The sequence below is a fragment of the Derxia lacustris genome (genome assembly GCF_002105195.1).
Classification (GTDB): domain Bacteria; phylum Pseudomonadota; class Gammaproteobacteria; order Burkholderiales; family Burkholderiaceae_E; genus Derxia; species Derxia lacustris.
Genome location: NZ_MUHU01000011.1, coordinates 1 through 333,029 on the forward strand (window position 1 = coordinate 1; position 333,029 = coordinate 333,029).

General features: G+C 69.5%; 293 protein-coding genes and 2 tRNA genes. 101 read left to right on the forward strand and 194 right to left on the reverse strand.

What is annotated here, in order from left to right; genetic code table 11:
• The 3 genes from B9P64_RS25690 to B9P64_RS11435 form a co-directional block, all read left to right on the forward strand.
• On the forward strand, positions 1-478 hold a 478-nt coding region (locus B9P64_RS25690; RefSeq protein ID WP_085316376.1), incomplete at its 5' end, for a hypothetical protein.
• Positions 479-505: 27 nt separating this feature from the next.
• On the forward strand, positions 506-4,927 hold the full coding sequence (locus B9P64_RS11430; protein WP_085316377.1) for a hypothetical protein: 4,422 nt from the start codon (positions 506-508) through the stop codon (positions 4,925-4,927).
• 46 nt (positions 4,928-4,973) lie between these two features.
• Positions 4,974-6,779 carry a hypothetical protein gene (locus B9P64_RS11435; RefSeq protein WP_085316378.1) on the forward strand — a complete coding sequence of 602 codons (1,806 nt, stop codon included), beginning with the start codon at positions 4,974-4,976 and terminating at the stop codon, positions 6,777-6,779.
• A 494-nt stretch (positions 6,780-7,273) separates the two neighbouring features.
• Here the strand turns inward: B9P64_RS11435 and B9P64_RS29085 are convergent, their stop codons facing one another.
• The 17 genes from B9P64_RS29085 to B9P64_RS11520 all read right to left on the reverse strand — a co-directional run bounded on the left by B9P64_RS29085 (position 7,274) and on the right by B9P64_RS11520 (position 28,448).
• Positions 7,274-7,813, reverse strand: a complete 540-nt coding sequence (locus tag B9P64_RS29085) for a transposase (protein ID WP_139826279.1) — start codon at positions 7,811-7,813, stop codon at positions 7,274-7,276.
• Positions 7,814-7,826: 13 nt separating this feature from the next.
• Positions 7,827-7,905 (reverse strand) — tRNA-Ile (locus B9P64_RS11445).
• A 64-nt stretch (positions 7,906-7,969) separates the two neighbouring features.
• Entirely contained in the window at positions 7,970-10,375 is a 2,406-nt protein-coding gene (gene rpoD / locus B9P64_RS11450; protein WP_085316380.1) for an RNA polymerase sigma factor RpoD, read from the reverse strand.
• A 153-nt stretch (positions 10,376-10,528) separates the two neighbouring features.
• Positions 10,529-12,355: a DNA primase gene (gene dnaG / locus B9P64_RS11455; RefSeq protein WP_085316381.1), complete on the reverse strand. Its 1,827-nt coding sequence runs from the start codon at positions 12,353-12,355 to the stop codon at positions 10,529-10,531.
• Positions 12,356-12,422: 67 nt separating this feature from the next.
• On the reverse strand, positions 12,423-12,872 hold the full coding sequence (locus B9P64_RS11460) for a GatB/YqeY domain-containing protein (protein WP_085316382.1): 450 nt from the start codon (positions 12,870-12,872) through the stop codon (positions 12,423-12,425).
• Between the two features lie 96 nt (positions 12,873-12,968).
• Positions 12,969-13,181 (reverse strand): 30S ribosomal protein S21, encoded by a 213-nt coding sequence (gene rpsU / locus B9P64_RS11465; protein WP_028312593.1) that lies wholly within the window; start codon positions 13,179-13,181, stop codon positions 12,969-12,971.
• 146 nt (positions 13,182-13,327) lie between these two features.
• Entirely contained in the window at positions 13,328-14,572 is a 1,245-nt protein-coding gene (locus B9P64_RS11470) for a BaiN/RdsA family NAD(P)/FAD-dependent oxidoreductase (RefSeq protein WP_085316383.1), read from the reverse strand.
• A complete protein-coding gene (locus B9P64_RS11475; RefSeq protein ID WP_085316384.1) occupies positions 14,569-16,743 on the reverse strand; it encodes an FUSC family protein in 2,175 nt (724 codons plus the stop codon). Before B9P64_RS11475 ends, B9P64_RS11470 begins: the two co-directional genes overlap by 4 nt.
• A 13-nt stretch (positions 16,744-16,756) precedes the next feature.
• Entirely contained in the window at positions 16,757-17,548 is a 792-nt protein-coding gene (gene cobA / locus B9P64_RS11480) for a uroporphyrinogen-III C-methyltransferase (protein WP_085316385.1), read from the reverse strand.
• Positions 17,545-18,543, reverse strand: a complete 999-nt coding sequence (gene ybiB / locus B9P64_RS11485; protein ID WP_235839978.1) for a DNA-binding protein YbiB — start codon at positions 18,541-18,543, stop codon at positions 17,545-17,547. The genes cobA and ybiB overlap by 4 nt, the downstream gene beginning before the upstream one ends.
• A gap of 35 nt (positions 18,544-18,578) precedes the next feature.
• Positions 18,579-21,404, reverse strand: coding sequence for a nitrate reductase (locus tag B9P64_RS11490; RefSeq protein WP_085316387.1), 2,826 nt, complete (start codon positions 21,402-21,404; stop codon positions 18,579-18,581).
• A gap of 102 nt (positions 21,405-21,506) precedes the next feature.
• Entirely contained in the window at positions 21,507-21,914 is a 408-nt protein-coding gene (gene nirD / locus B9P64_RS11495; protein WP_235839979.1) for a nitrite reductase small subunit NirD, read from the reverse strand.
• Positions 21,907-24,354 carry a nitrite reductase large subunit NirB gene (gene nirB, locus B9P64_RS11500; RefSeq protein ID WP_085316389.1) on the reverse strand — a complete coding sequence of 816 codons (2,448 nt, stop codon included), beginning with the start codon at positions 24,352-24,354 and terminating at the stop codon, positions 21,907-21,909. The genes nirD and nirB overlap by 8 nt, the downstream gene beginning before the upstream one ends.
• Positions 24,355-24,475: 121 nt before the next feature.
• On the reverse strand, positions 24,476-25,276 hold the full coding sequence (locus B9P64_RS11505; protein WP_085316390.1) for an ABC transporter ATP-binding protein: 801 nt from the start codon (positions 25,274-25,276) through the stop codon (positions 24,476-24,478).
• A gap of 26 nt (positions 25,277-25,302) precedes the next feature.
• Positions 25,303-26,163, reverse strand: a complete 861-nt coding sequence (gene ntrB / locus B9P64_RS11510) for a nitrate ABC transporter permease (protein ID WP_235839980.1) — start codon at positions 26,161-26,163, stop codon at positions 25,303-25,305.
• 53 nt (positions 26,164-26,216) lie between these two features.
• Entirely contained in the window at positions 26,217-27,494 is a 1,278-nt protein-coding gene (locus B9P64_RS11515; RefSeq protein ID WP_085316392.1) for a CmpA/NrtA family ABC transporter substrate-binding protein, read from the reverse strand.
• A gap of 360 nt (positions 27,495-27,854) precedes the next feature.
• Positions 27,855-28,448, reverse strand: a complete 594-nt coding sequence (locus tag B9P64_RS11520; protein WP_085316393.1) for an ANTAR domain-containing response regulator — start codon at positions 28,446-28,448, stop codon at positions 27,855-27,857.
• Between the two features lie 149 nt (positions 28,449-28,597).
• Between B9P64_RS11520 and tsaD the strand changes: the two genes are divergently transcribed.
• Complete coding sequence (gene tsaD / locus B9P64_RS11525; protein WP_085316394.1) at positions 28,598-29,608, forward strand: tRNA (adenosine(37)-N6)-threonylcarbamoyltransferase complex transferase subunit TsaD; 1,011 nt, start codon at positions 28,598-28,600, stop codon at positions 29,606-29,608.
• Positions 29,609-29,670: 62 nt separating this feature from the next.
• Here the strand turns inward: tsaD and plsY are convergent, their stop codons facing one another.
• Positions 29,671-30,273 (reverse strand): glycerol-3-phosphate 1-O-acyltransferase PlsY, encoded by a 603-nt coding sequence (gene plsY / locus B9P64_RS11530; protein WP_085316395.1) that lies wholly within the window; start codon positions 30,271-30,273, stop codon positions 29,671-29,673.
• Positions 30,274-30,326: 53 nt separating this feature from the next.
• A complete protein-coding gene (locus B9P64_RS11535) occupies positions 30,327-32,204 on the reverse strand; it encodes a glucokinase (protein WP_407919688.1) in 1,878 nt (625 codons plus the stop codon).
• Positions 32,205-32,367: 163 nt separating this feature from the next.
• Here B9P64_RS11535 and B9P64_RS11540 point away from each other — a divergent pair, with 163 nt between their 5' ends.
• Positions 32,368-33,468, forward strand: coding sequence for an oxidoreductase (locus B9P64_RS11540; protein ID WP_176256809.1), 1,101 nt, complete (start codon positions 32,368-32,370; stop codon positions 33,466-33,468).
• Positions 33,469-33,483: 15 nt separating this feature from the next.
• Here B9P64_RS11540 and B9P64_RS11545 read toward each other — a convergent pair whose 3' ends face one another.
• The 6 genes from B9P64_RS11545 to B9P64_RS11570 all read right to left on the reverse strand — a co-directional run bounded on the left by B9P64_RS11545 (position 33,484) and on the right by B9P64_RS11570 (position 40,593).
• Complete coding sequence (locus B9P64_RS11545; RefSeq protein ID WP_085316397.1) at positions 33,484-34,596, reverse strand: ABC transporter ATP-binding protein; 1,113 nt, start codon at positions 34,594-34,596, stop codon at positions 33,484-33,486.
• 35 nt (positions 34,597-34,631) lie between these two features.
• The gene (locus B9P64_RS11550) at positions 34,632-35,513 is read right to left on the reverse strand and encodes a carbohydrate ABC transporter permease (protein ID WP_085316398.1); all 882 of its coding nucleotides are present in this window, start codon (positions 35,511-35,513) and stop codon (positions 34,632-34,634) included.
• Positions 35,506-36,429 carry a carbohydrate ABC transporter permease gene (locus B9P64_RS11555; protein ID WP_085316632.1) on the reverse strand — a complete coding sequence of 308 codons (924 nt, stop codon included), beginning with the start codon at positions 36,427-36,429 and terminating at the stop codon, positions 35,506-35,508. The genes B9P64_RS11550 and B9P64_RS11555 overlap by 8 nt, the downstream gene beginning before the upstream one ends.
• Before the next feature lie 333 nt (positions 36,430-36,762).
• Positions 36,763-37,704: an SHOCT domain-containing protein gene (locus B9P64_RS25705; RefSeq protein WP_085316399.1), complete on the reverse strand. Its 942-nt coding sequence runs from the start codon at positions 37,702-37,704 to the stop codon at positions 36,763-36,765.
• 160 nt (positions 37,705-37,864) lie between these two features.
• The gene (locus B9P64_RS11565) at positions 37,865-39,199 is read right to left on the reverse strand and encodes a maltoporin (RefSeq protein ID WP_085316400.1); all 1,335 of its coding nucleotides are present in this window, start codon (positions 39,197-39,199) and stop codon (positions 37,865-37,867) included.
• 137 nt (positions 39,200-39,336) lie between these two features.
• Positions 39,337-40,593, reverse strand: a complete 1,257-nt coding sequence (locus tag B9P64_RS11570) for an ABC transporter substrate-binding protein (protein WP_085316401.1) — start codon at positions 40,591-40,593, stop codon at positions 39,337-39,339.
• Positions 40,594-40,763: 170 nt separating this feature from the next.
• Between B9P64_RS11570 and B9P64_RS25710 the strand changes: the two genes are divergently transcribed.
• The 6 genes from B9P64_RS25710 (at position 40,764) to B9P64_RS11595 (ending at position 44,369) form a co-directional block, all read left to right on the forward strand.
• Positions 40,764-40,925, forward strand: a complete 162-nt coding sequence (locus B9P64_RS25710) for a hypothetical protein (protein WP_176256810.1) — start codon at positions 40,764-40,766, stop codon at positions 40,923-40,925.
• Positions 40,926-40,968: 43 nt separating this feature from the next.
• The gene (gene pgl / locus B9P64_RS11575) at positions 40,969-41,664 is read left to right on the forward strand and encodes a 6-phosphogluconolactonase (RefSeq protein WP_085316402.1); all 696 of its coding nucleotides are present in this window, start codon (positions 40,969-40,971) and stop codon (positions 41,662-41,664) included.
• On the forward strand, positions 41,648-42,613 hold the full coding sequence (locus B9P64_RS11580) for a glucokinase (RefSeq protein WP_085316403.1): 966 nt from the start codon (positions 41,648-41,650) through the stop codon (positions 42,611-42,613). The genes pgl and B9P64_RS11580 overlap by 17 nt, the downstream gene beginning before the upstream one ends.
• A gap of 70 nt (positions 42,614-42,683) precedes the next feature.
• Positions 42,684-43,325, forward strand: coding sequence for a GNAT family N-acetyltransferase (locus B9P64_RS11585; protein WP_085316404.1), 642 nt, complete (start codon positions 42,684-42,686; stop codon positions 43,323-43,325).
• 113 nt (positions 43,326-43,438) lie between these two features.
• Entirely contained in the window at positions 43,439-44,017 is a 579-nt protein-coding gene (locus B9P64_RS11590; RefSeq protein ID WP_085316405.1) for a hypothetical protein, read from the forward strand.
• A gap of 13 nt (positions 44,018-44,030) precedes the next feature.
• Complete coding sequence (locus tag B9P64_RS11595; RefSeq protein ID WP_176256811.1) at positions 44,031-44,369, forward strand: DUF2845 domain-containing protein; 339 nt, start codon at positions 44,031-44,033, stop codon at positions 44,367-44,369.
• A gap of 7 nt (positions 44,370-44,376) precedes the next feature.
• Here the strand turns inward: B9P64_RS11595 and ybaK are convergent, their stop codons facing one another.
• The 5 genes from ybaK to grpE form a co-directional block, all read right to left on the reverse strand.
• Complete coding sequence (gene ybaK, locus B9P64_RS11600; protein ID WP_085316407.1) at positions 44,377-44,871, reverse strand: Cys-tRNA(Pro) deacylase; 495 nt, start codon at positions 44,869-44,871, stop codon at positions 44,377-44,379.
• A gap of 16 nt (positions 44,872-44,887) precedes the next feature.
• Positions 44,888-45,778, reverse strand: coding sequence for a site-specific tyrosine recombinase XerD (gene xerD, locus B9P64_RS11605; protein ID WP_085316408.1), 891 nt, complete (start codon positions 45,776-45,778; stop codon positions 44,888-44,890).
• Positions 45,779-45,788: 10 nt separating this feature from the next.
• A complete protein-coding gene (gene dnaJ / locus B9P64_RS11610) occupies positions 45,789-46,931 on the reverse strand; it encodes a molecular chaperone DnaJ (protein WP_085316409.1) in 1,143 nt (380 codons plus the stop codon).
• Positions 46,932-47,109: 178 nt separating this feature from the next.
• Complete coding sequence (gene dnaK, locus B9P64_RS11615) at positions 47,110-49,056, reverse strand: molecular chaperone DnaK (protein ID WP_085316410.1); 1,947 nt, start codon at positions 49,054-49,056, stop codon at positions 47,110-47,112.
• Between the two features lie 150 nt (positions 49,057-49,206).
• Complete coding sequence (grpE, locus tag B9P64_RS11620) at positions 49,207-49,761, reverse strand: nucleotide exchange factor GrpE (RefSeq protein ID WP_085316411.1); 555 nt, start codon at positions 49,759-49,761, stop codon at positions 49,207-49,209.
• Positions 49,762-49,951: 190 nt separating this feature from the next.
• On the opposite strand from grpE, the gene B9P64_RS11625 reads away from it, so the two are divergent.
• Positions 49,952-50,953, forward strand: a complete 1,002-nt coding sequence (locus B9P64_RS11625) for an alpha/beta hydrolase family protein (RefSeq protein ID WP_139826281.1) — start codon at positions 49,952-49,954, stop codon at positions 50,951-50,953.
• Here the strand turns inward: B9P64_RS11625 and hemH are convergent.
• The 3 genes from hemH to hrcA form a co-directional block, all read right to left on the reverse strand.
• Positions 50,950-52,059, reverse strand: a complete 1,110-nt coding sequence (gene hemH, locus B9P64_RS11630; protein ID WP_085316413.1) for a ferrochelatase — start codon at positions 52,057-52,059, stop codon at positions 50,950-50,952. The two genes, B9P64_RS11625 and hemH, sit on opposite strands and share 4 nt — an antisense overlap.
• Before the next feature lie 66 nt (positions 52,060-52,125).
• Positions 52,126-52,680: a nuclear transport factor 2 family protein gene (locus B9P64_RS11635; protein WP_085316414.1), complete on the reverse strand. Its 555-nt coding sequence runs from the start codon at positions 52,678-52,680 to the stop codon at positions 52,126-52,128.
• A 16-nt stretch (positions 52,681-52,696) separates the two neighbouring features.
• Entirely contained in the window at positions 52,697-53,752 is a 1,056-nt protein-coding gene (hrcA, locus tag B9P64_RS11640) for a heat-inducible transcriptional repressor HrcA (protein WP_085316415.1), read from the reverse strand.
• 139 nt (positions 53,753-53,891) lie between these two features.
• Between hrcA and B9P64_RS11645 the strand changes: the two genes are divergently transcribed.
• The 3 genes from B9P64_RS11645 to B9P64_RS11655 are packed head-to-tail and all read left to right on the forward strand — an operon-like array spanning position 53,892 to position 57,107.
• On the forward strand, positions 53,892-54,935 hold the full coding sequence (locus B9P64_RS11645) for an NAD kinase (RefSeq protein ID WP_085316416.1): 1,044 nt from the start codon (positions 53,892-53,894) through the stop codon (positions 54,933-54,935).
• Between the two features lie 19 nt (positions 54,936-54,954).
• On the forward strand, positions 54,955-56,610 hold the full coding sequence (gene recN / locus B9P64_RS11650) for a DNA repair protein RecN (RefSeq protein ID WP_085316417.1): 1,656 nt from the start codon (positions 54,955-54,957) through the stop codon (positions 56,608-56,610).
• Between the two features lie 35 nt (positions 56,611-56,645).
• Positions 56,646-57,107, forward strand: a complete 462-nt coding sequence (locus B9P64_RS11655; RefSeq protein ID WP_085316418.1) for a hypothetical protein — start codon at positions 56,646-56,648, stop codon at positions 57,105-57,107.
• Positions 57,108-57,113: 6 nt separating this feature from the next.
• Here B9P64_RS11655 and B9P64_RS11660 read toward each other — a convergent pair whose 3' ends face one another.
• The 14 genes from B9P64_RS11660 to uraH all read right to left on the reverse strand — a co-directional run bounded on the left by B9P64_RS11660 (position 57,114) and on the right by uraH (position 71,169).
• On the reverse strand, positions 57,114-57,605 hold the full coding sequence (locus B9P64_RS11660) for an arsenate reductase ArsC (protein ID WP_085316419.1): 492 nt from the start codon (positions 57,603-57,605) through the stop codon (positions 57,114-57,116).
• A 4-nt stretch (positions 57,606-57,609) separates the two neighbouring features.
• Complete coding sequence (gene gtfA / locus B9P64_RS11665; RefSeq protein ID WP_085316420.1) at positions 57,610-59,088, reverse strand: sucrose phosphorylase; 1,479 nt, start codon at positions 59,086-59,088, stop codon at positions 57,610-57,612.
• Between the two features lie 32 nt (positions 59,089-59,120).
• On the reverse strand, positions 59,121-60,209 hold the full coding sequence (locus B9P64_RS11670) for an ABC transporter ATP-binding protein (protein WP_085316421.1): 1,089 nt from the start codon (positions 60,207-60,209) through the stop codon (positions 59,121-59,123).
• A 32-nt stretch (positions 60,210-60,241) separates the two neighbouring features.
• Entirely contained in the window at positions 60,242-61,132 is an 891-nt protein-coding gene (locus tag B9P64_RS11675) for a carbohydrate ABC transporter permease (RefSeq protein ID WP_085316422.1), read from the reverse strand.
• Entirely contained in the window at positions 61,129-62,109 is a 981-nt protein-coding gene (locus B9P64_RS11680) for a carbohydrate ABC transporter permease (RefSeq protein ID WP_139826282.1), read from the reverse strand. The genes B9P64_RS11675 and B9P64_RS11680 overlap by 4 nt, the downstream gene beginning before the upstream one ends.
• Before the next feature lie 27 nt (positions 62,110-62,136).
• Positions 62,137-63,408 carry an extracellular solute-binding protein gene (locus B9P64_RS11685; protein WP_085316424.1) on the reverse strand — a complete coding sequence of 424 codons (1,272 nt, stop codon included), beginning with the start codon at positions 63,406-63,408 and terminating at the stop codon, positions 62,137-62,139.
• A gap of 11 nt (positions 63,409-63,419) precedes the next feature.
• Positions 63,420-64,073, reverse strand: a complete 654-nt coding sequence (locus B9P64_RS11690; protein WP_085316425.1) for an energy transducer TonB — start codon at positions 64,071-64,073, stop codon at positions 63,420-63,422.
• A 14-nt stretch (positions 64,074-64,087) separates the two neighbouring features.
• A complete protein-coding gene (locus tag B9P64_RS11695; protein WP_085316426.1) occupies positions 64,088-64,516 on the reverse strand; it encodes an ExbD/TolR family protein in 429 nt (142 codons plus the stop codon).
• Between the two features lie 28 nt (positions 64,517-64,544).
• The gene (locus tag B9P64_RS11700) at positions 64,545-64,970 is read right to left on the reverse strand and encodes an ExbD/TolR family protein (RefSeq protein WP_085316427.1); all 426 of its coding nucleotides are present in this window, start codon (positions 64,968-64,970) and stop codon (positions 64,545-64,547) included.
• A gap of 2 nt (positions 64,971-64,972) precedes the next feature.
• On the reverse strand, positions 64,973-65,821 hold the full coding sequence (locus tag B9P64_RS11705) for a MotA/TolQ/ExbB proton channel family protein (RefSeq protein WP_085316428.1): 849 nt from the start codon (positions 65,819-65,821) through the stop codon (positions 64,973-64,975).
• 30 nt (positions 65,822-65,851) lie between these two features.
• Complete coding sequence (locus B9P64_RS11710; RefSeq protein ID WP_085316429.1) at positions 65,852-68,125, reverse strand: TonB-dependent receptor domain-containing protein; 2,274 nt, start codon at positions 68,123-68,125, stop codon at positions 65,852-65,854.
• 339 nt (positions 68,126-68,464) lie between these two features.
• Complete coding sequence (locus B9P64_RS11715; protein WP_235839981.1) at positions 68,465-69,523, reverse strand: LacI family DNA-binding transcriptional regulator; 1,059 nt, start codon at positions 69,521-69,523, stop codon at positions 68,465-68,467.
• 56 nt (positions 69,524-69,579) lie between these two features.
• A complete protein-coding gene (locus B9P64_RS11720; RefSeq protein WP_085316430.1) occupies positions 69,580-70,767 on the reverse strand; it encodes a urate hydroxylase PuuD in 1,188 nt (395 codons plus the stop codon).
• Positions 70,768-70,776: 9 nt separating this feature from the next.
• Positions 70,777-71,169, reverse strand: coding sequence for a hydroxyisourate hydrolase (uraH, locus tag B9P64_RS11725; RefSeq protein ID WP_085316431.1), 393 nt, complete (start codon positions 71,167-71,169; stop codon positions 70,777-70,779).
• Positions 71,170-71,359: 190 nt separating this feature from the next.
• On the opposite strand from uraH, the gene puuE reads away from it, so the two are divergent.
• The 6 genes from puuE to B9P64_RS11755 all read left to right on the forward strand — a co-directional run bounded on the left by puuE (position 71,360) and on the right by B9P64_RS11755 (position 78,107).
• The gene (gene puuE, locus B9P64_RS11730; RefSeq protein WP_085316634.1) at positions 71,360-72,301 is read left to right on the forward strand and encodes an allantoinase PuuE; all 942 of its coding nucleotides are present in this window, start codon (positions 71,360-71,362) and stop codon (positions 72,299-72,301) included.
• Positions 72,302-72,327: 26 nt separating this feature from the next.
• Positions 72,328-74,091, forward strand: a complete 1,764-nt coding sequence (gene uraD, locus B9P64_RS11735; protein ID WP_085316432.1) for a 2-oxo-4-hydroxy-4-carboxy-5-ureidoimidazoline decarboxylase — start codon at positions 72,328-72,330, stop codon at positions 74,089-74,091.
• A 10-nt stretch (positions 74,092-74,101) separates the two neighbouring features.
• Entirely contained in the window at positions 74,102-75,352 is a 1,251-nt protein-coding gene (locus tag B9P64_RS11740) for a M20/M25/M40 family metallo-hydrolase (protein WP_085316433.1), read from the forward strand.
• Between the two features lie 79 nt (positions 75,353-75,431).
• Complete coding sequence (locus B9P64_RS11745) at positions 75,432-76,478, forward strand: ABC transporter substrate-binding protein (RefSeq protein ID WP_085316434.1); 1,047 nt, start codon at positions 75,432-75,434, stop codon at positions 76,476-76,478.
• A gap of 7 nt (positions 76,479-76,485) precedes the next feature.
• Entirely contained in the window at positions 76,486-77,328 is an 843-nt protein-coding gene (locus B9P64_RS11750) for an ABC transporter ATP-binding protein (protein ID WP_085316435.1), read from the forward strand.
• A 17-nt stretch (positions 77,329-77,345) separates the two neighbouring features.
• Positions 77,346-78,107 (forward strand): ABC transporter permease, encoded by a 762-nt coding sequence (locus tag B9P64_RS11755; RefSeq protein ID WP_085316436.1) that lies wholly within the window; start codon positions 77,346-77,348, stop codon positions 78,105-78,107.
• Between the two features lie 99 nt (positions 78,108-78,206).
• Here B9P64_RS11755 and B9P64_RS11760 read toward each other — a convergent pair whose 3' ends face one another.
• The 5 genes from B9P64_RS11760 to B9P64_RS11780 all read right to left on the reverse strand — a co-directional run bounded on the left by B9P64_RS11760 (position 78,207) and on the right by B9P64_RS11780 (position 84,063).
• Positions 78,207-79,889, reverse strand: a complete 1,683-nt coding sequence (locus tag B9P64_RS11760; protein WP_085316635.1) for a 2-isopropylmalate synthase — start codon at positions 79,887-79,889, stop codon at positions 78,207-78,209.
• Between the two features lie 330 nt (positions 79,890-80,219).
• Positions 80,220-80,429, reverse strand: coding sequence for a hypothetical protein (locus B9P64_RS11765; RefSeq protein ID WP_085316437.1), 210 nt, complete (start codon positions 80,427-80,429; stop codon positions 80,220-80,222).
• A gap of 130 nt (positions 80,430-80,559) precedes the next feature.
• Positions 80,560-81,429, reverse strand: a complete 870-nt coding sequence (locus B9P64_RS11770) for a 2OG-Fe(II) oxygenase (RefSeq protein WP_085316438.1) — start codon at positions 81,427-81,429, stop codon at positions 80,560-80,562.
• A 36-nt stretch (positions 81,430-81,465) separates the two neighbouring features.
• Positions 81,466-82,677, reverse strand: a complete 1,212-nt coding sequence (locus B9P64_RS11775) for an O-succinylhomoserine sulfhydrylase (RefSeq protein WP_085316439.1) — start codon at positions 82,675-82,677, stop codon at positions 81,466-81,468.
• A 183-nt stretch (positions 82,678-82,860) separates the two neighbouring features.
• Positions 82,861-84,063, reverse strand: coding sequence for a multidrug effflux MFS transporter (locus B9P64_RS11780; protein WP_176256812.1), 1,203 nt, complete (start codon positions 84,061-84,063; stop codon positions 82,861-82,863).
• Positions 84,064-84,194: 131 nt separating this feature from the next.
• Between B9P64_RS11780 and B9P64_RS11785 the strand changes: the two genes are divergently transcribed.
• Positions 84,195-84,710, forward strand: coding sequence for a flavin reductase family protein (locus tag B9P64_RS11785; RefSeq protein WP_085316441.1), 516 nt, complete (start codon positions 84,195-84,197; stop codon positions 84,708-84,710).
• A gap of 47 nt (positions 84,711-84,757) precedes the next feature.
• Here the strand turns inward: B9P64_RS11785 and purF are convergent, their stop codons facing one another.
• The 21 genes from purF to B9P64_RS11890 form a co-directional block, all read right to left on the reverse strand.
• Complete coding sequence (gene purF / locus B9P64_RS11790) at positions 84,758-86,281, reverse strand: amidophosphoribosyltransferase (RefSeq protein WP_085316442.1); 1,524 nt, start codon at positions 86,279-86,281, stop codon at positions 84,758-84,760.
• An 18-nt stretch (positions 86,282-86,299) separates the two neighbouring features.
• Positions 86,300-86,785, reverse strand: coding sequence for a CvpA family protein (locus B9P64_RS11795; RefSeq protein ID WP_176256813.1), 486 nt, complete (start codon positions 86,783-86,785; stop codon positions 86,300-86,302).
• 52 nt (positions 86,786-86,837) lie between these two features.
• Positions 86,838-87,797: an SPOR domain-containing protein gene (locus tag B9P64_RS11800; RefSeq protein ID WP_085316444.1), complete on the reverse strand. Its 960-nt coding sequence runs from the start codon at positions 87,795-87,797 to the stop codon at positions 86,838-86,840.
• A 116-nt stretch (positions 87,798-87,913) separates the two neighbouring features.
• Positions 87,914-89,251 carry a bifunctional tetrahydrofolate synthase/dihydrofolate synthase gene (gene folC, locus B9P64_RS11805; RefSeq protein ID WP_085316445.1) on the reverse strand — a complete coding sequence of 446 codons (1,338 nt, stop codon included), beginning with the start codon at positions 89,249-89,251 and terminating at the stop codon, positions 87,914-87,916.
• Between the two features lie 6 nt (positions 89,252-89,257).
• Positions 89,258-90,133: an acetyl-CoA carboxylase, carboxyltransferase subunit beta gene (gene accD, locus B9P64_RS11810; RefSeq protein ID WP_085316446.1), complete on the reverse strand. Its 876-nt coding sequence runs from the start codon at positions 90,131-90,133 to the stop codon at positions 89,258-89,260.
• The gene (gene trpA / locus B9P64_RS11815; RefSeq protein ID WP_085316447.1) at positions 90,130-90,948 is read right to left on the reverse strand and encodes a tryptophan synthase subunit alpha; all 819 of its coding nucleotides are present in this window, start codon (positions 90,946-90,948) and stop codon (positions 90,130-90,132) included. Before trpA ends, accD begins: the two co-directional genes overlap by 4 nt.
• Positions 90,948-92,195, reverse strand: coding sequence for a tryptophan synthase subunit beta (trpB, locus tag B9P64_RS11820; RefSeq protein ID WP_085316448.1), 1,248 nt, complete (start codon positions 92,193-92,195; stop codon positions 90,948-90,950). Before trpB ends, trpA begins: the two co-directional genes overlap by 1 nt.
• Positions 92,196-92,330: 135 nt before the next feature.
• Complete coding sequence (locus B9P64_RS11825; RefSeq protein ID WP_085316449.1) at positions 92,331-92,990, reverse strand: phosphoribosylanthranilate isomerase; 660 nt, start codon at positions 92,988-92,990, stop codon at positions 92,331-92,333.
• The gene (truA, locus tag B9P64_RS11830; protein ID WP_085316450.1) at positions 92,987-93,853 is read right to left on the reverse strand and encodes a tRNA pseudouridine(38-40) synthase TruA; all 867 of its coding nucleotides are present in this window, start codon (positions 93,851-93,853) and stop codon (positions 92,987-92,989) included. Before truA ends, B9P64_RS11825 begins: the two co-directional genes overlap by 4 nt.
• Positions 93,854-93,899: 46 nt before the next feature.
• Positions 93,900-96,941 carry a FimV/HubP family polar landmark protein gene (locus B9P64_RS11835; protein WP_139826285.1) on the reverse strand — a complete coding sequence of 1,014 codons (3,042 nt, stop codon included), beginning with the start codon at positions 96,939-96,941 and terminating at the stop codon, positions 93,900-93,902.
• Between the two features lie 221 nt (positions 96,942-97,162).
• Positions 97,163-98,290, reverse strand: coding sequence for an aspartate-semialdehyde dehydrogenase (asd, locus tag B9P64_RS11840; protein WP_085316452.1), 1,128 nt, complete (start codon positions 98,288-98,290; stop codon positions 97,163-97,165).
• A 43-nt stretch (positions 98,291-98,333) separates the two neighbouring features.
• Positions 98,334-99,407 (reverse strand): 3-isopropylmalate dehydrogenase, encoded by a 1,074-nt coding sequence (gene leuB / locus B9P64_RS11845; protein WP_085316453.1) that lies wholly within the window; start codon positions 99,405-99,407, stop codon positions 98,334-98,336.
• 79 nt (positions 99,408-99,486) lie between these two features.
• Complete coding sequence (leuD, locus tag B9P64_RS11850; RefSeq protein WP_085316454.1) at positions 99,487-100,152, reverse strand: 3-isopropylmalate dehydratase small subunit; 666 nt, start codon at positions 100,150-100,152, stop codon at positions 99,487-99,489.
• Positions 100,153-100,157: 5 nt separating this feature from the next.
• Positions 100,158-100,313: an entericidin A/B family lipoprotein gene (locus B9P64_RS11855; RefSeq protein ID WP_085316455.1), complete on the reverse strand. Its 156-nt coding sequence runs from the start codon at positions 100,311-100,313 to the stop codon at positions 100,158-100,160.
• Between the two features lie 3 nt (positions 100,314-100,316).
• The gene (leuC, locus tag B9P64_RS11860) at positions 100,317-101,738 is read right to left on the reverse strand and encodes a 3-isopropylmalate dehydratase large subunit (protein ID WP_085316456.1); all 1,422 of its coding nucleotides are present in this window, start codon (positions 101,736-101,738) and stop codon (positions 100,317-100,319) included.
• 84 nt (positions 101,739-101,822) lie between these two features.
• Positions 101,823-102,626 (reverse strand): M48 family metallopeptidase, encoded by an 804-nt coding sequence (locus B9P64_RS11865; protein ID WP_235839982.1) that lies wholly within the window; start codon positions 102,624-102,626, stop codon positions 101,823-101,825.
• The gene (gene aroC / locus B9P64_RS11870) at positions 102,626-103,702 is read right to left on the reverse strand and encodes a chorismate synthase (RefSeq protein WP_085316458.1); all 1,077 of its coding nucleotides are present in this window, start codon (positions 103,700-103,702) and stop codon (positions 102,626-102,628) included. Before aroC ends, B9P64_RS11865 begins: the two co-directional genes overlap by 1 nt.
• A gap of 168 nt (positions 103,703-103,870) precedes the next feature.
• Positions 103,871-104,335 carry a CBS domain-containing protein gene (locus tag B9P64_RS11875; protein WP_085316459.1) on the reverse strand — a complete coding sequence of 155 codons (465 nt, stop codon included), beginning with the start codon at positions 104,333-104,335 and terminating at the stop codon, positions 103,871-103,873.
• A gap of 127 nt (positions 104,336-104,462) precedes the next feature.
• Positions 104,463-105,248 carry a hydroxypyruvate isomerase family protein gene (locus tag B9P64_RS11880; RefSeq protein WP_085316460.1) on the reverse strand — a complete coding sequence of 262 codons (786 nt, stop codon included), beginning with the start codon at positions 105,246-105,248 and terminating at the stop codon, positions 104,463-104,465.
• A gap of 212 nt (positions 105,249-105,460) precedes the next feature.
• The gene (pip, locus tag B9P64_RS11885) at positions 105,461-106,429 is read right to left on the reverse strand and encodes a prolyl aminopeptidase (RefSeq protein WP_139826286.1); all 969 of its coding nucleotides are present in this window, start codon (positions 106,427-106,429) and stop codon (positions 105,461-105,463) included.
• Positions 106,430-106,431: 2 nt separating this feature from the next.
• The gene (locus B9P64_RS11890; protein WP_085316462.1) at positions 106,432-107,811 is read right to left on the reverse strand and encodes a YihY family inner membrane protein; all 1,380 of its coding nucleotides are present in this window, start codon (positions 107,809-107,811) and stop codon (positions 106,432-106,434) included.
• Positions 107,812-107,859: 48 nt separating this feature from the next.
• On the opposite strand from B9P64_RS11890, the gene B9P64_RS11895 reads away from it, so the two are divergent.
• Genes B9P64_RS11895 through B9P64_RS11905 form a run of 3 tightly spaced genes read left to right on the forward strand, consistent with a single transcriptional unit; the run spans position 107,860 to position 110,248 of the window.
• The gene (locus B9P64_RS11895; protein WP_085316463.1) at positions 107,860-108,312 is read left to right on the forward strand and encodes a DUF2069 domain-containing protein; all 453 of its coding nucleotides are present in this window, start codon (positions 107,860-107,862) and stop codon (positions 108,310-108,312) included.
• The gene (locus tag B9P64_RS11900) at positions 108,309-109,733 is read left to right on the forward strand and encodes an FAD-binding oxidoreductase (RefSeq protein WP_085316464.1); all 1,425 of its coding nucleotides are present in this window, start codon (positions 108,309-108,311) and stop codon (positions 109,731-109,733) included. The genes B9P64_RS11895 and B9P64_RS11900 overlap by 4 nt, the downstream gene beginning before the upstream one ends.
• Positions 109,734-109,744: 11 nt before the next feature.
• Complete coding sequence (locus tag B9P64_RS11905; protein WP_085316465.1) at positions 109,745-110,248, forward strand: DUF4124 domain-containing protein; 504 nt, start codon at positions 109,745-109,747, stop codon at positions 110,246-110,248.
• A 5-nt stretch (positions 110,249-110,253) separates the two neighbouring features.
• Here the strand turns inward: B9P64_RS11905 and dusA are convergent, their stop codons facing one another.
• Positions 110,254-111,303, reverse strand: coding sequence for a tRNA dihydrouridine(20/20a) synthase DusA (dusA, locus tag B9P64_RS11910; protein WP_235839983.1), 1,050 nt, complete (start codon positions 111,301-111,303; stop codon positions 110,254-110,256).
• Between the two features lie 91 nt (positions 111,304-111,394).
• On the opposite strand from dusA, the gene B9P64_RS24410 reads away from it, so the two are divergent.
• A complete protein-coding gene (locus B9P64_RS24410) occupies positions 111,395-111,748 on the forward strand; it encodes a hypothetical protein (protein ID WP_139826287.1) in 354 nt (117 codons plus the stop codon).
• Positions 111,749-111,758: 10 nt separating this feature from the next.
• A complete protein-coding gene (locus tag B9P64_RS11915; protein ID WP_139826288.1) occupies positions 111,759-112,961 on the forward strand; it encodes an alpha/beta hydrolase fold domain-containing protein in 1,203 nt (400 codons plus the stop codon).
• A 7-nt stretch (positions 112,962-112,968) separates the two neighbouring features.
• Here the strand turns inward: B9P64_RS11915 and ureG are convergent, their stop codons facing one another.
• Positions 112,969-113,610 (reverse strand): urease accessory protein UreG, encoded by a 642-nt coding sequence (gene ureG / locus B9P64_RS11920; RefSeq protein WP_085316636.1) that lies wholly within the window; start codon positions 113,608-113,610, stop codon positions 112,969-112,971.
• A gap of 203 nt (positions 113,611-113,813) precedes the next feature.
• Between ureG and B9P64_RS11925 the strand changes: the two genes are divergently transcribed.
• The gene (locus B9P64_RS11925; protein WP_176256815.1) at positions 113,814-116,498 is read left to right on the forward strand and encodes a PAS domain-containing sensor histidine kinase; all 2,685 of its coding nucleotides are present in this window, start codon (positions 113,814-113,816) and stop codon (positions 116,496-116,498) included.
• A gap of 21 nt (positions 116,499-116,519) precedes the next feature.
• On the opposite strand, the gene B9P64_RS11930 is transcribed toward B9P64_RS11925, so the two are convergent.
• The gene (locus B9P64_RS11930; protein ID WP_085316637.1) at positions 116,520-117,242 is read right to left on the reverse strand and encodes an urease accessory protein UreF; all 723 of its coding nucleotides are present in this window, start codon (positions 117,240-117,242) and stop codon (positions 116,520-116,522) included.
• Positions 117,243-117,268: 26 nt separating this feature from the next.
• A complete protein-coding gene (ureE, locus tag B9P64_RS11935; protein WP_085316469.1) occupies positions 117,269-117,817 on the reverse strand; it encodes an urease accessory protein UreE in 549 nt (182 codons plus the stop codon).
• Between the two features lie 154 nt (positions 117,818-117,971).
• On the opposite strand from ureE, the gene B9P64_RS11940 reads away from it, so the two are divergent.
• Entirely contained in the window at positions 117,972-119,501 is a 1,530-nt protein-coding gene (locus B9P64_RS11940; RefSeq protein WP_235839985.1) for a methyl-accepting chemotaxis protein, read from the forward strand.
• Between the two features lie 7 nt (positions 119,502-119,508).
• On the opposite strand, the gene phnE is transcribed toward B9P64_RS11940, so the two are convergent.
• The 4 genes from phnE to B9P64_RS11960 form a co-directional block, all read right to left on the reverse strand.
• Positions 119,509-120,306 (reverse strand): phosphonate ABC transporter, permease protein PhnE, encoded by a 798-nt coding sequence (gene phnE, locus B9P64_RS11945; RefSeq protein WP_235839986.1) that lies wholly within the window; start codon positions 120,304-120,306, stop codon positions 119,509-119,511.
• Complete coding sequence (locus B9P64_RS11950) at positions 120,303-121,064, reverse strand: PhnE/PtxC family ABC transporter permease (RefSeq protein ID WP_085316638.1); 762 nt, start codon at positions 121,062-121,064, stop codon at positions 120,303-120,305. The genes phnE and B9P64_RS11950 overlap by 4 nt, the downstream gene beginning before the upstream one ends.
• A gap of 101 nt (positions 121,065-121,165) precedes the next feature.
• On the reverse strand, positions 121,166-121,945 hold the full coding sequence (locus tag B9P64_RS11955; protein ID WP_085316471.1) for a phosphonate ABC transporter ATP-binding protein: 780 nt from the start codon (positions 121,943-121,945) through the stop codon (positions 121,166-121,168).
• A gap of 5 nt (positions 121,946-121,950) precedes the next feature.
• Positions 121,951-122,844: a putative selenate ABC transporter substrate-binding protein gene (locus B9P64_RS11960; RefSeq protein ID WP_085316640.1), complete on the reverse strand. Its 894-nt coding sequence runs from the start codon at positions 122,842-122,844 to the stop codon at positions 121,951-121,953.
• A gap of 161 nt (positions 122,845-123,005) precedes the next feature.
• Here B9P64_RS11960 and selD point away from each other — a divergent pair, with 161 nt between their 5' ends.
• The 4 genes from selD to B9P64_RS24425 all read left to right on the forward strand — a co-directional run bounded on the left by selD (position 123,006) and on the right by B9P64_RS24425 (position 126,995).
• Positions 123,006-124,067: a selenide, water dikinase SelD gene (gene selD, locus B9P64_RS11965; RefSeq protein ID WP_085316472.1), complete on the forward strand. Its 1,062-nt coding sequence runs from the start codon at positions 123,006-123,008 to the stop codon at positions 124,065-124,067.
• Between the two features lie 509 nt (positions 124,068-124,576).
• Positions 124,577-125,377, forward strand: a complete 801-nt coding sequence (locus tag B9P64_RS24415) for a hypothetical protein (protein WP_139826289.1) — start codon at positions 124,577-124,579, stop codon at positions 125,375-125,377.
• 223 nt (positions 125,378-125,600) lie between these two features.
• Positions 125,601-126,557, forward strand: a complete 957-nt coding sequence (locus B9P64_RS24420) for a hypothetical protein (protein WP_139826290.1) — start codon at positions 125,601-125,603, stop codon at positions 126,555-126,557.
• Positions 126,558-126,680: 123 nt separating this feature from the next.
• Positions 126,681-126,995, forward strand: a complete 315-nt coding sequence (locus tag B9P64_RS24425) for a hypothetical protein (protein WP_139826291.1) — start codon at positions 126,681-126,683, stop codon at positions 126,993-126,995.
• 172 nt (positions 126,996-127,167) lie between these two features.
• Here the strand turns inward: B9P64_RS24425 and B9P64_RS24430 are convergent, their stop codons facing one another.
• The 3 genes from B9P64_RS24430 to B9P64_RS11975 all read right to left on the reverse strand — a co-directional run bounded on the left by B9P64_RS24430 (position 127,168) and on the right by B9P64_RS11975 (position 129,853).
• Positions 127,168-127,683: a hypothetical protein gene (locus B9P64_RS24430; protein WP_139826292.1), complete on the reverse strand. Its 516-nt coding sequence runs from the start codon at positions 127,681-127,683 to the stop codon at positions 127,168-127,170.
• Positions 127,684-128,053: 370 nt separating this feature from the next.
• Entirely contained in the window at positions 128,054-129,124 is a 1,071-nt protein-coding gene (gene mnmH / locus B9P64_RS11970; RefSeq protein WP_085316473.1) for a tRNA 2-selenouridine(34) synthase MnmH, read from the reverse strand.
• 135 nt (positions 129,125-129,259) lie between these two features.
• Entirely contained in the window at positions 129,260-129,853 is a 594-nt protein-coding gene (locus B9P64_RS11975; protein ID WP_085316474.1) for a hypothetical protein, read from the reverse strand.
• Between the two features lie 288 nt (positions 129,854-130,141).
• Here B9P64_RS11975 and B9P64_RS11980 point away from each other — a divergent pair, with 288 nt between their 5' ends.
• The gene (locus B9P64_RS11980) at positions 130,142-131,923 is read left to right on the forward strand and encodes an alkaline phosphatase D family protein (protein WP_085316475.1); all 1,782 of its coding nucleotides are present in this window, start codon (positions 130,142-130,144) and stop codon (positions 131,921-131,923) included.
• Between the two features lie 10 nt (positions 131,924-131,933).
• Here B9P64_RS11980 and B9P64_RS11985 read toward each other — a convergent pair whose 3' ends face one another.
• A complete protein-coding gene (locus tag B9P64_RS11985; RefSeq protein WP_085316476.1) occupies positions 131,934-132,422 on the reverse strand; it encodes a nuclear transport factor 2 family protein in 489 nt (162 codons plus the stop codon).
• Between the two features lie 94 nt (positions 132,423-132,516).
• The gene (locus B9P64_RS11990; RefSeq protein ID WP_085316477.1) at positions 132,517-133,077 is read right to left on the reverse strand and encodes an NADPH-dependent FMN reductase; all 561 of its coding nucleotides are present in this window, start codon (positions 133,075-133,077) and stop codon (positions 132,517-132,519) included.
• Positions 133,078-133,272: 195 nt separating this feature from the next.
• On the opposite strand from B9P64_RS11990, the gene B9P64_RS24435 reads away from it, so the two are divergent.
• Positions 133,273-134,046 carry a hypothetical protein gene (locus B9P64_RS24435; RefSeq protein ID WP_176256816.1) on the forward strand — a complete coding sequence of 258 codons (774 nt, stop codon included), beginning with the start codon at positions 133,273-133,275 and terminating at the stop codon, positions 134,044-134,046.
• A 172-nt stretch (positions 134,047-134,218) separates the two neighbouring features.
• Here the strand turns inward: B9P64_RS24435 and B9P64_RS11995 are convergent, their stop codons facing one another.
• Together B9P64_RS11995 and B9P64_RS12000 are read right to left on the reverse strand one after the other, a co-directional pair.
• Complete coding sequence (locus B9P64_RS11995) at positions 134,219-134,425, reverse strand: SlyX family protein (RefSeq protein WP_085316478.1); 207 nt, start codon at positions 134,423-134,425, stop codon at positions 134,219-134,221.
• The gene (locus B9P64_RS12000) at positions 134,422-134,646 is read right to left on the reverse strand and encodes an RNA-binding S4 domain-containing protein (protein ID WP_176256817.1); all 225 of its coding nucleotides are present in this window, start codon (positions 134,644-134,646) and stop codon (positions 134,422-134,424) included. Before B9P64_RS12000 ends, B9P64_RS11995 begins: the two co-directional genes overlap by 4 nt.
• 139 nt (positions 134,647-134,785) lie before the next feature.
• Between B9P64_RS12000 and edd the strand changes: the two genes are divergently transcribed.
• The 3 genes from edd to eda are packed head-to-tail and all read left to right on the forward strand — an operon-like array spanning position 134,786 to position 137,428.
• Positions 134,786-136,597: a phosphogluconate dehydratase gene (gene edd / locus B9P64_RS12005; protein WP_085316479.1), complete on the forward strand. Its 1,812-nt coding sequence runs from the start codon at positions 134,786-134,788 to the stop codon at positions 136,595-136,597.
• A gap of 31 nt (positions 136,598-136,628) precedes the next feature.
• Positions 136,629-136,811, forward strand: coding sequence for a hypothetical protein (locus tag B9P64_RS12010; RefSeq protein ID WP_085316480.1), 183 nt, complete (start codon positions 136,629-136,631; stop codon positions 136,809-136,811).
• Positions 136,808-137,428: a bifunctional 4-hydroxy-2-oxoglutarate aldolase/2-dehydro-3-deoxy-phosphogluconate aldolase gene (eda, locus tag B9P64_RS12015; RefSeq protein ID WP_085316481.1), complete on the forward strand. Its 621-nt coding sequence runs from the start codon at positions 136,808-136,810 to the stop codon at positions 137,426-137,428. Before B9P64_RS12010 ends, eda begins: the two co-directional genes overlap by 4 nt.
• A 15-nt stretch (positions 137,429-137,443) precedes the next feature.
• On the opposite strand, the gene B9P64_RS12020 is transcribed toward eda, so the two are convergent.
• Entirely contained in the window at positions 137,444-138,271 is an 828-nt protein-coding gene (locus tag B9P64_RS12020) for an NYN domain-containing protein (RefSeq protein ID WP_085316482.1), read from the reverse strand.
• A gap of 184 nt (positions 138,272-138,455) precedes the next feature.
• On the opposite strand from B9P64_RS12020, the gene B9P64_RS12025 reads away from it, so the two are divergent.
• Complete coding sequence (locus B9P64_RS12025; RefSeq protein WP_085316483.1) at positions 138,456-138,719, forward strand: hypothetical protein; 264 nt, start codon at positions 138,456-138,458, stop codon at positions 138,717-138,719.
• A 17-nt stretch (positions 138,720-138,736) separates the two neighbouring features.
• Here B9P64_RS12025 and B9P64_RS12030 read toward each other — a convergent pair whose 3' ends face one another.
• From B9P64_RS12030 to B9P64_RS12055, 6 genes are all read right to left on the reverse strand, one after another.
• Positions 138,737-140,071, reverse strand: coding sequence for a maltoporin (locus B9P64_RS12030; protein WP_085316484.1), 1,335 nt, complete (start codon positions 140,069-140,071; stop codon positions 138,737-138,739).
• A gap of 224 nt (positions 140,072-140,295) precedes the next feature.
• Positions 140,296-141,225: a carbohydrate kinase family protein gene (locus B9P64_RS12035; protein ID WP_085316485.1), complete on the reverse strand. Its 930-nt coding sequence runs from the start codon at positions 141,223-141,225 to the stop codon at positions 140,296-140,298.
• 42 nt (positions 141,226-141,267) lie between these two features.
• Positions 141,268-142,200 (reverse strand): ABC transporter substrate-binding protein, encoded by a 933-nt coding sequence (locus tag B9P64_RS12040; protein WP_085316486.1) that lies wholly within the window; start codon positions 142,198-142,200, stop codon positions 141,268-141,270.
• 184 nt (positions 142,201-142,384) lie between these two features.
• Positions 142,385-143,386: an ABC transporter permease subunit gene (locus B9P64_RS12045; RefSeq protein WP_176256818.1), complete on the reverse strand. Its 1,002-nt coding sequence runs from the start codon at positions 143,384-143,386 to the stop codon at positions 142,385-142,387.
• Positions 143,387-143,417: 31 nt separating this feature from the next.
• Positions 143,418-144,959 carry a sugar ABC transporter ATP-binding protein gene (locus tag B9P64_RS12050; protein ID WP_085316488.1) on the reverse strand — a complete coding sequence of 514 codons (1,542 nt, stop codon included), beginning with the start codon at positions 144,957-144,959 and terminating at the stop codon, positions 143,418-143,420.
• A complete protein-coding gene (locus B9P64_RS12055) occupies positions 144,956-146,185 on the reverse strand; it encodes an ROK family protein (RefSeq protein WP_085316489.1) in 1,230 nt (409 codons plus the stop codon). Before B9P64_RS12055 ends, B9P64_RS12050 begins: the two co-directional genes overlap by 4 nt.
• A 228-nt stretch (positions 146,186-146,413) precedes the next feature.
• Between B9P64_RS12055 and B9P64_RS12060 the strand changes: the two genes are divergently transcribed.
• Entirely contained in the window at positions 146,414-147,376 is a 963-nt protein-coding gene (locus tag B9P64_RS12060; protein ID WP_176256819.1) for an aldose 1-epimerase, read from the forward strand.
• Between the two features lie 108 nt (positions 147,377-147,484).
• Entirely contained in the window at positions 147,485-148,366 is an 882-nt protein-coding gene (locus B9P64_RS12065) for a MurR/RpiR family transcriptional regulator (RefSeq protein ID WP_235839987.1), read from the forward strand.
• A 54-nt stretch (positions 148,367-148,420) separates the two neighbouring features.
• Here B9P64_RS12065 and zwf read toward each other — a convergent pair whose 3' ends face one another.
• A complete protein-coding gene (gene zwf / locus B9P64_RS12070) occupies positions 148,421-149,878 on the reverse strand; it encodes a glucose-6-phosphate dehydrogenase (RefSeq protein ID WP_085316491.1) in 1,458 nt (485 codons plus the stop codon).
• Between the two features lie 165 nt (positions 149,879-150,043).
• Complete coding sequence (locus tag B9P64_RS12075) at positions 150,044-151,525, reverse strand: tetratricopeptide repeat protein (RefSeq protein ID WP_176256820.1); 1,482 nt, start codon at positions 151,523-151,525, stop codon at positions 150,044-150,046.
• Between the two features lie 185 nt (positions 151,526-151,710).
• On the opposite strand from B9P64_RS12075, the gene B9P64_RS12080 reads away from it, so the two are divergent.
• Positions 151,711-152,220 (forward strand): DUF3016 domain-containing protein, encoded by a 510-nt coding sequence (locus B9P64_RS12080; RefSeq protein ID WP_085316493.1) that lies wholly within the window; start codon positions 151,711-151,713, stop codon positions 152,218-152,220.
• Between the two features lie 10 nt (positions 152,221-152,230).
• Here B9P64_RS12080 and B9P64_RS12085 read toward each other — a convergent pair whose 3' ends face one another.
• A complete protein-coding gene (locus B9P64_RS12085; protein WP_085316494.1) occupies positions 152,231-153,193 on the reverse strand; it encodes a diguanylate cyclase domain-containing protein in 963 nt (320 codons plus the stop codon).
• A 420-nt stretch (positions 153,194-153,613) separates the two neighbouring features.
• Here B9P64_RS12085 and B9P64_RS12090 point away from each other — a divergent pair, with 420 nt between their 5' ends.
• Positions 153,614-154,153, forward strand: a complete 540-nt coding sequence (locus B9P64_RS12090) for a PEP-CTERM sorting domain-containing protein (protein WP_085316495.1) — start codon at positions 153,614-153,616, stop codon at positions 154,151-154,153.
• Positions 154,154-154,519: 366 nt separating this feature from the next.
• Here B9P64_RS12090 and htpG read toward each other — a convergent pair whose 3' ends face one another.
• From htpG to B9P64_RS12120, 6 genes are all read right to left on the reverse strand, one after another.
• Positions 154,520-156,418 carry a molecular chaperone HtpG gene (gene htpG, locus B9P64_RS12095; protein ID WP_085316496.1) on the reverse strand — a complete coding sequence of 633 codons (1,899 nt, stop codon included), beginning with the start codon at positions 156,416-156,418 and terminating at the stop codon, positions 154,520-154,522.
• Positions 156,419-156,530: 112 nt separating this feature from the next.
• The gene (locus B9P64_RS12100; RefSeq protein WP_085316497.1) at positions 156,531-157,058 is read right to left on the reverse strand and encodes a cytochrome b/b6 domain-containing protein; all 528 of its coding nucleotides are present in this window, start codon (positions 157,056-157,058) and stop codon (positions 156,531-156,533) included.
• A complete protein-coding gene (locus B9P64_RS12105) occupies positions 157,055-157,327 on the reverse strand; it encodes a PepSY domain-containing protein (protein ID WP_085316498.1) in 273 nt (90 codons plus the stop codon). Before B9P64_RS12105 ends, B9P64_RS12100 begins: the two co-directional genes overlap by 4 nt.
• A gap of 29 nt (positions 157,328-157,356) precedes the next feature.
• Positions 157,357-158,040, reverse strand: a complete 684-nt coding sequence (locus B9P64_RS12110) for a Fe2+-dependent dioxygenase (RefSeq protein ID WP_085316499.1) — start codon at positions 158,038-158,040, stop codon at positions 157,357-157,359.
• Positions 158,041-158,061: 21 nt separating this feature from the next.
• The gene (locus tag B9P64_RS12115; protein ID WP_085316500.1) at positions 158,062-159,162 is read right to left on the reverse strand and encodes an alpha-hydroxy acid oxidase; all 1,101 of its coding nucleotides are present in this window, start codon (positions 159,160-159,162) and stop codon (positions 158,062-158,064) included.
• A 6-nt stretch (positions 159,163-159,168) separates the two neighbouring features.
• Positions 159,169-161,517, reverse strand: a complete 2,349-nt coding sequence (locus B9P64_RS12120) for a TonB-dependent receptor (RefSeq protein ID WP_235839988.1) — start codon at positions 161,515-161,517, stop codon at positions 159,169-159,171.
• Positions 161,518-161,789: 272 nt separating this feature from the next.
• Here B9P64_RS12120 and B9P64_RS12125 point away from each other — a divergent pair, with 272 nt between their 5' ends.
• The gene (locus B9P64_RS12125; RefSeq protein ID WP_139826295.1) at positions 161,790-162,545 is read left to right on the forward strand and encodes a BON domain-containing protein; all 756 of its coding nucleotides are present in this window, start codon (positions 161,790-161,792) and stop codon (positions 162,543-162,545) included.
• A 19-nt stretch (positions 162,546-162,564) separates the two neighbouring features.
• Here B9P64_RS12125 and B9P64_RS12130 read toward each other — a convergent pair whose 3' ends face one another.
• The 4 genes from B9P64_RS12130 to B9P64_RS12145 form a co-directional block, all read right to left on the reverse strand.
• The gene (locus tag B9P64_RS12130) at positions 162,565-162,966 is read right to left on the reverse strand and encodes a group III truncated hemoglobin (protein WP_085316502.1); all 402 of its coding nucleotides are present in this window, start codon (positions 162,964-162,966) and stop codon (positions 162,565-162,567) included.
• A gap of 19 nt (positions 162,967-162,985) precedes the next feature.
• A complete protein-coding gene (locus B9P64_RS12135; RefSeq protein ID WP_085316503.1) occupies positions 162,986-163,369 on the reverse strand; it encodes a NifB/NifX family molybdenum-iron cluster-binding protein in 384 nt (127 codons plus the stop codon).
• A 6-nt stretch (positions 163,370-163,375) separates the two neighbouring features.
• Positions 163,376-163,756 (reverse strand): globin family protein, encoded by a 381-nt coding sequence (locus B9P64_RS12140; RefSeq protein WP_085316504.1) that lies wholly within the window; start codon positions 163,754-163,756, stop codon positions 163,376-163,378.
• Positions 163,757-163,894: 138 nt separating this feature from the next.
• Positions 163,895-164,290 carry a group III truncated hemoglobin gene (locus B9P64_RS12145; RefSeq protein WP_085316505.1) on the reverse strand — a complete coding sequence of 132 codons (396 nt, stop codon included), beginning with the start codon at positions 164,288-164,290 and terminating at the stop codon, positions 163,895-163,897.
• 284 nt (positions 164,291-164,574) lie between these two features.
• Between B9P64_RS12145 and B9P64_RS12150 the strand changes: the two genes are divergently transcribed.
• From B9P64_RS12150 to B9P64_RS12170, 5 genes are all read left to right on the forward strand, one after another.
• Positions 164,575-167,565 (forward strand): TonB-dependent receptor, encoded by a 2,991-nt coding sequence (locus B9P64_RS12150; RefSeq protein ID WP_235839989.1) that lies wholly within the window; start codon positions 164,575-164,577, stop codon positions 167,563-167,565.
• A gap of 116 nt (positions 167,566-167,681) precedes the next feature.
• Positions 167,682-168,380 carry a hypothetical protein gene (locus B9P64_RS12155; protein WP_085316507.1) on the forward strand — a complete coding sequence of 233 codons (699 nt, stop codon included), beginning with the start codon at positions 167,682-167,684 and terminating at the stop codon, positions 168,378-168,380.
• 28 nt (positions 168,381-168,408) lie between these two features.
• Positions 168,409-169,209, forward strand: a complete 801-nt coding sequence (locus B9P64_RS12160; protein WP_085316508.1) for a hypothetical protein — start codon at positions 168,409-168,411, stop codon at positions 169,207-169,209.
• A 12-nt stretch (positions 169,210-169,221) separates the two neighbouring features.
• A complete protein-coding gene (locus B9P64_RS12165) occupies positions 169,222-170,172 on the forward strand; it encodes a hypothetical protein (protein WP_085316509.1) in 951 nt (316 codons plus the stop codon).
• Positions 170,173-170,243: 71 nt separating this feature from the next.
• A complete protein-coding gene (locus B9P64_RS12170; protein WP_085316510.1) occupies positions 170,244-172,202 on the forward strand; it encodes a hypothetical protein in 1,959 nt (652 codons plus the stop codon).
• Here B9P64_RS12170 and B9P64_RS12175 read toward each other — a convergent pair.
• Complete coding sequence (locus B9P64_RS12175) at positions 172,174-174,459, reverse strand: TonB-dependent receptor (protein WP_176256821.1); 2,286 nt, start codon at positions 174,457-174,459, stop codon at positions 172,174-172,176. The two genes, B9P64_RS12170 and B9P64_RS12175, sit on opposite strands and share 29 nt — an antisense overlap.
• Before the next feature lie 94 nt (positions 174,460-174,553).
• On the opposite strand from B9P64_RS12175, the gene B9P64_RS12180 reads away from it, so the two are divergent.
• Together B9P64_RS12180 and B9P64_RS12185 are read left to right on the forward strand one after the other, a co-directional pair.
• Positions 174,554-175,414 carry a hypothetical protein gene (locus B9P64_RS12180; RefSeq protein WP_085316512.1) on the forward strand — a complete coding sequence of 287 codons (861 nt, stop codon included), beginning with the start codon at positions 174,554-174,556 and terminating at the stop codon, positions 175,412-175,414.
• Between the two features lie 617 nt (positions 175,415-176,031).
• Entirely contained in the window at positions 176,032-176,859 is an 828-nt protein-coding gene (locus B9P64_RS12185; protein WP_085316513.1) for a TOBE domain-containing protein, read from the forward strand.
• A 10-nt stretch (positions 176,860-176,869) separates the two neighbouring features.
• Here B9P64_RS12185 and B9P64_RS12190 read toward each other — a convergent pair whose 3' ends face one another.
• A complete protein-coding gene (locus B9P64_RS12190; RefSeq protein ID WP_235839990.1) occupies positions 176,870-178,234 on the reverse strand; it encodes a di-heme oxidoreductase family protein in 1,365 nt (454 codons plus the stop codon).
• A gap of 22 nt (positions 178,235-178,256) precedes the next feature.
• Positions 178,257-179,615 carry an ABC transporter substrate-binding protein gene (locus tag B9P64_RS12195; RefSeq protein WP_085316515.1) on the reverse strand — a complete coding sequence of 453 codons (1,359 nt, stop codon included), beginning with the start codon at positions 179,613-179,615 and terminating at the stop codon, positions 178,257-178,259.
• 387 nt (positions 179,616-180,002) lie between these two features.
• Between B9P64_RS12195 and B9P64_RS12200 the strand changes: the two genes are divergently transcribed.
• Both B9P64_RS12200 and B9P64_RS12205 read left to right on the forward strand, forming a co-directional pair.
• Positions 180,003-180,428, forward strand: coding sequence for a TOBE domain-containing protein (locus B9P64_RS12200; RefSeq protein ID WP_085316516.1), 426 nt, complete (start codon positions 180,003-180,005; stop codon positions 180,426-180,428).
• A gap of 63 nt (positions 180,429-180,491) precedes the next feature.
• Positions 180,492-180,911: a TOBE domain-containing protein gene (locus B9P64_RS12205; protein ID WP_085316517.1), complete on the forward strand. Its 420-nt coding sequence runs from the start codon at positions 180,492-180,494 to the stop codon at positions 180,909-180,911.
• A 9-nt stretch (positions 180,912-180,920) separates the two neighbouring features.
• Here B9P64_RS12205 and B9P64_RS12210 read toward each other — a convergent pair whose 3' ends face one another.
• Both B9P64_RS12210 and B9P64_RS12215 read right to left on the reverse strand, forming a co-directional pair.
• A complete protein-coding gene (locus B9P64_RS12210) occupies positions 180,921-181,721 on the reverse strand; it encodes an ABC transporter ATP-binding protein (protein ID WP_085316518.1) in 801 nt (266 codons plus the stop codon).
• Positions 181,718-182,800 (reverse strand): FecCD family ABC transporter permease, encoded by a 1,083-nt coding sequence (locus tag B9P64_RS12215; RefSeq protein WP_085316519.1) that lies wholly within the window; start codon positions 182,798-182,800, stop codon positions 181,718-181,720. The genes B9P64_RS12210 and B9P64_RS12215 overlap by 4 nt, the downstream gene beginning before the upstream one ends.
• A 270-nt stretch (positions 182,801-183,070) precedes the next feature.
• Here B9P64_RS12215 and B9P64_RS12220 point away from each other — a divergent pair, with 270 nt between their 5' ends.
• The 4 genes from B9P64_RS12220 (at position 183,071) to B9P64_RS12235 (ending at position 188,870) form a co-directional block, all read left to right on the forward strand.
• Positions 183,071-185,203, forward strand: a complete 2,133-nt coding sequence (locus tag B9P64_RS12220; protein ID WP_085316520.1) for a TonB-dependent siderophore receptor — start codon at positions 183,071-183,073, stop codon at positions 185,201-185,203.
• Positions 185,200-186,360, forward strand: coding sequence for an ABC transporter substrate-binding protein (locus B9P64_RS12225; RefSeq protein WP_139826299.1), 1,161 nt, complete (start codon positions 185,200-185,202; stop codon positions 186,358-186,360). Before B9P64_RS12220 ends, B9P64_RS12225 begins: the two co-directional genes overlap by 4 nt.
• Positions 186,357-187,433, forward strand: a complete 1,077-nt coding sequence (locus B9P64_RS12230; protein ID WP_085316521.1) for an ABC transporter substrate-binding protein — start codon at positions 186,357-186,359, stop codon at positions 187,431-187,433. Before B9P64_RS12225 ends, B9P64_RS12230 begins: the two co-directional genes overlap by 4 nt.
• Before the next feature lie 81 nt (positions 187,434-187,514).
• Positions 187,515-188,870 (forward strand): MgtC/SapB family protein, encoded by a 1,356-nt coding sequence (locus B9P64_RS12235; RefSeq protein ID WP_085316522.1) that lies wholly within the window; start codon positions 187,515-187,517, stop codon positions 188,868-188,870.
• Here B9P64_RS12235 and nifK read toward each other — a convergent pair.
• A complete protein-coding gene (gene nifK, locus B9P64_RS12240; protein WP_085316523.1) occupies positions 188,860-190,416 on the reverse strand; it encodes a nitrogenase molybdenum-iron protein subunit beta in 1,557 nt (518 codons plus the stop codon). The two genes, B9P64_RS12235 and nifK, sit on opposite strands and share 11 nt — an antisense overlap.
• A gap of 287 nt (positions 190,417-190,703) precedes the next feature.
• Between nifK and B9P64_RS12245 the strand changes: the two genes are divergently transcribed.
• Positions 190,704-192,113, forward strand: a complete 1,410-nt coding sequence (locus B9P64_RS12245) for a cytochrome-c peroxidase (RefSeq protein WP_051379013.1) — start codon at positions 190,704-190,706, stop codon at positions 192,111-192,113.
• A 25-nt stretch (positions 192,114-192,138) separates the two neighbouring features.
• On the forward strand, positions 192,139-193,563 hold the full coding sequence (locus tag B9P64_RS12250; protein ID WP_051379014.1) for a hypothetical protein: 1,425 nt from the start codon (positions 192,139-192,141) through the stop codon (positions 193,561-193,563).
• 123 nt (positions 193,564-193,686) lie between these two features.
• Here the strand turns inward: B9P64_RS12250 and B9P64_RS12255 are convergent, their stop codons facing one another.
• The 8 genes from B9P64_RS12255 to B9P64_RS12290 all read right to left on the reverse strand — a co-directional run bounded on the left by B9P64_RS12255 (position 193,687) and on the right by B9P64_RS12290 (position 202,427).
• A complete protein-coding gene (locus B9P64_RS12255) occupies positions 193,687-195,714 on the reverse strand; it encodes a TonB-dependent receptor plug domain-containing protein (protein WP_085316524.1) in 2,028 nt (675 codons plus the stop codon).
• Positions 195,715-195,912: 198 nt separating this feature from the next.
• A complete protein-coding gene (gene modD / locus B9P64_RS12260) occupies positions 195,913-196,770 on the reverse strand; it encodes a ModD protein (protein ID WP_085316525.1) in 858 nt (285 codons plus the stop codon).
• Positions 196,771-196,798: 28 nt separating this feature from the next.
• On the reverse strand, positions 196,799-197,926 hold the full coding sequence (gene modC / locus B9P64_RS12265; protein WP_085316526.1) for a molybdenum ABC transporter ATP-binding protein: 1,128 nt from the start codon (positions 197,924-197,926) through the stop codon (positions 196,799-196,801).
• Positions 197,927-197,943: 17 nt separating this feature from the next.
• The gene (gene modB / locus B9P64_RS12270; protein ID WP_085316527.1) at positions 197,944-198,663 is read right to left on the reverse strand and encodes a molybdate ABC transporter permease subunit; all 720 of its coding nucleotides are present in this window, start codon (positions 198,661-198,663) and stop codon (positions 197,944-197,946) included.
• 6 nt (positions 198,664-198,669) lie between these two features.
• Positions 198,670-199,434, reverse strand: a complete 765-nt coding sequence (gene modA / locus B9P64_RS12275; protein WP_085316528.1) for a molybdate ABC transporter substrate-binding protein — start codon at positions 199,432-199,434, stop codon at positions 198,670-198,672.
• Between the two features lie 28 nt (positions 199,435-199,462).
• Positions 199,463-199,945 carry a molybdopterin-dependent oxidoreductase gene (locus tag B9P64_RS12280; protein ID WP_085316529.1) on the reverse strand — a complete coding sequence of 161 codons (483 nt, stop codon included), beginning with the start codon at positions 199,943-199,945 and terminating at the stop codon, positions 199,463-199,465.
• 109 nt (positions 199,946-200,054) lie between these two features.
• Positions 200,055-200,870 carry a TOBE domain-containing protein gene (locus B9P64_RS12285; protein WP_085316530.1) on the reverse strand — a complete coding sequence of 272 codons (816 nt, stop codon included), beginning with the start codon at positions 200,868-200,870 and terminating at the stop codon, positions 200,055-200,057.
• Between the two features lie 126 nt (positions 200,871-200,996).
• Positions 200,997-202,427 (reverse strand): aminotransferase-like domain-containing protein, encoded by a 1,431-nt coding sequence (locus B9P64_RS12290; protein WP_085316531.1) that lies wholly within the window; start codon positions 202,425-202,427, stop codon positions 200,997-200,999.
• 75 nt (positions 202,428-202,502) lie between these two features.
• Here B9P64_RS12290 and B9P64_RS12295 point away from each other — a divergent pair, with 75 nt between their 5' ends.
• From B9P64_RS12295 to B9P64_RS12320, 6 genes are all read left to right on the forward strand, one after another.
• On the forward strand, positions 202,503-202,919 hold the full coding sequence (locus B9P64_RS12295; protein ID WP_085316532.1) for a hypothetical protein: 417 nt from the start codon (positions 202,503-202,505) through the stop codon (positions 202,917-202,919).
• A 147-nt stretch (positions 202,920-203,066) separates the two neighbouring features.
• Entirely contained in the window at positions 203,067-206,351 is a 3,285-nt protein-coding gene (locus tag B9P64_RS12300) for a response regulator (protein ID WP_085316533.1), read from the forward strand.
• Positions 206,348-207,457, forward strand: a complete 1,110-nt coding sequence (locus B9P64_RS12305) for an HD domain-containing phosphohydrolase (protein WP_085316534.1) — start codon at positions 206,348-206,350, stop codon at positions 207,455-207,457. The genes B9P64_RS12300 and B9P64_RS12305 overlap by 4 nt, the downstream gene beginning before the upstream one ends.
• A 5-nt stretch (positions 207,458-207,462) precedes the next feature.
• Positions 207,463-208,758: a hypothetical protein gene (locus tag B9P64_RS12310; protein ID WP_085316535.1), complete on the forward strand. Its 1,296-nt coding sequence runs from the start codon at positions 207,463-207,465 to the stop codon at positions 208,756-208,758.
• A 10-nt stretch (positions 208,759-208,768) separates the two neighbouring features.
• Positions 208,769-209,191 (forward strand): hypothetical protein, encoded by a 423-nt coding sequence (locus tag B9P64_RS12315; RefSeq protein WP_085316536.1) that lies wholly within the window; start codon positions 208,769-208,771, stop codon positions 209,189-209,191.
• 145 nt (positions 209,192-209,336) lie between these two features.
• The gene (locus tag B9P64_RS12320) at positions 209,337-209,792 is read left to right on the forward strand and encodes a RidA family protein (RefSeq protein ID WP_085316537.1); all 456 of its coding nucleotides are present in this window, start codon (positions 209,337-209,339) and stop codon (positions 209,790-209,792) included.
• A 41-nt stretch (positions 209,793-209,833) separates the two neighbouring features.
• On the opposite strand, the gene B9P64_RS12325 is transcribed toward B9P64_RS12320, so the two are convergent.
• Positions 209,834-210,997: an MBL fold metallo-hydrolase gene (locus B9P64_RS12325; RefSeq protein WP_085316538.1), complete on the reverse strand. Its 1,164-nt coding sequence runs from the start codon at positions 210,995-210,997 to the stop codon at positions 209,834-209,836.
• 120 nt (positions 210,998-211,117) lie between these two features.
• On the opposite strand from B9P64_RS12325, the gene B9P64_RS12330 reads away from it, so the two are divergent.
• A complete protein-coding gene (locus B9P64_RS12330) occupies positions 211,118-211,921 on the forward strand; it encodes a DUF2189 domain-containing protein (protein ID WP_085316539.1) in 804 nt (267 codons plus the stop codon).
• Positions 211,922-212,005: 84 nt separating this feature from the next.
• On the opposite strand, the gene B9P64_RS12335 is transcribed toward B9P64_RS12330, so the two are convergent.
• The 10 genes from B9P64_RS12335 to B9P64_RS12380 all read right to left on the reverse strand — a co-directional run bounded on the left by B9P64_RS12335 (position 212,006) and on the right by B9P64_RS12380 (position 228,162).
• Positions 212,006-214,501 (reverse strand): DNA topoisomerase IV subunit A, encoded by a 2,496-nt coding sequence (locus B9P64_RS12335; protein ID WP_235839991.1) that lies wholly within the window; start codon positions 214,499-214,501, stop codon positions 212,006-212,008.
• A 63-nt stretch (positions 214,502-214,564) separates the two neighbouring features.
• Positions 214,565-215,551 (reverse strand): tRNA dihydrouridine synthase, encoded by a 987-nt coding sequence (locus B9P64_RS12340; RefSeq protein ID WP_085316540.1) that lies wholly within the window; start codon positions 215,549-215,551, stop codon positions 214,565-214,567.
• A 629-nt stretch (positions 215,552-216,180) separates the two neighbouring features.
• Positions 216,181-216,723 carry a lipocalin family protein gene (locus tag B9P64_RS12345; RefSeq protein WP_085316646.1) on the reverse strand — a complete coding sequence of 181 codons (543 nt, stop codon included), beginning with the start codon at positions 216,721-216,723 and terminating at the stop codon, positions 216,181-216,183.
• Positions 216,724-216,746: 23 nt separating this feature from the next.
• Positions 216,747-217,517, reverse strand: a complete 771-nt coding sequence (locus B9P64_RS12350; protein WP_085316541.1) for a DUF1295 domain-containing protein — start codon at positions 217,515-217,517, stop codon at positions 216,747-216,749.
• Positions 217,517-218,563, reverse strand: a complete 1,047-nt coding sequence (locus tag B9P64_RS12355) for an SAM-dependent methyltransferase (protein WP_085316542.1) — start codon at positions 218,561-218,563, stop codon at positions 217,517-217,519. The genes B9P64_RS12350 and B9P64_RS12355 overlap by 1 nt, the downstream gene beginning before the upstream one ends.
• Positions 218,564-218,710: 147 nt before the next feature.
• Positions 218,711-220,276 carry a methyl-accepting chemotaxis protein gene (locus B9P64_RS12360; protein ID WP_085316543.1) on the reverse strand — a complete coding sequence of 522 codons (1,566 nt, stop codon included), beginning with the start codon at positions 220,274-220,276 and terminating at the stop codon, positions 218,711-218,713.
• 142 nt (positions 220,277-220,418) lie between these two features.
• The gene (locus tag B9P64_RS12365; RefSeq protein WP_176256822.1) at positions 220,419-221,984 is read right to left on the reverse strand and encodes a methyl-accepting chemotaxis protein; all 1,566 of its coding nucleotides are present in this window, start codon (positions 221,982-221,984) and stop codon (positions 220,419-220,421) included.
• 182 nt (positions 221,985-222,166) lie between these two features.
• Entirely contained in the window at positions 222,167-223,729 is a 1,563-nt protein-coding gene (locus B9P64_RS12370) for a methyl-accepting chemotaxis protein (protein WP_085316545.1), read from the reverse strand.
• A gap of 169 nt (positions 223,730-223,898) precedes the next feature.
• Positions 223,899-225,893 carry a DNA topoisomerase IV subunit B gene (locus B9P64_RS12375; protein WP_085316546.1) on the reverse strand — a complete coding sequence of 665 codons (1,995 nt, stop codon included), beginning with the start codon at positions 225,891-225,893 and terminating at the stop codon, positions 223,899-223,901.
• Between the two features lie 280 nt (positions 225,894-226,173).
• Positions 226,174-228,162, reverse strand: coding sequence for an ATP-binding cassette domain-containing protein (locus B9P64_RS12380; protein WP_085316547.1), 1,989 nt, complete (start codon positions 228,160-228,162; stop codon positions 226,174-226,176).
• 47 nt (positions 228,163-228,209) lie between these two features.
• On the opposite strand from B9P64_RS12380, the gene B9P64_RS12385 reads away from it, so the two are divergent.
• A tRNA-Arg gene (locus B9P64_RS12385) sits at positions 228,210-228,284 on the forward strand.
• Between the two features lie 204 nt (positions 228,285-228,488).
• On the opposite strand, the gene B9P64_RS12390 is transcribed toward B9P64_RS12385, so the two are convergent.
• From B9P64_RS12390 to xdhA, 8 genes are all read right to left on the reverse strand, one after another.
• On the reverse strand, positions 228,489-228,800 hold the full coding sequence (locus B9P64_RS12390; protein WP_085316548.1) for an H-NS histone family protein: 312 nt from the start codon (positions 228,798-228,800) through the stop codon (positions 228,489-228,491).
• Between the two features lie 173 nt (positions 228,801-228,973).
• On the reverse strand, positions 228,974-230,314 hold the full coding sequence (gene guaD, locus B9P64_RS12395; protein WP_085316549.1) for a guanine deaminase: 1,341 nt from the start codon (positions 230,312-230,314) through the stop codon (positions 228,974-228,976).
• A 13-nt stretch (positions 230,315-230,327) separates the two neighbouring features.
• Entirely contained in the window at positions 230,328-231,254 is a 927-nt protein-coding gene (locus B9P64_RS12400) for an ABC transporter permease (protein ID WP_085316550.1), read from the reverse strand.
• Complete coding sequence (locus tag B9P64_RS12405; RefSeq protein ID WP_085316551.1) at positions 231,251-232,324, reverse strand: ABC transporter permease; 1,074 nt, start codon at positions 232,322-232,324, stop codon at positions 231,251-231,253. Before B9P64_RS12405 ends, B9P64_RS12400 begins: the two co-directional genes overlap by 4 nt.
• 25 nt (positions 232,325-232,349) lie before the next feature.
• Complete coding sequence (locus tag B9P64_RS12410; RefSeq protein WP_085316552.1) at positions 232,350-233,903, reverse strand: ABC transporter ATP-binding protein; 1,554 nt, start codon at positions 233,901-233,903, stop codon at positions 232,350-232,352.
• Positions 233,900-234,943: a xanthine dehydrogenase accessory protein XdhC gene (gene xdhC / locus B9P64_RS12415; RefSeq protein WP_085316553.1), complete on the reverse strand. Its 1,044-nt coding sequence runs from the start codon at positions 234,941-234,943 to the stop codon at positions 233,900-233,902. The genes B9P64_RS12410 and xdhC overlap by 4 nt, the downstream gene beginning before the upstream one ends.
• Positions 234,940-237,255 (reverse strand): xanthine dehydrogenase molybdopterin binding subunit, encoded by a 2,316-nt coding sequence (xdhB, locus tag B9P64_RS12420; protein WP_085316554.1) that lies wholly within the window; start codon positions 237,253-237,255, stop codon positions 234,940-234,942. Before xdhB ends, xdhC begins: the two co-directional genes overlap by 4 nt.
• 67 nt (positions 237,256-237,322) lie before the next feature.
• The gene (gene xdhA / locus B9P64_RS12425; protein ID WP_217808682.1) at positions 237,323-238,801 is read right to left on the reverse strand and encodes a xanthine dehydrogenase small subunit; all 1,479 of its coding nucleotides are present in this window, start codon (positions 238,799-238,801) and stop codon (positions 237,323-237,325) included.
• A gap of 232 nt (positions 238,802-239,033) precedes the next feature.
• Here xdhA and B9P64_RS12430 point away from each other — a divergent pair, with 232 nt between their 5' ends.
• The 4 genes from B9P64_RS12430 to B9P64_RS12445 all read left to right on the forward strand — a co-directional run bounded on the left by B9P64_RS12430 (position 239,034) and on the right by B9P64_RS12445 (position 243,289).
• The gene (locus tag B9P64_RS12430; protein WP_139826301.1) at positions 239,034-239,933 is read left to right on the forward strand and encodes a GntR family transcriptional regulator; all 900 of its coding nucleotides are present in this window, start codon (positions 239,034-239,036) and stop codon (positions 239,931-239,933) included.
• A 330-nt stretch (positions 239,934-240,263) separates the two neighbouring features.
• Positions 240,264-241,160, forward strand: coding sequence for a hypothetical protein (locus tag B9P64_RS12435; RefSeq protein ID WP_085316556.1), 897 nt, complete (start codon positions 240,264-240,266; stop codon positions 241,158-241,160).
• 28 nt (positions 241,161-241,188) lie between these two features.
• Entirely contained in the window at positions 241,189-242,277 is a 1,089-nt protein-coding gene (locus B9P64_RS12440; RefSeq protein ID WP_085316557.1) for a BMP family ABC transporter substrate-binding protein, read from the forward strand.
• Between the two features lie 7 nt (positions 242,278-242,284).
• A complete protein-coding gene (locus B9P64_RS12445) occupies positions 242,285-243,289 on the forward strand; it encodes an aromatic ring-hydroxylating oxygenase subunit alpha (protein ID WP_085316558.1) in 1,005 nt (334 codons plus the stop codon).
• A gap of 13 nt (positions 243,290-243,302) precedes the next feature.
• Here B9P64_RS12445 and B9P64_RS12450 read toward each other — a convergent pair whose 3' ends face one another.
• Complete coding sequence (locus B9P64_RS12450; protein WP_085316559.1) at positions 243,303-244,370, reverse strand: cation diffusion facilitator family transporter; 1,068 nt, start codon at positions 244,368-244,370, stop codon at positions 243,303-243,305.
• 50 nt (positions 244,371-244,420) lie between these two features.
• Positions 244,421-245,356 (reverse strand): SDR family NAD(P)-dependent oxidoreductase, encoded by a 936-nt coding sequence (locus B9P64_RS12455; protein WP_085316560.1) that lies wholly within the window; start codon positions 245,354-245,356, stop codon positions 244,421-244,423.
• A 317-nt stretch (positions 245,357-245,673) separates the two neighbouring features.
• Between B9P64_RS12455 and B9P64_RS12460 the strand changes: the two genes are divergently transcribed.
• A complete protein-coding gene (locus tag B9P64_RS12460) occupies positions 245,674-246,447 on the forward strand; it encodes a ferredoxin--NADP reductase (RefSeq protein WP_085316561.1) in 774 nt (257 codons plus the stop codon).
• A gap of 112 nt (positions 246,448-246,559) precedes the next feature.
• On the opposite strand, the gene B9P64_RS12465 is transcribed toward B9P64_RS12460, so the two are convergent.
• Entirely contained in the window at positions 246,560-247,867 is a 1,308-nt protein-coding gene (locus B9P64_RS12465) for an MATE family efflux transporter (protein WP_085316562.1), read from the reverse strand.
• A 30-nt stretch (positions 247,868-247,897) separates the two neighbouring features.
• Positions 247,898-250,498, reverse strand: a complete 2,601-nt coding sequence (locus B9P64_RS12470) for a glycoside hydrolase family 9 protein (protein WP_085316563.1) — start codon at positions 250,496-250,498, stop codon at positions 247,898-247,900.
• Positions 250,499-250,741: 243 nt separating this feature from the next.
• On the opposite strand from B9P64_RS12470, the gene B9P64_RS12475 reads away from it, so the two are divergent.
• Together B9P64_RS12475 and ypfH are read left to right on the forward strand one after the other, a co-directional pair.
• Positions 250,742-251,161 carry a carboxymuconolactone decarboxylase family protein gene (locus B9P64_RS12475; RefSeq protein WP_085316564.1) on the forward strand — a complete coding sequence of 140 codons (420 nt, stop codon included), beginning with the start codon at positions 250,742-250,744 and terminating at the stop codon, positions 251,159-251,161.
• A 44-nt stretch (positions 251,162-251,205) separates the two neighbouring features.
• Positions 251,206-251,829, forward strand: coding sequence for an esterase (ypfH, locus tag B9P64_RS12480; protein WP_085316565.1), 624 nt, complete (start codon positions 251,206-251,208; stop codon positions 251,827-251,829).
• A 69-nt stretch (positions 251,830-251,898) separates the two neighbouring features.
• Here the strand turns inward: ypfH and B9P64_RS12485 are convergent, their stop codons facing one another.
• The 12 genes from B9P64_RS12485 to kdgD all read right to left on the reverse strand — a co-directional run bounded on the left by B9P64_RS12485 (position 251,899) and on the right by kdgD (position 265,577).
• Positions 251,899-252,873: a DedA family protein/thiosulfate sulfurtransferase GlpE gene (locus tag B9P64_RS12485; protein WP_085316566.1), complete on the reverse strand. Its 975-nt coding sequence runs from the start codon at positions 252,871-252,873 to the stop codon at positions 251,899-251,901.
• 154 nt (positions 252,874-253,027) lie between these two features.
• A complete protein-coding gene (locus tag B9P64_RS12490; RefSeq protein ID WP_085316567.1) occupies positions 253,028-253,615 on the reverse strand; it encodes a PEP-CTERM sorting domain-containing protein in 588 nt (195 codons plus the stop codon).
• Between the two features lie 82 nt (positions 253,616-253,697).
• Positions 253,698-254,306 (reverse strand): nucleotidyltransferase family protein, encoded by a 609-nt coding sequence (locus B9P64_RS12495; RefSeq protein WP_085316568.1) that lies wholly within the window; start codon positions 254,304-254,306, stop codon positions 253,698-253,700.
• Between the two features lie 108 nt (positions 254,307-254,414).
• The gene (locus tag B9P64_RS12500; RefSeq protein WP_235839992.1) at positions 254,415-255,227 is read right to left on the reverse strand and encodes a DUF3050 domain-containing protein; all 813 of its coding nucleotides are present in this window, start codon (positions 255,225-255,227) and stop codon (positions 254,415-254,417) included.
• A gap of 316 nt (positions 255,228-255,543) precedes the next feature.
• Complete coding sequence (locus B9P64_RS12505) at positions 255,544-256,824, reverse strand: glycerate kinase type-2 family protein (RefSeq protein WP_085316569.1); 1,281 nt, start codon at positions 256,822-256,824, stop codon at positions 255,544-255,546.
• A 4-nt stretch (positions 256,825-256,828) separates the two neighbouring features.
• Entirely contained in the window at positions 256,829-257,725 is an 897-nt protein-coding gene (glxR, locus tag B9P64_RS12510) for a 2-hydroxy-3-oxopropionate reductase (protein ID WP_085316570.1), read from the reverse strand.
• 66 nt (positions 257,726-257,791) lie between these two features.
• On the reverse strand, positions 257,792-258,580 hold the full coding sequence (locus B9P64_RS12515) for an HpcH/HpaI aldolase family protein (protein WP_085316571.1): 789 nt from the start codon (positions 258,578-258,580) through the stop codon (positions 257,792-257,794).
• Positions 258,581-258,621: 41 nt separating this feature from the next.
• Complete coding sequence (garD, locus tag B9P64_RS12520; RefSeq protein ID WP_235839993.1) at positions 258,622-260,187, reverse strand: galactarate dehydratase; 1,566 nt, start codon at positions 260,185-260,187, stop codon at positions 258,622-258,624.
• Positions 260,188-260,202: 15 nt separating this feature from the next.
• On the reverse strand, positions 260,203-261,555 hold the full coding sequence (gene gudD, locus B9P64_RS12525; protein WP_085316573.1) for a glucarate dehydratase: 1,353 nt from the start codon (positions 261,553-261,555) through the stop codon (positions 260,203-260,205).
• Positions 261,556-261,572: 17 nt separating this feature from the next.
• The gene (locus tag B9P64_RS12530; protein WP_085316574.1) at positions 261,573-262,940 is read right to left on the reverse strand and encodes an MFS transporter; all 1,368 of its coding nucleotides are present in this window, start codon (positions 262,938-262,940) and stop codon (positions 261,573-261,575) included.
• A gap of 121 nt (positions 262,941-263,061) precedes the next feature.
• Positions 263,062-264,651, reverse strand: coding sequence for an aldehyde dehydrogenase (NADP(+)) (locus B9P64_RS12535; protein WP_085316575.1), 1,590 nt, complete (start codon positions 264,649-264,651; stop codon positions 263,062-263,064).
• Positions 264,652-264,659: 8 nt separating this feature from the next.
• Entirely contained in the window at positions 264,660-265,577 is a 918-nt protein-coding gene (gene kdgD, locus B9P64_RS12540; RefSeq protein WP_085316576.1) for a 5-dehydro-4-deoxyglucarate dehydratase, read from the reverse strand.
• Between the two features lie 95 nt (positions 265,578-265,672).
• Here kdgD and B9P64_RS12545 point away from each other — a divergent pair, with 95 nt between their 5' ends.
• Entirely contained in the window at positions 265,673-266,575 is a 903-nt protein-coding gene (locus tag B9P64_RS12545; RefSeq protein ID WP_085316577.1) for a LysR family transcriptional regulator, read from the forward strand.
• 295 nt (positions 266,576-266,870) lie between these two features.
• Positions 266,871-267,488, forward strand: a complete 618-nt coding sequence (locus B9P64_RS12550) for a PEP-CTERM sorting domain-containing protein (RefSeq protein ID WP_085316578.1) — start codon at positions 266,871-266,873, stop codon at positions 267,486-267,488.
• Between the two features lie 100 nt (positions 267,489-267,588).
• On the opposite strand, the gene B9P64_RS12555 is transcribed toward B9P64_RS12550, so the two are convergent.
• The 5 genes from B9P64_RS12555 to B9P64_RS12575 all read right to left on the reverse strand — a co-directional run bounded on the left by B9P64_RS12555 (position 267,589) and on the right by B9P64_RS12575 (position 272,386).
• Positions 267,589-269,592, reverse strand: coding sequence for a family 2A encapsulin nanocompartment cargo protein cysteine desulfurase (locus tag B9P64_RS12555; protein ID WP_085316649.1), 2,004 nt, complete (start codon positions 269,590-269,592; stop codon positions 267,589-267,591).
• Between the two features lie 8 nt (positions 269,593-269,600).
• A complete protein-coding gene (locus tag B9P64_RS12560) occupies positions 269,601-270,530 on the reverse strand; it encodes a family 2A encapsulin nanocompartment shell protein (RefSeq protein WP_085316579.1) in 930 nt (309 codons plus the stop codon).
• 89 nt (positions 270,531-270,619) lie between these two features.
• A complete protein-coding gene (locus B9P64_RS12565) occupies positions 270,620-270,949 on the reverse strand; it encodes a helix-turn-helix domain-containing protein (protein WP_085316580.1) in 330 nt (109 codons plus the stop codon).
• Entirely contained in the window at positions 270,918-271,913 is a 996-nt protein-coding gene (gene epsC, locus B9P64_RS12570) for a serine O-acetyltransferase EpsC (protein ID WP_085316581.1), read from the reverse strand. Before epsC ends, B9P64_RS12565 begins: the two co-directional genes overlap by 32 nt.
• Before the next feature lie 2 nt (positions 271,914-271,915).
• The gene (locus B9P64_RS12575; protein WP_085316582.1) at positions 271,916-272,386 is read right to left on the reverse strand and encodes a rhodanese-like domain-containing protein; all 471 of its coding nucleotides are present in this window, start codon (positions 272,384-272,386) and stop codon (positions 271,916-271,918) included.
• A 248-nt stretch (positions 272,387-272,634) separates the two neighbouring features.
• Here B9P64_RS12575 and B9P64_RS12580 point away from each other — a divergent pair, with 248 nt between their 5' ends.
• From B9P64_RS12580 to B9P64_RS12655, 16 genes are all read left to right on the forward strand, one after another.
• Positions 272,635-273,831 (forward strand): sigma-54 interaction domain-containing protein, encoded by a 1,197-nt coding sequence (locus B9P64_RS12580; RefSeq protein ID WP_085316583.1) that lies wholly within the window; start codon positions 272,635-272,637, stop codon positions 273,829-273,831.
• A 615-nt stretch (positions 273,832-274,446) separates the two neighbouring features.
• On the forward strand, positions 274,447-276,762 hold the full coding sequence (locus tag B9P64_RS12585) for a DUF1549 and DUF1553 domain-containing protein (RefSeq protein WP_085316650.1): 2,316 nt from the start codon (positions 274,447-274,449) through the stop codon (positions 276,760-276,762).
• 32 nt (positions 276,763-276,794) lie between these two features.
• On the forward strand, positions 276,795-278,246 hold the full coding sequence (locus B9P64_RS12590) for a DUF1501 domain-containing protein (protein ID WP_085316584.1): 1,452 nt from the start codon (positions 276,795-276,797) through the stop codon (positions 278,244-278,246).
• Between the two features lie 28 nt (positions 278,247-278,274).
• Positions 278,275-278,658 (forward strand): hypothetical protein, encoded by a 384-nt coding sequence (locus tag B9P64_RS12595; protein WP_085316585.1) that lies wholly within the window; start codon positions 278,275-278,277, stop codon positions 278,656-278,658.
• A 10-nt stretch (positions 278,659-278,668) separates the two neighbouring features.
• Positions 278,669-279,250 (forward strand): peroxiredoxin, encoded by a 582-nt coding sequence (locus B9P64_RS12600; RefSeq protein WP_085316586.1) that lies wholly within the window; start codon positions 278,669-278,671, stop codon positions 279,248-279,250.
• A complete protein-coding gene (locus tag B9P64_RS12605) occupies positions 279,247-280,065 on the forward strand; it encodes a c-type cytochrome (RefSeq protein ID WP_235839994.1) in 819 nt (272 codons plus the stop codon). The genes B9P64_RS12600 and B9P64_RS12605 overlap by 4 nt, the downstream gene beginning before the upstream one ends.
• Positions 280,062-281,036 carry an SMP-30/gluconolactonase/LRE family protein gene (locus B9P64_RS12610; protein ID WP_085316587.1) on the forward strand — a complete coding sequence of 325 codons (975 nt, stop codon included), beginning with the start codon at positions 280,062-280,064 and terminating at the stop codon, positions 281,034-281,036. Before B9P64_RS12605 ends, B9P64_RS12610 begins: the two co-directional genes overlap by 4 nt.
• 38 nt (positions 281,037-281,074) lie before the next feature.
• Positions 281,075-281,965, forward strand: coding sequence for a dienelactone hydrolase family protein (locus B9P64_RS12615; protein WP_085316588.1), 891 nt, complete (start codon positions 281,075-281,077; stop codon positions 281,963-281,965).
• Positions 281,966-282,024: 59 nt separating this feature from the next.
• Positions 282,025-282,501, forward strand: coding sequence for a c-type cytochrome (locus B9P64_RS12620; protein ID WP_085316589.1), 477 nt, complete (start codon positions 282,025-282,027; stop codon positions 282,499-282,501).
• Between the two features lie 24 nt (positions 282,502-282,525).
• The gene (locus B9P64_RS12625) at positions 282,526-283,230 is read left to right on the forward strand and encodes a lectin (RefSeq protein WP_085316590.1); all 705 of its coding nucleotides are present in this window, start codon (positions 282,526-282,528) and stop codon (positions 283,228-283,230) included.
• Positions 283,231-283,249: 19 nt separating this feature from the next.
• A complete protein-coding gene (locus B9P64_RS12630) occupies positions 283,250-283,981 on the forward strand; it encodes a CPBP family intramembrane glutamic endopeptidase (protein ID WP_085316591.1) in 732 nt (243 codons plus the stop codon).
• A gap of 105 nt (positions 283,982-284,086) precedes the next feature.
• On the forward strand, positions 284,087-285,343 hold the full coding sequence (locus B9P64_RS12635; protein WP_085316652.1) for an OmpP1/FadL family transporter: 1,257 nt from the start codon (positions 284,087-284,089) through the stop codon (positions 285,341-285,343).
• 42 nt (positions 285,344-285,385) lie between these two features.
• On the forward strand, positions 285,386-285,817 hold the full coding sequence (locus B9P64_RS12640; RefSeq protein WP_085316592.1) for a YeeE/YedE family protein: 432 nt from the start codon (positions 285,386-285,388) through the stop codon (positions 285,815-285,817).
• Complete coding sequence (locus B9P64_RS12645) at positions 285,814-286,227, forward strand: DUF6691 family protein (RefSeq protein WP_085316653.1); 414 nt, start codon at positions 285,814-285,816, stop codon at positions 286,225-286,227. Before B9P64_RS12640 ends, B9P64_RS12645 begins: the two co-directional genes overlap by 4 nt.
• A 10-nt stretch (positions 286,228-286,237) precedes the next feature.
• Complete coding sequence (locus B9P64_RS12650) at positions 286,238-286,786, forward strand: hypothetical protein (protein WP_085316593.1); 549 nt, start codon at positions 286,238-286,240, stop codon at positions 286,784-286,786.
• Between the two features lie 47 nt (positions 286,787-286,833).
• On the forward strand, positions 286,834-287,163 hold the full coding sequence (locus B9P64_RS12655) for a YnfA family protein (protein WP_085316594.1): 330 nt from the start codon (positions 286,834-286,836) through the stop codon (positions 287,161-287,163).
• Positions 287,164-287,175: 12 nt separating this feature from the next.
• On the opposite strand, the gene B9P64_RS12660 is transcribed toward B9P64_RS12655, so the two are convergent.
• Genes B9P64_RS12660 through B9P64_RS12710 form a run of 11 tightly spaced genes read right to left on the reverse strand, consistent with a single transcriptional unit; the run spans position 287,176 to position 295,079 of the window.
• A complete protein-coding gene (locus B9P64_RS12660; RefSeq protein ID WP_085316595.1) occupies positions 287,176-287,859 on the reverse strand; it encodes a tetratricopeptide repeat protein in 684 nt (227 codons plus the stop codon).
• Positions 287,856-288,299 (reverse strand): cytochrome c-type biogenesis protein, encoded by a 444-nt coding sequence (locus B9P64_RS12665; protein ID WP_085316596.1) that lies wholly within the window; start codon positions 288,297-288,299, stop codon positions 287,856-287,858. Before B9P64_RS12665 ends, B9P64_RS12660 begins: the two co-directional genes overlap by 4 nt.
• Positions 288,292-288,819 (reverse strand): DsbE family thiol:disulfide interchange protein, encoded by a 528-nt coding sequence (locus B9P64_RS12670; protein ID WP_085316597.1) that lies wholly within the window; start codon positions 288,817-288,819, stop codon positions 288,292-288,294. The genes B9P64_RS12665 and B9P64_RS12670 overlap by 8 nt, the downstream gene beginning before the upstream one ends.
• Positions 288,820-288,827: 8 nt before the next feature.
• A complete protein-coding gene (locus B9P64_RS12675) occupies positions 288,828-290,855 on the reverse strand; it encodes a heme lyase CcmF/NrfE family subunit (RefSeq protein WP_085316598.1) in 2,028 nt (675 codons plus the stop codon).
• Complete coding sequence (gene ccmE / locus B9P64_RS12680; protein ID WP_085316599.1) at positions 290,852-291,301, reverse strand: cytochrome c maturation protein CcmE; 450 nt, start codon at positions 291,299-291,301, stop codon at positions 290,852-290,854. The genes B9P64_RS12675 and ccmE overlap by 4 nt, the downstream gene beginning before the upstream one ends.
• Entirely contained in the window at positions 291,298-291,540 is a 243-nt protein-coding gene (gene ccmD, locus B9P64_RS24440; RefSeq protein WP_328589865.1) for a heme exporter protein CcmD, read from the reverse strand. The genes ccmE and ccmD overlap by 4 nt, the downstream gene beginning before the upstream one ends.
• Positions 291,537-292,322: a heme ABC transporter permease CcmC gene (gene ccmC / locus B9P64_RS12690; RefSeq protein WP_085316600.1), complete on the reverse strand. Its 786-nt coding sequence runs from the start codon at positions 292,320-292,322 to the stop codon at positions 291,537-291,539. Before ccmC ends, ccmD begins: the two co-directional genes overlap by 4 nt.
• Positions 292,323-292,363: 41 nt before the next feature.
• Entirely contained in the window at positions 292,364-293,029 is a 666-nt protein-coding gene (ccmB, locus tag B9P64_RS12695; RefSeq protein ID WP_085316654.1) for a heme exporter protein CcmB, read from the reverse strand.
• Positions 293,026-293,673 (reverse strand): cytochrome c biogenesis heme-transporting ATPase CcmA, encoded by a 648-nt coding sequence (gene ccmA / locus B9P64_RS12700; RefSeq protein ID WP_085316601.1) that lies wholly within the window; start codon positions 293,671-293,673, stop codon positions 293,026-293,028. The genes ccmB and ccmA overlap by 4 nt, the downstream gene beginning before the upstream one ends.
• 13 nt (positions 293,674-293,686) lie before the next feature.
• On the reverse strand, positions 293,687-294,532 hold the full coding sequence (locus tag B9P64_RS12705; protein ID WP_085316602.1) for a cytochrome b/b6 domain-containing protein: 846 nt from the start codon (positions 294,530-294,532) through the stop codon (positions 293,687-293,689).
• 28 nt (positions 294,533-294,560) lie between these two features.
• The gene (locus tag B9P64_RS12710) at positions 294,561-295,079 is read right to left on the reverse strand and encodes a rhodanese-like domain-containing protein (protein WP_085316603.1); all 519 of its coding nucleotides are present in this window, start codon (positions 295,077-295,079) and stop codon (positions 294,561-294,563) included.
• Positions 295,080-295,317: 238 nt separating this feature from the next.
• Between B9P64_RS12710 and B9P64_RS12715 the strand changes: the two genes are divergently transcribed.
• From B9P64_RS12715 to B9P64_RS12730, 4 genes are all read left to right on the forward strand, one after another.
• Entirely contained in the window at positions 295,318-298,599 is a 3,282-nt protein-coding gene (locus B9P64_RS12715) for an efflux RND transporter permease subunit (protein ID WP_085316604.1), read from the forward strand.
• Positions 298,596-299,906, forward strand: a complete 1,311-nt coding sequence (locus tag B9P64_RS12720) for an efflux RND transporter periplasmic adaptor subunit (protein ID WP_085316605.1) — start codon at positions 298,596-298,598, stop codon at positions 299,904-299,906. Before B9P64_RS12715 ends, B9P64_RS12720 begins: the two co-directional genes overlap by 4 nt.
• A complete protein-coding gene (locus tag B9P64_RS12725; RefSeq protein ID WP_235839995.1) occupies positions 299,903-301,354 on the forward strand; it encodes an efflux transporter outer membrane subunit in 1,452 nt (483 codons plus the stop codon). The genes B9P64_RS12720 and B9P64_RS12725 overlap by 4 nt, the downstream gene beginning before the upstream one ends.
• Before the next feature lie 218 nt (positions 301,355-301,572).
• Positions 301,573-302,589 carry a sulfate ABC transporter substrate-binding protein gene (locus B9P64_RS12730; RefSeq protein WP_085316607.1) on the forward strand — a complete coding sequence of 339 codons (1,017 nt, stop codon included), beginning with the start codon at positions 301,573-301,575 and terminating at the stop codon, positions 302,587-302,589.
• 72 nt (positions 302,590-302,661) lie between these two features.
• On the opposite strand, the gene map is transcribed toward B9P64_RS12730, so the two are convergent.
• The 8 genes from map to B9P64_RS12770 form a co-directional block, all read right to left on the reverse strand.
• Positions 302,662-303,459 (reverse strand): type I methionyl aminopeptidase, encoded by a 798-nt coding sequence (map, locus tag B9P64_RS12735; RefSeq protein WP_085316608.1) that lies wholly within the window; start codon positions 303,457-303,459, stop codon positions 302,662-302,664.
• A complete protein-coding gene (locus B9P64_RS12740; RefSeq protein WP_085316609.1) occupies positions 303,456-303,686 on the reverse strand; it encodes a ParD-like family protein in 231 nt (76 codons plus the stop codon). Before B9P64_RS12740 ends, map begins: the two co-directional genes overlap by 4 nt.
• Before the next feature lie 55 nt (positions 303,687-303,741).
• Positions 303,742-304,302, reverse strand: coding sequence for a MarR family winged helix-turn-helix transcriptional regulator (locus B9P64_RS12745; protein ID WP_217808683.1), 561 nt, complete (start codon positions 304,300-304,302; stop codon positions 303,742-303,744).
• A gap of 181 nt (positions 304,303-304,483) precedes the next feature.
• The gene (locus B9P64_RS12750; protein WP_085316611.1) at positions 304,484-305,617 is read right to left on the reverse strand and encodes a porin; all 1,134 of its coding nucleotides are present in this window, start codon (positions 305,615-305,617) and stop codon (positions 304,484-304,486) included.
• 180 nt (positions 305,618-305,797) lie between these two features.
• Positions 305,798-306,616: an ABC transporter ATP-binding protein gene (locus B9P64_RS12755; RefSeq protein WP_085316612.1), complete on the reverse strand. Its 819-nt coding sequence runs from the start codon at positions 306,614-306,616 to the stop codon at positions 305,798-305,800.
• A gap of 10 nt (positions 306,617-306,626) precedes the next feature.
• Positions 306,627-308,462: a branched-chain amino acid ABC transporter ATP-binding protein/permease gene (locus B9P64_RS12760; RefSeq protein WP_085316613.1), complete on the reverse strand. Its 1,836-nt coding sequence runs from the start codon at positions 308,460-308,462 to the stop codon at positions 306,627-306,629.
• Position 308,463: 1 nt separating this feature from the next.
• Entirely contained in the window at positions 308,464-309,501 is a 1,038-nt protein-coding gene (locus B9P64_RS12765) for a branched-chain amino acid ABC transporter permease (RefSeq protein WP_085316614.1), read from the reverse strand.
• Between the two features lie 4 nt (positions 309,502-309,505).
• Positions 309,506-310,648 carry an ABC transporter substrate-binding protein gene (locus tag B9P64_RS12770; RefSeq protein WP_085316655.1) on the reverse strand — a complete coding sequence of 381 codons (1,143 nt, stop codon included), beginning with the start codon at positions 310,646-310,648 and terminating at the stop codon, positions 309,506-309,508.
• 345 nt (positions 310,649-310,993) lie between these two features.
• Between B9P64_RS12770 and B9P64_RS12775 the strand changes: the two genes are divergently transcribed.
• Positions 310,994-312,709 carry a tannase/feruloyl esterase family alpha/beta hydrolase gene (locus tag B9P64_RS12775; RefSeq protein WP_235839996.1) on the forward strand — a complete coding sequence of 572 codons (1,716 nt, stop codon included), beginning with the start codon at positions 310,994-310,996 and terminating at the stop codon, positions 312,707-312,709.
• 90 nt (positions 312,710-312,799) lie between these two features.
• Here B9P64_RS12775 and B9P64_RS12780 read toward each other — a convergent pair whose 3' ends face one another.
• The 9 genes from B9P64_RS12780 to B9P64_RS12820 form a co-directional block, all read right to left on the reverse strand.
• Entirely contained in the window at positions 312,800-313,294 is a 495-nt protein-coding gene (locus B9P64_RS12780) for a DUF2127 domain-containing protein (RefSeq protein ID WP_085316616.1), read from the reverse strand.
• Positions 313,295-313,346: 52 nt separating this feature from the next.
• Positions 313,347-314,171, reverse strand: coding sequence for a CheR family methyltransferase (locus B9P64_RS12785; protein WP_085316617.1), 825 nt, complete (start codon positions 314,169-314,171; stop codon positions 313,347-313,349).
• Between the two features lies 1 nt (position 314,172).
• Positions 314,173-314,712: a chemotaxis protein CheW gene (locus B9P64_RS12790; RefSeq protein WP_085316656.1), complete on the reverse strand. Its 540-nt coding sequence runs from the start codon at positions 314,710-314,712 to the stop codon at positions 314,173-314,175.
• Between the two features lie 5 nt (positions 314,713-314,717).
• Positions 314,718-316,385, reverse strand: coding sequence for a methyl-accepting chemotaxis protein (locus tag B9P64_RS12795; RefSeq protein WP_085316618.1), 1,668 nt, complete (start codon positions 316,383-316,385; stop codon positions 314,718-314,720).
• A 59-nt stretch (positions 316,386-316,444) separates the two neighbouring features.
• Complete coding sequence (locus B9P64_RS12800) at positions 316,445-318,586, reverse strand: chemotaxis protein CheA (protein WP_085316619.1); 2,142 nt, start codon at positions 318,584-318,586, stop codon at positions 316,445-316,447.
• The gene (locus tag B9P64_RS12805; RefSeq protein ID WP_085316620.1) at positions 318,583-318,933 is read right to left on the reverse strand and encodes an STAS domain-containing protein; all 351 of its coding nucleotides are present in this window, start codon (positions 318,931-318,933) and stop codon (positions 318,583-318,585) included. Before B9P64_RS12805 ends, B9P64_RS12800 begins: the two co-directional genes overlap by 4 nt.
• Positions 318,930-319,283: a response regulator gene (locus B9P64_RS12810; RefSeq protein WP_085316621.1), complete on the reverse strand. Its 354-nt coding sequence runs from the start codon at positions 319,281-319,283 to the stop codon at positions 318,930-318,932. Before B9P64_RS12810 ends, B9P64_RS12805 begins: the two co-directional genes overlap by 4 nt.
• Before the next feature lie 33 nt (positions 319,284-319,316).
• The gene (locus B9P64_RS28040; protein WP_328589866.1) at positions 319,317-320,417 is read right to left on the reverse strand and encodes a methyl-accepting chemotaxis protein; all 1,101 of its coding nucleotides are present in this window, start codon (positions 320,415-320,417) and stop codon (positions 319,317-319,319) included.
• Positions 320,418-320,683: 266 nt separating this feature from the next.
• Positions 320,684-322,087: an AraC family transcriptional regulator gene (locus tag B9P64_RS12820; protein ID WP_085316623.1), complete on the reverse strand. Its 1,404-nt coding sequence runs from the start codon at positions 322,085-322,087 to the stop codon at positions 320,684-320,686.
• Positions 322,088-322,421: 334 nt separating this feature from the next.
• Here B9P64_RS12820 and B9P64_RS12825 point away from each other — a divergent pair, with 334 nt between their 5' ends.
• On the forward strand, positions 322,422-322,802 hold the full coding sequence (locus tag B9P64_RS12825; RefSeq protein ID WP_085316624.1) for a hypothetical protein: 381 nt from the start codon (positions 322,422-322,424) through the stop codon (positions 322,800-322,802).
• A 49-nt stretch (positions 322,803-322,851) separates the two neighbouring features.
• Here B9P64_RS12825 and B9P64_RS12830 read toward each other — a convergent pair whose 3' ends face one another.
• The 4 genes from B9P64_RS12830 to B9P64_RS12845 all read right to left on the reverse strand — a co-directional run bounded on the left by B9P64_RS12830 (position 322,852) and on the right by B9P64_RS12845 (position 328,197).
• Positions 322,852-324,678, reverse strand: a complete 1,827-nt coding sequence (locus B9P64_RS12830) for an acyl-CoA dehydrogenase family protein (RefSeq protein ID WP_085316625.1) — start codon at positions 324,676-324,678, stop codon at positions 322,852-322,854.
• A 63-nt stretch (positions 324,679-324,741) separates the two neighbouring features.
• Positions 324,742-325,506, reverse strand: coding sequence for an SDR family NAD(P)-dependent oxidoreductase (locus B9P64_RS12835; protein WP_085316626.1), 765 nt, complete (start codon positions 325,504-325,506; stop codon positions 324,742-324,744).
• A gap of 13 nt (positions 325,507-325,519) precedes the next feature.
• On the reverse strand, positions 325,520-327,391 hold the full coding sequence (locus B9P64_RS12840) for a feruloyl-CoA synthase (RefSeq protein WP_085316627.1): 1,872 nt from the start codon (positions 327,389-327,391) through the stop codon (positions 325,520-325,522).
• A complete protein-coding gene (locus B9P64_RS12845) occupies positions 327,388-328,197 on the reverse strand; it encodes a crotonase/enoyl-CoA hydratase family protein (RefSeq protein WP_085316628.1) in 810 nt (269 codons plus the stop codon). The genes B9P64_RS12840 and B9P64_RS12845 overlap by 4 nt, the downstream gene beginning before the upstream one ends.
• A 185-nt stretch (positions 328,198-328,382) precedes the next feature.
• Here B9P64_RS12845 and B9P64_RS12850 point away from each other — a divergent pair, with 185 nt between their 5' ends.
• From B9P64_RS12850 to B9P64_RS12860, 3 genes are all read left to right on the forward strand, one after another.
• Complete coding sequence (locus tag B9P64_RS12850; protein ID WP_085316629.1) at positions 328,383-329,249, forward strand: amidohydrolase family protein; 867 nt, start codon at positions 328,383-328,385, stop codon at positions 329,247-329,249.
• A 40-nt stretch (positions 329,250-329,289) separates the two neighbouring features.
• Positions 329,290-330,153 (forward strand): class I SAM-dependent methyltransferase, encoded by an 864-nt coding sequence (locus B9P64_RS12855; protein ID WP_085316630.1) that lies wholly within the window; start codon positions 329,290-329,292, stop codon positions 330,151-330,153.
• Positions 330,154-330,298: 145 nt separating this feature from the next.
• Positions 330,299-333,029, forward strand: a 2,731-nt coding sequence (locus B9P64_RS12860; protein ID WP_139826302.1) for an ATP-binding protein, incomplete at its 3' end; no start/stop codon positions are given.

Consider the following 333,029-nt stretch of genomic DNA (forward strand, 5'->3'; position numbering starts at 1 on the left):
GATGCGCGCGCATCACCGCGATGCCCAGGACCGGCCGCAGTTCTCCGATCCGGCGGCCGATCCCTCGTCGCATGCGCGCATCGTGTTCCAGCTGCCGCTGGTGCCCGACATCACGCTGGTCGGCTTCAACCTGACCAAGCAGCAGGTGCAGGCCGAGGACTGGTGGTTCCTGCTCGCCGAGCATCCGACCGCGCCGCGCTTCGGCCTCGACCTGTTCGATGCCGGCAATCCGCGCACCGGCGAGTTCGGCGTGCAGCGCAAGAACCTCGACTGGAACGACCTCACCGACGCCGCCGGCCGGCTGATGCTCGACCGCTTCCTGTCGCCGCGTTCGCGCGCGCTGTCCATCACCGACGACCGTTCCACGCCCGCCACCTTCGCGTGGCAGACCAGCGCCGCCAACGTCGCGCGCGCCCTGCTCCAGAACCCGGTTCGCGCGGCCTTCGACGCCCGCAAGCTGATCGACAAGATGGCCTGAGCCGCCCGGCTCCCGAGGAGACCCGCCATGCCCGATCTCGACCTGGCCGCCGCGCGCGGCCGTCCGCTGGCCGCGCCCGACGCCAACGACGCGCCCGGCGAGCTGCCCTTGCTGCTGCTGCCGGTGCGCATCGAGACCCGCTACAGCGACGACCGCAAGGCGCTGCGGGTGCGGCTGTTTCCGGACGACATCCACATCGACACGCTGGAGCGCGGCCTGACCGATGCCGAAGCCGGCGCCGGCCGCGACTGGTGGACCGCCGTCTGGCGCGCCGACGCCACCGGCACCGACGCGGCCTGGCGCGTGCTGGTCGATGCGGTCGGCAAGCGCCGCGCGCGCTGGGTTGCGGTGGCGCTCACGCCGGCCAATCTGGCGGCGCGCGCCACCGAGGCCGCGCCGGTGTTTCCGGCCACCGCCGCCCAGCTCGGCGCGCCGGCAATGGCGCGGCTGCTGCCCGACCGCTTCACCGTCACCGTGATCCAGGGCGGCCAGCGCATCAGCCAGACCGGCGCGCCGCTGCCGGCCGAACTGCCGGTCGGCATGTTCGCCAAGGACGGCCGGCCGATGAAGAAGGTGAACGGCGTGACCCTGGTGGAAGGCGCCGAATGGATCGCCGACTACGCCGTGGCCGAACAGCTCGGGCTGGCGCTGACGATTGCGCTGCCGGCGCCGGGCCAGCCGGTGGATCGGCTGCTGGCCGTGGGCGTGCGCGGCGCCGTCGCGCCCGGGCAGTCGCGCGCCGATCTGGCCGATCTGCTGCAAGCGCATGCCTGCTCGGACGGCCTGGCCTTTGTCGCGCCCGGCACGCCGACCAACAACACCAGCGAGGAGCGCGCCGGCTGGCAGCGCCGGCTCGATCCGCAGCCGCCGGCGCGCGATGGCTTCACGCCGGCGGCCGGCAGCAATGCCGCCACGCTCGCGGCGGCACTCGGCCTGCCGGCGGAGCTGTTCGCCAATCTCGATCTGGCCGAGGCGACCGAGCCGGCGCTCGCCGGTCAGGCCGCAACCGCGCTCTGGCCGGCCACCTGGGCCACCTTCCTCGACCGCATCACCACGGTGCAGAACGGCCGCGCCACGCTCACCGCCGGCGACCGCGAGAACGCGCGCCGCTTTGCGCGCGACAACCTGCGCGGCCGCGGCCCGCTGCCCACGCTGCGCATCGGCCGCCAGCCCTACGGCCTGCTGCCGGTGTCCACGCTCAAGGCCGGCTTTGCGGCCAGCAATCCCTTCGAGACGCGGCTGCTCGCGCTGCTGACCAAGCTGCGCGGCAAGTGGCTGGCGGCGGCGGCCGATCTGCCGCATCTGGGCCAGGGCGAGACCGATACCGTGCTGCCCGAGCTGCTCGGCATGGCGCCGGCCTCGGTCGCGCTGCGGGTGCGCAGCGTGCTGTCGTCGCCGTTCGCCCAGCTCGCCAGCAAGGTCACGGGCGGTTCGGCCAACGAGCTGGCGGTCGAGAACCTGATCGACGAGCTGATCTGGGAAGACCTGATCGCCAATGCCAGCCTGGTGCATCCGACCGGCTCGCTGTCGGCCAGCCGGCCGCTGTGGCTGGCGCTGGCCGATGCCGGGCGCGATGCCGCCGCGCTGCGCGCCATCGTCGCCGGCCAGACGCCGGAGATCACCAGCGTGTTGCAGGCGCTGGTCGCGCTCGGCTGGCAGCGCGCCTCGGCCGAAGTGGCGCGCGCGAGCGGCGGCGGCCGGCTGATCGATGCCATCGGCGTGGCCACGCTGGTCGACGGCGCGGCGCGCGAGCGCGTGGCCGGGCTGGCGGCGCGCGCGCAACGCGCCGAGCGCATCGATGCGCAGGTGTTCTTCGGCGAGGCCGCCAGCATTGCCGCCACCGCGCCCGAGCTGCATGCGGTATCGCTGGAGGAAGTGCAGCCGGTCGCGGCGCTGCGCAGCGGCTTTGCCGACCTCGCGTTCAAGAGCAGCAATGCCGCCGCGCGCGCCGAATTCGGCAGCCGCGCCCTCACCGACTGGCTCGGCGCGAACGGCCGGCTGGCCGAGCTGCGCACCGCCATCGAAGCCTGGGCCGCGCAACTCGAAGCCGATGCCGCCAAGCCTGCTGACGCTTACCGCTACGACCACCGGCTGCTGGTCGCCGAGACGCTCGATTGCGCCTCGCACCGACTCGACGCCTGGCTGACGGCGCTGGTCGAATCGCGCCGGCGCAATCTCAAGCCGGTCGCCGAGACCGGCCTCGTCGTCGGCGCCTTCGGCTGGGTCGAGAACATCGTGCCGGCCCGGGCCAGCGCGCCCGACGGCGGCTATGTGCATGCGCCCAGCCCCGCCCATGCCGCCACCGCCGGCATCCTGCGCAGCGCCTATCTCACGCACAACAGCTCCAGGGCCGACACCGGCGCCTTCTCCATCGACCTGAGCAGCCAGCGCGTGCGGCGCGCCAGCTATCTGCTGGATGGCGTGCGCGGCGGCCAGACGCTGTCGGGCCTGCTCGGCTATGCGATCGAGCGGCGCATCCACGAGGCGGCGCTCGACCGCATCGTGCTGTCGCTGCGCACCATCGCGCCGCTGCAACAGGGCCGGCTGACCGACCGGGGCCAGACCGTGCCGCGCGGCGACATCGAGGTGCTGGCGGCCAACAACGTGGTCGACGGCATCGACCTGATCGAGAAATACCAGGGCAAGGTCGCCGGCTGGAACGCCGCCAAGGTGCTGCAGAAGATCAACCAGCGCCCGACCGAGAATCCCTATCTCGACGCCGCCTACCCGTGGCCGGCACTGAGCGCCGCCGAATGGGGCGCGGTGAAGAAGGCCATCGAGACCGCCGCCGCCGATCTGGATGCGGTCGCCGATCTGCTCATGGCCGAGTCGGTGCATCAGCTGGCGCAGGGCAATGCGGCGCGCGCCGGCGCCGCGCTCGATGCGGCCAGCGGCGGCGACACCGCCGCGCCGCTGCCCGACGTGGCCGCCTCGCGCATCGAGGGCGCGCCCATCACCCACCGGCTGCTCACGCTGCTGCCAGCCGCCGGCCCGAGCTGGAATGCGGCCCGCCCGCGCGCCAGGGCCGCGCCCGAGCTGGAGGCCTGGGCCGTCGCGCGCCTCGGCGATGCCGCCAGCGTGGCGGTCGCGCGGCGCGCCGACGCCAGCGTCATCACGCTCGCCGACAGCGGCTTCTGCGCCCTCGATCTGGTGCTCGAAGCCGGCAGCGTGCGGCTGCTGGAACAGCGCCTGCGCGCCGCCCTGGCCGGCGCCGGCTGGGATGCGGACACGCCCTGGCTCGACCTGCCCGACGCCGATCTGCCGGCCGGCCAGCGCGCGATCGGCGATGTGGCCGAACTCGCCGCCACGCTGCGCTCGGTGCTGGCCAGCGCCCGGCCGCTCGCCGCCGACGATCTGGCCGCACCCGGCATGCCCGACAGCCGGCCGACCGACGCCACCGCGCTCGACGCTGCCTTCCAGCGCCTGAACAGCGCCATCGATGCGCTCGACCTGCGCGCCCAGTCGGTCGCTGCGCTGCTCGCCAATGCGCCGGTCGAGGCCGGGCCGCTGCGCGCCGCGCTCGAAGCGCTGGCCGCCTTCGGCATCTCGCTGCCCGACACGGCCGACGCCGGTCTGCCCAACGCGGCCCAGCTCGCGCTCACCGAGGCGGCGCGCCGCATCCAGCGCGGCGAGGCGGCGCTCACGCCCGGCCGGCCGCTGCGCGCCGACGACATCGAACGCGCGGCCGAGGCGGTGTTCGGCGATGGCTTCCGGCTGCCGGTCGCGCTCGCCGCGCCGGCCGCGCCCGACGGCTGGCAGGCGGCCTTCGCGCCCGGCGCCGTCACGGCCGGCGATGCCGCGCTGCGGCGCTATCTGGCCGACGCCGCCTCGGTGCGCGACGGCGCCCGGCGCCAGCTCGAAGCGCTGATGCTCGGCGACACGCTCGGCCTGCCGGCCAGCCTCGCGCTGGCGCAACTGGCCGCGCCCGGCCGCATCACGGCCGACTGGTGGGTCGGCGACCGCATGCCGCCCACCGCCGAGACGCCCGACGCCGCAACCGTCAGCATCGTGGCCGAGCTACCGGCCGGCTACGACCCGGCCGCGAGCGCCGCCGGGCTGCTCCTCGATCACTGGGTCGATCAGCTGCCGGTGCGCGGCAAGACCGGCGCCGACGCCGACGCCGCCGTCGCCACCCGCGTGACCACCGGCATCGCCTTCGAAGGCCAGGCCGCCAGCGCGCGCGCGCCGCAAAGCCTGCTGCTCGGCATCTCGCCCGACGGCGGCCGCTGGACCACCGCGCGCCTCAACGCGCTGCTGGAGGAGACGCTGGAGCTGGCGCGCATCCGCCTCGTCACGCTGGAGCGCACCAACGGCGCGGCGCGGGTGCTGCCGGCGCTCTACGCATCGAGCTGGTCGCTGCAAGGCGAAAGCGCCTTCGACCTGCGCTACGTGGCCGAAAAGATCGCCGACCTCGGCGCCATCGCCCAGTTCGTCAAGGAAGCGCCATGAGCCGCGCCGTCCGCGTCCCGACCCAATCCGCACCGGAGCTGCCGTCATGAGCGACACCGTCAATGTCATCGCCAACCGGCCGATCCTGGCCGAGCTGAGGTTTGCGCTGCTCGAACCGCCGGCCTGGACCCGGCTCGAGCCGGTCTCGGTCACCGGCGATCCGGCGCCCGGGCTGGCCATGAGCACGCTGGATCCGCTCTGGGCGCTGGGCCGGCAATGGCAGTTCGGCGAGTTCGCCGGCGAGGACGCCGGCACGCCGCTCGGCGTGAACGTGCTGGCCACCGCCCAGCTGCTCAGCGGCTGGCGCCCGGGCGACCTCGGCGCCAACCCGGTGCTCGACGGCGCGCTGCCGCTCGGCAACAACCAGCCGCTGGAGCCGGCGGTCGAAGCCGAACCGCCGGCGCCACAAGGCCCGGGCTGGCGGCTGCTGGCCGAGGCCGGCCATGTGCTGCTGCGCGCGCTGGCCGAAGCCGATTTCGACGCCAGCGCGCTCGCCGCGAGCTTTCCGCTGCCGGTCGATGCGCCCGCGCCGGCCGGCGTGCGCGAGACCGAATGGCCGCGTCCGCGCCTGTGGCGCACGCTCGCGCGCGGTGTGCCCGATGCCGAAGCCGTGGCCGCGTCGCTGGAAGCGGCGGGCTATGGCACCGCCGGTCCGGCGCCCGATCCGGCCGATGCGGCGGCGGTCGCGGCCGCAGCAGCCGCCCTGCCCGCGCCGCCCGACTGGCTCGCCGCCGCACCCGACGCGGCCAAGCTCGCCGCCGCCGATTGGCTCGCCTGGTATCGCGCCCAGGTCGCGCCGCGCCCGGCCGGCGCCACGCCCAGCTGGATCGACGAGCGGCTCGAATACCGCTTTGCCGTGCGCGCCGGCGGCGAGGCCAGGCATCAGGTGCTGGTCGCGCCGCTGCATGACGGCGGCCTGGTCGACTGGTCGAGCTTCGACCTGGCGCGCGGCCTGCGCATGCCGCTCGGCGACGCCGCCCCGCCCGACAGCACGCAGGCGGTCGAAGTCGATGTGCTCGCCTCGCCGCTGCGCTTTGGCGGCATGCCGTCCGACCGGCTCTGGCAGTTCGAGGACGGCAGCGTCAACCTCGGCCAGCTCGAAACCCAGCGCCACGACCTCGCGCGGCTGTGCTTCACCGAGTTCGCGATGGTCTACAGCAGCGACTGGTTCGCCGTGCCGGTCGACGTGCCGGCCGGCAGCTTCACCACCGTGCGCAAGCTCAGCTACACCACCACCTTCGGCGAAACCATCGTCGTGCCGCCCGCCGACGACCGCACGCGCGGCGGCCGCTTCCGGCTGTTCGAACTCAGCATCGCCGGCACCGATGCCACCGTCGACGGCCTGCTCGTGCCTCCGACCGCGCGCGGCACCCTCGAAGGCCGCCCGCTCGAAGACGTGCTCATCCTGCGCGACGAAGCCGCCAACATGGCCTGGGCCGTCGAGCGCAGCGTGCAAGGCCCGAGCGGCGATCCGCGCAACCGCGCCGACGAAGTGCCCGACGCGCCGCCCGTGCCCGAGCGCCTCGCCGGCACCGATCTGCAATACCTGTTCGCCAGCAGCGTGCCGCACCACTGGATTCCGCTGGTGCCGGTGGCGGGCGGCGCCGCCGGCGGCTTTGCGCTGCGCAAGGGCACGACCGGCGACAGCGACGACAGCCGCGGCGCCCTGCTCGCCGCCACGCCCTTCGACCTCAAGGACGAGGAAGTCGTGCGCGAAGGCGTGCGGGTGCGGCGCGTGCCGGCACTCGCGCGCGGCCCGCTCGGCGAGCGGCTGCGCTGGATTGCGCGGCGGGTGAGCGTGGGGCGTGGCGAGGGCAACAGCGGGTTGCGGTTTGATGAGGCGGAGGGGTGAAACCCGGGTCTGATCGCAATTGCTGCAATTGCAATTACGATTCCCGCGCCACAAAGAGCAAAAAGGGCGATTCGATTTGCGTCGAATCGCCCTTCTGCATTCTGGTGGGTACCTTGGGAAGCACCACACCAATCCAGGTTCCGAAGGGAGGTCACCTAGCCGCCCTTATGAAAACAGTCTCCCAGAGCTTCAATACCCTTCGTTTTAATTGCCAAGATCATGGTGTATCGGCTCCCGTAGTTGTACCTACCCTTGTGAACAATTACGTCAACCTCGCCAGTTCTTTTCGTTGGAAGTACAAGGTAGTCAGCCAATCTGATCGCCGCATCAATTTCTTCGTTCAATGTGAGCTTCAAAGCCCCCGAGCTTTCACCAAGACGAACAGCGAATTGGTACAAGTACTTCATATCGTCGGCGTGCATGTGTTCCTTTCATGGATGCATCCGAGATGGATGCATGCACAGAACCATATCCCGGCCGCACTAAAAACCTGCTTAGGCGAGATTTCGCACTTCGCGTACCCAGGACAGCGATCTCACGCCGTGCAGTGGATCATCGGAACGGCATTTGTCGTCGACGCTGGCGGCACTGGCAGTAACGCCATGCACCATGGCCGATTCGGTATCGATGCCGATATGGGCCTTCATGCAGAAGTACCACTGCAGGCCTTTCTCAGCCCGCAGAATCGCAGGGTTGCGGCATCGAAAGATTGCGTCGTCGATCAGGCTCAGTTCCACAAAGCGGCGCATAGGCTCGCTTTCGCGCAACTCGTCTTGCATTGCCAGATCGGACAGCGCGAACCATTGCCGCATGAAATAGATGGGCAGCATCATTCGAGCATCCGTCGCGCGGATTGATCTTCGGATCGCAGGGCTTACCGGTCGGGGAGATCGGCAGGCGCTACAAGACACAAGGCAAGCGGGCCATGCCGCCAGCGCAAGTAATGGATTTTGTGGGAAATATGGGATGACGATTTGGGACACCAGTCCCAAACCGCGAACCCTAGACGCGCAAATGCCTGACGAATCAGGCATTTGGCTTACTGAATGGTGGGCCCCCTGGGAGTCGAACCCAGTACCAACGGATTATGAGTCCGCTGCTCTAACCAGGCGTGAGCTAGAGGCCCGGCTATTTCAATTCTGCCGCAGGAAACCGCTCATGCCATTTGCAGCAATCGCGGTTTCCGTCGATCAATTGCCTTCGAGGAAAGACTTCAGCTTGTCGCTGCGGCTCGGGTGACGCAGCTTGCGCAGCGCCTTGGCCTCGATCTGGCGAATCCGCTCGCGCGTCACGTCGAATTGCTTGCCGACTTCTTCGAGCGTGTGGTCGGTGCTCATTTCGATGCCGAAACGCATGCGCAGCACCTTGGCTTCACGCGGGGTCAACGAATCGAGCACTTCCTTCGCGACGAATCGCAGGCTCGAATACTGGGCCGCATCGGCCGGCGCCAGCGTGACCGTGTCCTCGATGAAATCGCCCAGATGGGAATCGTCGTCGTCACCGATCGGCGTTTCCATCGAGATCGGCTCCTTCGAGATCTTCATGATCTTGCGGATCTTGTCTTCCGGCATTTCCATCTTTTCCGCCAGCGTCGCCGGATCGGGTTCGGAACCCGTTTCCTGCAGGATCTGACGGCTGATCCGGTTCATCTTGTTGATCGTTTCGATCATGTGAACCGGAATCCGGATGGTGCGCGCCTGGTCGGCGATCGACCGCGTGATGGCCTGACGAATCCACCAGGTTGCGTACGTCGAGAACTTGTAGCCGCGACGGTATTCGAACTTGTCCACCGCCTTCATCAGGCCGATGTTGCCTTCCTGGATCAGATCCAGGAATTGCAGGCCGCGATTGGTGTACTTCTTGGCAATCGAGATCACCAGTCGCAGATTGGCTTCGGTCATTTCGCGCTTGGCCTTGCGGGCCTTGGCTTCGCCGGTCGCCATCTGCTTGTTCACATCGCGCAGATCCTTGAGCGGCAGCACCACGCGCTTTTGCAGATCGATCAGCTTCTGTTGCAGCTCGTTGATCGCCGGCAGATAACGCGCCATCACTTCCGAATAGGCATGGCCGCCATTCACTTCCTTGGCCGCCCATTCCAGATTGGTTTCATTGCCCGGAAAGACCTTGATGAAATGCTGGCGCGGCATGTTGCACTTGTTGACGCAGATTTCGAGAATCTGGCGTTCCAGCGAGCGCACTTCATCGACCTGACCGCGTAGCGAATCGCACAGCTGCTCGACGATCTTGGCCGTGAAGCGAATGCCCATCAATTCGGTGAGGATGGCCTCGCGCGCCTCGACATAGCCCTTGCTCATATAGCCGGACTTTTCGAGCGCGTGCTTCATCTTGTCGAATTGCTGCACCGTGCGCTCAAACTTCTCGAGCGAAACGATCTTCAATTCCTCGATCTGCTTGGCGGTCATGCCGCCGCCCGGACCGGTTTCCTCTTCTTCTTCCTCGACGTCTTCTTCCTCGTCGTCGTCGGAAGCGGCCGCCGCAGAAACGGCCGCCGGGGAAATGTCCTCGGCATTCGGATCGATCAGGCCGTCGACCAGATCGTCGACCGCCATGTCGCCGGCACGCACCTTGGCCGCGAGTTCGAGGATCTGGTTGATCGTCGTCGGGCAGGACGAGATGGCCTGCACCATGTGACGCAGGCCGTCCTCGATGCGCTTGGCGATCTCGATTTCGCCTTCGCGCGTCAGCAGCTCGACCGTGCCCATTTCGCGCATGTACATGCGCACCGGGTCGGTCGTGCGGCCGAATTCGGAATCGACCGTCGACAGCGCCGCTTCGGCTTCTTCCTCGGCGTCCTCGTCCGAAGCCACCGCCGGAACGTTCTCGTTCATCAGCAGGGTTTCGGCATCGGGCGCCTGGTCGTAGACCGAGATGCCCATGTCGTTGAACGTGCCGACGATCTGCTCGATCGCCTCGGCGTCGACCACGTCGTTGGGCAGGTGGTCGTTGATTTCGGCATAGGTGAGGAAGCCACGTTCCTTGCCCAGCTTGATGAGCGCCTTCAGGCGCGCACGCCGCACCTCGATGTCCTGGTCGCTCTCGGCGCCGGCACCGATGTTCTGGATCAGCTTGCGCTCGGCCTTGCTGCCGCCCTTGCCGCGAATGCGCGGCGCGGCTTCGGCCGCCTCGGCCACGGCCACATCGGGATCGTCGAGCGCGTCGGGGTTGCGCGTGGGCTTGCGGCCGGGCTTGCCCTTGGGCACGTCGCTCGCAGCCTTGGGTTCGGGCTTGATGTCGAGATCGAGATCGTCGTCATCGTCGGGCTTGGCCTTGGCCGCCGGCGCGGGGGTCGCGGCCTTGGCCTTGGCCACGCGCGGCGCCTTCGCTTCCGCCTTGGCTTCCTTGGCCTCGGCCGCCGGCTTCACTTCCTTGGCCTTGACTTCCTTGGCCTTGGTTTCCTTCGGCTCGGCTGCCACCTTGGGCGCGCGCGTGCGGGGAGCGGGCTTGGCCGCCTTGTCTTCAGGGTCTTGTGTGCTCAATTTCACCTTGCTTGCGGTGGAAACCGCCGTCTTTGCGGGCTGAGCCGCGGCTTTCCTGCTTGCTGCTGTTGCCGGAGTTGTCGCTTTGGTAGTCGCCATGGATCGCTGAGTTATCCAGAGCACGACGCGGGTGGCGCCGTGGCAAAGCCCGTGCAAACCAACTTGCCGCCGGTGTCTTCGGGCTCGACAGACGCGAGCGGCGGGCGCAAGTCCTTGAATGGAAAACCAATTATTGTAGCAAACGCGCCACTTTCAAGCCCCGGATATTTCATTACCAGACGTTCGGAGTTTGATGCGCTCCGCTTGCAGCTCACGAAACTGGGTCATGTCCATGCCCGCTCCTTGCGCAATGAGCTGCTGGATTTCCGCCTCGACCCGGTTCAGCCTCAGGCGCGCGAGGCCTTGCGCAAGTTCCGTGCGCGCCGGCGCGAGTTCGGCATCGTCCTCGGGTGAATCCTGACTCGGCTCAATCCCGGCGGCGGGCGCGGCCGGCAATTCGGCATCGACCGCTGCGCGCAACTCGGCCGGCGGGTCGAACTGCTGAAGCTGCGCATGCAGCATCGCCGTCGTCACCGCGCCCTCGCCGGCACGCGCCAGCTGGATGAGCAGCCGCAGCGATTCCTCGAGCGGACTGCCCGCCAGCAGCACCGCTTCGTCGTCCGGCGCGAGTTCGCGCGCCAGCACCGGATGGCGCGCGAGCCGGCGCAGCAAGTTCTGTTCGAGCGAGGCGACGGCTGCGCGCGCGGCCTTGGGCGGCGCCGGCCGCTGCGACCAGCGCGACACGCCCAGCGCCTTCATCGCCGCGCCGGTGTCGATCTGCGCCAGCCGCGCCAGCTCGTTGCCCAGCTGCGTGCGCAGCGCCGCGCCCGCCACCTGGCCGATGAGCGGCTTGGCGCTCGACATCAGCCGCGACCGCCCTTCGGCGGTGCGCAGATCGCAATCGGCGGCCAGCTCGTGCAGCAGGAAGGCCGACAGCGGCATCGCGCTCGCCACCTCAGCCTCGAAGGCGGCGGCGCCGCGCTCGCGCACGAAGCTGTCCGGATCGTGCTCGGGCGGCAGGAACAGGAAGGACAGCAACTTGTCGTCGCCGGCATGCGGCAGGCTCGCCTCCAGCGCGCGCCAGGCCGCCTTGCGACCGGCCTTGTCGCCGTCGAAGCTGAACACCACGCGGTCGATCTGACGCAGCAGCTTCTGCACATGCACCGGCGTGCAGGCGGTGCCGAGCGTGGCCACCGCATTGCCGAAGCCGCTTTGCGCCAGCGCCACCACGTCCATGTAACCCTCGACCACCAGCGCATAACCGCGCTCGCGGATCGCCTCGCGCGCCTCGAACAGCCCGTACAGCTCATTGCCCTTCTGGAACACCGGCGTCTCGGGCGAGTTGAGGTACTTGGGCTCGCCCTTGCCGATCACGCGTCCGCCAAAGCCGATGACCGCGCCGCGCGGATTGCGGATCGGGAACATCACGCGGTCGCGGAAACGGTCGTAATGCTTCGCCTTGGCGCCGTCCTCGGCCTCCTTGTCGATCACGAGGCCGGCGGTGATGAGCTCGGGCGCGTCGTAATTGTCGAAGGCGGCGCGCAGGCCATCCCAGGCGTCGGGCGCATAACCCAGGCCGAATCGTTTCGCGATTTCGCCGGTGAGTCCGCGTTGGCGCAGGTAATCGATGGCTTTCGGGCTGGCGCGCAATTGCTTCTTGTAAAAGTCGGCCGCGCGGCCGAGAAAGTCGGTGAGCGAAACCGATTCGGACTTTCGGCGCGCAATTTCGGCCGGCGGCAATCCGCCGTCCTCGCGCACCACCTGCATGCCCACGCGGCCGGCCAGATCCTCGACCGCTTCAGGAAAGGTGAGCCCGCTGTATTCCATGACGAAGCCAAGCGCGCTGCCGTGCGCCCCGCAGCCGAAGCAGTGATAGAACTGCTTGGTCGGGCTCACGGTGAAGCTCGGGCTCTTCTCGGCATGGAAGGGGCACAGGCCGGAGAAATTGGCGCCGCCCTTGCGCAGCTTCACGTAGCCGCCGATCACGTCGACGATATCGACGCGGTCGAGCAGATCGGCGATGAAGCTTTGCGAAATCATCGGCGGACGTGAGAAGGCGGTTGGACGGGCACCGGCAGCCGCAGCGCGCGGATGCCGGCGGTGGCGATCAGCGTGGCGCCAGCGCCTGCTTGACCTTGGTCGACACGAGCGTCATGTCGGCCTTGCCGGCGAGCTCAGCCTTGAGCAGGCCCATGACCTTGCCCATGTCCTGCGGGCCGGCGGCGCCCGCCTGCGCGATGGCCGCCGCGACGCGCGTCTCGATCTCCTCGGCCGACAGCTGCGCCGGCTGATAGGCCGACAGCACGCCCAGCTCGAAGCGCTCCTTGTCGGCGAGGTCGACCCGACCGCCCGCCTCGAACTGCGTGATCGAGTCCTTGCGCTGCTTGATCATCTTTTCGACGATCGCCAGCACGACGGCGTCGGTGATTTCCACGCGCTCGTCGACTTCCTTCTGCTTCATCGCGGCCGTGAGCAGGCGGATGGCCGACAGCTTTTCGCTGTCCTTGGCCCGCATCGCCGCCTTCATGTCCTCGGTGATCTGTTCCTTGAGACCCATTGCAAGACTCCAAATGCGAAAGCCCGCGGTGGCGATGCCAGCGCGGGCTCAGACCGGGTTGCCGCAAGCGCCGCAACCGTCAAACGAACCGCTCGATCAGTAGAGCTTCTTCGGCAGCATCTGGCTGCGCAGGCGCTTGTAGTGGCGCTTGACCGCAGCTGCCAGCTTGCGCTTGCGCTCGGCCGTCGGCTTTTCGTAGAACTCGCGGGCGCGCAGTTCGGTCAGCAGGCCGGTCTTTTCGATGGTGCGCTTGAAACGGCGAAGAGCAACTTCAAACGGCTCGTTTTCCTTGACTTTAACGGTAGGCATGTGTCGTGGCTTTGTTCCGGATAATGCCGCGAGTGGTGCCCAGCGGCCATGAGTAAGCCCGCGAGTGTATTGCGTTTCCGAATCGATGGTCAAGAAATCGTCCCTTGACGCAGTTGCGGCCGATAAATAGGCCGGCAATTCGGCATTCATGCCGAAATGGCCATTCCGGCGGCGACGCCACTGGCCCAGGCCCACTGGAAGTTGTAACCGCCGAGCCAGCCGGTCACATCGACGACTTCGCCAACGAAATGCAGGCCGGGAATGCGGCGCGATTCCATGCTGGCCTGCGACAGCTCGCGCGTATCGACGCCGCCGAGCGCGACTTCGGCCTTGCGCCAGCCTTCGCTGCCGTCGGGCGTGAGGGTCCAGGACGAGAGCCGCGCCGCGACATCGCGCAGCAGGCTGTCGGCGCATTCGGCGAGGCGGCGGTCGCCGGCGATGGCGGCGCGGTCGAGCCAGGTGTCGGTGAGGCGGCGCGGCAGCCATTCGGCGAGCGCGGGGCCGAGGCGCCGGGCCGATTCGCGCTTGAGGGCGAGCAGCTCGGTCGCGGCGTCGCGCGTCGGGACGAGGTCGATGGCGAGCGCGTCGCCGTGGCGCCAGTAGCTCGAAATCTGGAGCACGGCCGGCCCGGACAGGCCGCGATGCGTGAACAGCAGGTCTTCGGTGAAATGCCCGTCGCCGCAGGCAATGCCGACTTCGCAGGCGATGCCGGCGAGCCCGGCAAACGGCCGCCATTCCTCGGCGCTGAAGGTGAGCGGGACCAGCGCCGGACGCGGATCGACGACCTTGAGGCCGAAGCCGCGCGCGATGCGGTAGCCGAAGTCGGTGGCGCCGATCTTGGGAATCGACGGCCCGCCGGTGGCGACGACGACGCGCGGCGCGCGGAACTCGCCGGCATCGGTGGCGACGATGAAGCGCGCGCCGGCGGCGGGCGCGTGCGTGTTGCCGGATGCGGCGCCCGCCGCTTCGGCGCCGGCGGCCTCGCGCCGCACCTCGGCCACGCGCACGCCCATGCGCCGATCCACGCCGCCGGCCGCGCATTCGGCGTCGAGCATGGCGATGATTTCCTCGCTGCTGCCGTCGCAGAACAGCTGGCCGCGATGCTTTTCATGGAAGCCGATGCGGTGCCGCTTCATCAGCGCGATGAAATCGGCCGGCGTGTAGCGCGCCAGCGCCGAGCGCGCGAAGTGCGGGTTTTGCGACAGGTAGTTGCCCGGCCCGGCGCCCAGGTTGGTGAAATTGCAGCGTCCGCCGCCCGAGATGCGGATCTTCTCGGCGAGCTTGCCGGCGTGGTCGAGCAGCAGCACGCGCGCGCCGCGCTGGCCGGCGACGGCGGCGCACATGAGGCCGGCCGCGCCGGCGCCGATGACGATGGCGTCGAAGTCGTTCATGCGGCCACCGTGGCGGTCGAGGGCGCGTCGCAGCGATGCGCGGCCAGCTCGCCGGCGCGGACGGTGACGCGGCGCGCGAAATCGAGCACCGCGTCGAGGCGCTCGACGAGCGCGGCCTGCTCGGGCGTGAGCGCGGCAGACGGCGCGACGGCGGGCGGCGCTGGCGGCAGCGCAGCAGCCGCAGACGACGCTCCCGCATCGATCACCCGCTCTGCCTCGCCGAGCAGCGCCGCGACCGACTGGCGCGCCGCCTCCAGCGCGCGCCCGGCAAACACCGGATCGACCGCCGCGCCCTGCTCGCGCAGCAGCACCCGCGTCGCCGCCAGTTGCGACGCCAGCGCGTAGTGCGCCGCGAGCAGATTGTTGAGCGGCAGCACCGGCCGCTTGCGCGCATCCGGCTCCACGAGCATGCCGCGCAGCGCGGTCGCAAACGCCGCGATCGCCTCCTGCATGCGCCGCCGCGCCAGACCGTAGCCGCCCGACGTCGGTGCCAGCGCCAGCGCCTGCTCGGCATAGCCCTGCATCGCGCGCACCAGCGCCCTGGCCTGGCCCGGCATGCTTTCCGAGGTCCAGCTCGGCAGCATGAAGCTGAAGACATGCGCCAGCGCCGCGCCGATCAGCGTGTCGACAATCCGCTCGCCGACCAGCGACGGCTGGCCCGGATCGAGCAGATGCAGTTGCAGCAGCCCGACCACGCAGGCCGCCACCGAGGTGAAGCGGTAGTTGACGGTCGCAAACGCATGCGCCACCGCCAGCGCCAGAAACAGCACCGCGATGATCGGCTCGGGCTCATGCACGTACTTGAGCAGCAGCCCGGCCAGCGCACAGCCGATGAGATTGCCCACCACCCGGTCGTTGCGCCGCTTGAGCGTGACCGAATAGTTGGCCCGCATGATTACGGCGATGGTCAGCAGAATCCATTGGCCGTGCGACGCGTAATGCAGGTTCTGCGCGATCACATAACCGGCGCCCATCGCGAAGGTGGTGCGGATCGCATGGCGCAGCACCGGCGATTCGAGCCGGAACTGCGCCGTCAGCACGCGCAGCCCCCAGCCCGAGCGCGACAGAAAGGGCCGCAGATTGAGCGTCGGCGACAGGTCGGCCAGCGAGCCCGGCCGCTCGACCAGCCCGCGCAGCGCCTCGGTCTGGTCGACCACGCTCAGCACGCGCCGATAGCTGCCGCGCGCGATCTCCAGCTCCTCGCTGCCTTCGAGCGCGTCGTCCTCGGCCAGCCGGCGCAGCTCGTGCGCAATGGCAAAGCGCTCGGCGCGGTAGTTGACGGCGCGGCGCGGCGCGATGTCGTTGAGCAGCGACCAGGCCAACTCGTCGATGTCGGCGGCGGACTTGCGCACCAGATCGCGCAGAAACATCAGCAGATCCGAGCCGGCGTAATTGCGCCGCAGCCGGTCGTAATCGGTCTGGCTGGCGATGGCGTATTCCGACAGCTCGACCGCCGCCAGCAGCACCGACGCGAGCCGCGCGCCGCGGTCGTCGCGGATGTCGCGGAAGACGAAATCGCGCGCCATCTGGAGCTGGTCGGTCAGCCGCGCCTGCTGGGCGATGAGCGCGTCGTAGACCGCGTCGAGCGCGAGCTCGCTGTCGAACAGATCGGCCTTGCAGCGCAGATAGCTGGCGAATTCATTCAGGCATTCGGCCAGCGCCTGCTGCTTGGTGCGCAGCGCCAGCAGCCGCGCCACGCCGAGCGCATAGCCCGAATAGACCACGCCGCCGGCCATCATCAGCAAGGTGTGGCGCAGTACCTCGGCCGGCGTTTCGGTGCCGATGCCGATGGTCAGCACGATCATGAAGAAGCCGGCAAAGCTCACCGGCAGAGCCTTGCGGCCGTAGGCGGTCAGCATCGAGATGAAGAAGCTGAGCGCGAGCAGCGCCGGCCCGAGCGTGGCCGGATTGGCCATGCCGAAGCCGGCGAACAGCGCCGCCAGCGTCATCACGCCGAGCGCGGCGCCCAGCTCATTGAGCTTGTTGCGCACCGGGCTCGGCGTGTCGGCAAAGCTCAGGCAGATGGCGCCGCTGCCGAGCGAGACGGCGGTGGCGTAGTCGAAGGCCCACCACGCAAGCAGGCCGAGCGCAACGACGCCGAAGGCGGCGCCGAGCCCGTTGAAGGCGTAGTGGCTGAGAACGTAGCGGGCGAGTGCGGGGCGGACTTCCATCCGCCCGATTGTCTCAGCCCTCGCAGCGGGCGCGTGTGTCGCCGACCAGCGCGTCGAGGGCGTCGGCGGCGGCCAGCGCCACGACCTCGCCTATCACGATGACCGACGGGCTCGCCATGCCGTGCGCGGCGATGTCGTCGGCGAGCCGATCCAGCTGCGTGACCAGCCGGCGCTGATCGGCGCGGGTGCCGTTCTGCACCACGGCCACCGGCATGTCGGCACGCATGCCGCCGTCGATCAGCGCCGCCGCGATGTGACGCGCGCGCGCCATGCCCATGTAGACCACGAGCGTGAGCCGCGAGCGCGCGAGCGCCGCCCAGTCCGGCCCCTCGCCGTCCTTCTTGCTGTGGCCGGTGACGAAGGCCACGCCCTGCGCATGGTCGCGGTGCGTGACCGGAATGCCGGCCGCACTCGCCGCGCCGACGCCGCTGGTGATGCCCGGAATCACTTCCACCGCGATGCCCATCGCGCGCAGGTGGGCGCATTCCTCGCCACCACGGCCGAACACGAAGGGGTCGCCGCCCTTCACGCGCACCACGGTGCGGCCGGCGCGCGCCTCGGCGAACATCAGCCGCTCGATGAATTCCTGCGGCGTCGATTCGCAGCCGCCGCGCTTGCCCACGCCCACCATGCGTGCGTCGGGCCGGGCGTGAATCAGGATGTCGGGATGGACCAGATCGTCGATGAGCAGCACGTCGGCCTCGCCGATGGCGCGCGCGGCCTTGAGCGTGAGCAGCTCGGGATCGCCAGGGCCGGCGCCGACGAGGATGACGCGACCGACGGTGCGAGTGGTGGGAAGCTTCATGCGGCGGATTCCTGGGAAACGGTTGGCGCGAGCGCGGCCAGCGCGGTGAAGATGGCGTCGATCTGGGCCGCGATGGCCTCGGGTACGGGCGACTCGCCGGCCAGCACCGATTGCGTCCATTGCGCGGTGAGTGCGGCGTCGCGGTTCTCGGGCAGCTCGGTGCCGATGGCGGCCACGGCTTCGGGCTCGACCACGGTGCGGCAGACGCCGGCATGGAACCAGTCCATGCGCTGGGCGCGGCGCGCGTTGGCGACCGGCTCGCCTTCGGTCGCGCGCATCAGCAGCACATCCTCGCCGCTGCGCTCGAAGCAGGTGCTCAGCAGCACCTGGTATTCGGGATGGGTATAGCTGGCCAGCCGCAGCGCCGGCACCGCGAAGGGCTGCAAAAGCTTGCACAGCGAATGGCTGGAGTTGCGCACGCCGAGCACCGGCCGCAGATCGAGGATGCCGGCAAGCTGCGGCGCGAGCACGCCGACCGGCACGAACAGCGGCTGGCGCGCGGCAACCGCTGCGGCCAGCGCGGCATCGAGCGCGGCGCGCTCGGTGGCGACCGGCAGCGCCATCGCATCGAAGATTTCGGCCGTGGTCACGCGGGCGCCGTGGGCCCGCGCGCCGGCCATCGGGTCGCGTGCCACGCCGTGCACCAGCACCGGCACGCCGCGCGCGGCGAGCAGGCCGGCCAGCAGCGGCACCAGATTGGCCATGTGGCGCGCGCCGTTGTAGCTGGGGATGACCACCGGCGCGGTCGCGCCCCTGGGGTCGGCGAGCAGGTCGAGGCTGGCGTGCGTGGCATCGAGGAAGCCGAGCAGCTCGTCGACCGATTCGCCCTTGATGCGCATGGCGAGCAGCACCGCGCCGAGTTCGAGATCGCCGATGTCGCGCGCCAGCACGGCGCGCCAGAGCGCTTGCGCCTGGGCCCGGTCGAGGCTGCGGGCGCCGTCCTTGCCGCGGCCGATTTCCTTGATGAGCGGGGCGCAGTTGAGTCGGTCGGTCATGGCGTGTTCTTGCGGATTCGGTGAATGGGGTCGGCTCAGGCGGCCTGACGGGCGGGCCGGCGCGCGTCGACGAGACGGCGCAGCTCGGGCACGCAGGAGCCGCATTGTGTACCGCAGCGCAGGCCCTCCTTCAGCGCGTGCAACACCGCGTCGGCGGGCGCATCGCCGTGGTCGGCGATGAAATCCTCGATGCGGCGCTGGGTCACGTTGATGCAGTTGCAGATGGTGCGACCGGCCGGTACCACGCCGGCCGGCGCCTGCGGCGTGGCCATGAGCAGCAGCCGGCCGAAGGCGCGCGCATCGACGCCGGCTTCCAGGCTGTCGCGCAGCCAGCCTTCGGCGACGAAGTCGGTGGCCGCGTCGCCGGCAAGCAGCACCGCGTCGAGCCGGCCGTCGGCCAGCCGCATGCGGCGGCGCGCGTTGCGCCGGGCGTCGTCATAGCGCAGCACCGGCTCGGCGGCGAGGCCGAAGCGCAGCTCGATGCGGTCGACGAGGCCGTCGGGCAGCCGCGCCGCCGCGCCACGGAACAGCAGCCCGACGCGCACCGGGCCGCCGTCGGGCGCCGGCTCGTCGCGGCCGAAGGGCGTGCAGCTCGCGTAGTCGAGCACGGCGAATTCGGCTTGCAGCGCCTCACGAACCGCGCGGGCTTCGTCCTCGGCAAACCAGCCGAAGGCGAGCACGCGCGCCGGCAGCGCGACCTTCTCGACCCGCACGGCGGCGTGCTTGAGTTCGGGCTGATGGCTGAGCGGATCGGTCGCGCCGGTGGTGAGCGCATTGACGCCAGCCAGCACGCGGCCGTCGGCATCGCGGCCGCCGACATAGGCCGAGCCCCAGTGCATCGGGATAAAGGCATCGCCCGAACGCACGGTGACGCTGGCGCGCGCCGGCAGCAGCATCGCGCCACGCCGCGAGGCCACGCGCACCAGCTCGCCGCTCTCGATGCCGCGCCGCGCCATGTCGCCCGGGTAGAGCTCGATGACCGGCTCGGGCGCATGGCCGAACAGCCGGCCGAGCGTGCCGGTGCGGGTCATGCCGTGCCACTGGTCGCGCAGGCGGCCGGTGGTCAGGCGGAAGGGATGGCGCGCGTCGATGGCGTCGGCGACCGGCACATAAGGCAGCGCAGCGAATTTCGCGCGGCCGGATTCGGTCGGGAACACGCCGTCGGCGTACAGGCGCGCGACCGGCGCCTCGCCTTCGCGGCAGGGCCATTGCTGCGGGCCCTGGGCGTCGAGCATGGCGTAGCCGAGGCCGGTGATGTCGAGGTCGCGGCCGCGCGTGGTTTCGCGGTGCTCGTTCCAGATGGCTTCGGCGTCGTCGTAGCCAAACAGCGTCGGCTGGCCGGGGCGCAGCACGGCTTCGAGCCGGCGCGCCACGTCGACCGCAATGCGCCAGTCGGCGCGCGCCGCGCCCGGCGCGGCAATCGCGGCGCGCACGCGGCTGATGCGGCGTTCGGAATTGGTGACGCTGCCATCCTTCTCGGCCCAGCTTGTTGCAGGCAGCAGGATGTCGGCGTACTCGGCGGTTTCGGTGCCGGCAAAGGCGTCCTGCACGATCACGCATTCGGCGGCGGCCAGCGCCTCGCGCACCCGGTTCTGGTCCGGCATCGACTGGGCGGGATTGGTGCAGACGATCCACAGCAGCTTGATCTGCCCGGCGCGCACCGCCTCGAACATGTCGACCGCCGTCTTGCCCGGCGCGGCCGGCACGGCGTCCACGCCCCACAGCCGCGCCACCTCGGCGCGATGCTCGGCGTTGGCCAGGTCGCGGTGGCCGCTCAGCAGATTGGCCATGCCGCCCACCTCGCGCCCGCCCATCGCATTGGGCTGGCCGGTGAGCGAGAACGGCCCGGCGCCCGGCCGGCCGATCTGCGCCGTGGCCAGATGCAGATTGATGAGCGCCGCATTCTTGGCCGTGCCGCTGGCCGACTGGTTGAGGCCCTGGCAGTACAGCGACAGCACGGCCTTGGCGCGGCCGAACAGCAGCGCCGCGTCCATCACCAGCTCGGCGCTGATGCCGCAGGTCTGCGCGACGAAGCCCGGCGTGTAGTCGCGCACCAGCCGCTTCAGCTCCGCGAAGCCCTCGGTATGCGCGGCGATATAGCTCTCGTCGATGAGCCCTTCCCACAGCAGCACATGCAGCATGCCGTGGAACAGCGCCACGTCGGTACCGGGCAGGATTTGCAGGAACAGGTCGGCGCTCTCGGCCGTGTCGGTGCGGCGCGGATCGATGACGATGGTCTTCAGCGCCGGATTGCGCGCCTTCGCATCCTCGATGCGGCGGAACAGGATCGGATGCGCATAGGCCGGATTGGCGCCGACGATGAACAGCAGGTCGGTGTGGTCGATGTCCTCGTAGCAGGCCGGCGGCGCGTCGGCGCCGAGCGTGAGCTTGTAGCCCGCCACCGCGCTCGACATGCACAGCCGCGAGTTGGTGTCGATGTTGTTGCTGCCGAGCAGGCCCTTGGCCAGCTTGTTGAAGACGTAGTAGTCCTCGGTGAGCAGCTGGCCGCTCAGGTAGAGGCCCACGCTGTCGGGGCCGTGGCGCGCGACGGTGTCGGCGATGCGGCCGGCCACCGTGTCGAGCGCTTCGTCCCAGCCGGCGGCGCGGCGCGGCTGGCCGCGCGTGTCGCGGATTTCCGGCGCCAGCAGCCGCGCCGTGCGTTGCAGGCCGGGCCGCGCCGTCAGGTGCAGCGTCGAGCCCTTGGTGCAGAGCCGGCCGAAGTTGGCCGGATGGTTTTCATCGCCGCGCACGCCGGTCACCTCGCCCGCGCGCGTCTCGATGACCACGCCGCAGCCGACCCCGCAGTAGGGGCAGGTGCTGCGTGTTTCCTGCGGGGCGACAGCAATCGGGATCGGGTTCATGGCGAGTTTCGCGAGCTTGAGGCCGCAAGGCCCGGGTTCAAAGATGCATCGGCAATATCGGAAACGGCAGCCAGCATGAAGCCCGGCCGCCCTGCCCGGCTATCAGCCGCAGCGGCGCACCGGACAGGCCGGCACCGCCGGCTCGGCACCGGCCTCGGCGAGCGCCTCGGCGGCCAGCAGCACGCGGCCGTTCTCGATCCGCAGCGGCCAGGTCTTCACCTGGCCCACATCGGGCGCCACCACCGCGCCGGTCGCCAGTTCGATGTTCCAGTTGTGCAGCGGACAGGCCACGCGCCCGCCGAACACGATGCCCTGCGACAGCGGCCCGCCCTTGTGCGGACAGCGGTCCTCCAGCGCAAACACGGCGCCCGCGCTGCGGAAGATCGCCACATCGGCGAGACCGGCTTGGGCGCGCTTCACCACGCGCGCGCCGAGTTCGGGCAGGTCGTCCAGCGCGCCCACATCGAGCCATTCCATTGCCTTCTCCTGTTCGATCGTCGGGTTACGCATGGCTCTTGGCCTCGGCGGTCAGCGGCACGAACTGGCGCAGATCGACCTGCGCCCGCTCGGGCTCGTGCCAGGGATCGGGCAGCCCGTCGAGCGAGAACAGCAGCCGCTCATACAGCGCCTTGCGGCCCTCGGCGTCGTCGAGCACACGCGCCTTCACGTAATCCATGCCGACGCGGCTCAGGTAATGAACCGTGCGTTCCAGATACCAACCCTCCTCGCGGTAGAGCTGGAGGAAGGCGCCGGAAATCTCCATCACCTCCTCGGCCGTGCCCACCTTGCAGAAGAATTGCGCGACCTCGGTCTTGATGCCGCCGTTGCCGCCGATGTGGATTTCCCAGCCCGAGTCGACGCCGATCACGCCCACATCCTTGATGCCCGATTCGGCGCAATTGCGCGGGCAGCCCGACACCGCCAGCTTGACCTTGTGCGGTGCCGCCATGCGCCAGAGCATCTTCTCCAGATCGATGCCGAGGCCCGTGCTGTCCTGGGTGCCGAAGCGGCACCACTCGCTGCCGACGCAGGTCTTCACCGTGCGCAGCGTCTTGCCGTAGGCGTGGCCCGACGGCATGCCGATCTCGGTCCACACGGCTTGCAGGTCTTCCTTCTTCACGCCGAGCAGATCGATGCGCTGGCCGCCCGTGACCTTGACCGCCGGGATCTTGAACTTGTCCACGGCGTCGGCGATGCGGCGCAGTTCGTCGGCGCTGGTCACGCCGCCCCACATGCGCGGCACGACCGAATAGGTGCCGTCCTTCTGGATGTTGGCGTGCGCGCGTTCGTTGATGAAGCGCGATTGCGGATCGTCCACCGCTTCCTTGGGCCAGGTGCTGATGAGGTAGTAGTTCATCGCCGGGCGGCAGCTCGGGCAGCCGTCGGGCGTGCGCCAGCCGAGCGCCGCGCGCGTCTGCGTCATCGAGGTGAGGTGCTGGTTGCGGATCGCGTCGCGCACCGCCTGATGCGAATGGTCGGTGCAGCCGCACATGGCCTTGACGGCGGGCGCGGCGGTGTAGTCGGCGCCGGCCGTGGCCATGAGGATTTGCTCGACCAGCCCGGTGCACGAGCCGCAGGACGCGCTCGCCTTGGTGCACTTGCGCACCTCGTCGAGCGTGAACAGGCCCTGCTCGCGGATGGCCTTGACGATGCTTCCCTTCTTCACGCCGTTGCAGCCGCAGACCTCGGCCTCGTCGGGCAGCGCCATCGCGCGGTTGCCGCCGCCGTGGCCGCTGTCGCCGAGATGGTTCTCGCCGAACATCAGGTGCTCGCGAATCTCGTTCACATGCCGGCCTTCGCGCAGCAGCGTGAAGTACCAGGAGCCGTCTGCGGTGTCGCCGTACAGGCAGGCGCCGACCAGCTTGTCGTCCTTCAGCACCAGCTTCTTGTAGACGCCGCCGTAGGGATCGCTCAGCACGATTTCCTCGCAGCCTTCGCCACCGATGAAATCGCCGGCCGAGAACAGGTCGATGCCGGTGACCTTGAGCTTGGTGCTGGTCACGGTGCCGGCATAGGCCGCGTCGCTGGGCCCGGCCAGATGCTGGGCACAGACCTTGGCCTGCTCGAACAGCGGCGCCACCAGACCGTAGGCAATGCCGCGATGCGCCGCGCATTCGCCGACCGACCACACGCTCGGGTCGCTGGTTTGCAACGCGTCGTTGACGACGATGCCGCGATTGCAGTCGAGCCCGGCGCTCTCGGCCAGCGCGTAGTTGGGGCGGATGCCGACCGCCATCACCACCAGATCGGCCGGTAGCTGGGTGCCGTCCTTGAACCTGATCGCGGCGACGCGGCCCGATTCGCCGCGCACCAGTTCGCTGGTCTGCGCGCCCATCGCGAAGTGGATGCCGCGCGCTTCGAGCGCGGTCTGCAACAGCTTGCCGGCGGTCTTGTCGAGCTGGCGTTCCATCAGCCAGTCGCCGACGTGGACCACGGTCACGTCCATGCCGCGGATCTTCAGGCCGTTGGCGGCTTCGAGTCCGAGCAGGCCGCCGCCGATGACGACGGCATGCGTGTGCACCTTGGCGGCGGCGATCATCGCGTCGGTATCGGCGATGTCGCGGTAGGCGATCACGCCTTCCAGGTCGGCGCCCGGAATTGGCAGGATGAAGGGATTTGAGCCGGTCGCGATCAGCAGCTGGTCGTAGTCGGCGCGCTGGCCGTCGGCGGTCTCAACAAACTTGGCCGCGCGGTCGATCTTCACGATCCTCTTGCCGGTGTGCAGCGCGATGCCGTTCTCGGCGTACCAGGGCAGCGGGTTGAGGATGATCTCGTCGATCGTCTGCTCGCCGGCCAGCACCGGCGACAGCAGGATGCGGTTGTAGTTGGGATGCGGCTCGGCGCCGAAGACGGTGATGTCGTACTTGCCCGGCGCGAGCTTGAGCAGCTCCTCCAGGGTGCGGATGCCGGCCATGCCGTTTCCGATGCAGACGAGCTTGGGCTTGTTCATGCGTGCCTCGCTGCGCGTTTCTTGCGCGTGAGAAGGGCCTGCCGATGCGCTCGGGCGCATCGGAACGAAGGTGGTCTGGGTCTTGGATTGCCCGCGCTCAGGCGGGCCGGATGCGTGCCGCCTACGCGGTCTCGACCTCGGGCTTGGCGTGCCGGTGGTAGAGGAATTCGAGCACCGCGGTGCGGTAGTCCATGTACTGGCTGTCGTGGGCCAGCGCCACGCGGTCGCGCGGTCGCGCCAGCTTCACGCTGAGGATTTCGCCGATGGTCGCGGCCGGGCCGTTGGTCATCATCACGATGCGGTCGCTGAGCAGAACCGCCTCGTCCACGTCGTGCGTGACCATCACGACCGTGCTGCCGGTCTTGGCGATGATCTTGAGCAGCTCGTCCTGCAGGTGGGCGCGGGTCAGCGCGTCGAGCGCGCCGAAGGGCTCGTCCATGAGCAGTACCTTGGGTTCCATCGCCAGCGCCCGGGCGATGCCGATGCGCTGCTTCATGCCGCCCGAGATTTCGCCGGGGCGCTTCTCGGCCGCGTGGCTCATCTTCACCAGGTCGAGCGCGGCCAGCGTGCGTTCCTTGAGCTGGGCCTTGGTCTCGCGCGCGCCGAACACGCGCTCGACCGCCAGATGCACATTGTCGAAACAGGTGAGCCAGGGCAGCAGCGAATGGTTCTGGAACACCATCGCGCGGTCGGGGCCGGGGCCCTTGATCTCGCGGCCCGCCGCGATCGCCACGCCGGCGCTCGGCGTGTTGAGCCCGCTGACGATGTTGAGCAGCGTGCTCTTGCCGCAACCGGAGTGACCGATCAGCGCGATGAACTCGCCCTTGGTCACGTTCAGGTTGATGTCGCGCAGCGCGACGAAGGCGCCCTTCTTGGTGTTGAACGTGACGCCGACGTTCTCGATCTGGATGAACTTTTCCATGGCGATGCTCCGGTGCTTTGCGGGGTTCAGGACTTGACGTCTTCGTAGGTGAAGGCTTGCGCCACCCGCACCAATGCCATCTCGAGGATCAGGCCCACGATGCCGATCACGAAGATCGCCACGATGATGTTGGCCACGTTGAGGTTGTTCCACTCGTCCCAGACCCAGAAGCCCACGCCCACGCCGCCGGTCAGCATCTCGGCCGCCACGATCACCAGCCACGCGGTGCCGACGGCCAGCCGCACGCCGGTCAGGATGTAGGGCAGCACCGAGGGCAGCAGGATCTTGGTGATGACCTTCCACTCGCTCAGGTTCAGCACCTTGGCCACGTTCAGATAGTCCTGCGGCACGCGCTGCACGCCCACGGCGGTGTTGATGATCATCGGCCAGATCGAGCAGATGAAGATGGTCCAGATCGCCGCCGGATTGGCGCCCTTGAACACCAGCAGGCCGATCGGCAGCCAGGCCAGCGGCGACACCGGCCGCAGCAGCGTGATGACCGGATTGAACATGCGGCCGCAGAACTCGGACCGGCCGATGAGGAAGCCGAACGGAATGCCGACCGCCGCCGCGAGGCCGAAGCCCATCGCCACGCGCAGCAGCGAATTGCCGATCTTGAAACCGATGCCCACGTCGTTCGGGCCGGCCTTGTAGAACGGATCGGCAAACACCTTGAGCGCCGCATCGAACACCACCGCTGGCGACGGAATGTCGGCGGTGAACTTGTGCACCGCGATCCACACCGCCAGCAGCGCACCGAAGCCGAGCAGCGGCGCAAGGATGCGCAGCGCAATCGCGCGGGTCGCTTCCAGGGTGCGCCCCGGTGCGGGCTGCGGCGTGGGACCGGACGTGCCGGGCGCGGGAACTTGCTTGAGGACAGCGGCCATGGCGGGCTCCTGTTGCATCGTCGTGGTGAAAGTGAAAGCAGGCGTGGCGGGCTTCAGGCCGCCTTCACCTTGAAGCTGTCGGCGTACTTCGCCGGATCCTTGCCGTCCCAGACCGCACCGTCGATCATCTTCACGCTGCGCATCGCGTCCTTCGGCACGGCGATGTTCATGGCCGAGGCCACCTGCTTGTAAAGATCGATCTGGTTTACCGCTTTGGCCACGGCCAGATAGTCGGGATGCGCCTTGAGCAGGCCCCAGCGCTTGTGCTGCGTGAGGAACCACATGCCATCCGACAGGAACGGGAAGTTCACGTAGCCGTCGTTGAAGAACTTCATGTAGTTGGGGTCGTCCCAGCTCTTGCCCAGGCCGTTCACATAGCGGCCCAGGATGCGCTGGTTGATCGCATCGACCGAGGTGTTCACATAGCCCGGCGCGGCGATGGCTTCGGCCATCTTGAGGCGGTTGTTCAGCGAGGCGTCGATCCAGCGGCTGGCTTCGAGCACGGCCATCATCACGGCGCGCGTGGTGTTGGGGTTCTGCTTCACGAACTCGGCGGTGCATCCGAGCACCTTCTCGGGATGGTCCTTCCAGATGTCCTGGGTGGTGTTGGCCGTGATGCCGATGTTGTCCATGATGGCGCGCTGGTTCCAGGGCTCGCCAACGCAGAAGCCATCCATGTTGCCGATGCGCATGTTGGCCACCATCTGCGGCGGCGGCACGGTGATGGTCTTGGCGTCGGTCAGCGGATTGATGCCGTAGGTGCCGAGCCAGTAGTACAGCCACATCGCGTGGGTGCCGGTCGGAAAGGTCTGGGCGAAGGTGTATTCGCGCTTGTCGCTGTCCATCAGCTTCTTGAGGCTGGCGCCGTCCACGGCGCCCTTGTCGGACAGCTTCCTGGAGAGCGTGATCGCCTGGCCGTTGTGGTTGAGGCCCATGAGCACGGCCATGTCCTTCTTGGGGCCGGACACGCCGAGTTGCACGCCGTAGATCAGGCCGTAGAGCACATGGGCGAAGTCGATGTCGCCGTTGACCAGCTTGTCGCGCACCGAGGCCCAGGACGCTTCCTTGCTCGGCACGATGGTCACGCCGTACTTCTTGTCGAAGCCGAGCACCGAGGCCATCACGATGGAAGCGCAGTCGGTCAGCGGGATGAAGCCGATCTTGACTTCCTTCTTCTCGGGCGCGTCCGAGCCGGCGGCCCAGGCGCCGGCCTTCACGCGCGGATCGATCATGGCCATGAGACCGGCACCGCTGCCGGCTGCGATGAGCGTGCGGCGGCGGCTGTCGATCTTCTCGGTGGTGTCCGTCGTGGCGGGCGTCTGGGGCGACATCGAGTTCTCCGTGTGGCTGGCGAGTGCGGGCCAGCGTTCTGAAAAGACAAAAAAATAAGGGCGTCCTGCCGGCCCGAACCTGAGTTCGAACCGACGGGACGCCCTTATCCCGAAGAGCAGGCACCGTCCTTGGTACCTGCCATTCCTAAATCTGAATTTGCTGCTTGCTGCTGCGCCGCCATTGGCGCGAGCCAACGACTAAGCAATCGGCAGGCCAGAACAAGGAGATATTCTCAATCCCTTGTTTTTAAAAGAATTGTCTCGTGATGAAATGCATTTTGACGCTCAGCCTGCCGAACCGTCAGGCACTGCGAATGTGCGTTGCACCACGTTCGCGCTTCATCGCTGTGCAGCGCAGCGTCAGACCAGCAGGTCGGCCATCTCGACCACGCGGCGCGCCACTTCGCCGAGCTTGAGGTTCTTTTCCATCGCCATGCGGCGCAGGCGCCGATGCGCCTCGTCCTCGCTGAGGCCGCGCTTGATGAGCAGCGCCTTGGCCTTGTCGATGTGCTTGCGGTCGTCGAGCTGGGATCGGGTGTCGGCCAGCTCGGCGAGCAGCTGCTGGTCGAGCCGGAAGCGCGCCACCGCCACCTCCAGCACCGGCTTGAGCTTGGCCGGATTCATGCCCTCGGCCACATAGGCCGACACGCCCTGGCGCAGCAGCGCCGCCACATGCTGGGTCGATTCGCTGGCGCTGAACATGGCGATCGGGCGCGGCCGGTCGCGCGTGGCCACCACCACATGTTCGAGCACGTCGCGCGCATCGGAATCGCTGCGGATGATGACCACCTCGGGCGCGAAGGCCTCGATGATCTCGGGCAGCTTGATGTCGTAGCCCGATACCGCGCGCACCTCGAAGCCGAGCGCCTGGAGCTGCTCGAACAGCTGCGGATCGGCGCCGTCATAGGCGTCGCCCGAATCGTTGATGACGATGATGCGCTGGCGATCGGTCATGGAATGGGGAGGAAGACGACGGTTGATGAGCGATTGACCTGAGCGCTGCCATGGTCAAGCTCCGATCTGCTTCTAGGAGAAAAGCACAAACAGCGCCAAAGCTATCATTGGCCCGCATCTTTCGAACCGCTTTTGAAACGGAACCAACGTTGTTAGTGCTCGGCTTCGAATCTTCCTGCGACGAGACCGGCGTGGCGCTGTATGACGACGCGCGCGGCCTGCTCGCCCACGGTCTGCACAGCCAGATCGCCATGCACCGCGAGTACGGCGGCGTGGTACCCGAGCTGGCCTCGCGCGACCATGTGCGCCGGCTGGTGCCGCTGCTGCGCGGCGTGCTCGCCGACGCCGGCGTGGCGCTGCCCGAGGTCGACGCGGTCGCGGTCACCGCCGGGCCGGGGCTGGCCGGCGCGCTGCTGGTCGGCGCGAGCTTCGGGCATGCGGTGGCGGTCGCGCTGGGCAAGCCGGTGATCGAGGTGCATCACCTCGAAGGCCATCTGCTGTCGCCGCTGCTCGAAGCCGATGCGCCCGGCTTTCCCTTCGTGGCGCTGCTGGTGTCGGGCGGCCACACCCAGCTGATGCAGGTGGACGGCGTGGGGCGCTACACCCTGCTCGGCGAGACGGTGGACGACGCGGCCGGCGAAGCCTTCGACAAGACCGCCAAGCTGCTCGGCCTGCCCTATCCGGGCGGCCCCGAGATTTCGCGGCTGGCCGAACAGGGCGACGCCAGCGCCTTCACCTTTCCGCGTCCGCTCAAGCATTCGGGCGATTTCAATTTCAGCTTTGCCGGCCTCAAGACCAGCGTGCTGACGGCGGTGCGCAAGATCGGCACGCCGACCGAGACCCAGCGCGCCCACATCGCGGCGGCGGTGGTCGATGCGATCACCGATGTGCTCACCGCCAAGGCGGTCGCGGCGCTGAAGAGCACCGGCATGAAGACGCTGGTGGTGTCGGGCGGCGTGGGCGCCAATCGCCAGCTGCGCGCCCGGCTCGACGATGCGGCGCGGCGCCATCGCTTTCGCGTGCATTACCCGCGGCTGGATCTGTGCACCGACAACGGCGCGATGATCGCCTTCGCGGCGGCGAAGCGCTGGGCGGTCGATCCGGCGCTGGCCAGGCCGGCCGGCGTCATCGAGGTACGGCCGCGCTGGCCACTGGCCTGAAGCCCGAAAGCAGTCTCGCTGGCCGCTGACCTGAGCCAGCGCTGGTCCGAACCGTCAGCGCCTCAGGCCGCCTTGCTCGCGCCCAGCTTGCTTTCGGTGCCGGCGCGCAGCCGCGCCACGTTGGCGCGATGGCGCCAGACCAGTAGCAGCGCCATCGCCAGCACCGCCAGCGTGACCGCATCGATGCCGCGCAGCAGCGCGCTGGCCAGCGTGGCGACAAAGGCCGCGCTGATCGATGCCAGCGACACATAGCGCGACAGCTTCACCACCACGCCGAAGGTCAGCAGCGCCGCCAGCGCCAGCTGCCAGCTCAGCCCCACGAGTACGCCGAGCGCCGTCGCCACGCCCTTGCCGCCCTGGAAGCGGTGCCAGACCGGATACAGATGGCCGAGGAAGGCGGCGAGCGCGACCGCGCCGAGCACATCGCTGCCAAAGCCGAGCTGGGCGGCAAGCCACACCGGCACCCCGCCCTTGAGCGCATCGAACAGCAGCGTCAGCAGCGCCGCCGCCTTGTTGCCCGAGCGCAGCACATTGGTGGCGCCCGGATTGCCCGAGCCGTAGCTGCGCGGATCGGCCAGCTGGAACAGCTTCGAGAACACGATGGCGAACGAGATCGATCCGATCAGGTAGGCGGCGATGACGGCGAGCGCGGCGTTCAGGCTCATGGACTTCCCTTGAATGAAACCGCGCGCATGTTAGCCGCAGGCCATGGCGCGCCTCAGCCGGCCGCGTGCGAAATGATCGAGGCGAACGGTCCGGTACCGGCGGTGGCATTGCCGATCAGGTCGCGCAGTTCGGGCGACTGCTCCATGCGCCGCACCGCGAGGCCGACCGCCAGCACATCGATGGCGAGCAGATGCAGGATGCGCGACACCATCGCGATGTAGTGCTGGCCGTCCTCGGCATGGTCGACCGCGATGGTGGCGGTGGCGCGGCGCGCGAGCGGCGAATGGCTCGCCGCGATGGCGATCACGCTGGCACCGGCGGCCAGCGCCAGATCGACCGAATGCAGGATGTCGGCATGCTTGCCCGAGCTGGACACCGCCACCACCACATCGCCGGGCCCGAGCAGGCTGGCTGCCATCTCCTGCAGGCGCGCATCCGAATAGGCCACGGTGGGAATGCGGAACCGGAAGAACTTGTGCTGGCCGTCGAGCGCGACCACGCCCGAGTTGCCCATGCCGTAGAACTCGATGCGGCGCGCGTTCTGCAGCAGGCCGATGGCGCGCTCGACCGCCTGGGTGTCGAGCAGGTCGCGGAAGCGGACGATGGCCGAGATGGTGTTGTCGAGCACCTTGGCGCTCAGGTCGGGCGCGGCGTCGCCGAGCTTGACCGAGCTGTGCCGCACCGGAATCGTCCCGGTCAGGCCCGACGCGAGCTTGAGCTTGAAATCGGCCAGCCCCTGGAAGCCGAGCGAGCGGCAGAAGCGGATGACGGTCGGCTGGCTCACGTCGGCATGGCGCGCGATCTCGGCGATCGGCTCGCCGATGAACACGCGCGGATGCTCGAGCAGCCAGTCGGCCACGCGCTGCTCGGCCGGGCTCAGGCGGGCGCGCGCGGAGCGCAGGTTGTCGAGTACCGGCGTGTCGTCGCTGCGCTGGTCGAGATGGGCGACGAGGATGGCGCCGACACCCAGAAACGCCGGATGCGGCGCGGTGATGACGTAGGTGGGAATGTCGGCAAGGTAGCCGGCGAAGCGCCCCTTGCTCTCGAAGCGCGCGCGAAAGCCCGAGCGGTCGAACAGCTCGCCGAGGCGCGGCACGATGCCGGCACCGATGTAGATGCCGCCGACCGCGCCGAGCGTCACCGCCACGTCCGACGCGACCGTGCCGAGCATGGCGCAGAAGCATTCGACGGTTTCGAGGCAGAGCGGATCGGCCGGCGCAGCCAGTGCGCGCTCGACGATCTCAGGCGCCTTCAGCGGCGCCACATCGGCGCCGGCCTGCGCCGCCAGCGCGCGGAAGATCAGCTCCAGCCCCGGCCCCGACACCAGCCGCTCGAAGGACACATGCTCAAGCTCGGTCCAGGCGTATTGCAGGATCGCCAGCTCGCGCGCATCGGCCGGGGCAAAGCTCACATGGCCGCCCTCGCTGCCGAGCGTGATCCAGCGGTCGTCGGCCGGGATCAGGCCCGACACGCCCAGGCCGGTGCCGGGCCCGATCAGCCCGATCACGCTGTTCTCGCGCGGCTGGCCGCCGCCCAGCTGGCGCAGGTCGCCGGGCGCCAGATGCGGCAGCGCCATCGCCAGCGCGGTGAAGTCGTTGACGACCAGCAGCGTGGTCAGACCCAGCTCACGGCGCGTCTCCTCGATGGAGAACTGCCAGTCGCGGTTGGTCATCTTCACGAAATCGCCGTCGATGGGATTGGCGATGGCGATGGCCGCATGACGCGGCCTGGCGCCAGTCAGCGGCGCGAGATAGGCACGCACCGTGGCGACCAGGCTCGGGTGATCGTCGCAGGCCAGCACCGCCACCGACGCGATGCGGCCGTCGGGCCATTGCAGCGCAAAGCGCGCGTTGGTCGCGCCGATGTCGGCCAGCAGGCGCGGCGGCTCGACCGGCGTCGGCCGTGCGGCGCGGCCGGCGCCGGCGGCCAGCTCGATGTCCTTCTCGTTGGCGGTCAGGGCGCGGTCGGCGCTGCGGCGTGGCGTGGCATCGGGCGGGGTCATCGTTGTGCTTGGGCGGGTGCGGGACGCGCGTGCGGGCGGGGTGGCGATGCTAACTTGGCCGCCCGTCGTGTCCTTCTTCCTGCGCCCGCCCATGTCCGCACTCCCTGTTCATTGCGCCCTGCTCGGCTATGGCTTTGCCGGCAAGACCTTTCATGCGCCGCTGCTGCTGGCCGAACCCGGCCTGCATCTCGCCAGCGTGCTGTCGAGCGACGCGGCCAAGGTGCATGCCGATCTGCCCGAGGCGCGCGTCGAATCCGATCTGGCGGCGCTGCTCGCCGACCCGGCGCTGCGGCTGGTCGTCATCGCCACGCCCAACGATCTGCATGCGCCGCTCGCGCGCGCCGCGCTGCTGGCCGGCAAGCATGTGGTCGTCGACAAGCCCTTCACCGTCACCCTCGCCGAGGCGCGCGAACTCGCGGCGCTCGCCGCCGAGCGCGGCCGCGTACTCGCGGTGTTCCACAACCGCCGCCACGACGGCGACTTTCTCGCGCTGCGCGCGCTGCTCGCGGCCGGCACGCTCGGCGAGCTGGTGCAGCTCGATTCGCGCTTCGACCGCTTCCGCCCCGAGCTGCGCGACCGCTGGCGCGAGCGCGCCACGCCGGGCGGCGGGCTCTGGTACGACCTCGCGCCGCATCTCGTCGATCAGGCGCTGCAACTCTTCGGCCTGCCCGAGGCGGTCAGCGCGCGCATCGCCACGCTGCGCCCCGGCGGCCAGGCCTGCGACTGGTGGCAGGCGCGGCTCGATTACGGTCGGCTCCAGGTCTGCCTGCAAGCGTCGATGATCGCGGCCGGCCCGATGCAGCGCCTTGCCGCCTACGGCACGCGCGGCGCGTGGATCAAGCACGGCCTCGACATGCAGGAAGACCGGCTGCGCGCCGGCGGCGGCCCGCGCGATCCGGGCTTCGGGCTCGACACCAACGCGCCCACGCTCTACCTCGGCGACGACGCGGTCAGCGTGGCGCAGCCGATGCCGGTCGGCGACTACGCCGCCTTCTACGCGGCGGTGGCGCGCGCCGTCGCTGCCAGCGATGCGGGCGATGCCACCACCGCCGCCGCGCTCAACCCCGTGCCGCCGGCCGAGGCAGTCGCGGCGATGGCGGTGATCGAGGCCGGCCTGCGCTCGCAAGCCGAAGGCCGCGCGGTCGGACTCGACCTCAGCACCGCCGAGCGCGCCGCGTTCGAGCACGGTTGACTGGCCCGGCGCACCTCAGGCGATGCGCCGCTCGGTCGCCGGATCGAAGAACACCGCCTTCGACAGATCGAAGTTCAGCGCCATCGTCTCGCCGGGCTGGCGCGCATGCGCCGGATGCACCCGGCAGGTGACGCCCTTGCCATTGATCGGCACCAGCACCAGCGTGTCGGGGCCGGTCGGCTCGATCAGGCTTACCGGCAGCTCGGCGGTGCGCACGAAATCGGGCACGGCCACGCCTTCCTGCCGGTGCGTGATCTGCTCGGGCCGGATGCCGAACACGATCTCGCGGCCCTCCCAGGCCCTGAGCTGGGCGTCGGCCGACACCGCCGGAAACACATAGCTGTTGGCGCCGCCGTCGAGCCGCACGCCATAGCCGCCGCCGATGGCCTCGACCCTGGCCGGGATGAAGTTCATCGACGGCGAGCCCATGAAGCTGGCCACGAACAGATTGGCCGGGTTGTCGTAGATCTGCTGCGGCGTGCCGAACTGCTGCACCTCGCCGGCCTTCATCACCGCGATCTTGTCGCCGAGCGTCATCGCCTCGATCTGGTCGTGCGTCACGTAGACGATGGTCGTGCCCATGCGCTGATGCAGCAGCTTGATCTCGGTGCGCATCTCCACGCGCAGCTTGGCGTCGAGGTTGGACAGCGGCTCGTCGAACAAGAACAGCGCCGGATCGCGCGCGATCGCCCGGCCCATCGCCACCCGCTGGCGCTGGCCGCCCGACAGCTGCGACGGCTTGCGGTCGAGCAGATGCTCCATCTGGAGCGTCTTGGCGACGCGGCCGACGATCTCGTCCTGCTTCGCCTTCGGCACCTTGCGAATCTCCAGGCCGAAGGAAATGTTCTCGCGCACGCTCATGTTGGGATAGAGCGCATAGCTCTGGAACACCATCGCGATGTCGCGGTCCTTCGGGCTCAGGTCATTCACCACGCGGTCGGCGATGCGGATCTCGCCCGAGGTGATGTTGTCGAGGCCGGCGATCATCGACAGCAGCGTCGACTTGCCGCAGCCCGACGGCCCGACCAGGATCAGGAACTCGCCCTGCTCCACCTCGATGTCGATGCCCTTGAGGATCTCGACGTTGTGATAACTCTTGCGAACGTTGCGGATCGAAAGCGCGCCCATGAAGCTGTCTCCGTGATGAATCTTTTGAACGGGCCTCAGCCCTTGACCGCGCCGGCCGTCAGCCCGCGCACGAAGTACTTGCCGGCCACCACGTAGACGAACAGCGTCGGCAGCGCGGCGATGATCGCGGCGGCCATGTCCACGTTGTATTCCTTGACGCCGGTGCTGGTGTTGACGAGGTTGTTCAGCGCCACCGTGATCGGCTGACGCTCGCCCGACGAGAACACCACGCCAAACAGAAAGTCGTTCCACACCTGGGTGAACTGCCAGATCACGCTCACCACGAAGATGGGCACCGACAGCGGCAGGATGATGCGGCGGAAGATCAGGAAGAAGCCCGCGCCGTCGATCTTGGCCGCCTTCACCAGCTCGTCGGGCAGGGTCACGTAGTAGTTGCGGAAGAACAGCGTCGTGAACGCCAGGCCGTAGACGACGTGCACGAAGATCAGCCCGGTCGTGGTGTTGGCCAGCCCCAGCAGCCCGAGCGTGCGGGCCATCGGCAGCAGCACCACCTGAAACGGAATGAAGCAGCCGATCATCAGCAGGCCGAACAGCGTGTCGCTGCCGCGAAAGCGCCACATCGTCAGCACGTAGCCGTTGAATGCGCCGAGCAGTGTGGAGATGAGCACCGACGGCACGACGAAGCTCATCGAGTTCCAGAAGTAGCCGCGCATGCCGTCGCAGGTGCTGCCGGTGCAGGCGCCCGACCAAGCCTTTTCCCAGGCGTAGAAGCTGAGCTGCTGCGGCAGCGACAGCAGATTGCCGGCGCGGATTTCCTCGCTCGTCTTGAACGAGGTGGTCAGCATCACGAACAGCGGCGCGAGGTAGTAGCAGCACACCGCCGCGAGCGCGGCGTACACGACGAACCGGCCCCAGCCGGGAGCGCCCGGCGGGCGCGATGCGGAAAGTTCAGCCACGGCGCGCGCTCCTGAGTTCGGAAACCATGAAGGGCACGATCACCGCCACCACGATCATGAGCATGACCATCGCGCTCGATGCGCCAAGGCCGATCTGGTTGCGCGTGAACGCATAGGTGTACATGAAGGTGGCCGGCAGATCGCTGCTGTAGCCGGGGCCGCCGTTGGTGAGCGCCATCACCAGGTCGAAGCTCTTGATCGCGATGTGCGCCAGGATCATGAAGCTAGAGAAGAACACCGGCCGCAGGCTCGGGATGACGATGCGGCGGTAGATGGTCGGTAGCGAGGCGCCGTCGACCTGGGCCGCCTTGATGATCGAATCGTCGATGCCGCGCAGGCCCGCAAGAAACAGCGCCATCACGAAGCCCGACGACTGCCAGACGCCGGCGATCACCACCGTGTAGATCGAGAAGTCGGGATCGATGATCCAGTCGAACTTGACGCCGTGAAAGCCCCAGTCGGTCAGCACCTTCTCCACGCCGAACTCGGGATTGAGAATCCACTTCCACGCCGTGCCGGTGACGATGAAGGACAGCGCCATCGGGTAGAGGTAGACCGAGCGGATGAAGCCTTCGGCGCGCACCTTCTGGTCGAGCAGCACCGCCAGCAGCAGCCCCACCGCCATGCAGATGACGATGAACAGCCCGCCGAAGATGGCGAGGTTCTTGAGCGCCAGCCACCAGCGCTCGTTGGCGAACAGCGCCTCGTACTGGCTCAGGCCGGCCCATTCGTAGCGCGGCATCAGCCGCGACGGCGTGAACGACAGCACCGCCGTCCAGGCGATGTAGCCGTAGATGAACAGCAGCGTGCACACGAAGGTGGGCGCAAGCACGATCTTGGGAAGCCAGCCGGCCAGCGTGTCGCAGAAGCGGCAGCGCGGCGGAGCCGGCGTTCGGGCAGTGACGACAGGCGTCATGGTGAGGTCCATGCGGCGCACTCCACGGAGAACCGCGCGGAGCGCGCGGGGTTGACGGAAACCGCCGCGCCGGCCGCGACAACGGCGGCCAGGATTGCAACTTGCGGGCGGTAGCGAATGACCGTTATTGTAGTTTGACTACTTTCTTCGAGCCAGACGCCAAGCCGCGAAAACCGGGGATTTCATCCCGGGGAAAACCCTTGCAAGCGCTCCTTTCTCCTGAGAAAAGTGGAAAAACCCGGCAGGCGCGGCGCTTGTCGCTGCAAGCGCTGTCGATGATCCGATCGAATCTTCAAGCACCGGCCGCGTATTTATGTTGTTTGACTACATGCATCACAGCCCGTCGAGGATGGCGCGGCGCTTGTCGCGATATTCCTCGTCGCTGATGAGCTTGCGTTCGCGCAGCCGGTCGAGCGTGCGCAGGCGCTGCTCGATGCGGTCGGCGTCGGTGGCGGCCGGCGCAGCGGGTGCTGCTGCGGGCTGCGCCGGAACGGGCCGCGGCGCGGCGCTGGCATCGACGGCGCGCGGCGCGACAGCTGGCGGCGCAGGTGGCGTCGGGGCGGGCGCCGCAGCGGCTGGCGCGACCGCCGCCGGCTGCGCCACCGCGCATCCCGGCAGCGCAAAGCTCAGCCAGTCCTTGCGCGCGGCGTCCGGCCGCGCGAGCCCGGCGCCATCGAGCTCGGTGAACTTGTCGAGCGGCGCCTGCCGCGCGCCGGGCGTGAACGGCCGCAGATAGCCCGACACCCTCACCTCCTGCTCGAAGCCGTACTGCACCAGCCCGGCGATGTAGTTGAACTGCCCGCCGCGCACGAACACCCGCGCGCTGTTGGTCGACAGCCCGAGATAGCGCCCGAGCTGCCCGCGCCGCGCACTGCTGGCGATGGCGATGTCCTCGTCGGGCCGGGCACGACCGAGCGCCTCGATCAGCGGCGGCAGCAGCGCATCGAGCTCGGCGCCGGTGTAGAGCGGCCGGTCGCCGAACAGCGCGCCGCGCGCCACGATGGCGCCGAGCTTTTCCTTGAGCGCGGTCGCATCCGGCTTGCACGCGGGCGGCGCGTCGTTGGGCGCCGCGCCCGGTTCCAGCCGCTCCACGCGCACGAAGGAATAGGCGGTGCGCTGCACGTAGTAGCGCACGTCGGGATTGCTGCCCTCGCCGCCCGCGACCGTCTGGTTCGGGAAGGCGGCGGTGATGTCGGGTTCGGGCGCGGCGGTGCGCTGGCTGGCGCAGCCGGCGAGCGCCAGGGCCACGGCAAGCGCGGGGATTCGCATCTGCATCGTCTATCTCCTGTGCGAAGGCGTCATCGTCGCGGCGCCGGCCTCGGGCCGACACGCGGACTTGCCCCCGAAAACAAAAAAGGGAGCCCGCACTGGGCTCCCGAAGATCAAGACCGTCTAGAGAGGCAAGTCTTGAGGCAAAGCCGATGACGGCCGGCGGTCAGAACCAGGTCTCGAACTGCGCGCCGACCGTGGTGCCGCTGGTCGACGTGGCATAGGCGCTGGTACCGGTGAGGCCCTTGGCGCCGCCGAGCGTGTTGGCCGCGTCGTTCCACTTGGCGAAGGTGGCAAACAGCCGCAGCTCGGGCCGCTTGAAGAAGCCCGGGCCCGGACGCAGCACGATCGGCGCGACCGTCAGCTTGGTGAGGTTGGCGCTCTTGCCGTCGGCGGCGCTGCCGGTGCCGTCGATCTTCACGCGGTCGAAGCCCAGCTCGATGGCCGACGCGGCGTACTGCGACCACTGGTAGATCGGCCGCACGCCGAACGACATCCAGCTGCGCGTGGCGTTCTCGATGCCCTGGAAGTTGCTGTCCTTCTGATAGAGCGCGAGACCGTTGAGCGCGATTTCCGTCACCGGCTGCACGACGATGTTGTCGAGCACGCGCCAGGCCTTGGGGCTGGCGGCGGTGGTCGGCACAAAGCCATAGGCACCGGGGTCGCCGGTGTTGAGATTGGCGCCGGCATCCTTGCCGTACTGCACGACAAACTTGTTGGCGCCGCCGGCCACCTTGGTCTGGGTGTGCTCCAGCGTCATCGACCAGCCGCTCTTGATGCGCGCGGCCTCGGGCGTGGTGTCGGCCTTGTCCTGACTGCGGATGTCGAAGGCGGCTTCGAGCAGGCCGTCCGGGTTCACCGGAATCTTGCTCCAGCGCACGTCGAAGGTGGTGCCGGTCGGGCTGGTGGTCGGGTCGAAGCTGCTGGCGCTGGTCTGGCTGCGCAGCAGGGCCACGCTCAGCTTGCCGGTGCCGATGTCGAGGTTCTCCATGCCGGCGCCCTGGCCGCGCGAGCCGATGTAGAAGAAGTCGTTGATGTGCACGTCATGGCGCTGGTAGTAGCGCCGGCCGACCCAGAAGGTGGCGGTCTTGATAGCACCGTCGCCCACGCCGGTCACGCCGACCCAGTTCTGGCGCAGGTCCCAGCCGATCGGCTGGGCGCCGCTCACGCTGCCGTTGTTCTGCGAGCCGTCGTTGTAGTAGCCGAACATCACGTCGTAGACGAACTTGGGGCCGTCGGCCACTTCGTAGACGTTGGCCAGCATCTCGAATTCGCCATAGGTGCCGCACTCGTTGCCGAAGCGGTACTTGCTCACGCCGGCCAGGCCGAAGCACACCTGATCGCCGCCCTTGTTGGCGGTGGCAAAACCCGAGCGCGCATAGCCCTTGAACTGGAACGGCGCCGGCGCGTCGTCGGCCACGGCGGGCGCGACCGCGCCCAGGGCGCCAAGACCGACGATGGCCGCGACCAGCGGCAGCTTGCGGATGCGGGAAAGATTCATTTGAAGCTCCTGATTGGCGCGGCGACGGCGCAAGCGCGCCCCTCGACCGCGCTGTCGGTCGATTTCTGCTGGGAATGGGCAAGGCTCTGCCGCCCGGCGAGCCCGTGGGCCCGGCCGGCACGGCGGGAGAGCGGGGCTTACTTGGTCTTGGCGGCGGCGGCGAGCTTGGTGGCAGCTTCGGCCGGCGTCATCGACGTGCTGTGGAAGAACTGCGTCACCACGTCCTGCATCGCGCCTTGCGTGGACTCGGGCACGGCCATCTTGTGGGCGATGGTCGGCACCAGCGTGCCGGCCTTGGCATCGGCGGCAAAGTCGGCGGCCGACTTCTTGGCGCAATCGTCGAACTTGCTCAGATCGACGCCCGAGCGCACCGGGATCGAGCCCTTGTTCAGGTTGAACACGGTCTGGAATTCGGGGCTCATGACGGCGCTTGCAAAGTCGGCGGCAGCCTTCTTCGCGTCGGCGCCCGGCTTGTTGAAGATGACGAAGCTGTCGATGTTGAAGGTGAAGGCGTTGGCCGTGCCCGGTGCGGCCACGCACACATAGTCCTTGCCCGGAACCTTGCCGGCGGCGGTGAACTCGCCCTTGGCCCAGTCGCCCATGAACTGCATCGCCGCCTTGCCGCTGATGACCATGCCGGTCGCCAGATTCCAGTCGCGCGTGGCCGAATCCTTGTCGATGTACTTGCGCACCACCGCCAACGTCTCGAAGGCCTTGACCGTGGTCGGCCCCTTGAGCGTCGCGTCGTCGAGCTGGACGAAGGCCTTCTTGTAGTACTCGGCGCCACCCAGGCCGAGGGCGATGCTCTCGAAGGTGGTGAAGTCCTGCCAGGGCTGGCCGCCGTGGGCCACGGGGATGAAGCCGGCCTTCTGGATCTTCTCGGCCGCGACGGCGAATTCATCCCAGTTGGTCGGGATGGTGGCGCCGGCCTTCTTGAACACCTCCGGGTTGGCCCACATCCAGTTCACGCGGTGCACATTGACCGGCGCGGCGACGTAGTGGCCCTTGTATTTCATGATGTTGGCGACCACCGGCGGCAGCAGGCTGTCCCAGCCACCGGCCTTGGCGGTGTCGTCGATGTTGGCCAGCACGCCCTCGGCGCCCCATTCCTGGATGCTCGGCCCCTTGATCTGCGCGGCAGTCGGCGGATTGCCCGACACGATGCGCGACTTGATCACCGTGGCCGCGTTGTCGCCGCCACCGCCAGCCACGGCCACGTCCTTCCACTTGTTGCCCTTGGCCTCGACCATCTTCTTGAGTTCGGCGGCCGACTTGGCCTCGCCGCCGGAAGTCCACCAGTGCAGCACTTCGACATCGGCGGCCTGGGCCTTGGCGGCCAGCAGCGCGAACGCGACGAACGCGGCAGTGCCCGCCGTCCTGAGCTTGAAATCCATGTCTTCTCCTCGTTGGTAGACGGGCGACTGCTGCCGCCTCGATGCCGAACCAGTCGGCGGCGCTGAGTGTAGTTCGCCTACATTTGCGCCGACAACAGCGGCGTCGCGCAAAACTGCCCGATCCCAGCTCCGCCCTGGGAAGAGATGCATCACACCCAGGGAAAGTCCTGATGAGCAAGCTGCAACGCAAGACTCGTTCGATGCATTTCGGCATCGAAGCAGGACCGACCGCCGAATTTCCCGGCTTACATGACTCGTTGTTTTACTACATACTCGTCAGCAATCGATTCCGTCGGCAACGTCCTCCGGGCACCCGGCGGTTCGCGGCATGATTGGCTGTCCCTTCACCGTCCATCGGCCTTCCAGCGAATTCCCATGAGCATCGACTTCCACGACTTCACCGATACCGCCAGCCTCGACGCCGCGCTGGCCGACTTCATCACCGACCGCCTGACCGCCGGCCTCGGCGCCCGTGGCCGCGCCAGCCTCGTGGTCTCGGGCGGCCGCACGCCGCGCGGCCTGTTCACCCGGCTGTCGCAGGCCGATCTCGACTGGTCGAAGATCGACATCACCCTGGCCGACGAGCGCTGGGTGCCGCCCGACCATGCCGACAGCAACGAGCGCAGCGTGCGCGAGGCGCTGCTGATCGGCCGCGCCGCCGCAGCGCGCTTCCTGTCGCCCTATGACGGTTCGGTCACGGCCGAGGAAGGCTGCGCCGCCTGGCGCGCCGGGCTGGCCAGCTTCGCGCGGCCGTTCGACGTGCTGATCCTCGGCATGGGCAACGACGGCCACACCGCCTCGCTGTTCCCCGATGCGGCCGAACTCGGCGCCGGCCTCGATCCGGCCAACGATGCCGACTGCCTCGCCGTCCATCCCACGCTGGCGCCGCATGCGCGCATCTCGCTGACCCGGCGCCGCCTGCTCGACAGCCGCACGCTGGTGCTGCATGTCACCGGCGCCGACAAGCGCGAGCTGCTCGACCGCGTGCTGGCCGCCGGTCCGGTCGCCGAATTCCCGATCCGCCTCGCCCTTCATCAAGACGACGTTCCACTCCATGTCTTCCGCACCTGACAGCTGGCCGCGCCTCGTCGGCGACATCGGCGGCACCAACGCCCGCTTTGCGCTCATCGAAGCGCCGGGCGCGCCGATCGCCGCCGCGCGCACCCTGGCCTGCGCCGATCACGCCGATCCGCGCGCCGCCATCGAGCGCTATCTGGCCGAGGGCGGGCTGCCGCGCCCGCGCGTCGCCGCCATCGGCATCGCCAATCCGATCACCGGCGATCGGGTGCAGATGACCAATCATCACTGGCGCTTTTCCATCGCCGACTTGCAGCGCGACCTGGGGCTGGCGCGGCTGCGCTTCCTCAACGACTTCACCGCGCTGGCGCTGGCCCTGCCCACGCTCGAAGCGCAGGAGCTGGTGCAGGTCGGCGGCGGCACGGCGGCGCCAAGCGCGGCGCTCGGCCTGCTCGGTGCCGGCACCGGGCTCGGCATCTCGGGCCTGGTGCCGCATGGCGAACGCTGGGTGCCGCTCGAAGGCGAAGGCGGGCATGTGACGCTCGCCGCCTTCGATGCGCGCGAAGCCGCCGTCATCGATGCGCTGGCGCGCCGCTACGGCCATGTGTCGGCCGAGCGCGTGCTGTCGGGCCCCGGCATCGCCGCGCTGCATGCCGCGCTCGCCGAGGTGGACGGCCGCGCGCCCGACGGCCTGAACGCCGCCGAGATCACCGGCCGCGCGCTCGACGCGAGCTGCAGGTTCTGCGCCCAAACCGTCGATGTGTTCTGCGCCATGCTCGGCACGGTGGCGGCCGACCTCGCGCTCACGCTTGGCGCGCGCGGCGGCATCTACATCGGCGGCGGCATCGTGCCGCGGCTCGGCGCGCGCTTCGCGGCCTCGCCGTTTCGTGCCCGCTTCGAGGACAAGGGCCGCTTCGGCGACTACCTGGCGCGGATTCCGGTCTGGGTCATCCATGCCGACTATCCGGCGCTGCGCGGCGCGGCGCGCGCGCTCGACGACTGAGGCGGCCGAGCGTCGCGCCCGTCCCAGCCCGGCGCGCACGCTGGCCGCACGGGCCGGCTAGCATCGCCGCATGACGCCCGACCGCCCGCCCCGCCCCGCCGACTTCCCGCTCGTGACCGCACGCCTGCTGCTGGTCGCGCCCGACCCGCTCGATGCGCCGGCCCATGCCGACTACCACCGGCGCAACCGCGCGCATCACGCCGCCACCAGCCCGCTGCGGCCCGAGGCCTGGACCACCGAGCTGCACTGGCGCGTCACCCTCGGCCGCCAGCGCGACGAACTGCGCGCCGGCAGCGACATCGCGCTCGCGCTGCGCCTGCGCGCCGATCCCGACGGCCCCATCGTCGGCCAGTGCACCTTCAGCAATCTGGTGCGCGGCGTGTTCCAGGCCTGCCATCTCGGCTACTCGCTCGACCATGCCCACACCGGCCAGGGCTACATGACCGAGGCGCTCGACGCCGCCATCGGCTACTGCTTCGACCGCCTGGGCCTGCACCGCGTGATGGCCAACCATCTGCCCGAAAACGAGGCTAGCGCCCGCGTGCTGGCGCGGCTCGGCTTCGAGCGCGAAGGCTATGCGCGCGACTACCTCCAGATCGCCGGCCGCTGGCGCGACCATGTGCTGACGGCGCGCATCAACCGCGCCGGCGACGGCAACCCAGCAGCGGATGCCGACGCGCGCAAGCCCGGAGCCTTTGGTCCCGATTCCTGAAGCGCGGCTCGGACCGCCGGCGGCGCGGGCACAATCCAGGAAATTTCGTGACAAACATCACGAAAATCGCGTCACAGAACGCTCCCCATCACTGCCAGGAAAGTCCGTCCGCCATGCAAACCGTCCGCCGCTTCAGTCCGCTCCCGCTCATCCTCGCCGCCAGCCTCGGGCTCGGCGGCGGCCTTGTCGGCTGCGACAAGGTCAAGGAAAAGGCCAGCGAGAAACTGACCGAAAAGATGATCGAATCGGCGATCGAGAAGGACGGCGGCAAGGCCAAGGTCGATCTGTCGAACGGCACGGTGCGCACCACCTTCACCGACGAGAAGGGCCAGCAGTCCACCTATGAAATGGGCGGCGCCAAGATCAGCGAACAGGACTTCGGCCTGGCCTTCTATCCCGGTGCCGAGCCCGGCAAGGACGGCAGCACCCGCATGGCCAGCGCCGAAGGCGAGATGCTGATGGTCACGCTCAAGACCGCCGACACGCCGGCCAAGGTCGCCGCCTTCTACCGCGACAAGCTGCGCGCCGCGGCCAAGGGCCGGCAGTTCGTCGACATGGTTGAAGGCAACGGCGACGCGCTGCTGATGATTGCCGACGACAAGGACGGCATGCAGGTCTCGGTCAAGGCGCTCGAAGAAGGCGGCAGCGAGATCACGATGAGCACCCAGCATCGCAAGCCCGGCGCGAGCTGAGACGCGAGCCGCCGTGTGCCGCGTAGTCCGCCATTTGCTTGCCGCGCTGGCACTGCTTGGCGCCGGCGCGGCGCAGGCCAATCAGGTCGGCGCCTTCCAGTGCGACGGCGGCCTGGTCGACATCGGCGATTCGGTGCTGACGGTGCAGCGCAAGTGCGGCGCGCCGGCCTATGCCCAGCGCCGCGATGTCGGCATCGAGGCCGTCGACCGCTTCGGCTGGGTGCGCATCATCGGCAGCGTCACGGTCGACGACTGGCTCTACAACCTCGGCCCCACGCGCTTTCAGGTGCGCGTGCTGCTGCGCGACGGCAGGGTCTGGCGCATCGAAAGCCTGGACGAGCGCGGCTTCTGACGCGGCGCTACTTGGGCTGCCCGACCGTCACCGGCTTGGCGCCGAGCGTGCGCACCAGCTCGGCCGGGTCGATGCTCACGAGAAAGCCGCGCCGCCCGCCGTTGATGTAGATGCGCGGCAGCCCGAGGATGGTTTCCTCGACGAACACCGGCATCGTCTTCTTCGTGCCGAACGGCGAGGTGCCGCCGACCAGATAGCCGCTGTGCCGGTTGGCGGTCTCGGGCGTGCAGGGCTCGATGGACTTGACGCCCGCCGCGCGCGCCAGCGCCTTGGTCGAGACCGTGTGCGTGCCATGCATCAGCACGATCAGCGGCTGCTTCTTCTCGTCCTGCATCACCAGCGTCTTGATGACGCTGTACTCGTCCGCGCCCAGTTCGCGCGCCGACACGCTGGTGCCGCCGTGCTCTTCGTAGGCATACGGGTGCGGCTCGAAGGCGACGCCGTGCTTCTTGAGGAAGAGCGTCGCCTGGGTTTCGGCGCTGCCGGTCTTGTCCTTGGCCATGTCGTGTCTCGTCGCGTCAGCCGCGCGGATGGTGGCGCGCATGCAGCTCGCGCAGCCGCTCGCGCGCAACGTGCGTGTAAATCTGCGTGGTGCCGATGTCGGCATGGCCGAGCAGCAGCTGCACCACGCGCAGGTCGGCACCGTGATTGAGCAGATGGGTTGCAAACGCATGCCGCAGCGTGTGCGGCGACAGCGGCACCGTGATACCCGCCGTGACCGCATGCCGCTTGGTCAGCACCCAGAACATCTGGCGCGTCATCGCCTCGCCGCGCCCGGTGATGAACAGGTCGTCGCTCTGGCGCGCGCCGAGCAGCAGCGGCCGCGCTCCGGCCAGATAGCGCTCCAGCCAGTCCACCGCCAGCTCGCCGAGCGGCACCAGCCGTTCGCGCGCGCCCTTGCCCACCACGCGCAGCACGCCTTCGGCCAGGCCGATCTCGAACAGCCGCAGGCCGACCAGTTCGCTCACGCGCAGGCCGGTCGCGTACATCACTTCGAGCATCGCGCGGTCGCGCAGGCCGAGCGGGGTGTCGACGTCGGGCGCATTCAGCAGCGCCTCGACCTGGGCTTCGCTCAGCGTGTTGGGAAAGCGCTGCGGCTGCTTGGCCGAGTCGATGTTGAGCGTGGGGTCGACCGGCATGTGGCGCTCGCGCACCGCCCAGCGGAAGAAGCTGCGCAGGCTGCTCAACCGCCGGTTGGCCGAGCTGGCCTTGCTGCCGGCAAAGCGCTCGACCAGCCAGGCCGACAGATCGGCCTCGGTCACGGCAGCGAGCGCGGTATCGCGGTCGGCAAGCCAGTCGACCAGCTGGCCCACATCGCTGCGATAGAACTTGAGCGTGCTGCGCGCCAGCCCCTGTTCGAGCCAGCACGCATCCATCCACGCATCGATGAGCGCAACCGCGTCGCTCATCGACCGCCCGTCACTTGAAGAACTCGCTGACGCGGTCCATCCAGCTCTTGGACTGCGGCGAATGCTTGGAGCCGCCAGCCGTCAGCGTCGCCTCGAAGTCGCGCAGGATCTGCTTCTGCTTGTCGGTGAGCTTGACCGGCGTCTCGATCGACACATGCACATACAGGTCGCCCGGATAGCCCGAGCGCACGCCCTTCACGCCCTTGCTGCGCAGCCGGAAGGTCTTGCCGCTCTGCGTGCCCTCGGGAATGGTGATCTCGGCCTTGCCGCCGAGCGTCGGCACCACCACGTCGCCACCGAGCGCCGCCGTGCTGAAGCTGATCGGAATCTGGCAATGCAGATCGTCGCCGTCGCGCTCGAACACGTTGTGCGGCTTGACGTGGATTTCCACGTACAGGTCGCCGGGCGGGCCGCCGTTCGGGCCCGGCTCGCCATTGCCGCTGGAGCGGATGCGCATGCCGTCGTCGATGCCGGCCGGCACCTTCACTTCGAGCGTCTTGGTCTTGCGGATGCGGCCGGCGCCGTCGCAGGTGACGCAGGGATCGGGCACCACCTTGCCGCTGCCGTGGCAGCGCGGGCAGGTCTGCTGGATGCTGAAGAAGCCCTGCTGCACCCGCACATTGCCCTGGCCCGAACAGGTCGGGCAGGTCTGCGGCTTGGTGCCCGGCTTGGCGCCGCTGCCCTTGCAGGTCTCGCACTCGACCCAGCTCGGCACCTTGATCGTGGTGTCGAAGCCGTTGGCCGCCTGCTCCAGCGTGATTTCCATCTGGTAGCGCAGGTCGGCGCCGCGAAACGAGCGCGCGCCCTGACCGCGCTGCCCCTGCGCACCGAAGATGTCGCCGAAGATGCCGCCGAACAGGTCGTCCAGACCCGCGCCGCCGGCACCGCCGCCAAAGCCGCCCTGGAAGCCGGCGCCGCCCGCATTCGGATCGACGCCCGCATGACCGTAGCGGTCGTAGGCGGCGCGCTTGTTCGCGTCGGACAGCATCTCGTAGGCCTCCTTGGCCTCCTTGAATTTGTCTTCCGCGCCCTTGTCGTCCGGATTGCGGTCGGGGTGGTACTTCATCGCGAGCTTGCGATAGGACTTCTTGATGTCCTCCTCGGAGGCGTTCTTCGCCACGCCGAGGATTTCGTAATAGTCGCGTTTGGCCATGATGTGAGAGCAGTTCGGGAACGGTTGTCGGCGATTCGGGTCGCGCCCGCGCGCAACCGGTCCTCAACACCAAAACGCCGCGTGAGGCGCGTGGGCAGGCTTGCCGGCCGGCCCGCGTCCGCACGCGGCACTCTGAAACGATGCGGCCGGCAAGGCTTCACCGGCCGCGCGCGGCGCGTCAGTCGCGCTTCACTTCCTTGAACTCGGCATCGACGATGTCGTCTTCCTTCGCGCCGGCGGCCTGGGCATCGGCAGTGCCGGCACCCGCGGCCGCCGCACCCGGCGTCGCCTGGGCGGCCTGGGCATCGGCATACATCTTCTCGCCCAGCTTCTGCGACGCCGCCACCAGCGCCTCGGTCTTGGCATCGATCTCGGCCTTGTCGTCCGACTTGAGCACGCCTTCCACATCCTTGATCGCGGCTTCGATCTTTTCCTTCTCGGCGGCGTCCAGCTTGTCGCCGTATTCGGTCAGCGACTTGCGCACGCTGTGCACCAGACCGTCGGCCTGATTGCGGGCCGTGGCCAGCTCGACGCGGCGATGGTCTTCTTCCTTGTTCGCCTCGGCGTCCTTGACCATTCGCTGGATCTCGTCCTCGTTGAGGCCCGAGTTCGCCTTGATGGTGATCTTGTTTTCCTTGCCCGTGCCCTTGTCCTTGGCGCTGACATGCAGGATGCCGTTGGCGTCGATGTCGAAGGTGACCTCGATCTGCGGCACGCCGCGCGGCGCCGGCGGGATGCCTTCGAGGTTGAACTCGCCCAGCGCCTTGTTGCCGCTGGCCAGCTCGCGCTCGCCCTGGTAGCACTTGATCGTCACCGCCGGCTGGTTGTCGTCGGCGGTGCTGAAGGTCTGGCTGAACTTGGTCGGGATGGTCGTGTTCTTCTGGATCATCTTGGTCATGACGCCACCCAGCGTCTCGATGCCCAGCGACAGCGGCGTCACGTCGAGCAGCAGCACGTCCTTGCGGTCGCCAGCCAGCACCGAACCCTGGATCGCGGCACCCACGGCCACGGCTTCGTCAGGGTTCACGTCGCGGCGCGGGTCCTGGCCGAAGAACTCCTTCACCTTTTCCTGCACCTTGGGCATGCGGGTCATGCCGCCGACCAGGATCACGTCATGGATGTCGCCGATCTTCACGCCGGCATCCTTGATCGCGATGCGGCAGGGCTCGATCGTGCGTTCGATCAGATCCTCGACCAGCGCTTCGAGCTTGGCGCGCGTGAGCTTGAGGTTCAGGTGCTTCGGGCCGGTGGCATCGGCCGTGATGTAGGGCAGGTTCAGCTCGGTCTGGCTCGACGACGACAGCTCGATCTTGGCCTTCTCGGCGGCTTCCTTCAGGCGCTGCAGCGCGAGCACGTCCTTGCTCAGGTCGACGCCCTGCTCCTTCTTGAACTCGGCGATGATGAAATCGATGATCCGCTGGTCGAAGTCTTCGCCGCCGAGGAAGGTGTCGCCGTTGGTCGACAGCACCTCGAACTGCTTCTCGCCGTCGACATCCGCGATCTCGATGATCGACACGTCGAAGGTGCCGCCACCCAGGTCATAGACGGCGATCTTGCGGTCGCCCTTCTCGTCCTTCTTGTCGAGGCCGAAGGCAAGCGCCGCGGCGGTCGGCTCGTTGATGATCCGCTTGACGTCCAGGCCGGCGATGCGGCCGGCGTCCTTGGTGGCCTGACGCTGGCTGTCGTTGAAATAGGCCGGCACCGTGATGACGGCTTCGGTCACTTCCTCGCCCAGGTAGTCCTCGGCGGTCTTCTTCATCTTGCGCAGCACTTCGGCGCTGATCTGCGGCGGCGCCAGCTTGTCGTTGCGCACGCCGACCCAGGCGTCGCCGTTGTCGGCCTTGACGATGGCATAGGGCATCAGGTTGATGTCCTTCTGCACTTCCTTTTCCTCGAAGCGGCGGCCGATCAGGCGCTTGACCGCGTAGAGGGTGTTCTTGGGATTGGTGACGGCCTGCCGCTTGGCCGAGGCGCCGACGAGGATTTCGCCGTCTTCCTGGTAGGCGATGATCGACGGCGTGGTGCGCGCGCCTTCCGAGTTCTCGATGACCTTGGGCTGGCCGCCTTCCATGATGGCGACGCACGAATTGGTCGTGCCCAGGTCGATACCGATGATCTTGCCCATGAACTTTCCTTTCTGGCGCCCGCCGCGTCTTGTGCGCCGGCCGGCGATGAATTGATCTGGAAGTGAGTTGGTTACGTTTTGCGCGGATTCAAGAGGCGGCGCTCAAGCGGCGCGGCGGTCGCCGTCGATCGGCGCCCGGCCAAGCCGGAATCACTTGGGTGCGGTCACCGACACCAGCGCCGGCCGCAGCACGCGGTCGGCAATCGAGTAACCCTTCTGCATCACCGACACCACGGTGTTCGGCTCCTGCTCGGCCGGCACCACGGCAATGGCCTGATGCTTGTGCGGATCGAACTTCTCGCCGACCGGGTTGATCGCGAACAGCTTGTTCTTCTCGAACGCCTGGGTCAGCTGGCGCAGCGTGATGTTCACGCCCTCGCGGTAGCTGTCGACGGTGGCGTTCTGCACCGCGAGCGCGGCTTCGAGCGAATCGGCCACGGCCAGCAGCGATTCGGCAAAGCTCTCGATGCCGAACTTGTGCGCCTTGGCAACGTCGTCCTGGGCCCGGCGGCGGATGTTCTCGGCATCGGCGCGGGCGCGCAGGAACAGCTCGGTCTGCTCGGCGGCCTTGGCCTGCGCGGCTTCGAGATCGCGCCGCAACTGGTCGATTTCGCTGTCGAGCGCGGTGCTGGCGGGTGTATCGGATTCGGTACGGTTGGGCGCCTCGGCAGACGGCGCGGCAGAGGTGGGGTCGAGTTCGGGCATCCCTGGGTCCAGTGAATTCGGTCGGTCCAAAAGTCTTGCAAATCAAGGCACTGCGCTGCAAAGCGCGAGCTTCGGCACGGCACATGCGGCCGGCCGGCGCAATTTCAAGACGGCCCGGGAGCGTTTTGCTTACAAAGCCGGAGGCGCCCGCGACCGGACCGGCCGCCATCGGCCGCTAGCATTCCGGCCCATGACCCAGCCCCCCCACCCATCGCGATCGATCTGCCTGTTGCTGCTCTGGCTCGGTCTCATGGGCATGCTGGCGGCAGCCCAGGCGCAAGCGCCGGCGGCCTATCAGGTGCAGGTCGTGGACCAGATCTGGCGCGACGAAAGCCGCAATCGCGACATCCCGGTTCGGCTGCGGCTGCCGCAATCGCGCAACCCGGCCGAGCGCTTTCCGCTCATCGTCTATTCGCACGGCTTTGGCGGCGACCGCGAGAGCGGCCAGATCTGGGCCGAGTACTGGGCCAGCTACGGCTATGCGGTGGTGCAGATCCAGCATCCGGGCAGCGATTCGACCTTCGTCGACGCGCTCATCGGCGACACGGCGGTGATGAAGGCGCTGCGCTCGTCGAGCGCCGGCAATCTGGTCACGCCGCGCGCCTTCGACATCCGCTTCGTGCTCGACGAATTGCGGATTCGTCCTGAAGGCCGGCTCATCGACCAGGGCCGCATCGGCCTGGCCGGCCATTCGCTCGGCGCCTACACGGTGCAGGTGCTGGCCGGCCAGCGCGCCAGCATGCGACTGCCGGTGCTGGCCGATCCGCGCATCCGCGCCGCCATCGCGCTCAGCCCGACGGTGCGCAACCGGGTCGATGCCGAGTCGCAGTTCAGCGACGTGAAGCTGCCGTTCATGCTCATCACCGGCAGCAAGGATGTGGACCGCTTCGGCCTCGCCGACGCGCCCGAGGAACGCACCCGGCCGTTCTACGCCATGCCGCCCGGCGGCAAGTACCTGCTCTGGCTGCACAACGCCGATCATGCGGTGCTGTCGGGCAATGCCGGCTACGCCGCCATGCCGCGCGAGCCCGGCGCCGCCAGCGCCGATGCGCATGACGTGCATGCGGTGCAGCTGTTCAGCCTGGCGTTCTGGGATGCGCATCTGCGCGGCATGACCCAGGCCGAGCAATGGCTCAAGACGCGGCAGAACCGCCGCGATCTGGCTGACGACGACCGCTTCGAGCGGCGCTAGTCGGCCAGCCGCTCGGCGCCGGCGGCGCGCGCCAGTTCGCGCGTGAGGCCGGCGGCGCGTTCGCGCTGCGGCCGGTCGGTCAGCCGGGGCAGCCAGCCGGCGCCGTGGTCCTCGACGATGGCGGCGAGCGCATCGATCCATTCCGGCCGGTCGTTCAGGCAGTCGATGTAGTTGAACTCGCGCCCGCCCGCGCCCAGAAAGGTCTGGCGCCCTTCGAGCGCGATCTCTTCCAGTGTTTCGAGGCAGTCGGACGTGAAGCCGGGGCAGAACAGATCGACCCGCTGCACGCCCTCGCGCGCCAGCTTTTCGAGCGTGGGCGCGGTGTAGGGCTGAAGCCATTCGGCCTTGCCGAAGCGCGACTGGAAGGTGACCAGCCAGCGCTCCTTGGCCAGCCCGAGCCGCTCGGCCACGAGGCGCGCCGTCTTCAGGCATTCGCAGTGATAGGGATCGCCCTTGAGCAGGGTGCGCTTGGGCACGCCGTGAAAGCTCATGACCAGCTTGTCGGGCATGCCGCTTTGCTCGAAGTGGGTGCGCAGCCGCGCCGCCAGCGCCTCGATGTAGGCCGGATGGTCGTGGTAGTGCTTGATGAAGCGCAGCTCGAACTGGTTGCGCAGCCGCTGCTGCAAGCGGCACACCTCGTCGACCGCCGTGGCCGTGGTCGACGCCGAGTACTGCGGATAGAGCGGCAGCACCAGCAGCCGCTCCACGCCGCGCGCACGCAGATCGAGCAGCGTCTTCTCGATGCTCGGTTCGCCGTAGCGCATGGCCCAGGCCACTTCCACATCCAGGCCGCGTTCGCCGAGCCAGCCGCGCAACAGCGTGGCCTGGCGCTCGGTATGGATGCGCAGCGGCGAGCCGTCGGGCGTCCAGATGCTGGCGTACTTGGCGGCCGACTTCCTGGCGCGCACCGGCAGGATCACGCCGTAGAGGATGAGGTTCCAGATCGCCTTCGGAATCTCGACCACGCGCGGGTCGCCGAGGAATTGCGCCAGATAGGGCCGCACGGCGGCGGCGGTGGGCGCGGCCGGCGTGCCCAGATTGACGAGCAGCACGGCGCTGCGCGCGGGCTGGCCGTGTCGGGTGGTGGTGTCGTCGAGAAAGCGCATGGGCGGGGGTTGGGATTGGTTTTGGTGAGCGCCTGTGACCGCGCCGGCGCGGGCCGGTTCGGCGGCTCAGCCGCGCCGGGTCAGGCGCTGACTGAGCAGCAGGCAGATGCGGATGCGCAGCAAGGGGCTCCAGCCGCCGAGCGCGCCGCGCCAGCCGAGCGCCATGCGGGCGCAGGCCCAGAGCGAAAACTGCTCGGTCTCGGCGGTAATGCGGCCGGCGCGGATCTGAAAGCGCCCGTGCAGGCGCTGGGTCACGATGCGGCCGGTCGGGCGCCAGGTGTAGCGCGCAATCCAGACCACCTCGCCGCCGTGCTCGTCGGCATGCACCACGGCGTACTGCACATGCAGATCGCTGGCGTCTTCGAGCAGCAGCCGCCAGAGCCGGCGCGCTGCATCGGCGCCGAGATCGCGCAGCTCGAGCGCCGGCACGCTGATGCGCGCGTCGGCGGCGTAGAACATGCCGGCCGCCGCCGCCTCGCCGAGCGCCAGCGCGCCGAAGAACTGGTCGAGCAGCCGGGCATTGGGATGCGGTTCGATCTCGCTGTGCAGGATCGAGCGCCGGTACAGGCGCGCGCCCGGCTCCTGCCAGGCGCGACCTGGATCGCTCGCATTGGGCGCCATCGGGTCGGCCCCGCTTTCAGTGTGATGAGGACAGCGCGTTGGTCAGCAGCTTGGCGGTGATGTCGACGATCGGCACGACACGGTCATAAGCCATGCGCGTCGGGCCGATGACGCCGACCGTGCCGACGATCTTGCCGTCGACTTCATACGGCGCGGTGACGATGCTCATCGAATCGACCGGCACCAGCGCCGAATCGCCGCCGATGAAGATCTGCACGCCCTCGGCGCGCGCCGAGGTGTCGAGCAGCCGCAGCAGCGAGGTCTTCTGCTCGAACACCGCAAACAGCCGCTTGAGCGCATCCATGTCGTCGGTCAGGTCCTGCACGCCGAGCAGGTTGCGCTCGCCCGAGATGACCACGTCGTCGCTGTCGTCGGTCATCGCGTCCTCGCCGGCATCGACCGCGCGCGTCATGAGCTGGTTCATGTCGTCGCGGATCTGGCGCAGGTCGGTGGAAAGCCGCACGCGGATCTCGTCGAAGCTGTGGCCGGCGAAATGCACATTGAGGAATTGCGCCGCCTCGGCCAGCTCGGCCGGCACGTAATCGCGCTCGGTGAACAGGATGCGGTTCTGCACCCCGCCGTCGGGCGTGACGATGATGAGCAGCACGCGCTTCTCGCCCAGCCGCAGGAACTCGATCTGCTGGAACACCGCGCTGCGCCGTGGCGCCACCACCACGCCGGCAAACTGGCTCAGATGGCCGAGCACCTGGGCGGCGGTGGAAATCACGCGCTGCGGATCGCCGCGTTGCAGCTGGCTCTGCAACTGGATGTCGATGCTGCGGGTCGGGATCTGGTCCAGCGGCTGCACCGTGAGCATCGAATCGACGAACAGCCGGTAGCCGCGCGCCGTCGGCACCCGCCCGGCCGAGGTGTGCGGGCTGGCGACGAAGCCCATCTCCTCCAGGTCGGCCATCACATTGCGGATGGTCGCCGGCGACAGGTCCATGCCGGCCATGCGCGACAGCGCGCGCGAGCCGACCGGCTGCCCGTCGGCGATATAGCGTTCGATGAGCGCCTTGAGCAGCGCCTGCGCCCGCTTGTCCAGCCCCGATTCCGATCCGTTCGATTTCATGGGTCAAATTCTAAGCAACAGCCGCGCCGGCCGGGCCGCCGACGGCCGCGCGCATTCCCGGACAGGGTCGCAATCCGGGCCCCGCCCCTGCCTGCGCAGCGTCACGGAGGCCGAGAAACCCTGTGGTTTAATCGCCGCCATGCCGAAAAAGCCCGCCCCAAAGACCGCTCCGGCCGCCGATTCGGCCCCGTCCGCAACGCGTCCGCCGGCTGGCGCCAGCAGCGGTTTCCGGACCGCCGCGCTCATCGGCAAATACGGCGGCGCCTGCATCGCCGAGCCCATCGTGGCACTGGCCGCCTTTCTGCGGCGTCGCGGCCTCAATGTGCTGTTCGACCCCGACACCGGCGCAACCCTCAAGGCGCCCGCGCACGAGATCGCCGACATCGCCCAGCTGGCGCGCCAGATCGATCTGGCCATCGTCATCGGCGGCGACGGCACCATGCTCGGCATTGCGCGGCAGGTGGCGCGCGAGGGCGTGCCGGTGGTGGGCGTCAACCACGGCCGGCTCGGCTTCATGACCGACATTCCGCTCGCCACCACCTTCGACGCCATCGGCGCCATCCTCGACGGCAATTTCAAGAGCGAGAACCGCCTCATGCTCGAAGCCCGGGTGCAGCGCCGCAGCAGCGCGCGCGCCAAGCCGCAGGTGCTGTTCGAGGCGGTGGCGCTCAACGATGTGGTGATCGCGCGCGGCGCCATCTCGGGCATGGTCGAGGTGAGCGTGAGCGTCGACGGCGTGCATGCCTACACCCAGCGCGCCGACGGCCTGATCGTGGCCACGCCGACCGGCTCGACCGCCTACTCGCTGTCGGCCCACGGGCCGATCCTGCATCCCGAGCTGGCCGGGCTGGTGCTGGTGCCGATCGCGCCGCAGGCGCTGTCCAACCGCCCGATCGTGCTGCCCGAGCATGTGGAAATCGCCGTCACGCTAGATCGCGCAACGCCCCTTGCGCACGACACGCTGCTGGTCAATCCGGCGTCGGCGAGCTTCGACATGCAGACCTTCACGGAGCTGCGCGAGGGTGACGAGATCGTCATCCGCCGCAGTCCGCACCGTGTCACCTTCCTGCATCCGCCCGGCTACAACTACTTCGGCGTCCTGCGCGAAAAGCTCCACTGGACCCGCATGCCCACCGGCGGCGCGGCCCGCAAGAGCCCGCGCCGCAAGGCCGTCACGACCTGATCCGCCCTCCTCCCCACCGATGCTCGTTCAACTCCACATCCGGGATTTCGTCATCGTCCGCGAATGCCGCATCGACTTCGGTGCCGGCTTCACCGTGTTCTCGGGCGAGACCGGCGCCGGCAAGTCCATCCTGATCGATGCGCTGGCGCTCGCGCTCGGCGCCAAGACCGACGCCGGCGTGGTGCGCGAAGGCGCGAGCCGTACCGACATTTCCGCCACTTTCGACACGCCGGCCGACCTCGACGACTGGCTCGCCGAACACGAGCTGGCCGCCGACCCGGGCAGCGTGCTGCTGCGCCGCACTGTCGACAGCCAGGGCCGCAGCAAGGCCTGGATCAACGGCATCGCCGCCACGCAAGCCCAGCTGCGCGACTGCGGCAACTTCCTCGTCGACATCCACGGCCAGCATGCGCACCAGTTGCTGCTCAAGCCGTCGGCGCAGCGGGTGCTGCTCGATGCGCATGCCGGGCTTGAGCCGCAGGCGCGCGCGGTCGCCGAGGCCTTTCGCGCCTGGCAGGCGGTGCGGCGCCAGCGCGAGGATTTCGAGCGCGACGCGACCCGGGTGGAAATCGAGCGCGAGCGGCTGCAATGGCAGTTCGACGAGCTGAGCCGGCTCGCGCCGCGCAGCGGCGAATGGGACGAGGTCTCGGCCGAGCACCGCCGGCTGTCGCATGCCGCCAGCCTCATCGAGGGCGCGCAGGGCGCGAGCGCCGTGCTGGCCGATGAAGAAGGCGCGGCGCGCGACCTGATCGGCCAGGCGCTGTCGCGGCTGCAACCGCTGGCCGCCATCGACCCGACGCTCGCCAATGCGGTGCAGGCGCTGACCGATGCCGATTCGGCCATCGGCGATGCGGTGTCGACTCTGCACGCCTATCTCGCGCGCATCGACATCGACCCCGCGCGGCTGGCCGAACTCGATGCGCGCATGGACGCGCTGCACACCACCGCGCGCAAATACCGCGTCACGCCCGAAACGCTGCCGGCCGAATTCGACCGCGTGGCCAAGGCGCTGAAGGACCTCGGCGAATCGGCCGACGCCGACGCCCTCGCCCGCCGCGAAGCCGAGGCGCGCGCCGCCTACGTGGCGCCGGCGCAGGCGCTTGGCGCGGCGCGGCGCAAGGCCGGCGCCCTGCTGTCGCGCGAAGTGACCGACGCGATGCAGACGCTGGCGATGGCCGGCGGCAGCTTCGACGTGCGCTTTGCCGAGCGCGCCGAGGACGACGGCAGCGCCCACGGCCTCGAAGACCTCGAATTCCTCGTCAGCGGGCATGCGGGCGTCGCGCTGCGGCCGCTCGCCAAGGTGGCGTCGGGCGGCGAGCTGGCGCGCATCAGCCTCGCGATCGCGGCCATCGCCACCGGCGCCACCGCGCCGCCCACGCTGATCTTCGACGAGGTCGATACCGGCATCGGCGGCGCCGTGGCCGAGGTGGTCGGCAGCCTGCTGCGCGGGCTGGGCACGCAGCGTCAAGTGCTGTGCGTGACCCATCTGCCGCAGGTGGCGGCCAAGGGCGATACGCACTTCGCGGTGGCCAAGGCCACGCACGACGGCCAGACCGTCTCGCAGGTCACGCCGCTCGACGGCCCGGCGCGGGTGGAAGAGATTGCGCGGATGCTGGGCGGGGTAGAAATCACGCCCGCCACGCGCCGGGCCGCGCGCGAGCTGATCGCGCGCTGAGCGCGCCTCCAACGATTCCAACGATTCCCAGCCTCATGAAAAAAGTCCTGCTCGTCCTCGTCGTGTTGCTGATGCTGGTTGCCGGCTGGTTCTGGATTGCGCTGCACTGGAGCTATTCGAACGGCGAGCGCGCCGGCTGGGTGCAGAAGTTTTCGCACAAGGGCTGGCTCTGCAAGACCTGGGAAGGCGAGCTGTCGATGGTGGCCATGCCCGGCACCGTGCCCGAGAAGTTCGAGTTCACGGTGCTCAGCGACGATGTCGCGCGCCAGATCAACGCCGCCATGGGCCGCCGCGTGTCGCTGCATTACGAGCAGCGCGTGGGTCTGCCGGGCAGCTGCTTCGGCGACACGCGCTACTACGTCGACCAGATCCAGGTGTTCGACGAGCTGCCGATCGGGCAAGGCGGGTATGTGGTGCCGGGGAGCGTCAGCGGCCAGCCGACGCCGGCCAAGCCTGCCGTTCCGGCGCAGCCGGCCGAGCCTCGGCCGGCGCAGTAAGCCGGCTCAGCTGCGCCCGATGGCGAGCAAGGCGGCGCGCAAGGCTTCGGTGCTCATGTCGGCCAGCGGCAGGCCCAGCAGCTGCTGCAAGCGGTAGCCAAGCGCCTGGCGCGTCAAGTCGAAGGCGGCGCGCCGGTCGGCGTCGCCGATGACCCGCGACGGATCGGGATAGCCCCAGTGCAGCTGCACCGGCGCGCCGGGCCAGACCGGGCAGGTCTCGCCGGCGGCGTTGGCGCAGACCGTGATGACGATCTGCATCGCCGGCGCCTGCGGCCCGGTGAAGCTGTCCCAGCTCTTGCTGCTCAGCCCGTCGATGGCGACGCCGGCCGCCGCCAGCACGGTGAGCGCGGCCGGGTTGACCTGACCGCTTGGCGCGCTGCCGGCGCTGTAGGCCCGCACATCGTGGCCGCCGAGCCGGGCCAGATGGTTGAGCATGGCCTCGGCCAGGATGCTGCGCGCCGAGTTGTGGGTGCAGAGGATCAGAACATTGGTCGTCATGGCATCAGTACCCGCTGAATTCCCAGGGCCGCAGCACGCCGTGCTCGGTGAACTCCAGCCGGTAGTTGAGGCTGCGGAAATCCACCTCCAGCCGCGCCGCCTCGCTGCCGTCGGTCCACAGCAGCGCCAGCTGCTCGTCGGGCGAGGCGAGCAGCTGGAACTGGCCGCCGAAGGCCGGATGGCGGTTGCGGATGCGGATCAGCTCGACCAGATCGCGCACCACCGGCTGGGCCAGCGCGCGCTCGATCTCGTCGGGGCTGTAGCGGTGCCGGTTGATATCGCGGCCGACGCGGGTCTGCGCCAGCAGCTCCATGTCGTTGGCGCCGGCCAGCAGCCCCACGTAATAGACCTGGGGCACGCCGGGCAGAAAGAACTGGATCGCGCGCGCCAGCAGGTACTGGCGGTCGCTGCGGCCGAGCGCGTCGTAGAAGGTGGAGTTGATCTGGTAGAGGTCGAGATTGGACGCGGCGGCGCCGGTGGCCTGGCGGCTGCTGCCGCCGGTGCGCTCATGGATCATGTCGACCAGCCGGTCGAGCTCGCCGGGCGGCACCAGGCCGGGGCTGCCCTCGCGGTCGGCGGCGTCGGCGCCGATGTCGATCACGCCGATGCCGTCATGGGTGTCGAGCACGGTGAGCGCATTGGTCGGCCGCACCGCGATCCAGCCCTTGAGCGCGCGCGCGGTGCGGAAGTTGAACGCATGCAGCACCAGCGGCGGCAGCGCGAAGTCGTAGACCCAGTCGACATGCGCCGCGATCTCGATCTGGCGCCGGTAGTAGGAATGGATCTCGACCAGCACCTCGATGCCCAGCTCGCGCGCCTGGGCCGCGAACTCGCCGATGAAGTCGAAGGTGGCCTCGGTCATGAAGCAGTTGCTGCCGGCCGACTTGATCGCATAGCCGACCGCATCGAGCCGGACCATGCGGATGCCGTTCTCGCTGAAGGTCTTGAGGATCGACGCGAGATAGGCGCTGCCCTGGGGATGGCGCACATTGATGTCGATCTGCTGCGGCGTGAAGGTGGTCCACAGAATGCGGCGCTCGCCGTTGGCCAGCGTGGTGAAGGTGAACGGCAGGCCCGGACGCGGCCGGTAGATGCCGAGCAGATCCTGCTCGGTCGCGCCGTCGGTGAACACCTGGCCGAAGGTGAGGAACAGGCCGTCGTAGTCCGACGCCGAGCCGCGCGCATGAAAGTCGCGGAACTGCGGCGAGTCGGCCGAGATGTGGTTGACGATCACGTCGGCCATCAGGTCGATGTCCTGTGCCAGCGCCTTCACGTCCTGCCAGTCGCCGAGGCGCGGATCGACCTGGGTGTGGTCGATCGGATCGAAGCCGGCATCGGCACCGTCGATGGGATGAAAGAACGGCAGCAGATGGGCGGCGCCGAACACGTCGCGCAGCCGGCCGGTGAGCAGCCGGTGCAGCTCGCGCATGCCGCCACCGCCGAGCCGGTCGACATAGGTAATCAGTTGGACCTGGTTTTTCATGGGCAGTTGAGGAAAGCCTGCGGTTGACGGATTCAGAAGCAGCCGAGACGCCGGCCGTCGCTGTCGAACACATGACAGGCGCCGGGCTTGGGCCGCAGGTGGAGCGGGCTGCCGATGTCGGCCGCGACCGCGCCGTCGGGCTGCTTGATGCACAGCGGCTGGGCCACGCCGGGCATGCGGCAATAGAGCAGTTCGGTATCGCCGAGGTGCTCGACGAATTCGGTGGTCACGCGCCAGCCTTGGCCGGGCTCGACGAAGTCGAAGCCCTCGGGCCGGATGCCGAGCTGGCGGCCCTGCCCCAGCGCCGTATCGGCCGGCGCCGGCGTGCCGAAGCCGCCGGCCTCGCCCAGCTCGACCCACCAGCGGTCGGTGCCGGGCACCAGCCAGGCCGGGATGAAGTTCATGCGCGGCGAACCGAGGAAGCCGGCCACGAACACATTGGCCGGATCGCGGTACAGGTCCATCGGCGCGCCGACCTGCTCCACATGACCGCCGTTGAACACCGCGATGCGGTCGCCCATGGTCATGGCCTCGGTCTGGTCGTGGGTCACGTAGATCATGGTGCTGCCCAGCTCGCGGTGCAGCCGGGTCAGCTCGATGCGCATCTGCACCCGCAGCGTGGCGTCGAGATTGGACAGCGGCTCGTCGAGCAGGAAGACCTCGGGCGAACGCAGGATCGCGCGGCCGATGGCGACGCGCTGGCGCTGGCCGCCCGACAGCGCCTTGGGATAGCGGTCGAGCACCTTGTCGAGTTGCAGCACCCGGGCCACCTCGGCGACCCGCTCGGCGATGTGGGCGCGCGGCTGCCTGGCCAGCTTGAGCCCGAAGCCCATGTTCTCGGCCACCGTCATGTGCGGATAGAGCGCATAGCTCTGGAACACCATCGCCACCTTGCGGTCGACCGGCGGCAGGTCGTTGGCGAGCCGGTCGCCGATGCGCAGCTCGCCGGCGCTGATGTCTTCGAGGCCGGCGATCATGCGCAGCAAGGTCGACTTGCCGCAGCCCGACGGGCCGACGAAGACCATGAACTCGCCATCCTTCACATCGAGGTCGATGCCGCGAATCACCTCGTGTTCGCTGTCGTAGCGCTTGCGTATTTCACGCAGGGTCACGCTGGCCATGAGCCATCTCTCCTGTTGTTGTTGGCGCGGGCTCAGCCCTTGATTGCGCTGGAAACCACGCTGCGGACAAACCAGCGCTGGAACACCACGAACAGCGCCAGCGTGGGCAGCGTGGCCATCGTGGCGAAGGCCATCACATCGCCCCACTGGCGCGGGAACTGGCCGAAGAAGGTCTGCATCGCGAGCGGCAGCGTGGCGAACTCGTCGCTGCGCACCGTCATCACCGGCCACAGCAGATCGCCCCAGCGCGCCAGGAACTGGAGCACCGCCACCGTGGCGATGACCGGCTTGGACAGCGGCATGACGATGCGCCAGTAGATCTGCCAGCGCGTCGCGCCATCCATGACGGCGGCCTCTTCCAGGTCGCGCGGCAGCTCGATGAAGAACTGGTAGAACAGGTAGACCGAGAACGCATGGCCGATGAAGGGCACGATCTGGACGTGATAGCTGTCGAGCCAGCCGGCGGCCCAGCCCTCGGCGCCGAACCACGGCAGCTCGTTGACCAGCAGCAGCAGCGGCACCGCGATGGCCTCGAACGGAATCACGATCAGCGCCACCACCAGCGTCAGCAGCAGGCGCCGGCCCCGGAACGCGAAGCGCGCCAGCGCATAGGCAAACATGCTGTTGACCACGATGCCGAGCAGCACCGTGATGCCCACCGTGAACAGCGAACTGAACATCGCGCGGGCAAAGTTGGTGCGCGTGAACACGTCGGCAAAGTTCTGCAGCGAGATCTCGCCGCGCGGCAGGAAGGCGCCGAGCCCGCCCATGTCGCGCAGCAGCTGGGCCTCGTCGGACTTGAGCGCCGACACGAACATGAACACCAGCGGGAACAGGAAGAAGCCGGTCATCAGCGCATGCAGCGCATAGGCGCCGGCCTTCTCGCGCAGCCGGGCCGCGCGTTGCGAACGGTGGTCGCTCATCGGCCCGCTCCCTGTTCGCGCAGCACCAGCCGCTGGAGCGCCGAGATGCCGACCACGATGGCGAAGAACACCACCGAGATCGCCGACGCATAGCCGATCTTGCCGTCGCGAAAGCCCTCGTGCACCAGCAGCATCACCACGGTGCGAAAGCTGTCGATCGGCGCCGACGCGCCGCTGCTGGCCACGATCTGCATCTGCGTGAACAGCTGGAAGGCGTAGATCGTGGTGGTGATGAAGACGAAGATCGTGGTGTTGCGCAGCATCGGCACGGTGATGTGGCGGAACTGCTGCCAGCGGGTCGCGCCGTCGAGGCTGGCGGCCTCGTACAGGTCGAGCGGAATGGCTTGCAGGCCGGCCAGGAACACCAGCATCTGGAAGCCCACGCCCTGCCAGACCGACAGCAGCATCACCGCCGGCAGCACCAGCGCCGGATCGCGCAGCCAGTCGTGCGGCGCCACCAGGCCGAAGCTCAGCACGCCGACCAGCCGGTTGATGACGCCCTGATCCGGGCTGTACATCAGCGACCAGATCACCGCCACCACCGCCATCGTCGTGACGACCGGCATGAAGTAGATGGTGCGGAACACCCGGCTGCCGGCCAGCTTCTGGTTGACCAGCACCGCCAGCCCCAGCGCCAGCGCCGATTGCAGCGGCACCACCACCAGCGCGAACACGAAGTTGTTGCGCAGCGCGGCCCAGAAGCTGTCGTCGGCAAACAGCCGCAGATAGTTGCGCAGGCCGACGAAATCGGTGCCCAGCTCGTCGTTGGCCACCAGCCGCTGATCGGTGAACGACAGCCCGAACGCGAGGCAGAACGGCAGCACCAAAAACAGCCCGAGCAGCAGCAGGCCGGGCGCGGCAAACAGCCAGGGCGTGGCCGGATGGCAGCCCAGGCTGGCGCGGCGCCGCGACCTGAGCGGCCGCTCGGGCAGCGCGGGCTCGGCCGCGCCGGAGGCGATGACAGGGGTCATGGACATGGCTTCCTCGAACAGGGCGGCGCCGCCTCAGCGGACGACATAGCCCTTGTTGTCCTCGATGTTCTCGTCGATCTTTTTCGCCGCCCGATCCAGCTCGTGCTTCACGTCGGCGCCGGCGGCGATGTTGTTGAGCGCCTCGGCAAATGCGCCGCTGATGGCCGGATAGGCCGGCGTCTTGGGCCGCACCACGGCAATCCGGCGCAGCTGCTCCACATAGAGCCGCAGCGGGCCGCCATCGCGGTAATCGCGGCTTGCGGCCAGCGCCTCGGTGGTGGCCGGGATGGCGCCGTTGGCATCGGTGATGCGGTTGATCTCGGCCGGCGTCATGAGAAAGGCCAGCACCTTCGCCGCCGCCTCGGGCGACTTGCAATCGCTGGAGATGCCCAGGTTCCACGAGCCGGCGGCCGTGACCGCACGCGCGCCGAAGCGCGGCATCGGGATCAGCACCAGATCGCTGCCGAGCGCCTTGCGGTAGTCGCGGTAGACCCAGTGCCCCACATAGGACAGCGCGGCGCGACCCTTGACGAAGTCGCTGTCGTCCTTGGTCGCGGCATTCACATAGCCGGCCTTGATCCAGCCTTGCAGCGCGGTCAGCGCCTTCACCGAGGCCTCGCCGTTGAGCAGGCCGGTCGCGCGGCGCAGCTGCACCCGCTCGATCAGGTCGCCGCCAAAGCTCTGCACGATGGGCGCGAAGCCATAGCTCGACCATTCGCCGACGCCGTAGTTGAACTTCATGTCGAGCGGATAGGGCACGCCGGCCTGCTTGAGCCGGACCAGCGCGGTCTCGAACTCGTCGAGCTTCCAGGCGTCGTCGAGGCCGGCGGGAATGCGCACGCCGGCCTGGGTCAGCAGCTTGCGGTTGCCCCAGATCGCCAGCCCGGAATCGAACTGCGCCAGCGTGTAGAGCCGGCCGGCATACGTGCCCTGCTGTTGCAGCGAGGGCAGCAGGCTGTCCTTGAGGCGCGCCAGTTCGGGATAGCCGTCGAGCGGCACGATCTTCTTCGACCAGGCGTAGTTGTAGACATTGGGCCCGTCGAACTCCAGCACGCAGGGCAGCTTGCGCGCCAGCGCGGCGGCGCTGATCTGGTTGCCGTAGCTGCCCTCGGGCAGCCGCACCAGATCGATCTTGATGTCGGCGCTGCCGGCATTGAAGGCGTCGGCCGAGGCGGCATAGGCATCGGCCTCCGGGCCGGCGCCCGAATGCACCCACATGGCGATGCGTGTCTCCGCGAGCGCCGGCGATTGCGCCAGCAAGCCCGCCAGCCCGACGGCGAGCGCCGCGATCTTGTTGTTGTTCATGAACCCGTCTCTCACTCGACCTTGAACTCGAATTCCTGCACCGCGACGATTTCCTCGTCGCCCTGGGTTGCGCACTTGTATTGCCGCATCGCCGCGCGCACGGCGGCGTAGTACACGCGCGGCCCGGACAGCAGCTTCACGTCGACCACCGCGCCGTTGCGGATGCGCGCCTCGGCCTTGACCACGCCGCCGATGCCTTCGTCGATGGCGGCGGCCGGGATTTCGGGCCGCACCTGCTTCGGGCAGGCCAGCGCGATGTCGCGCACGGCGGGCTGGGCCGGTGCCGGCGGCGGCGCCGGCGGAGCGGGCGGTGCCGGTGGCGCGGGCGGCGCATGCGCCGGTTCGGGCGTAGGTGCGCTCGATACCGCGGCGATCACCGGCGCGGCCGTGCTGGCCGGTGGCGCCACGTCGGGCGGCGGCACAAAGGGCGGCGGCGGCGCGCTCGGCTTGGGCGGCTCGACCGCCTTGGGCGGCGGCGGTGGCGGAGGTGGCGGCAGCTTCACTTCCTCGACGATCTTGGCGTCGAGCGGCTTCTTGACGATCTCGATCGCCTTGCGGCCTAGCCCCGACGCCAGGCCCCACACCAGCAGTGCATGCAGCAGCACCACCACGCCCAGTCCACTCATGCGGCGCAGCGGACTGCGGGCTTGATTTGAAAAATCCACGCTCAGGCTCCCGGTCACTCGACGAACTGTTCGCTGCCGACCACGCCCACCTTGGTGAGGCCGAGGCGTTGCGCGGTGGCCAGCACCATCGCCACCACTTCGTAGCGGGCATGGCGGTCGGGCCGCAGATGCACTTCGGGCTGGAGCGGCTGGCCGGCGGCTTCGCCGATGCGCGCTTCGAGCGCCGCACGGTCGGCCACCACCGCGCCGTTCCAGTAGATGACGCCGGCGGCATCGACATCGAGCTTGACCACCTCGGGCTCGACCTGGGTCGGCGGCGGCGTGCCGGTCGGCATGTTCAGGTTCACCGAATGCAGCTGGATCGGGATCGTGATGATCAGCATGATGAGCAGCACCAGCATCACGTCGATGAGCGGCGTGGTGTTGATGTCGGCCATCACGTCCGGCTCGCCACCGCCCCCGCTCGGCAGGTTCATTCCCATGGTTGTCTCCTTGGCTGCATGGCCGGGCTCAGTGCGCCGGTCCGGGTTCGGTGATGAAACCGACCTTGACGATGCCGGCACGCTGGCAGGCGTAGATGATCTTGCCGACCGACTCGTAATCGGCCGCGAGGTCGCCGCGGATATGGACCGCCGGCTGCGGATCGAGCGCGGCGACCCGCTTGAGCTTCTCGATCAGCGCCGCCGTGTCGGCCACGCGCGCATCGAACCAGTAGATGCCGCCGGCCGGATCGACCGACACCACGATGTTCTCGGGCCTGGTCTCGCGCACCTCGTTGCGCTCCTTGGGCAGCTCGACCTTGATCGAGGTGGTCACGACCGGGATGGTGATGAGAAAGATGATGAGCAGCACCAGCATCACGTCCACCAGCGGCGTGGTGTTGATTGCCGAGACCACCTCGTCGTCCGCGTCGGCACTGCCGATGTTCATGCCCACGGTCAGCCCCGCTGGCCGGCGCGATGGGTGCTGAGCAGCACCGAATGCAGCTGGTTGGCAAAGCCGCGCACCTGGTCCATGGCCGCCTTGTTGCGCCGTACCAGCCAGTTGTAGCCGAGCACCGCCGGCACCGCGACCGCCAGGCCGATGGCCGTCATGATGAGTGCCTCGCCGACCGGGCCGGCCACCTTGTCGATGCTGGCCTGACCGGCCACGCCGATCGCGGTGAGCGCGTGATAGATGCCCCAGACCGTGCCGAACAGACCCACGAACGGCCCGGTCGAACCCACCGTCGCCAGAAACGCCAGCCCGCCCTGGAGCCGGCCCTGCACCTCGTCGCAGGAACGTTGCAGCGAGGTCGTGACCCAGGTGTTCAGGTCGATGTGCTCCTGCAGGCCCACATGCACGCCGGTCGCATCGAGGCCGCTTTCGGCGATGTAGCGGAACGGGCTGCCGGCCTTGAGCGCATCGGCGCCCTGACGCACGCTGCCGGCGCTCCAGAAGCTCCTGGCGGCGGCGCGCGCCTGGTTGCCGAGCCGGGTCTGCTCGACCAGCTTGCTGATGAGGATGTACCAGCTGCCCATCGACATGATGGCCATGATGAGCAGCACGCCGCGGGCGATGGCGTCGCCGCCCTTCCACAGCGCATCGAGGCCGTAGGGGTTCTCGACCTGCTCGACATTCTTGGCGGCGCCGGGCGCGGCCGGCGCGCTGGCGGCGACCGGTGCGGCCGGTGCCGCCGGTTCGCCCTCGGCATGGACCGGGCGCGCCAGACCGACGACGCAGAGGAAGACCAGCAGCAGCGGCGCGAGCCAGCGACCGGCCAGGGACAGGGCAAGGGTGCGAATCATGGATGTCTCCGGAAATCGAAACGAGGACGGTCAGAACGAGTACTTGAGCGAGGCCTTGACCGTGCGGCCGTTGAGCGCGCGGGCCGCGTGGCCATCGCTTTCGGCTTCGGTGTAGGCCAGCTTGTCGAACAGGTTGTTGGCGCTCAGGCCGATCAGCACGCCGTTGTCGAAGCGGTAGCTGACGAAGCCGTTGACCACGGCGTAGGCGGGCAAGGTGATGGTGTTGGCATCGTCGGCAAACGACTTGGTGGTGCCGACCACGCTGGCGCCCAGGTCGAACGGGCCGAAGGCATAGCCGGGCGCGATCTGCCAGACCACATCGGCCTGACGGCGCGGCTTGTTGCCGACGGTGGTGGTGTCGACCGCCGACTCGATGCGCGCATGGGTGTAGGTCAGGCCGCCGTTCACGCGGAAGTCGCCGCTGCGCCAGGCGCTTTCCAGCTCGACGCCGTCGGCCTTGTAGCGGTTGGCGGTGAACAGCTGGGTCGTCGCCTCGAAGTTGCTTTCCTTGGTGCGGGCCTGGAACAGCGTCACGAAGGTGCTGAAGCCGCCGTTGCGCCACTTCACGCCGCCCTCGTGCTGCTTGACCTCGTTGATGTTGATCGGCACCGAGCCGTCGAGCGCGCTGCCGTACAGCAGCCGGTCGGCGCTGAAGGCCACGCCGTCGCTGGTGCGCGCGAACAGCGCCAGATTGCGGTCGATGGAGTAGTTGCTGCCGACCGAATACGAGGTGTGGTCGACGCCGTAATTCACCGTCTTCTGGCTCGACGCATCCCAGCCGCCGGTCGTGGCGTCGCCGGTCTGGGTCCAGCCGTTGGCGCGCTGCGAATCGCGCCGCACGCTCGCATCCACATTGAAGCCGCCCGACTCCCAGCCGGCGATCGCATACGGCGCGGTCGAGTCGTAGACCACGTTGAAATTGCGCGCGCAGCAGCCGCCGAAGGTGGTGAAGCCGGTGCCGATCGGCTGGCTGGTGGGATTGCCGGCGGCATCGAGCACCGTGGCGCCGCGGCCGTCGAGGCTGAGGCGGTAGCTATTCCAGAACCAGGTCTCGGCCACGGTCTGGCGGCCCTTGAACAGGCCGCCGGTGAGCGTGAGCCGGCCGCCCGCCACATCGTCGATGGACTTGGACAGGCGCAGATCGTTGAACACATTGCCCAGGTCGTTGAGCGCGGTGTTGAACAGCACGCCGGTAAAGCTGCCGGCCGTGCCGTTGCTGCCGTTGTCGGCCGCGTACATGCCGATGAAGCGGCCCGAATTGCTCGCCTTGCGGAACTTCTCGTCGAGCGTCCAGCCGTCGCCAAGATCCAGCTTGGCCTCGGCGCCGATGGCGGTGGTGCGCACGCCCAGGCCGTCGCGGGTGTTGGAGGTGACCGCATTGCCGTTGCTGTCCACGCCGGTATCGCGCGCAAGGCTGGCCGGGATGAAGAAGGCGGTGCGCGGATCGACGCCGGCAATGCTGCGGATGTGGCCGTTCTCGGTGACGACCGGCACGGGCAGGAAGGTCGGCGTGTGGTCGTCGAGCTGCTTGAGGCTCAGCCGCACATAGCCGCGGTCGAGTTCATGCGTGATGTTGGCCTTGATCTGGCCGCCGTCCTCGGTGGTGTAGCCGGTCGGCCGGCCGCCCTCGCCGTTGCGGTAGAAGCCGCCGACATGGAAATAGGTCTTGTCGCCGAGCCGGCCGCCGTAGTCGAAGTCGTAGCGGGTCTGGCGCGTGCCGATGCCGGTGGTCAGGCCCAGATTGCCGCCGCCGTCCTTGCCGGTCTTGCTCAGGAAGTTGATGACGCCGCCCGGCGAATTGGTCGCCAGCGTCGAGGCCGAGCCGCCGCGCACCACTTCGAGCCGCTCCAGGTTGTAGTCGGCGCGCAGGAACTGGTCGGCGGTGCCGAAGGCGATGTCGCCGAACAGCAGCACCGGCAGGCCGTCTTCCTGGAACTGCACATAGCGCGCGCCGCCGGCCGAGATCGGCACGCCGCGCACGGTGATGTTGGCGTTGCCCTCGCCGCCCGACGACTCGGCCCGCACGCCGGGCACCGAACGCAGGATTTCGGCCGCATTGGTCGGCGCCGCCTTGACGATCTGCTCGGCGTCGAGCGTGCTCACCGACACGCTCTGCTTGAGCTTGCTGCGCGCGCCGGGCGCGGCGGTGACCACCACCTTGTCCAGATTCAGGCCGTTGTCGGCTGCCGGCGCTGGCGTCTCGGCGGCGGCGGCCTCGGGCGCGGCCTGGGCCAGCGCGCCCTCCATTTGCAGCAGCGCCAGCGCCACGGCCAGTGCCAGCAGGTTTCTGCGATTCGAAGTCATTTGTCGGTCTCCAGTGGACGCTGTCTCTTGTCGTCACCGGCGCCCTGACAACGGCACCGGCTTGCTGCGCATGCCTGTGCTTCCTGACGTCCTCAACCCGTCCCGGCAATGCGCAGCGAGACTGTAGGCAATCATTGCAATCGATTTCATTCGGGAAAACACAGAGGCGAAAAAACTTGACGCGCGCTGGCCGGCCGTGCGATCCGCGCGCCGGCGGATTCACAGGCAAGTGACTGAGTTTTATAGGGAAAGATCGCGTTTCAGCGCGCCGGCCGGTTCCGGCTCGCGCAAGCGAGGTTGTCTTGCGCGGTTTTGCAAACGATTGGAAAGATTGCGGTGCTAGGCCGCCGCGCCGGCGCTGCGGCGCAGCACCAGCTCCACCGGCAGCACGCGCGGCAAGGCCGCTTCGCCGGCCATCACGGCCAGCAGCGCCTCGACCAGCGCGATGCCGGCCAGCGCGATCGGCTGGCGCACGGTGGTGAGCGGCGGCTCGCAATAGCGCGCGATTTCCACGTCGTCGTAGCCGACCACGGCCACCGCCTCGGGCACCGCCACGCCGCGCTCGCGCAGGGTCTGCATGGTGGCGATGGCCAGCAGATCGCTGCAGGCGAACACGGCGTCGAAGTCGAGCTGGCGTTCGCGCAGCGCAGCAATCGCCACGTCGGCATCGAAGGGCACATCGAGCAGATGGTCGGGCGCGGGCGCGATGCCGGCGCCGGCCAGGGCTTGCAGATAGCCCTCGTGGCGCAGCGCCACCTCGGGCAGCTTGGGATCGCCGAGGAAGAGGATGCGGCGCCGGCCGCCGACCAGCAGATGGCCGGTGGCGAGCCGGCCGCCAAGCACGTTGTCGCCACCGACCGAGCAGTAGAGCTGCTGTGGCAGCTGCCCGCCCCACACCACGATGGGCACGCGGCGCGAAGCGAGCTGGTTGAGCTGGTCGTGATGGCGCCACTGGCCGATGAGCACGATGCCGATGGCCGAGCCCGAGTCGTAGATCTGCGCCACCGAATCGAGATTTTCGGAATCGACGCGCGACAGCAGCATGTCGAAGCCGCGGTCGGTCAGCGCATCGGCCAGGCTGCCGACCATCGACAGGAAGAACGGGTCGGAGATGTGCTGGCGCGATTCGCGGTCATACGGAATCACCACCGCGACCCGGCTGTTGCGCTGCTGGCGCAGGTTCTTGGCTTCGAGGTTGATGGTGTAGTTGAGCGCGCGCGCCAGCTCCTCGACACGCTGGCGGGTTTCGGCATTGACCAGCGAGCTGCCGTTGAGCGCCCGCGACACCGTCGACATCGACACGCCGGCCAGCCGCGCGATGTCGGCCATCTGCATGCGCCGGGTGTCGCGCGGTGCGGCGGCGTCGAGGCTGGGCGGGAGCAGGTCTTTCTTGGGCATGGGCTTCGCAATCGGATGAAGAGCCGCGCGAAGTTACCGGAAAGCCGGCGCGCGCCTCAGTCGGCCTTGGCGCCGGCCAGATACCACCGCCCCAGCAGCGCCCGCTCGTCCTCGGTGATGCCGGTGGCGTTGTTCATCGGCATGAGCTTTTGCACGACGGCCATCTGATAGACCTGCTGGGCGTGGCCGAGCAGCAGCTCGCTGGTGTGCAGCATCACGCCCTTGCTGGCCAGCTGGGCGTTGTGGCAGAGCACGCAGCGCTCGCCGACGATCCTGCGCACCTCGGCGTAGCTGGGCGGCGGCAGCTCGGCGGCGGCGCTGGACGGCGGCGCCGGCGCCAGCCACGCGATCACGCCCAGCAGCACCGCCACGCCCGCCGCCGCCCAGCGCCAGGCGCCGGGATCGGCGGTATGCCGCTTGACGAAGTAGATGCGGATCAGCGCGCCGGCCGCCATCAGCAGATCGAGCACCAGCCAGTTGAGCGGATGCGCCCAGACCATCGAGTAATGGTTGGACAACATGGCAAACACGACCGGCAGCGTGAAGAAGGTGTTGTGCACGCTGCGCTGCTTGCCGCGCTTGCCGTGGATCGGGTCGGGCTTGCGCCCGGCCTGCAGCGCCGCGACCGACTTGCGCTGGCCCGGGATGATGACCATCAGCACATTGCCGCTCATGATCGTGGCGAGCATCGCGCCCGTGAGCACGAAGGCCGCGCGGCCGGCAAACCAGTGCGCCGCGAGCCATGACGCGCCCACCACATAGAGCGCCACCAGCACGCCGACGATCGCGTCGCCGCGCTTCATCTGGCCGAACGTGCGGCAGATGAGGTCGTAGACCGCCCAGCCCGCCACCAGATAGCCGAGCGCCAGCCCCACCGCCTGCGGCGCGCTCCAGTCGGCCACGCTCTTGTCGACCAGAAAGCTGGTGGCGTTGAACAGGTAGAGCACCGTCAGCAGGCCGAAACCGGTGAGCCAGGTGCTGTAGCTCTCCCAGTAGAACCAGTGCAGCGGCCCCGGGATGTGGGCCGGCGGCGTGAGGAACTTGCGCGCGTTGTAGAAGCCGCCGCCATGCACCGACCACAGTTCGCCGTCGACATCGGCGGGCAGATCGGTGCGCGCGGGTCGGCGCTCAAGGCTGTCGTCGAGCCACACGAAGTAGAACGACGAGCCGATCCAGGCGACGGCGGTAATCACATGGGCCCAGCGGAACAGCAGGTTGGCCCAGTCAAGCAGATAGGTTTCCATCGGGCCGCCTCAGGAACCGCGATAGGTGGAGTAGCTCCACGGCGTGACCAGCAGCGGTACGTGGTAGTGCGCGGCGCTGTCGGCGATGCCGAAGTCGAGCGGAATTTCATCGAGGAAGGGCGGCTCGGGCAGCACGGTGCCGAGCGCGCGGTAGTAGTCGCCGGCAGCGAACACCAGCCGGTAGCGGCCCGTCGCCAGCTCGGCGCCGGTCAACAAAGGTGCATCCACGCGGCCGTCTGAATTTGTATGCACCTTTTTGATGATCGACCAGCCTGATGGCCCAAAAAAGTGCAGCTCGATGGCCATGCCGGGCGCCGGCCGGCCGTTCATGGTGTCGAGTACATGGGTAGTGAGACGGCCACTCCCTGGGGAAACCGGCTTTTCTGCTGAATCGGATGGCATGTTGGCGTGCTGGCTGGAAGGCTGCTGGATTGGCGCGGATATTGCGTTTGATTGTATACACTTTGATCCACTCAACCCCTGAAGCCGAGCGATCAAGCCGCTTGCTCGACGCGAATTCCGTACCACATCGCCAACCCCTTCCAAGAGCGCCATGAGCACACCGTCGCCTCTCGATCGCAATCCCAGCAGCCTGGCTGGCGAGCCGGCCTATCCGCGCGACCTGATCGGCTACGGGCGCAATCCGCCACAGGCGCAATGGCCCGGCCGGGCCCGCATCGCGCTGCAATTCGTCCTCAATTACGAGGAGGGCGGCGAGAACTGCGTGCTGCACGGCGACCCGGGCAGCGAGCAATTCCTGTCCGACATCATCGGCGCGGCGTCCTATCCCGACCGCCACCTGAGCATGGAATCGCTCTATGAATACGGCTCGCGCGTGGGCGTGTGGCGGCTGCTGCGCGAGTTTGAAAAGCGCGGCCTGCCGCTCACGGTGTTTGGCGTGGGCATGGCGCTGGCGCGCCATCCCGAGCTGACGCAAGCCTTCTGCGAAGCCGGGCACGAGATCGCCTCGCACGGCTGGCGCTGGATCCACTACCAGAACCTCGCGCCCGAAATCGAGCTTGAGCACATGAAGCTCGCGACCGAATCGATCCGTGCGCTGTGCGCGCCGCACACGGCCGAAGCCTGGCCGCTCGGCTGGTACACCGGCCGCGATTCGCCCAACACGCGCCGGCTGCTGGTGGAGCACGGCGGCTACGAGTACGACAGCGACTACTACGGCGACGACCTGCCCTTCTACATGCCGGTCGCGCGCGCCGACGGCACGACCACGCCGCATCTGGTCGTGCCCTACACGCTCGAAGCCAACGACATGCGCTTCGCCACGCCCCAGGGCTTCAACACCTCCGAGCACTTCTTCCAGTATTTGAAAGACAGCTTCGACGTGCTCTACGCCGAAGGTGAAGACTCGCCCAAGATGATGTCGGTCGGCATGCATTGCCGGCTGCTCGGCCGGCCCGGTCGCATCCGCGCGCTGCAACGCTTCCTCGATCACGTCGAGAGCCATGACCGCGTCTGGGTCTGCCGCCGCATCGACATTGCGCGCCACTGGCGCGACCACCACGCGCCGCGCTGACCCGCGCCCTGCCCCGGAGAACGCCGATGGACGGCCTCACGCTTGCCACGCTCAACACCCTGCCCGCCACCGAAGCCGTCGAGCGGCTCGCCGGCCTGTACGAACACTCGCCCTGGGTGGTGGAACGCGCGCTGAAGGACCGGCCGTTCCGCTCGCTGGCGCAATTCAAGGCGGCGCTCGCGCGTGCAGTGCGCAGCGCGCCGCGCGATGCGCAACTCGCGCTGGTGCGCGCGCATCCGGAGCTGGCCGGACGCGCCGCCATCGACGGCAAGCTCACGGCCGAGTCGACCGGCGAGCAGCATCGCGCCGGCCTCACGCGCTGCACCGCCGAGGAATTCGCGCGGCTGCATGAGCTGAATGCCGCCTACAACGCGCGCTTCGGCTGGCCCTTCATCCTGGCGGTGCGCGGGCCGGCCGGCACCGGCCTCACGCCGCCGCAGATCGTGGCCGAGTTCGAGGAGCGCCTCGCCCAGCCGGCCGCCATCGAGCTGGGCGAATGCCTGCGCCAGATCGACCGCATCGCCGAGCTGCGGCTGAACGACCTGCTCGACGCCCATCCCCGGCTCGGCCTGACCGTGCTCGACCTGGCCGACCAGCTGGCGCGCCACAGCGACGCGCCCGACAACCTCACGCTGATGTGGCTGACCGATGCGCACCGCGCCGCCGGCCGCCAGATCGCCGCGTGGATGCGCGATTTCGGCTTTGACGCGGTGCGCGAGGACGCGGTCGGCAACATCGTCGGCCGCTATCGCGCGCGCATCGATGGCGCGCCGGTGCTGCTCACCGGCTCGCATTTCGACACCGTGCGCAATGCCGGCAAGTACGACGGCCGGCTCGGCTTTCTGGCGCCGATGGTCGCGGTGCGCGAGCTGGCCGCCGCCGGAAAACGCCTGCCGTTCGACATCGACGTGATCGCGTTTGCCGACGAGGAAGGCGTGCGCTTCGGCTCGACCTTCCTCGGCTCGTCGGCGGTCGCCGGCAAGTTCGACGCCCGCGTGCTCGATGCGCGCGACGCGAGCGGCATCACCGCGCGCGCGGCGCTGGCCGCCGCCGGCCTCGATGCCGAGCGCATCGGCGACGCGGCCTATGCCGTCCACAGCGCCGGCCAGCCGATCAAGGGCTTCGTCGAAGTCCACATCGAGCAGGGGCCGGTGCTGCTCGACCACGATCTGCCGGTCGGCGTGGTCACCTCCATCAACGGCTCGGTGCGCTACCGGCTGTCCTTCCACGGTCTGGCCAGCCATGCCGGCACCACGCCGATGGGCACGCGCCGCGACGCCGCGCTCGCCGCCGCCGAGTTCGCGCTGGCGGTCGAAAAGCGCTGCGCCAGCGAGCTGCATCTGGTCGGCACGGTCGGCATGCTCGAAGTGCCGGGCGGCTCGATCAACGTGGTGCCCGGCGCCTGCGATTGCACGCTCGACGTGCGCGCGCCCGGCGATGCCCAGCGCGATGCGGCGGTCGCCGATCTGCTCGCCGCCGCCGAGGAAATCGCCGCGCGCCGCCATGTCACGCTCGACAAGCAGCTGCTGCTGCGCGCCGCCGCCGCACCCTGCGATCTGGCCTGGCAGGACCGCTGGGCCGCCGCCGTCGACCGGCTCGGCCTGCCCGCCTTCCGCATGCCGAGCGGCGCCGGCCATGACGCCATGCGCATGGCCGACCTCTGCCCGCAGGCCATGCTGTTCATCCGCTGCGGCCACAACGGCATCAGCCATCACCCGCTCGAAACGCTCACCGCCGACGACGCCGAACTGGCCGTCGCGCTCTTTCTCGACCTGCTCGATCACTGCTGATCCGCCCGCCATGCCCGACACCCTCGCCCAGTTCATCGACGCCGAATTCGCGGCCGAAGTCGCCTTCCTCGGCGAGCTCGTCAAGATTCCGTCCGACAACCCGCCCGGCGATTGCGCCCCCCATGCCACGCGCGCCAAAGCGCTGCTCGAAGCGCTCGGCTTCGTCGTCGAGGCGCATGTCGTGCCGCCGGCCGAGGTGAAAGCCGTCGGCATGCTCAGCGCCACCAATCTCATCGTGCGCGAGGCGTTCTCGGACGACGGCCCGGTGATCGCGCTCAATGCCCACGGCGACGTGGTGCCGCCCGGCCTCGGCTGGAGCCACGATCCCTATGGCGCCGACATCGTCGACGACCCGGTTCATGGCCGCGTGATGATCGGGCGCGGCGTGGCGGTATCGAAGAGCGATTTCGCCACCTACGCCTATGCCCTGCTCGCGCTGCGCGCCGCCGCGAAAGCCGGCCTGCCGCTCAAGGGCTGCGTCGAGCTGCACCTGACCTATGACGAGGAAACCGGCGGCGAGATCGGCCCCGGCTGGCTGCTGGCCCAGGGCCTGAGTGCGCCCGATTACGCGATCTGCGCCGGCTTCTCGTACAACATCGTGCAGGCCCACAACGGCTGCCTGCATACCGAGGTGACCGTCACCGGCAAGCAGGCCCATGCCGCCATGCCGCACACCGGCATCGATGCGCTCGAAGCCGCGACCCATGTGCTGCAAGCGCTGTATGCGCATCGCGCCACGCTCGCGCAGCGGCCGTCGAGCGTGGCCGGCATCGCCACGCCCACGCTGAACGTCGGGCTGATTGCCGGCGGCATCAACACCAATGTCGTGCCCGATCAGGTCACGTTCCGCATCGACCGCCGCATCACGCCGGACGAGAACCCGGCCGCCGCCGAGGCCGAGCTGGCCGCCGTCATCGCCGCTGCCGCGCAGACGCTGCCGGTGCCCGCGACGGTCGCGCAGCGTCGCATCCTGCTGGCGCGCCCGCTGGCGCCGCAGCCGGGCGTCGACCAGCTCACCGCCGCCATCGCGCGCCACGCGAGCGCCCTGCTCGGCTGCGAGGTGCCGGCGGCCGGCGTGCCCATTTACACCGACGCGCGCCATTACGCCGAGCGCGGCATTCCGACCGTGCTCTACGGCGCCGGCCCGCGCACGCTGCTCGAAGCCAACGGCCACAACGCCGACGAGAACCTGCGTCTGTCCGACCTGCGCGCCGCCACCGAGATCGTGGCACGCACCTGCGCCGAACTGCTCGCCGCCTGATCCGGCCGCCCGCCGGCCACGCCCCGCCTTCCGCCCGACACCCGCCCGCCTGCGCCTCCTCCTCGAAAGCCCACGCACCATGACCACGCCTCGCCGCAGTTTCCTCAGCCGCCTGACCACCGTCGCCGCCGCCTGCGCGCTGGCGGCCGGCATCGTCCCGGCCGCGCATGCCGACACCCCCGTCAAGTTCCAGCTCGACTGGCGCTTCGAGGGACCGAGCGCGCTGTTCCTGCTGCCGGCGGCCAAGGGCTATTTCAAGGCCGAGGGCCTCGACGTGACGGTCGATGCCGGCAACGGCTCGGGCAATGCCGTGAACCGCGTGGCCTCGGGCGCCTACGACATGGGCTTCGCCGATCTGGCCGCGCTGATGGAATTCGTGGCCAACAACCCGACCGCGCCGAGCAAGCCGGTGGCAGTGATGATGGTCTACAACAACACGCCGGCCGCCGTGCTGGCGCTCAAGAAGTCGGGCATCAAGTCGCCCGCCGACCTGACCGGCAAGAAGCTCGGCGCGCCGGTGTTCGACGCCGGCCGCCGCGCCTTCCCGATCTTTGCCAAGGCCAACAAGGTCGGCGCGGTCGAGTGGATCGGCGTCGATCCGGCGCTGCGCGAAACCATGCTCGCCAAGGGCGATCTCGACGCGATCACCGGCTTCAGCTTCACCTCGCAGCTCAACCTGAATGCGCGCGGCATCAAGGACGCCGACATCGTCGTGATGCCCTATCCCGACTACGGCGTGAAGCTCTACGGCAACGCGATCATCGTGTCGGAGAAGTTCCTCAAGGAGCATCCGGACGCGGTAAAGGGCTTCCTGCGCGCCTTCACCAAGGGCGTGAAGGAAGTCATCGCCAACCCGGAAGCCGCGATCGCGGTCGTCAAGCAGCGCGACGGCATCATCGATTCGGCGATGGAAACCCGCCGGCTCAAGCTCGCGCTCAGCGCCACCGTGCTCACGCCCGATGCCAAGGCCGAGGGCTTTGGCGACGTGAACGCGGCCCGGCTGTCGCTGATGGGCAGCCAGGTGTCGGACGCGTTTGCCACCAAGTCACGCGTGGATGCCGGCGCGGTGTGGAACGCGAGCTTCCTGCCGCCCGCCGCCGAGCGGAACCTCTTCTCCGCCAAGTGAGGTTCGCATGAGCGCCGTCATCTCCGCCGCCGATCCGCCCGCCGCCGTGCCGGGCGGCAAGCCCTTCGTCGAGTTCGACCATGTCTGGCTCGCCTACAACGACGAGCTGCTGGCGCAGAACCAGTTCGCCGTCGAGGACATCGACCTGCGCATCGGCGAGGGCGAGTTCGTCGCCATCGTCGGGCCGTCGGGCTGCGGCAAGAGCACCTTCATGAAGCTGGCCACCGGCCTGCGCATGCCGTCCAAGGGCAACATCGTGATCGGCGACCGCGAGGTGAGCGGGCCGCTCAAGTTCGTCGGCATGGCCTTTCAGGCGCCCACGCTGCTGCCCTGGCGCACCACGCTCGAAAACGTGCTGCTGCCGCTGGAGATCGTCGAGCCGCACCGCTCGCAATTCCGGCGCAAGCGCAAGGAGTACGAGGCCAAGGCCATCGACCTACTCAAGCGCGTGGGTCTCGGCGGCTATGAGCACAAGATGCCGTGGCAGCTGTCGGGCGGCATGCAGCAGCGCGCATCGATCTGCCGCGCGCTGATCCACGATCCCAAGATGCTGCTGCTCGACGAGCCCTTCGGCGCGCTCGACGCCTTCACGCGCGAGGAGCTGTGGTGCCTGCTGCGCGACCTGTGGACCGAGCGCAAGTTCAACGTGCTGCTGGTCACGCACGACCTGGTCGAGGCGACCTTTCTGGCCGACACCGTGTACGTGATGAGCAAGAGCCCGGGCCGCATCGTCGTGCGCCGCGAGATCGACCTGCCGCGGCCGCGCGAACTGGAAGTGACCTACACGCCCGAATTCATCGGCATGGTCCACGAACTGCGCGGCCACATCGGCGCGATCCGCAAAAGCTGAATCGGGAGCACCTCTTCATGCTGAAACAGAAAACGCTCGAAAAGCTCGCGCCCTGGGCCTTGCTGATCGCCACCGTCGCGCTGTGGCAGATCCTCTGCGTCGCCTTCGACGTGTCGGAATTCGTGTTCCCGAGCCCCTTGCAGATCTGGGGCTCGCTGGTGGAATTCGGCAGCGAGATCGCGCGCCATGCCTGGCGCACCTTCTGGGTCACGATGGCCGGCTTCGCACTCGCCATCGTGGTCGGCGTGGTGCTGGGCTTTCTCATCGGCACCTGGCGCGTGGCCTATGCGGCGCTCTATCCGCTGATGACCGCGTTCAACGCGCTGCCCAAGGCGGCCTTCGTGCCGATCCTGGTGGTGTGGTTCGGCATCGGCGTCGGGCCGGCGATTCTCACCGCCTTCCTGATCTCGTTCTTCCCGATCATGGTCAACATCGCCACCGGCCTCGCCACGCTGGAACCCGAGATGCAGGACGTGCTGCGCGTGCTCGGCGCGCGGCGCAGCGACATCCTGCTCAAGGTGGGGCTGCCGCGCGCGCTGCCCTATTTCTTCGCGTCGCTCAAGGTGGCGATCACGCTGGCCTTCGTGGGCACCACGGTGTCGGAGATGAACGCCGCCAATGAAGGCATCGGCTATCTGCTGGTATCGGCCGGCTCGGCGATGCGCATGCCGCTGGCCTTCGCCGGGCTGGTGGTGGTCGGCGCGATGGCGATGGTGATGTATGAGCTGTTTGCCGTGGTCGAGCGCAGCACGACGGGCTGGGCGCATCGCGGCAACTGAATCCGACGCCGTGACCGGCGCGGCAGACAAGCCGTCGCACCGGTCACGACCCATGTCGCCCGGCGGACGACATGGGCCAGTCATGCCGATCTGCGCGGGTCAGACGACCGAGGCTTCCTCCGCCGTCACGGCGCACAACAGGCCGAGCCTTGCGCCCGCCGCCAGCACCGCAAGGATCGACGCAGTCACGATGTTCGCGTGCCTCCCGGCGCCGAAGCGCGTTCCGGCGATGCCGGGTGTCGCCGCTTCCACGATGGCCAGCGCCTGGGCCTGCGCGCTGACATCCAGGGCGCGCTCCTCGTAGCTGTCCACCCGCAACGGCAGGCCGAGCGCATTCACCGCCGCGTCGATGGGCCCGTTGCCGAATCCGCGCAAGGCACGCCTGCCGGCGCCGGTCGCAATCTCGATATCGATGCCCTGCTGTCCGTGCGGCGCATCGAACAGGCGGTGACTGCGATACACCGCCTCACCCGGCGCCAGATAAGTGGCGGCGAACAAGCTCCACAGCTCGTCGCTGCCGACTTCGGCCTCGCTCGCATCGGCATGCGCCTGCACGACGGCGCTGAATTCCACCTGCATGCGGCGCGGCATCGTCACGCCACGATCGCGTTCGAGCAGGAAGGCGATGCCGCCCTTGCCCGACTGACTGTTGACCCGGACGATGCTGTCGTAGGTACGGCCCAGGTCCTTCGGGTCGATGGGCAGATAAGGCACCTCCCAGAAACCGTCGGCCGACTGTGCCGCAAAGCCCTTGCGGATCGCGTCCTGGTGCGAGCCCGAGAAGGCGGTGAACACCAGATCGCCGGCATACGGATGGCGCGGATGGATCGGCAGGCCGGTGCAGCTCTCGGCCACGCGCGCCACGCCGGCGATGTCGGAAAAGTCGAGCCCGGGCGCAATGCCCTGCGTGTACAGGTTGAGCGCCAGGGTTACCAGGTCGACATTGCCGCTGCGCTCGCCGTTGCCGAACAGGCAGCCTTCCACACGCTGCGCGCCGGCCATCAGCGCGAGCTCAGCGCAGGCCACGCCAGTGCCGCGGTCGTTGTGCGGATGAACCGACAGCACCACATGCTCGCGGCGCTCCAGCCGGCGATCCATCCATTCGATCTGGTCGGCGAACACGTTGGGCGTGGCGCCTTCCACCGTTGTCGGCAGGTTGATGATGATCGGCCGTCCGGGCCCGGCGTCCCAGGCGCGGATCGCGGTGTTGCAGGCTTCGAGCGCCACGGGCAACTCGGTGGCGCAGAAGGTTTCGGGCGAGTACTGGAGCACCCATTCGGTCTCGGGATGCGCATCGGCAAGCTGGCGCACCAGGCTCACATGGCGCTCGATCAGCTGCATCACCTCCGGCACCGTCATGCCGAACACCACGCGGCGCCAGACCGGCGCGGTCGCGTTGTACATGTGGACGATGGCGCGGCTCGCGCCACGCAGCGCCTCGAAGCTGCGCACGATGAGGTCTTCGCGCGCCTGGGTCATGACCATCGGCACGACGTCGTCGGGAATGCGTCGACCTTCGATGAGTGTGCGCACCACGTCGAAATCGATCTGCGACGCGGCCGGAAAACCGACCTCGATTTCCTTGAAGCCAATGCGCACCAGTTCGTCGAAAAGCTGGAGCTTGCGTTCGCGGTTCATCGGCTCGAACAGCGCCTGGTTGCCATCGCGCAGGTCGGTCGAAAGCCAGATCGGCGCAGCGGCGATCTGGCGCGACGGCCAGCGGCGATCAGGCAGATCGATGGGCGGAAACGGGCGGTACTTGGAAGACGGATCGGAGATCATGTGAGCGGCAACCTGCCATCCGCGCATGCAGGCGCGGACCGGCGAAAGGGGAATGTGGAATGCGGGAATTGCGCGCACGCCCCTCGCAGCCCTTCCGTCGGGAAGGCTGCTGCATGGCCGGGATCAGGGGGAAGTCAGAGCGTCGAGGACACGACGCCGTTGCGCGCAGGCAGATCCCGGCCAAGCACTAGGCTTAGCTCAAGGACGGGAAGGCGGCGCGCGATGGACATGGGCTTGACCATAGCCGCCAGCGCGCAAGGCTGTCAACAAAGAGGACAGCAACGAAAAAGCCCGCTTGCGCGGGCTTTTTCGTTGGGCGTCACCGACCGGTCAGCGTCGCTCGACCGTCGCTGGCACGGCTGCCGGCACGCGCCGGAAGGCGGTCGGCGTCATCGCCATCGCAAAACTGACGGCAAACGCGACCAGCGAACCAAAGCACAGCAGCCGTGCCGGCAGCACGGCCACGGCCGATGCAGCACCAAAGCCGTAAACCCCTGCGGCGAGCGCCAGCGCGGCGAACAGCAGCGCAAGTTTGAGCATCGGGATCTCCTGAAAGAGGCGGGACCGGCAAGCCGGTCGGGAAGCCTGACCCTAACCGTTGCCGCCGGCCCGGCCTGTAGGAGATGCCCTCGCCCGCTTGTGGGACAGCCCGGGAGCGGCCGCCACGCGTTCACACGTAGGCGCGCTCGCGCATCCACTTGGTGGCGATCCACTTCTCGCCCTTGCCCACCGGCGCGCCGCCGTGCAGCGTGCGCGGATCGACCTGTTCCTGATCGTCGAGGCTTTCGAAGTAGAGCGCATTGCCGCGCTGCGGCTTCACCTCCAGCCCGAGCGACGGGAACACCGTCGCGCCGCCGGCCTCGACATCGCTCAGATACATGATGAGCGTGGCGACGCGCTGGCCGCCGCGCTCCAGCTGGCGCCGGCCGCCGGCCTCGTTGACGTTGAAGTAGTCGTAGTGCGGCGAGTATTCGGCGCCGACGCCGTAGCGCAGGATCTGCATCGGCTCCTGCTGCGCCACTTCAAAGCCGAGCATGCGTTCGATGCGCGCCTCGATGGCTGCGACCAGCGGGTTCTCGCCGTGGTTGAAGTAGGTGCCTTCGGAAGTGCGCGCCGCGTCGGGCACGAAGTCGCCGGTGCCCGGATCGACCACCAGCGAGGGCTTGATCTTGCTGCGCGACAACGCCACCAGCTGCTCGCATTCGTCGCTGCTGAGCAGGCCGCCGAACAGCACGGTGCGCGGCGCAGCGAGCGCGAACAGCACCTCGACCTCGCGGTCGGTCAGGTCGAGCGCATTGGGCGCCTGGGCCGCGCCCTCGGCCACGGTGGACAGCGGGCCGTCGTTGGCGGCTGGCGCGCCGTCGTCGTCCTCGGCCGGCAGCGGGCTGGTGGCGGCGCGCACGATGCGTTCGGCATAGGCGCGCGGATGGCCCGACTGCACCATCGCATCGACCAGCGACGCGGCAGTGCAGCCGCGCGCGATCTGGCTGTCGAGCCAGGCTTTCAGCTCGTTGGACAAGGCAGGGGTCTGAACCGACATGCGTGACTCCGGGAAAAGGGGAATCGGTGACGGCGCTCAGCCGGCCAGCCCGCGGGCCAGATCGCGGCAGAGGTCGTCCGGATGTTCGAGGCCGACGGCGAAGCGGATCAGCCCTTCGGTGATGCCGGCGGCGGCGCGCACTTCGGGCGACACGCGGCCGTGGGTGGTCGTGGCCGGATGGGTGATGGTGGTGCGCGTGTCGCCGAGGTTGGCGGTGATCGACACCAGCCGGGTGCTGTCGATGACGCGCCAGGCGTTGGCGCGCTGCTCCTCGGGCGTGGCGCCCTTGAGCTCGAAGCTGAGCACCGCGCCGCCGAGCCGCTGCTGGCGCTGCGCCAGCGCGAACTGCGGATGCGACTCCAGCCCCGGATAGATCACGCGCGCCACCTGCGGCTGCGCCTCCAGCCAGCGCGCGACGGCCAGCGCATTGGCGCTCTGGCGCTCCATGCGGATCGACAGCGTCTCCAGCCCCTTGAGCAGCACCCAGGCATTGAACGGCGACAGCGTCGGGCCGGCGGTGCGCAGGAAGGGCAGCATCTGGTCCTTGATGAAGGCCTTGCTGCCGACGATGGCGCCGCCGAGCACGCGGCCCTGGCCGTCGATGTACTTGGTGGCCGAATGGATCACCACATCGGCGCCGAGCGCCAGCGGCTGTTGCAGCGCCGGCGTGCAGAAGCAGTTGTCGACCACCAGCAGCACGCCGGCGGCCTTGGATACCGCCGCCAGCGCCGCGATGTCGGCCAGCTCCATCATCGGGTTCGACGGCGTCTCGACATAGAACAGCCTGGTCTCGGGCCGCAGCGCCGCCTGCCAGGCGGCCGGATCGCTCGGCGACACATAGGTGGTGCTGATGCCGAAGCGCCCGAGGATGTTGCTGAACAGCTGGTTGGTCGAGCCGAACAGCCCGGTCGACGCGACCAGATGGTCGCCGGCCTTCAGCACGCCCATGCAGCAGGTCAGGATGGCGCTCATGCCCGAGGCGGTGGCGAGCGCGGCTTCCGCACCTTCGAGCGCGGCGAGGCGCTGCTCGAACATCGCGACCGTGGGATTGGTGAAGCGCGAATACACATTGCCCTCGACCCGGCCCGAGAAGCGGTCGGCCGCCTCGGCCGCGCTGCCGAACACATAGGACGAGGTGAGGAACATCGCCTCGGCATGCTCGCCAAAGCCGGTGCGCGCGGTGCCGGCGCGCACGCCGATGGTTTCGATGGCCCAGTCGTCGGAGCCCGGAAAGTCCTGGTCTTGCATGTTGGTGTCCTGAAAAGACGAAACCCCGCAGAGGCTTCGCGCCAGAGCGGGGTCGGACCGGAGTCGGTAACGCCGCGCTTTAGCTGGATTTGTTGGTGGCGCCGACCGGCTCCGCCCGCGCCCGCAAGCTGACTAGTCAAATCGGCGCTCGGCCGGGATTAGACCCGCCGGCTTTGGCGAGCGTCAAGTCGGCGCGCCGGCCCGGGCCGGTGCCGCATAGCGCAGGCTCGCGGCCCAGGCCAGCGTGGTGAAGCTGGCAATCGCCAGCCCCATCGAGCCCGGCAGCTCGGGCAGCAGGCCGATCACCGCGCCGGCGATCACCGCGCCGAGCGATTGCGACACGCCCAGCACCGACGAGGCCGCGCCGGCCTGGGCGCCGAACGGCGCCATCGCGATCACGGTGATGTTGGGCGAGATGAGCCCGACCAGCGCGATCACGCAGAACATCGGCAGCGCCGTGGCCCAGATCTGGTCGGCCAGCAGCGTGCTGCCGGCCAGCAGCGCCAGCCCGGCCAGCGCCTGCGCCGCCACGCCCCGGCGCAGCAGCCGCATCGGGCCGAGCCGATGCGCCAGCCGCGCATTGATGCGCGCACCCGCCACAAAGCCGATCGAATTGACCGCGAACAGCCAGGAAAAATGGCTCGGCGCGACGCCGAAGTGATCGATGAACACGAAGGGCGACGCGGCCAGGTAGCTGAAGATCGCGCCGAATTCCATCGCCACCGCGAAGGCCGACAGCGCCAGCACCGGCTGCGGCAGCACCTCGACCAGACCGATCAGCGAGCGCGCCACCGAGGCCGAGCGGTTGTGCCGCTCGTGCGTCTCGGCCAGGCCCCAGTACACCGCCGCGACCGCGCCAAAGCCGAACAGCGCCATCAGCCCGAACATCGCGCGCCAGCCGGCAATGCCGAGCAGCGCGCCGCCGACGATGGGCCCGAGGATCGGCGCAAGGCCGGTGGTGAGCATCATCAGCGCCATGAAATGGGCCGCGTCGGCGCCGGTATAGCGGTCGCGCACCACGGCCCGCGCGATCACCATGCCGGCCGCGCCGCCGATGGCTTGCAGCGCGCGCAGCAGGATCAGCGCATCGACCGCGCCGGCCAGCGCGCAGCCGAGCGAGGCCAGCCCGTAGAGCGCCAGCCCGAACAGCAGCGGTCCGCGCCGGCCAAAGCGGTCGGACAGCGGCCCGTAGAGCAGCTGCCCGAGCGCCATGCCGGCGAAGAAGGACACGAGCGTGTGCTGCACCGCCGCATTGCTCGCGCCCAGCTCGACCGCGATGGTCGGCAGCGCCGGCAGATACATGTCGGTGGACAGCGGCGCCACTGCCGAGACGGCGCCGAGCAGCGCGGCCAGCCGGGCGCGCGCCGATCCTTCGAGTACGGGCATGGCCCCCATCCTTGTGCTGCTGCGCCTGGCGCCCGAGGCGCCGCGCAAAAGGCCGCGATCATCGCACCGGCGGGCGCCGGGCGTGCTGCGGTCACAATGCGGCTGTCGTCCAACCCTCCAAGGAACCAGACATGGCAGTCGCTTCCGATGCCTACAAGGCAGGCATGCGCCGGCTCGCAGCCGGCGTCACCCTCATCACCACGCCGGGCGCGGCCGGGCCGTCGGGGCTCACCGCCACCGCCGTGTGCTCGGTCTCGGCCGATCCGCCGATCCTGCTGTGCTGCGTCAATCGCGGCAGCGCCTCGCATGCGGCGCTGCTCGAAGCCGGCGTGTTCGCGGTGAATGTGCTGAGCACCGCCGACCGGCCGCTGTCGGACCGCTTTGCCGGGCGGCTCACGCCGGCCGAGAAGTTCGCCGAAGGTGAATGGGGCGTGCTCGAAACCGGCTCGCCGGTGCTGGCCAGCGCGCTCGCCGCCTTCGACTGCCGGCTGGTGCAGGCGGTGGACGCCGGCACGCATGCGGTGCTGTTCGGCGAGGTGCAGGCGGTGACCGTGGCCGACGATCCCGAGCTGCACGGCCTGCTCTATGCCGACGGCGGCTATGGCCGCTTCGCGACCCCGAGCGACGATATCGATCAGGGTTTCTGAGCGGCGGCGCGGCGGGCCGGTTTCAGCGCCGCACCGCCGCGCGCGGCTCAGTCGCCCGACGCCAGATTGAGATTGAGCTGCGAGCGCGCCGGCAGATCGGGCGCGGCCGCCTTGCCGGCGACGCGCTGGGCTTCGAGCGCATCGAGATAGGCCGCCGACACGTCGCCGGTGATGTAGTGGCCGTCGAAGCAGCTGGCCTCGAAGTTCTGGATGTGCACGCCCAGATCGCGCACCGAGCGCTTCATCGCGTCGATGTCTTGGTAGACGAGGCCGTCGGCCTCGATCATCCGCATGATTTCTTCATCCGAACGGCCGTGGGCGATCAGCTCGCCGCGCGTCGGCATGTCGATGCCGTACACATTCGGGAAGCGCACCGGCGGCGCGGCCGACGCGAAGATCACCTTGTTGGCGCCGGCGTCGCGCGCCATGTTCACGATCTCGCGGCTGGTCGTGCCGCGCACGATCGAGTCGTCGACCAGCAGCACGTTCTTGCCCTTGAACTCGGTCGGCAGCGCCGACAGCTTCTGGCGCACGCTTTTCTTGCGCACCGCCTGGCCCGGCATGATGAAGGTGCGGCCCACATAGCGGTTCTTGAAGAAGCCTTCGCGGAAGTCGAGACCGAGCTTCATCGCCAGCTGCATCGCGGCCGGGCGCGAGGTGTCGGGGATCGGCATCACCACATCGATGTCGCCGGCCGAGAACTCGCGCTTGAACTTCTCGGCCAGGTATTCGCCCATGCGCAGCCGCGCGCCGTAGACGCTCACGCCATCCATGATCGAGTCGGGCCGCGCGAAGTACACGTACTCGAAGATGCAGGGATTGAGCGTGGGCTTGTCGGCGCACTGGTAGGAATTGAAGTTGCCGTCCTCGTCGATGAAGATCGCCTCGCCCGGCGCCACGTCGCGCACAAAGCGGAAGCCCATGCCTTCGAGCACGACCGACTCGCTCGCCACCAGGTACTCGGTGCCCTCGTCGGTCTCGTTGACGCCGTAGCACAGCGGCCGGATGCCATGCGGATCGCGGAACGCCAGGATGCCGGTGTTGGCGATGTGCGCCACGCAGGCATAGGCGCCGCGCACCCGGCGATGCAGGCCCGACACGGCGCGGAAGATGGTGGCCGGATCGAGCGTGAACGAACTCGTCGCTTCTTGCAGCTCATGCGCCAGCACGTTGAGCAGCACCTCGCTGTCGCTGCTGGTGTTGATGTGGCGACGGTCCTTGCGGAACATGTCGTTCATCAGCTCGGCAGCGTTGGTGAGATTGCCGTTGTGCCCGAGCGTGATGCCGAACGGCGCGTTCACGTAGAACGGTTGCGCTTCTTCGGGATCGCTCGACGAGCCGGCGGTGGGATAGCGCACATGGCCGATGCCGATGTTGCCGGCAAGGTTGCGCATGTTGCGGGTGCGGAAGATCTCGCGCACCAGCCCGTTGCCCTTCCACATGTTGAAGGTGCTGCTCGATCCGGTGGCAATGCCGGCCGCATCCTGGCCGCGATGCTGCAACAGCATCAGCGAGTCATAGAGCATCTGGTTGACGGGCGTACGGGCCACGAGGCCGACGATTCCACACATGGCATTCCCCGAGGAAAACTAGACCTGCCAGACCGGACCGGCATCGGACGGAACAACGTCGCGAAACCAGCCGAGCACGGCAACGACATAAGGCAGAAGCAGCGACCCGGTCCAGGCGGCCGACTGGACGACCGGCGTGTGACCGAGCACGAAAATGAGCAGCGCCACGGCCAGCAGGCCGCGCAGCAATCCGAATACCGCGCCGAGCAGGCGATCGACGACGCCCAGCCCGGCAGCCCTGAGCGCGCCGGCCAGCAGGCGGCCGAGCAGCGAACTCGAAATCATCACGCCCAGAAACACGATCAGGCCGCCAGCCATCATGCGTGCGCCGGGATTCCAGTCGGCGGGCAAAGCCGCTGCCATCAGCGGCGCCCAGAAGAACACGGCGATCACGGCCGCAATCCAGCCGACAAGCGAGAAAACCTCACGCACCAGACCGCGCCACAGCGCCACCGCCAGCGACAGGCCCAATGCGCCGACGATCAGCCAGTCGATCGAGGTCATGCGGCGAGCGGGCGACGGACCGGGACGACGGCGGGCGCGCGGGCAACGGGCATCACTGCGCCAGCACGGCAGCGTCGCCGATGCCGGCGCCGGCAGCCTTCTGGCGCACCGAATCGGCATCGCCCCGCGAGGCGAATGGTCCGGCGCGCAGCCTGATGCGCGGACCGGCGCCGGTGCTGATGGTCTCGGTATAGGTGCTGACGCCGGCGGCGCGCAACCGCGCTTGCAGCTCTTGCACCTTGGCCTCGGTGGCGAAGGCGCCCATCTGCACCAGGAAGCGGCTCGGCGTGTCGTGAGCAGCGGTCGGCGCCGGCGCCGGAACGGGCTTGCCTTCGAGCAGCGCGAGCGCGCGCGCGCCGTCGGCCGGCTTGGGCTCGACCCGGGGTTCGGGTTTGGGCTCGGGCTTCGGCTCGGCATGCGCCGGCTCGGCGCGCGGGGCTGGGCGGGCGACTTCGGCTGGCCGGGACGGTTCGGCGGGACGGGCCGGCTCGGCCTGACGTTGCAGCGGCTCGGACGTGCGCGGTTCGGGGCGGGTGGCCGGCTCGGTTCGCAACGACGGATGTGCCGGCTCCGGCTGCCGGGTCGGCTCGATGGCCGCCGGCGCGCGCTCGGGCGTGACCGGCGCGACCTCGCGGCTGACGGGCGCCGATGCGACCGGTGCCGATGCAGGGGCCGGCGACGCTGCGGCGGGCGGCTCGGCCGGAACCGGCGCTGGTGCGGCAGCGCTGCCCAGACCGTTCGGTGCCTCGGCAGGCTGAGCGAGTGCCGGCGCCGTGGCATCGCGCGCGATCTCGATCGGCAGGTCGGGCGCCACCGGGCGGCGTGCCGATTGCAGCAGCATCGGCAGGCCAATGAATGCCGCGATCACGAGCACGACCGCGCCGATCAGCCGCCGGCGTGCCTTGCGGCGCAGGTCGAGCAGCGCATCGGCGCTGCTGGCCCGCCCGGAAGCGCGGCGCGGCGCGGGACGCTGGGTGCGGGAATCGGAACGACCGAAGCTGAACAATCCCATGCGGGGGTACGCGGAGGAGACGAAACTGGGTGGGGAGAGGCGGCGCCGGATGCGCCTGAACGGCCCCGCTGCCACCGGTCTGGAAGGCCCGACGCCGCGTTGGACGCCGGCAAGACTCAGCGTGAACGCGACGCCAAGTCCATCACGCCGCCGACGGTCAGGAAGGAACCGAAGACCAAAATTCTATCACCCTCCCCTGCTGCGCCCCGGGCAGCTACCCAGGCGGCAGCCGGCGTGGCATGGACGGTGATCGAGTGCTCCCTGTCTTCCGGAAAGCCCTGGGCGCGCAGCACGGCGGCGATTTCCTCGCCGGTCGCGGCGCGTTCGAGCGGCAGGCTCGTCACATGCCAGTGATCGATGCGCCCCTTCATGCGCGCCACGACGCCGGCGATGTCCTTGTCGCGCATGCAGCCGAACACCGCGTAGGTGTAGGGATGGAAGGCCATGTGGTCGAGGTTGTCGGCCAGCGCGGCAGCGGCGTGCGGGTTGTGCGCCACGTCGAGCACGATGGTCGGCTTGCCCGGCAGCACCTGGAAGCGCCCCGGCAGCTCGACCAGCGCGAAGCCGTTGCGGATCGCCTGATTGTTCACCGGCAGCTGCGGCCGCAGCGCTTCGAGCGCCGCCAGCGCGCCCGAGGCATTGAGCAGCTGATTGGCACCGCGCAGCGCCGGATAGGCCAGCCCCGCCACCTTCATCGCGCGACCGCCCCAGGACCATTGCTGCCAGTCGGTCGGGCCGCGCTGGCCGGCGTAGTTGAAGTCGCGGCCGAACAGCCGCAGGTCGGCATCGATCTCGCGCGCATGGTCGAGCAGGCTTTGCGGCGGCATCGGGTCGCTGCAGATGGCCGGCCGGCCGGTGCGGAAGATGTGCGCCTTCTCGCGGCCGATTTCATCGCGCGTGTCGCCAAGCCATTCGGCATGGTCGATGTCGATGCTGGTGACGATCGAGCAGTCGGCGTCGAGCACGTTCATGGCATCGAGCCGGCCGCCGAGGCCGATCTCGAAGATCGCCGCATCCAGCCCCGAGTGCTGGAACAGCCGCATGATCGCCAGCCCGGTGAACTCGAAGTAGGTGAGCGCGGCGGCCGCCTCGCCCTCGCGCGCGGCCACGGCGGCCCGCGCCGCTTCCACCGCCTCGAACTGCACGACCAATGCGTCGTCGTCGGCCGACTCGCCGTTGATGCGCGCGCGCTCGTTGAAGCGCAGCAGATGCGGCGAGGTGTGCAGCCCGACCCGGTAGCCCGATTGCAGCAGGATGGCTTCGAGGAAGGCGCAGGTGCTGCCCTTGCCATTGGTGCCGCCGACGAGGATGACCGGGCACGCGAAGCCGATGCCGAGTTCATCCTTGACCCGCCGGATGCGGTCGAGCCCGAGTTCTATTTGTTGTTGCGGGCGTTGCGCTTCGAGCCAGCCGAGCCAGTCGGCGAGCGCGCGGGAGGTGGGTGCGGCAGACATCAGGTGTTAGGCGACGGCTTCGATCGGCTGGTTCTGCAACAGCGCCAGCAGCTTGGCGATCTCTTCGCGCATCGCGCGGCGGTCCACGATCATGTCGACCGCGCCCTTCTCCACCAGGAACTCGGCGCGCTGGAAGCCTTCGGGCAGCTTCTCGCGCACCGTCTGCTCGATGACGCGCGGGCCGGCAAAGCCGATCAGCGCCTTGGGTTCGGCGATGACCACATCGCCCATGAAGGCGAAGCTGGCCGACACGCCGCCCATGGTGGGATCGGTCAGCACGCTGATGAAGGGCAGCTTGCGCTGCGCCAGCAGGTTGATGCCGGTGGTGGTCTTAGCCATCTGCATCAGCGAGAGCAGGCCTTCCTGCATGCGCGCGCCGCCGGTCGCGGTCACGCAGATGAACGGCGTCTTCTGCTCCAGCGCGGTCTGCACGCCGCGCGTGAAGCGCTCGCCGACCACCGAGCCCATCGAGCCGCCCATGAAGTCGAACTCGAACGCGGCCACGACCACCGGAATGGTCATGATCGCGCCGGCCATCACCACCAGCGCGTCGGTCTCGCCGGTCTCGGTCATGGCCTCCTGCAGGCGCTGCGGATACTTCTTGCTGTCGACGAACTTGAGGCTGTCGATCGGCAGCACTTCCTGGCCGATCTCGTAGCGGCCTTCGGTATCGAGCAGCGCGTCGATGCGCGCGCGCGAGCGAATGCGCATGTGGTGATCGCACTTCGGGCAGACCTGGAGGTTCTGGTCGAGGTCGGTGCGGTACAGCACGGCTTCGCAGCTCGGGCACTTGAGCCAGAGCCCTTCCGGCATGCGCGTGCGGATGGCGGTGTCGGTCGAGCGCTGAATGCGCGGCGGGAGAAGTTTGTCGATCCAGCTCATGCGGCGGCCTTGGTGAAAGGTTGGTCGATGGCGGTACGAATTTCGGTCAGCAGGCGCTCTACCGCCGCCACCGCCTGATCCGCCGGGGTGTTTTCAAGTTCCTGGATGAGCCGGCTGCCGATCACGACAGCGTCGGCCACTTCGGCCACGGCGCGCGCGCTGGCGGCATTGCTGATGCCGAAGCCGACGCCAACGGGAATGTTGGCGTGCGCCTTGATCTGCGGAATGCGCGCCGCGACGCTGGCCACGTCGAGCGTGCCGGCGCCGGTGATGCCCTTGAGGCTCACGTAATAGATGTAGCCCGACGCATGGCTGGCCACGGTCGCGATGCGCGCGTCGGTCGACGTGGGCGCGAGCAGAAAGATCGGATCGATGCCGGCCTCGCGCATGACGAGCGCGAAGTCCTCGCACTCCTCGGGCGGGTAGTCGACGACCAGCACGCCGTCCACGCCGGCATCCTTGGCCGCCGCCGCGAACGCGGCCTTGCCCATGTGCTCGATCGGGTTCGCGTAGCCCATCAGCACCACGGGCGTGACCTGGTCCTGAACGCGGAAGGTCTTGGCCATCGCCAGCACCTGACGCAGGCCCACGCCGTTGGCGATCGCGCGCTCGGTGGCGCGCTGGATCGTCGGACCGTCAGCCATCGGATCGCTGAACGGCACGCCGAGTTCGATCACGTCGGCACCGGCGCGCGCGAGCGCATGCATCAGCGGCACGGTGATGCCGGGCGTCGGGTCGCCGGCGCAGATGTAGGGAATCAGGCCCTTGCGGCCCTCGGCGGCGAGCCGCGCGAAACGTTGCTGGATGCGCGACATCAGGCGTCCTTGTTGAATGCTGCGGTGGCTTCGCGGCAGCTGGCGCGGCAGAAGAATTCCATGCCGCTGCGCTCGGCGACGGTGTGGATGTCCTTGTCGCCGCGGCCCGACAGGTTGACGAGCAGCACCTTGTCCTTGGACAGCGTGGGCGCGAGCCTGGCCGCGTAGGCGATGGCATGGCTCGATTCGAGCGCCGGGATGATGCCCTCGATGCGGCACAGATCGTGGAAGGCCTTGAGCGCCTCGTCGTCGGTGGCGCCCACATAGGTGGCGCGGCCGCTGTCCTTGAGCCAGGCGTGTTCGGGGCCGACGCCGGGATAGTCGAGACCGGCGCTGACCGAATGCGTCTCGGTGATCTGGCCGTTCTCGTCCTGCAGCAGATAGGTGCGGTTGCCGTGCAGCACGCCCGGCGTGCCCATTTGCAGCGAGGCGGCGTGACGCATCGTGGTCAGGCCGTCGCCGGCGGCTTCGACGCCCACCAGCTTCACGTTCTCGCGCGGGATGTAGTCGTAGAAGATGCCCATCGCATTGCTGCCGCCGCCCACGCAGGCGATCACGTAATCGGGATCGCGGCCGACCATCTCGGGCATCTGGGTCAGGCATTCCTTGCCGACCACCGAGTTGAAGTCGCGCACCATCATCGGATAGGGGTGCGGGCCGGCCACCGTACCGATGATGTAGAAGGTGTTCTCGATGTTGGTCACCCAGTCGCGCATCGCTTCGTTGAGCGCGTCCTTGAGCGTCTTGCTGCCGCTCTCGACCGGCACCACGGTCGCGCCGAGCAGCTTCATCCGGTACACGTTGGCCGACTGGCGACCGACGTCCTCGCTGCCCATGTAGACCACGCATTCCATGCCGTAGCGCGCCGCCACGGTGGCCGTCGCCACGCCATGCTGGCCGGCGCCGGTTTCGGCAATCACGCGCGGCTTGCCCATGCGGCGGGCCAGCAGCGCCTGGCCGATGGTGTTGTTGACCTTGTGCGCGCCAGTGTGATTGAGGTCTTCGCGCTTCAGATAGATCTGCGCGCCGCCGAGCAGCTCGCTCCAGCGCTTGGCGTGATAGATCGGGCTCGGCCGGCCGACGAAGTGCTTCAGCTCATTGTTGAATTCGGCGACGAACTCGGGGTCGTGCTGGTAGCGCGCGTAAGCCTGCTTGAGCTCGTCGAGCGCATGCATGAGCGTTTCGGCGACGAAGGTGCCGCCGTAGGGGCCGAAGTGGCCGCGCTCGTCGGGGTAGTTGTAGGCCATCGTGTGAGGACTCGGGTGAGGGTCAGGCGGTGATTCGGCAGCGGTCCGGCGGTGCCGGCGGGATGGCCGTCGCAGGCCCGAAGCGGTTCGGGCGCGTCCGGCGGCGGACGCTGGTTCGCGGGCGGCGGGCCCGGGTCAGCCGCGGCGCCAAGCCTCGTCGGCGGCGCGCACGGCGGCAGCGAAGTCGCGCATTTTATCCGCGTCCTTGATGCCCTTGCTGCGCTCGATGCCGGAGGAGACGTCGACGGCGGCCGGCGCGAGCCGGCGGATGCCTTCGGCCACGTTGGCGGCGTCGAGTCCGCCCGAAAGAATCAGCGGCCGCGCGAGCGCTGCCGGCACCAGGCTCCAGTCGAAGGTCTTGCCGGCGCCACCGAAGCCGTCGCTGTGCGCATCGAGCAGGATGGCGCGCGCGCCGGCATGGCGTTGGGCATAGGCGGTCAGGTCGCAGTCGGCGCCGGCAATGCTGCCGTTGGCCATCATGCGCGCCGCCTTGAGCCAGGGATTGCCGTATTGCTCGCAATCGGCCGGGGCTTCGTCGCCGTGGAATTGCAGGGTCGCGCCGGGCAGCCGATCGAGATAGGCCGCGACCTCGTCGCGGCTGGCGTTGACGAACAGCAGCACCGGCGTGACGAAGGCCGGCAGCAGCGCGGCCAGTTCGGCGGCGCGCGCCGGGCCGACGAAGCGCGGACTCTTGGCGTAGGCGACGAAGCCGATCGCGTCCACGCCGCAATCGACGGCGACGGCGAGGTCTTCTTCACGGGTCAGGCCGCAATACTTGATCCGGGTTCGTGTCATGAGCTGGCGGCCGGCCGTTCCGGGCCGGCGGGATGGGAATGAGGCAGACCGCTCGCAGCTGCCAGGGGTTCCGCACGCCGGGCGCGGTCGGCGGCCATCACCTCGACCAGACCGGCCTCGGCGGGGTAATCGACCGATTCGAAATACAGACCCTCGGCAGCGTAGGTAGGCGCGGCGAGCTTGCGGTCGCGCTGCACCAGAAGCTCGCCGATCCAGGCCTCGGGCATGCGCCCGCTTCCGACGTAAACGAGACTGCCGACGACATTGCGCACCATGTGATGCAGGAAGGCGCTGGCCGCGATGTGCAGCTCGACGAACTCGCCGCGCCGCGCCACCGAGACTTCGTACAGCGTCTTGACCGGCGACTTCGCCTGGCATTCCGACGAGCGGAAGCAGGAAAAATCATGCTCGCCGACCAGCGCCTGCGCGGCGCGATGCATGGCGGCTTCGTCGAGCGGCCGAAAGCACCAGGCCGCATGCCGGCGCAGCAGCGGCGAGCGCAGCGGATGGTTCCAGATGAGATAGCGGTAATCGCGCCGCACCGCGTCGAAGCGGGCATGGAAGCGGTCGGCGACCGGTGCCATCCAGCGCACGGCGATGTCGTCGGGCAGCAGCGCATTGAGCCCACGCACCCAGGACGCTGGCGTGCGCTCGACCGGGACATCGCAATGCGCCACCTGACCGCGCGCATGCACGCCGGCATCGGTGCGCCCCGCGACCACCACCTCGATGCGCCCCGGCAGCGCCACGAAGCGGGCGATCGCCGCTTCGACCGCCACCTGCACCGACGGCAGATCGCGCTGCACCTGCCAGCCGTGGTAGCCGCCGCCGTCGTACTCGATGCCGAGCGCAATCCTCGGCATCAGCCCGCCTGCCTGCCGCCGCTGGCGGCGCCTTGCGCGCCGACCACTAGGCCAGCGCCTCCAGCATCTTGCGGGCACGTTCCTTCTGCTCGTCGTCGCCGGCCTGGATCACCTCGTCCAGCAGCTCCTGGGCACCTTCGCGGTCGCCGATTTCCTGATAGGCGGCAGCGAGGTCGAGCTTGGTGGCCATTTCCTGCTGATGCGGCGACAGCGCGCTGTCGGCGGCACCGGCCGGCGCGATCGACGAACCGAAGTCGAGCAACGACGGGAACTCGTCCTTCTCGACCGGCAGCGGCTCGGCCGCCGCGGCCGGTGCCGACGGCGGCAGATCGAGCGCGAGATCGAGTCCGCCGAGGTCGGCATTGCGGTCGAGCGGCTGGGTCGGCGACGAATCGCCGTAGTCGCGCGCATCGGCCTCGTTGCCGGCCGGCGGCAGCGACAGCTCGAAATCGATCGGCTCGGCATGCGCCGACGACACCGGTTCGAGCATGGTGGCGGTGCCGTCGTAGGCCGGCGCGTCCAGATCGAAATCGATGGTCGGCGATGCCACCGGCGGCGCGGCTGCCTCGATGACCTCGGGCGTGTTGACCGCCGGGCTGAAGTCGAGATCGGTCGAGGTCTTGCCGAATTCCGAGTCGTCGGTCGAGCCGAGATCGAAATCGATCGGCGGAATCTCGCCGACGCTCGGCGCGCTGACTTCCTCGCGCGGCGGCAGCAGCGGCTCGGTCGGCTGGTCGAGGTCGAGATCGAAATCGACCGCGACCGGAGCCGGACGCGCGATGTCGTCGGCCAGGCTGGCCGAGGCGGCAGCGAGGCCGACATCCGGCGTGAACGGCACGGTGACCTGGGGCTCGGCCGGCACTGCCTGCTCGGCACCGCCGAACAGCGGATTGTTCGGATCGAGCGAGCGACCGAGTGCGGCCACCTTGTCCCAGTCCTCGCCGCGTCCGCCGGTCAGCGAATACAGCTCGCCGGCGGCCGCCTCGAAAGTGGGCAGATCGCGCCGCGAGGCATAGATCTCGAGCAGCTTGGCGCGGATCGCATGCCGGTCCGGGGCGCTCTTGAGCGCTTCCTTGAGGATTTCCTCGGCCTGGGCGTCGCGGCCGTAGGCGATGTAGACATCGGCCTCGGCGATCGGATCGACCTCGTTCGAGTCGAGTTGGCCGACCGGCGGCACGAAATTGGAATTGAAGGTCGAGTCGGTGGTGTCGATCGACTGGCCGCCGGTCACGCCGAAGATGGAGTTCGTCTTCAGATCGCCGCCGGTCAGGATGCTGTCCTGGAACTCGGCGAATTTCTTCTTGCGGCTGCGCTGGAACCAGGCATAGCCACCGAGAGCGGCGAGGATGGCGGCGATGCCGCCAAGCGCGACCGGATTGCCGACCGCGTCGAGCAGCGATTCTTCCGGCTCGGGTGCCGGTGCCGGCGGGGGCACGGGCTTGGCGGCCGGTTCGGGACGCGGCGCCGGCTTGACTTCCTCGGGCTTGGGTGCGGCAGCCTTGGCAGCTTCGGCAGCCTTCTGCGCTTCCGCAGCCTTGGCAGCTTCGGCGGCTGCCTTGGCGGCTTCCTCCGCCTTGGCTGCATCGGCGGCCTTGGCGGCTTCTGCGGCCTTGGCGGCTTCGGCAGCCTTTGCAGCTTCCGCGGCCTTCGCGGCTTCGGCAGCCTTTGCAGCTTCCGCGGCCTTGGCCGCTTCTGCCGCCTTCGCAGCTTCGGCGGCCTTGGCAACTTCCGCTGCCTTGGCGGCTTCCGCCGCCTTCAGCGCTTCGGCGGCCTTCGCAGCCTCGGCTGCCTTGCCGGCCTTTGCCGCATCGGCCGCCTTGGTGGCCTCGGCATCGCGCGTCGCACGGGTGGCGTCGGCGGTGCGCTGGGCATCGGCCAGCGACTTGTCCTTGCGATCGAGCAATCCCTTCAGGTCGGAGACGTTGCGCTCGAGTTCCTTGACGCGGTTTTCGGCCTCGCGCAGTGCCTTGTCGCGGGCAGCGATCTCGTCGGCCTTGGCGGCAGCGGCTTCCTTGCCGGCCTGTCCGCCGGTCGCCGCCGCCGACTTGTCGCCGGGCCGCGCGATCTTGACCTTGTCGCCGGCATCGGCGGCCGGCGCGGACTTGTCCTGCACCAGCGGCGCAACGCTGCCGCTCACCGCGCGGCCGGTGTCCTGAGCCGGCGCATTCGCCACCGCGGCGCCGGCGATCCGGGACCGGTAGCTCGCGAAATCGGCGGTCTGCGCCAGCACCTCGCGCCGCGCCTCGGCCTGCGGAATGCCGCTGGCTTCCGCCGCCGACGGCAGCTTGAGCACCGCACCGGTGCGCAGCCGGTTCATGTTCGAGGCGAAGGCATCGGGATTGCTGCGGAACAGCGCCACCAGCATCTGGTCGAGCGTCGCGCCCGGCGCCAGATTGCTGCGTGCGATCTGACCCAGCGTCTCGCCGCGCTGGACGGTGTGGGCAACGCCGGCATCGCCAGCAGAAGCGGCCGCGCCATCGCTGGCGGGCGCTCTCGCGGGTGTCGACGACCTTGCCGGCGCAGGCGCCGCTGCGGGCGCCCGGGGTGCGGCGGCGGCAGGTGCAGGAGCCGGTGCCGGATTCGATTCGGGCAGCGCGCCGACGACGGCAGGCGCCACCGCCTCGGGCGCGCGACCGGTGCGCAGTTCGGGCGGGTCGAGCAGGAAGGTGTATTCGCGGACGATGCGGCCGGTCGGCCAGGTCATCTCCAGCAGCATGTCGACGAAGGGCTCGTTCACGGCCTGGGTCGACGTCACGCGGATGATGTTGCGATTGCCGCGCCGGTCGACGGCGAAGCGCAGGCTTTGCAGCGCCGAGGTCATCTCGATGCCGGCCTGCCGGAACGACTCGGCCGGCGCCATGCGCACGCTAAGCCCTTGCAGATCCTCGGGTGCCAGCGCGCTGATCTCGATTTCGGCACGCAGCGGCTGACCGAGCGCCGACTGCACCGTGAGCCGGCCGAGCGACGCCGCCTGGGCATCGATGGCGGCAGCGCTGCCGAAACCGATGGCGAGCGCGAGAACGACGAGTCTGGCGATGCGGCGGGGCTTGCTGGGCAGCGATCCGACCACCGGACGCCGCTGGATCATGGTCGCCTCCGGTTCGTCATCGGAACGAACGCCGGGAAACGAAGATGCACTGATCGAACCCACGACCACCCCTAAGCTTGTTACGAATTTTTCGAAGTTAGCATCAGGCATGTGCCCGGGCAAGCGATGGCGGTCAAGCCATCTCTCGTCCGGATTTACCTGCGGAATGCAGCGAATTTGTGCTCATTCCGCGTGCCGATGTTTGCCTTGCCTCGATGCCGTCAGGCTTCGATGAGGATGCGCAGCATGCGGCGCAGCGGCTCGGCCGCGCCCCACAACAGCTGGTCGCCGACCGTGAACGCACCCAGATATTCCGAGCCGAGCACCATCTTGCGCAGCCGGCCGACCGGGATCGTCAGCGTGCCGGTGGTGGCGGCGGGCGTCAGCTCGCGGATGCTGGTTTCCTTGTTGTTCTCGACCAGCTTCACCCAGGCGTTGTCGTTGCGGATCATGTCCTCGATATCGGCAAGCGGAACGTCCTTCTTGAGCTTGATCGTCAGGGCCTGCGAATGGCAGCGCATCGCGCCGACACGCACGCACAGGCTGTCGATCGGCGTGGCTTCGGTGCCGAAGCCCGGGCCGCGGCCGAGGATCTTGTTGGTCTCGGCGCCGCCCTTCCACTCTTCGCGGCTGGTGCCGTCGCCCAGGTCGGAATCGATCCAGGGGATGAGGTTGCCGGCCAGCGGCACCAGGAAATTCCTGGTTTCCTCGGCGGTGAAGGCGTGCTGCTTCGCAAGGATCTTGCGGTCGATTTCGAGGATCGCGCTCGCCGGATCGTCGAGCAGGCTCTTCACCTCGGCGTTCAGCGTGCCGAACTGCGTGAGCAGCTCGCGCATGTGCTGGGCGCCGCCGCCCGAGGCCGCCTGATAGGTCGTGCTCGTCATCCATTCGACGAGGTCGGCCTTGAACAGCGCGCCCACGCCCATGAGCATGCAGCTCACGGTGCAGTTGCCGCCGATCCAGTTCTTGATGCCGCGCGCGATGGCGTCCTTGATGACCGGCTGGTTGACCGGGTCGAGCACGATGATCGCGTCGTCGGCCATGCGCAGCGTCGAGGCAGCGTCGATCCAGTCGCCCTTCCAGCCGGCTTCGCGCAGCTTGGGGAAGACGGCCTTGGTGTAGTCGCCGCCCTGCGCGGTCAGGATGATGTCGCAGCGCTTGAGCGCCTCGATGTCGTGCGCGTCCTGCAGCACCGTCTCGTTCCTGGCTTGCGACGGGGCCTTGCCGCCCGCATTGCTCGTGCTGAAGAACAACGGTTCGATGTGATCGAAATCACCTTCTTCGGTCATGCGCTGCAACAGCACCGACCCGACCATCCCGCGCCAACCCACCAGACCGACCAGCTTCATCTTCCCGCTCCCTGCTTTGCTCAAACCAGATATGTGAAATGCGTCACGCCAACGCCGCGACGACCGCGTCGCCCATGGCTTCGGTGCCGACCTTGGTCGTGCCTTCGCTCCAGATGTCGGGCGTGCGCAGACCGCTCGCCAGCACCATCTTCACCGCCGCCTCGATGCGGTCGGCCTGTTCGGCACGGTCGAGCGAGAAGCGCAGCATCATCGCCGCCGACAGGATGGTCGCGAGCGGATTGGCCACGCCCTTGCCCGCGATGTCGGGCGCCGAACCGTGACTCGGCTCGTACAGGCCCTGCTTGCGGTCGTTGAGCGAGGCCGACGGCAGCATGCCGATCGAGCCGGTCAGCATCGAAGCCTCGTCGCTCAGGATGTCGCCGAACATGTTGCCGGTGACCACCACGTCGAACTTCTTGGGCGCCTTCACCAGCTGCATCGCCGCGTTGTCGACGTACATGTGCTCCAGCGTCACGTCGGCGTAGTGGGCCGCGTGAACCTCGGTCACCACGTCCTTCCAGAACTGGAAGGTTTCGAGCACGTTGGCCTTGTCGACGCTCGTGACCTTGTTGCCGCGCTTGCGCGCCGCCTGGAAGGCCACATGGGCGATGCGTTCGATCTCGGGGCGCGAGTAGCGCATGGTGTCGAAGGCTTCTTCCGCACCGGCGAACGCGCCATCGGGGCTGCTGCGCCGGCCGCGCGGCTGGCCAAAGTAAATGTCGCCAGTCAGCTCGCGCACGATGAGGATGTCGAGCCCGGCAATCAGTTCGGGCTTGAGGCTCGATGCGCCGACCAGTTCCTCGTAGCAGATGGCCGGACGGAAATTGGCGAACAGGCCCAGGTTCTTGCGCAGGCCGAGGATGGCCTGCTCGGGGCGCAGCGCGCGTTCGAGCGTGTCGTACTTCCAGTCGCCGACCGCGCCGAACAGGATCGCGTCGGCTTCCTTGGCCAGCTTGAGCGTGGCCTCGGGCAGCGGATGGCCGGCCGACTCATAGGCCGCGCCGCCGACATCGGCCCATTCGTACTCGAAGCTTTCGCCGAGGGCCTGCAGCACGCGCATGGCCTGCGCGACGATTTCCTTGCCGATGCCGTCGCCGGGCAAGACTGCGATCTTCATTGGTGTTCTTCCTGTGAGGTGCGCGGGCATTGCTGTCGGCCCGCGCTGCCTTCCCGCCAGGAAGCTTGGGCGCCCGAAATCAGGCCTTGATGCCGGCGGTGATCGCCGTCTTGGCCAGCCAGGGGAATTGCGCGAGCCGGCGTTGCTCGAACTCGGCAATCTTGTCCTTGTGGCGCAGCGTGAGACCGATGTCGTCCCAGCCGTTGAGCAGGCATTGCTTGCGGAACGGATCGATCGCGAACTCGTGGCCGGTGCCGTTCGGCTCGATGACCAGCTGGCGCGGCAGATCGACCGTGAGCTGATAGCCCACGAACGCCGCCACCTCGTTGAACAGCCGGTCGAGCACCAGCTCGGGCAGCACGATCGGCAGCAGGCCGTTCTTGTAGCAGTTACCAAAGAAGATGTCGGCGAAGCTCGGCGCGATCACCGCCTTGAAGCCGTACTGCTGCAGCGCCCAGGGCGCGTGCTCGCGCGACGAGCCGCAGCCGAAGTTCTTGCGCGCCAGCAGCACCGAGGCGCCGCCGTAGCGCGGCTGGTTCAGCACGAAATCGGGATTGAGCGGGCGACCGCTGTTGTCGCGCCCGGGCTCGCCGCGGTCGAGATAGCGCCACTCGTCGAACAGGTTGGGGCCGAAGCCGGTGCGCTTGATCGACTTGAGGAACTGCTTCGGGATGATCGCGTCGGTATCGACATTGGCGCGGTCGAGCGGGACCACGAGGCCGGTGTGGACTTCGAACTTTTCCATGGCGCTCACATCTTCTCTTTCGTCTTTTCGGCGGCCTTCTCGACCGCCTTGCCGCCGGCCGACACATCCTTGCCGATGCCGGCAATCGTGTTGCAACCGGCCAGCGCCGCGATCACCGCCAGCAGCACGGCGGCGCGCGCGAAGTTGATTTGCGTCTTCATCGCTCAGCCCAGCTTGCGGACATCCGCAAAGTGACCTTCGATGGCCGCCGCCGCCGCCATCGCCGGCGACACCAGATGCGTGCGACCGCCCGCGCCCTGCCGGCCCTCGAAGTTGCGGTTGCTCGTGCTCGCGCAGCGCTCGCCCGGCTCCAGCTTGTCGGCGTTCATCGCCAGGCACATCGAGCAGCCCGGCTCGCGCCATTCGAAGCCTGCGGCCTTGAAAATCTTGTCGAGCCCTTCGGCCTCGGCCTGCACCTTGACCAGCCCCGAGCCCGGCACCACCAGCGCCGCCTTCACATTGGCCGCCACGCGCTTGCCGAGCTTCTGCACCACCCAGGCGGCGGCGCGCAAATCCTCGATGCGCGAGTTGGTGCATGAGCCGATGAACACCTTGTCGACGCGAATGTCGGCGATGGCGGTGTTGGGCGCGAGGGCCATGTACTTGAGCGCGCGCTCATAGCCTTCGCGCTTGACCGGGTCCTTCTCGGCCTCGGGGTCGGGCACGCGGCCGTCGACCGTCGTGACCATCTCGGGCGAGGTACCCCAGGTGACCTGCGGCACGATCTCTTCCGCGCGCAGCTCGACCACGGTGTCGAAGTGGGCGCCGGCGTCGGTGCGCAGCGTCTTCCAGTGGGCGACGGCGGCGTCCCATTGCTCGGCGCTGGGCGCGAACGGGCGGCCCTTGACGTAGTCGAGCGTGCGCTGGTCGACGGCGACCATGCCGGCGCGCGCGCCCGCCTCGATCGCCATGTTGCACAGGCTCATGCGGCCTTCGACGGTGAGCGCCTCGATGGCGCTGCCGGCAAATTCGATCGCGTGGCCATTGCCGCCGGCGGTGCCGATCTTGCCGATGACCGCCAGCGCCACATCCTTGCCCGACACGCCGAACGGCAGCTTGCCCTCGACGCGCACGAGCATGTTCCTAGCCTTCTTCATGACCAGCGTCTGCGTGGCCATCACATGCTCGACCTCGCTGGTGCCGATGCCGAAGGCCAGCGCGCCGAGCGCGCCGTGCGTGCTGGTGTGCGAGTCGCCGCAGACCACGGTCATGCCGGGCAGCACGGCGCCTTCCTCGGGCCCCATCACATGGACGATGCCCTGGCGCGCATTCAGGAACGGGAAGTAGGCGGCGGCACCGAATTCGCGGATGTTCGCGTCGAGCGTCGTGATCTGCTCTTTCGAGACCGGATCGTCGAGGCCGTCATAGCCGCGTTCCCAGCCCGTGGTGGGCGTGTTGTGGTCGGCGGTGGCGACGATGCTGCTGATGCGCCACGGCTTGCGACCCGCGATGCGCAAGCCTTCGAAGGCTTGCGGCGACGTCACTTCATGAACCAGATGGCGGTCGATATAGAGCACCGCCGTGCCGTCGTCCTCGGTGTGGACGACGTGTGTTTCCCAGAGCTTGTCGTACAGGGTCTGCGCCATCGCGGGGTCTTCCGGGCCGGAAAGCCTTCAAAATCAGAGCCTTCCATTATGCCACGCGACTTCCGGGGCTTCTGGGCCGTCGCTTTACCGGCGTGCCTGCTGATAGAGCGGCTCGACACGCTTGGCGACCACGCTCAGATCGGCGATGCGCGATTCGCTCGACGGATGCGTCGACAGCAGCTCGGGCTGCTCCTTGCCCTGGCTGGCGCGCTGCATCTTGTGCCACACGTTGACCGCCGCTTCCGGGTTGTAGCCGGCACGCGCCATCAGCTCGGTGCCGATGCGGTCCGCCTCGGTCTCCATCTCGCGGCTGTTCGGCAGGCCGACCAGCAGCTGATAGGCCTGTCCGCCCATCTGCTGCACGCCGCCGCCATAGGCCGCGCCGACCACCTGCAACAGGATTTGCGCCGGCATCTGGCGACTCATGTTCTCGCGCGAATGCTCGCGCAGCGCATGGGCGATCTCGTGGCCCATCACGGCGGCCAACTCGTCGTCGGTGAGCGAGAGCTTGTCGATCAGGCCGGTGTAGACGGCGATCTTGCCGCCCGGCATGCACCAGGCGTTCAGCTCGTCCGAGGTGATGACGTTGATCTCCCAGCGCCAGGCCACGGCGTCGGGCCGGAACACCCGCGTCTCGGGGATGAGCCGCTGGGCGATGGCACGCACGCGCTGGGTCTCGGCGGCGTCGGCGTTGAGCGCGCCCTTCTGCTGCGCGCCCTTGAGCGTCTGCGCATACTGCTGGGCCGCCATCTTGTTGACGTCGGCCGGGCTGACCAGCGGCGTCATGGTCTGGCTGCGCTGCACGCCGACCACGCCGGGCGCGGTGGTGTTGACCGTGGTGCAACCGGCGATCAGCGCGAACCCGAGCGACAGCAGCAGCCGGCGCATCACGCCCCCGCCTTCACGTCGCCGCATTGCGCGCGCTGCCGCAGCGCATGGTCGATCAGCACCAGCGCCAGCATCGCCTCGGCGATCGGCGTGGCCCGGATGCCCACGCACGGGTCATGGCGGCCATGCGTCTCGACCACCGTCGGCGCGCCGTGGATGTCGATGGAATTGCGCGGCACGCGGATGGAACTCGTCGGCTTGATCGCGAGGCTTACGCGCAAGTCTTGCCCGGTGCTGATGCCGCCAAGCACGCCGCCCGAGTGGTTGCTGAGAAAGCCGTCGGGCGTGATCTCGTCGCCGTGCTCGCTGCCCTTCTGCGCCACGCTGGCAAAGCCGTCGCCGATCTCCACGCCCTTGACCGCGTTGATGCCCATCATCGCGAAGGCGATGTCGGCATCGAGCTTGTCGAACAGCGGTTCGCCCCAGCCTGCCGGCAGGCCGCGCGCCACCACGTCGATGCGCGCGCCGCAGGAATCGCCGGCCTTGCGCAGCGCGTCCATGTATTCCTCGAGCTGGGGAACGATGGCGGCGTTGGGCGAATAGAACGGATTGTTCGGAATCTCGGCCGCGTCGACGAAGGGAATCGCGATCTCGCCGAGCTGGCTCATCCAGCCCGAAAAGCTCACGCCGTGGCGCTCGGCGAGCCACTTCTTGGCGACCGCGCCGGCCGCCACCACCGGCGCCGTGAGCCGCGCCGACGAGCGCCCGCCGCCACGCGGATCGCGGATGCCGTACTTGTTCCAGTACGCGAAGTCGGCATGACCTGGCCGGAAAGTGGCGGCGATGTTGCCGTAGTCCTTGCTGCGCTGGTCCTCGTTGCGGATCAGCAGCGCGACCGGCGTGCCGGTGGTCTTGCCCTCGTACACGCCGGACAGAATTTCGACGCGGTCGGCTTCCTGGCGCTGCGTCACATGGCGCGACGTGCCCGGACGGCGGCGGTCGAGATCGGGCTGGATGTCGGCTTCGGACAGCGTCATGCCGGGCGGGCAGCCGTCGATCACGCAGCCGATGGCCGGGCCGTGGCTTTCGCCGAAAGTGGTGACGCAGAAGAGATGGCCGAAGGTATTGCCCGACATGGCGATTCGGCCGCAGAAACGGCCGCAGGAGTGTTCCGGGCCGCCGATTCTAGCGAAGCGACCCGTTGCGGGCCGCCCTTGCCAACGCCCGGTTGCAGGACGCTGCTGCGAAGGCTGGCGACGCCCTCGCGTTCGATCGCCCACCCCGGCGCGGGGCGGGCCTTGCGCTTACACGCCGGGCTGGGCCTCGGCCTCGTCTTCCACCGGCCAGTCGCGGATGTAGGCCTTGAGCATCTTGTTCTCGAAGCTCTGCGCGTCGAGCACGGCCTTGGCCACGTCGTAGAACGAGATCACGCCGGCCAGCGTCTTGCCGTCGAGGATCGGCAGATAGCGCGTGTGCTTCTCCAGCATGATCCGGCGCACCTCGTTGACCTCGGTGTTGGGCGTGCAGGTGAGCGGATGGTCGTCCATCACGCTGCGCACGCGGGCTTGGCCGAGCGTGCCGTTGTTGGCGTGCAGACGGGCAATCACCTCGCGGAAAGTGAGCATGCCGACCAGATCGCCGTGCTCCATGACCACCAGCGAGCCGATGTCGTGCTCGGCCATGGTCTCGACCGCCACCGCAATGGCGGACTCGGGATGCACGGTGAAAAGCGCCGTCCCTTTGACGCGCAAGATGTCGCTGACCTTCATGGCTTGTTCCTTCCTCGATGACTGCACGGGTTGCCCGGGGTTGAAAGCTTGACCGGCTCCCCCCTGGCAGGCAAGTCGTAATCACGCGCGAATTGATCGCAATTGCGCCCGCGCCGAGCGGGTGAGGTCACGGCGCCACCGTGTGCCGCCAGCCGAGCCCGGCCGAGGTGCCGCCGCGCACATCGCGCACCGGCCGGTACTCGCAGCCGATGTAGTCGTCATAGCCCGACACGGCAATGGCACTGAGCACGTAGCGGTAGTTGATCTCGCCGGTGTCGGGCTCGTGGCGCTCGGGTGCGCCGGCAATCTGCACATGGCCGATGCGGTCGCGAAAGCGCTCGAAGCGGCGCACCAGATCGCCCTGCATCGCCTGGACGTGATAGCAGTCGAACAGCAGCTTGAGATTGGGCAGCCCGACCGCGTCCTGGATGTCGGCGGCCTGCTCCAGCGTGGTGAGGAAATAGCCCGGCATGTCGCGCGTGTTGATCGGCTCGATGACCACCGTGATGCCGCGCTTGGCGGCCTCGCTGGCGGCGAGCGCGAGGTTGCGCACATAGGTGGCGCGCGCCGCGGCGCTGGCGGCATCGGCCACGCCGGCGAGCACATGAATGAGCTTGTTGCCGAGCTGGCTCGAATACACGAAGGCCGCATGCAGCTGCTTCTCGAACTCGGCCTCGCGGCCCGGCACGGCGGCCAGACCGCGCTCGCCGGCAGCGAAATCGCCGAAGGCGGTGTTGTGCAGCACGGTCTGCACATGGGCCTGGAGCGCGGCATTGCGCAGATCGGCGGGCGGCAGCGAATACGGCTCGTGCAGCTCGACATAGCGAAAGCCGTCGGCGCCGGCGGCGGCAAAGCGTTCGACGAGCGGCAGCTCGGTGTACAGGAAGGAGAGATTGGCGGCGTACTTGAGCATCGGCGTGGGCGGCGCGGCGGGTGAATCCCGCAAAACGAATCCGGCCGCCGATGAGGGCAGCCGGTGCGAAATTGCCTGGACTGATAGCAAGGAATCTGCCGGCCGGGTTGCGTCGGCCGCCGGCGAGGCGGCGGCCGGGCGCTGCGGCGCAACAGCCGGTGTGCCGCCGGCCGCGCCAAGCGCTCAGCCGGTGCGCGGAATGCGCCGGGCGCTCAGCCTGTGACGAGCTTGCGCTTCATGCGCTCGCAGGCGGCGACCAGCTCGGCGCAGCTGCCCGGCTCCCAGGCCGAATGGCCGGCGTCGGGCACGACGATGTATTCGCTGCCGGGCCAGCGCCGTTGCAGGTCGTCGGCGCTGACGATCGGGCAGACCATGTCGTAGCGGCCCTGGATGATGGTGCAGGGCAAGTGCGCCACGCGCGGCACGCCGGCCAGCAGCGCGCCCTCGGGCATGAAGATGCCGTGCTGCATGTAATGGCACTCCAGCCGCGCCAGGCCGAGCGCGACCGCGTCGGTTTCCATCTGCGCGGCGGTACCGGCGGCGAGTGCCGGCATCAGGTTGGAGCAGCTGCCTTCGTAATGGCCCCAGGCGCGCGCAAACGGCAGATGCACCGCCGGATCGGGATCGAACAGCCGCTGGGCATAGGCATGCAGCAGATCGCCGCGCTCGCGCTCCGGGACCATGCCGGCGAACTGCCGCCACGCCTCCGGAAAGATGTAGCCCATGCCGTTGACGAACCATTCCACCTCGCGCTTGCGGCCCAGAAAGATGCCGCGCAGCACGAAGCCGAGCGCGCGCTCGGGATGCGCCTGACCGTAGGCCAGCCCGAGCGTGCTGCCCCACGAACCGCCGAACACCAGCCAGCGCTGGATGCCGAGGTGCTCGCGCAGCTTTTCGATGTCGCGCACCAGCACCGGCGTGGTGTTGTCGCGCACCTCGCCGAGCGGCGTGGAGCGGCCGGCGCCGCGCTGGTCGAACAGCACGATGCGATAGAAGGCCGGATCGAAGAACTGCCGGTGGCGCGGGCTGCATCCGCCGCCCGGCCCGCCGTGCAGAAACACCACCGGCACGCCGCGCGGATTGCCCGACTGCTCCCAGTAGAGCGTGTGGATTTCCGACACGATCAGCTGGCCGCGTTCATACGGCTCGATCGGCGGGTAAAGCTCGGTTCTCGGTTTCATGGTCATTGGGTTTCGAGCCGGGGCGTGACCGGTTCTACACGACGGGGCGCGCCTGTCGCAGAAGGTTGCGGGTATTCGATGGGACGGGAGAACCACGTCTCCAGGTCCGTGGCGAGCGCGGCATCGACCGCCTCGGCGGCATGACGGATGGCGGCCGGCGCGCCGCTGCGGCCGGCGGCCATCAGCGTGAAGGCGCGGAACACCTCGCTCACGCGGATGTCGCGCGCATCGACCACCAGCGCCCAGCGTTCGTCGTCGCGCGCCACCCGGCGCAAGCCGAGCCGGGCGCCGACCGGCGCGCGCGCCGCATGCACGCCCAGCCGCGCGACCCAGCCGGTGGCGACCAGCCGTGCCAGCACTTCCTCCAGCTCGCCGGCGCCGAGGCGGGTGCCGGCACGCAATTCGTCGAGGCTGGCGCCGGCGCTGCTGCCGCTGGCCGGCCGATGGGCGCGCCACAGCTGCTCCAGCACCGCCATCGCGTCGAGGAAGGCGTCGCCCGACTCGGGCACGCGCTGCCAGCGCTCGTTGCGCAGCACCGGCAGCGTCGCGGCCATGGCGGCGCCAAACAGCGTGATGAGCCAGCACAGATAGACCCACAGCAAAAACAGCGGCACCGCCGCGAAGGTGCCGTAGACCGTGGTGTAAGTGTTGAAGCGGGTGATGAACAGCGCGAACAGCTTCTTGGCCACCTCGAAGGCGATGCCGGCCAGCACGCCGCCGGCCAGCGCATCGGCCAGCCGCACCTTCTTGTTGGGCAGCACCAGATAGGCAAAGGTGAAGGCCGCGACCGAGAACGCCGCCGGCAGCAGCTCGATCAGGCTGGTCACCAGCCCGTCGTCGCGCCCGCGCGGATGGCCGACGATGACCGACGTGAGCGTGAGCGAGGCGCCCAGCAGCAGCGGCCCGATGGTGAGCACGGCCCAGTACATCGCCAGCCGCTGCAGCAGCGGGCGCGGCTCGCGCACCCGCCAGATGGTGTTGAACGCGCCATCCACCGTGAACAGCAGCGCCATCGACGTGAGCACCAGAAAGAAGCCGCCGACCGCCGAGATGCGCGCCGCCTTGGCCGCGAACTGGTTGAGGTAGGTCATCACGCCCTTGGAGATGGCGTCGGGCAGCAGGTTGTGCACCAGCCAGTCCTGCAGGCTGACGCGGAACTGGTCGAACAGCGGGAAGGCGGTGAACAGCGCCAGCGCCACCGTGAGCAGCGGCACCAGCGACAGCACCGTGGTGTAGGTGAGGCTGCCGGCCACGTCGGCGATGCGCTCCTCGCGCAGGCGGCGACCGGCAAAACGCAGCGCCGCGAGCGCGGTGGCGGCATCGAGCCGGCGCAGCCGGGCGACGAAACGCCGCAGCGGGGGAAGGGGGTGCGAAGGGGTCATCGCGACCGATCATAAATAATGGTCCGTTTAGACCTGCCGGTTGCCGCCATGAATTCTTCGATCGTCCCGCCTGCCGCCGAAACCCCGCCGCCCGGCGGCGATCCCCGGCGTGCGCGCCTCGCCTGGCTGACGGCCTGCGCGGCCCTGAGCCTGCTGATCCTGCTGCTCACCGCCTGGGAGCTGCGGCTTGCGCCGCTGCGGCCGGGTGGCTCCTGGCTGGTGCTCAAGGTGCTGCCGCTGCTGCTGGCGCTGCCGGGCGTGCTCAAGCGCCGGCTCTACACCTTTCAATGGGCGTCGCTGCTGCTGGTGGTCTATCTGGGCGAAGGCGCGCTGCGGGTGGCGAGCGATCCGGGGCTGATGTCGCGGGTGCTGGCGGGTGCCGAGCTGGCGCTGACGCTGGTCGCCTTCACCGCGCTGCTGGTGTATGCGCGGCCCTACAAGCAGGCCTACAAGGTGCGCAAGAAGGCGCTGGAGGCAGCCGCGCGCGGAGAAGCGGCGTGAGCGACGCACTGCTCGCCCGGCTGCGCGATGCCGTCGGCGCAGCCAATGTCATCACCGACGCGGCCGATCAGGCCGGCTACCTGACCGACTGGCGCGGTCGCTACACCGGCCGCGCGCTGGCCGTGGTGCGCCCCGCCAGCACGCAGCAGGTGGCCGCCGTGGTGCGCGCCTGCGCCGACACGCGCACCGCAATCGTGCCCCAGGGCGGCAACACGGGGCTGGTGGGCGGAGCCACGCCCGCTGCCGACGGCCGCGCCATCGTGCTGAGCCTGCGCCGCATGAATGCCATCCGCAGCCTCGACGCGGCCAACGCCACGCTGGTCGCCGAGGCCGGCTGCACGCTGGCAACGGTGCAGGCGGCGGCCGAGGACGCGGGGCGGCTGTTTCCGCTTGCGCTTGCATCGCAGGGCAGCTGCACGGTGGGCGGCAATCTGTCGACCAATGCCGGCGGCGTGCAGGTGCTGCGCTACGGCAATGCGCGCGAACTCTGCCTCGGGCTCGAAGTGGTCACCGCCTCGGGCGAGATCTGGAGCGGCCTGTCGGGCCTGCGCAAGGACAACAGCGGCTATGCGCTGCGCGAGCTGTTCATCGGCGCCGAAGGCACGCTCGGCATCATCACCGCCGCCTGCCTGCGGCTGTTTCCGCAGCCGGCGGCGCGCATCACCTGCCTGTTCGCGCTCGACGACCTGGACGCCGCGCTGCGGCTGCTGGGTCGGGCCCAGACGCTGGCCGGCCCGGCGCTGACGGCATTCGAGGTGTTCAACGCGCTCTGCCTGGAACTGGTGCTGCGCCATGTGCCGGGCAGCCGCGCGCCGTTTGCCGAGCGCCATGCGCAGTACGCGCTGGTCGAGCTGTCCGATCACGATGGCGAGGCCCACGGTCTGGCGCTGGCCGAGGCGCTCGCCGCCGCGGCCATCGACGCTGGCGAGGCGCGCGATGCGGTCGTGGCCCAGCATCTGGCCCAGGCGCAGGCGCTGTGGGCGCTGCGCGAAAACATCTCCGAAGCCCAGGCGCGCGAGGGCAAGAACCTCAAGCTCGACATCTCGGTACCGGTATCGGCGGTGCCCGAATTCGTCGCCAGCGTGGGCGCCCGGCTGGCGCGCGAGCATCCCGGGCTGCGGCCGGTGACCTTCGGCCATCTGGGCGACGGCAATCTGCACTTCAACCTGAGCCCGGCGCTCGACGCTGCCGGCCAGCCCGAGCCCGAGGCCGACTTCCTCGCGCGCCAGGACGCGATCTACCGCCAGGTGCACGATGAGCTGATGGCGCGCGGCGGGTCGATCTCGGCCGAGCACGGCATCGGCCAGCTGCGGCGTGATGAACTGTTGCGCACCAAGCCTGCGCCGGCGCTCAAGCTGATGCGCGCCATCAAGCAGGCGCTCGACCCGGACGGGCTGATGAATCCGGGCAAGCTGATCTAGCGGAGATCGTCATGACCCACAGGCTTCAAGGCCGCCCCTGGCTCGTTCTGCTGGTCGCGCTGGGCCTCGCCGGCCCGGCGGCGGCGCAGCAGGTCTATCGCTGCGATGTCGGCGGCCGCACCACCTATGCCGACAAGCCCTGCGCCGACGGCAGCCGACAGAGCGTGGTCGAGCCGCCGCCGGTGGTGTCGCCCGAAGCGCAGGCCGCCGCCCAGGCGCGCAGCGACCGGCTCATCCGCGAGGCCGAGGTGGCCGACGCCCGCCGCGAAGCCGCCGCGCGCGCGGCCGAACAGCGCGCCGATGCGCTGCGCCTGCAACAGCTGCGCAGCGACGAGGCCCGCGCGCTCGCCGACAGCGCCAGCGGCGACCTCGAAGCGCCGATCGTGCGGCGCCGCCGCCATGTGCTGGTCGACGACCGCTATGTGCTGCGACCGCTGCCGCGCACCACGCCGCAGACGCCCGCCGTCACGCCGGTCAAGCCGACCGGGCAGATCCATCTGAAGGTCAAGCCCTAAGCCGCTCAGTCGTCGGTCAGCGCCCAGCCGGGCCGGCCGACGCCGCTGTCGGCCCGGCCCTCGGCCACTTCCAGCGCGCGCAGCAGCAGCTCGGGACCGGCGCCGCGCAGCTCGTTGGCATCGCTGAGCAGCTGCCGGAAGCGCCGGGCGCGCCGCATGCCGTTGTAAAGCCCGAGCAGATGGCGCGCGATGTTGCGCAACGGCGTGCCGTGCTCGGCCTGCTCGCGCGCGGCATAGGCGGCCATCGCGCGCAGCACCGTCTCGCGCGTCGGCGCCTGCCAGTCGTCGCCGGCGGCGCGCAGGAATTCGCCTTCCCACAGGGCCAGCGCATAGGGGTTGTGATAGGCCTCGCGGCCGATCATCACACCGTCGAGCTGCACGCCGTCGGCCGTGGGCGCGAGCCGCGCGCCGATGGCGCCGGTGTCGGCGATGCCGCCGTTGACCACGATTTGCAGCGCCGGAAAGTCGCGCTTGAGCCGCTCGGCGAAGTCGTAGCGCAGCGGCGGCACCTCGCGGTTTTCCTTCGGGCTCAGGCCCTTCAGCCAGGCATTGCGCGCATGCACGATGAACAGCCCGCAGCCGGCCTCGGCCACCACGCCGACGAAATCGCGCACGAAGTCGTAACTTTCCACGCGGTCGAGGCCGATGCGGTGCTTGACCGTGACCGGCAGCGGCGTGGCATCGGCCATCGCCTTGACGCAGTCGGCCACCAGCTGCGGCTCGGCCATCAGGCAGGCGCCAAAGCTGCCGCGCTGCACCCGCTCGCTCGGGCAGCCGCAGTTGAGGTTGATCTCGTCATAGCCGTAGTCGGCGGCCAGCTTGGCGCACTGCGCCAGCTCGGCCGGCTCGCTGCCGCCCAGTTGCAGCGCCACCGGATGCTCGGCGGCGTCGAAGCGCAGATGACGCGGCACATCGCCGTGCAGCAGCGCGCCCGAGGTGACCATCTCGGTGTAGAGGAAGGCGCGCGGCGACAGCAGCCGGTGCAGCTGGCGGCAATGGCGGTCGGTCCAGTCGAGCATCGGCGCGACGCAGATGCGGTGAGCAGCCGTTCGCATTGCGACGGATCGGGTTGAAACTGATTCAAATGTCATGGTCGGCGGGATTGTAGGATGCAGCCCATCAGTCGCCCCCGCCTCGCAGCCCTCCATGGCCCAGACACAAGCCTCCGCCCAACTGGGCCGTTACCTGCTTTCCAAGGCGCGCTGGTCGGCGCTCGATCCCGGCTCGCTGGCCATCGTCATCGATGAACTCGAAGCGCTCGCCGCCGCCAGCGCGCCCGGCGCCGCCAGCATGCGGCTGTGGCGGCTGCGCAATGCCGCCGTCGGCTGCTATCTGGCTGCCGGCGGCGAGCCCTTCGACAGCCTGCTCGATCCGCGCCTGCACCGCTTCGCGCCGCTCGGGCCGCGCGCCCGCAGCGCCGCCGGCGCGCGCCGCAAGCCGCTGCCGCAACGCGCCGCCGCCGGCTGCGATCACGACGACCACGCCTGCCACTGCCACTGAGGCTTCCTCGATGCGCGACCTGCACCGCGACACTCCTGGCCGCACCGCGCGCGTGGCCCTGCGCATTGCGGCCGCCCTCGGTCTGGCGCTGGCGCTGCTGTTCGTCACCACCGACCGCCATGACGACGCGCGCGACGCCGGCAGCGGCGTCGCCAGCCAGCGCCCGAGCGCGCCGACCCAGCCCGCCAACGGCCCCGGCGGCGCCGACCTCAGCTACGGCGCGGTGCAGCGCAACCGCTATGGCGAAGGCGCCAGCGAGGTGTGGATCTACGAGCCGACCCAGCCGCGCCCGGTCAGCGCGCCGCTGGTGGTCTTTCTGCATGGCTGGGGCGGCAGCAATCCGCGCGTCTACGGCGCCTGGATCGAGCACATCGTGCGGCGCGGCGCGGTGGTGGTGTTTCCGCGCTATCAGGCCGATCTGCTCGCCGAGCCCGACCGCTTCGCGCCGCAGGCGGCCGACTCGGTGCGCAATGCCATCGCGCTGCTGCGCAACGAGGCCGGCCATGTGCAGCCCCAGCTCGACCGCGTGGCCTTCGTCGGCCATTCGGTCGGCGGGCTGATCGCCGCCGCGCTGGCGGCCCGCGCCGAAGCCGAGAGCCTGCCGGTGCCGCGCGTGGTCATGGCCGTCAACCCGGGCCTGAGCGAACGCGTGCCCGGCGCCCGCGCCTTCGCCCTGCCCGACCTGGCCGGCATCGCGCCCGGCACGCTGCTGCTGGCGGTGGCCGGCGATGCCGACCGGTTTGCCGGCACGGCCGACGCCCGCCGCATCGTGGCCGAAGCCAGCCGCGTGGCGGCCGCCGACAAGAACCTGGTGCTGCTGCATTCCGACGAGCACGGCACGCCGGCGCTGCTGGCCGACCATTTCGCCGCGCTCGCGCCCGACGCCAGCTACGACAGCGGGGAGCCGCGCCTGAGCCCGGAAATCGGCGTGCGCGAACGCATGCGCGAACGCGGCCGCGACCGCATCGCCGACGGCGCCGAACTCGATCTGGCGGCCAGCGTCGAGCACGCCAGCGCGCCACGCGCCAGCGTCGACGCGCTCGACTGGTATGGCCCGTGGAAGCTGTTCGACGCGCTCTGCGACACCGCCTTCCGCAGGCTCGGCCGCGAGGCCGCGCTCGGCGACCGGCCGCCGCAGCGCTTCATGGGCCACTGGAGCGACGGCGTGGCGGTGCGCGAAGCCGAAGTGCTGCCGGTCGGCGCCGACCGCTGAGCCGGCGTCAGCGCCGGTCCGGCAGCATGCCGCGCTCGATGATGAAACCGATCACCTCGTCCAGCCCCTCGCCGGTCTTGAGGTTGGTCATCACATAGGGCCGGCTGCCGCGCATGCGCTCGGTATCGCTGCGCATCACCGGCAGCGAGGCGCCCACATGCGGCGCGAGATCGATCTTGTTGATGACCAGCAGATCGCTCTTGGTGATGCCCGGTCCGCCCTTGCGCGGAATCTTCTCGCCGCCGGCCACGTCGATGACGTAGAGCGTCAGATCGCTGAGTTCGGGGCTGAAGGTGGCCGCCAGGTTGTCGCCGCCCGACTCGATGAACACCAGCTCCAGCGCCGGAAAGCGCTTGCTCATGCGATCGACCGCCTCCAGGTTGATCGACGCATCCTCGCGGATCGCGGTGTGCGGGCAGCCGCCGGTCTCCACGCCCATGATGCGTTCGGCCGGCAGCGCCTCGGCCGCCACCAGCAGCCGCTCGTCCTCCTTGGTGTAGATGTCGTTGGTCACCACGGCCAGGTCGTAGCGCTCGCGCATGCGCTTGCACAGCACCTCCACCAGGGTGGTCTTGCCCGAGCCGACCGGCCCGCCGACGCCGACCCGCAGCGGATTGGATTGCAGGGATGTGTGGGTGATTGCAGTCATGGAAATCCGTTGAAAGAAGCCGCCGCCATTCGCGCGGTCGGCCGGCACGCGGATGCAAGGATCGGGCGCAGCCGGCTGCCGACCGCCATCCGCACCGGTGCCGGCTGCGCGCGTGCCGGGGCCGAACCTATACTGCCCCGCATGCCCGCTGCACCGCGCGGCGCACCTGCCGATCACGGCCGATGAACCTCCGCACGCCTGCCATGACCAGCCTCGACCACGCCGCCAGCCCGGAGGCGCCCCCCGCTGCGGCGGCCGCCTCGGTGCCCGACACCGATGCCGCACCGCGCCGCGCCCGCGGCCTGACCTGGATCGTGATCGGCCTCACCAGCCTCATCTGCGCGCTGTTCGTGCTGCTGCATTTCCATCAGCGCCAGGCCATCCGCGAGATAGCGATCTCGGTCGAGGGCATGCGGCTGGCGCGCATCGAGCTGGCGCATGCGCTCGACGCGGCGCAGTACGGCGACGACAGCACCTATCGGCGCGACCAGGCGCTCGACCTCGCGCATCAGGCGGTGGCCGGGCTGGCCGTCACCCTGAGCCGGCTGCCCGACAACGATCCGGCCGACGACGCCGGCCTGCCCGACGACATCGAGCGGCTCAGCGACCAGATCGAGGCCTGGCGCAGCGCCACGGTCGACGACTTCGGCGCGCGCGCCCGGCTGCGCGCCGCCTTCCATCGCGTGGAGCAGCGCGCCGACCACATCGACGAGCGCGCCCGCGCCCATGTGCGCCAGCTCGATGCCGAGCAGGCCAGCCAGTTCCGCGCCGCCGCCGTGTTTGCGCTGCTGCTGCTGCTGGGCATCGGCGCGATCGCGCGCAGCAGCGCCCGGGCCCAGCGCGAATCCGAGCGCGCGCTCATCAACAGCCGGCGCCTGTTCGAGACGCTGGCGCGCATCTCGCCGGTCGGCATCTACCGCACCAACGCCTTCGGCAACGAGGTCTATGCCAACGAGCGCTGCCGCGACATCCGCGGCCTGCCGCCGGGCGAAGCCGGCCGCGGCCTCGACGAGCATGTGCATCCCGACGACCGCGAGCGGGTACGCGCGCGCTGGCGCAATGCGGTCGAGGACATGCGCGGCTTCCATGACGAATACCGGCTGCTGCATCCCGACGGCAGCGAGGTCTGGGTGCTCAACCAGGCCGTGCCCGAGGTCAGTGCCGACCGCACCGTGCTGGGCTATGTCGGCACGCTGACCGACATCACCGCGCGCAAGCGCGCCGAGCTGCTGGCGCACGGCCAGCGCGCGGTGCTCGAACTGATCGCCAGCGGCCAGCCGGTCGATCAGGCGCTCGATGCGCTGCTGGCCAGCATCGAGGAGCTGGACCCGGAACTGATCTGCCTCGTCACCCGCCACGGCCCCGACCGCGACAGCGCGCCGGTGGCGCTGGCGCGGCGGGTGGCGGCCGAGCCGCTGCTGGCGTTGCAGGCCAGCGCCCTCGCCGCCCGCACCCAGGTGCAGGACGAGGGCGCCGGCCGCGATGCCCGGCTGCGCGCGCGCAACACGCCGGTCTTCCTCGCGCTCGGCGCCGAGAACGGCGAGCCGGCGCTGCCGGCCGGCTCGCTGTGGTACCTGGCGCTGGCCGACGACAGCCGGCCGCTCGGCAGCTTTGCGGTGTTCCGGCGCGCCGCCACGCCGCCCGGCGCAGCCCAGCTCAATGTCATTGAGACCGCCGCCCACACCGCCGCCATCTGCCTGCAACGCCATCGCGACGAAGCCGCCCTGCGCAGCAGCGAGCAGCGCTTTCGGCAGCTGGCGCAGTCGCTGCCGCAACTGGTGTGGAGCGGCCGGCCCGACGGCCGCTGCGACTTCCTGGGCCGGCAATGGGCCGAATTCACCGGCCAGCCGACCGAAAGCCTGCTCGGCTTCGAATGGTTCGACCGCATCCATCCCGATGACCGGCCGATGCTGCGCGCCACCTGGGAAGCCGCCCATCCGACCGAGGGCCTGCATACCGAGCTGAGGCTGCGCCGCCACGACGGCAGCTACCGCTGGTTCGACGTGCGCGCATTGCCGCTGCTCGACGACGGCGGCCGGGTGCTGCGCTGGTTTGGCACCGGCACCGACGTGACCGAATCGCGCGCCCTGCGCGATGCGCTGCACCGCGCCAACACCCGGCTCGAACTCAAGGTGGCCGAGCGCACCGCCGAGCTGAGTCTGGCCAAGGAGGCCGCCGAGGCCAGCAACCGGCTCAAGTCCGAGTTCCTGGCCAGCATGAGCCATGAGCTGCGCACGCCGCTGCACGCCATCCTCGGCTTCACCGACATGCTGCTGCGTGGCCTGCCCGGCCCGCTCAATCCGGCCCAGACGCGCCAGCTCGGCAATGTGCACACCAGCGCGCGCCATCTGCTGTCGCTCATCAACGACCTGCTCGACGTGGCGCGGGTGGAATCGGGCAAGACCCAGCTCAGCATCGCGCCGCTCGATGCCGGCGCCATCGTGGCCGACGCGGTCGAGGTGCTGCGTCCGACCGCCAGCAGCAAGGGCCTCGACCTGCAACTGGCGCTGCCGGCCAAGCCGGCGCAGGTACTGGCCGACCGGCGCGCGCTGACCCAGATCGTCATCAACCTGCTCGGCAACGCGATCAAGTTCACCGACAGCGGCTGGGTCCGCATCGAGGTGGCGCTGGCGGCCGGCCAGACCGTGATCGCGGTGGCCGACAGCGGCTGCGGCATCGCGCCCGAGGATCAGGCGCGGCTGTTCCAGGCGTTTACCCAGGCCGAGCCGGGGCGCCATCACAGCCAGGGCGGCACCGGGCTCGGGCTCTACCTGTGCCGCCGGCTGGCCGACGAACAGGGCGGCAGCATCGCGCTCGACAGCGCGGTCGGGCACGGCAGCCGGTTCACCCTCCGCCTGCCGACGCCGGCCGAGGGGCTGGCCGCCTGAGCCGGCCGGGCGGCGCCGCGCTCAGGAGCGGAACAGCCGCGAATACTGCGACTCGTGGCGCGCCGACTCGATGGCCAGACCGAGCGCCGCGCTGCCCAGCTCGTCGTCGCCGAGCGCGGCCGCCGTGGCGACCGCCGCCTCGACCTCGGCATGCAGCGCCACCAGCATCCGCTGGCCGGCCATCTGGCCGAGCGGCACCAGCTTGACCGCCGCGATCACCTGGTTCTCGGTCCAGGCCCACAGATAGGCCGCCAGCCCCTCGCGCGCCGGCAGGCCCAGCTGCGCGCAAGTCCAGGCAAAGCCGGCGCAGAAGGCCAGCGGCTCGGCCGGCGGCGGCGCCACGCCCAGCGCCGGCAGCGCGCGCGCCAGCGAGGCGCCGGTCTGGAGCGCCTCGGCGCGCAGCTCGGCGGTCTCGCGCAGCGCGATGAAGCGGGCATTGAGCCGGGCGAACTGCGCCGTGTCGCCGGCCCGCGCCGCCGCATGCAGCCGCAGCCAGAGCGGCGCCTCGACCCGCGCCAGCACCAGCCGCAGGTGATCGCCGATCCAGCGCAGCGCTGCCGGCTCGTCGGCCGCGATGCCGTGCTCCACCGCCGCCTCCAGCGCCTGCGAATAGGCGAAGGCGCCGACCGGCAGCGCCGGGCTGGCCAGATGCAGCAGCGCCAGCAGCGGACGCAGCGCGCCGGGCGCGGCCGGAGCGGGCGCGGCGCCGACTGCCACCGGAGCCGCCCCGGAGGTGGCCGGCATCGCGCCGGCGAGCGCGTCGGGCGGCGTCATGCCGCGCCCCGCGCGCGCCGCGCATGCGCCTCGATCGACAACTGCTCGCCGACCGTCGCCGACACCTCGTCGATGTCGTCGCCGTGGTGGTGATGGCCGTGCGCATCGGCACCGTGCGAATGCGCATAGGCGCCGGTCTCGGGATCGAATGGCGCCTCGACCGCAGCCACGTCCACGCCCAGGCCGGCCAGCATCCGCGCCAGCACCGGGTCGCGCTCGATCAGCAGATGGTCCTCGGCGATCTGCACCGCCACATGCCGGTTGGCCAGGTGATACAGCGCGCGCATCAGCAGATAGGGCGCGAGCGCGGTCACGCGCAGCACCGCCTCGGGCTCGGCCTCGACCAGCAGCCGCTCGCCACCGGCGGCCAGCAGCTGGTCGCCGTCATGCAGCACGCTGCCGCGCGGCAGCGTCAGCGCCACCGGCGTGCCGTCGGTGAGAACAGTGGAAAGCCGGCTGCGCTGGCGCGCATCGAAGGGCAGGCGCAGCCGGCGCAGACCGGCCGAAGGCAGCGTGGGGGGCAGGACCGAAACGATCTGGAGCATGGAAACAGGAAGTGGCGGCGTTCGGGAAAACCCTCGGAAACGCTCGGATAAAGGCGGCTGTTACGCCGGTGTTCGACCCGCCGGGCCGCAAGCGACATGCCAATACTCAAAACTCCCCTTCAGTCTGCGGTCAGTCACGATGAAAAAACTCAGCTTGAGAACGCGGCTCTGGCTTCCGATCCTGGCCAGCCTGTTCTGCCTGGCGATCGCCGGCCTCATCGGCGCGCTGCAAGCCCGTGCCGATCGTCTCGCCGACCGGAAGATCGCCCTCACGCACATGGGCGATCTGGCCTACAGCATCGTCGGCGAATATGCCGCCATGGCCGCCTCCGGCAAGCTGACCGAAGCCGAGGCCAAGCGTCAGGCCGCCGATCGCATCGCCGCGCTGCGCTTTGGCAGCGATGGCTACTTCACCATCTCCGACTCGCATGAGCATGTGGTGCGCCACGCAATCAAGGTCGAGCTCAACGGTACCGACCAGACCAACTTCCGCGATCCGGCCGGCACCTATGTGTACCGCGAGGTGAGCCGGGTCGGACGCGAATCGGGCAATGGCTTCTTCAGCTATCTGTGGCCCAAGCCGGGGTCGTCCAAGCCCGAGCCCAAGCTGGGCCATGTGCGCAGCTTCAAGCCCTGGGACTGGAACCTGATCGCCGGCCTGTACATGGACGATCTCGACGCCGAATTCCGTGCCGCCGCGCTGCGCGGCGCGCTCGTCACCGGTGGCATCGCCGCGCTGCTGTTCGGGCTGGTGCTGGCGGTCAATCGCTCGATCCTGGCGAGCCTGGGCGGCGAGCCGGCCACGGCGAGCGCCATCGCGCGCAGCATCGCCGACGGCGATCTCACGGTCGAGGTGCCGCTGCGCCCGGGCGACGGCGACAGCCTGATGGTGGCGCTGCGCGACATGCGCGACAGCCTGCGCGCCACGGTGGTCACGCTGGCCTCGGCGGCGGCCTCGGTCGCCCATGCCACCAGCGAGATCGCGTCCGGCAATGCCGACCTGTCGCATCGCACCGAGGCCCAGGCCTCGTCGCTGCAGGAAACCGCCGCCAGCATGGAAGAGCTGACCGGCACCGTCGGCGCCAATGCGCTGAACGCGCGCCAGGCCGAGCAGATGACGCGCGCGGCGAGCGAGATCGCGGTGCGCGGCGGCGAAGCCGTGGGCCGGGTGATCGACACCATGAACGGCATCCACGAGGCCTCGCGCCGGGTGGTGGACATCATCGCGGTCATCGAAGGCATCGCCTTCCAGACCAACATCCTGGCGCTCAATGCGGCGGTCGAGGCGGCCCGCGCCGGCGACCACGGACGCGGCTTTGCCGTGGTGGCCAGCGAGGTGCGCGCGCTGGCGCACCGGGCGTCGGACTCGGCCAAGCAGATCCAGGCGCTCATCAACGATTCGGTCGAGCGCGTCGAGACCGGCAGCGGTCTGGTCAACGAGGCCGGCGACACCATCCGCACCGCAGTCGAGTCGGTGACGATGGTGGCCGAGCTGATGGGCGAAATGGCCAATGCGGCCGGCCAGCAGGGCGCCGGCATCGCCCAGGTGAACAGCGCCATCGGCCACATGGACGCCACCACGCAGCAGAACTCGGCACTGGTGGAACAGGCCGCCGCCGCCGCGCAGGCGTTGCGCGATCAGGCGGTCAGCCTCAATGCGGTGGTGGCGCGCTTCAGGGTGTGAGGCGGCGTCAGCCCCAGGCCGGCGCCAGCCGGCGCCGCAGCCGCGCGCTGGTGGCATCGACCGCGAGCACCAGCACGAACATGGCGAGCAGCACGGTCGCGGCCTGCCGCTGGTGAAACAGCGACAGATGGAAGTACAGCATCTGCCCCAGCCCGCCGGCGCCCACAAAGCCCAGCACCGCCGCCATGCGGATGTTCATCTCCCAGCGGTACAGCGCATAGGCCAGAGCTTGCGCCGCCACCAGCGGCAGCCGGCCCCAGGCAAACGCCGCGAGCCGGCCGGCGCCGGCCTCGACCAGCGCCTGCTCGGGCGCCGGTGGCGAGTTTTCCAGCGCCTCGGCAAACAGCCGGCCGAGCACGCCGGTGGTGTGCAGCGCCAGCGCCAGCGCGCCGGCAAACGGCCCCATGCCGGCCGCCAGCACCATCAGCGCGGCCCAGACCAGCTCGGGCACGCTGCGCAGCAGATTGAGCAGCAGCCGCGCGCCGGCCCGCGCCGCCCGCCCGCCGCGCCCCGCCGCCGGCAGCGCCAGCAGCGCGCCGCCCAGCACCGCGAGCAGGCTGCCGGTGGCCGAGACCGCCAGCGTCTGCACCGCCGCCGCGCCGGTCTGACGCAGAAAGGCCCAGCGCAGATCGGGCGGAAAAAACTCGGCGATGAAGCCACCCATCGCACGCAGGGCCGCGGGCGCGAGCAGCGCGCCAAAGTCGATGGCCAGCAGCGCAAAGCTGGCCGCGACCGCCGCCAGCAGGCCGAGCGCCATGCCCAGCAGCAGCAGCCGGCGCGTCAGCATGTCGCGATGCGCATTCATGCAAGCGCCCGCCGCAGCCCGGCGCTGATCGCATCGGCCAGCCAGACCAGCGCCACAAAAGTGAGCACGATGGCGCTGGCCTCGCCGCCGGCCAGCATCTTCATCGACTGGTCCATCAGCTGGCCCAGGCCGCCGGCACCGACAAAGCCCATCACCACCGAGGCGCGCACCGCGCATTCCCAGCGGTAGGCGGTGTAGGACGCCAGCTCCGGCGCGGCGCCGGGCGCCAGGCCCCAGCCCAGTGCCGCGAGCCGGCCGGCGCCGGCCTCCAGCAGCGCGCGCGCCGGCCGCGCATCGACCGATTCCAGAATCTCGGCATAGACCTTGGCGAGCATGCCGCCGTAGGTGATGGCCAGCGCCAGCACGCCGGCCGCCGGCCCGAGCCCAAACACCCGCACGAACACCAGCGCCCACACCACCTCGGGCACGGCGCGCAGCGCCAGCGTGAGCACGCGCGCCAGCCGCCGCAGCCAGCGCCCGCGCGCCAGGCCCGGCCCCGGTCCCAGGCGCGAGACCGACAGCGCGCCGGTCATCGCGCAGCCGAGCGGCAGCGCCAGCAGCAGCGCGAGCGCGATGCCGGCGGTGGCCATCGCCAGCGTCTCGACCGTGGCGCGGGCCAGCAGCGCGAGGAAGTCGGCGCCGGTTTCGGGCGGAAAAAAGCTGGCGAGAAAGCCGCCGATGACCGCGAGATTGCCGGGCGCAAACAGCGCCGCCGGATCGAAGCCGGCCAAATCCAGCAGCGGCCACAGCGCCGCCATGCCGGCGACCGCCAGCGTGGCGCGGCGGCGCGCAAGCGGATCGCGCAGCGGCGCGGCGGCGGACGCGCCAGGCGCCGCCGCAGGCGCGCTGGCCGGCCCGCTCACGCCGGCCTCGCCGCGTCGTTGCCGTACAGCGCCGCGAGGCAGGCCGGCGTCACCTGCGCCGCCGGCAGATCGAACAGCACCGCGCCATCGCGCAGCCCGATCACGCGCGCAAAGCGGCGCAGCGCCAGCTCCACCGCATGCAGCGACGCCACCAGCGTGGCGCCGGTCGCCTCGCTCTGCGCCAGCAGCGCGCCGAGCGTGGCCTCGGCCAGCGTGGGGTCGAGCGCGGCGACCGGCTCATCGGCCAGCAGCAGCGCCGGCGCCTGATACAGCACCCGCGCCACGCCCACGCGCTGAAGCTGCCCGCCGGAAAGCCGGTCGCAGCGGTCGAACAGCCGGTCGGCCAGATCGAGCCGCGCCAGCGCCGCCTGCGCGCCGGCGCAATCGGTCGGCCAGGCCAGCGCCAGCGCCGCGCGCCATGCCGGCCATTGCCCGAGCCGGCCCGCCAGCACCGCGGTCACCACGCGCTGGCGCGGCGGAATCGGCGCCGCCTGATGCACGCTGCCGATGCGCGACCGCAGCCGGCGCAGCTCGCGCGCGCCCAGCCGCCACGGATCGGCCCCGAGCAGCGTCACATCGCCCTCGGTCGGCCGCAGCGCCGCGCCCAGCACCCGCAGCAGCGTCGTCTTGCCGGCGCCCGACGGCCCGATCACCGCAATGCGCTCGCCCGGCCGCGCCGCCAGCGTGACGGCGCCCAGCGCGCGCTGGCCGTTGCCATGCACCACGCCCACGCCGTCGAGCGCGAAGCCGCCGCCTGCCTGCCGCACGCCGGTCATGCCGCTTACTTGGCCGGATCGAGCAGGCCGGCCGCCTTGGCCGCCGCCTCGATGCCGTCGTAGTTGGCCGACTTCGTCGGCACGAACTTGCTGGCGCGTTGCAGCGCCATGATTTCCTTGTGCTCGGGATTGGCCGGGTCGAGCTTGAGGAAGGCGTCGGTCAGCTTCTTGGTCAGCGCCGCGTCGAGGCCGGGGCGCACCGTCCAGTTGTAGTCGTAGAACGGCGGCGTGGTTGCCAGCACGCGCACCTTGGCCACGTTGGCGTTGCCGGCCTCGGTCAGCTTGTCGAACACCGAGGCGTTGAGCACGCCGGCCTCGGCCCGGCCCGCCGCCACAAAGGCCACGGTCGCGTCATGCGCGCCCGAGAACGCCACCGCCTTGAAGTCGCGGTCGGCGTCGATGCCGTCCTTCATCAGGAAGTAGCGCGGCATCAGATGGCCCGAGGTCGACGACGGCGCGCCGAACGCGAAGGTCTTGCCCTTCAGGTCGGCCAGCGATTTGGCCGGGCTGTCGACGGGCACGATGAACTTGCTGGTGAACTTCTCGTCCTCGGCGCGCTGCACGATCGGCGTCGCGCCGCCATGCGTGCGGATGCGCGCCTGCACAAAGGTGAAGCCGCCGAGCCAGGCCAGATCGATCTTGTTGCTGGCCAGCCCCTCGACCACCGCCGCGTAATCGGTGACCGGCGTGAACTGCACATCGAGCCCGGTCTCCTTCCTGAGGTAGTCGCCGAGCGGGCGGAACTTGCGTTGCAGCTCGGTCGGCGCCTCGTCGGGGATGGCCGACACGCGCAGCACGGTGGCTTGCGCCGCCGCCTGTTCGGCAGCGCCGGCAGCGGCGAGTGACAGGGCAAGCGCGGCGATGTCGCGCAGCGCGCGGCGACGGAAAAGCGTGGTCATGGGCAGCGTCCGGAAGTAGGGCGAAAGCGGGCGGCCATTGTCGTTCAAGCCAATGACGGCGCCGGCCGCGCGCCGGCATGCGCCTGCGGGGCCGGCGCTGACGGCTGCCACAATCGCGCGCAACTGCCGCCGCGCGCCCCCTGCCCTGCCCGAGCTTCCGCATGAACGCCATCACGCCCGAACCCGTCCGCCTCACCGCCTTCTCGCACGGGGGCGGCTGCGGCTGCAAGATCGCGCCCGCCGTGCTGGCCGACATCCTGCGCAACACCGGCGCCGGCCTGATCCCGCCCGAACTCATGGTCGGCATCGAGACCGCCGACGATGCCGCCGTCTACCGCCTCAACGACGAGCAGGCGCTCATCGCGACGACCGATTTCTTCATGCCCATCGTCGACGACCCCTACGACTTTGGCCGCATCGCCGCGACCAATGCCATCAGCGACGTGTACGCGATGGGCGGCCGGCCGATCCTGGCGCTGGCCATCGTCGCCATGCCGGTCGCCAAGCTGCCGCCCGAGACCATCGGCCGCATCCTGGCCGGCGGGCAGGACGTGTGCCGCGCCGCCGGCATCCCCATCGCGGGCGGCCACACCATCGACTCGGTCGAGCCGATCTACGGGCTGGTCGCGCTCGGGCTGGTGCATCCCGACCGGGTGCGGCGCAATGCGGCGGCGCGCGCCGGCGATGTGCTGGTGCTGGGCAAGCCGATCGGCGTCGGCGTGCTGTCGGCCGCGCTCAAGAAGGGCCGGCTCGATGCCGCCGGCTACGCACGGATGATCGACACGACCACGCGGCTCAACACGCCGGGCATGCGGCTCGCGGCCATGGACGGCGTGCATGCGCTGACCGATGTGACGGGCTTTGGCCTGGCCGGCCATGCGCTGGAGATGGCGCGCGGCGCGGGGCTGGCGGTGACGATCGACTGGGCGCGCGTGCCGCTGATCGAAGGCGCGGAGGCGCTGGCGGCGGAGGGCTGCATCACGGGGGCGTCGGGGCGCAATTGGGCGAGTTATGGCGATTCGGTCGTGCTCGATGCGGGGTTGCCGGCGCTGGCGCGCGATCTGGCGAGCGATCCGCAGACGTCGGGGGGATTGCTGGTGAGCTGTGCGCCGGAGGCGGTGGAGGCGGTGCTGGCGGTGTTTGGGGAGGAGGGGTTTGCGCAGGCGGCTGTGGTTGGGGGCGTGCGGGAGGGTGCGGCGTCGCTGCGGATTACGCGGGATTGAAATTGTTTGGGTCGGGAATGGCGGCGGGAATTGGCAAGGCCGTCACTTATGCCGAGAACATGCGTGCTGTCTCGGACGCTTATTCAGCTTTGCCGGCGAGTATTTTCGGCCTGAAAACAATCGGCCGCAATTCGTTTTTTGTGCTCAGGTGGCAATTGGTGCACACAGTGTGAATGAAAAGTGGCGCCCGATCGATTCGTTGCCAATGACAATATTTTGCCTACCGCAATCGCCGAGTTATCGTGCAAATCATTGCACAAGCATTTGATTTGACGAGCATTTCTTTGGGCAATGCCGTGTTATCCGGCGGCGTTATGCAATTTGCGATGAGCTTGAGTTGAGCGTGCATGGTTTGTCGTGAGTTTTAGTACGCAGACAGAATTATCCTGAATGATTGAAGTGCTCGTGAAATCATGGGTTTGTTGGGTAAACTGGCAAGTAGGAGTCGCGGTGGGAATGGTGTTATCCGGCGCGATATGCACGCTAAAACAGGTTAGAAGGCAAAAATCATGACTCTGTGCGTAGTCTGGAGAAAAAACGACGAAGTGCATTTCGCGTCTGACTCAAGAGTGACGTTAGCTAAAAACTCCCATGCTGATGTTGGCATCAAGGTTCTCTCGCTTCCGTATAACATTTATTCGCCATGTGATTCCAGCACAGGTAAGCGATCACTGGTTGCGACCGGAGAACTCGGCATGTGCTTTGCCGGAAGCGCCGTGAATTCACTTTTTGTCAAAGAGTCGGTCGCAGAAGTCCTAAAAGAACTTCAATATGCTCCGGGCTACAGCAATACCAGCATGAATGGTTTGGCTCAGCTCGTATTTACGGCGTATCGCCTTATCTCAAAAGAAGTGTGTAGCACAGTAATCGGTGGCAATGGAAGAGCTGCGCTCGTTATTGCGGGGTGGTGTATTGAGAAAAAGTGTGTCCGCACATTTTATCTGGAGACAAGTGACGAAAATAAGCATTCCTGCAAGGAGATTCTCACTGCACCAAACCAGCACCATTTTATCGGCAGCGGCAAGAGCAAAGCTGGAGCTCTTTTGCCCATGAATCCATCGGACACCGACTATTTAAGAGTTTTGAAATCGGTTATTGACGATCCAACCGTGGATTCTGTCGGCGGCTCGATTCAATACGGTCATTTTGAAAATAACAACTTCAAATTATCTGGAATCGTAGAGCGGAAGGAAGGTGTTCACTATTGGCGCGGAGCGTTGGATCTCAACAGCACTGAGTTTATGGGTGCGGATGACATCCTTGTCCCTAGTCTCAGTTATATCGATCCGTTCAACACGTTCTCGCGGTAACTTGCTTTCTAACAATTCGTTCCATCGGACGGCCCTGACGGGCCGCCGCTGAACTCAAACTTGGCCAGATCAATGCCAACTCGCACAATCGTCATGGACTTCTCCCCTCGAAAGTGAACGTGATGAGTTGTGAGAACCCCATCGTGGCACGTCAGTGCTGTTCAGCGGCTTCCGCGCCGCAGCTTCGGGACGGGGAAGTCCCTTTCATTCGTTAGAGATCACGATGACAAGCAACGACTATCTCCCATCAAGCACCGTCCTATGCTTTGAAAATTTCAAAGAAGCATCCCTGTACTTTGATCGCGTGCTTCCTTTGAATATGGGACGGATGCGTGGCGATTCCACTGTTGGCGACATTCTGGTGGGCTATCCAGAAGAGGTACCGTCTGCAGCCCTTTCCCACCTTATTGACGGAATTGAAGGGAACACCGTTACTTATAGTCACGCCACTCGCGTGATGGAATTCACCGCTAATAGGTGGGTTGAATTTGCTAAAGAGGTGCAGCCATACGCGAGGCTATGGTCACCGGACCCCAGGCGTCCCGACGATGATGAGCTTCAAAACCAATACCGTAAGCTCCAAAAATCCTATTTTGCAGATGCGTCCACTTCTGGGGCAACGCCGATTCGCGAAGCATTTCGCCGCTACGCGAAAGGCATTGGATTCGACCGTTTCTGTGTTGCAGTTCCTACGGCAGCTGGGGCGGGTGGCAGTCAGTGCGACCCGAGCATTACCCTGTCGAAATTAAACCTTGTCGATGCTAGCCAAGCCGAATGGCGGCAAATCATCGAGCTTCGAAAAGACATCGAGTCGCATCGGAAGTTAGCGAGATTGCGACTGTTCATTCATAAGAATTACGCAGACTGCTCATTCGCCTACATCGAGGATGATCTTTCACAGCGCATTGAAGAGTATGAGCGCGTGACGAAAAAGTTCGGATTGAAAACCACTTTGTCCTCACTGTCGCTGCTGCTTGACGCTAATGCTCTTCAAGCGTCCGCCGGAGCAGGGCTTGTAGCTGGGCTGTTTGGCGGTCCACTTGTTGGGCTGTCTGCCGCCGCGGTCGTTGAGATCGGGAAAATTGCAGTCAATATTGCAGAGAAGCATCACGACTTAAAGGATTGGCAGTCGGGGCATGATCTCGCGTTTATCTTCGACACTAAGAAGGCCCTGTCTTGAGCTTCGACGTGATCTCTAACCTTTCGTTCAAACGGACCCGCCTTCGGCGGTCCGCGCAAGTCAAACATCGAACCGCACATGCCGCGAACGATCTACTGCTGGCGCTGTCGAGTGGAGCTTCCGATGCTGACTGAGGACGAGTGGGAGAAGGTCGCTCCTTCGCTTGCCAATGCGGTCACTCAGATCAAGGCATACCGAGAGTTGCATCAATGCACCCTTGCCGAAGCCAGCACAAAGGGCTTTGGCCTAGAGGCTTTGATTGTCTATGAGCGAATAACCGGATTCAAGGAAACGAATCCCAACACCTTGTTCCATCACCGACTCAGCATTTACGGACCGCCTTGCAGCGAGTGTGGAAAGCCGCTCCGTACACCACAGGCAAGGTATTGCGCGATGTGCAGCACCGAGCGGGTCGTGAAGGACAACTCTGTTGGCTAAGAGCCTGTTTGAAAACTCAAAAGCAGCGGCCAGAGGTAGGATTTCACAGCGAAAATCGCCCAATTTTTGTGCAAGAACGCGGCAATTAAGACTGCGTCCAGACCATTTTTCGATGTTCCATTGAGTTTTCAAACAGGCTCTAAGTCGTTGCGGTCCGATCAAGGGGTGCGTTTCAACCTTTTGCTGCAGCGGACGTTAGGCCTAACAAAACCGCACTGCCATGCTTACTGTTGAATTGCCAGGACTGCCGGGCGAACCCCCATACCCTGTGCAGATTGCGCTGCCAGGGGTCAGCACTTTCAGAGAGGGCTACGTGCTGAAGTTCAAGCCCGATGCTGGCGATGCTTGGGTCGGAAACTTTCAGAGAGGCGCGAGCTACTACTGTGCGTTCCTTCAACTCCATATCGACCGGGTTGCAGTCGTGGCGGGTGGTCAAGGCTACGTCGTTGACACACTGCGCCAAGTTCACCAGCACGCCTTCGGAGGAGACATCATGTGCCTCTTGCCAATTGAGGGAAGCACGGATTTTCTGACAATCAGCAATACTAATATCGAACGCCACAGTTCTACCCATCGAGCTTGGCGAAGCACAAGGATTGCTTGGGACGGGATTGGCCGGGTAAAGATTGAAGGAGAAAACCTTGTAGGGCGTGCTCGTCACTTCGACGATTCCTGGCACAGCTTTCAAGTAGATCTCCTTACTGGGCAACACACCGGCGGAGCGTACGAAGGGTAAGGCCTAACTCAAACTACAAGGGCTTCCCCGTCTGTCAACAAGAAGCTCGCTGCGGCCTGAATGAATTCAAGGCGCACGAAATACCAGCCATCAAAACCAGCGCACAGCCAATTACTCAATACAAACTAACAATACCGAATCGGCAAGTGAAAGACTGCGAAACCGCAACCGCTCTTTGCAAAGCAATCGAATCGCCTCTGACCCTAATGAAAGACGCGCGCAGGGGCCTCGATCTTTAGCCTAAATAATTTCTGATGCGAATGCATTCACGGCGGCTGCATTCATCCAGCTCTGCGGACAACAATCAAGAAATCGCCATCGTTCATGCGGCAGCGTTTCCACAGCCAAATCGCATCAAAATCCCATGCGCCAGCTGCTCAATTCCAAACTCACTCAAATCCCCCACCGCCATCCGCTCGGCGCTTGCAAACCCAGCCAGATGCGTAGCCTGCGACCGCGCATAAAGCGGGTCGTAATGCAGCACCATCAATTCGGCAAACAGCTGCGTCAGCTCACCCGCCTCGGCCCAGCCGATCCAGCGCGTCAGCGTTTCGTTGCTCTGCAAGCCGTGCAGCCGCGCAAGCTTGCCCGCCAGCGCCGCCCGATCGTCGCCCAGATAGGCGTAATCGCGCAGCAAATAAGCCAGCCGCGCCTCGCGCGTGGCCTCGATCTCCACGCAAGGGCTTTCGCGCAGCCGCGTGAGCAGCGCCGTCGGCAGCGCGAGCTGGCCGATCTTGCGGCTCTCGGCCTCGACGAAGATCGTGCGCGCCGGGTCGAAGCGCTCCAGCGCCGCCGCGATCCGCGTCTCGAATGCCTTCTGCGACGGCTGGGCCACGCCCGGCAGGTCGCCGAGCACCGAGCCCTTGTGCGCCGCGTATTCCTCCAGATCGAGCACCTGCTCGCCCAGCGCCGCCAGCGCCTGCAGCACGCGCGTCTTGGCGCTGCCGGTCGGCCCGCTCACCACGCGCAGTTGCAGCGCGGGCGCCCGGGTGTCGATGAGTTCGACCACATGCTGGCGCCAGCGCTTGTATCCGCCGCCCAGCTGCTGCGCATCCCAGCCCACCAGCCGCAGCCAGGTGACCATCGAGCCGCTGCGCATGCCGCCGCGCCAGCAATAGATCAGCGGCTTCCACTTGGCGGGCTTGTCGGCGAAGTGTTCGCGCAGGTGGCGCGCGAGATTGGCGGCGACCATTGCGCCGCCCACGCGCCGGGCCTCGAAGGCGCCCTGCTGCTTGTAGAGCGTGCCGACGATGCGGCGCTCCTCGTCGTCGAGCACCGGGCAGTTGATGGCGCCCGGGATGTGGTCGAGCGCGTACTCGGCCGGCGAGCGCGCATCGACAAGGGCGTCGAAGGCCGGGATGTCGGCGACGGTGGCGGGGCGTTTGTTGGACATCGGCGGGCGCGGGCGTGAGGGGCTGGGCCGGCGATGGTAAGGGCGCGGTCGACGGCAACCGCAACGCGCACGGCGCGGCCGACGGCGCCCCCAACGCTCACGGCGAGCGCCGCCACGCCGCCCGCCGCTGCCGAATTACGCCGCCGCGAGCTTGCGCGAGCGCCGCGCCACAAAGCCCGTCAGGCCGAAGGCCACGCCGCCGAGCAGCAGCGCGTCCGGTTCGGGCACCGGCGTCAGCGCCGTGACGCTGCCGGTCTCCAGCAGCGCGATGTGGTCGTTGTAGGTCTCGGTAAACGAGCTGCCCAGGGGATCCTGGTTGTAGCGGCCGCCGAACACGATGCTCTGCGTGCCCGCGAGCGCGGTTGCGCGCGTGAGCGGCTGGCTGAACACGAGCCAGAGCGCGTCCTGCCCGTGGTAGGGCGCGGAGTCGACGATCTCGAACGCGCGGCCGGCCGGCGCCGATGCGGGCGTCCACACGAACGAGTAGATGCCGTCGCCGGTCTGCCAGCTGGTGGACGAGGCCGGCGTGCCGATGACCAGGCCCGAGATCACGGCGCCGGTGTCGGCGTCGGTGACAAAGCTGCCGCTGAAGCTGATGCCGTAGCTGCCGCCCGTCGTTTGCAGATTCGACAAGGTCCATTCGACGGTGCCGGCATGGGCGGCGCCGCTGGCAACGGCAAGGGCGATGACAAGCGCGGCACGGCGAAGCTTGGGAAAGTGGAAGTTCATGTGCGTGAAGTGCGGAAGTAGTGGGCGAAATTGCCTGTTGCAAGGGCTCACCTGCGGAGCCCTGTCCGTCTTACCCCGCGCCTCGGCCATGGTTTTTTGTCCGGCTCCGCGCGCAACGGACGGATTTGCAATCCTTCACGACTGCTCGGCGAACCGCGCCGGCTGGCCGCCCGCCCCCGCGCGCCCGACCGCCCATCGCGCATCACGCCCGTGCCGCGAACACGTCATGGCGCCATCACCGGCGGCGGCTCCACTCCAGGGTTCCCTTCCCTTGCCAGAGAGCCCCACATGGATCGCCGCGCCTTCCTGCGCCTGACCGGCTTCTTCACCGTCTCGTCGGCCGCTGCCGGCCTCGCCGCCTGTTCCGACGACAACGGCACGCCCGCCGAACCGGCCGGCCGCTACCTGTTCGCCGAAGGCGTCGCGAGCGGCGACCCGCGCCCCGCGAGCCTCGTGTTCTGGACCCGCGCCAGCCGCGCCACCGGAACCGACGACGTGGCCGTGCGCCTCGAAGTCGCCAGCGACGCGGCCTTCGCCACCGTGGTCGCGCGCGCCGATCTCACGGCGCAGTCGCGCTATGACTTCACCGTGCGCCACAAGGTCACGGGCCTGGTCGCCGGCACGCGCTACTGGTATCGCTTTGTCGCCGGCAGCGACACCAGCGCCATCGGCCGCGCCAAGACCGCGCCGGCCGCCGCGAGCAGCCCGGCGCAATTGCGCTTTGCCTACTTCACCTGCCAGGACTGGACGGTGAACCACTGGCAGGCCATGAGCCTGATGGCGGCCGAGGACCTCGACTTCGTGGTCCACCTCGGCGACTACATCTACGAAACCATCGGTCAGGCCTTCCAGAGCGGCGCTGCCGAGCCGGCGCACACCGCGCTCAGCTTTCCGGACGGCACCGCGCTCGGCAGCGGCAAGTACGCCACCACCGTGGCCGACTACCGCTCGCTCTACCGGCGCTATCGCGGCGACGCGCGGCTGCAAACCGTGCACGCCAGCTTCCCGGCCATCGTGATCTGGGACGACCACGAGTTCACCGACGACGCCTGGAAGGATCACCAGACCTATACCAACGCCAACCTCGAACAGCTCGACCGCCGCCGCTCGGCCAACCAGGCCTGGGCCGAGTACATGCCGGTCGACTGGGGCGACGTGGGCTTCGACCTGAACACCGCCGGCTACGAAAACATCCGCATCTACCGCAGCTTCGACTTCGGCAACCTGATGTCGCTGGTGATGACCGACGAGCGCCTGTACCGCGACGACCACACCGTGAACGAAGCGCAGTACGCCTCGCTCACCGGTGCCGATCCGGTCAATGGCGAAAGCTCGATCGGCGCGCGCTATTTCGTGCCGCGTCCGCTGCTGGCGCAGTTCGAGGCCGCCGACACCGCCGCGCTCGGTCGCGCGCCGCAAATCCTCGGCCCCACGCAGACGCAGTGGTGGAAGGACACGATGAAGGCCTCGGCCGCGACCTGGAAGGTCTGGGGCAACGAGGTGACGCTGAACCGCATGTGGCTCGACCTGACCGCCGCCGCGCCCGCGCCCTACAACCAGGTCTTCGTCGTCAACGCCGACGTGTGGGACGGCTATCCGACGCACAAGGCCGATCTGCTGGCCCATCTGCGCGACAACGCGGTGAAGAACGTGGTCGCCATCACCGGCGATCTGCACGCCTTCCAGGCCGGCGTGGTGCGCGACAACAACACGCCCGCCGGCACTGCCGTGCTGACCGACTTCGTCACCGCCGGCATCAGCAGCGGCTCGATGTACAGCTATTTCGCGGCCGGCGGCAGTACCGGCCCGCTCGCGCCGCTGGTGGCCACGGCCGCCACCTTCGACGGCGTGATCCGCGCCAACAACCCCGACTTCGCCTACGTGGATCACGACGCCCAGGGCTATGCCAGCGTCACGGTCACGCCGGCGAAGTTCGAGGTGGTGTTCACCAAGGTGGCGCGGCTTGCGACCGACGGCTCGGCGCCGGCGCTGGCCTCGGCCGTCGCCAAGCGCACCAGGTGCACGGTCACCGCCGGCACGGTGGCCATCGCCATCGCCGACAACGTCTGACGCGAACGCGTCAGGGCTTTTGCGCCGGGTCCCAGTGCTCGGCGATCTTGCCGTTCTCGATGCGGAACAGGTCGAACCAGGTGGTCGTGTACTTGCGCGCCGGGTCGCCGCGCTCGGCGTACTCGCGCGCAAACACCAGGGTCACGTAGTCGCCCTCGGCCACGATGGCGACCAGCGGCGCGAGGATGCGCGGCTCGACCGGCTTGGGCTGGCGGAGGCGCGCGAAGAATTCCTTGAACGCGGCGCGGCCGCTGGCCACGTTGGGGTTGTGCTGGATGTAGCTCTCGGTCAGGTAGCGGTCGGCCTGATCGAGATGACCGCCCTCGAACACCTCGCGCCAGAAGTCGTAGACGAGCTTCTTGTTGGCGGCGAGCTGGGGCTGGGCGCTGGCGAGCAGCGCGGTCTGGTCGGGCGCGGCCTGTACCGGCACCTGGGCCCGGGCGGCATGGCCGGCGAGCAGACCGGCGGCAAGCAGCGCGCTGGCGAGGATCGATTTCATGGGCGGGCTCCGTCAAAAAGCGGCGGACTCTAGCGCCAGAACCCCTCGCCGCCTGCTGCCGCCTACGACGCAATCGGCATGTCGATCTGTCCGCTCAGCGCGCCGCCAGAATCGTCTCGACCCACTTCGCGTAGGTGACGAGGAACTTGCCGAGAAAGTCGCGCGTGCCGTCGGCGGCGATACCGCCCTGCTCGTCGAACAGCGCGGCGCCGTTGCCCAGATAGACCTCGGGCCCCGCCAGCACCGGCACGTCGAGGCACATGAGCGATTGCCGCAGATGGTGGTTGGCGCCAAAGCCGCCGATGGCGCCCGGCGACAGGCTCGCGACCGCCGCCGGCTTGCCTGCGAAGCAGCTCTTGCCGTAAGGCCGCGAGCCCACGTCGACCGCGTTCTTCAGCAGCGCGGGCACCGAGCGGTTGTATTCGGGCGTGATGAAGAGCACGCCGTCGGCCGCGCCAATCTTCTGGCGGAACTCGACCCACTCGGCGTCGGGTTCGGCCTCGCGCTCATCGTTGTAGAAGGCCAGCGCGGTGATCTCGACGATGTCGAGCCTGAGTCCCTCGGGCGCGATGCCGGCCAGCGCGAGCGCCAGCTTGCGGTTGAGCGAAGCCTTGCGCGGGCTGCCGACGAGGACGGCGATGTTGCGGGTGGTCATGGCGGGTTCCCTTCAGCAAACAAGTGGTGAATCCAAGCCGCATCATCGTCAATTGGCGTGAATTCAATCACGCTTCAGAGTAACAACAAGAAATGACTCGCGATGCCCCGCACTTAATTCCAATGCCAGATTACGTAACAGTGCCACTCGATTTTGCGATTGCCGTTCGAGCCAATTCGAAGAACGATTAATGATATGGACGAAGTTGTCTCTATTTTCAGTCGTTTGCCATGCAAATCTTCATCAGCTAATTTGTTGTCGGCGCCGCATTGCCATTCACGACATCGATGGCGACGCTTTCAAGACAACATCAACCCATTCCAAAGAACAGAAGAGAGATTCATGCAACGAAGAGCTTTTACCGTTTCCTGCGCAGCTGTTGGCGTCAGCATTCTTTCGGGTTGCATCACTTCGAAAATGCATGAAGAGAGTTATTACTACGAAAAAATCAGCTCAATACTCATCACCAATGACAACACGAAAATTGCGGTATTGGGCGAAACATACCACTACATTTTCAATGCACCGCCGCTTCTGACTCAGACCCTTGCGGCAGATTTCGGAAAAAATCTCAGCGCCAGTTTTAATACTTTCATCCTAGGCGGCGGCAATACTATCAATGGCAAATTCAGCTTGTGGCTGAATCACAATGCCAGCGAGGAAGCCAAGGCTCGTGCAACGGCACTCGGCTTTCAAGTCATCAAAAATGGGGCCATGAGACTTGATTTGACAATTGACGGCGAGCGATTTGCCAGAGGCCAACCCTTGCCAATGAAACAAGCCTACAAGCTCAATAATGAATACTCGATCAGAATTGAAGCTCCCGACGGTGTCGTCATGAAGGCGGCGAAAATTGCCGTCACGCCAATTACAGCCGCAGCCGACGGAGTGTTGATCTTGGGTGCGGTCATCCTGTCGCCGATTTGGGTACCAATTCTGCTTTCCAATGTTAGATTCCCCATGAAATAAAACCATAAGCAGCCTCACGGCATCAGCACAATCAATATCGAGGTATCTGTATAAAAAACAGCGCGAATCGCCAGCGGGTACCAGCAAATCGATCTCGACAAGATTGCAAGCCATTCGTTTGCCACTCGATTCCTGTCGATGGCAAAACACCCTCGTATGCCGACAGGAAAGCTCACCAGTGCGGCGGCACCTCGTCGGCCGGCGCGCCACGGTCGCCCGGCGACATCACGCTCACCTGCCGGCGCAGCTCGATCAGCTCCTTGCGCAGCGCATCCAGCTCGCGCTGCTGGCGGTAGACGGTCTGGTTGAGCGTGTCGAGCAGGTCTTCGGCAAAGCCAGCCTTGATCTCCAGCTCGGTGATGCGGGCTTCGTCGCTCATTGCGGCGCTCCCACCACGCGGATGCGCGCGCCCAGGCATTCCACGATCTGGCCGGCGCGGATCTTGGCGGTCCTGCGGCTTTCGGGCGCGCCGTCCACGCGCACTTCGCCGTCGGCCACCAGCTGCTTGCCGCGTCCGCCGCTGTCGGCGATGCCGGCCAGCTTGAGGAGGTTGCACAGCTCGACGTAATCGCCCGCCAGCTCGAATTGGATGGTCTGCAAGAAAGTTCCCGGTTCGGTAAGCGGCAAGGTCGTCCGCAAGGCCGCCGGATGATAGCCAGCAGGCCGCGTGAAACCGCGCCTTGAACCAATGTAGAAAAACTACTACATTCTTGGCATCCGCATCGCCGAGAGGCCCGTCATGCCGCATCCCACCCTTGCCGCCGTCACGGCGCGCATCCAGGCCCGCAGCGAAAACTCGCGCGGCCGCTATCTCGAACACATCGCCAAGGCGCGCAAGGCCGGGCCGACGCGCAGCGGCATGTCCTGCACCAACCTCGCGCATGCCTTCGCGGCCGCGCCGGCCAACGACAAGCTGGTGCTGCGCGAACAGCGCAAGCCCAACATCGCCATCGTCTCGGCCTACAACGACATGCTCTCGGCGCACAAGCCGTTCGAAGCCTTCCCGGCCATCCTCAAGAAGGCGGCGGCCGAGGCCGGCGGCGTGGCGCAATTTGCCGGCGGCGTGCCCGCCATGTGCGACGGCGTGACCCAGGGCATGGCCGGCATGGAGCTGTCGCTGTTCTCGCGCGACGTGATCGCGATGGCCACCGCGATTGCGCTGTCGCACGACGTGTTCGACGCCACGCTGTGCCTGGGCATCTGCGACAAGATCGTGCCGGGGCTGGTGATGGGCGCGCTGCAATTCGGCCATCTGCCGACGATCTTCGTGCCCGGCGGCCCGATGACGACCGGCCTGGCCAATGACGACAAGGCCAAGATCCGCCAGCAGTACGCCAAGGGCGAAGTGGGCCGCGAAGTGCTGCTGGAGGCCGAGAGCCGCGCCTATCACGGCGAAGGCACCTGCACCTTCTACGGCACCGCCAACAGCAACCAGATGCTGATGGAAGTGATGGGCCTGCACCTGCCGGGCGCCGCCTTCATCAACCCGCACACCGAGCTGCGCGACGCGCTCACCGCCGAGGCCGCGCGCCGCGTGCTGCAACTGGTGAGCACCGGCGAGCACTACACGCCGATCGGCGAAATCGTCGACGAGAAGGCCATCGTCAACGCCATCGTCGGGCTGGTCGCCACCGGCGGCTCGACCAATCACACGATGCACATCGTGGCGATGGCGCGCGCCGCCGGCGTGCTGATCGACTGGAGCGACTTCAGCGAGCTGTCGGCCGTGGTGCCGCTGCTGGCCAAGGTCTATCCCAACGGCAGGGCCGACGTGAATCACTTTCACGCGGCCGGCGGCATGGGCTATCTCATCCGCGAGCTGCTCGACGCCGGCCTGCTGCATGAGGACGTGAAGACCGTGGCCGGCGACGGCCTGCGCCATTACGCCGCCGAGCCCTCGCTCGCGGGCGGCAAGCTGCACTGGATTCCGGCGCCCGCCACGCCGGCCGACGACAGCGTGCTGCGCCCAGCGGCAAACCCGTTCAGCGCCGACGGCGGACTCAAGCTGCTGGAAGGCAACCTGGGCCGCTCGGTCATCAAGATTTCGGCGGTCAAGGCCGAGCACCGCAAGGTGGTCGCGCCGGCCATCGTGTTCGACCATCAGGACGATGTGATCGCGGCGTTCAAGCGCGATGAACTGCGCAAGAACTTCGTGGCGGTGGTGCGCTTTCAGGGGCCCAACGCCAACGGCATGCCCGAGCTGCACAAGCTCACGCCCATCCTCGGCGTGCTGCAGGACGAGGGCTATAGCGTGGCGCTGGTGACCGACGGCCGCATGTCGGGCGCGTCGGGCAAGGTGCCGGCGGCCATCCATGTGAGCCCCGAAGCGCTGGCCGGCGGCGTCATCGGCAAGGTGCGCGACGGCGACATCGTCGAGCTGGATGCCGAGGCCGGCACGCTGCGCCTGCTGGTCGATGCCGCCGAACTGGCCGGCCGCGTGGTGCCGCTCACCGATCTGTCGGGCAACGAGTACGGCACCGGACGCGAGCTGTTCGGGCTGTTCCGCCGCAATGCGTCGAGCGCCGAGGAAGGCGCCTCGCCGCTGCTGTGATGCCCATGTCAACCCAGCCAGGAGACTGACCATGCGCCATCCCTGCCGTCACCGCGTCGGCCGCCGCCGCGAGGTTGCCCGCGCCAAGAAGCTGGCGAGCGAGAGCCTCCAGGCCTCGGCCGCCGTACCCGTCGTCACCCGTCCGTCCGACAGCGCCGCGCCCGGCGGCACGCGCGGCGGCACTTCCACCGACAAGCCCGAGAACAACACATGAACGCCCTGCCCGCCTTCAAGACCAAGGTCATGCCCGTCGTCGTCATCGACGATGCCGAGGCCGCCGTGCCGCTCGCCGAAGCCCTGCTCGCCGGCGGCATCGACGCCATCGAGATCACGCTGCGCACGCCGGCCGGCATCGTCGCCATCGAGCGCGTGGCCCGCGCCGTGCCCGGCATGGTGGTCGGCGCCGGCACGCTGACGCGGCCCGAGCATTTCCGCCGCGTGCAGGACGCGGGCGGCGTGTTTGCGGTGTCGCCGGGGCTAACGCCGGCGCTCGCGCAGGCGGCGCGCTTCACCGGGCTGCCGCTGATTCCGGGCACGCAGACCGCGTCGGAAATCATCGCGGCGATGGAGGAAGGCTTTGGCTTCGTCAAGCTGTTCCCGGCCAATCTGGCCGGCGGCATCACGGCGCTGAAGGCCTATGGCTCGGTGTTCGGCGAGATGAAGTTCTGCCCGACCGGCGGCGTCACGGCCGAGACGCTGGCCGACTACCTGGCGCTTGCGAATGTGCCGATCGTGGGCGGGACGTGGCTCACGCCGCCGGCGCTGGTCAAGGCGGGGGATTGGGCGGCGATCACGGCGCTGGCCAAGGCTGCGACCCAGGCCGCCGGCTGAGGCCGGCAAGCGCAATCACTCGGCGCGGCCGGTCGGTGCAATGGCCGGCCGCGCATGCCAGCTGCCACCGCGCCGGCTCATCTCGAAACAGCCGCAAGCCTCGACCAGCTCGGTGAGCCGGGCATAGCCGTGGCAGCGCGGATCGAAGTCGGGTTGCAGCCGGCGCAGCCGCTGGCCGACGGCGCCGAGCCAGGCCCAGCCCTCTTCCGCAGCGCACTCGGCCATGGCCGCCGTCAGCATCGGAATGAGTCGCGCATCGGCAGCGAGTTCGGCCGCCGATTGCGGCGCCGACGGGAAGGCGGGCGGTGCCAGCTTTGGCGCCGGGCGCACTTCACCGGCAGGCGGCGTGGCGATAACACGCATGCTCTTGCCGGCCGGCGCAACCATCCGCGCCCCGGGCGTCGGCGCCAGAAGCTCGTCGCAGCTGGCCGCGAAAGCGCCATCCAGTGCGCCATCGTCGATGCCCAGCATCCGCACGCCAGCTTCGCGCAGCCGCAGCGCAAGCGGCAGCAGCGCCGCACTGCCCGGCACAAGGCACACGCCATCGATGCCGCCGGCATGCAGCAGATCCATCGCATCGACGATCAGCGCGCCGGTCGCCGCGCCGCCCTGTGCGTCGCCGGCAAACAGCTGCACCGGCTGCACCGCATGGGCGAGCAATGCGGCCGACCAGCCCGCAAGCGCGGGCGCGGTCCAGTCGCCATAGGCGCGGCGCACCCCAAGCCGGCCCCGCGCCGCGAGGGCCTCGCACAGGTCGCCAAGGCGGTCAGGGCCGGCGAGTCGTGCGGCGTCGATGAGTAGCGCCAGTGCGGCGGGACGGACGGGCTCGGTTGCGTTGGTCATGCGGGCACTCAGGCAGGGAACGGGACAGGCTGCGCACGCTAGCGCATCCGGACCGCAGCGCGCCGCACCGACCGTCCCGCGCCAGCCGCCATTCGCAGCGGACCTTGTTGTCCACCCCCCGAGCCGGAAGCCGGAGCACCGCGAGGATTCGACCCTTGTTCAACATCGAGGCCCGAGTGCCGCCGTGGACGACATCAATCTGGAGCGCACCGGACCGCTGCATGAGCACTGGCTCTGGGTGCGGCTGCGCGCGCCCGACGGCAAGCGCGTCACCTTTCTGATCGAGCGCGAAACCCTCATCGCGCTCGAAGGCGCGGCCTTCGTCGACATCGACACCGCGCACGACCGTCATGCCGAGCGCATCGAGGCCGCCGCGCGCGCCCGCTTCGACGCGGCCCAGGGCGGCGACGCCATCGTGCTCACGCTCGACGACCTCGACCGCGCCTGAGCCATGCGACGCTCAGCTCACCACCAGGTCTCGGCCTGCACGCCGAAGGTCGAGCCGGTCTTCGAGCTGCCGAAGGCGCCGGTCGCCGACAGCGTGTCGCCGGCCACGGCCGCCTTCTGCGCCGCGTCGTTCCACTTGGCGAAGGTATAGAACAGCCGCAGCGTCGGGCGCGAGTTGAAGTAGCGACCGGCCGAGATCTGCGGCGCGATGGTCAGCTTGTCGAGCCGGCGCACCGCGCCGCCCTGGGGCGTGACCTGATCGTGGCCGGCTTCCACCGCCAGGCTCCAGGCATCGGTGAAGTGATAGACCGGCCGCGCGCCGACCGACAGCCACTTCTGCTTGTCCTGCTGGTTCTCGTAGACCACCGTCGCCAGCCCGTTCCACGGGCCGGTTTCCGGCTCGATCAACACCTGCTCGACCACGCGCCAGCTCTTGTCGTCGCTGCTCGCGGCCAGATTGGGCGCCAGCGCCGACAGGTTCGACACCACGCCGCGGCCGTATTGCAGCACCAGCCGGTTGAAGCTCTTGGGCTCGCCGAACAGGCCGTTCTGCTGATGCGAGATGTTGAAGAACTGGCCGTTCGCGCCCTTCACGCCGGCCGCCTTGGCGGCGTCGGTCGCGTTGCTGGTGCGCAGGTCGATGCCGAGCGTGAGCTTGCCGTCCGGATTCACGTCGATGCCCGACAGGCGGAAGTCATGGCCCAGCACCGAGGCGCGCGCCGTGGTGGCGACCGCGGTCGGCACGATCTGGCCGGTGGTCGGGTCGAGCTGGAATTGCGTCGTGCTGCCGGTGGTCACATCGCCCGAGCTGCGGCGCAGCGCATAGCTCAGCTGGCCAAAGCCGAGATCGATGCCCTCGATGCCGCCGCCGTTGCCCGAGTTGTTCCAGTAGAAGAAGTCGTTGATGTGCACGTCCTGGCGCTGGTAGTAGCGCCGGCCGGCCCAGAGGCTGGCCTTGCTGAAGGCGCCGGTACCGATGTTGAGCGCCTGGACCCAGGCCTGCGGCAAGGCGGTCGTGGTGTTGCCGCTGTCGAACTCCGAGTTCGCCACCTTGAGCGAAGTCATGGTGTTGAGCTTGAAGGTCAGGTCGCTGTCGGGCGCCTTGTAGAGCTGGGCGTTGAAGACCAGTTCGCCGTAGGTCTCGCATTCGTTGCCGAGCCGGTACTTGGCCGCCGCGCCGGGCAGCTGAAAGCACACCTGCTCGCCGCCCTTGCTGGCGCTGCCGGCGCCCGAGCGGATGTAGCCGCCGAATTCCAGCGGCACCGGCGACGCGAGTTGCGCGGCGGCGATGGCCGGCAGTCCGGCGAGGGCAAGCGCCGTGGCAAGCGGCTTGATGCGGATGTTGGTCGTCATTTTTCTGGGTCTCCTGCGGCGTGGTGTCGTCCCCGCTCCGCGCGGGCAAGGCTTCGCCCTGCCTCGCATCGGGTCGGCATGAAAAGGCCCGCGAACGGGCCGTGCATCGATTGCTCGGAATCAGGGGCGCGAGCAGCCCCGACCGCGCCCGGACGGGCACGGCTGAAAGCGGTGAAACCGGGTTGCGCGAACGGCGGCTGCGGCCGTTCGCGCCGGAAGTGGCGCTAGCCGGCCAGCTCGCTGGCGCGGGCCAGATCGGCGCCGCGTCTTGAGCAGGTGATGGCGGCGGCGCGTGCCGCATGCGCAAGCAGCGTGGCGAGCGCGGCGGCATCGAGCGCGCCCATCGCCGGTGGCGAGAGCGCGTCGTGCTCAGCCAGCCAGGCCAGCGTCGCGGCCTGGAAGGTGTCGCCGGCGCCGACGGTGTCGACCACCGTCACCTTCACGCCGGGCACGTCGGCCCGGCCGGCGGCGGTCCAGGCGCTGGCGCCGTCGGCCCCGCGCGTGACGATCACGAGCTTCACGCCGCGTGCCAGCCATTGCGCGGCCAGCTCGGCCGGCTCGGCATCGCCATAGAGCAGGCCGATGTCCTCGTCGCTGATCTTGACCAGATGCGCGAGTTCGGTCAGCTCCTCGACCTTGGCGCGCCAGGCCTCCTTCGACGGCTCGACATTGAGCCGCACGTTCGGGTCGTAGCTGATGACGCGCGCATCGCGCTCGCGTCGCGCCAGCGCCGCATAGGCGTCGGCCACCGGCTGCACCACCGTGGCATAGGAGCCGAGATGGATGGCACGCGTGGCCGGGTCGAGCGGCGGCAGGTCGTCGATGGCGAGCAGCCGGTCGGCCGCGCCGTTGCCGTAGAAGGCGTAGTCGGGCACGCCGGCCGCGTCGAGGCCGATGAAGCCGAGCGTGGTCGGCGCGTCATAGCGCACCAGGCTGGCGGTGCTCACGCCCTCGTCGGTCAGCACCTGGGCGAGGCGCTTGCCGAACAGGTCGTTGGCAATGCCGGTGAGCAGGCCCACCGGCTGGCCGAGCCGCGCCAGACCGATGGCCACATTGAAGGGCGAGCCGCCCGGATGGGCATCGAGCTGAAAGGCCCGGCCGTCGGCCGACTGCACGAAGACGTCGAACAGGGCTTCACCGCAGACGAGAAACATGGCGATCGCTTTGCTTGGAGTGGAAACGGACGGCGCTGTCGCTCAGCGCGACGACCAGCCCTTGTAGCTGCCGACGTTGTCGCGCGTGATGAGCTGGGGCGCGAGCAGCACCACCGGCGTCGCCGGCTTCTTGCCGTTGAGCAGGTCGTAGCCGATCTCGACTGCGCGCTGGGCCTGGGCCCACGGGTCCTGGCTGGCCGAGGCCTGAATCTGGGTCTTGCCCTTGAGCGCGCCCTCGATGTCGGGTGCCCCGTCGACCGAGGTGATGACGATGCCGCTGCGGCCCAGCTGGCGCGCGGCCAGGTCGGTGCCGATGGCTTGCGGATCGTTGATCGTGAAGATCGCATCGACCTTGGGGAAGCGCGTGAGATGGCCTTGCGCGACGTTCATGCCGCCTTCGCGCGAGCCCTTGCCGTCCTGGTCGTCGGACAGGATCTTGATCGCCGGCACGGCGGCCAGCGCCGACTTGCAGCCGTTCACGCGGTCGATCACCGCCGACACCTGCGGGCCGTTCTGGATGATGACGTTGCCGCCCTTGGCGCCGAGCTTCTCGACGATGTAGGCGCAGGCGATCTTGCCGGCGTCCACGTTGTCGGTCTGCACCGTCGCATCCGCACCCGCGGCCACCACATCCACCGCCACCACCGCGATGCCCGCCTTCTGCGCCTTCTTCACCGCCGGCTCGATGGCCTTGGCATCGGCGGCGTTCAGCAGGATCAGGTCCACGCCGGCCGAGATGAAGTTGTCGATCTGGGTGAACTGCTTGTTCAGGTCGTAGTCGGCCGACACCGCCGTGACCTTCACATTCGGGTTGATCGCCTTGGCGCGCGCTTCGGCGCCCTTGGCCATCGTCACGAAATACGGATTGCCGAGCGAGCCGACGGTAATGCCGACGGCCTTCAGCTCACGCGCCTGGGCGGCGCCGGCAGCGGCGAGAGCCAGCGCGAGCGCGGCGACGATGCGGATGGTTTTCATTGGTTGTCTCCTGTTTCTGGTCGAAGTGCGCGGGCGCAGGCGGCCGACCAGAAGCCGCCCGGCGGTTTCAGGGAATGTCTGAAGAGGTAGAGGAGAAGCGGCTTTTTGCTACCAGAGGGAGAAACCTGGCGGCTGCCGGCCGGCGCCGCGCGGCTTGTGTCGCCGCGTCGGCGCAAAGGTGGCGTCAGGTACGCGCACCCGATTGGCGATAGCGGTCGAGCAGCACGGCGCCGATGATGACGATGCCCTTGATGATGTATTGCCAGATGTCGGACACGCCGAGCAGGATCAGCCCGTTGCCGAGCACCGCGATGATGAGCGCGCCGATCAGCGTGCCCACGATCGAGCCGACGCCGCCGACAAAGCTGGTGCCGCCCAGGATCACCGCCGCGATCGCATCCAGCTCATACGACTGGCCCAGTTGCAGCCCGTTGGCCGCATACAGCCGCGCCGAGGTCATGATCGCGCCCAGGCCCGACAGCGCGCCCGACAGCGCATACACGAACAGCAGCACCTTCCACACCTTGATGCCCGACAGCCGTGCCGCCTCGGGATTGCCGCCGACGGCATAGATCTGCACGCCCAGCACCGTGCGACGCAGCACGAACCACGACAGCGCCACCACCGCCAGCGCGATCACCACCAGCCAGGGCACGCCCAGCAGCGACTCGTTGCCGATGAAGGCGAACGGCAGGTCGGCATTGAAGATGGTCTTGTCGTCGCCGAGCAGCCGCGCGATGCCGCGCATCGCGGTCAGCGCGCCCAGCGTCACGATGAACGGCGGCAGCTTGGCAAACGCGATCAGCGAGCCGTTGAGCAGCCCCAGCACCAGGCCCGAGCCGAGGCCGGCGGCGACCGCCACGAAGCCCATGCCCGGAATCTGCGACACCAGCATCGCCACCACGGCGGCCGCCGCGAGGATCGAGCCGACCGACAGATCGATGCCGCCGGTCAGGATGACGAAGGTCATGCCCGCCGCCAGCACGATGTTGATCGACGCCTGCTGGGCCACGATGGAAATGTTCTGCACCGTCATGAAGCCGTCGGCGAGCGCGCCGAAGCCCAGGCACAGCAGCAGCAGCACCGGCAGCATGCCGACATTGCGCATCACCTGACGCAGACGCGCGCGCGCGTCGATGGGATTGCCCGGCGGGACCGGCGCGGTGGGGTTGGCGGCTTGGTTCATGGGCTTGTCTCCCTGATGTTTCATGTCTGGCTCAGGCCGCGACCGGCATGTGAGCCGCGCCGGTGGCGTATTCGATGATGGTTTCCTGGCTCACCGGCCGGCCGGTATGGCCGCCCAGTTCACCGACGATTTCGCCTTCGCGCATGACCAGCACGCGGTCGGCCGTGCCCACGATCTCGGGCAGCTCACTGCTGATGACGACGATGCCGACGCCGGTCTTGGCCAGGTCGTTGATGAGCCGGTAGATCTCGCTCTTGGCGCCGATGTCCACGCCGCGGGTCGGCTCGTCGAGCACCAGCACGCGCGGCTTCATCTGCAGCAGGCGGGCGAGCAGCACCTTCTGCTGATTGCCGCCCGACAGCGCGCCCACATTCACCTGCGGCGAGGCGACGCGGATCTTCAGTTCGCGGATCGACTCGGCGGCGCGGCGCATGCCGCTGCGTCGGTCGAGCACGCCGCCCGGGCGCGCATCCACGCGCGCGGCGCAGACGTTGATGTTGTCGCGCACGCTCATGTCGAGGAACAGGCCCTGATGCTTGCGGTCCTCGGTCAGGTAGACGATGCCGGCGTCGAGCGCATCGAGCGGCGTGCGCAGCCGCACCGGCTTGCCCTCCACTTCCACGCTGCCGCTGCTGCGGCCGTCGGCGCCGAAGATCAGCCGCGCCAGTTCGGTGCGGCCGGCGCCAACCAGCCCGGCGATGCCCAGCACCTCGCCCGCATGCAGGTCGAAGCCGCAGTTGCGCACGCGCTTGCCATCGGCCATGTCGCGCACCTTGAGCAGCACATGGCCCGGGTCGTAGGGCGCGTGCTCCTTCTTGTAGAAGCCCGAGATGTCGCGCCCGACCATCAGCTGCACCAGCGTCTCGGCCGACAGCCCGGCGCGGTCGAGCACGCCCACATGCATGCCGTCGCGCAGCACCGAGACCTGATCCGACAGCTCGTAGATCTCGGCCATGCGATGGCTGATGTAGACGATGGCCAGACCCTCAGCCTTGAGCTGGCGGATCAGCGCAAACAGCCGGTCGGTCTCGCGCGACGACAGCGGCGTGGTCGGCTCGTCCATGATGAGGATGCGAGCGTTTGCATGAACCGCGCGCGCGATCTCGACCAGCTGGCGCTCGGCGATCGACAGCTCGCTGACGACGGTGCGCGGCGTGAAGCCGGCGCCGAGCCGCGCCAGCACATCGGCACAGCCGGCTTCCATCGCCTTGCGGTCCACGCGGCCAAGGCGGCGCAGCTCGCGGCCCAGATAGATGTTCTCGGCCACGCTCAGATTGGGGCAGAGGCTCAGCTCCTGGTAGATGACGGCCACGCCGTGCGCCTTGCTGGCGAGCGGACCGTCGATGACGACCGGCTTGCCGCCGATGCGGATTTCGCCGCCCGGATCGGCGATGTAGGCGCCCGACAGGATTTTCATCAGCGTCGATTTGCCGGCGCCGTTCTCGCCCATCAGCGAATGGATTTCGCCGGGGTAGATGCTGAAGCTCACGTCCTTCAGCACGCGCTGGCCGTTGAACGATTTGCTGATGCCGCGCATTTCGAGAATGGCGGCGCGGTTGGGATCGTGACTCATGCGGCACCCGAGCCCTGCCCCAGCAAGACCTGGGCGCGGGGCGAGAAGTTGAAGAACAGCGGCAGGCTGGCCGCGCCGATGGCGCCCGCATCGGGCCCGAAACTGCCGCGCACGATGTTGGGCGTGTCGCGGGCTTCGGGCGCGTCGTGGCGCAGGGCGGTGTCCAGCTCGGTCATCAGGCGGTCGATCAGGCCGGCATCGACGTCGCAGTCGAAGACGATGACCGGCAGGTCGAGCAGGCAGATGCAGCTGCGCAGCGCCGGCGCGAGCGCATCGACGCAATCGGCAATCCATTCGTCCACCGCCGGATGGCGGTCGCGGATCTGGCGCTCGATCTCGGCATGCGTATCGGCGGCCAGCCCGTGAAAGCGCAGATGCCGCACCAGCGCATTGAGCGAGGCGCGCGCCATCAGGATCGACCAGCGACCGCGCGGCTCCGGCGCCGAGGCCAGCGTGCCGTTGGGCACCGGCATCACGCCGATGTCGGCCGCATTGCCGGTCGTGCCGCGCATGCAGTCGCCGCCCACCGCCACGCCGCCGCCGATGGCCGGGCCGAGGAACACGTAGAGGAAATCGTCGAGGCTGGAGCCGAGGCCGTAGAACAGCTCGGCAATCGACGCGGCATTGCCGTCGTTCTCGCTGAACACCGGCAGCGCCAGTTTTTCGGACAGCAGCGCGCCGAAGTCGACCGTGTCCCATTCCTTGAAGTGGGCCGAGCCCAGATCCAGCTCGCGCAGCCAGGCGCCGAGGTTGTAGGGCTGGGCCAGACCGATGCCGGTGAGCCGCTCGCGCTCGGCCTCGCTCATGTCGGCGAGGATGGATTGCACGTCGGCCACCACGATTTCGAGCGCCTCGGCCGGCGTCGGCAGCAGCCGGTTGTGCAGGCAGCGCGCGAGCACCGTGCCGCTGAAATCGATGAGCACGGTTTGCAGGCTGTCGCGGTCGAGCCGCACGCCGATGGCATAGGCGCCCGACGGCTTGAGCCGGATCAGCGCCGCCGGCTGGCCGCGTCCACCCTCGGCACGCCGACCCGCCGGCTCGATGAGCCCGTCGAGTTCGAGCGCATCGATGATGCTGCCGACCGCCGTGTTGGTCAGGTCGGCGCGGCGCGCGAGATCGGCCTTGGAGGCCTCGCCCATGCGACGCAGCAATTGCAGCAGCAGTCGTTCATTGAAGCGGCGCAGATGGACCGAATTGCGTCCCTGGCCGACGCGGTCGCGTGGCATTCGTCTCCTCCCGGTGGGAGTGTCGATTTATTAAATCAAGTTGATTCATTAAATCGGCGATACTCGGTCCCGTCAATTGTCGAACGCCTCGGGTTTGTACGGATGACGCGGATTTGTGCCTGCTTTGGCAGTAGATCGGCGTTGTTGGTTGCAGACGAGGCGTATCCCCACTTCGACCGGTCGCGACCGCCAATTCGCATTTTCACGCCGCCTATCCCGCCTGACGACATGCACGACACCGCTCCGCCCCTTCCCGCCGCCACTGGCGATGCCGATCTCGACGCCGCCCTCGGCCTGTGCGTCAACCTTTCCGCCGGCGATCTGCGACTGGCGGTCACGCCCGAGGTCGGCGGCTGCATCGCCGCCTTCTTCAGCCAGACCGGGGCCGGCCCGCTGCACTGGATGCGGCCCGCCACCGAGGCGGCGCTGCTCGCCGCCGATCCGCTGCGCATGGGCAGCTTTCCGCTGGTGCCGTTCTGCAACCGCATCCGCGATGGCCGCAGCGATGCCGGCGCGCGCCCGGTGCGCTTGCCGCAGATGCTGGCCGACGTGCCGCATGCGCTGCACGGTCTGGGCTGGCGCCAGCCCTGGCGCGTGACCTCGCACAGCGCCACCAGTCTGACCATCGTCCTGGCGCATGACGGCGGCGACGGCTGGCCCTGGCGCTTCGAGGCCTGGCAGCACTTCAACCTGAGCGCGACGACGCTCGGCGTCGTCCTCGGCGTGCGCAATCTCGACGACGCGCCGATGCCGGCCGGCCTCGGCCATCACCCCTACTACCCGCGCAACGCCGCCACCCGGCTGAGCACGCGCGTGGCAACCATGTGGGAAGCCGATGCCACGCAACTGCCCACGCAACAGACCGTGCCCGGCTGGCTCGCGCAACTGCCGGCCGGCATCGCGGTCGAGGCGATCAGCCCGGATGCGACCTTCGACAACAACTTCACCGGCTGGTCGCGGCAGGCGCGCATCGACTGGCCCGAGCGCGGGCGCGGCATGGAGATTTCGGCTGCCGCGCCGCTCGATTACGCGCTGGCCTATGTGCCGCTCGGCCAGGATTTCTTCTGCTTCGAGCCGGTCAGCAACGTCACCGACTGGATGAATCTGGCCGCCGCCGGCGCAACCGACGTGGGCGGCCACTGGCTGGCGCCCGGCGCCATGCTGGAATGCCTGACGCGCTTTCGCGTCTGACGCCGGCAGCGTCGCGCATCACGCAGCGCGGCACCGGCCATCCGGGGCCGCAGGGGAGCGGCGGAAAGCGGTAGTAAAGTATCCACATTACTTTCACGAACCGCTGCCATGTCCACCAATGCCGAATTTCCGGTCGCGCTGCCGCCGGGCGCCACCGACGTGATGGCGACCGTCGACGCGGCACGCGAGCGCTTCAGCCGCGCCGAACTCAAGGTGGCCGACTACATCGGCGAGCACCGCGATGCGGTGGTGAGCATGTCGATCGGCGCGCTGGCCAATGCGGTCGGCGTGAGCCAGCCGACCATCGTGCGGTTCTGCCTCGCCTCGGGCTATCGCGGCTACAAGGAATTCAAGCTGGAGCTGGCGCGCAGTCTGGTGCGCGGCATGCGCTATGTGCACAGCGACGTGGCGCCCGGCGACAGCACCGATGCGATGGTGCAGAAGGTCACGCAGAAGAACATCGCGGCGCTCATCAAGCTGGCCGCCCAGCTCGACATCGCGGCGCTCGATCAGGCGGCCGACATCCTCGCCGCCGCGCACCGCATCGAGTTCTACGGCCTCGGCAACTCGGGCATCGTGGCGCAGGACGCGCAGCACAAGTTCTTTCGCCTGGGCGTGCCCACGGTGGCCTACAGCGATCCGCATGTGCACGGCATGGCGGCGGCGCTGCTCAAGCCGGGCGATGCGGTGGTGGCCATCTCGACCAGCGGCCGCACGATGGACCTGATGCACAGCGTCGATGCCGCGCGCAGCGCCGGCGCCGACGTGATCGTGCTGGCGCCGCCCGGCTCGCCGGTGGCCGAGCGCGCCACCGTGTCGCTGCCGGTCGATACCGAGGAGGATCCGGACATCTATGCGCCGATGTCGTCGCGCATCGCCCAGCTCACGGTGATCGACATTCTTTCGGTGGCGGTGAGCCTGCGGCGCGGGCCGTCGGTGGCGGCCGATCTGGAGCGCGCCAAGAGCTCGCTGCGCGACCGGCGCGTCTGAGCGGACGCAATTGAAAAAGGGCCGCATCGAGCGGCCCTTTTCACATGCGCGGTGTCACATCTCTTCATGCCAGTGCGCGCCCTCGCGCGCGATCAGCGCCGACGCCGCCGCCGGGCCCCAGCTGCCGGCCGCGTAGGGGCGCGGACGCTCGCCGAGCTTCTTCCAGCCCTCGATGATCGGCTCGGCCCAGGCCCAGGCCGCTTCCAGCTCGTCATGCCGCACGAACAGCGTCTGGCGGCCGCGAATCACGTCGAGCAGCAGACGTTCGTAGGCATCGGCGCGCCGGGTTGCAAACGTGTGCTTGAAGTCGAAGGCCAGGCTCACCGGCCGCACATTCATGCCGTCGCCGGGCTCCTTGGCCATCAGATGCAGCCGCACCGAGTCGTCGCGCTGAAGGCTGATGACCAGCCGGTTGTGCCGCAGCACCGAGCCGCCGAACATCGAATGCGGCACGTCGGCGAAGTCGATCACCACCTCGGACACGCGGTCCTGCATCGCCTTGCCGGTGCGCAGGAAGAACGGCACGTTGGCCCAGCGCCAGGTGTTCACCTCGGCCCGCAGCGCGACGAAGGTTTCGGTCTCCGACTCGGCCGGAATGCCCTTGCTCTGGTGATAGCCGGGCACCGGCTCGCCCTTGACCGTGCCCGGGCCGTACACGCCGCGCACCGTGTCGCGCGCGATGTCGGCCAGCTTCATCGGCTTGAGCGAGCGCAGCACCTTCATCTTCTCGTCGCGCACCGCGTCGGGGTCGAGCGACGCGGGCGGCTCCATCGCCACGATGCACAGCACCTGGAGCAGATGGTTCTGGATCATGTCGCGCATCGCGCCGGTGGCGTCGTAGAACTCGCCGCGCGTGCCCACGCCGACGGTCTCGGCCACGGTGATCTGCACGCTCTTGACCGTGGGCGCGCGCCACAGCGGCTCGAAGATCGCATTGCCGAAGCGCAGCGCGATCAGGTTCTGCACCGTCTCCTTGCCCAGGTAATGGTCGATCCGGTAGATCTGCCGCTCCTCGAACACCTCGGCCACGGTGGCATTGATGGCCTTGGCCGACGCGAGGTCGGTGCCGAGCGGCTTTTCGAGCACGATGCGCGTGAGCGGCGTGTTCAGGCCGGCGGCGTCGATGTTGCGGCACACATGCTCGAACAGCGTCGAGGCCATCGCCAGGAAGAACACGCGCGCGGTGCCGTCGTCGAGCAGCGGGCGCAGCTCGGCGTAATCGGCGGCTTGCGTGGCGTCGAGCGTGCGCCAGATGACGGTGGCGGTGAACGCGGCCCAGGCTTCGTCGGAGTAGTGCTGCTTCTCGATGAAGGGGCGCGCCTGGTTGTCGAGGAAATCGCGGAACTCGGCATCGCCCCAGCGGTGGCGGCCGACGCAGATGACGCGGAACTGCGGCGGCAGCGCGCCGTCGCGGTGCGCGAGGTAGAGCGACGGAAGCAGCTTGCGCGCCGTCAGGTCGCCGCTGCCTCCAAAGATGACGATATCGACCGCGCTGACTTGGGTACCCGGCATGTTGTCTCTCGCATGTTCGTTGCGCCCTCACCGGCTGCCGGCGACAGCCTGGTCGGGCGGGCGTGCGGGAGATTATAAAGAACGCTGTAGTAAAGTTACACCATTGTTTTCGATCGGCATTTCGTGGCGCGGAATCGGCGCCTGCCGCCGGTCGGCTGGCACGGCTCAGAGCGCCGGCACGCCGGCCTCCTGGCGCAGCGCCTCGCCCACGCTGGCCACCGGCGCGCTCCAGTCGCCGGCGCGGATCTGCCGGTGCAGCCGGGCGCCCGGATACCAGGCGGTGTGATCGCCTCGCTGCCATTGCCAGTTGGCCGCCTGCGGCAGCAGCAGATGCAGCGGCTGGCCGAGCGCGCCGGCCAGATGCGCGACCGCCGTGTCGACGCTGACCACCGCATCGAGCTGGGCCACGACGCTGGCGGTGTCGTCCAGGCTGTGCAGGCGCGGCGCCAGATCGACGACGCGCGACTGCCAGCCGTTGCCATCGATCTCGCGCGCGGCCGGCCCCAGTTGCAGGCTGTACCAATCGATGCCGGGCAGATCGAGCAGCGGCGCCAGATCGCGCAGCGCACACGAACGCCGGGTGTAGGGCGTGGCCTCGGTGGGATGCGCCGGCGACGCGGCCCAGACCAGCCCGCAACGCAGCTGGCCCGGATTGCGCGCCAGTTGCAGCCCCTGCGCCGGCCGCAGCGAGGCATGCAGATAAGGCCCCGGCCACACGCTGGCCGAGCGGCCCAGCAGCAGCGCCTGCGGCAGGCTCATCAGACTCACCTGAGCGTCGTGGCGCGGCAGGCCGGCGCCGGCGGCGATCACCGGCACGCCGAGGCAGCGCGAAAACAGCTCGACCAGCGGCGCTGGCGCCACCAGCGTCAACCGCTTCACCCGCGCTGCCGCCATCGGCACGAAGCGGCAGAAATGGATCGCATCGCCCAGCCCCTGCTCGGCAAACACCAGCAGATGCGCCACCTCGGCGCCATCCCAGACTGCGGCCGGCGACGGCGGGCGCGGCACGAAGCCGGCGTCGAAGCGGGCTTCGTAGTCGCGCAGGCCGGCGCTGAAGTCGCCGGCACGCAGCCGCAGAAAGGCGCGGTGATAGCGCGCCGCCGGCGACTGCGGTGCGACTTCGAGCGCGGCTTCATAGGCTTCGGCCGCGCCCTCGTCGCGGCACAGCTGCTCCTGCACGATGCCGGCCGCCAGCCAGCCCAGCTCGGAGCGCGGATTGGCCTCGATGAGCGCGCCGATCGCCCGCAGGGCTTCCTCGCCGCGCCCCTGCGCCACCAGCGCATGCGCGAGCGCGACCCGGCCGGCCTCGCTGCCGGGCTGCACATGCAGCAGCCGCTGAAAGTGCTGCACCGCCAGCGCCGGCTCGTGCAGCCGCAGCGCCAGCCGGCCGAACAGCAGATTGGCGACCGCATCCTCGGGCGCGCGCGCGAGCGCCGCTTCGAGGCTGGTCATGGCTTCGGACAGCCGGCCGAGTTGCAGGCAGACGCGGCCGTGGCCGACGCGCGCCGCCACGTCGGCCGGGTCGAGCGCGATCGCGCGGGCATAGAGCCGCTCGGCGTCGGCCGGCCGCGCGTCGGCGCAGGCATGGGCGGCGCGCACCAACTGCACGGGATCGTCTTGGCTCGGCAGGGCGGCGGATCGGGTCATGGCTCCAGGCTTTCTCGGGGGAATGCCAGGGATGCTAGGTGGCGCGGGCGCTGCCGGATGGCGGCAAAACACGGGCTTTCCGGCGGCTAAGCGCGGCATCGGCGACCCCAGCCGGTCGCGGCGGTGCGGCGGCGCTGGTACAACCGCCCGAACCCTGGCTACCCTGGCTCATCGAAGGAGATGCAATGAAGCCTTTGCCTGCCGCCCTGGCTGCCACCGCGCTGGCGCTGGCGGCCTGTGCGCAACCGCGCCCGCCGGCCGCCGTCGTGCCGGGTGCCGTCACGGTGCAGTTCGTCGAGCCCGACCGCTTCACCGATGCGCGCCGCAGCGGCGGTCGCGGCGCCGATCCGGAAGTGCTGGCCGCACTGCGCGAGCATCTGGAGCGGCTCGCGCCCGGCTGCCTCGCGCCGGACCGCCGGCTGACGGTGCGCATCACCGACATCGATCTGGCCGGCGAGACGCCGTTCGCCGTGGCGCCGAGCGAGATGCGGGTGCTGCGCGACGCCACCTGGCCGCGCATCGAGCTGGACTGGCGGCTCGCCGACGGCGCCGGCACGCCGCTCGCCGGCGCCACCGAGCACCTGATCGACATGAACTATCTGGCCGACTTCAACGCGCGCAACGACAGCGGCCAATGGCGCCACGACCGCGCCCTGCTCACGCGCTGGTTCCGGCGCAGCTTCTGTCCCGGCTGACGCCGCCGGCTCAGAGCAGGCAGGCCTCGACCGGCCGGCGCACCGGCGCCGGCGCCAGCTCGATGCTGACGAAGCGGTCGCGGCCCTGGGCCTTGGCCGCATACAGCGCCTCGTCGGCGGCCGCGACCAGCCGCGCCGGCGTGAGCGTGTCGTCGGGCAGGCAGCTGACCATGCCGCCCGACAGCGTCACCCGCGGCCCGACCACCGAGCGCGGATGCGGCAGTCGCGCCTGGGCCATCGCCTGCTCCAGCTTGCAGGCAAAGCTCGCGGCGCCGGCGCGCGGCGTGCCGGGCAGGATCAGCGCGAATTCCTCGCCGCCATAGCGCGCCACCGAATCGCGCGGACGCTGGGCCGCCTGGGCCAGCAGTTTTGCGATCGCGGTCAGGCAACGGTCGCCGGCCGGATGACCGAGCGCATCGTTGTAGGCCTTGAAGCAGTCGACGTCGCAGAGCATCAGCGTGATCGGGCTGCGCTCGCGCCGCGCCGCGGCGATTTCCTCGGCCAGCCGGGCGTCGAAGGCGCGCCGGTTGCGCAATCCGGTCAGCGCATCGCTCTCCGACAGCTCGACCAGCCGGCGCCGCATCAGCGTCAACCGCTCCATCACGCGCAGCTTGGCCGCCAGCACCATCGGCGATGCCGGCTTCACCAGATAGTCGTCGCCGCCGGCGGCAATGCCCTGCCACAGATCGATGTCATGCCGGCGCCCCGACAGAAAAATGATCGGCGTCCAGCCGTCGGGCTCGGCGGCGCGCAGCGCGCGGGCGATCCACAGGCCGTCATGGCCGGGCATCTCCACATCAAGCAGGACCAGATCGGGCCGGTGCTGGCTGAAGCTGCGCAGCGCCTCCTCGGCGCCGTCCGCCTCCAGCACCTGATGGCCCATCTGGCTGAGCAGGGCGCGCAGGGCGGCGCGCACCGCGGACTGGTCATCGACGACCAGGACTGTCATCGGAATGCTGCTGGGAAGCGTCATGTCAGGGACCGTAGGAAGCGCCCGGAGCACCGGGCCACCTGTTGCTTAACGGTCGGCAGCTCCGCTTCCTGAAACGGCATGCCGTCGAATAGCGGCAAAAACCCTGGCCGCGGCCCCGGTTTCAGACCTGACAAATCTCACGCTTCAATCCCACCGCCAGCTTTCATTTGAAATAGGCCAGCCACAAGCCATTCGGCGAGTTGTGCAAAAGCGTCCACTCCGGGAAATCGGGCAGGAGAAATCGATTACGCCAAGGCGCTGCCAATCGGCACACCGGCCGTATTCGTGAAATTGCGCATCGCGGGACTGGTGCAACGCCGCAAACACTCGCTCAGTTCCCATTCATTGGCGAGCAGGCAGGTGAGTGTTTAGCTGGGCATTCCACCGCCTTCCCCGTACCAGCCTCCGGAGCTTTTCCCCATGAAATTCAAACTTCTCGCCGCAGCGCTTGCTGCGACCTTTGCCGCCGGTGCCCACGCATCGACCACCGTCGTCTTCGAAACGGAACTGAACGGCGGCGCCACGAACGACACCTTCGCCACCGCGCAAGATCTCGGCTCGCTCGCCGTCGGCAACTCCTACCAAGTCGTCGGCGCGAGCTACGCCCCGATCGCCGGCCAGGTCATCGTTCCCGGCAACGATTCCTACGACTACTACAAGTTCACGCTGACCGGCCCGTCGGCCGTTTCGCTGAGCCTGAGCCTGGCCGCGTCGAGCGGCAGCCCGACCTTCAACCTGTACTCGGGCAGCCAGAGCCTGCTGGCCACCGCCGGCAGCCTGACCACCCTCCTGAGCGCGGGCACCTACTACACCCGCGTCGGCGGCGCCGGCACCGGCTACTTCTACAGCCTGTCGGCCGCGCCGGCCACGCCGGCCGTGCCCGAACCCGACCTGGCCAGCCTGGCCGTGCTCGCGCTCGGCGCCGTGGGCTTCGTCGCCCGTCGTCGCAAGCAAGCCTGAGCCTCCCGGCTCGCGGCATGAAAAAACCCGGCCTCGGCCGGGTTTTTTCATGCCGACTGCAATGTCGCCAGCAACGCCGGTATTGCAGTCCATTTGCATTTCCTCATGCCGGATCGATCGGTCCGGCCATTTCAATCGAGAAATAATTGGCGATTCGATGCTGTCGGCAATTCGAATCGCCCAATTCATGTCAATTCGAGTTCAGGCGGAAATACCTCAAGCCAAGCGGAAATCGACCAAACCCTGGGCGAGCCAACGCTGACTCGGATCCCGGGTGACAAGGCTTGCATTCGGCGCCGCCACTGCCGGCCCATCCACGCCGGCGGCAATCGATGCAAGCCCGTCCAGGCCGAATGCCGGCGCCGATCAGCGCGCGATCAGCAACTCATTCACGCGCTTGACGAAGGCCGCCGGCTCGTCGAGCTGACCGCCTTCCGACAGCACCGCCATGTCGAACAGCGTGTTCGACCAGTCGCCGAAGCGCAGCTCCTCGTCCTTCAGCTTCTTGACGAGCGGATGCTCGGGATTGATCTCGAGAATCGGCTTGCTGTCGGGCGCGGGCTGGCCGGCCTGCTTGAGCAGGCGTTGCAGCGTCGCCGACATCTCGCCGTCGTCGGCCACCAGACAGCTCGGCGAATCGGTCAGGCGGAAGGTCACGCGCACATCCTTGGCGCGCTCCTTGAGCACGCCCTTCATCTTCTCGACCACCAGCTTGAAGTCGGTCTCGACGGCCTCGGCCTGCTTCTTCTCTTCCTCGTCCTGCAGCTGGCCCAGATCGAGGCCGCCCTTGGCGACGCTGACCAGTTCCTTGCCCTCGAACTCGCTCAGGAAGCTCAGCATCCATTCGTCGACGCGGTCGGTCAGCAGCAGCACTTCCACGCCCTTCTTGCGGAAGACCTCCAGATGCGGGCTCGACTTGGCCTGGGCCCAGGTCTCGCCGGTGGCGTAGTAGATCTTGTCCTGGCCGTCCTTCAGCGCGCCGACGTAATCGGCCAGCGACACGGTCTGGGCGTCGTCGCCGTTGCGGGTGGAGGCGAAGCGCAGCAGCTTGGTCAGGCGCTCCTTGTTGGCGCTGTCCTCGCCGATGCCTTCCTTGAGCACCTGGCCGAACTCGGTCCAGAACTTGGCGAAGTCTTCGGGCTTGTTCTCGGCCAGGTCCTCGATCATCGCCAGCACCTTCTTCGTGCTGCCGTCGCGGATCGCCTTGACGTCGCGGCTTTCCTGCAGGATTTCGCGGCTGACGTTGAGCGGCAGGTCGGCCGAGTCGATCACGCCCTTCACGAAGCGCAGATAGCTCGGCATGAGCTGGTCGGCGTCGTCCATGATGAAGACGCGCTTCACATAGAGCTTGATGCCGGCCTTCTTGCTGCGGTCCCACAGATCGAACGGCGCCTTGGCCGGCAGATAGAGCAGCTGGGTGTATTCGCTGCGGCCTTCGACGCGGCTGTGCGTCCAGGCGAGCGGATCGTCGTACTCGTGGGCGATGTGCTTGAAGAATTCCTTGTACTGCTCGTCGGTGATGTCGCTCTTGCTGCGGGTCCACAGCGCCGACGCCTGATTGACGGTCTCTTCCTCGTCGAGCGTCACGTACTCGCTCTTCTCGGCGTTCCACTCCTCCTTGCGCATGCGGATCGGCAGCGAGATGTGGTCGGAGTACTTGGCGATGATCGACTTGAGGCGCCAGCGCGAGAGGAAGTCGTCCTCGCCCTCGCGCAGGTGCAGCGTCACGTCGGTGCCGCGCGTGGGCTTGTCGATCGGCTCGATGGTGTATTCGCCGCCGGCATCGCTTTCCCAGCGCACGCCCTGCGGATCGCCGGCGTGGCGGGTCTCGACCGTGACCTTGTCGGCGACGATGAAGCTCGAATAGAAGCCCACGCCGAACTGGCCGATGAGCGCGGCGTCCTTCTGCTGGTCGCCGGACAGCTTGCCGAAGAATTCCTTGGTGCCCGACTTGGCGATGGTGCCGAGGTGCGCAATGGCGTCCGCGCGCGTCATGCCGATGCCGTTGTCGCTGATGGTGATGCTGCGGGCTTCCTTGTCGAAGCTCACGCGGATGCCGAGCGTCGGGTCGTTGCCGTAGAGCTCGGGATGCGCGAGGCCTTCGAACTTGAGCTTGTCGCAGGCGTCGCTGGCATTGCTGACCAGCTCGCGCAGGAAGATTTCCTTGTTGCTGTAGAGCGAGTGGATCATCAGGTGAAGCAGCTGCTTCACCTCGGTCTGGAAGCCGAGGGTTTCCTTCGCGGAACGGTCTTGAACTTCGGACATGGGGCGGCTCTCCTGAAACGTGTTGGGGCGGACGGCGGCGCAGCCGCGCGTCGGGGCGACGCCGTAAGTCGGGCCCGCAATCCACGTTTCAAGAGGTGACGGGGGCAAAGCCTTACGCCACGTCATCCCCGGCCGGCGGCGCCTTGCGGCCATCGACCATCGCCCGCACCAGGTTCTCGCCGTGCTGGCGGCCGGTGAAGACCACGCCCGCCACATGCAGCGCCACCAGCGCCGGCAGCGCCCAGCCGAGCGCCGCATGCAGCCGGTAGAGCCATTCATAGCCCCAGAGCCAGTCGGTCACGTAGAGCGCGCCGCTCAGCGCCAGCGCCCCGGCGCTGCCGAGCAGCGCCAGCACCATCCAGCCGCCGAGCGGGTTGTGGCCCAGATGGCGCGGCGCCCGGCCCGCCAGCACCGCGCGCAGATAGCGCCAGGTCGCGCCCGGCCCGCGCACGAACTGCCCGAAGCGCGCATAGCGCCCGCCGACCAGCCCCCAGCCCACGCGGGCCAGCACGATGCCGCCCGCGCCGTAACCCAGCCATTCATGCAGCGGCCCGGTGCTGCCGCCGCTGATCCAGGCCGCACTCACCGTCAGCACCAGAGCCCAATGCAGCAGCCGCACCGGCCAGTCCCAGACCTTCACTTCTCCTCGACGCGCTCGAAGGTCTTGGGATCGAAGAAGGCCTCGACGCGCTTGCCGTCGGGCGTCTTGGCATAGACCTCGTAGCAGGTGGCGGTCTTTTCCATGCGGCGCACGGTCCAGCCTTCCTTGGTGAGCTTGTCCTGCAACTCGGTGTGCGGGCGCCATTCCTCCTTGGCGCGCTTGGGGCAATCGACATCGCCGTGGGCGAAGGCGCCGGCCGAGGCGGCGCCGAGCGCGAGTGCAACGAAGGTGAAATGCAGCAGTTTCATGACTTCTCCTTGAGATGAATGCGGCGGGCTCAGGCCACGGCCCAGCGCCGCAGCAGGTTGTGATAGACGCCGGTCAGCCGCAGCAGCTCGGCGTCGTTGCGCGGCAGGCGCGGCGTGAGCGCCTGGATCGACTGGTCGAGATCGAACAGCAGCGCGCGTTCGCCGTCGTCGCCGACCAGGCTTTCGATCCAGAAGAAGGCGCAGACCCGCGCGCCGCGCGTGACCGGCTGCACGCGGTGCAGGCTGGTCGACGGATAGAGCACCAGATCGCCGGCCGCGAGCTTGACCGCCTGCACGCCGTAGACGCCCTCGATCTCCAGCTCGCCGCCGTCGTAGTCGTCGGGCTCGGTAAGGAACAGCGTGGCCGACAGGTCGGTGCGCAGCGTGGCGCCGCTGCCGGGCAGCTGCATCACGGCGCTGTCCACATGGGTGCCGTAATTACCGCCGTCGGCATAGCGGTTGAACTTGGGCGGATAGATGCGGCGCGGCAGCGCGGCCGACACGAACAGCGGATTGCCGGCCAGCTTGCGCAGGATGTGATTGCCGAGGCCGATGGCCGGCTCGGCGGCGTCGTCGAGCTGAAGGTTCTGCTTGACGCCGGCGGCGAGCGTGCCGGCGGTGGCCGCGCCGTCGCGCCAGTCGGCGGCATCGAGCCGGGCGCGGAACTGCGCCACTTCGTCCTTGCCGAGCACGCCTTCGATGGGGATGAGCATGGTTTGCCTTGGGGTTGAGGTTCAGCCGCGCACGACGCTGTGCGGCCCGATGTCGGCCAGCGTCGCGCAGCCGGCCAGCGCCATGCAGGCTTCCAGTTCCTCGCGCAGCAGCTTGAGCAGATGGGCCACGCCGAGCGCGCCGGCCACGCTCAGCGCATGCATCTGGAGCCGGCCGATCAGCACCGCGTCGGCGCCGAGCGCCAGTGCCTTGAACGCATCGCCGCCGGAGCGGATGCCGCTGTCGAGCAGCAGCGGGAAGCCGGCGCCGACCGCCGCGCGGATCGCCGGCAGCGCATCGAGGCTGGCCGGCGCGCCGTCGAGCGTGCGGCCGCCGTGGTTCGACACGATCAATCCGGTCACGCCGCGCGCCTTGAGATCGGCCGCGTCCTGCGGATGCAGCACGCCCTTGACCCACAGCGGCAGCCGGGTCTGGCCAAGCAGCCAGTCGAGATCGGCCCAGGTCGGCGCGGTCTGCATCGCGCCCTGGAAGATGCGGCTGTCGCCCGGCGCGAGCGCGGGCAGCGCCACCGCCGCATGCCGCGCCAGATTGGCCGGCGCGCAGTCGGCCGGCATCGCGAAACCGGCGCGCTGGGCACGCAGGCTCGGCAGCTGGATCGACGCATCGAGCGTGACGACCAGCGCGGCATAGCCGGCCGCTTCGGCGCGCTGCACGAGGTCGAGCGTGGCGTCGCGCTGCGGCTGGAAATAGAGCTGGAACCAGCGCATCGCCTTGCCGGCCCGCGCGATGTCTTCGAGCGCGAACGACGACAGCGTGCTCGCCACCATGCAGGTCTGCGTCGCCTCGGCGGCGCGCGCGGTCTCGATCTCGGCCTGCGCATGCGCCAGCTTCTGGAACGCGACCGGCGCGAGCAGCAGCGGATGCGCGAACGGCTGACCGGCCAGCGCGAGCCGCGTGTGGCCGGCGGTCACGTCACGCAGCAGTCGCGGATAGATGCGCCAGGCCGCGAACGCCGCCGCGTTGGCCGCGAGCGTCACATCCCGCCCCGAGCCGCCGGCGATGTAGGCCAGCGTCGGCGGCGCCAGGAAGTGTTCGGCCAGCGCCTCGTAATCCTGGGCGCAGCGGATCTCGGGCGGGATGCGGCTGAGCGGCGGCTGGCTCATCGGCGCTTACAGCTCGTAGTTCAGCGTCAGCCGCACCGCGCGCGCATCGCCCTTGTACACAAACGAGCCCGAGCGATAGGCCGCCAGGTAGTAGTCGCGGTTGAAGGCGTTGAGCACGTTGAGCCGCAGGTCCAGGTTCTTGTTCACGCGGTAGGTGGCGAAGAAGTCATAGGTGCTGTACGACGGCACGAGCTGGCTGCAGATGCCGTTGGTGATGCCGGCGGCAGTGTCGGGCTGGCCGGCGCAGCGCGAGCTTTCGTACTTGGCCGAGCTGCCGACCGACACATCGGAAACGACGCGGTACTTCACCTGGGCGAAGGCCGACTTGTCGGCGAAGTTGCTCAGCACCTTGCCCACGTTCGACGCGGTGGCCGACTCCAGCACGCGCGACTTCATGAAGGCCGCGCCGAGCTGGGTCGTGAGGTCGTCGCTGATGTTGCCGACCAGCCCCAGCTCCACGCCGTGCACCCGGTTCTTGCCGGTATTGAAGGTGCCGACGGTGTCGTAGTTGGCGCCTTCCATCACGTCGCGCTTGGTGGTCTGGAACACGGCGGCCGTCGCCAGCAGCTTGTTGTCGAACAGGTTCCACTTGCTGCCCAGCTCCAGGTTCTTCGACTTCTCGGGCTTGGCGCCGGCGACCGAGCCGTTGTAGAGCACCACGCCGCCGTAGCCGCTGCTGGTGCCGGCATCGGCCTCGCCGCCGTTGATGTCGGCCGCGCTGGCGATGCTGGCGTAGACCATGCCCTGCGGCGTCAGCTTGTAGGTCAGGCCGAGGTGGCTGTTCACCAGCGTGTCCGAGTAGCTGTAGGCGGTGCGCACGCCGGTGGCGAGCGTGGTCACGCCCAGGCTCCAGTCGAAGCGGTCGAGCCGCAGGCCGCCGAAGGCGCTCAGCTTGTCGGTGATGTCGACCGTGTCCATCGCCGACAGCGCCACGGTGCGGATATGCCAGTCGTTGGTGCGCGCGGTCTTGGTGATCTGGCGGTCGAGCAGGCTGTTCACGCCGTTGACCGCATTGCCGTTGGCATCGGTCACGCACCAGGCGCCGGTGTAGGCGCCAGTGCGGGCGTTGAGCGCCGAGCAGTTGGTGGCGCCGGCATTGACGATGCTGTAGCCGCCCTTGTCCACCTTGTGATCGGTGAATTCCACGCTGCCGATCAGCTCGTGCTTCATGCCGGCCAGCGACGTGTCGTGGCGCAGATTGGTCTGGTGCGCGAAGTAGCTCACCTCCTGCCAGCCGCTGTGGTCGTTGAGCGTGGCGGCGGTGTAGGTGCTGCCGTCGGCCGCCCTGATGGTGTTGGCGCTGGCGCCGGTCACCACATAGCCGTTCTGCGTCTGGCCAAAGCGGGTGCTGCTGGTCAGATGGGTGGCGGGCGCGATGTCCCACTTCACGCGCGCGGTCACGGTGTCCACGTTCGACTTGAGGAAGTCGGCTTCCTGCACGTACACCGGCGCGCGGTTGTAGGGCTTGCGCTGCGTGCCGCTGCCGACCATGTAGCTGCCCAGATCGGGCGCGTCCTTGGCGCGCAGGCCGTAGTAGTCGAGCGTGATGCCGAGCGTCGGGCTCACTTCGTAGAAGGCCGACAGCGCCAGCCCCTTGCGGCTGCGGCTGGCCGGCGCGCGGCCCGGCACATCCTCGTCGCCCCAGAGCGCATTGACGCGCAGCGCCAGTTCATCGGTGACGACCTTGTTGGCGTCGAGCGTGATGCGGCGGTAGTCGTCGGTGCCGACGCCGGTGCCGAGGCGCGTGAAGTCGTAGTCGAGCGTCGCCTGCTTGGTGATGGCATTGATCGCGCCGCCGGCGGTGCCGCGCCCGGCGAAGCTCGAATTCGGGCCCTTGGAGATTTCCAGCTGCTCGATGGCGAAGCTCTCGCGCGTGGTCATGCCCGGGTCGCGCAGGCCGTCGACGAACACGTCGCTGCGCGCTTCCTGGCCGCGGATGATGTAGCGGTCGCCGAAGGCATTGCCGTTCTCGCCGGTGCCGAGCGTGATGCCGGGCTGGGCGTCGAGGATGGCGGTCAGGCTGGTCGCGCCCGAGTCGTCGATAGCTTCCTTGGTGATGACGCTGATGGTCTGCGGCGTCTCGGCCAGCGGCCGGGTGTGGCGCGCATCCCCCGAGGTCTTGGCCTTGTAGGGCACGCCGACCTCGGCATTGGGATTGGGATCGATGCGCGTGCTCTGCACCTTCACCACCGGCATCGTCACCTGCGAGGCTGCGTCTTCACTCGACTGGGCCTGCGCCGTCAGCGGCGCCAGCATCGCGGCCGACAGGCCGAGCGCAGCGCCACTCAGGGCGCCGTTGCCGTTGCGCAGGCGAAGGCTGCGGGGTTGTTTTGCCGAGGAAATGCGCTGCTTCACGTTGCTCTCGCTGGTGTGTTTGGAATGGATGCAATTGTTAATCACTCTCACAACGAGAATGTTTCTCGTTTTTATTTTGACGAGAATGCGACAGCCGTTTGAAAGTCGGCATCGGTACCGAACGTCTTGTGCTCGATCGCCCAGGGCTGCGTGACCGGCAATCGCGCGCACGCATCCGGTTACGCGAGCGCAGCACCGCCGCCCGCGCGCTGGCCAAAGATGGCCGCAGCGCAGACCATCCGGCCGCGCGCAGCACCGAGGAGAACCCGCCCATGGGAGTCACGACTTTCGACCCGCGCACCGACGCGGCCGCCGCCAGCCAGCTCATCCGCGCCAAGGGCGCGCTCGGCCATGCGACCGGGCTCGATCCCGATCGCATCGGCTTGCGCTTTGCCGTGGAAGGCGGCCGCGCCGTGGTCAGCGGCGAGCTGCCCGATCTGGCGCGACGCAAGCGCGCCGCCGTGGCGCTGGCCGACGCCGGCGTGGTCGACCGGCTGCGCGTCGCGGTCGCCAACTGGCCCGGCGACGGACCGACCGCCAACCGGGTGGCGCGGCTGTTCGAGGAGAACATCGACTTCCGCAATTGCGCGCTGGCGCTGGTGAACGGCGTCAGCGCCAAGTCGCTGCGCAGCGTCGGCAGCGCGGGCGGCGAGCAGCCGAGCGGCAGCATCGACATCAGCGTGAGCGACGGCGTGGTGCTGCTCGCCGGCGAGGTCATCAGCCTGTCGCACAAGCGGCTCGCCTCGGCGCTGGCCTGGTGGAGCGAGACCGCGCGCGATGTGGACAACCGGCTGCGCGTGCTGCCGGCCGAGGCCGACAACGACGGCGAGCTGGCCGAGGCGCTGAAGCTGGTGCTGGAGACCGATCCGCAGCTGTCGGCCGACGGGATTGCGGTGGGCGCGCGCTCGGGCGCGGTGATGCTCACCGGTCAGGTGAGCAGCCCGTCCGACATCGAGCGCGCCGAGCGCGACGCCTGGTCGCTCGACGGCGTGCGCGAGGTGGTGAACCGGCTGGTACTGGCGGGCTGACGCGCGCCGATGCGGCGGCTCAGCCGACCTGCTGGGCGCCCGGCCCCAGCGCGCGCTGGAATGCCGCCGTCATCTGCCGCGCCGGGTCGGCGAACAGCTCGGCATGCTCGCCAAGCACCGCCAGCGCCGACTGCTCGAACACGGCCAGCCAGCGGTCGAAATGCTCGGGCGTGAAATGCCCGCCCATGTGCGGCGTGACCACGCAGCGGTGGTAGCGGTCGGTGCCCAGCACGATGCGCGACCAGAAGTCGGTCATGTGCGTGACATGGGTTTCGAAGTCGTGGATCGCCACGGCGAAGATCGGCCCGAGTACCGGCTCGGACTCGGCCCGACGGTAGAAGTCGCGCACCAGCGCCTCGATCTGCGCCTCGGTCACGCGGGCGGCCTGGGCCGCTTCCGCCAGCGATTGCGGAGCTTGCATCTGCGTCACTGCCGGCTCCTCAGTGACGCGAGAACAGGTCGCGGATCTTGCAGAGCGTGGTCGTGATGTCGAAGCGCGTGTCGGGCAGCGCCTCGCCGTCGAGCACCTTGCCGAGCGCGGCAGCGGGCGAGGTCTCGCCGGTTTGCAGCACCTGGGTGCCGCGCTTGTTGAGATGGCGCAGAAAGCCGTCGCCGGCGCTGCCGACGATGGCTACCTCAACCCCGTCGAGCGGGTGCGGGCCATCGTCCTTGAAGTGGTGGAACACCTGCTCCTTCTGGAGCGTGACCCGGGACGGGTCGGGAATGGGCTGGCCAGGCTTGCAGTCGTAGAGGAGCCAGTCACGGGCCTGTCCGGCATGGCCGGAAACGGATTCGAAATCCCGGGTCGCGATCGCGATGAGCATGGGTGTTCAGTGGGTCACGGCTGCCTCGGGGACGGGGAACGAGGCGTTGCGATAGAAAAGTGCGATGCGTTCGGCCTGCTTCACCGTCCTGCGCGCCGCATCGCCGCGAAGGACGTCGAGGGTCGCCTGACAGAAAAGATTGCACCAGCGGTCGAACTGGCTTGCATCAAAGGGAAGGTCGTTATTGGCCGTGCCGCAGGACTCTTGCGAGCCGTTGCACAACGCACAGGACCAGAAGCGTTGCACCAGGCGAAAGCGCGCCTCCCAATCGTCGACCATGTGGTCGTAGTCGGGACCGACCATCGAGTCGGTGCGGGCCCGGGTGTAGAAGCTGCGCACCACAGTCGCGATCTGGGCGTCGCTGAGCATCGGTTCGTCGAGTGTCATCGGTCGATCCTCCGTTCAGTTGGGCGAGGACGCTTTATAGGCCGGACCTCACGTAGGACGACATCGGGCGCGACCCTTGAAAGCGCCGCGTCAATTTCATTTGCATATGCCCACGCGCGCGCTGACGCGCGCCGCCGCTCAGACCGCGTGCGGCATGCCCGGCAGGGTTTCGAGCGGGAACAGGCCCATCTTGAAACTCTTGGCCATGTGCTCGGCACGGCCGATGGCCATCTTGGCGGCGGGCTCGGGCAGCACTTCGGTGGCGGCGGCGCGGAACAGTTCGAGCCAGCGCGCGAAGTGCTCGATCTTGATGCCGAGGTTGAGATGCACGCTGTACGGGCTGCCCTTGTAGCGCTGGGTACCGAGCAGGCCTTGCGACCAGAAGCCGGCGACGATCTTGTAGTGCGCCTCCCAGTCCTGGACATGGGCGGCGAACACCGGGCCGAGGTCGGCATCGGCACTGGCGCGCGAGTAGAAGAGCCGGACCATCTGCTCGATCTGTTCTTCGGTCACGTCGGGGCGTTGGATGTCCATGGCGGGCCTTGGGAATGGGAGGTTTGTCGGGCCGAGATGCGGTCGGGCCTCGGCTGCAAGGTTTGCGCCACGCGACAAAGCCGCCAGCGCGGCGCGCCGCCCGGCCTTCAAGTCGGGAGAACTTCCCGAGTCAAGTCGAGAACTCTTCCCTAACTTCCCGTCCCGCAACGAAGCAGCAATCCGGTCGCAATGAAAGCCGGGCGCTTCGCTCGCGGCACGGCCACGTCCACCCACCGGGACGGCGCCGGACGACACACGGGATGGGGAGACCGATGACCAGGGACATGCCGATGCCGCATGGGCCGACGCTCGTGCTGGCGCTGCTGCTGCCCGCGCTGCTGCCGACCGCTGCCGCGCAGACCGCCGCGCCGGGCGAGCCCGCGAACGCCGGCACCGCGCCGGCCGCCGCCGCGCCGCCGGCCGTCGAGCTGGAGCGCGTGCTGGTGCGCGGCAAGCGGCTGCAGGACATCGGCCCGATGCCCGGTCTTGCCATCGACCGCGACCGGCTGCCGGCCAATGTGCAGAGCGCGACGCGCCAGGAGCTGACCGACGCCCACGCGACCGATCTGGCCAGCTTCATGAACCGGCGCTTCCAGTCGGTGAGCGTCAACGATTACGCCGGCAATCCCTTCCAGCTCGACCTGAACTATCGCGGCTTCACGGCCGGGCCGCAGGTCGGCACGGCGCAGGGGCTGTCGGTGTTCTTCGACGGCGTGCGCGTCAACGAGCCGTTCGGCGATGTCGTCAACTGGGACCTGATTCCCATGAATGCGCTGGAGCGCTTCGACCTGTTTCCGGGCTCGAATCCGCTGTTCGGCCTCAACACGCTGGGCGGCGCGCTGTCGCTGCGCAGCCGCAACGGCTTCAGCTCCACCGGCGGCGAGGTCGAGGTGCTCGGCGGATCGTGGGGCCGGCGCCAGCTCAAGGCGTCGGTCGGCGGCAACGACGGCCGGTTCGCCGGCTTTGCGGCGGCCAATGTGTTCGACGAGGACGGCTGGCGCAGCAATTCGCCGTCGCGGGTGCGCCAGGCCTTCGGGCGTGGCGACTGGCGCGGCGACGACGCCAGCCTGAGCGCCAGCCTGCTGCATGCGAGCAACCGGCTGATCGGCAACGGCCTGGTGCCGGTCGAGACCGCGCGCGAGCAATGGGACAGCGTGTTCACCTCGCCCGACGAATCGCGCAGCCAGCTGACCCAGCTGGCGCTGTCCGGCCAGCTCGACATCAGCGACAGCTTCAGCATCACCAGCCAGATCTACCGCCGCGACAGCCGGCGCGACGGCGTGGCCGGCGACATCTACGAAGGCTTCTCGGACATGAGCGCCGAGCGTGACGTGGTGCTCGACCGTGCGGTGGCCGGCACCTCGGGCCTGCCGGTATGCCAGTACGTCGATGCCAACCGCGACGGCGCGGCCGATAGCGCCACGCCGCTCAACGGGCCCGAAGGCAGCGGCTGCGCCAACCTGGGCCGCACGCCGGTCGCCAACTCGGGCAAGGCGCGCAACGGCGGCTCGCCCACCGGCTTTGGCGGCGCGGTCAGCGGCGGCAGCGGCGTGGTCGAGGGCACGCCGATCGGCCTGCTCACGCGCACCGGCCTGCGCCAGACCGGCGACGGCGCCGCCGTGCAGGCCAACTGGAATCTGGCGCGTCACCGCTTCATGCTGGGCGCGGCGCTCGACCGCAGCCGCGCCGACTACCGCATGACCCAGCAGCTCGGCCTGATCGACGCGAGCCACCGCGTGTACGCCGCGCCGGACCAGATCGACGCGCAATACCGCGCCGCCCAGACCGAGATCGTCGGCAACGATTTCGACGGCAAGTCGCGCACCGCAAGCCTCTACTTCAGCGAGACCTGGTCGGCGCTCGACAACCTGCATTTCACCTTTGCCGGCCGCGCCAACAGCAGCCGGGTGCAGACCACCATCGCCACGCCCACCAACGCCGCCGGCCTGGCGCTGCATGAAATCCGCAACGGCAACCTGCCGGCGACCCGCATCCTCTGCCCCAGCAGCGACCCGGCCAGCTGTCCGGCCACGCCCGGCCCGGCGCTGGTCGATGTGAGCAACCAGGCCCAGACCGTCACCAGCGACGACCTGCGCTATCGCTCGTTCAATCCGGCGCTCGGCATCAACTGGCTGCCGCGCCCCGACCTGAACCTGTTTGCCAATGTGAGCCGGGGCGCGCGCGTGCCCTCGGTCATCGAGCTGGGCTGCGCCTTCGACTCGACGCCGGTGGCGGCCAATGCCGATCACCCCGAATGGGGCACGGTGCCGCGCAGCCTGCGCGGCCCGACCTGCGCCCTGCCCACCGCGCTGTCGGGCGACCCCTATCTGCCGCAGATCCGCTCGACCTCGGCCGAGGTGGGCCTGCGCGGCGCGCTCGGCCGCGACTGGGAATGGAACGCCAGCCTGTTCCGCACCGACCTCAAGAACGACATCTACTTTGTCGGCGTGGCCGACGGTCGCAGCTATTTCGACACCATCGGCAAGACGCGCCGGCAGGGGCTGGAGCTGGGTCTGAGCGGCCGCGTCGGCGCCTTCGACCTGAAGGCCGGCTACTCGTTTGTGGACGCCACTTTCCAGTCGCCGTTCTACATGAGCAGCCCGCACAACAGCAGCGCCGACTTCGACCAGAACTCGCGCACCGCCAGCGGCGATTCGGCGCTGTTCGGGCAGGAGACGCTGCCCTCGCCCACCGCCGGTGCCAATCGCGGCTACGGCACCTACCGGATGATCCGCGTCGATCCGGGCGCGCGACTGCCGGGCATTCCGGCGCACAACTTCAACCTGAATCTGGGCTGGCAGGCGCTGGCCGACGTGAAGCTGGGCCTGGGCATGACGGCACGGTCGCTGGCCTATGTGCGCGGCAACGAGAACAACCTGCACAGCACTGGCGGCAGCGATCAGGAGACCGGCGTCTACACCTGCAACACCGGCAATTGCGATGCCGACACCGGCCTTTCGCAGCAGGCGGTGGCGGCGGGCCGGCCCTTCACCACCGTGGGCAAGGTCGCCGGCTATGTGCTGTTCAGCGCCGACGCCAGCTGGCGCCTGACGCGCGCGACCACGCTGTTCGCCCAGATCGGCAACTTGTTCAACACGCGCTATTTCAGCGCCGGCCGGCTCGGCATCAACCCGTTCAGCAGCGGCCAGACCGGCGCGCGCGGGGCCAGCGGCTGGAACTACAACTCGGCCGAATGGGCGAACACCACGCTGGTGGCGCCGGGCGCGCCGCGATCGATCTTCGTCGGCCTGAGCCACCGCTTCGGCGCCGACTGAGCAACCGGGCGAGGCAACCCGGCGGGGCCGACCGGCATGACGGTCGGGCCCCGGCAGCAGCGCGGCGCAGACCGCGCGCCAACCCAACGTTCCGCCCATTTCAGAGGAGACAGCCGATGACGATTCTTCCTGCCCGCGCGCTGCTGGCCGGCGCGCTTGCGCTGGGCCTGGCCGGGCCCGCACTGGCCGCGCCGCTGCTGCTGCCGGACAGCGGCCCGAAAGTGCTGCTGCGCTGCAATCCCGACAACCTGCCCGCCGAGCAGCGTTGCCGGCTCGACCTGACGCCCGAGCAGCTGGGCTTTGCCCTGGTGGCGGCGCGCAGCACGCCCATCGTGAAGAACGAGGTCACGATCGGCACGCTGCACGACCGTGTCTGGCGCCGGGGCGATGCCTACATCTTTGGCGCGCGGGTGCAGCTCAATGCCGAGCCCTGGGACTTGAGCGGCCTCGCCTTCAACCTCAACGATCTCGCGCGCCAGCTGCTGCCCGACGAACCGGCGGCGATCGCCTGGCGCCCGGCCGGACCGCAGGCGCGCAAGGCGCTGCTCGCGGCCGGCCGCACCGCGCTCGGCCTCAACGAGTACGAGGGCCGCCAGCCCGAGCGCGACAACGGCTGGGTCGATTTCCGCATCGACGTGAATGCCGCCGAACCCGAGGGCGACAGCAGCCCGTCCTCGCCCTGGCTCCAGCTGCTGACGCGCGCGCCGGCCGGTTTCTCGGTGCAGCCGTTCGCCTTCCGCCTGCTCAATTCCGACCTCGACGACCCCGAGAACCAGCGCACCGAAATCTTCCTGTCGGGCTACCAGCCCAACTGACCGCATCGCCCCGAAGAGGAGACACAACATGAAGCTCGTCCGCACAACCCTCGCCGCGCTCGCCGCCCTCGGCCTGCACGCCGCCGCCCATGCCGACTGGGTCACCACCAGCAGCAGCGGCTCGCCGGTGCTCAGCACCTGCAATCCCAAGACCGGCAGTCCGGCCACGCAGTCGGCCACCCTCGCCACCTGCAAGCTCACCGGCCTGCCCGGCTCGACGGCGATTCCGGGCTACATCCTGAAGGCCAGCCGCAGCGCGCCGATCATCGTCAACAGCGTGACCGTCGGCACGCTCTACGACCGGGTGTACTGCAAGGGCACGGGCACCGCCTGCGATGCCACCAACACCTACATCCTGGCCACGCGCGCCAACCTCAACACCAATGTGTGGAGCCCGCTGACGACCGAGAGCTTCGAGATCAACGACTTCTTCCGCGTGATCCGCAGCGCCGCCGCGGCCGACATCGGCTACTTCATGGGCAGCGTCGATGGCGGCACCGCCGCCGACACCGCGCTGGCCAAGAAGTACCTCGAATACTCGGGCCGCACGCTGCAAGGCCTGGGCGAATACGCCGGCTCGCCGAGCGGCCTGGATCCCGCGCGCAGCAACGGCTGGATCGACTTCCGCGTGGACACCAATGCCAACGATCCGGACGCGGTCGCGCCCTACTCGTACAGCAGCCCGTGGTCGCCGTGGCTCTATGTGCGGCAGAACTGCCCGACCGGCTACAACACCACCGCGCAGGCGCAGACGGTGCGGCTGCGCCAGGGTGGCGAGGAGGACCAGCCGCCGCAGGCCATCCTCACTTCCGGCTATCGCTGCAACTGACGGAGCCCGGCGATGACGCTGCAACGCCTGCTGCCGTTTGCCGGCATCGCCGTGCTGCTGGCGGCCTGGGCGCTCTGGCCGGCCGCCGCGCCGCAGCCCGAGACGGCCCCGGCCGCCGCGCTGGCCGCGCCGCGCGGCATGAGCTTCGACTTTGCGCTGCCGGCCTCGGGCCCGGCGCCGGTGGTGCCGCTCAAGTGCGAGCAGGCCCGGCTGCGCTGGCGCGACGGCGACAGCGCGCGCGAGCAATGCCTGGCCGCGCCGCGCACGCGCCAGAACGGCAGCGTGCGCAGCCATCTGCTCGATGCCGCCGGCGACGACGCGCGCTGGAGCCTGCGCATCGACAGCCTCGGCGACACGCCGGTCGCGGCCGAGCTGCTGGCCAACGGCAAGCCCGCCTATGCCTGCCGTGGCGACGCCTGCACCGGCCTGCGCATCGGCGCGCACGACGCCCGCGGCCAGCGCGAGATCGCGCTCGACGGCGTGCCGCTCGCGGCGCTGCTGCCCGACGGCAAGCCGCTGCTGCCGCGCCATGCGCTGCTGGTCTCGGCGCGCTTCCTCACCCAGCCCGAGGACCGCATCGCCGGGCTGGCCTGCGCGCCCGACGACAGCGTGTCGATCAACACCAGCGCCGGCGCGATGCTGAGTTTCTGCGCGCGCGGCGGCGCCGGCACCGAGCTGGGCGAGCACGGCGAACGCACGCTGAGCTTTGCCAGCCTGGACGGCGGCACGCTGGCCGTGACCCAGGCCGCCGACGGCACGGTGATGGCGGTCGACTATCTCGGCGCGCAGCGCTTCGGCTGCCGTGCAAAGGCTTGCGGCGGCATCGCGCTGCTGGCCGGCGGCACGCCGCAGGCCGCGCTGCGCTTTCTGGGCACCCAGCTGGTCGAGCTGCGCGACGACGGCGTCGCCGGCGCCAGCACCGTGCTGCTCAACGGCGCGCTCAGGCTGCCCGCGCTCGACTGAACCGCGCGCGCGTCCGGCCCGCCGCGGCCGGCGCGCAGCGTCTGCCCTTCCCTCGCCTCACCCCGGTTGCCATGCCCATGCCCGCCCGCCTGCTCCGCCTCGCCTTCGTCGTCACCGCGTTCGCGCTTGCCGCCTGCAGCGGCTCGGGCAGCGACGTGACCGCGCCCGCCGCCGCCGCGCGGCCCACGCTGGCCGGCGTGGCCACCGACGGCAGCGCCACGCCGGTCGCCAACGTGAGCGTCAAGGGCGCCTCGGGGCTGGCACGCACGGCGCGCAATTCCTTCGGCGGCAATGCCTTCACGGTGGACCTGAGCGCACTCGTCGCGCCCTATGCGCTGCTCACGCTGATGACCGACGGCCAGCCGCTGGTGTCGCTGGCCTTCGGCGCCGGGCGGGCCAATCTCACGCCGTTCACCCATCTGCTGGTGGCGCGCATGACGGCGCAGGACCCGGCTACCTGGTATGCCGCGCTCGGCGATGCCGGCGGGCCGAGTCTGGCCGACCTCAAGGCCAGCGACGTGACCACCGCCGAAGCCGGCCTGCGCCGCGATCTGGCGCGCCGCTGGGGCGTCACGCTGCCGGCCGGCGCGCTGATCGACAGCGCGTTCGACGCGCGCGCCGGCGACCCGATGCAGGACGCCATCGCCGCGTTCGCCGCCCGGCTCGCAGCGCGCGGCGCCACGCTCGCCAGCGCCACCGCCGAGCTGGCACTGGAGCAGCGCCGCTGCCGCAGCGAAAGCATCACGCTCACCGCCGCCGACGGCAGCGACGCCTTCTGCCCGGCCAGCAAGAGCGCCGGCCGCGACAGCGCCAACGGCGCGCTCACCCGCATGAGCTTCACCACCGGCAGCGGCGACAGCCTGGTGCTGCGGCTGCGCGGCGACAGCGTGGCCGAGCTGGTCTACACGCCGGCCGGCGGCGCTCCGCTGCGCTGCACTGCAAGCCATTGCAGCGGCGTCACGCTCGGCCCGGTGGCCGGCGACCTGAGCCGCAGCGTGAGCTTTGCCGGCACCGCGCTCGGCAGCGGCAGCGCCCGCCTGGTGCTCGACGGCCAGCTCGCCGGCGCGGTGCCCGGCGTGGAATTGCCGGTGCTGCCCTGCGAGGACAACCGCTGGTATCTGATCGCGCCCAACCTCGCGGTGAGCGCCGACTGCACCGACTCGGGCAGCGCCCAGACGCGCGGCCGGCGGCGCCAGCTCTACACCTTCGTGAATGGCGCGGCGGCGGCGCCGGTGTGGGTCGAGGTGGCGGTCGACGACGGCAGCCGCGTGGCCTCGGTGCTCATCTACGACGTCGACGCGGCAAGCTCCAGCTATGCGCCGCGCTACCGCTGCCTGGGCACGGACTGCAACGGCGTGAGCCTGAGCGCGCCCGACGCCGCCGGCAGCCGCGCCCTCGCGCTCGACGACACCCGGCTCGCCGCCGTGCTGGCCGACGGCAGCCTCGCGGCCTCGGCCGACTACCGGCTGCGCGCCAGCTTCAGCATCGCCGACGCCATCCCCGACTGGACGCCGGAGAACTGCTCGCTCGGCAGCGAGCGCATCGCCGCCACATTCAGCGACGAGACCGACGCCGCCGCGCTCTGCCCGGTGGCCGACCTCGACGGCATGCCGCTCAAGGGCAGCTATCTCGATGCCGACGGCAACCCGGCCTATTACGCGCAGGGCATCGTCGGCAGCAGCGCCGACGGCTACTACTTCGCCGAATCGCTGACGGTGGAAACCGCCGGCGGCGCGATCCGGCGCGCCAGCTTTGCGCGCCGCGACGGGCAGAACTTTGCGTGCAGCGATGGCTGCGCCGGGCTCACGGTGTCGGCGCCGGATGGCGCGGGCTGGCAGCGCATCGGCCTGGCCGGCGTGCGCATGGGCGAGCTGGGCAGCGCCGGGCTGGCCGGCGACCGCAGCGTCGTGCTCGACGGCAGCTTCGAGGTGCAGGCGCCGGTCGCGGCCAAGGCGGCAGCGCAGCGCGCGGCGCCGCTGGCCGTGCGCCGCACCGCGCCGCTCAAAAGTCGGCCGCCAGCTTCCCGATGACGCTGCGCGACGGGCCGGGGTAGTAGCTGAGCGCGCCGCTGCCGCTCTGGTCGCCCGAGGTGATGAGGCCGACATATTTGCGGTCGAACAGGTTGCCGAGCGTGACCGAGGCGGTGAGCCGGCGGCCGTCGACCGTCCAGGCGCGCGCCAGCTGCACATCGGCGGTCCAGTACGCGCCGACCGGCTCGGTGTGCAGCGAATCGCCGTAGCGCATGCCGCTGGCCTGGAGCAGCGGCGACACCGACCAGCCCCCCCGCTCCCAGCGCCCGCCCAGACTGGCCAGCCAGCGCGGCGTGTCGGGCAGCTGCAAGTCCTGCACCGCCAGCGTGGCGCCGGTGGCGGTGACCAGATTGCGGTCGAACACTGCGCGATTAAGCGAGGCCGAGGCAAAGGCCGAGAAGGCGCCGGCCGGCGTCCAGGCGGCGGCCAGCTGGATGCCGTCGGCATGGCCTTCGCCGACGTTCTGGCTGTAGGCGAGGTTGACGCGCGGATCGCGGAAGGCGACCGACTTGTGGCTGAAGTTGCTGCGGTAGACGGCCGGCTCGATGCGCCAGTCGCCGTCGTGCCAGCGCAGGCCCAGGTCCCAGGCGGTCGCGGTTTCGGGCCGCACCGCATCCCACAGTTGCTGGGCCGTCACGCCGGCGGCGGCGAAGGCGGCGGCATTGGTCTGCGCCGTCTGCCAGGCATCGAAGGCCGGCGCGCCGGTGAGCTTGCCGACGCTGGCGCGCAATTGCAGCGCCGGATCGAGCGTGACCGCCAGCGCCGCGAACGGCAGCGTCTCGGACTGGCGGCGGCCGGTCACGCTGCGCGCGGCCAGCGGGCTGCCGGCCTGGGCAAAGGCGGTGGCGGCATCGGTATCGGCGAGGCCGGCGGTGTTGTAGGCGGCAAAGCCCGGCAGCCGCTCGCGCCACTGGCGCAGGCCGGCCGTCGCATCGAGCGGACCGAAGCTGCGCTCGGCCAGCGCATACACCGCGTCGAAGCGGTGATCGGCCGTGGCCTTGTTGAGCAGCGACCAGCTCGCGAAGCTCAGGCTGCCGTCGGCATTGGGGCGGTACATCTTCCAGGTGGTCGGCGGGCCCGGCGGCTCCAGCTGGCTGAGCCAGGCGCCGGCCTTGAGCGTGGTGCCGGCGAGCCGGGTGCTGGCATCGAAGGCGCCGCCGAAGCTGCGGTGGTCCATCTTCCATTCGCGCACCATGCCGTTGGCCTGGCCGTCGAAGGACGAGCCCTTTTCATGAAAGCTGAAGGCCTTGGCCGACAGCAGCGTGTCGGCATCCAGGCGCCAGTCGGCCTCCAGCAGCGCCAGGCTCGAATCGAAGGACTGGCGGTTGAATCCGTACCAGGTCTGGCGCTGCGCCGCGGTGGCCGACGGCGTGGCATCGAAGTCGTAGCCGCGATTGGCTGCCAGGTTCTGCGTCTGCGCCCAGGACAGCGCGCGGTAGGCGTTCTGCGACTGGCTGCCCGCCGCCACGGCAAAGCGCACATCCACCGGCCCGAGCCGCTGGCCGAGCGCCAGCTGCACATTGGTGCGGTCCGACGGCGACCGGCCGTTGCCGCGCCACTTGTCGGCCGACACATTCGACGCCGACACGAACAGCCGGCTGCCGGTCGACAGCTCGCCGCTGTCGAGCCGTGCCGCGACGCGCCGGAACTCATGGCTGCCGAAGGCCACCGAGGTGCGCGCGCCGGCCTGCGACTGCGGCCACAGCAGCCGGCTGTCGAGCGCGCCCGAGGTGGTGAACAGCGCGCCGCGATCCGACGCCACCGGGCCCTGCGCCAGCGTCACCTCGGCCAGATTCTCGGCATCGAACAGCCACAGATAGCCGGGGCCGGGATTGATCGCGCTGATGACCAGCCCGTCCACGCTGCCGTTGCCGCCGTGGCTCGCATTCAGGCCGCGCACCCGCAGGCCCTTGTTGCCGCCCGTGATATTGGCTGCGCCATAAAGGTCGATGTCGCCGGCCTGCACCGAGGGCAGCGTGGCCACCATGCGATAGGGATTGGCGCCGCCGGCCGGCCCGAAGGTCTCGATGGCGGCCGGCGTCACCGCATACACCGTGGCCGGCGTGCCGGTGTCCTCGCCCTGCGCCGGCTTGCGCGCGCTGCCGTCGACGACGACCGGCGGCAGCGCCACCGCCGCCTGCGCCAGCGCCGTGGCGGCCACGGCCGACAGCGTCGCGCCCAGGCCGATCGCGGCAATGCGCGCCGCCAGCCGGCGCGGAACGAAGTTCGGAGGGGAAAGGGATTTGTCTTGGGTCATGGGAGGCGCCGGCCGAACCGGTGTTACGTTATGTAGCTTCAGATACGTCGCAATGCAGTGTCTGTGCCATCCCTCGTCTGCCGGAATCCGATCCATGCCCCACGTCCTCACCGATGCACTGCGCCGCCGCTGGCTTGCCGGCGCCCTCGGCCTGGCCGGCGCCGCTGCCGCGCGCGCCGCCGATCCGCTGTCCGTCGCCGCGCCGGCATTGCCGGTGGCGGTGGTCGGCGGGCTCAATCTGGCCAATCTGTGGCCGCCGCTCGCCGAGGCCGCCAGCCGCGCCACCGGCGTCGCGACGCGGCTGGTGACCAGCGCGCCCAAGGACGGCGTGATCCCGGCCTTCGAGCGCGGCGAGGCGGCACTGCTGCTGATCCACGGCGGCGATGAAGCCTTTGGTCTGGCCGGGCGCGGACTGGCGCTGCCGCCGCGCACCTGGGCCATGAACGAGCATGTGATCGCCGGCCCGGCCGACGATCCGGCCGGCGTGGCCGGTGCGCGCAACGGCGCCGAGGCGCTGGCGCGCATCAAGGCCGCCGATGCGCCGATGCTGCTGTTTCGCGACCCGGGCGGCTTTGCCATCGTGCAGGCGCTGTGGCGCGCCGCCGGGCTGCGGCCGGGTCCGCGCCAGCAGCTCTATGACGATGCCGAGCAGCCGCAGCAGGTGCTGATCTCGGCCGCGCGTCAGCAGGCCTATGTGCTGGTCGGGCGGATTCCGGTGCTGTTCGGCCGCATGCCCAACAGCGGCGCGCTCAGGATCCTGTTGCAGGGCGATCCGACGATGCGCCGGGTGTATGTGGCCGCCGAGCCGGGCCCGGCGCATCCGGCCGATGCGGCGCAGCGCGGCGCCGCCCGCGCGATCGCTGACTGGCTGGTCTCGGCCGACGGTCAGGCCGCGATCGCCGCCCTGCCGGTACGCGACGGGCTGCCGCTGCTCTACCCGCTGCCGCGCGGCTGAGGCGCCGCCGCGCGCCCGGCGCAGACCGGCGCACAAAAAAAGAGGCCCGTGCCGCTGCCAACGGACACGGGCCGCCATGAACGCGCGGCCGCCATGGAGGCCGCGCACCGGCAATGGACCAGGACCGGATCGCCAGAAGACGCAAGGATTCAGGGGGATGCCGTAAGGCGGAATCCTTTTGCCCCACCCCACAGACCAAGCCCGGACTGTGCGGCGACCCGGTCACAGCCCAGGAGCGCAAGTCGACAACGATTGCCGTTCGGCCGACGCCTTGTCGCAATCGCTATCGATATATAGCGTAAAGCAGCAGCTGTGCCAGCCGGACCGGCTGGGCCGGTTCTGCGCCCACGCCGGCGCGCCGGGCTTGCGGGCGTCTGCGCCGCCGTGGCGTTGCAGTATTGGCGCGCCGTTCCTGGCAGCGCTCGCGCGCAGCCATGCAAGGCCCGGCCGTGCGTCACGTTCCCGACAGATTGTCGGTTTCGTAATGTTTATGACGATATAGCGAAGTGCGGATCGGAAGCGCGCCGCGCAATGGCATTTGCCCACACGCGGCGCTGGGCTATCGTTGCCGGATTCACCCGTCCGCCGGACGGGTCGCACTCCAACCACACAACGCCATGCCTTCACGTCGTCCGCTGCGTCACAAGCCGTCGGCCAAGCTCGCTGTCGATACCGAGTTCGGCGCCTTTCTTGGCGATACCCGCATCAAGCTGCTCGAAGCCATCGACCGCTACGGTTCCATCACCCAGGCCGCGCGCGCGGTGCCGCTGTCGTACAAGGCCGCCTGGGATGCGGTCGATGCGATGAACAACCTGGCCGAGCAGCCACTGGTGCAGCGCTCGGTCGGCGGGCGGCATGGCGGCGGCACGCTGCTGACCGATTACGGCCGGCGTCTGGTCAACGTGTATCGCGCAATGGAAGACGAGTACCAGATCGCGCTCGACCACCTGTGGCAGCGCATCGCGGATACCGGCGGCGGCGAGGTGGCCGACTTCAAGATGATGCTCAGGCGCATGTCGCTGCGGTCGAGCGCGCGCAACCAGTTCGTGGGCACGGTGAGCGGGCTGCGCGAGGGCGAGGTGAGCTTCGAGGTGAAGCTGCGGCTCGATGCCGACAACGAGCTGGCCGCGATCATCACGCGCGAGGCGGCCGAGACGCTGGGGCTGGCGATCGGCGTGGAAATGATTGCGCTGGTCAATGCCAACAGCGTGCTGGTCGTCACCGATCAGGACCTGAAGATGACCGCGCGCAACCAGCTCTGGGGCGAGGTTGCGCACATCCACAAGGGGCTGGTCGATTGCGAAGTGACGCTGGCGCTGAGCGCCGGCCGCAGCGTGACCGCCGTGGTGACCGAGGAAAGCCTCAAGGCGCTCGCGCTCGACATCGGCAGCCGCGCCTGCGCGGTGTTCAAGGCGCCGAGCGTGTTGCTGATCCGCGTGGGTTGAGCTTTAAGGCTCAGAGCGAGCGCAGAAAGGCCAGCAGTTCGGCCCTGCCGGCGGCGCCCAGCCGCTCGTAGCGCAGGCGGGCCGCGCGCGCCTCGCCGTCATGCCAGAGGATGGCTTCCTCCAGCGAACGCGCCCGGCCGTCGTGCAGATAGCGCGCCGGCGCATCGATGACGTCGGCCAGCCCGATGCCCCAGAGCGGCGGCGTGCGCCAGTCGCGCGGGCCGGCGCGGTAGTCGGGCCGGCCGTCGGCCAGGCCGGCGCCCAGGTCGTGCAGCAGCAGATCGGTATAGGGCGCGATGGTCGCGGGCGCGGCCGGCGCGGCGATGCCGAGCCGCAGCGCGAAGGCGGCCGCATCGACCGGCAGCGTGGCGCGATGGCAGGCCGCGCAGCCGGCGGCGGCAAACCTCAGCTCGCCGCGCCTCACCTCGGGCGCATCCTGGTCGCGGCGCGGCGGCGCGCCGAGCAGCGCCAGATAGCGCGCGAGATCGTCGAGCTCGGTGTCGGTCAGCTCGGGCGCGCCGGCCGTGGGCGCGGCGCGGCAGGCGGTCTGGGCCGGCATGCAGTTCTGCGCCGGAAACTCGTGCGAGCTGATGCCGAGGTCGCCGATCATCGCCGCCGCAATCTGCTGGCGCAGGTCGGGCGCATTGGCCTTCCAGCCGAAGCGGCCGATCACCGTCCGCCCCTGCGCAACCGACCACACGACGTTGACGCGGCCACGCACGCCGTCGTCGCGCGGCTGGCTTGCAAGCCTTTGCAGATCGGCCGCCGGCACCGCGTCGAGCAGGCCGAGCCCGAGCACCGGCGAGCCGATGCGCGCCGACGTGAGCACCGCGCCGAACGGGCCGTAGCCGGGCTCGGTCAGGCGGATGCGCGGACGCCGCAGCTCGACCGTGCTGCCGTCGGCCAGCCGATGCGGCTGCGCCAGCCAGTCGATGGCGGCCCGGCCTTCGGGCGCGACGCCGGGCACGCCTTCCTCGTTGAGCTGGTCGCCGTAGCGCGGATGCGGACGCGGCGCGCCGTGCTCGCCGCTGCCCGGCAGCGACAGCCGGACGAGCATCGCGCGCAGGCGCTGGTCGGGCCGCTCGGGCGGCCGGCCGCGGCCGTTGCCGGCATGGCAGGCCACGCAGGAGATGCGGTTGTAGAGCGGGCCGAGGCCGCTCGCGCGGTCGTCGGACGGCGCGATGACCCAGTTCTGCCGGAACAGCGCGCGCCCGCGCAGAAAGGCGGCGCGGCCGTCGTCGTCGAGGCCGAGCGGCGGCCGCGCGAGTCGTTCAGCGTCGGCGGCAGTGGGCTCGGCCGAGACGGGCGGCGCGAGCAGCAGCGCCAGCAGCATCAGCCCGGCAGCCAGCCAGGGCCCCGCCGCGCGCTCAAGCACGCCACGCTCAAGCAACCCACGCTCAAGCACCGACCGCCTCCAGCGCCCGCGCCGCCTGGGCCCGCCCGGCCGCCGCCGCCGCGCGCCAGCCGTCGGTCACCGCCTGCGGCCCGCGCGTGTCGCCGCCCTCGATCTGCTCGAAGGCGCGGCGCAGCCCCGGCTCGGCCGACGCCGCCGCATCGAGCGGCACCGCCGTCAGCGCCGCCCGCGCCGCCGCCGCATCGCGCCCGGCGCGCTCGGCCGCATGCACGCGCGCCCACAGCGCCACCAGCGCCGCGTGATCCTCGATCAGCCAGTGCTGGAACAGCGCCGCGATCAGCCCGAGGCGCGGCCGGCCGGCGTCGTTGTCGTAATCCATGCCGCCGGCCGCCGCCGCCGCGAACGGATCGAAGCTGCCGGCCGCCGCAGCGCGATACACCTCGGGCCGCACCGGCAGCTTGCGGATCGCCGGCGTGGCGAGCAGCGACTGGCCCTCGGCCGACAGCACATAGCGCACAAAGGCCTCGGCCGCCGCCGCATCGGTCGCGCCGGCGGTGATGGCGATGGCGCCCGGATTGATGCCGTTGTGCAGCGGATAGCCAAAGCCGATGCCGGCACCGCGCGCCACCGCCGACGCGGCAAAGAAATCGATGGTCAGCCCCAGCGCCGCCCGCCCCTCGCCGACCTCGTCGGTGATGAAGGTCGCGCCGCGATCCACCAGCCGCGCATTGCCGGCGATCTCGCTCCACAGCGCCCAGCCGCGCTCCCAGCCCCAGCCTTGCAGCACCAGATCGACCATGACCGGCGCAAAGCCCACGCGCGCCGGAATCGGCAGCGCGATGCGGCCGGCCAGCGCCGGCGCGGTCAGGTCGGGCCAGTCGCGCGGCATCGCCACGCCGAGCTGGCCGAGCAGCGCGTCGTTGCTGGCCCAGCCATAGCCGGCCACCTCGGTGGCGCGGTAGTAGCCGTCGGCATCGGCGATGCGGGTGCGGCCGATGCTGTCGGGCAGGCCGGCAGCGTCGATGCCGAGCCGGCGCAGCGCGCCGCGCTGCTTGAGCGCCGCATAGGTGCGCGGCGAGGCGCTCCAGTACACGTCCACGCCGTGCTGGCCGGGCTCGCTCAGATAGGGCAGCGCGTCATGCGGCATGCGCCAGATCCATTGCACATGCAGGCCGGGATTGGCGCGCTCGAAACCGGCCTCGAAGGCGGCCAGCACCTCGTCGGGATAGGCGGTGAGCACGCGCACCTGGCGCGTGGCGGCAAGCGCCGGGCGCAGCGCCGGCAGCGCGCAGGCCGAGGCCAGCGCCGCCGTCAGCACGCGCCGGCGTTTCGATATGGCCTTGCAGCTATCGCCGCTTGCGGCGACGGCGCCACGGTTGCAAATCTTCGGGTCGGGTTTCATCGCAAGTCCTCCATGACGCGGGCGCTGCAAGCGGCGCGCCATGCGGGCCGGTCCGGCGCCAGTCATCGTCATATAGCTGAGTTGCATCAAGCGCCACCGCGGCCGGGAGTTCCGACCATCCAGCGCTGGCAACTCGCTCCGTGTCGGCGATTGTTCTGTTTGTGTATTTTGTAATACAGCGATGCGACGGAGCGACATCGCTGCGCGGCCGTGGCGGCGCGCCGGCGGCAGGCGCGGGCTGGCCGGTGCGGGCGCCGCCGCCGGTCCGGCCGTCCGGCTGCCGCTCGCCATTCCCTGGCGATACAACTAAGGTTGGCCGCGCCTGGCGCCGCCGCGGTCCGCAGCGGCGCCAGGCCTCTCCTCACACCACAAGAACAGGAAACCGCCATGGCCATCAGCGCACGCAATGTCTTCGAGGGCACGGTCACCGCGCTCACTCCCGGCGCCGTCAATGCCGAGCTCGTCATCGGCACCGCCGGCGGCGTCGGCATCGTCGCCACGGTCACGATGCAGAGCGTCGAGACGCTCGGGCTGGAACTCGGTCGCAAGGCGGTCGCCATCGTCAAGTCGCCGTCGGTCATCGTGGTGGCCGGCACGCCCGGCTATCGCTTCAGCGCGCGCAACCAGCTCGCCGGCACGGTCGCCGCCATCTCGGCCGGCGCGGTCAATTCCGAGGTCGGCATCGATGTGGGCGGCGTGCTGGTGCAGGCGGTCATCACCAATCACGCGATCGCCGAGCTTGGCCTGTCGATCGGCGCGCCGGCGACGGCGATCTTCAAGGCCGGCAGCGTCATCGTCGGCGTCGCGGTCTGAGTCATCCTTGCAAGCCTCCGGCGCGGCAGCGACCGCGCCCCTTCCCTCGCCAGAAAGCAGCTCATGACCATCAGCGCACGCAATGTCTTCGAAGGCAGCATCACCGCCGTCACCCCGGGCGCCGTCAATTCCGAGATCGAGATCACCACCGCCAGCGGCGTGAAGATCGTCTCCACCGTCACCGTCGAGAGCGCGCGCGCGCTCGGTCTGGTGCCGGGGCGCAAGGCGGTCGCGCTCATCAAGGCGCCGTCGGTGATCGTGGTGTCCGGCACGCCGGGCCTGCGCTTCAGCGCGCGCAACCAGCTCACCGGCACGGTGGTCCGCATCGCGGCCGGTGCGGTCAATTCGGATGTGTCGATCGACGTGGGCGGCAATGTGCTGCAGGCGGTCGTCACCAACGAGGCGGTGACCGAGCTGGGGCTGGCCGAGGGCGGGACCGCGACCGCGATGTTCAAGGCCGGCAGCGTCATCGTCGGCGTGTGAGCGCGCCGCTCAGTCGAGCGGAAAGAAGGCGGCGCGCCGGCCGTCGGGCGCGGCCACGGCGGCCACGCGAATGCCGTACAGCCGCTCGATGCCGGCCGGCGTGACCACGTCGCGCGGCGCGCCGTCGGCGACGATGCGCCCGCCGGCCAGCAGCGCCACCCGCGTCGCCGCATGCAGCGCGTGCTCGGGCGTGTGGGTGCTCATCACGAAGCTGTAGCCGTCGCGCGCCAGCGCGCGCACCAGATCGAGCATCCGCCACTGATGGCCGTAGTCGAGCGCGGTGGCCGGCTCGTCCATGACGATGGCGCTGGCCTGCTGGGCCACGGCGCGCGCGATCAGCGCCAGCTGGCGCTCGCCGCCGCTGATCTCGGTATAGCGGCGCGCCGCCAGAGGACCAATGCCGAGCCGCTCGATGGCCTCGGCGACGATGCGGCGGTCGCCGGCGCCGGCCGCGCCAAACCGGCCGCGCCACGGCAGCCGGCCGAGCGCGACGATGTCGGCCACGGTGTAGGGAAACGGCGGCACATGGCTCTGCGGCACATAGGCCAGCCGGCGCGCCACCTCGCCGCGCGACCAGTCGCGCAGCGGCCGGCCATGCAGCAGCACCGCGCCGGCATCGGGCTTGCGGGCGCCCAGCAGCAGGCGCAGCAGCGTGCTCTTGCCGCTGCCGTTGGCGCCGAGCAGCGCCAGCACCTCGCCGCGCGCAAGCGTCAGGTTCACGCCGTCGAGCACCGGCCGCGCGCCATAGCCAAAGCGCAGATCGCGCAGCTCGGCCAGCGGCGCCTCGGCGGCGACGGGCAGCGCGCTCATGCCGCCCAGGCCCGGCGCACCCGGCCGAGCACCAGCAGAAAGATCGGCAGCCCGGCCAGCTCGGTGACCAGGCCGATCGGCAGCTCGGCGGTCGTCACGCCGCGCGCGATGGCATCGGCGCCGAGCAGAAAGATGGCGCCGATCAGCGCGCTGGCCGGCAGCAGCCGCGCATTCACCGGCCCCACCGCCAGCCGCGCGATGTGCGGCACCAGCAGCCCGAGCCAGCCGATCATCCCGGCCATCGCCACCGTGAGCGCCGACGCCACCGTGGCCGCCGCGATCACCATGCCGCGCACCAGCGCCACCGGCACGCCGAGCGAGGCTGCCTCGACCTCGCCCATGGCCAGCGCATCGAGCTGGCGCGCGAGCGCCAGCAGCAGCGCGATCGACCCGAGCATGGCCGGCGCGAGCCGGGCGATGGTCGGCAGATCGGCCTGACCCAGCGTGCCCATGAGCCAGTAGACGATGGCCGGCAGCTGATTGAGCGGATCGGCGGTGTACTTGACCAGCGACAGCAGCGCCGAGAACAGCGCGCCCGACAAAATGCCGCCGAGCACCAGCATCACGATGCCGTCGATGCCGAACAGCCGCGCAATGCCGGCGCCGACCGCCACCGCCGCAAAGCCGCCGGCAATCGCCGTGAGCTGGGTGATGCGCCAGTCGTTGAACACCACGATGCCGAGCGCCGCGCCAAACGCCGCGCCGGCCAGCACGCCGAGGATGTTGGGCGACACCAGCGGATTGGCGAACACCGCCTGATAGGCCGCGCCCGAGGTGGCCAGCGCCGCGCCCACCAGCACCGCCGCCAGCACGCGCGGCAGCCGGATGTCCCAGACCAGGTTGTGCAGGAAGGCCAGCCGCTCGGCCGGCAGGTCGAGCAGGCCGAGATCGGCCAGCGCCAGTCGCAGCACATCGACGGCCGGCAGCGGATAGCGGCCGTGGGCGAGCGCCAGTGCCATCGCCAGCAGCAGCGCCAGGGCCAGACCGGGCAGCAGCAGCGCGGCGCGCGCGCGGCGAAGCGCGGTGACAAGGGAAGGCGGCGCAACGGCCGGCGTGTCGAGACTTCGCGATATATGCATGGTGCTATCGCTAGCAAGCGACGATCCAGCAGTTGGCCCGAGCCCGGCAGGCATCCGATGTAGCGAATCGAACATTTTGTCGGCAAGCCTGCGAATACGTTCGTTGATCGCGCAGAGCGTGTGCGCGCCTCCGACCCTCCGGCGATGGTCACTTTCTCAATTTCCGCATGGATATAGCGCTTATCGTCATATTGGTTTGGATATTGCAGTGACGGGTTACGCGTCCACACCCTCCGGGCGCGTCGCCACCAAACAGAACCCACGCCTCCCATGTCACAGAGTCACAAGAAGAAGTCCCACCTGTCCTCGCTTGCGCTGCTCGCGCTCGGCCCGGCGTTGCACGGCGCGCAGGCGCAGACGGCGGTCGCGCTGCCGGCCGTCACCATCGGCGGCGAGGCCCAGCCCGACCTGCGCGAGCGCACGCGCCGCGCCGCCGTCGGCGCGCTCGGCGAGCGCGAGCTGGTCGACACGCCGTATGCCGTGTCGGTCGTGCCGACCGAACTCGTCGCCAACCAGCAGGGCAAGACGATTGCCGACGCGCTGCGCTATCTGCCCTGGGTACAGGCCGACGCAGTGCGACCGCAGGCGCGCGGCGTGCAGGGCGGCGTGATCCAGAACACCCGCATCGACGGCTTCAACATCGTCGGCACCACCGATTACCCGCTGGAGCAGTTCGACCGCATCGAGGTCATGAGCGGCGTGGCCGGCTCGCTCTACGGCGCGGCCAATGCCAGCGGCAACTTCAACTACGTGCTCAAGCGCGCCGAGCGCGAGCCGCTGCGCCGCATCGCGCTGGGCACGAACGACAGCGGCGGCCGGCTCGTGCATGCCGACTTCGGCCAGCCGCTCGACGCCGACGGCAAGTTGCGCCTGCGCGCCAACCTGCTCGACGACGAAGGCCGCTCGTGGGCGCCCAACAGCGTGCTGCGGCGCCAGCTCGGCAGCCTCGCGGTCGATGCCGACATCGACGCGGCGACGCGGCTCGAACTCAACGCCAGCCGCTATCACTACGTGGCGCGCGGCCTGCCCGGCAGCTTTGCCGTCGCCACCGGCGTGAAGTTTCCGGGCCCGGTCGATCCCGCGCGCGAGGGCTACGGCCAGCACTACGCCGGCGCCGACAACGACACCCGCACGATGAGCTTTCTGCTGCATCGCGAGCTGGCGCCCGACTGGACGCTGACGCTCGGCTATCTGCGCCAGATCGCCGACCGCGAGACCTCTGCCGTGACCAACACCGTCACCAACGCCACGACCGGCGCCTACACCACCAGCGCCAGCACCACGACCGCCAGCCGCTTCACCGTCGACAGCAACCAGCTGCGACTCAATGGCCGCGCCGTCACCGGCCCGGTCACGCATGCGCTGACGCTGGCCAACAGCGGCTTCGACTGGGAAAACTTCAACCCGGTCGCGGGCCGCAGCGTCACGCTCGGCAGCGCGCGCATCGGCGCGCCGATGGATTACGCCGCGCCGGTCTGGCCCAACTACGTCGCGCGCTACCGCAGCGCCAGCCAGCAGCAGCAGGCCGTGATGGCAGCCGACGAACTCGGCCTGGGCGACCGGTGGAAGCTGATGCTCAGCGCCAGCTGGAGCCGCATGAAGCTGCGCAACTACAGCGCCGCCGGCGTGGCCAGTGCGCCGATGAGCGATGACGGCCTCAGTCCCGCCGCGAGCCTCATGTACAAGCCGACCGCCGACAGCAGCGTCTACGCCGGCTACAGCGACACTCTCCAGCCCGGCGATGTGGCGCCGGCCGGCAGCGCCAACGCCGGCCAGTGGCTTTCGCCCTATCGCAGCAAGCAATGGGAAGCCGGCTGGAAGGCGCGCGCCGCCGACCTCGACCTGAGCGCGACGGCCTTCCGCATCGTGCGGCCATATGCGTTCGCTGCCGCGACCGGCGCCGTCTACGCCACCGACGGCGAGCAGGTGAATCGCGGCATCGAGCTGGGCGCCACCGGCCGCGCGAGCGAGCTGCTGTCGATCTACAGCGGACTGACCTGGCTCGATCCCAAGCTCACGCAATCCTCGGTCGCGGCGAGCGAGAACAAGCGCATCGTCGGCCTGAGCCGGCTGGCCGCCAGCGTCGCCGGCGAGCTGCGCATTCCGGCCGTCGCCGGGCTGTCGCTCAGTGCGCGCGTGGCCGGCGCGGGCAAGCGCGCCGCCAACAACGCCAACACCGACTGGATCGGCGGCTATGTGGTGGCCGACGCGGGGCTGCGCTACAACGCGCGCATCGGCGGCAACGCAACCGTGTGGCGGCTGTCGGCCAACAACCTGGCCGACACGCGCTACTGGACCAACGTGGTCGCGGGCGGGCTCAACGGCTACTCGGGCACCGGCAATGCGGCGGCCACGGTTGCCGCGCCGCGCACCGTGATTGCCAGCGTGCAGTTCGACCTGTGAACCTGCGCGCGCGCAGACGCTGGCTGGCCCGGGCCGCACGCACCGCAGCCGGGCTTGCGCTCGACGGCGTCGGCGCGCGCGTGGCCGGTGCGCTGGCGCTCGGCGCTGGCGGCAACCGCGCCCAGGCCCGGCCCGAGCTGCTGACCGCATCGTTCGCGCCGGCCGCGAGCCTGCCGGCCAACGGCGGCACGGGCAGCGGCGGCAACGCCGTCGAACCGGTGGCGCCGCCGCGCGATGTGCTCGGCCGGCCGGTGCCGCTGCCGGCGCCGTCCGCGCGCATCGCCGATGGCTGGCCGGCGCACAACGCGCTGCTGCTCACGCTCGGCGCGGCCGACCGCATCGTCGCCACCGTCTGCCTGCCGTCGGCGCGCCCGTGGATGTACCGCGTGGCGCCCGGCCTCAGGCGCGCGGCGACGAGTCAGGTCGGCGCCTTCAACGCCGAGGAGCTGCTGCTGCGCGGCGCCCAGCTCGCCTTCGTGCCGCCCGGCGATCCGGCCGGCAGGCGGCTCGCGGCGGCCGGCATCGCCACCGTCGAGACCAGCTTCCGCAGCTTCGCGACGATGCGCGACTGCCTGCTCACCACCGCCGCCCTGCTCGGCGACGACGCCCCGGCACGCGCCCGCGACTACCTCGCCGCGCTCGACGCCACGCGCGCCGAACTCGACGCCCGGCTGCGTCCGCTGCCCGCCGCGCAACGCCCGAGCGTGCTGCACCTGGCGCGCGCCGAGCCGCTGGTGGCCGACGGCCGCAACACCATCGTCAACGAATGGATCGAGGCCGCCGGCGGCCGCAACGCCGCCGCCGCGCTCGACGGCAACCTGCGCGAAATCACGCTCGAACAAGCGCTGGCCTGGGACCCCGACATCGTCGTGCTGGCCGGTGCCGGCGCGCTGCAACGCCCGGCCGGGCTCGGCCTGCTGCGCGCGGTGCGCGAGGGCCGGCTCTTCATCAATCCCGACGGCGTGTTCCCGTGGGATCGCTACGGCAGCGAGCTGGCACTGCAACTGCCGTGGGCCGCCAGCCGCTTCCATCCGGCGCTGTTCGGCCAACTCGATCTGGTCGCCCGCACGCGCGACTTCTACCGCCGCTTCTTCAACCATCGGCTCGATGACGACGCCGCGCGCCGCATCCTCGCCGGACTACCGCCACTGCCATGACAACGCCAGCAAAGCTGCTCCCCTTCGCGCGCCGGTGCGCCGCCGTCTGCGCCGCCGCGCTGCTCGCCCTGCCGGTTCAGGCGCGCGAAATCGTCGACATGCTCGGCCGCAAGGTCGAGGTGCCCGAGCGCGTGACCGGCGTCTACGGCTCGGCGCCGCCGCTCACCGTGCTGATTCATGCGCTCGATCCGGCGCTGCTGGCCGGCGTCAACTTTCCGTTCACCGAGGCCGACCGGCGCTGGCTGCCGGCACGCAGCGCCGGCCTGCCGGTAATGGGCGGTCTGGTCGGCATGGGCCGCACGCTCGACGTGGAAACCCTGCTCAAGGAAAAGCCCGCGCTCGGCCTGGCCTGGAACACCAGGTTCAACGACCGCGCCCGCACCGAGGAAGTGTTCGCCCGGGCCGGCGTGCCGGTGCTGTTCATCACGCTCGACAACCTCGCCGACTGGGCGCCGGCGCTCGAATTCCTCGGCCGCGCCACCGGCCGCGACGCGCGCGGCAAGGCGCTGGCAGCCGAGATTCGCGGCGCGCTCGACCGCGTGAACAAGGCGGTCGCCGGCGTGCCGCAATCGGCCTGGCCGCGCGTCTACTACGCCGAGAGCGCCGACGGCCTCGCGACCGAATGCGACCAGTCCTTCCATGTGGAGCCGATCGCGCTGGCCGGCGGCTACAACGTGCTGCGCTGCTCGCCGTCCAGCCACATGGGCATGGAGCGCGTCAGCCTCGAACAGCTGCTGGCCTGGGATCCGGACATCATCCTGGCGCAGGAAGCCGCCTTCATGAGCGCGGTGAAGACCGACAGCCGCTGGCAGCGCTTGCGCGCGGTGCGCGACGGCAGGATCTACTGGGTGCCGCATTCGCCGTTCAACTGGATGGACCGGCCGCCGTCGCTGATGCGCGCGCTCGGCATCCAGTGGCTCGCCGGGCTGTTCCATCCGCAGCGCTTCGCCTTCGACCTGAAGCAGGAAACCAGGCGCTTCTACAAGGACGTGCTCGGCATCGAGCTGGCCGACGCCGACGTGGGGGCCATCCTCAATCCGCCCGACGGTCACGAGGCCATGCACATGCACTGACCGCGTGGGACTGCGCCGACGGCGCGCCGGCCCCGCGCTGCCTAGACTGGCCGGACGCCCCCTCTCCGTCCGCCAATCGCGATGCCCGATCCCGCCTCACTGCTGCCCAGCGCCGAATGGCCTTACGTGCAGATCCTCATGCGCTTGGCGCTCAGCCTCGCGCTCGGGCTGCTGATCGGGCTGGAACGCGAGCGGCGCGGCAAGGAAGCGGGCCTGCGCACCTTCGGCTTCGTGAGCCTGCTGGGCGCGCTCGGCGGCTCGCTCGGGCACGACTTCGCGCTGCTCATCCTGGCGCTCGTGGGCCTGCTCGCCGTGCTGCTCAACGTGCAGACGCTGCGCGCCGGCCAGGGCACCGAGCTGACCACCTCGGCCGCGATGCTCGTGACCTGCGTGGCCGGCATCCTCTGCGGCCAAGGCCACACGGTTTCACCAGCGGCGGTGATGGTGATCGCCACCGCGCTGCTGGCGTGGAAGGAGCGGCTCGCGGGCTTTTCCAGCGGCCTTACCGAGGGCGAGCTGCGCTCGGCGCTGCTGCTCGCCATCCTCGCCATCGTCATCTATCCCGCGCTGCCGACCGGGCCGGTCGGGCCCTGGGGCCTCGTCGAGCCGCGCGCCGCATGGATCACGGTGATGCTCATCGCGGCCATCGGCTCGGCCAACTACATCCTCTGGAAGCTCTACGGTTCGCGCGGCACCGAGCTGTCGGGCTTTCTGGGCGGGCTGGTGAACAGCAATTTCACCGTGATCGAGCTGTCGTCGCGCTTGCGCCAGGCGTCGGGCGCGGGACTGGAGACGGCCTATCGCGGCATCCTGCTCGCCACCACGGCCATGGTCGTGCGCAATGCCGGACTGCTGCTCATCCTCGCGCCGTTCGCGCTGGTGGGCGCCCTGCCCGCCTTCGCGCTGATGCTGGTGATGGCCCTGCTGCTGGCGCTGTGGAGCTACCGGCGCCGGCATGACGACAGCGCCGCGCCCACCGCCATCAGCCTCGACCTGCCGTTCTCGCTGCCGGTGGCGCTGAAGTACGGCGCCATCTTCCTGCTGCTGCACATCGCCGGCGGCGTGACCCAGCGCCAGCTCGGCGATGCCGGCTTCTACGCGGTGAGCGCGGTGGGCGGGCTGATGTCGAGCGCCAGCGCGGTGGCGGCCGCCGCCACGCTCGCGGCCCAGGGCAGCCTCGCGCCGACGGTGGCCGGCAACGGCGCCATCCTCGCGTCGTTCACCAGCATCGCGTTCAGCCTGTCGTTCGTGCTGCGCACGCGGCATCGGCCGCTGATCCGCCGGCTCGCGATTGCAATGGCTTGCATCGCGGCGGCGGGGCTGGTGGGCGTGCTGGCCGCGAGCAGCGCGGCGCCGGTCATCGAGCGCTGGCTGCCGCAGCTCGGCACGGCGATGACGGCACCGCCGCCCGCGCCGGTCCGCCGCCTCAGCGAATGATGTCGTAGCTGTAGTCGGTCTTGCCGGCGACGATGGTGTTGGTGTCGAGCGCCTCGAAGAACTCGTCGAGCAGGTTCACCAGCACGCGCAGGCCGCCCTCGTAGCCCCAGATCGGATAGCGGTGGTAGTGGTGGCGGTCGAAGATCGGGAAGACGAGCCGGATCAGCGGCGTGCCGGTATCGCGCTCCAGATACTTGCCGTAGGTGTTGCCGATCAGGAAGTCGACCGGCTCGGTGAACAGCAGCGAGCGCATGTGCCACAGATCGCGCTTGGGCCAGGCCTTGCAATGGCTGCCGTAGGGGCTGGCGTCGAAGATCTTCTGCATGTCGTCGGCCCAGTCGGCATCGCCGTTGGTGGCCAGCACATGGATCGGCTCGGCGCCCAGCTCCAGCAGGAAGGCGGACATGCCGGCCAGGAAGTCGGGATCGCCGTAGAGCGCATAGCGCTTGCCGTGCAGATGCGCATGCGAATCGGCGATGGCGTCGAGCAGCTGGCCGCGTTCCTTCTCCAGCGACTCGGGCACCGGCTTGCCCGTGAGCCGCGCGATTTCCATGATGAAGGCGTCGGTCGCGGCCACGCCGATCGGGCTGTGCAGCACCACGACTTCCTGGCCCTTCTCGCGCACGTACTTGGCGGTCTTCTCGCTGCTGTAGCCCTGGAAGAAGATTGTCGCCTTGGCATGGATGGCGCGCTCGATCTCGGCCTTGGTGGTGCCGCCGTTGTACATGCGGAACTCGCCGTCCATGGGCGTGTTCCAGGCGCGCGACGGGTCGCAGAGGATGGTGTAGTCGCAGCCGAAGGCGTCGAGGATGCGGCGGATCTCGGGCATGTTGCCGACGACGAAACCGTCAAAGCCGCCGACGAAGTTGATGCTGTCGTCGGGCACGCGAACCAGCGGCTCGGTCGATTGCGCCTTGCCGTCCCAGAAGTACTGGAGCACGCCCTTGAGCGCATTGTCGTAGCCGGTGATGTGGCTGCCGACGAAGGCCGGCGTGTGCGCGAACGGCACGTCGAAATCCTGCGGGATGCTGCCCTTCTGCTTCGAGTTCTTGATGAAGGCGTCGAGGTCGTCGCCGATCACCTCGGCCATGCAGGTGGTCGACACCGAGATCATCTCGGGCTGGTACAGGTTGTAGGAGTTGGCCAGGCCATCGATCATGTTGTTGAGGCCGCCGAACACCGCCGCGTCCTCGGTCATGGACGACGACACGCAGGACGTCGGCTCCTTGAAATGGCGCGAGAAGTGCGAGCGGTAATAGGCCACGCAGCCCTGCGAGCCATGCACGAAGGACAGCGTCTTGTGAAAGCCATGCGCAACGAACACCGCGCCGAGCGGCTGGCAGGCCTTGGCCGGGTTCACGACCAACCCTTCGCGCGCGAAGTTCTTCTCGCGGTATTCGGGCGTCTTGGTCCATTGCACGATCTCGGCGATGGCTTCGTCGCTGTGGTTGAACTCGAACTGCTTCTTGTCGGCGAAGAGCTTCTGGTACTCGGGTTCGCGGAACAGCAGTTCGTGGTCGATGACCTTGGCGGCACTCTGGGGCACGGGGGACTCCGGTGAGGAAAGGGAAGTGAGGCGCTGTCTTGCGCGGCGGCCGGCATCCCCCCGAACCCCGGAGACCTCCGGCGCAATGTTTTTTAATGTATTTCGTCATGACGCCGATTCCGCTTGCGCTGGATCAAGCGGGCGCGGCACCTGCGTCGCCATTTCCAGGCGAACGATGAGCATTTCTCTTCGTACCGAGCTGCGAAAAGGCGACGGCCAGCACTCGCATCCGGCATGCTCATTGCCTTCGGACAGTTTTCGTAATGTTTACGACAATATTCCGAAAAATGGGCAACAGAAGCAGCAGATCCGGCAACGCGGGCCGTCCACCGCGTCTCCTGCGCAGGCTCGCTGCAAGCGCTTTCACGCTGCTGGTCGCGGCCTGCGGCGGCGGCGGTGGCGGCGCACCGGGCCAGCCGGCCGGCGCTGGCGCCGACACCGCCGGCGCCGATCTCGACACCGCGCTGCGCGCCGCGCTCGCGGCCAATGCCGTCGTGCTGCCCGCGCGACCCGAGGTGGCCGACGCCCGGTACAACCTCGGCGCCAACCTGTTCCAGAGCACGCTGCTGTCGGGCAACCGCAAGGTCTCGTGCGCGAGCTGCCATCCGATCGGCAACGCGGGCGTCGACAACCTCGTGCTGTCGATCGGCATCAACGGCAGCGGCAGTCCGCCGACGCGTACCGGCTCGCCGGTCATCCATCGCAACGCGCCCGGTCTCGTCAACCTCGGACTCGGCATCGCCACGCGGCTCTTTCACGACGGCCGCGTCGCCCTCGTCGATGGCCGCTACGTCACGCCAGCCGGCAGCCAGCTGCCCGACGGCCTTGCCAGCGTGGTCGCGGCCCAGGCGCTGTTTCCGCTGCTGTCGCGTGACGAGATGCTCGGCTGGCCCGCCGCCGACGACGACAACGAGCTGGCCGACCTCGTCGCGGCCGACACCGCGCCCGAGTCCGACCCGAAGCCGGTGTGGGCCGGCATCGTCGCGCGACTCGTGGCCGATGCCGGCTTCGCGAGCCAGTTGCGCGTCGCCTATCCCGACCTGCCGCCCGGCGCCATCGGCATCGAGCACATCGCAAACGCGCTGGCCGCCTTCGAGCAGCGGCGCTGGTATTCGCTGGGCGGTAACCGCTACCTGCCCGGCTATCTCGCCGGCAGCGCCGAGCTGCCCGACGACGCCAAGCGCGGCGGCATCCTGTTCCACGGCCGTGCCGGCTGCGCGCGCTGCCACTCGGGGCCGCTGTTCACCGACCAGAAGTTCCACAACCTCGCGGTGCCGCAGATCGGCCCGGGCTTCGGCGCCGGCGCACGCGCCACGCCGGCCCATGACGCCGGCCGCGAAGGCGTCACGGGCGACGCCGCCGACCGCTACGCCTTCCTCACGCCCTCGCTCTGGGAGGTGCGCCACACCTTCCCCTATCTGCACAACGGCGTGTACGCCACGCTCGACGAAGTCATCCGCCACCACCTCGCGCCGGCCGAACGCGCCCTCGCCTTCCGCTGCACCGGCGAGCTGCGCAGCGGGGGCAACGTCGTCGCCTGCCGCGACAGCACGACCGCCGCCGCGCTCTACGCCGACATGGTCGCCCGCCTCGACCCGCTGCTCGCCGCCCCGCCGTCGCTGAGCGACGCCGACATCGCCGATCTCATCGCCTTCCTCAACCAGCTCACCGACGGCAACAACGTCTCGGTGCGCTGACCCACGCCAACTACAGGAGAACTTCATGTCAACCCGCAAGACGGGGCGCCTGCGCGCGCTCCTCGCGGGCGCGTTCGCGCTCGCCCTCGCCGCGTGCGGCAGCGGCAGCGACGGGCCGGCCAGCGCGCCGGTCACGCCCTCGGCCTCGTTCATGGTTAAGGCCGGCGGCACGGTCGCGCTGATGCCCGCCGACGCCACCACCGCCGTCGACCCGACCGACGCGGCCAGCAGCCCGAGCGGCTCGACGCCCTACTTCGTCCCGTCGGGCGCGATCGGCGTGACCGCGCTCAAGACGCTCATGAACGACGCCACCACCTTCCCGGCGGCCGAGCAGCCGCTGACCGTCACGGTCGGCACCGACAGCTACAAGGGCTACCGCCTCGCCGACGTGGTCGTGCGCGCCACGAAGTTCCGCCCGGCCGACTACAACACCGGCGCCTTCGGCGCGACCACCGCGATCGTCGCGGTCGGCATCGACGGGCGCATGTCGGTGTTCTCGTTCACCGAGCTGATCCGCACCGCCAACGGCGAGAAGACCATCGTCGCCTACGAGAAGAACGGCGCCGCCCTGCCCGACGCCGAAGGCGCGATGGAACTGATCGCCGGCGCCGACACCGATCCCGCGCTGCGTCGCACGCCGCGCCTGGCCGAGCTGCATGTGCGCAATGACTACGTGGCCACGAGCGGCACGCTCGCCTCGGCCGCGACGGCCGCCGCCGTGGCGCCGGGCGATGTCGCGTTCACGATCTCGGGCGCGGTCAACAGCAGCATCACCGTGACGGCGGCGACGCTGTCGGCCACGTCGTCGCAGGGGCTGTACGCGGTGGACCGCATCGGCAGCCGCGCTGCAAGCGCTTTCACCACCTACCACTTCCAGGAATACGGCCCGCGCCACATGAACTACTGGTACGGCCAGGGCGTGCGCCTGACCGACGTGCTCGACACCGCCGGCCTGCAATTCCCGGCCGAGAAGAACCGCTGCTTCGTCGTGATCACGAGCCTCAACAACCAGCCGGCGCTGTTCTCCTGCGGCGAGCTGTACAACAGCGCGGTGGGCATCGGCGACGGCCTCGCGGGCGCCGGCAACCGCAGCCGCTCGAAGGGCGTGCTGCTCGTGACCGACGACTTCCGCATGGGCACGGGCAACAACATGATGATGACCTGCTGGAACGACTACTCCACCTGCACCAAGACCGACGCCGGCAATCCCGAGGCCTACACCTCGGCCATGGACGCCAACGGCGACCACGTGAACTACCAGTCGATCGCCCTCGTCTCGACCGAGGACAAGCTGCCCTTCATCCCCTTCGGCCGCTGGTATCCGATGCCGGCCAACTGCGCCAGCTTCGTCTGGAAGTGCAACGCCTGGATCGACGTGGGCGAGCGGCTGCAGCAGGGCATCCGCGGCATGACCGTGTACTACGCGGGCGCCAGCGGCGGCATGCACTGACCGCCGGCACCGGCGGCCGGCGCTGGCGGCGCCCCCGCCAGCGGCCGCGTCCGGCACCCATGCCGGCGCGCCGGTCATGCGGCGCGCCGGGCGCGGACGACACCCGCGCCCGGCGCCGTCTGCTCAGAACTTCACCCGCCCCTGCACAAAGCCATACCGCCCCAACTCCGGGAACCCCTCGGCATACGCATACACCCGGTCAAACAGATTGCGCACACCCGCCTCCAGCAGCACATCCGGCGCCACTGTCCAGCCCGCCTTCAACCCCGCCACCGCAAACCCGTTGGCCACCTGCGTGCCGGTGCTCGCGCTGTAGGCATAGCTCTGGGCATCGACCGTGGCGGTCACATCCACCGTTGGCGTCGCATGCAGCCGCGCAAACACGAAGAAGCGGTTGCGCGGCACGTCGGTGAGCTTGACGGTCGGATTGCTGCGGTTCTTGCGCGCGAGGCCGGTGTAGTTGCCGCCCAGGTCGAGCAGCGCGCTGCGCCAGTCGGCGCTCAGTTCCACGCCGTCCACGCGCACGCGGCCCAGGTTCTGCGCCTGCTGGCAGAAGCCGACCGGCCGGTAGTTGGGGCAGGCGCCGCTGGCGAACACCACGTTCTGGATCTGGTCGCTGATGTCGCTGTGGAAGACCGCGACGCCGAGGTCGGTGCCCGCCACGCGACCGTCCCAGCCCAGCTCGTAATGGTTGGCGCGCTCGGGATCGAGGCCGGCATTCGGCACCGCCTGCCCGAGCCGATAGCTGTAGCGGTCCTTGATGGTCGGGAAGCGGCTCTTGCGTGCCACGGTCGCATGCAGCCGGCCGTCCTCGCCCAGCGTGTAGAAGGCGCCGACCTGCCCGTTGATCGCCGAGTCGTCGACCAGCGGGAAGTCGGTCACGGCCTTGGTGGTCGAGTTGTAGTCCTGCGCCTCGACCGCGCGACGCGCATCGCGGCCGATGCCGGCCACCAGCGTGAGGTTGGGCGTGACGGCCTGGCTGTCCTCGATGCTGAAGCTGGTGGTGCGGTCCTTGAACAGGCGCCAGGGCTCGCCGGCGTTGTGCTCGCGATGCACGTCGATCTTGAGCTGGGCCGCGAGGCTGAGCTTGTTGCCCGGCGCGATGGCGATGTCGTCCTGCAGCGCGAGGCCGTTGCTGTAGTCGTCGTACCAGCTCTGGAACGACGAGCCCTTCTTCTGCGTGGTGTAGGTCGCGTCGTCATAGGTGAACAGCGAGTTCTGGAACTTGTCGTTGAACGCGCGGACCTTGACCGTGTGGTCGCCGAAGCGGGTGCTGGTGTTGAGGTAGACGCTGGTCTTGTTCCAGTACGGCCAGCGCCAGTAGGCCGGGCTGGCCACGCTGCCGGTGTAGGGCGGATCGCCCTTGCTGCCGTTCTGCTGGATGAAGCTGAGCGCGTATTCGTCGCTGGCGTTGGGCGTGAGGCCGAGCTTGAGGTTGACCTTGCTGTCGTTGGCATCGCTGTTGTCGCGCTTGCCGCCGTCGTCGCCCCTGGACGGCTTGAAGCCCGAGGGCAGCGGCGTCCAGTCCTGGTCGACGCTGGAGGCGCCGAGTTGCAGGTACCAGAGGCCCTGGTTGCTGCCCAGATTGGCCCAGGCGCGGTTGCGGAACGGCACGCCCTTGCCGACGAAATCGAGCCCGGCGCCGACCTCGCCTTCGAGCGCCTTCTGCGGCCGGCGGCTCACGAGGTTGATCGCGCCGCCGAGCGTGTTCGAGCCATAGGCCATCGCGCTGAAGCCCTTGCTGATGTCGATGCGCGCCAGGTCGAAGGTGGTGAAGCGGCCCAGGTCGACATTGCCGTCATAGGGCACGTAGACCGGAATGCCGTCGATGAAGAGCTGCACCTGGCGCGTGTCGAAGCCGCGCACGTAGACCACCTGCTCATTGCGCTGGCCGTGCTTGCCCAGGTTGATGCCGGGCGACAGCGTGAGCGCATCGCCGACGGTGAGGCGGTCGTTGGCCTGGATGGTCGCGGCGTCGATCACGTCGGCGGTTCCGACCGGCGGGCCACTGGCCGGACCGGCCACCTCGACCTTGCCGAGGTTGAAGGCGGGCGTCGTGTCCTCGGCGCCGGCCGCGCCGGCAAGGCCGCCGCCGATGGCGGCGATGAGGAGAGCGAGCCGATGACGGCGCGGGACGGATGGCAGGCGCATTGCTGGACTCCTTCGTTATGTTGCATTGGAAATTACGAAGGGTAGGACAGCAAAAGCCGAGCCATTGATTGGCGGCCGTCATGCAGCGCTGAAGATGCAATCCAGCGTGGCACCTTGCGCAGCAATTTCCACGATGCGCAAATCTGCCGGGGTCACCCGGGCGCCGCCCGCAACGCTTTGTACGAAATGTAGATATCGCTACAGCGCGCCTGCGGACGGGCCGAGCCGCACGGCCACGTCGGCCGGCGGCGCGGTGTAGGGCGCCGAGGTGACGAGGAAGTCGGCACCGGCAGCCACATAGGCGCCGGCGTTGTCGGCCTTGACGCCGCCAGCCGCCGCGATGCTGGCGCGCAACCCGGCCGCATCGATCAGCCGGCGCGTCTCGGCGACGGCGGCGGGCGGGAATTTTTCGAGCTGGAGCACGTCGGCGCCGGCCTCGGCCCAGCGCAGCGCCTCGGCCGGATCGGCGACCTCGACGACGAGCTTTTTCTCGGGCTCCTGGGCGCGCAGGCGGGCGACGGTGTCGGCCGGCGCTTCGGTGAGGAAGGCGCGGTGCTCGGCGAACACCAGGATGCTTTCCGACAGCCCGAGCCGATGCAGCCGCGCGCCGGCGCAGCGCACCGCCTTCACCGACATGGCCTTGGCGCCGGGCGCGGTCTTGCGGGTGCAGGCCACGGGCAGGCGGCGCCCCTCATGCTCGGCCGCCGCGACGATGGCTGCCGCCGAGGTGGCGATGCCGCTGGCCCATTCGACCAGGATTTGCGCGGCCTTCCAGGCGCGGTGCAGCTGGCCGGCCGTGCCATGCGCCACCAGGATCGGCGCGCCGGCGTCGAGCGCGTCGCCGCTGGCGGCCAGCAGTTCGGCGCGCGCGCCGGTCAGCTCGAACATGCGCGCGGCTTCTTCGGCGCCGCACACGGTCATCGCGCGGCGGGCGTTGAAATGGGCATGCGCGGGGCTGGCGCCGATGGCCAGACTGAGCGTGGTGAGGTCGCCGGCCGGCACATCGTCGGCCAGCAGCTGCCATAGCGCGGCGTCGGAAAGCGCGCGTTCTTGCATGGAAATCTCCGGTGAAAACGGTGGCAGATCAGCCGAGGACCGCCACGCCTTTCACCTGCGCATGCACGGCCAGCCCCGGCCCGATCCCGAGCTGTTCGGCCGACCTGCGCGTGATGCGCGACAGCAGCGGCACGCCGCCCACGTCGAGCCGGATCAGGCTGCGTCCGCGTTCGTCGTCGCTGCGCGCGACCACGGTGGCCGGCAGCACATTCTGGATGCTGGAGCGCGACGGCGGATCGAGCGCCACGCTCACGTCGCGCGCGGCGATCTGAATGCGCACCGCCGCGCCGGGCGCGCGGTCGAGGCTGGCGACCCACACGGCGCCGCCGGCAAAGTCGAGCCGGCTCAGGCCATAGCCGTCGTCGCGCAGGCCGAGCCGGGTGGTGACGACCACGCCGCCCTCCTCGGCCTGGGCCAGCGGCAGGTCGGCGCGCGCGGTCACCTCGGCGATCGGGCCGCTGGCCAGCACCCGGCCGCGCTCCAGCAGCACCAGGTGATCGGCCAGCTGGGCCACCTCGTGCATCGAGTGGCTGACGTAGATCATCGGCAGCGCCAGCTCGTCGCGCAGCCGCACCAGATAGGGCAGCACCTCGGCCTTGCGCGCGTCGTCGAGCGCCGACAGCGGCTCGTCGAGCAGCAGCACGCGCGGGCTGGTCATGAGCGCGCGCGCAATGCCCACGCGCTGCTTCTCGCCGCCCGACAGCCGCGCCGGCTTGCGGTCGAGCAGCGCCTCGATGCCGAGCAGCGCCACCACTTCGTCGAAGTCGATGCGGCGCTCGGCGGCCGGCACGCGCTTGCAGCCGTAGTCGATGTTCCTGCGCACGCTCATGTGCGGAAACAGCCGCGCATCCTGGAACACGAAGCCGAGCGCCCGCTCATGCACCGGCACGAACACGCCGGCGGCGCTGTCCTGCCAGACCGCGTCGCCGATGGCCACGCGGCCGCTGCACTTGGCCTCAAGTCCGGCGATGGCGCGCAGGCAGGTGGTCTTGCCCGAGCCCGACGGGCCGAACAGCGCGGTCACGCCGGCGCCCGGCAGCGCCAGATCGGCGGCCAGACTGAAGCCCGGCCAGTCGAGCCTGAGGCTGGCGACGATGGGCGAGGCGACGCCGGCACGGCCGAGGCTGCCGGCGGCGGGCAGCGACTGATCGTTCATGTCCATGCGCCCTGCCCTCAGCCGCGCGCCGGCGCGCCGGGCGCCAGCCAGTTGCCGCGCCGGCCCAGCAGGCTCATGAGCAGCAGCACGGTGAAGGAGAACGCCACCATGCCGCCGGCCAGCACATGCGCCTTGGCATAGTCGAGCGCCTCGACCTCGCTGTAGACCAGCACCGACAGCACGCGGGTCTTGTCGGGGATGTTGCCGCCGACCATCAGCACGATGCCGAACTCGCCGACCGTGTGCGCAAAGCCCAGCACCGTGGCCGCCGCAAAGCCCGGCCCGGCAAGCGGAATCACCACGCTGAAGAAGCGGTCGAGCGGCCCGGCGCGCAGCGTGGCAGCCGCCTCGATCGGACCGTCGCCAATGCCCTGGAACGCGGCCTGGAGCGGCTGCACCACGAACGGCAGCGAATACACCACCGACGCCAGCACCAGCCCGTGGAAGGTGAACGGCAGCCCGCCCAGGCCCAGCCAGCGCATGGCCTGCCCGAGCGCGCCCTGCGGCCCCATCAGCAGCAGCAGATAAAAGCCCAGCACCGTCGGCGGCAGCACGATGGGCAGCGACACCGCCGCGCCGATCGGCGCCTTGAGCCAGGAGCGCGTGCGCGCCAGCCACCACGCGATCGGCGTGCCCACCAGCAGCAGCAGCGCCGTGGTGAGCGAGGCGAGTTCGAGCGTGAGCCGGATCGCCGACCATTCGGCGGCGCCAATCAGCGGGGCGGCGGTGTCGGGCATGGGCGATCAGGGCAGGTCGTAGCCGAAGCTCTTGATGACGGCCTGCGCCTGCGGTCCCTTGAGGAAGGCCAGCAGCGCCTCGGCGCCCGGCTTGCCCTTGGCGCTGCTCAGCAGCACCGCGTCCTGGCGGATCTGGGTGTAGAGCGACGACGGCACGACCCAGGCCGAGCCCTCGGCGATCTTGCCGTCCCTGGTCACCTGCGACAGCGCGACGAAGCCAAGCTCGGCATTGCCGGTGGCGATGAACTGATAGGCCTGGGTGATGTTCTCGCCGACCACGAATCTGGGCTGGAGCGCGTCATGCACGCCGAGCTTCTTGAGCACCTCGACGCCGGCGGCGCCATAGGGCGCGAGCTTGGGATCGGCGAAGGCCAGATGCTCGAACTTGCCGCTCTTGAGCACCTCGCCCTTGTCGTCGACAAAGCCGGGCTTGGCGCTCCACAGCACCAGCTTGCCGATGGCATAGGTGCGCGCCGTGCCGGCCACGCCGAGGCCTTCCTTTTCGAGCTTGGCCGGGGTTTCGTCGTCGGCGGCGATCAGCACGTCGAACGGCCCGCCGGCCTTGATCTGCGCATAGAACTTGCCGGTCGAGCCGGTCGACAGCACCACCTTGTGGCCGGTCGCGGCTTCGAAGGCAGGGATGATCTTCTGGATCGGCGCGGTGAAATTGGCGGCGACGGCGATGCTCACTTCCTCGGCCTGGGCGGCCACGGTGGCGAGGGCAAGGCCGGCCAGCGCGAGCAGGCGGATCAGCGGACGGAAAGGCTTCATCGGGAGGCTCCGGTTGGGATGTGAACGGTCAGAACACCCGCTGCACGACGATGCGGGTGAGGTTGCGCACATGGCGCGGGCCGGTGACTTCGTCCATCAGGCTCAGCAGCACGAAGTCGCCCTCGCGCGCGGTCAGCGGTGCGGCGTCGTCGTCGAAGGCGATGAACACGCCATCGCCGAGCGGGGTGTGGAACAGCTCGGCCCAGCTGAACAGGGCGCGATAGCCGTCGTCGGCCTCGGCCACCACCACCAGCCGGCGGCAGTCGTCATGCCGGTCGACGCTCGGGCGCGCGGCCTCGACCAGCGTGCGCAGGGCCACGCCGCGATAGCGCCGTGCCGCGCCGATGCCGCCGCCGAGGCAGGTGGGCGTGAAATCGACCAGCCGCGTGGGCAGCGCCCGCAGCGTGTCGGCGCAAAGCACGAGCGGCCGGTCGACATTGCCGTTGACGATCAGCCCCTGGCGCGGCGCGACCGGCTGGACAAGGCTGGCGAGGAAATGTTCGGGCTTCATGCGGGCTCCGTGGCGGGACTGTCGGGTTTGTACGCTATGTTGTTGCGTGCATATCGACCAGCAAGACACAGGCCAGCGACTGGCAATTCACTGCATATCGAAGCCGGCATCAGTGGCTCGCCGCCAGCAGCACCACCGAGGGATCGAACACCGCGATGAGCGAGGTGCCGACGGCCGGCAGCGCGTTCTCGTCGGCCGCCTCCTGCAGGCAGAACACCGACAGTCCGCCCGGCAGCGCGAGCGCCAGCTCGGCCCGGCCGGCCTCGAAATCGATCTCGGCGAGCTGGCCTTCGAGCCGGTTGGCGCGCGCCGCGACCAGCGCATCGGGCCCGACCGCGGTTGCCGCGCTCGACTTGAACACCGCGATCGCCGGCGCGCCGACATCGAGCCCGAGGTTGTCGAGACTGAGCCGCGACACCAGCGCGCGCAGGCTCTGGGCATTGGCCAGCCGCAGCTGCACCGAGGCCTGCGGCCCGACCAGATCGATGCGCTCGACCACGCCGGCGAGCTGGTTGCGCGCGCTCATGCGCAGGCTCAGCCGACCGAGCATCGCCAGCCAGTGCTGCATGTCGCTGCCGCCGCTGGCGACCCAGTCGAGGAATTCCTGCTGGCGCGCATGCAGCGCCGCATAGGTGGCGAGCAGGGTGCGGCCGGCCTCGGTGAGCGCCGCGCCGCCGCCGCCGGCACCGCCCTTGGTGCGCTCGACGATGGCTTCGCCGGCGAGGTTGTTGAGCGCATCGATCGCGCCCCAGGCGGTGCGGTAGCTGATGCCGACCGCCTGGGCGGCGGCGCTGATCGAGCCGCCTTCGGCGATCTGGCGCAGCAGCTCGAAGCGCTTGGGACCGACCAGTTCCTGGCCGTCGCGCTCGACGAAGAGTTGGGTGGCGAACAGCATGGGCTTGTGCGCCGAATCTTTGGGTGACATGGCCGGGACGGGGCGGAGACCGTTTCGCGCGGAGGTGGATGTGCGTTTTTATGGCGCGATTATGTCACCGACATGCAACCGATTGCCTATCGAAAGCCGAAAGCTGCTGGCAACCCGCCTATCGCTTCAGCGCCGGTCGAGCGCGCGGGCGAGCCAGCGCAGCAGCTCGGGCGCCTCGCTCGATGCCGCGTTGAAGCGCAGAAAGCTGGACGGCGCCTGGGTCGGATTGAACAGCGCGCCCGGCGCCAGCAGGATGCCGTCGCGCCGGGCCTCGGCGGCGAGCGGCCGGGTTTCGGTGCCGGCGTCGGCCCACAGGAAGTGGCCGGCCTCGGGCACGGCGGGCAGGCGCAGGCCGACCTTTTCGAGCGCGCGGGCGGCGCGTTCGCGCGCGCCGTCGACCTTGCCGCGCAGCCGCTCGACATGCTTGCGGTAGCGGCCTTCGCTCAGCACCTTGTAGAGCACGCGCTCGGGCAGCTCGGGATTGGCGATGGCGCACAGCGTCTTGCGCTCGACCAGCGCGGCGACGGTGTCGTCGTCGGCGGCCACGTAGCCGACGCGCAGATTGGGCGCCAGCGTCTTGGAAAAGCCGCCGCAGTAGATGACCGAGCGCAGCTGGTCGAGGCTGGCGAGCCGCACGCCACGGCCGCTGGCCGGCGCGGCAAAGTCACCATAGATGTCGTCCTCGACGATGCGCAGGCCGTGGCGGCCGGCCAGCACCAGCAGCTCGTGGGCGCGCGCCAGCGACAGCATCGAGCCGGTCGGGTTCTGGCAGACGGCGGTCATCACGAACAGGCGCGGCCGGTGCTCGGTGCAGAGCCGCTCCAGCGCGACGAGGTCGGGCCCGTCGGCCAGACGCGGCACCGGCACGATGGTGGCGCCGGCATAGGCGAGGCGCGCGAACAGCACGAACCACGCCGGGTCCTCGACCAGCACCGCATCGCCGGGCGCGACGAAGGTCTGGATGACCAGATCCAGCGCCTGGGTCACGCCGGCGGTGGTGAGGATGCGTTCCGGCTCGGCGCCGATGCCGCTGCCGGCCAGATGCAGCGCCAGCTGTTCGCGCAGCGGCGCATAGCCCTCGGGCCGGCCTTGCGTCAGCAGCAGCGCCGGCGCCTGGCGCGCCACGCTGCGCAGCGCCGAAGCGATCAGTTCGCCATCGAGCAGCGCCGCCGGCAGAAAGCCGCCGCCGGGCGCGAACTTCACGTCGCCCGGGCTGAGCATGTTGCGCAGCAGCCAGCTCGTGTCCACGCGCGGCGCGGCAGCGGCGGCCGCGCGCAGCGCCGGAGTGGCCGGCTCGCCGGGCGCGGCCACGTAAAAGCCCGAGCCGCGACGCGATTCGACCAGCCCGGCCGCGACCAGCCGGTCGTAGGCCTCGACCACGGTGGCGCGCGCCACGCCCAGCTCGTCGGCGCAGGCGCGGATGCTGGGCAGGCGCATGCCGGCGCGCAGCACCCGGGCCTCGATGCGCTCGGTGAAGCGGGCCACGAGCTGATCGCCGAGGCGCTGGCCGCCGCTGCGGTCGAGCAGGCCGGGATCGGAAACGACTGTATCGGTCATGTGAGCAGGCCAGATGGCTGAAGTATCCGCAAAAGTGTACCGCTACCGTACCGGCTGGCGATGCTAGCTTGCGGCATGGCCTCGCTCAGCATCGATCTCCGACATCTCGCACCCGGCGACGCCGCCCGGCTCGACGAACTGCTCGCCGCCGGCGCGCCGGACGGCCGCCGGCTGTCCTGGCTGTGCATCGCGCCCGATGCCGCCGCCGGCGCGCGCGGCTGGCTGCTGAGCGTGGCCGGCGCCTCGCCGGCGCTGCACACGCTGGCGGCCGGCTTTGCCGGCGATGCGCGCGGCGGCTGGAGCCTGCGCATTCCGCTCGATGCCGGGCGTGCCGCCGACTGGCGCCCGGCCGAGCTGCACGCGGCCGATCCGGCCCGGCCGCCGCGCACCGCCACCCTGCGCGCCGCGCTCGGCGCGCTCGGGCTCGACGGCCGCATCGAGCTCAAGCGCCTGGGCGCCGGCGGCTGGGCGGCGCGCCGTCCCACCTGCTGAAGCGGCACGCCCGACGACGCCGGAACAGGCCGGTTCCGCGCAGTTGTTCCGCCCTTTCGACGCTGCCGATGGGCGGCAGACTCGATGCCTGGCGGCGCCCATCGCGCGGCCGCCCGCATCCCGTCAACAAGAACTCCCTGGCTCCGAATGCGCCTGAAATCCGCCACGACCGGTTTCTTCGGCTTCGTGATGGCGGCCCTCGTCGCCAATCTGCTGATGCTCGGTTTCATCCACCAGGCCCGCCTCGCCTCGCGGCTCGCCATCGAGCGGCGCGACGTCGCGCATGCCCAGGTCGATGAAGTCACCCGCTCGGCCGATCTGCTGTCGCATCTGGTGCAGAGCTTCACCACCACCGGCCGCACCCGCTATCTGTCGGTCTATTACGAAATGCTCGCGGTCGCGCGCGGCGAGGCGCCCGGCCCCGGCGGCAGCGATCCGCTGGCGCGCTGGCGCGAGATGGCGGCCGGCCAGCGCACGCTCGACGCAGTGCGCAACGGCGCCCGCATCGACTTCATCGCGCGGCTGCGCAAGCTCGATTTCACGCCCGACGAGATCGCCACCGCCGGCCGGGTCGCCGATGCCACCGGCGCGCTGCAAGAGCTCGACACCATCGCCTTCGCCGCCACCCAGGGCCTGTACGACCGGGTCCGCGAGGAGTTCGTGTCCGACGGCAAGCCCGATCTGGCCTATGCCGCCGAGCTGGTCCATTCGCCCGAATATGAAGCGCGCCGGGCCCGGCTCGACGCCGCCGTCGGCGAGCTGGCCGATCAGGTACGCCAGCGCACCGCCGCCGACATCGTCAATGCCGACCGCCGGCTCGACCGCTCGATCTGGACCGCGCTGCTCATCGATGCGGTGCTGCTGCCGATCTTTCTGGGCGCCTGGCTGGTGATGCGGCGGCGCGTGCTGGCGCCGATCGACAAGCTGGTCGACGTGGCGCGCAGCTATGCCCAGGGCATGTATGCGCTGCGCGCCGGCTCCGAGCGGCGCGACGTGGAAGAGCTCGACACCCTGGCGCTGGCGCTCGACAGCATGGCCATCGCCATCGCCAGCGAGCTGCGCCGGCGCGACCGCAGCGAGCATGAATTGCAGGCCGCGCGCGATGCCGCCGAGGCCGCCGCGCGCGCCAAGACCGCCTTCCTGGCCAACATGAGCCACGAGATCCGCACGCCGATGAACGCGATCATGGGCATGACCCAGCTCGCGCTCGGCACCGAGCTCGACAGCCGCCAGCGCGACTATCTGCGCAAGGCCTACGGCGCCTCCGAGCATCTGCTCGGCCTCATCAACGATGTGCTCGACTGGTCGAAGATCGAGGCCGGCGGCCTCACGCTCGAGGAAGCGCCGCTGCGGCTGGAGACCGTGCTGGCCACCGCCATCGGCCTGGTGCGCCAGCGCGCGCAGGAAAAGGATCTGGAGCTGCTCTGCGACTTCGCCGATCCGGCGCTGCTCGCGCATCACGGCACGGTGCTCGGCGACAGCCTGCGGCTCGGCCAGGTCCTCACCAATCTGCTCACCAACGCGGTCAAGTTCACCCAGGCCGGGCAGGTCCGGCTCACGCTCGATACCGAGCCGCTCGACCCGGCCGAGGCCGAAGCCGTCGGCCTGGTGTTCACCGTCAGCGATACCGGCATCGGCATGACGGCCGAGGAGATCGACGGCCTGTTCCGCGAGTTCTCCCAGGCCGACGTGTCGACCACGCGGCGCTTTGGCGGCACCGGCCTCGGGCTGGCCATCACGCGCCGGCTGGTCGCGCTGATGGGCGGCCGCATCGAGGTCCACAGCGCGCCGGGCGCCGGCAGCCGCTTCAGCGTGCATCTGCGCGCCCGGCTCGCCACCCTGCCCGACGCCGTCCGCGATGCCGCCGAGCTGCCGCCGCGCCGGGTGCTGGTGGTCGACGACCAGCGCGAAACCCGCGCGCTGGTGGCGGCGCTGGTGCAGCGGCTGGTCGCCGCCGTGCCGGGCGCCATCGTCACCGCCGCCGACGCCACCGAGGCGCTGGCCCGGCTCGACGAAGCCAACGCGCGCGGCCGGCCGTTCGACCTGATGCTGCTCGACTGGGTGCTGCCCGACCTCGACGGCGCCGAAGTGATCCGCGCCACACGCGCGCGCCAGCCCGGTCTCGACGTGGTGGTGATGACCGCCTACGGCACGCCGCATGTGCATGCCGGCGCGCGCGCCGCCGGCGTCGACTACATCGACAAGCCGGTGCTGCCCGACGACCTGCGCCGCGCGCTCGCGCCGCCGCTGCCGGCCGCCGAGCCGCCGGCGCCGATCGACGGCCGGCTCGACGGCATGCGCGTGCTGCTGGTCGAGGACAACGCGCTCAACCGCGAACTCGCGCAGATATTGCTGAGCCGCCAGGGCGCCAGCGTCACCACCGCCGAGCACGGCCTCGAAGCCGTCGAGCGCATCCGCGCCGGCGGCCCCGACGCCTTCGACGTGGTGCTCATGGATGTGCAGATGCCGGTGATGGACGGCTACGAAGCCACGCGCCAGCTGCGCGCCGACCGCCGCTTCGACCGCCTGCCGATCCTGGCGCTGACCGCCAATGCCATGGCCGGCGAACTGGAACGCTGTCTGGCCACCGGCATGCAGGGCCACATGGCCAAGCCGCTCGACGCCGGCGCCTTGGTCGGCCTGCTGCAACGCTGGCGCCGCCGGCCGCCCGGCGAAACCCAGCCGCGCAACGCCGGCGCCGCGCTCGACCGCACCCAGCCGCTGCCGCGCCTGACGCCCGCCGCGCCGCGCCCCGACCGGCCCGCGCCCGGCCCGCTCGCCGGCGCGCCGGGCGGCGCCGGCCTGCGCCCGACCGACACCCGGCCCGATGCCGCCGCCCTGCCCGAGATCGACGGCATCGACCGCGCCGGCCTGCTCGCCTCCTGCGACGGCAATCTGTCGCTGGCGCGCCGGCTGCTCGTCAACTTTGCCCACGGCCATGCGCGCGGCCTGCCCGACTGGAGCGGCTGGATCGAGCGCGGCAGCTGGTCCGAGCTGGAACGCGCCGCCCACACCCTGCACGGCCTGGCCGGCACCCTCGCCGCCGACGCGCTGCGCCAGCAGGCCCGCGCGCTCGAGGAAGCCGTGCCGCGCCGCGACGCCACCGAACTGCACCAGCGGCTCGGCGCGCTCGAAGCCACGCTGGCCCGGCTGCTCGCCGCGCTCGATCCGCTGCTGGCCGTCGAGCGCCCGGCGCGGCCGGCGCCGGCCGGCATCGCGCCCGGGCTGGCCGACCTCGCCGCCCTGCTGCGCGACAGCGACAGCCGCGCGCTCGACTGGTGGCAGACGCATGAAGCCGCATTGCAGTCCCGGCTGTCGCCGATGGCGCTGCGGCGCATCGGCAATGCGCTGGCCGGCTTCGACTTCGATGCCGCGCTCGCCGCGCTCGACGCCGCCCTGGCCGGCAAACCACCCACCGGGGACGACGCATGAGTCCGATCACCGACCGCGCGCTGCCGGCCACCGAAACCATCCTCGCGGTCGACGACACGCCGGCCAATCTCAGCCTGCTGGCCGGCCTGCTCGGCCAGCGCTACCGGGTCCAGCTCGCGCCCTCGGGCGCCAAGGCGCTGGAACTGGCCCGGCGCTGCCCGCCCGACCTCGTGGTGCTCGACATCATGATGCCGGGCATGGACGGCTACGAGGTCTGCCGCCAGCTCAAGGCCGACGCGCGCACGGCCGAGGTGCCGGTGCTGTTCCTCACCGCGCTGTCGCGGCCCGAGGACGAGACGCGCGGCTTCGAAGCGGGCGGCGCCGACTTCGTGCACAAGCCGTTCAACGCCACCACCGTGCTGGCCCGGGTGCGCACCCAGCTCGACCTGAAGAGCTGGCGCGACGCGATGCGCGACCGCAACGCCTGGTTGCAGGACGAACTCGACGCCCGCCTGGCCGAAGTGGAAAAGCTGCGCGAGGCGGCGCTGTTCACCATGATTTCCTTCTCCGAATTCCGCGATCAGGAGACCGGCAACCATGTGCGGCGCACGCGCGAATACGTGCGCGAACTGGCGCGCTGGCTGGCCGCCAATGCCGCCGATGCCAGCTACCGCCTGGCGCCGGCCGAGATCGATGCCGTCGCCCGCTCGGCGCCGCTGCACGACCTGGGCAAGGTGGCGATTCCCGACCGCATCCTGCTGCACGACGGCCCGCTCGCGCCGCCCGACTTCGAGGTGATGAAGACGCATGCGCTGCGCGGCTGGGAAATGCTCGGCCGCATCCAGGACGAGCTCGGCGCCGACGGCGTGCGCCTGCTCGGCCATGCGCGTGCCATCGCGCGCCATCACCACGAGCGCTGGGACGGCAGCGGCTATCCCGACGGGCTGGCCGGGGCCGCCATTCCGCTGTCGGCGCGGCTGATGGCGGTGGCCGATGTCTACGACGCGCTCATCAGCCGGCGCCCCTACAAGCAGGCGCTGCCGGCCGCCACCGCGCTGACCATGATCGAGGCCGGCAGCGGCAGCCATTTCGATCCCACCGTCGTCACCGCCCTGGTCGCCATCCGCGACCGGCTGGTCGACATCGCCGCCCAGTGGCAGGACTGAATCCCATGCTTGCCCGTCTGCGTTCCCGGCTCGCCGCCGCGTTGCTGGCGGCGGCGGCCGCCCTGCCGGCCGGCGCCGCCGATTTTTCCTGGTCGGGCTTCGGCACCGTCGGCTATGCGCGCTCCGACCGCGACTACGCCTATCAGCGCTTCATCGACGACGAGGGCAGCTTCAAGCGCGACAGCCTGCTCGGCGCCCAGCTCGACGTGAGCTTCAGCCCGCAATGGTCGGCCACGGTGCAGGCGCGGCTCGCGCCCGGCCTCGAAGACGACGGTCACTGGGATGTGAAGCCGACCTGGGCCTTCCTCGGCTGGCGCCCGAACGACGACTGGCTGCTGCGCGCCGGCCGGCTGCGCATTCCGCTCTACCTGTATTCGCAGACGATGGACGTGGGCCAGACCCACGACATGGCGCGGCTGCCGACCGAGATGTACTCGATCACGCCGACCTCCGACTTCGACGGCCTGGCGCTGGCGCGGATCTGGCCCACCGCCAGCGGCGAGCTGACGCTGGAGGGCTATCACGGCAGCGCCCACACCACGGCGCGCTTCTGGACCCGCGACGGCCTGCCGCCCGTCGTCGAGCCGGGCGCGCGCTTCCTGCCCATCACGGTGAAGGCCAGCGGCCTGGTGCTGACGCTGCGCGAGCCCGACACGCTGGCGCGGCTGGGCGCGCATGCGACCCGCACCAACCAGCGCAACGGCGGCCGCATTCCGCGCAGTTTTCCGCGCGTCGAGCTGGCGCCCGGTCTCGGCTACTACCAGGTCAATCCGGCGCTGCCCGGCCCGGGCTTCGACAGCCTGCCGGCGATCCACAACCTCATCCTCACCGCCGGCGTCGAGCAGTCGCTCGGCGGCGGCTGGCGGATCGCGGCCGAGTTCGCGCGCAATCTCCAGCGCGATACCGAATTCGGCTCGGGCACGCGCGGCGGCTATCTGGCGCTGTTCAAGCAGATCGACCGCTTCACGCCCTATGCCAGCTTCAGCTGGCTCAAGGCCGACAGCAGCCGGCTCGACTGGTATCGCCGGCTCACCGGCGCGCCGCTGCCGGGCGTCATCCCGGGCGCCGGCCAGATCAACCAGGCCCAGCGGCTCGCGGCCGAAGCCATCTGGACCGCCGACCAGCATTCGCTGGCGCTCGGCAGCTCGTATGCGGTCACGCCGTCGAGCAAGCTCAAGTTCGAATGGCTGCGCACCCATGTCGGCGAGGTCTCGCGGCTGATCGACACGCCGCCGGGCAGCGAATCGCCGCGCGAAACCGGGCTGAACGTGTTCACGCTCAACTACAGCTTCGCGTTCTGAGGAGGCGGCCATGAAAGCTCTTGCATGGCTCTGCCTCGCTCTGCTGCTGCTCGCCGGCGGCAGCAGCCGGGCCGGCGACGCCGATGCGGTGGTCGTCATCGGCTATGCCGGTCTGCCGCCGATCGACGGCGCCACGGTCGAGCGGCTGTACACCGGCCGCTCGATCGCGGTGGCCGGCACGCCGGTCACGGTGGTCAATGCCGCCGCCGGCAGCCCGCTGCGGCGGCGCTTTCTGGCCGGCTGGCTGCGGCTCGACGAGGAGAAGTACGCCGCCTACTGGACGGTGCGGCGCCACATCGGCAAGGGCGCGCCGCCGCGCGAGCTGGCCGGCAACGCCGAGACGATCGAGTTCGTGCGCAGCACGCCGGGCGCGGTCGGCTACATCGATGCCGCCGAGGTGAAGCCGGGCATGAACGTGATCGCGCGGCCCTGAGCGGGATCGGGCGGCGGCACGGCCGCGCTGGCGCGCACGGGCAGCCGCGCGACGCCGCCGCACCGGTCGGCGCCGGAGCGCTGGGCTATGCTCGACCGCCCCTGCGGCCAGCCCGGCCGCGCCCCTCCGCAGCAAGGACATTTCCATGAGCGTGTACGACAAACTCGCCGCCCTCGGCATCCAGCTTCCCTCCGCCGGCGCCCCGGCCGCCGCCTATGTGATGGCGGCGCGCAGCGGCAATCTGGTGTTCCTGTCGGGCCACATCGCCAAGAAGGACGGCAAGGTCTGGGCCGGCCAGCTCGGCGCCGAAATCGCCACCGAGGAAGGCCGCGCCGCCGCGCGCGCCGTGGCCATCGACCTGCTCGCCACGCTGCATGCCTTCGTCGGCGACCTCAACAGCGTCACGCGCATCGTCAAGGTGATGTCGCTGGTCAATTCCACGCCCGCGTTCACCGAACAGCATCTGGTGACCAACGGCTGCTCCGAGCTGCTGGTCGAAGTGTTCGGCGACCTCGGCCGGCATGCGCGCAGCGCCTTCGGCGTGGCGCAGATTCCGCTCGGCGCCTGCGTCGAAATCGAGCTGATCGCCGAAGTGGCCTGACGGCGCGCGCGGCCGGCTCTCGGCGCGGCCGGCGCCGGCCCTCAGCGCGGCTCGCCGGCGCGCCACTGCCGCTTGGGATAGCGCGGCGACTTGCCGCGCAGGTCGGGCTTCTGCGCCGGCCCCCAGTGCAGCGTGCTGCCGGGCCGCACCAGCGCGATCGCATCCTCGGGCAGGCCGGCCGCCAGCAGCGCCGCCGGCAGCGCCTGGCGCGGCGCGTCGGGCGCCTCGTCCGACAGATCGAAAGTGCCCCAGTGCACGCCCAGCCCGCGCTTCGCGCCGAGCGCGGCAAACACCTGCACCGCCTCGGCCGGATCGATGTGCTGGTTGCGCATGAAGCCGCGCGGCTCATAGGCGCCGACCGGCAGGATCGCCAGATCGACCGGCGCAAAGCGCTCGCCGAGCGCCGCGAACAGCGCCGCATCCCAGCCGGTATCGCCCGAGTAGTAGGCGCGGAATCCCCCCGCCGTCACCACCCAGCCGGCCCACAGCTCGCGGTCCTTGTCGAACACGCCGCGCCGGCTCCAGTGGCGCGCCGGCACGCAGTCGAACTGCACCGGGCCGGCCGCGCCGTCGAGCGCCGTCTGCTCATTCCAGTCCAGCGCCTGCACATGGGTCACGCCCCAGTCGCGCAGCAGCGCATCGATGCCGAGCGGCACGATGAACAGCGGATTGCCGTGCGCCGCCACCGCCTTCACGCTGGCCTCGTCCAGATGGTCGAAATGCGCATGCGAGATCAGCACCACGTCGAGCGGCGGCAGCTCCTCGACCGACAGCGCCGGCGGCACCAGCCGCCTGGGGCCCAGCCATTGCACCGGCGAGGCGCGCTGCGAGAACTGCGGATCGGTCAGCACATTGAGCCCGCCGAGCTGGAGCAGCACCGTCGCATGGCCGATCCAGGTCGCCGAGGTGGCGCTGCGGTTGGGTTGCAGCCAGCCCAGGTCGGGGACGATGGGCGTGATGTCGGTGGTCGGCGCCGGCATGCGCCGCGTGACCCGGCTCCACTGGAAGGCCAGCACCTGGCCCAGCGACGGCAGCGCAAAGCCGCTGTCGAGGTTGTGGAAGCGGCCGTCGGCATAGTGGTCGCTGGCGGCGCGTTCCAGGTTGACGGAATGGCCGCCGCAACCGGCAAGCAGTGCGGCGGCGGCAAGGGCGATGAGGGCGGCGCGCGGGCGGGCCCGGGCTGGCGAGGTCGGCGTCGGGGTCATGCGCCGAATGTAATGGAGAGCATGCGCCCCGGGACGCCTACCGATTGACGCTGCCGCCGGCACTGCCTACGGTCAGCAGGCGGATTGCATCCGCCGTCCGCTCACCTTGGGAGGGACACCATGCTGACTACCCACGACACCCATGCGCCGATCGGCGCGGGCCACAGCAACGCCGCCAACGACGAGCCGCAGGGCGTCGGTCTGGGCGCACCGCTGCGATGGTTGCGGCTGGGCGCGGAAGACCTGGTGCAGACGCGCTTTGCCGGCATGGCCTACGGCCTGGTGTTCGCGCTCATGGGGTTGGCGCTGTCGGGCATCTATGCCCACCACTGGCAGCTGACGATGGGGCTGACCGCCGGCTTCTTTCTGATGGGGCCGTTCATCTGCGCCGGCGTGTACGAGCTGTCGCGCCAGCATGAGCGCGGCGAGCCGGTATCGCTGCTGGCCTCGGCCACCTGCTGGCGCCGCAATCCGGGCTCGATCGGCTTCTTCGCGGCGATGCTCACCTTCTCGATGATCGTCTGGGCCCGGGTGTCGATCGTCATCTTCGCGCTGTTCTCGACCACCGACTTCCCCACGCTGCAAGGCGTGCTGGCGCAGATCTTCAGCCTGGACAACCTCGAATTCGTCGGCGTGTGGATGGGCGTCGGCTTCGTGTTCGCGTCGCTGGTGTTCGCGATCTCGGTGGTGTCGGTGCCGATGATGCTGGACCGGGGCAGCGACACGCTCACCGCCGTGTTCGCCAGCGCCAGCGCGCTGTTTTCCAACACGCTGGCGCTGTATCTGTGGGCCGCGATCATCGTGCTGCTGATCGGCACCAGCCTGGTGTTCGGCTATCTGGGGCTGATCGTGACTGCGCCGCTGATCGGCCATGCGTCCTGGCATGCCTACCGCGAGCTGCTGCCCTCGGCCGACGCGCGCTGACGACAGGACGGCCGCGGGCCGGTGCCGGCCGGCCCGTGCGGCCAGCGGAGCTGCCAACGGCCCCTGCCGCCGGTGCCGGCCGGCTCAGGCGCCGGCCTTCAACCCCTGCACCGCCTTCATCCGCGCATCGATCTGCCGGCCCTTGCGCGCGCGCTTGGCCACATAGAGGTCGATGCTCGATTTCACGTCGACCGCGCGCTCCTTGCCGCCGAGCGTGCCCACCACCACCACGCCGCGCGCCTTGTCGAAGGCGATCACGTCGAGCAGCTTCTCGCCCGGCTCCAGCTCGATCAGATTGACGCCGCGCCCGCCGCCCGGCTGATGCTTGAGCTCATCGGCGCCAAACACCAGCAGCCGGCCATTGGCCGACAGCGCCGCCACATGATCGACCCGCGTGCCGGCGGCCAGCAGATGCGGGCGCAGCAGCTCGGCGCCTTCATCCAGCGTCACAAAGCTCTTGCCGCCGCGCTGGCGCGTGCTGAGGTCGCCGAGCTTGGCGGCAAAGCCATGCCCGGCGGTCGTCGCCAGAATCAGCCCCGAATCGGCCGGCCCGGCCAGCAGATGGACGATGCGCGAGCCCGACTCCAGATCGATGAAGCTGGTCACCGGCTGACCGTCGCCGCGCGCGCCCGGCAAGGCCGCGACCGCCACGTTGTAGACCCGCCCGTTGCTGCCCAGCGCCACCAGCGTGTCGACGGTGCGGCACTCGAAGGTGGCGTAGAGCGAATCGCCGGCCTTGAAGGTGAACTGCGCCGGATCGTGCCCATGCCCCTGCCGCGCGCGCAGCCAGCCCTTGTCCGACACCACCACCGTGACCGGCTCGTCGACCACCTTCACTTCCACGGTCGCGCGCTTTTCGGTCTGGATGAGCGTGCGGCGGTCGTCGCCGTGGGTCTTGGCATCGGCCTCGATCTCGCGCACCAGCTGGCGCTTCATCGCGCCCGGATTGCCGAGCAGTTCGGCGAGGCCCGCGCGCTCCTTGCGCTTCTCGTCCAGCTCGCCCTCGATCTTGATGCGCTCCAGCCGCGCCAGCTGACGCAGCCGGATTTCGAGAATGTCCTCGGCCTGGATTTCGCTGAGCCCGAAGCGCGCGATCAGCGCCGGCTTCGGCTCGTCGGCCTCGCGGATGACCTTGATGACCTCGTCGATGTTGAGGAAGGCAATCAGCCGGCCCTCAAGAATGTGGATGCGCGCGTCAACCTTGCGCAGCCGGAAGTGGGTGCGCCGCGTCACCACCTCGACCCGGAACGCGACCCACTCGGCCAGGATGTCGACGAGGTTCTTCTGCCGCGGCCGGCCGTCGCGGCCGACCATCACCAGATTGACCGGCGCGCTGCTTTCCAGCGAGGTGTGCGCGAGCAGCGTGTTGGCGAACTCGGCCTGATCGATGTTGCGGCTCTTGGGCTCGAACACCAGGCGCACGGCGGCGGCCTTGCCCGACTCGTCGCGCACCGCATCCAGCAGGCCGAGCATCTGCGCCTTGAGCTGCTGCTGCTCGGGCGACAGCGCCTTCTTGCCGGTCTTGATCTTGGGATTGGTCAGCTCCTCGATCTCCTCCAGCACCTTCTGGCCCGAGGTGCCGGGCGGCAGCTCGGTGACCACCAGCTGCCACTGGCCGCGCGCCAGATCCTCGATCTTCCAGCGCGCGCGCAGCTTGAGGCTGCCGCGCCCCGACGCGTAGATGTCGCGGATGTCGCTGGCCGGCGAGATGAGCTGGGCGCCGCCCGGAAAGTCGGGGCCGGGGATGTGTTCGAGGATGGCGTCGAGGCCGATCTCGGCAGCGGCGCGCGACAGTGCCGCGCCGGCCAGTTGCAGCCGCGTGTCGTCGCCCGAGATGCGCGGCAGTCCGTCGGCGCCGAGCGGCAGCGTGGCGCCCTCGCCCGCCGCGCCGGCCGCCGCTGCCGCGCCGGTGCCGAACAGCTGGCTCACGCCGCCGAGCACCGCCGGCGCCAGCTTCTGGAGCATCGCGACCGCCGCCTTCGCCACTTCGCGCAGGTTGTGCGACGGGATTTCGGTGGCGAGGCCGACGGCAATGCCCGAGGCGCCGTTGAGCAGCACCATCGGCAGCCGCGCCGGCAGCAGGCGCGGCTCGTCGAAGGTGCCGTCGTAGTTGGGCGCGAAATCGACCGTGCCCTCGTCCAGTTCGTCGAGCAGCAGGTTGCTGATGGCCGACAGCCGCGCCTCGGTGTAGCGCATGGCCGCCGCGCCGTCGCCGTCGCGCGAGCCGAAGTTGCCCTGGCCGTCGATCAGCGGATAGCGCAGCGAGAAGTCCTGCGCCATGCGCACCAGCGCGTCGTACACGCTGGTATCGCCGTGCGGATGCAGCTTGCCGAGCACGTCGCCGACCACGGCGGCGCTCTTGCGCGGCTTGGCGCCCGTGGTGCCGGCAAAGCCCAGGCCCATCTCGCGCATCGAATAGAGGATGCGGCGCTGCACCGGCTTCTGGCCGTCGGCCACGTCGGGCAGCGCGCGGCCCTTGACCACGCTCACCGCGTAGTCGAGATAGGCGCGCTCGGCATAGCGCGCGAGCGTCAGGGCTTCGGAGTCGGGCGATTCCGGCGGGAGGAGCAGGTCGGCCATGGGCAGGTGTAGGGCTTGGTTCGGCCGCGCGGGGCGACCGGGGTTGAGGCGAAGCGCGCGATTCTAGTGAACGGCGATGGCGTGGCGCGGCACGCTGGCGACGGACGGACGCTGCGGCGCCTGCGCGCCGAACACGATGCGCTCGAGCGCAGCTTCATCGCGCAGCGCGCAGACCTCGCGGTACAGAAGTTCGGCCTCGGCATGGCGGCGGCGCAAAAAGTTGAGCCATTGCTTGAGCCGGCCGGCGCGCTGGTCGCGGCCGGTGAGCTGGCCGCAATCGATCCAGAACGCGGCGAGCAGCGGTTGCAGCGCCGCCCAGTCGAGCCCGCCGTGGCCGGGCGCGGCGATGGCCAGCGCGAGGCCGGGGTCGGTGACCATGCCGCGCCCGAGCATCAGGTCGTCGCAGCCCGAGATGGCGCGGCAGCGACTGGCGTCGGCGGGCGTGAACACGTCGCCGTTGGCGATCAGGCGCAGCTTTACCGCGGCGCGGATGTCGGCGATGCGCTCCCAGTGCGCGGGCGGGCGGTAGCCCTCGACCTTGGTGCGCGCGTGGACCACGAGTTCCTCCGCGCCGCCGGCCTCGATGGCTTGCGCGCAGTCGACCGCGAGCGAGTCGTCGCAGAAGCCGAGCCGCATCTTGGCCGACAGCGGCACGCCGGCCGGCAACGCGGCGCGCACGGTCTCGACGATGCGTTGCAGGTTGTCGGGCTCGGTGAGCAGCGCCGCGCCGCCGCCATGGCGGTTGACGATCTTGGCCGGGCAGCCGAAGTTGAGATCGACGCCGGCCGCGCCGAGGGCTGCGACGGCGGCGGCGTTGTCGGCCAGGCAGGCGGCGTCGCTGCCCATGAGCTGGGCGCGCACCGGCACGCCGGCGGGCGTGAGGCCACCGTGGTCGAGTTCGGGCATGACGCGGCGGAAGGCGCGGTCGGGCAGCAGCGTGCCGGTCACGCGGATGAACTCGGACACGCAGCGGTCGATGCCGCCGGCGCGGGTGAGGATGTCGCGGAGGACCCAGTCTAGGAGGCCTTCCATCGGGGCTAGTAGGAGCATTCGGGCGAGGGTAGTTCATTGGCTGTTGGGTTGGCTGCGGCGCGCGGGCTGGCCTGAAGGGCCCCGCCGGCCGACTGGCTCGCCCGGCCGCGAGCGGCCGGGTTCCCTCGCTGCGGTGACGGGCGCCGGCCCGGTCCGCCAACTCAGGCCGCTTGCGCGGCCTTCAAACATGCGGACCTGAGCCGCTGCGCGGCTCACCGGCGCCCGTCGCCTTCGCTCGGCGTGCCAGACGGCCGGCGGGGCCCTTCAGGCCAGCCCGCGTGCCTCTTTCGGCTATTCAAGGCGATGGCCGCTTCGCGGCTGTGGCTCAGGCACCAGGCTCCCCGAGCAACATGGGCCGCTCGCACAACCGCCAGCCCCTCGCACAGGCACCCGCAACCCCACCGCGCGAACGAGCTGCCGGACGGGGGCGGGGCGTGGGCACGCCGTCGGGAGCGCCGAGCTCCGGGGCCGGATGCTGGCGAGCCGCGCAGCGGCTCAGGTCCGCATGTTTGAGCAACGCGCAAGCGTTGCGAGTTGGCGGACCGGCCAGCCTCCGGCCCCGGAGCGAGGGCAGCCGGCCCCGCCGGCCGCTCGCGTCGGCGCGCCCGCGCCCCGCCCCCGTCCGGCAGCGCTCCCCGAGCAAACCTCTACCGCTGCGGCACGCGAAACAGCGCATCGGCGGAGTAGCCCATGGCCACCACCCGCGCCACCAGCGCCGCGTACTCCTCATCCGTCACCACCGGCGTGCGCGCCATGATCCAGACCAGATCGCGCCGCTCGCGCGCCACGATCACGCGCGAGTAGTCGTCGGCCAGCCAGGCGATGCGGTAGTCGGCCTTGATCGGCCACAGAAACTGCATGCCCCAGACCGCATTGCCGCTCGCCGCATCCGGAAAACCGGTCGGCCGCATCGTCTTGGGCTCGCCGTCAAAGCCGCCCTTGCGATAGCTGAAGGTGGTGGCGACGCTGCCGTCGGGCTTGAGCTCATAGCGCTCGACCTGCTGCCAGGCATCGCGGTCGAGAAAGGTCGGGATGTGGGCGATGACATGCCAGTCGCCCATGAAGCGCGGCAGGTCGACGCGCGCGGCCAGCGGCAGCGGCGGCCGTGGCGCGCCGGTGGAACAGGCCGCCAGCAGCGGCAGCGCGGCCAGCAGCGCAAGGGCGGCGCGGCGCGGGGCGATTCGGTTCATGACGATCTCCGGCAAACGGCAGTTCACGCGCCGGGCCGCCGGGGCCACCACGGCACAAAGGCCGAGGTGCGCGCCATGTAGTCGCGGTAGCCCGGCCGGCGTTCGGCAATGTCCTTTTCCAGCAGCGCCACGCCCGACACCTTGAGCAGCAGCCCGGTCAGCATCAGCGGCGCCAGCACCGTCCAGGCGCCGCCGGCGGCCAGCGCCACCAGCCACAGCCCCCACCACAGCAGGCATTCGCCGAAGTAGTTGGGATGGCGGCTGAAGCGCCACAGGCCGCTGTCGAGCACCCGGCCGCGATTGGCGGCATCGGCCTTGAAGCGGTCGAGCTGCGCATCGGCCAGCGCCTCGATGCCGAGCCCGAGCGCAAACACGCCAAAACCCAGCGCATCGAGCCAGCCGAGCGGCGCGGCCGAGGCCAGCGCCGGCGCGGCGACCCAGCTCAGCACCCAGGCCAGCACGGCTTGCAGGCCGAACACCAGATACAGGCTCTTGTGCGCAAAACCGGGCTCGTTGCGCTGGCGGATTTCCTCATAGCGCCGGTCCTCGGGCTGGCCGCGATTGCGGCGCGCGATATGCAGCGACAGCCGCAGCGCCCACAGCCCGATGGCCGCCAGCACCCAGGCCGCGCGCGGTACGGTCGCGGTCTGCGCCACCTGCTGGCCCAGCGCCGACAGCAGCACGAACGGGCCCCACATCACATCCACGAAGCTCACCCGGCCCACGCTCAGGCTGGCGCGCCAGCCCACCACGGCCAGCATCAGCGCCGCCGCCAGTCCGGCCAGCAGCGCCATCACGCGCGCCGCTCGAACAGGTAGTGCGACACCCACCACTGGTTGCCGCCGTCATGGCCGAACAGCTCGGCGCAGGACATGAAGAAGATGCGCCAGCGCGCCAGCCAGACGCCGGCCGTGTCGTCGCCATAGGTGCGCGCCAGGATCGGCAGCGCCGCATCGCGTCGCGCATCGAGGTTGGCGAGCCAGGCGTTGCAGGTGCGCTCGTAATGCCGGCCATCCCAGCGCCAGCGCCGCAGCAGCCGCAGGTCGTCCTGAAAGCGCGCCGGCAGCTCGTCGCTCGGCATCATTCCGCCCGAGAAGAAGTGGCGGCTCATCCAGTCGCCCGGGCCTTCGGCCACAAATGCATAGGGCGTGGCGCGCTGCACGAACACATGCATGAAGAAGCGCCCGCCCGGATTCAGCCAGCCGGCCAGGCGGCGGAACAGCTCGGGCCAGTTGCGCATGTGCTCGAACATTTCCACCGACACGATGCGGTCGAAGCGCTCGTGCGGGTCGAAGCGGTTCATGTCGGCGGTGACGACGCGCAGATTGCGCAGGCCGCGCAGCATCGCCTGGGCCTCGATGTAGGCACGCTGCGACGCCGAGTTGGACACCGCGACGATGCGGCTGGCCGGATAGCGCTCGGCCATCCACAGGCTCAGCGAGCCCCAGCCGCAGCCCAGTTCCAGCACGGTCTGGCCGTCGGCCAGCTCGGCGCGGGCGCAGGTCTCGGCCAGCGCCGCGTCCTCGGCCGCGTCGAGCGTGGCGACGCCCTCGGGCCACCAGCAGGCGCTGTACTTGCGCCGCTTGCCCAGCGCCAGCGCGAAGAACTCGGCCGGCACTTCGTAATGCTGCTCGTTGGCCAGCTCGGGCAGCAGTGCCACCGGCGCGTTGCGCATCGCGGCGACAAAGGCTTCGGTGCGCGCGGCGGCGGCTTCGGGCCGGTCGGCGTCGATCTCGCGCAGGCGCTGGGCCAGCAGGCGGCGGATGCCGGCGCGCACCAGGCTGTCGGGCGCGCGGCCCTGTTCAACCCAGCGGATGGCGATGTCGGTAGCGATGGTCATGGGCGGGCTCGTGCGGGCGCCGGAACTCCGGCCTTGCCGACCCAGACCGCGCCGGTCGCGCTTGGTTCAGCCGGCCCGCTGCGACACAAAAAACAAAACGCGCGCCCGGCCCCGAGGCCGCAACACGCGTTGTGCCGGCCTGCCGCGTCAGACCCGGAACCGCCCGATCGCCGAGGCCAGCTGGCGCGCCTGCGACTTCAGGCTGTCGGCCGCCGCCGTGCTCTGTTCCACCAGCGCCGAGTTCTGCTGCGTCATGGCGTCGAGCTGCGACACCGCCTGCGTCACCTGGCTGATGCCGAGCGTCTGCTCGCGCGTCGCCGCGCCGATCTCGCGCACCAGCCCGCCCACGCGCTCGACCCGCGTGACCACGTCGTCGATGGTCCGCCCCGCGACGGCCACGCGTTCGCTGCCGGCGCCGACCTTGTCGGCCGAGGCGCCGATCAGCGCCTTGATCTCCTTGGCCGCCTGCGCGCTGCGCTGGGCCAGCGTGCGCACTTCGCTCGCCACCACCGCAAAGCCGCGCCCCTGGTCGCCGGCGCGCGCGGCTTCGACTGCGGCGTTGAGCGCGAGGATGTTGGTCTGGAAGCTGATGCCGTCGATCACGCCGACGATGGCCTCGACCTTGCGCGACGAGGCCTCGATGTCCTGCATCACCGCCACCACCTCACGCACCGCCGCGCCGCCCTTCACCGCCACGTCGGTCGCGGCGATGGCGAGGTCCGTCACCTGGCTCGCGTGCTCGGCGTTCTGCTGCACCGTGCCCGACAGCTCTTCGAGCGAGGCCGAGGATTCTTCGAGGCTCGCCGCCTGTTCTTCGGTCCGCGCCGACAGGTCCACGCTGCCGGCCGCCACTTCGCTCGCGCCGGTCTCGATCTGCTCCGATGCCTGCTTGAGCGAGCGGATCAGCTCCGACAGCCGTACCACCATGCCTTGCTGCGCGCGCGACAGGTCGGCCAGTTCGTCGCGACCGGTCACGTCCAGCCGCACCGTCAGATCGCCGTCGGCGACCCGGTTGGCGGCCTGCACCGCCGCCTGCAACGGCACCACGATGGAACGCGTGATGAACACCGTCGCCGCCGCGCCGATCAGCAGCGTCGCGACGCCGATGGCGATCATCGTCACGGCTGCGGCATGCATCGCGGTCGCGCCGCGTTCCACGGCCTCGTCCTTGAGCTTGACGTTGTAGTTCCAGTCGGCCTCGGTCGCGTCGAGCACTCGTGCCGCCACCTTGCGCAGCTCGCCCTCGGCGATCTTGCCGCGCACCGCGTCGAGCCGCGCGCGGTCGCTGCCCGACGCGCCCAGTTCGGCGCGCAGGGCCTGCCAGCTCGCGGCGTAGGCATCGGCGGCGGCGCCGATTTCCCGCCACAGCCGGCGGTCCTCGTCGTCGCTGACATAGAGGCGGCCGTACTCGGCATGGGCGTCGGTGAACTTCTGCCAGCGCCGGCTGCGGTCCTCGGTGGCCACCTTGCGGCCGGCTTCGTCGTTGCCGAGCGCCACGCGCAGGTCGCCGCGGCGCACGCCGCTGATGCCTTCGCGCATTTGCGCCAGCGCGGTGAGCGACGGCACGGTATCGGCCGACACCTCGCGCGCCGCCGCGTCGATGGCGCGGATCTGTGCCCATGCGGTCAGGCCGATGGCCACGGAAAGCAGCAGCATCAGCCCGAAGCCAAGCGCGAGTCGGCGCGAAAGCCGGATTTGATTGAGCCAGACCACGGGGCGGTCTCCTGAAGTGAAATCGTCGACCGGCGTCACGCAACCCGGTCAGCCTGCAAGTGTTCAGGAGTACCGCCGGATGAAAACGGCGATCAGGAGAACCGACAGGCACCACTTCGGCGCATGCCGCCCAAGCCCGCAATCAGACCCGGAACCGCCCGATCGCCGACGCCAGCTGGCGCGCCTGCGACTTGAGGCTGTCGGCCGCCGCCGTGCTCTGTTCCACCAGCGCCGCGTTCTGCTGCGTGACCGCATCCAGCTGCGACACCGCCTGACTCACCTGCTCCAGCCCGGCGGTCTGCTCGCGCGTCGCGGCGCCGATCTCGCGCACCAGCCCGCCCACGCGCTCGACCCGCGCGACCACGTCGTCGATGGTCCGCCCCGCCACCGCCACCCGCTCGCTGCCGGCGCCGACCTTGTCGGCCGAGGCGCCGATCAGTTCCTTGATCTCCTTGGCCGCCTGCGCGCTGCGCTGGGCCAGCGTGCGCACTTCGCTCGCCACCACCGCAAAGCCGCGCCCCTGGTCGCCCGCGCGCGCCGCCTCGACCGCCGCGTTGAGCGCGAGGATGTTGGTCTGGAAGCTGATGCCGTCGATCACGCCGACGATGGCCTCGACCTTGCGCGACGAGGCCTCGATGTCCTGCATCACCGCGACCACTTCACGCACCGCCGCGCCGCCCTTCACCGCCACGTCGGTCGCGGCGATGGCGAGGTCCGTCACCTGACTCGCGTGCTCGGCGTTCTGCTGCACCGTGCCCGACAGCTCTTCGAGCGAGGCCGAGGATTCTTCGAGGCTCGCCGCCTGTTCTTCGGTCCGCGCCGACAGGTCCACGCTGCCGGCCGCCACTTCGCTCGCACCGGTCTCGATCTGCTCCGACGCCTGCTTGAGCGAGCGGATCAGCTCCGACAGCCGCGTGATCATTCCCTGCTGCGCGCGCGACAGATCGGCCAGCTCGTCGCTGCCCGTCACGTCCAGCCGCACCGTCAGATCGCCATCGGCCACGCGGTTGGCGGCCTGCACCGCCGAGCGCAGCGGCCCGATGATCGAGCGCGTGATGAGCATCGTCGCCGCTGCGCCGATCAGCAATGCAAAAGCGGCGGCGGTCAGCATCGCCTTGCGCGCCGTCGCATCGGCCTCGACCGCGCGCACCGATGCCGCGTCGCCGAGCTTGACGTTGTAGTCCCAGTCGGCCTCGATGGCGTCGAGCGCGGCATTGACCGCCTGGCGCAACTTGCCGTCGTTGATCTGGCGTCGCAGCTCGGCCGTGCGCTCCGGCTCGCCGAGCGCCGCCTTCAGCTCGTTGAGCGCGGCATTGGACTGGCGCCGGTATTCCTCGGCCGCCACGCCCGCCACCTGCCAGAGCCGGCGATCCTCGTCGTCGCTGATCATTCCCTTGCCGTACTCCGCATAGGCGCGGTCGTAGTCGGCCCAGCCCTTGGCCTGCACCTCGCCCGACTTGCGACGGCTTTCGTCGTTGTCGGACAGCGCCACGCGCAGCTCGGAACGCCGCGCCAGCGAAAGCCCGTCGCGCATGTGCGCCAGCACCGTCAGCGACGGCATGGTGTTGGTGGCCAGATAGTTGGCCGAAGCGGCGACGCTGGCGATCTGCACCCAGGCCACGCCGACGATGCCCATGCAAAGCGCAAGCACCAGCCCGAAGCCGAGCGCAAGTCGCTGCGAAAGTTTCAGTTGATTGAGCCAGTCCACGGGCTGTCCCCCCAGTTGTCTTGTCGTTGTAAACGGACATGTGCCGGCGCTTCCACGCCCGATGCCAGTCCGGGCGCCGAGTATCTGGCGCGACAATGTGAGCGGATGCTTCGATCAACGACTGGGAAGACTTGCTGTTTTGCGCATGACGGAGGTGGACGCTTCGTCCTGCGCGCCGGCGCTCAGACCCGGAACCGCCCGATCGCCGACGCCAGCTGGCGCGCCTGCGACTTGAGGCTGTCGGCCGCCGCCGTGCTCTGTTCCACCAGCGCCGCGTTCTGCTGCGTGACCGCGTCGAGCTGTGACACCGCCTGACTCACCTGCTCCAGCCCGGCGGTCTGCTCGCGCGTCGCGGCGCCGATCTCGCGCACCAGCCCGCCCACGCGCTCGACCCGCGCGACCACGTCGTCGATGGTCCGCCCCGCCACCGCCACCCGCTCGCTGCCGGCGCCGACCTTGTCGGCCGAGGCGCCGATCAGTTCCTTGATCTCCTTGGCCGCCTGCGCGCTGCGCTGGGCCAGCGTGCGCACTTCGCTCGCCACCACCGCAAAGCCGCGCCCCTGGTCGCCGGCGCGCGCCGCTTCGACTGCGGCGTTGAGCGCGAGGATGTTGGTCTGGAAGCTGATGCCGTCGATCACGCCGACGATGGCTTCTACCTTGCGCGACGACGCCTCGATGTCCTGCATCACCGCGACCACCTCACGCACCGCCGCGCCGCCCTTCACCGCCACGTCGGTCGCGGCGATGGCGAGGTCCGTCACCTGGCTCGCGTGCTCGGCGTTCTGCTGCACCGTGCCCGACAGCTCTTCGAGCGAGGCCGAGGATTCTTCGAGGCTCGCCGCCTGTTCTTCGGTCCGCGCCGACAGGTCCACGCTGCCGGCCGCCACTTCGCTCGCGCCGGTCTCGATCTGCTCCGACGCCTGCTTGAGCGAGCGGATCAGCTCCGACAGCCGCGTGATCATTCCCTGCTGCGCGCGCGACAGATCGGCCAGCTCGTCGCTGCCCGTCACGTCCAGCCGCACCGTCAGATCGCCGTCGGCCACGCGGTTGGCGGCGCTCACCGCCGCGTTCAGCGGCACCACGATCGAGCGCGTGATCAGCAGCGTCGCCGCCACGCCAATCAGCAGCGCGAAGCCGGCGGCAACCGCCATGGCCCGGCGCGCCATTGCATTGGCCTCGCCCGCGCTTGCGACCGCGGCCTCCTTCAGCTGGATGTTGTAGTCCCAGTCGGCGTCGATGGCGGAGGTGGTGTGCGCGAGCAGCGCCCTGAGCGAACCGAATCCGATCTGATGGCGCAACTGGCGCACCTTGGCCGCGTCGTCCAAGGACTCAAGACTGCGCAGCGCCTCGTCCGAGGCGCTCAGGTAAGCATCGGCCGCCGCGCCGGCCTCCTGCCACAGCCGCCGGTCGTTCTCATCGCTGATGGCGACCTTGCCGTACTCGGCATAGGCCGCGCGAAACTGGCCAAGCGCCTTGGTCCGCCCGAGGATCGCTTCCTGATGGTCTTCCGGCGTGTTCGCCAGCATCACGCGCAGCTCGTTGCGGCGGACCACCGACAGCGATTCGCGCATCTGGCCCAGGATCGCCAGCGACGGAATGGTGTTGCTGGCGAGGTTGTTTGCCGTGGCATTGATGGCACCGATCTGTACCCACGCCGTCGCCACGATGACCATGCACAAGGTCAGCACCAGGCCAAAACCCAACGCCAGTCGCCGCGCAAGCTTCAATCGATTGAGCCAATTCATCAGAGTCGTCCCAGTTTTTTGTATTTGAAGTTGTTTGCCGTCGCCAGCGCGACCGACGGCCGACAATCTTCCTTGGGTTCCGATGGCTTTATCCGGTTATCAGGCAGGGAAAACACCGTCTTTCTTGCCAAGACCTTTCCGCCGGCCTGGGTAGCGGCCGGCGCCACGCTCAGATGTCGGCTTCGGCCTCGTTGCCGTGCTCTTCGAGCCAAGCGCGGCGCGCGCCAGCCTCGCCCTTGCCCATCAGCATGTTCATCACGCCGTTGGTGGCGGCGGCGTCGAACTCGCCGAGCGTGACGGCCTGGAGCCGGCGCGTGTCCGGATTCATCGTCGTGTCCCAGAGCTGCTCGGCATTCATCTCGCCCAGACCCTTGAAGCGGCTGATCTGCCAGGCCGTGTCCTTCACGCCGTCCTTGCGCAGCTTGTCGAGGATGGCTTCCAGCTCGGCGGCGTCGAGCGCGTAGAGCTTCTGCGCCGGCTTCTTGCCGCGCGCGGGCGCATCGACGCGGAACAGCGGCGGCCGCGCCACATGCACATGGCTGCGGTCGATGAGCCGCGGAAAGTGCTTGTAGAACAGCGTCAGCAGCAGCACCTGGATGTGCGAGCCGTCGACATCGGCGTCGCTCAGGATGCAGATCTTTCCGTAGCGCAGGCCGCTCAGGTCCGGCTCGTCGTTGGGCCCGTGCGGGTCCACGCCGAGCGCCACCGCGATGTCGTGGATTTCGTTGTTGGCGTACAGGCGGTCGCGCTCCGACTCCCAGCTGTTCAGCACCTTGCCGCGCAGCGGCAGGATGGCCTGGAATTCCTTGTCGCGGCCCATCTTGGCGCTGCCGCCGGCCGAGTCGCCCTCGACCAGAAACAGCTCGTTGTGGGCGATGTCGGTGCTCTCGCAATCGGTCAGCTTGCCCGGCAGCACCGCCACGCCCGAGGTCTTGCGCTTCTCGATCTTCTGCCCGGCGCGCAGCCGCGATTGCGCCTGCTTGATGACCAGCTCGGCCAGCTTGCGGCCGTGGTCCACATGCTCGTTGAGCCACAGCTCCAGCGCCGGCCGCGCAAAGCTGCTCACCAGCCGCACCGCGTCGCGCGAATTGAGCCGCTCCTTGGTCTGGCCCTGGAATTGCGGATCGAGCACCTTGGCGCTCAGCACGAAGCTGGCGCGCGCGAACACGTCTTCGGGCATGAGCTTGACGCCCTTGGGCAGCAGCGCATGCATCTCGATGAAGCTCTTGACCGCGCCGAACAGCCCCTCGCGCAGCCCGCTTTCATGGGTGCCGCCGGCCGGCGTCGGGATGAGGTTGACGAAGCTCTCGCGCACCACCGGGCCTTCCTCGCAGAAGGCCACGACGTATTGCGCGCCCTCGCCCTGCGCAAAGTGGTCGTCGTTGGGGCCGGCAAAGCCTTCGGCGCCAAAGACCGGAATCAGCGGCTCGCTCGCGCCGCTGCCGGCCAGCGTCTGGTCGAGATAGCCCTTGAGCCCTTCCTTGAAGAACCAGTCCTTGGTCTCGCCCTTGGCGTTCTTGAGCGAAGTTTTCACGCCGGCCAGCAGCACGGCCTTGCTGCGCAGCAGCCGTTCCAGCTCGGCAATCGGAATCACCGGCGAATCGAAATATTTGGGATCGGGCCAGACCGTGACCCGCGTGCCCTGCTTGCGGTCGCCCGGGCCGGTCGCGCGGGTCTTGAGCGGCTCGATCACGTCGCCGGCCGAGAACACGATGTCGTGCGCCTTGCCGTCGCGGAACACCGTCACCTCAAGCCGCGTGGACAGCGCATTGGTCACGCTCACACCCACGCCGTGCAGGCCGCCCGAGAAGCTGTAGGCGCCGCCCGAACCCTTGTCGAACTTGCCGCCGGCATGCAGCCGCGTGAACACGATCTCGACCGTGGACACGCCTTCTTCCGGGTGGATGCCGACCGGAATGCCGCGCCCTTCGTCGTCGATGGTCAGGCTGCCGTCGGGGTTGAGCGTGACGTCGATGCGCTTGCCCCAGCCGCCCAGGCATTCGTCGGCCGCGTTGTCGATGACTTCCTGAACGATGTGCAGCGGGTTTTCGGTGCGGGTGTACATGCCCGGCCGCTGCTTGACCGGTTCGAGGCCCTTGAGAACCTTGATCGAGGCTTCGCTGTAGTCGCTGGTCTGGGGATTTCGGATCGATCGATCAGCCATGAATTCGCATTGTGAGAAATCGGGGGCTCAGAGTTATTCACAATTTTTGTGAACAACGGGGGACTTGACTTGCCCGCAAGCCCCGCCGGCATTGGCTTGCGCTGGCCTGCCCAAGATTTCGGCAAGCCGGCGGCGGAGGTTGCGGCAGGGATGAAAACCGGGATCGGCGCCAGACCGACCCCTTGACAAGGCCGGCTGGCAAGCCGGACCGGCATTCTAGACAGCGGCCGGCGCGCCGCCCCGCCAGGCGGCAGGGCAAGACCGATCGCCGGCCCGGCGCTCAGCCGCCGGCGCGCTCTTCCAGCTCGGCCCAGCGGCTGATGGTGGTTTCGAGCTTGGCGCCGATCGCCGCCAGATCGGCAGTGATGACCGGAACCTCCGCCGGACGGCTGGCATAGGTGGCGGGATCGGCGAGCAGCGCCTGCAGGCGCGCCTGCTCGGCCTCCAGCTTCTCGATGGCGGCGGGCAGGCCGTCGAGCTCGCGCTGCTCCTTGAACGACAGCTTGACGCGCGCGACCGGCGCAGCGGCCGGCACAGGCGCGGGCGCCGGCGCCGCCTTGACCGGCTCCGCGCCGCTCCTGGCCGCCGCCTTTTCGTCGGCCACGCCCTGCTCGACCGCGCCGCTCTTGTCGGCGCGCGGATCGGCGCTGATGACCCGACCGCCGCGCGCGCGCTCCACATCGGCCCAGCCGCCCACGTACTCGCTCCAGCGGCCGTCGCCCTCGGCCAGCACGCATTGCGTGACCACCGCATCGATGAAGGCGCGGTCGTGCGACACCAGCAGCACGGTGCCGTCGTAGTCGAGCAGCAGTTCTTCGAGCAGCTCCAGCGTCTCGATGTCGAGGTCGTTGGTCGGCTCGTCGAGCACCAGCAGATTGGCCGGCTGGGCAAACAGCCGCGCCAGCAGCAGCCGGTTGCGCTCGCCGCCCGACAGGCTCTTGACCGGCGAATTGGCGCGCGCCGGCGCAAACAGGAAGTCGCCGAGATAGCTCATCACATGCTTGCGCTCGGTACCGATCTCCACAAAGTCGCTGCCCGGCGCGATGGTGTCGCGCAGCGATTTCTCCAGATCGAGCGCGGCGCGCATCTGGTCGAAATAGGCCACGCGCAGCCCGGTGCCGAGCTTGATCGTGCCCTCGTCGGCCTCCAGCTCGCCGAGCATCAGCCGCAGCAGCGTGGTCTTGCCCGCGCCGTTGTCGCCGAGGATGCCGAGCTTGTCGCCGCGCACCAGCGTCAGGTCGAGCTTGCGCACGATCGTGCGGTCGCCAAAGCGCTTGGTCACGCCGGTCAGCTCGACCACGCGCTTGCCCGAGCGCTCGCCGGCCTCGATGGCCAGCTTGACGTTGCCCTGCACATTGCGGCGCTCCTGGCGCTCGCCGCGCATCTGCTCCAGCCGCGCGATGCGGCCGACGCTGCGGGTGCGGCGCGCTTCCACGCCCTTGCGAATCCACACTTCTTCCTGCGCCAGCAGCTTGTCGAAGCGGGCATTGGCCTGGGCCTCGGCATCGCGCATCTCGGCCTTGCGGCGCCGGTAAGCCTCGAAATTGCCCGGGAAGGACGCGAGCTTGCCGCGATCCAGCTCCAGGATCCGCGTCGCCACGCGGTCGAGAAAGCGCCGGTCGTGGGTCACGAACACCAGCGCGAAGCCGGCCGCGAAACCCGGCTGCTCGACCAGCAGCTGCTCCAGCCAGGCGATCGCCGCGAAGTCGAGGTGATTGGTCGGCTCGTCGAGCATCAGCACATTGGGATCGGCGACCAGCGCCTGCGCCAGCGCCACCCGCTTGCGCTGCCCGCCCGACATCGAGCCGACCAGGGTAGCGGCCGGCAGGCCGAGCCGGCCGAGCCAGGTTTCGACGCGATGCGCCTCGTCCCAGGCGCCGGCGGCCTCCAGCGCCGACTGGGCGTGGCTGAGCCGGTCGAGCACCTCGGGATCGTCATGCGCGGCGTCGAGCGCGGTGAGCGCGGCCTCGTAGGCGGCGATCAGCGCCGCGCCCGGCAGGCCGGCGGCGACCGCCTCGGCGGCGGTGTGATTGGGGTCGAGCTCGGGTTCCTGCGCCACCAGCGCAATCCGGCTGCCCGATTGCAATACCCGCTGGCCGTCGTCGAGCGCCGAAACGCCTTCCAGAACCCGCAGCAGACTGGATTTGCCAGTGCCATTGCGGCCGATCAGGCCGACGCGCTCGCCGGCCTCCAGCGCGAAGTCGGTGTGGTCGAGCAGCGGCCAATGGCCGAAGGCGAGTGAAGCGTCGTTGAGTGTGAGAATTGCCATCGATTCGGATGTCCTGAACAAGGACCGTATAATCGCGCGCTTTCGTCCTCTCCGTAGTTCAATGGATAGAACGGGCGCCTCCTAAGCGCCAGATACAGGTTCGATTCCTGTCGGAGGGACCACAAATGCAAAGGGACGGTCACGCTAGCCGCGTGGCCGTCCCTCTTTTTTTTGGCTTTGCAAACCGTGCCGCGGTTGCCGATTACCGGATCAAGTCAGGTAATGAACAAAAACGCCCGGATTGAAGCCTTGCCGAAAACCACACGAATTGCCTCGGCAATACGCGCGGTTTTGTCGGCAACCGCCGATTGACCGGCGGAGAAAAATCAGATCGAGAATTCTTCGATCGACTTGCCGGCGGCAAGCGCGTCCTTGAGCCAGTTGGGCTTGCGGCCGTGGCCACTCCAGGTTTGACCTTCGGGGCCCTTGTACTTGGCAACCGAGCCCGAACCCGTTTCGCGCTTGGGGGCGGGAACCGGAGCACCGCCGACCAGGCCGAGATCCTTGGCGCTCAGGCCGTATTCCTTGATCTTGGTCTTGACTTCGCTAATGACGTTTTGCAGCTCGGCCTTGCGAACCGCATCGGCTTCTTCTTGAAGGCGGGCGATTTGCGCTTGAAGTTCGGCGTAGGTGGGCATCTGTTGCTCCTCTTTCCCGTGGCTAAAAAGTTCGACGGGCGGAAAATAACACAGGCCACTGGCTATTGCGCAAGCCGACCGCCAATTCATTTGTTGCAAATCCCATTGGCGGGAATTGGCGGTGTTTTGGATTGCGCCGCGACTTTGCCGCCCAAGGACGGCAATCGGTGTCACTACCGATCGGTTCGGGGAAAAAGCAGGTTTTCTCCCAAGACATGACAGGCTGAGATGGCGCGGTCATCGCCGAGCATCACGAGGGCAAACAGCTTTTCCTCGATGGTTTGCGCAACTGCGCTGCGGCGCAGCAGTACCGGCGTGCAACTCCAATCGACGATGTTGAAATCGGCTTCCGCGCCCGGGATGAATCGGCCGATGCGATCGGCGACTTGCAGTGCCTCTGCGCCGGCCAGCGTGCCCAAATACAGCAAATCGAAGGCGCCGAGCGATCGGCCATTCAATTGCGCGATCTTGTAGGCCTCGGCGAGCGTGCGCAGCATGCTGTACGAAGTGCCGCCGCCCACGTCGCTACCCACGCATACGGGCATGTCGCTGGCATCGGCGGCATCGAAATCGAACAATCCGCTGCCCAGAAACAAATTGGACGTGGGGCAATGCACGGCGGCGGCGCCGGTATCGGCCATGCGGCGCCGATCGACGGCATCGAGATGCACGCAATGGCCGTAGAGCGCACGCTCGCGCAGCAGGCCGACACGGTCATACACATCGAGATAACTGCGTGAATCGGGGAATAGCTCGCGCACGGCGGCAATCTCGGCGTGGTTTTCAGCAACATGCGTCTGTATGTAAACCTCGGGGAATTCACGCGCGAGCCGCCCGGCACTTTCGAGTTGTGCCGGCGTGGAGGTGATTGCAAAGCGCGGCGTGATAGCGACCGAAAGCCGATCGCAACCCTGCCAGCGCTCGATCAGGGCGCGGGTTTCGGATTCGCCCGATTCGGCAGTGTCGGTGAGCGCGGCCGGCGCATTGCGATCCATCAGCGCCTTGCCGGCAATCAGCCGCATTCGCCGCGCCTGTGCCAGTTCGAGCAGCGCATCGACCGACTGGCGATGAACGGTGCCGAATACGGCAGCGGTGGTCGTGCCATTGCGCAACAGTTCGTCGAGAAAAAACCGGCTGGTTTCGCGCGCATGCTCGAGATCGGCAAACGATTGTTCGGCCGGAAAGGTGTAACGCTCAAGCCAGTCGAGCAACTGTGTGCCGTGCGAAGCAATCACATCCACCTGCGGCGAATGGATATGCGCATCGACAAATCCCGGAACAATCAGCCGACCGCGATGGTCGAGCACTTCCAGGTCGCCGAGTCGGGCCAGCAAGGCATCGGCCGGACCGACTTCGAGCACATGGCCGTTCTGCACCACAAGCACGCCATCGGCGAAATATTCGACGCCGGCCGGAATTCCATCGGCGCCGCGCGCACCGGGTGCATGCAGGCAATGGACGATGGACGAACGAAAAGCGCGGGGCTTGCCCGCGCTTTCTGACGATGAAGTCATGAGCTGAGCCCCTTCAGGCATCGGGATGAAAACGCTTGCCGAGCGACACCGGCTGATTGAGAAGAATGATCTTCGGGTCGCGGCAAATGAGGACCAGCACGACGATGGTCGCAAGGTAGGGCAGCATCGAAAGGAATTCGGATGGCACCGACAATCCGAATCCCTGCGCATGAAATTGCAGCACGGTCACGCCGCCAAACAGATAGGCGCCGAGCAGCACCCGCCAGGGTTTCCAGGTGGCAAATACCACCAGCGCGAGCGCAATCCAGCCGCGGCCGGCGGTCATGCCCTCGATCCACATCGGCGTGAGCGCGCAGGACAAATACGCGCCGGCCAGTCCGCTCATCGCGCCGCCAAACAGCACGGCCAGATAGCGAATCCGAATCACCTTGAAGCCGATGGCATGCGCGGTGGACGGCGATTCGCCGGCGGCACGCACGATCAATCCGCCGCGCGTGCGATTGAGAAACCAATGCACCGCGCCGGCGAGAAATACCGAGCCGTACACCAGCAGGTCGTAGCGAAACAGCAAGGGGCCGAGCCCCGGCAGATCGCTCAGTACCGGCAGCGAAATGCCGCTCATGCCCTGCACCACCTTGCCGACGTATTCGCGCCCGGCAAAGGCCGACAGCCCGACGCCGAACAGCGTCAGCGCCAGGCCGGTGGCGACCTGATTGGTTTGCAGCGTGAGCGTGAGCAGGCCGAACAGCGCCGCCAGCGCCATGCCGCAGGCCATGCCGGCCAGCAACCCGAGCGCAAGGCTGCCGGTGGTGACGGTGACCGCAAACGCGCCGATGGCACCGGCCAGCATCATTCCTTCCACGCCGAGGTTGAGCACGCCGCTGCGCTCGACGACCAGCTCGCCGAGCGAGGCATAGATCAGCGGCGTGGCCGCGCCGACGCTGCTGACGACGATGGGAATCAGGGTGTCGGCGCTCATGCGGCGTCCTTCTCGATGACTGCAACGGGAGCCGTGACAGCGGCGGCGCGCTGGGGCGCCGGCTTGCGCACGAGGCGGAAATTGATGAACAGATCGGCCGCCAGCAGATAGAAAAGCAGCACGCCCTGGAATAGGCCGGTAATCGCAGCCGGCAATTGCAATTCCATTTGCGCCGATTCGCCGCCGAGATAAAGCAGCGACATCAGCACGCTGGCCAGCACCACGCCAATCGGATGCAGCCGCCCGACAAAGGCCACGATGATTGCGGCGAAGCCATATCCGGGCGAGATCTGCGGCTGGAGCTGGCCGATCGGGCCGGCCACCTCGGCAATGCCGGCCAGGCCCGCCGTGGCGCCACCGAGCAGCAGCGCGAGCCAGACGTTCTTCTTCTCGCTGAAGCCGGCATAGCGCGCGGCGGCTGGCGCCAGACCCGCGACGCTCATGCGATAGCCCGCGAGCGTCTTGGCGACGAAGAACCACACCGCCAGCACGATGACCAGCGCCATCAGCAGCGCGCCGTTGACCCGCGTGCCCTCGACCAGCGGCGTGAGCGTGGCGGCATCGGACAGCATGGCCGACTGCGGAAAGTTGAAGCCGTCCGGATCGCGCCAGGGCCCGTGCACGAGGAAGAGCAGCAGCAGCCGCGCCACGTAGACCAGCATCAGGCTCACGAGGATTTCGCTGGTGTTGAAGCGCGTGCGCAGGAAGGCCGGGATCGCGGCCCAGGCCATGCCGCCCGCGATGCCGGCCAGCAGCATCAGCGGCATGAGCCAGGGCGCCTCGGCCGGCACGAACAGGCCGACGCCTGCGCCCGCGAGCGCGCCCATCGTCAGCTGGCCCTCGGCGCCGATGTTCCAGACATTGGCGCGGAAGCCGACCGCGAGGCCGATCGCGCAGAGGATCAGCGGCGTGGACTTGAGCGCCAGCTCGCCCAGCCCGTACTCGCTGGTGAAGGCCTTGACGAAGAACACGTAGAAGGCTTCGCCCGGCGAGGTACCGAGCGCCGAGAACAGCAGATAGCCCGACGCCAGCGTCAGCGCGGCCGCGATCAGCGGCGAGCAAAGACCCATGAGCCGTGACGGCTCGGGTCGCAATTCAAGCTTGAACAAGGTCGGCCTCCGTGGCGGTGCGCGGATCGAAATCGAAGTTGCCGCCCATCCAGGCGCCGAGCTGCTCGGTGCTGGTCTCGGCGGTGGGCAGGCTGCGCGACAGGCGGCCGGTGCAGATGACGGCGATGCGGTCGCAGATGGCGCGCAGCTCGTCGAGCTCCTCGCTCACGACCAGGATGGCGCAGCCGTCGGCGCGCAGGTCCATCAGCGCCTGATGGATGAGCTGGGCCGCGCCGACGTCGACGCCCCAGGTGGGCTGGGCCACGACCAGCACCGGCGGCCGGTGCGAGGTCTCGCGGCCGACGATGAACTTCTGCAGGTTGCCGCCCGACAGCGACGACGCCACCGAGGACTCGCCGCCGCACTTGACCTTGAACTTCTGGATCACGCGATTGGAGAAGTCGCGCGCGGCCCAGACATCGAGCAGGCCGCGCCGCGCCATGCCGCGCGAGAAGCCGGTGAGGATGGCGTTCATCGTGAGGCTGAGCGACGGCACCGCGCCGCGCCCGAGGCGTTCTTCGGGCACGAAGCCGAGGCCCAGGTTGCGGCGCTGCGCCGGGCCGAGCAAGCCGGCCGGCTGGTCGAGGATGAGGATTTCGTCGGCACGCGCACCGCGCCGCTCGCCGCTGATGGCAGCCATCAGCTCCTTCTGGCCGTTGCCCGACACGCCGGCGATGCCGACGATCTCGCCGCTGCGCAAGTCGAGCGAGATGTCGTGCAGCGCGGTCGAGAACGGATCGGGCGCGGGAATGCTCAGGCCGCGCACCGACAGGCGCACCTCGGCCGGCTCGCGCGGCGTGAGGCCGGGCGGCGACAGGTCGCCGCCGATCATCAGGCGCGCGAGCGAGGCGGCGGTTTCGTTGCGCGGCACGGCGTGGCCGCTGACCTTGCCGTTGCGCAGCACGGTGGCGCTGTCGCAGAGCGAGCGGATTTCTTCGAGCTTGTGGCTGATGTAGAGGATGGAGCAGCCCTCGGACGCCAGTTGCCGCAGCGTGACGAACAGCCGCTGCACCGCCTGCGGCGTGAGGACGGACGTGGGCTCGTCGAGGATGAGCAGGCGCGGATGCTGGAGCAGGCAGCGCACGATCTCGACCCGCTGGCGCTCGCCGACCGACATCGAATGCACCAGGCGCTGCGGATCGAGCGGCAGGCCGTAATGCTCGGACACCTCGCGCACGCGCTGGTCGAGCGTCGGCGACTGGGCCGATTCACCGAGGAAGAGCGCGATGTTCTCGGCCACGGTCAGGGTCTCGAACAGGCTGAAATGCTGGAACACCATGCCGATGCCGCAGGCGCGCGCGGCGCCCGGCGAGTCGAGCTGCACCGGCTTGCCTTCCCACAGCACCTCGCCGGCATCGGGCCGGGTGACGCCGTAGATGATCTTCATCAGCGTGCTCTTGCCGGCGCCGTTCTCGCCGAGCACCGCATGGATTTCGCCCGGCGCCACGCTGAGCGAGACGCCGTCGTTGGCGACCACCGACGGGTAGCGCTTGGTGATGCCGCGCAGCGCGAGGCGCGGCGGGGCGGTGGGATCGGTCATGGGGCGGCTCCTGCGGTGGAATGGTTGTCGGGTTGGCGGGCGCTGCGCGCCTCGATCACTTGCAGCAGTTGCGCGGCGACGGCGATGGCGATGGCGGCCGGCAGCTTGGAGGCGATGCCGGGCACGCCGATCGGCGCGACCAGCCGCGCGAGCGCCTCGGGCCCGATGCCGCGTGCCGCGAGCCGGCTGCGAAAGCGCGCGACCTTGGTCCTGGACGCGATCATTCCGAGCCAGCCGAAGCGGCCGTCGGCGAGCAGGCGGCGCACCACTTCAAAGTCGAGCTCGTGGTTGTGGGTGAGCACGATGTGCAGCGCGTCGGGCGGCGCGCGCAGGGCTTCGTCGGCCGGCGAGTCGGTCTCGATGCAGGCGACGCCGGGCGGCACGGCGGCGAACACGGCTTCGCGCGTGTCGATCCAGCGCAGCCGCAGCGGCAGTGGTGCGAGCACCGCGACGAGCGCGCTGCCGACATGGCCGGCGCCGTAGATGCAGACGCAGGGGCGCGGCGGCGTGAGGCGCTCGACGAGCTGGCGCGCGCCGTCGAGGCGGGTGACGGTGGCGGCTTCGGCGCTGGCGTCGAGCACGGCGGCGAGCGGATGGCGGGCGTCGATGGCGAGCAGCGTGGCGCCGGCGGATGCCGCGCCGCCGCCCTCGCCCGGCGCCAGCGGCGTGACGACGCAGAGCGCCGCATCGGCCGCGCGCCGCGCCTGCCAGTCGGCGAGCCGCGCCGCGTCGCCCGGCACGATGCGCTCGAACATCAGCTCGACCGCGCCGCCGCAGCACTGGCCCAGCGTCGCGCCGAGGATGAAGTTGCGCGTGAAGCGCGGGGCGGCGTCATCCGCGCCGAGCAGCTCGCGCGCGATGGCCGTCGCCTGCCATTCGAGATGCCCGCCGCCGACGCTGCCCGCAAGCCCGTCGCGCGTCACGACGATCCAGGCGCCCTCGCCGCGCGGCGCCGAGCCGCGCACCGCCACCACCACCACGCGCACCGCCGGCACGCCGGCCGCCGCGAGCGCGGCGCATTCGTCGAGCCAGTCCTTCATCGCGCGCTTGCCAGCGCCCGCGCCGCGCCCACCGCCTTGAGCACTGCCTCGGGCGTGGCCGGCGCATGCAGCGGCACGCGCTCGCCGGGCGGCAGCAGGCTGGCGACCGCATCGCGCACCGCATGGAACACCGCCATGCCGAGCATGAACGGCGGCTCGCCGACCGCCTTGCTGCGGTAGATGGTCTCCTCGTGATTCGGCCGGTCGAACAGCCTGACGCTGGCCTGCGCCGGCCAGTCGCCGACCGCCGGAATCTTGTAGGTCGACGGCGCATGCGTGCGCAGCCGCCCCTTCGCGTCCCACCACAGCTCCTCGCAGGTGAGCCAGCCCGCGCCCTGCAGGAAGGCACCCTCGATCTGGCCGATGTCGAGCGCCGGATTGAGCGAGCTGCCCACGTCGTGAAGGATGTCGGTGCGCAAAATCTTCGTCTCGCCGGTCAGCGTGTCGACCGCCACCTCGCTGACGGCCGCGCCCCAGGCGAAGTAGTAGAACGGCCTGCCGGTCCAGGTCTTGCGGTCGAAATGGATCTTGGGCGTCTTGTAGAAGCCCGTGGCCGAGAGCTGAACCCGCGCCAGATAGGCCTCTTTCGCAAACTGGGCAAAGCCGATCACGCGCTCGCCCAGATGCACCTGCCCGCCGGCGAAATGGATCGCCTGCGGATCGACGCCGTACTTGTCGGCGCCAAACGCCACCAGCCGCTCGCGCAGCGTGATCGCTGCCGCCTGCGCCGCCTTGCCGTTGAGGTCGCTGCCGCTCGACGCCGCCGTGGCCGAGGTGTTGGGCACCTTGCTGGTATCGGTGGCGCTGGCCTTCACGGCTTCCATCGACAGGCCCAGCTCCTGGGCCACGATCTGCCGCACCTTGGTGAACAGGCCCTGGCCCATCTCGGTGCCGCCGTGGTTGAGCAGCACCGTGCCGTCGTTGTAGATGTGGACCAGCGCGCCGGCCTGGTTGTAGTGCAAAGCCGTAAACGAAATGCCGAATTTGACCGGCGTGAACGCAATGCCGCGCTTGACGATGGCGCTCGCCGCATTGAACGCATCGATCTGCGCCCGCCGCTCGGCATAGCCGGCGCTTTCGGTCAGCTCGGCCAGCATCGCGGGCATGAGGTTGTCCTCGACCGTCATGCCGTAGTGCGTGAGGTTGCGGTCCTCGGTTCCGTACAGATTGGCGCGCCGCACATCGAGCGGATCGAGCCCGAGCGTGCGCGCGATGTCGTCCAGCACCGCCTCGATGGCGACCATGCCCTGCGGCCCGCCGAAGCCGCGATACGCCGTGTTGGACACCGTGTGCGTCTTCGCGCGGTGCGACACGATGTCGACCGCCGGCAGGAAGTAGGCGTTGTCGGCGTGATAGATCGCGCGGTCGTTGACCGGCCCCGACAGGTCGGCCGAATAGCCGCAGCGCGACGCAAACACGAACTTGATGCCGAGGATGCGACCGGCATCGTCGAAGCCCACCTCGTAGTCGTGCACGAAGTCGTGGCGCTTGCCGGTCAGCGTCATGTCCACATCGCGGTCGAGCCTCAGCTTGCAGGCGCGGCCGGTCTTGCGCGCGGCCAGCGCCGCCACCGCCGCCAGCAACGCAGGCTGGCTTTCCTTGCCGCCGAAGCCGCCGCCCATGCGCCGGCATTGCACCGTCACCTCGTTGACGGGCAGCGCCATCGCCTCGGCCACCATGTGCTGCACCTCGCTCGGATGCTGGGTCGAGCAGTTGATGATGAGCCCGCCGTCTTCCTGCGGCCAGGCGGCCGCGATCTGGCCTTCGAGATAGAAATGCTCCTGCCCGCCGCAGGCATGCGTGCCGGTCAGACGATGCGGCGCGGCGGCAATCGCGGCATCCGGATCGCCGCGCCGCAGATGCTCGGTCGGCAGCACGAAGCTTTGCGCCGCGACCGCCGCGCGGATGTCGAGCAGCGCCGGCAGCTCGTCGATCTGGATGCGCGCGAGCGTCGCGGCGCGGCGCGCGGCCTCGTAGCTGGTGGCCACCACCGCAAACAGCTGATGGCCGACGAACATCACCTCGTCGGTGACGAAGATCGGGTCGTCATGCAGCACCGCGCCGTAGTTGTTGTGGCCCGGAATGTCGGCCGCCGTGAGCACGGTGACCACGCCCGGCGCCGCGAGCACCGCCGAAAGATCGAGGCCGACGAGCTTGCCGTGCGCCACCGGGCTGGTGCCGAAGGCGATGTGCAGCGCGCCGGCCGGCAGCGGGATGTCGTCGGTGTAGCGCGCCGCGCCCGATACATGCAGATGCGCGCTCTCATGCTTGTGCGCGGTGCCGACGGGCGGCTCGGCGAGACGGTCGTTCATGGCTGGCTCCGCTGAAGAGGGCTGTTCGGAAGAAGTCGCGCGGCCGGCGCGCAGGCGGCGGCGCCGCTCACAGCGCCGCGCCCAGGTCGATGTGCTCGACCCGCGTGAGCGCGCCGGTCTGCTCGGCCAGCAGCCGCAGCAGCAGATTGCCGGCCACCTCGGCGCGGTAGCCGGCCGAGGCGCGCATGTCGCTCAGCGGCTTGAAGTCGGTGGCCAGGGCATCGATGGCGTCGCCGACGCTGCTGCGGTCGAACGGCCGGCCGCAGAGCGCGGCCTCGGCATGCGGCGCGCGCCTGGGCGTCGCCGCCATGCCGCCGTAGGCCAGCCGCGCCACCGTCACCACGCCGTCGTCATCCAGCCGCAGCGCAAACGCGCCGCACACGGCCGAGATGTCCTGCTCGCTGCGCTTGCTGACCTTGTAGGCGGCAAACACCAGCCGGCCCGCGCCGCCGAGCGCCTGCGTGGCGCGCGGCACCCGCACCGCCTCGACGAACTCGCCCGGCTCCAGCGCCTTCTGCTGATAGCCCAGATACAGCAGCTCCAGCGGCAGCCAGCGCACCCGCTCGCCGCGCCTCAGCTTGACCTCGGCGCCGAGCGCAATCAGCGGCGGCATCGAATCGCCGATCGGCGAGCCGTTGGCCACGTTGCCGCACAACGTCCCCGAATGGCGAATCGGCGGCGAGGCGAAGCGCGCGGCCAGCTCGGCCAGCGCCGGGTAGTCGGCCACGATGGCGCTCCACGCCGCTTCCAGCGACACCGCCGCGCCGACCGTGATGCCGGCGTCGTCGATGGCGATGCGCGCCAGTTCGGTCACCTCGCCCACGTAGATGAGCCGGGGCAGCTCGCGCAGCTGCTTGGTGATCCACAGGCCCACGTCGGTGCCGCCGGCCAGCAGCAGCGCGCCCGGGTCGGCCAGATAGGCGCCGGCCAGCTCGGCCACCGTGCGCGGCGCGATGAAGCCCTTGCCGCTCGACAGCTCCAGCGCCGATTCGCGCGCCAGCCCCGCGATGCGCGCCAGCCGCTCGGGCGAGCGGCCGTGGCTGCGGTTGAAATGCGCCGGCTCGGGGTAGCCGAACATCGCGATGCCGGCATCGACGATGGGCCGGTAGCCGGTGCAGCGGCACAGATTGCCGGCCAGGCACTCGACCACCTCGGCCCGGCCCGCGCCCGGCAGGCGCAAGTACAGGTCGGCCAGCGACATCACGAAACCCGGCGTGCAGAAGCCGCATTGCGAGCCGTGGCAATCGACCATGGCCTGCTGGACTGGATGCAATCCGCCGTCGGCTTGTACCAGGCTCTCGGCGGTCACCACCTCGCAGCCATCGACCGTGGGCAGCAGCCGGATGCAGGCATTGATGGCGCTGTAGTCGATGCGCTCGCCGGCGGCATCGGCCACGCGGCGCCCCAGCAGCACCGTGCAGGCGCCGCAATCGCCCTCGGCACAGCCTTCCTTGGTGCCGGTGCGGCCAAGATCGTCGCGCAGGTACTGGAGCAGCGTGGTGGTGGGCGCCGCATCGGCTGCCTCGACCACCTCGTCGTCGAGCACGAATCGAACGCATGCCTGCTTTTCCCGCATCATCTCGCCCCTTCCTGCCGCGCAAGCGGCATGTTCAATGCTTCGGAGCCTGGCATCGGCCGGGCAATTGCCGACCGACGGGCAAACCGAATTGTGTACAACCTGCAAGCCCCTTTCCCATGAACGGGCGCCTGCCGCAGAGGGCTGATTTAGCAAGCGATATGCCATTTCCGCCCGCCTCGCCTACCGCCCCCGATTCCCGATGAGCACCCGACCCTCGCCGCGCCGCAAGACCGAAGCCAGCCTCGACCTCGCCCGGCCGGCGCCACGCAAGCGCGCCAGCCGCGCCGCCGGCGCCGCCTCGCCCGCGATCGCCGCCTCGGCCGCCAATGCCGCCGCGCTGGCCGACGCGCCCGACAGCGCCGTCGCGCCCAACGCCGCCCAGCCCGCCAACGACGGCAGCGCCGCGCCCGCCGCCACGCCGCGCCGGCGCGTCTCGGGCATCGACCAGCGCATCTATGAAGCGGTGCTGAACGCGGTGATGACGCACCGCCTGCCGCCCGGCACCAAGCTCACCGAGGCCAGCTTCTGCGACCTCTACAAGGTGAGCCGGACCATCGTGCGCAAGGCGCTGCTGCGGCTCGCGCATGACCACATCGTCGAGCTGCGGCCCAATCGGGGCGCGGTCATCGCCAGCCCCACGCCGCAGGAGAAGCGCGACGTGTTCCACGCCCGCCGCATCGTCGAGGCGGCGGTGGTGCCACTGGCCATCCGCAATGCCTCGCGCAGCCAGATCGCCAAGCTGCGGCAGATGGTGCGCGACGAGCGCGCGGCGCTCGACCGGGGCGACCGCGGGCGCTGGATCCGCCTCGGCGCCGAGTTCCATCTGGCGCTCGCCGAGGTGGCCGGCAACCAGGTGCTGACCAACTTCCTGAGCGAGCTGTCGTCGCGCTGCTCGCTCATCATCGCGCTCTACGACAGCCCCACTTCCGTGCCCTGCGCGCACGACGAACACGAGCATCTGATCGACGCCATCGCGGCCGGCGACATCGAGCGCGCCACCGCCATGATGGAAGAGCATCTCCAGGCCATCGAGGACCGGCTGCTGCCCGAACGGCGCGGCGAGGCGATCGATCTGGCGCAGATCCTGGGCGACGGCTGAGGCCGAACTTCGTATTCATTGACACTTCAGATTGGATACAAAGCATCGATCCAATCCCGCCGGAAACGGTCGGCAAAGCCGGCCGGCCAGCACCGACCTCCCGTTTGAAGTGCCTTGCGCACCAAGACATATTCGAGCGCCCTGCCCTGTTGCACCAGCGCAAGGCATGGCCCGCATGAAACCCCTTGTCACAGTTGGCACGCGGCTTGCGCGTATGCAATCCGCCGAAGAAATCGGATGCAATCCAGCTGCACCGACCCTTGTTCGGCACTGCCAACCGGATGCGACCACGCCGCCGCCACTCATCGAACAGACAGGGGAATTCAACAAATGAACGGGATCACGACTCGCGAGGCTGTCCGCACCGAAGTCAAGGGTCAGGCGCGTGCCGGCTCGGTCGCACGGATCGCCATGGCGGTCGCGCTGGCCTGCTCGGCCGGTGGCGCCTTCGCCGCCGACTGGAGCGACACCTTCATCGGCTACACCTACGGCCCGCAGATGCGTCAGCCGGGCAGCGACGAATTCGTCACCAAGAACATCTTCACGCTCCAGCATGTGAGCGGCTACAAGTACGGCGTCAACTTCTTCAACGTCGACATGCTCAAGTCGGACACGAACAATCCGGCCAAGGGCCCGACCATCGGCCAGCCCAGCAAGCGTGGCGCGCAAGAGGTCTATGTCGTCTACCAGAACACGCTCAGCTTCAACTCGCTGACCAACAGCAAGAGCTTCACCGCCGGCCCGATCGCCGACCTGGGCCTGCAACTCGGCTTCGACTTCAACTCGATGAACGACACCTTCGGCGCCGGCCTCATCAAGCTGATCGGCGGCCCCAAGGTCACGCTGGCCGTGCCCGGCCTGCTCCAGTTCGGCCTGCTGTACTACAAGGAGTACAACAACAACGGTTTCTCGGGCCAGAACGTCGACTTCGACGCCGCGCTGCGCCTGAGCTCGGTGTGGAGCTTCAACTTCGATGCCGGCCTGCCGTCGGTCATCAAGGGCTGGGCCACCTACACCGGCCAGAAGGGTTTCAACACCCTGCCGGAAACCTGGTTCGAGACCAGCTATCTGGTCGACGTCGGCACGCTGGCCGGCCAGCCCAAGACCTTCTACGCGGGCGTGGGCTACCAGTACATCAACCACAAGTTCGGCACCAACACGCACAGCACGGGCATTCCGGGTGGCAAGGTGTCTTCGCCGATGTTCAAGTTCGAAGCCCACTTCTGATCCTGCCCATCCCCACAGGAGTTCATCCATGAACAAGCGATCGACGATCAAGCGTCTGGCGGCTTCGGCCGCGGTGCTGGCAGCCGGCGCGCTGGCCCTGCCCGCCGCCCAGGCGGCCGAGCCGCTCAAGATCGGCTTCGTCTACGTCGGACCGGTCGGCGATGCCGGCTGGACCTATGCCCACGATCTGGGCCGCCAGCAGCTTGAAAAGGAACTCGGCGACAAGGTGAAGACCACCTATGTCGAGAACGTGCCCGAGGGCGCGGACGCCGAGCGCGTGATCCGCGAACTGGCGCAGAAGAACCAGCTCATCTTCACCACGTCGTTCGGCTACATGAATCCGACGCTGAAGGTAGCCAAGGCCTTCCCCAACGTGAAGTTCGAGCATGCGACCGGCTACAAGACCGACAAGAACCTGGGCGTCTACGAGGCCAAGTTCTACGAGGGCGCCTACCTGCTCGGCATCCTCGCCGGCAAGCAGAGCAAGACCGGCAAGCTCGGCTTCGTGGGCTCGGTGGCGATCCCCGAGGTGATCCGCAACATCAATGCGTTCACGCTCGGCGCGCAGAGCGTGAACCCCAAGATCACGACCAGCGTGCTGTGGGTGAACAACTGGTACGACCCGGCCAAGGAGCGCCAGGCGGCCGAGACGCTGATCGCCCAGGGCGCCGACGTGCTGTGCCAGAACACCGACTCGCCGGCCACGGTGCAGGTTGCGCAGGAAAAGGGCGTGTATGCCTTCGGCTGGGACTCGGACATGACCAAGTTCGCGCCCAAGGCCCACCTCACGGCCAACATCAACAACTGGGGCCCGTACTACATCGACACCGCCAAGAAGGTGATTGCCGGTACCTGGAAGCCCGAGGATTCGAAGATGGGCATCAAGGACGGCATCGTGAAGTTCGCGCCGCTCAATCCGGTGATTCCGGCTGACGTGGCCAAGCTGTTCGAGGAGAAGAAGCAGGCCATCGTCGACGGCAAGCTCCTCCCGTTCGCCGGCCCGATCAAGGACCAGTCGGGCGCCGAAAAGGTGAAGGCCGGCACCGCCATGGCGCTGCCGGAAATCATGAGCTTCAACTGGTTCGTGGCCGGCGTGGAAGGCTCGATCCCGAAGTGATGGGGCGATGAGCGATCCCTGCCTCGATGGCGACTGGCATCCGGTCGCCATTTCCGCTTCTGTGCCAGCCGGTGCGCGCCTTGCGACCCGGCTGCTCGGGCGCGACGTGGTGGTGTGGCGCGGCGCCGATGGCGCGGTGCATGCCACCGAGGACCGCTGCCCGCATCGCGGCACGCGGCTTTCCATCGGCAAGGTGCAGGGCGATGAGATCGTCTGCGCCTATCACGGCTGGCGCTTTGCCGGCGACGGGCGCTGCCTGCACGTGCCGGCGCATCCGGCGCTTGAAGTGGCATCGCAAACGCGGCTTTGCGCGCGCACGCATCACGCCTGCGAGCGCTACGGGCTGGTGTGGGTCTGCGTCGGCGAGCCGGCCAAACCGGTGCTGCCCTTCCCGGAGTTCGACGATCCGCATCTGCGCATCGTGCATTGCGGGCCCTACGAGGTTGGCGCCGCCGGGCCGCGCATCGTCGAGAACTTTCTCGACATGGCGCATTTCGGCTGGATTCACGGCGGCATCCTCGGCGACCTCGATCACACCGAGGTTGGCGACTATCAGGTGGCGCCGTTCGACGATGGCGCGGGCGGCACGGGCGTCATCGCCACCGGCTGCCGGTTCTGGCAGCCGCGCACCAACAGCCTTGCGCACGACGGCAGCGAGGTCGAATACACCTACCGCGTGCTGCGGCCGCTGACCGCCATCCTCACCAAGCTGCCCGAGGCGCAGGAGGGCTTCCGCGAGGCCATCAGCCTGCATGTGCAGCCGCTGGAGCAGGAGCGCAGTCGCGTGTTCATCATTCTTGCGATGACCAACTTCGCCGACCCAGACGAGGCGCTGCGCGGCTTTCAGGACACGATCTTTGCGCAGGACCTGCCGGTGCTGGAGAACCAGCGGCCGGCGCGCCTGCCGCTGGCAAGTGGCGCCGAGCAGTCGATGGCCTGCGATCGGCTGTCGCTGGCCTACCGCCGGCTGCTGCGCGAATGGGGCGTGCGCTGGGGCGTGATTGCCGAGTGACGGGCGCGGTGGTTCAGATCACCTCGGCCGGCGCATAGCGGCAGGCGCGTTCATGGTTGCCGCGCTCGATCTGCACCGTCACATGGCCGATGCCGAAGCGCGCCTTGAGGCCGTCGGCAATCGCATGCAGCTCGGCATCGTCGGCATGGCCGTCGGGCCGCACCAGATGCACGGTCAGCGCGATCTCGCTGGCGCTGATCGGCCAGATGTGCAGATCGTGGACTTCGCTCACGCCGGGCCGCGCCGCCAGCCAGCGCTCGACGGCCGCGCGGTCGATGCTGGCCGGCACCGCATCCAGCGCCATGTCGAGCGATTCGCGCAGCAGGCCCCAGCTGCCCCAGACCAGCACGGCGCAGATCGCCAGACTCAGCGCCGGATCGATCCAGAGCCAGCCGGTCGCGCGCATGGCCAGCGCCGCCAGCACCACGCCGAACGACACCGCCGCGTCGGCCACCATGTGCAGATAGGCGCCGCGCTGGTTGATGTCGCTGTCCTTGCCGGCCATGAAGAACCAGGCCGTCGCCGAATTGATGAGGATGCCGACGAAGGCCACGACCGCCACCGTGGTCTCGGCCACCGGCTGCGGATGGGCGAAACGGCCGACCGATTCCCAGGCGATGGCGCCGACCGCGATCAGCAGCGCCACCGCATTGACCAGCGACGCCAGGATCGAGCTGCGCCCATAGCCCCAGGTGCGGCCCGGCGTCGGCGCCTTGCCCGACAGCCATGACGCGACCCAGGCCAGCGCCAGCGCGGCGACGTCGCTCAGGTTGTGGCCGGCATCGGCCAGCAGCGCGAGCGAATCGGTCGCAAAGCCGAAGCCCGCCTCGACCAGCACGAAGCCCAGATTGAGCGCGATGCCGACCGCGAATGCGCGCCCGACCGGCAGCGGACCGTGGTGGTGATGACCGTGGCCGTGATGGTGATGCGCATGACCGGCATGGGCATGAGCGTCGTCATGCTCATCGTGGTCATGCGCGTGGCCGTGATCGTGCGCGCAGCCGCCGGCAGCGTGGCCGGCGTGCTCGTCATGCGGATGGTCGTGGCCGTGGCGGCCGGCCGGCGTGGTGTGCCCGGTCATGAAGCGGTCCTCGTGGAAGCGGGCGTCGGCGCCCGGAGGACCGACGCGGTTTACAGCAGCGGATCGATGTTGAAGACCTCGTACTCGGTCCGCAAGTCGGCGTACTGGCCGCGCAGGCTCTGCATGTACTGCGCATAGGCCTCGGGATCGAAGCCGCCCGGCTCGGTGTAGACGGTCATGCGCGGCTCGGGCAGCTGGTACAGGAAGACCTCGCGCGCGCGCACGCCGAAGTTCTGCCCGGTCACGCGCGACGCATAGCTGGTGCACAGATAGGCCACCAGATTGGCCACATAGCTGGCCGGCACCTTGAGCGCATGCGCGTGGTACTGGCGCTGGGCCTCGGTGCGCGGCTCGAACTTCTGCGTGACGCGGGTGGTGGCAAACGGCGCGATCGAGTTGCAGTTGATGCCGGTCGCGCTCAGGTCCATGGCCACCGCGCGCGTCAGGCCGAGCAGCCCGGCCTTGGCCGCGACGAAGGCGCTCTGATGCACATTGCCGATGAAGGCCGACGCCGACACGATGTTGACGATGGAGCCCGGAATGCGCCCGCGCTTCACCTGCTCGCGCATATGCGGCGTGGCGGCGGCCAGCAGCGCATAGGGCGCGATCAGGTTGTTGGCGAACACGTTCTCGTACTGCTCGCGCCGGGTGTCGGTGATGGGCGCGTCGATCTGGATCGCCGCGTTGTTGATCACGATGTCGATGGCGCCCCAGTTGGCGCGCGCCAGCGCCACGCAAGCCTCGGCCGCGTCGGGCTTGGCGAGGTTTTCCTTGAAGGCGATGGCGCAGCCCGGCGCCTTGGCATTGAGCCGCTCCACCGCCGCGTCGACCACCACGCTGTCCTGCGGCCCGCCGTCGATGTCGCAGCCGTTGTCGGCCACGACCACGCGGGCGCCCTCCATCACAAGGGTCTGGGCGATGGCGAGGCCGATGCCGCGGGCGCCTCCGGTGACGATGGCAACGCGCTTGTCGAGAATGTCGGTCATGCTGGGATCGGAAGCCTGCGTAAGAGAAAGGGCGCTCTGCCCGAAGCACGATCCGGGCCGTCTGATGCTGTTCAGACCCGTTGCGGATGCCGGCCGAGGCCGGGCGCGAAGCGTAGCGCGCCCCTCGTTGCGGCGCCAACCGCGCCGCCACCGGTCGGCCCGTCAGTCACCACATAACCAACCGCTATATGGAAGACTGATCTGAAGCATTCACGAAATCGCCCCGGCGCGGCGACAATGCAGGGTTTAGCCGCATGCCCCAGCCGCGTCACGCGGCGCTGCGGGCAGCTCCGCCCTCTCCTTACCTTCGGATCGACATGAGCGCCTTCAACGAAGAACGCGTCCTGAGCGTGCACCACTGGACCGACCGCCTGTTCAGCTTCACGACCACGCGCGACCAGTCCCTGCGGTTCAGCAACGGGCATTTCACGATGATTGGCCTCAAGGTCAACGGCAAGCCGCTGCTGCGTGCGTACAGCATCGCCAGCGCCAATTACGAGGAACATCTGGAGTTCCTCAGCATCAAGGTGCCGGACGGCCCCCTGACCTCGCGGCTCCAGCACATCCAGGTCGGCGACACGCTGATCGTCGGCCGCAAGCCGACCGGCACGCTGCTCATCGACTATCTGCGGCCGGGCAAGCGGCTGTACCTGATGTCGACCGGCACCGGTCTGGCGCCGTTCATGAGCGTGATCCGCGATCCGGAAACCTATGAGCGCTACGAACAGGTGGTGCTGGTGCACGGCGTGCGTCAGGTGGCCGAGCTGGCCTACCACGACTACATCACGCAAGAGCTGCCCAAGCACGAGTTCCTCGGCGAAATCATCGGCGAGAAGCTGCGCTACTACCCGACGGTCACGCGCGAGCCGTTCCGCAATCAGGGCCGCCTGACCGACCTGATCGAGAACGGCAAGCTCGCCGCCGACCTCGGCCTGCCCCAGCTCACGCCGGGCGAGGACCGCGTGATGATCTGCGGCAGCCCCGAGATGCTGAAGCAGCTCAAGCACATCCTGGAATCGCGTGGCTACGAGGAAGGCAACACCAGCATCCCGGGCGATTTCGTGATCGAACGGGCGTTTGCCGAGCAGTAAGCGCCGCCACTGGCCGGCTGCACGACGGGTCGACTTCGGTCGGCCCGTTGGCTTTTTGCGGCGGCAAATCCGCAGCCAAGCCGCAGCCAAGCCGCGCCCGCCAGCGTGCCGCTCAGCCGCCCGCCCTGGCCTGCACCCGCCCGAGCCACGCGCCCAGCACCACCCCGCGCAGCAGCAGAAAGCCATCGAGCGCCAGCCAGAGCCCGTGATTGCCGAAAGCCGCCAGCGCCGGCCCGACCGCCACGAAGAACAGCGCCGACGCCGCCAGCACCGCCCACATCAGCTCGCGCAGCAGCACCGCGCCGATGTAGACGCCATCGAACATGAAGGCGCCGACCGCCGCCAGCGGCCACAGCGCCAGCCAGGCCAGATGCGCGCGCGCCGCCGCCCGCACCTCGGGCAGATCGGTGAGCGCGTCGATCAGCGCCGGCCCGGCCAGCCACAGCGCCAGCGCGCACAGCGCGGCCAGCAGCGCGGCCCAGCCGAGCGGCCGCAGCACCGCGCGCCGCGTCTGGGCCGGATCGCGCGCACCGATCGCCGCGCCGACCAGCGTCTGGCCGGCATTGGCAAAGCCGTCGATGCCATAGGTGATGAAAGTCGCCAGCGTCATGAGCACGCCGTTGGCCGCCAGCACCAGCTCGCCCTGCCCCGCGCCGTAGCGCGTGAAGGCCGAGAACACCGACAGCAGCGCCGCCGTGCGCAGCAGCAGCGTGCCGTTCATGGCGACCAGCCCGCGCCACGCGGCCGCATCGCGCAAGGCGCCGCCATGCCAGCTCAGCAGCCCGGCGCGATGCAGCAGCGCCAGCCCGGCGACAAAGCCGGCGGCATCGGCGATGGCGGTGGCCGCGCCGAGCCCGGCCACGCCGGCATCCAGCCCGATCGTCAGCAGCAGCGCCGCCGCGAGATTGACCAGATTGACGAAGACTTGCAGCGCCAGCCCGGCCAGCGCGCGCTGGGCGCCAAGCAGCCAGCCGAGGATCACGAAATTGCCGAGCCCGAAGGCGATCGACCAGGCGCGCGCGCCGCAATAGGCCAGCGCCTGGGCGCGCAGGTCGCCGTGCGCATCGAACAGGTCGGCGAGCGCAGCGAGCAGCGGCGCGCGCAGCAGCACCAGCAGCGCGCCGGCGCCGAGCGCAAGGCCCAGCGCCCGCAACAGCAGCGCCGATTCGCCGGCCCGGTCGCGCGCGCCACGCGCCTGGGCGGTCAGCGCCGCCGTGCCCATGCGCAAGAAGATGAACGCCCAGTAGATGAGGTTGAAGGCCTGGGCGCCGAGCGTGACCGCGCCGAGGCTGGTGGCGTCGTGCATGTGGCCGGCCAGCGCGGTGTCGACCGCCGACAGCACCGGCTGGGTCAGGCTCGACAGGATCAGCGGAATGGCCAGCGCAAAGATGGCGCGATGCGAAGGAGCGTCGGTTTTCATGGCGCGCAAGCCTAGTGCACCGCGCCGGCCTCAGTACGTGACCGCGATGTCGTCGAAGGCCACCGCCGCCACCGGCGTGAGCGCGGTGCTGTCCAGCTCGAAGATCACGCGCTGGATCCGGGCCAGCGGATTGCCGCGCGTGCTGAGCGGCAGCGCGAAGTCGCGCCAGCCATTGCGCGTGGTGGTGAAGGCATAGCCGCCCAGCCGCGCACTGCCGTCGGCGGTCTGCACCCACAGCCGCAACGGCACCGCGCCCGAGCTGTAGACCGAGAACCGCAGCGTCGCGCCGACTGCCAGCGGCAGCACCGGGCCGCGCAGCGCCAGCGTGCCGCCGGGCGCGGCAAAGCTCACCCGCACCGCGCGGCTGCCGCTGCGCACCGGCAGCTTCAGCGCGAAATCGCGCGTGGAGTTGCGCGACACATCGGTCCAGCCGCTGGCGAGCGCATCGGCATAGATGACCGTGGCATCGCTCAGACAGACGGCGGTCGTCACCGTCAGGCTGGCGCTCGCGGCCGAGACATTGCCGGCGGCATCGCGCGCCTTGACCGTGAGCGCATGGCTGCTGCCGCAGGTCAGCCCGGTGAAGCTGGCGCTGGTGCCGGCGATGCCGGCGCGCAGCAGCGTGGCGCCGTCGTACACGTCATAGACCACCGCGCCGCTGTCGTCGGTGGCGGCGGCCCAGCTCAGCTTGAAGCCGCTGCCGCTGACGGCGCTGGCCGCCGGCTTGCCGGGCGCGCTCGGCGCCTGAAGGTCGCGGTTGGCGCTGATGATCCGGCCGAGCAGCGCCACATAGGCCGCCTGGTAGTAGATCGCCGGCTCGCTCAGCTCCCAGGAGTTGTCGGGCCAGCCGGTGTTCCAGTCCTTGTAGGCCTTCTGCGGCGGCTGGTTGGCGATGTTGGCCACGCTGCCGCCATAGCCCGGATTGGGCCCGCCCACCAGGTAGCCGGGCGGCGGCCCCTTGGGCGAGCTGGTGGCGTTGTCCCACACCGAGCCGTCGCTGAACCACGCGTGATACAGCTCGTCGATCGACTTCTCGGCGCCGTAGTCGGCCATGTGCGACAGATAGACCAGCCCGAGCGGATTGGCGCCGTGCAGCCAGTGCAGATGCTGCTGCGCCACCTCGCTGTACTGGGCGGCCGAGCCGGCATTGAGGTTGAAGGCCACGAAATCGAGATTGAGGTTGCCGGCATTGGCGCGGGTACGGTTGTGGCCCCAGCTGAAGTCGCTGGTCGGCACATGGGCGCGGTACAGGTCGCTGCCGGCCGCCAGCGCATCGATCGACAGCACGCCGTTCTGCGCCGCCTTCTGGTTGCGGATGTTGCCGGCCACGCCGGCCGAGGCGCCGGCCAGCCCGGCATAGCGCAGCAGCGCGGTCTGCATCGGCGCCCAGTACGGGCCCCACCAGCCCAGGCTGTAGGGCCGCACCGTGGTGTAGCGGGCTTCGACAAAGCTCTTGTATTCGGCCTTGCCGGTCGCCTCGTAGAGCGCGATGGCGGCGAGCACCGCGCTTTCGAGCTGGCCCTGGGCATCCACGTCGGCGTCGCCCGACTTGATGTCGCCGTTGTCGCAGGCGGTCTGGTAGCGGGTCCAGCTGGCGGTGGCCGACTTGGCGCGCGTCCAGGCCTTCTCGGCGCGGCTGACCAGATCGGCGGCATAGGCGGCCTGCGACGCGATGCCGCCGAGCGCCACGCCAGCCGAGGCGAACATCGCGCTGCCGGCCAGCGTGGCCGACGTGCATTCGGCCACGTAGTAGCGCCGGCGCTTGTCGGCGCTGGGCGGCGTGACCTCGCCGTCATAGGTATCGACGCCGACCTTGAGCAGCAGGCCGTTGCTGCCGGTCGCGTCCTGCATGCGCTTGAGGAAGTCGAGCTCCCACTTGATCTCGTCGAGCAGGTCGGGCAGGCCGTTGCCCGATTCGGGCAGGTTGTAGTCGTCGCCGAAGACCGCCGGATTGGCGCGCCAGGCATCGATCAGCTGGATGACGGTGTCCTGCGCGAAGGTCACGTACTTGTTGGCGTCGCCGGCATCCATCCAGCCGCCGCGCAGATCGCGCGCGGTGGCCAGATTGCCCTTGGCGGTGCGGCTGGTGGCCTGGGCGTCCTGATAGGCATCGACAAAGGCGGCACCGTCGGTCCAGCGCGCATCGGCATAAGGCGCCAGCTTGGCAAAGCCGAGCCGCTGGTAGAAGAACATGCGCACCGCCTGCCTGAGCACCTCGTCATACACGGCGGTGCCGATCTCGAAGCGGCCCGAGCCGACCCGGTTGGCCACATCCCACACGTAGTACGAGCCGGGCGCGGTCACCGCGCTGAAGTCGAAATGCCAGCCCCGGTCGCCCGATTGCGCATGGGTGGCGCCGCCGTTCCAGACCGCGAGCGTGCCGCTCAGCACCACGCTGTCGTCGGCCCAGCGGCGCAGCTGGTACTGGTTGGCGCCGGTGCCGGGCGCAAACGCTTCGGCGGCATCGAAGCCGGCCTGCGGATCGGCCACGATGGCCACCTTGCGCATGTCGGGCAGATAGCCGAACTGGTCGACGCGGATGAACTTGCCGACTTGCAGCGGTGCGGCCTGGGCCACGGCGGCGATGCCGACCGCGACTGCGGCGGCGGCAAGGCGAAGGGAGAGGTGCATGTGTGCGCTCACGATTTGGGATGGCCGACCGCCGCGCCCGGCGGGCCTGCGACGACCGGCACACCGGCGTGGAGCGGTGCCGACGCGGACGACAGCGACGGCAGCCGCAGTCTCGGCGCAAGCGCAAATTGCCCCGCCGGAACTGCATCACCTTCCGACGCGCTTGCAAGCGCCGTTGTGCGCTTGCGCCGGCCTGCCGGGCCGCCGACCATCGCGGCTTTCCACTCCCACCCCAAGCCCGCCATGACCGAGCCGACCCTGCCCGACACGCCCGCAATCCATCCCGGCGAAGCCCGCCGCCGCCAGGTGATGGGCGATGTGTTCGTCGACCGCGCGCTCAACAGCGCCGACGACTTCACCCGCCCGCTCCAGCACTACGTCAACGAGCACGCCTGGGGCTCGACCTGGCTGCGCGACGGCCTCGAACTCAAGCAGCGCAGCCTGTGCACGGTGTCGATGCTGGCCGCGCTCGGCCGCAGCAACGAGCTCAAGGGCCATCTGCGCGGCGCGCTCAACAACGGCGCCACGCTGGCCGAGATCCGCGAAGTGCTGCTGCATGTGGCGCCCTATGCCGGCGCGCCGGCCGCCATCGAGGCCTTCCGCGCCGCGCGCGAGTTCATGGCCGACAACGGCCTGAGCTTCGATGAGACAGCCGCCGGCTGAAGCCGCGCGCAAGCTCGACCGCACCGCCCTTCCGGAGTCTGTCCATGTCCGATGCCATCCTCATCCAGCGCCCGGCGGCGCCCGCCAGCCAGCTGGTCGCGCTGTTCCACGGCGTGGGCGCCACGCCCGACGATCTGGTGCCGCTCGGCGAACTCATCGCGCGCCAGTGGCCGCAGGCGCTTGTGACCAGCGTGGCCGGCACCGAGCCGTCGGACTTTGGCAGCGGGCGGCAATGGTTCTCGCTCCAGGGCATCACCGATGAAAAGCGCGGCGCCCGCATCGCGCTGGCCATGCGCGACTTCATCGGCGCGGTCACGCTGTGGCAGGCCCAGGCCGGCGTCGGCGCCGAGGCGACCACGCTGGTCGGCTTTTCGCAGGGCGCGATGATGGCGCTCGGCTCGCTGTGCCAGCCGGTGCCGGTGGCGCGGCGGGTGGTGGCGATCGCCGGCCGCTTTGCCACCCTGCCCGAGCGCATCGCGCCCGGACTGACGGTGCATCTGCTGCACGGCGCCGACGACAGCGTGGTCGCGGCCAGCCATTCGACCCAGGCCGCCGAGCGGCTGCGGGCGCTCGGCGCGACGGTCACGCTCGACCTGTTTCCGGGCGTGGGCCACGGCATCACGCCGGAGATGGCGCGCACGCTGCTGCAACGGCTGGCGGCGGGCTGAAGCGCCGGTGCGGCGGCGGACGGCTGGGCCGCGCTGCACTGCACTCGCCGCCAGCCAGCGCCGGACGCGTCAGCCCAGCTGCGCCCCGGCCGGCACCAGCTCCACCTCCAGGTCGTGGCCTTCCACATCGCCGCCGGCCAGCACCCAGGCATCGAGTCCGCCGAGCAGCGGCCGCACCCGCGTGAAACCGCGCGCCGCCAGCAGCCGCGCCGCCTGCGCCGCCGACACCTCGTTGGGGCAGTTGCAATACAGCACGATCTCGCGGTCGCGCGGCAGCTGGGCCGCATGGCTGGCGATGTCGCCGAGCGCCACCGGCTGCGCGCCCGGAATGCGGCGCGGATCGATCTCGATGCCGGTCTTCGAGCGCACGTCGATCAGCACCGGCGCCGCGTCGCCGTCGAGCAGCGCGCGCAATTCATCGACGCTGATGCGCGCCCGCTCGACCGAGCGCAGAAAGCTGCGCCGACGCTGCCAGCGCCAGGCCAGATACAGCGCCACCGCCAGCACGCCGACCAGCGCCGCCGCCAGCCCGAGCCGCGACAGCAGCGCGATCACCTCCTGGATCTGGTCGCTGAACGCCAGCCCCAGCGCCAGGAACGGCGCGGCCCAGACCAGCCCGGCCGCCAGCTCATAGCCCACGAACACCGGCAGCCGCATGCCCAGCGCACCGGCCATCGGCGCCGCCACCACCGACACGCCGGGCAGAAACTTGGCCGCGATCAGCGAGCCGCCGCCCCAGCGCCCGATGAAGCTCTCGCTCTGGCGCACGCAGCCGTCGGGCGACAGGCTGATGCGGCACAGCAGCCGCAGGATGCGATAGCCGAAATGCCGCCCGGCCCAGAACCACAGCCCGTCGCCGAGCAGATTGGCCAGCACCGCCAGCGCCAGCACGCCGGCGAACGACAGCTGGCCGCCAGCCGCCAGCCCGCCGGCCACCACCAGCACCGGTGCGGCCGGCAGCGGCGCGCCGATGCGCACCGCCAGCGTGACGAGGAAGACGACGAGATTGCCGTGAGCGGCAAGGCTGGCGAGAAGGTCGGGCACGGCGGGCTCCGGCGGGGTCGGGCAGACCCGGAGGAAATGGCGGCGAGGCGGCAAGCCGCAAGCCTGCACTGCCGCCGCCCGGCCTGCCCGGATTTTTCCGCGCGGCGCGCCGGTCGTCGGGCGTCGGCAGCCGTCCGGACCCGGGCGTCGCGCCTCAGCCGAGGCGACGCCGGCGCCGCGTGACGGCGAAGCCGGCCAGCGCCATGCCGACGGCAAACATCGACGCCGGATCGGCCTCGGGCACCGGCGAGCTGGGCGCCGTGAACAGCGTGTCGGTCGGCGTGAGCAGCAGCTTGCCGATCAGCAGCTGCGAATAGTCGTAATTCGAGCCGCTGGCGGTGAAGCCGAGACTGTCGCCGGCCTTCACGTCGTAGAAGGTGAAGCCACCGGAGTAGTCGAAACCGTTCGACGGGCTATCGCAGCAGGCCGGGCCGTAGGCATTGACCAGCGTCGCGCCGGTGGACGTGGTCAAGCCCACGGTCACCGCAAACCAGGAGTGCAGGCCGGTGTAGTTCCACAGGAAGGAATAGGTGCCGTCCTCCGGCGCGATGCCGCTGATGAGCCAGGACTGGGTCTCGTAGCCCGAGTCGTGCAGGTCGTAGCTCAGGATGCTGTTGCTGCCGTCGCTGACATTGTTGAGGATGCCCGGGCCGGCAATCTGCCAGTCGACGGTGGCGGCGCCGGCGGCGGCGCTGAAGAGGGCGGCAATGCAGCCGGCGGCTGCGTGCTTGATGAGTTTCATGTTGGCTGACTCGCTGGTTGAGAGGAAACAACGCAGAAAGACTAGCCAGCCACATGCCGCGGCGCGAAGTAGCCGCAGACCGTTAACCGTTACGCCACGGCGCTGCGCGAGATGCCCTTGCCAGCGCCAGCCGCGCGCGTTCCAGGTCGTCGGGCAGATCGATGTCGAAGGCAATGCCGGGATCGTCGAGCGCGAGTTCGGTGCAGCGGCCGCGCGCGCGGCAGGCGCGCAGCAGCTCGGCCGCGCCGGCCTCGCCCGCCAGCGCCATCAGCGCCGCGCCCTGGCTGGCCGCAAACCCCACCGGATGACCGCGCCGGCCCGCATGCAAGGGCAGTACCGCATCGGCGGTGCCGGCCATCAGCGCCGTGGCCACGGCGACTAGGCTGGCCGGCGCCAGCAGCGGCAGATCGCCGGGCAGGATCAGCCAGCCCGGCGCGCCGGCATTGGCGCGCACCGCGGCGGCGATCGAATCGCCCATGCCGGCATGCGCGCCGCGCTCGACATGCAGCGGCAAGCCGCTGGCCGCGACCGCCGCGAGCGTGAGCCCGAGCACGGTCGAGCCGCCCAGCGGCGCATCGAGCTTGGAACCGGCGCCGCCGGCGGCGTTGAAGCGGCGCCCCCGGCCCGAGGCCAGGACGAGGACCACCGGCAGGCTGGCCGGCGGCGTGTTGCAAGCGGGAAGTGAGCTCATGCCGCCGATGCTAGCCGGCGTGCTCCGGCATCGTGCGCCCCGCCCCCTTGGGGTCTGCGCCGTCGCCCGAGCCGCGCCGGAAAGCCGGCCGCGCCCCGCCAATCGAACTCAGGCGGCCGCCAGCTCGGTCTGGCGGCGTTGCGCGACCAGCTCGGCTTCGAGCGCGGTCCACAGCGCGATGCGCGCCTCGACCGCGCCGAGCGCGGCGGCATGCATCTGGGTCAGCGCGAGCTGGTCGGCGCCGATGAATTCGCGCACCAGTTCATGCGCCGCCGGGCCGTGGCTTTCGGAATCGACCTCGATATGGCGATTGAGATAGAACACGAAAGTCGGCACCGACTTTTCCTCGATCCGCCATTGCGCGAGCAGGCGCCGGAACATTTCCGGGATCACGTCTTCGCGGCCATGCAGGAAACTGCCCAATACCTGATGACTCAGGCCGTTGATCGCCAGATCGATGGTGCTTTCGACGAAACGCCGCACCGCCAGCGGCGCATTTACCTGGCGCAATGCATCGGGCACGGCCACATGGTTGCGAATCAATTCGACGAATTGGCGAATCTGGCGGGTATCGGCGCCGACCTCCTCCATCGCCGCCAGATACAGCTCGAAATGGCTGGCATGGCCGCCGTCGGGCGTGCAGTCCGATTCCTCGCCGAGCACGATTTCGTTGATGAGGCGCGCGGCGCGCGGGCTGGCCGGCGGCACCCAGGGCAGGCTGACGCAGGTGAGATCGAGTTGCAGGCGCTTGACCAGCGACATGAAGTCCCAGACCGCGAATACATGCCATTGCATGAACACATGCAGATCCTCGGGACGCTGAAGCGACGAGAACACCGAATGGCGTTTCATCGCCAGCGAGCGTTCCTCGATCTGCTGGAGTTGGGCGGCAAGGGAAAACGGCGGCAGGGGAGCATTCACGGTGCGGATTCCTGTTCTTTTTGGCTGCAATTCAATCAATTTGAGAAGCGATTGACGCTATTACCGATTGCGCCGCCGAATGCGTCAAGACTCCGAATATCGCCATGAGTGACATCCCGCATCCGGCCACCGTGAAATAATTCAGCCCGGCAAATTCATTAGTTAATTCGCGTGACGCTCATCAAACGAGTTAGGGCCGGGCTGCGCCAAATGGCCCGCAGCCAATAAGCCAAATAACTAGTCGGTCACAAGAAAATGGCCGAGCCGGACCAAGCGGGCAATCGCTCCGGTCCGGCCCGGCCGCCGCTGCGCGCCCTCAACCGACGATCACGGCGCGGAAGTCGTTGACGTTGGTCAGCGTCGGCCCGGTCACGACCGAATCGCCGAGCGCCTGGAAGAAGCCGTGGCCGTCGTTGCGGTCGAGGCTGGCGCGCGGACGGATGCCGAGCGCGCGGGCGCGCGCCAGGGTGTCGGGCGCGAGGATGGCGCCGGCGATCTCCTCGACGCCATCGACGCCGTCGGTATCGCCGGCCAGCGCATGCACGCCGGCAAGGCCGTCGAGCGCCACGCCGAGCGCGAGCAGAAATTCGACATTGCGCCCGCCCCGGCCGTCGCCGCGCAGCGTGACCGTGGTTTCGCCGCCCGACAGCAGCACGCAGGGCGCGGCGAAGGGCTGGCCGCGCATCGCCACCTGGCGCACCAGCCCGGCCATGCCCTTGCCGATTTCGCGCGCCTCGCCCTCGATGCCGTCGCCGAGGATGTGGGCCGCAAGGCCGGCCTCGCGCGCCACGCGGGCGGCGGCTTCGAGCGCGAGCTGGGGCGCGGCGACGATGCTGGCGCTGGCGCGCGCGAGCCGGGCGTCGCCGGGCTTGAGGGTTTCGCCGGCGCCGGATTGCAGATGCGCGCGCACCGCCGGCGGCAACGCAATCGCATAGCGGTCGACGATGGCGAGCGCATCGGCGCAGCTGCTGGCATCGGCCACGGTCGGGCCCGAGGCGATGTCGCCCGGCGCATCGCCCGGCACGTCGGAGATGAGCAGCGTCACCACCCGGGCCGGCGCGCAGGCGGCGGCCAGCTTGCCGCCCTTGAGCGCCGACAGATGGCGCCGCACGCAGTTCATCTCGCCGATGCTGGCACCGCTGGCGAGCAGCGCCGCATTGACCGCCTGCTTGTCGGCCAGCGTCAGGCCGGCGCCGGGCGCGACCAGCAGCGACGAGCCGCCGCCCGAAATCAGCGCGATGACCAGATCGTCCTCGGTCAGGCCGCGCACCCGCTCGACGATGCGTTGCGCCGCGCGCAGTCCGGCCTCATCGGGTACCGGATGGGCCGCCTCGACGATCTCGATCTGGCGCGTCGGCACCGCATAGCCGTAGCGCGTGACCACCAGCCCGTCGAGCGGGCCGTCCCAGTGCGCTTCGAGCGCCTGGGCCATCGCGGCCGACGCCTTGCCGGCGCCGATGACGACGGTGCGGCCCCTGGGGCGCGGCGGCAGATGCGGCGGCAGGCACAGCGCCGGCTGGGCGGCGGCAATCGCCGCGTCGAACATGCGGCGCAGCAGCGCGCGGCGGTCGGCGCCCGGATCGTGATCGGCCGCCATGGGTTCAGCCTTCCTGCGCGACTGCGTGATTGGCCATCAGCTCCAGCGCCCTGACCAGCGCCGAATGATCGAGCTCGCCCAGGCCGTTGGCGGCGCAGGCCTGCATCAGCTGGGCCGCGCCGGCGGTCTGCGGCAGCGCCACGCCCAGCTCGCGCGCGCCTTGCAACGCCAGCCCCAGATCCTTCTGATGCAGCTTGATGCGGAAGCCCGGCGCAAACGTGCGCTTGATCATCCGCTCGCCATGCACCTCAAGAATGCGGCTCGATGCAAAGCCGCCCATCAGCGCCTGGCGCACCTTGGCCGGATCGGCGCCGGCCTTGCTGGCAAACAGCAGCGCCTCGCCGACGGCGGCGATGTTGAGCGCCACGATGATCTGGTTGGCCACCTTGGTGGTCTGGCCGTCGCCGTTGCCGCCGACCAGGGTGATGTTCTTGCCCATCAGCTCGAACAGCGGCTTGACGCGCGCAAACACCGCCTCGTCGCCGCCGACCATGATCGTCAGCGTGGCGGCCTTGGCGCCCACCTCGCCGCCCGACACCGGCGCGTCGAGATAGTCGGCGCCCAGATCGTTGATGCGCGCCGCGAAGTCCTTGGTCGCCATCGGCGAGATCGAGCTCATGTCGACCACGGTCTTGCGCGTGGCGGCGCCGATCAGCCCGTCGGCGATGCCGTTGGCGCCGAACAGCACGGCTTCCACGTCGGGCGTGTCGGGGACCATCGTGAAGACGATGTCGGCATTGCGCGCCACCTCGGCGGCATTGCCGCAAGCCGTGGCCGACGTGGCCGCGATGGCTTCGGGCAGCGCGCTGCGGGTGTGCACGAACAGCTCATGGCCGGCGTTGACGAGATGCAGCGCCATGGGCGTGCCCATGATGCCGAGGCCGATGAATCCGAGCTTCATGTCGGGAGTCCTTGCAGAAGAAAGTGGAAATGATCCGGCGCGCGCGGCGGCGTTCAGGATGCCTTGTCAGTAGCCGGCCGGTGCCGCGCCCGGCGCGCCCTGGCGCATGCGGCCCAGCACCTGCTGGGCGCCGGCCGCCATCAGCCGCGCATCGGAACTGACGGTGACGAACTGGAAGCCCTTGGCGATGCGCGCCAGCGCCGCCTCGGTGCCGCCGTTGTGGATGCCGGCGACCACGCCATGCGCCCTGGCGCGCGCCACGATGTGGTCGATGGCCTCGGCGGCGCGCGGGTCCACGTCGTCGAAGGTGGGCTTGCAGCCGAGCGACAGCGACAGGTCGGACGGGCCGATGTAGATCGCGTCCAGCCCCTCGACCGAGAGGATGTCGTCGAGGTTGTCGAGCGCCTGCGCGGTCTCGATCATCGCGAAAGTGACGATGGTGTCGTTGGCCTTGGCCGGGTAATCCGGCCCGCCATAAAGCAACCCGCGGATCGGCCCGAAGCTGCGCACGCCGCGCGGCGCGTAATGCGTGTAGGCCACCAGCTTCTGCGCATCCTCGCGGGTGTTGATCATCGGGCAGATCACGCCGTAGGCGCCGGCGTCGAGCGTCTTCATGAGGATGCCCGGCTCCAGCCAGGGCACGCGCACGACCGGCACGGTGGCGGTGGTGGAAATGGCCTGGAGCATGCCGACCATCGCCTGGTAATCGACGAGGCCGTGCTGCAGGTCGATGGTCAGCGCGTCCCAGCCCTGATGGGCCATCGTCTCGGCGCTGAAGCCGTTGGGAATGGCAAGCCAGCCGTTGACGGCGGCGGCGCCGGTCTTCCACAGACTGCGCAGACGGTTCTCTCTCATGGGATTTCCTTGGGGCAAGGCGTGAGCCGGGATGACGGCCATCAGGTGACCGGCGCCGGGTTGAACAGCACCAGCGCGTTGTGCAGCTTCCAGTGCTCGGCCCAGGTGCGCCGGCCGCTGGCCGTGTCGAGCAGCAGCCGAAACAGCTCCCAGCCCAGCTCTTCGATGCTGGCTTCGCCGTCGGCGATCTTGCCGGCGTTCAGGTCCATCAGGTCGTGCCAGCGCCGCGCCAGATCGCTGCGCGTGGCCACCTTGACGACCGGGCATTCGGCCAGTCCGTAGGGCGTGCCGCGCCCCGTCGTGAACACATGCAGGTTCATGCCGGCGGCCAGTTGCAGCGTGCCGCAGATGAAGTCGCTGGCCGGCGTGGCGGCAAACACCAGTCCGCGCTGGTCGGGCGCCAGCTTGTCGCCCGGCGCCAGCACGCTGGCGATGGCGGCGCTGCCGCTCTTGACGATGGAGCCCATCGCCTTCTCGGTGATGTTGCTCAAGCCCCCGGCCTTGTTGCCCGGCGTGGTGTTGGCCGAGCGGTCGACCCGGCCGCGATCCAGATAGCGGTCGTACCAGCCCAGCTCGCGCACGATGGCCTCGGCCACTTCCGGCGTGGCGGCGCGCGCGGTGAGCTGGTCGACCGCGTCGCGCACCTCGGTGTTCTCCGAGAACATGATCGTGGCGCCGGCGCGCACCAGCAGATCGGCCGCGAAGCCGACTGCCGGGTTGGCCGTCACGCCCGAGAAGGCATCGCTGCCGCCGCATTGCACGCCGACCACCAGCGCGCTCGCAGGCACGGTTTCGCGGCGCCGCGCATTGAGCCGCTCCAGATGCGGCCGGGCGCTTTGCACCACGTCGTCGACCATCGACATGAAGCCGACGTGCTTCGCGTCCTGCAGGCAGACGGTGTCCGGCGTGCTGCGGCCATCCACGATCGGAAAGCTGCCCGGCGGCAGCAGCCGGTCGGGTTGCAACTTTTCGCAGCCCAGGCTCACGACCATCACCTCGCCGCCAAAGTTGGGGTTGAGCGTGATGTTGCGCAGCGTGCGGATCGGGATGACCGCATCGGGCGCGTCGATGGCGACGCCGCAGCCGTAGCTGTGCTCGAGCGCGACCACGCCATCCACGTTGGGAAACTGCGGCAGCAGCTCGGCGCGGATGCGCTCGGCCGCGATGCCGACCACGCCGGCCACGCATTGCACCGTGGTGGTGATGGCGAGCAGGTTGCGCGTGCCGACCGAGCCGTCGGCATTGCGATAGCCCTCGAAGGTGAAGCCGTCGAGCGGCGGCAGCGTGGCGGGCTTGCGCGTGGCCATCGGCAGGCCTTCCAGCTCGCGCGCGGCGGGCATCTTCAGGCGCTTTTCATGCACCCAGGCGCCGGCGCGAATCGGCTCGACGGCGTAGCCGATGGGCACGTCGTAGCGCGTGACGGCGGCGCCTTCTGCAATCGCTTGCAGCGCAACCTTGTGACCTTGCGGCACGGCTTCGAGCAGGGTGAGCCCGGCGCCGGGCACGCCCTCGGGCAACTCCGTGCCGGCGGGCAGGCCGCCGTCGTTGACCACGATGGCGACGTTGTCGCGCTCGTGCATGCGAATGGTCAGGGGCGGGGAATTCATCGCGGTGTCCATGCCTCAGCGCAGCAGCGCCGGCCGCTTCGGGTCGAACTTCCAGCCCGGGATCAGGAACTGCATCGCCATCGCGTCGTCGCGCGCGCCGAGCCCGTGCTGGCGGTAGAGCGCATTGGCCTTCTCGACCTCGGCCATGTCCAGCTCGATGCCGAGGCCGGGCTTCTCGGGCAGCGCCACCTTGCCGCCCACGATCCGCAGCGGCTCCTTCGTCAGCCGCTGGCCGTCCTGCCAGATCCAGTGCGTGTCGATGGCCGTGACCTTGCCCGGCGCGGCGGCGCCGACGTGCGTGAACATCGCCAGCGACACGTCGAAGTGATTGTTGGAATGCGAGCCCCAGGTCAGGCCCCAGTCGCGGCAGGTCTGGGCCACGCGCACCGAGCCGGCCATGGTCCAGAAGTGCGGATCGGCGAGCGGGATGTCCACGCTTTGCAGCGACAGCGCATGCACGAGCTGGCGCCAGTCGGTCGCGATCATGTTGGTGGCGGTCGGCAGGCCGGTGGCGCGGCGGAATTCGGCCATCACCTCGCGGCCCGAAAAACCGTCCTCGGCGCCGCAGGGGTCTTCGGCATAGGCCATCACGCCATGCAGGTCGCGCGTGAGGCGGATGGCGTCCTTGAGCAGCCAGCCGCCGTTGGGGTCGAGCGTGACGCGCGCCTGTGGAAAGCGTTCGTGCAGCGCGCGGATCGCCTCGACTTCGGCCTCGCCGGCCAGCACGCCGCCCTTGAGCTTGAAGTCGTTGAAGCCGTAGCGCTCGCGCGCGGCCTCGGCCAGCCTGACGATGGCCTCGGGCGTCAGCGCCGGCTCGTGGCGCAGGCGCTGCCAGGCGTTGTCGGCGCCGGGTTCGCTGGCATAGGGCAAGCAGGTCTTCGTGCGGTCGCCGACGAAGAACAGGTAGCCGAGCATCTCGACGCTGTCGCGCTGCCGGCCTTCGCCGAGCAAGGCCGCGACCGGCACGCCGAGGTGCTGACCCAGCAGGTCGAGCAGCGCGCTTTCGACGGCGGTCACGCAATGAATGGTGGTGCGCAGATCGAAGGTTTGCAGGCCGCGACCGCCGCTGTCGCGGTCGGCGAAGGCCGCGCCCATCGCGCGCAGCACGGCCTGGTGGTTGCCGATCGACTGGCCCTCGACGAGGGCGCGCGCGTCTTCGAGCGTCTGGCGGATCTTTTCGCCGCCGGGCACTTCGCCCACGCCGGTGTTGCCGGCGCTGTCGGTGAGGACGACGAGATTGCGCGTGAAGAACGGTGCGTGGGCGCCGCTCAGGTTGAGCAGCATGCCGTCGCGGCCTGCCACCGGAATCACGCGCATCTGGCGCACGACGGGGGTGCCGCGCGCTTCGGTCTGGACTGGCTTGGTCATGATGATGTCTCCCGGAGTCACTTGAGTTCGACGCGCTTGATTTCGCCGACGACGAAGGCGTAGCAGACGATGGCCATCAGTGCGTTGGCGCCGATGTAGACCAGCGCGCCGGCAAACGAGCCGGTGCCCTGCACGATGAAGCCGATGACGATCGGCGTGGTGATGCCGGCGGTGTTGCCGAAGGTGTTGAACAGCCCGCCGCTCAGGCCGGCGATGCCCTTGGGCGAGGTGTCCGACACCACGGCCCAGCCAAGCGCCCCCACGCCCTTGCCGAAGAAGGCCAGCGCCATCATCGCGATGACCATCTCGTGCGACTCGATGTAGTTGCAGGCCACCATCGTCATCGACAGCAGCATGCCGACGATGATCGGCGTCTTGCGCGCCACGGTGAGCGAGAAGCCGCGCCTGACCATCCGGTCCGACAGATAGCCGCCGAGCACGCCACCGATGAAGCCCGCGATGGCGGGCACCGACGCCACGATGCCGGCCTTGAGGATCGTCATGCCGCGTTCCTGCACCAGGTAGACCGGAAACCAGGTGAGGAAGAAATAGGTCAGCGTGGTAATGAAGTACTGGCCGAAGTAGATGCCCAGCAGCATGCGGTTGCCGAGCAGCTGGCGGATCGCGCCGACGGGCTTGGCAGCGCTTGCATCGACCGCCACCGGCTGGCCGCGCACCGGCTTGTCGATCAGCGCGCCGCCCTTTTCCAGCAGGTCGAGTTCGCCGGCATTGATGCGCGGATGGTCGCGCGGATCGCGGATGACCTTGAGCCACACGACCGACAGCGCGACGCCCAGTCCGCCCATCGCGTAGAACACCGCCGGCCAGCCGAATTCATGCACCAGCCAGGCCATGATCGGCGCGAACAGCACGGTGGCGAAGTACTGCGCCGAGTTGAAGATGGCCGAGGCCATGCCGCGCTCGTCGGTCGGAAACCAGGACGCGACGAGCCGGCTGTTGCCCGGGAAGGACGGCGCCTCGGCCGCGCCCACCGCCAGCCGCAGCGCGAACAGCGTGGTCACGGCGGCGGCGCCGGTCAGAAAGCCGACCGTGCCCTGCAACAGCGTGAAGAACGACCACAGCGCGATGCTGCCGGCATAGACGATGCGCGCGCCAAACCGGTCGAGCAGCCAGCCGCCCGGAATCTGCGCCGCCACATAGCTCCAGCCAAAGGCCGAGAACACGAAGCCGAGCTGCACGGCACTGATGCCGAGGTCTTTCTGCAGCGCCGAGCCGGCGATGGAAATGGTGGCGCGGTCGGCGTAGTTGATGGTGGTGACGATGAACAGCATCGCCAGAATCGTGTAGCGGATGCGGCTGGCGCGCGCACTGCTGGCGGTGGCGGCGGACGCGGTGGTGCCCGCTGCGGGCAGCTTGAGTTCCATGCGATGTCTCCTCGGTCTCGTTGAATGGCGAGCGGGGTTGGCGGGCCGTCGGCGGCCCGTCCGTTTGCTGTGGGGCCGGCGCTGGCGGAACCGGTCCGCGCTGCGCCGGGTCAGGCGTCAGTCATCGGTTGGCGGCGTGCTCCCGCTTGCCGTCGACGAGGCGCGGCAGGCCATAGGGGTTGTCGTCGCGCAGGGCCGCCGGCAGCAGTTCGGCCGGCAGGTCCTGGTAGCAGACCGGGCGCAGGAAGCGCTCGATGGCGGCGGTGCCGACCGAGGTGGCGCGCGCGTCGGTGGTGGCCGGCCAGGGGCCGCCGTGGACCATTGCGTGGCTCACTTCCACGCCGGTCGGCCAGCCGTTGGCCAGGATGCGGCCGGCCTTGCGTTCGAGCGTGGGCAGCAACGCGCGCGCCAGTTCGGTATCGGCCGCGCCCAGATGCAGCGTGGCAGTGAGCTGGCCGTCGAGCGACTCTGCAAGCGATTGCAGCTGGGCCGCGTCGCGGCAGCGCACCAGCAGGCCGCTGGCGCCGAAGACTTCGTCATGCAGCGCCGGGTTGGCCAGAAAGCTGTCCGCGTCGGTGGCAAACAGGCCGGCGCGGCAGCGGTTGGGGCCGTCGCCTTCGCGGCCGCGTGCCACGGTGGTCACGCGCTCATGGCGCGCGAGCTTGGCGACGCCGTCGCTGTAGGCGGCATGGATCGCGGGCGACAGCATGGTTTGCGCGCCGGCCGCGCCGAGTGCTTCGGCAGCGGCGGCCACGAAGGCGTCGGCATCGGGTCCGTCGATGGCGAGCAGCAGGCCGGGATTGGTGCAGAACTGGCCGGCGCCCAGCGTCAGCGAGCCGACGAAGGCGCGACCGAGCGCTTCGGCACGTTCGGCCAGCGCGCCCGGCAGCAGGAAGACCGGATTGATCGCGCTCAGCTCGCCGTACACCGGGATCGGCTGCGGCCGCGATTGCGCCAGCCGCATCAGCGCCACGCCACCGGCGCGCGAGCCGGTGAAGCCGACGGCCTGGATGCGCGGATCGGCGACCAGCGCGCTGCCCACTTCATTGCCGGCGCCGACGATGAGCGAGAACACGCCCTCGGGCAGGCCGCTGGCGGCGACCGCCTGCTGCACTGCGCGCCCGACCAGCTCCGACGTGCCCGGATGCGCCGAATGCGCCTTGACGACCACCGGGCAGCCGGCAGCCAGCGCCGAGGCGGTATCGCCGCCGGCGACCGAGAACGCGAGCGGGAAATTGCTGGCGCCGAACACCGCCACCGGCCCGAGCGCAATGCGGCGCTGGCGCAGATCGCTGCGCGGCAGCGGCTCGCGCGCCGGCAGCGCCGGATCGATGCGCACGCCGGCATAACCGCCATCGCGCACCACCTTCGCGAACAGCCGCAGCTGGTTGCAGGTACGGCCGCGTTCGCCTTCGAGCCGGGCGCGCGGCAGGCCAGTCTCGGCCATGGCGCGCTGGATCAGTTCGTCGCCGATGGCTTCGATGTTGGCGGCGATGGCGTCGAGGAAGCCGGCGCGCAGCTCCGGCGCGCTGTCGCGGTAGCTGTCGAAGGCGGCGGCGGCCAGCGCGCAGGCGCGCTCCACATCGGCGCGGCTGCCGGCGCCGAAGGCCGGCTCCAGCCGCTCGCCCGTGGCCGGGTCGGTTGCGTAGATCTGGCCGTGCTGGCCGGTGACGGCGCTGGCGCCGATGAGCAGTTGTCCGGTGATGGTCATGGCGGCTTTCAGCGGATGCGCGCGACGAGCGCGGCGAGTTCGGCGACTTCACTTTCGGTCAGGTCGGTGAGCGGCGTGCGCACCGGGCCGGCGTCGCGGCCGATCACGCTCATGCCGGCCTTCACGATCGACACCGCATAGCCGCGCTTGCGGTTGCGCAGCTCGATGTAGGGCAGCACGAACTTCTTCAGCTCGGCGTAGACGGTGGCGTGATCGCGGGCGCGCACGGCGGCGTAGAAGTCGAGCGCCCAGCGCGGCGCGAAATTGAAGATGGCCGACGAATAGGTCGTCACGCCCATTTCCAGGTAGGGCAGCGCGAAGGTCTCGGCGGTGGGCAGGCCACCCACATAGGTGAAGCGGTCGCCGAGACGGGCGTAGATGCGGGTCATCAGCTCGATGTCGCCCACGCCGTCCTTGAAGCCGACCAGATTGGGGCAACGCTCGGCCAGCCGCGCCAGCGCCACGTCGTCGAGCCGCTGGTTGGCGCGGTTGTAGACGATGACGCCCAGCCGCGTCGACTTGCACACGGCTTCGATGTGGCGCGCGACGCCGTCGGTATCGGCTTCGGTCAGATAGGGCGGCAGCAGCAGGATGCCGTCGGCGCCGGCGGCCTCGGCGGCCTGGCAGTACTGCTGGGCCATGGCCGTGCCGTAGCCGGCCGGCGCGATCACCGGGATGCGGCCGTTGGTCTCTTCCACCGCCGCGCGCAGCACGCGGTCGACTTCGGCCGGCGTCAGCGAAAAGAACTCGCCGGTGCCGCCGGCCGCGAACAGCCCGGCCGCGTCATGGCTGAACAGCCAGTTGAGGTTGGCGCGATAGGCCCGCTCGTCGAAGGACAGGTCGGCGCGGCTGAAATGGGTGACCGGAAACGACAGCAGGCCGGTGCCGATCTGGCGGGCGAATTCGACGGGCGTGTAGCGCGACATGGCAGGAATCCTTGTTGAAGTGGAACGGATTCTTTGCCTGCCAACGATGCAAGTCCAAGATAATCACTGACTCGATCAATACCGTTGGAGCATCGATGTTCGATCTGGCCCAGCTCCGCTGCTTTGTCGCCGTGGCCGAGGAACTGCACTTCGGCCGCGCCGCCGCGCGCCTCAACATGACCCAGCCGCCGCTGAGCCGGCAGATCCAGCTGCTGGAGCATCTGGTCGGCACCCGGCTGCTGGAGCGCAGCAGCCGCTCGGTGCGACTGACGGCGGCCGGGCGCGGCTTTCTGCCCGATGCGGCGCGCATCCTGCGGCTGGCCGACGAGGCTGCCGCCAGCGCGCGCCGGGTCGCCAGCGGCGCGGCCGGCACGCTGGCCATCGGCTTTACCGCGTCGGTCGGTTACGGGCTGCTGCCGGCGCTGGTGCGCGAGGCGCGCGGCCAGACCCGCGCGGTCCAGCTCACGCTCAAGGAAATGGTCAGCGGCGCCCAGCTCGAAGCGCTGGCGGCGCGCCAGATCGACCTGGGCCTGCTGCGCCCGCCGGTGCTGCACGGCGACCTCGACACCCTGGCCTGCCCCAACGAAGGACTGGTGGCCGCCCTGCCCGCCGCCGAGGCCGGCGACTGGCCGGCCGCGCCGACGCTGGCCAGCTTTGCCGGGCGCGCGCTGGTCATGTACTCGCCCTACGAGGCGCGCTATTTCCATCAGCTGCTCAGCGGCCTGTTCGAGCGCGCCGGCGTGCAGCCCGAGGTGGTCGAGCAGGTCAGCCAGATCCACTCGATGCTGGCGCTGGTGCGCGCCGGCATCGGCGCCGCGCTGATCCCGGCCGGCGCGGCGGCGCTGCATTTCGACGGCGTGGACTACCGCCCGGTCGCCACCGATCCGCCGACGCCGGTCGAGCTCACCTATGCCTGGCGGCGCGACAACGACAATCCGGCGCTGCATGGCTTGCTCGGGCGCTTGAAGGCGGGCGGCTTGCTGACCAGCCCGGGCTGAGGCTGCTCGGTGCGGCGCCGACCGGGGCTCGGGCGCGTTCTTGGCGTCCAGCTCCCAGCGCTTGCCGTCCACCCGACCGCAGGCGGGCCGACATGCCGCACCCGCCTGCCGTGAGCCCGAAAGCCGGCCCGGACGTTTTACGTGATGACACCTGGGCGATTCAACCCAGCCGTCCTCCTCGTCATGACTAGGCATTTACCTTAGTCGCGCCCCTGGGATTTCCCTGGGGCGGGCTCCCGGCAATGCCGCCTGCTGCGCGATCGCCCTCCTCCTGGCGGCATGGCAGGAAACAACGATGAAGATGAAGCGAATCCTTCTGGCTGCCGGCCTTGCCGCAGCCTTCGCAAGCGGATCGGCCCGGGCGGCGCAACTGGTCAATGGCGGCTTCGAGGACGGCACGCTCACCGGCTGGAGCAGCTACGGCAATGTCTCGGTCAGCAGCGGATCGGGCGCGGGCGGCGGCAGCTTTGCCGCGCTGCTCACCGCCGGTCTTGGCACCGGCGTCTACACCATGCTGTCGCAGACGGTGACGCTGGCCGCCGGCGAGACGGTGAACGGCATCGCGCGCTGGATCGGCAACGACTATCTGCCCTACAACGACAACGGCTTCGTGCGGGTGCTGGCGCTGAGCAATCTCCAGAGCTACTCGCTGTTCAATGCCGACATCGCCACCTGGGGCAACTATGGCAGCAGCCCCTGGGTGTCGTTCAGCTTCGCGGCGCCGACGGCGGGCATCTACACGCTGTATGCGGGCGTCGCCAACTCGGTCGACAACGTGCTCGACAGCGGCCTGAAGGTCGATTTCGGCACCACGCTGGCACCGGTGCCCGAACCCGAGATCGCCTCGCTGGCCTTCCTCGGACTGGGTGCGGTGGGTCTGGCGGCGCGGCGTCGGCGCGGGCGCCGCGACTGAGCGCGGCGGCAGGCCGGCATTGCGCCGGTCTGCCGGTTGCGGGCGGATCGGTCGGCGCGCCCTGCCCTCGACGGGGACGGCAGGGCGCGCCGATGGGCGCTCAGCGGCGCGCGCCCGCCAGCCGCTTGACCACGGCCACCATGCGATCGACTTCCTCGCAGGTGTTGTAGAAGGCCAGCGACGGCCGCACCGTGGTTTCGAGCCCGAAGCGCCGCAGGATCGGCTGGGCGCAGTGATGGCCGGTGCGCACCGCAATGCCTTCTGCGTTGAGCGCCTTGCCGACTTCGTCGGTGCTGTAGCCGGCCAGCACGAAGCTCAGCACGCTGGCCTTGTCCTTGGCCGTGCCGATGAGCTTGACGCCCTTGATCGGCTTCATGTGCGCGGTCGCGTAGTCGAGCAGCGCGTGCTCATAGGCGCCGATGTTCTCGATGCCGATGCGCTCCACGTACTCCAGCGCCGCGCCCAGACCCACCGCGTCGGCGATGTTGCCGGTGCCGGCTTCAAAGCGCGTGGGCGGCCCGTGATAGACCGTCTTCTCGAAGGTGACGTCGGCAATCATGTTGCCGCCGCCCTGCCAGGGCGGCATGTCCTCGAGGATCTCGCGCTTGCCGTAGACCGCGCCGATGCCGGTCGGGCCGAAGATCTTGTGGCCCGAGAACACGAAGAAGTCGGCGTCGAGCGCCTGCACATCCACGCGCATGTGCGACACCGACTGCGCGCCATCCACCAGCGCCTTGGCGCCTGCGCGATGCGCCATGTCGACGATCTGCTTGACCGGCACGACCGTGCCGAGCGCATTCGACACCTGCGTCACCGAGACCAGCTTGGTGCGGTCGTTGAGCAGCTTGCTGTACTCGTCGAGCAGCACCTGACCGTCGTCGTCGACCGGAATCACGCGCAGCTTGGCGCCCTTGGCGGCGCACAGCTGCTGCCACGGCACGATGTTGGCGTGGTGCTCCAGGTTCGAGACGATGATCTCGTCGCCCGGGCCGATGTTCTTCGCGCCCCAGCTCTTGGCCACCAGGTTGATGGCCTCGGTGGTGCCGCGCACGAAGATGATTTCCTCGGTCGAACCGGCGCCGATGAAGCGGCGCACGGTCTCGCGCGCTTCTTCATAGGCATCGGTTGCGCGCGCGGCCAGCTCATGCGCCGCGCGGTGGATGTTGGAATTTTCGTGCGCGTAGAAGTGCGCGAGCCGGTCGATCACGGCCTGCGGCTTCTGCGTGGTGGCGGCGTTGTCGAACCACACCAGCTGACGGCCGTTGACGCGCTCCTGAAGGATCGGGAAGTCGCGCCGCACCGCATGCACGTCGAACGGCGGATGCGCACCGGCCGGCACCTGCGGCACGGCAGCCGTGTGCTGCTTGCCGCTCGGCGTGGCGGTATCGAGAAAGTAGAAGCCCGGCGCCGACGGCGTGGCCACGCCGGGCGACGACGGCGGCAGCGCGGTCGGTGACGTGACGCCGCGCACCGGCGCGGTCGGCCGCGCAGGCGTGGTCGGCGCCTTCAGGTCGCCCGCCAGCAGGGCGCGCAACTCGTCGTCGCCGGGCAGACCGAAGCTGCGCGCGACCAGACGGTCATCGGCTGCCGGCAGGCCGGCCGGCGGCGTGGCACGCGCGGGCGCATCGCCCAGAAAGTAGAAGTTCGACGCCGGCGCAGCCGCACCGCCCGCGCCGGGCTGGCCGAAGCCCGCCGGCGCATTGGCGGCCGGTGCCTCAGGCACGCCGAGCACATGGCTGCCCACGCGGCCGTCATAGGCCGGCGCGGCTTGCAGCACCAGATCGGGCACGCCGTTCTGCGCCTGCGCATGCGGCACCAGTGCCGGCGCCGAGGCGCTGGCATTGGCCACGCTCTGCGGCGAGGTGGGCGCCAGATTGGCGCCCGGCGGCAGCGCGCCGAACGGCACGGCAGCCGGCGTGGACGGACCCGCAATGCCGGGCGGCAGGGACAGCCCCGCCGGATGGACATTGGCCGGCACCGGCACGCCACCGGCCGCCGGAATCGACGGCAGTGCGGCGAACACCTCGGCGGCCAGCCGGGCAATCGACAGCGGGTCCGGCAGCCCGGGCGGCGCGGCGCCGCCAGCGAGGTCAGGCGTGGACATCGCGTCGCTCACTTGTAGGTGTCGGGATAGTCGTGGAACTTGCCGATCTCGACATCGTCGAGCACCGCCAGCGCGTCATCGGTCTGCACCGCCAGCGAGCAGTACAGCGAGATCAGATAGGACGCGATGGCATTGCGGTTGATGCCCATGAAGCGCACCGACAGGCCCGGGCTCTGCTCGCCCGCGAGGCCCGGCTGGTACAGGCCGACCACGCCCTGACGCTTGTCGCCGACGCGCAGCAGGATGATCTTGGTCTTGCCGTCGGCCACCGGCACCTTGTCGCTCGGCACCAGCGGGATGCCGCGCCAGGTCAGGAACTGGGCGCCGAACATGCTCACGGTCGGCGGCGGCACGCCACGGCGCGTGCATTCGCGACCAAACGCGGCGATCGCCAGCGGATGGGTCAGGAAGAAGGCCGGCTCCTTCCACACCTTGGTCAGCAGCTCATCGAGGTCGTCGGGCGTGGGCGCGCCGGTGAGCGGATAGATGATCTGGTCGGGATGGACGCTGGCCAGCAGGCCGTAGTCCGGGTTGTTGATCAGCTCGCGTTCCTGCTTCTCCTTGATCGTCTCGATCGTGAGGCGCAGCTGCTCCTTGATCTGGTCGTGCGGCGAGCTGTACAGGTCGGCCACGCGCGTGTGCACGTCGAGCACCGTGCTCACGGCATTGAGGAAGTACTCGCGCGGCTGGTCTTCGTAGTCGACGAAGGTGGTGGGCAGTTCCGATTCGTCGCGCTTGGTACACAGCACCTGCACGTCTTCCGGGTTCTTCACCTTGTTGAGGCGGTAGATGCCGGCTTCCACCGGCACCCACTGGAGCAGATGCGTCAGCCAGCGCGGGCTGATGGTCGACAGCGTCGGCGCCGTCTTGGTGGCATTGGCTAGTTGACGGGCGGCGTTGTCGCCAAGCGCCAGTTGGGTGGGTTGGGTATCCGACACGATGGTCTTCCTTAGACGAAATTCGAATTTGCTAATTGCCTGTTCGGCTTTAGCGAGTGTCGGTTTGCGTGCCCGGCCCAATCAACCGGCTATAGACGGCGGGCGCTGGCGATCCTGACTTCACATTGCGCAATCAGCTCGGACAGCGGCAGGCCGAGCGCAACCGCCAGCTTGGAGGCGGTGGCGAGCGACGGCATGACCGTGGCGCGCTCGATTTCGCCCATGTAGGAGCGGTTGAGCTCGGCGCGATTGGCCAGCGCTTCCTGCGACCAGCCGCGCGCCTCGCGCAGCCGGCGCACCACCAGACCGAAGCTTTCGCCCACGCTGGCGGGCAGCAGCGGCGCGAGGCCGCTGGCGTGGGCAAGCTGTGCGTCGGCTTGCGCCTGTTCAACGCGCGCCGTGTTCAAGACCTGATTCATCGCGAGTGCTCGCCTGATTGATGCGGCTGCCCGGCGCCACGCTGTGCGTGAGCCAGACGTTGCCGCCGATGGTGGAACCGTGACCGATGACGATGCGGCCGAGCAGCGTCGCGCCGGCATAGATCACCACGTCGTCCTCGATGCGCGGATGACGCGCACCGCCCTTGGCCAGATGGCCGTTCTCGTCGACCTCGAAGCGCTTGGCTCCGAGCGTCACTGCCTGATAGAGGCGCACGTTGGCGCCGATCTCGGCGGTCTCGCCGATGACCACGCCGGTGCCGTGATCGATGAAGAAGCCGGGCCCGATGCGGGCGCCCGGATGGATGTCGATGCCGGTCTCGCCGTGGGCGATCTCGGACACGATGCGCGCCACCAGCGGCGCGCCGAGCACATGCAGCCGGTGCGCGATGCGATGCGAAATCACCGCATGGATGCCCGGATAGCAGACCAGCACCTCGTCCACGCTGCGCGCCGCCGGATCGCCGTGATAGGCGGCGAACACGTCGCTGTCGAGCAGCGCGCGGATGCCCGGCAGCGCGGCGCCGAAGTCGCGCACCAGCCGCAGCGCGCGCGCATCCAGGTCGATGTCGTGCACATGCTCCTGGCGCGCGTGATAGCCGAGCTCGAGCCGCACCTGGCCGAGCAGGCGGTTCAGCGCCGCATCGAGCGTCTGGCCCACGTACCAGTCCTCGTTCTCCTGACGCAGGTCGGGCGGACCGAGCCGCATCGGGAACAGCGCGCCGCGCAACTCGGCGACCACCTCGGCCAGCACCTCGCGCGACGGCAGCTCGCGGCCGACCACCTCGCGCGGCCGCTGGGTCGCGTCGCGCCAGCGTGCGCGCACCTCGCGCAGCTCGGCCACGATGTCGGCCAGCGGCGGCCTGGCATCGCCGCTGAACACCTGCGTCTCCTCGCTGCCGGCCAAGCCGGCCGGCGCGAGTTCGATCTCGATGTCGAAGCTCATGCTCAGTCCTGGATCCAGGGCAGGCCGCGGAAGCGCCAGCCGTCGGACCGACCGCGCTGATGCGCCTCGTCGATCTCGCCCTCGAAGCCTTCAAGCACGTTGAAAGCGTTTGCAAAGCCGGCCTTGGTCGCGGCCTCGGCGGCCAGCGCCGAGCGCTTGCCGCTGCGGCACAGCAACAGCAGCACCGCGTTCTTCGGCACCTTGGCCTCGAGCTCGCGGGCAAAGCGCGGATTGCGCGTGAGGCTGGTGCCGGTGGCCCAGGCCACATGCACGCTGCCCGGCACCTGCCCCACGAACTTGCGCTCCTCACCCGAGCGCACATCGACCAGCACGGCGCTGCCTTCCTGCGCCAGCGCCCAGGCGTCGGCCGGTGGCACGCTGCCGGCATAGGGCAGGCCGGCGGCGCGCGCTTCTTCGCGGGCACGGTCGAGCACGGGATGGGACGGAGAAACTTCGGCGAGCACTGCGGACATGACGACGACTCCTGATCTGATGGCGATAGACGGCCGACGCAGACTAGGCAGTCGGCATCGGGCAGTTAACGAAGCAGTCGGTCGTTCGATATGTCCAGAAGTTGGCTGTCGGTCTCAGCCTTTCGATCAGCTGTCGAAAGTGTTGACACTCGGTTACAGGTGATATGCAAAGACGAAATGGTCAGTTCGCGCAGGTACGGGCGCCGCCTAAGTTGAAACGCGACAAGAACCCATCAGAGCGTCCACCCATGCCCGACTCCGCCGACCTCGCCAGCCAACGCGTGCTGACTCTCCCCGAGTCACCTTCGGGGGTGCTGTCGATCCGCGCCAAGGCCCTGCTCTTCCACGACCCGCGTTCCGCCGATCTGCTCGAACATGTCGAGCGCATCGCGCGCAGCGACGCCACCGTTCTCGTCAATGGCGAGACCGGCACCGGCAAGGAGCTGATCGCCCGTCACATCCACAACCGCAGCGGCCGCAAGGGCCCGTTCCTGGCCGTCAATTGCGGCGCGTTCAGCGAGTCGCTGATCGATGCCGAACTGTTCGGCCACGAGACCGGCGCCTTCACCGGCGCGACCCAGGCCCGCGCCGGCTGGTTCGAGTCGGCCAACGGCGGCACGCTGTTCCTCGACGAGATCGGCGATCTGCCGATGCAGTTGCAGGTGAAGCTGCTGCGCGTGCTGCAGGAGCGCCAGGTGGTGCGGCTCGGCTCGCGCCGCTCGATCCCGCTCGATGTGCGACTGGTGGCCGCCACCAACATCGACCTGCTCCAGGCCGTCGAGGCTCAGCACTTCCGCGCCGACCTGTACTACCGGCTCAGCGTGGCCACCGTGAGCCTGCCGCCGCTGCGCGAACGGCCGGGCGACATCCTGCCGCTGGCACGCCATTTCATCGGCAGCTACGGCGCGCGACTGGGCGCGCAGGACGTGGTGCTCTCGCATGAGGCCGAGACCGCGCTGCTCGGCTATCCCTGGCCCGGCAACATCCGCGAGCTGGAGAACGTCATCCACTTCGCGCTCATCGTCTGCCGCCACGAGGTGATCCGCGCCTGCGACCTGAAGCTGGTGGCCGGCGTGACCGCCGCCAGCCTGCCGCGCGACCTGTCGGCCGCCTCGGCAGGTGCGCCGGCCAACGGTCCGGTGGCGCGCGTGCCTCCGGGCGAGCCGGCCAACGATCCGGTCGAAAGCCCGGCCCGACGCCGGCTGATTGCCGCGCTCGATGCGCTGCTGCAGGAAGGCGGCCCGCAGATCTTCAAGGGCGTGGAAGAGGCGCTGGTACGCGCCGCCTTTGCCCATGTAGGCGAGAACCAGGTGCAGGCGGCACGCGCCCTCGGCATCACGCGCAACACGCTGCGCACCCTGCTCAAGCGCTACGGCCTCATCGGCGATTCGCATGCCGATGGCGACGACGAACTGCTGGCCGAGGAATTGCCGCTGGCACGCTGAGCTCCACATCTCTTCATCCCCATCCCGCCGCGGAAAGCGCCCGAATGCGCCTTCCGCGGCGTTTTCGTCTGGGCGCGCGCTGCGCGTCGATTTGCACCGCCGGCGGCGGTTTTGGCGCTGACCGCCACTGTTGCGTCGAGCCAACAAGCAGAGCCGAATCCCGGCCCCGATCGACCTGCGACCGGGCGCCGGGCGGCGCGCTCAGGCGTCGATCGAGCCGCTCGTGCGTCAAGCCAGCAAGCGGCGGGCCAGCCCGGGCCGGCGACCACGCCGACCGCCCCACCCAGACATCGCAGTGCCCGCTGCTGCCGTCTTGCAGCGCGCCGGTCCGGGCGCGCCGGCGGCGCCCGGCGGGCTGGAGGCGGCACGACCGGGCCGGGGCAGCTGCTGCTTCCTACGCAAGCCGGTCCGAGAGGTTTGCTCAGGAATCAGCAACCGCATCTGCTGCGGATCGAACAGCGCTTTTCGCGGCGCCGCAACACGGGCATTTATCCGTTTCAAATCAATTACTTGAATCAACTCCGCAACAGCCGTCGACGCTGGTTCGCGGCTTGCAATAGAGCGTTACTGCCGCTTCCCGGCATGCATCGCTTTTTTCGGATCGGAGTGCAAACCATGAACAAGAAACTGACGCTGTCCGTGCTGATCGGGCTGTCGTCCCTGGCCGCAAGCGCCGCCACGGAAACCACGTCCGCCCCGGCGGCGGCGGCCGCTGCCAGCGCGCCGACCAAGGCCTGGTCGCCCTACCAACCGGTCAGCCAGCAAGCTGTGCCGGAAGTCAAGCAAAAGAACTGGGTGCGCACGCCGATCGATGCCTTCGTGCTGGCCCGGATCGAAAACGCCGGCCTCAAGCCCTCGCCCGAAGCCGACCGTGCCGCCTACATCCGCCGCGCCACGCTCGACGCCTGGGGCCTGCTGCCCACGCCGGAAGAAGTGCAAGCCTTCGTCAGCGACAAGTCGCCCAATGCGTACGAAAAGCTGGTCGACCGCCTACTGGCCTCGCATCACTACGGCGAGCGTCAGGCGCGCCGCTGGCTCGATCTGGCCCGCTATGCCGACAGCTCGGGCTTCCAGGTGGACAGCACGCGCGCCAACAACTGGCGCTATCGCGACTACGTGATCGCCGCCTTCAACAGCGACAAGCCCTACGACCGCTTCATCCGCGAACAGGTCGCGGGCGACGAACTCTGGCCCGACAGCCAGGAAGCCAAGATCGCCACCGGCTACCTCGCCGGCTATCCCGACAACAGCAATTCGCGCGACCTGGTGCAACGCAAGTACCAGATCGAGACCGACATGACCGACCTGGTCGGCGAGACCTTCCTCTCGGCCACCATCGGCTGCGCGCGCTGCCACAACCACAAGTCGGACAAGGTCAGCCAGAAGGAGTACTTCCAGCTCCAGGCCTTCTTCGCCAACACCGCGTTCAACGAACGCGAGCCGGTGGCGCAGAAGGGCGAGTCGGAACTCGCCTTCGAGAAGGCCCAGGCCGCCTACCGCGACGCGACCAAGTCCATCCGCGACAAGCAGCGCGCCATCCTCGACACCGTGCGCGAGAAGGGCCGCAAGTATCACAACGAGCGTTACCTGACCGACAGCCGCGACTCGATCTTCAAGGACGAGAAGGAATGGACGCCGCTCGACCGCTGGGTCAACTGGCGCAAGCAGGCCGTGGCGACCGAGAACGACATCGCCCAGTACCTCAAGCTGTCGGCCACCGACAAGGACAGCCCCGAGTACGACGCCGCCAGCGTCGACAAGTGGAAGGAATACGAGAAGCTGGCCGCCGAGCTGAAGAAGTTCGACAACCAGCGTCCGAAGAGCGGCTCGGTCAACATCACCACCGCGACCGAACTCGGCCATCCGGAAGCGCCGCCCACCTTCGTGCGCTTCGGCGGCATCCATGAGCGCCCGACCGAGGAAGTGCAGCCGGCGATCCCCGCGCTGTGGGGTGGCGACAAGGTCACGATCACGCCGACCGACAAGTCGTCGGGCCGTCGTACCGCGCTGGCCAACTGGCTGGCCAGCCCGAACAACCCGCTCACGCCGCGCGTGTTCGTCAACCGCCTCTGGGCCCAGTACTTCAACAACGGCATCGTCAGCACGGTGGCCGACTTCGGTCGCGCCGGCGCCAAGCCGACCCACCCCGAACTGCTCGACTATCTGGCCGCCGACTTCGTGAAGCAGGGCTGGAGCGTAAAGAAGATCACGCGCGAAATCCTGCTGTCGAACGTGTATCGCCAGTCGTCCGCCGAGCGTGCCGACGTGCTCAAGGCCGATCCGGAAAACAAGCTGCTCGCCGTCTACCCGCGCAAGCGCCTCGAAGCCGAGGAAATCCGCGACGCCCTGCTCTACGCCTCGGGCACGCTGGAAGACAAGGTCGGCGGCCCGGCGGTGTTCCCGCCCGTGCCGGCCGCGCTCAACGCCGGCGCGCAATGGCAGGTGTCCGACAACGAAGCCGACTTCCGTCGCCGCAGCATCTACACCTTCGTGCGTCGTTCGATCCCCTATCCGCTCACGCAGAACTTCGACCCCGCGAACCCCTCGCAGCCGCACCAGAAGCGTGATGTGACGACGACCCCGCTGCAGGCGCTGACGCTGTTCAACAGCGACATCGTCTTCAACTGGTCGCAAGCGCTTGCAGGCCGCGTGATCCGCGAAGCCGGCCCCGAGCAGAACGCCCAGCTGACCCGCCTGTACCAGATCCTGTTCTCGCGCGAGCCGAACAAGACCGAACTGGCGACGCTGAAGGAATTCCTCGCGAGCGAAGAGAAGGCCATCCAGACCAAGACGGCCACCAACGGCAAGTTCGAGATCGCGGTGCCGACCGGCCTGAAGGATGGCCAGACGCAAAACCCGATCAAGGCCGCCGCGCTGGTCGACCTGGTGCACACGGTCGCCAACTCGAACGACTTCGCCTACCGCTTCTGATCCCCACCCAATTCGAATCACAGGAAATCATCATGTCTCAATCTTCGCGTCGCGACTTCCTCCTCAAATCGGGCCTGGGGCTCGGCGGTGCCGCGCTCACCACGGGCGCGGTGCCCGGCTTCGGCGCCGCCTGGGCGGCCGACCTGGCCGCCGGCGATGTCAATCCGCTGGCTCCCAAGCCCACCCACTTCCCGGCCAAGGCCAAGGCGGTGATCTGGCTGCACATGAACGGCGCGCCCAGCACGCTCGACCTGTACGACTACAAGCCCGACCTCGTGAAGTACGCCGGTACCGACACGCCGGCCAGCTTCCTGAAGGGCATCAAGACCAGCACCCAGGGTGGCGTCGGCAAGCTCTACGCCTCGAACCGCCAGTGGAAGCAGTACGGCGAAAGCGGCGCCTGGTTCTCGGACCTGGTGCCCAACATCGCCCAGCATGCCGACAAGATGACCTTCATCAAGTCGAGCGTGACGGTCGGCGCGACCCACGACATCTCGATCCTCAAGCTCAACACCGGCGACCTGAATCCGGGCCGTCCGTCGCTCGGCGCCTGGGTCACCTATGCGCTCGGCTCGGCCAACCCCGATCTGCCGCCCTATGTCGTGCTCTACAACGGCAAGAGCGAACCGAGCGCCGGTTCGGTCAACTGGTCGTCGGGCTTCCTGCCCGCCGTCTACCAGGGCACGGCCTTCCGTCCGGGGCCCTCGCCGATCTTCTATCTGGAACGTCCGGAAGTGCGCTCGGAGCTGCAACAGCGCGCCTCGCTCGATCTGCTGAAGAAGCTGAACAACACCGGTGCCGCCAAGTACCCGTCGGATACCGAGCTGCGCGCCCGCCTGCGTTCGTATGAACTGGCCGAGCGCATGCAGGTGTCGGCGCCCGAGGCGGTCGACCTGTCGAAGGAAAGCGAAGCCACCAAGGAGGCCTACGGCATCAACGATCCGGTGTCGGGCACCTACGGCACGACGCTGCTGCGCGCGCGCCGTCTGGTCGAGCGCGGCGTGCGCTTCATCCAGGTGGTGTCGGGCGCGCCGGAAGGCGATACCGAAGTGACCAGCTGGGACGCCCACAACGACCTGGAAAAGAACCACGGCACGATGGCCCGCATGGTCGACAAGCCGATCGGCGGCCTGCTGGCCGACCTGAAGCAGCGCGGCCTGCTCGACAGCACGCTGGTGGTCTGGACCTCGGAATTCGGTCGCACCTCCTACGGCCAGAGCGGCAACGGCCGCGACCACAACCCCTGGGGCTACACCCAGTGGCTGGCGGGCGCGGGCGTCAAGGCCGGCTTCACCTACGGCGAGACCGACGAGATCGGCCTGCAGACCGCCGACAAGGAAAAGGGCGTCGATACCTATGACCTGCATGCCACCGTGCTGCAGATCCTGGGCCTCGACCATCTGAAGACCACCTTCCTGAACAACGGCCGCTCGGAACGCCCGACGGTCGTGTACGGCAAGGTCGTCAAGGACATCCTGGCCTGACCGGTACAAGAAGAAGGACCTCCTCCGCATGCGCAAGGCAATCGCGGCGGCGGTGGCGCTCCTGGCCCTGGTGGCCGGGAGCGCGCTGTCAGCCGAAGACGAACTCGATACCGACCTGATGCAGAGCATCGAGGACAGCAACAAGAGTCTGGCCTCGAACATCGCCATCAAGGACGGCAAGGGCGCAACGACCGACGCGAAGGATCTCGCCGAGATGTTCGCGAAGGTCGAGGGCTTCTATGTGAAGAAGGGCGATGCCGCGGATGCGGTGGACCTGTCGAAGAAGAGCCGTGAACTCACGGCGCAAATCCTTCAGCAGGTGGGCGCGAAGAATTTCGATGCCGCCACCGACTCGGCGACCACGCTCTCCCGCACCTGCAAGACCTGCCACAACTTCTACAAGAAATCCTGAAGGAAGCTTCATGAAGCATCTTCTGACGGCCGCGGCACTGGCCGCGGCGCTCGTCGCTCCGGCCCATGCCGCGCTCAAGGAAGGCGACACGGCGCCGGCCTTCACGGCCCAGGCCTCGCTCGCCGGCAAGGCCTTCGGCTATTCGCTGAAGGACGCGCTCAAGAAGGGCCCGGTGGTCGTGTACTTCTACCCGTCGGCCTACACCAACGGCTGCAATGCGCAGGCCCATGCCTTCGCGACCAACATCGAGAAATTCGCGGCGGCCGGCGCCAGCGTGGTCGGCGTGTCGCTCGACAGCATCGGGCGGCTCAACGACTTCTCGGCCGATCCGGCCTATTGCGCCGGCAAGCTGGCCGTGGCCTCCGATGCCGACGGCAAGATCGCCAAGGGCTTCGACCTGAACGTGCGCGAGGCGCAGGCCGGTCGCAAGGACACGCGCGGCGTCGACATCGACCACGGCTTCACCGAACGCACCACCTTCATCGTGACGCCCGACGGCAAGGTCGCGGCCACCATCGGCGGTCTGGCACCGGGCGAGAACGTGGACAGCGCACTCGCCGCCGTGCAGAAGCTCGCGGCCACGGCGCGGTGATCGCGCTGGTCCGTCGCCTGCAACGCACGCGGCACTGGCGGCAGGCGGCCCGGCCCGCCCGTCGCCTGCTTCATGTGGGTCTGCTGTGCTCGGCGGTGCTGGCGCTGCCGGCGCTGGCGCAGACGGCCTCCAAGCCCGCTGCCGGCAAGGCGCGCGCGACGGCCACGCCCGCCGGCAGCGCGCCGGCGCCCTTTCGCGGCAATGCCGCAGCCGGCCGCAGCCTGGCCGAGTCGGAGCGCTGCATCGAATGCCACGGCCTCGAAGGCCAGGCCAGCGCCCAGGCCGATGCGATCGAGGGCAAGTTCCCGCGTCTCGCCGGCCAGTCGCCCGACTATCTGCTCAAGCAGCTGCGCGACCTGCGCAGCGGCGCGCGCAAGAACGATTTCATGCAGGTGATGGCGCGCAGCATCGACGACGCCACCGCCGCCGACATCGTTGCCTATTTCTCGAGCCTGCCGCCGATGCGTGGCGAAGCCGGCAATGCCAGCCCGGCCGGCCGCGAGCTGTATGCGCGCGGCGATGCGGCACGCGGCATTCCGGCCTGCGCCAGCTGCCACGGCGCCAATGGCGAAGGCCAGCGGCTGGCCGACGGCATCGCGCCGCGCCTCGGCGGCCAGACCTGGCGCTATCTCGAACGCCAGCTGCTCGACTGGCGCGACGGCCATCGCGGCAACAGCGTCGGCGGCGTCATGACCGCTGCCGTGCGCGGCCTGAGCGATGCCGAGATCACCGCCATCGCGACCCATCTCTCCGGCCTCGGCACCGAGTCGTCCGCCGTCGCCGGCCAGCCATCGACCCTCTCCGCCCAGCCATGAACAAGCCGCTTGCACTTGCCCTCGCCGTCATCGGCTTTGCCGCCGCAGCCCAGGCCCAGATCGCTTCCGACAGCGCGCCCACCGTGACCCCGGCCATCGCCGGCGTGGTCGCGGCGGGCACCCGCATCGAACTCATCAAGGAAGGCTTCAACGGCACCGAAGGCCCGACCAGCCTGCCCGACGGCAGCCTGGTGTTCACCGAGACGCCGGCCGCGCGCATCACGCGCATCGCTACCGACGGCAGCACCTCGGCCTTCCTCGAAGACAGCAACGGCGCCAACGGCCTGGCCTTCCGGCCCAACGGCGATCTGTATGCGGTGCAGGTGCTCAAGCCGCGCGTCGGCATCGTCTATCCGCCCGAGCATCGCAAGACGCTCGCCGAGCAGTACGAGGGCAAGGGCTTCGGCCGGCCCAACGACATCGTCGTGGACCGCGCCGGCAACGTGTTCTTCACCGACTCCGGTCCCAATCTGCGCCCGGGCGAAGCCGCGCCGGCCGACATCAACAAGCCGGCGGTCTACCGCATCGGCACCGACGGCGCGATCAGGCGCATCGCCGCCGACATCGAGCGGCCCAACGGCATCCAGCTGAGCCCGGACGAGAAGACGCTCTACGTCGCCAACACGCTCGGCGAATACGTCCTTGCCTTCGACATCAAGGCCGACGGTGCGGTCGGACCGGCGCGCAACTTCGCCAAGCTCGACGGCTACAAGAAGAACGAGGCCGGCGTGGCCAGCAGCGGCGCCGACGGGCTGGCGGTCGATGCCGAGGGCCGGCTGTTCGTCGCCACCAGCGTCGGCATCCAGGTGTTCTCGCCGGCCGGTGCCGCGCTCGGCACCATCGGCCTGCCCAAGGCGCCGCAGAACCTCGCCTTCGCCGGCCCGGGCAAGAGCGCGCTCTACGCGGTGGGTCGCGGCGCGGCTTGGCGCATCGCCACGCTCACGCCGGGCTATGCCGGCCGCAACAAATGACCTTGCAGCATTCCTCGATCCGCACGGAGACCCCGACCATGCCCCGCCTGACCGCCGCCGATTTCTCGCCCGAAGTCCTCAAGCTGTTCGACCAGTACGTGCACGGCCTGCTGAGCCGGCGCGGCTTCCTCGACCGCGCCGCCAAGTTCGCGCTCGGCACCGTCACCGCCGAAGTGCTGCTGGAGCAGCTGAGCCCCAACTTCGCCGCCGCCCAGCAGGTCAAGAACGACGATCCGCGCATCAGCACCAAGTTCATCGAGATCGATTCGCCCGAGGGCTACGGCAAGGTGCGCGGCCTGCTCGCCAGGCCGGCCAAGACCAGCGGCAAGCTGCCCACCGTGCTGGTGGTGCATGAGAACCGCGGTCTCAATCCGCACATCGAGGACATCGCGCGCCGGCTGGCGGTGGATGGCTTCATCGCCTTCGCGCCCGATGCGCTGTTCCCGCTCGGCGGCTATCCGGGCGACGAGGACAAGGCGCGCGAACTCTTCCCCAAGCTCGATCAGAACAAGAGCCGCGCCGACTTCATCGCCTCGGCGCGCGCGCTGAAGGCGCTGCCCGAGGGCAACGGCAAGGTCGGCGTGGTCGGCTTCTGCTACGGCGGCGGCATCGCCAACTTCCTGGCCACGCGCGTGCCCGATCTGGCGGCCTCGGTGCCGTTCTACGGCGGCCAGCCCACGGCCGAGGATGCCGCGCGCATCAAGGCGCCGCTGCTGCTGCACTACGCCGGCGACGACGAGCGCATCAACGCCGGCTGGCCGGCCTACGAACAGGCGCTCAAGGGCGCCGGCGTGCGCTACGAGGCCTTCGTCTATCCGGGCGTGCAGCACGGCTTCAACAACGACACCACGCCGCGCTTCGACGCCGCCGCCGCCAAGCTGGCCTGGGGTCGCACGGTCGAGTTCTTCAACCGCCAGCTGCGCGCCTGAAGAGGCAGCCTGGCGGCATCTTCACCGCAGCACCATCCATCAACAGAGAAGGCAGGAACATGATCGCCATCCGTCCCCTCGTCGCCGGCGCCCTCGCGCTCGGCATCGCCGCCGCCTCCTTCGGCGCCGCCGCCCAGCAGGCGCCGAAGCCCGAGCAGCTCATCAAGTGGCGCCAGTCGGCCTATCAGGTCATCGCCTGGAACTCGGGCCGCATCAAGGCGTCGGTCGAAGGCACGTACAACAAGGAAGAAGTGCTGAAGGCCGCGACCACGATCTCGGCCATCGCCAACAGCGGCCTCGGCGCGCTGTTCGCGCCCGGCACCGAAACCGGCAAGGGCTGGCACGACACCACGGCCAAGCCCGAAATCTGGGCCGCCGGCTCCAAGGTCGGCGAATACGCCGGCAATCTGGCCAAGGAATCGACCGAGCTGGTCAAGGTCGCCAACACCGGCGATCTGGCCGCGGTCAAGGAGCAGTACGGCAAGCTCACGCGCACCTGCAAGGCCTGCCACGACGATTACAAGGCCAAGGAATAACGGCCGCGTCGCGCCGGAGACAACATGCAAATCAACAAGATCCGGGCGGCGCTTGCGCTTGGCGCCGCCGCCCTCGCCGCGCCCCTGGCGCTGGCCCAGAACGCCCCGCCCGCGGCCATCAGCCCCGCCGAAGCGGCCAAGCTGTTCAGCTTCTTCATCACCAGCGCCGGTCCCGGCAAGGGCGCCGACCTGGGCGGCCTCGCGGGTGCCGATGCGCATTGCCAGAAACTCGCAAGCGCGGTCGGCGCCGGCGACAAGACCTGGCACGCCTACCTGAGCACGCAGGCGGCGGGCGGCCAGCCGGCCGTCGATGCGCGCGACCGCATCGGCAAGGGCCCCTGGTACAACACGCGCGGCGCCGTGGTGGCACGCGATGTGGCGCATCTGCACGGCGACACGCTCGATGCCGCGCGCCTGGGCAACAACATCAGCTGGGCCACCGCCTTCACCGAGAAGAACGAGGCCGTCAAGCGCGCCGGCGATCAGCCGAACCAGCACGACATCCTCACCGGCTCCACGCCGGACGGCCGCGCCTATACCGACGCCGCCGACCACACCTGCAAGAACTACACGAGCAGCGGCGAAGGCTCGGCCCAGGTCGGTCACTTCGACCGCACGGGCGGCGGCAACACCTCGTGGAACTCGACGCACGCGAGCCGCGGTTGCAGCCAGGAGAACCTGGTCTCGACCGGCGGTGCCGGCCTGTTCTACTGCTTTGCGGTGAACTGATCGCAGCGCCCGGCAGACGGTGAACACGCGGCTCTTTTTCGCTTCGTGGCTTGCCGGCCTGCCGGGCGTGCTGGCGCTGGCGCTGCTGGTGCTGCCGGCACTCATCGCCGGCAAGCCGCCGGCCTTGCCGCCCTGGCTGGTGCTGGCGGGCGCGACGCTGCAATCCTCCGTCTTGCTCGCCGTGGCCGCTGCCGTCGGTGCGCGCTTCTCGGGCCGGCTCGGGCTTTCGGCGCCGCTGCTCGCAGCCCTGATCGAACGTCGCCCGCTCGGCGATGCGCTGCGGCCACAGCTGCTGCCGGCACTTGCCGGCGGCCTGGCCGGCGCCTTCCTGTTCTGGCTTTATCTGCGCTTCCTGCCGCCCGAGCTGGCGCGCTTGCAGGACGCGCTCCCGCTTCCGCTCGCCGCGCGTCTGCTCTACGGCGGCATCACCGAAGAACTGCTGCTGCGCTGGGGCCTGATGACGCTGCTCGCCTGGGCGCTGTGGCGCGGCTTGCAGCGCGGCGTCGGCCAGCCCGCGCCCGGCGTGATGTGGGCCGCCATCGTCATCGGCGCGCTGGTGTTCGGCCTCGGCCATCTGCCGGTGCTGGCGCGACTGGCCGGCCCGCTGGCGCTGCCGGCGATGCTGCATGTGCTGCTGTTCAACGCCGCATTCGGCGTGATTGCCGGCTGGCTGTACTGGCGCCACGGGCTGGAGGCGGCGGTGCTCGCGCATGCGCTCACGCATCTGTTGGCGGTGACCGTGCCGGCTTGAGCCGGCGCTGCGGATATGCACATGCCGACGCCGTCGTTCGCGCGGCCGGTCGGCTGACCTAGCGTGGCGGCCCCGTCCTTGCCGCCACCGTTCATGGAGCCGCTCATGTCCCTGCCCCGCCCCCGCCAGATCGCGCTTGCGCTGCTGGCCGCCTTTGCCGCGAGCGCGCCGGCCCATGCCACCAACGGCTATTTCGCGCACGGCTACGGCATCCAGTCCGAGGCCGTGGCCGGCGTCGGCATCGCGCTGCCACAGGACGCGCTCGCCGCCGCCGCCAATCCGGCCGGCACCGCGCTGGTCGGCAGCCGCGTCGATGCCGGCATCAACCTGTTTCTGCCCGACCGGGGCGCGCGCATCGCCGGCAATGCCTTTGGCCTCGACGGCGACAACGACGGCAACGGCCGCAAGCGCTTTCTGATCCCTGAATTCGGCTACACCCGCGCGCTGTCGCCCGACCTGAGCCTGGGGCTGGCGGTGTACGGCAACGGCGGCATGAACACCCAGTACAACCGCAATCCCTATGCCGCGCTCGGTGGCAGCGGGCGCGCCGGCGTGAACCTGGAGCAGCTGTTCATCTCGCCCTCGGTCGGGCTGCGCGTCGCGCCCGGGCAGGTGCTTGGCGTGGCGCTCAATCTCGCGCATCAGCGCTTCTCGGCGCAGGGGCTCGGGCCGTTCGCCAGCGCCTCGTCGGCGCCGGACAGCCTCACCGATCGCGGCACCGACACCTCGAACGGCGTCGGCGTGCGGCTCGGCTGGATCGGCGATGTCGCGCCCGGCCTGCGCCTCGGCGCGACCTGGGCGTCGAAGATCCAGGGCAGCTTCGACAAGTACAAGGGCCTGTTCGCCGACGGCGGCAGCTTCGACATCCCGGCCAGCTACGGCCTGGGTCTGGCCTGGGTGCCGGCTGCCGGCTGGACCGTCGCGGCCGACTGGCAGGTCATCGAATACGGCAGCGTGAGCGCGGTGGCCAATCCGCTGGCGCGCCTGGGCGAAGGCAAGCCGCTCGGCGCCAGCGATGGCCCGGGCTTCGGCTGGCGCGACGTGAAGGTGGTCAAGCTCGGCGTGGTGCGCGACCTGGGCAGCGCGCTCACGCTGCGCGCCGGCGTCAGCCATGCCACGCAGGCGGTGCCGCCGGGCCAGACCTTCTTCAACCTGCTCGCGCCCGGCGTGGTGCAGAACCATGCGACGGTCGGCTTTACCTGGCGGCCCGATGCGCATGCCGAATGGAGCGGCTTCTACGGCCACGCCTTCCGCAAGTCGGTCGCGGGCAGCGGCTCGATTCCGGCGGCCTTCGGCGGTGGCGAGGTGGATGCGCGACTGGCCGAGAACATCGCCGGCCTGGCCTGGGGCTGGAAGTTCTGAGCGCTGGGGCAAACTCGCGCATCCCTTTTCGGAGCGCAGGCGATGACTGAATTCACCCCGGTGGCCGGGCTGATCGGCGGAGTGCTGATCGGCGCGGCGGCGGTATTGCTGCTGGCCGGCATCGGCCGGATTGCCGGCATCAGCGGCATCCTGTTCGGGCTGCTGACCCAGCTGCGCCAGCGCGATGAGTGGGCGTGGCGCGCGATGTTCCTGCTCGGGCTGGTCGGCGGCGCCCGGCTGTGGTTTGCGCTGAGCGGCGCCACGCTCACCGCGCGCACGCAGTTTTCGCCGGCGCTGCTGATGGCGGGCGGGCTGCTGGTCGGGCTGGGCACCTCGATCGGCCACGGCTGCACCAGCGGTCATGGCGTCTGCGGTCTGGGGCGGCTGTCGCTGCGCTCGCTGGTGGCCACGCTGGTGTTTCTGGCCACGGCCATGGTCACGGTGCTGGTGGTGCGCCACGGGTGGCCGGCATGAGCCGCCTGCTGGTCAGCCTCGTCGCGGGCGCGCTGTTCGGCCTGGGTCTGGGCGTTGCGCGCATGACCGATCCGCTCAAGGTGCTGGGCTTTCTCGACATTGCCGGCGCCTGGGATCCGAGCCTTGCCTTCGTGCTCGGCGGCGCGGTGGCGGTCACGGTGGTGGCGTTCCGCTTCGTGCTGCGGCGGGCGGCGCCGATCTGGGCCGAGCGCTTTCATCTGCCGACCGCAAGCGCCGTGGACCGGCGGCTGGTGCTGGGCGCGGCGCTGTTCGGCATCGGCTGGGGCCTGACCGGCTACTGCCCGGGCCCGGCGCTCGCCGGTCTGGCCGTGGGCAATGCCGAGCTGGTCTGGTTTCTGCCGGCGCTGCTCGCGGGCGGCCTGCTGGCGCGCCTTCTCCCGTCCCGCTGAGCGCGCCGCCATGGCCTCTCCCATCGTCGACGCCAACTACCGTTTCATCGCCGCCTACAACGAGGTGAACACGCGGGTCGGCCAGCGCCAGCAGGCGCTCGCCATGTACGTGAGCATCATCGTCGGGCTGATGGCGGCGCTGGTCGCGCTGCGGCCCTCGGGCACGGGCGCGACCGCGCCGGTGGAATGGCTGGTGCTGGCCTTTCCGATCGCCTCGGTCTGCTTCGCCTTCCTCAACTTCAAGGCCGAAAGCGCGATCACCAATCTGCGCACCTTCCTGTCCACGCTGGAACGGCTCGGCGACGCCGACCGGCAGCTGCCGAGCTACAACACCGATCCGCGCTGGTCGCAGGGCGCCAACCGCGCGCGCCGCTTTCACGACTATGCGGCGGCGGTGCTGGTGGCCGGCGGCAATCTGCTCGGGCTGGGCGCGGCGCATGCGATCCATCCGCAGCGCTTCGCCGAGATGCCGGGCTTTACCGTGCTGGCGGCGCTGCTCGCGGCCGCGTCCTTCGTGGTGGTGTGGCTCACGCCGCGCTGGAGCTATTCGCCGGCGTGAGGCGCGGCGCCGGCACAATCGGCCCACCTCCTCCGCCTGGATCGCCCATGGAAGCGCTGCGCATCGCCGCCCTGTTCGCCGTCACCGCGCTGGCCGAGATCGTCGGCTGCTATCTGCCCTGGCTGGTGCTGCGTCAGGGCCGCAGCGCGCTGCTGTTGCTGCCGGCGGCGCTGGCGCTGATGTCGTTCGCATGGCTGCTCACGCTGCATCCCACGGCCGCCGGGCGCACCTATGCGGCCTATGGCGGCATGTACATCGCGGTTGCGCTGCTGTGGCTGCGCTTTGTCGATGGCCTGGCGCTGACGCGCTGGGATGCGGCCGGCGCGGCACTCGCGCTGGCCGGCATGACGGTCATCGCGCTCCAGCCCGCGAGCTGAAGCGCCGCGCACTCAGTGCGCCGCCGCGCCCAGGCTGCGCGCGCGTTCGATGCCCTGCGAAATCGATGCCGCCACGTCGGAATCGGGCGGCACCTGGGCCAGCACCTTCTCCCATTGCTCGACCGCGCCGGCGTAATCCTGGCGCTCGAAGCGCACGCTGCCGAGCAGCGCCAGCGCCTGCACATGGTCGGGTGCCAGCGCCAGCGCGCGCTCGATCAGGCGCTCGGGCTCGCCGTCGAGATGGGCGCCGTCCTTCATGCCGAGCGTCACCGCAAAGTCGAGCAGCAGATCGGCATCGTCAGGCGCCAGCGCGACCGCGCGCCGATAGGACTCGACCGCGTCGGCAAAGCTGCCCTGGCGTTCCTGCGCATGAGCCAGATCGCGCCAGGCGGCGGCATCGCCGGGCCGGGCGCGGGTCGCGGCCAGCAGCGCATCGACCGAGGCGACCTCGGCCGCCGTCAGCAGCGCCGGCGCGCCGACCTTGAGATACACGCCGGCGGCCAGCAGCGGCAGCGCCACCGCCAGCACGGCGGCCGTGCGGCGCGCCCGCGGCGGCGACGGCAGATCGACCGGCGCCGTGCCGCCGCCCCAGGCCGGCGCAGCTGCGCCATTGGCCACCGGACCAAGCAGCGGCCACAGCACGAAACCCAGCGCCAGCAGGCCGAGCGCCAGCGCAAGCAACAGAAAACCGGTCATGCCCTGCCCTCCTGCCAGTCGGTGACGGCTTCGTCGTCGTCATCGCTGCCTTCGCGCGCCTGCCGGCGCAGCTTGGCGGCGAGCAGCGCCAGCCCGGCCAGCAACAGCAGCGCCGGCCCGCCCCAGAGCAGCCAGGTCGCGGCCCGGACCGGCGGCCGGTAAAGCACGAAATCGCCGTAGCGGCCGACCATGAACTCCTTCACCTCGGCCTCGGTCGCGCCACGCGCGAGCTGGCTGCGCACCTCGGCCTTGAGGTCGATGGCGAGCTGGGCATGCGATTCGGCGATGGTCTGGTTCTGGCACACGAGGCAGCGCAGCTCCTCGGTGAGGTGCTGCACGCGGGCGTCGAGCGCGGCGTCGGCCGGCTCGGCGGCGCCGACCTGCAAGCTCGCCACCAGCAGCGCCAGCGCCGCCAGCGCCGCAATCGGCCGCTCAGCCACGCTCCAGCTCCTTGATGAGCGGCAGCAGCTTCTTGTCGATGGCCTCTTGCGTGACCGGGCCGGTGAACTTGAAACGCACCACGCCCTGCTTGTCGATGACGAAGGTTTCGGGCACGCCGACCACGCCGTAATCCATGCCGGCGCGGCCCTTGGCGTCTTCGACCGACAGCAGATAGGGATCGCCATGCTCGGACAGCCACTTGCCGGCCTCGGCGCGGGTGTCCATGTAATCGAGGCCGACCACGGTCACGACCTTGCGCTTGGCGAGATCCACCAGCAGCGGATGTTCCTTGCGGCAGGAGGTGCACCACGAGGCCCAGACATTCAGCAGCCAGACCTTGCCGCGCAATTCCTGCGGGCCGAAGGTCTGCTCGGGCTGGTCGAGCCGGGGCAGCGCAAAGGCCGGCGCGGGCTTGCCCACCAGCGGCGAGGGAATCTCGCTCGGGTCGCGGCGCAGGCCGGCGCCGAGCAGCGTGAGTAGGGCCACGAAGATGCCGAGCGGTAGGAGGAAGCGACGCATGGGAAGACTCAGTGCTTGAAGGAAGGCGCGGCGGCATCGAGCGCCGGCGCGGGATGAACGACGGCCGGCGACGGTGCCGTGCTGCGTGACGATGCGGCGGCGCGCGCGCCGGCCCGGTAGCGCCGGTCGGCCGCCGCCAGCCCGCCGCCGGCCGCGATGAGCAGCGCGCCGGCCCAGATCCAGCCCATCAGCGGCTTGTGCTGCACGCGCACCACCCAGGCGCCGTCGGGCGTCGATTCGCTGAGCGACACGTAGAGGTCGCGCAGCAGGCCGCGGTCGACGGCGGCTTCCGTCATCGGCATCTGCTGCACGACGTAGAAGCGCTTTTCGGGGAACAGCGTGGCCAGGTGATGGCCGTCGCGCGTGACTTCAAACCGCGCGCGGCCGGCGACATAGTTGGCGCCGTCCACCTTCTCCAGCGACTCGAAGCCGAAGCGGAAATCGCCGAGCGTGACCGCCTCGCCGACGCGCAGGCTGGCGTCGGTGCCGCTCTCGAAGCTCTTGGCCACCGTGACGCCGAGCACGAACACGCCGAGCCCGGCATGCGCCACCACCATGCCCCACCAGCCGAGCGGCGCCAGTGCAATGCGGCGGGCGATGCCGGTGCCGGCCGGATGCGCGCGCAGCCGGCGCAGCGCATCGAGCGCGGTCGCCAGCAGCAGCCAGGCCGCCGTGCCCACGCCGATGGCCGTCGCGAGCGAAGCCTGGAAGGCCAGCGCCGCCAGCAGCGCAAAGGCCACCGCGCCCGCCGCCACCGGCCGTAGCCGCAGCAGCACTTCGCGCGCCGACGCCCGCTTCCAGGCCAGCAGCGGCCCCACGCCCGTGAGCAGCGCGAGCGGAATGGCGAGCGGCACGAACACCGCATCGAAGTAGGGCGGGCCGACCGAAATCTTGCCCAGGCCCAGCGCATCGAGCGCCAGCGGATAGAGCGTGCCGAGCAGCACCGTGCCGGCCGCCGCCGCGAGGATCACGTTGTTGACCAGCAGCAGCGACTCGCGCGAGAACGGCGCGAAGCGGCCGCCCAGGCCCACGGTCGGCGCGCGCCAGGCATACAGCGCCAGCGCGCCGCCGATCACCGCCGCCAGAAAGCCGAGGATGTAGAGCCCGCGCTGCGGATCGCTTGCAAACGCATGCACGGAGGTAAGCACGCCCGAGCGCACGAGGAAGGTGCCGAGCAGCGACAGCGAGAACGCGAGGATCGCGAGCAGCACGGTCCAGCTCTTGAAGCTGTCGCGCTTTTCGGTCACGGACAGCGAATGGACCAGCGCCGTGCCGACCAGCCAGGGCATAAAGGACGCGTTCTCGACCGCATCCCAGAACCACCAGCCGCCCCAGCCCAGCTCGTAATAGGCCCAGGCGCTGCCCAGGAAGATGCCGAGCGTGAGAAAGCTCCAGGCGGCCAGCGTCCACGGCCGGGTCCAGCGCGCCCAGGCCGCATCGAGCCGGCCGCCGACCAGCGCCGCAATCGCAAACGCGAACGCCACCGAGAAGCCGACATAGCCCATGTACAGGATCGGCGGATGGGCAATCATCCCCAGGTCCTGCAGCAGCGGATTGAGGTCGCGGCCATCGGCCGGCGCCGGCAGCCCGCGCGCAAACGGATTGGACGTGAACAGCAAAAACGCCAGAAAGCCGACGCCGATCAGCCCCATCGTGCCGAGCACGCGCGCGACCAGCTCGCGCGGCAGCGAGCGGCTGAACAGCGCCACGCCCACGCTCCACAGCGACAGCATCGCGATCCACAGCAGCACCGAGCCTTCATGCCCGCCCCACACCGCGCAGATGCGGTAAGCCAGCGGCAGCCGCGAGTTGGAGTTGTTGGCCACATAGGCCACCGAAAAATCGTTGCCGACGAAGGCCTGCACCAGCGCCGCCGACGCCAGCGCCACCAGCAGCGCCTGACCCAGCGCCACCGGCCGCGCCAGCGCCATCAGCCGCGCATCGCCGCGCGCCGCCCCCACGAAGGGCAGCGTGCCCTGCACCAGCGCCAGACCCAGTGCCAGCGCGAGCGCCAGATTGCCGAGTTCGGGAATCATCGCTGCGGCTCCGGCGTGGCGGCGGCCTGCGCCTGCTTGAGCGCATGGGCGGCTTCGGGCGGCATGTAGTTCTCGTCATGCTTGGCCAGCACCTCGTCGGCCACGAAGGCGCCGTCGGCGCCGAGCTTGCCCTGCGCGACCACGCCCTTGCCTTCCTTGAACAGGTCGGGCAGCGCGCCGCGATAGCGCACCGGCACCGCACGCGCGGTATCGGTGACGACAAAGCTCACCGTGAGCCCGTCGGCATCGCGCCTGAGGCTGCCGTTCTCGACCATGCCGCCGATGCGGAAGCGCCGCGCCTGCGGCGCCTCGCCGGCCGCGATCTGGCTCGGCGTGAAGAAGAACACCAGATTCTTCTGGAACGCCGACAGCACCAGCCAGACGCCGATGCCCAGACCCGCCAGCCCGACCAGCACCAGGCCGAGCCGCTTGTGCCGGGCCTTCATGCGCGCTCTCCGCGCTGCATGGCGTTGAAGTCGGGCAGATCGTCGGCGACGTTGTCGGCCGCGCGCGCATCGCGCCGCTCATGGATGCGCTCGATGGCGGCACGTCGGCGCGCGCCGAGCAGCAACTGCTCGCCGGCCAGCAGCGCCAGCGTGACCAGCGCCGAGCCCCACACGTAGCGGCCATAGCCGCCCATCGCGATGAAGTCGCCGAAGCTTTGCCAGTACAGGTGCAGATTCATGCCGCCACCTCGGGCAGGCGCGCGACCCATTCGGCATCGGCCTCGCGCTCCAGCACGATGCAGCGCAGCCGCCGTAGCACCGACGCAATCGCCCAGGCCCACAGGCCGAGCGCGCTGAACAGCATGCCGGCCAGCATGTCGGGCGCCATCGACGGCGCCGCGCCGAGCCGCAGGCTGGAGCCCTGATGCAGCGTGTTCCACCACTGCACCGAGAAGTAGATGACCGGCACGTTGACTGCGCCGACCAGCGCCAGCAGCGCGCCGGCGCGGTCGGCCCGGCGCGGGTCTTCGATGGCGGCCTGCAGCGCGATGAAGCCGAGATAGAGGAACAGCAGGATCAGCACCGAGGTGAGCCGCGCATCCCAGACCCACCACGCGCCCCAGGTCGGCCGGCCCCAGAGCGCGCCGGTCCACAGGCACAGAAAGGCGGCGAGCGCGCCGGTCGGCGCCAGCGCGCGCATCAGCATGAACGACAGCCGGGTGTTGAACACGAAGCCGACCGCGCCCCAGAAGGCCATCGCGAGATAGACCACCATCGAGATCCAGGCCGCCGGCACATGCAGATAGATGATGCGATAGGCATCGCCCTGCTGCGCATCGCTCGGCGCGACGAGAAAGCCGATGCCCAGACCCAGCGCCAGGAGCAGCAGCGCCAGCGCGAACAGCCACGGCACCAGCCGGCCCGCGAGCGGATAGAACAGCGCCGGCGCCGCATGCTTCCAGGCCGTCCGGCCGCTGCCGCGCGCGCCGGCCGGCGCCGGATGGAGAAGAGTCGAGGTCATTGCGTACAGCCTTGTCGAATCGTTGATCTTTTGCGCTGCCGTCAGTCGAGCGCGATGCGCAGCGCCGCCGCCGTGGCCCAGGGCGCGAGCACCGCTGCAAACGCGAGCAGCCCGCCCAGCAGCAGCAGATGCGCATCGGCACCCAAGCCACTGGCCTGCGCGCCGACCGCGCCGGCGCCAAACACCAGCACCGGCACTTGCAGCGGCAGCACCAGCAGCGACACCAGCACGCCGCCGCCGCGCAAGCCCAGCGTCAGCGCGCCGCCGATGGCACCGACCAGACTGAGCACCGGCGTGCCGAGTAGCAGGCTTGCGGCCAGCACGCCGATGGCATCGCCGGGCAGGTCGAACAGCAGGCCGAGCAGCGGCGCGAGCAGCACCAGTGGCAGGCCCGACACCAGCCAGTGCGCCACCGTCTTGGCCAGCACGATGGTCGCCAGCGGCTCGGGCGCCAGCAGCAGTTGCTCGAGCGTGCCGTCGGCATGGTCGGCGGCAAACAAACGATTGAGAGAAAGCATTGATGCAAAAACAGCAGTGACCCAGAGCACGCCCGGCGCCATCGTGCGCAGCAGGCTGGGCTCGGGCCCGACGCCGAGCGGAAACAGCGCGGTGGCGAGCGCGAAGAACAGCAGCACGCTCAGCGCATCCCCGGGGCGGCGCAGTGCCAGCAGCAGGTCGCGCCGGATGACGGCGACGAAGCCCTTCACGGCTGGGCCGGGCGCGGGCGCCACGCGTCGAGATCGAGCGCGTGATGCTGGCGAGCCGACAGCGTCTGCGGTTGATGCGTGGTGTAGATGAGACTGGCGCCATCGGCGAGCCGCGCGTCGAGCGCGCTGGCCAGCGTGGCGATGGCCACGGTGTCGAGCGCGGCGAAGGGCTCGTCGAGCACCAGCAGCCGCGCATGACGCGCGAGATGCAGCCGCGCCAGGCTCACGCGGCGGCGCTGGCCCTGCGACAGCCGACCGGTCGGCACGCGCGCCACGCGGGCAATGCCCATCGCGGCGAGCGCCTCGCCCACATCGGCCTCGGTGGCGCGCGCGCCGGCCAGACTGGCCGCGAACAGCAGGTTCTCGCTCGCGGTCAGTTCGTCCTTCAGGCCCGGCGCATGGCCGATGTAGAGCAGCTCGCGCCGGTAATCCTCGCGCAGCTTGTGGATGAGGCTGCCGCGCCAGCGCAGCTCGCCGTCATCGGGTGCGGCCAGGCCGCAGACGATGCGCAGCAGGCTGCTCTTGCCGCTGCCGTTCGGGCCGCGCACCCACAGCGCTTCGCCGGCACCGAGCGTGAACTCGACGCCGGCGAACAGCTGCCGGTTGCCGCGCGTGCAGGCCAGACCGCTCGCTTCCAGACTCATGCGCTTGCGGCGATCACCATGCGGGCTTGGCGGCGGCCGGCGCGTCGGTGGTGGTTGCCGCCGCCGGCGCTGCGGCCGGCTGGGCGGTCTTCCACGGACCGCCGTTGGCGACCCACACCGCGCCGAGCGCCACGGCCAGCGCCAGCACGAAGGCCAGCGGGCCGCCGCCGCGCCGATCAGGCAGCGGTTCGGCTTCGGCGGCGCTGGCACGCACCTCGGTCCAGCCCGTGACCATCGGCTTGACCAGGTTGCGCCGCTTGACGCGCGCATAAAAAACGATGGCCGCCAGATGCAGCACGACCAGCCCGATCAGCAGATTGGCCAGCTGCTTATGCAGCGTGGTGAGCTTGCCGGCGAACGACTCCTCGACCAGCTCGAACAGCGGGCCGGTAAAGGTGATGTCGTCATTGCCAAACAGGCCGGTCGTGGCCTGCACCGCCAGCAGCCCGAGCAGCGCAAACACCGAGAACGCGCCGAGCGGGTTGTGGCCCACGCCATGCCAGCGCCCTTGCAGATAGGCGCGCAGCCGCGCCGGCGTCGGCGCAAAGCGCAGGAAGCGCGCATGCGTCGAGCCGACCAGTCCCCAGGTGAGCCGGAACGCGACCAGCCCGACGATGGTCAGCCCCGCCTTGGCGTGGATTTCCATCAGGCTGCCGCCCAGCTCGCCGGTGACCAGCGCGACGGCGACCGCGAGCACCAGCGACCAGTGGAAGACGCGCAGCGGCAAGTCCCAGACCTGCACCCGCGCCGTGGCGAAGCTCGCCGCATTGGCAGCGCGAAAGCTCGCGGCCGAGGCTTCGCGCGCTGGCGCGGCACCGGCCTTGGCGTCGAGCGCGCCGGCGTTTCCTTGCAACTTCATCGCGGCATCTCCCGTCTGGCGTCGAGGCTTATTGCTGGGCCGTGGCGGCCGGCGCGGGCGCAGCCGCAGCGGCCTGACGCACCGGCGCGACGATGCGCACGATGGTGCCACCCTGGGCTTCGTAGTCTTCCGAGCCGGCGGCGCCGGCCACCTTGAAGCCCTTGGTCGCGAGCAGATCGCCGACCGCGCCGGCGCGATGCGCATGGTTCGACACGGTGATGATCTGGCGGTCCTTCGGGATGAAGTCGAGGCGCTGCTCGATCTCCTTGACCTGGATGTTGAGGAACACCGGCCAGCTGCCCTTGGCCACGATCTCGTCGGGGCGGCGCACGTCGAGGAACACGATCTTCTTGGGCGAGGCGAGCAGCTTGTCGATGTCGGCGCGGCTCAGGCGCTTGGTCTTGTAGTTCCACACGTCGGCGGCCGGTGCGGCCGGTGCGGCGGCGGTGGCGGCCGGCGCGGCCGTGGGCGCAGCCTGCTGCGCAAAGCTCGCCGAAGCGGCAAAACCGAGGACGAGCGCGGCGACAAGGCGGGCGGACAGCTTCATTGGACTGGCTTTCGTTGTGCGAGGAAAAGGCCGGTCGATCAGCAACTCCCGGGCCACGGCGGCACCCCTGGGAAAGCCGGCGCGGCGCTGCTGGCAATCCAGCAATCGTGCTGCAACGACAGCATGCAAACCCGGCCCGATGCTGATGCGCGGGCAGGCTGTCGCGTCTTCACCAGGGGGTTCGATGGCATGAAGGCTGCAATGACGGTCCGGTTAAACCTTTGCGGCACCCCGTCCAATGTGGATCGTCCGACTCGCGCTGCGGCGCCCCTACACCTTCATCGTCGCCGCGCTGCTCATCGTGCTGGCGACGCCGTTTGCGCTCCAGCGCACGCCGGTCGACGTCTTCCCCGAAGTGGACATTCCAGCCGCCGCCATCCTGCTCGGCTACAACGGCCTGCCGGCCAAGGAGATGGCCGACCGCATCGTGATTCCGGTCGAGCGCAACCTCGCCAATTCGGTCAGCGACATGGAGCATGTCGAGTCGCAGACCATGGCCGGGCTCGGCGTCATCAAGGTGTTCTTCCAGCCCAATGTCGATTCGGCCACCGCCATCTCGCAGCTGGTGGCCAGCACCCAGGCCGCGCTGCGCTCGCTGCCGCCGGGCGCCACGCCGCCGACCATCGTCAAGTACTCGGCATCCAATCTGCCGATCATGCAGATCGGCGTCAGCAGCAAGACGCTGAGCGACGGTGAACTCAACGACACCGCGTTCAACGAGCTGCGCCCGCGTCTGGTCACGATTCCGGGGCTGGCCATCACCGCGCCCTACGGCGGCCGGTTCCGGCAGGTGTCCATCGACATCGACACGCCGGCACTCACCGCGCGCGGCCTCACGCCGGTGGACGTGGTCAATGCGCTGAGCACCCAGAACCTCACGCTGCCGACCGGCACCGCCAAGCTCGGCGAGACCGAATTCAACATCGCGCTCAACGGCTCGCTGCCGACCATTGCCGCGCTCGGCGACATCCCGATCCGCCGCGTCAACGGCAACACCGTCTACGTGCGCGACGTGGCCCAGGTGCGCGACGGCGCCCAGCCGCCATCGACCGTGGTGCGGCGCGACGGCGAGCGCGGCATGCTGATGACGCTGATGAAGAACGGCGGCGCCTCCACGCTCGACATCCTGCGCGACGTGCATGCGGCGCTGCCCAAGGCCATCGCCAATCTGCCCGAGGACATCGAGGTGACGGCGCTGGCCGACCAGTCGGTATTCGTCAAGGCGGCGATCCGCAACGTGGTCGAGGAGGCGCTGATCGCCTCGCTGCTGACGGTGGCGCTGATCCTGCTGTTCCTCGGCAACTGGCGCAGCACCGCGATCATCGCGATCTCGATTCCGCTCGCGATCCTGAGCGCGATCCTGCTGCTGCATCTCACCGGCCAGACCATCAACATCATGACGCTGGGCGGACTGGCGCTGGCGGTCGGCATCCTGGTCGACGACGCCACGGTCGAGATCGAGAACGTCGAGCGCCATCTGCACATGGGCAAGCGCGCGCATGACGCCATCCTCGACGGCGCGGCCGAGATCGCCACGCCGGCCTTCGTGTCCACGCTGTGCATCTGCATCGTGTTCCTGCCGATGTTCCTGCTCACCGGCGTGGCGCGCACGCTGTTCGTGCCGCTGGCGCTGGCGGTGGTCTACGCGATGCTCGCGTCCTGGGTGCTGTCGCGCACGCTGGTGCCCACACTCGTCATGTACCTGATGCGCGCGCGCAATCGCGGCGTGCCTGCGGCCAAGCCCAATGCGCTGCGCCGCGTGCATCTGGCCTTCGACCGCTTCTTCGAGCGGCTGCGCGCCGGCTATGCGGCGACGCTGGCCGCGCTGCTGCAACGAAAGATGCTTTTCGGCAGCCTCTTCCTGCTGTTCTGCATCGGCTCGCTCGGGCTGTCCGGGCAGCTCGGGCGCGACTTCTTCCCCACCGTGGATGCGGGCCAGATCCGGCTGCATGTGCGCGCGCCGGTCGCCACGCGCGTGGAGGAAATGCCCCAGCTCGCCGACCGCATCGAGGCCGGCATCCGGCGCGCGGTCGGTGCCGGCCAGATCGCCAGCATCATCGACATCGTCGGCGGCCCCTACACGCCCTACAACACGCTCTACAACAACAACGGCACGCACGATTCCAGCGACATCGAGGTGCTGGTGAGTCTGGCGCCCGGCCATGCGCCGACGCGCGAACACATCCGTGCGCTGCGCGCCGCCCTGCCGCACGACTTTCCGGGCGTGGAGTTCTATTTCCAGCCGGCCGATCCGGTCGCGCAGACGCTCAACTTCGGCCTGTCGGCGCCGATCGACATCCAGTTCACCGGCAACAAGACGGCCGAGAACCTGGAGCTGGCCGGCAGCCTGCTGCGCGACATCCGGCGCATCGACGGCGCGGTCGACGCGACGCTCTACCAGCGCTTCAACCGGCCCACGCTGTCGCTTGAAATGGATCGCACGCGGCTGATGCAGACCGGCGTGCAGGCGCGCGACATTGCGCAGAACCTGCTGATCTCGCTGAGTTCCAGCTACCAGACCGCGCAGACGCAATGGCTCAACCCGGCCAACGGCAGTGTCTACAACGTGGCCGTGCAATCGCGCCAGCACGAGATCGACAGCCTCGACGCGCTTCTGCAACTGCCGGTGTTCGCGCCCGGCAACCTGCCCGGCGACGGCACGCCGCGCGCCACGCAGCGGCTCGGCGATCTGGTGCAGGTCAAGCCCACGGCCCAGCCGGCGGTGGTGTCGCGCTACAACATCGCGCCGGTGCTCGACATCCTCGTCAATGTCGACGGCCGCGATCTGGGCGCGGTGCATGCCGACATCCAGCAGCGCATCGACGAGCTGCGGCCCAGGCTGCCGCGCGGCAGCGACATCGTCGTGCGCGGCCAGGTCACGACCATGCAGCAGGCCTTCTCCGAGCTGGGCCTGGGCGTGGCGCTCGCGGTGGTGCTGGTCTATCTGCTCATCGTCGTCAATTTCCAGAGCTGGACCGACGCCGCGATCATCGTCGCGGGTCTGCCGGCGGCGCTGGCCGGCATCGCCTGGATGCTGTTCCTGACCGGCACCTCGCTGTCGGTGCCGGCGCTGACCGGCGCGATCATGACCATGGGCGTCGCCACGGCCAACAGCATTCTGGTGGTGAGCTTTGCGCGCGAGCGGCTGGCCGCCGGCGTGCCGGCCCAGCGCGCCGCGCTCGATGCCGGCGCCACCCGGCTGCGCCCGGTGCTGATGACAGCGCTTGCAATGATGATCGGCATGCTGCCGATGGCGCTCGGCGCCGGCGAAGGCGGCGAGCAGAACGCGCCGCTCGGCCGTGCCGTCATCGGCGGGCTGGCCTTCGCCACGCTGTCCACCCTCGTCTTCGTGCCGCTGGTGTTTGCCGGCGTGCATGGCTGGCGCGCCCGCCGCACGCCGGCGGCGCAGGGCGATGCGGCGCACGGCGCCCATCCCGCCCACGGCCTGGCCACCGCGCGCAATGACGCTGCCGGTCTGGCCGATGCGCATCCCGCCCTTTCCTCCTCGGCTCCCACATGACCCAAGAACAACACGGCAGCGCCGAACCGCGCGCGCTGCGCCATGCCGGCTGGATCGCCGGCGCCGTCCTGCTCACGCTGGCCGCCGGCGCCGCCGTGCGCGTGGCCGCCTCGGCGCGCCACGACCAGACGCTGGCCGACAGCACCGCCGCCAGCGCCGCGCGCAGCGTGCTGGTCGCGCATGCGCGGCCGGCCGAAGGCAAGCGCACCCTGGCCCTGCCCGGCAGCCTGCGCGGTCAGGTCGAGGCCCAGCTGTATGCGCGCACCAATGGCTATCTCAAGCGCTGGAACAAGGACCTGGGCGACCGGGTGCGCAAGGGCGAGGTGCTGGCGGTGATCGACGCGCCCGAGACCGAGCAGGAGCTGGCCCAGGCCCGCGCCGCACGCGAGCAGGTGCAGGCGCGGCTCGGGCTGGCCGAGACCACGCTCGTGCGCTGGCGCGATCTGCGCACCCGCGATGCGGTCTCGCAGCAGGAAGTGGACGAGCGCGCCGCCGCGCTGCGCAGCGCCCAGGCCGATCTGGCCGCCGCCGATGCCAATCTGCGCCGGCTTGAGCAGCTGCTGTCGTTCCGCCAGATCGTCGCGCCCTTCGACGGCGTGGTGACGCGGCGCAATGTCGAGATCGGCGCGCTGGTCAGCGCCGGCAATACCGGCAGCGCGCGCGAGCTGTTCCGGCTGGTGCAGACCGATCCGCTGCGCGTGGGCGTAGCGGTGCCGCAGGTCAATGCCGGCGACGTGCGCGTGGGCCAGGAAGTCACGCTGCGGCTGCTGGAGCGGCCGGGCCAGCCGATCAAGGGCAGGATCGCGCGCACTGCCGGCGTGGTCGATGCCGACAGCCGCGCGATGACGGTGGAAGTGGATGTGCCCAATCCCGACGGCAAGCTGCTGCCCGGCGCCTATGTGGAAGTGGCGCTCGGCCTGGCCGGCGGCGCGCGCAATCTGGTGGTGCCGGCGGCGGCGCTGCAATACCGCCAGGACGGGCCGCGGCTTGCGCTGGTCGATGCCGACGGCCGGGTCGAGCTGCGCGGCGTCAAGCTCGGCCGCGATCTGGGCAAGGCGGTGGAAGTGGTCGGCGGACTCAAGGCCGAAGACCGCTTCGTGCTCAATCCGCACGACTCGATCGAGGCCGGCGAAACGGTGCTGGCCACCGACGCGCCGCTGCCCGAACCCGCCGGCAAGGACGGCAAGGACGCTGGCCCGAAGGACGGCAAGCCCGACGCGGGGAAGGCCGACGGCAAGCCCGAGGCGGCCAACGGCGGCGGCAAGCCCGACGCCGCTGGCGCCGCCAGGCCCGGAGCGCGCTCGTGAGGTCTGCCTGTCTCGCGCTGCCGATGCTGGCGGCGCTGCTGGCCGGCTGTGCCGGCACGCCGGTCGCGGCGCCGCCCGCGCCGCTCGCCCTGGCCCAGGCCCAGGCCGCCGACAACTGGACCTCGCCGCTGCCGTGGACGCCGGCCCGGCCCGCCGCCGACCGCGCCAAGGGCGACTGGTGGCGCGTGTTCGGCGATGTCGAACTCGACGCCCTGGTGGCGCGCGCCGAACGCGACAGCGCCAGCATCGAGGGCTTTGCCGCGCGGCTGCGTCAGGCCCGCGCCGGCAGCAATCTGGCGCGCGCCGCCACGCTGCCGCGCCTGGACGCGACCGGTCGCATCGCGCGCCAGCAGACCTCGGCCAATCGCCCGGCCGGCAGCTATGGCGCGCGCAGCAGCTCGACCACGCAGAACGATTCGGCGCTCGGGCTGGCGGCCAGCTATGAGCTCGACCTGTTCGACCGCATCGGCAACGAGATCGCCAGCGCCGACGCCGGCAGCGCGCAATTCGCCGCCGATCTGGCCAATGCGCGGCTGGTGCTGGCCGCCGATCTGGCCGCCGGCTATTTCACGCTGCGCCAGATCGATGCCGAGATCGAGGTGGTCGAGCAGAGCATCGCGGCCCAGTCCCAGGCGGTCGACGTGCTCCAGGCGCGCCATGACGGCGGCGCCGCCTCCGGCCTCGATCTGGCCCAGCAGCAGGCCCAGCTCGACGCCACCCGCACCCAGCTCGACCTCCTGCGGCGTCAGCGTCCGCTGGCCGAACATGCGCTCGCCACGCTGAGCGGCGCGCCGGCCGGCAGCCTGGCCATCGCGCCGCGTGCCGACTGGGCGCCCGCGCCGCCGGTAGTGCCGCTCGGCCTGCCGTCCGAGGTGCTCCAGCGCCGGCCCGACGTGGCCGCAGCCCAGGCCGGCGTGGCCGCCGCCAATGCCCAGATCGGCATCGCGCGCGCCGGCTTCTTCCCGAGCCTGGTGCTGGGCGCCAATGCCGGCCTCGACAGCCGCGATCTGGCCCGGCTGCTCGACGGCCCGAGCCTGCTCTGGTCGCTCGGCGCGAATGTGGCGCAGACGGTGTTCGACGGCGGCCGCAACCAGGCCCGGCTCGACGCCGCCCGCGCCGCGCATGAAGCCGCCAGCGCCGGCTATCGCCAGACCGTGCTGCGCGCCCTGCAGGACGTGGAAGACGGCCTCGCCAGCCTCGATGCGCTGGCCCGCGCCGCCGCCAGCGCCGAAGCCGCCAGCGCCAGCGCCGGCCGCGCGCTCGCCATCGCCGAAGCGCGTCAGGCCGGCGGCCTCGCCACCTGGCTCGACGTGGTGGCGGCACGCCAGCGCCTGCTCGATGCGCGCCGGCTTTCGACCCAGATTCGCGGCCAGCAGCTCGTGACCACGGCCTATCTGGTCAAGGCGCTCGGCGGCGGCTGGCGCGGTGAGGAACTGGCGCTGCGCTGATCGACCGGCCCGCGGCGGCAGGGCTGCTGCAAAAGCAGCAGCTCACATCCGCAGTGGCACTTATTCAGCAAAGAAAGCCGGATGAAAGGCGAATTTCTGCGGGCAAACACGCAAAAATGCATGGCACGGCTCTGGCGATAGCTGCCGTCAAGCCCGCACCGTTTTCGGGCCGGTCGATCCGTCGACTGCGTCGACACCCAACCTCGAAGGAAAGATTGATGAAAGCCCCCAGCCTCCTGCGCCGCGCCATTCTCGCCGCCGCGATCGGCGCCATGAGCGTGACCGCCATGGCCAAGGACATCACCCTGCTCAACGTGTCTTACGACCCGACGCGCGAGCTTTACCAGGAATACAACGCCGCCTTCGCCAAGTACTGGAAGGCCAAGACCGGCGACAACGTGACCGTCAAGGCTTCGCACGGCGGTTCGGGCAAGCAGGCGCGCGCGGTGATCGACGGCCTCGAAGCCGACGTGGTCACGCTGGCGCTGGCCTATGACATCGACGCCATCGCGACCGAAGGCGGCAAGCAGGTCGCCGCCGACTGGCAGACCAAGTTCAAGCACAACTCCACGCCCTACACCTCGACCATCATCTTCCTGGTCCGCAAGGGCAATCCCAAGGGCATCAAGGACTGGAGCGACCTCATCAAGCCGGGCGTGGCCAGCATCACCGCCAATCCCAAGACCTCGGGCGGCGCGCGCTGGGGTTATCTGGCTGCCTACGGTTGGGCGCTCAAGGCCAACGGCGGCGACGACGCCAAGGCGCGCGACTACATCAAGAAGGTGTTTGCCAGCGTGCCGGTGCTCGACTCGGGCGCGCGCGGCGCGACGGTGAGCTTTGCCGAACGCGGCATCGGCGACGTGCTGTTCTCGTGGGAAAACGAGGCCGATCTGGTGCTGAAGGAATTCGGCCGCGACAAGTTCGACATCGTCTATCCGTCGTCGAGCATCCTGGCCGAGCCGCCGGTCGCCGTGGTCGACAAGGTGGTCGACCGCCGCGGCACGCGCGAGGTGGCCACCGCCTACCTCGAATACCTGTACTCGCCCGAAGGCCAGGACATCGCCGGCAAGAACTTCTACCGCCCGACCGAACCGGCCGCCGCCGCCAAGTACGCGAGCCAGTTCCCCAAGATCAGCCTGTTCACGATCAATGACGTGTTCGGCGGCTGGACCAAGGCGCAGAAGACCCACTTCGCCGACGGCGGCGTGTTCGACCAGATCTACCAGCCGAAGTAATTCGGACCGGCAGCGCCGCTCGCGGCGCGCATCGGGCTTCGGCGGCTGCGGCCGCCGAAGTCGTTTCTGGCGTCAGGCGATCGCCGGATAGCTGCCCGTGCCCTCGGGCCAGGGCGTCAGCACCTCGAAGCCCTCGGGCGTGACCGCCACCATGTGCTCCCACTGCGCCGACAGCGAGCGGTCGCGCGTCACCACGGTCCAGCCATCGCCGAGCGACTTGGTCTCGCGCTTGCCGGCGTTGATCATGGGCTCGATGGTGAAGATCATCCCGGCCTCCAGCCGCAGCCCCTCGCCGCGCTTGCCGTAATGCAGCACCTGGGGCTCGTCGTGATAGGTGCGGCCGATGCCGTGACCGCAGTACTCGCGCACCACGCTGAAACCCTCGCGATGCGCAACGGTCTGGATCGCATGACCGATGTCGCCGAGCGTGGCGCCGGGCCGCACCGCGCGGATGCCGGCGACCATCGCCTCGTAGGTGGTGTCGACCAGCCGGCGCGCCAGCGGGCTCGGCTCGCCAACGAAGTACATGCGGCTCGAATCGCCGAACCAGCCGTCCTTCACCACCGCCACGTCGATGTTGACGATGTCGCCCTTCTTGAGCACCCGCGTCTCGGACGGGATGCCGTGGCAGACCACATGGTTGACCGAGGCGCAGATGGTCTTGGGATAGCCGTGATAGCCCACATTGGCCGGCACCGCCCGCTGCACGTCCACGATGTAGCGGTGGCAGATGCGGTCCAGCTCCTCGGTGGTGACGCCGGGCTTCACATGCTCGCCGATCATCAGCAGCAGCTCGGCGGCCAGCTTGCCGGCGGCGCGCGCCATGGCGATTTCCTCGGGCGTGCGCACGAGATGGGCGGTCTTGCTCATGCGCCGCTCCCGACGCCGTCGGCGATGACCAGCGGACCGGTCTCGCCGGTCTGGCTGGCGCGCAGCAGCAGCTTGCTGATGTCGGCATAGCAAAGCTCGGGATGCAGCTCGGCCAGCATGCCGACGCGCATCCAGTGCTCGGCCTGGGCATTGATGGATCGGCTGAGCGCGCCGCTGGCGACGCGCAGATTGGCGTGCATCTGCTCGGAGATCTTCACGATTCCCATGGGTTGAAGCCTTATACGGTCTGTATACGAACCGTATGCTAACCCAGCGCCGCGATCACTCCGCGCCAAGCCGTGCAAGCTTTTGCAGCAGCTCGACCAGCATCAGCGATTCGCCCGGGCTCAGCTCGGCGAAGGCGTCCTTCTCCATGCGCTGGGCGATGGCGCGCGCGCGCAGGGCCAGGTCGCGGCCGGCGTCGGTGAGTTGCACGGTCTGGGCCCGGCGGTCGGTCTCGCTGCGCACTCGCACGACGATGCCGCGCCGCACGCAGCGGTCGAGCAGGATGGTCATGTTGGGCGCCGAGATCGCCAGCAGATCGGACAGTTGGGTCTGGGTCACGTCCTCGTTGGTCGACAGCAGCATGAGGATGGTGAACTCGACCGGGCGCAGATCGAGCGGCTCGCCGATCGAGCGCATGAAGATCGCGGCAGTGGCGATCCGCGCGCGCGCCAGGTGGTAGCCGATGGAGTCGGCGAGCCAGGACTGGTCGAGCGCCGGCCGGCGCGCGGCGCGACGCCGGGCCGGTGCGGCATCGGCCGGGCCCGCGCCGGCCGGCGCATCGGCGCCGCCGGCCTCGTCCGTCAGCGCTGCCGGGCTGCCGATGGCGGCAGCTGCCACCGCTGCCCCAGCCACCGTCGCCGGCCTGCCCGCCGCTGTCTGCGCCACCGCGCCGGCCCGCTTTCTCGTCGCCATCGTCCCTTGCCTCGCTGCTGCCCCGTCGCGGGGCCGAAGCCGCGATTGTCCGTGATCGGCCGGGCCGGACCGCGATGTGCCGCAAGCCGGCCCCAGCCCGCCAGACTCAGAACGCGTGACGCATGCCGATCATGGTGCCGAGCTGGTTCTTGCCCGCGAGCGGCGTGGTGCCGGCACCGCCGCCGCTGACCGAGTACTGGGCCAGCGCGCTGTTGGCCAGATAGCCGGTTTGCAGATAGACCGCGCTGCGCTTGGACAGCGCATAGGTGCCGCGCGCCACGCCCATCGAGGCGCTGCGGTCGCGGTCGGCATTGGTGGTGCGCAGGAACTGGGCATCGAGCACGAGGGCGGCGGTGGCCGGGTAGGACGCGCCGATGTACCAGGTCTTGGACTTGGCTTCGGTCGCGGCGGTCTCGACCTTGCGGTCGAGCCAGCCGGCGCCGAGCCGGGTGTCGCCGAGCATCACGTAGGCGCCGGCGAACAGGCGCCGGTCCTTGTCGCTGGCGCCGGTAAACGCGATGGACGGCGCGCCGTTGAAGAAGGACGCGGCGGCGCCGGTGCCGCCGCGCATCTCGTCATAGGCCACGGTCACGCCATAGGGCTTGGGCGCCCAGCGCAGCATCGCGCTCCAGTCGCGGCAGGCGGTGTTGGCGCCGGCCGTCTCGCCGGCGCAGGTGCCGGCGCCCGGCGTGCCGCCGGCAACGTCGCGGCCGAACGACCAGCTCGCATAGCCGGTGAAATCGCCAGTCGTGCCGCGATAGGTGACGGCGTTGTCGACGCGCGCATTGGGCACGCCCGGATCGACCGAGCCGAGCGCGTACACCGCCGGGCCGAGCACATCCGAATCGCCGAGCGCATAGAACATGGCGCTGTACTGGCGCCCGAACGCCACCTGGCCCCAGTTGCCGGCCAGCCCGACGAAGGCCTGCCGGCCCCAGGTGCGACCACCCTGGGCCGAGGCGCCGGTATCGAGCCCGAGGCCGGCCTCGATGGTGAAGACGGCCTTCAGCCCGTCGCCCAGATCCTCGCTGCCGCGAAAGCCGAGCCGCGACGGCAGCTCGCCGGTGACGGTCGGCACGCGCACCAGCGTCTTGTCGCCGCCGGCATGGGTCACGACCTCGATGCCGCTGTCGACCAGACCGTAGATGGTCACGTTGGTCGCGCCGGCCTGCTGGGCCTGGGCGGCGCCGGCGGCAAGCGCCAGTGCCGCGACGGGAAGCGCGCGGATGGTTTTCTTCATGGGAGTGTCTCCTCCGGTTTGGGAATGGGCGACGCCGCGTGGATGTGTTGTTGCGGGCGCGCGGGCAGGACCGCACCGCCGGACCGGCCGGTGCGACAGGAAAGGACGGGTTGCCCGAAGCGCGCGGCCTGGCGCGGTCGGGCAGCGGCGCGGGCCGGTCGGCGCAGGACGCCGGCCGGCTCAGGCCGGCGCGGTGGCGAAGCCGGCCAGCGGCGGCGGCGGCGGCGCGGGCGTGGCGGCCGGCGGCGCGACCGAACCGTGGCCGGTACCCAGATAGGTGTCGATCACGCGCGGATCGCTGGCCAGCTCGGCGGCCGGGCCGTGCAGCGCGAACTGCCCGGTCTCCAGCACATAGCCGTGATCGGCCACGGCCAGCGCGGCGCGCGCGTTCTGCTCGACCAGCAGGATGGTCACGCCGGTCGCGCGCAGGCCTTCGACGATGGTGAAGATCTCGCGCGTGACCAGCGGCGCCAGGCCCAGGCTGGGCTCGTCGAGCATCAGCAGGCGCGGCGCGCTCATGAGCGCGCGGCCCACCGCCAGCATCTGGCGCTCGCCGCCCGACAGCGTGCCGGCCAGTTGCGTGCGGCGTTCCTTCAGGCGCGGAAAGCGGGTGTAGACCTCGTCGATGCGGTCGCGCCAGCGCGGAAAGTTGCGCCGCATCTGGCGCCAGCCGCCGAGCAGCAGGTTGTCCTCGACGGTCATGCTGCCGAACAGCTCGCGCCGCTCGGGCACCAGCGCGATGCCGAGCATCACCCGCTCTTCCAGCGTGGCGCGGCCGATGTCCTGGCCGTTGAAGACGATGCTGCCGCGCGCCGGAATCGCGCCGACCAGCGCATTGAGCGTGGTCGACTTGCCGGCGCCGTTGGGCCCGATGACGGTAATCACGCCGCCGGCCGGCGCGCTGAAGTCGAGGCCGTCGAGCACCTCGGCGCGGCCATAGCCGGCGCGCAGGCCGCGCACATCGAGCAGCGGCGCGGGAGTGGATTGGGCTTGGTTCATCGCGGCGTCCTCAATGCTCGGTGCCCAGATAGGCGGCACGCACCGCCGGGCTGTTGCGCACCTCTTCGGGCGAGCCCTCGATCAGCTTGGTGCCGAATTCCATCACCACGATCCGGTCGGTCAGGCCCATCACGAAGTCCATGTCGTGCTCGACCAGCAGCAGGCTCATGCCCTCGCCGCGCAGCTGCCGCAGCACCTCGACCAGGGCGAGCTTTTCCTGGTGGCGCAGGCCGGCGGCCGGCTCGTCGAGCAGCAGCAGCGCCGGATCGAGGCAGAGCGCGCGCGCGATCTCCATCAGCCGCTGCGGCCCGAGCGCCAGATTGCCGGCCTGCTCATGCATCAGATGACCCATGCCGATGCGCAGCAGCTGGCGCTCGGCCTCGCGCAGCAGCCGGCGCTCGTCGGCCCGGTCGAGGCCGAGCAGCGCGCGCAGGATGCCGGCCGAGCCGCGCAGATGGGCGCCGAGCGCCACGTTCTCCAGCACCGTCATCTCCGGAATCATCTTGACGTGCTGGAAGCTGCGCGCGATGCCCAGCGCCGCGATCTGGCGCGACGGCGTCCGCTCGATGCGGCGGCCGGCAAAGCTCACCTCGCCCGCGCTGGCCGGCAGCACGCCGGTGAGCAGATTGAAGGTGGTCGACTTGCCGGCGCCGTTCGGGCCGATCAGCCCGACGATCTCGCCGTGACCGATGCTGAAGCTCACATCCTTGACCGCCACCAGCCCGCCGAACTGCTTGCGCAGATTGCGGGCCACCAGCAGCGGCGCGCCGTCGGCGGCGGCCGCTGCCGGCCGGGCCCGCGCCGGCAGCGGCGCGGCATCGGCCCAGTCGCGCCGGCGCTGCGGCGCCGGCCAGCGCCGCTCGACCCAGTGCCAGATGCCCTTGGGCGCGAACCTCAGCATGGCGATCAGCAGCACGCCGAACACGATCACCTCATAGCTGCCGGCGCTGCCCAGCAGCTGCGGCAGCCAGGCTTGCAGCCGGTCCTCCAGCAGCTTGACCGCCGCCGCGCCGGCAAACGCGCCCCACACCTGACCGGCGCCGCCGAGCACCGCCATGAACAGGTATTCGATGCCCATGTGCATGCCGAACGGCGACGGATTGACCGTGCGCTGGAAGTGCGCGAACAGCCAGCCCGACAGCGCCGCCAGCAGCGCCGCGATCACGAAGATGGCGGTCTTGTAGCGGAAGGTCGCGATGCCCATCGCCTCGGGCATGGTGCTGCCGCTGCGCAGCGCGCGGATCGCCCGGCCGGCGCGCGAATCGAGCAGCCGCAGCACCGCGAACGCCGCCACCAGCGCCAGCCCCCAGATCAGCCAGAACAGGCTGCGGTTGTCGCGCAACTCCAGGCCGAAGAAGCCCAGCGCCGGAATCCCGACGATGCCGTCGAACTTGCCGAGGCCGTCGACATTGCCCATCAGGAAGAACAGCGCCAGCCCCCAGCAGATGGTGGCGAGCGGCAGGTAATGGCCCGACATGCGCAGCGTGATGGCGGCCAGCAGCAGCGCCACCCCGCCTGCCACCGCCAGACTGGCCAGCAGCGCCAGCCACGGCGACAGCGCGAACTGCGTGCTCAGCAGCGCCGTGGTGTAGGCGCCGAGGCCGACGAAGGCCGCCTGCCCGAACGACGTGAGTCCGCCCACGCCGGTGAGCAGCACCACGCCCAGCACGGCGATGGAATACAGGCCGATGTAGTCGAGCTGGGTGATCCAGAACTCGGGCACCGGCAGCAGCGGCAGCAGCAGCACGACGGCCGCCAGCAGCGCCGGCGCGGCGCGGCGCAACGAGGGCCGGGCACGCGGCGGCGCGCCGGCGGCGAGATCGGCAGTGGTCTGGGCCGGGGTCATCTCAGTGTTCCTCATGGTCCGGGTGACGCAGCGAGCGCCAGAGCAGCACGGGCAGGATGGCGGTGAACACGATCACCTCCTTGAAGGCGCTGGCCTCGAAGGCGCCGAAGCTCTCGACCAGACCGAGCAGCACCGCGCCGAGCGCCGCCATCGGATAGCTGGCCAGCCCGGCGAACACCGCCGCGACGAAGCCCTTGAGCCCGATCAGAAAGCCGCTGTCGTAAAAGATGGTGGTGGTCGGCCCGACCAGCAGACCCGACAGCGCGCCGATGAAGGCCGCCAGCAGGAACGCGCTGCGGCCCGCCGTCTCGGTCGAGATGCCGACGATGCGCGCGCCGAGCCGGTTGACCGCCGTGGCCCGCAGCGCCTTGCCATACAGGCTGCGCTCGAAGAACAGCCACAGCAGCGCGATCAGCGCCGCCGACGCCAGCAGCATCAGCGCGTTCTGGCCCGACAGCGTCAGCGCGCTGAGCGAAAAGCGCTCATCCCAGAAGCTCGGATTGCGATAGCCCTCGGCGCCGAAGAACACCAGCGCCAGCCCGGTCAGCACGAAATGCACGCCGACCGACACGATCAGCAGCACCAGCACGCTCGCATCGGCCAGCGGCCGGAAGGCGATGCGCCAGACCATGCCGCCGAGCGGCGTGACCAGCCCCAGCGTGAGCAGCGCCTGCACCCACAGCGGCGCCTGGCGCGGCGCGGCCCAGATCGCCAGCATCGAGATCAGCACCGGAAACGCCGCCACCGAGCGCGCATGCCGCAGCACGCTGAAGAAGTCCTGGCCGCGCCGCGCAAGCGCCACGCTTTCGGTCAGCAGCGTGAACGCCGTCAGCGCCAGCAGCAGCCAGACCGTGCCCGGCGTCTTGCCGAGCTGGAACATGCCGAGCGTGAGCGCGCCATAGGCGACGAACTCGCCCTGGGGAATGAACAGCACCCGCGTGACCGAGAACAGCAGCACGGTCGCGATGGCCAGCAGCGCATACACCGCGCCGCCGGTCAGGCCGTCGAGCGCGAGGATGCCGGCGATGGAGGCGTCCATGCGCTCAGTTCTCCAGCTTCCAGTCGCCATTGACGACCTTGAGGATGACGCCGGTCTCGGGCGTGAAGCCCCAGTGGTCCTTGGGCGAGTAGTCGAGCACGCCCTGCGACACCGCGATCGGGCCGGCCGCCTCCAGCGCGTCCTTGAGCGCGGCGCGGAATTCCTTCGTGCCCGGCTTCGCCTTCTTGAGCGCCGCCGGCACGATGGTCTCCAGCACCAGCCGGATGTCGTAGGCATGGGCCGCGAACTGGTTGCGCGAGCCGGCGCCGTAGGCCTTCTCGTACTCGGTCACGAATTGCAGCGCCGGCTTCTTGGACGGATTGCCGTCGGGCAGCTGCTCGGCCACGGTGGCCGGGCCGCTCACCACGAAGGCGCCTTCCACATCCTTGCCGCCCACGCGCATCAGGTCGCGCGAGGCGGCCGAATGGGTCTGGTAGATCTTGCCCTTGTAGCCGCGCTCGACCAGCGCGCGATGCGGCATCGCCGCGCCGCTGCCCGAGGCCACCACCAGCATCGCGTCGGGGCTGGCCGACACCAGCTTGAGCGCCTGCGCGGTCACGCTGGTATCGGCGCGCTGGAAGCGCTCGACCGCCAGCAGCTTGATGCCGGCGGCCTGGGCCTTGGCGCTGAAATCCTTGAGCCAGGCTTCGCCGTAGGCATCGCCATAGCCGAGGAAGCCGACGCTCTTCACGCCCTGCTTCTTCATGTGCTCGACGATGGCATGGGCCATCACCGCCGTGCTGTGCGCGATGCGATAGGTCCAGGCGTCGCGGCCCTCGGGCACCACCGCCGGCGACACCGCGAACTGGAGCGTCTGGCCTTCGGCGGCCACATCGATCATGGCCACCGCCACCGGCGTGGCGGCCGAGCCGACGATGAGATCGACCTTGTCCTCGCTGATGAAGCGGCGCGCGTTCTTGACGCCGGCCGTGGGATCGGTGGCGTCGTCGAGCACGATGACATTGAGCTTCTCGCCAGCGATGGACTGGGGCCAGAGCGCGATGCCGTTCTTGACCGGAATGCCCAGGCCCGAGGCCGGACCGGTGAGCGGCAGCGTCACGCCGATGGTGATGTCGGCCTGCGCGCTGCCGGCGCAAAGCGTGCCGGCGAGCGCGATGAGCGCCGCGAGTTTCGCGGATTGATGCATGTCTTCCTCCAGCGTCTTGGTGGTGTGTCGCGCGGGGTTCCGGTGCAACGCCCGACCCCGTTTATTGGTTATTACTTTTAACCAAAAACCGGTTTCGCTCAGTCGGTGTTTTCCCGATTTCCGAGGATCGGTGGCGCGCTTGCCAAACCGCCACCACCGTCGCCACTGGTTGTGAACGCTGCAATGCAGCATCAGACGCGTGCGATAGCCGGCCGGACGCGGGAAATCCCCCATCCTCGGCAACCACCGCTTTTAGTTCACAACAATAATAATTTTGGCTCCACAGAGGATTCCGGCGTGGCGCATTGCATCCGCCTGGCGGACGACCGGAACGAGGAGACGCGATTGAAGACTTCCACCACCCTTGCGCTGCCCCTGGCGCTGCTCGGTGCCCTGGGCCTGGCGGCCTGCGGCAGCGATGACGCGCCGACCGAAACGGTGACCAGACTGGCCTGCGGCGAGATCACCACGGCGGCGCTCGGCATCGCCGGGCTGACCATCGGCAGCACCGAAAGCGTCGCCGCCGGCAGCGTCACGCCGAGCGGCGCGGCCCAGCCGCTGCCGGCGCACTGCCGCGTCGCCGGCAGCATCGATCCGCACACCGGCCCGGTCGACGGCAAGGCCTACGCCATCGGCTTCGAGCTGCGGCTGCCGGCCGACTGGAACGGCCGCTTCATGTTCCAGGGCGGCGGCGGCACCGACGGCGTGGTGAACCCGGCCTATGGCGCGATCCTGGGCGGCGGCGCCACCACCAATGCGCTGACGCGCGGCTTTGCCGTCGCCAGCACCGACGGTGGCCACACCGCCGAGACCGCCGCCATCGTCGGCGGCGCGCTGTTCGGCCTCGATCCGCAGGCGCGGCTCGACTACGGCTACAACGCCGTCGGCCGCACCACAGAGATCGCCAAGGCGGTGCTCAAGCGCTTCTACGGCGCCGACGCCGGCCATTCCTACTTCCTCGGCTGCTCCAACGGCGGGCGCCAGGCGCTGGTCGCGGCGACGCGCTTCGCCGACCGCTTCGACGGCATCGTGGCCGGCAACCCGGGCTTCAACCTGCCCAAGGCCGCCGTCCAGCACGCCTGGGACACCCAGGCTTTCGCATCGGTCGCGAGCAACGACACCGACGGCAAGCCCATCGTTGCGAGCGCTTTCAGCACCGCCGACATGAACCTGGTCGCGGCCAAGGTGGTGGAGAAATGCGATGCGCTCGACGGCCTGAGCGACGGCATCGTCAACCGCTTCGAGTCGTGCAAGGGCGTGTTCGATCCGGCCGAGCTGACCTGCACCGGCGCCAAGACCGACAGCTGCCTGACGGCGGCGCAGGTGACGGCGCTCGGCAAGGTCTTCGACGGTCCGCGCAACGGCGCCGGCGCCCAGCTCTATGCCGACTGGCCCTGGGATGCGGGCGTGGGCGGATTCGGCTGGCGCATCTGGAAGCTGGGCACCTCGGCCACCTCGGTGCCCAATTCCATCATCGCCACGCTCGGCGGCGGCTCGCTGCCCTATGTGTTCACCACGCCGCCCACCAAGGTGTCGGGCGAAGGCACGGGCGTGGTCGACTACCTGCTCGGCTTCAGCTTCGACACCGACGCGCCGAAGATCTACGCGACCGACGTCACCTACACCACCGCCGCCATGACCTTCATGACGCCGCCCAATCCGAGCGACCTGTCGGCCTTCAAGGGCCACGGCGGCAAGCTCATCGTCTTCCACGGCGGCAGCGATCCGGTGTTCTCGTACAACGACACGCGCAACTGGTACCAGTCGGTCGCGGCGGCCAACGGCGGCGACGCCAAGGCGTTCGCGCGGCTGTTCGCGGTGCCCGGCATGAACCATTGCTCGGGCGGCCCGGCCACCGACAAGTTCGACATGCTCGCGGCCATCGTCGACTGGGTCGAAGGCGGCAAGGCGCCCGACAGCATCCCGGCCGCGGCGCGCCCGGCCAATGCCGATGTGGCGGCCTTCCCCAACCGCACCCGGCCGCTCTGCGCCTGGCCCAAGGTGGCGGTCTACAAGGGCAGCGGCGACATCGAGGCGGCGGAGAACTTCAGCTGCCAGTGAAGCGACGCAAGCCGCCGCGCGATGGCATGACCGGCGCGCGGCGGACCGGGCCCGGCGGCGGCCTGTCGCGCCACCGCCGGGCGCACGGCGTCAGGCGGATCGGCCGCGCCGCCGCCACAGCCGCCAGCCCAGCAGCAGCAGCACCGCCAGATTCAGCGCGATCACGCCCAGCCCGAGCGGCGTCACCCGGTGCAGCAGATGCGCCAGCTCGAACGGCAGATAGAGCGCCCCCGACAGCGCGCCGAGCAGTTCGCCCCAGGCCCGGCCCTGCCACAGCCCCCAGGCCTCGAAGCCGCGCAGCAGCACATAGCCGAGCACCAGCTGCATCAGCGCACGCGGATTGGCGGCGCGCAGCGCATCCGCGTCGTGCAGCAGCAGCGCCGGCAGCCGCGCGTCCGGGTCGAGCCCCAGATGACCGATGAGCGCCAGCGCCAGCGCATGCAGGTCTCGATGCAGCAGTCCGAGCAGGCCCAGCCCCGCCGCCAGCGCGAGCAGGCCCTTGAGCGCCTCGAAGGCGGCAATGCTGCGCAGCGCGCGGTCGCCGGCCGGACGCGGCGCGGCAACGGGAGTTGGCGAGAAGGACATGGGCGGTCGACATGAGCTGGGCCGCGAGCGGCGCCGATGCGCGACCTTAGCCTCAGTCCGGCAGGCGCCGATAGATCGACGGCCGCAGCGCGCGCAGCCGGTCGTTCACGCCGTGCAGCGACTCGGAATGGCTGGTCAGCAGCCAGCCGCCCGGCCGCAGCTGGCCCAGCACCCGCGCCACCACCTGACGCTTGGTCTCGGGCGGGAAATAGATCATCACGTTGCGCAGAAAGATCACGTCGAACATGCCGAGGTCGGGCAGCGGCGCGCTGAGATTGATCTGGGCAAACCGCACCGACCGGCGCAGCGCCGGCGCGATCGCGAAGCGCCCGGCCTGCGGGCCGACGCCCTTGAGGCAGTGGTGCCGGCGCAGCTGCGCCGGAATCGTCGCCGCCGCGTCGAGCGGATACAGGCCGGCGCGCGCCGTGTCGAGCACGCGGGTGCTGATGTCGGACGCGAGCAGCTCGAAGCCGCCGACGCCGAGCGCATCGGCCAGCACCATCGCAAGGCTGTAGGGCTCCTCGCCGGTCGAGCTGGCGGCGCACCAGAGGCGCGGCCGGGGCTCGGCCGCCAGCGTCGGCAGGATGCTGTCGCGCAGGAAATCGAAATGCGCCGGCTCGCGGAAGAAGTGCGTCTCGTTGGTCGTCAGCAGATCGATGAAGACCTGGCGCTCGGCCGCGTCGGCGGTCACGCGTTCGAGATAGCCGCGCCAGTCGGCGCTGCCCTGGCTGCGCAGATGGCGCGCGAGCCGGCCCTCGACCAGCGGCAGCTTGACGTCCTTGAGATGGACGCCGGTGCTGGCCTCGAACAGGTCGCGCAGCTGGCGGAAGTCGGCCGGTGCCAGCGCGGGCAGGCCGGCCGCCGTCTCGACCGGCATGTCAGTCCGCGGCCGGCGCGTCGAGGCCCGCGACCGCCAGTTCGTCGACCGACAGCACCTTGCCGAGGTCGAGCAGGATCACGAAGTTGCCGTTGACCTTGGCCATGCCCTCGATGAAGTCGGCACGGATGCCGACGCCGAAGGTCGGCGCCGGCTCGATCTGGCTGCCGTCGATCTGGCGCACCGCGGTCACGCTGTCGACCACGATGCCCAGCACATGGGTCTCGTCGCCGACCAGCACGTCGAGGATCACGATGCAGGTGCGGCGCGACACCTCGGTCGGCGCGCGGCCGAAGCGCGCATTGACATCGACCACCGGCACCACCGCGCCGCGCAGGTTGATGACGCCGAGCATGTAGGGCGGCGTCATCGGCACGCTGGCGATCGCGCGGTAGCCGATGATTTCGCGCACCCGCTGGGTATTCACGCCGAACTGCTCGCGCGCCAGCGAGAAGATCAGGTACTGGCTTGCCTGCGGCGGCGCGACCCGGGCCGGCTGGCGCTCGGCACCGGCGCTCGACGCAAGATGCAGATGGCTCACGGCGCTCACTCCTCGAACGGCACGAAATCGTTGAGCGAGTCGTCGGACGTCCTGACCGGCTTGCGCGGCGCGGCATGGGCCCGGTGCGGCACCGGCGGCCGGCTCGCCGGCGCGGCCGGACGCGCGGCGCGACCGGCGCTGCGGCCGTAGTCGGCGCCCGTCGGGCCGGCGTCGATCGAGAAGTAGGCCATCAGCTGCTCAAGCTGGTCGGCCTGGGCGTTCATCTCCTCGGCGGTCGCGGCCAGCTCTTCCGACGCGGCGGCGTTCTGCTGCGTCAGCTGGGACAGCTGCGACATGGCGGTGTTGATCTGGCCGATGCCGGCCGACTGCTCGTTGGACGCGGCCGAGATTTCCTGCACCAGATCCGACGCCTTGGTGATCGACGGCACGATGGTGTTGAGCAGCTCGCCGGCACGCTCGGCCAGCGACACGCTCGACTTGGCGACCTCGCCGATTTCCTGCGCCGCCTCCTGGCTGCGCTCGGCCAGCTTGCGCACCTCGTCGGCCACCACCGCAAAGCCCTTGCCGTGCTCGCCGGCGCGCGCCGCCTCGATGGCCGCATTGAGCGCCAGCAGATTGGTCTGGTAGGCGATGTCGTCGATGATTCCGATCTTGTCGGCGATGGTCTTCATCGCCTGCACCGTGGCGCGCACCGCCGTGCCGCCCTCGTCCGCTTCCTTGGCCGCCTTGCCCGACATGCCTTCGGTGATGCGCGCGTTCTCGGCGTTCTGCTGCACCGAGCTCGACATTTCTTCCATCGACGCCGAGGTCTCCTCGACGCTCGACGCCTGCTCGCTGGTGCCCTGGCTCATGCTCTGCGAGGTGGCCGAAACCTGCACCGAGGCCGAGGCCAGCGCACCCGAGGCGCTGCGCACCTGACCGATGGTGTCGGCCAGCCGGTCGACCATGTTCTTGACCGTCGCCAGCATGCTGGTGCTGTCGCCCGGCTTGAGCGCGACCTTCACCGTCAAATCGCCGCGCGCCACCTTGTCGAGCACCTCGGCCGCATAGGCGGGCTCGCCGCCGAGCTGCTTGATGAGGCTGCGCGCAATGCCCCAGCCGATCAGCGCCACCACCACCAGCGTGATGCCGGCGACCGTCAGACTCATCACGGTCGCATCCTGGCGCACGCCGACCGCGCGTTCACCGCCAGCCTTGCCGAGCGCCTCGTTGTAGGCGCGATGCTCGGCCAGCGCTTCCTCGATGCGGCCGAACGTCGCCTGATTGCGGCTCAGCAGATCGAGCGCTTCCTCGCGCTTGCCGGCGATCGCCAGCCCGACCACGTCGGTGCGCAGGCCGAGCCAGGCCTTGAGCGCGGCATTCACCTTGTCGAGCAGCGCCCTGTCCTTGTCGTCCGACAGGTTGTGCGATTCGTAGTACTTGATCGCGTCTTCGATCTTGGGAATGTTTTCCTGCATCTGGCGTTCGAGATCGCGGCGCTCGTCGCCATTGACGCTGGCCAGCAGGCGCCAGGTCATGACCCGCACGCGCGATACCGTCACCGAAATCTCGGCCAGATTGATGAGGCTGGGCACCGTGTTGATCGTGCTGTAGCTGGCGGCGTCGTACACCTTCTCCATCTGGCGCAGCGCCAGCGCGCTGAGCGTGCCGATGCCGAACAGCGCGCTGAGGATCAGCAACATGAACTTCTGGGTCACCGTGAGTTTGTTCATCGAGGTCTCCTGCGACCGGAGTGGGTGAATGTGTGGGGAATGAAGGACGAGACGGGAAATCAAAGGACGGCGGGTTGCGGCGCCGGCGGCGCGGCGGCGCCGGGCAGCGAGCGCCGCTCGGTCTCGCGGATCAGCGTCGGCACATCGAGCAGCAGCGCGACCGAGCCGTTGGCCAGGATCGTGAAACCGCCGATGCCCTGCACGCCGTCGAAGACCTTGCCGAGCGGCTTGATGACGGTCTGCAGCTCGCCCATCAGCTGGTCGACGACCAGACCGACGCGCATGCCGCCGCCGTTGACGACCACCACGTTCTGGCGCCGGCCGGGCTGGCCGCCGATGTCGTGCAGTTCGCGCAGGCTCACCAGCGGCAGCACCTCGCCGCGCAGGTCGAGCCAGCCACGGTCGGCGGCGTGCTGGCGCGGCAGTTCGATGCACTCGACCACCATGTCGAGCGGCACCACATAGGCCGAGCCGCCGACGCCCATCATGAAACCGTCGATGATCGCCAGCGTGAGCGGCAGCCGGATCGACAGCGTCGTGCCGCTGCCTTCGACGGAGCGGATGTCGATCGAGCCGCGCAGCGCGGCGATGTTGCGCTTGACCACATCCATGCCGACGCCGCGCCCCGACAGGTTGCTGATCTGCTCGGCGGTGGAAAAGCCCGGCTCGAAGATCAGCTGCCAGGTCTCGCGTTCGCCGAGCTGGGTCTCGGGCGCGATCAGGCCGCGCTCGATCGCCTTGCGCAGGATGCGGTCGCGGCGCAGGCCGGCGCCGTCGTCGCCGACCTCGACCACCACGCAGCCGGCATCGTGATAGGCATGCAGCGTCACCCGGCCCTGGGCCGGCTTGCCGGCCCGGGCGCGTTCCTCGGCGCTCTCGATGCCGTGGTCGATGGCATTGCGCACCAGATGCGTGAGCGGATCGGCCAGCTTCTCGACCACGGTCTTGTCGAGCTCGGTCTCGCCGCCCGAGATGTGCAGCGCGATGTCCTTGCCGAGCTCCTGGCTCACGTCGCGCACCACGCGCTGAAACCGGTTGAAGGTGCCGCCGATCTGCACCATGCGCAGGTCGAGCGCCGAATCGCGCACCTCCTCCATCAGGCGCGAAATCTGCGCCGTGGCCTGCACCAGCTCCTTCACGCGATGCCGGCGCGCCACCTGGGCCGCGCCGGCGCCGGCCACGATCAGCTCGCCGACCAGGTCGATCAGATGATCGAGCTTGGTGGCATCGACCCGCACCATGTTCGGCCCGGCCGAGCGCGCCTCGCGGGCCGCGGTCGGCGCGTCGGCGGCCATGGCCGACTCGACCTCGGGCGCCGGGTCGGCCGGCGCGGCGGCCTGCAGCCGGTCGAGTTCGCCGGGCAGCAGCGAGCCGCAGCGCAGCAGCATGTCGGCGATGGACTCGCCGGCGGCGGCGCGCGCATCGATCAGCTCGCGGAAGCGGGCCAGACCGCCGTGCGGCTCGATGAAGCGCAGATCGCTCTCGTCGGCGACGAAGTCGAAGGCGGACTCGATTCGGGCCCGGTCGGCATCGCTGCGCAAGGCCACCTCGAAGCCGAGCCGGCAGTCGTCGGGTTCGAGCTCGCTCAGGCGCGGCAGCGCGGCGGCGCAGGTCTCGACATGCGCGATCTCGCCAAAGCCTTGCAGATAGCGCACGAAGCTCAGCGGATCGAAGCCGTCGCGGAACAGGTTGCGGCCGAAGCGCAGCGACAGATGCCAGTGCGCGGCGGCGGTGGGATCGGTCGCCGCCACCACGGGCGCGGGCGCGGCGGCAGCCGGTGCCGCTGCCGGCGCCGACCGGTGCTCGGCGGTGAGGTAATGGCCCAGCGCCGTGACGATGACGCCGCCCTGCTCGCGCATCGCGGCCGAGCGGGTGTCGACGCCGCTCGCGGCGACGGTCTGCATCCATTCGCGCAGATAGTCGCCACAGCGCAGCAGCAGGCCGGCCAGCGGCGGATCGATGGTCACGCTGCCCAGGCGCACGTTGTCGAGCACGCTCTCGGCCACATGGGTGAAGCCGACGATCTCGTCGAAGCCGAACAGGCCGGCGCTGCCCTTGATGGTGTGGGCAGCACGGAAGATTGCGTTGATCGCCTCGGGATCGCCGGGCCGCTGCTCCAGGTCGAGCAGGCTGGCCTCCATCTGCTCCAGCAGCTCCTGGCTTTCCGAGACGAACATCGACAGCGCTTCGTCCAGATTCATGGCGCGATCTCCTCGGCGGCGGGTTCGGCGGCGGGCGCGGCGGGGATGGGCTCGACGCCGGCAGCCGGCTCGGGCGCGCTGGCGAACCGGTCGGTCACGCCGGCCAGCGCCAGCAGCTCGCGCAGCACCGCCGACGGCGCCGCCAGCGCCAGTGCGCCGCCGCGTGCCTCGGCCTCGCGGCCGGCGGCCAGCAGCAGTTGCAGGCCGGCGCTGTCGGCCATGCCGACCGCCGCCAGATCGAGCGTCAGATGGCCGTCGGCCGGCATGGCGGCGAGCAGCTGCGCCTTGAGCGCATCGACGGTGTAGATCGTCATTTCGCCGTCGATCGCGAGTCGGGCGCCGTTCATGGCTGCACCAGCTTGGCAACGACATCGAGCAGTACCGGCACCGTGAAGGGCTTGGTGATCCATGCCCTCACGCCGGCGGCACGCGCCTGGTCCTTCCTGGCACGGCCGATCTCGGTGGTGAGCATCACCACGGGCGTGAAGCGGGCCGCGGGCTGCGTCTTCAGCGCGCTCACGAATTCGATGCCGTCCATGTTGGGCATGTTGAGGTCGCTGACGATCAGGTTGAACTTGCGGGCGTCGAGCAGCTTGAGCGCAGCTGCGCCATCGCTGGCCTCGACCACCTCGTATCCGGCGCCGGTCAGCGCGATGCGGACTGCCGACCGCAGCGACGACGAGTCGTCGACGATCATGATTCTGTTGTGGCTCACGCCATTCCTCCGCTCTCAGAAGAAGTCGACCGTGCTGGCGGCCGCCGCCGCGCCGGTCCGATTGGCATTGCCGGCCAGACCAGCGCCGGGATCGGGATCGCGGCCATCGTGGGCCGCCTGTTCTTCGGGTGTGGTGTAGCTGGCCTTGAGTCGTGCAAGCCATTGCATGGCATCGATCTCAAGCCGGCCGGCCGCGCGCTCGGCGAGCAGCGGATCGAGGCGGCTCATGTCGACATGGGTGTGCTCGAGCATCTGGCCGACCCGGTCCTGCGATTGCAGGAACACCAGCGTGTCGTCGATCTCGCCCTTGATCGCGAGCCCTTCGTCGCTCAGCACCCGGGACGACGCGACCAGCTCGTCGGTGCCGCTGCGCAGTCGCGCAACGACATCGGCGACGCATTCGTTGGCCTGGCTGAACATGTCGCGGTCGTGCTCGGCCAGCGTCGTGCAGCTGCGCCGCGCATCGCCCATGAATTGAGCGAAGCGCTCGACCACGCCGGCAATCCGCACCCCGGTCTCGCCCGACTGCTGCGACAGCTCGCGCACCGCCTGGGCAAGCACCCCAAAGCCGCGTCCGTGCTCGCCGGCGCGCGCCGCCTCGATGGCGGCATTGATCGATAGCAGCGTGGTCTGGCGTGCAATCAGCCCCACCTGCGCCGCCATGGCGCGCAGCTGCTCGACGAATTCGTCGGAGGCCATCGTGCCGTCCATCAGGCGGGTGCGTTCGGCCAGCGCCTGCTGCTGGCGGCTCAGCAGCTCGTCGAGCCGCTGCTGGGCATCGTGTACCGCGTCCAGCATGGCTTCGCCGGCCTGCCGGTGGCCGCCGCCGGTCACCTCCCGCAGCCGCTCCGACAGGGTCGCGAAGCGCATGGTCAGCTCGTCGAAGGCATGGCTCCCATAGGCGTGGGCATGCCGCACCAGCCGGGTCCAGATGGGCAGCGCGGCGGCGCAGAGCGCCAGCCGCTCGATGGCGGACCCGGCGTCGGCCGCGCTGCGGTCGGGCGCCGGACGCGCGGCATCGTCGCGCCAGATGAACCAGCCGCTCAGCATGAGAAACAACAGCGCCACGATCCAGCGCAACGACGGCATTTCACCGGCCAGCGCTATGCCGAGCATGCCAACCGGCGGCACGAGCTGCTTTGGCTGGCACGCCAGGGCACGCAGCGCGGCAGAGCCTGAAAGTTGGGAGAGTTGTGCATTCATGGACGGGCATCCCGGCGCCGCCGACTGCGGCTGTGGAAACTGCCGGTGCAGATTGGTCCCGATGCACCGAGGGGAATCATGCGAGGAATGCGCCGTCGGACCGTCTGATCGCGTGCTCACGCGTCGCCCTTGTGTGAGCGCGCAGTGGTTTGCGGATGCGCGCAGTCGGGCGCGATCGGTCAGGTCTTGCGCGAGGTGGACGGTGCAACGCCGTAGCGCTGCCGGTAATCGACCGAGAAAGCCGAGGCGCTGGCATAGCCGACCTGCTCGCGGATCAGCCGCAGCGGCAGATCGGTCGTTACAAGCAGCTCGTTGGCCCTGGCAAGCCGCAGCTCTCTCAGATAGCGGCCCGGCGTGGTGTTGCGGAAGCGCCGGAACGCGGTCTCCAGCGTGCGTCGACCGACTCCGGCCGCCTGGATCAGCGCCGCGCTGTCGAGCGGCGCGGACAGATCCGCTTCGAGATGGCGGCAGGCGCGCTGCAGATAGGCCGGCTCGGCGCGCGCCGGACCGTCGGCGGGCAGGAGCGGCATGTCGGGCGGCTCGGCGGCGGCGGGCCACAGGGCATCGGCTTGCACCTGACGCCGCAGGGCTTCCATCCACGGCCGCTGGATTTCGCAGTACGCCGCCTTGTGCAGCAGCGCGCGCTGGGCGTCGCCGAGCTGTCGATACACATGCGACAGGTGGAAATGCGCCGCGAAGCAGAGCGGCTGCTGCCGCGTGGCCTCGGCCGCGTTCAAGGCGCGGTGGTAGTGCTCGCGGGCGCGGGCCGGACGCTCGGACAGGTCATGCCAGCGCGCTTCGAGCAGATGCGACCGCGCGACCGCCAGTCCGGGATAGCTCGCGCGAATCATGTTGAAGGCGTCGCCGGTCGCATGGTGCGGATCGGCGACGCCGCGAAACAACGCCCGCACCAGATGAAAACGCGGACCGCTCGGCCGTGGCGAACCGCAATCGCGCCAGTGCGCTTCCAGCTCGGCCGCCAGACGCGCGAAGAAGGGCCGGATCGCATCGAGTGGCGCCGGCGTCGGATTGCGCGGCGATACCGCGCGCGTGCAGGGCCGGCCGACCTCGACCAGATAGGCCTGGTATTCGCCCAGGCAGCACGCCAGACGGGCATGCAGCGCGGCCTCGGTGGCAGCGCCGTCGGCGCACAGCAGCGCGACCCGCCTGAGCAGCTCGGCGGCCGACGGAGATTTGACGGTCGCGGCATCGAAGGCCGCGTCCTGGATGGCCAGATGGCCGCCGTGCAGGCGCAGCGTCACGGGCAGCGCCGTGGTGACCAGCAGCCGACTGGCCTGGACCAGCGCCTCGCCCACCCGTCCCTCGGCAAGGAGCGCCTGCGGCAGCCAGCTTGCGGCCAGCTGAGCCTCGGCATGCAGTCCGTTGGCGGCAAAGACCTGCCGTGTCGCGCACAGCCGCTCGACCAGCCCGTCGCCGTGGGTCTCGGCGAGCAGCTCGGTCTCGACCTGGTGCAGCGTCTCGTGAGCCGAGGCAATCACTCCCGCATTGCCCCGGTGCTTCTGGTGCCGTTCGCCCGCCATGTATCCCGACATCCGCTTGCCGTGCGCGATGACCGCGCTCATCCGGCTCCGGCAAATGGCGGAGCCGACCGCTTTTTAACGCGCCGGAATTATGGCGATCCGGGTGCGCCGGCGCTCGGGAAGGTTGGGGTAGACGGTGGCTCGGCCGTCAACCGGACAGACTCGCCTGTTCTGGCGGCTGAAGCGCGCACCGGCAGGCCGGCGCCGCCGCGCTATGTCTGCCAGCGCACAGATGCCGGGCCGGCGCCGCGCCCACCATCGGCGGAGGCAAGCCCTGAGCGCCGCCGCAGCGCCGGGCGCCCGCCGTCGCCCGTCCGGGCGCGGGTCCACTTCCCGCCGCAGCAGGCCCATCCCGCGCCGGCCAAAGGAGCAGTTCATGTCCTTCTTCCACGGCGTGGTCCGCCTCGACCATCACAGCGCCCAGCTGCTGCGTTTCGACGCCGAGCGGATGGAGAGCGCCCAGCTCGCCGACCATCCGCATGCCACCCGCCAGCACCACGGCGAGGTACGCAGCGAGCATGAGTTCTTCGGCAGCGTCTGCGATGCGCTCGACGGCATCGGCGAAGTGCTGGTGACCGGCGGCCACACCGCGCTCAACGATTTCCGCCACTACAGCGCCAAGCACCGGCCCCAGCTCGGTCCGCATCTGGTCGGCTGGGAGCCGGTCGATCATCCGACCGAGGGCGAGCTGCTGGCGTTCGCGCGCCGCTTCTTCGTGCGGCGCGGCCGGCTCAACGGCACGCCCGCCGGCATCTGACGCCACCCGCCGCTGATCCGGGCGGAGAACCTCGGCGCTGCGCCGACGACTAGGCCACCAGCCAGGGCAGCTCGCGGCCGCAGGAGCGCAGCAGCTCCAGCCGCAGATTCAGCTCGGGCAGCAGCCAGTCGCGGCCATGCCCGGCCACGACGATGCGCTGGGCATACCAGCCATCGCCCGGATGCCGCGCCGCCGCGCGCGCGCTGCGCGCCCAGGCCCAGGCCAGCGCCACCAGACCGAAGGCATGCAGGGCATCGCCGGCCACCGCCGCCGGCCAGCCCGGATCGGCCTGGGCCGCCGTCGCCAGTTCGGCCGCGCCGGCGCGGAAGCCGGCAATCGCGTCCTCGAGCGCGGTCGCGAATTCGCGCAGCGCCGGCGCGCCGACCGCGCCCTGCTCGCAGCGCTCCGATGCGTCGCGGCAAGCCACGGCCTCGCGCGCGAATTCATCGAGCAGCGCGCCGAGCCGCCGGCCCTCGTCGCCGAGGATCTTGCGCTGCACCAGGTCGAGCGCCTGAATCTCGTTCGTGCCCTCGTAGATCATCGCGATGCGGCTGTCGCGCAGCGTCTGCTCGATGCCGTACTCATGCACATAGCCGTAGCCGCCCCAGACCTGGAGCGCATCGCTCGCGCCGAGAAAACCGTTGCCGGTGAGCATGGCCTTGAGCAGCGGCGTCATCAGTTCCACATGGCCGAGCGCACGGTCGCGTTCGGCTGCATCGGGATGCTGCTCGGCGCGGTCGAGCCATTGCGCGGTCGCATAGGCCAGCACGCGCTGGCCCTCGACCAGCGCCTGCAAGCGGCTGAGGATGCGGCGCACCGGCGCATGCAGCGCGATCGGATCGGCGCCGGCCGCATTGCCGCGCGGCGCCGTCGTCATGCTGGCCGCAAGTCCGTTGGCCGGCGCCGGCCGCGCCTTGGATTGCAGCCGTTCGTGGGCATAGCGCAGCGCGTTCTGCGTCGCCGCCTCCAGATGGCCGAGGCCCTGCATCGCCACATGCAGCCGGGCCGAATTCATCATCACGAACATCGCGTTCAGGCCGCGACCGGGCTCGCCGATCAGCCAGCCGGTCGCGCCCTCGAAGCTCATCACGCAGGTGGCGCTGCCCTTGATGCCCATCTTCTTTTCGATGCCGTCGCAGCGCAGCGCGTTGCGGCTGCCGTCGTCGAGGATCTTGGGCACCAGCGCCAGCGACAGGCCCTTGCTGCCGGCCGGCGCATCGGGCAGCCGGCACAGCACCAGATGCACGATGTTTTCGGTGAGGTCGTGCTCGCCGCCGCTGATGAAAATCTTGCCGCCGGTGATGCGCAGACTGCCGTCGGGCTGGGGCTCGGCCCGGGTGCGCACCTGGCCCAGATCGCTGCCGGCCTGCGGCTCGGTCAGGCACATGGTGGCCAGGGTTTCGCCGCTGACGATGCCGGGCAGCCAGCGTTCGCGCAGCGCCGGGCTGGCGTGCGCGCGCAGGCAGCCGTAGGCGCCGTGCAGCAGGCCCGGGTACATGGTCCAGGCGTGGTTGCTCGCGGCGAGCATTTCGTTGAGCACGGTGTCGAGCAGCAGCGGCAGCCCCTGCCCGCCGTCCTCGGCGGCGCAGCCGAGCGCGGGCCAGCCGGCATCGACATAGGCGCGCCAGGCGTCGCGATAGCCGGCGGGCGTGGCGACCTTGCCATCGGGCGTCCAGCGGCAGCCTTCGAGGTCGGCGCTGCCGTTGATCGGCGCGAGCACGTCGCGCGCGAACTTGCCGGCTTCCTCGATCACGGCGGCGGCGGTGTCGGCGTCCATGTCGGCATGGGCCGGCAGCTGCGGCCAGTCGGCCGGCGCGGCCAGCACCTCGTCGATGACGAAGCGCATCGCGCGCAGCGGCGGTTCATAGCTCCACATGGCGGGCTCCGGCGGCGGTGGGCAATGCGCGGGGCGATGCCGCGCGGCGGTCGAGCGCGGCGCTCATCGCGGCGGCAGGCGCAGCGCGCCGTCGATGCGGATGACCTCGCCGTTGAGCGCGGCGTTCTCGGCGATGTGGGCCGCGAGCGCCGCGAATTCCTCGGGCTTGCCGAGCCGCTTGGGGAAGGGGATCGACTCGCCGAGCGAACGCTGAACCTCCTCGGGCAGCTCATGCAGCAGCGGCGTGAGAAACAGCCCCGGCGCAATCGTCAGCACGCGGATGCCGTGCTGGGCCAGATCGCGCGCGAGCGGCAGCGTCATCGCCGCCACGCCGCCCTTCGACGCCGAGTACGCCGCCTGCCCCACCTGCCCGTCAAAGGCTGCCGCCGACGCGGTGTTGACGATGACGCCGCGCTCGCCGTCGTCGAGCGGATCGAGTTTTGCCATCGCCGCCGCCGCCAGCCGCAGCACGTTGTAGCTGCCGACCAGATTCACCTCGACGATGCGGCGGAACTGCTCCAGCGGCGCGGCGCTGCCGTCGCGCTGCACCACGCGCTTGGCGCCGCCGATGCCGGCCACGTTCATCAGCACGCGCGCCGCGCCGTGGGCCGCACTCGCCCGGGCCAGCGCCGCTTCCACGCTTTCGGGCGAGGTGATGTCGCAGACGCAGGCGATGCCGCCGATGGCCTCGGCCACGCTCTGCGCGGCGGCGGCGTTGATGTCGAGCACGGCCACTTTCGCGCCGCGCCGGGCCAGCTCGCGCGCGGTGGCGGCGCCCAGCCCCGATCCGCCGCCGGTCACGACGGCAGCGATTCCCTGAAGATTCATTGCTGGCTCCGGTTCAGAAGCGGTGCGGCAGGATCAGCCACGGATCGGCCGTGCGGCCGTCGTACAGCGCCTCGACCAGCGCAGCGCGCTGCTTGAGCACCGCGCGCTGGTTGATCGAGCCCTTGTCGGTCAGCTCGCCCGCATCCAGCGACGGCGGCTCGGCCATCAGATGCGCGCGCGCCACGCGGTTGGCGCTGCCCGTGCCCTCGCGCCACAGCCGGTCCACGGCGTCCTGGAAGAACTCGCGCACCTTGGGGTGATGCAGCACCTCGGGCGCCGGCGTGTCGGCCGGCAGCCCGGCATGGGCGCGGCAGGCGGTGAGCTGGGGAAAGATCAGCAGGCCGATGTCGTCGCGGTTCATGCCGGTGACGACCGAGTCCTGCACCAGCGGCGCGCCGATGGCGAGCACCTTGGCGCGCAGCGCGCCCACGCTCACGAAGGTGCCGGTCGAGAGCTTGAAATCCTCGGCGATGCGGCCGTCGAACAGCAGGCCGCGCTTCACGTCGGTCGGGTCCACCAGCTGCACCGCGTCGCCGGTCTTGTAGAAGCCTTCCTCGTCGAAGGCCTCGGCGGTCTGCTCGGGCTCGCGCCAGTAGCCGGGCATCACATTGGGGCCGCGGAAGCGGATCTCGGTCTTGCCGTCCACAGGCACCAGCTTCACTTCCACGCCCGGGCACGGCAGGCCGATATGGCCGGCCGCCACATCGTTGCGCAGCGCAAAGATCGCCGACGGCGCGGTCTCGGTCATGCCCAGGCCGCTGTACATCGGGATGCGTTCGCCGACGGTCTTTTCGGCCAGCGCATCGAGCTTGTCCCAGACCGCCTGCGCCAGTCCGGCGCCGGCAAAGAAGAAGGCCTTGACGCGGCTGAACAGCCGCTCGCGCAGCTCGTCGTCGCGCTCCATCGCATGCGCGATTTCCTCGAAGCCCTTGGGCACGTTGAAGTACACGGTCGGCGCGATCTCGCGCAGATTGCGCAGCGTCTCGGCGATGCCGTTCGGCGTCGGCTTGCCGCCGTCGATGTAGAGCGTGCCGCCGTTGTAGAGCACCAGGCCCACGTTCTTGTTGCCGCCGAAGGTGTGATTCCACGGCAGCCAGTCCACGAGTACCGGCGGCTCCTCGGTCAGGAAGGCGAGCGACTGCGCCACCATCTGCTGGTTGGAGCAGAGCATGCGATGGGTGTTGATGACGCCCTTCGGGTCCTTGGTCGAGCCCGAGGTGAACAGGAACTTGGCGATGGTGTCGGGGCCGACCGCCGCATGCGCCGCCGCGCCGCTGTCGCGATAAGGCGTGGCGAGCAGCTCGGCATAGCCGTGGCTCGCGCGGCCGGGCAGCGCACCCTCGCCGAACACCAGCTGCACATCGGCTGGCACCACCGCCTCGATGGCGGCCGCAAACGGCGTGGCCGACGACGCAAACACCAGCCCCGGCGTCAGCTTGCCGAGCACATGGCGCAGCTTGCCGAAGTCCTTCGACACCAGCGAATAGGCCGGCGACACCGGCGTGTAGGGCACGCCGGCCCACAGCGCGCCGAGCGCCAGGATCAGATGCTCGATGTCGTTGTCGGACAGGATGGCGATGGGCCGCTCGGCGCTCAGGCCCATGTCGACGAAGGCCTGCGCCAGCGCCTTCACCTGGGCCAGCGCCTGGGCATAGGTCACGCGGCGCCATTCGCCGGTCTTGTCGCGCTGGGCCACATAGGTGCGATGCGGCGCCACCTGGGCCCAGAGTTCGAGCCGGTCGGTCACGCGGTCGGGATAGGCGCCGAGCGGCTCGGTCGAGCGCAGCACCAGGCTGCCGTCGGCGCGCGTTTCCACGGTCGCGTCGACACAACCGCCGACGCGGGTGTCGCGGTAACGCGGCGGAATGTTCAGCGGTGCGTTCATGACTTGCTCACCTTTCCCGCCTTGCCGTCGAGGAAGGCGCGCATGCGTTGCTTGGCGGCATCGTCGCCCTGGGCGATGGCCGCCATGAGCGATTCGACGAACAGGCCGTCGGCCTGCGGCAGATCGGCGATGCGCGGCAGCGCGTGCATCACCGCGAAGTTGGAAAGCGGCGCATTGGCGGCGATGCGCTGCGCGAGCTGCATGGCCTTGGCCAACCCTTCGCCGTCGCCGACCAGGTATTGCGCCAGGCCCACGCGCTCGCCCTCGGCGGCGTCGTAGACCCGGCCGGTCAGCATCATGTCGGCCATGCGCGAGGCTCCGATCAGGCGCGGCACGCGGGCCGAGCCGCCGCCGCCCACGAACAGGCCGCGCTGGCCTTCGGGCAGGCCGTAGAAGGTGCTCGCCTCGGCCACGCGGATGTGACAGGCGCTGGCCAGTTCAAGCCCGCCGCCGACCACCGCGCCGTGCAGCACGGCAATCACCGGCACCCGGCCGAACTGGATCGCGTCGAAGGCCGCATGCCAGCCGCGCGAATGCAGGATGCCCTCGGCCACGCTGCGCTCGGCCAGCTCCGACAGATCGAGCCCGGCGCAGAAATGCTCGCCCGATCCGCTGATGACGACTGCGCGCACCGCCTCGGGCAGGTTGATGAAGAAGGTGTGCAACTGCGCGATCAGCCGGTCGTTGATCGCGTTGCGCTTGGCCGGGCGTTCGAGCCGCACGGTGGCGACCGCGCCGGTCGCGTCGATGCGCAACAGGTCGAGGCCATCGAAGACGGTGGACGGAGGCAGGTCTGAGCTGAGCATGAGAGGCATCGCGGGCGGTCGTTGGAGATGCCATTTTGCTTATTGTTTAAAACTAAATTCAAGCGGATTCACGCTCGGTACTTTCCCTTGGATAAATGCGCCGGATGGCAGGCCTCAACTCATCGGTGTTTTTGTTATTGTTGATAACTACATAGCCTGACAGAGCCAAGCCCAGGGAGACGCCCATGCTCAAGCCCGACGATCTCGTCGCGATCGACATCCACACGCATGCCGAGGTGTCCTGCTGGAACCCCTTCGACAGCTATGGCGAGGAATTCGACCGCGCCGCCGACAAGTACTTCCGCAACAGCCGCCGGCCGACCATTGCCGAGACCGTCGCGTACTACCGCGAGCGCCGCATCGGGCTGGTGATGTTCACCGTCGATGCCGAGGCGCAGATGGGCCGGCGCCGCATCCCCAACGAGGAGATCGCCGAGGCGGCCAAGGCCAATCCCGATGTGCTGATCGCGTTTGCCAGCATCGATCCGCACAAGGGCAAGATGGGCGCCCGCGAGGCGCGCCGGCTGATCGAGGAACACGGCGTGCGCGGCTTCAAGTTCCATCCCACGGTGCAGGGCTTTCACCCGTGGGACCGCATGGCCTGGCCGATCTACGAGGTGATCGAGGAATACGGGCTGCCGGCGATCTTCCACAGCGGGCATTCGGGCATCGGCAGCGGCATGCGCTGCGGCGGCGGGCTCAAGCTGGAGTACTCGAATCCGATGCATCTCGACGAGGTGGCGGTGAATTTCGGGAACATGCAGATCGTGATCGCGCACCCGTCCTGGCCGTGGCAGGACGAGGCGCTGTCGGTGGCGCTGCACAAGCCCAATGTGTGGATCGATCTGTCGGGCTGGAGCCCCAAGTACTTCCCGCCACAACTGGTGCAATACGCCAACACGCTGCTGAAGGACCGGATGCTGTTCGGCTCCGACTACCCGCTCATCACGCCCGAGCGCTGGATGAAGGATTTCGACGAGGCGGGCTTTCGCGACGAGGTGAAACCGCTGATCCTCAAGGACAACGCGGTACGGCTGCTCAAGCTCGGCTGAGTCGGGCGGCGACCGCGCCTCCGTCCTTGAAAGGAAGCGCATGACTCCCCTCCTCCCGCCCGCCGCCCGGCCGCTTGCGCGTGCCGTGGCCGGCCTGTTCACCCTGCTGATCGCCGCCTGCGCCGGCACGCCGCCGGCTGCCGGCGACACTGCCGCGCCGGCGCCCGGGCTGCGCGCCGCCGTCGACAGCCCGGCGCGCAATCCGGCCAACCGCGCCCGCGACTACGCGCGCCATCCGGCCGAGACGCTCGCCTTCTTCGGCCTGCGCGCCGATCAGACCGTGGTCGAGCTGTGGCCCGGCGGCGCACTCTGGTGGACCGAAATCCTCGCGCCCTGGCTGGCCGAGGGCGGCGGGCGCTATGTCGCCGCCGTGCCGCCGCCGAGCTTTCCGGGCGAGGACACGGCGCGGGCGCGCGGCAATTACGAGGCGCGGCTGGCGGCCGATCCGGCGCGCTTCGGCCGGGTGCAGGTCGCGGTGTTCGATGCGCTCGATCCGGCCTTTGTCGCGCCGGGCAGCGCCGATGCGGTGCTGAGCTTTCGCAATCTGCACAACTGGATGGAAGCCGGCCGGGGCGCGAGCGCCTTCGCGGCGATTGCGCGCGCGCTCAAGCCGGGCGGCGTGCTCGGCATCGAGGACCATCGCGCGCCGGCCGATGCCTCGCCCGAGGCGGCGCTGAAATCGGGCTATGTGCGCGAGGCCGATGCGATCGCGCTGGCCGAAGCCGCCGGGCTGAAGCTGGTGGCGCGCTCCGACGTCAACGCCAATCCGCGCGATACCAAGGACTACGCCGCCGGCGTGTGGACGCTGCCGCCGACCTATCGGCTCGGCGATGTCGACCGCGCGAAGTACGCGGCGATTGGCGAGAGCGACAGGTTCACGCTGAAGTTCGTCAAGCCGCGCTGAGCGGGCAAGCGCCTGTTTCCTGCCGGCCACGGCGCGCCGAGGAATCGACGCGCCGCGCGAGACAGCCCTGTCCTGCCCGACGATCCTTCCTAAGATCGACCGGTCTCCGGAAACGCCGGAGCGGCAAGGGACGACAGGACGGGAAATGGCGAGCGACAGGGAATCGGCACTGCATCTTCAGATCGATCTGAAGATCAACTCGGCCAAGAACGACGCTGCATTCGTGAGCAATGCGCTTTCGGGTGGCGGCAACCGGATCATCGAAATGAGCGACGTGACGCTGCCCGCGCCTGACGCTCGGCTCGGATCGACCGGACTCGATGTTGCGGACTTTCTTGAGCAGTTCCGGCGCGGTGAACGCGGGTTGAAGGCGGCGGCGCTCGAATACGGCAAGCAGCTTCACGACTGCCTGTTTCCCGCGCACTCCGATATCGGCAACGCCTGGGCCGAACAGCTGGCACATGCACGCAACTCGAATCGAGGCATCCGGCTCGGCATTCGGCTCAAGCGTGGACAAGCCGCGCATTGGCATGGCACGCCCATCTTCGAGCTGCCATTCGAGCTGCTGGCCGATGCCAACGGCTTCCTGTTCCAGCGCGTTGGCTGGCACGCGGTGCGCCTCGTGCGCGGCTTCGATGACCGCACGGCCCGCCCGCGTGAGAACGGAGCAAATCCCGCCCTGCTCGTGGCCTGGGCCAACGTCTGCCTCGAACCGGGCGGCACAGCGCTGCCGGAGGCCGATTTCATCACCCACGAGACGGCCGCCACACAACTCGCGGAAGCAGGGCATTTGCGCAGCGTCGAACCGGTCCGTCACGCTTCGCTGCGGCGGCTTTCCACCGCCCTGCGCACCGTGCAGCCAACAGCGCTGGTCTGGGTGGGCCACGGCAGCAGTGCAGGTGCAAAGCTCCTGCTCCATGACGACGACCAGCCCGATCCCGCCATGGACCTGGGCGTGGAAGTCGATGCCGAGGATTTCGCCCGGGCTGCGCGCGCGGGCAAGGTCGATGTCGCATTGCTCTGGTCCTGCCACGGCGCGGGCACGCGACAGCCGCTGTCGAACGGCGTGGCCGAAACCCTGCTCGATCCTGAGCACGGCGACCTGCTTGCCGTCGTTGCGTCGTTCTCGGCACTTGAATCGGCCGCCATCGCCGAGCTGTCGCGCGGGCTATTCGACGCCTGCGCCAACGAGACCGAGGGCGAACTCGAAACCGCGCTGATGCAGGCGCGCGGCCGGCTCGATGCCGCCAGCCTGACCTGGGCCCGGCCGGTGCTGTTCACGCGCGCGGCCGAACCGCGTATCGACCTGTTCGCGCCGCCACCGGTACCGGCCACGCTGCCCGGCCCGGGCCGTGGCTGGGTCGGGCTGCCCACGCTGCCGGCTGCCGCTTCCAACTACATCGACCAGACCGACCGACTGCGGCAGCTGGACGACGCGCTTGCAAACCACGCAATCGTCGTCATCGAAGGCGAAGGCGGCCTGGGCAAGACCGCGCTGGCGCTTGCCTGTGCCCATGCCAGGCGCGCGGCCGGCCGCAACGCAGTCTTCATCGACATCACCGACAAGCGCGGCATCGCGCTGCTCACGCAGAGCCTGTGGCAGCTGGTGTCGGAAGACCTCCACTACGTGTCGGACGAGGAGCTGTTTGCGCGCTTCCGCGGCTTTGACGGCGTGCTGGTCATCGACAACGCCGAAGACCTGCTCGAAGACGACGGCGGCCAGCGCGATCTGGCCGCCGTGCTCGACGGCCTCGCCGCCGCCAGCGCGCGACTGCGCTGCGTGGTCACCAGCCGCAAGCACCTGGAACATCCCACGCGCGCAAGCCTCAGGCGCATCCAGCCCGCGCTGCTCGGCGATGCCGAGGCGCGCGCGCTCTTCATCGCCACGGCCAGCCGCCGGCTGGCGCCGGCCGATGCCGATTCGCCGGCGCTGACCGCGCTGCTCGACCTGCTCGGCGGCCTGCCGCAGGCCATCGTGCTCATGGCCGGCCAGCTCGATGGCGAAGCCGGTGTCGCCGAACTGGTCGCACGCCTGCACGAGCGCGGTGCCGCCGCGATCCAGGCCGCCATGCCGCAAGACCGCGCCCGGCGGCGCGACGAGAACCTGCTGGTCTCGCTGGAACTGTCGCTGGCCGCCGCCGAGCGCGCGCACCCGGACAGCCGGCCGCTGTTCGAGGCGCTGGGCGGCTTTCCGGCCGGCGCGGAGCAGAACCTGCTGCCCGACACCGGCTTTGGCGCGCTCAGCGATGCGCTGCTGGCGCTGCTGAATCTGAATCTGGTGCGGCTGGAAGGTGAAGCGCGGCGGGTGGTCATGTCGGTGCCGGTGCGCCTGGCCGCGTGGGAGCAATGGCGGAGGCGCGCGCAGGCCGAGCCGGAGCGCGCGGGGCTGCTGCACACGATGTGGCGGCGTCTGCTGCAACGCTGGGAGGCGATCGGCGACAGCATTGGCAGTGAACAGAGCACCGGCGCGCTGCACTACTTCCAGACCGATTACGCCAATCTGCTGCATGCGCTCGAACAGCTGCCGACGGAAGCCGGCGATGTGCCGCTTCTCGGCGCGGCGCATGAGCGCGTGGTGTTCGCCTTCCGCTATTCCGGTCAGGCCGGTGGCGCGTTTGCGGCGCTCGCGACGGTCTGGCACCGCTGGGATGCCGAGACCGCTCCTAACGAACTGCGCGCCGCTGCCATCGCCGGGCAGGCGGCATTGCATGCTCAAGTCGACCAGACCGACGAATCTGTCGAACACCATTTTCGTGCCCTCGGCCTCTACCGCCAGATCGGCGCCCGCCTCGGCGAGGCCAATACCCTCCAGGCGCTCGGCGAACTCAAGCAGCGCGGCGCCGACCTCGCCGGCGCCCGAGCCCCCCACGCCCCCC

Excerpts from the sequence above, each read along its gene's own strand:
- B9P64_RS12460 (WP_085316561.1), top strand. The coding sequence starts at position 245,674 with ATGAGCGCCTTCAACGAAGAACGCGTCCTGAGCGTGCACCACTGGACC.
- aroC (WP_085316458.1), bottom strand. The coding sequence starts at position 103,702 with ATGTCGGGCAATACCTTCGGCCATCTCTTCTGCGTCACCACTTTCGGC.
- B9P64_RS12625 (WP_085316590.1), top strand. The coding sequence starts at position 282,526 with ATGCAAATCAACAAGATCCGGGCGGCGCTTGCGCTTGGCGCCGCCGCC.
- B9P64_RS12405 (WP_085316551.1), bottom strand. The coding sequence starts at position 232,324 with ATGGGTCTTTGCTCGCCGCTGATCGCGGCCGCGCTGACGCTGGCGTCG.
- B9P64_RS12550 (WP_085316578.1), top strand. The coding sequence starts at position 266,871 with ATGAAGATGAAGCGAATCCTTCTGGCTGCCGGCCTTGCCGCAGCCTTC.
- B9P64_RS12170 (WP_085316510.1), top strand. The coding sequence starts at position 170,244 with ATGCCCATGCCCGCCCGCCTGCTCCGCCTCGCCTTCGTCGTCACCGCG.
- uraH (WP_085316431.1), bottom strand. The coding sequence starts at position 71,169 with ATGCCATCCGATTCAGCAGAAAAGCCGGTTTCCCCAGGGAGTGGCCGT.
- B9P64_RS12715 (WP_085316604.1), top strand. The coding sequence starts at position 295,318 with ATGTGGATCGTCCGACTCGCGCTGCGGCGCCCCTACACCTTCATCGTC.
- B9P64_RS11985 (WP_085316476.1), bottom strand. The coding sequence starts at position 132,422 with ATGAAATCGATCCTCGCCAGCGCGCTGCTTGCCGCCGGTCTGCTCGCC.
- kdgD (WP_085316576.1), bottom strand. The coding sequence starts at position 265,577 with ATGTCGCGCTACACGCCCGTCGAATTCGCCCGCCAGATCGGCACCGGC.
- B9P64_RS12320 (WP_085316537.1), top strand. The coding sequence starts at position 209,337 with ATGAGCGTGTACGACAAACTCGCCGCCCTCGGCATCCAGCTTCCCTCC.
- B9P64_RS12140 (WP_085316504.1), bottom strand. The coding sequence starts at position 163,756 with ATGACACTCGACGAACCGATGCTCAGCGACGCCCAGATCGCGACTGTG.
- B9P64_RS11635 (WP_085316414.1), bottom strand. The coding sequence starts at position 52,680 with ATGGCGCCCAATGCGAGCGATCCAGGTCGCGCCTGGCAGGAGCCGGGC.
- B9P64_RS11585 (WP_085316404.1), top strand. The coding sequence starts at position 42,684 with ATGACGCCCGACCGCCCGCCCCGCCCCGCCGACTTCCCGCTCGTGACC.
- cobA (WP_085316385.1), bottom strand. The coding sequence starts at position 17,548 with ATGAAGCTTCCCACCACTCGCACCGTCGGTCGCGTCATCCTCGTCGGC.
- B9P64_RS12350 (WP_085316541.1), bottom strand. The coding sequence starts at position 217,517 with ATGGCGCTGCTGGCCGGACTGGCGGCGGCGCTGATGCTGGCCGTGGTG.
- B9P64_RS11565 (WP_085316400.1), bottom strand. The coding sequence starts at position 39,199 with ATGAATCTTTCCCGCATCCGCAAGCTGCCGCTGGTCGCGGCCATCGTC.
- phnE (WP_235839986.1), bottom strand. The coding sequence starts at position 120,306 with ATGAATGCGCATCGCGACATGCTGACGCGCCGGCTGCTGCTGCTGGGC.
- B9P64_RS11520 (WP_085316393.1), bottom strand. The coding sequence starts at position 28,448 with ATGACCGATCGCCAGCGCATCATCGTCATCAACGATTCGGGCGACGCC.
- B9P64_RS12620 (WP_085316589.1), top strand. The coding sequence starts at position 282,025 with ATGATCGCCATCCGTCCCCTCGTCGCCGGCGCCCTCGCGCTCGGCATC.
- eda (WP_085316481.1), top strand. The coding sequence starts at position 136,808 with ATGAACGCCCTGCCCGCCTTCAAGACCAAGGTCATGCCCGTCGTCGTC.
- B9P64_RS12600 (WP_085316586.1), top strand. The coding sequence starts at position 278,669 with ATGAAGCATCTTCTGACGGCCGCGGCACTGGCCGCGGCGCTCGTCGCT.
- B9P64_RS12305 (WP_085316534.1), top strand. The coding sequence starts at position 206,348 with ATGAGTCCGATCACCGACCGCGCGCTGCCGGCCACCGAAACCATCCTC.
- B9P64_RS12765 (WP_085316614.1), bottom strand. The coding sequence starts at position 309,501 with ATGGACGCCTCCATCGCCGGCATCCTCGCGCTCGACGGCCTGACCGGC.
- B9P64_RS12380 (WP_085316547.1), bottom strand. The coding sequence starts at position 228,162 with ATGGCAATTCTCACACTCAACGACGCTTCACTCGCCTTCGGCCATTGG.
- B9P64_RS11865 (WP_235839982.1), bottom strand. The coding sequence starts at position 102,626 with ATGCGCCGGCTGCTGCTGTCGCTCGGGTTCGCGCTGATCGCCGGTTGC.
- B9P64_RS12210 (WP_085316518.1), bottom strand. The coding sequence starts at position 181,721 with ATGAGCGCGCTGCCCGTCGCCGCCGAGGCGCCGCTGGCCGAGCTGCGC.
- B9P64_RS29085 (WP_139826279.1), bottom strand. The coding sequence starts at position 7,813 with ATGCCTGATTCGTCAGGCATTTGCGCGTCTAGGGTTCGCGGTTTGGGA.
- B9P64_RS12075 (WP_176256820.1), bottom strand. The coding sequence starts at position 151,525 with ATGACCCGATCCGCCGCCCTGCCGAGCCAAGACGATCCCGTGCAGTTG.
- B9P64_RS11795 (WP_176256813.1), bottom strand. The coding sequence starts at position 86,785 with ATGACCTCGATCGACTGGCTGATCGTCGGCGCATTGGGCCTGTCGCTG.
- ccmC (WP_085316600.1), bottom strand. The coding sequence starts at position 292,322 with ATGACCTCGACTCTTCTCCATCCGGCGCCGGCCGGCGCGCGCGGCAGC.
- B9P64_RS11925 (WP_176256815.1), top strand. The coding sequence starts at position 113,814 with ATGACCAGCCTCGACCACGCCGCCAGCCCGGAGGCGCCCCCCGCTGCG.
- B9P64_RS12580 (WP_085316583.1), top strand. The coding sequence starts at position 272,635 with ATGCCCGACTCCGCCGACCTCGCCAGCCAACGCGTGCTGACTCTCCCC.
- B9P64_RS12430 (WP_139826301.1), top strand. The coding sequence starts at position 239,034 with ATGAGCACCCGACCCTCGCCGCGCCGCAAGACCGAAGCCAGCCTCGAC.
- B9P64_RS12080 (WP_085316493.1), top strand. The coding sequence starts at position 151,711 with ATGAAGCCTTTGCCTGCCGCCCTGGCTGCCACCGCGCTGGCGCTGGCG.
- B9P64_RS12055 (WP_085316489.1), bottom strand. The coding sequence starts at position 146,185 with ATGCCACGCGACCGCGTCGGCCAGGGACGCAATTCGGTCCATCTGCGC.
- B9P64_RS12035 (WP_085316485.1), bottom strand. The coding sequence starts at position 141,225 with ATGTTTCTCGTCTGCGGTGAAGCCCTGTTCGACGTCTTCGTGCAGTCG.
- B9P64_RS12505 (WP_085316569.1), bottom strand. The coding sequence starts at position 256,824 with ATGGCGGCCGATCACGATCCGGGCGCCGACCGCCGCGCGCTGCTGCGC.
- B9P64_RS12400 (WP_085316550.1), bottom strand. The coding sequence starts at position 231,254 with ATGAGCGCCGACACCCTGATTCCCATCGTCGTCAGCAGCGTCGGCGCG.
- B9P64_RS12795 (WP_085316618.1), bottom strand. The coding sequence starts at position 316,385 with ATGAACAAACTCACGGTGACCCAGAAGTTCATGTTGCTGATCCTCAGC.
- B9P64_RS12010 (WP_085316480.1), top strand. The coding sequence starts at position 136,629 with ATGCGCCATCCCTGCCGTCACCGCGTCGGCCGCCGCCGCGAGGTTGCC.
- B9P64_RS12845 (WP_085316628.1), bottom strand. The coding sequence starts at position 328,197 with ATGCTCAGCTCAGACCTGCCTCCGTCCACCGTCTTCGATGGCCTCGAC.
- htpG (WP_085316496.1), bottom strand. The coding sequence starts at position 156,418 with ATGTCCGAAGTTCAAGACCGTTCCGCGAAGGAAACCCTCGGCTTCCAG.
- B9P64_RS11695 (WP_085316426.1), bottom strand. The coding sequence starts at position 64,516 with ATGGGAATGAACCTGCCGAGCGGGGGCGGTGGCGAGCCGGACGTGATG.
- B9P64_RS12640 (WP_085316592.1), top strand. The coding sequence starts at position 285,386 with ATGACTGAATTCACCCCGGTGGCCGGGCTGATCGGCGGAGTGCTGATC.
- B9P64_RS12115 (WP_085316500.1), bottom strand. The coding sequence starts at position 159,162 with ATGAGCCAGCCGCCGCTCAGCCGCATCCCGCCCGAGATCCGCTGCGCC.
- B9P64_RS12825 (WP_085316624.1), top strand. The coding sequence starts at position 322,422 with ATGTCCTTCTTCCACGGCGTGGTCCGCCTCGACCATCACAGCGCCCAG.
- B9P64_RS12615 (WP_085316588.1), top strand. The coding sequence starts at position 281,075 with ATGCCCCGCCTGACCGCCGCCGATTTCTCGCCCGAAGTCCTCAAGCTG.
- B9P64_RS12755 (WP_085316612.1), bottom strand. The coding sequence starts at position 306,616 with ATGAACCAAGCCCAATCCACTCCCGCGCCGCTGCTCGATGTGCGCGGC.
- B9P64_RS12495 (WP_085316568.1), bottom strand. The coding sequence starts at position 254,306 with ATGAGCTCACTTCCCGCTTGCAACACGCCGCCGGCCAGCCTGCCGGTG.
- B9P64_RS24415 (WP_139826289.1), top strand. The coding sequence starts at position 124,577 with ATGACTCTGTGCGTAGTCTGGAGAAAAAACGACGAAGTGCATTTCGCG.
- nirB (WP_085316389.1), bottom strand. The coding sequence starts at position 24,354 with ATGAACAAGCCCAAGCTCGTCTGCATCGGAAACGGCATGGCCGGCATC.
- B9P64_RS11685 (WP_085316424.1), bottom strand. The coding sequence starts at position 63,408 with ATGAACAACAACAAGATCGCGGCGCTCGCCGTCGGGCTGGCGGGCTTG.
- garD (WP_235839993.1), bottom strand. The coding sequence starts at position 260,187 with ATGAATTCCCCGCCCCTGACCATTCGCATGCACGAGCGCGACAACGTC.
- B9P64_RS11995 (WP_085316478.1), bottom strand. The coding sequence starts at position 134,425 with ATGAGCGACGAAGCCCGCATCACCGAGCTGGAGATCAAGGCTGGCTTT.
- guaD (WP_085316549.1), bottom strand. The coding sequence starts at position 230,314 with ATGACTTCATCGTCAGAAAGCGCGGGCAAGCCCCGCGCTTTTCGTTCG.
- B9P64_RS12810 (WP_085316621.1), bottom strand. The coding sequence starts at position 319,283 with ATGATCGTCGACGACTCGTCGTCGCTGCGGTCGGCAGTCCGCATCGCG.
- dnaK (WP_085316410.1), bottom strand. The coding sequence starts at position 49,056 with ATGGGCAAGATCATCGGTATCGACCTGGGCACGACCAATTCGTGCGTC.
- B9P64_RS11760 (WP_085316635.1), bottom strand. The coding sequence starts at position 79,889 with ATGATCTCCGATCCGTCTTCCAAGTACCGCCCGTTTCCGCCCATCGAT.
- purF (WP_085316442.1), bottom strand. The coding sequence starts at position 86,281 with ATGTGTGGAATCGTCGGCCTCGTGGCCCGTACGCCCGTCAACCAGATG.
- B9P64_RS12325 (WP_085316538.1), bottom strand. The coding sequence starts at position 210,997 with ATGACCCCGACGCCGACCTCGCCAGCCCGGGCCCGCCCGCGCGCCGCC.
- B9P64_RS12730 (WP_085316607.1), top strand. The coding sequence starts at position 301,573 with ATGAAAGCCCCCAGCCTCCTGCGCCGCGCCATTCTCGCCGCCGCGATC.
- B9P64_RS11660 (WP_085316419.1), bottom strand. The coding sequence starts at position 57,605 with ATGACGACCAATGTTCTGATCCTCTGCACCCACAACTCGGCGCGCAGC.
- B9P64_RS12090 (WP_085316495.1), top strand. The coding sequence starts at position 153,614 with ATGAAATTCAAACTTCTCGCCGCAGCGCTTGCTGCGACCTTTGCCGCC.
- B9P64_RS12475 (WP_085316564.1), top strand. The coding sequence starts at position 250,742 with ATGACCGAGCCGACCCTGCCCGACACGCCCGCAATCCATCCCGGCGAA.
- B9P64_RS12850 (WP_085316629.1), top strand. The coding sequence starts at position 328,383 with ATGCTCAAGCCCGACGATCTCGTCGCGATCGACATCCACACGCATGCC.
- B9P64_RS12245 (WP_051379013.1), top strand. The coding sequence starts at position 190,704 with ATGGGCAACAGAAGCAGCAGATCCGGCAACGCGGGCCGTCCACCGCGT.
- B9P64_RS12280 (WP_085316529.1), bottom strand. The coding sequence starts at position 199,945 with ATGAAGCCCGAACATTTCCTCGCCAGCCTTGTCCAGCCGGTCGCGCCG.
- gtfA (WP_085316420.1), bottom strand. The coding sequence starts at position 59,088 with ATGAAAAACCAGGTCCAACTGATTACCTATGTCGACCGGCTCGGCGGT.
- B9P64_RS12330 (WP_085316539.1), top strand. The coding sequence starts at position 211,118 with ATGCTGACTACCCACGACACCCATGCGCCGATCGGCGCGGGCCACAGC.
- folC (WP_085316445.1), bottom strand. The coding sequence starts at position 89,251 with ATGTCTGCCGCACCCACCTCCCGCGCGCTCGCCGACTGGCTCGGCTGG.
- B9P64_RS12780 (WP_085316616.1), bottom strand. The coding sequence starts at position 313,294 with ATGTCCTTCTCGCCAACTCCCGTTGCCGCGCCGCGTCCGGCCGGCGAC.
- B9P64_RS12435 (WP_085316556.1), top strand. The coding sequence starts at position 240,264 with ATGAACGGGATCACGACTCGCGAGGCTGTCCGCACCGAAGTCAAGGGT.
- B9P64_RS12555 (WP_085316649.1), bottom strand. The coding sequence starts at position 269,592 with ATGTCCACGCCTGACCTCGCTGGCGGCGCCGCGCCGCCCGGGCTGCCG.
- B9P64_RS12295 (WP_085316532.1), top strand. The coding sequence starts at position 202,503 with ATGGCCTCGCTCAGCATCGATCTCCGACATCTCGCACCCGGCGACGCC.
- trpA (WP_085316447.1), bottom strand. The coding sequence starts at position 90,948 with ATGTCGCGCATCCAGCAACGTTTCGCGCGGCTCGCCGCCGAGGGCCGC.
- B9P64_RS12720 (WP_085316605.1), top strand. The coding sequence starts at position 298,596 with ATGACCCAAGAACAACACGGCAGCGCCGAACCGCGCGCGCTGCGCCAT.
- B9P64_RS25710 (WP_176256810.1), top strand. The coding sequence starts at position 40,764 with ATGAGCAAGCTGCAACGCAAGACTCGTTCGATGCATTTCGGCATCGAA.
- B9P64_RS11930 (WP_085316637.1), bottom strand. The coding sequence starts at position 117,242 with ATGCCGGCCACCTCCGGGGCGGCTCCGGTGGCAGTCGGCGCCGCGCCC.
- rpoD (WP_085316380.1), bottom strand. The coding sequence starts at position 10,375 with ATGGCGACTACCAAAGCGACAACTCCGGCAACAGCAGCAAGCAGGAAA.
- accD (WP_085316446.1), bottom strand. The coding sequence starts at position 90,133 with ATGAGCTGGATCGACAAACTTCTCCCGCCGCGCATTCAGCGCTCGACC.
- pgl (WP_085316402.1), top strand. The coding sequence starts at position 40,969 with ATGAGCATCGACTTCCACGACTTCACCGATACCGCCAGCCTCGACGCC.
- B9P64_RS12085 (WP_085316494.1), bottom strand. The coding sequence starts at position 153,193 with ATGACGCTTCCCAGCAGCATTCCGATGACAGTCCTGGTCGTCGATGAC.
- B9P64_RS12160 (WP_085316508.1), top strand. The coding sequence starts at position 168,409 with ATGAAGCTCGTCCGCACAACCCTCGCCGCGCTCGCCGCCCTCGGCCTG.
- B9P64_RS11960 (WP_085316640.1), bottom strand. The coding sequence starts at position 122,844 with ATGACCACGCTTTTCCGTCGCCGCGCGCTGCGCGACATCGCCGCGCTT.
- ntrB (WP_235839980.1), bottom strand. The coding sequence starts at position 26,163 with ATGGCCGCTGTCCTCAAGCAAGTTCCCGCGCCCGGCACGTCCGGTCCC.
- ccmA (WP_085316601.1), bottom strand. The coding sequence starts at position 293,673 with ATGAGTCTGGAAGCGAGCGGTCTGGCCTGCACGCGCGGCAACCGGCAG.
- B9P64_RS11785 (WP_085316441.1), top strand. The coding sequence starts at position 84,195 with ATGGCAGTCGCTTCCGATGCCTACAAGGCAGGCATGCGCCGGCTCGCA.
- B9P64_RS11955 (WP_085316471.1), bottom strand. The coding sequence starts at position 121,945 with ATGACCGGCGTGCGGCAGGCAGGCGGCGGCTTCGCGCTCGACGGCGTG.
- B9P64_RS12585 (WP_085316650.1), top strand. The coding sequence starts at position 274,447 with ATGAACAAGAAACTGACGCTGTCCGTGCTGATCGGGCTGTCGTCCCTG.
- ureG (WP_085316636.1), bottom strand. The coding sequence starts at position 113,610 with ATGACTGCAATCACCCACACATCCCTGCAATCCAATCCGCTGCGGGTC.
- rpsU (WP_028312593.1), bottom strand. The coding sequence starts at position 13,181 with ATGCCTACCGTTAAAGTCAAGGAAAACGAGCCGTTTGAAGTTGCTCTT.
- B9P64_RS12770 (WP_085316655.1), bottom strand. The coding sequence starts at position 310,648 with ATGCATCAATCCGCGAAACTCGCGGCGCTCATCGCGCTCGCCGGCACG.
- B9P64_RS11555 (WP_085316632.1), bottom strand. The coding sequence starts at position 36,429 with ATGACGCCTGTCGTCACTGCCCGAACGCCGGCTCCGCCGCGCTGCCGC.
- B9P64_RS12220 (WP_085316520.1), top strand. The coding sequence starts at position 183,071 with ATGTCACAGAGTCACAAGAAGAAGTCCCACCTGTCCTCGCTTGCGCTG.
- B9P64_RS12575 (WP_085316582.1), bottom strand. The coding sequence starts at position 272,386 with ATGTCCGCAGTGCTCGCCGAAGTTTCTCCGTCCCATCCCGTGCTCGAC.
- B9P64_RS12200 (WP_085316516.1), top strand. The coding sequence starts at position 180,003 with ATGGCCATCAGCGCACGCAATGTCTTCGAGGGCACGGTCACCGCGCTC.
- B9P64_RS12195 (WP_085316515.1), bottom strand. The coding sequence starts at position 179,615 with ATGAAACCCGACCCGAAGATTTGCAACCGTGGCGCCGTCGCCGCAAGC.
- B9P64_RS12250 (WP_051379014.1), top strand. The coding sequence starts at position 192,139 with ATGTCAACCCGCAAGACGGGGCGCCTGCGCGCGCTCCTCGCGGGCGCG.
- B9P64_RS11540 (WP_176256809.1), top strand. The coding sequence starts at position 32,368 with ATGTCCGCACTCCCTGTTCATTGCGCCCTGCTCGGCTATGGCTTTGCC.
- B9P64_RS12660 (WP_085316595.1), bottom strand. The coding sequence starts at position 287,859 with ATGACCGGTTTTCTGTTGCTTGCGCTGGCGCTCGGCCTGCTGGCGCTG.
- B9P64_RS11715 (WP_235839981.1), bottom strand. The coding sequence starts at position 69,523 with ATGCCCAAGAAAGACCTGCTCCCGCCCAGCCTCGACGCCGCCGCACCG.
- B9P64_RS12740 (WP_085316609.1), bottom strand. The coding sequence starts at position 303,686 with ATGGGAATCGTGAAGATCTCCGAGCAGATGCACGCCAATCTGCGCGTC.
- B9P64_RS12610 (WP_085316587.1), top strand. The coding sequence starts at position 280,062 with ATGAACAAGCCGCTTGCACTTGCCCTCGCCGTCATCGGCTTTGCCGCC.
- B9P64_RS12450 (WP_085316559.1), bottom strand. The coding sequence starts at position 244,370 with ATGACCGGGCACACCACGCCGGCCGGCCGCCACGGCCACGACCATCCG.
- dnaJ (WP_085316409.1), bottom strand. The coding sequence starts at position 46,931 with ATGGCCAAACGCGACTATTACGAAATCCTCGGCGTGGCGAAGAACGCC.
- B9P64_RS25705 (WP_085316399.1), bottom strand. The coding sequence starts at position 37,704 with ATGCAGATGCGAATCCCCGCGCTTGCCGTGGCCCTGGCGCTCGCCGGC.
- modC (WP_085316526.1), bottom strand. The coding sequence starts at position 197,926 with ATGAACGATCAGTCGCTGCCCGCCGCCGGCAGCCTCGGCCGTGCCGGC.
- gudD (WP_085316573.1), bottom strand. The coding sequence starts at position 261,555 with ATGACCAAGCCAGTCCAGACCGAAGCGCGCGGCACCCCCGTCGTGCGC.
- mnmH (WP_085316473.1), bottom strand. The coding sequence starts at position 129,124 with ATGTCCAACAAACGCCCCGCCACCGTCGCCGACATCCCGGCCTTCGAC.
- dnaG (WP_085316381.1), bottom strand. The coding sequence starts at position 12,355 with ATGATTTCGCAAAGCTTCATCGCCGATCTGCTCGACCGCGTCGATATC.
- B9P64_RS12545 (WP_085316577.1), top strand. The coding sequence starts at position 265,673 with ATGTTCGATCTGGCCCAGCTCCGCTGCTTTGTCGCCGTGGCCGAGGAA.
- B9P64_RS11895 (WP_085316463.1), top strand. The coding sequence starts at position 107,860 with ATGAATTCTTCGATCGTCCCGCCTGCCGCCGAAACCCCGCCGCCCGGC.
- B9P64_RS11675 (WP_085316422.1), bottom strand. The coding sequence starts at position 61,132 with ATGAGCGACCACCGTTCGCAACGCGCGGCCCGGCTGCGCGAGAAGGCC.
- B9P64_RS12590 (WP_085316584.1), top strand. The coding sequence starts at position 276,795 with ATGTCTCAATCTTCGCGTCGCGACTTCCTCCTCAAATCGGGCCTGGGG.
- B9P64_RS12185 (WP_085316513.1), top strand. The coding sequence starts at position 176,032 with ATGCCTTCACGTCGTCCGCTGCGTCACAAGCCGTCGGCCAAGCTCGCT.
- hrcA (WP_085316415.1), bottom strand. The coding sequence starts at position 53,752 with ATGAAATCGAACGGATCGGAATCGGGGCTGGACAAGCGGGCGCAGGCG.
- B9P64_RS11545 (WP_085316397.1), bottom strand. The coding sequence starts at position 34,596 with ATGGGCGCGCTTTCGATCCGCAACGTTCGCAAGAGTTATCACAACGTC.
- B9P64_RS11825 (WP_085316449.1), bottom strand. The coding sequence starts at position 92,990 with ATGACACGAACCCGGATCAAGTATTGCGGCCTGACCCGTGAAGAAGAC.
- ureE (WP_085316469.1), bottom strand. The coding sequence starts at position 117,817 with ATGCTCCAGATCGTTTCGGTCCTGCCCCCCACGCTGCCTTCGGCCGGT.
- B9P64_RS12125 (WP_139826295.1), top strand. The coding sequence starts at position 161,790 with ATGGGAGTCACGACTTTCGACCCGCGCACCGACGCGGCCGCCGCCAGC.
- B9P64_RS11915 (WP_139826288.1), top strand. The coding sequence starts at position 111,759 with ATGCGCGACCTGCACCGCGACACTCCTGGCCGCACCGCGCGCGTGGCC.
- B9P64_RS12345 (WP_085316646.1), bottom strand. The coding sequence starts at position 216,723 with ATGAACCGAATCGCCCCGCGCCGCGCCGCCCTTGCGCTGCTGGCCGCG.
- B9P64_RS12675 (WP_085316598.1), bottom strand. The coding sequence starts at position 290,855 with ATGATTCCCGAACTCGGCAATCTGGCGCTCGCGCTGGCACTGGGTCTG.
- B9P64_RS12855 (WP_085316630.1), top strand. The coding sequence starts at position 329,290 with ATGACTCCCCTCCTCCCGCCCGCCGCCCGGCCGCTTGCGCGTGCCGTG.
- B9P64_RS12785 (WP_085316617.1), bottom strand. The coding sequence starts at position 314,171 with ATGCCGGTCGAGACGGCGGCCGGCCTGCCCGCGCTGGCACCGGCCGAC.
- B9P64_RS12285 (WP_085316530.1), bottom strand. The coding sequence starts at position 200,870 with ATGTCACCCAAAGATTCGGCGCACAAGCCCATGCTGTTCGCCACCCAA.
- B9P64_RS12515 (WP_085316571.1), bottom strand. The coding sequence starts at position 258,580 with ATGAGAGAGAACCGTCTGCGCAGTCTGTGGAAGACCGGCGCCGCCGCC.
- B9P64_RS11905 (WP_085316465.1), top strand. The coding sequence starts at position 109,745 with ATGACCCACAGGCTTCAAGGCCGCCCCTGGCTCGTTCTGCTGGTCGCG.
- B9P64_RS11490 (WP_085316387.1), bottom strand. The coding sequence starts at position 21,404 with ATGAACCCGATCCCGATTGCTGTCGCCCCGCAGGAAACACGCAGCACC.
- B9P64_RS12645 (WP_085316653.1), top strand. The coding sequence starts at position 285,814 with ATGAGCCGCCTGCTGGTCAGCCTCGTCGCGGGCGCGCTGTTCGGCCTG.
- B9P64_RS12635 (WP_085316652.1), top strand. The coding sequence starts at position 284,087 with ATGTCCCTGCCCCGCCCCCGCCAGATCGCGCTTGCGCTGCTGGCCGCC.
- B9P64_RS12230 (WP_085316521.1), top strand. The coding sequence starts at position 186,357 with ATGACAACGCCAGCAAAGCTGCTCCCCTTCGCGCGCCGGTGCGCCGCC.
- B9P64_RS12470 (WP_085316563.1), bottom strand. The coding sequence starts at position 250,498 with ATGCACCTCTCCCTTCGCCTTGCCGCCGCCGCAGTCGCGGTCGGCATC.
- B9P64_RS11580 (WP_085316403.1), top strand. The coding sequence starts at position 41,648 with ATGTCTTCCGCACCTGACAGCTGGCCGCGCCTCGTCGGCGACATCGGC.
- B9P64_RS12175 (WP_176256821.1), bottom strand. The coding sequence starts at position 174,459 with ATGACCCAAGACAAATCCCTTTCCCCTCCGAACTTCGTTCCGCGCCGG.
- B9P64_RS12065 (WP_235839987.1), top strand. The coding sequence starts at position 147,485 with ATGTCCACCAATGCCGAATTTCCGGTCGCGCTGCCGCCGGGCGCCACC.
- B9P64_RS11770 (WP_085316438.1), bottom strand. The coding sequence starts at position 81,429 with ATGTCGGTTCAGACCCCTGCCTTGTCCAACGAGCTGAAAGCCTGGCTC.
- B9P64_RS11890 (WP_085316462.1), bottom strand. The coding sequence starts at position 107,811 with ATGACCCCTTCGCACCCCCTTCCCCCGCTGCGGCGTTTCGTCGCCCGG.
- B9P64_RS11655 (WP_085316418.1), top strand. The coding sequence starts at position 56,646 with ATGAAAAAAGTCCTGCTCGTCCTCGTCGTGTTGCTGATGCTGGTTGCC.
- B9P64_RS11975 (WP_085316474.1), bottom strand. The coding sequence starts at position 129,853 with ATGAACTTCCACTTTCCCAAGCTTCGCCGTGCCGCGCTTGTCATCGCC.
- map (WP_085316608.1), bottom strand. The coding sequence starts at position 303,459 with ATGAGCAAGACCGCCCATCTCGTGCGCACGCCCGAGGAAATCGCCATG.
- B9P64_RS11460 (WP_085316382.1), bottom strand. The coding sequence starts at position 12,872 with ATGGGTCTCAAGGAACAGATCACCGAGGACATGAAGGCGGCGATGCGG.
- B9P64_RS11705 (WP_085316428.1), bottom strand. The coding sequence starts at position 65,821 with ATGATTCGCACCCTTGCCCTGTCCCTGGCCGGTCGCTGGCTCGCGCCG.
- selD (WP_085316472.1), top strand. The coding sequence starts at position 123,006 with ATGAACGCCATCACGCCCGAACCCGTCCGCCTCACCGCCTTCTCGCAC.
- B9P64_RS12595 (WP_085316585.1), top strand. The coding sequence starts at position 278,275 with ATGCGCAAGGCAATCGCGGCGGCGGTGGCGCTCCTGGCCCTGGTGGCC.
- B9P64_RS12840 (WP_085316627.1), bottom strand. The coding sequence starts at position 327,391 with ATGAACGCACCGCTGAACATTCCGCCGCGTTACCGCGACACCCGCGTC.
- xerD (WP_085316408.1), bottom strand. The coding sequence starts at position 45,778 with ATGAGCGACGCGGTTGCGCTCATCGATGCGTGGATGGATGCGTGCTGG.
- B9P64_RS12760 (WP_085316613.1), bottom strand. The coding sequence starts at position 308,462 with ATGACCCCGGCCCAGACCACTGCCGATCTCGCCGCCGGCGCGCCGCCG.
- leuB (WP_085316453.1), bottom strand. The coding sequence starts at position 99,407 with ATGAAGATCGCAGTCTTGCCCGGCGACGGCATCGGCAAGGAAATCGTC.
- B9P64_RS11430 (WP_085316377.1), top strand. The coding sequence starts at position 506 with ATGCCCGATCTCGACCTGGCCGCCGCGCGCGGCCGTCCGCTGGCCGCG.
- B9P64_RS12355 (WP_085316542.1), bottom strand. The coding sequence starts at position 218,563 with ATGACCATCGCTACCGACATCGCCATCCGCTGGGTTGAACAGGGCCGC.
- B9P64_RS12465 (WP_085316562.1), bottom strand. The coding sequence starts at position 247,867 with ATGAAAACCGACGCTCCTTCGCATCGCGCCATCTTTGCGCTGGCCATT.
- B9P64_RS12235 (WP_085316522.1), top strand. The coding sequence starts at position 187,515 with ATGCCCGATCCCGCCTCACTGCTGCCCAGCGCCGAATGGCCTTACGTG.
- B9P64_RS12310 (WP_085316535.1), top strand. The coding sequence starts at position 207,463 with ATGCTTGCCCGTCTGCGTTCCCGGCTCGCCGCCGCGTTGCTGGCGGCG.
- B9P64_RS11470 (WP_085316383.1), bottom strand. The coding sequence starts at position 14,572 with ATGAACGACTTCGACGCCATCGTCATCGGCGCCGGCGCGGCCGGCCTC.
- B9P64_RS11625 (WP_139826281.1), top strand. The coding sequence starts at position 49,952 with ATGACCCAGCCCCCCCACCCATCGCGATCGATCTGCCTGTTGCTGCTC.
- B9P64_RS12050 (WP_085316488.1), bottom strand. The coding sequence starts at position 144,959 with ATGAGTCACGATCCCAACCGCGCCGCCATTCTCGAAATGCGCGGCATC.
- xdhC (WP_085316553.1), bottom strand. The coding sequence starts at position 234,943 with ATGAAGGACTGGCTCGACGAATGCGCCGCGCTCGCGGCGGCCGGCGTG.
- recN (WP_085316417.1), top strand. The coding sequence starts at position 54,955 with ATGCTCGTTCAACTCCACATCCGGGATTTCGTCATCGTCCGCGAATGC.
- B9P64_RS11980 (WP_085316475.1), top strand. The coding sequence starts at position 130,142 with ATGGATCGCCGCGCCTTCCTGCGCCTGACCGGCTTCTTCACCGTCTCG.
- B9P64_RS12145 (WP_085316505.1), bottom strand. The coding sequence starts at position 164,290 with ATGGACATCCAACGCCCCGACGTGACCGAAGAACAGATCGAGCAGATG.
- edd (WP_085316479.1), top strand. The coding sequence starts at position 134,786 with ATGCCGCATCCCACCCTTGCCGCCGTCACGGCGCGCATCCAGGCCCGC.
- B9P64_RS24410 (WP_139826287.1), top strand. The coding sequence starts at position 111,395 with ATGGCCCAGACACAAGCCTCCGCCCAACTGGGCCGTTACCTGCTTTCC.
- B9P64_RS12565 (WP_085316580.1), bottom strand. The coding sequence starts at position 270,949 with ATGAATCAGGTCTTGAACACGGCGCGCGTTGAACAGGCGCAAGCCGAC.
- B9P64_RS12165 (WP_085316509.1), top strand. The coding sequence starts at position 169,222 with ATGACGCTGCAACGCCTGCTGCCGTTTGCCGGCATCGCCGTGCTGCTG.
- B9P64_RS11710 (WP_085316429.1), bottom strand. The coding sequence starts at position 68,125 with ATGACTTCGAATCGCAGAAACCTGCTGGCACTGGCCGTGGCGCTGGCG.
- glxR (WP_085316570.1), bottom strand. The coding sequence starts at position 257,725 with ATGAAGCTCGGATTCATCGGCCTCGGCATCATGGGCACGCCCATGGCG.
- B9P64_RS11435 (WP_085316378.1), top strand. The coding sequence starts at position 4,974 with ATGAGCGACACCGTCAATGTCATCGCCAACCGGCCGATCCTGGCCGAG.
- leuD (WP_085316454.1), bottom strand. The coding sequence starts at position 100,152 with ATGGAAAAGTTCGAAGTCCACACCGGCCTCGTGGTCCCGCTCGACCGC.
- modB (WP_085316527.1), bottom strand. The coding sequence starts at position 198,663 with ATGCCCGACACCGCCGCCCCGCTGATTGGCGCCGCCGAATGGTCGGCG.
- zwf (WP_085316491.1), bottom strand. The coding sequence starts at position 149,878 with ATGCCGGGTACCCAAGTCAGCGCGGTCGATATCGTCATCTTTGGAGGC.
- B9P64_RS11880 (WP_085316460.1), bottom strand. The coding sequence starts at position 105,248 with ATGCTCAAGTACGCCGCCAATCTCTCCTTCCTGTACACCGAGCTGCCG.
- B9P64_RS11780 (WP_176256812.1), bottom strand. The coding sequence starts at position 84,063 with ATGCCCGTACTCGAAGGATCGGCGCGCGCCCGGCTGGCCGCGCTGCTC.
- pip (WP_139826286.1), bottom strand. The coding sequence starts at position 106,429 with ATGAAACCGAGAACCGAGCTTTACCCGCCGATCGAGCCGTATGAACGC.
- B9P64_RS12315 (WP_085316536.1), top strand. The coding sequence starts at position 208,769 with ATGAAAGCTCTTGCATGGCTCTGCCTCGCTCTGCTGCTGCTCGCCGGC.
- B9P64_RS11645 (WP_085316416.1), top strand. The coding sequence starts at position 53,892 with ATGCCGAAAAAGCCCGCCCCAAAGACCGCTCCGGCCGCCGATTCGGCC.
- leuC (WP_085316456.1), bottom strand. The coding sequence starts at position 101,738 with ATGGCGCAGACCCTGTACGACAAGCTCTGGGAAACACACGTCGTCCAC.
- B9P64_RS12340 (WP_085316540.1), bottom strand. The coding sequence starts at position 215,551 with ATGCTCCTACTAGCCCCGATGGAAGGCCTCCTAGACTGGGTCCTCCGC.
- B9P64_RS12455 (WP_085316560.1), bottom strand. The coding sequence starts at position 245,356 with ATGACCGACATTCTCGACAAGCGCGTTGCCATCGTCACCGGAGGCGCC.
- B9P64_RS11515 (WP_085316392.1), bottom strand. The coding sequence starts at position 27,494 with ATGTCGCCCCAGACGCCCGCCACGACGGACACCACCGAGAAGATCGAC.
- B9P64_RS12155 (WP_085316507.1), top strand. The coding sequence starts at position 167,682 with ATGACGATTCTTCCTGCCCGCGCGCTGCTGGCCGGCGCGCTTGCGCTG.
- B9P64_RS12650 (WP_085316593.1), top strand. The coding sequence starts at position 286,238 with ATGGCCTCTCCCATCGTCGACGCCAACTACCGTTTCATCGCCGCCTAC.
- B9P64_RS12150 (WP_235839989.1), top strand. The coding sequence starts at position 164,575 with ATGCCGATGCCGCATGGGCCGACGCTCGTGCTGGCGCTGCTGCTGCCC.
- plsY (WP_085316395.1), bottom strand. The coding sequence starts at position 30,273 with ATGAGCCTGAACGCCGCGCTCGCCGTCATCGCCGCCTACCTGATCGGA.
- B9P64_RS11680 (WP_139826282.1), bottom strand. The coding sequence starts at position 62,109 with ATGTCCATGACCCCTGTCATCGCCTCCGGCGCGGCCGAGCCCGCGCTG.
- B9P64_RS24420 (WP_139826290.1), top strand. The coding sequence starts at position 125,601 with ATGACAAGCAACGACTATCTCCCATCAAGCACCGTCCTATGCTTTGAA.
- B9P64_RS11855 (WP_085316455.1), bottom strand. The coding sequence starts at position 100,313 with ATGAAGACGCAAATCAACTTCGCGCGCGCCGCCGTGCTGCTGGCGGTG.
- truA (WP_085316450.1), bottom strand. The coding sequence starts at position 93,853 with ATGCCGAGGATTGCGCTCGGCATCGAGTACGACGGCGGCGGCTACCAC.
- nirD (WP_235839979.1), bottom strand. The coding sequence starts at position 21,914 with ATGCGTAACCCGACGATCGAACAGGAGAAGGCAATGGAATGGCTCGAT.
- B9P64_RS11590 (WP_085316405.1), top strand. The coding sequence starts at position 43,439 with ATGCAAACCGTCCGCCGCTTCAGTCCGCTCCCGCTCATCCTCGCCGCC.
- B9P64_RS11950 (WP_085316638.1), bottom strand. The coding sequence starts at position 121,064 with ATGGCGGCGCTGTGGCCGCTGCTGGATTTGGCCGGCTTCGATCCGGCG.
- hemH (WP_085316413.1), bottom strand. The coding sequence starts at position 52,059 with ATGCGCTTTCTCGACGACACCACCACCCGACACGGCCAGCCCGCGCGC.
- B9P64_RS12105 (WP_085316498.1), bottom strand. The coding sequence starts at position 157,327 with ATGAAACTGCTGCATTTCACCTTCGTTGCACTCGCGCTCGGCGCCGCC.
- B9P64_RS12135 (WP_085316503.1), bottom strand. The coding sequence starts at position 163,369 with ATGCTCATCGCGATCGCGACCCGGGATTTCGAATCCGTTTCCGGCCAT.
- B9P64_RS12805 (WP_085316620.1), bottom strand. The coding sequence starts at position 318,933 with ATGAACGGCGCCCGACTCGCGATCGACGGCGAAATGACGATCTACACC.
- B9P64_RS12335 (WP_235839991.1), bottom strand. The coding sequence starts at position 214,501 with ATGGCCGACCTGCTCCTCCCGCCGGAATCGCCCGACTCCGAAGCCCTG.
- B9P64_RS12655 (WP_085316594.1), top strand. The coding sequence starts at position 286,834 with ATGGAAGCGCTGCGCATCGCCGCCCTGTTCGCCGTCACCGCGCTGGCC.
- B9P64_RS12110 (WP_085316499.1), bottom strand. The coding sequence starts at position 158,040 with ATGCTCATCCCCATCGAAGGCGTGCTCGGCAAGGACGAAGTGGCGCAG.
- B9P64_RS12820 (WP_085316623.1), bottom strand. The coding sequence starts at position 322,087 with ATGAGCGCGGTCATCGCGCACGGCAAGCGGATGTCGGGATACATGGCG.
- B9P64_RS24425 (WP_139826291.1), top strand. The coding sequence starts at position 126,681 with ATGCTGACTGAGGACGAGTGGGAGAAGGTCGCTCCTTCGCTTGCCAAT.
- B9P64_RS12375 (WP_085316546.1), bottom strand. The coding sequence starts at position 225,893 with ATGGCTGATCGATCGATCCGAAATCCCCAGACCAGCGACTACAGCGAA.
- B9P64_RS11570 (WP_085316401.1), bottom strand. The coding sequence starts at position 40,593 with ATGGATTTCAAGCTCAGGACGGCGGGCACTGCCGCGTTCGTCGCGTTC.
- ccmD (WP_328589865.1), bottom strand. The coding sequence starts at position 291,540 with ATGAATCTGCACCTGTACTGGCAAAGCTTCGGCGACTTCATCGCGATG.
- B9P64_RS12370 (WP_085316545.1), bottom strand. The coding sequence starts at position 223,729 with ATGAATTGGCTCAATCGATTGAAGCTTGCGCGGCGACTGGCGTTGGGT.
- B9P64_RS12180 (WP_085316512.1), top strand. The coding sequence starts at position 174,554 with ATGCCCCACGTCCTCACCGATGCACTGCGCCGCCGCTGGCTTGCCGGC.
- B9P64_RS11800 (WP_085316444.1), bottom strand. The coding sequence starts at position 87,797 with ATGGGATTGTTCAGCTTCGGTCGTTCCGATTCCCGCACCCAGCGTCCC.
- uraD (WP_085316432.1), top strand. The coding sequence starts at position 72,328 with ATGGACGGCCTCACGCTTGCCACGCTCAACACCCTGCCCGCCACCGAA.
- B9P64_RS11720 (WP_085316430.1), bottom strand. The coding sequence starts at position 70,767 with ATGGAAACCTATCTGCTTGACTGGGCCAACCTGCTGTTCCGCTGGGCC.
- ybaK (WP_085316407.1), bottom strand. The coding sequence starts at position 44,871 with ATGGCCAAGGACAAGACCGGCAGCGCCGAAACCCAGGCGACGCTCTTC.
- B9P64_RS11990 (WP_085316477.1), bottom strand. The coding sequence starts at position 133,077 with ATGACCACCCGCAACATCGCCGTCCTCGTCGGCAGCCCGCGCAAGGCT.
- grpE (WP_085316411.1), bottom strand. The coding sequence starts at position 49,761 with ATGCCCGAACTCGACCCCACCTCTGCCGCGCCGTCTGCCGAGGCGCCC.
- ybiB (WP_235839978.1), bottom strand. The coding sequence starts at position 18,543 with ATGACCGACCGACTCAACTGCGCCCCGCTCATCAAGGAAATCGGCCGC.
- B9P64_RS12255 (WP_085316524.1), bottom strand. The coding sequence starts at position 195,714 with ATGCGCCTGCCATCCGTCCCGCGCCGTCATCGGCTCGCTCTCCTCATC.
- B9P64_RS11745 (WP_085316434.1), top strand. The coding sequence starts at position 75,432 with ATGACCACGCCTCGCCGCAGTTTCCTCAGCCGCCTGACCACCGTCGCC.
- epsC (WP_085316581.1), bottom strand. The coding sequence starts at position 271,913 with ATGAGCTTCGACATCGAGATCGAACTCGCGCCGGCCGGCTTGGCCGGC.
- B9P64_RS24435 (WP_176256816.1), top strand. The coding sequence starts at position 133,273 with ATGGACGAAGTTGTCTCTATTTTCAGTCGTTTGCCATGCAAATCTTCA.
- B9P64_RS12440 (WP_085316557.1), top strand. The coding sequence starts at position 241,189 with ATGAACAAGCGATCGACGATCAAGCGTCTGGCGGCTTCGGCCGCGGTG.
- xdhB (WP_085316554.1), bottom strand. The coding sequence starts at position 237,255 with ATGAACGACCGTCTCGCCGAGCCGCCCGTCGGCACCGCGCACAAGCAT.
- B9P64_RS12445 (WP_085316558.1), top strand. The coding sequence starts at position 242,285 with ATGAGCGATCCCTGCCTCGATGGCGACTGGCATCCGGTCGCCATTTCC.
- B9P64_RS12390 (WP_085316548.1), bottom strand. The coding sequence starts at position 228,800 with ATGCCCACCTACGCCGAACTTCAAGCGCAAATCGCCCGCCTTCAAGAA.
- B9P64_RS12830 (WP_085316625.1), bottom strand. The coding sequence starts at position 324,678 with ATGTGGAGCTATGAACCGCCGCTGCGCGCGATGCGCTTCGTCATCGAC.
- B9P64_RS12705 (WP_085316602.1), bottom strand. The coding sequence starts at position 294,532 with ATGAAGTTGCAAGGAAACGCCGGCGCGCTCGACGCCAAGGCCGGTGCC.
- B9P64_RS11775 (WP_085316439.1), bottom strand. The coding sequence starts at position 82,677 with ATGCAAGACCAGGACTTTCCGGGCTCCGACGACTGGGCCATCGAAACC.
- B9P64_RS12300 (WP_085316533.1), top strand. The coding sequence starts at position 203,067 with ATGCGCCTGAAATCCGCCACGACCGGTTTCTTCGGCTTCGTGATGGCG.
- B9P64_RS11835 (WP_139826285.1), bottom strand. The coding sequence starts at position 96,941 with ATGATCCAGCGGCGTCCGGTGGTCGGATCGCTGCCCAGCAAGCCCCGC.
- modD (WP_085316525.1), bottom strand. The coding sequence starts at position 196,770 with ATGCAAGAACGCGCGCTTTCCGACGCCGCGCTATGGCAGCTGCTGGCC.
- B9P64_RS12835 (WP_085316626.1), bottom strand. The coding sequence starts at position 325,506 with ATGAATCTTCAGGGAATCGCTGCCGTCGTGACCGGCGGCGGATCGGGG.
- B9P64_RS12215 (WP_085316519.1), bottom strand. The coding sequence starts at position 182,800 with ATGCATATATCGCGAAGTCTCGACACGCCGGCCGTTGCGCCGCCTTCC.
- modA (WP_085316528.1), bottom strand. The coding sequence starts at position 199,434 with ATGAAGCCTTTCCGTCCGCTGATCCGCCTGCTCGCGCTGGCCGGCCTT.
- B9P64_RS12800 (WP_085316619.1), bottom strand. The coding sequence starts at position 318,586 with ATGAATCTGGACGAAGCGCTGTCGATGTTCGTCTCGGAAAGCCAGGAG.
- B9P64_RS11765 (WP_085316437.1), bottom strand. The coding sequence starts at position 80,429 with ATGCTCAAACTTGCGCTGCTGTTCGCCGCGCTGGCGCTCGCCGCAGGG.
- B9P64_RS12490 (WP_085316567.1), bottom strand. The coding sequence starts at position 253,615 with ATGAAACTCATCAAGCACGCAGCCGCCGGCTGCATTGCCGCCCTCTTC.
- B9P64_RS12040 (WP_085316486.1), bottom strand. The coding sequence starts at position 142,200 with ATGAAAACCATCCGCATCGTCGCCGCGCTCGCGCTGGCTCTCGCCGCT.
- B9P64_RS12130 (WP_085316502.1), bottom strand. The coding sequence starts at position 162,966 with ATGCAAGCTCCGCAATCGCTGGCGGAAGCGGCCCAGGCCGCCCGCGTG.
- B9P64_RS11505 (WP_085316390.1), bottom strand. The coding sequence starts at position 25,276 with ATGGAAAAGTTCATCCAGATCGAGAACGTCGGCGTCACGTTCAACACC.
- B9P64_RS11755 (WP_085316436.1), top strand. The coding sequence starts at position 77,346 with ATGCTGAAACAGAAAACGCTCGAAAAGCTCGCGCCCTGGGCCTTGCTG.
- B9P64_RS12045 (WP_176256818.1), bottom strand. The coding sequence starts at position 143,386 with ATGAACCAAGCCGCCAACCCCACCGCGCCGGTCCCGCCGGGCAATCCC.
- B9P64_RS11475 (WP_085316384.1), bottom strand. The coding sequence starts at position 16,743 with ATGGAAGTCCGCCCCGCACTCGCCCGCTACGTTCTCAGCCACTACGCC.
- B9P64_RS11740 (WP_085316433.1), top strand. The coding sequence starts at position 74,102 with ATGCCCGACACCCTCGCCCAGTTCATCGACGCCGAATTCGCGGCCGAA.
- B9P64_RS12530 (WP_085316574.1), bottom strand. The coding sequence starts at position 262,940 with ATGGAACTCAAGCTGCCCGCAGCGGGCACCACCGCGTCCGCCGCCACC.
- B9P64_RS12020 (WP_085316482.1), bottom strand. The coding sequence starts at position 138,271 with ATGACCAACGCAACCGAGCCCGTCCGTCCCGCCGCACTGGCGCTACTC.
- B9P64_RS28040 (WP_328589866.1), bottom strand. The coding sequence starts at position 320,417 with ATGCTCGGCATAGCGCTGGCCGGTGAAATGCCGTCGTTGCGCTGGATC.
- B9P64_RS11750 (WP_085316435.1), top strand. The coding sequence starts at position 76,486 with ATGAGCGCCGTCATCTCCGCCGCCGATCCGCCCGCCGCCGTGCCGGGC.
- B9P64_RS12060 (WP_176256819.1), top strand. The coding sequence starts at position 146,414 with ATGCACGACACCGCTCCGCCCCTTCCCGCCGCCACTGGCGATGCCGAT.
- B9P64_RS11875 (WP_085316459.1), bottom strand. The coding sequence starts at position 104,335 with ATGAAGGTCAGCGACATCTTGCGCGTCAAAGGGACGGCGCTTTTCACC.
- B9P64_RS12750 (WP_085316611.1), bottom strand. The coding sequence starts at position 305,617 with ATGAAGAAAACCATCCGCGCGCTTCCCGTCGCGGCACTGGCGCTTGCC.
- B9P64_RS12030 (WP_085316484.1), bottom strand. The coding sequence starts at position 140,071 with ATGACGACCAACATCCGCATCAAGCCGCTTGCCACGGCGCTTGCCCTC.
- B9P64_RS11670 (WP_085316421.1), bottom strand. The coding sequence starts at position 60,209 with ATGGCCAGCGTGACCCTGCGTGAAATACGCAAGCGCTACGACAGCGAA.
- B9P64_RS12410 (WP_085316552.1), bottom strand. The coding sequence starts at position 233,903 with ATGACCGATCCCACCGCCCCGCCGCGCCTCGCGCTGCGCGGCATCACC.
- B9P64_RS12290 (WP_085316531.1), bottom strand. The coding sequence starts at position 202,427 with ATGACCGATACAGTCGTTTCCGATCCCGGCCTGCTCGACCGCAGCGGC.
- B9P64_RS12670 (WP_085316597.1), bottom strand. The coding sequence starts at position 288,819 with ATGCGTCGCTTCCTCCTACCGCTCGGCATCTTCGTGGCCCTACTCACG.
- B9P64_RS12535 (WP_085316575.1), bottom strand. The coding sequence starts at position 264,651 with ATGACCATCACCGGACAACTGCTCATCGGCGCCAGCGCCGTCACCGGC.
- B9P64_RS12710 (WP_085316603.1), bottom strand. The coding sequence starts at position 295,079 with ATGAAGCTGTCCGCCCGCCTTGTCGCCGCGCTCGTCCTCGGTTTTGCC.
- ccmE (WP_085316599.1), bottom strand. The coding sequence starts at position 291,301 with ATGAAGGCCCGGCACAAGCGGCTCGGCCTGGTGCTGGTCGGGCTGGCG.
- B9P64_RS12205 (WP_085316517.1), top strand. The coding sequence starts at position 180,492 with ATGACCATCAGCGCACGCAATGTCTTCGAAGGCAGCATCACCGCCGTC.
- trpB (WP_085316448.1), bottom strand. The coding sequence starts at position 92,195 with ATGGCCTACAACTACCCCGACGAGCGCGGCCACTTCGGCCCCTACGGC.
- asd (WP_085316452.1), bottom strand. The coding sequence starts at position 98,290 with ATGAAGCTGGTCGGTCTGGTGGGTTGGCGCGGGATGGTCGGGTCGGTG.
- dusA (WP_235839983.1), bottom strand. The coding sequence starts at position 111,303 with ATGCGAACGGCTGCTCACCGCATCTGCGTCGCGCCGATGCTCGACTGG.
- ypfH (WP_085316565.1), top strand. The coding sequence starts at position 251,206 with ATGTCCGATGCCATCCTCATCCAGCGCCCGGCGGCGCCCGCCAGCCAG.